This is a genomic window from Curtobacterium sp. MWU13-2055 (assembly GCF_023242305.1).
Taxonomy (GTDB): Bacteria; Actinomycetota; Actinomycetes; order Actinomycetales; family Microbacteriaceae; genus Curtobacterium.
The window spans coordinates 460,636-919,130 of record NZ_JALLIO010000001.1 but is presented as its reverse complement, the minus strand read 5'-3'; the positions used below and the strand labels follow the sequence as shown (position 1 = coordinate 919,130).

416 protein-coding genes, 7 tRNA genes, 1 other RNA gene, 2 pseudogenes and 1 riboswitch (2 of these 427 only partly in view) are annotated in these 458,495 nt (G+C 71.2%); of the genes and pseudogenes, 275 read left to right on the top strand and 151 right to left on the bottom strand.

Annotated elements, in window-relative coordinates; all coding sequences use genetic code 11:
* The 3 genes from M4960_RS04190 to M4960_RS04180 all read left to right on the top strand — a co-directional run.
* Positions 1-162, top strand: the 3' end of a protein-coding gene (locus M4960_RS04190; protein ID WP_248703522.1) for a bifunctional proline dehydrogenase/L-glutamate gamma-semialdehyde dehydrogenase. 3,297 nt of this gene lie to the left of the window's left edge; only the last 162 of its 3,459 coding nucleotides appear in the window; its start codon lies beyond the left edge, outside the window; the stop codon is at positions 160-162.
* 157 nt (positions 163-319) lie between these two features.
* A complete protein-coding gene (locus tag M4960_RS04185) occupies positions 320-760 on the top strand; it encodes a VOC family protein (RefSeq protein WP_123292422.1) in 441 nt (146 codons plus the stop codon).
* Between the two features lie 47 nt (positions 761-807).
* The gene (locus M4960_RS04180) at positions 808-957 is read left to right on the top strand and encodes a hypothetical protein (RefSeq protein WP_248703521.1); all 150 of its coding nucleotides are present in this window, start codon (positions 808-810) and stop codon (positions 955-957) included.
* A gap of 170 nt (positions 958-1,127) precedes the next feature.
* Here the strand turns inward: M4960_RS04180 and M4960_RS04175 are convergent, their stop codons facing one another.
* Both M4960_RS04175 and M4960_RS04170 read right to left on the bottom strand, forming a co-directional pair.
* Complete coding sequence (locus M4960_RS04175; RefSeq protein ID WP_248703520.1) at positions 1,128-1,571, bottom strand: thioesterase family protein; 444 nt, start codon at positions 1,569-1,571, stop codon at positions 1,128-1,130.
* Complete coding sequence (locus M4960_RS04170) at positions 1,568-2,176, bottom strand: QsdR family transcriptional regulator (protein WP_123939198.1); 609 nt, start codon at positions 2,174-2,176, stop codon at positions 1,568-1,570. The genes M4960_RS04175 and M4960_RS04170 overlap by 4 nt, the downstream gene beginning before the upstream one ends.
* Before the next feature lie 47 nt (positions 2,177-2,223).
* On the opposite strand from M4960_RS04170, the gene M4960_RS04165 reads away from it, so the two are divergent.
* Entirely contained in the window at positions 2,224-3,417 is a 1,194-nt protein-coding gene (locus M4960_RS04165) for an acyl-CoA dehydrogenase family protein (RefSeq protein WP_248703519.1), read from the top strand.
* Between the two features lie 16 nt (positions 3,418-3,433).
* On the opposite strand, the gene M4960_RS04160 is transcribed toward M4960_RS04165, so the two are convergent.
* Together M4960_RS04160 and M4960_RS04155 are read right to left on the bottom strand one after the other, a co-directional pair.
* On the bottom strand, positions 3,434-5,494 hold the full coding sequence (locus M4960_RS04160; RefSeq protein ID WP_248703518.1) for an alpha/beta fold hydrolase: 2,061 nt from the start codon (positions 5,492-5,494) through the stop codon (positions 3,434-3,436).
* Positions 5,491-6,387 (bottom strand): patatin-like phospholipase family protein, encoded by an 897-nt coding sequence (locus tag M4960_RS04155; RefSeq protein WP_248703517.1) that lies wholly within the window; start codon positions 6,385-6,387, stop codon positions 5,491-5,493. Before M4960_RS04155 ends, M4960_RS04160 begins: the two co-directional genes overlap by 4 nt.
* A gap of 113 nt (positions 6,388-6,500) precedes the next feature.
* On the opposite strand from M4960_RS04155, the gene M4960_RS04150 reads away from it, so the two are divergent.
* Complete coding sequence (locus tag M4960_RS04150) at positions 6,501-7,310, top strand: hypothetical protein (RefSeq protein WP_248703516.1); 810 nt, start codon at positions 6,501-6,503, stop codon at positions 7,308-7,310.
* A 41-nt stretch (positions 7,311-7,351) separates the two neighbouring features.
* Positions 7,352-7,537: a hypothetical protein gene (locus M4960_RS04145; RefSeq protein WP_123312988.1), complete on the top strand. Its 186-nt coding sequence runs from the start codon at positions 7,352-7,354 to the stop codon at positions 7,535-7,537.
* A gap of 73 nt (positions 7,538-7,610) precedes the next feature.
* Here M4960_RS04145 and M4960_RS04140 read toward each other — a convergent pair whose 3' ends face one another.
* On the bottom strand, positions 7,611-8,639 hold the full coding sequence (locus M4960_RS04140; RefSeq protein WP_131879032.1) for an NADPH:quinone reductase: 1,029 nt from the start codon (positions 8,637-8,639) through the stop codon (positions 7,611-7,613).
* Between the two features lie 160 nt (positions 8,640-8,799).
* Positions 8,800-9,162: a helix-turn-helix domain-containing protein gene (locus M4960_RS04135; RefSeq protein ID WP_248703515.1), complete on the bottom strand. Its 363-nt coding sequence runs from the start codon at positions 9,160-9,162 to the stop codon at positions 8,800-8,802.
* A gap of 112 nt (positions 9,163-9,274) precedes the next feature.
* Between M4960_RS04135 and M4960_RS04130 the strand changes: the two genes are divergently transcribed.
* Positions 9,275-9,922 (top strand): NAD(P)-dependent oxidoreductase, encoded by a 648-nt coding sequence (locus M4960_RS04130; RefSeq protein ID WP_173168345.1) that lies wholly within the window; start codon positions 9,275-9,277, stop codon positions 9,920-9,922.
* 175 nt (positions 9,923-10,097) lie between these two features.
* On the opposite strand, the gene M4960_RS04125 is transcribed toward M4960_RS04130, so the two are convergent.
* Entirely contained in the window at positions 10,098-11,420 is a 1,323-nt protein-coding gene (locus tag M4960_RS04125) for an MFS transporter (protein ID WP_123292432.1), read from the bottom strand.
* Positions 11,421-11,590: 170 nt separating this feature from the next.
* Between M4960_RS04125 and M4960_RS04120 the strand changes: the two genes are divergently transcribed.
* Positions 11,591-12,448, top strand: a complete 858-nt coding sequence (locus M4960_RS04120) for a LysR substrate-binding domain-containing protein (protein ID WP_123292823.1) — start codon at positions 11,591-11,593, stop codon at positions 12,446-12,448.
* A gap of 36 nt (positions 12,449-12,484) precedes the next feature.
* Here M4960_RS04120 and M4960_RS04115 read toward each other — a convergent pair whose 3' ends face one another.
* Positions 12,485-13,561, bottom strand: coding sequence for a hypothetical protein (locus M4960_RS04115; RefSeq protein WP_248703514.1), 1,077 nt, complete (start codon positions 13,559-13,561; stop codon positions 12,485-12,487).
* Between the two features lie 155 nt (positions 13,562-13,716).
* On the opposite strand from M4960_RS04115, the gene M4960_RS04110 reads away from it, so the two are divergent.
* On the top strand, positions 13,717-14,685 hold the full coding sequence (locus M4960_RS04110; RefSeq protein ID WP_248703513.1) for an aldo/keto reductase: 969 nt from the start codon (positions 13,717-13,719) through the stop codon (positions 14,683-14,685).
* Between the two features lie 100 nt (positions 14,686-14,785).
* Here M4960_RS04110 and M4960_RS04105 read toward each other — a convergent pair whose 3' ends face one another.
* Positions 14,786-15,421, bottom strand: a complete 636-nt coding sequence (locus tag M4960_RS04105) for an NADPH-dependent F420 reductase (RefSeq protein ID WP_248703512.1) — start codon at positions 15,419-15,421, stop codon at positions 14,786-14,788.
* 76 nt (positions 15,422-15,497) lie between these two features.
* On the opposite strand from M4960_RS04105, the gene M4960_RS04100 reads away from it, so the two are divergent.
* The 4 genes from M4960_RS04100 to M4960_RS04085 all read left to right on the top strand — a co-directional run bounded on the left by M4960_RS04100 (position 15,498) and on the right by M4960_RS04085 (position 17,337).
* Positions 15,498-15,794 carry a GNAT family N-acetyltransferase gene (locus M4960_RS04100; protein ID WP_123292435.1) on the top strand — a complete coding sequence of 99 codons (297 nt, stop codon included), beginning with the start codon at positions 15,498-15,500 and terminating at the stop codon, positions 15,792-15,794.
* Positions 15,795-15,816: 22 nt separating this feature from the next.
* Positions 15,817-16,278 (top strand): VOC family protein, encoded by a 462-nt coding sequence (locus M4960_RS04095; protein WP_134193478.1) that lies wholly within the window; start codon positions 15,817-15,819, stop codon positions 16,276-16,278.
* Between the two features lie 82 nt (positions 16,279-16,360).
* The gene (locus M4960_RS04090) at positions 16,361-16,831 is read left to right on the top strand and encodes a MarR family winged helix-turn-helix transcriptional regulator (RefSeq protein ID WP_123939187.1); all 471 of its coding nucleotides are present in this window, start codon (positions 16,361-16,363) and stop codon (positions 16,829-16,831) included.
* Entirely contained in the window at positions 16,828-17,337 is a 510-nt protein-coding gene (locus tag M4960_RS04085; RefSeq protein ID WP_248703511.1) for a metallophosphoesterase, read from the top strand. The genes M4960_RS04090 and M4960_RS04085 overlap by 4 nt, the downstream gene beginning before the upstream one ends.
* Before the next feature lie 66 nt (positions 17,338-17,403).
* Here M4960_RS04085 and M4960_RS04080 read toward each other — a convergent pair whose 3' ends face one another.
* From M4960_RS04080 to thiM, 3 genes are all read right to left on the bottom strand, one after another.
* Positions 17,404-18,993 carry a bifunctional hydroxymethylpyrimidine kinase/phosphomethylpyrimidine kinase gene (locus M4960_RS04080; RefSeq protein WP_248703510.1) on the bottom strand — a complete coding sequence of 530 codons (1,590 nt, stop codon included), beginning with the start codon at positions 18,991-18,993 and terminating at the stop codon, positions 17,404-17,406.
* Positions 18,990-19,739, bottom strand: a complete 750-nt coding sequence (gene thiE / locus M4960_RS04075) for a thiamine phosphate synthase (protein ID WP_248703509.1) — start codon at positions 19,737-19,739, stop codon at positions 18,990-18,992. The genes M4960_RS04080 and thiE overlap by 4 nt, the downstream gene beginning before the upstream one ends.
* The gene (gene thiM / locus M4960_RS04070) at positions 19,736-20,608 is read right to left on the bottom strand and encodes a hydroxyethylthiazole kinase (protein ID WP_248703508.1); all 873 of its coding nucleotides are present in this window, start codon (positions 20,606-20,608) and stop codon (positions 19,736-19,738) included. Before thiM ends, thiE begins: the two co-directional genes overlap by 4 nt.
* A riboswitch (TPP riboswitch) is annotated at positions 20,597-20,692 on the bottom strand. (Overlaps the previous gene by 12 nt.)
* Positions 20,693-20,789: 97 nt before the next feature.
* Here thiM and M4960_RS04065 point away from each other — a divergent pair.
* The gene (locus M4960_RS04065; protein WP_248703507.1) at positions 20,790-21,716 is read left to right on the top strand and encodes an NUDIX hydrolase; all 927 of its coding nucleotides are present in this window, start codon (positions 20,790-20,792) and stop codon (positions 21,714-21,716) included.
* Positions 21,717-21,721: 5 nt separating this feature from the next.
* Here M4960_RS04065 and M4960_RS04060 read toward each other — a convergent pair whose 3' ends face one another.
* A complete protein-coding gene (locus tag M4960_RS04060) occupies positions 21,722-22,966 on the bottom strand; it encodes an MFS transporter (protein ID WP_248703506.1) in 1,245 nt (414 codons plus the stop codon).
* The gene (locus M4960_RS19610; RefSeq protein ID WP_133938183.1) at positions 22,963-23,604 is read right to left on the bottom strand and encodes a GntR family transcriptional regulator; all 642 of its coding nucleotides are present in this window, start codon (positions 23,602-23,604) and stop codon (positions 22,963-22,965) included. Before M4960_RS19610 ends, M4960_RS04060 begins: the two co-directional genes overlap by 4 nt.
* 139 nt (positions 23,605-23,743) lie before the next feature.
* Here M4960_RS19610 and M4960_RS04050 point away from each other — a divergent pair, with 139 nt between their 5' ends.
* The 3 genes from M4960_RS04050 to M4960_RS04040 all read left to right on the top strand — a co-directional run bounded on the left by M4960_RS04050 (position 23,744) and on the right by M4960_RS04040 (position 26,639).
* Positions 23,744-24,490: a phosphotransferase enzyme family protein gene (locus M4960_RS04050; RefSeq protein ID WP_123292443.1), complete on the top strand. Its 747-nt coding sequence runs from the start codon at positions 23,744-23,746 to the stop codon at positions 24,488-24,490.
* Positions 24,487-25,578, top strand: coding sequence for a winged helix DNA-binding domain-containing protein (locus tag M4960_RS04045; protein WP_248703505.1), 1,092 nt, complete (start codon positions 24,487-24,489; stop codon positions 25,576-25,578). The genes M4960_RS04050 and M4960_RS04045 overlap by 4 nt, the downstream gene beginning before the upstream one ends.
* A gap of 95 nt (positions 25,579-25,673) precedes the next feature.
* Positions 25,674-26,639 (top strand): DnaJ domain-containing protein, encoded by a 966-nt coding sequence (locus M4960_RS04040; RefSeq protein ID WP_123939180.1) that lies wholly within the window; start codon positions 25,674-25,676, stop codon positions 26,637-26,639.
* Between the two features lie 9 nt (positions 26,640-26,648).
* On the opposite strand, the gene M4960_RS04035 is transcribed toward M4960_RS04040, so the two are convergent.
* Positions 26,649-27,011 carry an RNA-binding S4 domain-containing protein gene (locus M4960_RS04035; RefSeq protein ID WP_123292446.1) on the bottom strand — a complete coding sequence of 121 codons (363 nt, stop codon included), beginning with the start codon at positions 27,009-27,011 and terminating at the stop codon, positions 26,649-26,651.
* Between the two features lie 33 nt (positions 27,012-27,044).
* Between M4960_RS04035 and M4960_RS04030 the strand changes: the two genes are divergently transcribed.
* A complete protein-coding gene (locus tag M4960_RS04030; protein WP_248703504.1) occupies positions 27,045-27,302 on the top strand; it encodes a hypothetical protein in 258 nt (85 codons plus the stop codon).
* 356 nt (positions 27,303-27,658) lie between these two features.
* Positions 27,659-28,816 carry a hypothetical protein gene (locus M4960_RS04025; RefSeq protein WP_123672592.1) on the top strand — a complete coding sequence of 386 codons (1,158 nt, stop codon included), beginning with the start codon at positions 27,659-27,661 and terminating at the stop codon, positions 28,814-28,816.
* 71 nt (positions 28,817-28,887) lie between these two features.
* Here M4960_RS04025 and M4960_RS04020 read toward each other — a convergent pair whose 3' ends face one another.
* On the bottom strand, positions 28,888-30,399 hold the full coding sequence (locus M4960_RS04020) for a S1C family serine protease (protein WP_248703503.1): 1,512 nt from the start codon (positions 30,397-30,399) through the stop codon (positions 28,888-28,890).
* A gap of 177 nt (positions 30,400-30,576) precedes the next feature.
* On the opposite strand from M4960_RS04020, the gene M4960_RS04015 reads away from it, so the two are divergent.
* From M4960_RS04015 to M4960_RS03995, 5 genes are all read left to right on the top strand, one after another.
* Positions 30,577-31,611: an iron ABC transporter permease gene (locus M4960_RS04015; RefSeq protein WP_123340359.1), complete on the top strand. Its 1,035-nt coding sequence runs from the start codon at positions 30,577-30,579 to the stop codon at positions 31,609-31,611.
* Entirely contained in the window at positions 31,608-32,606 is a 999-nt protein-coding gene (locus M4960_RS04010) for an iron chelate uptake ABC transporter family permease subunit (protein ID WP_134193482.1), read from the top strand. The genes M4960_RS04015 and M4960_RS04010 overlap by 4 nt, the downstream gene beginning before the upstream one ends.
* Before the next feature lie 113 nt (positions 32,607-32,719).
* Positions 32,720-33,199: an FHA domain-containing protein gene (locus M4960_RS04005; protein ID WP_123292449.1), complete on the top strand. Its 480-nt coding sequence runs from the start codon at positions 32,720-32,722 to the stop codon at positions 33,197-33,199.
* The gene (locus M4960_RS04000) at positions 33,199-33,903 is read left to right on the top strand and encodes a MerR family transcriptional regulator (protein ID WP_123312968.1); all 705 of its coding nucleotides are present in this window, start codon (positions 33,199-33,201) and stop codon (positions 33,901-33,903) included. Before M4960_RS04005 ends, M4960_RS04000 begins: the two co-directional genes overlap by 1 nt.
* Before the next feature lie 184 nt (positions 33,904-34,087).
* On the top strand, positions 34,088-34,648 hold the full coding sequence (locus M4960_RS03995) for a MerR family transcriptional regulator (protein ID WP_111085817.1): 561 nt from the start codon (positions 34,088-34,090) through the stop codon (positions 34,646-34,648).
* 329 nt (positions 34,649-34,977) lie between these two features.
* On the opposite strand, the gene M4960_RS03990 is transcribed toward M4960_RS03995, so the two are convergent.
* Complete coding sequence (locus M4960_RS03990) at positions 34,978-35,799, bottom strand: ParA family protein (protein WP_248703502.1); 822 nt, start codon at positions 35,797-35,799, stop codon at positions 34,978-34,980.
* A 60-nt stretch (positions 35,800-35,859) separates the two neighbouring features.
* On the opposite strand from M4960_RS03990, the gene M4960_RS03985 reads away from it, so the two are divergent.
* From M4960_RS03985 to M4960_RS19220, 3 genes are all read left to right on the top strand, one after another.
* Positions 35,860-39,270, top strand: coding sequence for a pyruvate carboxylase (locus tag M4960_RS03985; protein WP_248703501.1), 3,411 nt, complete (start codon positions 35,860-35,862; stop codon positions 39,268-39,270).
* Between the two features lies 1 nt (position 39,271).
* Positions 39,272-39,775 carry a peptide deformylase gene (locus M4960_RS03980; RefSeq protein ID WP_123292453.1) on the top strand — a complete coding sequence of 168 codons (504 nt, stop codon included), beginning with the start codon at positions 39,272-39,274 and terminating at the stop codon, positions 39,773-39,775.
* A gap of 125 nt (positions 39,776-39,900) precedes the next feature.
* Positions 39,901-40,032, top strand: coding sequence for a hypothetical protein (locus tag M4960_RS19220; RefSeq protein WP_260095359.1), 132 nt, complete (start codon positions 39,901-39,903; stop codon positions 40,030-40,032).
* Positions 40,033-40,045: 13 nt separating this feature from the next.
* Here M4960_RS19220 and M4960_RS03975 read toward each other — a convergent pair whose 3' ends face one another.
* Complete coding sequence (locus M4960_RS03975; RefSeq protein ID WP_248703500.1) at positions 40,046-41,941, bottom strand: long-chain fatty acid--CoA ligase; 1,896 nt, start codon at positions 41,939-41,941, stop codon at positions 40,046-40,048.
* A gap of 122 nt (positions 41,942-42,063) precedes the next feature.
* Here M4960_RS03975 and M4960_RS03970 point away from each other — a divergent pair, with 122 nt between their 5' ends.
* From M4960_RS03970 to M4960_RS03960, 3 genes are all read left to right on the top strand, one after another.
* The gene (locus tag M4960_RS03970; protein ID WP_111085799.1) at positions 42,064-43,017 is read left to right on the top strand and encodes an ROK family glucokinase; all 954 of its coding nucleotides are present in this window, start codon (positions 42,064-42,066) and stop codon (positions 43,015-43,017) included.
* 61 nt (positions 43,018-43,078) lie between these two features.
* Positions 43,079-43,804 (top strand): 1-acyl-sn-glycerol-3-phosphate acyltransferase, encoded by a 726-nt coding sequence (locus M4960_RS03965; RefSeq protein WP_123292455.1) that lies wholly within the window; start codon positions 43,079-43,081, stop codon positions 43,802-43,804.
* A 93-nt stretch (positions 43,805-43,897) separates the two neighbouring features.
* On the top strand, positions 43,898-45,283 hold the full coding sequence (locus M4960_RS03960; protein WP_123340362.1) for a class II 3-deoxy-7-phosphoheptulonate synthase: 1,386 nt from the start codon (positions 43,898-43,900) through the stop codon (positions 45,281-45,283).
* Between the two features lie 315 nt (positions 45,284-45,598).
* On the opposite strand, the gene pknB is transcribed toward M4960_RS03960, so the two are convergent.
* On the bottom strand, positions 45,599-47,665 hold the full coding sequence (pknB, locus tag M4960_RS03955; protein ID WP_123939174.1) for a Stk1 family PASTA domain-containing Ser/Thr kinase: 2,067 nt from the start codon (positions 47,663-47,665) through the stop codon (positions 45,599-45,601).
* Positions 47,666-47,747: 82 nt separating this feature from the next.
* Complete coding sequence (locus M4960_RS03950) at positions 47,748-49,055, bottom strand: LysM peptidoglycan-binding domain-containing protein (RefSeq protein ID WP_248703499.1); 1,308 nt, start codon at positions 49,053-49,055, stop codon at positions 47,748-47,750.
* Between the two features lie 171 nt (positions 49,056-49,226).
* On the opposite strand from M4960_RS03950, the gene M4960_RS03945 reads away from it, so the two are divergent.
* On the top strand, positions 49,227-49,583 hold the full coding sequence (locus M4960_RS03945) for an Rv2175c family DNA-binding protein (protein ID WP_111085815.1): 357 nt from the start codon (positions 49,227-49,229) through the stop codon (positions 49,581-49,583).
* 70 nt (positions 49,584-49,653) lie between these two features.
* Here M4960_RS03945 and M4960_RS03940 read toward each other — a convergent pair whose 3' ends face one another.
* Complete coding sequence (locus M4960_RS03940; RefSeq protein WP_111085795.1) at positions 49,654-50,772, bottom strand: polyprenyl synthetase family protein; 1,119 nt, start codon at positions 50,770-50,772, stop codon at positions 49,654-49,656.
* 110 nt (positions 50,773-50,882) lie between these two features.
* On the opposite strand from M4960_RS03940, the gene M4960_RS03935 reads away from it, so the two are divergent.
* From M4960_RS03935 to M4960_RS03825, 23 genes are all read left to right on the top strand, one after another.
* Positions 50,883-51,284, top strand: coding sequence for a DUF3040 domain-containing protein (locus M4960_RS03935; RefSeq protein WP_123292458.1), 402 nt, complete (start codon positions 50,883-50,885; stop codon positions 51,282-51,284).
* A gap of 735 nt (positions 51,285-52,019) precedes the next feature.
* Positions 52,020-52,451, top strand: a complete 432-nt coding sequence (mraZ, locus tag M4960_RS03930; protein ID WP_071254530.1) for a division/cell wall cluster transcriptional repressor MraZ — start codon at positions 52,020-52,022, stop codon at positions 52,449-52,451.
* Positions 52,452-52,557: 106 nt separating this feature from the next.
* Positions 52,558-53,523 carry a 16S rRNA (cytosine(1402)-N(4))-methyltransferase RsmH gene (rsmH, locus tag M4960_RS03925; protein WP_123292832.1) on the top strand — a complete coding sequence of 322 codons (966 nt, stop codon included), beginning with the start codon at positions 52,558-52,560 and terminating at the stop codon, positions 53,521-53,523.
* 1 nt (position 53,524) lies between these two features.
* A complete protein-coding gene (locus M4960_RS03920; protein ID WP_248703498.1) occupies positions 53,525-54,241 on the top strand; it encodes a hypothetical protein in 717 nt (238 codons plus the stop codon).
* 49 nt (positions 54,242-54,290) lie between these two features.
* Complete coding sequence (locus tag M4960_RS03915; protein ID WP_123292460.1) at positions 54,291-56,060, top strand: penicillin-binding protein 2; 1,770 nt, start codon at positions 54,291-54,293, stop codon at positions 56,058-56,060.
* A gap of 14 nt (positions 56,061-56,074) precedes the next feature.
* Positions 56,075-57,745: a Mur ligase family protein gene (locus tag M4960_RS03910; protein WP_159573279.1), complete on the top strand. Its 1,671-nt coding sequence runs from the start codon at positions 56,075-56,077 to the stop codon at positions 57,743-57,745.
* On the top strand, positions 57,742-59,247 hold the full coding sequence (gene murF, locus M4960_RS03905) for a UDP-N-acetylmuramoyl-tripeptide--D-alanyl-D-alanine ligase (protein WP_248703497.1): 1,506 nt from the start codon (positions 57,742-57,744) through the stop codon (positions 59,245-59,247). The genes M4960_RS03910 and murF overlap by 4 nt, the downstream gene beginning before the upstream one ends.
* Positions 59,244-60,347 carry a phospho-N-acetylmuramoyl-pentapeptide-transferase gene (gene mraY / locus M4960_RS03900; RefSeq protein ID WP_131846259.1) on the top strand — a complete coding sequence of 368 codons (1,104 nt, stop codon included), beginning with the start codon at positions 59,244-59,246 and terminating at the stop codon, positions 60,345-60,347. The genes murF and mraY overlap by 4 nt, the downstream gene beginning before the upstream one ends.
* 4 nt (positions 60,348-60,351) lie before the next feature.
* On the top strand, positions 60,352-61,881 hold the full coding sequence (gene murD / locus M4960_RS03895) for a UDP-N-acetylmuramoyl-L-alanine--D-glutamate ligase (RefSeq protein ID WP_248703496.1): 1,530 nt from the start codon (positions 60,352-60,354) through the stop codon (positions 61,879-61,881).
* Positions 61,850-63,109 (top strand): putative lipid II flippase FtsW, encoded by a 1,260-nt coding sequence (gene ftsW, locus M4960_RS03890; RefSeq protein WP_134193494.1) that lies wholly within the window; start codon positions 61,850-61,852, stop codon positions 63,107-63,109. Before murD ends, ftsW begins: the two co-directional genes overlap by 32 nt.
* Positions 63,106-64,245: an undecaprenyldiphospho-muramoylpentapeptide beta-N-acetylglucosaminyltransferase gene (murG, locus tag M4960_RS03885; protein WP_248703495.1), complete on the top strand. Its 1,140-nt coding sequence runs from the start codon at positions 63,106-63,108 to the stop codon at positions 64,243-64,245. Before ftsW ends, murG begins: the two co-directional genes overlap by 4 nt.
* Positions 64,242-65,645, top strand: a complete 1,404-nt coding sequence (murC, locus tag M4960_RS03880; protein WP_248703494.1) for a UDP-N-acetylmuramate--L-alanine ligase — start codon at positions 64,242-64,244, stop codon at positions 65,643-65,645. Before murG ends, murC begins: the two co-directional genes overlap by 4 nt.
* Positions 65,642-66,904, top strand: a complete 1,263-nt coding sequence (locus M4960_RS19605) for an FtsQ-type POTRA domain-containing protein (protein ID WP_248703493.1) — start codon at positions 65,642-65,644, stop codon at positions 66,902-66,904. Before murC ends, M4960_RS19605 begins: the two co-directional genes overlap by 4 nt.
* 145 nt (positions 66,905-67,049) lie before the next feature.
* Positions 67,050-68,210, top strand: a complete 1,161-nt coding sequence (gene ftsZ / locus M4960_RS03870; protein ID WP_111085783.1) for a cell division protein FtsZ — start codon at positions 67,050-67,052, stop codon at positions 68,208-68,210.
* Positions 68,211-68,217: 7 nt separating this feature from the next.
* Positions 68,218-68,943: a YggS family pyridoxal phosphate-dependent enzyme gene (locus M4960_RS03865; RefSeq protein ID WP_248703492.1), complete on the top strand. Its 726-nt coding sequence runs from the start codon at positions 68,218-68,220 to the stop codon at positions 68,941-68,943.
* A gap of 43 nt (positions 68,944-68,986) precedes the next feature.
* Positions 68,987-69,565, top strand: a complete 579-nt coding sequence (locus tag M4960_RS03860) for a cell division protein SepF (protein WP_131920594.1) — start codon at positions 68,987-68,989, stop codon at positions 69,563-69,565.
* Positions 69,566-69,636: 71 nt separating this feature from the next.
* Positions 69,637-69,933, top strand: coding sequence for a YggT family protein (locus M4960_RS03855; protein WP_111085780.1), 297 nt, complete (start codon positions 69,637-69,639; stop codon positions 69,931-69,933).
* Between the two features lie 231 nt (positions 69,934-70,164).
* Positions 70,165-70,851: a DivIVA domain-containing protein gene (locus M4960_RS03850; RefSeq protein WP_165900993.1), complete on the top strand. Its 687-nt coding sequence runs from the start codon at positions 70,165-70,167 to the stop codon at positions 70,849-70,851.
* 2 nt (positions 70,852-70,853) lie between these two features.
* A complete protein-coding gene (gene lspA / locus M4960_RS03845) occupies positions 70,854-71,522 on the top strand; it encodes a signal peptidase II (protein ID WP_260095333.1) in 669 nt (222 codons plus the stop codon).
* Complete coding sequence (locus tag M4960_RS03840) at positions 71,519-72,448, top strand: RluA family pseudouridine synthase (protein ID WP_123938308.1); 930 nt, start codon at positions 71,519-71,521, stop codon at positions 72,446-72,448. Before lspA ends, M4960_RS03840 begins: the two co-directional genes overlap by 4 nt.
* A gap of 465 nt (positions 72,449-72,913) precedes the next feature.
* Positions 72,914-76,396: a DNA polymerase III subunit alpha gene (gene dnaE, locus M4960_RS03835; RefSeq protein ID WP_374202877.1), complete on the top strand. Its 3,483-nt coding sequence runs from the start codon at positions 72,914-72,916 to the stop codon at positions 76,394-76,396.
* Positions 76,397-76,409: 13 nt separating this feature from the next.
* Complete coding sequence (locus tag M4960_RS03830; RefSeq protein ID WP_248703598.1) at positions 76,410-76,760, top strand: DUF2200 domain-containing protein; 351 nt, start codon at positions 76,410-76,412, stop codon at positions 76,758-76,760.
* Positions 76,757-77,593 carry a phosphotransferase gene (locus M4960_RS03825; protein WP_248703490.1) on the top strand — a complete coding sequence of 279 codons (837 nt, stop codon included), beginning with the start codon at positions 76,757-76,759 and terminating at the stop codon, positions 77,591-77,593. Before M4960_RS03830 ends, M4960_RS03825 begins: the two co-directional genes overlap by 4 nt.
* A gap of 53 nt (positions 77,594-77,646) precedes the next feature.
* Here the strand turns inward: M4960_RS03825 and M4960_RS03820 are convergent, their stop codons facing one another.
* Together M4960_RS03820 and M4960_RS19600 are read right to left on the bottom strand one after the other, a co-directional pair.
* Positions 77,647-79,101 carry a glycosyltransferase family 2 protein gene (locus tag M4960_RS03820; protein ID WP_248703489.1) on the bottom strand — a complete coding sequence of 485 codons (1,455 nt, stop codon included), beginning with the start codon at positions 79,099-79,101 and terminating at the stop codon, positions 77,647-77,649.
* Positions 79,098-80,468 carry a glycosyltransferase family 4 protein gene (locus tag M4960_RS19600; RefSeq protein ID WP_248703488.1) on the bottom strand — a complete coding sequence of 457 codons (1,371 nt, stop codon included), beginning with the start codon at positions 80,466-80,468 and terminating at the stop codon, positions 79,098-79,100. Before M4960_RS19600 ends, M4960_RS03820 begins: the two co-directional genes overlap by 4 nt.
* A 166-nt stretch (positions 80,469-80,634) precedes the next feature.
* Between M4960_RS19600 and M4960_RS03810 the strand changes: the two genes are divergently transcribed.
* The 3 genes from M4960_RS03810 to M4960_RS03800 are packed head-to-tail and all read left to right on the top strand — an operon-like array spanning position 80,635 to position 84,905.
* The gene (locus M4960_RS03810; RefSeq protein WP_132100582.1) at positions 80,635-81,456 is read left to right on the top strand and encodes an ABC transporter permease; all 822 of its coding nucleotides are present in this window, start codon (positions 80,635-80,637) and stop codon (positions 81,454-81,456) included.
* Positions 81,457-81,500: 44 nt separating this feature from the next.
* Positions 81,501-82,181 (top strand): ABC transporter ATP-binding protein, encoded by a 681-nt coding sequence (locus M4960_RS03805; protein WP_111039170.1) that lies wholly within the window; start codon positions 81,501-81,503, stop codon positions 82,179-82,181.
* A 30-nt stretch (positions 82,182-82,211) separates the two neighbouring features.
* Positions 82,212-84,905 carry a CDP-glycerol glycerophosphotransferase family protein gene (locus tag M4960_RS03800; protein WP_248703487.1) on the top strand — a complete coding sequence of 898 codons (2,694 nt, stop codon included), beginning with the start codon at positions 82,212-82,214 and terminating at the stop codon, positions 84,903-84,905.
* Positions 84,906-84,911: 6 nt separating this feature from the next.
* On the opposite strand, the gene M4960_RS03795 is transcribed toward M4960_RS03800, so the two are convergent.
* Complete coding sequence (locus M4960_RS03795) at positions 84,912-86,516, bottom strand: hypothetical protein (protein WP_248703486.1); 1,605 nt, start codon at positions 86,514-86,516, stop codon at positions 84,912-84,914.
* 94 nt (positions 86,517-86,610) lie between these two features.
* Between M4960_RS03795 and M4960_RS03790 the strand changes: the two genes are divergently transcribed.
* Positions 86,611-88,704, top strand: coding sequence for an acyltransferase family protein (locus M4960_RS03790; RefSeq protein WP_248703485.1), 2,094 nt, complete (start codon positions 86,611-86,613; stop codon positions 88,702-88,704).
* Positions 88,705-88,706: 2 nt separating this feature from the next.
* Positions 88,707-90,377: a glycosyltransferase family 2 protein gene (locus M4960_RS03785; RefSeq protein WP_248703484.1), complete on the top strand. Its 1,671-nt coding sequence runs from the start codon at positions 88,707-88,709 to the stop codon at positions 90,375-90,377.
* Positions 90,378-90,394: 17 nt separating this feature from the next.
* On the opposite strand, the gene M4960_RS19595 is transcribed toward M4960_RS03785, so the two are convergent.
* The 5 genes from M4960_RS19595 to M4960_RS03760 all read right to left on the bottom strand — a co-directional run bounded on the left by M4960_RS19595 (position 90,395) and on the right by M4960_RS03760 (position 97,257).
* Entirely contained in the window at positions 90,395-91,447 is a 1,053-nt protein-coding gene (locus M4960_RS19595; RefSeq protein WP_248703483.1) for a glycosyltransferase, read from the bottom strand.
* Between the two features lie 41 nt (positions 91,448-91,488).
* Positions 91,489-91,644 carry a hypothetical protein gene (locus M4960_RS03775; RefSeq protein ID WP_165918845.1) on the bottom strand — a complete coding sequence of 52 codons (156 nt, stop codon included), beginning with the start codon at positions 91,642-91,644 and terminating at the stop codon, positions 91,489-91,491.
* 101 nt (positions 91,645-91,745) lie between these two features.
* Complete coding sequence (locus tag M4960_RS03770) at positions 91,746-94,376, bottom strand: glycosyltransferase (protein ID WP_248703482.1); 2,631 nt, start codon at positions 94,374-94,376, stop codon at positions 91,746-91,748.
* Positions 94,376-95,848 (bottom strand): glycosyltransferase family 2 protein, encoded by a 1,473-nt coding sequence (locus M4960_RS03765; RefSeq protein WP_248703481.1) that lies wholly within the window; start codon positions 95,846-95,848, stop codon positions 94,376-94,378. The genes M4960_RS03770 and M4960_RS03765 overlap by 1 nt, the downstream gene beginning before the upstream one ends.
* Positions 95,845-97,257, bottom strand: coding sequence for a hypothetical protein (locus M4960_RS03760; RefSeq protein WP_248703480.1), 1,413 nt, complete (start codon positions 97,255-97,257; stop codon positions 95,845-95,847). Before M4960_RS03760 ends, M4960_RS03765 begins: the two co-directional genes overlap by 4 nt.
* Positions 97,258-97,309: 52 nt before the next feature.
* Between M4960_RS03760 and hisD the strand changes: the two genes are divergently transcribed.
* From hisD to M4960_RS03745, 3 genes are read left to right on the top strand one after another with little or no spacing between them, the layout of a single operon-like run.
* The gene (gene hisD, locus M4960_RS03755) at positions 97,310-98,617 is read left to right on the top strand and encodes a histidinol dehydrogenase (RefSeq protein ID WP_248703479.1); all 1,308 of its coding nucleotides are present in this window, start codon (positions 97,310-97,312) and stop codon (positions 98,615-98,617) included.
* A 13-nt stretch (positions 98,618-98,630) separates the two neighbouring features.
* Complete coding sequence (gene nrdR, locus M4960_RS03750; protein ID WP_131846241.1) at positions 98,631-99,191, top strand: transcriptional regulator NrdR; 561 nt, start codon at positions 98,631-98,633, stop codon at positions 99,189-99,191.
* Positions 99,188-100,264 (top strand): quinone-dependent dihydroorotate dehydrogenase, encoded by a 1,077-nt coding sequence (locus M4960_RS03745; RefSeq protein ID WP_194672496.1) that lies wholly within the window; start codon positions 99,188-99,190, stop codon positions 100,262-100,264. Before nrdR ends, M4960_RS03745 begins: the two co-directional genes overlap by 4 nt.
* A 437-nt stretch (positions 100,265-100,701) precedes the next feature.
* Here the strand turns inward: M4960_RS03745 and M4960_RS03740 are convergent, their stop codons facing one another.
* Positions 100,702-101,277 carry a DUF3043 domain-containing protein gene (locus tag M4960_RS03740; protein ID WP_235035956.1) on the bottom strand — a complete coding sequence of 192 codons (576 nt, stop codon included), beginning with the start codon at positions 101,275-101,277 and terminating at the stop codon, positions 100,702-100,704.
* A gap of 53 nt (positions 101,278-101,330) precedes the next feature.
* Between M4960_RS03740 and M4960_RS03735 the strand changes: the two genes are divergently transcribed.
* From M4960_RS03735 to M4960_RS03710, 6 genes are all read left to right on the top strand, one after another.
* The gene (locus M4960_RS03735) at positions 101,331-102,758 is read left to right on the top strand and encodes a dipeptidase (RefSeq protein ID WP_248703478.1); all 1,428 of its coding nucleotides are present in this window, start codon (positions 101,331-101,333) and stop codon (positions 102,756-102,758) included.
* Positions 102,759-102,816: 58 nt separating this feature from the next.
* Positions 102,817-103,188: an iron-sulfur cluster assembly accessory protein gene (locus tag M4960_RS03730; RefSeq protein ID WP_111085771.1), complete on the top strand. Its 372-nt coding sequence runs from the start codon at positions 102,817-102,819 to the stop codon at positions 103,186-103,188.
* 268 nt (positions 103,189-103,456) lie between these two features.
* Positions 103,457-104,359, top strand: coding sequence for a cytochrome c oxidase subunit II (gene coxB / locus M4960_RS03725; protein ID WP_111085770.1), 903 nt, complete (start codon positions 103,457-103,459; stop codon positions 104,357-104,359).
* An 11-nt stretch (positions 104,360-104,370) separates the two neighbouring features.
* Positions 104,371-106,107, top strand: a complete 1,737-nt coding sequence (gene ctaD / locus M4960_RS03720) for a cytochrome c oxidase subunit I (RefSeq protein WP_173168381.1) — start codon at positions 104,371-104,373, stop codon at positions 106,105-106,107.
* Positions 106,108-106,111: 4 nt separating this feature from the next.
* Complete coding sequence (locus M4960_RS03715) at positions 106,112-106,528, top strand: cytochrome c oxidase subunit 4 (protein ID WP_248703477.1); 417 nt, start codon at positions 106,112-106,114, stop codon at positions 106,526-106,528.
* 233 nt (positions 106,529-106,761) lie between these two features.
* Entirely contained in the window at positions 106,762-108,135 is a 1,374-nt protein-coding gene (locus M4960_RS03710) for a glucose-6-phosphate dehydrogenase (protein ID WP_123292491.1), read from the top strand.
* A gap of 102 nt (positions 108,136-108,237) precedes the next feature.
* Here M4960_RS03710 and M4960_RS03705 read toward each other — a convergent pair whose 3' ends face one another.
* Positions 108,238-110,169 carry a glycoside hydrolase family 15 protein gene (locus M4960_RS03705; protein WP_248703476.1) on the bottom strand — a complete coding sequence of 644 codons (1,932 nt, stop codon included), beginning with the start codon at positions 110,167-110,169 and terminating at the stop codon, positions 108,238-108,240.
* A gap of 122 nt (positions 110,170-110,291) precedes the next feature.
* Positions 110,292-111,356 carry an App1 family protein gene (locus tag M4960_RS03700; RefSeq protein WP_248703475.1) on the bottom strand — a complete coding sequence of 355 codons (1,065 nt, stop codon included), beginning with the start codon at positions 111,354-111,356 and terminating at the stop codon, positions 110,292-110,294.
* A gap of 256 nt (positions 111,357-111,612) precedes the next feature.
* Here M4960_RS03700 and M4960_RS03695 point away from each other — a divergent pair, with 256 nt between their 5' ends.
* From M4960_RS03695 to holA, 13 genes and pseudogenes are all read left to right on the top strand, one after another.
* A complete protein-coding gene (locus M4960_RS03695; protein ID WP_248703474.1) occupies positions 111,613-112,143 on the top strand; it encodes a TetR/AcrR family transcriptional regulator in 531 nt (176 codons plus the stop codon).
* A gap of 215 nt (positions 112,144-112,358) precedes the next feature.
* Complete coding sequence (locus M4960_RS03690) at positions 112,359-113,282, top strand: ABC transporter ATP-binding protein (protein WP_123292493.1); 924 nt, start codon at positions 112,359-112,361, stop codon at positions 113,280-113,282.
* On the top strand, positions 113,279-113,995 hold the full coding sequence (locus M4960_RS03685; protein WP_123292494.1) for an ABC transporter permease: 717 nt from the start codon (positions 113,279-113,281) through the stop codon (positions 113,993-113,995). The genes M4960_RS03690 and M4960_RS03685 overlap by 4 nt, the downstream gene beginning before the upstream one ends.
* On the top strand, positions 113,992-114,720 hold the full coding sequence (locus tag M4960_RS03680; RefSeq protein ID WP_111085762.1) for an ABC transporter permease: 729 nt from the start codon (positions 113,992-113,994) through the stop codon (positions 114,718-114,720). Before M4960_RS03685 ends, M4960_RS03680 begins: the two co-directional genes overlap by 4 nt.
* A complete protein-coding gene (locus tag M4960_RS03675; protein ID WP_248703473.1) occupies positions 114,717-115,637 on the top strand; it encodes an ABC transporter substrate-binding protein in 921 nt (306 codons plus the stop codon). Before M4960_RS03680 ends, M4960_RS03675 begins: the two co-directional genes overlap by 4 nt.
* 274 nt (positions 115,638-115,911) lie before the next feature.
* The gene (locus M4960_RS03670; RefSeq protein ID WP_123292497.1) at positions 115,912-117,324 is read left to right on the top strand and encodes a cytochrome ubiquinol oxidase subunit I; all 1,413 of its coding nucleotides are present in this window, start codon (positions 115,912-115,914) and stop codon (positions 117,322-117,324) included.
* Position 117,325: 1 nt separating this feature from the next.
* Positions 117,326-118,330, top strand: a complete 1,005-nt coding sequence (cydB, locus tag M4960_RS03665) for a cytochrome d ubiquinol oxidase subunit II (protein WP_123340389.1) — start codon at positions 117,326-117,328, stop codon at positions 118,328-118,330.
* Positions 118,331-118,340: 10 nt separating this feature from the next.
* Positions 118,341-119,999, top strand: coding sequence for a thiol reductant ABC exporter subunit CydD (cydD, locus tag M4960_RS03660; protein ID WP_248703472.1), 1,659 nt, complete (start codon positions 118,341-118,343; stop codon positions 119,997-119,999).
* Entirely contained in the window at positions 119,996-121,684 is a 1,689-nt protein-coding gene (cydC, locus tag M4960_RS03655) for a thiol reductant ABC exporter subunit CydC (RefSeq protein WP_248703471.1), read from the top strand. Before cydD ends, cydC begins: the two co-directional genes overlap by 4 nt.
* Positions 121,681-124,275 (top strand): leucine--tRNA ligase, encoded by a 2,595-nt coding sequence (leuS, locus tag M4960_RS03650; protein WP_374202865.1) that lies wholly within the window; start codon positions 121,681-121,683, stop codon positions 124,273-124,275. The genes cydC and leuS overlap by 4 nt, the downstream gene beginning before the upstream one ends.
* Before the next feature lie 184 nt (positions 124,276-124,459).
* Positions 124,460-125,245, top strand: a complete 786-nt coding sequence (locus M4960_RS03645; RefSeq protein ID WP_248703469.1) for a ComEA family DNA-binding protein — start codon at positions 124,460-124,462, stop codon at positions 125,243-125,245.
* Positions 125,246-125,248: 3 nt separating this feature from the next.
* Positions 125,249-127,099: pseudogene (locus M4960_RS19865) on the top strand (ComEC/Rec2 family competence protein); the annotation flags it as partial.
* Between the two features lie 619 nt (positions 127,100-127,718).
* Positions 127,719-128,738 carry a DNA polymerase III subunit delta gene (holA, locus tag M4960_RS03640; RefSeq protein WP_123292542.1) on the top strand — a complete coding sequence of 340 codons (1,020 nt, stop codon included), beginning with the start codon at positions 127,719-127,721 and terminating at the stop codon, positions 128,736-128,738.
* A 221-nt stretch (positions 128,739-128,959) separates the two neighbouring features.
* Here holA and rpsT read toward each other — a convergent pair whose 3' ends face one another.
* Positions 128,960-129,220 carry a 30S ribosomal protein S20 gene (gene rpsT, locus M4960_RS03635; protein WP_111085752.1) on the bottom strand — a complete coding sequence of 87 codons (261 nt, stop codon included), beginning with the start codon at positions 129,218-129,220 and terminating at the stop codon, positions 128,960-128,962.
* Between the two features lie 200 nt (positions 129,221-129,420).
* On the opposite strand from rpsT, the gene M4960_RS03630 reads away from it, so the two are divergent.
* On the top strand, positions 129,421-130,587 hold the full coding sequence (locus tag M4960_RS03630) for a pyridoxal phosphate-dependent aminotransferase (RefSeq protein ID WP_123292543.1): 1,167 nt from the start codon (positions 129,421-129,423) through the stop codon (positions 130,585-130,587).
* A gap of 276 nt (positions 130,588-130,863) precedes the next feature.
* On the top strand, positions 130,864-132,711 hold the full coding sequence (lepA, locus tag M4960_RS03625) for a translation elongation factor 4 (protein WP_111085750.1): 1,848 nt from the start codon (positions 130,864-130,866) through the stop codon (positions 132,709-132,711).
* Positions 132,712-132,839: 128 nt separating this feature from the next.
* Here lepA and M4960_RS03620 read toward each other — a convergent pair whose 3' ends face one another.
* Positions 132,840-133,340, bottom strand: a complete 501-nt coding sequence (locus M4960_RS03620; protein ID WP_173168388.1) for a hypothetical protein — start codon at positions 133,338-133,340, stop codon at positions 132,840-132,842.
* Positions 133,341-133,494: 154 nt separating this feature from the next.
* Here M4960_RS03620 and M4960_RS03615 point away from each other — a divergent pair, with 154 nt between their 5' ends.
* Positions 133,495-134,142 carry a DUF1990 family protein gene (locus M4960_RS03615; RefSeq protein WP_111085748.1) on the top strand — a complete coding sequence of 216 codons (648 nt, stop codon included), beginning with the start codon at positions 133,495-133,497 and terminating at the stop codon, positions 134,140-134,142.
* An 81-nt stretch (positions 134,143-134,223) separates the two neighbouring features.
* Here the strand turns inward: M4960_RS03615 and M4960_RS03610 are convergent, their stop codons facing one another.
* Positions 134,224-134,916 carry an HAD family hydrolase gene (locus M4960_RS03610; RefSeq protein ID WP_185003103.1) on the bottom strand — a complete coding sequence of 231 codons (693 nt, stop codon included), beginning with the start codon at positions 134,914-134,916 and terminating at the stop codon, positions 134,224-134,226.
* Positions 134,917-134,944: 28 nt separating this feature from the next.
* Here M4960_RS03610 and hemW point away from each other — a divergent pair, with 28 nt between their 5' ends.
* Entirely contained in the window at positions 134,945-136,186 is a 1,242-nt protein-coding gene (gene hemW, locus M4960_RS03605) for a radical SAM family heme chaperone HemW (protein WP_123292547.1), read from the top strand.
* Positions 136,187-136,195: 9 nt separating this feature from the next.
* Here the strand turns inward: hemW and M4960_RS03600 are convergent, their stop codons facing one another.
* Positions 136,196-136,603, bottom strand: coding sequence for a DUF4870 domain-containing protein (locus M4960_RS03600; RefSeq protein WP_248703468.1), 408 nt, complete (start codon positions 136,601-136,603; stop codon positions 136,196-136,198).
* Between the two features lie 88 nt (positions 136,604-136,691).
* Here M4960_RS03600 and hrcA point away from each other — a divergent pair, with 88 nt between their 5' ends.
* From hrcA to M4960_RS03525, 15 genes are all read left to right on the top strand, one after another.
* Positions 136,692-137,714, top strand: coding sequence for a heat-inducible transcriptional repressor HrcA (gene hrcA / locus M4960_RS03595; protein WP_123340397.1), 1,023 nt, complete (start codon positions 136,692-136,694; stop codon positions 137,712-137,714).
* 49 nt (positions 137,715-137,763) lie between these two features.
* The gene (dnaJ, locus tag M4960_RS03590) at positions 137,764-138,876 is read left to right on the top strand and encodes a molecular chaperone DnaJ (protein WP_248703467.1); all 1,113 of its coding nucleotides are present in this window, start codon (positions 137,764-137,766) and stop codon (positions 138,874-138,876) included.
* A complete protein-coding gene (locus tag M4960_RS03585; RefSeq protein ID WP_248703466.1) occupies positions 138,876-139,613 on the top strand; it encodes a 16S rRNA (uracil(1498)-N(3))-methyltransferase in 738 nt (245 codons plus the stop codon). Before dnaJ ends, M4960_RS03585 begins: the two co-directional genes overlap by 1 nt.
* Before the next feature lie 39 nt (positions 139,614-139,652).
* A complete protein-coding gene (locus M4960_RS03580) occupies positions 139,653-140,006 on the top strand; it encodes a histidine triad nucleotide-binding protein (protein WP_123292550.1) in 354 nt (117 codons plus the stop codon).
* Complete coding sequence (locus tag M4960_RS03575; protein WP_374202864.1) at positions 139,996-141,138, top strand: PhoH family protein; 1,143 nt, start codon at positions 139,996-139,998, stop codon at positions 141,136-141,138. Before M4960_RS03580 ends, M4960_RS03575 begins: the two co-directional genes overlap by 11 nt.
* Positions 141,135-141,596 (top strand): rRNA maturation RNase YbeY, encoded by a 462-nt coding sequence (ybeY, locus tag M4960_RS03570; RefSeq protein WP_111085740.1) that lies wholly within the window; start codon positions 141,135-141,137, stop codon positions 141,594-141,596. The genes M4960_RS03575 and ybeY overlap by 4 nt, the downstream gene beginning before the upstream one ends.
* 3 nt (positions 141,597-141,599) lie before the next feature.
* Positions 141,600-142,919 (top strand): hemolysin family protein, encoded by a 1,320-nt coding sequence (locus M4960_RS03565; protein ID WP_159574052.1) that lies wholly within the window; start codon positions 141,600-141,602, stop codon positions 142,917-142,919.
* Positions 142,916-143,854: a GTPase Era gene (gene era, locus M4960_RS03560; protein WP_123292554.1), complete on the top strand. Its 939-nt coding sequence runs from the start codon at positions 142,916-142,918 to the stop codon at positions 143,852-143,854. The genes M4960_RS03565 and era overlap by 4 nt, the downstream gene beginning before the upstream one ends.
* Positions 143,855-143,921: 67 nt before the next feature.
* On the top strand, positions 143,922-145,256 hold the full coding sequence (locus tag M4960_RS03555; RefSeq protein WP_248703465.1) for a histidine kinase: 1,335 nt from the start codon (positions 143,922-143,924) through the stop codon (positions 145,254-145,256).
* The gene (locus tag M4960_RS03550) at positions 145,253-145,942 is read left to right on the top strand and encodes a response regulator transcription factor (protein WP_248703464.1); all 690 of its coding nucleotides are present in this window, start codon (positions 145,253-145,255) and stop codon (positions 145,940-145,942) included. Before M4960_RS03555 ends, M4960_RS03550 begins: the two co-directional genes overlap by 4 nt.
* A 111-nt stretch (positions 145,943-146,053) precedes the next feature.
* Positions 146,054-146,806: an ABC transporter ATP-binding protein gene (locus M4960_RS03545; RefSeq protein ID WP_111085736.1), complete on the top strand. Its 753-nt coding sequence runs from the start codon at positions 146,054-146,056 to the stop codon at positions 146,804-146,806.
* A complete protein-coding gene (locus M4960_RS19590) occupies positions 146,803-148,203 on the top strand; it encodes an ABC transporter permease (RefSeq protein ID WP_248703463.1) in 1,401 nt (466 codons plus the stop codon). The genes M4960_RS03545 and M4960_RS19590 overlap by 4 nt, the downstream gene beginning before the upstream one ends.
* 430 nt (positions 148,204-148,633) lie before the next feature.
* Entirely contained in the window at positions 148,634-150,409 is a 1,776-nt protein-coding gene (gene leuA, locus M4960_RS03535; protein WP_123292557.1) for a 2-isopropylmalate synthase, read from the top strand.
* 357 nt (positions 150,410-150,766) lie between these two features.
* Positions 150,767-151,633 (top strand): DNA repair protein RecO, encoded by an 867-nt coding sequence (recO, locus tag M4960_RS03530; protein ID WP_131920522.1) that lies wholly within the window; start codon positions 150,767-150,769, stop codon positions 151,631-151,633.
* Positions 151,630-152,427: an isoprenyl transferase gene (locus tag M4960_RS03525; RefSeq protein WP_248703462.1), complete on the top strand. Its 798-nt coding sequence runs from the start codon at positions 151,630-151,632 to the stop codon at positions 152,425-152,427. Before recO ends, M4960_RS03525 begins: the two co-directional genes overlap by 4 nt.
* Positions 152,428-152,435: 8 nt before the next feature.
* Here the strand turns inward: M4960_RS03525 and M4960_RS03520 are convergent, their stop codons facing one another.
* Complete coding sequence (locus M4960_RS03520; RefSeq protein ID WP_248703461.1) at positions 152,436-153,374, bottom strand: LysR family transcriptional regulator; 939 nt, start codon at positions 153,372-153,374, stop codon at positions 152,436-152,438.
* A 70-nt stretch (positions 153,375-153,444) separates the two neighbouring features.
* Here M4960_RS03520 and M4960_RS03515 point away from each other — a divergent pair, with 70 nt between their 5' ends.
* The 4 genes from M4960_RS03515 to M4960_RS03500 all read left to right on the top strand — a co-directional run bounded on the left by M4960_RS03515 (position 153,445) and on the right by M4960_RS03500 (position 157,079).
* Positions 153,445-154,446, top strand: a complete 1,002-nt coding sequence (locus M4960_RS03515; protein WP_248703460.1) for an aminotransferase class V-fold PLP-dependent enzyme — start codon at positions 153,445-153,447, stop codon at positions 154,444-154,446.
* A 160-nt stretch (positions 154,447-154,606) separates the two neighbouring features.
* Positions 154,607-155,992, top strand: coding sequence for a glycine--tRNA ligase (locus M4960_RS03510; RefSeq protein WP_123938268.1), 1,386 nt, complete (start codon positions 154,607-154,609; stop codon positions 155,990-155,992).
* Positions 155,993-156,138: 146 nt separating this feature from the next.
* On the top strand, positions 156,139-156,873 hold the full coding sequence (locus tag M4960_RS03505) for a DsbA family protein (RefSeq protein ID WP_133938223.1): 735 nt from the start codon (positions 156,139-156,141) through the stop codon (positions 156,871-156,873).
* Entirely contained in the window at positions 156,870-157,079 is a 210-nt protein-coding gene (locus M4960_RS03500; RefSeq protein ID WP_123672642.1) for a hypothetical protein, read from the top strand. The genes M4960_RS03505 and M4960_RS03500 overlap by 4 nt, the downstream gene beginning before the upstream one ends.
* A gap of 119 nt (positions 157,080-157,198) precedes the next feature.
* Here the strand turns inward: M4960_RS03500 and M4960_RS03495 are convergent, their stop codons facing one another.
* Positions 157,199-157,684: an aminoacyl-tRNA deacylase gene (locus M4960_RS03495; protein WP_248703459.1), complete on the bottom strand. Its 486-nt coding sequence runs from the start codon at positions 157,682-157,684 to the stop codon at positions 157,199-157,201.
* A gap of 47 nt (positions 157,685-157,731) precedes the next feature.
* Here M4960_RS03495 and dusB point away from each other — a divergent pair, with 47 nt between their 5' ends.
* The 10 genes from dusB (at position 157,732) to M4960_RS03445 (ending at position 170,585) form a co-directional block, all read left to right on the top strand.
* On the top strand, positions 157,732-158,886 hold the full coding sequence (gene dusB, locus M4960_RS03490) for a tRNA dihydrouridine synthase DusB (protein ID WP_123292566.1): 1,155 nt from the start codon (positions 157,732-157,734) through the stop codon (positions 158,884-158,886).
* Entirely contained in the window at positions 158,883-160,205 is a 1,323-nt protein-coding gene (locus M4960_RS03485) for a deoxyguanosinetriphosphate triphosphohydrolase (protein WP_248703458.1), read from the top strand. Before dusB ends, M4960_RS03485 begins: the two co-directional genes overlap by 4 nt.
* Positions 160,206-160,302: 97 nt before the next feature.
* A complete protein-coding gene (gene dnaG / locus M4960_RS03480) occupies positions 160,303-162,216 on the top strand; it encodes a DNA primase (protein ID WP_123340415.1) in 1,914 nt (637 codons plus the stop codon).
* Positions 162,217-162,777: 561 nt separating this feature from the next.
* Positions 162,778-164,409: an ABC transporter substrate-binding protein gene (locus M4960_RS03475; RefSeq protein WP_248703457.1), complete on the top strand. Its 1,632-nt coding sequence runs from the start codon at positions 162,778-162,780 to the stop codon at positions 164,407-164,409.
* A 117-nt stretch (positions 164,410-164,526) separates the two neighbouring features.
* Positions 164,527-165,603 (top strand): ABC transporter permease, encoded by a 1,077-nt coding sequence (locus M4960_RS03470; RefSeq protein WP_123292841.1) that lies wholly within the window; start codon positions 164,527-164,529, stop codon positions 165,601-165,603.
* A 2-nt stretch (positions 165,604-165,605) separates the two neighbouring features.
* Entirely contained in the window at positions 165,606-166,610 is a 1,005-nt protein-coding gene (locus M4960_RS03465) for an ABC transporter permease (protein WP_123292570.1), read from the top strand.
* Complete coding sequence (locus tag M4960_RS03460; RefSeq protein ID WP_173168398.1) at positions 166,607-168,283, top strand: ABC transporter ATP-binding protein; 1,677 nt, start codon at positions 166,607-166,609, stop codon at positions 168,281-168,283. The genes M4960_RS03465 and M4960_RS03460 overlap by 4 nt, the downstream gene beginning before the upstream one ends.
* A 175-nt stretch (positions 168,284-168,458) precedes the next feature.
* On the top strand, positions 168,459-169,388 hold the full coding sequence (locus M4960_RS03455; RefSeq protein WP_123292572.1) for an ATP-binding cassette domain-containing protein: 930 nt from the start codon (positions 168,459-168,461) through the stop codon (positions 169,386-169,388).
* A complete protein-coding gene (locus M4960_RS03450) occupies positions 169,385-170,386 on the top strand; it encodes a D-isomer specific 2-hydroxyacid dehydrogenase family protein (RefSeq protein WP_248703456.1) in 1,002 nt (333 codons plus the stop codon). The genes M4960_RS03455 and M4960_RS03450 overlap by 4 nt, the downstream gene beginning before the upstream one ends.
* Before the next feature lie 126 nt (positions 170,387-170,512).
* Positions 170,513-170,585 (top strand) — tRNA-Asn (locus M4960_RS03445).
* Between the two features lie 98 nt (positions 170,586-170,683).
* Here M4960_RS03445 and M4960_RS03440 read toward each other — a convergent pair.
* Complete coding sequence (locus tag M4960_RS03440) at positions 170,684-172,102, bottom strand: glycosyltransferase family 39 protein (protein ID WP_248703455.1); 1,419 nt, start codon at positions 172,100-172,102, stop codon at positions 170,684-170,686.
* A gap of 141 nt (positions 172,103-172,243) precedes the next feature.
* On the opposite strand from M4960_RS03440, the gene M4960_RS03435 reads away from it, so the two are divergent.
* Positions 172,244-172,732, top strand: a complete 489-nt coding sequence (locus tag M4960_RS03435; RefSeq protein WP_248703454.1) for a hypothetical protein — start codon at positions 172,244-172,246, stop codon at positions 172,730-172,732.
* A 59-nt stretch (positions 172,733-172,791) separates the two neighbouring features.
* Here M4960_RS03435 and def read toward each other — a convergent pair whose 3' ends face one another.
* Entirely contained in the window at positions 172,792-173,367 is a 576-nt protein-coding gene (gene def, locus M4960_RS03430; protein WP_248703453.1) for a peptide deformylase, read from the bottom strand.
* A gap of 39 nt (positions 173,368-173,406) precedes the next feature.
* Here def and M4960_RS03425 point away from each other — a divergent pair, with 39 nt between their 5' ends.
* From M4960_RS03425 to M4960_RS03400, 6 genes are all read left to right on the top strand, one after another.
* Positions 173,407-174,318: a DMT family transporter gene (locus M4960_RS03425; RefSeq protein ID WP_181437562.1), complete on the top strand. Its 912-nt coding sequence runs from the start codon at positions 173,407-173,409 to the stop codon at positions 174,316-174,318.
* Between the two features lie 144 nt (positions 174,319-174,462).
* Complete coding sequence (locus M4960_RS03420) at positions 174,463-175,674, top strand: glycosyltransferase (RefSeq protein WP_248703452.1); 1,212 nt, start codon at positions 174,463-174,465, stop codon at positions 175,672-175,674.
* 10 nt (positions 175,675-175,684) lie between these two features.
* Positions 175,685-175,759, top strand: a tRNA-Ile gene (locus M4960_RS03415).
* Between the two features lie 7 nt (positions 175,760-175,766).
* A complete protein-coding gene (locus tag M4960_RS03410; protein ID WP_185094211.1) occupies positions 175,767-176,891 on the top strand; it encodes an AI-2E family transporter in 1,125 nt (374 codons plus the stop codon).
* Entirely contained in the window at positions 176,888-177,718 is an 831-nt protein-coding gene (locus M4960_RS19585; RefSeq protein WP_248703451.1) for a DUF1684 domain-containing protein, read from the top strand. The genes M4960_RS03410 and M4960_RS19585 overlap by 4 nt, the downstream gene beginning before the upstream one ends.
* A gap of 170 nt (positions 177,719-177,888) precedes the next feature.
* A complete protein-coding gene (locus M4960_RS03400) occupies positions 177,889-178,389 on the top strand; it encodes a DUF3145 domain-containing protein (protein WP_235035923.1) in 501 nt (166 codons plus the stop codon).
* Between the two features lie 87 nt (positions 178,390-178,476).
* On the opposite strand, the gene M4960_RS03395 is transcribed toward M4960_RS03400, so the two are convergent.
* The 6 genes from M4960_RS03395 to aceE form a co-directional block, all read right to left on the bottom strand.
* The gene (locus M4960_RS03395; RefSeq protein WP_123292578.1) at positions 178,477-179,721 is read right to left on the bottom strand and encodes a beta-ketoacyl synthase; all 1,245 of its coding nucleotides are present in this window, start codon (positions 179,719-179,721) and stop codon (positions 178,477-178,479) included.
* 83 nt (positions 179,722-179,804) lie between these two features.
* Positions 179,805-180,053: an acyl carrier protein gene (locus M4960_RS03390; RefSeq protein ID WP_017886710.1), complete on the bottom strand. Its 249-nt coding sequence runs from the start codon at positions 180,051-180,053 to the stop codon at positions 179,805-179,807.
* A gap of 120 nt (positions 180,054-180,173) precedes the next feature.
* Positions 180,174-181,178 (bottom strand): beta-ketoacyl-ACP synthase III, encoded by a 1,005-nt coding sequence (locus M4960_RS03385; protein WP_111085698.1) that lies wholly within the window; start codon positions 181,176-181,178, stop codon positions 180,174-180,176.
* Positions 181,175-182,116, bottom strand: coding sequence for an ACP S-malonyltransferase (locus tag M4960_RS03380; protein ID WP_132100547.1), 942 nt, complete (start codon positions 182,114-182,116; stop codon positions 181,175-181,177). Before M4960_RS03380 ends, M4960_RS03385 begins: the two co-directional genes overlap by 4 nt.
* A 78-nt stretch (positions 182,117-182,194) precedes the next feature.
* Positions 182,195-183,409, bottom strand: coding sequence for a CdaR family transcriptional regulator (locus tag M4960_RS03375; protein ID WP_111085717.1), 1,215 nt, complete (start codon positions 183,407-183,409; stop codon positions 182,195-182,197).
* 37 nt (positions 183,410-183,446) lie between these two features.
* Positions 183,447-186,191 (bottom strand): pyruvate dehydrogenase (acetyl-transferring), homodimeric type, encoded by a 2,745-nt coding sequence (gene aceE / locus M4960_RS03370; RefSeq protein ID WP_123292581.1) that lies wholly within the window; start codon positions 186,189-186,191, stop codon positions 183,447-183,449.
* A gap of 241 nt (positions 186,192-186,432) precedes the next feature.
* Here aceE and M4960_RS03365 point away from each other — a divergent pair, with 241 nt between their 5' ends.
* Both M4960_RS03365 and M4960_RS03360 read left to right on the top strand, forming a co-directional pair.
* Positions 186,433-186,921 (top strand): peroxiredoxin, encoded by a 489-nt coding sequence (locus M4960_RS03365; protein WP_111085695.1) that lies wholly within the window; start codon positions 186,433-186,435, stop codon positions 186,919-186,921.
* Between the two features lie 53 nt (positions 186,922-186,974).
* Positions 186,975-187,901 carry an alpha/beta fold hydrolase gene (locus M4960_RS03360; protein WP_248703450.1) on the top strand — a complete coding sequence of 309 codons (927 nt, stop codon included), beginning with the start codon at positions 186,975-186,977 and terminating at the stop codon, positions 187,899-187,901.
* 172 nt (positions 187,902-188,073) lie between these two features.
* Here M4960_RS03360 and M4960_RS03355 read toward each other — a convergent pair whose 3' ends face one another.
* From M4960_RS03355 to M4960_RS03335, 5 genes are all read right to left on the bottom strand, one after another.
* Complete coding sequence (locus M4960_RS03355) at positions 188,074-189,660, bottom strand: alpha/beta fold hydrolase (protein WP_248703449.1); 1,587 nt, start codon at positions 189,658-189,660, stop codon at positions 188,074-188,076.
* Entirely contained in the window at positions 189,657-190,604 is a 948-nt protein-coding gene (locus tag M4960_RS03350; RefSeq protein WP_248703448.1) for an amino acid--[acyl-carrier-protein] ligase, read from the bottom strand. Before M4960_RS03350 ends, M4960_RS03355 begins: the two co-directional genes overlap by 4 nt.
* Positions 190,601-191,776, bottom strand: coding sequence for an acyl-CoA dehydrogenase family protein (locus M4960_RS03345; RefSeq protein ID WP_207895428.1), 1,176 nt, complete (start codon positions 191,774-191,776; stop codon positions 190,601-190,603). The genes M4960_RS03350 and M4960_RS03345 overlap by 4 nt, the downstream gene beginning before the upstream one ends.
* Positions 191,773-192,081, bottom strand: a complete 309-nt coding sequence (locus M4960_RS03340; protein ID WP_123292585.1) for an acyl carrier protein — start codon at positions 192,079-192,081, stop codon at positions 191,773-191,775. Before M4960_RS03340 ends, M4960_RS03345 begins: the two co-directional genes overlap by 4 nt.
* Positions 192,082-192,205: 124 nt before the next feature.
* Entirely contained in the window at positions 192,206-192,583 is a 378-nt protein-coding gene (locus tag M4960_RS03335; protein ID WP_123340429.1) for a holo-ACP synthase, read from the bottom strand.
* 103 nt (positions 192,584-192,686) lie between these two features.
* On the opposite strand from M4960_RS03335, the gene M4960_RS03330 reads away from it, so the two are divergent.
* Together M4960_RS03330 and M4960_RS03325 are read left to right on the top strand one after the other, a co-directional pair.
* Positions 192,687-193,724: a hypothetical protein gene (locus tag M4960_RS03330; protein ID WP_123292587.1), complete on the top strand. Its 1,038-nt coding sequence runs from the start codon at positions 192,687-192,689 to the stop codon at positions 193,722-193,724.
* Entirely contained in the window at positions 193,721-195,304 is a 1,584-nt protein-coding gene (locus tag M4960_RS03325) for a phenylacetate--CoA ligase family protein (protein ID WP_248703447.1), read from the top strand. The genes M4960_RS03330 and M4960_RS03325 overlap by 4 nt, the downstream gene beginning before the upstream one ends.
* An 86-nt stretch (positions 195,305-195,390) precedes the next feature.
* Here the strand turns inward: M4960_RS03325 and M4960_RS03320 are convergent, their stop codons facing one another.
* The 3 genes from M4960_RS03320 to M4960_RS03310 are packed head-to-tail and all read right to left on the bottom strand — an operon-like array spanning position 195,391 to position 197,507.
* Positions 195,391-195,942, bottom strand: coding sequence for a hypothetical protein (locus tag M4960_RS03320; protein ID WP_248703446.1), 552 nt, complete (start codon positions 195,940-195,942; stop codon positions 195,391-195,393).
* Positions 195,939-196,919, bottom strand: coding sequence for an aldo/keto reductase (locus M4960_RS03315; protein ID WP_248703445.1), 981 nt, complete (start codon positions 196,917-196,919; stop codon positions 195,939-195,941). The genes M4960_RS03320 and M4960_RS03315 overlap by 4 nt, the downstream gene beginning before the upstream one ends.
* Before the next feature lie 60 nt (positions 196,920-196,979).
* Positions 196,980-197,507 carry a hypothetical protein gene (locus tag M4960_RS03310; protein WP_111085686.1) on the bottom strand — a complete coding sequence of 176 codons (528 nt, stop codon included), beginning with the start codon at positions 197,505-197,507 and terminating at the stop codon, positions 196,980-196,982.
* Positions 197,508-197,910: 403 nt separating this feature from the next.
* Here M4960_RS03310 and M4960_RS03305 point away from each other — a divergent pair, with 403 nt between their 5' ends.
* Positions 197,911-198,666, top strand: a complete 756-nt coding sequence (locus M4960_RS03305) for a hypothetical protein (protein WP_248703444.1) — start codon at positions 197,911-197,913, stop codon at positions 198,664-198,666.
* 184 nt (positions 198,667-198,850) lie between these two features.
* Here the strand turns inward: M4960_RS03305 and M4960_RS03300 are convergent, their stop codons facing one another.
* Both M4960_RS03300 and M4960_RS03295 read right to left on the bottom strand, forming a co-directional pair.
* Positions 198,851-199,708 carry a hypothetical protein gene (locus M4960_RS03300; RefSeq protein ID WP_123292592.1) on the bottom strand — a complete coding sequence of 286 codons (858 nt, stop codon included), beginning with the start codon at positions 199,706-199,708 and terminating at the stop codon, positions 198,851-198,853.
* The gene (locus M4960_RS03295) at positions 199,708-200,352 is read right to left on the bottom strand and encodes a SatD family protein (protein ID WP_123292593.1); all 645 of its coding nucleotides are present in this window, start codon (positions 200,350-200,352) and stop codon (positions 199,708-199,710) included. The genes M4960_RS03300 and M4960_RS03295 overlap by 1 nt, the downstream gene beginning before the upstream one ends.
* A gap of 111 nt (positions 200,353-200,463) precedes the next feature.
* Here M4960_RS03295 and M4960_RS03290 point away from each other — a divergent pair.
* Both M4960_RS03290 and M4960_RS03285 read left to right on the top strand, forming a co-directional pair.
* Positions 200,464-200,536, top strand: a tRNA-Val gene (locus M4960_RS03290).
* 25 nt (positions 200,537-200,561) lie between these two features.
* A complete protein-coding gene (locus M4960_RS03285) occupies positions 200,562-200,759 on the top strand; it encodes a hypothetical protein (protein WP_123938243.1) in 198 nt (65 codons plus the stop codon).
* 149 nt (positions 200,760-200,908) lie between these two features.
* Here M4960_RS03285 and M4960_RS03280 read toward each other — a convergent pair whose 3' ends face one another.
* Positions 200,909-201,790: an NAD-dependent epimerase/dehydratase family protein gene (locus M4960_RS03280; RefSeq protein ID WP_248703443.1), complete on the bottom strand. Its 882-nt coding sequence runs from the start codon at positions 201,788-201,790 to the stop codon at positions 200,909-200,911.
* An 81-nt stretch (positions 201,791-201,871) separates the two neighbouring features.
* On the opposite strand from M4960_RS03280, the gene M4960_RS03275 reads away from it, so the two are divergent.
* Entirely contained in the window at positions 201,872-202,450 is a 579-nt protein-coding gene (locus tag M4960_RS03275; protein ID WP_248703442.1) for a TetR/AcrR family transcriptional regulator, read from the top strand.
* 110 nt (positions 202,451-202,560) lie between these two features.
* Here the strand turns inward: M4960_RS03275 and M4960_RS03270 are convergent, their stop codons facing one another.
* The gene (locus M4960_RS03270; RefSeq protein WP_248703441.1) at positions 202,561-203,727 is read right to left on the bottom strand and encodes a N(5)-(carboxyethyl)ornithine synthase; all 1,167 of its coding nucleotides are present in this window, start codon (positions 203,725-203,727) and stop codon (positions 202,561-202,563) included.
* A gap of 88 nt (positions 203,728-203,815) precedes the next feature.
* The gene (locus M4960_RS03265; RefSeq protein WP_159572999.1) at positions 203,816-204,502 is read right to left on the bottom strand and encodes an HAD family hydrolase; all 687 of its coding nucleotides are present in this window, start codon (positions 204,500-204,502) and stop codon (positions 203,816-203,818) included.
* A 130-nt stretch (positions 204,503-204,632) separates the two neighbouring features.
* Between M4960_RS03265 and M4960_RS03260 the strand changes: the two genes are divergently transcribed.
* Positions 204,633-205,622 (top strand): hypothetical protein, encoded by a 990-nt coding sequence (locus M4960_RS03260; RefSeq protein WP_132100536.1) that lies wholly within the window; start codon positions 204,633-204,635, stop codon positions 205,620-205,622.
* A gap of 3 nt (positions 205,623-205,625) precedes the next feature.
* Complete coding sequence (locus M4960_RS03255; protein WP_123938239.1) at positions 205,626-205,958, top strand: ASCH domain-containing protein; 333 nt, start codon at positions 205,626-205,628, stop codon at positions 205,956-205,958.
* Between the two features lie 118 nt (positions 205,959-206,076).
* Here M4960_RS03255 and M4960_RS19580 read toward each other — a convergent pair whose 3' ends face one another.
* A complete protein-coding gene (locus M4960_RS19580; protein WP_123938238.1) occupies positions 206,077-207,084 on the bottom strand; it encodes an AraC family transcriptional regulator in 1,008 nt (335 codons plus the stop codon).
* Between the two features lie 235 nt (positions 207,085-207,319).
* On the opposite strand from M4960_RS19580, the gene M4960_RS03245 reads away from it, so the two are divergent.
* The 7 genes from M4960_RS03245 to M4960_RS03215 are packed head-to-tail and all read left to right on the top strand — an operon-like array spanning position 207,320 to position 216,166.
* Positions 207,320-208,360, top strand: coding sequence for an LLM class flavin-dependent oxidoreductase (locus M4960_RS03245; RefSeq protein WP_248703440.1), 1,041 nt, complete (start codon positions 207,320-207,322; stop codon positions 208,358-208,360).
* Entirely contained in the window at positions 208,357-209,733 is a 1,377-nt protein-coding gene (locus tag M4960_RS03240) for an LLM class flavin-dependent oxidoreductase (RefSeq protein WP_248703439.1), read from the top strand. The genes M4960_RS03245 and M4960_RS03240 overlap by 4 nt, the downstream gene beginning before the upstream one ends.
* The gene (locus M4960_RS03235; protein ID WP_173168418.1) at positions 209,730-211,052 is read left to right on the top strand and encodes an NtaA/DmoA family FMN-dependent monooxygenase; all 1,323 of its coding nucleotides are present in this window, start codon (positions 209,730-209,732) and stop codon (positions 211,050-211,052) included. Before M4960_RS03240 ends, M4960_RS03235 begins: the two co-directional genes overlap by 4 nt.
* A gap of 56 nt (positions 211,053-211,108) precedes the next feature.
* Positions 211,109-212,671, top strand: a complete 1,563-nt coding sequence (locus tag M4960_RS03230; RefSeq protein WP_248703438.1) for an ABC transporter substrate-binding protein — start codon at positions 211,109-211,111, stop codon at positions 212,669-212,671.
* On the top strand, positions 212,668-213,651 hold the full coding sequence (locus M4960_RS03225; protein WP_131878869.1) for an ABC transporter permease: 984 nt from the start codon (positions 212,668-212,670) through the stop codon (positions 213,649-213,651). Before M4960_RS03230 ends, M4960_RS03225 begins: the two co-directional genes overlap by 4 nt.
* On the top strand, positions 213,648-214,544 hold the full coding sequence (locus M4960_RS03220) for an ABC transporter permease (RefSeq protein WP_248703437.1): 897 nt from the start codon (positions 213,648-213,650) through the stop codon (positions 214,542-214,544). Before M4960_RS03225 ends, M4960_RS03220 begins: the two co-directional genes overlap by 4 nt.
* Positions 214,541-216,166 (top strand): ABC transporter ATP-binding protein, encoded by a 1,626-nt coding sequence (locus M4960_RS03215; RefSeq protein ID WP_248703436.1) that lies wholly within the window; start codon positions 214,541-214,543, stop codon positions 216,164-216,166. The genes M4960_RS03220 and M4960_RS03215 overlap by 4 nt, the downstream gene beginning before the upstream one ends.
* Positions 216,167-216,338: 172 nt before the next feature.
* On the opposite strand, the gene M4960_RS03210 is transcribed toward M4960_RS03215, so the two are convergent.
* Complete coding sequence (locus M4960_RS03210; protein ID WP_248703435.1) at positions 216,339-217,175, bottom strand: alpha/beta fold hydrolase; 837 nt, start codon at positions 217,173-217,175, stop codon at positions 216,339-216,341.
* Positions 217,176-217,382: 207 nt separating this feature from the next.
* On the opposite strand from M4960_RS03210, the gene M4960_RS03205 reads away from it, so the two are divergent.
* Positions 217,383-217,697, top strand: a complete 315-nt coding sequence (locus M4960_RS03205) for a hypothetical protein (protein ID WP_248703434.1) — start codon at positions 217,383-217,385, stop codon at positions 217,695-217,697.
* Positions 217,698-217,747: 50 nt separating this feature from the next.
* On the opposite strand, the gene M4960_RS03200 is transcribed toward M4960_RS03205, so the two are convergent.
* The gene (locus M4960_RS03200) at positions 217,748-218,080 is read right to left on the bottom strand and encodes a hypothetical protein (RefSeq protein WP_123292610.1); all 333 of its coding nucleotides are present in this window, start codon (positions 218,078-218,080) and stop codon (positions 217,748-217,750) included.
* Positions 218,081-218,184: 104 nt separating this feature from the next.
* Here M4960_RS03200 and M4960_RS03195 point away from each other — a divergent pair, with 104 nt between their 5' ends.
* Positions 218,185-219,120, top strand: coding sequence for an AraC family transcriptional regulator (locus M4960_RS03195; RefSeq protein ID WP_243650021.1), 936 nt, complete (start codon positions 218,185-218,187; stop codon positions 219,118-219,120).
* A 128-nt stretch (positions 219,121-219,248) separates the two neighbouring features.
* Here the strand turns inward: M4960_RS03195 and M4960_RS03190 are convergent, their stop codons facing one another.
* Both M4960_RS03190 and M4960_RS03185 read right to left on the bottom strand, forming a co-directional pair.
* Positions 219,249-219,911: a GAP family protein gene (locus M4960_RS03190; RefSeq protein WP_159573006.1), complete on the bottom strand. Its 663-nt coding sequence runs from the start codon at positions 219,909-219,911 to the stop codon at positions 219,249-219,251.
* Positions 219,912-219,928: 17 nt separating this feature from the next.
* Complete coding sequence (locus tag M4960_RS03185) at positions 219,929-220,183, bottom strand: DUF6458 family protein (protein WP_123340453.1); 255 nt, start codon at positions 220,181-220,183, stop codon at positions 219,929-219,931.
* 179 nt (positions 220,184-220,362) lie between these two features.
* Here M4960_RS03185 and M4960_RS03180 point away from each other — a divergent pair, with 179 nt between their 5' ends.
* From M4960_RS03180 to M4960_RS03140, 9 genes are all read left to right on the top strand, one after another.
* Positions 220,363-220,791: a DUF6325 family protein gene (locus M4960_RS03180; protein WP_131878859.1), complete on the top strand. Its 429-nt coding sequence runs from the start codon at positions 220,363-220,365 to the stop codon at positions 220,789-220,791.
* A gap of 8 nt (positions 220,792-220,799) precedes the next feature.
* On the top strand, positions 220,800-221,087 hold the full coding sequence (locus tag M4960_RS03175; protein ID WP_248703433.1) for an SHOCT domain-containing protein: 288 nt from the start codon (positions 220,800-220,802) through the stop codon (positions 221,085-221,087).
* A 56-nt stretch (positions 221,088-221,143) separates the two neighbouring features.
* Positions 221,144-221,644: a hypothetical protein gene (locus M4960_RS03170; protein ID WP_248703432.1), complete on the top strand. Its 501-nt coding sequence runs from the start codon at positions 221,144-221,146 to the stop codon at positions 221,642-221,644.
* A 29-nt stretch (positions 221,645-221,673) separates the two neighbouring features.
* Positions 221,674-222,168 carry a DUF1269 domain-containing protein gene (locus tag M4960_RS03165; protein WP_248703431.1) on the top strand — a complete coding sequence of 165 codons (495 nt, stop codon included), beginning with the start codon at positions 221,674-221,676 and terminating at the stop codon, positions 222,166-222,168.
* An 80-nt stretch (positions 222,169-222,248) separates the two neighbouring features.
* Positions 222,249-222,968: a GAP family protein gene (locus tag M4960_RS03160; RefSeq protein ID WP_248703430.1), complete on the top strand. Its 720-nt coding sequence runs from the start codon at positions 222,249-222,251 to the stop codon at positions 222,966-222,968.
* Between the two features lie 31 nt (positions 222,969-222,999).
* Positions 223,000-224,358 (top strand): hypothetical protein, encoded by a 1,359-nt coding sequence (locus M4960_RS03155; RefSeq protein WP_248703429.1) that lies wholly within the window; start codon positions 223,000-223,002, stop codon positions 224,356-224,358.
* A 51-nt stretch (positions 224,359-224,409) separates the two neighbouring features.
* A complete protein-coding gene (locus M4960_RS03150; protein ID WP_248703428.1) occupies positions 224,410-225,621 on the top strand; it encodes an AI-2E family transporter in 1,212 nt (403 codons plus the stop codon).
* Positions 225,618-226,295, top strand: a complete 678-nt coding sequence (locus tag M4960_RS03145; RefSeq protein ID WP_248703427.1) for a GAP family protein — start codon at positions 225,618-225,620, stop codon at positions 226,293-226,295. Before M4960_RS03150 ends, M4960_RS03145 begins: the two co-directional genes overlap by 4 nt.
* Entirely contained in the window at positions 226,295-227,932 is a 1,638-nt protein-coding gene (locus M4960_RS03140; RefSeq protein WP_248703426.1) for a SulP family inorganic anion transporter, read from the top strand. Before M4960_RS03145 ends, M4960_RS03140 begins: the two co-directional genes overlap by 1 nt.
* Positions 227,933-227,972: 40 nt before the next feature.
* Here the strand turns inward: M4960_RS03140 and M4960_RS03135 are convergent, their stop codons facing one another.
* Positions 227,973-228,173, bottom strand: a complete 201-nt coding sequence (locus tag M4960_RS03135) for a hypothetical protein (RefSeq protein ID WP_123292622.1) — start codon at positions 228,171-228,173, stop codon at positions 227,973-227,975.
* Positions 228,174-228,337: 164 nt separating this feature from the next.
* Positions 228,338-230,893: a LuxR C-terminal-related transcriptional regulator gene (locus tag M4960_RS03130; RefSeq protein WP_248703425.1), complete on the bottom strand. Its 2,556-nt coding sequence runs from the start codon at positions 230,891-230,893 to the stop codon at positions 228,338-228,340.
* A gap of 170 nt (positions 230,894-231,063) precedes the next feature.
* On the opposite strand from M4960_RS03130, the gene M4960_RS03125 reads away from it, so the two are divergent.
* Entirely contained in the window at positions 231,064-232,035 is a 972-nt protein-coding gene (locus M4960_RS03125) for a formylglycine-generating enzyme family protein (protein ID WP_248703424.1), read from the top strand.
* 8 nt (positions 232,036-232,043) lie between these two features.
* Here the strand turns inward: M4960_RS03125 and M4960_RS03120 are convergent, their stop codons facing one another.
* The 3 genes from M4960_RS03120 to M4960_RS03110 all read right to left on the bottom strand — a co-directional run bounded on the left by M4960_RS03120 (position 232,044) and on the right by M4960_RS03110 (position 237,060).
* Positions 232,044-233,726, bottom strand: a complete 1,683-nt coding sequence (locus M4960_RS03120; RefSeq protein ID WP_248703423.1) for a SulP family inorganic anion transporter — start codon at positions 233,724-233,726, stop codon at positions 232,044-232,046.
* Position 233,727: 1 nt separating this feature from the next.
* Positions 233,728-236,070, bottom strand: a complete 2,343-nt coding sequence (locus M4960_RS03115; protein WP_248703422.1) for an arylsulfatase — start codon at positions 236,068-236,070, stop codon at positions 233,728-233,730.
* A gap of 129 nt (positions 236,071-236,199) precedes the next feature.
* Positions 236,200-237,060 (bottom strand): mechanosensitive ion channel family protein, encoded by an 861-nt coding sequence (locus tag M4960_RS03110; RefSeq protein ID WP_248703421.1) that lies wholly within the window; start codon positions 237,058-237,060, stop codon positions 236,200-236,202.
* 200 nt (positions 237,061-237,260) lie between these two features.
* Between M4960_RS03110 and M4960_RS03105 the strand changes: the two genes are divergently transcribed.
* Complete coding sequence (locus tag M4960_RS03105; RefSeq protein WP_248703420.1) at positions 237,261-237,842, top strand: DapH/DapD/GlmU-related protein; 582 nt, start codon at positions 237,261-237,263, stop codon at positions 237,840-237,842.
* A 149-nt stretch (positions 237,843-237,991) separates the two neighbouring features.
* Positions 237,992-238,408, top strand: coding sequence for a VOC family protein (locus M4960_RS03100; RefSeq protein ID WP_123672882.1), 417 nt, complete (start codon positions 237,992-237,994; stop codon positions 238,406-238,408).
* Here the strand turns inward: M4960_RS03100 and M4960_RS03095 are convergent.
* Together M4960_RS03095 and M4960_RS03090 are read right to left on the bottom strand one after the other, a co-directional pair.
* Positions 238,389-239,354, bottom strand: a complete 966-nt coding sequence (locus M4960_RS03095; RefSeq protein WP_248703419.1) for an isoprenylcysteine carboxylmethyltransferase family protein — start codon at positions 239,352-239,354, stop codon at positions 238,389-238,391. The genes M4960_RS03100 and M4960_RS03095 overlap by 20 nt on opposite strands.
* Positions 239,355-239,509: 155 nt before the next feature.
* The gene (locus M4960_RS03090) at positions 239,510-240,409 is read right to left on the bottom strand and encodes an SDR family oxidoreductase (protein ID WP_123938225.1); all 900 of its coding nucleotides are present in this window, start codon (positions 240,407-240,409) and stop codon (positions 239,510-239,512) included.
* 108 nt (positions 240,410-240,517) lie between these two features.
* On the opposite strand from M4960_RS03090, the gene M4960_RS03085 reads away from it, so the two are divergent.
* Together M4960_RS03085 and M4960_RS03080 are read left to right on the top strand one after the other, a co-directional pair.
* Entirely contained in the window at positions 240,518-240,826 is a 309-nt protein-coding gene (locus tag M4960_RS03085; RefSeq protein ID WP_248703418.1) for a DUF3140 domain-containing protein, read from the top strand.
* A 111-nt stretch (positions 240,827-240,937) separates the two neighbouring features.
* Positions 240,938-241,192 carry a Rho termination factor N-terminal domain-containing protein gene (locus M4960_RS03080; RefSeq protein ID WP_173168438.1) on the top strand — a complete coding sequence of 85 codons (255 nt, stop codon included), beginning with the start codon at positions 240,938-240,940 and terminating at the stop codon, positions 241,190-241,192.
* On the opposite strand, the gene M4960_RS03075 is transcribed toward M4960_RS03080, so the two are convergent.
* Complete coding sequence (locus tag M4960_RS03075) at positions 241,186-242,184, bottom strand: alpha/beta fold hydrolase (RefSeq protein ID WP_248703417.1); 999 nt, start codon at positions 242,182-242,184, stop codon at positions 241,186-241,188. The genes M4960_RS03080 and M4960_RS03075 overlap by 7 nt on opposite strands.
* 144 nt (positions 242,185-242,328) lie before the next feature.
* Here M4960_RS03075 and M4960_RS03070 point away from each other — a divergent pair, with 144 nt between their 5' ends.
* Positions 242,329-242,532: a hypothetical protein gene (locus tag M4960_RS03070; protein ID WP_111085656.1), complete on the top strand. Its 204-nt coding sequence runs from the start codon at positions 242,329-242,331 to the stop codon at positions 242,530-242,532.
* Between the two features lie 45 nt (positions 242,533-242,577).
* On the opposite strand, the gene M4960_RS03065 is transcribed toward M4960_RS03070, so the two are convergent.
* Positions 242,578-242,841, bottom strand: coding sequence for a hypothetical protein (locus M4960_RS03065; RefSeq protein ID WP_123672725.1), 264 nt, complete (start codon positions 242,839-242,841; stop codon positions 242,578-242,580).
* 76 nt (positions 242,842-242,917) lie between these two features.
* Here M4960_RS03065 and M4960_RS03060 point away from each other — a divergent pair, with 76 nt between their 5' ends.
* Positions 242,918-243,877, top strand: a complete 960-nt coding sequence (locus tag M4960_RS03060; RefSeq protein WP_173168439.1) for an SDR family oxidoreductase — start codon at positions 242,918-242,920, stop codon at positions 243,875-243,877.
* A gap of 203 nt (positions 243,878-244,080) precedes the next feature.
* On the opposite strand, the gene M4960_RS03055 is transcribed toward M4960_RS03060, so the two are convergent.
* A complete protein-coding gene (locus tag M4960_RS03055; RefSeq protein WP_173168440.1) occupies positions 244,081-245,307 on the bottom strand; it encodes a cobalamin-independent methionine synthase II family protein in 1,227 nt (408 codons plus the stop codon).
* Positions 245,308-245,386: 79 nt separating this feature from the next.
* Here M4960_RS03055 and M4960_RS03050 point away from each other — a divergent pair, with 79 nt between their 5' ends.
* Positions 245,387-246,394, top strand: coding sequence for a transporter (locus M4960_RS03050; protein ID WP_123938218.1), 1,008 nt, complete (start codon positions 245,387-245,389; stop codon positions 246,392-246,394).
* Positions 246,395-246,506: 112 nt separating this feature from the next.
* Here M4960_RS03050 and M4960_RS03045 read toward each other — a convergent pair whose 3' ends face one another.
* The 5 genes from M4960_RS03045 to M4960_RS03025 are packed head-to-tail and all read right to left on the bottom strand — an operon-like array spanning position 246,507 to position 251,957.
* The gene (locus M4960_RS03045; RefSeq protein ID WP_173168441.1) at positions 246,507-247,529 is read right to left on the bottom strand and encodes a Gfo/Idh/MocA family protein; all 1,023 of its coding nucleotides are present in this window, start codon (positions 247,527-247,529) and stop codon (positions 246,507-246,509) included.
* Positions 247,530-247,573: 44 nt separating this feature from the next.
* On the bottom strand, positions 247,574-248,578 hold the full coding sequence (locus tag M4960_RS03040) for a Gfo/Idh/MocA family protein (protein ID WP_173168442.1): 1,005 nt from the start codon (positions 248,576-248,578) through the stop codon (positions 247,574-247,576).
* Positions 248,579-248,622: 44 nt separating this feature from the next.
* Positions 248,623-250,014, bottom strand: coding sequence for an ABC transporter substrate-binding protein (locus M4960_RS03035; protein WP_173168443.1), 1,392 nt, complete (start codon positions 250,012-250,014; stop codon positions 248,623-248,625).
* Positions 250,011-250,955: a carbohydrate ABC transporter permease gene (locus tag M4960_RS03030; protein ID WP_248703416.1), complete on the bottom strand. Its 945-nt coding sequence runs from the start codon at positions 250,953-250,955 to the stop codon at positions 250,011-250,013. The genes M4960_RS03035 and M4960_RS03030 overlap by 4 nt, the downstream gene beginning before the upstream one ends.
* Positions 250,956-250,958: 3 nt before the next feature.
* Positions 250,959-251,957, bottom strand: coding sequence for a carbohydrate ABC transporter permease (locus tag M4960_RS03025; RefSeq protein ID WP_111085648.1), 999 nt, complete (start codon positions 251,955-251,957; stop codon positions 250,959-250,961).
* Positions 251,958-252,091: 134 nt separating this feature from the next.
* Between M4960_RS03025 and M4960_RS03020 the strand changes: the two genes are divergently transcribed.
* Positions 252,092-253,372, top strand: coding sequence for an ROK family transcriptional regulator (locus M4960_RS03020; RefSeq protein WP_248703415.1), 1,281 nt, complete (start codon positions 252,092-252,094; stop codon positions 253,370-253,372).
* A gap of 93 nt (positions 253,373-253,465) precedes the next feature.
* Positions 253,466-254,275 carry a DUF1684 domain-containing protein gene (locus M4960_RS03015; protein WP_248703414.1) on the top strand — a complete coding sequence of 270 codons (810 nt, stop codon included), beginning with the start codon at positions 253,466-253,468 and terminating at the stop codon, positions 254,273-254,275.
* Between the two features lie 181 nt (positions 254,276-254,456).
* Here the strand turns inward: M4960_RS03015 and M4960_RS03010 are convergent, their stop codons facing one another.
* Complete coding sequence (locus M4960_RS03010; RefSeq protein WP_248703413.1) at positions 254,457-255,017, bottom strand: histidine phosphatase family protein; 561 nt, start codon at positions 255,015-255,017, stop codon at positions 254,457-254,459.
* Between the two features lie 62 nt (positions 255,018-255,079).
* Here M4960_RS03010 and M4960_RS19575 point away from each other — a divergent pair, with 62 nt between their 5' ends.
* From M4960_RS19575 to M4960_RS02945, 13 genes are all read left to right on the top strand, one after another.
* Positions 255,080-256,564: a reverse transcriptase family protein gene (locus tag M4960_RS19575; protein ID WP_248703412.1), complete on the top strand. Its 1,485-nt coding sequence runs from the start codon at positions 255,080-255,082 to the stop codon at positions 256,562-256,564.
* Between the two features lie 95 nt (positions 256,565-256,659).
* The gene (locus tag M4960_RS03000; protein WP_248703411.1) at positions 256,660-257,880 is read left to right on the top strand and encodes an acyl-CoA dehydrogenase family protein; all 1,221 of its coding nucleotides are present in this window, start codon (positions 256,660-256,662) and stop codon (positions 257,878-257,880) included.
* 164 nt (positions 257,881-258,044) lie between these two features.
* Positions 258,045-258,881: an LLM class flavin-dependent oxidoreductase gene (locus tag M4960_RS02995; protein WP_248703410.1), complete on the top strand. Its 837-nt coding sequence runs from the start codon at positions 258,045-258,047 to the stop codon at positions 258,879-258,881.
* Entirely contained in the window at positions 258,878-260,155 is a 1,278-nt protein-coding gene (locus M4960_RS02990; protein ID WP_248703409.1) for an NtaA/DmoA family FMN-dependent monooxygenase, read from the top strand. Before M4960_RS02995 ends, M4960_RS02990 begins: the two co-directional genes overlap by 4 nt.
* A 230-nt stretch (positions 260,156-260,385) precedes the next feature.
* Positions 260,386-260,778: a carboxymuconolactone decarboxylase family protein gene (locus tag M4960_RS02985; RefSeq protein WP_248703408.1), complete on the top strand. Its 393-nt coding sequence runs from the start codon at positions 260,386-260,388 to the stop codon at positions 260,776-260,778.
* A 10-nt stretch (positions 260,779-260,788) separates the two neighbouring features.
* A complete protein-coding gene (locus tag M4960_RS02980) occupies positions 260,789-261,994 on the top strand; it encodes an LLM class flavin-dependent oxidoreductase (RefSeq protein WP_248703407.1) in 1,206 nt (401 codons plus the stop codon).
* Positions 261,991-263,427, top strand: coding sequence for an NtaA/DmoA family FMN-dependent monooxygenase (locus M4960_RS02975; protein ID WP_248703406.1), 1,437 nt, complete (start codon positions 261,991-261,993; stop codon positions 263,425-263,427). The genes M4960_RS02980 and M4960_RS02975 overlap by 4 nt, the downstream gene beginning before the upstream one ends.
* The gene (locus tag M4960_RS02970) at positions 263,424-264,446 is read left to right on the top strand and encodes an LLM class flavin-dependent oxidoreductase (RefSeq protein ID WP_248703405.1); all 1,023 of its coding nucleotides are present in this window, start codon (positions 263,424-263,426) and stop codon (positions 264,444-264,446) included. Before M4960_RS02975 ends, M4960_RS02970 begins: the two co-directional genes overlap by 4 nt.
* The gene (locus M4960_RS02965; RefSeq protein WP_248703404.1) at positions 264,443-265,513 is read left to right on the top strand and encodes an ABC transporter permease; all 1,071 of its coding nucleotides are present in this window, start codon (positions 264,443-264,445) and stop codon (positions 265,511-265,513) included. Before M4960_RS02970 ends, M4960_RS02965 begins: the two co-directional genes overlap by 4 nt.
* Entirely contained in the window at positions 265,510-266,403 is an 894-nt protein-coding gene (locus M4960_RS02960; RefSeq protein WP_248703403.1) for an ABC transporter permease, read from the top strand. The genes M4960_RS02965 and M4960_RS02960 overlap by 4 nt, the downstream gene beginning before the upstream one ends.
* Positions 266,400-268,037 (top strand): ABC transporter ATP-binding protein, encoded by a 1,638-nt coding sequence (locus tag M4960_RS02955; protein ID WP_248703402.1) that lies wholly within the window; start codon positions 266,400-266,402, stop codon positions 268,035-268,037. Before M4960_RS02960 ends, M4960_RS02955 begins: the two co-directional genes overlap by 4 nt.
* Complete coding sequence (locus M4960_RS02950) at positions 268,034-269,689, top strand: ABC transporter substrate-binding protein (RefSeq protein ID WP_248703401.1); 1,656 nt, start codon at positions 268,034-268,036, stop codon at positions 269,687-269,689. The genes M4960_RS02955 and M4960_RS02950 overlap by 4 nt, the downstream gene beginning before the upstream one ends.
* On the top strand, positions 269,686-270,858 hold the full coding sequence (locus M4960_RS02945; RefSeq protein ID WP_248703400.1) for an LLM class flavin-dependent oxidoreductase: 1,173 nt from the start codon (positions 269,686-269,688) through the stop codon (positions 270,856-270,858). Before M4960_RS02950 ends, M4960_RS02945 begins: the two co-directional genes overlap by 4 nt.
* A 443-nt stretch (positions 270,859-271,301) precedes the next feature.
* Here the strand turns inward: M4960_RS02945 and M4960_RS02940 are convergent, their stop codons facing one another.
* Genes M4960_RS02940 through M4960_RS02930 form a run of 3 tightly spaced genes read right to left on the bottom strand, consistent with a single transcriptional unit; the run spans position 271,302 to position 274,334 of the window.
* Positions 271,302-272,333, bottom strand: coding sequence for an ABC transporter substrate-binding protein (locus M4960_RS02940; RefSeq protein ID WP_248703399.1), 1,032 nt, complete (start codon positions 272,331-272,333; stop codon positions 271,302-271,304).
* Positions 272,334-272,385: 52 nt separating this feature from the next.
* Positions 272,386-273,159 carry an amino acid ABC transporter ATP-binding protein gene (locus M4960_RS02935; protein ID WP_123292652.1) on the bottom strand — a complete coding sequence of 258 codons (774 nt, stop codon included), beginning with the start codon at positions 273,157-273,159 and terminating at the stop codon, positions 272,386-272,388.
* Positions 273,159-274,334 carry an amino acid ABC transporter permease gene (locus tag M4960_RS02930; protein ID WP_248703398.1) on the bottom strand — a complete coding sequence of 392 codons (1,176 nt, stop codon included), beginning with the start codon at positions 274,332-274,334 and terminating at the stop codon, positions 273,159-273,161. The genes M4960_RS02935 and M4960_RS02930 overlap by 1 nt, the downstream gene beginning before the upstream one ends.
* A gap of 131 nt (positions 274,335-274,465) precedes the next feature.
* On the opposite strand from M4960_RS02930, the gene M4960_RS02925 reads away from it, so the two are divergent.
* From M4960_RS02925 to M4960_RS02910, 4 genes are all read left to right on the top strand, one after another.
* On the top strand, positions 274,466-274,717 hold the full coding sequence (locus M4960_RS02925) for a DUF4287 domain-containing protein (protein WP_248703397.1): 252 nt from the start codon (positions 274,466-274,468) through the stop codon (positions 274,715-274,717).
* A gap of 49 nt (positions 274,718-274,766) precedes the next feature.
* Positions 274,767-275,735 (top strand): hypothetical protein, encoded by a 969-nt coding sequence (locus tag M4960_RS02920; RefSeq protein WP_123292853.1) that lies wholly within the window; start codon positions 274,767-274,769, stop codon positions 275,733-275,735.
* A gap of 76 nt (positions 275,736-275,811) precedes the next feature.
* Positions 275,812-277,218: an alpha/beta fold hydrolase gene (locus M4960_RS02915; RefSeq protein ID WP_248703396.1), complete on the top strand. Its 1,407-nt coding sequence runs from the start codon at positions 275,812-275,814 to the stop codon at positions 277,216-277,218.
* Positions 277,215-278,765, top strand: coding sequence for a GMC family oxidoreductase (locus M4960_RS02910; RefSeq protein WP_248703395.1), 1,551 nt, complete (start codon positions 277,215-277,217; stop codon positions 278,763-278,765). Before M4960_RS02915 ends, M4960_RS02910 begins: the two co-directional genes overlap by 4 nt.
* 97 nt (positions 278,766-278,862) lie before the next feature.
* On the opposite strand, the gene M4960_RS02905 is transcribed toward M4960_RS02910, so the two are convergent.
* Entirely contained in the window at positions 278,863-279,429 is a 567-nt protein-coding gene (locus M4960_RS02905) for a GIY-YIG nuclease family protein (protein WP_248703394.1), read from the bottom strand.
* Between the two features lie 625 nt (positions 279,430-280,054).
* Positions 280,055-280,900, bottom strand: a complete 846-nt coding sequence (locus M4960_RS02900) for a siderophore-interacting protein (RefSeq protein ID WP_248703393.1) — start codon at positions 280,898-280,900, stop codon at positions 280,055-280,057.
* Positions 280,901-280,958: 58 nt separating this feature from the next.
* On the opposite strand from M4960_RS02900, the gene M4960_RS02895 reads away from it, so the two are divergent.
* The 11 genes from M4960_RS02895 (at position 280,959) to M4960_RS02845 (ending at position 291,739) form a co-directional block, all read left to right on the top strand.
* Positions 280,959-281,642 carry a heme oxygenase (biliverdin-producing) gene (locus M4960_RS02895; RefSeq protein ID WP_131878766.1) on the top strand — a complete coding sequence of 228 codons (684 nt, stop codon included), beginning with the start codon at positions 280,959-280,961 and terminating at the stop codon, positions 281,640-281,642.
* Positions 281,639-281,932, top strand: a complete 294-nt coding sequence (locus M4960_RS02890; RefSeq protein WP_200849248.1) for a DUF2470 domain-containing protein — start codon at positions 281,639-281,641, stop codon at positions 281,930-281,932. The genes M4960_RS02895 and M4960_RS02890 overlap by 4 nt, the downstream gene beginning before the upstream one ends.
* 270 nt (positions 281,933-282,202) lie before the next feature.
* Positions 282,203-284,860 (top strand): phosphoenolpyruvate carboxylase, encoded by a 2,658-nt coding sequence (locus tag M4960_RS02885; RefSeq protein ID WP_248703392.1) that lies wholly within the window; start codon positions 282,203-282,205, stop codon positions 284,858-284,860.
* Positions 284,861-285,167: 307 nt separating this feature from the next.
* Entirely contained in the window at positions 285,168-286,376 is a 1,209-nt protein-coding gene (locus tag M4960_RS02880) for a multidrug effflux MFS transporter (protein WP_248703391.1), read from the top strand.
* A gap of 60 nt (positions 286,377-286,436) precedes the next feature.
* Positions 286,437-286,772: an STAS domain-containing protein gene (locus M4960_RS02875; RefSeq protein WP_123292661.1), complete on the top strand. Its 336-nt coding sequence runs from the start codon at positions 286,437-286,439 to the stop codon at positions 286,770-286,772.
* Positions 286,772-287,185 (top strand): ATP-binding protein, encoded by a 414-nt coding sequence (locus tag M4960_RS02870; RefSeq protein WP_131846151.1) that lies wholly within the window; start codon positions 286,772-286,774, stop codon positions 287,183-287,185. Before M4960_RS02875 ends, M4960_RS02870 begins: the two co-directional genes overlap by 1 nt.
* Before the next feature lie 113 nt (positions 287,186-287,298).
* Complete coding sequence (locus tag M4960_RS02865; protein ID WP_123292663.1) at positions 287,299-288,258, top strand: AraC family transcriptional regulator; 960 nt, start codon at positions 287,299-287,301, stop codon at positions 288,256-288,258.
* Between the two features lie 29 nt (positions 288,259-288,287).
* Positions 288,288-288,872: an alpha/beta hydrolase gene (locus tag M4960_RS02860; protein WP_248703390.1), complete on the top strand. Its 585-nt coding sequence runs from the start codon at positions 288,288-288,290 to the stop codon at positions 288,870-288,872.
* Between the two features lie 118 nt (positions 288,873-288,990).
* Positions 288,991-290,085 (top strand): hypothetical protein, encoded by a 1,095-nt coding sequence (locus M4960_RS02855; RefSeq protein WP_248703389.1) that lies wholly within the window; start codon positions 288,991-288,993, stop codon positions 290,083-290,085.
* A gap of 71 nt (positions 290,086-290,156) precedes the next feature.
* Positions 290,157-291,002 (top strand): Nif3-like dinuclear metal center hexameric protein, encoded by an 846-nt coding sequence (locus M4960_RS02850; protein ID WP_123292666.1) that lies wholly within the window; start codon positions 290,157-290,159, stop codon positions 291,000-291,002.
* Between the two features lie 2 nt (positions 291,003-291,004).
* Positions 291,005-291,739, top strand: a complete 735-nt coding sequence (locus M4960_RS02845; protein ID WP_123292667.1) for a zinc ribbon domain-containing protein — start codon at positions 291,005-291,007, stop codon at positions 291,737-291,739.
* Positions 291,740-291,940: 201 nt separating this feature from the next.
* Here M4960_RS02845 and rnpB read toward each other — a convergent pair.
* From rnpB to map, 3 genes are all read right to left on the bottom strand, one after another.
* Positions 291,941-292,301: RNase P RNA component class A (gene rnpB / locus M4960_RS02840), an RNA gene on the bottom strand.
* A gap of 248 nt (positions 292,302-292,549) precedes the next feature.
* Complete coding sequence (gene ppgK, locus M4960_RS02835; RefSeq protein ID WP_111087008.1) at positions 292,550-293,299, bottom strand: polyphosphate--glucose phosphotransferase; 750 nt, start codon at positions 293,297-293,299, stop codon at positions 292,550-292,552.
* Positions 293,300-293,357: 58 nt separating this feature from the next.
* Complete coding sequence (gene map / locus M4960_RS02830; RefSeq protein WP_123292854.1) at positions 293,358-294,221, bottom strand: type I methionyl aminopeptidase; 864 nt, start codon at positions 294,219-294,221, stop codon at positions 293,358-293,360.
* 184 nt (positions 294,222-294,405) lie between these two features.
* Between map and M4960_RS02825 the strand changes: the two genes are divergently transcribed.
* The 6 genes from M4960_RS02825 (at position 294,406) to M4960_RS02800 (ending at position 304,140) form a co-directional block, all read left to right on the top strand.
* Entirely contained in the window at positions 294,406-294,585 is a 180-nt protein-coding gene (locus M4960_RS02825; RefSeq protein ID WP_123292668.1) for an SPOR domain-containing protein, read from the top strand.
* 120 nt (positions 294,586-294,705) lie between these two features.
* On the top strand, positions 294,706-296,043 hold the full coding sequence (gene glnA, locus M4960_RS02820) for a type I glutamate--ammonia ligase (RefSeq protein WP_111087010.1): 1,338 nt from the start codon (positions 294,706-294,708) through the stop codon (positions 296,041-296,043).
* A 13-nt stretch (positions 296,044-296,056) separates the two neighbouring features.
* Positions 296,057-299,008, top strand: a complete 2,952-nt coding sequence (locus M4960_RS02815) for a bifunctional [glutamine synthetase] adenylyltransferase/[glutamine synthetase]-adenylyl-L-tyrosine phosphorylase (RefSeq protein WP_134193672.1) — start codon at positions 296,057-296,059, stop codon at positions 299,006-299,008.
* A gap of 503 nt (positions 299,009-299,511) precedes the next feature.
* Entirely contained in the window at positions 299,512-301,113 is a 1,602-nt protein-coding gene (locus tag M4960_RS02810; RefSeq protein ID WP_248703388.1) for a glycosyltransferase family 2 protein, read from the top strand.
* Positions 301,106-302,716, top strand: coding sequence for a glycoside hydrolase family 26 protein (locus M4960_RS02805; RefSeq protein ID WP_248703387.1), 1,611 nt, complete (start codon positions 301,106-301,108; stop codon positions 302,714-302,716). Before M4960_RS02810 ends, M4960_RS02805 begins: the two co-directional genes overlap by 8 nt.
* Positions 302,713-304,140: a UDP-glucose/GDP-mannose dehydrogenase family protein gene (locus M4960_RS02800; RefSeq protein ID WP_123292672.1), complete on the top strand. Its 1,428-nt coding sequence runs from the start codon at positions 302,713-302,715 to the stop codon at positions 304,138-304,140. The genes M4960_RS02805 and M4960_RS02800 overlap by 4 nt, the downstream gene beginning before the upstream one ends.
* Positions 304,141-304,530: 390 nt before the next feature.
* On the opposite strand, the gene glnA (M4960_RS02795) is transcribed toward M4960_RS02800, so the two are convergent.
* Positions 304,531-305,955 carry a type I glutamate--ammonia ligase gene (gene glnA, locus M4960_RS02795; protein ID WP_123938182.1) on the bottom strand — a complete coding sequence of 475 codons (1,425 nt, stop codon included), beginning with the start codon at positions 305,953-305,955 and terminating at the stop codon, positions 304,531-304,533.
* Between the two features lie 141 nt (positions 305,956-306,096).
* Here glnA (M4960_RS02795) and M4960_RS02790 point away from each other — a divergent pair, with 141 nt between their 5' ends.
* Complete coding sequence (locus M4960_RS02790) at positions 306,097-306,552, top strand: RDD family protein (protein ID WP_123292673.1); 456 nt, start codon at positions 306,097-306,099, stop codon at positions 306,550-306,552.
* A 297-nt stretch (positions 306,553-306,849) separates the two neighbouring features.
* Here the strand turns inward: M4960_RS02790 and M4960_RS02785 are convergent, their stop codons facing one another.
* Positions 306,850-307,563 (bottom strand): DUF4191 domain-containing protein, encoded by a 714-nt coding sequence (locus tag M4960_RS02785; RefSeq protein WP_111087017.1) that lies wholly within the window; start codon positions 307,561-307,563, stop codon positions 306,850-306,852.
* A gap of 128 nt (positions 307,564-307,691) precedes the next feature.
* On the opposite strand from M4960_RS02785, the gene M4960_RS02780 reads away from it, so the two are divergent.
* Positions 307,692-308,522, top strand: a complete 831-nt coding sequence (locus M4960_RS02780) for a hypothetical protein (protein WP_248703386.1) — start codon at positions 307,692-307,694, stop codon at positions 308,520-308,522.
* A gap of 109 nt (positions 308,523-308,631) precedes the next feature.
* On the opposite strand, the gene sucB is transcribed toward M4960_RS02780, so the two are convergent.
* The 3 genes from sucB to M4960_RS02765 form a co-directional block, all read right to left on the bottom strand.
* On the bottom strand, positions 308,632-310,131 hold the full coding sequence (sucB, locus tag M4960_RS02775; RefSeq protein WP_131878746.1) for a 2-oxoglutarate dehydrogenase, E2 component, dihydrolipoamide succinyltransferase: 1,500 nt from the start codon (positions 310,129-310,131) through the stop codon (positions 308,632-308,634).
* A gap of 73 nt (positions 310,132-310,204) precedes the next feature.
* Positions 310,205-311,578 carry a dihydrolipoyl dehydrogenase gene (gene lpdA / locus M4960_RS02770; protein WP_123292677.1) on the bottom strand — a complete coding sequence of 458 codons (1,374 nt, stop codon included), beginning with the start codon at positions 311,576-311,578 and terminating at the stop codon, positions 310,205-310,207.
* Positions 311,579-311,732: 154 nt separating this feature from the next.
* Entirely contained in the window at positions 311,733-313,211 is a 1,479-nt protein-coding gene (locus tag M4960_RS02765; RefSeq protein WP_248703385.1) for a leucyl aminopeptidase, read from the bottom strand.
* A gap of 75 nt (positions 313,212-313,286) precedes the next feature.
* Between M4960_RS02765 and M4960_RS02760 the strand changes: the two genes are divergently transcribed.
* The 5 genes from M4960_RS02760 to M4960_RS02740 all read left to right on the top strand — a co-directional run bounded on the left by M4960_RS02760 (position 313,287) and on the right by M4960_RS02740 (position 319,170).
* A complete protein-coding gene (locus M4960_RS02760) occupies positions 313,287-314,216 on the top strand; it encodes a proteasome assembly chaperone family protein (protein WP_173168764.1) in 930 nt (309 codons plus the stop codon).
* 156 nt (positions 314,217-314,372) lie between these two features.
* The gene (locus M4960_RS02755) at positions 314,373-315,692 is read left to right on the top strand and encodes a nitrate/nitrite transporter (protein WP_248703384.1); all 1,320 of its coding nucleotides are present in this window, start codon (positions 314,373-314,375) and stop codon (positions 315,690-315,692) included.
* Between the two features lie 193 nt (positions 315,693-315,885).
* Complete coding sequence (locus tag M4960_RS02750) at positions 315,886-317,136, top strand: RNA polymerase sigma factor (protein WP_123292681.1); 1,251 nt, start codon at positions 315,886-315,888, stop codon at positions 317,134-317,136.
* Positions 317,137-317,140: 4 nt separating this feature from the next.
* Positions 317,141-318,400, top strand: a complete 1,260-nt coding sequence (locus tag M4960_RS02745) for a MurT ligase domain-containing protein (protein WP_173168481.1) — start codon at positions 317,141-317,143, stop codon at positions 318,398-318,400.
* Positions 318,397-319,170, top strand: a complete 774-nt coding sequence (locus tag M4960_RS02740; RefSeq protein WP_248703383.1) for a type 1 glutamine amidotransferase — start codon at positions 318,397-318,399, stop codon at positions 319,168-319,170. Before M4960_RS02745 ends, M4960_RS02740 begins: the two co-directional genes overlap by 4 nt.
* A 137-nt stretch (positions 319,171-319,307) precedes the next feature.
* Here M4960_RS02740 and M4960_RS02735 read toward each other — a convergent pair whose 3' ends face one another.
* Positions 319,308-319,532 carry a hypothetical protein gene (locus M4960_RS02735; protein ID WP_071255055.1) on the bottom strand — a complete coding sequence of 75 codons (225 nt, stop codon included), beginning with the start codon at positions 319,530-319,532 and terminating at the stop codon, positions 319,308-319,310.
* Positions 319,533-319,700: 168 nt separating this feature from the next.
* On the opposite strand from M4960_RS02735, the gene M4960_RS02730 reads away from it, so the two are divergent.
* Complete coding sequence (locus M4960_RS02730; RefSeq protein ID WP_248703382.1) at positions 319,701-321,827, top strand: type IIA DNA topoisomerase subunit B; 2,127 nt, start codon at positions 319,701-319,703, stop codon at positions 321,825-321,827.
* A gap of 264 nt (positions 321,828-322,091) precedes the next feature.
* On the opposite strand, the gene M4960_RS02725 is transcribed toward M4960_RS02730, so the two are convergent.
* Positions 322,092-324,578 carry a DNA topoisomerase (ATP-hydrolyzing) subunit A gene (locus tag M4960_RS02725; protein WP_248703381.1) on the bottom strand — a complete coding sequence of 829 codons (2,487 nt, stop codon included), beginning with the start codon at positions 324,576-324,578 and terminating at the stop codon, positions 322,092-322,094.
* Between the two features lie 26 nt (positions 324,579-324,604).
* Here M4960_RS02725 and M4960_RS02720 point away from each other — a divergent pair, with 26 nt between their 5' ends.
* Positions 324,605-325,771, top strand: coding sequence for an alkaline phosphatase family protein (locus M4960_RS02720; protein WP_248703380.1), 1,167 nt, complete (start codon positions 324,605-324,607; stop codon positions 325,769-325,771).
* A gap of 28 nt (positions 325,772-325,799) precedes the next feature.
* Here the strand turns inward: M4960_RS02720 and sepH are convergent, their stop codons facing one another.
* Positions 325,800-326,834: a septation protein SepH gene (gene sepH, locus M4960_RS02715; RefSeq protein WP_248703379.1), complete on the bottom strand. Its 1,035-nt coding sequence runs from the start codon at positions 326,832-326,834 to the stop codon at positions 325,800-325,802.
* Between the two features lie 267 nt (positions 326,835-327,101).
* Between sepH and M4960_RS02710 the strand changes: the two genes are divergently transcribed.
* Positions 327,102-327,401, top strand: coding sequence for a DUF4193 domain-containing protein (locus tag M4960_RS02710; RefSeq protein WP_031263038.1), 300 nt, complete (start codon positions 327,102-327,104; stop codon positions 327,399-327,401).
* Positions 327,402-327,528: 127 nt separating this feature from the next.
* On the opposite strand, the gene M4960_RS02705 is transcribed toward M4960_RS02710, so the two are convergent.
* Positions 327,529-327,960 (bottom strand): DUF3093 domain-containing protein, encoded by a 432-nt coding sequence (locus tag M4960_RS02705; RefSeq protein WP_123292688.1) that lies wholly within the window; start codon positions 327,958-327,960, stop codon positions 327,529-327,531.
* 66 nt (positions 327,961-328,026) lie between these two features.
* Here M4960_RS02705 and dut point away from each other — a divergent pair, with 66 nt between their 5' ends.
* The 6 genes from dut (at position 328,027) to M4960_RS02675 (ending at position 335,948) form a co-directional block, all read left to right on the top strand.
* On the top strand, positions 328,027-328,518 hold the full coding sequence (gene dut, locus M4960_RS02700; RefSeq protein ID WP_123292689.1) for a dUTP diphosphatase: 492 nt from the start codon (positions 328,027-328,029) through the stop codon (positions 328,516-328,518).
* Positions 328,515-329,252: a DUF3710 domain-containing protein gene (locus tag M4960_RS02695; RefSeq protein WP_228505736.1), complete on the top strand. Its 738-nt coding sequence runs from the start codon at positions 328,515-328,517 to the stop codon at positions 329,250-329,252. The genes dut and M4960_RS02695 overlap by 4 nt, the downstream gene beginning before the upstream one ends.
* A 25-nt stretch (positions 329,253-329,277) precedes the next feature.
* Positions 329,278-330,069, top strand: a complete 792-nt coding sequence (locus tag M4960_RS02690) for a DUF3159 domain-containing protein (protein WP_248703378.1) — start codon at positions 329,278-329,280, stop codon at positions 330,067-330,069.
* A 129-nt stretch (positions 330,070-330,198) separates the two neighbouring features.
* On the top strand, positions 330,199-333,015 hold the full coding sequence (acnA, locus tag M4960_RS02685) for an aconitate hydratase AcnA (RefSeq protein WP_123292691.1): 2,817 nt from the start codon (positions 330,199-330,201) through the stop codon (positions 333,013-333,015).
* 132 nt (positions 333,016-333,147) lie between these two features.
* A complete protein-coding gene (gene dxs, locus M4960_RS02680; RefSeq protein WP_248703377.1) occupies positions 333,148-335,079 on the top strand; it encodes a 1-deoxy-D-xylulose-5-phosphate synthase in 1,932 nt (643 codons plus the stop codon).
* A gap of 134 nt (positions 335,080-335,213) precedes the next feature.
* On the top strand, positions 335,214-335,948 hold the full coding sequence (locus M4960_RS02675) for a hypothetical protein (RefSeq protein WP_248703376.1): 735 nt from the start codon (positions 335,214-335,216) through the stop codon (positions 335,946-335,948).
* Positions 335,949-336,071: 123 nt separating this feature from the next.
* Here M4960_RS02675 and M4960_RS02670 read toward each other — a convergent pair whose 3' ends face one another.
* From M4960_RS02670 to M4960_RS02655, 4 genes are all read right to left on the bottom strand, one after another.
* The gene (locus M4960_RS02670; RefSeq protein ID WP_248703375.1) at positions 336,072-338,216 is read right to left on the bottom strand and encodes a 3-hydroxyacyl-CoA dehydrogenase NAD-binding domain-containing protein; all 2,145 of its coding nucleotides are present in this window, start codon (positions 338,214-338,216) and stop codon (positions 336,072-336,074) included.
* Positions 338,213-339,412: an acetyl-CoA C-acyltransferase gene (locus M4960_RS02665; protein WP_374202876.1), complete on the bottom strand. Its 1,200-nt coding sequence runs from the start codon at positions 339,410-339,412 to the stop codon at positions 338,213-338,215. Before M4960_RS02665 ends, M4960_RS02670 begins: the two co-directional genes overlap by 4 nt.
* A 148-nt stretch (positions 339,413-339,560) precedes the next feature.
* Complete coding sequence (locus tag M4960_RS02660; protein ID WP_374202852.1) at positions 339,561-340,817, bottom strand: HRDC domain-containing protein; 1,257 nt, start codon at positions 340,815-340,817, stop codon at positions 339,561-339,563.
* Entirely contained in the window at positions 340,814-341,395 is a 582-nt protein-coding gene (locus M4960_RS02655; RefSeq protein ID WP_123938166.1) for a DUF3000 domain-containing protein, read from the bottom strand. Before M4960_RS02655 ends, M4960_RS02660 begins: the two co-directional genes overlap by 4 nt.
* 23 nt (positions 341,396-341,418) lie before the next feature.
* Between M4960_RS02655 and M4960_RS02650 the strand changes: the two genes are divergently transcribed.
* Complete coding sequence (locus M4960_RS02650) at positions 341,419-342,642, top strand: alpha/beta fold hydrolase (RefSeq protein ID WP_159573080.1); 1,224 nt, start codon at positions 341,419-341,421, stop codon at positions 342,640-342,642.
* 129 nt (positions 342,643-342,771) lie between these two features.
* Here M4960_RS02650 and M4960_RS02645 read toward each other — a convergent pair whose 3' ends face one another.
* From M4960_RS02645 to M4960_RS02610, 8 genes are all read right to left on the bottom strand, one after another.
* Positions 342,772-343,275 (bottom strand): hypothetical protein, encoded by a 504-nt coding sequence (locus M4960_RS02645; RefSeq protein ID WP_248703373.1) that lies wholly within the window; start codon positions 343,273-343,275, stop codon positions 342,772-342,774.
* 747 nt (positions 343,276-344,022) lie between these two features.
* The gene (locus tag M4960_RS02640) at positions 344,023-344,844 is read right to left on the bottom strand and encodes a DUF6188 family protein (RefSeq protein WP_248703372.1); all 822 of its coding nucleotides are present in this window, start codon (positions 344,842-344,844) and stop codon (positions 344,023-344,025) included.
* Entirely contained in the window at positions 344,834-345,400 is a 567-nt protein-coding gene (locus tag M4960_RS02635; RefSeq protein ID WP_248703371.1) for an Imm26 family immunity protein, read from the bottom strand. The genes M4960_RS02640 and M4960_RS02635 overlap by 11 nt, the downstream gene beginning before the upstream one ends.
* A gap of 245 nt (positions 345,401-345,645) precedes the next feature.
* Positions 345,646-346,110: a hypothetical protein gene (locus tag M4960_RS02630; protein WP_248703370.1), complete on the bottom strand. Its 465-nt coding sequence runs from the start codon at positions 346,108-346,110 to the stop codon at positions 345,646-345,648.
* A gap of 91 nt (positions 346,111-346,201) precedes the next feature.
* Positions 346,202-346,633 carry a hypothetical protein gene (locus M4960_RS02625; protein ID WP_248703369.1) on the bottom strand — a complete coding sequence of 144 codons (432 nt, stop codon included), beginning with the start codon at positions 346,631-346,633 and terminating at the stop codon, positions 346,202-346,204.
* Positions 346,634-347,134: 501 nt separating this feature from the next.
* A complete protein-coding gene (locus M4960_RS02620; RefSeq protein WP_248703594.1) occupies positions 347,135-351,856 on the bottom strand; it encodes a DUF6531 domain-containing protein in 4,722 nt (1,573 codons plus the stop codon).
* Positions 351,857-352,617: 761 nt separating this feature from the next.
* Positions 352,618-353,076 carry a SufE family protein gene (locus tag M4960_RS02615; RefSeq protein ID WP_111086363.1) on the bottom strand — a complete coding sequence of 153 codons (459 nt, stop codon included), beginning with the start codon at positions 353,074-353,076 and terminating at the stop codon, positions 352,618-352,620.
* Positions 353,073-353,978, bottom strand: coding sequence for a sulfurtransferase (locus M4960_RS02610; protein ID WP_248703368.1), 906 nt, complete (start codon positions 353,976-353,978; stop codon positions 353,073-353,075). The genes M4960_RS02615 and M4960_RS02610 overlap by 4 nt, the downstream gene beginning before the upstream one ends.
* A gap of 136 nt (positions 353,979-354,114) precedes the next feature.
* On the opposite strand from M4960_RS02610, the gene zapE reads away from it, so the two are divergent.
* From zapE to M4960_RS02595, 3 genes and pseudogenes are all read left to right on the top strand, one after another.
* A complete protein-coding gene (zapE, locus tag M4960_RS02605; RefSeq protein ID WP_216833905.1) occupies positions 354,115-355,134 on the top strand; it encodes a cell division protein ZapE in 1,020 nt (339 codons plus the stop codon).
* A 205-nt stretch (positions 355,135-355,339) separates the two neighbouring features.
* Positions 355,340-356,614 carry an ammonium transporter gene (locus M4960_RS02600; protein ID WP_111086361.1) on the top strand — a complete coding sequence of 425 codons (1,275 nt, stop codon included), beginning with the start codon at positions 355,340-355,342 and terminating at the stop codon, positions 356,612-356,614.
* 109 nt (positions 356,615-356,723) lie between these two features.
* Positions 356,724-357,373, top strand: a pseudogene (locus M4960_RS02595) (tyrosine-protein phosphatase).
* Between the two features lie 139 nt (positions 357,374-357,512).
* Here M4960_RS02595 and M4960_RS02585 read toward each other — a convergent pair.
* The gene (locus M4960_RS02585; RefSeq protein ID WP_123292709.1) at positions 357,513-358,484 is read right to left on the bottom strand and encodes an aldo/keto reductase; all 972 of its coding nucleotides are present in this window, start codon (positions 358,482-358,484) and stop codon (positions 357,513-357,515) included.
* Positions 358,485-358,651: 167 nt separating this feature from the next.
* Between M4960_RS02585 and M4960_RS02580 the strand changes: the two genes are divergently transcribed.
* Positions 358,652-359,620, top strand: coding sequence for a beta-ketoacyl-ACP synthase 3 (locus tag M4960_RS02580; protein WP_248703366.1), 969 nt, complete (start codon positions 358,652-358,654; stop codon positions 359,618-359,620).
* A 38-nt stretch (positions 359,621-359,658) separates the two neighbouring features.
* On the opposite strand, the gene M4960_RS02575 is transcribed toward M4960_RS02580, so the two are convergent.
* Positions 359,659-360,567 carry a hypothetical protein gene (locus M4960_RS02575; RefSeq protein ID WP_208321810.1) on the bottom strand — a complete coding sequence of 303 codons (909 nt, stop codon included), beginning with the start codon at positions 360,565-360,567 and terminating at the stop codon, positions 359,659-359,661.
* A 38-nt stretch (positions 360,568-360,605) separates the two neighbouring features.
* On the opposite strand from M4960_RS02575, the gene M4960_RS02570 reads away from it, so the two are divergent.
* Entirely contained in the window at positions 360,606-361,235 is a 630-nt protein-coding gene (locus M4960_RS02570; RefSeq protein ID WP_248703365.1) for a hypothetical protein, read from the top strand.
* A gap of 35 nt (positions 361,236-361,270) precedes the next feature.
* On the opposite strand, the gene M4960_RS02565 is transcribed toward M4960_RS02570, so the two are convergent.
* The 5 genes from M4960_RS02565 to M4960_RS02545 all read right to left on the bottom strand — a co-directional run bounded on the left by M4960_RS02565 (position 361,271) and on the right by M4960_RS02545 (position 365,856).
* A complete protein-coding gene (locus tag M4960_RS02565) occupies positions 361,271-362,230 on the bottom strand; it encodes a hypothetical protein (protein ID WP_248703364.1) in 960 nt (319 codons plus the stop codon).
* Positions 362,231-362,695: 465 nt separating this feature from the next.
* Positions 362,696-363,064: a flagellar assembly protein FliW gene (fliW, locus tag M4960_RS02560; protein ID WP_111086356.1), complete on the bottom strand. Its 369-nt coding sequence runs from the start codon at positions 363,062-363,064 to the stop codon at positions 362,696-362,698.
* Positions 363,061-363,942: a flagellar hook-associated protein FlgL gene (flgL, locus tag M4960_RS02555; RefSeq protein WP_248703363.1), complete on the bottom strand. Its 882-nt coding sequence runs from the start codon at positions 363,940-363,942 to the stop codon at positions 363,061-363,063. Before flgL ends, fliW begins: the two co-directional genes overlap by 4 nt.
* Positions 363,943-363,944: 2 nt before the next feature.
* Positions 363,945-365,366, bottom strand: coding sequence for a flagellar hook-associated protein FlgK (flgK, locus tag M4960_RS02550; protein WP_248703362.1), 1,422 nt, complete (start codon positions 365,364-365,366; stop codon positions 363,945-363,947).
* Between the two features lie 4 nt (positions 365,367-365,370).
* The gene (locus M4960_RS02545; protein WP_123292716.1) at positions 365,371-365,856 is read right to left on the bottom strand and encodes a flagellar protein FlgN; all 486 of its coding nucleotides are present in this window, start codon (positions 365,854-365,856) and stop codon (positions 365,371-365,373) included.
* Positions 365,857-366,308: 452 nt separating this feature from the next.
* Between M4960_RS02545 and M4960_RS02540 the strand changes: the two genes are divergently transcribed.
* The 19 genes from M4960_RS02540 (at position 366,309) to M4960_RS02450 (ending at position 382,544) form a co-directional block, all read left to right on the top strand.
* Positions 366,309-367,127: a sigma-70 family RNA polymerase sigma factor gene (locus M4960_RS02540; RefSeq protein WP_123938152.1), complete on the top strand. Its 819-nt coding sequence runs from the start codon at positions 366,309-366,311 to the stop codon at positions 367,125-367,127.
* A gap of 117 nt (positions 367,128-367,244) precedes the next feature.
* Positions 367,245-368,084, top strand: coding sequence for a flagellin (locus tag M4960_RS02535; protein WP_207896253.1), 840 nt, complete (start codon positions 367,245-367,247; stop codon positions 368,082-368,084).
* A 104-nt stretch (positions 368,085-368,188) separates the two neighbouring features.
* Complete coding sequence (gene fliD / locus M4960_RS02530) at positions 368,189-369,577, top strand: flagellar filament capping protein FliD (protein ID WP_248703361.1); 1,389 nt, start codon at positions 368,189-368,191, stop codon at positions 369,575-369,577.
* A gap of 10 nt (positions 369,578-369,587) precedes the next feature.
* On the top strand, positions 369,588-370,061 hold the full coding sequence (gene fliS, locus M4960_RS02525) for a flagellar export chaperone FliS (protein ID WP_248703360.1): 474 nt from the start codon (positions 369,588-369,590) through the stop codon (positions 370,059-370,061).
* Positions 370,051-370,407 carry a hypothetical protein gene (locus M4960_RS02520; RefSeq protein ID WP_248703359.1) on the top strand — a complete coding sequence of 119 codons (357 nt, stop codon included), beginning with the start codon at positions 370,051-370,053 and terminating at the stop codon, positions 370,405-370,407. Before fliS ends, M4960_RS02520 begins: the two co-directional genes overlap by 11 nt.
* Positions 370,408-370,942: 535 nt before the next feature.
* Positions 370,943-371,287 (top strand): flagellar basal body rod protein FlgB, encoded by a 345-nt coding sequence (locus M4960_RS02515; protein WP_194647664.1) that lies wholly within the window; start codon positions 370,943-370,945, stop codon positions 371,285-371,287.
* Entirely contained in the window at positions 371,284-371,679 is a 396-nt protein-coding gene (locus M4960_RS02510; RefSeq protein ID WP_235035933.1) for a flagellar basal body rod protein FlgC, read from the top strand. Before M4960_RS02515 ends, M4960_RS02510 begins: the two co-directional genes overlap by 4 nt.
* Positions 371,679-372,014, top strand: coding sequence for a flagellar hook-basal body complex protein FliE (fliE, locus tag M4960_RS02505; RefSeq protein ID WP_123312739.1), 336 nt, complete (start codon positions 371,679-371,681; stop codon positions 372,012-372,014). The genes M4960_RS02510 and fliE overlap by 1 nt, the downstream gene beginning before the upstream one ends.
* Positions 372,014-373,687 (top strand): flagellar basal-body MS-ring/collar protein FliF, encoded by a 1,674-nt coding sequence (gene fliF, locus M4960_RS02500; RefSeq protein ID WP_248703358.1) that lies wholly within the window; start codon positions 372,014-372,016, stop codon positions 373,685-373,687. Before fliE ends, fliF begins: the two co-directional genes overlap by 1 nt.
* An 8-nt stretch (positions 373,688-373,695) precedes the next feature.
* On the top strand, positions 373,696-374,754 hold the full coding sequence (gene fliG, locus M4960_RS02495; RefSeq protein ID WP_131920276.1) for a flagellar motor switch protein FliG: 1,059 nt from the start codon (positions 373,696-373,698) through the stop codon (positions 374,752-374,754).
* Entirely contained in the window at positions 374,747-375,409 is a 663-nt protein-coding gene (locus M4960_RS02490) for a hypothetical protein (protein ID WP_248703357.1), read from the top strand. Before fliG ends, M4960_RS02490 begins: the two co-directional genes overlap by 8 nt.
* Positions 375,406-376,749: a FliI/YscN family ATPase gene (locus M4960_RS02485; protein ID WP_248703356.1), complete on the top strand. Its 1,344-nt coding sequence runs from the start codon at positions 375,406-375,408 to the stop codon at positions 376,747-376,749. Before M4960_RS02490 ends, M4960_RS02485 begins: the two co-directional genes overlap by 4 nt.
* Complete coding sequence (locus tag M4960_RS02480) at positions 376,749-377,180, top strand: flagellar FliJ family protein (RefSeq protein WP_111086344.1); 432 nt, start codon at positions 376,749-376,751, stop codon at positions 377,178-377,180. The genes M4960_RS02485 and M4960_RS02480 overlap by 1 nt, the downstream gene beginning before the upstream one ends.
* On the top strand, positions 377,177-377,911 hold the full coding sequence (locus tag M4960_RS02475; RefSeq protein ID WP_248703355.1) for a C40 family peptidase: 735 nt from the start codon (positions 377,177-377,179) through the stop codon (positions 377,909-377,911). Before M4960_RS02480 ends, M4960_RS02475 begins: the two co-directional genes overlap by 4 nt.
* Positions 377,908-379,377 (top strand): flagellar hook-length control protein FliK, encoded by a 1,470-nt coding sequence (locus tag M4960_RS02470; protein ID WP_248703354.1) that lies wholly within the window; start codon positions 377,908-377,910, stop codon positions 379,375-379,377. Before M4960_RS02475 ends, M4960_RS02470 begins: the two co-directional genes overlap by 4 nt.
* Positions 379,378-379,402: 25 nt before the next feature.
* Positions 379,403-379,846 carry a flagellar hook assembly protein FlgD gene (locus M4960_RS02465; protein ID WP_123292727.1) on the top strand — a complete coding sequence of 148 codons (444 nt, stop codon included), beginning with the start codon at positions 379,403-379,405 and terminating at the stop codon, positions 379,844-379,846.
* Between the two features lie 56 nt (positions 379,847-379,902).
* Complete coding sequence (locus M4960_RS02460) at positions 379,903-381,078, top strand: flagellar hook protein FlgE (protein WP_123292728.1); 1,176 nt, start codon at positions 379,903-379,905, stop codon at positions 381,076-381,078.
* A 108-nt stretch (positions 381,079-381,186) separates the two neighbouring features.
* Entirely contained in the window at positions 381,187-381,549 is a 363-nt protein-coding gene (locus tag M4960_RS02455; protein ID WP_260154814.1) for a metalloregulator ArsR/SmtB family transcription factor, read from the top strand.
* Positions 381,546-382,544, top strand: a complete 999-nt coding sequence (locus M4960_RS02450) for a cation diffusion facilitator family transporter (protein ID WP_248703353.1) — start codon at positions 381,546-381,548, stop codon at positions 382,542-382,544. The genes M4960_RS02455 and M4960_RS02450 overlap by 4 nt, the downstream gene beginning before the upstream one ends.
* Here the strand turns inward: M4960_RS02450 and M4960_RS02445 are convergent.
* Positions 382,541-383,005 carry a DUF2231 domain-containing protein gene (locus M4960_RS02445; RefSeq protein WP_248703352.1) on the bottom strand — a complete coding sequence of 155 codons (465 nt, stop codon included), beginning with the start codon at positions 383,003-383,005 and terminating at the stop codon, positions 382,541-382,543. The two genes, M4960_RS02450 and M4960_RS02445, sit on opposite strands and share 4 nt — an antisense overlap.
* Before the next feature lie 124 nt (positions 383,006-383,129).
* On the opposite strand from M4960_RS02445, the gene M4960_RS02440 reads away from it, so the two are divergent.
* The 6 genes from M4960_RS02440 to M4960_RS02415 all read left to right on the top strand — a co-directional run bounded on the left by M4960_RS02440 (position 383,130) and on the right by M4960_RS02415 (position 388,699).
* Entirely contained in the window at positions 383,130-383,849 is a 720-nt protein-coding gene (locus M4960_RS02440) for a VIT family protein (RefSeq protein ID WP_248703351.1), read from the top strand.
* A gap of 1 nt (position 383,850) precedes the next feature.
* Positions 383,851-384,534 (top strand): response regulator transcription factor, encoded by a 684-nt coding sequence (locus M4960_RS02435; RefSeq protein WP_248703350.1) that lies wholly within the window; start codon positions 383,851-383,853, stop codon positions 384,532-384,534.
* The gene (locus M4960_RS19570; protein ID WP_173168513.1) at positions 384,531-385,895 is read left to right on the top strand and encodes a HAMP domain-containing sensor histidine kinase; all 1,365 of its coding nucleotides are present in this window, start codon (positions 384,531-384,533) and stop codon (positions 385,893-385,895) included. Before M4960_RS02435 ends, M4960_RS19570 begins: the two co-directional genes overlap by 4 nt.
* Positions 385,896-386,022: 127 nt before the next feature.
* Positions 386,023-387,486: a ferric reductase-like transmembrane domain-containing protein gene (locus tag M4960_RS02425; protein ID WP_248703349.1), complete on the top strand. Its 1,464-nt coding sequence runs from the start codon at positions 386,023-386,025 to the stop codon at positions 387,484-387,486.
* A complete protein-coding gene (locus tag M4960_RS02420; RefSeq protein ID WP_173168515.1) occupies positions 387,486-387,977 on the top strand; it encodes an FMN-binding protein in 492 nt (163 codons plus the stop codon). The genes M4960_RS02425 and M4960_RS02420 overlap by 1 nt, the downstream gene beginning before the upstream one ends.
* Positions 387,974-388,699, top strand: a complete 726-nt coding sequence (locus tag M4960_RS02415; protein WP_248703348.1) for an FAD:protein FMN transferase — start codon at positions 387,974-387,976, stop codon at positions 388,697-388,699. Before M4960_RS02420 ends, M4960_RS02415 begins: the two co-directional genes overlap by 4 nt.
* Positions 388,700-388,727: 28 nt before the next feature.
* On the opposite strand, the gene M4960_RS02410 is transcribed toward M4960_RS02415, so the two are convergent.
* The 5 genes from M4960_RS02410 to M4960_RS02390 form a co-directional block, all read right to left on the bottom strand.
* A complete protein-coding gene (locus tag M4960_RS02410; RefSeq protein WP_173168516.1) occupies positions 388,728-390,239 on the bottom strand; it encodes a hypothetical protein in 1,512 nt (503 codons plus the stop codon).
* A gap of 29 nt (positions 390,240-390,268) precedes the next feature.
* A complete protein-coding gene (locus tag M4960_RS02405; RefSeq protein ID WP_248703347.1) occupies positions 390,269-390,910 on the bottom strand; it encodes a phosphatase PAP2 family protein in 642 nt (213 codons plus the stop codon).
* 284 nt (positions 390,911-391,194) lie between these two features.
* Positions 391,195-391,947 (bottom strand): ABC transporter permease, encoded by a 753-nt coding sequence (locus M4960_RS02400; protein ID WP_173168518.1) that lies wholly within the window; start codon positions 391,945-391,947, stop codon positions 391,195-391,197.
* A gap of 139 nt (positions 391,948-392,086) precedes the next feature.
* On the bottom strand, positions 392,087-392,755 hold the full coding sequence (locus tag M4960_RS02395; protein WP_248703346.1) for a DedA family protein: 669 nt from the start codon (positions 392,753-392,755) through the stop codon (positions 392,087-392,089).
* Positions 392,752-393,546: a hypothetical protein gene (locus M4960_RS02390; protein WP_123292738.1), complete on the bottom strand. Its 795-nt coding sequence runs from the start codon at positions 393,544-393,546 to the stop codon at positions 392,752-392,754. Before M4960_RS02390 ends, M4960_RS02395 begins: the two co-directional genes overlap by 4 nt.
* Before the next feature lie 184 nt (positions 393,547-393,730).
* Here M4960_RS02390 and M4960_RS02385 point away from each other — a divergent pair, with 184 nt between their 5' ends.
* Complete coding sequence (locus M4960_RS02385; protein ID WP_173168519.1) at positions 393,731-394,843, top strand: sensor histidine kinase KdpD; 1,113 nt, start codon at positions 393,731-393,733, stop codon at positions 394,841-394,843.
* A 5-nt stretch (positions 394,844-394,848) separates the two neighbouring features.
* Entirely contained in the window at positions 394,849-395,508 is a 660-nt protein-coding gene (locus M4960_RS02380) for a response regulator transcription factor (RefSeq protein WP_307860999.1), read from the top strand.
* A gap of 23 nt (positions 395,509-395,531) precedes the next feature.
* Here M4960_RS02380 and M4960_RS02375 read toward each other — a convergent pair whose 3' ends face one another.
* From M4960_RS02375 to M4960_RS02365, 3 genes are read right to left on the bottom strand one after another with little or no spacing between them, the layout of a single operon-like run.
* Positions 395,532-395,918, bottom strand: coding sequence for a hypothetical protein (locus M4960_RS02375; protein WP_173168521.1), 387 nt, complete (start codon positions 395,916-395,918; stop codon positions 395,532-395,534).
* 9 nt (positions 395,919-395,927) lie between these two features.
* Positions 395,928-396,509, bottom strand: a complete 582-nt coding sequence (locus M4960_RS02370) for a hypothetical protein (protein WP_148053756.1) — start codon at positions 396,507-396,509, stop codon at positions 395,928-395,930.
* Positions 396,506-396,601, bottom strand: coding sequence for a hypothetical protein (locus M4960_RS02365; RefSeq protein WP_248703592.1), 96 nt, complete (start codon positions 396,599-396,601; stop codon positions 396,506-396,508). Before M4960_RS02365 ends, M4960_RS02370 begins: the two co-directional genes overlap by 4 nt.
* 217 nt (positions 396,602-396,818) lie before the next feature.
* Here M4960_RS02365 and M4960_RS02360 point away from each other — a divergent pair, with 217 nt between their 5' ends.
* Positions 396,819-397,361: a DoxX family protein gene (locus M4960_RS02360; RefSeq protein ID WP_173168522.1), complete on the top strand. Its 543-nt coding sequence runs from the start codon at positions 396,819-396,821 to the stop codon at positions 397,359-397,361.
* An 86-nt stretch (positions 397,362-397,447) separates the two neighbouring features.
* Here M4960_RS02360 and M4960_RS02355 read toward each other — a convergent pair whose 3' ends face one another.
* The 4 genes from M4960_RS02355 to M4960_RS02340 all read right to left on the bottom strand — a co-directional run bounded on the left by M4960_RS02355 (position 397,448) and on the right by M4960_RS02340 (position 406,088).
* Entirely contained in the window at positions 397,448-398,071 is a 624-nt protein-coding gene (locus tag M4960_RS02355; RefSeq protein WP_173168771.1) for a hypothetical protein, read from the bottom strand.
* Positions 398,072-398,089: 18 nt separating this feature from the next.
* Positions 398,090-399,088 carry an alpha/beta hydrolase gene (locus tag M4960_RS02350; RefSeq protein WP_248703345.1) on the bottom strand — a complete coding sequence of 333 codons (999 nt, stop codon included), beginning with the start codon at positions 399,086-399,088 and terminating at the stop codon, positions 398,090-398,092.
* A gap of 74 nt (positions 399,089-399,162) precedes the next feature.
* Positions 399,163-405,177: an isopeptide-forming domain-containing fimbrial protein gene (locus M4960_RS19565; RefSeq protein WP_248703344.1), complete on the bottom strand. Its 6,015-nt coding sequence runs from the start codon at positions 405,175-405,177 to the stop codon at positions 399,163-399,165.
* Positions 405,174-406,088, bottom strand: coding sequence for an HAD family phosphatase (locus M4960_RS02340; protein WP_131879970.1), 915 nt, complete (start codon positions 406,086-406,088; stop codon positions 405,174-405,176). Before M4960_RS02340 ends, M4960_RS19565 begins: the two co-directional genes overlap by 4 nt.
* A 154-nt stretch (positions 406,089-406,242) precedes the next feature.
* On the opposite strand from M4960_RS02340, the gene M4960_RS02335 reads away from it, so the two are divergent.
* The 5 genes from M4960_RS02335 (at position 406,243) to M4960_RS02315 (ending at position 410,011) form a co-directional block, all read left to right on the top strand.
* Positions 406,243-406,662 (top strand): SHOCT domain-containing protein, encoded by a 420-nt coding sequence (locus M4960_RS02335; RefSeq protein ID WP_123339567.1) that lies wholly within the window; start codon positions 406,243-406,245, stop codon positions 406,660-406,662.
* Positions 406,659-407,165, top strand: a complete 507-nt coding sequence (locus M4960_RS02330) for a DUF1269 domain-containing protein (RefSeq protein WP_123339568.1) — start codon at positions 406,659-406,661, stop codon at positions 407,163-407,165. Before M4960_RS02335 ends, M4960_RS02330 begins: the two co-directional genes overlap by 4 nt.
* Positions 407,162-407,467, top strand: coding sequence for a hypothetical protein (locus tag M4960_RS02325; protein ID WP_123292747.1), 306 nt, complete (start codon positions 407,162-407,164; stop codon positions 407,465-407,467). The genes M4960_RS02330 and M4960_RS02325 overlap by 4 nt, the downstream gene beginning before the upstream one ends.
* A gap of 103 nt (positions 407,468-407,570) precedes the next feature.
* The gene (locus M4960_RS02320) at positions 407,571-409,112 is read left to right on the top strand and encodes an arylsulfatase (RefSeq protein WP_123292748.1); all 1,542 of its coding nucleotides are present in this window, start codon (positions 407,571-407,573) and stop codon (positions 409,110-409,112) included.
* Between the two features lie 50 nt (positions 409,113-409,162).
* Positions 409,163-410,011 (top strand): formylglycine-generating enzyme family protein, encoded by an 849-nt coding sequence (locus tag M4960_RS02315; protein WP_173168772.1) that lies wholly within the window; start codon positions 409,163-409,165, stop codon positions 410,009-410,011.
* A 56-nt stretch (positions 410,012-410,067) separates the two neighbouring features.
* Here M4960_RS02315 and M4960_RS02310 read toward each other — a convergent pair whose 3' ends face one another.
* The 3 genes from M4960_RS02310 to M4960_RS02300 form a co-directional block, all read right to left on the bottom strand.
* Positions 410,068-411,648: a Na+/H+ antiporter gene (locus M4960_RS02310; protein ID WP_131846864.1), complete on the bottom strand. Its 1,581-nt coding sequence runs from the start codon at positions 411,646-411,648 to the stop codon at positions 410,068-410,070.
* Positions 411,649-411,728: 80 nt separating this feature from the next.
* The gene (locus M4960_RS02305) at positions 411,729-412,223 is read right to left on the bottom strand and encodes a MarR family winged helix-turn-helix transcriptional regulator (RefSeq protein ID WP_173168525.1); all 495 of its coding nucleotides are present in this window, start codon (positions 412,221-412,223) and stop codon (positions 411,729-411,731) included.
* Positions 412,220-415,195, bottom strand: coding sequence for a glycosyl hydrolase (locus M4960_RS02300; protein ID WP_248703343.1), 2,976 nt, complete (start codon positions 415,193-415,195; stop codon positions 412,220-412,222). Before M4960_RS02300 ends, M4960_RS02305 begins: the two co-directional genes overlap by 4 nt.
* 216 nt (positions 415,196-415,411) lie before the next feature.
* Between M4960_RS02300 and M4960_RS02295 the strand changes: the two genes are divergently transcribed.
* Positions 415,412-416,752: an MFS transporter gene (locus tag M4960_RS02295; protein WP_248703342.1), complete on the top strand. Its 1,341-nt coding sequence runs from the start codon at positions 415,412-415,414 to the stop codon at positions 416,750-416,752.
* 1 nt (position 416,753) lies between these two features.
* On the opposite strand, the gene M4960_RS02290 is transcribed toward M4960_RS02295, so the two are convergent.
* The 9 genes from M4960_RS02290 to M4960_RS02250 all read right to left on the bottom strand — a co-directional run bounded on the left by M4960_RS02290 (position 416,754) and on the right by M4960_RS02250 (position 425,761).
* Positions 416,754-417,899 carry a DUF475 domain-containing protein gene (locus M4960_RS02290; protein ID WP_248703341.1) on the bottom strand — a complete coding sequence of 382 codons (1,146 nt, stop codon included), beginning with the start codon at positions 417,897-417,899 and terminating at the stop codon, positions 416,754-416,756.
* A 147-nt stretch (positions 417,900-418,046) separates the two neighbouring features.
* Complete coding sequence (locus M4960_RS02285) at positions 418,047-419,615, bottom strand: UDP-N-acetylglucosamine 1-carboxyvinyltransferase (protein WP_248703340.1); 1,569 nt, start codon at positions 419,613-419,615, stop codon at positions 418,047-418,049.
* Positions 419,616-419,735: 120 nt separating this feature from the next.
* The gene (locus M4960_RS02280) at positions 419,736-420,641 is read right to left on the bottom strand and encodes a nucleotidyl transferase AbiEii/AbiGii toxin family protein (protein WP_131846862.1); all 906 of its coding nucleotides are present in this window, start codon (positions 420,639-420,641) and stop codon (positions 419,736-419,738) included.
* Positions 420,638-421,645 (bottom strand): type IV toxin-antitoxin system AbiEi family antitoxin domain-containing protein, encoded by a 1,008-nt coding sequence (locus tag M4960_RS02275; protein WP_173168528.1) that lies wholly within the window; start codon positions 421,643-421,645, stop codon positions 420,638-420,640. The genes M4960_RS02280 and M4960_RS02275 overlap by 4 nt, the downstream gene beginning before the upstream one ends.
* Before the next feature lie 78 nt (positions 421,646-421,723).
* Positions 421,724-422,473 (bottom strand): anti-sigma factor domain-containing protein, encoded by a 750-nt coding sequence (locus M4960_RS02270; protein WP_173168529.1) that lies wholly within the window; start codon positions 422,471-422,473, stop codon positions 421,724-421,726.
* Positions 422,470-423,015 (bottom strand): RNA polymerase sigma factor, encoded by a 546-nt coding sequence (locus tag M4960_RS02265; RefSeq protein ID WP_173168530.1) that lies wholly within the window; start codon positions 423,013-423,015, stop codon positions 422,470-422,472. The genes M4960_RS02270 and M4960_RS02265 overlap by 4 nt, the downstream gene beginning before the upstream one ends.
* Before the next feature lie 68 nt (positions 423,016-423,083).
* Positions 423,084-423,683, bottom strand: a complete 600-nt coding sequence (locus M4960_RS19560) for a class F sortase (RefSeq protein ID WP_248703339.1) — start codon at positions 423,681-423,683, stop codon at positions 423,084-423,086.
* A 50-nt stretch (positions 423,684-423,733) separates the two neighbouring features.
* Positions 423,734-424,573: a DUF4397 domain-containing protein gene (locus tag M4960_RS02255; RefSeq protein ID WP_131879985.1), complete on the bottom strand. Its 840-nt coding sequence runs from the start codon at positions 424,571-424,573 to the stop codon at positions 423,734-423,736.
* Positions 424,574-424,681: 108 nt separating this feature from the next.
* Positions 424,682-425,761 carry a hypothetical protein gene (locus M4960_RS02250; RefSeq protein ID WP_173168531.1) on the bottom strand — a complete coding sequence of 360 codons (1,080 nt, stop codon included), beginning with the start codon at positions 425,759-425,761 and terminating at the stop codon, positions 424,682-424,684.
* A gap of 128 nt (positions 425,762-425,889) precedes the next feature.
* Between M4960_RS02250 and M4960_RS02245 the strand changes: the two genes are divergently transcribed.
* The 13 genes from M4960_RS02245 (at position 425,890) to csrA (ending at position 436,458) form a co-directional block, all read left to right on the top strand.
* Positions 425,890-426,186 (top strand): flagellar FlbD family protein, encoded by a 297-nt coding sequence (locus tag M4960_RS02245; protein WP_173168532.1) that lies wholly within the window; start codon positions 425,890-425,892, stop codon positions 426,184-426,186.
* Between the two features lies 1 nt (position 426,187).
* Positions 426,188-427,012 (top strand): motility protein A, encoded by an 825-nt coding sequence (locus M4960_RS02240; RefSeq protein ID WP_248703338.1) that lies wholly within the window; start codon positions 426,188-426,190, stop codon positions 427,010-427,012.
* Between the two features lie 2 nt (positions 427,013-427,014).
* Positions 427,015-427,944 carry a flagellar motor protein MotB gene (locus tag M4960_RS02235; RefSeq protein WP_248703337.1) on the top strand — a complete coding sequence of 310 codons (930 nt, stop codon included), beginning with the start codon at positions 427,015-427,017 and terminating at the stop codon, positions 427,942-427,944.
* A gap of 88 nt (positions 427,945-428,032) precedes the next feature.
* Positions 428,033-428,911 (top strand): flagellar motor switch protein FliM, encoded by an 879-nt coding sequence (locus M4960_RS02230; RefSeq protein WP_123292756.1) that lies wholly within the window; start codon positions 428,033-428,035, stop codon positions 428,909-428,911.
* Positions 428,911-429,615: a flagellar motor switch protein FliN gene (gene fliN / locus M4960_RS02225; RefSeq protein WP_123292757.1), complete on the top strand. Its 705-nt coding sequence runs from the start codon at positions 428,911-428,913 to the stop codon at positions 429,613-429,615. The genes M4960_RS02230 and fliN overlap by 1 nt, the downstream gene beginning before the upstream one ends.
* Positions 429,616-429,622: 7 nt before the next feature.
* A complete protein-coding gene (locus M4960_RS02220; RefSeq protein WP_194673071.1) occupies positions 429,623-430,162 on the top strand; it encodes a flagellar biosynthetic protein FliO in 540 nt (179 codons plus the stop codon).
* On the top strand, positions 430,159-430,977 hold the full coding sequence (gene fliP, locus M4960_RS02215; RefSeq protein WP_123339579.1) for a flagellar type III secretion system pore protein FliP: 819 nt from the start codon (positions 430,159-430,161) through the stop codon (positions 430,975-430,977). Before M4960_RS02220 ends, fliP begins: the two co-directional genes overlap by 4 nt.
* Before the next feature lie 9 nt (positions 430,978-430,986).
* Positions 430,987-431,262: a flagellar biosynthesis protein FliQ gene (gene fliQ / locus M4960_RS02210; protein WP_111084131.1), complete on the top strand. Its 276-nt coding sequence runs from the start codon at positions 430,987-430,989 to the stop codon at positions 431,260-431,262.
* Positions 431,262-432,020, top strand: coding sequence for a flagellar biosynthetic protein FliR (locus M4960_RS02205; protein ID WP_123339580.1), 759 nt, complete (start codon positions 431,262-431,264; stop codon positions 432,018-432,020). Before fliQ ends, M4960_RS02205 begins: the two co-directional genes overlap by 1 nt.
* A gap of 6 nt (positions 432,021-432,026) precedes the next feature.
* Positions 432,027-433,220, top strand: coding sequence for a flagellar biosynthesis protein FlhB (locus tag M4960_RS02200; protein ID WP_123292761.1), 1,194 nt, complete (start codon positions 432,027-432,029; stop codon positions 433,218-433,220).
* Entirely contained in the window at positions 433,217-435,271 is a 2,055-nt protein-coding gene (locus tag M4960_RS02195) for a flagellar biosynthesis protein FlhA (RefSeq protein WP_248703336.1), read from the top strand. The genes M4960_RS02200 and M4960_RS02195 overlap by 4 nt, the downstream gene beginning before the upstream one ends.
* On the top strand, positions 435,246-436,178 hold the full coding sequence (locus M4960_RS02190) for a hypothetical protein (RefSeq protein WP_248703335.1): 933 nt from the start codon (positions 435,246-435,248) through the stop codon (positions 436,176-436,178). Before M4960_RS02195 ends, M4960_RS02190 begins: the two co-directional genes overlap by 26 nt.
* 4 nt (positions 436,179-436,182) lie before the next feature.
* Positions 436,183-436,458 carry a carbon storage regulator CsrA gene (gene csrA / locus M4960_RS02185; protein ID WP_123292764.1) on the top strand — a complete coding sequence of 92 codons (276 nt, stop codon included), beginning with the start codon at positions 436,183-436,185 and terminating at the stop codon, positions 436,456-436,458.
* 22 nt (positions 436,459-436,480) lie between these two features.
* On the opposite strand, the gene M4960_RS02180 is transcribed toward csrA, so the two are convergent.
* Positions 436,481-438,616 (bottom strand): acyl-CoA dehydrogenase, encoded by a 2,136-nt coding sequence (locus M4960_RS02180; RefSeq protein WP_123292765.1) that lies wholly within the window; start codon positions 438,614-438,616, stop codon positions 436,481-436,483.
* Between the two features lie 215 nt (positions 438,617-438,831).
* Here M4960_RS02180 and M4960_RS02175 point away from each other — a divergent pair, with 215 nt between their 5' ends.
* Positions 438,832-440,295 (top strand): peptide MFS transporter, encoded by a 1,464-nt coding sequence (locus M4960_RS02175; RefSeq protein ID WP_123292872.1) that lies wholly within the window; start codon positions 438,832-438,834, stop codon positions 440,293-440,295.
* Positions 440,296-440,496: 201 nt separating this feature from the next.
* Here M4960_RS02175 and M4960_RS02170 read toward each other — a convergent pair whose 3' ends face one another.
* The 5 genes from M4960_RS02170 to M4960_RS02150 all read right to left on the bottom strand — a co-directional run bounded on the left by M4960_RS02170 (position 440,497) and on the right by M4960_RS02150 (position 447,013).
* Positions 440,497-440,796: a hypothetical protein gene (locus M4960_RS02170; RefSeq protein WP_123292766.1), complete on the bottom strand. Its 300-nt coding sequence runs from the start codon at positions 440,794-440,796 to the stop codon at positions 440,497-440,499.
* 367 nt (positions 440,797-441,163) lie between these two features.
* A complete protein-coding gene (locus M4960_RS02165) occupies positions 441,164-444,529 on the bottom strand; it encodes an ATP-binding protein (protein WP_248703334.1) in 3,366 nt (1,121 codons plus the stop codon).
* A complete protein-coding gene (locus M4960_RS02160; RefSeq protein WP_248703333.1) occupies positions 444,526-445,314 on the bottom strand; it encodes a DUF4194 domain-containing protein in 789 nt (262 codons plus the stop codon). The genes M4960_RS02165 and M4960_RS02160 overlap by 4 nt, the downstream gene beginning before the upstream one ends.
* The gene (locus M4960_RS02155; RefSeq protein WP_123292769.1) at positions 445,311-446,840 is read right to left on the bottom strand and encodes a DUF3375 family protein; all 1,530 of its coding nucleotides are present in this window, start codon (positions 446,838-446,840) and stop codon (positions 445,311-445,313) included. Before M4960_RS02155 ends, M4960_RS02160 begins: the two co-directional genes overlap by 4 nt.
* Positions 446,841-446,940: 100 nt before the next feature.
* Positions 446,941-447,013: transfer RNA gene (locus M4960_RS02150), tRNA-Val, on the bottom strand.
* Between the two features lie 215 nt (positions 447,014-447,228).
* Between M4960_RS02150 and M4960_RS02145 the strand changes: the two genes are divergently transcribed.
* The 4 genes from M4960_RS02145 (at position 447,229) to M4960_RS02130 (ending at position 448,204) form a co-directional block, all read left to right on the top strand.
* Positions 447,229-447,300 (top strand) — tRNA-Gly (locus M4960_RS02145).
* Positions 447,301-447,382: 82 nt separating this feature from the next.
* Positions 447,383-447,456: transfer RNA gene (locus M4960_RS02140), tRNA-Cys, on the top strand.
* Positions 447,457-447,504: 48 nt separating this feature from the next.
* A tRNA-Val gene (locus tag M4960_RS02135) sits at positions 447,505-447,579 on the top strand.
* A gap of 88 nt (positions 447,580-447,667) precedes the next feature.
* Entirely contained in the window at positions 447,668-448,204 is a 537-nt protein-coding gene (locus tag M4960_RS02130) for a hypothetical protein (RefSeq protein ID WP_173168540.1), read from the top strand.
* A gap of 77 nt (positions 448,205-448,281) precedes the next feature.
* On the opposite strand, the gene M4960_RS02125 is transcribed toward M4960_RS02130, so the two are convergent.
* Positions 448,282-448,782, bottom strand: a complete 501-nt coding sequence (locus tag M4960_RS02125; protein WP_132100395.1) for a VanZ family protein — start codon at positions 448,780-448,782, stop codon at positions 448,282-448,284.
* On the bottom strand, positions 448,779-449,504 hold the full coding sequence (locus M4960_RS02120; protein WP_173168541.1) for a TetR/AcrR family transcriptional regulator: 726 nt from the start codon (positions 449,502-449,504) through the stop codon (positions 448,779-448,781). Before M4960_RS02120 ends, M4960_RS02125 begins: the two co-directional genes overlap by 4 nt.
* A gap of 97 nt (positions 449,505-449,601) precedes the next feature.
* On the opposite strand from M4960_RS02120, the gene M4960_RS02115 reads away from it, so the two are divergent.
* The 3 genes from M4960_RS02115 to M4960_RS02105 are packed head-to-tail and all read left to right on the top strand — an operon-like array spanning position 449,602 to position 451,489.
* Positions 449,602-450,342, top strand: a complete 741-nt coding sequence (locus tag M4960_RS02115; RefSeq protein ID WP_173168542.1) for an SDR family oxidoreductase — start codon at positions 449,602-449,604, stop codon at positions 450,340-450,342.
* On the top strand, positions 450,342-451,244 hold the full coding sequence (locus tag M4960_RS02110; protein ID WP_173168543.1) for an SDR family oxidoreductase: 903 nt from the start codon (positions 450,342-450,344) through the stop codon (positions 451,242-451,244). The genes M4960_RS02115 and M4960_RS02110 overlap by 1 nt, the downstream gene beginning before the upstream one ends.
* A gap of 38 nt (positions 451,245-451,282) precedes the next feature.
* Entirely contained in the window at positions 451,283-451,489 is a 207-nt protein-coding gene (locus tag M4960_RS02105; protein ID WP_066656327.1) for a tautomerase family protein, read from the top strand.
* Positions 451,490-451,552: 63 nt separating this feature from the next.
* Here the strand turns inward: M4960_RS02105 and M4960_RS02100 are convergent, their stop codons facing one another.
* Positions 451,553-452,179: a TetR/AcrR family transcriptional regulator gene (locus tag M4960_RS02100; protein WP_173168544.1), complete on the bottom strand. Its 627-nt coding sequence runs from the start codon at positions 452,177-452,179 to the stop codon at positions 451,553-451,555.
* Positions 452,180-452,230: 51 nt separating this feature from the next.
* Here M4960_RS02100 and M4960_RS02095 point away from each other — a divergent pair, with 51 nt between their 5' ends.
* The 3 genes from M4960_RS02095 to M4960_RS02085 all read left to right on the top strand — a co-directional run bounded on the left by M4960_RS02095 (position 452,231) and on the right by M4960_RS02085 (position 455,017).
* On the top strand, positions 452,231-453,109 hold the full coding sequence (locus M4960_RS02095) for an SDR family NAD(P)-dependent oxidoreductase (RefSeq protein WP_132100390.1): 879 nt from the start codon (positions 452,231-452,233) through the stop codon (positions 453,107-453,109).
* Positions 453,106-454,086 carry a hypothetical protein gene (locus tag M4960_RS02090; protein WP_132100389.1) on the top strand — a complete coding sequence of 327 codons (981 nt, stop codon included), beginning with the start codon at positions 453,106-453,108 and terminating at the stop codon, positions 454,084-454,086. The genes M4960_RS02095 and M4960_RS02090 overlap by 4 nt, the downstream gene beginning before the upstream one ends.
* Positions 454,087-454,255: 169 nt before the next feature.
* Entirely contained in the window at positions 454,256-455,017 is a 762-nt protein-coding gene (locus M4960_RS02085) for an SDR family NAD(P)-dependent oxidoreductase (RefSeq protein WP_248703332.1), read from the top strand.
* On the opposite strand, the gene M4960_RS02080 is transcribed toward M4960_RS02085, so the two are convergent.
* Positions 455,002-456,453 (bottom strand): MFS transporter, encoded by a 1,452-nt coding sequence (locus M4960_RS02080; RefSeq protein WP_308221990.1) that lies wholly within the window; start codon positions 456,451-456,453, stop codon positions 455,002-455,004. The genes M4960_RS02085 and M4960_RS02080 overlap by 16 nt on opposite strands.
* Before the next feature lie 264 nt (positions 456,454-456,717).
* Between M4960_RS02080 and M4960_RS02075 the strand changes: the two genes are divergently transcribed.
* Positions 456,718-457,590 (top strand): oxidoreductase, encoded by an 873-nt coding sequence (locus M4960_RS02075; RefSeq protein ID WP_301952645.1) that lies wholly within the window; start codon positions 456,718-456,720, stop codon positions 457,588-457,590.
* 76 nt (positions 457,591-457,666) lie between these two features.
* Positions 457,667-458,495 carry the 5' end (the start) of a GMC oxidoreductase gene (locus tag M4960_RS02070; RefSeq protein WP_248703331.1) on the top strand. It continues 1,244 nt past the right edge of the window, so the window shows 829 of its 2,073 coding nt (coding positions 1-829); the start codon lies at positions 457,667-457,669; its stop codon lies off the right edge, out of view.

The following is a 458,495-nucleotide window of genomic DNA, read 5'->3' as shown; positions in this document are numbered from 1 at the left end:
CTGTACTCGGCGATCGGTGGGCGTCCCGACGTCGCGGTGTACGGCGGCCCGGTGACCGAAGCCGGTCGGCTCGAGATCCTGCCGTTCGTCCGCGAGCAAGCGGTCTCGATCACGGCGCACCGCTTCGGCACGCCGAACCACCTGACCGACGACCTCATCTGACCGGAACGCGGCGCTGGCGTTCGGGTCCAGCGCCGCTGTCCGGTCGCCGCACGCTGTCGGGCTGCACCGAGGCGGCAGGGGTTGCCTCGGGTGCGCGTCGCAGCCACGGCGCGCACCCGACGGCCCTGCGTCGGGTCGAACCCGGAGGAGCTCCACCATGACCGAACCGTTCGCACGCCCGACCGCCCTCGCCCACGTCCGCGTCACCGTGACCGACATCCACCGCAGCAAGGCGTTCTACCAGCAGCTGCTCGGCACCGACCCGGCGATCGACTTCAGCGACCAGGTCGACGAGCCCGGCGTGCGCGAGGACCGTGAGCGCTTCTACGGCGGCTCCGTGTTCCGGCTCGGCGACCAGGTCTTCGGTCTCCGCCCGGTCGCCCCGGCGGGGCAGACGTTCGACCCGGACACCGTCGGGCTCGACCACGTGAGCTTCGTCGTGGGGTCGGTCGACGAGCTGCACCAGGCGGCTGCACGCCTCGACGCCGCAGGGGTCGAGCACGGCGAGGTCACCGACCTCGGCGACGCCGGCATGGTGATCCTGTCCGTGCAGGACCCCGACGACATCAACCTCGAGCTCGCTGCCCTCAAGTCCTGAGTAGTCCTCGGGCCGCGGGCTAGCATGGGGTGACGAGAGGGGACGTCATGCGCTTCGTGCGAGCCATCGGCCGGGGGACCGGCTTCGTGTTGTCGACCATCGCGAAGGTGCTCGGCACCCTGAACGGCGGGAAGCCCGCAGGCGACGACCTCGCCGCGCGGCTGAACCAGCCGAGCCGCGACGACTACCGCCCCTGACCTGCTCGCTGCGCCAGCCACCGGAGCCTGGTCCCGATCCGGCCTGCACAACCAAAGTGCCCTCGAGCCACGCGATTGCGCGGTTCGAGGGCACTTTGGTTGTGCGCCGGGGTGGGCAGGGTCGGCGCCCGAACGGCGGCGCAGCGTCGGCGCCGGGCGCGTCCCCGCGGTCAGTCGGCGACGGCGGGCTCCTGCGCGACCATCGTGCCGGTCACGAGCGTGCGCAGCGACTCCGGCAGGGGGATCGGCCGACGGGCGCCCTCGCGGTCGATGATGACGTGCGCGAACTCACCGGTGGCGAGCAGTGCGCCGTCGGACTGCCGGAACAGGCCGAACTCCCACGACAGGCTCGTGTTGCCGAGGTGCTTGGACCGCATCCCGACCTCGATGACGTCCGGCCACACGGCGGACTCGACGAATCGGCAGCTCGACGACACCAGCACCGCGATCCACTCCGACGTGAAGGGGTCGAGACCCGCTTCCTCGCGGAACCAGTACGTCGACGCGTTGTCCATCGCCGAGTAGTAGATCGTGTTGTTGACGTGCCCGAACATGTCGTTGTCGTTCCACCGTGTGGGGTAGAGGCGGCGGAACGGGTACTCGTCGATGGTCATCGGTCTCCGATCGGAGGTGCGGGTGTGGCGTGATCGGCGGCGGGGCGCAGCACGTACTCGAACGCGGCGCGTGCCCGGACGGGGTCGGGGGCCTCACCGGAGATGAACTCAGCGTAGGTGAACGACTCTGAGATCCGGACGAGCAGCCGCGCGAGCTCCTCGGCGGACAACGGGGCCGGATCGAACTCGCCGGACGACTGCTCCTCGACCACGAGCGCGGTGACCCGTTCGACGAACCGGCTCTGCACGTCGCTCTCTGAGGTGGTCAGCAGGCGCATCGCCCGCGCGGGCTCGCGGGTCAGGAAGGCGCGGAAGTAGGTGGCCTCGATGAGGTCGGCGGTGAACCGGTCGAGTACGTCGACGATGCGCGCCGCTCCGGACGACCCGATCGTGTCGGCAGCGCGGGACGCCCGGTCGAGCGTCGGGACTGCGAGGGACCACAGGATCTCGGACAGCAACCGGTCACGGTTGCCCACCCACCGGAACAGCGACGTGCGGTCCACGCCGAGTGCGGCAGCCAACGCGCCCATGTCGATCCGTGCGCCGTCGATGAACGTGTGGCGGGCCTCCCGGAAGGCGCGCAGCGCAGAATCCGATGTGTACACGCGAGCCTCCCTTGCAACGTTTTCGAGAATGATGCATCGTTGGTTCCATGTCAACGCTGACGCCCACGACGGGCCTCCTCGAATCGGACTTCTACGGCTTCCAACAGCAGCTGACCGAGCCGGAGCGCGCGTCGATCGGGCGACTCCGCGAGTACCTCGAGCGCGAGGTCGTGCCCATCGCCGACGGGTACTGGGCCCGCGCCGAGTTCCCGATGCAGGTGATCGCGCCCCTCGCCGAGCTGGGCATGTACGGGCCGGGGATCCCGCTCGTGCGGCAGTTCGAGAACTCGGCCGTGTACCGCGGGTGGGCTGCGCTCGAGCTCGGACGCGTCGACGCCAGCGTAGCGACGTTCATCGGCGTGCAGTCGGGTCTGGCGATGAACTCGATCGCCGTCGCCGGCAGCGAGGAACAGCAGCGCGAGTGGCTGCCGCGCATGGCGGCCGGCGAGCTCATCGGGGCGTTCGGCCTGACCGAACCGCTGTCCGGCAGCGACTCCGCCCGTGGCCTGCGCACCACCGCCCGCCGCGACGGCGACACGTGGGTGCTCGACGGTGAGAAGCGCTGGATCGGCAACGCCACCTTCGCCGACGTCGTCGTCATCTGGGCGAAGGACGTCGCGGACGAACAGGTGAAGGGCTTCCTGGTCACCACGGACACCCCCGGCTTCACCGCCACGAAGATCGAGGACAAGATCGCGCTGCGGGGGGTGCAGAACGCCGACATCGTCATGCAGGGGGTGCGGGTGCCGGAATCGCGTCGGCTCCAGCGCGCCGACTCGTTCCGGTCGACGGCCGAGGTGCTCCGCCTGACCCGCACCGAGGTGGCCTGGCAGGCCGTCGGCATCGCAGTCGGCGCCTACGACGCGGCGCTCGCGTACGCCCGCGAGCGGATCCAGTTCGGTAAGCCCATCGCCGCGCACCAGCTCGTGCAGGACCTGCTCGTCAAGTCGCTGTCGAACATCACGGCCTCGATCGCGCTCTGCACGCAGGCCTCGGCCATGCAGGACGCCGGCGTCGGGGGCGACGAGCACTCCGCCCTGGCGAAGGCGTTCGCGACCGCGAAGATGCGCGAGACCGTCGGCTGGTGCCGCGAGGTGCAGGGCGGCAACGGCATCGTGCTCGACAAGGGCGTCGCCCGGTTCTTCGCCGATGCCGAGGCGATCTACTCGTACGAGGGCACGCGCGAGGTGAACACGCTCATCGTCGGTCGGGCGATCACCGGGCAGGCCGCGTTCGTCTAGCAGCCCGCCCGGCGCGCTACCCGAGCAGCTCCGGCCGCTCCCACTCCTGGCCGAGCACGTGCTGCCCGAGGAACGCGAACACCGTCTCGTACCAGACCACGGCGTGCTGCGGCGAGAGCACCCAGTGGTTCTCGTCCGGGAAGTACAGGAACCGGTGCGGCATCGTGCCGTCGTCTGCCGCGTGGTGCTCGGCGAGCTCGGACCACAGTCGCAGCCCCTCGCCGATCGGCACCCGGTAGTCCTTGTCGCCGTGGACCACGAGCATCGGTGACGTGATGTCCGCCACGAACCGGTGCGGGTCGTTGGCCTCGATGCCGGCGGCGTCGAAGATCGACGACCAGTACTGCGACGAGTCCGTGGTGCCGTTGAACTGGTCGAGCGCCCACAGGCTCGCGTGCGTGACGATCGCGCGGAAGCGGTCGGTGTGCCCGGCGACCCAGTTCGCCATGTAGCCGCCGAACGAGCCGCCCATCGCCGCCGTACGGGTCTCGTCGATGTCCGCTCGGGCCTCGACCGCGTCCGTGATCGCCAGCAGGTCGGTGTACGGCGCCTGCCCCCACGCGTTCCATCCACGGTTCACGAAGTCGAGCCCGTAGCCGGTCGACAGTGCGGGGTCCGGCAGCAGCACGGCGTACCCGCGCGCCGCCAGGAGCATCGGGTTCCACCGCCACGACCACTGGTTCCACGAGTTGAGCGGTCCGCCGTGGATCCAGAGCAGCAGCGGGTGCGGCCCGTCACCGTCCGGCACGACCAGCCAGCCGCGCACGCGCGCGCCGTCGGCCGCGGTCGTCTCGACCTCTTCCAGGTGCGCGGGGACCTCGGGCAGAGGCGCGGGCGTCGCGAGCGGGGTCACCTCGCCGTCCGTCGCGATCCGCACGGGGTGCGGTGGTGCCGCCCAGGAGGCCCGGAGCGCCACGACCGCGCCCGTCGCCTCCGCCACGCGCAGGCTCGAGTACGCCCAGTCGTCGTGGGTCAGCTGCTCGACGGCTGCGCCGTCGAGCGGGATGCGGAACACGGGCGCCCGGCCGTCCTGGTCGGCCACGGCGAGCAGCGCCCGGTCGCCGTGCTCGAACACGAGATCGCTCGGCCAGCGGTCCCAGTCGGTGGCGATGCGGTGCGGGTCCGACCCATCGATGCCGGCGGTCCAGACCTCTTGCTGGTTCGCACCGGCGGGGGTGGAGCGCACCGTCCGGACCCACGCGATCGTGCGACCGTCGTGGCTCAGCGCGGGCATCTCGTGGTCGACGTCGGCGTCGTCGAACAGCACCGTGCGGTGGCCGCTGGTGCAGTCGATCGTGACGAGCGTCGAGCGGTCCCCACGGGCCTCCCGGACCCCCACGGCTGCCAACAGGACGGAACCGTCGGGCGTGAGTGCCCCGGCGACGTGGTCCAGCGACCGGCCGGGAGCCGGCGTGCGGTCGGTGAGGCGGGGGAGCGCGGTTGCGTCCTCGGCGTGGTCTTCGGTCTGGCCCTCGGCCAGGTCGAGCGTGAGGACGTGCGTCTGGTCGGGGCCGAGGTCGTGGTCCCAGTACCGGACCGGGTACGTCTCGTGCAGGATCGCGCGGACCTTCTTGTCCGTGCGGGCTTTGCGGAGCTGGGCGTCGGTGTCGACCACGGTGGCCGGGTCGGTACCGGCGCTGGGCAGCAGGTCGGCGGTGAGCGCGACGGTGTCGGCGGCCGCAGCGGTCGCCAGGACGCCGCCGACCCCGCCGGTGAGCAGCGTGAGGGGGCGGGCTTCACCACCGGCCGCCGGGAGGACCCAGAGCTGGGCGGCGTCGACGTCGGCGGCGTCGGCGTCGGGGCGGGCGGAGACGAAGAGCAGGTCGCCGGTGCGGGTGAAGGCGATGCCGCCCTCGCCCTTGGCGGAACGGGTGAGGCGGACCGGGCTGGCGGTGGGTCCGTCCGCGTCGACGGTCGGGGCCGCGGGCACCTGCCAGATCGAGCGCCGGTACCCGGTGCGGTCCGGGTCGAGCACACTGACCGTCAGGGCGACGCGCTCACCGTCGGGGCTGATCGCGATCCCGTCGATCCGGGGGAGCGCGATGTACTGGTCGAGGTCGGAGAACGGCGTCGTCATGCGACCACGCTCACCAGGTCATCGGCCCAGAAGGCGGCGATCTGTTCGGCGACCGCCGTCCCCTGGGCGCGGCCGGCTTCGGCCGAGGGGGCCTGGGTGGCCAGCGAGAGCGAGTTCGTGCCGAAGGCTTCCTGCGCGGTGCTGTCCGCCACGACGACCTCGACCGAGCTGCCGCCGGCGCGGAGCGACTCGACCGCGACGTCGAGCCACGGGCCGACCGGCGACGGACCCTCGGGACCGCAGGCGATCACGAGCACGCGTTCGTGACCGGCAGCGGCGTCGGCGTTCGTGCCGGAGCGGACCCCGCCGTCGACGTACGGTCGGCCCTCGATGCCGACGGGCGACCACACGAAGGGCACGGAGCAGCTCGCGGCGACCGCGAGGGGGAGCGGGACGCCGTCGGCCGCGGTCAGCAGTCGGAACGTGCCGTCGGTGGCGTCGACCGCGGTGATCGCGAGCGGCTTCGCCGGCCAGTCGGTGGACGGCAGGGTCTCGGTGAAGGTCGCCACGCGCTCGTCGTCGGACTGTCCGTCGGTGACCTGCTGGGCGGCGAGGCCGAGGCGGGCGCGCGCGTCCTGCTCGCCGGTCGCCCCCTCGAGCGCGGCACCGATCCGCTGCTGGACGGCGTCGGTGTCGATGGCCGGCGGCTCGACGTAGGTCGTCGGCGCGGGCGTGTGCTGCTGGTCGTACGCCTGCTGCACCGCGCCGTTCCGGACGAAGGCCCCGACGACGCTGCCGGCGCTCGTGCCGACGACCAGGTCTGCTGCGTCGAGGTCGACGCCGGCGTCCTGCAGGGCGGTGAGGACGCCGACCTCCCAGGCGATGCCGGCGACACCTCCGCCACCCAGGACGAGGGCTCTGGATCCGGGAACGGGCGTGCTGGCATCGGTCATGGGTCTTGCTTACCAGGTGCGTGCGACGGGCCGGTGGAGCCCGACGGATCCTGTGGAGAACCGACCTGTGGACAACTCCGTCTGCGTCGGTGGCGTGACCTAGCGTCGTGGTCATGGGGCAACAACGTTCAGGACGGGTCGGCACGGTCGGGTGGCCGATCGTGGTGGCGGCGGCGCCCACTGCGGCGTTCCAGCTGCCGAACCTGTTCGTCACCCCGGCGGTCCGACTGTCGCTCGTCGTGTTCGGGCTCGTCGTGCTGGCCGGTGCCGTGGTGGTGCAGGTGGTCCGGACCCGACGCAGCGACGCTGCGCGGGCGGTGGCCGAAGAGAACGCGACCGGGGCCGGACTCGAACAGTCGACGGCGGTCCGGTACGCGTTCGGCCAGATCGCCACCAGGCTCGTCCGGTTCACCGAACTGCCCCGTTCCGAGCGCCACGGCGAACTCTCCGTCGTCGCCGACCGGGTCGCCGTGGCCCTGGCGTTCTACCTGCTGCCGAAGGTGCCCGACGTCCGTGCCAACGTGTACCAGCTGTCCACCGATCTGCGTGCGCTCGAGCCGATCGGTCACGGGGGTGCCGGCGACACCGCCGGGGTCTTCCGCGCGGGCACGCCCTACGGCGACCGCAACCTCGAGTGGGTGCTGGTCGGGGGATCACCGCGGATCGTCGGCGACCGCTCGGCCGACGTCGACGTGGACCAGGACGTGCCGGGCTTCGAACCGCGCTACTCGTCCTACGTCTCGGTGGTGATCCGGTCCGACCAGTACTCGTTCGGCATGCTCACCGTCGACTCCCCGGTCCCCGACGCCTTCACCGAACTCGACGCCAAGAACATCGCGATGATGGCGTCGTTCATGGCCGTGGCGTTCTCGTTGACCTACTCGTTCCCCGAGCGCGACCGCAATCCAAGGAAAGGCCCGTGATGCTCACACGCTCTGTCGGACGCTCGACGTACGATGCCCTCATGACGACCGTGAACCCTGCTCCGCCGTCGTTCGGGCGTGCCCGGATCTCATCGCCGAACTGGAACGACACCACCACCGACGCCGACTACGAAGACCTCGACGTCATCGCCGCCAACATCGAGCGCGAGCGCGAAGCAGCCCGGATCCGGGTCGCCGCAGCCATCGCCGCGCGCCTGGGTCGCTGACCCTTCCCGCATCGTCCACCACGAACGGCTCCCACGGGTGTGGGAGCCGTTCGTGGTCTGGGCGTCGGGGCTACTACGCCTGGGGCACGTCGATCAGCACCTTGCCGACGGTGTCCTGCTCGACGGCGTCGTGCGCGTCCGCGGTGCGGGCGAGGTCGAAGCGGGTGAGCGGCAGTCCCGCGTCCGCGCCGACCGGCAGCACGCCGTCGTGCAGCGCCTCGGTGACGTCCTCGGCTGCTGCGGCCAGGGCCTCGTCACCGATCGTGTAGAGCAGCAGGAACTGGTAGCGCGCGTTCACGCTCATGTTCGGGCGGATCGGCAGCGTGGCCTCGTCGCCGCCGTTGTTCGCGTAGATCGACACGACGCCGTGGTTTGCGAGGACTTCGGCGACCAGTTCGGCGTTCTGGGGGATCGACACCTCGACGACGATGTCGACGCCGTCCCGCGCGATCTCGCGGATGCGAGCCGCGGCGTCGTCCTGCCGGTAGTTCACGACGTGGTGGGCACCCGCCGCGGTGGCGAGTGCGGCCTTGTCGTCCGAGCTGATCGTCGTGATCACCGTCGCGCCGGCCCAACGGGCGAGCTGGATCGCCGCGTGCCCCACCGCTCCGGCACCACCGGCGACGAGCACCGTGACGCCGTCGAGCGCACCGGGGCCGAGTCGTGCGGGGCCGTCCTCGTGCGTCGTGAGGGCGCGGTGCGCGGTCATCGCCGGGACACCGAGCGAAGCACCGATGTCGAAGCTCGTCTCGTCGGGCAGGCGGACCGCTCGGGTCTCCGGCACGACGGTGTACTCCTGTGCAGTTCCGGTCGGGCGCGAGGCGGCGGCCATGAAGAGCCACACGCGGTCACCGACGGCGAGGTCCTCGACACCCGGGCCGACCGCGTCGACGACACCGGCGCCGTCCTGGTTCGGGGTGATCTCGGGGAAGGGCAGTCCGTCGCCGTAGGTACCGCCCGCCCGGGCCTTCCAGTCCGTCGGGTTCACGCCGGAGACGACGACGCGGACGCGGACCTCACCGGCGCCGGGTTCGGGGACGTCCCGCTCGACGAGTTCGAGGACGCTGCTGTCACCGGGCTTCGTGTAGACGATCGATCGCATGTCCCAAGGCAACCACTCGCCGCCGTCGGGGATTCCGAGTGTGCGCGTGGTGGCACTTCGTGAGCACAAATGGTCGGGTGTGCGCCGCCGACCCGACCATTTCTGCTCACGAAGTGCCCCCGCCCGCCGCGCCCGCGCCCGCCCGCCCGCCCGCGGCGGCTCAGCGCGAGTCGTACTCCACGCGCGACACCGCGACGTCGTCCATGTGCGACGTCGCCCACGCCTCGAGCGGCTCGAGCACCCGGCGGAGCGACCGCCCGCGATCGGTGAGTTCGTACTCGACGTGCGGTGGGATCTCGGGGAACACCGTGCGGGTGACGAGTCCGTCCCGCTCGAGTGCCCGGAGGGTCTGCGTGAGCATCTTCTGCGACACGCCCTGCACCCGGTTCGCGATCGCCGAGTACCGTTGCGGCCCGTCGGCGAGGGTGCCGATCGTCAGCACGCTCCACCGGTCGCCGATGCGGTCGAGCAGCTGGCGACTGGGGCAGTCGGCCGCGTAGGGGCTGTACTCGAGTGCTGACATCTGACGTGGCCTCCGTGGCGAACGAGCTCCGTAACGCACCGTGAGGTGCCTACTTACTCAAAGAGAGTAACTCTTGTACGGTGAGCAGCACCAGCCCCACGAAAGGAACAGCATGACCAGCATCGTCGTCTTCGGAGGCACCGGCTACGCCGGCTCCGCCATCACCCGCGAAGCCCTCTCCCGTGGCATCGCCGTCACCGCCGTCGCGCGCGACACGAGCAAGCTCGACGCCGCCGAGGGCCTGACCCTGGCGCAGGGCGATGCCTTCGACGCAGACTTCGTGGCCGAGGTCACGAAGGACGCGGACGTCATCGTCGTCGCACTGCACGCGGTCCAGTCGGACGGCAGTGAGCTCAAGGACGAGTTCCAGCACTTCGTCGACGCTGCGGCCAGCGCCGGTGCGCGTCTCGGCATCGTGGGCGGCGCCGGTTCGCTGCTCGTCGCCGACGGTGGACCGCGCCTGTTCGACTCGGCCGAGTTCCCGGACGCGTTCAAGGGCGAGGCGAAGAGCCACGCGCAGATCCTCGACGCGCTCCGTGCCTCGGACACCGACGTCGACTGGTTCTACGTCAGCCCGGCCGCCGGTTACGGCAGCTACAACCCGGGCGAGCGTCGTGGCACCTACCGCACGACCGACGAGGTCCTGCTGACCGACGCCGAGGGCAACTCGGACATCTCCGGCGACGACTTCGGCCTGGCCTTCGTCGACGAGATCGCGAACCCGGCGCACCACCAGGCCCGTTTCGGCGTGGCTTACTGAGGCGGTTCGCTTCCGCTTCGCACAACCAAGGTCACCCGGAACCGCGCAACGGCGTGGTTCCGGGTGACTTTGGTTGTGCGGCGCGCGTCCGGCGCGACCAGGCGGCGGACGGGAGGCGCGGGGCGGGGCCGCCACGGGCCTCCCGTCCGCCGGGCGGGTGCGCCCACCGCCCCGCTCAGTGGGCGACGATGGCCGGCAGCGGCACGTGGTGGCGCATGCGCACGGCCAGGTGCAGGCCGCCTCGGCGGGCGAGGACGAGCGCGATCACGGCGGCGGCCGCCGCGGGCACCCCACCGGCGACCATCATCCCGACGTGCGCCCCGAAGTGGTCGACGACCTGGCCCATGAGCGGCCCACCGATCGCCTGACCGCCGAGCAGCACGAGCACGTAGAGCGACATCACCCGGCCGCGGATCGCCACGTTCGACGACAGCTGCACGAGTGAGTTCGACGCGGTCTGGAACAGCAGCTGCGACATCCCGACGGCGACGAGCGCCACGGTGAACGGCGCGATCACGGGGATCGACCCCGAGACGACGAGCAGCACCCCGGTCCAGAACACCCCGCCGACGATGGTCCGGAGCCGCACGACCGCTCGACGTGTGGAGAGCAGCGCGCCGACGAGCGCACCGATCGCCACGGCCGAGTTGAACACGCCGTACCCGGCGGCGCCGACGTCGTACACCTGTGACGCGAAGGCCGACAGCAGCACGGGCATCGTCAGGGCGAACACCGAGAAGAACGCGACGAGGATCACCGGCACGATGATCGTCGGCTTGTTGACGGCGTAGCGGAGCCCCTCGATCAGCTGCCCCTTGCCGCGGGGCGCCGGGGGCGTCCGGTGCAGCTCCGAGACCTTCAGGAACCCGAGCGTCACGACGACGGCGACGCAGGCGATCGCGTTCACGCCGAACGACCAGCCGGCCCCGACGGCGACGAGCAGCGCCCCGGACAGCGCGGGACCGATCATGCCGCCGAGCTGGAACACCGACGAGTTCACGCTGATCGCGTTGCGGAGGTGCTGGTGTCCGACGATCTCGGTGACGAACACCTGGCGGGCCGGGTTGTCGATGACGGTGACCATCCCGACCAGGAACGCGATCACCCAGATGTGCCAGGCCTCGACCACACCGGCGAGCGTCAGCACGGCGAGCAGTGCGGACAGCACCGCGAAGGCGCCCTGCGTGATCATCATCAGCGCGCGCTTCGAGAACCGGTCGACGAGCACGCCGCCGAGCAGCCCGAACAGCAGCATCGGCGCGAACTGGCAGGCGACGGTGATGCCGACCTGCGCGACCGAGCCGGTCAGCTGCAGGACGAGCCAGTCCTGGGCGATGCGCTGCATCCACCCGGCGGTCATCGCGACGAGGTTGGTGGCCGTGAACAGCCGGAAGTTCGGCACGGACAGGGCGATGAGGGTGTGCCGCCAGGGCGGGCGGGTGGCCTGGATCGGGAGTGGTTCGGTGGGCGGGGGGAGGGTCGTCGATGACGCACTCACGGTGAGGGGTTCTCCGGACGTCGTTGCGGATCTGGTACCCCAACGAAACTACGTGGCCGCGGGCCATTCGACACCCCTATGGTGGCTATCAATCCATTGCGATGTCGAATGACCGAGCGAACGACCGCGCGAACGACCGCGCGACACTCGCACGAACGAACGAGGTGCCCGTGCTCGATCCGGTCCTGCTGCAGACCTTCCTGGCCGTCGCCGAGACGCAGAGCTTCACGCAGGCCGGTGCCCGCCTCGGCATCAGCCAGCCCACCGTCTCCCAGCACGTCCGGCGGCTCGAGACCGCGGTGTCCCGCACGCTCGTCGCCCGCGACACCCGTGGCGTCACCCTCACCGACAACGGCGACGCGATGGCCGGCTTCGCCCGGACGATCCTCGCGGCCCACGCCACCGCGGATGCGTACTTCTCGGGGTCGGCGACCCGTGGGCGCCTCCGGTTCGGTGCGGCCGACGACCTCGCGATCACGCAGTTGCCGCGCATCCTCCGGGACTTCCGGCGGCTGCACCCGCAGGTGAACCTCGAGCTGACGGTGAACCAGTCGTCACCGCTCCTGCGCCGGGTGCACGCCGGGCAGCTCGACCTCGTGTTCATCAAGCAGACCGCGGGGGAGTCCGCCGAGGGGACCCGGGTCGCGACCGACCAGATGGTGTGGATGGCGCAGGACGGCATCGCGGTCGAACGCGACGAGCCCGTGCCGCTCATCGCGTACCAGGCGCCGAGCATCAGCCGGCAGATGGCGATCGACGCCCTCGAGGCCGCGGGCCGCACCTGGCGGATCACCTGCAACACCCGCGACGTGAACGGCGTGCTGGCGGCGGTGCGGGCGGGGATCGGCGTGGCGGTGTTCCCGCACTCGCTCATCCCGGCGGACCTGGTGAAGGTGTCGCAGCGGCTCGGGTTGCCGGATCTGCCGGCGGTCGACTACGTCCTCATCGCCAACCCGACGGTGCAGCGCGAGCCGATCGACGCCCTGACGAACGCGATCCTGTCGCGCGGGGTCGTCCGCGCCGTCTGACCGCCAGCCGAGGGGCCGAACCGGAGACCGAGCCCGCTACGGCGCGAGGGTCGGGGTCGTCCCGGTCCCGGTCAGGTCGGGCAGCGTCACCCCGGCGAGCGGCAGCAGCGCCGACGCGACGGCCCACAGCAGCACGAGCGTTCCGACGCCACCGAGCACGGCGCCGAGCAGCGCGACCGGCCGCTGCCACGTCGCCGCGCGGTCGCGCAGCGTCACGAGCGACACCACCAGCGCGAGGAGTCCGAGCACGACACCGACACCGTGCACGGTCGCCGGCGCGGTGAACCACCAGGCCGCGAGTCCGAGCGTCGCGATGCCCGCCACGGCGCCCAGGACCGCCCCGGGCGTCGCACCGAGTACACGGCGCGGCTCCGGCTGGGCGGCTGCGGCCACGGGCTGGTCGAGCAGTTCGGTCGGGAGGCCCGGCTCGGCCCCGACGGACGCGGTCGCCTCCGCCACGGGTGCGGTCGACGGCACGGTGGCGTTCGTGGCCGCGGGTGCAGCCGCGGACACCGGCGCCTGCAGGACCGCGTCGAAGGAGCGCATGTGGGTGGAAGCCGGCGTCGGTGCCGGGGTCACGACGGCGGCGGCGGCCTGCTGGTGGGCGAAGCGGCGGGGCGTGCGGAAGCCGATCGGACCGACGGGTTCGGGCTCGGTGCCCTCGACGACGACGTGCTCCAGGCCGGGCACGGAGAACCGGGGCTGTCCGGCGGAGGGCACGGGCGACGGTGCGGGGGCCGGTGCGGTGCGGGGAGCGGCGTCGATCGGTGAGACCGGGGCCGGTGCGGAGGCCACGGCGGCGGTGTCGAACGGCACGGTGTGCACGGTCGGTGATGTCGGGGCCGGTGGCAGGAGGTCCTGCTGCGGCGGGTAGTCGGGGACCGTGACGTCGTCCTCGACCAGGGTGGCGATGGACGCAGGCTCCGGCGTCGGCGCTGCCGTCGGGTCGAGCGTGGCGGTCGGCTGCGGGGCGGAGCCGACCACGGTGGTGGGAGCCGGCGCACCGTGAGCGGCGCGCGACGTGGCGGGGGTGGGACGGGCCTCCTGGCCGGTGCTCGCTGCGGAGTCGGACGCGACCCGCCCGGCGGACGGTTCGACGACCGGTGCGGTCACCCAGGACGGCACGGGACGGCGCGGCCGTTCCGAATCCTGCATGCGATGCGACGCCACTGCGGTGCTCCCTTCGTCGACTGATCCATCGTCAGTTCTAGCGGCAACGGTCGCGGATGTCGCAGCCCCAGTTCCGGGGTCGCCGGTACGTTCGGGGCATGACCGGAATCGAACACCGTCCACTGGGTCCCTCGGGGCTCGTCGTCTCCACCGTCGGCCTCGGCTGCAACAACTTCGGGCGGCCGGGGACCGCCTCCGAGTCGCAGGAGGGCACGGACGCCGTCGTGCGGGCGGCACTCGACGCCGGGGTCACGCTCTTCGACACGGCCGACATCTACGGTGGCCGGCCCGGCATGTCCGAGGAGATGCTCGGCCGGTCGATCGCTGGGCGGCGTGACGAGATCGTGCTCGCGACGAAGTTCGGCATGGACATGCAGGGCGCGAACGGGCCGGACTGGGGTGTGCGGGGATCGCGGCGGTACGTCCGGTTGGCCGTCGAGTCGTCGCTCCGTCGCCTCGGCACGGACTGGATCGACCTGTACCAGATGCACCGTCCCGACGACGTGACCCCGATCGAGGAGACGCTGTCGGTCCTCGACGACCTGGTCCGCGAGGGCAAGATCCGCTACATCGGGCACTCGAACTTCGCGGGCTGGCAGATCGCCGAGGCCGAGCTGACCGCGTCGATCGCCGGCACCACGGCGTTCGTGTCCGCGCAGAACGAGTACAGCCCGCTCGCCCGAGCCGCCGAGGCCGAGGTGCTGCCGGCCGTCCGCGCCTACGCCCTCGGGTTCCTGCCGTTCTTCCCGCTGTACAACGGGCTGCTGACCGGCAAGTACACGAAGGCCGGGGGGCCGGCCGACGGGCGCCTGTCGACGGCGAAGCCGCAGCTGCTCGAGGACGCCCCGTGGGACGTGCTCGACGACTACCAGCGGTTCTGCGACCACCGCGGCGTCACGATGCTGCAGGCGACCTTCGCGTGGTTGCTCGCGCAGCCGGGGTTGTCGAGCGTCATCGCGGGGGCGACGAAGCCGGAGCAGATCACGCAGAACGTCGAGGCCGGCACCACGTGGGAGCCGACCGAGGACGACATCGCCGACATGACGGTGATCTTCGACCGGGCGTAGGCGGGCGCGGGTCGGCGGGCCCGGCGCCGGGTTTCGCGCTGGGCGACAGTTCACGGGCTCCGCAGCTCGTGATGTGTCGCTCAGCGCGAAACCGCGCGCGTCAGCGGGTGGCTGCCTGCAGTGCGTCGCGCAGCTGGTCGGCGGTCAGGCGCGGGCCGTAGCCGGGGGTGTCCCGCTGGATGCGCCAGCCCTCGGCGAGGGGTCCGGCGTCGACGACGTCGAAGCCGAACTCGTCGATGAGGTCCGCGGTGACCTGCTTCGCCTCGGCGTCGTCGCCCGCGATCACGAGGGCGCGACGGTCCGGGGTACGGGCCGGGCTGGCGTGGCCGGTGAGGTCCGCGGCGCCGATGTGGTTGAACGCCTTGACGACCCGGGCGCCGGGCAGGTGGTCCTGCAGCAGCTCGGCCGTCGTCGTCGACTCGTCGTCGAGCGCAGGGATGTGGCCGTCGCGCTCCCAGTAGTAGTTGTTCGTGTCGATGACGACCTTGCCGACGAGCGGCTCCGCCGGGATCGTCTCGATTGCGGCGAGCGGCACCGTCACGACGACGACCTCGCCGGCGGCGGCGGCTTCGTCACGGGTGACCGCACGGGCCTGGTCGCCGAGTTCGGCCACCAGGTCGGCCAGGGTCTCGGGGCCGCGGGAGTTCGCGATCACGACCTGGTGGCCGTACTGCACCGCGAGCCGTGCCAGTTGGGATCCGATGTTGCCTGCGCCGATGATGCCGATCGTTGTCATGGTGTCCATCCAACGCTCGGCGGCCACGAGCATTCCCGGTGGGGCACGTGCGCCCCGGGCGGAGCATGATGGCGGCATGGACCACGAGTTCCGCGACGAGACCGACCACGACCGCTACGCGATGTACGTCGGCGGCGAGCTCGTGAGCGTGCTCGACTACCGCGAGAACGGCGACGCGATCGCGTTCCCGCACACGTACACGGTGCCGAAGCACCGCGGGCACGGCTACGCGGCCGAGCTCGTCGAGTACGCGGTCGCCGACGTCGAGACGAACTCGACGAAGCGGGTCGTGCCGATGTGCTGGTTCGTCGGCAAGTGGTTCGACGAGCACCCCGAGAAGTCAGACCTGCTCATCCGCAGTGCCGCGGACTGAGCCGACGCGAGAAGAGCGCCCCATGCCCACCATCACCCCCTTCCTCTGGTACGACGACCAAGCCGAGCAGGCCGCCCGGTACTACGTCGACCTGTTCCCCGGTAGTTCGGTCGACAGTGTGGCGAAGACCCCGGACGGCGCGACCCTTGTCGTCGAGTTCACGTTGCTCGGGCAGCCGTACCGGGCGATGAACGGCGGCCCGGGACACCCGCACACCGATGCCGTCTCGTTCCAGGTCGACGTCGACACGCAGGACGAACTCGACCGCATCTGGGACGCCCTGCTCGCCGACGGCGGGAAGCCGAGCATGTGCGGCTGGTTGTTCGACCGCTGGGGTGTCGCCTGGCAGGTGACCCCGTCGATGATGGGTGAGCTCATGACCGGTTCGGGCGACCCCGAGGCGAACGCCCGTGTCTTCCAGGCGATGATGACGATGCAGAAGCTCGACATCCCCGCGCTCCGGGCCGCAGCTGCAGGTCACTGAGCCCGAATATCGCGTACCGACCGGTATGGTGTCGGCACAGAAGACCGCCGGCCGGCGCCGGCACCGAAAGGCTGGAGCCACGATGGACCACCCGAGCTCCGGGATCCGGAACAGCGAGATCGGCCGGGCGTACACCGAGCTCGCCCGGATCACCCGACGTGCGAGCATCCGTGCCCGCGGGTCCGACCAGGCACTGAGCGTCGTCGACCAGTCCCTCGTCGACTTCGTGGTGCAGCACCCCGGCTGCATGGCCATCGACATCGCCCGGTACCTGCGCCTGAACCGCTCGACGATCTCGCGCCAGCTGTCCGGGCTCCTCGCCACGAAGCTGATCGAGACGACCGACGGCGGCACCGGCAACGCGAAGCCCCTCGTGGCGACGGACGCCGGTCGCACCGCGCTCGAGCGTTCCGTGCAGCTGCACCGGGATGCGCTGGAGGAACGGCTCGCCGGCTGGTCCGACGACGACATCGCCCTGCTCGCCGGACTGCTCGAACGGCTCGGCGCCTCGGACGAGGCCGGACTGCCGATGCCCGGACGATCCTCGACGTGACCACGTCGTTCGTCCTGCTCTCCGACACGCACCTGCCGAAGCGGGCGAAGGACCTGCCCGTGGCGCTCTGGTCCGATGTCGACGCCGCCGACCTCGTCGTGCACGCGGGGGACTGGGTCGACCTCGCCACCCTCGACGCCGTGCAGGCCCGATCCCACCGGTTCGAAGGCGTTCGCGGCAACAACGACGGCCCCGAGTTCGACGACCGGCTGCCGCTCGTCGCGCACTTCGCGGTCGAGGACCTGCGGTTCGCGCTCGTGCACGAGACCGGTGCCGCGACGGGCCGGGAGCGCCGGATGGCCGCCGAGTACCCGGACGTCGACGTGCTCGTCTTCGGGCACTCGCACATCCCTTGGGACACCGTCGCACCGACCGGGCTGCGGCTGCTCAACCCCGGCTCGCCGACCGATCGCCGTCGGCAGCCGGACTTCACGTGGATGCGCGGGACGGTGACCGGCGCCGACCTGGCCGTCGAGCTGGTGCGCCTGCCGCCGCCCGCCCGCTGAGGCCACCCGCGCCGACGTTTCGCGCCAGACGACACCTCGCGGGTCGACGAACCCGTGAGGTGTCGGTCAGCACGTGAACTCGCCAGCGGCCCCCACCAGCGGCATCGCGAAGAACGCCAGCTCCCACTCGGTCGAGCGGCGGAACGCGCGCGCCATCCGCCCCCGCTCGATCGGGGTCGCTGCTGCCGCCATCTCCTCGACCAGACGGGTTGCCTCGGCACTCGACGCCGCGAAGCCCGGGTCGCCGTACGCCGTGATCCAGTCCGCGAACGCGTGCCCGTCCGGAGCCGCGCCGAGCTGCGCCCCCACCCAGGCGTAGACCCGGAAGCAGGGGAGCACCGCTGCGGCGAGCACGGCCGCCGACCCGGAGTCCGCCGCCTCCTGCAGGTGTGCGAGGTACCCGGCGCACGTCGGGTGGACGGGGTCGTCGGCGTGGGTGCCGGCGAGGCGTCGGTGGTGCAGGTCGCGGGCCTCGGCGGCGCAGCCCTCGGACGCCGCAGTCCAGAAGGCGGCAGCCGCAGGACCACGACCAGCGCCGGCAGCCGCAGCACCAACACCCGCAGCACCAACACCCGCAGCGCCGGCAGCCGCAGCGCCAGCGCCAGCAGCGCTCGCCGCCAACGCCGCCAGGTGCTGCTCGTAGGCCCGCAGGTAGTGCACGTCCTGCGCGAGGTACCCGGCGAACACGTCCGCGTCGAGCGTCCCGTCCCGCAGCCCGACCAGGAACCCGCACTCGATCGTGGCCTGCAGCACCGAGCCGACGTCGGACCACCACACGTCGGTGAACCGGACCACGGGCAGCGACGCGCGGATCACGGCGCCGTGGTCGATGGGCCCGTTGCCGGACCCGACCTCCAGGGCATCGGCTCCCCGCAGCGCAGCCGTCAGCCAGGGCTTCGCCACCCCGACCGCGAGTTCCCACTCCCCGTGCCGCGCAGCGAGCGTCGCGATCGCACTCGACAGGGAGCACCCGGTGCCGTGCGTGTTGGCGGTCGCGACGCGGGGACCCGTGAACCGCCGAGTAGACCCCGACGGCGACACGAGCACGTCGTCGGAGGTCGGCCCCTCGTCGTGCCCGCCCTTCGCCAGCACGAGCACGTCCCACGTCGACGCCACGAGCCGCGCAGCGTCCAGCGACGACAACGACGCAGGCGCCGCACCAGCCGCAGAACCAGCGGCACCAGCACGAGCACCACCAGCCCCAGCCCCGGCCAGCTCCGCCAACACCTGCAACTCGGCCCGGTTCGGCGTCACCAGGTCGGCCAGCCCGAACAGTGCACCCATCGCGGCGGCGGCGTCCTCGTCGAGCAACCGGTCACCACTCGTCGCCACCATCACCGGGTCCACGACGACCACGGGCGGCCGGTGCTCCCGCAACCAGTCCGTCACGACGCGGACGACCGGTGCTGTGCCGAGCATCCCGACCTTCACAGCGTCGATCGTGACGTCGTCCGACACCGCGTCGAGCTGCTCCCGCAGGAACGCGACGTCCGGCACGTGCACCGACCGCACCCCGTGCGTGTTCTGCGCGACGAGGGCGGTGACCACGCCCATGCCGTACCCGTCGTGCGCCGCGATCGCCTTGAGGTCGGCCTGCAACCCAGCACCGCCCGTCGGGTCGGTCCCGGCGATGGCCAGGACGCGCGGGACGCTCACGACTCCGCCCCGTGGTGCGACGAAGCCCCCGACAGGAGGAACGGATCGCCCGCCGCGAGCCGCCCCGGCTCCGCCCCGTGGCCGGGTCCAGAGCTCCACGCGGCCACGTACGCGGCCGCTGCGGACCCGGGATCGGCCGCGGCGCAGATGCCCGACACGATCGCGACCCCGGCTGCGCCCGCTGCCCGGAGCGGCGCGACGTCGTCGAGGGTCACCCCGCCGATCGCCACGCACGGCACGTCCGTCGCTGCCGCGAGCCGGGCGAACCCGTCGTGCCCGAGTGCCGGCGGGTGGTCGGCCTTCGTGGTGGTGGGGTGCACGACCCCGACGCCGAGCAGGTCCACGGTGCCGCGGGGCAGGCGGGCGACGACGGCCAGGTGCTCCGGGGTGTTCGCGGTCAACCCGACGTGCGCGTCCGGCCCGAGCAGGGCACGAGCAGCGGTCACGGGGACGTCCGACTGGCCGAGGTGCACCCCCGCGACCCGGTGTCCCGCGTGCTGAGCGGCGAGGGCGACGTCGAGCCGGTCGTCGACCACCACGGCGGCCCGGTCGCCCACGGCGTCGGCCACGGCAGCGGTCAGGGCCAGCAGGTCGCGCGCCGAGGCGTCCTTGTCCCGCACCTGTACGATCCGGACCCCGGCGTGCACCGCGGCGCGGACCACCCCGAGCACACCGACACCGTGTCGGTCGGCCAGCGTGCCGTCGGTGACCAGGTACACGCCGAAGTCCTCCGGAAGCCCGCTCATGCCGGCACCACCAGGGACGCAGGCTCGGCCTCGACCTTGATCCGGGCCTCGCGGACGACGTCCTCGGGGGTGAGGGACGCCAACCGGTCGAGGAACAGCGGCTGGAAGGTGCCGGGGCCACCGGCCTCGCGGGCGGCGAGCTCCGCGGCGATCGTGTGCACCGCGGTCGCCGCGACGGCGGCCGCGCCGGCGTCGTCGGGCGCGACCGCCGTGAACGCGGCGACGACCGCGCCGAGGGCGCACCCGCCCCCGGTGATCCGCGTCAACAGCTCGGTGCCGTTCGCGACCCGGACCACACCGGTGCCCGGCGCGACCAACAGGTCGACGGGACCCGACACGGCCACCGCGGCCACGAGCCTCCCGGCCGCCTGACCGGACACGGCGTCGACCGCAGCCGCACGGGCGTCCTCGGTGCCCACCGTGCTGTCGACGCCGCGGCCACCGGCCGACGTGCCGAGCAGAGCGAGGACCTCGGACGCGTTGCCGCGCAGCACCGTCGGGTGCAGCGCCAGCAGGTCGCGGGCCAGGGCGGTGCGCACCGGCAGCGAGCCGACCGCGACGGGGTCGAGCACCCAGGGGGTACCGGTGTCGCGGGCGGCGTGCGCGGCCTCGAGCGCCGCGACCCGGGGTTCGGCGTGCGGGGTGCCGGTGTTCACCAGCAGGGCGTCGGCGACCCGGGCGAACGGTCCCGCCTCGGTCGCCACGTCGACCATCGCGGGCGAGGCCCCGAGGGCGAGCAGCACGTTCGCGGTGACGTTCTGCACCACGGTGTTCGTGATGCACTGCACCAACGGGCTCCGGGCTCTGACGGCCTCGAGCAGTTCGGCGGTTCGGTGGGCCCAGGCAGGGGAGGGCGCAGCGGTTTCCATGGACGATCCCTTCGCGAGTACGAGCTCGAGCAGGTTCGACGGGTGTGATCTCAGCCGCTGGTTGCGGCACCCCGTGTCTCGATCGACACCGTACACGAGCAGCTGCGCCGTGCCACGGCTCGTCGTCTCCGGCCCCGTCGTCTCCGGTCACATGCCCTGCACCGTGTGACAGGGTTGGTGTGTGCCAGACTCCACGCCTCCCGGACCGCCACCGGGCCCCCGCGACCCCGGCGATGCCTGGGCGGTCGGTCCCGACGGCACCAAGGCCTGGGGACTCTTCGGCGCCGCAGGGCTGCTCGTCGACGACGGCGCCGGACGCGTGCTCCTGCAGCACCGCGTCGAGTGGAGCCACCACGGCGGCACGTGGGGCATCCCCGGCGGCGCACGACACCAGGGCGAGGAGGCCGTCACCGGTGCGCTCCGCGAGTCCGCCGAGGAAGCCGGTGTGCCGCATGACGGCGTCGACCTGCGCCACACGGCACTGCTCGACCTGGGGTTCTGGACCTACACGACCGTGGTGGGTCGTGCCGCTCGGCCGTTCGAACCGGTGATCGCGGACCGTGAGAGCCTCGCCCTGTCCTGGATCCCCGTCGACGAGGTCGACGACCTGCCGCTCCACCCCGGGTTCGGGAGGTCGTGGCCGGCACTCCGCGCGTCCCTCACCACCACCCCGCACGTCGTCGTCGACGCGGCGAACGTCGTCGGCAGCGTGCCCGACGGCTGGTGGAAGGACCGGGCGGGAGCCGCTGCACGCCTGCTGTCGTCCGTGACGGCGCTCGCCGAGTCCGGGGTGACCGCCGACGTGCTGGCACTGCCGTTCGCTCGCTGGTGGCCGCGGTGGACCGTGGTGCTCGAGGGCGAGGCCCGCGAGGCCCGGGGCGCCTCCGGGTCGTCGGACGGCGCACTGCCCGGTGCACTGCCCCGTGCACTCGACGTCGTCGCAGCGCCGGGTTCGGGGGACGACGCCATCGTGGACGCCGCTCGTGCCGCGGTCGAGGCCGGCGACGGTCCCGTCGTGGTCGTCACCGCGGACCGGGAGCTCCGTGCCCGCGTCGAGGCGCTCGGTGCCGTGGTGCACGGGCCGTCCTGGCTGCGCGACCAGTTCTAGCGGCGCTACGCCGTCGGCAGGTACCGCCGCGACGACACGAGCACCGCGCCCCACGACACGACGCCGAGTCCGACGATCACCCAGAGGACCACCGGCAGCGCCACCACGTTCGCGATCGCCGCGATCACGGCCGGCGCCAGGAACCCCGCGTACGCCGCCGCGTAGAACACCCCGGTCAGTCCGGCCAGGTCGCGGGACCCCGCGATCCGCTGCACCTCGAGCAGCGACGACACCAGGGCGAGCCCGATCCCGACGCCGATGACGACGTTCGCGACGAGCCCGATCACGACGGACTGCAGCTCGATCGCGACGACGACCACGGCGATGCCGGCGGTCATGCACGCGAGGGCCGTCGTGAGTCCGCGGGCCGAGGTCAGCGAGTGCACGCGCCGCGCGAGCGGTTGGACCGCGCTGGACACCCCGAGGGCGACGACGGTCGCGGCGGTGGCGAACAGCAGGCCCCACGCGCCGGTGGCTCCGGTGAGCCGGGTCGGCAGGTAGCCGTACCCGATCGCCGCCGAGCCGAAGATCCACGGGGCGGTGACGAGCACCACGCGGGTGAACCGTCGGTGCCCGGCGCTCGGCACCCGAAGCTGCCGCCACCACGGACCGGGGACCCCGCCGGAGCGGTTGGTCTCGGGGGTGCGCCCGACGACGACGGCGAAGGGCAGGGCGACGACGATGTGGACCAGGAAGGGCAGCACCTCGGGGATCGGGCCCCACTGCGCGATGAGTCCGGCCACCAGCGCGCCGGAGGCCGAACCGAGCGTGAACGCCAGCGAGGCCCGACGGGCACCGGACCCGGCGTCTGCGGCGGGGTCGAAGCGTCCCTGCGACAGCTCCTTCACCCAGCTGTTGCCGACGGCCATCGCGATGCCGACGGTGATGCCGGAGAACAGCCGTCCGGCCGCCAGGAACCCGGGGCCGAGTGGTCCGAGCGCGAGCAGTCCGCTGCCGACGACGGCGGACACGATGGCGGCGAGCATGAGGGGCTTGCGGCCGTGCCGGTCGGACAGGGACCCGGCGACGAGCAGCGCCGGCGCGAGCCCGAGCACGTAGACGCCCAGGAAGACGTTGACCACGACCGACGAGTAGTGCTCGCGGCCCTCGTACATGAGCAGCAGGGGCGAGAACTGGTTGCCGCCCCACGAGCAGACGAACACCGCACCCCACACGGCGACCCAGGGCATCACGCGCGCCGAGGGGACGGACAGCGAGCCGGTGGTGGGGATGCTCCCCGTCGCGCTCACAGGGCACCCCGGTGCGAGGCGACGTGGGCGTGCAGGACCTCGGCGTAGCGGGCCGCGTCGCCTGCTGCCAGGGCTGCCGCGAGGGCTCGGTGGTCGTCGAGCGAGGCCTGCAGCTGCGACGGCTGCACCCGCATCAGCTGGTGTCGGAGCCGGTTCTGCCGGTCACGGAGCGTCTGGGCGAAGCGCACCGCGATCGCGTTCCGCGACGCGCCGATCACCGCACCGTGGAACGCCGCGTCGACCTCGATGAACCGGTCGACGTCGCCCGTCGCGACCGCCTGCTCCTGCTCCGCCAGCATGGCCTGGAGGCCCGGGGTGACGTCCGCCACGCGGCCGTCGGTCACGACTCGGGTCGCCGCCGTGGCCTCGATCGCCTCGCGCATCTCGAGCACGTCCGCCGCCTCGTTCGGTGACATCGGGCGCACCACCGCACCCTTGCGGGACTCCAGGGTGAGCAGGTCCTCGGCGGCCAGGCGCAGGAAGGCCTCGTGCACGGGGGTACGGGACACCCCGATCTCCTGGCACAGGGCGTTCTCGCTGATCGCGGTCCCACCGGGGAGGTCGCCGCGGATGATCGCCCGCTTGACGTGGTCGTACGCGCGGTCGGATGCGGCCTGGGTCGTCGTGTGCTGCTCCACGGTGAACGATCGTACGCCCTTGCATGCAACGCTGCATGCCGTCACGTGACGTGTTGTTCACACCACCGGGTCACACGCGGCGGCGCACGTCGATACGCTGGCCGGACGTCAACGGAGACGCACACACAGGAGGTTCCCCATGGAGCGGATCACCAGGGCCGACGACCGAGTCCACCGCCCGGCCGGACCGTGGACACCGACCGTCCACCGGCTGCTCGCACACCTGCACGAACAGGGGTTCGTCGCGGCACCGGAACCGATCGAGCACGGCGACACCCTCGAGACGGTGTCGTTCGTCCCCGGGGTCGCGGGGGAGTACCCGTGGACCGAGGACGTCGCGAGCGAAGCCGCCCTCGTCACGAGCGCACGACTGCTCCGGCACTTCCACGACGCCGCGACCACGTTCCCGCGTGACGGGGCGCGCGACTGCTGGTCACAGGCGGAACGCACCCCCGTCGAGACGATCGTGCACGGCGACTTCGCCCCGTACAACTGCGTCTACGACGGCATCCAGGCCGTGGGGCTCATCGACTTCGACACCGCACACCCCGGCCCCCGGGTCTGGGACGTCGCGAGTGCCGTGTACCGGTTCGCCCCGTTCACCACCGGCGCCGTCGAGGGCATGACCGCCCCGGACCTCGACGACCGGCTCGCCCGCGCAGCCGAGTTCTGCCGCGCCTACGACCTCGACGACCGCTCCCGCAGCGTCCTCGCCGAGACGATGGCCGCGTCCCTCGTCGCGATGGTCACCACCATGGAGACCGAGGCCGCCGCCGGCAACCCGAAGTTCGTCAGCGACCTGGCACACGGGCACGCCGACCTGTACCGGGCCGACGTCGCCTACATCGAGCAGCACGCCGACGCCATCGCCGCAGCCGTCGCGTGACCCCGACCCCTGCGCAGCTCCGCACGCTGCGGCTCGCCGCGCAGGGGATCGCCGTCCCCGGCCTCAGCCCCACCGCGGCCGTCGAACGGATGACCGCCGTGCAGGGGCAGGACCTCGGCCAGGTCCTCTGGGCCATCGGGGTCCGCGCACCAGGGGCCACCCGGGACGACGTCCGCGCCGCCTTCGACCGCGGCGAACTCGTCCGCTCCTGGCCGATGCGGGGCACCCTGCACGCCATGCGCCCCGACGACCTCCGGCTCCTGCTCTCCCTGACCGCCGAACGGACCCTGCGCAGCATCGCCCGACGCGCCACCGAACTCGGCATCGACCAGTCCCTGCTCGCCCGAGCACGGGACACCACCGTCGCCGCACTGTCCGGCGGCCGCGCCCTCGTCCGCGACGAACTCTTCGACGAGTACCGCGCCGCCGGCATCGACCCCACCGCCGGCCGCGGCTACCACCTGCTGCTGCAGCTCTCGCAGGAGGGACTCGTCGCCTGGGGGCCCACCGCCCGCGTCGGCCAGGGACTCGTGCTCCTCGACGAGTGGGCACCGGCGCTCGCCGAGGTCCCCGACCGCGACGAAGCACTCCGCCGGGTCCTGCTCGGGTACCTGCGCGGCCGAGGCCCCGCCACCGAGGCCGACGCCGCCAGCTGGACGAAGCTCCCGCTCGGCGACCTCCGCCGTGCCCGGGCTGCAGCCGGCGACACCGTCGAGGACCTCGGCGACGGACTCCTCGCGCTCGCCGACCGACCCACCACCGGCGGCACACCCACCGGCCACCTGCTGCCCGGGTTCGACGAGTACCTGCTCGGGTACGCCGACCGCTCCGCCCAGCTCGACCCCGCACACGCCGACCGGGTCGTCCCGGGCGCCAACGGCATGTTCCTGCCCATGGCCGTCGTCCGCGGGCGGGTCGTCGGCACCTGGAAGCGGACCGAGCGCGCCAGCGGGGTGGCCGTCACCGTCACACCCTTCGCGGCACTCGACACGGCATCGGTGCGCGCGCTCGAGGCGGCCGCCGCCCGGTACGCGCGGTTCCTCGACGCGCCCGTCGCGTTCGGGGTGGTGGAGGCGACCAGCCGCTGACCGCAGCTTCCCTCGCCAGCTCCACCGCACCTCCAGGCCGTCCCCAGCAACCACGCGGCGGACTCGTACCCTGCCTCGGGTAATGTCGCAGGGCCATGACCGACAGCCCGGCCGACGCCACCCCGTACGAAGTCCTCGGCGTCCCCGCGACCGCCGACGACGACGCGCTCCGCCGCGCCTACCGGCGCGCGGCCCGCGAATCCCACCCCGACCTCGGCGGCGACGCCCAGCACTTCCGCCGCGTCCAGCTCGCCTGGGAACGCATCGGCACGCCCGCAGCGCGCCGCGCCTACGACGCCGGCTCGCGCGGCTCGTTCAGCAGCAGCGGCGCCGGCCCGTTCAGCACGTCCGGTGCGTCCGGTTCGTCGACCGGGAGGCCCGACACCGGTCGCGACGCCTACGCACCCCCGTCAGCCCGTCGCGACACCCGCCCCCGCGCCCGGTCCCACGGACACCCCGGCGGGCGCTCGCGAGAGGTCTTCCTGCAGGCAGAACGCGAATGGGTCGGACTCGGCGACCCCATCGAGGACCCCTACGACCCCACCCTCATCCGCTCGGCGCCCCGACACATCCGACGGCTGCTCGGCGAAGCGCTCGCCGAAGAGGCCACCGCCTCGATCGTCTCGGACATGGGCATCGGCGTCACCGTCTGGCACGACCTCGACGCCGGGGCCGAGGGCAAGCTCGACCACGCCGTCCTGACCCCGAGCGGGCTCTGGGCCGTGGAGTCGATCGACTGGGGAGCCCCCGTCCGGGTCGAGCACGGCGACATCGTCGGGGAGACCCTGGCGCCCGGCGAGCGTCCGGTGAAGGAACTCGTCCGCGCCGCCCGCGCCGTGCAGAAGCAGACCCGGGTGCGGTTCACCGGCCGGTTGCTCGTCGTGCCGGACTCCGCGGTCGAGGTCGACGTGCAGCTCGTCGGCTCCCCGAAGAAGCCGACCGCGCTCGTCGTCCGCCGCAGTGCGCTCGGGCAGGTCCTGAACGGCGTGTGGTCCCCGCCCGGATCGGTCGACGTGTTCGAGATCCGCGACCGATTGCAGCAGACCGTCCGCTTCGTCTAGCGACGGGCGTCAGTAGCCGCGGAGCTTCTCGAGGTCGCGGCGCTCCCGCTTGCTCGGGCGTCCGGCACCGCGGTCGCGCATCGGCACGAACCCCGCCTCTTCCTTGGACAGCCGCGGCGGGGTCTTGTCCTCGAAGTGCTTCGCGGCCTCGGGAGCGCTCGTCCGCTTCAGGATGATGCCCGTGACGACGACGATCCGGTCGAAGCCGTTCTGCCGCACCCGGACCTCGTCGCCGGGGCCGATCGGCTGCGCGGGCTTCGCGCGCTCCCCGTTCACCCGGACGTGCCCGGCCTTGCACGCGGCGGTCGCAGCGGAGCGGGTCTTGGTGATCCGCACCGCCCAGATCCAGCTGTCCACGCGAGCCTTGGCCATCCCCTCACTCTAGGCGGCCCCTACGCTGGGCGGGTGAGCACCGGGGAACAGGCGGCGATCGCGCGGGCCCGTGCGCTCGGCGTGCTGCACGACGCCGCGATCGGGGACCGGCTCGTGGTCCGGGCGCACCACGGCGACGGCGCACAGGACGCCCTCGGGGACCTCGTCGCCCGCACCCCTGCCACCGTGACGATCGCCACCCGCCGCGGCCCGGTCGAGGTCCGGCTCGACGACGTCGTCGCCGCGAAGCCCGTCCCGCCGCCCCCACCCGCGCGCGCGCCCCGCCGCTGACCTCGCACCGTGCGAGGTTCGTGCGCCGTTGGTCGCGCTCGCACGGTGCGGGGTTCGTCAGGCCGTGCGAGCGAGGTTGCTCGGTGCGAGCTTTCTGCGCTGCACGGAGCCGCCAACCTCGCACCGGTTGGCGGCGGACGCACCGTGCACGTCTCGCGTCGCCGCGCCCGCACGGTGCTCGGTTGGTCAGGCCGTGCGAGCGAGGTTGCTCGGTGCGAGCTTTCTGCGCTGCACGGAGCCGCCAACCTCGCACCGGTTGGCGGCGGACGCACCGTGCGAGGCGCACGGCGAGCCACGCCGCGCGCGCACGGCGAGCCGCACCCCTCCGCACCCCGCACCCGACGTAGCCTCGACCCATGGCAGTCCCCGTCCCGCTCGGCACCGAGGACCGCACCGCCCGCCTCACCCTCCGCCGCCCCGACCAGTGGCGCCGCGAGGACTCTGCCCAGGCGGACCTGCGCGTCACCGGCGACGACATCGTCCTCACCGTCCGATCCCGACCCAGCGACCGCGCGATCGGCGACGAGAACACGGGCCTCCTCGCGAGACTGCCCGGTTCCGTCGAAGGGCTGCTGCTCGTCGGCTGCGACACCTGGACCGCCGCCGGGGCTCCGGCGCGCCTGGTCGAGTACGTCCGTCCCGACGAGCACGGCGACGTCGCGGGTGCGCACCTGCTCTTCGTCACCGGGCGGCACCGCGTCGACCTGACGATCGAACGCCCCCTGGCACGACTGCTCGAGACCGACGAGCTCGTGTTCGCGGTCCTCGAGAGCGTCCGCGCCACCGAGCCGTCCCCGGTCCGCCCCGAGCGCGACCTCGAGCCGCTGCCCACCCCGGCGCCCGGCCCGGAGCTCGACGGGCCCCGCCTGAGCGCCGACGCGGTCGGCACGCTCAAGAGCCTCGCCGGACGCCGGTGGAACCCGACGCTCCTCCGCACCGCGGCGGGCCGCGAACTCATCGAAGCGGGCCTCGTCGGCCGACTCGGCACGCTGCCGGAGTCGACGCAGACCCTGCTCGAGCCGTGGCAGGGCGATGCCCAGCCGGTCACGCTGGAACAGCACCTGCCCGATGGTGGCGAGTCGCGCCTCCAGGCCTGGTCGCAGACCGTCGTGGACGGGACCGCCGAGGCGGGCGCGGTGGTCGCGTCCGTCACGCCGGACCGCGCGGTCGCGCTGACGGCCGGGAGGCTCGGCATCGGCCCGACGTGGACCTTCCCGTTCCGCACGGGGTCGCTCCCAGGGCACCTGCTCGGCCGCCGGCTGGCCGGCGGCTCCGACGCACCGGACCTGCCGGAGGCCCTCGTCGAGGCTGATCCGCGGCTCGCGCGCTTCTGGGCCGCGCCGTGGACGGTGTCGTACCTGCGTCGGCCGGGCAAGCCGAAGCCCGTGACGATCGTGCGCGCCGAGGGCATCGGCTTCGCCCGCGTGGGCAAGACGGAAGCCGGGGAGACCGTCTTCCAGACGGACTCCCCGGCCAACGTGTACCGGTCGGTGGTGCGGGCGCTGCTCGGCTGAACGGATTCCAGACACTGTGCCCGCTGGGCCAACGTGTACCGGTCGGTGGTGCGGGCGCTGCTTCCTTCCGCTTAGGCGGCCGGGCCGGCGGTCAGGGTGACGGTGACGGTCTTGGCGGCGCCGGTGCTGTCGGTGTAGCCGACCACGACCTTGTCGCCGACGGAGTGCGACTGCACGGCCGCGGTGAGCTCGTCCGAGGTCGTGACCGTCTTGCCGCCGAGGCTCGTGATCGTGTCGCCCTCGGCCAGGCCGGCGCTCGCGGCACCGGAACCCTCGACCGTGCCGGCGACGGCGACGCCGCCCGTGGTGCTCGCGGTGCTGCTGACCTGGACGCCGAGGAACGCGGGCAGGCCGATGGTGATCGTGCTCGAGGACTCGCCGGCCAGGATCTTCTCGGCGATCGCCTTCGCGGTGGTGATCGGGATGGCGTAGCCGGTGACGTCCGCGGTGCCCGAGGACGCTGCGGTCGCCATGCCGACGACCTCGCCCTCGCTGTCGACGACGGGGCCGCCGGAGTCGCCGGAGACGATGTTCGCCGCGATCTCGATCAGACCGGACAGCGACTCGGTCCCGGTGCCGGACTCGCTCTGCACCTGGATGTCCTGGTCGGTGGCCGTGACGGTGCCCTCGGCGGCGACGAGGTTGCCCGTGCCCTCGGCGTTGCCGACGTCGGTGACGGTGTCACCGGTGCTCGGCTCGCCGTCGTCGTCGAGCGTGACGGTGGACAGGCCGGAGGCGTCCTCGAGCTTCAGGACGGCGACGTCGTTCGTGGCGTCGGTGCCGACCACGTCCGCTTTGTACTCCTTGCCGGTGGTCTCGTCGGTGACGGTGATGCTCGTGGCGCCCTGGATGACGTGGTTGTTCGTCAGGACCGTGCCGTTCGAGCTGAGGATCATGCCGGTGCCGGCCGCCTGCGAGGACTCGTCGTAGTTCAGGACGGTGTTGATCGTCACGACGCCCTTCTTCTGGGCGGCGGTCGCTGCGGTGGCGGCGGACTCGGTGCTCGTGCCGGTGCTGCCGTCGGTGCCGTTGTCGGTGGTGCCGCTGCCGTCTCCGGGGACGGTGAAGCCGTTCGTGCCGTCGCTGCTGCCCGTGCCGCTGCCGGTGTCGGGCAGCGTCGTGGTGCCCTGCGACTGGCTCGACGTCGTGGTCGTGCTCTGCGAGGACAGGCCGAGGGCCGTGCCGCCGGCGGCGCCGACGATCGCGAGGGCCGCGATGCCGGAGCCGATCATCAGCCCGAGGCGACGCGGGCGCTTCGTGCTCGCTCCCGGGTGGTTCGCCGTCGCCGCGGTGTGCGCCCAGGCGTGGTGGGTGCCGGTGAGCGCCGGGCTGCCGATCAGGTACGGGCCGCGGCCGTCGGGAGAGTAGGCGTAGGGACCGGAGCCGTCCGGGCCGTACAGGTACGGGCCGGAGCCGTCGAAGGCGTAGGCCGGACGGAGGGTGGCGGGGTCGGCGTGGGGTGCCTCCCAGCTCATCCCGTAAGCCTGCTGCTGCCGCTGCTGCTGCGTGCCGTCGGTCCGGGCGGTGCCCTGCTCGTCGTGCTCGCGGTCGGCGTCGGCGGCGGGGTTCGGGGTCTCGTTCATCGGTGCTCTCCGGTCGTCCCTCGACGACCCGGGCGGGTGTCGATGGAGACCAGTACAGGCGGCGATCCAATGACGAGCCTATGAACGGACCCAGCGACTGCTCCGGGCTTGCTCGGGGGACGCCGAGTGGGCTGCCGGTTCGGTCGCCCGGGGTCCGTTAGGGTTGCCTTACTTCCCATGCGCTCCTCCACGTCCGCGCCACCGGCGCCCGCCTCCGTCTCCCGTCTGGTCGGGGCGACCGTGCTGGCCGTCGTCGTCCTCGCCGTGGCGTGCGCGCTGTCGATCGCCTACGGATCCCGGCCGATCCCGCTCCACACCGTGCTCGACACCGTCCTGCACCCGGGGCGGAACGACGAGGTCGGGCTGATCGTGCTCGGCAACCGCGTCCCGCGCACCGTCGTCGGGCTCCTCGCGGGTGCCGCCCTCGGTGTCGCCGGCGCGGTGATGCAGGGCGTGACCCGCAACCCGCTCGCCGACCCGAGCGTCCTCGGCATCAACTCCGGGGCGGCCCTCGCCGTGGTCGCCGGCATCGCGCTCTTCGGGGTGAGCGGCACGGCCGCCTACCTGCCGTTCGCATTCCTCGGTGCTGCCCTGGCCGCACTGCTCGTCTACGGGATCGCCGCCGTGGCCCGGCGCGGACTGTCGCCGGTCGGCCTCGCGCTGTCCGGTGCCGTGGTCGCCGCCGCGCTGTCGTCGATCACGACGGCGGTGCTCGTCACGAACGCGAGCCTGCTCGACCAGCTGCGGTTCTGGCAGGTGGGCGCCCTCGCCGGCAAGGACCTCGGCACCGCCGGCATCATCACGGCGCCGGTGCTGATCGGTCTCGCGATCGCGTTCGGCCTGGGCCGCTCGCTGAACACCCTCGCCCTCGGCGACGAGCTCGCGGCGTCGCTCGGGCAACGCGTGGTGCTCGTCCGGGCCGTCGGCGGGCTCGTGACCGTGCTGCTCGCCGGCTCGGCCGTGGCCGCAGCGGGGCCGATCGCCTTCGTCGGGCTCGCCGTCCCGCACGCCGTCCGTCGGCTGAGCGGCCCCGACCACCGGTGGACCATCCTGCTGTCCGCGATCGTCGCGCCGGCGCTGCTGCTGGTGGCCGACGTCATCGGTCGCGTCGTGGCGTACCCGGGGGAGCTGCAGGTCGGCATCGTCACGGCCCTCATCGGTGCGCCGGTGTTCATCGCGCTCGTGCGGTCGAGGGCGGTGCGGGGCCTGTGAGTGGTGTGCGCCGGTCGGTCGGTGTCCGGCATGAGCTCGTGGTCCTGGCGGTCGTCGTCGTCGTGCTCGTCGCGCTGGTGCTCATCGGACTCGGGGTCGGCTCGATCCCGCTCACCCCGGCGCAGGTGGTCGGCGCGCTGTTCGGTCAGGGCGACCGCATCTCGGACTTCGTCATCGGACAGCTGCGCGGCCCCCGGGTGCTCGGTGCGATCCTGGTCGGCGCCAGCCTGGGGGTCGCTGGCGCCATCGTGCAGAGCGTCGTCCGCAACCCGATCGCGAGCCCGGACGTCATCGGCATCACCTCGGGTGCCAGTGCTGCGGGTCTCACCGCGATCGTGCTGTTCGGGGCGTCCGGCGGCACCCTGTTCTCGGTCGTGCTCGTCGGCGCGGTCGTGGTGTCGATCGTGATCGCCGGACTGGCCTGGCGGCGGGGGATCACCGGCAACCGGGTCGTGCTCGTCGGGATCGGCGTCTCGGCGATCTGCCTGAGCATCACGGGGTGGATGCTCACCAGCGGCACCGTCACCCAGGCCGGCACCGCGTTGCTGTGGTTGTCCGGCAGCCTGAACGCCGTCGACCGGAACCTGGTCGGCGTGCTCGGCGTCGCGTTCGTCGTGCTGTTCCTGCTCGCCCTGCTGCAGTCGTCGCGCCTGACCGTCCTGACGCTCGGCGACGAGGTCTCGGCGGCCCTCGGGCTCCGGCCGGACCGCGCGAAGGTGCTGCTGCTCCTCACCGCGGTGTGCCTGACCGCCGCTGCGGTCGCCACGGCGGGGCCGGTGTCGTTCGTCGCACTGATGGCGGCGCCGATCGCCCGTCGACTCGTCGGCGGCGGCCGCGTCGCCCTCGGGCCGGCCGCCGCGGTGGGAGCGGCGATCACCCTCGGCAGCGACCTCATCGCCCAGTTCGCGATCCCCGGCAACGCCCTGCCCGTCGGCGTCGTGACGGGTGTCGTCGGCGCCCCGTACCTGCTCTGGTTGCTCGCGCGCGGTCGCTGAACCCGGACCGCGCGTTCGCGCACCGCGGACGATCGTCCACAGGCCCAGTTCGGGGCTGCCGCTGGAGCCCTCCTTTCCGATACGCTGGTGGGCCAAGAGGAGGAGGTCCACCGATGCCAGATCCAGTGGTCCCGCAGCCGGACGGTCAGAAGACCCCGGAGCAGCGGCTGGTCGACACCACGTTGACCTTCAGCATGGACATGGGCGCGGCGCTCACCGCCGAGTCCGGTGTCTCAGCGGAAGAGCGCGAGGCGGTCAACGCCCTGCCGTCCGGATCGGCGCTGCTCGTCGTGCGCCGCGGTCCGAACGTGGGTGCGCGGTTCCTCCTCGACTCCGACGTCACGACGGCCGGTCGACACCCCGACGCCGACATCTTCCTCGACGACGTCACGGTGTCGCGCAAGCACGCGCAGTTCCTGCGGCACGGCACGGCGTTCACCGTCAAGGACAACGGTTCGCTCAACGGCACGTACTTCGACGGTGACCGCATCGACGAAGCACCGCTCACCGACGGGGCAGAGGTCCAGGTCGGCAAGTTCCGCCTGACGTTCTACGCGTCCCGGGTCGACCTGGCGCGCCTGGCGAACGCGTAGTGGCCGCACGGTCCGCTGCGGCCCGGGCGGGGTCAGCGGCACCGGACCTGCTCACGATCGGGCAGGTCCTCGCTCGCCTCAAGCCCGAGTTCGCGGACCTGTCGAGTTCCAAGCTGCGCTTCCTCGAAGAGCGCGAGCTCGTCACGCCGATCCGCACGGCCAGCGGGTACCGCAAGTTCTCGGCGGCCGACGTCGACCGCCTCCGGGTGATCCTCGGTCTGCAGCGCGACCACTACCTGCCGCTCAAGGTCATCAAGGACTACCTCGCCGACCTCGACGCCGGGCGCGAGCCCGTGCTGCCGGGCGGTGGGGACGCCCCACGTCCCTCGATCCTCGGGCGCGAACGCCGGTACACCCGCGACGAGACGGCCCGAGCGGCCGGCGCGTCCCCGATGCTCCTGGCCGACGCGGTCTCCGCATCACTGCTCCCCGCCACCGAGACCTACGGCGAGGACAGCGTGTCGGTCCTCAAGGCACTCGTCGAGCTGCAGCGGACCGGCATCGAGCCGCGGCACCTGCGCACGCTCCGCAGCACCGCCGAGCGCGAGGTCGGACTCATCGAATCCGCGCTCATGCCCGTGTCCCGCCGGGGCGATGCGACGTCACGGGCGAAGGCCACGGAACTCGCACGCGAGATCGCCGTCCAGCTCGAGGTCATCCGCTCGAGCCTCATCCGCGCGGCGATCGGTCGTCTCGACGCATGATCCGTTCCGGTGCTCCGCGGGGGCTTGTGCGTCAGTGGGTGGGGCGTATCCTCGACACGCCGGACGCGCCGAGTCGGATGTCCCGCGCGGGAGCGGTCGGAGTCGCTACCGTTGACCTCGGAACAACTCTCAACCCGTCGTTGAACCTTCGGGTGGGAGCTCGATCGTCGTGGAAGGCAAGCGCATGAGTGGGAACGACACCCCAGGCACCGAGTCGGACACGACGCGGTACGACCTCGGGCTGCTCTTCACCGACGGCCTCCCCGAGCACGACGAGCAGAACGGCTACCGCGGCACCGTTGCCGCACGTGCAGCCGGCATCTCGTACCGACAGCTCGACTACTGGGCACGCACCGAACTCGTGCAGCCCACCATCCGCGGCGCTGCCGGCTCCGGGTCGCAGCGCCTGTACGGGTTCCGCGACATCCTCGTGCTCAAGCTCGTGAAGCGCCTGCTCGACACCGGCATCTCGCTGCAGCAGATCCGCACCGCCGTGAACCAGCTCCGCGAGTCGGGCGTGTCCGACCTCGCCCAGACCACCCTGATGTCCGACGGCGCCTCGGTGTACCTGTGCACCTCGGACGACGAGGTCATCGACCTGGTGTCCCGCGGTCAGGGTGTCTTCGGCATCGCGGTCGGCAAGGTCCTGCGCGAGGTCGAGACCTCCTTGGTCGAGCTCGACGCCTCCGCGGCGGCCGACCCGTCCGACGAGCTCGCCGCGCGCCGCGCTTCCCGCGCTTCCTGACCAGGTTCTCGTCGCGCGGATCGCCCCGAGTGGTGACGAACCGTCGTGTGCGCGTCGCCGAGTGGTCACGAACCGTCGTCCGCGCGGCCGTCGGCCGACAGTTGGTGACCGCTCGGCGGACGTGAGCGGGATGTTGTGACCGCTGGGCGAGCCGGGGCCGGGCGTGTCTGCCGGGGCAGAGACGGGCCTCCTGGCAGTCGGCGCGTGGTCACGAACCGCCGTGTGAGCGTCGTCGAGTGGTCACGAACCGTCGTCCGCGCAGCCGTCGGCCGACTGTTGGTGACCGCTCGGCGGACGTGAGCAGCGCATCGCGCCCGCGCGGCAGCGCCCTACGCGCCAGCAGCACCCGCACCGTCGGCGTACGGGCCGATCTTGCCGGTCCGCATGATGCGCTCGAGCAGCTGGTCGAAGTTCTTCGCCATCTCCTGCGCGGACTCGCCGGGCCACACGTGCAAGGGCTTCGCGGCACCCTGGGCCTGCTGCAGCGACGTGCGCTCCGGCAGCTGCGGCGACAGGACGAGCGGCCCGAACATGTCGCGGAGTTCCTTGATGCGGAACTGGTGCTCGAGCGACTGGACACGGGCACGGTTCACGATGATGCCGAGCGGCTGCAGGCGGGGGGAGAGACCGCGGCGGATCTCCTCGATGGCACGGAGCGCGCGGTCGGCGGCGGCGACGGAGAACAGGCCGGGCTCGGTGACGACCGTGACGCGGTCGGACGCTGCCCACGCGGTGCGCGTGAGGGCGTTCAGCGACGGTGCGCAGTCGATGAGCACGAGCTCGTAGTCCTGCTCGACGTTGGCCAGGGCCTCTTCGAGCTTCCAGATGTCGCGGATGGAGGGGTGCGGCCCGTCGAAGTTGATCGCCGAGGGCGACCCGACCATGACGTCGATCTTGCCCTGCGAACCCTTCGTCCACCCGGAGGGGGCGATCGCCTGACGGACGATCTTCTCCTTCGGGTTCTCGAGGACGTCGGCCACGTTGAGGTGTCCGGCGATGTTGATGTCGAGGCCGGTGGAGACGTCGGACTGCGGGTCGAGATCCACCACCAGCGTGCGCAGTCCCTTGGCGAAGGCGGCCGAAGTCAGGCCGAGCGTCACCGTCGTCTTGCCGACACCGCCCTTGAGGGAGCTCACGCTGAGTACATGCACGATCAGCAACGTTACCGCCACTAGGGTTGTCTCACCTCAACCCGGGCTGAAAGGGACGTCGTGTTCAGCAAGATCCTCGTGGCGAACCGTGGTGAGATCGCCATCCGCGCATTCCGTGCCGCGTACGAACTGGGGGCGCGCACCGTCGCCGTCTACCCCTGGGAAGACCGGAACTCCCTGCACCGCCTGAAGGCCGACGAGGCCTACCTGATCGGTGAGCGTGGCCACCCGGTCCGGGCGTACCTGGACGTCTCCGAGATCATCCGCGTGGCGCGCGAGTCGGGCGCCGACGCGATCTACCCGGGGTACGGCTTCCTGTCCGAGAACCCGGAGCTCGCCGCCGCGGCCGCCGCAGCCGGGATCACCTTCATCGGTCCGGGCGAACACGTGCTCGAGATGGCCGGCAACAAGGTGACCGCGAAGGAGCACGCGATCGCGGCCGGCGTCCCGGTCCTCGCGAGCACGCCGGCGAGTCGCGACATCGAGGAGCTCATCGCCGGCTCCGACGCCATCGGGTTCCCGGTGTTCGCCAAGGCCGTCGCCGGCGGTGGCGGCCGTGGCATGCGCCGGGTCGAGACCAAGCCCGAACTCCGTGCAGCGCTCGAAGCAGCGATGCGCGAGGCCGACAGTGCGTTCGGCGACCCGACCATGTTCCTCGAGCAGGCGGTGATCCGGCCGCGGCACATCGAGGTGCAGATCCTCGCCGACGCGACGGGTACCGAAGCGGGGACGATCCACCTGTTCGAGCGGGACTGCTCCGTGCAGCGCCGCAACCAGAAGGTCGTCGAGATCGCCCCGGCGCCGAACCTCGACCCCGCCATCGCCCGGGCGCTGCACCGCGACGCGGTCGCCTTCGCCCGGTCGATCGGCTACGTGAACGCCGGCACCGTCGAGTTCCTGCTCGACACCGAGGGCGAGCGCGAGGGGCAGCACGTCTTCATCGAGATGAACCCGCGCATCCAGGTCGAGCACACCGTCACCGAAGAGGTCACCGACGTCGACCTGGTGCAGTCGCAGATGCGGATCGCCTCGGGCGAGTCGCTCGCCGACCTCGGCCTGTCGCAGGACACCGTCTCCGTGCACGGGGCCGCGCTGCAGACCCGCATCACGACCGAGGACCCCACGCAGGGCTTCCGGCCGGACACCGGCCGCATCACCACGTACCGCAGCCCGGGTGGCGCCGGCGTGCGCCTGGACGGCGGCACGGTCGCCACCGGCGCGCAGATCAGCCCGCACTTCGACTCGATGCTCGCCAAGATGACGTGCCGCGGACGCGACTTCCCGACGGCCGTCGCCCGCGCGAAGCGTGCCCTCGCCGAGTTCCGCATCCGCGGCGTCAGCACGAACATCCCGTTCCTGCAGGCCGTGCTCGAGGACCCGGACTTCGCCCGAGGCGACGTCTCGACGAAGTTCATCGAGGAGCGTCCGCAGCTGTTCAGCGGCCACGTGTCGAAGGACCGCGGCACCAAGGTCCTCAACTGGCTGGCCGACGTCACGGTGAACAAGCCGAACGGTGACCGGTCGCCGCTGGTCACCGACCCGAGCGCCAAGCTCCCCGCCCTCGACCTCAGCGCCCCGGTGCCCGAGGGCCAGCGCGACCTGCTGCAGGCGCAGGGTCCGGCCGAGTGGGCGAAGGCACTCCGTGCCCAGACCCGGCTCGCCGTGACGGAGACGACGATGCGGGACGCGCACCAGTCGCTGCTCGCCACCCGTGTCCGCACGAAGGACCTCGTCGCCGTCGCACCGTACGTCGCGCGGCTGACGCCGCAGCTGCTGAGCGTCGAAGCCTGGGGTGGAGCGACGTACGACGTCGCCCTCCGGTTCCTCGGCGAGGACCCGTGGGAGCGCCTGGCCTCGCTGCGCGAGGCGATGCCGAACATCCCGATCCAGATGCTGCTGCGCGGCCGCAACACGGTCGGCTACACCCCGTACCCGACCGAGGTGACGGACGCGTTCGTCGCCGAGGCCGCCGCCACGGGCGTCGACGTCTTCCGCGTGTTCGACGCGCTCAACGACGTCAGCCAGTTGCGACCGGCCCTGGAGGCAGTGCTCGCGACCGGCACGGCCGTCGCCGAAGCGGCGCTCTGCTACACCGCCGACCTCCTCGATCCTGCCGAGGACCTGTACACGTTGGACTACTACCTCCGCCTTGCGGAGCAGATGGTCGAGGCCGGCGCGCACGTCATCGGAATCAAGGACATGGCCGGCCTGCTCCGCGCCGGCGCCGCCGAGAAGCTCGTCGGCGCGCTGCGCGAGCGCTTCGACCAGCCGGTGCACGTGCACACGCACGACACCGCCGGTGGGCAGCTCGCGACGCTCCTCGCGGCCGCGCGTGCCGGTGCGGACGCGGTCGACGTCGCCTCGGCGCCGATGGCCGGCACGACGAGCCAGCCGAGCATGTCCGCGCTGGTCGCCGCCCTGGCCCACACGGAGCGCGACACCGGACTGTCCCTCGACGCGGTCGGCGACCTCGAGCCCTACTGGGAGGCGGTCCGTCGGGCCTACGCCCCGTTCGAGTCCGGACTGCCCGGTCCGACGGGTCGGGTCTACAAGCACGAGATCCCCGGTGGTCAGCTGTCGAACCTCCGCCAGCAGGCGATCGCGCTCGGCCTGGGCGACCGGTTCGAGCAGGTCGAGGACTGGTACGCCGAGGCGAACCGGATCCTCGGACGCCCGACCAAGGTCACGCCGTCGTCGAAGGTGGTCGGTGACCTCGCGCTGCAGCTCGCCGCGGTGAACGCCGACCCGGCCGACTTCGAGCAGAACCCGGACAAGTACGACATCCCGGACTCCGTCGTCGGGTTCATGGCCGGCGAGCTCGGTGACCTGCCGGGTGGGTGGCCGGAGCCCTTCCGCACGAAGGTCCTGGCGGGCCGCGACGTGCGCCTCGAGATCACCCCGGTGCCGGACGCCGAGCGCGCGCACCTCGACGCCCAGGGGCCCGAGCGCCAGCAGGCGTTGAACCGGCTGCTGTTCCCGCAGCCCACGGCGCAGTTCGAGCGGGTGCGCGAGCAGTACGGCGACCTGTCCGTGGTGCCGACCGTCGACTACCTGTACGGGCTGCGTCCCGGGCAGGAGCACGTCGTGCCGCTCGGCAAGGGCGTCAACCTGTTCGTCGGGCTCGAGGCGATCGGCGAGGTCGACGACAAGGGCATCCGCACGGTCATGGCCACGATGAACGGGCAGCTCCGCCCGGTCTCGGTCCGCGACCGGTCGATCGAGGTCGAGACGAAGGTGGCCGAGCAGGCCGACAAGTCCGACCCGAAGCACGTCGCCGCGCCGTTCTCCGGTGTGGTGACGCTCAAGGTCGCCGTCGGTGACGTCGTCGAGGCCGGAGCGGCCGTGGCGAGCATCGAGGCGATGAAGATGGAAGCGGCCATCACGGCGCCCGTGGCGGGCACCGTCGGCCGTCTCGCGATCCCGGCGACCCAGCAGGTGGACGCCGGCGACCTCCTGGTGGTGCTGCAGTAAATTGACCGTCCGTCCCATCCGCCTGTTCGGCGACCCCGTCCTCCGTTCGCCCGCCGACCCGATCGCTCCGGCGGCACTCGGGTCGAGCGGGGTCCGCGACCTCGTGCAGGACCTGATCGACACCGTCAAGGAGCCCGGCCGCGCCGGTGTGGCCGCGCCGCAGATCGGTGTCGGACTCCGCGCGTTCTCGTACAACGTCGACGGCGAGGTCGGGTACGTCCTGAACCCCGAGGTCGTCGAGGTCTCGGGGGAGCCCGAGCTCATGGAGGAAGGGTGCCTGTCCGTCCCGGGGCTCGGCTACCCGACCCGGCGGCACCCGTACGCCAAGGTCCGTGGCGTCGACGTCGACGGCGCCGAGGTGGTGCTCGAGGGCACCGGACTGATGGCCGAGGCGCTGCAGCACGAGGTCGACCACCTGGACGGCACCGTCTACGTGATGACGCTCGAACCAGAGGTCCGACGGCAGGCGCTGCGGGACATCCGGGCGCAGGAGTGGTTCCACTGATCCGCTGGTCATGAGTGCCTGCTCATGACACCCCCACGGGGGATTGTCGCTTTGTCCTGACGAAGAGGTACCGTATCCGCGTCGGCCTCCCACCGACGACCATCCCATCCCCCCAGGACTCCCGCATGACCAGTCAGACTGACGAGCTCAGCTCGCACCGCACCCGCACCAACCGTCGTCCGGCCGACACCACGGTCGCCACCGGTTCGACCGCCGTCCTCGACGCCCCCGCGACGGAGCAGTCGCCGGAGGCCTGAGCCCCGCGGGACGCTACGCGCGGCGCGCGCGACGCTCCTCGACGACGGGCGTCGCGGTCGTCTGCACCTTCGACCCCGAGTAGATGTGGTCGATGTCGGCCGCGAAGTCGCGCAGGATGACCGAGCGCTTGATCGTCAGCTTCGGCGTCAGGTGTCCGGAGCCCTCCGTCAGCTCGGTGTCCAGGATCGTGAACGACCGGACCGACTCGGCTCGTGAGACCCGGCCGTTCGCGGTGTCGATCGCCTCTTGCACGGCGGTGAGCACGCGTTCGTCGTACGCGGCCTCGTGCGCGGAGAGCGCCGGGGTGATCCCGCGGCTCTCGCACCACCCCGGGAGCATCTCGCGGTCGAGCGTGACGAGGGCGGCGATGAAGGGCTTGCCCTCGCCGACGACCACGACCTGCCCGATGAGCGGGTGTTCGCGGACGCCGTCCTCGAGCGGTGCCGGTGCGACGTTCTTGCCGCTCGCGGTGACGATGAGTTCCTTGGCGCGTCCGGTCACCGTCAGGATGCCGTCGTCGTCGAGCCGTCCGAGGTCGCCCGTGCGGAACCAGCCGTCGTCGGTGAACGCCCGCTCGGTGGCCTCGTCGTTCCGCCAGTAGCGGTCGAACACGTCGACGCCGCGGATCAGGATCTCCTGGTCGTCGGCGATCCGGATCTCGACCCCGGGGAGTGCCGGTCCGACCGTCCCGATGCGCAGGTCCGCCGCACGGTTCACGGTCGCGGGGGCCGTCGTCTCGGTGAGCCCGTAGCCCTCGAGGATGAGCACCCCGATCGAGCGGAAGAAGTGCGACAGCCGCGGCGAGAGCGGCGCAGAGCCGCTGACCGCGTACTCGGTGCGGCCACCGAGGGCGTTCCGGAGCTTCGCGTAGACGAGCTTGTCGAACAGCTTGAACTTCAGGCCGAGCACGAGCGGGACCCGACCGGCGGCCAAGGCCTCGGAGTGGGCGACCGCGGTGTCCGCAGCGGCCCGGAAGACCTTCCCCTTGCCGCCGAGGTCGGCCTTCTGCTCGGAGGCGTTGTAGATCTTCTCGAACACCCGGGGGACCGCCAGCAGGAAGGACGGCTTGAACGACGACACGGCGTGCATGAGGTCCTTCGTGTCCGGCTCGTGGCCGACCAGCACCCCGGCCGACACGGACATCGCCGCGATGAAGCGCGCGAACACGTGGGCCATCGGGATGAAGAGCAGGGTCGAGGCGCCGTCCGCGACGACCTCGGGCATCGCGACACTGGCGTTCTCGACCGTCGCGGTGAAGTTGTCGTGCCGCAGGACGCACCCCTTCGGGCGTCCGGTCGAACCGGAGGTGTAGATGATCGTCGCGTCGTCGTGGCCGTGCACCGATGCCGTCCGCGCGTCGAGTTCGTCGTCGGTGACGTCCTCGCCGAGCCGGGTCAGGTCGTCGAGTCCGCCGCCGTCGATCGTCCAGTGCTGCCCGAGGTGCGGCAGGTCCGGGGCGATCGAGGCGACCCGACGCGCGTGCTCCTCCTGCTCGACGACGATCGCGACGGCCTCGGAGTCGGAGAGGATCCACCGGACCTGGTCGGGGGAGCTCGTCTCGTAGACGGGCACGGAGACCAGGCCCGCCGTCCACACCGCGAAGTCGACGAGGGTCCACTCCAGGCGGGTGCGGGACAGGATCGCGACGTGGGCGCCGGGCTCGAGGCCGGCGGCGACGAAGCCCTTCGCGATGCCGCGGACCCGTGCGAGCACCTCGCCGGCGGTGATCGTCGTCCACGTGTCGCCGTGGCGCTGGGCCAGGATCGGACGCGACGGCGTCAGACGGGCGCGGTCGCCGAGCAGCCGCGCTGCGGAGCCGTGGTCAGGAGCGACGGGGCCGCTCGTCGGACGCGAGGCGTGCCTCCCGGTCGGGACCTGACTGGCGCGTTCGGGTCGCTGATCGTTCACGGTGACTCCCTTGTCTGCCGGTTCGATTCGAGGGCGCCTCATCCTGCGAGGCGACACAGTCAGCATAGGACGCGTCACCGGGCGTTCCGTGAGTTCGCGGTGAACCGGTAGGCTCTTGGACCGTGCACGCCATCGGAATCGACATCGGGGGCACCAAGATCGCGGGAGCGGTCGTGACGGAACTCGGCGAGATCATCGCCGAGGACCGCGTGGCCACCAACGCTGCGGACCCGAACGCCATGCTCGACGACGTCGTCTCGATGGTCGAGCGACTCAGCTCAGGACACGAGGTCGGCGCGGTCGGCGTCGCGGCCCCGGGCTTCATCGACGCCTCGCAGTCGATCGTCTACTACACGCCGAACATCCGGTGGCGGAACGAGCCCCTGCGCCAGAAGCTGCAGCAGCGCCTCGGCGACCTGCACATCACGGTCGACAACGACGCCAACGCCGCCGGGTGGGCCGAGTTCCGCTTCGGCGCCGGCCGGCTCGTCTCCGACATGACGATGCTCACCATCGGCACCGGTGTGGGCGGCGCCATCGTGACCGAGGACCGCCTGTTCCGCGGTGGGTTCGGCACCGGCGGCGAGATCGGCCACCTGCGCATCGTGCCGAACGGTCTGCCCTGCGGCTGTGGCGCGCGTGGCTGCATCGAGCAGTACGGTTCCGGCCGTGCCCTGCAGCGGATGGCGAACGACGTCGCCGACGCCGGCGGCATCGGCTCCGCGCTGGCCGACGCGCGCGAAGCCAACGGCGGCGAGCTCGACGGACACATCGTGGGCGACCTGATCCTGGCCGACGACCCGGGTGCCCTCGCGGCGCTCCGTCGCCTCGGCCGTCACCTCGGTGAGGCCTGCGCCTCGCTGTCCGCGGTGCTCGACCCGCAGCTGTTCGTGTTCGGCGGCGGGGTCGCCAGCGCGGGGGATCGGCTGCTCGACCCGATCAAGCAGGCGTACCTCAACAACCTGCCGGCGCGTGGCTACCACCCCGAGCCGGACTTCGTGATCGCCGAGCTGGTGAACGACGCCGGAGTCGTCGGCGCCGCCGACCTGGCCCGCATCCACGCCCGCACGGCGTAACCGCGTACCGGCCCGCACGGCGTAGGGTCGCTCAGGCCCACCCCACCACCTGGAGTCGTCGATGACCTACTGGCTGCTGAAGAACTTCCTGCTCGGCCCGCTCATCCTCACCCTGTTCCGCCCGTGGGTGGTCGGCCGTGAGAACGTCCCCGCCAAGGGCCCGGTCATCTTCGCGTCCAACCACATCTCGTTCATCGACTCGGTGATCCTGCCGGCCGTGCTCGACCGGCGGCTGTCCTTCCTGGCGAAGAGCGACTACTTCACCGGGCGCGGACTCAAGGGCTGGGCGACGAAGACGTTCTTCAACGCCATCGGCCAGCTGCCGATCGACCGCTCCGGGGGCAAGGCGTCCGAGGCGTCGCTCCGCACCGGCCTGCAGGTCCTGGCGCGCGGTGAGCAGCTCGGCATCTACCCGGAGGGCACCCGCAGCCCCGACGGCAAGCTCTACCGCGGTCGCACCGGCATCGCGCGGATGATCCTCGAGGGCCGGGTGCTCGTCGTCCCCGTCGCCATGGTCGGCACGCGTGAGGTGCAGCAGATCGGGCAGCGCTTCCCGAAGATCAAGCGCGTCGGCGTGGTGTTCGGCAAGCCGCTCGACTTCTCGCGCTTCCAGGGCTTCGAGACCGACCGGTTCATCCTGCGCAGCGTCACCGACGAGGTCATGCACGAGCTCGCGGGGCTGAGTCGTCAGGAGTACGTCGACGTCTACGCGACGAGCGTCAAGGAACGCGCGAGCTCCGCACGCGAGGCAGTCATGCGGGAACGGAAGTCGTCGCCCGCACGTTAGGCTCTGATGGTCCCGGCACTCCGCCAGGACGCCCGTTCTGCCGCCTTCCGGCGGCCAGGCGGGCCGCCCGCACAGAACACCGAGGTAACGCCCTTGTTCGAGTCGACCGACTTCGTCGCCCTGCAGGATCCGGACGTCATCGAGGGCCTCGACTATTGGCGCACCCTCCCCATCAAGCAGCAGCCCACGTGGCCCGACGCCGCAGCGGCCGAGGCCGCCTCGGCCGAGATCGCCACGCTGCCGCCCCTCGTCTTCGCGGGCGAGGTCGACAAGCTCCGCGAGCGGCTCGCCGCCGCCGCACAGGGCAAGGCGTTCCTGCTGCAGGGCGGTGACTGCGCCGAGACCTTCGCCGGCGCGACCGCCGACTCCATCCGCGACCGCGTCAAGACGATCCTGCAGATGGCCGTCGTCCTGACCTACGGTGCGTCGATGCCCGTCATCAAGATGGGCCGCATGGCCGGGCAGTTCGCCAAGCCGCGCTCGAGCGACTTCGAGACCCGCGGCGACGTCACGCTGCCCGCCTACCGCGGCGACATCGTGAACGGCTACGACTTCACGCCGGAGAGCCGGACGGCCGACCCGCGCCGCCTCGTGCAGGGGTACCACACGGCCGCGTCGACGCTGAACCTCGTCCGCGCCTTCACGCAGGGTGGCTTCGCCGACCTGCGCCAGGTGCACTCGTGGAACAAGGGCTTCGCGTCGAACCCAGCGAACGCCCGCTACGAGCACCTCGCCAAGGAGATCGACCGCGCGATCCGCTTCATGGACGCCTGCGGTGCCGACTTCGAGGCGCTCAAGCACGTCGAGTTCTACGCGTCGCACGAGGGTCTGCTCATGGACTACGAGCGCCCGATGACCCGCATCGACTCGCGGTCCGGTCTGGCGTACGACACCTCCGGCCACTTCATCTGGATCGGGGAGCGCACGCGTGACCTCGACGGTGCGCACGTGGACTTCCTGTCGCGGGTGCGCAACCCGATCGGCGTGAAGCTCGGCCCGACCACGAGCGTCGACGACATGAAGGCCCTGGTCGACAAGCTCGACCCGAACCGCGAGCCCGGCCGCCTGACGTTCATCACGCGCATGGGTGCCGGCAAGATCCGCGACGAGCTGCCCAAGCTGCTCGAGGCGATCAAGGGCATGGACGCCAACCCGCTGTGGGTCACCGACCCGATGCACGGCAACGGCCTGACCACGCCCACGGGCTACAAGACCCGTCGGTTCGACGACGTCGTGGACGAGGTCCTCGGCTTCTTCGAGGCGCACCGCCAGGTCGGTACGTACCCGGGTGGCATGCACGTCGAGCTCACCGGTGACGACGTCACGGAGTGCCTCGGCGGGTCGGAGCACATCGACGAGGCCACCCTCGCCACCCGCTACGAGTCGCTGTGCGATCCGCGGCTGAACCACATGCAGTCGCTCGAGCTCGCGTTCCTCGTGGCCGAGGAGCTCGGCGCGCACCCGCACGTGCGCGCGTAGCGCGACCGGGTCGCGTCAGTCCCGCCAGAGCGACAGAACCCCGCGAACCGTTCGCGGGGTTCTGTCGCTTCCGCGTGCCGGACGGGAGGCCCGTGGCGGCCCTGCCCCGCGCCTCCCGTCCGCCGTGCCGGTTGCGTCCACCCCGCGCCCCGCGCCCCGCGACGCGTTCTCCGCGCCGGTCCGCGAAAGCGACAGTGTGCCGCCGATGTTCGGCGGCACACTGTCGCTTTCGCGGGACCGTCGGCGACGCCGAGCGGACAGGTGTCGCTTCGACGGACCGGACCGGACCGGCCCGGACCGGGCGAGCGCGACCGCCTACTGGTCGTAGGAGAGCGTGACCGTGTCGCCGCGGTACACCGTGGCTCCGGCACCCGGGTCGGTGCCGGTCACCGGCAGCGACGACTTCCAGTCGTAGAACCCGCACAGGATGTTCGTGCAGTCGGGCACGGAGACCTTGAGCCCGAGGCCCTCGAGGGTCGCGGTGGCCTCGTTGATGGTCGAGCCGACGACGCCGTCCTCGGGCAGGGTGATCGGCGTCGGGCCCTTCGACACGACGACGTCGATCGCGGTGCCGCGCACGGCGGGGGAGTCCTGCACCTCGGCGGAGACGATCTGCCCGGAGGGGACGTCCTCGCTGAACTCCTCGGTGCGGGCGCCGAGGATGAGGCCGACCGCGTCGAGCTCCGCGGAGGCTTGGTCGACGGTCTTCCCGACGACGTCCGGCACGGCGCCGAGGGACACCGTGAGCGTGACCGGGCCGGTCTCGCCGTAGGCCTTGACCGACGTCAGGTCGAGCGCCTTGCCGCCGGACGCCCGGCCGGTCGCCGCGATGACGGTGTCCTTCGCGGCGTCCGCCGAGAACTCGTACCGGTTGTCCTGCAGCTCGAAGTCGTCGTCGAGCGCGGCGGTGACGGTGGAGATCGGCTGCCCGACGATCGTCGGAAGCGCGATCATCTTCGGCCCGTTCGACACGACGAGCTGCACCGACGTGCCCTTCTGCACCTCGCGCTTCGCGGCCGGCTTGGTGATGGACACCTGTCCCTTCGCGACGACGGCGTCGAACCGGGTTCCGGTCTTCGACGCCGCGTGCAGGCCCTGGGCTTCGAGCAGCTGCCGGGCCTGCGAGACCGACTTGCCCGTCACTTCGGGGATGCGCACGTTGCCACCCGGCCCCGGCCCGAAGTACCAGCCGAAGCCCGCGCCGATGAGCAGGAGCACGACGAAGACCGACAGCGCGATCCAGCCGCGCTTGCGACGCTTCGCGGAGAGGTCGGCCAGGCGCTGTCCCGCGGGCGAGAGCACCCCGGGCTGCGCACCCGTTCGGCGCGGGCCCGGACCGGTGTTGCGGTTCCGGGTCGTGGGACGCCCGCGGTCGGGGCTGTCGATGATCGCCGTGGCATCGGTGGCCGCCGGTGCGTCGGCGGCAGCAGCACGGGCACCAGCGGCAGCAGCGCCGACACCGGCAGCGGTCCCGCCGCCGGACGGCAGGATCGCGGTCGCGTTCTCGGGCCGCAGCACGGCGGTCCGGTACTGGCCCGTGGCACGCTGCTGGTTGCCCGCCATGTGGTCGAGCATCTCGCGGGCGTCGCGCGGTCGGTCCTCGGGGTCGCGGGCGGTCGACCAGGCGACGAGCTCGTCGAGCTCGGGCGGGACGCCGGACACCGCGGCACTCGGGACGGGCACCGTGTCGTTCGCGTGCTGGTAGGCGATCTGCATCGGCTGCTCGCCCTTGTAGGGCTGCTCGCCGGTGAGCATCTCGTAGAGCATGATGCCGAGCGCGTAGATGTCGCTGCGCGAGTCGGCAGCGCCACGGGTGACGAGCTCGGGGGAGAGGTACGCGATCGTGCCGAGCAGGGCGGCCCCGGTCGCGGTGTTCGCCGTCGTCGCCCGGGCCAGGCCGAAGTCGCCGAGCTTGATGCGGCCGTCGTCGGCGAGCAGGACGTTCTCGGGCTTCAGGTCGCGGTGCACGATGCCGGCGCGGTGGGCCGAGGCGAGTCCGGCCAGCACGGCGCGCAGGATGTCGGTCGCCTGCTCGGGCGTCAGGGCGTGGTGCTCCTGCAGCAGGTCCCGCAGCGTGATGCCCGGGATGTACTCCATGACGATGTAGGCGGTGTCGTCCTCGGCGCCCTGGTCGTAGACGCCGACCAGGTTCGGGTGGGACAGCCGCGCGGCGGACCTCGCCTCTTGGATGAAGCGCTCACGGAAGGCCTGGTCGTCGGCCAGGTGCCCGTGCATGATCTTGATCGCGACGCGTCGCTCGAGGCGGACGTCGGTCGCGAGGTACACGGTCGCCATGCCCCCGCGCGCGATGCGGGAGCGGACGCGGTACCGCTGATCGATCATGCGACCGATCATCGGATCCGTGGCGGCGTTGGTGGTCATCGGCGGCATTCTACGAATCGAGACTGCACGACACCGCACCGGCGCACCGGTCGTGACCCAATCTCGATCTTCCGGATGAGACTCAGAGGGTGGCCAGCCAGCCCTGGGCGGCGCTCGCCCAGTTGGCGTAGGCCTTGGGGTAGGCGGAGAGCTGCACGGCCTGGGCGGCGTCGGTGATGCTCATCGACGACCACCCGGGCACGTCGAGCAGCCCGCGGGTCTTGCCGACGTTCGGGTTGCTGCGACCGCCGAAGAACAGCTTCGTCGCGTACGCGGGGTCCTGCAGCTTCGCCGCACTGCCCCAGCCCTGGCTCGGCCGCTGCTGGAACAGGCCGACCGAGTCGCGGTCGCCGTGGGGCAGGTTGCGCAGGCTCGACTCCTGCATCGCGGCGGCCAGGGCCACCACGATGCCGCGGTCGGACACCCCGAGGGAGCGGCCGACGGCGACGATGGTGGCCGCGTTCTGGCGCTGCTCGGCACTCAGTCCGACGGCGGCGCTCACCGCGGCACGCGACGGCGCGGCGGCGGTCGTCGCAGCAGTGCTCGACGACGGGATGACGAGGGTCTTGCCCGCGTAGATCGTGCTCGTGTAGGTCAGGCCGTTCGCCGACAGCAGCGAGGCGACGGAGACGTGGTGGGACGCAGCGATCGAGCCGATCGTGTCGCCCGAGGAGATCTTCACACTCGACTTCGACGAACCCGACGAGCCCGACGAACCGGACGACGCTGCGGCCGTGGACACCGAGCCGCCTCCGGACGAGCCGTGCGGCACCCGGAGCGTCTGACCGGGGTAGATCACGCTGCGCTGCGAGAGCTTGTTGGCGCTGAGGAGCGCCGTGGTCGACACGCCGACCCGCGATGCGATGCCGGACACGGTGTCGCCCGACTTCACGTGGTAGCTCGAGGTGCTCGACCCCGACCCGGACGTCGATCCGACGCTCGTGGTCGTGCGCGCCGTGGTCACCGCGGGCGTCGACGCCAGGTGCAGCGTCTGTCCGGGGTGGATGATCGTGTTCCAGCCGAGGCCGTTGCGCACCAGGACCTCCTGCGCCGACAGGCCGAAGCGGGCGGCGATGCCCGAGACCGTGTCGCCCTGACGGACGGTGTAGGTCGTGGGGGCGGCTGCCTTCGTCGTCGCGGCGACCGTCGTGACGACGGTCTGCGACGGACGTGCGACCGCGGTGCCGAAGACCGGACGGTTGCCGACGCCCCGGTCCTGGTCGACGTGGCGCTTGTGGTTCGAGTCCGCGTCGTCGTGTCGCGGTTCGGCGTGCGCGATGGGGCCGGTCAGGCCGGCGGTCACCGCGATCGTGCCCGCGAGGACGATGGGCATGGTCGCGAACCGGGCGGATCGTGCGCGCCGGGCGGCTTCGTCTGCAGCGTTGTCCACGGTTTCTCCTGATCTCGACTGTCCCGTGCGCGTGCATGCGCGCACTCACAGGTGGCACAACGCTGGCATGGTGTGATTCCCAAGTCAACCAGAGAGCCGGATGTGGTGCGTGTGACGAATGTGACGAACGGTGCGTACTCACTCGGTGCCCCGCTCTGGCACCATGGGCGTGTGAGTGCTGCACCCGTCGACGACCTCTCCCTCTCCGAGCGCTGGCTGACCGTCCCCGAACTGGTGGACCTGTTCAGCACCAGCCCCGGCCGGATCCACCGCCTGTTCGAGGAGAAGACCCTGCTGGCGGCCCGCGTCGGTGGTGTCCTGCGCGTGCCGAGCGAGTTCCTCGAGGACCGCGAGCCCATGCCCGAGCTGCGTGGCACCCTGACCGTGCTCAGCGACAACGGCTTCACCGACGACGAGGCCGTCCGCTGGATGCTCACCGTCGACGACTCGATGGGCGTCTCGCCCATCGCGGCGCTGCGCGCCGGTCGCAAGGCCGAGGTGCGTCGCGTGGCCCAGTCGCTGCTCTAGACGCGTTCTGAGCAGACGGGAGGCCCGGTGCCAGCTGGCACCGGGCCTCCCGTCTGTCCTGGTGGTGCGTCTAGGACGACCGGCGACTGACCGTGTCGGCCAGCGACGCGAGCTGCTCGCGTGCCGACGGCGTCAGCGGCGACGCGTCGAGCGCCGCCTTCGCACGCTGCACGTGCCGGTCGATGGAACGCTCGACCGCGGCGACCGCACCGGACTCGGTGAGGGTGGCGCGCAGCATCTGCACCTGCTCCTCGTCGAGGTCGGGGTCGCCGAGGAGCTCGTCGAGCAGCTGGCGCGGGCCACTGGCCAGCGCCTTGCGGGCCGAGGCGATGAGCACGGTCCGCTTGCCCTCGCGCAGGTCGTCGCCGGCGGGCTTGCCGGTGACCTCGGGGTCACCGAACACGCCGAGCATGTCGTCGCGCAGCTGGTAGGCGACGCCGAGGGGGAGCCCGAAGGCGCGGAGGCCCTCGAGCTGCGAGTCGCTCGCGCCGGCCACCAGCGCGCCGATGACGAGCGGTGCTTCGATCGAGTACTTCGCGGACTTGAAGACGATGACGCGCTGGGCGCGGAGCAGGTGCTCGGACTCGTCGATGACGGGCCAGGCGGTCTCTTCGTGCACGTCGAGGTACTGGCCCGCGGTGACGTCGAGGCGCATCGCGTGGAACTCCTGGCGCACGATGCGGGCTCGTACCGGGTCGAGGAGCGCGAGGCCCTCGTCGAACACCGAGTCGCTGAGGGACAGCAGCAGGTCGCCGAGCAGCAGTGCCGAGTTCGTGCCGTACTGCCCGCGGTCGCCGACGAAGCCGGACTCCTGGTGGAGGGACTCGAACCGGCGGTGTGCTGCGGGACGCCCACGGCGGGTGTCCGAGCGGTCCATGATGTCGTCGTGCACGAGCGCCGCTGCGTGGAAGACCTCGAGCGCTGCGGCGACCGTGACGATCGCCTCGGCCGTGGTCTGGCGGGAGCCCTCCGCCAGCGGGTCGAACGAGCCCGAACGGCCCGCCACCGACTGCCATCCCCAGTAGCAGAACAGCGCCCGGAAGCGCTTGCCGCCGGACAGCAGATCTCGGGCGTACAGGTCGAACGGGGCGAGATCGGGGCTGATCGCGAGGAGCCGTTCACGCTGCTCGTCGAGTGCCCGGTCGATACGCGCCGATACGAGGTCCACTAATCGCGTACTCTCAGCCACAGTCCCTACCCTAGTGGAGCGGTTGGGACATAGAATCGGTCCACTCAACCGAGTGTTTTCCAGCCCGGTTGTTCAACCCCGCGTCGATCCCAGGAACAGAGGGAACCAAGATGCCGCTCTCGGAACAGGAGCAGCGCCTTCTCGAAGAGATGGAGCGCAGCCTCTACCAGAACGATTCCGATTTCGTGGCGCGTGTCACACGTCGACAGGGTCGTCCGACGTACACAGCCATCACGCTCGGAGTGCTCGGTGCACTCGCGGGCGTCGCGATCGTGATCGTCGGTCTCGTGATCAAGGCCCCGCTGCTGGGCATCCTCGGCTTCGTCGTGATGCTCGCCGGTGTCCTCTTCGCGTTGCGCCCGGGCATGCGTGCCCCGAAGGCGAAGCCCGCTCGGCCGGGTGCTCCGGCGTCCGGTGGTTCGGCTCGTCCGGCCAACGGCGGCGGTGGCGGCGGGTCTTTCATGGACCGCATGAACGACCGCTGGGACAAGCGGAACGACCAGGGGCAGTAGCAGCCCTCCACACTCCTCCCTCGTGACGGGGCCGGCCTTCGGGCCGGCCCCGTTTCGCGTTCCCGGGGCGGGCAGGATCGGGCGGGGCAGGTTCGTGCGCGCGCGAGTGGTCACGACATGCCGCGCGGTGGTTGCCCGGGGGTCACGAACCGTCGGCTGTGGTCCGCGCGAGCGACGGTTCGTGACCTCTCGGCGTCGGGGCGGCAGCGCGTCGTGACCGTGCGCTGACCGGCGGCCGGCCGTGGTGGAGCCGACCGCTGGCCCACGTGAGCAACGTGGCGGAGGTGGGGTGGGCCTCCAGGCCGGGGGGTGAACCGTCGCCGCGTGCGCGCGCGAGTGGTCACGACATGCCGCGCGGTGGTTGCCCGGGGGCCACGAACTGTCGGCTGCAGTCCGCGCGAGCGACGGTTCGTGACCACTCGGCGTCGGGGCGGCAGCGCGTCGTGACCGTGCGCTGACCGGTGGCCGGCCGTGGTGGAGCGGACCGTGAGCCTCGGCGCGCCACGGGACGCTCCACTGGCTGCGAAAGTCCTCCACTTTCCTCCACGGCCGCCACACCCGCCCAGATCCCCGGCATGACGGGCATCCGCCACCGCTGTCCGGGCTTCGGCGCTGCCGGAACGGCCCCAAAAGGGGTGCCACGGGGCGAAAAGGGAGCGGAATCCTGGCCGAGGGGAGGGCAGTGGAGTAAAGTGGGGCTTGCAACGGTCCGGTGGAGCGGAGGGGAGGCCCGACGTGCTGCTCGGTACTCATGCCCCGAAGCTCGACGAGAAGGGTCGCGTGATCCTCCCCGCCAAGTTCCGGGACGAACTGTCCGGGGGACTCGTGATGACCCGCGGCCAGGAACGCTGCGTCGTGGTCTTCAGCGCCCGGACGTTCGAGGAACTCCACGAACGCATCCGGACCGCACCGATGACGTCGAAGCGCACCAGGGACTACATGCGCCTGTTCCTCTCGGGGGCCAGCGCCGAACAGCCCGACAAGCAGAACCGCGTGACGATCCCGCAGAACCTCCGTGAGTACGCGGGGCTCGAGCGGGACCTGACGGTCATCGGCAGCGGTGACCGTGCCGAGATCTGGTCGACCACCGCGTGGGAGGCCTACTACGCCGAAGCCGAAGAGGCGTTCGCCGACAACGACGAGGAGGTGATCCCGGGGATCTTCTGATCCGTGGATCGGGACTCCCAGCCGTGAAGCCCTGACATCACTTCCCCGATGTCAGGTCGCATGGATGGGGATCCGGACCCGCGGCCCGGAAGACGAGGGGCTGCACATGGCCGACAACGACAACGGGACACCACGCTTCCCGCACACGCCGGTGATGCTCGAGCGCATCGTCGACCTGTTCACGCCGACGCTCGACGGACCGGGCAAGGTCGTCGTCGACGCCACGCTCGGCATGGGCGGACACTCCGAGGGGCTGCTCGAGCGGTTCCCGGACCTGACGCTGATCGGTCTCGACCGTGACACCGACGCCCTCGGCATCGCGGGGGAGCGCCTGGCCCGCTTCGGCGACCGCGTCCGCCTGGTGCACACCGTGTACGACGGCATCGTCGACGCGATCGAGGGCGAGGGCTTCCGTCAGGTCGACGGCGTGCTGTTCGACCTCGGGGTCAGCTCGCTGCAGCTCGACCGGGCCGAGCGCGGCTTCGCGTACAGCCAGGACGCCCCACTCGACATGCGGATGGACCGGACCGAGGGGCAGACCGCCGCCGACGTCCTGGCCACCTACGACGAGGGCGAACTGCGCCGCATCTTCCAGCGCTACGGCGAGGAGAAGCTCGCCGGCCGCTACGCCCGGGCCATCGTCGACCGCCGCGCGAGCGTGCCGTTCGAGATGTCGGGCGACCTGGTGCAGGTGCTCCACGACGCGACCCCGGTCGCGATCCAGCGCCAGGGCCACCCCGCGAAACGCGTGTTCCAGGCGCTCCGCATCGAGGTGAACGCCGAACTCAGCGTCCTCGAACGCGCGATCCCGGCGGCGCTCGACGCCATCGCGGTCGGCGGTCGCATCGTCGTGGAGTCGTACCAGTCGCTCGAGGACCGCATCGTCAAGCGGGCACTGGTGGCGCGCACGAAGTCGAGCGCCCCTGCTGGGCTGCCGGTCGAGCTCCCCGAGCACGCCCCCACCTTCTCCCTGATCGTCAAGGGCGCCGAGCTGGCCGACGAGGCCGAGCGCGCCGCCAACCCCCGAGCAACACCCGTGCGCCTGCGCGCGGCCGAGCGGATCCGGAAGTGACATGAGCACGAACCTCGCACTCGTCGACCCCGCCGTCGTCCCGTCCCGCGCCCCGCGCCCGGACCGCCAGAGCCGACCGGAACTCGTCGAGGTCACACCGACCGCGGCCCAGCGCCGTGCACGGCCCCGCATCGGCTACGCCGTCACCGCGGTCGTCGCCCTCGGCGTCCTGCTGCTCGCCCAGCTCGGCATCAGCATGGTGCTCAGCCAGGGGGCCTACACGCTGAGCGCGCTCGGCACGGAGCAGACGAACCTCTCCCGCACGCAGCAGTCGCTCTCCGAGGAACTCCGGGTGCTCGACTCGCCGCAGAACCTGGCCCGCAACGCGCAGTCGCTCGGGATGATCGCCAACTCCACGCCGGTGTACCTCGACCCCAAGACGGGCCGGGTGTACGGCACGCCGACGCCCGCGGTCGCCGACCCGGCCACGGCGAGCACGGAGAACCAGGTGCCGAACTCCCTGCTGAACGACGTCCCCCTCGCCGCGAAGCAGGGCGACACGTCGACGAGCAAGGAGACGGGCTCGACCACCGGCAGCGCCAGCACCGCCGGCAGCGCCGACGCGAAGGCCGATGACGCCGCCGACAGCGCGACGAGCAGCACGGCCGGCAGCGCCGCGTCTGAGAAGACGAGCGGCGCCAGCGCGTCGGACGGGGGTTCCTCGAAGTCCTCCGTAGAGTCCGACGCGAACCAGCTCCAGGCGCCCTCCACCCGGTGACCTGCGGGTCTGAACCACCCTCAGCACCATCCGGGAAGGACCGCACCGCGTGACGAAGACGATCCGCAACCGCCGACTGCGCTACAGCATCGTGATGATCGCCGTGATCGCCCTGGTGGGTGTCTTCGTGGTCCGCCTCGTCGACATCCAGGTCGTGCAGGCCTCGGCCCTCAACGAGCAGTCGACCCAGAAGCGCAGCATCCCCGTGACGATCTACGGCACCCGCGGGTCGATCGTCGACCGCAACGGCACGGAACTCGCCGACAGCGTCACCCGGTACAACATCACCACCGCCCCGCGCCTGGTCAAGAAGTTCAAGGGCAAGCTCGGCGGGACCCGGGTCAAGGACATCAGCGTGTCGACGGCGCTCACCGCCCTGGCGAAGGCCTCGGGTGGCGACGTCGCGACCATGCGGAAGAACATCGCCGCGAACCCGAAGTCGGACTTCGCCTACCTGGTCAAGGGCCTCGACGTGAAGCACTACGAGGCGGTCACCGACCTCGGCATCCCCTGGATCTACAAGGAGCAGCAGGCGTCGCGGGTCTACCCGACGGGTGCGACCACGGGCAACGTCACCGGCTTCATGGGCACCGACGGCGCACAGGCCGGCCTGGAGTACGCCTACAACAAGTGCCTCGCCGGCACGAACGGCTCGGAGACGTACGAGCGCGGTGAGGACGGCGTCCAGCTGCCGGGCAGCACCGTGACGAAGAAGCAGGCCAAGGACGGCGGCACGCTCGTCACGACGATCGACAGCGACCTGCAGTACATGGCGTTGCAGACCATCGCCTCTGCCTCGAAGACCCTGCAGGCCGAGTCCGCGACGGCCACGGTCACGAACGTCAAGACGGGTGAGCTGCTCGCGGTCGCCGACTACCCCACGGTCGACCCGAACGACGTGGACGCCACCACCGACAAGGGTGCATACGGTTCCCGGGCGCTCACGGCGAGCTACGAGCCCGGATCGACGATCAAGGCCGCCATCGCCGCGGCCCTGATCGACCAGGGCAAGTCGAGTCCCACCGACCAGGCGGTCGTGCCGTACTCGCGCACCTTCCCCTGGGGCGGCACGATCCACGACTCCGAGTTCCACGAGACCGAGAACCTGACGCTGACGGGCATCCTGCAGAACTCGTCGAACGTCGGCATCACCGAGCTCGGGTCGCGCCTCACCGCGCAGCAGCGGTACGACTACATGCAGAAGTTCGGGCTGTTCGAACCGGAGTCGGCGATCGACTACCCGGGCCAGCCGTCGATGGACTACGGCTCGAGCCCGAACTGGGACCAGCAGACGAACATCAACTCGATGTTCGGCCAGGGCATCTCGACGACCGCGGTCCAGGTCGCCAGCGTGTTCCAGACCATCGCGAACGACGGTGTCCGGATCCCGCTGCACTTCGTCAAGGGCTGCACCACCTCGGACGGCAAGACCATCGACGCGCCCGACGTGCAGAAGCAGCGCGTCGTGTCCGCCGACGCTGCGACCCAGGTCACCGACATGCTCCAGAGCGTGGTCACGGGCGGCACGCTCGTGGGCATGAAGCCGATCTCGGGCTACAACATCGCCGCGAAGACCGGTACCGCCGAGGTGGCCGAGGGCTCGAAGGGCTACGGCGGTCAGCGCATCACCTCGGTGGCCGGAATGGCACCCGCCGAAGACCCCCAGTATGTTGTCACGGTGACGTTCACGAAGCCGCAGACCAACAAGTGGTCGAGCGGAGCGGCTCCGGCGTTCCGCACACTCATGTCCCAGGTGCTCGAGAAGTACCGAGTAGCCCCCTCCGCGTCCGAGGCGAAGCTCTACCCGTCCACGTGGTGAGGAAGAAGGAACACTTGTCCGCACGGATCCCCCCGGTCCTCCGGCCCGAACACCCGACCCCGAGGGCGGTCGCCGAACTCGCGAACGCGTTCGGCCTCCGCGTCGTCGGTTCCCTCGACGCCGTCGAGACGACCGGTGTCACGCTGAGCGCCGCCGAGGTGCAGCCGGGTGACGTCTTCGTCGGCGTGCACGGTGCGAACCGGCACGGCGCGGAGTTCTCCACCGAGGCCGCCGAGCGCGGTGCCGTCGCCGTCCTGACCGACGACGCGGGCGTGGAGAGCGCCCGAGCGGCCGGCCTGCCGGTCCTCGTCGTGGACGACCCCCGTGCAGCCCTGGGCGATGTGTCCGCCTGGGTCTACCGCACCCACCCGGACGAGGCCACCGACCTGCCGCAGCTGTTCGCCGTCACCGGCACGAACGGCAAGACGAGCACGTCGTACATCCTCGAGGGGATCCTCAAGCAGCTCGGCCTGGTCACCGGCCTGAGCTCGACCGCCGAGCGCCACATCGGCACGCTCAGCGTGACGAGCCGCCTCACCACGCCCGAGGCCAGCGAGATGCACGCGCTCCTCGCCCGGATGCGCGAGAGCGAGGTGCGCGCGGTCGCCGTCGAGGTGAGCGCGCAGGCCCTCAGCCGCCACCGGGTCGACGGCATCGTCTTCGACGTCGCGGCCTTCACGAACCTGTCGCACGACCACCTCGACGACTACGCCGACATGGAGGAGTACTACCAGGCGAAGCTCCCGCTGTTCCAGCCCGAGCACGCCCGTCGCGGCGTCGTCTCGCTGGACACCGACTGGGGCCACCGTGTGGTGCAGGACTCCCGCATCCCGGTCACGACGATCACCGTGCACCCGGACGTCGAGGCCGAGTGGCACGTCGACATCGTCGAGGCGCACGCCGCGTACACCGAGTTCCGCCTGACCGGTCCCGAGGGCCGCGAGCTCACGACCCGTGTGCCCCTGATCGGCTGGCACATGGCCGCGAACGCCGCGCTGGCGATCGTCATGCTGGTCGAGGGCGGTTTCGAGCTCGGTGCCATCGCGCACGCGCTCGACAGCAACCACCGCCGCTACCCGGACGAAGACGACCGCGACGAGCACGAGGCCCGAAGCGACCGTGACCGCGACGGCGCCGTGCGCCGCGTGTCCGCCATCGAGTGCTACCTGCCCGGCCGGACCGAGCGTGTCTCGGGCGAGCACGGCCCGAGCGTCTACGTCGACTTCGGCCACAGCGCCGACGCGTTCGAGAACACCCTCGCGGCCGTCCGCCAGTTCACGTCCGGCAAGGTCCTCATGCTGTTCGGCGCCGACGGCGACCGCGACACCACGAAGCGCGGCGACATGGCCCGCGTCGCGGCGGCCGGCAGCGACATCCTCGTCGTCACCGACCACCACCCCCGCTTCGAGGACGCCGCGTCGATCCGGAAGACCCTGGTCGACGCCGCGCGCGAGGCGTTCCCGGACCACGAGCTGCACGAGGTGAGCCCGCCCGAGGCCGCCATCCGCCTGGCCGTCGGTCTGCTCGGCGAAGGCGACTCCATCCTCTGGGCCGGCCCCGGCCACCAGGACTACCGCGACATCGCCGGGGTCCGCACCCCCTACTCGGCACGCGACGAGGCCCGTCAGGCCCTGCGCGAAGCCGGTTGGGAGCCGAACTCCGGTCCGGCCGAGGACCTCCGATGATCGCGCTCACCCTCGCCGAGATCGCCACCGCGGTCGGCGGCGAGCTGATCGGTGGTGCCCAGGCGACCGACGTCGCCGAGCCCGGCGACCTGGTGGTGGAGGGGTCGGTCGAGACCGACTCGCGCCTGGTCCGCCCCGGCAGTGTCTTCTTCGCCCTGCCGGGCGAGGTCACGGACGGGCGCCGCTTCGTGCCCGCCGCGACCGAGGCCGGTGCCGCGCTGGTCATCACGCCCGAGCGCGTCGAGACCACCGCGCCGCAGATCGTCGTCGCGGACGGCTACGCAGCCCTCGCCGCGCTCGCGCACGAGGTCGTCACCCGGGTCCGGATGGCATCCGCCGACCGCGTCGACGCCGAGGGGCGTCCGGCACCGCTCAAGGTCGTCGGCATCACCGGCTCGAACGGCAAGACGAGCACGAAGAACATGCTCCGGACGATCCTCGAGCAGCACGGCGAGACCGTCGCGCCCCAGGGGTCCTTCAACAACCACGTCGGGGCACCGATCTCGATGCTCCGGGTCACGTACGACACCCGGTTCCTGGTCGTCGAGATGGGGGCCAGCGGCGTCGGCCACATCGCGGCGCTCGTCCGCATCGCCGAGCCGGACGTCGGTGTCGTGCTCAAGGTGGGCCTGGCGCACGCCGGCGAGTTCGGCGGCATCGAGGCGACGCAGCGCGCGAAGTCCGAGATGGTCACCGACCTGCCCGCCTCCGCGACCGCACTGCTCAACGTCGACGACGACCGGGTCGCGTCGATGCGCGACCTGACGGCCGCCCAGGTGGTCGGCTTCGGCACGTCGGCGGATGCCGACTACCGCATCACCGGTATCGAGACGGACCGCAGCGGCACCCGCTTCACCCTCACCGCGCCTCCCGTCCCCGCAGGCGACCCGTCTGCAGACGGAGGCCGAACTGGAGGCCCGGATCACGTGGACGTGCGCCTCGCGATCCTGGGTGAGCACCACGCGATGAACGCGGCTGCCGCCCTGACGGTCGCCCACCGCTGGGGCGTCCCGCTCGCCGACGGCGCCGCGGCGCTCGCGTCGATGACGCGCGCCGAGCGCTGGCGCATGGAGCTGCTGCAGGGCGGCCCCGAGGGCGTCACCGTGATCAACGACGCCTACAACGCGTCGCCGGACTCGACCGCAGCGGCGCTGCGGACCCTGGCGCAGATCGTGCGCCCGGGGGAGCGGACCGTCGCCGTGCTCGGCGAGATGGCCGAGCTCGGCGAGTTCTCGACCGAGGAGCACGACCGCATCGGTCGGCTCGTCGTCCGTCTCGGCATCGGACAGCTCGTGGTCGTCGGCCGCGGCGCGATGCCCATCCACCAGGCCGCCACCCTCGAGGGATCGTGGGACGGCGAATCGGTGTTCATCGAGGACGTCGACGACGCCGTCCGGTCACTCCAGGACATGCTCCGCCCCGGCGACGTGGTCCTGGTCAAGTCCTCGAAGTCGGCCGAACTGCGATTCCTCGGCGACCGCCTCGGAGGTGTCACCGAATGATCGCGCTCCTCATCGCCGGCGCTACGTCGCTGGTGTTCACGTTGCTGCTCACCCCGTTCTTCATCAAGCTGTTCCACCGTCTCGGGTGGGGGCAGTTCATCCGTGACGACGGTCCGCAGTCGCACCACACCAAGCGCGGCACCGCGACGATGGGCGGCATCGTCCTCATCATCGGCGCCGTGATCGGGTACTTCGTCGGCCACCTGGTCGGACGTGACTCGATCACCCTGTCCGGCCTGCTCGTGCTGTTCCTCATGGTGGGGCTGGGCTTCGTCGGGTTCATCGACGACTTCCTCAAGGTCCGGCGCCAGCGGAGCCTCGGGCTCGGCGGGTGGGCCAAGGTCCTCGGCCAGGTCATCGTCGGCGTCATCTTCGCCACGGTCGCCCTGGTGGTGCCGACGTCGAACGGCAAGCCCCCGGCGTCGACCATGATCTCGGCGATCCGGGACATCCCGTGGCTCGACTTCATGGCGCTCGGCACCGTCATCGGCACCGTGCTGTTCCTGGCCTGGATCGTGCTGCTCACGGTGTCGACGTCGAACGGCGTCAACGTCGCGGACGGGCTCGACGGTCTCGCGACCGGCTCGAGCATCCTGGCGATCGGCTCGTACGTCATCATCGGCTTCTGGCAGTCCAACCAGATCTGCGGCGGCGCCCGTCTCGACTCGAACACCGCACACGCCTGCTACACGGTGTCGAACCCGCTCGACCTCGCCGTGGTCGCGGCCGCGGTCTGCGGTGGGCTCATCGGGTTCCTCTGGTACAACACCTCGCCGGCGCAGATCTTCCTCGGCGACACCGGTTCGCTCGGCCTCGGTGGGGCGCTGGCGGGTCTCGCGATCCTCAGCCGCACCGAGCTCCTGCTCATCCTGATCGGTGGCCTGTTCTTCATCGTCACCGGCTCGGTCATCCTGCAGCGGGCGTACTTCAAGATCACCCACGGCAAGCGGATCTTCCGGATGAGTCCGCTGCACCACCACTTCGAGCTGAAGGGGTGGGCCGAGGTGACGGTCGTCGTCCGGTTCTGGATCATCGCGGGGCTCTTCGTCGCCGCGGGGGTCGGCCTCTTCTACCTCGAATGGATCGCACGCGTTGGTTGACCCGGTGTCCACGTCCTCCCGTCTCCAGTCCCTCGACAGCTGGTACTCCGAGGGATGGAAGGGCCTGAACGTCGCCGTCCTCGGGCTCGGCGCGACCGGGTTCTCGGTCGCCGACACCCTGGTCGAGCTCGGCGGTGCGGTGACGGTCTACTCGTCCGACGCGCCGTCGGACAGCGTCGACCTGCTCGACGTCATCGGTGCGCGCTTCGTGCAGACGCCGCTCGACGCCGTGCCGGCCGCGCTGCAGGAGCAGGCACCGGACGTCGTCATCGTGTCGCCCGGCCTGCCGCCGCACAACGCGACCGTCGAGTGGTCCGTCCAGAACAGCACGGTCTGGGGCGACATCGAGCTCGCCTGGCGCGTGCGCGACAAGGTCGTGCGCGGTCCGGTCGCGGCGCCGTGGATCACGATCACGGGCACGAACGGCAAGACCACCACGACGCAGCTCACGACCGCGATGTACGAGGCCGGCGGCCTGCGTGCCGTGGCCTGCGGCAACATCGGCGTGCCGGTGCTCGACGTCGTCCGCGACCCGGACGGCTACGACGTGCTCGTGGTCGAGCTCTCCAGCCACCAGCTGCACTACATGGCGACCTCGGGCGACGGCGCGGTCGTGCCGCTCGCGAGCGCCTGCCTGAACATCGCCGACGACCACCTCGAGTGGCACGGCTCCGCCGCGGCGTACCGCGCCGCGAAGGCCAAGGTCTACGAGCGCACCGTGATGGCGTGCGTCTACAACACCGCCGACGACGTCACGCGCGACATGGTGCAGGACGCCGACGTCGTCGAGGGCTGCCGTGCCGTCGGCTTCACGCCTGGGGTGCCCGCGCCGGGGGACGTCGGCATCGTCGAGGACGTCCTGTGCGACCGCGCCTTCAACGACGACCGTCGGAACAGCGCGCTCGAGCTGTCGACCCTCGCCGACCTCGAGGTCGCCGGGCTCGCCAGCCCGCACATGACGATGAACGTCCTGGCCGCCGCGGCCCTCGCCCGTGCCGGCACCGTCCAGCCGAGTGCGATCCAGTCCGCCGTCCGGGCCTTCCGCGCCGACCACCACCGCACGGAGCTCGTGGCCGAGTCGGCCGGCGTCGCGTGGGTGGACGACTCGAAGGCCACGAACCCGCACGCCGCCACCGCCTCGCTCGCCTCGTTCGACACCGTGGTGTGGATCGTCGGCGGCCTGTTCAAGGGCGTCGACGTCGAGGGGCTCGTCGCACGCTTCGGCCCGGAGGTCCGTGCCGTCGTCGTGATCGGCAGCGACCGGACCCCCGTCCTGGAGGCATTCGCGCGACACGCGTCCGGGGTGCCGGTGCTCCAGGTGGAGACGACGGACACTGATCAGGTTATGCCCGAGGCGGTCCGGCATGCCGCATCGGTCGCGAGGCCGGGCGACACGGTCCTCCTCGCCCCGGCGGCTGCGTCGTTCGACCAGTTCGGCTCCTACGCCGACCGGGGGCGTCGTTTCGCGGCGGCGGTCCACGAGCACCTGGGAGGCAACGCCGATGGCGACGACGGATCTTCCGAACAGTCGTAGCACGCCGGCGACGGGCAACCCGCGTCGCACGAACGGTGCACTCGTCGCCGTCAAGAACGTCTTCGTCGCCGAGTCCAGCACCTTCTACACGATCCTCGGCGTGACGCTCTTCCTGGTCGTCTTCGGCGTCGTGATGGTCCTGTCGTCGTCGAGCGTCGAGCAGTACGCCGCGACGCACGACTTCTTCGGTGCAGCGTCCCGCCAGGGTCTGTACGCGGTCCTCGGCATCCCGCTCATGCTCGTCGCGAGCCGAATCCCGACACGGCTGTGGCGGAAGTGGGCGATGCGACTGCTCGGCGCTGCGCTCGTCCTGCAGCTGCTCGTGTACACACCGCTCGGCATCGACGTCCAGGGCAACCGGAACTGGATCGGCATCGGCTCGTTCACCGCGCAGCCGTCCGAGGTCGTCAAGCTCGGCCTGGTGCTCGGCATCGGCGCGATCATGTACGTCAAGCGCGACAAGCTCGACGACTGGAAAGAGGTCTTCATCCCGATCGGGATCGCCTCGCTCCTGTCGCTCGGCCTCGTGATCCTCGGTGGCGACCAGGGCACCGCGATGATCATGCTCATCCTGGTCCTCGGTGCGCTCTACGTCGGCGGCGCCCGCGCCCGGCACCTGCTCGTCGGCCTGGCGGCGATGGCGGTCATGCTGCCGTTCGTCACGATGGCGTCGTCGTCCCGCCAGGTGCGCATCAGCGCGTGGCTGTCCGGCTGCACCGACTCGAACCAGTACGCCGACCTGTGCTGGCAGCCCGTGCACGGCATGTGGGCGCTGGCGTCCGGTGGCGTGTTCGGCGTCGGACTCGGCAACTCCAAGGCGAAGTGGTCGTGGCTGCCCGAGGCGGACAACGACTACATCTTCGCGATCATCGGCGAGGAGCTCGGCCTGATCGGCGCCGTCGTCGTGCTCGCCCTGTTCGTCGTGCTCGCCGTCGGCATGATCAAGATCATCCGGCAGTCCCGCGACCCGTTCGTGAAGACCGTCACGGGCGGCATCCTGGCGTGGATCATCGGCCAGGCGCTCGTGAACATCGCCGTGGTGCTCGGCCTGCTGCCGGTCCTCGGCGTCCCACTGCCGCTGATCTCGGCCGGCGGGTCCGCGCTCATCATGACCCTGGTGGCGATCGGCGTCGTGCTGTCGTTCGCCCGCGACCTGCCCGGGAAGAACGACCCGCGCACCACGAACCCGCCCCTCGACAGCACCACCACGAACGGACGACTCCGGTGAGCAAGTACCTCTTCGCCGGCGGGGGCACCGCCGGACACGTCAACCCCCTGCTCGCGGTCGCCGACCGGCTGACCGAGCGCGAGCCGGATGCCGAGGTGCTCGTCCTGGGCACCGCCGAAGGCCTCGAGTCCCGCCTGGTGCCGATGCGCGGCTACGAGCTCCTGACGATCCCGCGCCTGCCGTTCCCCCGGAAGCTGAACGGCGCGGCCCTGCGCTTCCCCCAGCGCTTCGCCGCGGCCGTCAAGCGCACCGAGCAGATCATCCGCGAGCGCGAGGTCGAGGTCGTCCTCGGCGTCGGCGGCTACGCGGCGGCGCCGGCGTACATCGCGGCCCGGCGCACCGGCACCCCGATCGTCGTGCACGAGCAGAACGCGAAGCCGGGGCTGGCGAACCGCCTCGCCGCGTTCCTCACCGAGCACGTCGGCCTGACCTTCTCGAACACCCGACTGCGGCACGGCCGGGTGGTCGGCATGCCGCTCCGGCGCGAGATCGAGTCGCTCGACCGCCGTGCCAGTCGTGCCGAGGCCCTCGCCGAGTTCGGGCTCGACCCGGCTCGCCCGGTGCTCCTCGTCACGGGGGGTTCCTCGGGCGCCCGCAGCATCAACCGCACGATCAACAAGTCCGCGGCGACCATCGTGGGCGCCGGCTGGCAGGTCCTGCACGTCGTCGGGGCGGCGTCGGACATCGGTCCGAGCGACCTCGACGGCTACCACGTGCTCGCCTACTGCGACCGGATGGACCTGGCGTACGCGGCGAGCGACTTCGTCGTGTCCCGCTCCGGTGCCGGCATGGTCTGCGAGCTCACCGCGGTCGGGCTGCCGAGCGTGCTCGTGCCGTACCCTGTCGGCAACGGCGAGCAGCGGCACAACGCGAAGGACGTCGTCGACGCCGGGGGAGCAGTGCTCGTGGCGGACGGGGAATTCGACCCCGACTGGGTGACGTTCCAGCTCCTGACGATCCTGCAGGACCGGGCCCGCATCGCGGACATGACGGTCCGGGCGGGCAGCGTCGGACACCGCGACGGCGCGGACCGGATGACCGACCTCGTCCTGGACGCAGCACGAGGCACCGAACGAGGTGCCGCACGAGGAACCGCACGAGGCAACGGCGCCGCCAGCACCACGGAGGAACCATGACCATCAAGCCGGACCTGACGCAGCCGATCCCGGACGACCTCGGCACCGTCCACTTCGTCGGCATCGGCGGCGCCGGCATGAGCGGCATCGCCCGGATGTTCCTCGCCGCCGGTCACCGCGTGACGGGCAGCGACTCCCGCGAGACCGAGACGACGGGCATCATGCGCGACCTCGGCGCCGCGGTGCACATCGGCCACGACGCCGCGAACGTCGGCGACGCGGACACGATCGTCGTCACGAGCGCGCTCTGGCCGGACAACCCCGAACTGCTCGAGGCGCAGCGCCGCGGCCTGCCGGTGCTGCACCGGTCCCAGGCCCTCGCCGCCCTCATCGCCGAGCACCGCCTCGTCGCGGTCGCCGGCGCGCACGGCAAGACCACCTCGACCGGCATGATCGTCACCGCGATGGTCGAGCTCGGCCTCGACCCGAGCTTCGTCAACGGCGGCGTCATCCAGTCGCTCGGCACGAGCTCGGCGCCGGGCTCGAGCGACCTGTTCGTGGTCGAGGCCGACGAGTCCGACGGTTCGTTCCTGCTCTACGACGTCGCCGTGGCCCTGATCACGAACGTCGACGCCGACCACCTCGACCACTACGGCAGCGAGGAGGCCTTCACCGAGGCGTTCGTCGAGTTCGCCGCGAAGGCGAGCGAGCGCGTCGTCATCTCGAGCGACGACGCCGGCGCGAAGACCGTCACGGCGGGCATCCGCGCGCGTGTCGACGCCCCCGAGGTCGTCACCTTCGGCGAGGCCGTCGACGCGGACGTGCGCATCGAGCGGATCATCGAGTCCGCGGGCGTCGAGGTCGCGTTCCGCGCCGGCGGCGAGGCACACCACCTGACCCTCCGCGTGCCGGGCCGGCACAACGCGATCAACGCCGTCGGTGCCTTCGCGGTCCTGACCGGCCTGGGCGTGAGCGCCGCCGACGCGATCCGCGGGCTCGAGGCCTTCGGCGGCACCCAGCGCCGCTTCGAACTGCACGGTGTCGAGCGCGGGGTGTCGGTCTACGACGACTACGCGCACCACCCGACCGAGGTCGCCGCGGCGCTCAAGGCCGCCCGCAACGTCGTCGGCGACGGCCGCATCATCGCGATCCACCAGCCCCACCTGTACTCCCGTACCCGTCTGATGGCTGGTGACTTCGCGCGGGTCTACGAGGAGCTCGCCGACCACACGGTCGTCCTCGACGTCTACGGCGCGCGCGAGGACCCGGAGCCCGGCGTCACCGGCGCCCTGGTGCAGGAGCGCTTCGCCGACCAGTCCCGCGTGGAGTTCCTGCCGGACTGGGACGAGGCCGCCGCCCGTGCCGCCGCGGTCGCCCGCGACGGCGACATCATCATGACGCTCAGCTGCGGTGACGTGTACCGGATCATCCCGCAGGTGCTGGGAGCGTTGGTACGGTGAGGCGACCCGAGGGGTTCGACGAGGGGGACGCCCGCAGGGACGCCCCGGTCGAGGGCGCCGACGCGCCCCGGCAGCGTCGTGGCCCCTCGATGCCGCGGTTCCCGTTCCGCGGGCGCACACCCGACGACCGGGAGGCCCGTCCCACGCCCGACGACGAGGCTCCGGTCGTGGAGACGTCCGAGCCCACCCCCGACCCGACGGCGAGCACCGATGCGTCCGGTTCGCCCCGTGACCGCGTCGGCGCCCTCGCCGGCGCCGCCGGGCGCCGCTTCGGCGCCGGACTGTCCACGGTGGCCGACCGCCTGCGCGAGTACACGCCGAACGAGGACCACCCCGACGACCGCGACCGGACGCGCCCCGGTGCGTCCGGCGGTGGGGTCGACCACGACGCGACCGTGACCGACGTGCTCGACGCGGGCAGTGCCTCCCGGCCGGTCCAGCACGACGACGCACCCATCGGTGCTGGCGTCCGCGCTGCCGAGACCGCGCGTGAGGCGCGCATCGCGAAGCGTCGCCGTCGTCTGCTCGAGCGGGCCGAGGTGCGACGGTTCACCCGGCGCAGCCGCCACCGCCGCGCCGCGTGGATCACCGCGGCCGGCATCGTGCTCGTGCTCGGCGTCTCGATCCTGGTGGCGGTGTTCTCGCCGCTGATGGCCCTGCAGACGATCGAGGTCAAGGGCACCAACCGCGTCGACGAGACCGCGCTGCGGCAGGCCCTTTCCGACCAGATCGGCACCCCGCTCGCGCGGCTCGACTTCGACGAGATCAAGCAGGACATCGCCGGCTTCCCGCTCATCGAGAGCTACGTGACCGAAGAGGCCCCGCCGCACACCCTCGTCGTGACGGTGACCGAGCGCACGCCCGTCGTGGCCGTGAAGTCCGGCAGCTCGTTCGACCTCGTCGACCCGGCCGGCATCGTCGTGCAGTCGTCGCCGCAGCGTCCGGCCACCATGCCGCTCGCCGACATCGCCCGTGCGCGCCTCGGGTCCTCGAGCTTCCGCACGATGACCGAGGTCGTGCTGGCGCTGCCGTCGACCGTCCGGTCGCAGGTCACGCGGGTCGCCGGGTCCACCGCCGACGACGTGACCCTGACGCTCAAGGACGGCTCGACCGTCGTGTGGGGGAGCCCCGACGACTCCGAGGCGAAGGCCGCGCTGCTCGCCGCCCTGGTGAAGGACCACGCGGCGCGGAATCCGGGTGTCGTGGTCGAGTACGACGTGTCCGCGCCGGACAACGGCGTGATCCGCGCGAAGGACTGAATTGCCGACCTGATCGGCGACACGCGGCGTGGCGGGGCGACAGTGCGCGGAACCCACCCGTAGCGTCGAAGCCAGCACCACATCTACCAGCATTGCCCCTGAACTTCAAGTAGAGGTTGAGGGTTCAACCGGAGGCCTGACTGACGTGACCACGAACCACAACTACCTCGCCGTCATCAAGGTCGTCGGTGTCGGCGGCGGCGGCGTCAACGCCGTCAACCGGATGATCGAACTCGGCCTCCGTGGCGTCGAGTTCATCGCGATCAACACCGACGCGCAGGCGCTGCTGCTCAGCGACGCCGACGTCAAGCTCGACGTCGGCCGCGAGATCACCCGCGGCCTCGGCGCCGGCGCGGACCCCGAGGTCGGCCGTCGTGCCGCCGAGGACCACGCCGAGGAGATCGAAGAGGCCCTTGCCGGTGCCGACATGGTCTTCGTCACCGCCGGTGAAGGCGGTGGGACCGGCACGGGTGGTGCGCCCGTCGTCGCCCGCATCGCCAAGTCGATCGGCGCCCTCACCATCGGTGTCGTCACGAAGCCGTTCAGCTTCGAGGGCAAGCGTCGCCAGTCCCAGGCCGAGAACGGTGTCGCCGGGCTCAAGGACGAGGTCGACACGCTCATCGTCGTGCCGAACGACCGCCTGCTCGAGATCAGCGACCGCGGCATCTCGATGGTCGAGGCCTTCGCCACGGCCGACCAGGTGCTCCTCGCCGGCGTGCAGGGCATCACCGACCTCATCACCACCCCGGGTCTCATCAACCTCGACTTCGCCGACGTCAAGTCCGTCATGCAGGGTGCGGGTTCCGCGCTCATGGGCATCGGCTCGTCGCGCGGCGCCGACCGTGCCATCAAGGCCGCCGAGCTCGCCGTCGCGTCCCCGCTGCTCGAGGCCTCGATCGACGGAGCGCACGGTGTGCTGCTCTCGATCCAGGGTGGCTCGAACCTCGGCATCTTCGAGATCAACGACGCCGCGCGTCTGGTGCAGGAAGCCGTGCACCCCGAGGCGAACATCATCTTCGGTGCGGTCATCGACGACACCCTCGGCGACGAGGTCCGCGTGACCGTCATCGCCGCGGGCTTCGACGGCGGCGAGCCGGCGCAGCAGCAGAAGGAGCGTCGCTCGAGCTACGTCGACCCCGAGTCGAGCGCGACGGCCCCTGTCGCCGCCTCGACCGGTGCGATCGAGGACTCCAGCACGTCGAGCCCCTCCTGGGCCTCGCAGGAACACCAGCCGCCGGTGCAGCGCGCCGCCGACCCGGCGTTCGACGACGACGACGAGCTCGACGTCCCCGACTTCCTGAAGTAACCGCTCCATGGCAGGTGATCCGCGCCTCCCGTCCGCCTCGTCCAACGACGACGGACTGGAGGCGCGTCTCGCGTCCGCCCGGAGCGGCATCGCCGACGCGGCGCGCGCCGCGGGGCGCTCGGCCGACGACCTCACGCTGATCGTCGTCACGAAGTACCACCCGGCGTCCCTCGTCCGTGCGCTGGCGTCACTCGGCGTCACCGACGTGGGGGAGAACCGCCACCAAGAGGCACAGGCCAAGGCCGCGGAACTCGTCGACCTCGACCTGACCTGGCACTTCATCGGGCAGCTGCAGTCGAAGAAGGCCCGGCAGGTCCGTCGCTACGCGCACGTCGTGCAGTCCCTCGACCGCACGTCGGTCGTGGATGCCTTCGCGCCGACCGAGGCCGAGCCGGAGCCACCGCTCATCGACGGGTTCGTGCAGGTCAACCTGACCGACGATCCCGGCCGCGGCGGCGTGCAACCGGACGACGTCGAGGCGATGGCCGCACGCGTGCTCGAGACCGGCACCATCCGGTTGCGCGGGGTCATGGCCGTCGCGCCGCTGGACGAGGAGCCCCGTGCGGCGTTCGCTCGGCTGCGGGCGATCTCGGACCGGGTCGTTGCGATCGAGCCCGGCGCCACCGACATCTCGGCCGGCATGAGCGGCGACTACGCCGACGCCGTGCTCGAGGGCGCGACACACCTGCGGATCGGCACCGCAATCACGGGAAATCGGCCGGCGGCACCCTAGCCTCGTTGCAGGGCATCCACGTGCACCAACCTCCGGAGGAACCATGGCCAACCCGCTGAAGAAGACGATGGTCTACCTCGGCCTCGCCGACGAGGAACTCGACTACGAGGACGAGCAGCCGCAGCAGGCCGCGCCCGCGCGCCAGCAGGCTCCCGCCACTCCGGCCGCAGCACCGCAGGATGTCCCCGCCCCGGCGGACGCTCCCGCGGCCGCCGCAGCTCCGGCAGCGGCCCCGGCCGCCGCTCCCGCGAAGACGCACACCCACCAGCGCGGCGCCCAGGTCACTCCGCTCCGCCGCTCGCACACGACCGCACAGAAGGCGACCCCGGTCCAGGAAATGAACGAGATCCTCACCGTCCACCCGCGCGAGTACAAGGACGCCCAGTCCATCGCCGAGAGCTTCCGCGACGGGATCCCCGTCATCATCAACCTCTCGCAGATGACCGAGAACGACGCCCGACGCATGATCGACTTCGCCTCCGGCCTGTCGCTCGGCCTGTACGGCAAGATCGAGCGCGTCACCAACAAGGTCTTCCTGCTGTCGCCCGCACACGTCGCAGTGAGCGGTGAGCCGGCTGAGGTAGAGTCCGACATCGAGGCGAACTTCTTCGCCCAGTCCTGAGCCGTCCCCCGGCCACCCGCCCGTGAGCGTCGTCGCATGACGGCACTCGCCCGAGACGAGCGAGCCCCATCGTGTCCGTGATCCTAGGGATCATCTCCCTCGCCCTCCTGCTGTACTTCTTCGTCATGTGGGGGCGGTTCGCGCTCGACCTCGTGCAGAACTTCAACCGGTCCTGGCGGCCGCGCGGGGGACTGCTCGTGGTCTCCGAGTTCGTCTACACGATCACCGATCCGCCGATCCGCGCGGTTCGGCGGGTCCTGCCGCCGCTCCGCATGGGGCCGGTGGCACTCGACTTCGGCTGGACGATCGTCATGCTCGTCGTGATCATCGCCCGGGTCGTCGTCAACGGCATCGCCGTCGCGGTCTGACCCGATCCAGGTCCGTTCCTGGCTCGATCCGGGCCCGCTCGTGGGTCGATCCAGGTCCGCGACACGCGCCGCGCCGATGCTGCGGTCGTCGTTCCTCCCCGTCGTCGGTGTACGGTGGTCGGGATCGATGCTCGCCTCCGGCGCGGCATCCGCACCACACGTGGTGACTGGTAAGTTCGGTCACGACGCAAGTGGTTCCACACGTTCAGCAGTTCTATTGAGGTGACGGCAATGGCTTTGACGCCGGAAGACGTAGTCAACAAGCGGTTCCAGCCGACGAAGTTCCGCGAGGGCTACGACCAGGACGAGGTCGACGACTTCCTCGACGAGGTCGTGGTCGAGCTGCGTCGCCTGACCGCGGAGAACGACGAGCTCCGCCAGCGCCTGCAGGCGGCCGAGTCGGCCCCGCAGTCGGCGCAGGCCGAGCAGCCCGCTCCCGCGGCAGAACCCGAGCCGGAGCCCGTGCCGGCCCCGGTCGAGGCGGCTCCCGAGCCCGCTCCGGTCGCAGCGGCCGCCCCGGCGACCACGGTCCCGGCGGACGAGGACACCGAGGGCACCACGAACCTCCTGACGCTCGCGCGTCGTCTCCACGAGGAGCACGTCCGCGAAGGCGTCGAGAAGCGCGACGCGCTCATCGCCGAGGGCACCGCCCAGGCAGCGCGTCTCGTCTCCGAGGCCGAGGCCAAGCAGCGCCAGATCATCGCCGACACCGAGAACACGAACCGTCAGCGTGTCCAGGTGCTCGAGCAGGAGCAGCGCCAGCTCGAGGGCAAGATCGACGAGCTCCGGACGTTCGAGCGCGACTACCGCGCCCAGCTCAAGAGCTACATCCAGGGGCAGCTCTCCGAGCTCGACTCCTCGAACGAGCAGTCCGGTCTCACCCCGGCGCCGGCATCGGCGCAGGGCTTCGGCAACTGACGTTGTCGCGACCAGCATCACGAGCGAAGGTCAGTGTCCGCGCTATCGCGGCACTGGCCTTCGCCGCTGTCGTGGTGGTGGCGTTCGACCAGGTCGCGAAGGCACTGGTCGTCGCGAACCTGCCGTACGGCACCCCCGTCCCGATCCTGGGCGGGGCGCTCCAGTTCCTGTACGTCCGGAACCCCGGGGCGGCGTTCTCCTTCGCGGTGAACATGACGTGGGTGTTCTCGATCATCTCGGCGGCGGTCGTCGTCGCGATCATCATCTACTCGCGTCGGATCCGGTCGATGTGGTGGGCCGTCGTGCTCGGCATGCTGCTGGGCGGCGCGCTCGGCAACCTGATCGACCGACTCTTCCGTGAGCCCGGCTTCGGCCGCGGCCACGTGGTCGACTTCATCTCGACGCCGTGGATGATGCCGGCCATCTACAACGTCGCCGACTCGTTCATCTGCATCAGCATGGTGGTCTTCGTGCTGCTGGTGATCCTCGGCGTGAACCTCGACGGGTCCCGCACGGTCTCCGCCAAGCGCGCTGCGCAGGCGGACACGACGGAGCCGCTCGACGGCGGGGCCGCGTTCTCGTCAGCTGACGCTGCTGTCGACGAGCCGACCCGCGCCTCCAGGCCGAACGACGGCGACCGACGCGACGCGCTGGGGCACGACGCCACGTGAGCGAGTCGCGTTCTCTTCCCGTCCCCGACGGGCTCGCCGGTGAGCGTGTCGACGCCGCCATCGCGAAGCTCCTCGGGTTCAGCCGGTCGTTCGCGGCCGACGTGGTCGCCGCCGGTGGGGTCCGGGTCGACGGCGTCCCCGTCGACAAGTCCGACCGCCTGCACGCCGACTCGTGGCTCGAGGTCGAGTGGTCCCCGAAGGAGCCGCCGCGCATCGTGCCGGCGGCCGTGCCCGGGATGACGATCGTGCACGACGACGAGGACATCGTCGTCGTCGACAAGCCCATCGGCGTCGCCGCACACCCCTCGCCCGGCTGGGACGGCCCGACCGTGCCCGGGGGCCTCGCCGCAGCTGGGTTCACCATCGCGACCTCGGGCGCCGCCGAGCGTGCGGGCATCGTGCACCGCCTCGACGTCGGCACGTCGGGACTCATGGTCGTCGCGAAGACCGAGCTCGCGTACACCCACCTCAAGCGCGCCTTCAAGGAGCGCACGGTCGAGAAGGTCTACCACGCGCTCGCGCAGGGGCACCCCGACCCGACCTCCGGCACCGTGGACGCCCCCATCGGTCGGCACCCGTCGAGCGACTGGAAGTTCGCGGTCACGGCCGACGGCAAGCCGAGCGTCACCCACTACGAGACCCTCGAGGCGTTCCGGTCGGCGACCCTGCTCGAGGTGCACCTCGAGACCGGGCGCACCCACCAGATCCGCGTGCACATGGCCGCGACCCGCCACCCGCTGGTCGGCGACACGATGTACGGCGCCGACCCGGTGCTGGCGCAGGAGCTCGGGCTGACCCGCCAGTGGCTCGACGCCGTGCGACTCGGGTTCGACCACCCGCGCACCGGCGAGTGGGTGTCGTTCCAGGCGGAGTACCCCGACGACCTGCGCCTCGCGCTCGACCGCATCCGAGCCGCTTCGTCCTGACGGGCGCGCGCGTCGTCGTCGCGCCGTCGCGTCGTCCCGCCGAGGTTCCGAGATCTCGGCATCTCGGCGCACTGTGCGTCGGTCTGTGGAGCCCCGGCGGAACGCACGCGGCGTGTTGTGGAACTCCGGCGGGGGAGCGACGGGCGTGCCGCATCCGTCACGTCCATACCCCGGCCGGGAGGCCCGTGGCGCCGCCGCCCCGTGCCTTCCGTCCGCCACGCGCGGGCTCCACCGCCGTGGGGACACGATCTGTGGCCTTCGTGCCCGCCGAGCGACGGTTCCTGCACCCACGCCGGGCTGCGCGCGGCGTGTCGTGCGACCTCGGCGTCGGAGCGCTCGGACACGCGCGGGTTTGTCCGCGGTCGCGGTTAGGCTGTTCGCGTCCCGCAAGCAGCTCGTTCGACCGGAGGTTCCGTGGCGGATTCCGACTCCTTCGTCCACCTGCACGTGCACAGCGAGTACTCGATGCTCGACGGCGCGGCCAGGCTCGGCGACCTCGTGCAGGAGACCGCTGCGCAGGGCATGCCGGCCGTGGCGGTGACCGACCACGGCAACATGTTCGGCGCCTTCGAGTTCTGGAAAGCCGCCAAGGCCGGCGGCGTCAAGCCGATCATCGGGACCGAGGCGTACATCACGCCCCGGACGCACCGCACGGACAAGACCCGTGTGCGGTGGGGCGACGGCGGTGGGGACGACGTCTCCGGTGCCGGTTCGTACACGCACATGACGATGTTCGCCGAGAACACGACGGGTATGCACAACCTGTTCCGGCTGTCGTCGAAGGCGTCGCTCGAGGGCTACTACTTCAAGCCGCGCATGGACATCGAGCTGCTCGAGGAGTACCACGAGGGCATCATCGCCACGACGGGGTGCCCGTCGGGCGAGGTCCAGACGCGCCTGCGCCTCGGTCAGTACGACGAAGCCGTCAAGGCCGCCGCCGACTACCGCGACATCTTCGGCAAGGAGAACTACTTCGCCGAGGTCATGGACCACGGGCTCGAGATCGAGCGTCGGATCATGAGCGACCTGATCCGGCTGGCGAAGGACCTCGACATCCCGCTGGTCGGCACGAACGACCTGCACTACACGCACTCGCACGACGCCAAGTCGCACGCCGCCCTGCTGTGCGTGCAGTCGGGTTCGACGCTGAACGACCCGAACCGGTTCAAGTTCGACGCCGACGAGTTCTACCTGAAGTCCCCGCAGCAGATGCGGCACGTCTTCCGCGACAACCCCGAGGCCTGCGACAACACGCTGCTCATCGCCGAGCGGTGCAACGTCGAGTTCGACACCTCGGCGAACTACATGCCGAAGTTCCCGGTGCCGGCGGGCGAGACCGAGCACTCTTGGTTCGAGAAAGAGGTCGCGAAGGGGCTGGACTACCGGTACCCGGACGGCATCCCGGCCGAGGTGCAGGAGCGTGCCGACTACGAGGTCGGCATCATCAACCAGATGGGGTTCCCGGGGTACTTCCTCGTGGTCTCCGACTTCATCCTGTGGTCGAAGAACAACGGCATCCGCGTCGGCCCCGGCCGTGGTTCCGGTGCAGGCTCGATGGTCGCGTACGCGATGCGCATCACCGACCTCGACCCGATCCGGCACGGCCTGATCTTCGAGCGGTTCCTGAACCCGGACCGCGTCTCGATGCCCGACTTCGACGTCGACTTCGACGACCGGCGCCGCGGTGAGGCGATCAAGTACGTCACCGAGAAGTACGGGTCGGAGCGCGTCGCGCAGATCGTCACGTACGGCACGATCAAGGCGAAGCAGGCGCTGAAGGACTCCTCGCGCGTCCTCGGGTTCCCGTTCGGCATGGGCGAGAAGCTCACCAAGGCGATGCCGCCGCCCGTGATGGGCAAGGACATCCCGCTCACCGGGATCTTCGACAAGGACCACCCGCGCTACAAGGAAGCCGTCGACGTCCGCACCGTGGTCGAGACCGACCCCGAGGCGAAGACCGTCTTCGACACCGCGCTCGGGCTCGAGGGGCTGAAGCGCCAGTGGGGCGTGCACGCGGCCGGCGTCATCATGTCGAGCGATCCGCTCATCGACATCATCCCGATCATGAAGCGGGAGCAGGACGGCCAGGTCGTCACGCAGTTCGACTACCCGGCAGCGGAGTCGCTCGGCCTGATCAAGATGGACTTCCTGGGGCTCCGCAACCTCACGATCATCAGTGACGCCCTCGACAACATCAAGAACAACCGTGGCATCGAGCTCGACCTCGAGACCATGGGGCTCGAGGACCCCGAGGCGTACGCGCTCCTGCAGCGTGGTGACACACTCGGCGTCTTCCAGCTCGACGGCGGGCCGATGCGTGGCCTGCTGCGTCTGATGAAGCCCGACAACTTCGAGGACATCTCCGCGCTCATCGCCCTGTACCGTCCGGGTCCCATGGGTGCGAACTCGCACACGAACTACGCGCTCCGCAAGAACGGCGAGCAGGCGATCACGCCGATCCACCCGGAGCTCGAAGAGCCCCTGGCGGAGATCCTCGGCGGGACCTACGGCCTGATCATCTACCAGGAGCAGGTCATGGCCATCGCGCAGAAGGTCGCGGGGTTCTCCCTCGGCCAGGCGGACATCCTCCGCCGCGCGATGGGCAAGAAGAAGAAGTCCGAGCTCGACAAGCAGTACGCGGGCTTCGAGAAGGGCATGCTGGACAACGGCTACTCGGCCGCGGCGATCAAGATGCTGTGGGACATCCTGCTGCCGTTCTCCGACTACGCGTTCAACAAGGCGCACTCCGCCGCGTACGGCGTCGTCTCGTTCTGGACCGCCTACCTGAAGGCGCACTACCCGGCCGAGTACATGGCGGCGCTGCTCACCTCGGTGGGCGACGCCCGCGACAAGCTCGCGCTGTACCTGAACGAGTGCCGCCGCATGGGCATCAAGGTCATGCCGCCGGACGTCAACGAGTCGATCGGCTTCTTCGCCGCTGTCGGTGAGGACATCCGGTTCGGCATGGGCGCGATCCGCAACGTCGGGTTCAACGTCGTCGACGACATCGTGAAGGCCCGCACCGACAAGGGCGCGTTCGAGTCGTTCCACGACTTCCTGCGCAAGATCCCGATCTCGTCGGCGAACAAGCGGACCGTCGAGTCGCTCATCAAGGCGGGTGCCTTCGACGAGTTCGGCGACTCCCGCCGCGCCCTGGTCGAGATCCACGAGGGCGCGGTCGAAGGCGCCGTCAAGGTCAAGCGGGACGAGGCCCACGGCAACGTCGGCTTCGACTTCGACTCGCTGTTCGCCGAGGTCGCCGAGGAGTCGCCGGCCACCGGTCCGGTGTCACAGGTGCCCGACCGTCCGGAGTGGTCCAAGCGCGACAAGCTCGCGTTCGAGCGCGACATGCTCGGCCTCTACGTCTCGGACCACCCGCTCGCGGGGCTCGAGATCGAGCTCGCGAAGCACCAGTCGATCACCATCGCTGACCTCATCGCGGCCGACGACTCGGTCGAGGGCGAGACCGTCACGGTCGCGGGGCTGCTGACGAGCGTGCAGCACCGGGTGGCGAAGACGAGCGGCAACCCGTACGGCATCGTCGACATCGAGGACTTCGGTGGCCAGATCGGCGTGATGTTCCTCGGCAAGACCTACCAGGAGTTCGGTCCGTCGCTCGTGGCCGACTCGATCGTGGTCCTGCGCGGTCGCGTGAACGTCCGCGACGACGGCAAGGCCCTGCACGCAGTGAGCATGTTCCAGCCAGCGATCGGCGACGCGATGGGCTCCGGCCCGCTCACGTTGTCACTGCCGGAGCGGCAGGCCACCACGTCCACGGTGACGGAGCTCGCGGCCGTGCTCGGACGGCACCAGGGTGAGACCGAGGTCCGACTGAAGCTGCTGAAGGACGACGTCGCGCGCACGTTCGAGTTGCCGTTCCCGGTGAACCTGACACCCGACCTGTTCGGCGAGCTGAAGAGCCTCCTCGGGCCGCGCTGCCTGGTGTAGCGGGGGCGTGACCGTGGCCGGACACCGGATCTTCGGGACGCCCTTCGCGGCGGTCTACCCGCACTACCTGGCGAAGGTGGAGCGGAAGGGCCACACGAAGGGCGAGCTCGACGCCGTCATCACGTGGCTGACCGGGTTCGACGACGCAGCGCTCGCACGGCACCTGGCGGACGAGACCACGTTCGAGGACTTCTTCGCCGCCGCGGAGCTGCACCCGAACGCGCCGCTCATCACGGGCGTGATCTGCGGTGTGCGGATCGAGGAGATCGACGACCCGCTCATGCGGCAGATCCGGTACCTCGACAAGCTCGTCGACGAGGTCGCGAAGGGCCGTCCGATGGCGAAGGTGTTGCGGACCGCGTGACCGGAGCCGGCGGGAGCGTTCCCGGCGCCGAGGTGCTGCGTGCCTTCGGGGTCGCCGGGTCCACGCCCGTGGCGCTCGCGGGTGGGCGCGGGCTGACCTGGCGTGCCGAGGGCATCGTCCTCCGGCCCCACGACGGCGCTGCGGTGACCGACTGGCGTGCCCGCGTCCTGGCGGAACTCGAACACCCATCGGAGTCCGAGCACCCGGCCGAGTTCCGCACACCCCGCCCCGTGCCCACCCGCGACGGCAGCTGGCGGTCGGGGGACTGGGAGGCGTGGGAGTTCGTGCCCGGCGCGGCCGACGAGTCCCGCGTCGAGGACGTGATCCGGGCGGGTCGTGCCTTCCACCGCGCGATCGCCGGCCTGGAGCGGCCCGCGTTCCTCGGCACCGATCCCGGCACCGCATCCAGCGCCGGCACCGACCCGTGGGCACGTGCCGACCGGATGGCGTGGGGCGAGGAACCGCTGCCGTCGGACCCGACCCTCGACCGGCTCGCCGCGGCGTTCCGCCCGGTCCGAGCACCGTCGCAGCTGGTCCACGGGGACCTGCTCGGCAACGTGCTGTTCGCCGACGGGCAGCCACCGACGATCATCGACTGGCCGCCGTACTGGCGTCCGGCGGGGTTCGGCACCGCGATCGCGGCCGTCGACGCGGTGTGCTGGCACGGGGTCCCGGTTGGTCGGCTCGACGCGCTCGGCGCCGACGAGCCGGAGTGGCGTCAGCTGCTGGTCCGGGCGCTCGTGTTCCGCATCGCGACGCTCCACCAGCTGGGCGCGTGGGACGCGACGTGCGTCGCACGCCACCGTCCGGTGGTCGACGTGGTCGCCGTCTGACGGGAGGCCCGTGGCGGGGCCGCCACGGGCCTCCCGTCAGCAGGTGCGTCGTGTCAGGCGCCGCGCCCGGTGATCGCGCGGATCCGCGCGACGACGCGGGGGTTGCGCGCACCGAAGCTCAGCGCGGTGAGCCGGCGGAGCGACACGGTCGCCCGGTGGACGAGCAGGCCCGTCGCCTCGGCGATGTCGGAGACGGCGTGCCACCGGGCACGGAGCGATGCCGGGTCGATCTCGGTGGCGGCCGCCATCCGGATCAGCTCGACGAGCCCCTCGCCGCCACGCCAGGAGGTGCTCTGGTTCTCGAAGCGGCGCAGGATGCGGTCGATCGCCGAGGCACGGTGGTTCGCGACGGCGTGCGACCAGCGCACGTCCTGCGACACCGGGTCGACGAGGATCCAGCGGGGGGCGTTCGCGTTGAGCGCCGAGAGCTGCGCGAACGTCGTCAGGGTGCCGAGGGCGATCGCGACGTCGAAGATCTGCCGCGGGCGACCGCCCACGGCGATGGCTGCCCCGGGGAACGCCTGCCGCGCGGTCCGGATCTGCGACTTCGCGACGATGACCGTCACGACCACGTCGTCCGGAGCGGCTTCGAGGGTGTTGAGGACTCGAGCGACGACTTCGTTCGTCAGGTCCGCCGGCACGTGCAGTGCGACGCGGACCACGTCGTCGTCGGGCAGGAACGCGTCGGCGAACACGTCGACGGCGTCGCGGTAGCGGGCGAGGAACAGGGCGACGGCGCCGGCGTAGAACGGGTACCGCTCGAGCAGGATGCGCTCGTGCTCCAGCCGGAGCGACGGGCCGCGGTCACCGCTGAAGCTCGTCGAGCCGGTGTGCAGGACGAGCGCACGGTTCGCCAGCACCGACGTGAAACCGTGCTCGTTGATGCGCAGGCAGAAGTCGTTCTCCTCGCCGTAGCCGGGGGAGAAGACCTCGTCGAACAGGCCGAAGCGGTCGACGATCTCGCGCCGGATCAGGAAGCAGAACCCCATCGCCACCGGTGACACGGTCGAGCGGGGGAGCAGGTACTTCGTGCGGCCGTGCAGCTCGCGCGTCCGGCGCGGCGGCAGCGTCGCACGCGGGTTGCGCCGGGCGTACGGGAACGACGCGATGGTCGCGTTGTCGCTTCGCGCACACACGACGCCGATCGCGTCGTCGGACGCGAGCACCGCGGTCATCTCGTCGAGGAACCCGGGCATCGGCACCGTGTCGCTGTTGAGCAGCAGGACGTCGTTGCCGGTCCGGTCGAGTTCGAGCACGGCGCGGTTGCAGTTGCCGACGAACCCGAGGTTGCGCGGGTTGCGGGTGTACTCGAAGCCGGGGTGCTCGCCGACGAGTTCGAGGACGCGGGCTTCGATCGTGTCGACGTGGGGTCCGACGTCGTTGGCCAGCAGGACCCGGTCGACCGAGAAGTCGACGGTTTCCAGCAGCGCCTGGATGCAGCGCTCGAGGCCGGGGAGGTCGTCGTAGATCGGGACGACGATCGTCACCGGACGTCGGTCGCGGCTCATCGTCGCACCAGCTTCCGCGCGACCACACCCGGTCGGGCGAGCAGTCGGCCGACCGTTCCGGAGCGGGCGCGCACCCGGTTCGCGAGCAGGCCGAGCGCGGCGCGCGCACTCGTGGCACCGAGCGACGCGTACGCGCCCGGGAGCTCGAACCAGTAGCGCGCGGCCTGGGGGAGTCGGTAGCCCTCGGTGCCGACCAGCGCGACGAGGCGTGCGATGGCCGCCGCGTTGTCGTGGCCTGCGCCCGTGACCGAGGCGAGCCTGTCCGGAGCAGCCGCACCGTGCCTCCTGGCCGTGTCCGGGTCGGCCGCGTACGACGCGAGCGCGTCCGCGAGGGCCGAGACGTCGTCGGCGTCCACGAGCACGCCGGTGACACCGTCGTCGACCAGCTCCGCGCTCCCGCCCTGGCGGGTCGCGACGACCGCCTTGCCCAGGGTCATGTACTCGGCCGTCGTGCGGCCGAAGGCCTCGATCGTCGACGGCGTGATGCAGACGTCCGCCGCCTGGATGAACGGAGCGGGCGTGTGCTGCTCGCCCGCGAACACGACACGGTCGGCGACGCCGAGCGCGCGGGCGCGCTCGGTCAGGCGCTGGTCCTCGCCGGGGTGCTTCCAGCTGCCGACGAAGCACACGCTCGCGGCGACGCCACGTTCGTGCAGCGCGCCGAGGGCGTCCACGACCCGGTGCTGCCCCTTCGACTCCTCGACACGCCCGAGGACCGTGATCCGGAGTCCGGGCTCGGCCTGCGGGAACGGTGCGACCGCCGGCTTCTCGTCCTTCGTGGCCAGGAGTCGCTCGGTGTCGACCGTCGGGTACGCGACGGACAGCTTGTCGGCGGAGATGTACTGCGCCAGGTGCTCGCGCATCGCCTCGGAGTTGGTGACGACGGCGCCGGACAGCAGGCCGATGTCGCCGAGGACACCCGCGCGCCCGGTCTGGAACTGCAGCCCGTGGTCGAGGTCGCCGTACTCACGGACGAACCACGCCTGCGGGATCCCGAGGACCGCGGCGGCGAACGACGCCCACGGTGCGACGAGGGTGTTCGTGACCACCAGGTCCGGGCGCTGCCGCTCGTACAGACGGATGATCGCGTTCACCGCGGCGTAGTCGACGGTGGCGAACGCCGCGCGTTCCGCGGCCGGAGCCGGCTGCGGGCTCGGGAGCGCCCACCCGCGGAACCGCAGGGCATCGTAGGACCAGCCGCGGTCGTCGAGGGCCTCGATGAACTTGCCCTTCGGAGCCTTCGTGACGAAGGTCGGGGTCATCGTCGGGTCGATCGCCAGCCAGTCCTCGACGAACCGGAGGAGGGACCGCTCCGCGCCGCCGAGGTTGACGGGCGCCGTCGAGTGGTTGGCGAAGCTGACGATCACCCATCAACTCTACTAATGATTTTCCAAGCGTTTGCTCTCTGGCCACTCGCCGCGCCCGTGTCACCGCGTCGAACGTGCGTTGTGCAACCAGTGTGCGAGAATGCCTCGTCCCTGAATCCCTGTGAGGAGCGCTCCGTTGCGCCCCGGAGGAGCCTGCACCCGAAGCATGACGTACCTGAACGAGCTCATGTCGTCGCGCGAGTTGCTGATGAACCTCACTGCGCGCGAGGTCAAGGGCAAGTACCGCCGCACGGTCTTCGGGCAGCTGTGGTCCCTGATCAACCCACTCGCGACGATGCTGATCTACACGATCGTGTACTCCTTCATCTTCCGGGCGCGTCTCGAGGTCGGTGACCCCAGCGGACTGAACATCTACCCGCTGTGGCTCATGTGCGGCCTGCTGCCGTGGATCTTCGCGCGCAACGTCATCAACTCGGGGATGACCTCGATCGTGGCCAACGGCTCGCTGATCAAGAAGGTCTACTTCCCGCGGATGACGCTGCCGCTCGCGGCCGTCGGGTCGTTCGGCTTCACGTGGCTCGTCGAGATGGGTGTGCTGTTGATCGCCCTCGCGATCGCGGGTTCGAACTTCTGGATCTACCTGCCGCTGATCGCGCTGACGATGGTGTTCCTCGCCATGTTCGCCGCCGGCCTCGGGCTGATCCTGTCGATCATCAACGTGCACTTCCGCGACATGCAGCACCTCGTCGGCATCGGCCTGCAGATGTGGATGTACCTGTCGCCGATCATCTACCCGCTGTCGCTCGTCGAGGACGCCGCGAACAAGGCCGGACACCCGTGGATCATCCACGTCTACAAGCTCAACCCGATCGAGCGGTTCTCCGAGGTCTTCCGGAACCTCATGTACGACAACCGTCTCCCGAACTGGACCGACCTGGTCGCGTGCGCCATCGCCGGATGCGCCTCGCTCGCACTCGGCTACTTCGTGTTCTCCCGCAACGAGAAGAAGCTGGCTGAACTGCTGTGAGCGATGCTGCCGTCACCGTCGACCACGTGTCGAAACGATTCCGCATGTACAGCGAGCGAAACGACTCGCTGAAGAGCATGGTCATGCGCGGCAAGAAGTCCGTGCACGAGGACTTCTGGGCACTGAAGGACGTGTCGTTCGAGGTCCCGCAGGGCAAGACCTTCGGCCTGATCGGCAAGAACGGGTCCGGCAAGTCAACGCTGCTGAAGTGCCTGGCGAAGATCCTCTGGCCCGAAGAGGGCTCGATCACTGCCCGCGGCAAGCAGGCGTCGCTGCTCGAGGTCGGTTCCGGCTTCCACCCCGAGCTCTCCGGTCGCGAGAACGTGTTCCTGAACGGCTCGATCCTCGGGATGAGCCGCAAGGAGGTCACGCGGAAGTTCGACGACATCGTGTCGTTCTCCGGCGTCGGCCACTTCATCGACCAGCCGGTGAAGAACTACTCGTCGGGCATGTACGTCCGACTGGGGTTCTCCGTCGCGGTCGCGGTCACCCCGGACGTGCTCGTCGTGGACGAGGTGCTCGCCGTCGGTGACGCGACCTTCCAGAAGCGCTGCCGGACGAAGTTCAAGGAGATGAAGGACGAGGGCCGCACCGTCATCCTCGTCTCCCACTCGATGAGCACGGTCAAGGACATGTGCGACGAGGTGGCTTGGCTCAACGAGGGCGAGCTGAAGATGATCGGCAAGACGAACGACGTCGTCAAGGCGTACAACGAGACCGTCTGAGCGCGAGCTCGACTGCGAGAGGGAACAGACGTGTCCGAAGAGACCCCCGCGACGATGCGGTCCGAACGCCGGTTCACGGTCGGCGTGGTCCTGGCCGTGTACAACGTCGCGCGCTACCTGCCCGACCTGCTGGGATCGCTCGAGCGGCAGACCCACCCGCTGACCGACGTGCAGCTCGTCTTCGTCGACGACGGCTCCACCGACGGCAGCCTGGAACTCCTGCAGGAATGGGCCGAGTCCCGCCGTGACCACGTCACGGTCGTGGGGCAGACGAACGCGTGGGTCGCCGCTGCCCGCAACTCAGGGATCGAACACCTGGATGCGGAGTGGGTGACCTTCGCGGACCCGGACGACGTGTTCGACGAGCGCTACTTCGAAGAGGTAGTCAAGTTCATCGGCCTCCACGGTGCTCCGCGCGTCGGCATGCTGGTCACGCACCAGCTGCGGCTCAACGAGCAGCTCGAGCTCGTCGACTCGCATCCGCTCCGGGTCAAGTTCGCGAAGGGGTCGCGGATCGTCGACCTGACGCAGGAGCCCGTCATCCAGATGGCCGTCAACTCGGCCTTCTTCCGGACCGCAGCGATCCAGGAACACCAGATCCGCTTCGACGGGCGCATCCGCCCGGTGTTCGAGGATGCCCACTTCATCGGCTCCTACCTGCTGGCGTCCGGACTGAGCGACGTCGGGATCCTCGCCTCGGCGAAGTACCACTACCGCGTGCGAGGCGACGGTACGTCGCTGATGGAGAGTCACTTCGACCACCCGGGCAAGTACACCGACGTGCTCCGGTACGGCCACCTCGACCTCATCCGCTCGGCCGAACGTCTTGGCGGCGTCCCCAGGTGGCTCGAGAACACGCTGCTCTACGACCTGTTCTGGTACTTCAAGAACGAACGTGCCCTGAACTCGGCTTCGGCACTGGCCCCGAGCCACACCTTCGACGAGTTCCACACGTTGATCGCGTCGATCCGGGCCGGGATCTCGGACGACGCCATCCGCTCCTTCGACGCGATGGGCGTCGAGTTCGCCGTGCGCAAAGCACTCCTCGACGGGTACACCGGTGCTCCGGTCCGGCCGCAGTACGCGAAGGTGGAACGGGTCGATGAGACTCGTCAACACGTCAAGTTCACGTACTGGTTCACCGGCGAGTTGCCGGATGAGCGGATCGTCACCGACGGGCGTGACGTCGCCCCGGTGTACGCGAAGACCCAAGACCTCGTCTTCTACGGCGCCGCGGTGCTCCGCCAACGCCACGTGTGGGTCGACCGTGGTCGGCTGACACGCCTCTGGATCGACGGTGCGGTGGTGCCGTTCAGCCGAGGCGAGCGGTACGAGCCGGACGAGGCCCTGACGCTCCGCCAGCTCCGGCCCCAGATCCTCGGACAGCGCAAACGACTCGAGGGTCGGTGGTCGGACGTGTCGACCCCTGCACTGCAGCACCTCAAGCGCCAGGCGCGCGAGGTGTACGAGAACGTCCGATCCGGGCGGTACCGCCGCCGGACCGAGGACGCGATCCTCGGTGTCTCGGTGCGGACGCGCCGGACACGCGAGCGGTACGAAGACGCCTGGGTGTTCATGGACCGTGACACCGATGCGAACGACAACGCTGAGCACCTGTACCGGTGGGTGCGAGCGAACCACCCAGAGATCAACTCGTGGTTCGTCCTGGCGCGGGGCTCGAAGGACTGGGACCGGTTGCGGGCGGAGGGCTTCCGACTTGTCGCGTACAAGTCGTCAGAGTGGCGGAAGCTCATCATGCACGCGGCGCACCTCGCCTCGTCGCACATCGACGTCTACGTGGTGAGCCCGCTCCCACGCTGGCGCTACGGACAGCCGCGGTTCACCTTCACCTGGTTGCAGCACGGTGTGACCAACTACGACATCTCCCGGTGGGTGAACTCCAAGCCCGCCGAGCTGTTCGTGACCGTCACCCCGCAGGAGAAGGCGTCCATCGCGGGTGACGGGCCGTACACCTTCACCGAGCGTGAAGTCGTCCTGACCGGGTTCCCGCGTCACGACGAGTTGCTGCGGAAGCGGCGTGCGACGCCGCCGGCGGACCGTGACCTGATCCTCATCATGCCGACCTGGCGGAAGAAGCTCGCCGGTCAGCAAGTGCCGGGCAGCAACGAGCGGGCGAAGAACCCGCTGTTCGCATCCAGCCAGTACGCCTTGGAGTTCGACGCGCTCATCGGTTCCGAACGGCTCCGGGACGTCGCCGCTCGTACCGGCAAGCGCATCGTCTTCATGCCGCACCCGAACATGCGTCCCTACCTGACCGACTTCACGGTGCCCGACTGGGTCGAGGTGTGGGACTTCGCGGCAGTGAACGTGCAGGACGTCCTCGCCCGCGCCGCGTCGATGGTGACGGACTACTCCTCGCTGGGGTTCGAGGCGGCGTTCATCGACGTTCCGCTGGTCTACTTCCAGTTCGACGCGGCATCGTTCTTCGACGGATCGCACGTCGGTCGCCGCGGTTACTTCGACTACGACCGCGACGGGTTCGGCCCGGTCGCCGACACCGTCGCCGGTGTCGAGGCTGCGATCGAACGCATCGGCGACGACGCGTGGGTGTCCGCCCCGGAGTACCTCGCGCGCACTGCGGCGGCCTTCGTGACCCGCGACGAGCACAACGCCGAGCGGGTGATCGACGCGATGCTCGCGCTCGACGGTGCTCCACGCATCACGGAGCCCCAGCAGGCCGTGGAACGCGTGACCAGCAGCTGAGCCCCGTCAGCCCAGCGCGGGGACGCGGACCTTCGTCTCGATCATGTTGTGGTCGGAGGGGATCACCGACGTCCCGGGGTTCCAGTTGTTGACGAACTCGTCACTGCCCTGCAGCCCCTGGGCCAGGATGTAGTCGATCCGCTGACCGTCCTTGTTCGGGTCATCGGCTTGCTTCGACGGTGCCTGGTAGTTGTTGTACGTCGTCTTGGCAGTTCCGTAGCGGTGCTGTGATGCCGAGGCGTCGTAGAAGCCCCCTCGGATCAACGTGGGCTGCGCGCCGTCGATCGCGTCCTCCGGGTACCGGCTGTCGTTGAGGTCGCCGCCCAGCAGGACGGGAAGCCGCTTGCCCGCGGCGTTCGGGGTGTTGACCCGGTTGAGCGCCGTCAGGAGTTGCGTGGAGTTCTGACCGAGGAGCGTCTTCCGCGGTGTGCTGTACGCGCTCGACGGGATGCCGTAGTGCGCGGCGACGACGTAGAAGGTGGTCCCGCTGCCGTCCTTGGCCTGCAACTCCGCCCAGGGGGTGTTCGTGTCCGGCGCCGCCGAGGCAGGGGAGACCTCGTAGTCCTTGATGCCGGCGAGGACACCGTGGTCGAGGACCGTGTACTTCGCCGGGTCGTAGTAGATCCGGTTGCCCTGGTGGGACTTGCTGACGGTCATCGGGGCGGTGTCGACCAGCTGCAGGTTCGGGAGGCGTCGATCGAGATCCAGGTAGGCCTGCTCGGATCCGGCACCGTTCGAGAGACCACTGGCCTCGAGGACGGTGAGTACGTCGGGGGCCTTGTCGTTGATCACCTTGGCGATCGCTGGCGCACGCTTGGCCCAACCGGGAGCGCCGCTCGTCTCGCAGCCGGAGCACAGGACGTTGTAGCTGGCGAGGTGCACGGGCGTGCCGGAAGCGTTCGGCTTCGTGGGCGTGGGCCAGGCGCTCACCTGCGCAGACTTCCGGACGAAGGTCGAGTTGAAGTAGGTGTTGCGCGCCATCGCGCGGACGTAGATCGGGTTCCCGTACGCGACCGAGGTCAGGTCGCTGTCGGATCCCGGCAGGGTCCACGTGCGGGTGGCAGGGTCGAACGCCGACGACCACGGCGTGAAGTGCGGCGTCCACCGGTCAGGGGTCCGGTTCTCGTTGGGTCCCGCTGACCATCGCACTTGGTAGTCGCTCGCGTTGGCGACCTCGGGGATCGACACCGTGACGCCGTTCGTCGCGGGCTTCGCCGTGATCGTGCCGAAGTTCGCCACGGCGTTCGGTTGGAGCTTCGTCGTGATCGTCTTCGCCCAGGCACCGGCCGTCGTGCCGGTCTTCGCCGCGACCGTCACGTAGTACGTCTTATCGGGCTGGAGCTTCGTCATCCATGCTCCGACGGTGGTCGAGTCCTTGTAGACCGGGCTGCCGAGATCCGACCGCGTCGACCACTTGAGGACGTAGGCGGTCGCCTTCGGGACCGCCTTCCAGGTCATCTTGACGCTCTTGCCGGCCCAGTCCTGTGTGGCCTTGGCGACACCGGTGACCTGGGCGGGCTTCGGCGCGGCACCTGCAGCGGCCGCGGGGACCAGAGACAGTGCTGCGACGACTGCGAGGGTGATGCTGAGACGGCTTACGGCAAAGCGCATGAGTTCTCCCGATCCTGGTGCAGACAGGCTAGTACACCCCCTCGAAGCCGGTGCGAGTGTGTGGAGGCCCCGATCGTCGAATACAGTTTCCAGAGTGCCGACTCCACAAAAGACGACCGTGCGCGCCGACATCCAGGGGCTCCGAGCTCTGGCGATCGGACTGGTCGTTCTCTACCACCTGTGGCCGAACCGATTGACCGGAGGGTTTGTCGGTGTCGATGTCTTCTTCGTCATGTCTGGCTTCCTCATCACCGGTCACCTGGTGAAGACGCTGGCTGAACGACCGCATCCCCGAATGCTCCTCGGCTTCTATGCCAGGCGGATCCGTCGCCTCGCTCCGGCCGCGGTGGTCGTTCTCGCCTTCGTCCTCCTGGTCACGATCGTCGTCGTACCTCCGTCGAGCTGGGCGCCGACCGCTTGGAGCGTCCTCGCCTCCACGTTCTTCGTCGAGAACTGGCACCTCGCTGCGCAGTCGGTCAGCTACCTCGAGACGGCGTCGCAGCCGAGCGCACTCCAACACTTCTGGTCGTTGTCCGTTGAAGAACAGTTCTACATTGTCTGGCCAGTTCTCCTGCTCGGAGTAGCGCTGATCGCGCGGAAGAAGGCAGCGCGAGCGATCCCCTTCGCAATACTCGTCGTCGGGGTTATGAGTCTCGCGTGGGGCGTGGTGCACACTCGCATTGACCCGGACGTCGCCTTCTTCGACACCACGGCCCGGGCGTGGCAGTTCGCGGTGGGGGGCCTGATTGCTTTCGCCCCTCGACCGGTGGGGTGGCTTCGCGGAATCCTCCCATGGCTGGGAATCGCACTCATCGCGCTCGCGGCACTGACGTTCTCGGATACGACACCGTTCCCGGGACTCGCGGCCGTGTTGCCTACGGCCGGAGCAGCTCTCGTGATCGCTGGTCGGTCGGACGAAGATTCCACATGGTCGTGGAGCTTCGTGTCTCGGTTCGGACCGGTGCGCTGGCTTGGCGACATCTCCTACTCTGCGTACCTCTGGCATTGGCCGCTGATCGTGCTCGTGCCTCAGGTCATCGGTCGTGACCTCGATCTCAGGTCGAAGCTGATGATCTTGATCGCCACGCTGGTTGTTGGTTCACTGTCGTTCGCGTTTGTCGAAAATCCTGTTCGGCGGAGCGCCGCCCTCTCTACCGGACGCTGGCGAAGCTTTGCGGCTGGTGCGACTGCAGCAGCCGTCCTCGCTGCCGCTTCTTTCGGTTCAGTCGGTGTCGCCAGCGCCGCCACCGCCGCTGCGAACGCGGCCATCGTCGCGAAGGTGTCGAACGGCGAGAGCTGCTATGCCGCTTCCGCGGTCGGCAGCGATAATTGCGGAGATCCATTCGGAGTTGTCGATAAAGCCGCTTTGCCAGCGTCGCTTGCCGACAAACCCGTCGCCTGGCAAGACAACTGCATCGACGACGTTACCGAGAACACAACAAAGCTGTGCAATCTCGGAGACCCCAACGGATCGCAGACGGTGCTGCTCTGGGGCGACTCGCACGCGGGTGCTTGGTCGTCGGCTTTCGACATCGCCGGGAAGATCAATCACTGGCGTGTGATCGTCGCGGCCCGTAACAAGTGCCCGTCGTCGCTGTCTGCTCCGGATGCCACAGCGTTCGGTGACCAACTTCCATCAGACCAACAGTCGTGGTGCGGAGCGCGGAACAATTGGGTGCTTGATCATGTCGTTCCGCGTGCTGACAAAGTAGTTCTAGCGAACCTGTGGGCGAATTACGTCTTCCCGGGTGGGCAGAGTCAACAGAATTCAGGATACGAAGGTGTCGTGAAAGGCGTTGAGGCTGTCGGCCGCGATGTCACCGTCATGCAGCACGTCCCGCTGACGGGCCCGACTCTGGAAAAGAAGGTGTGGGGACCGGACTGCCTTGCTGAAAAGCCCGCGAAGAGCTGCGCTAATCCGGTCGAAAAAGCGTATCCAGCGGCGACCAGCGCAGTCTTCGCAGGCCTCCAAGCCGACGGCTTCGGGCGTCAGGTCCGATACGTACCCGTGTACAAGGAGTTCTGCGACGACGATCGGTGCTACTCGGCAGTCGGAGGTGTCTCGGTGTACTTCGACGGGTCCCACCTCTCGCACTCCTACAGCAGTTCGCTCGGGCCGTGGTTGGCAAACGCGCTTAGTACGGCAAAGACACTTTCAAACTCGAACTTCCGGGCACCCGGGAAGTGACGGTGTTCGACCAGGTCGGGGACACACTGTCGGTCGTCGTCGCAGCCAAGAACTCCGTCCGGTGGATCGGAGAGCTTCTCGAGAGCATCAGTGCGCAGCATCTCTCCTTCATCGAGGTCATCGTCGTCGACAACGGTTCGACAGACGGAACTCCTGAGATCGTCGTCGCCGCGGCGGAGGTCGATCCTACGATCCGGCTCATTCGCTCCCCAGCAACGAGCGCTGCCGCCGCTCGGAACGAGGGCGTGAGAGCCGCGAACGGGAAGTACCTCGTCTTCGCCGATTCCGACGACCTCGTCCCCGACGGTGCCTACCGTGCGATGTTGGACGCACTTACGGCGAGCGGATCGGACATGGTGATCGGAAATCACTTCAAGTTCTCATCATCGCGTACATGGAGCCCCACGGAGCGGTGGCACGACTTCGACAGGGCGATGAGCGGCGTGTCTCCGCGAGATTTTCCAGCACTACTTGCCGTTCGAGCGTGCTGGAACCGGATGTTCCGTCGATCCTTCTGGGATAGTGCGGAGCTGCACTTCCCCGAGATCTCGAGTGTTGAAGACATCCAGCCGATGACGCGGGCGTTCGCGTCGGCTACTGCGATCGACGTTGTGCCTTCGTGCGTCTACCTCTACCGTGATCGAGGCGACTCCTCATCGCTTTCCATACAGTCCGACGCGATGGTGACCGTACGCTACCTCGAACAAGAGTGCATTTGCGCGGCGCTGGTCCGAGACGATGCGGCCCTACGTCTGAAACACGCTGAGGTCGTTCTCGATGCCGACGGTTGGGCACATCTACAGCGGTTCCTGAGTGGGTCGCCGGAACAAGCCGGGTTCGCTGTTGTTGCCCGGGCGACCCGTATTCTGCTCGAAGCCATTCCGCTGGACGGCATGGCGAACGTCGGACCGCTCCGGCGCGCGCTGTGGTTGCTCATCCTTGGCGGCAACTGGACCGCTGCCGCAGCTTTCGTGCGCGGTACGACAGCGGGCTCCGAGACGGAACGAATCCGTGCTTGGCTCGAAGCAGTGGCATTGATTCGCGCGGCCGATGTCACGGCCGCGTCTTCGCTTGTCGCCGAGGGGGTACTAGTCGTCCTGGTGAACGGCGCGGACGCGGTCGATCCAGAGCAGTTGGCGCAGCACCTGCCCGCCCTGAGGGGGCTCGAGCTCGAAGCTTCTGGATCTGACCTCCTCGTCGCGATGGCAGAGGCCGTCCGGGTGCAAGACTTTCGCGCGGTTTCCGCGGTCTCAGCACTTCGCAACGTCGTTCCGCTGGTCGTGGACCGGGTAGATGCGACGCCAGATGGGCTTGTTCTCGGCGGGCCAATGAGGTCCGGTTCTTTGCCTCCCGAGACGTCGATCGTCCTTGAGAGCGCAGGCAAGGACGCAGCGGTTGCGAGTGTTGAGGGGGCGGCCGGGCGCTGGCGAGCGATCATCAAGTCCGAGACTTGCGCTCCCGGGCGTTACGGCGTCGTGGTGTCGGCGAACGGAATCGAGCGACGGTTCCCGGTCGTGACGGCGCGGATGCCTCTGCCTCCCCTGGCAGAGGAGCTTCCGATGCAGCCGCTGGCGGACCGTCAGAACGGCTGGCGTTTCCTCATCGATCGGCGCCCAGATCGCAAGAAGAGTATCGGCCGCCTACTCCGCCGAGTCGTTCGCGGGCACCAGTGAGGGACCGTTGCCCATCGTCAGCGCGACGCCGCGTCGAGCAACTCCGCGTACCGCCGCGATAATGCGAACGGCGCCAGCCGCCGGCTGAACTCCGCGGCATCGGCAGCACCCGCGGCAGGCGCCGCCAACCCCACACGCAAGGACTCCACGGCATCGCCGGCGTCGAACCACCTGACCCACGCCTCGTCGCCGAACTCGGCACGCAGGTGCGGCTCGTCCGGCAGGACCGACGGCACGCCGAACGACGCGGCGAGGTGCAGGACCCCGGAGTTGAGCACCCGCCGGTAGGGGAACACAGCAGTGTCTGCCGCTCGGAACCACCGCTGGACGTCGATGTCCTCGACCTGATCGTGCTCGCGCACTGCACGCACGTCGTCGCCGAGCAGCCGGTCGATGTCGTCACGGTCGTCGGACGTGGTCCGGCCGGCCAGCAGGAGCACTGGCCGCTCGGACGGCTTCGTCCGACGCACGGCTTCGACCAGGACGTCGATGCCCTTGTACGGGCGCATCTGGCCGAAGGCGAGGACGGCGTGGTCGCGGTCCGTGAGTCCGAGCGACGCGCGCGCTTCCTCGCGCGACACCGAGTCCGGGTAGACGCCCTGGTAGCTCGGGTGCGGGAGATGCACGACCTTTTCCGGGTCGAGCTCGTAGTACGAGGACACGGCCGTGGGTGTGTCCCTGTTCATCACGTGGACGACGTCGGCGGCGCCGGCCAGGTAGCGGTTCAGGTCGAGTTCGAGCTCGAGGTGCCGTGCATCGTGGGGGAGGACGTTGTGGATTGTCCAGACGAGACGTGCTCCGCGTGTGCGCGCCGCGTCGACGGCGGCGCGGAAGCGATCGAGCCGCACCTGCGCTTCGTCGAGGTCGTCGTCGTGTCGCTGCACGATCGGGGACGTCCAGTGCATGTGGAAGACGTCGCCGGTACCGAGCCGGCCGAGGTGCTGCTCGAGCTGCTCCAGACGCAGGCTCTCGAGGACGTTCCAGCCGCGTGCCCGCGGGGCCAGCAGCATGAGGTTGAGGTACGGGTTGTCGCGGTAGGCAGGGAACACCGCGAGGAGGCGATCGGGCACCGACCGATCCTACGGGGACTCGGCCGGAGAGCGGGGTGGCGTCAGTCGAGCGTGGCGACGATGAACTCGGCCTCGTGCAGGACCGAGCAGAACGCCTGGCCCTCGTGGTCGAGCGCATCGCGCTTCAGGATGACTGCACCGCACACCGAGCACTTGGTCGTGAAGGTCGACCGCACGACGTCTGAGATGAGCGACATGCGACCATGCTGCGCGCCGAAGGTGAACAACGGGGAGCGATCGCCTCGGAAGCCGGTGAACGACCCCGAAGAATCCGCCTGGGACGCGACGAAGCCTCGGGTCAGAGCAACCGGACGACCTGATCGGCACCGGCACCGGCCGGCACCACCTCGGCGAAGTCCCCGTCGGCCACGACCTGCCCCGCCGCGAGCCACACGACGTTCCGCGCGCCCGGCTGCGGCACGAACCTCGAGACGTCCGATCCCGCGCCGCCGCTGACCAGCACCGTGACGTCGTCGAGTCCGCTCGACCCCCGGTACCACGACGTCGGGACGTCGACCTGCACGGCGTGACCGACCGCCTCGAGCGCCGTCACGAGCGCGCTGACGTCCGCCACCCGGGTCCCGTCGTGCTTCACCGCGATCCGAAGACCGGCAGCGCCGGAACCGCCGGCAGCGCCAGCAGCGCCGGCGAAGTCCCGGACGACGATCGGCCGCGACGACCGCACCATCACGGCGTGCCCCTTCGGCAGCCCCGGCTCGACCCCGAGCCACCGCAGCCCGGCCGCCTCGTAGTGTGCTCCAGCGTCCGCTGCCGGGTACCGCCCACGCCAGCGCTCGTCGAACACCCGCCGGTTGTCGACCCGGGCATCGTCGCGACCGGGGGTGCGGCTCTCGTGGTGCACGACGACCGACGACGGCACCACGGCGAACGCCGAGCCGTCCGGCGAGGCATCGAGGGCCCGCAGGCACAGGTCGACGTCCTCGAGCCCGTTCGCGAACACCGGGTCGAACCCGTGCCAGCGGATCAGGTCGACGGCCCGGAACGCAGCGGCAGCAGCAGTGATCGCCGAGAAGCGGCGACCACCGGCAGCACCCAGCCGTGCGGTCCCGGCACCCGCCAACGCCCGCGAAGCGTCGTACCGCGGGTGGTCGCCGAGGAAGTGCCAGGGCAGCACCTTGTCCCCGCCGAACACCGTGCCCGCTGCCTGCACGATCCCGTCCGGGTACACGAGCAGCGGTTGCGCGCCGAGCACGGACGGGTCGTCCAGCGCGGAGACCAGCGGCCGCAGCCACCCGGTCGTGACCTCGGTGTCGTTGTTGAGCATGACGACGGTGCCGCCGGTGGATCGGGCCAGGCCGAGGTCGCTGCCCAGCCCGAAGTTCCGGTTGCGGTCCTCGCGCTGCAGCAGGACCCGCGGCTCGTCGCCGAACCAGGTACCGAGCACGGCCGAGACCGAGCGCGGTGAGCCGTTGTCGACCAGGACCACCTCGACCCGGTCGCCCTCGTGGTCGGCGGCGTGCAACACGGCGTCCACGGCACGCCGGGTCATCGTCCAGTCGCGGAACACCGGCACGACGACGGAGACGAGTCCGGCGTCGCGCGCCGGCGCTGCCTCGGCCAGGGCGTCCCAGTCGATGCGGTGGCGGGCGAGCGCGACCTCCTGCCACGACGCGGGCTGTGCGGAGGAGACCCGCCGCGGGTCGCGGACGTTGTCGTAGTCGACGCCGATCACGGGCACGTACGCGGGCACGCCGGAGCGCTTCCCGATGCGCAGCAGCCACTCCCAGTCGATCCAGCGGCGCAGGGTCTCGTCGAACGGCCCGACGGCAGCGGCGACGTCACGACGGACGACGAGCGCGTTCAGGTCGATGAAGTTGCCGGCGAGCAGGTCGTCGAGCGTGCCGTCCTCGCCGCGGTACGTCTCGGCGGGGACGGTGGAGTCGTCGGCGTTGTTCGCGCCGATCATCCGGACGCCGGTGTGCACGCCGGGGCCGTCCGTCTCGAGCAGCCCGGCGAGTGCGGCGGACAGGTGCTCGGGTCGCCAGGTGTTGTCGGCGTCGAGGAACGCGACGAAGTCGCCGCGCACCGCCGCGAGTCCGGAGTTGCGCGCAGCTCCCGCCCCGCCGTTCTCCCGCTCGACCAGACGGACGCGCGGCTCGTCGGCGGCGATCCGACGCACGACCTCGGCGGTCTCGTCACCGGACCCGTCGTCGACGACGAGGAGCTCCCAGTTCGCGTGCCGCTGCGCGCGCACCGAGGCGATCGCCGCACCGACCACGTCGGCACGCCGGTACACGGGCATCACGATCGACACGAGCGGTTGCTCCGCGTCGCGTCGCGCGACACCGCGCGGGTACCGGCTGAGCGCCTCGGCGACGTCGGGCCCGTCCCACGTGGCCCGGTAGCGGCGCCGGGTCCGGTGCTGCGCGTCGGCGAAGGCGCGGGCAGCGGAGACGGCTGCGTCGCGTGCGGCGCCCCAGGTCGGTGCGTGGCCACGGCGGCCGGGAGGCACGGGGAGCGTGGTCGCGTCGGTCGCGTTCCGCAGGAAGTCGCGGAGCGCATCGAGCGTGGACGCCGGGCGGTCGGCTTCCGGCACCGAGGCGGCGTACACGCCAGCGTCGAAGAGGGGTCCGGTCTGGAAGAGCTCCTGGCCCTCCTGGTGCAGGGCGTCGTACCAGGACATCGCCGGGACGGGCTGGTGCTCGCGCATCCACTCGTGCTCGATGAGCGGGTGCAGCGAGAGTCCTCGCTGCCCGTCGTTGTGCACGTAGAACGCGATGGCGTCGGCGTCGCTGTCGAACGTCCGTCCGGTCTGGGCCTCGAAGTACGCGCGGTCGAGTACACCGAACTCGGCGATCCGCCGGGCCCAGCGGTCGAGCCGGTCCGTGACGGTCAACGGCTTCTCGGGGCCACGGAACGGGCGCGCCAGGCGTCGCGCGACGCGGCCGAGGCCCTTCGCCTCGGCCATCAGCGGCGACCCGGCAGCCGTGCGGCGACCTTGGCGATCGCCTGGCCGGTGCGGAACGAGCGGCTCGCGCGCAGGTCGTCGAGCTCGCGGCGGAGTCGGGTGACCTCGTCGGAGGCGTTCGCCGCCGCCACCTCGGCGGCGGTGAGGTCGAGGGGGAGGAGCGCTGCCCAGCGGCCCTCGAGGGCCTCGGAGCGCGACGCGAGCGGCGCGGTCAGGCGACGGTCGAGCTGCTCGCGCGCCGCGACGAGTCCGCCGCGGGTCGTGGCGACGACGTGCGGGTCTAGCAGGGCGGCGACCTGGTCGGCTCCGGCCCGGTGCGCTCGTGACGACCACGGTGTCGAGGTCGGCTCGGTCCGGACGACGACGAGCTCGAGCGACCGCCGGTTGGCGGCGACGACCTCGGCGGGTGTGGGGTCCACGAGGACCGTGACGGTGACGAGGTCGTCCGGGTTCGGGGCGTCGGAGGTGACCGTCCACCCGCCGGGGGCCGACGCGCCGGGGGTGAGCCGGGCCTCCAGGTCGAAGCCGTCCGCGAAGGCCGCGTCGATCTCGCGGACCAGGCCACCGGCGTCCTCGACGTGCCGCAGGTCGACGGCGAGGCGGGGCGGGGGACCCGCGGGGACCAGGGGGTCGGCGAAGCGCTCCGTCGCCGTCGAGCCGTGCCGCTGGTAGGCGGCGACGGCGTCCGGCAGGAACGGGTACCGGCGCTCGAGTTCGCGCTGGTGCGCAGCGCGGAGGGCGTTGCGGTTGCCCGAGAAGCTCTTGCCGCCGGCGTGCAGGACCAGCGCGCGGTTGGCGATCCGCGACGTCCAGCCGTGCTCGGCGAGGCGCAGGCAGTAGTCGTTCTCCTCGCCGTACCCGGGGGCGAAGGCGTCGTCGAACAACCCGTGCTCGGTGATCAGCTCGCGGCGGGTGAGGAAGCAGAAGCCCATCGCGACGGGCAGGACCTGCGAGATCGGCAGGAGCGGGGCGATCGCTCCCCAGACGGCCCGCGTGCGCTCCTCGGTGCGTGCTGCACCCCGGTTGGTCAGGCGGTAGGGGATGCTCGCGATCGTGGCGTTGTCGCTCCGCGCCGTGACGACGCCGGTGCGGTCCTCGTCGAGCACGTCGAGCATGGCGTCCAGGAAGCCCGCGGTGGGCACGGCGTCGCTGTTGAGCAGCAGGACGGCCTCGCCTGTGGTGCCGGTGCCGGTGTCGCCGGTGCCGGTGCCGCGGTCGAGCTCGAGGACGGCGCGGTTGCACGTGCCGACGAACCCGAGGTTGCGGTCGTTGCGCTCGTACCGGAACCCCGGCCGACCGTCGATCCGCTCGAGCAGGGCGCGTTCGATCGCGTCGGCGTCGGGGCCGCAGTCGTTGACGAGCAGCACCCGGTGCACGGACGTGTCGAGGTGCTCGACGAGTCCGTCCACGCAGCGCAGCAGGGACTCGAGGTCTCCGTAGACGGGGACGACGACGAGGGTGGTGCGGGTCATCGGGCGGACTCCTCGTGGTCGTGCTGGTCGTCGTGGCTGTCGCGACTGTCGCGACTGTCGCGACTGTCGTGCTCGAGCGCGTTCGCGAGTGCGTCGACGGCCGCGTCGAGCGGACCGCCGAGCGCGTGCTCGGCGAGCGGGGCGAAGCCGGTGGGGCCCTCGGCCGCGGCGCGGCGGACGGCGTCGGCGACGGCCAGGCCGAGCGACCGGGCGTCGGCGGGCACGGCCGTCAGGTTGGGGTGCAGGTGCGCACGGGTGCCGCGGAACTCGTTCGTGACCACGCGGGCGCCGGAGATCGCACCGTCGAACGGCGGGTGGCTCGGGTGCGGACTGTGCTGCAGCGAGAGCACGACGTTGGTCGAGGCGATGAAGCGGAAGTAGTCGTCCCAGGGCATCGTGCCGTGGCTCACGAGCTTGACGTCGCCCGAGCCGCCGTCGAGCTCGACGTCGCCGTGCTGCTCGCCGGCCGAGTGGAACTCCACCCGGATCCCGTCGGCCGCGAGCTCCTGCACCGCGACGCGCAGGGCGGCGACACCGAGCCGGAACAGGTTGCGGTGCTTGCTCGGGCGGCCGTAGAACAGCACCCGGACGACGTCCTCGTGCCGTCGGGCCGTGGCGACGCGTTCGAGCAGCTCCACGTCCAGGTGCGGTGCGAAGGTCCGCTCCGCCGGCACGTCCAGGTCCTCGACGTCGGCCAGGTACTTCCGCAGGGGCTCCGAGTTGACGAGCACCCGGAAGCCGGCGCGGTAGGTCGAGGCGGCGACGGCGTACTCGGTCGACCACGGGCTGAAGCCGGGCTCGTAGTCCTGCACCAGGTACACCACCCGGTCGCGCGGGACGACCCCGGCGGTCACGGCGACGTCGATCGGGTGCGCGGTCTTCCAGTGCGTGGCGATCCAGACGTCGTCGCGGCCGAACTCGGTGTCCAGGACGTCCTCGCGTCGGACCACGCGGACCCCCGGGCGGCCGTCGACCCGCGACTCCGGGAACCGGTCCGCCACGAGCGCCTCGGCCGCGGCCGCACTGTTGCCGGGCGTGGTCCAGCGGACCATGACGACCCGGACCGACCGGCCCAGGCGTGCGCCGACCGCGATCGCGACGGCCAGCGCCGTCTGCACCCCGGCGAACGCCGCGCCCTCGCGGAGCTCGTCGACGACGAGCACGACCTCGGGCTCCCGGTCGACCGTCCGGATGCCCGCCAGGGCGAGGCTCGTCTCGACCAGCCCCTCGAACGGTCGGGCAGCCAGTGGTGCGCGGTCACGCTCGCGCCGGGCCACGCCGACGTCCACGCGGGACACCGTGCGACCGAGTCGTTCGCGGACGTCGTTGCGGTAGTGGCCGTCCCGCGCGTACCGCTCGTTCACCCGGACGAGGTCGCTGACCAGGCGCCGTGCCTTCTCGAAGTTCATCGACCCTCACGTTACTGGGCGTGGGGGAGCACCTCGGTAGGCTTGTCCCCTGATGATGCTGCGAATCGACCTCCGTGGCGGCCTGCCCGCCCGTGCCGAACTCCTCCGACTCATGCCGCGCGCCGTGGGTGACGTCTCGCACGCGGTCGACGCCGCCCGCGAGCTGGTCGAGGACGTCCGACACCGCGGAGCGGACGCACTGCACGACCAGGCCGAACGCTTCGACGGCGGCGCCCCGGCGAACGTCCGGGTGCCGGTCGCCGAGATCGCGGCAGCCGTCGCCGGGCTGACCCCCGAACTGCGGGAAGCGCTCGACGAAGCCATCCGCCGCGTCCGAGCCGCCAGCGCCGCACAGGTGCCGGCCGGCTCCGTCACCACGCTCGCCGACGGCGCCGAGGTGCACCAGCGCTGGCAGCCGATGCGCCGCGTCGGCCTCTACGTGCCCGGCGGCAAGGCCGTCTACCCGTCGAGCGTCGTCATGAACGTCGTGCCCGCCCAGGTCGCCGGGGTCCGGTCGATCGCACTCGTGTCCCCGCCGCAGCGCGACCACGGCGGTGCGGTCCACCCGACGATCCTGGCCGCGGCCGGACTGCTCGGCATCGACGAGGTCTACGCGATGGGCGGTGCCGGGGCGATCGGCGCGCTGGCGTACGGCGTCCCCGCGATCGACCTCGAGCCCGTCGACCTGGTCACCGGTCCTGGCAACAACTACGTGGCCGCGGCGAAGCGCCTGGTGCGAGGTGTCGTCGGCATCGACTCCGAGGCCGGTGCGACCGAGATCCTCGTGATCGCCGACGAGACCGCCGACCCCGGGTTCGTCGCCGCCGACCTCATCAGTCAGGCCGAGCACGACGAGCAGGCCGGCAGTGTGCTGGTGACGACGTCGGCGACGTTCGCCGATGCGGTCGAAGCCGCCATCCCGGAACGCACGGCGGTGCTCGGGACGGCTGCGCGCCTCCAGACCGCCCTGGACGGACCGCAGTCCGCGATCGTGCTGGTGGACTCGCTCGCCGACGCCGCGACCGTGAGCAACGCGTACGGGCCGGAGCACCTCGAGATCCAGACGGCCGACGACGACGCGGTGCTCGCCGACATCGACGCCGCCGGAGCGGTGTTCGTCGGGCCGAGCACGCCCGTCAGCCTGGGGGACTACTTGGCCGGGTCGAACCACGTGCTGCCCACAGGCGGCCAGGCGCGCTTCGGTTCCGGGCTGTCCGCGTCGACGTTCCTGCGGCCGCAGCAGGTCATCCGGTACTCGGCGTCGGCGCTCGACGAGGTCGCCGCGCACATCGTCGCGCTGTCGACCGAGGAGCAGCTCCCCGCGCACGGCGCCGCCGTGACGGAGCGTACGAACCGATAGCCTGGGCGACGACATGTTCTGCCCTTTCTGCCGCCACCCGGACTCCCGCGTCGTCGACTCACGGACGAGCGACGACGGAACCTCCATACGCCGCCGTCGACAGTGCCCGAACTGCGGACGACGCTTCTCGACCACCGAGACCGCGTCGCTCAACGTCGTCAAGCGCAACGGCGTCACCGAACCGTTCAGCCGCGACAAGATCGTCTCCGGCGTGCGCAAGGCCTGCCAGGGGCGCCCGGTCACCGACGGCGACCTGGCCGTGCTCGCGCAGCGCGTCGAGGAGACCGTGCGGTCGTCCGGCTCGAGCCAGATCGACGCGAACGACATCGGCCTCGCGATCCTCGCGCCGCTCCGTGAGCTGGACGAGGTCGCGTACCTGCGGTTCGCCAGCGTCTACCAGGCCTTCGACTCGCTCGAGGACTTCGAGGACGCCATCAGCCAGCTGCGCCGTGACCACCGCGGTGCTGCGGCTACCGGGGTTGCGAGCGCGGGGATCGCGGGTGCCGGATCGCCGGCGGGTGCCGCCGGATCGTCGTCGGGCGCCGCCAGCTCGCCGGCGGGTGCCGGCGCGTGAGCGGCGTCGCGGAAGGCCTGGTCCGGTCCGGGTACGCCGTCGTCTTCCGGTCGGTCTTCGCCAAGATGGACCCCGAGCGGGCCCACCACCTGGCGTTCGCCGTCATCAAGGCGCTGCCCCACGTGCCGTTCGTCGGCGGTCTGGTCGAGCGGTACTCCCGCCCGGCAGCTGCTGACGGCATCACGACGATGGGCATCCACTTCCCGTCGCGCTTCGGCCTCGCCGCCGGGTTCGACAAGGACGCCCGCGGCATCGGCGGCCTCGGCCTGCTCGGCTTCGGTCACGTCGAGGTCGGCACGATCACGGCGAAGCCCCAGCCCGGCAACGAGCGTCCGCGCCTGTTCCGTCTCATCGAGGACCGCGCCCTCATCAACCGGATGGGCTTCAACAACCACGGCGCCGGTGCTGCTGCCCGCCGGCTCGAGCGCGCCCGACGCAACCCGGGTCGCCCGGTCATCGGCGTGAACATCGGCAAGAGCCGGGTCGTCGCCGTCGAGGACGCCATCGACGACTACCTCGAGTCGACACGTCGCCTCGCGCCGTTCGCCGACTACCTGGCGGTCAACGTCAGCTCCCCGAACACGCCCGGCCTGCGCGGCCTGCAGGAACTCGACCAGCTCCGACCGCTGCTGTCCGCCGTCCGCGATGCCGCCGGAGACACGCCCGTGCTGGTGAAGATCGCGCCGGACCTGACCGACGAGCAGGTCGATGCCATCGCCGGCCTCGCGGTGTCGCTCGGGCTGTCGGGCATCATCGCGAACAACACGACGATCTCCCGTGAGGGACTCACCGCGGACCCGGCCGACGTCGAGGCAATGGGTGCCGGGGGACTCTCCGGTGCTCCCCTCGCCGCGCGTTCGCTCGAGGTGCTGCGTCGCGTCCGTGCCGCGGTGCCCGCCGAGTTCTGCGTCATCGCCGTCGGCGGGGTGACGACCGAGCAGGACGTGCAGGACCGCATCGACGCCGGGGCCACCCTGGTGCAGGGCTACACGGCGTTCCTCTACGAGGGGCCGAGCTGGGCCACGCGCATCAACCGCTTGCGTCGCAAGCGGCTGCGCCGCGCCGCGCGCTGAGCGCGGGCGCGGGCGGGCGCGTGTCCCGCCCGCGCGCCCGTCCGCCCGGCGTTCCCGGCGCCCTCCAGGTTCCGAAATCTCGGCATCTCGCGGCTCTCAGCGGCCGTCTGTGGAACCTCGGCGGCGTGCACGCGGCGAGTCGTGGAACCTCGGCGACGCGCACGCGGCGAGTCGTGGAACCTCGCCGGCCACCCCTGGGACGGGAGGCCCGGTGCGATCCCGTCACGGGCCTCCCGTCCGCCGGTGCGTGGCCACGCCCGGCCCCGGCCGCTGAGTGTCCGAGATTTCGGAACCTGGGCGCGCGGGCGGGCCGTCTGTGGAACCTCGGCGACGCGCACGCGGCGAGTCGTGGAACCTCGCCGACCGCCCCTCGCACGCCAGACGACGAAGCGCCGCCCGGCGAGGCCGGACGGCGCTTCGGGACAGCGACGCTGGGGTCAGAGGGCGGGGTACTGCCCCCGCTTGACCTGGGGCTTCGGCAGGCGCAGGAACCGCAGCTGCCACGCCCGCGTCAGGATGTAGAGGAACGTGCCGCGCTGCATCTCGCCGAACTTGGTGGTGAGCTTGCGACGCATCGACAGCCAGAGGACCACGCAGTCGATCACGAACAGGGCCACGAACGCCCACACGAGCAGGAGCGAGTACGAGGCGATCGCGGTCTGCGAGGCGGCGAACCCGACGATCAGGAACAGCACGAGCACCGGCATCATGATCTCGCCGACGTTCCAGCGCGCGTCGATCCAGTTGCGGACGAAGCGACGCTGCTCACCGCGGTCCTTCGCCGGCAGGTAGCGCTCCTCGCCGTTGGCCATGCCGACGCGGGCGCGCTCGCGGTCGGAGTTGAGACGCGCGCGGGCGGCCTTCTTGTCGACCGGCGTGTTGCCGACGAGGGGGCGGCGGTTCGCTGCCTCGCGCTCACGGCGGGACGGCGTCGGGCGGCCCTTGCCCTGCTCGAGGAGTTCTTCCTCGGTGGGGTTCACGGTCGTGTTGGTCTTGGGGGCTGCCTTCGCCACGGTGCGTTCCTAACGGCGTTGTGCGTGCGGGATCGTCCTCTAGATTACCGGGCATGACCGACACCGCACAGCCCAGCTCCGCGACCGACCCCGCTCTCCTCGACGCCCTGCGCGAACAGGTGCAGGGTGCACTGCCCACGACGATCGCCGATCTGTCCGCGCTGGTGCGGATCCCGTCGGTGTCGTGGTCGGCGTTCGACGAGTCGCACGTGCTCGCGAGCGCGCGTGCCGTGGCGGACCTGGCGCTGAGCACCGGGGTCTTCGCCGAGGACCAGGTCGAGATCATCCGTTCAGCGATCAGCGACGACGAGCCGCTCGAGCTCGGCCAGCCCGCGGTGCTCGCCGTCCGCCCGGCCCGGAACGGCAAGCCGACCGTCATGCTCTACGCCCACCACGACGTGCAGCCGCAGGGCGACGACGCCCTCTGGGAGACGCCGCCGTTCGAGCCGACCCTCCGCGGTGACCGGCTGTACGGTCGCGGCGCCTCGGACGACAAGGCCGGCGTGATGACCCACATCGCGTCGCTCCGGGCGATCCACGGGCAGTTCGGCGACGACCTCGACCTCGGTGTCGTCCTGTTCGTCGAGGGCGAGGAGGAGTTCGGCTCCCGGTCGTTCCGCACCTTCCTCGCCGACCAGAAGGAGCGCCTGGCCGCCGACGTCATCGTGGTCGCCGACAGCGACAACTGGTCGGTGGACGTGCCGTCGATCACGGTCTCGCTCCGCGGCAACGTCACCTTCAAGCTCACCCTGACGACCCTCGAGCACGCCAGTCACAGCGGGATGTTCGGGGGAGCGGCGCCGGACGCCATGATCCCGATGGTCAAGCTGCTCGCGTCGCTGCACGACGACGCCGGTTCGGTCGCCGTCGACGGGCTCACCTCGTACGAGGCCGACGTCCCGGCACGGACCGACGACGAGCTCGCCGTCGACGCGGCCCTGGTCGAGGGCGTCCGACCGATCGGCACCGGTGAGGTCCTGTCGCGCATGTGGTTCCAGCCGTCGATCACCGTGACCGGCATGGACGTGCCGAGCGTCGCGAACGCCTCCAACACGCTGCTCCCGACCGTCTCCGCCCGCGTCTCGGTCCGGGTCGCACCCGGCCAGCCCGCCACGGAGGCGTACGCGGCCGTCGAACGGCACCTGCGGGCACACGTGCCCTTCGGTGCCCGCATGGAGATCTCCGAGCCGGACAGCGGCGACGGCTTCCTCGTCGACACGGCCGGCTGGGCCGTCCAGGAGGCCCGCACGGCCATGCGCGAGGGCTGGGGTGCCGAGGCGGTCGAACAGGGCATCGGCGGCTCGATCCCGTTCGTCTCGGACCTCGCCGCGGAGTTCCCGGAGGCCCAGATCCTGGTCACCGGGGTGGAGGACCCGGACACCCGCGCCCACAGCCCGAACGAGTCGCAGCACCTCGGCGTCCTGCACCGGGCCATCGCGTCCGAGGCGATCCTGCTCGCCAGGCTCGCGACGCGCAGCTGACGGTGCTTACAATCGACGCCAGGCGCGGTGAACCGCACCGCCCGGAGGGAGACGCGCGATGAGCGACACCATCACCACCGACGCACCGGTGACCGAGGCGGCCTCGCACGGCGTCCTCCTGAGCGACGCCGCGGCCGGCAAGGTGGCGAGTCTCCTCGAGCAGGAGGGCCGCGACGACCTGCGCCTGCGCCTCGCCGTCCAGCCCGGCGGCTGCTCGGGTCTGATCTACCAGCTGTACTTCGACGAGCGCCTGCTCGACGGTGACGTCACCGCCGAGTTCGACGGGGTCGAGGTCGTCGTCGACAAGATGAGCGTCCCGTACCTCGACGGCGCGACGATCGACTTCGAGGACACCATCCAGAAGCAGGGCTTCACGATCGACAACCCGAACGCGCAGGGCAGCTGCGCGTGCGGTGACAGCTTCCACTGATCACCAGCCGATCCGACACGCGAGCGGGGAGCGACCGACACGGTCGCTCCCCGCTCGCGTTCGTCGGGGGATGCGGTCGCAGTGTGACCGGGGAAAACGGCCGGTCAGGAGTGCGGATCGCGGCGATGAGCGTGTCGGGTGTGCGCGAGCGGTACCGAGCTGCGAGTAAGCTAGGAGTGTTCCAATCAAGCTGGGAGCCAGCCAAGTGTCGCCTTCGTGCGGCTCGGCGGGTTCGGCTCCGGGCTCACGTCTTTTGCGAGAGGTAACAGTGCGTTCGAATCGCCGTATACGTTGGGCGGCCGTCCCGGTGGCCGTCGGTCTGGTCATCGCACTGGCTGGCTGCACGCAGCAGCAGATGAACGGATGGCTCCCCGGCACGGAGGAGACGAAGGACGTCACCAACCACACGAGCCGCATCGTCGGCCTGTGGACCACCAGCTGGGTGGTGCTCCTCGCCGTCGGTCTCATCGTCTGGGGCCTGATCATCTGGGCCGCCATCGTGTACCGCCGCCGGAAGGGCCAGACCGGCCTGCCCGTGCAGATGCGCTACAACATGCCGCTCGAGATCTTCTACACGATCGTGCCGCTCATCCTCGTGCTGGGCTTCTTCGCCTTCACCGCGAAGGACCAGGCAGCGATCGAGAAGCCGTTCGACGACCCCGACGCCACCGTGCACGTGTACGGCAAGCGCTGGGCGTGGGACTTCAACTACATCAACAAGGACAACCCCGAGGACAGCGTCTACTACCAGGGCATCCAGGCCCAGGAAGAAGAGAACGCCAAGGGCGCCATCGACGAGTCGCAGCTGCCGACCCTCTACCTGCCGCAGGGCAAGAAGGTCGCGATCGAGCTCTCCTCGCGCGACGTCGACCACTCCTTCTGGATCATCGACTTCCTGTACAAGAAGGACATGCTCCCCGGCAAGACGAACTGGGAGTACTTCATCCCGGAGAAGCTCGGGACGTACCAGGGCAAGTGCGCGGAGCTCTGCGGTGAGTACCACTCGCTGATGCTCTTCCAGGTGAAGGTCGTCACGCCGGCGCAGTACCAGGACTACCTCGACACCCTGAAGGACCAGGGCAAGGTCGGGCTCCTCGGCGACGAGTACAACACCAACACGAACGAACCGAACAACAAGGCGCCGGTCGAGGCGTCCAGCGAGAACAAGTAGGGGCTCGTCAGATGACAACGTCTTTCGTCGGCCAACCGACCCAGACTGCTTCGCCGGACTTCCAGGCGTCGAAGGTGGGCCGGAAGGGCAACATCATCGTCCGGTGGATCACCTCCACCGACCACAAGACCATCGGGTACATGTACCTGATCGCGTCCTTCGTCTTCTTCCTGCTCGCGGGTGTGATGGCCCTGGTCATCCGTGCCCAGCTGTTCGAGCCCGGCCTGCACGTGGTCGCGACGAAGGAGCAGTACAACCAGCTCTTCACGATGCACGGCACGATCATGCTGCTGATGTTCGCGACGCCGCTCTTCTCGGGCTTCGCGAACGCGATCATGCCGCTCCAGATCGGTGCTCCCGACGTCGCCTTCCCGCGACTCAACGGCTTCGCGTTCTGGCTCTACCTGTTCGGCTCGCTCATCGCGGTCGGCGGCTTCCTCACCCCGCAGGGTGCGGCCTCGTTCGGCTGGTTCGCCTACGCGCCACTGAGTGACACGACGTTCACACCAGGGCTCGGCGGCACACTCTGGGTCTTCGGACTCGGCATGACCGGCTTCTCGACGATCCTCGGCGCGGTGAACTTCATCACCACCATCATCACGATGCGTGCCCCGGGTCTGACGATGTTCCGCATGTCGATCTTCACGTGGAACACCCTCGTGACGGCGCTGCTCGTGCTGATGGCCTTCCCGGTGCTCGCCACCGCGCTGTTCGGCCTCGGGCTCGACCGGGTGTTCGACGCCCAGATCTTCAACCCGGCCAACGGCGGTGCGCTGCTCTGGCAGCACCTGTTCTGGTTCTTCGGGCACCCCGAGGTGTACATCATCGCGCTGCCGTTCTTCGGCATCGTGTCCGAGGTCTTCCCGGTCTTCAGCCGCAAGCCGATCTTCGGGTACAAGACCCTCGTCTACGCGACCATCGCGATCGCGGCCCTGTCGGTCACGGTCTGGGCGCACCACATGTACGTCACCGGTGGCGTCCTGCTGCCCTGGTTCTCGCTCATGACGATGCTCATCGCGGTCCCGACCGGCGTGAAGATCTTCAACTGGGTCGGCACGATGTGGCGCGGCTCGGTGACCTTCGAGACCCCGCTGCTCTGGGCCGTCGGCTTCCTCATCACGTTCACGTTCGGTGGCCTCACCGGTGTGATCCTGGCGTCGCCGCCGCTCGACTTCCACGTGTCCGACTCGTACTTCGTCGTGGCGCACTTCCACTACGTGGTCTTCGGCACCGTCGTCTTCGCGATGTTCTCCGGCTTCTACTTCTGGTGGCCGAAGTGGACGGGCAAGATGCTCAACGAGCGTCTCGGCAAGATCCACTTCTGGCTCCTGTTCATCGGGTTCCACACCACGTTCCTCATCCAGCACTGGCTGGGCGTCATCGGCATGCCGCGTCGTTACGCGACCTACCTGCCGAACGACGGCTTCACCTGGATGAACCAGCTGTCGACGATCGGCTCGATGATCCTCGCGATCTCGTTCCTCCCGTTCATCTTCAACGTCTACGTGACGGCCCGGAACGCACCGAAGGTCGCCGTGAACGACCCGTGGGGCTACGGCCGCTCGCTCGAGTGGGCCACCAGCTGCCCGCCGCCCCGCCACAACTTCACGTCGATCCCGCGGATCCGTTCCGAGTCCCCGGCCTTCGACCTGAACCACCCCGAGGCAGGTGTGCCGATCGGTGTCGGCCCCGCGAAGGACGCCCCGGATGCCCCGACCTACGACGCCGCGAAGGGCGAGGTGAAGTAAGCCGATGCGCGCGAACACCAACCTGTTCTGGATCCTCTTCGGGTTCTTCATCCTCGCGGACGCCGCGTACACGATCTGGGCAATGATCTACTACGGCCACCCGGAGTGGGTCGGCACCGTGGCGATCGGCCTGACCGGCATCATGTCCGCGTTCATCGCCTTCTACCTCGGCAAGGTCATGGCGTCCCAGGGCGGCGTGCTGCCCGAGGACCGCCCCGATGCAAACATCGAGGACGGCGACGCCGAGCTCGGGCACTTCAGCCCGTGGTCGTGGTGGCCCATCCTGCTGGCAGCAGCGGTCGCCGTCTGCTTCCTCGGTGTCGCAGCCGGGCTGTGGATCGTCCCGATCGGACTCGCCCTGGTGGCGGTCACCCTGGTCGGCTGGGTCTACGAGTACTACCGCGGCAACTTCGGGCACTGACCTGACGCTGCAACGCACCTGACACTTCGGGCGGCACCACATCCGGTGCCGCCCGAAGTGCGTCCAGGCGCTGCACGACCACAGCACACGACCCTGCGCTGCCAACGCAGCGCACGACCCGGCGTTGCACACCACAGCGCCCCACGATCTCCGGTCCCCGATCCGGAACAAACGGGCCCGCCCGCGGCTTGACTGGAGCGGACCTCCCACCACAGCGAAAGGAGTCACCTCAGGTGACCGACAAGCGCACCCTCATCATCTTCGGCGCGACGGGCGACCTCGCCTCCCGCCTGCTGCTGCCGGGCCTCGGCACGTTCCTGCAGAGCGGTCGAGCGGTTCCCGTCCAGCTCATCGGCACGGGCCGCAGCGCCCGCAGCGAGGAGCAGTGGAAGGACATCGTCACGAAATCCTTCGCGTCGCAGGACGTCAAGGGACCCGAGGTCGACGCCACGCTCGCGTCGACCCAGTTCATCCAGGGCGACCCCACCGACCCGGAGCACCTCACGGCACTGCTCGACGCGGCCGAGGCCGAGCCGATCCTCTACTTCGCCCTGCCCCCGCAGATCGCCTCCGACATCTGCGAGGCACTGCAGCAGGTCGAGCTCCCCGCCGGCACCACCCTCGCCTTCGAGAAGCCGTTCGGCACCGACGTCGCGAGCGCCCAGGCCCTCAACGAGACCGTGCTGAAGCTGGTCCCGGAAGAGCGCGTGCACCGCACCGACCACTTCCTCGGACGCACCACGGTCCTGAACATCATCGGTCTGCGCTTCGCGAACCGCCTGTTCGAGCCGATCTGGAACGCCGACAACATCGAGAAGGTCGACGTCTTCTACGACGAGACCCTCGGTCTCGAGAACCGCGCCCAGTACTACGACGAGGCCGGCGCAATGGTCGACATGATCCAGTCGCACCTGCTGCAGATCCTCGGCATTGTGACGATGGACGCCCCGGCGGACATCGACGCGGTCGAGTTCCGCTCGTCCCTGGCCCGGGTGCTCCGTTCGACGCGGCTCAAGGGCGACGACGCGAAGATCGCGTCGCGCCGTGCCGTCTACACGGCCGGCACGATCGACGGCAAGGAGCTGCCGTCGTACCAGGACGAGGACGGCGTCGACAAGTCGCGGAGCACCGAGACGCTCGCCGAGATCTCGGTCGAGGTCGACACGGCCCGCTGGAAGGGCGTCCCGTTCACGCTGCGGTCCGGCAAGGCACTCGGCAACAGCCGGAAAGAGGTGCTGATCACCTTCAAGCCGGTCACGCGCCTGCCCTCCGGCCTGAGCGGTCGCCCGAAGGCGGACACGCTCCGCATCGTCCTGAACCCGGACGAGATCGAGCTGACCGTGTCGGCCAACGGCGGTGGCAACCCGTTCGAGATGGGCCAGGTCACCCTGTCGTCGTCGTTCAGCGACGGCGAGCTGACCCCCTACGGCGAGGTCCTGAACGGCATCTTCCACGACGACCCACTGCTCTCGATCCGCGGCGACGTGGCCGAGCGCTGCTGGGAGATCGTCGAGCCGGTCGTCAAGGCCTGGAAGGCCGACGAGGTCCCGCTCGAGGAGTACCGCGCCGGTTCGCGCGGCCCGGCGGACTGGGAGTCGTCGTCCTGACGGACGTGACCGTCGCGCCCTGAACGGGCGGAACTGCGGACGGGAGGCACGGTGCCAGCTGGCACCGTGCCTCCCGTCCGTTTCGTGGTCAGGACCACCGCGTCATGCGGGGGTGCCCGCCCGTTCGCCCTCGCCGGTCCACGAGCGGGTGCCGCCGTCGTGCACGGGCAACCGTGTGCGGTGCCCGGTCGACGCGCCGCGCGCCCGCGCGATCGCGTCGGACGCGGACACGAGCGTCAGGTGCGACAGCACCTGCGGCGTGTTGCCGACGTGGTGTCCGGTGGCGACGTCGATCTCCTCGGAGAGCATGCCGACGTCGTTGGCGTACCCGACGAGCACGTCCATGAGGCGCTCGGCGTCGTCGATCCGGCCCGAGGCCGCGTACTGCTCGACCAGCCAGAACGAGCACGCCAGGAACGGGTGCTCCGCCCCGGTGAGCCCGTCGAACCCCGACGACGTCCGGTACCGCAGCACGAGACCGTCGGAGCCGGTGGACAGGTCCTGCTCGATGGCGGCGACGGTGCCGGTCATGCGGGCGTCGTGGGCGGAGACGTACCCGATCTGCGGCAGGACGAGCAGGCTCGCGTCGACCTCGTCGGTGTCGTAGTGCTGCCGGTAGCTGCCCCGTGCAGCGTTCCAGCCGTGCTGCTCGATCTCGGCCCGGACCTGGTCGCGCAGGGTGCGCCAGCGGTCCACGGGCCCTTCGAGACCGAACTCCTCGACCGCGGCGACCCCACGGTCGAACGCGGCCCAGATCATCGCGCGCGAGTGCGTGAAGTGCCGTCGCGGGCCGCGCATCTCCCAGATGCCGTTGTCGGGCTCCTGCCAGTGCTCCTCGACGTAGCCGAGCAGGGCGCGCTGCAGGGCCCACGAGTCGGCGTTCTCCTCGACCCCGAGCTCGCGGGCGTCGTGCAGGGCGGCCAGGACCTCGCCGAACACGTCGCCCTGGTACTGCGTGTACGCGCCGTTGCCGACCCGGACGGGCGTCGAGCCGGCGTACCCGGGCAGGTGCGGGAGCTCCCGTTCCGGCAGTTCGCGCTCCCCGGCGATGCCGTACATGATCTGCACGTCGGCGGGGTCGCCCGCGATGGCGCGGAGCAACCAGCCGCGCCAGTGTGCCGCCTCGTCGCGGTAGCCGTGCGCGATGAGCGAGGCGAGGGCGAGGGAGGCGTCGCGGAGCCAGACGTAGCGGTAGTCCCAGTTGCGTTCCCCGCCCGGGTCCTCCGGCAGGCTCGTGGTCACGGCGGCCACCACGCCGCCGGTCTCGCCGTGGGTCATCGCGCGGAGCAGCAAGAGCGAACGGCGGGCGGCGTCGGCGTAGCGACCCTCGGTGCGCGCCGTCGCCATCCAGTCGGTCCACCACGTCACGGTGCGGTGGAGCTCGGCGTCGACGTCGACGGGCTCCGGGGGCTCGCGGTGCGAGGGGTACCAGGTGAGGACGGTGTCGAGCACGTCACCGTCGTGGATCGTCGCGGTGGCCGTGTGCCGGTGGTCCGAGGCCCGGAAGCGCGGGCCGCGCACGATGACCGACCCGGGGCCGGCGGTGGCGAGCAGTGCCGGGTCCTCGTCGCCGCCGATCTGGCGCACCCACGGCAGCGCGAGGGCGTAGTCGAACCGGATCCGCAGGGTCTGCTGCACCTCGACCGAGCCGCTCAGTCCTCGGACACGGCGGACGATGGACGGCCGGTGCGCGCCGACGGGCATGAACTCGGTCACCTCGACGGCACCGTCCGCCGTGGTCCAGACCGTCGACAGGACGAGGGTGTCGCCTCGGTACTTCCGGTGCGCCGTCGCGGCGGGGTCGGTCGGTCGGAGCGTCCAGTGCCCGTGGTCCTCGGTGCCGAGCAGCGAGGCGAACGTGGCGGCGCTGTCGAACCGCGGCAGGCACGCCCAGTCGATCGTGCCGTCGCGGCCGACGAGTGCGGCGGTCGAGGTGTCGCCGATGACGGCGTGGTCCTCGATCAGGTTCGGGGGAGTCGCGGGGGGCGCGGGTGCTCGCTCGGTGTCGGCGGTCCGGTCCGTGTCGGTGCTCATGCCCCGATCGAACACCCGGAGGCCGAGCGTCGTGGCCGCGCGGACGGGCCGCCGGCCCTCTGGCGGCCGTGTGCCGTCGGCCGTCTGGCGGCAGTGTGCCGTCGGTGTGCCTGAAGCCTCGCTCAGGCCGGGTCGGAGCCGTCCGCCTCGGCGAGCCCGACCCGCGCGAGTTCGGACCAGAGCCCGGCACCGTCGGGCGCGTAGACCCACGGCGCCGAGGTGTCGCGGGAGCGTTCCTGCGCCCGGGAGCGTCCGCCGGCCAGGACCGCCTCGCTCGTGGACAGCTGTCGGATGGCGACGCCCGCGACGTTCTCCGGGTGCTCGCGGGCGAACTCGCCGTACAGCGACTCGTCGTGCTGGCCGTCGTCGCCGACGAGCAGCCACTGCACGTCCGGGAAGTCCTTCGCAAGGCGCCGCAGGTTCTGCTGCTTGTGCAGCTGTCCGCTCCGGAAGAACCGGTCGTGCGTGGGGCCCCAGTCGGTGAGCAGGAGCGTGCCGGACGGGTACATGTTGCGGGTCAGGAAGCGCTGCAGGGTCGGCGCGACGTTCCAGGCACCGGTGGACAGGTACACGGTCGGGGAGCCGGGGTGCTGCGCCTGCACGCGTTCGTACAGCACGGACATGCCCGGCACGGGGCGGCGGGCGTGCTCGGTGAGGACGAAGGAGTTCCACGCCGCCAGCATCGGACGGGGGAGCGAGGTCACCATGACGGTGTCGTCGATGTCGGACAGCAGCCCGAAGCGGGTGTCGGGGTGCACGACGAACACGTCCGCCTCGACGTCGCGCCCGCCGCCGGCCGACAACCGGACGGTGCGCCAGCCCGGCTCGAGGTCGATCGGCACGATGGTGTCGACGACCCCGCCACGGTCGGTCTCGACGACGTGCGAGACCCCACCGGCGGTGACGGTGACCTCGGCGTGGTCGACCGCGACGCTCGTGAAGCTCTTCCACCCGCGGACACCGGCGTACGAGACGTCGGAGGCGAGGCCACGGCGGGTCAGCAGCACGCGGCAGAGGATGCGGACCCATCCGGGAGCGCCGTAGCCGGTGTAGGGGACGACGGTCGGGACCAGGCCACGGCTTCGGGCGCGGTGCTCGCGGAACTCCTGGACGGCGTCCTCGATGCGGGCCGCGCGGTGCAGGAGCGGCTCGGCCAACGACGGCTCGTGGGGCGTCGGGTCGGGCATCGCCCCATCATCCCATGCAGGACCCGGAAGTCCACGTCCCGCGGCACCTGTGGTGAGTCGCAGCCATGTTCCAGCCGGTCTCTGCGAAAATCGTCCTCGTCACACCAACGAACCGCGCTGGAGCGCAAGAGGAGAACACGTGCTCGTCACCGAGGTAACGAACGCTCTGCCGGGGGGATCATCACTGCTCAGGAACGAGCCGGTCCAAGCCCGCAGTTCGGCGCGCCTCGCGGGTCTGCTCGACGCTGCTGCCGCGGTGATCGACGAGATCGGGTTCGAGCGACTCACGACCGCGATGGTCGCCGAGCGGGCCGGAGCGTCCATCGGCACCGTCTACCGCTACTTCCCGGACCGCATCGCCGTGGTCGACGCCCTCGCCATCCGCTGCACGCAGCGGCTCGCCGCGCGCTTCGTCGCGGCGCTCGACGCGAGCGGCGCGGAGACCTGGCAGCAGGCCTGCGACGCGCTGATCGACGAGACCGCCGAGCTGTACCGCACCGAGCCCGGCTTCCGCGCGATCCGCTTCGGCGACACCGCGGACACCGGCACCGGTGACGCCGAGGACCGCATGGGAGCGCTCGGCGCCGCCGTCGGGCAGATCATGCGCGACCGGTTCGGGCTGCCCGACAACGAGCGCATCGCACGTGCCTGGGTGGTGCTGGCCGAGTCCGGCCACGCCGTGCTGGCGCGGGCCCACCGCGACCGCGAGCACCCCGACACGGCGCTCATCGCCGAGTACCGCACGATGAGCCGTGCCCACATGGAGTCCGTGGTCGCCGCCGGCTGACCGCCGCGGGGTCCCGCACCCATCCGACGACGCCCGTGCTTCCGAACAGGAGGCGCGGGCGTCGTCGTCCGCGCTGGTTCCGTCGTGCGCTCGGTCCGGTTCACGGCGGTGCGCACCTGTCCGGGACGCGCCGCGTGCCGGAACGGGTGAACCGCTGTCGGACCCGACGGGTACTCTCATCCGGAGTCGGGCTACCTCCGAACAGAAGGGCACCCATGATCGAGTTCCGCTCGGTACGAAAGACCTACCCGGACGGCACCACCGCGGTCGACGACTTCGACCTCGTGATCCCGTCCCGGACCACCACCGTCTTCGTCGGCTCCAGCGGCTGCGGCAAGACGACGCTGCTCCGGATGATCAACCGCATGGTCGACCCCACCTCGGGTTCCGTGCAGATCGACGGATCCGACGTCTCCGGCGTCGACCCCGTGAAGCTCCGGCGGAGCATCGGGTACGTCATGCAGAACTCCGGTCTGCTGCCGCACCGCAAGGTCGTCGACAACATCGCGACCGTTCCCCTGCTCACCGGGGTGTCGAAGGCCGACGCCCGCACGCGTGCGCTCGAGCTCATGGACACCGTGGGACTCGACCGGGCGTTCGCCGACCGGTACCCGTCCCAGCTGTCCGGCGGACAGCAGCAGCGCGTCGGTGTGGCCCGCGGCCTCGCCGTCGACCCGAACATCCTGCTCATGGACGAGCCCTTCGGCGCCGTCGACCCGCTGGTCCGCAACGACCTGCAGGACGAGCTCATCCGCCTGCAGCGTGAACTCGGCAAGACCGTCGTGTTCGTGACGCACGACATCGACGAGGCGTTCAAGCTCGGCGACCAGGTCGTCATCCTGAAGAAGGGCGGCGAGATCGCCCAGCAGGGCACGCCGTCCGAGATCCTGGCCGAGCCGGCGGACGACTTCGTCGCGAACTTCATCGGCGTCGGCCGTGGGCGTCGGTCGCTGCGCGTCGAGCACACCCCCACGGGCCCCATCGTCGTGGACGGCGACGGGCGTGCAGCCGGTGTCCTCACCGGACCGGTCAACGTCGTCGACGCCGCCGCAGCGGTGCAGGCCGACCCCGCATCGAACCAGGCCGGAGCGTCGCTCGACGCCCCGGGTGCTCCGGCGCAGGGTGAGGGCACGCGGTGAAGTGGGTCCTCGCGAACCTCGACACGATCCGTGACGCCACGGTCGCGCACCTGGCCATCGCCATCCCGCCGATCATCATCGCGTTCCTGCTGTCCATCCCCATCGGCTGGCTCGTCGTCCGACTCCAGCGCCCCGGCGGATCGCGGTTTGCCTCGGGTGTCGGCAGCGGCATCGTGACGTTCGCCGGTCTGCTCTACGCGATCCCGTCCCTGGCGCTGTTCGTGGCACTGCCCGGCATCATCGGCACCGGGCTGCAGAGCCCGGTCAACGTCGTGATCGGGTTGACCCTGTACGGCCTCGCGCTCATGGTCCGGTCGACCGTCGACGGGCTCACCTCGGTGGACTCGGGGACGAAGTCGGCCTCGACCGCGATGGGGTACTCGTCGGCGCAGCGCTTCTTCCGCGTCGAACTACCGTTGGCCGGGCCGGTGCTGCTCGCCGGGCTGCGGGTGGTCTCGGTGTCCACGATCTCGCTGACGACCGTCGGCGCCGTCCTCGGCATCCAGAGCCTCGGCTCGCTGTTCACGGACGGCCTCGGCCGCGGGATCTACGAGGAGATCATCTCCGGCATCGTCATGGTCCTCGTCCTGGCGTTCGTGCTCGACGGGATCCTGGTGCTGCTCGGCCGGATCGTCATGCCGTGGACCCGGACGACCTCGGTGTCGCGCCGCCGGACCCGCCGTGTCCTGCAAGCAGCGGAGGTCGCCTCGTGATCATCGGACAGGCCTTCGCCTGGGTCTTCGACCCCACCAACTACTCCGGGTACAACGCGATCCCCGGCCGCCTCTGGGAGCACATCTGGATCACGCTGCTCGCCGTGGTGATCGCCTCGGTGATCGCCGTGCCGATCGGGTACGCCATCGGCCACACGCGCCGCGCACGTGGCTTCTCGATCGCCGTGTCCGGCGGGATCCGCGCACTGCCGACGCTCGGCGTGCTCTCCCTGTTCGGACTCCTGCTCGGCATCGGCCTGCAGGCTCCGCTCCTGGCGCTCGTCGTGCTCGCCATCCCCTCGGTGCTGGCCGGTGCGTACTCGGGCATCGAGTCGGTCGAACCGGTGACCGTCGACGCCGCCAAGGCCCAGGGCATGACGGGCTGGCAGATCCTGTGGAAGGTCGAGGTCCCGCTCGGCCTGCCCCTGCTGATCGGCGGCTTCCGCGCAGCCGTGCTGCAGGTCGTGGCCACGGCCACGCTCGCCGCCTACGTCGGCGCCGGCGGCCTCGGCGGCTACTTCTTCCTCGGTCTGAAGACCCAGGACTACGCCGAGATGCTCGGCGCCTCCATCCTCGTGATCGCACTCGCGATCGCGTTCGAGATCGTGTTCGCCGTGCTGCAGCGGGCGTCGGTGCCCAAGGGCACCGCCGACCCGTCGGCCCGGCAGCGCCAGGGATCGCGCGAGCGAGCCCGCAATCCCATCCCGGAAGGAAATCCATCGTGATCACAGCAAAGATCCGTGCGGGCGTCGCAGCAGCGCTCGCACTGGGCGTCGCCGCCGCCCTGACCGGCTGCGCGTCGAGCGACCCGCTCGACAGCGGCTCCAGCGCGTCGTCCGACTCCAAGACGATCGTCGTCGGCTCGCAGCAGTACTACTCGAACGAGATCATCGCCGAGCTGTACGCACAGGTCCTCGAGAAGAACGGCTTCGAGGTCAAGCGCAACTTCAACATCGGGCAGCGCGAGGTCTACATCCCGCAGCTCGAGAAGGGCGCGATCGACGTCATGCCCGAGTACAGCGGCAACCTGCTGCAGTACTTCGACAAGAAGTCCGACGCGAAGACCGCGGACGAGATCGACAAGGGCCTCGAGTCGGCGCTGCCGAAGGGTCTCCGTGTGCTCGACGAGGCCGAGGCGACCGACCAGGACAGCTACACCGTCACGAAGAAGTTCTCCGAGGACAACGACGTGACGAGCCTGGCTGACCTGAAGGACGTCACGTCGAAGCTCACCGTCGGTGCGAACTCCGAGTTCCAGACCCGTCCGTACGGTCCGAAGGGCCTGAAGTCGGTCTACGGCGTCGACGTCGACTTCAAGGCGGTCGAGGACTCCGGCGGGGCCCTGACGGTCAAGGCGCTGAAGGACGGCACCGTCCAGCTCGCCGACATCTACAGCGCCGACCCGAGCATCAAGGCGAACGACTTCGTCACGCTCGAGGACCCGGAGAACCTGATCCTGCCGCAGAACGTCATCCCCGTCGTCTCCGACAAGGTGAACGACAAGGCCGCGGACGCGATCGACTCGGTCAACGAGAAGCTGACGCCCGAGGCCCTGATCGAGCTCAACACCAAGAGCACGGCGGACAAGGAGAAGGCGTCCACCATCGCCAAGGAGTTCCTGACCGACGAGGGCCTGCTGTAACAGCAGTCCTCGTGCGTTAGACGACAGGCGTCGGGCAACTGCCCGGCGCCTGTCGTCGTTCGGCGGAGCGGGAACCGGCACATCCGTGCCGCACGGTTGTGCCGTGCAACACCCTTGCACGTTCGTGCACGGAACATTTCTACAAGTTGTCGAAGTCGGCGGTGACGCGGTACCGTTGAAGAGTCCCAACGGCTGTGACATCTGATGTATCCGTTCCACAGGAAGACACTGACGTGCACCGACTGCGCGCGGCGACCCGACTGGGAAGTGCCGCATGACCGACCTCCTCGACCCGCTCATCCTGTCGCGGTGGCAGTTCGGTCTGACGACCATCTACCACTTCCTCTTCGTCCCGCTGACGATCGGCATGGCCGCCGTGGTGGCCGTGTTCCAGACTGCCTGGTACCGGACCGGTCGCGCGCACTACCTGCAGCTGACCCGGTTCTTCGGACGCATCTTCCTGATCAACTTCGCGATGGGCGTCGTGACGGGCATCGTGCAGGAGTTCCAGTTCGGCATGAACTGGTCGAACTACTCGCGCTTCGTCGGTGACGTCTTCGGCGCCCCGCTCGCGCTCGAGGGGATCCTGGCCTTCTTCTTCGAAGCCGCGTTCATCGGCGTCTGGATCTTCGGCTGGGACCGCTTGCCGAAGGGACTGCACCTGGCGAGCATCTGGTGCGTCAGCGCCGGCACGATCATGTCGGCGTACTTCATCATCGCCGCGAACGCGTTCATGCAGCACCCGGTCGGCTTCTCGATGAACGAGGCCAAGGGCCGCGCGGAGCTCACCGACATCTGGGCGGTCCTCGGCAACAAGGTCGCCCTCGCCGCCTTCCCGCACACGTTGTTCGCCTGCTTCATGGTCGCCGCAGCAGTGATCATCTCGGTCGCCGCCTACCACCTGGCGCGGAACCAGAACCTCGAGACGATGATGCCGGCGCTCAAGTTCGGCATGTGGACCATGGTGGCGGCGGGCGCCCTGACGGTGCTCACCGGCGACCAGCTCGGCCTGACCATGGTCGACACCCAGCCGATGAAGATGGCCGCAGCCGAAGCGCTGTACAACACGGCGACCGGCAAGGACGCCTCGTTCTCGATCTTCACCCTCGGCACCCCCGACGGCGTGCACGAACTGTTCTCGATCCGGGTGCCCTACCTGCTGTCGTTCCTGTCCACGCACACCTTCAACGGCACGGTCGAGGGCATCAACGACCTGCAGGCGCAGTACACCCAGGTGTACGGGCCCGGCGACTACAAGCCGATCATCTGGGTGACCTACTGGTCGTTCCGCTGGATGATCGCGCTCGGCGTCGGTGCGGTCATGGTGTCGCTCGCCGGCCTCTGGCTGACCCGCAAGGGCCGCTTCCCGACGAAGCGCTGGATCTGGCGCGTCGCCACCTGGACCGTCCCGCTCCCGATGGCCGCGATGATCGTCGGCTGGATCTTCACCGAGATGGGTCGCCAGCCGTGGCTCGTGTTCGGGTTGCTCAAGACCAGCGACGGCGTCTCGCCGAACGTGACCGGGCTCGAGGTCCTCATCTCGCTCGTCGTGTTCACCGTGATCTACGGCTCGCTGGCGGTGGTCGAGTTCAAGCTCATCAAGAAGGTCGCGCAAGAGGGCCCTGCCGCTCCGGCAGAGGTCGACGAGGAGACCGGCGAGGTCAAGCACGAAGTGACGGTGTACTGAGATGGATCTGCCTGTCCTCTGGTTCGCGATCGTCGGCGTGTTCTTCGTCGGCTACTTCGTCCTCGACGGCTTCGACTTCGGGGTCGGCATGTCCCTGCCCTTCCTGGGCAAGGACGACACCGACCGTCGAGTGCTCATCAACACGATCGGCCCGGTCTGGGACCTCAACGAGACCTGGGTCATCGTCGCCGGTGCCTGCTTGTTCGCGGCGTTCCCCGAGTGGTACGCCACGATGTTCTCCGGGTTCTACCTGGCGCTGCTGCTCATCCTCGCGGCGCTGATCCTGCGCGGTGTCTCGTTCGAGTACCGCCACCAGAACAAGCACCTCGAGTGGAAGCGGCGCTTCGACCTGATGATCATCGTCGGGTCCGCCCTGCCGTCGTTCCTCTGGGGCGTCGCGTTCGGCAACGTCGTCCGCGGGATCCCGATGGACTCGGGGCACAACTACACGGGCACGCTCTTCGACCTGCTCAACCCGTTCGCGCTCCTGACCGGCGTGGCGACGCTGCTGGTGTTCTTCACGCACGGCGTCGTGTTCGTGGCGCTGAAGACCGAGGGCGAGATCCGCGAGCGGGCGAAGCGCCTGGCGACCCGGGCCGGCATCTTGACGATCGTCGTCGGCGCCGCGTTCCTGGTCTGGATGGCGTTCGTCCGGGCGACCCCTGCCTCGCTCGTGCTCTCGGTGGTCGCGGCACTCGCGCTCGTCCTGGCCGTGCTGTGCAACGCCTGGGGCAAGGAGGGCCGGGCGTTCACGCTCATGGCCGTCACCATCGCCGCGATCGTGCTCGCCATGTTCACGGCGATCTTCCCGGACGTCATGCCCGCCACCAACGACCCGGCGAACAGCCTGAACGTGTACAACGCCTCGAGCGGTTCGTACACGCTGACGGTGATGAGCTGGGTGGCGCTGATCTTCGTGCCCCTCGTGTTCGCGTACCAGGCCTGGACGTACTGGGTGTTCCGCAAGCGTGTCTCGCGGGCCCAGGTCACCCAGGCCGCGCACTAGGCAGGCGACGGTGAAGCCGCTCGACCCGCGACTCCTGCGCCTGTCGCGGACGGCGCGCGGCTTCATCGTCGCGGCCGCCGGCACCGGCGTCCTCCGTACGGTCGCGACCATCGCGATCGCGTGGGGGATCGCCGCCGCCGTGACCCTCGGCATCGACGCGGTCCAGGACGGCCGTGTCCCGAGCGCCTTCGGGCAGGCGCTCGCGCTGCTGGGCGGCGCGTTCGTGCTCCGTGCCGTGGCGGCCTGGGCGACCGACGACCTGGCGGCCCGCGCCGCGGCGAAGGTGAAGAGCGAGATGCGCACCACGGTGCTCGCCCGCGCCGCCGAGCGGGGTCCGTCCTGGCTGGCGGGCCGGTCGAGCGCGGGGTTCGCCACCACCCTCGGGCCGGGCCTCGACGCGCTCGACGCCTACTTCGGTCGCTACCTGCCGCAGCTCGCGCTCACCGCGATCGCCACACCGCTGCTGCTGGTCGCGATCGGCCTCGGTGACCTGACGAGCGGGTTGATCATCCTGTTCGCGCTGCCGGTGATCCCGGTGTTCATGATCCTGATCGGCCTCGCGACCCAGTCGTTGCAGCGGAAGCAGTCCGACGCCCTCGCCAAGCTCGGCGGCGCCTTCCTCGAGGCCGTCGAGGGCCTGGCCACCCTCAAGGTGTTCGGTCGCGCCCGGCGCCAGGTCGGCCGCATCGGCGCCGTCACGGACGAGTACCGTCGCGGCACGCTCGGGGTGCTCCGGCTGTCGTTCGTCAGCGGGTTCGCGCTCGAGCTCGCCGCGAGCCTGTCCGTCGCCCTCGTCGCGGTGTCGATCGGCATCCGGCTGGTCGACGGCTCGCTCGGGCTCGGCGCCGCGATGTTCGTCCTGGTCCTCGCCCCCGAGGCGTTCGCCCCCATCCGCCAGGTCGGCGCGGACTTCCACGCCGCCCAGGACGGCGTCGAGGCATCGGCAGCGGTCCTCGACGTCCTCGACGACGACACGGAGCCCGCGCCGCACCACGACACGGACCCCGCGGCGACCGCTCCGGCTGCCACGGCGCTGGCCGTGCACGGTCTGACCGTCCGCCGGCCCGACGTGGTGGTCGGCCCGCTCGACCTGCACGCCGACCCCGGCACCGTCGTCGTGCTCGCCGGCCCGAGCGGCTCGGGCAAGTCGAGCGTCATCGCCGCACTCCGCGGCGTCCTGCCGCACGACGGCACCGTGGTCGTCCCGGGCGCCGCCGGTACGACCGCTGCCGAGCGCACGACCTGGGCCGACCAGCGACCCCGCCTCGTGCGCGGGACCGTCGCCGAGAACGTCGCGCTCAGCGCGACCCCCGACGCCGTGGACGTCCAGACCGCGTTGCGCGACGCGGGGCTGGGGGTCGACCCGGGCCTCCCGATCGGCGCCGGCGGCAGCGGACTGTCCGGCGGCCAGGCGCAGCGCGTCGCCGTCGCGCGGGCGCTGTACCGCGCCCGCCGCGTCGGCACACCGTTGGTCCTGCTCGACGAACCGACGTCGGCGCTCGACGCCGAGGCCGAGGCCCACGTCGTCGCCGCGATCCGTGGCCTGGCGGCCGACGGCGCGGTCGTCGTGGTGGCCAGCCACCGACCGGCGGTCGTGGCCGCGGCCGACGTCCGGGTCGACATCGGCACCGGTGGGTCGGTCACCGTCCGGACGGGGGTGCGCGCATGAGCCGGGAGGCTCGTGGAGCGTCGGTCCTGCGCCTCGCGATGCCGCACGGGTCGGGTTGGGCGAAGGCGGTCGCCGCCGGCGCGCTCAGTGCGGTCTGCGCCGTGGCGCTCCTCGCCGCGAGCGGCTACCTCATCACCCGTGCCGCGGAGCACCCGCCGATCCTCTACCTGACCCTCGTGATGGTCGGTGTGCGGGCGTTCGCACTCGGGCGTGCGGCGCTGCGCTACGTCGACCGGCTCGCCGGGCACGACGCGTCCTTCCGGCAGCTCGCGGTGGTGCGCACCGAGATGTACCGGCGGCTCGCCTCGGTCGCACCGGCAGGGCTCGGCAGCACGGGCCGTGGCGACCTGATGACCCGCCTGGTCACCGACACCGACCGGCTGCAGGACCTGCCCATCCGCGTCGTCGGGCCGCTGGTGTCCGCCGGGGTCGTCGCCCTGCTGTCCGTCGTCGCGGTGGCGATCGTGTCGGTGCCGGCCGCCGTCGTGCTCGTGCTCGGCCTGGCGGTCGCGGCGCTGCTCGGGTCGGTCGTGACGGGGTCGATCGCCGAGCGCTCGGACCGTGAGACCGCGGCGGACCGTGGTCGGGTCGCCGACCTCGTGCTCGACACGGTGCGGACGCTCGACGTGTTCGCGGCCTACGGCACCCTCGACGAGCGCCTGGCGCACATCGCCCGTCTCGACGCCGGCGTCACCCGTGCGGTGCGCCGCCGTGGCACGGTCGAGGCGCTCGTCGGTGCCCTGGTCGGGCTGGTCGGCGGCGGCGCGGTCATCGGGATCCTGGCCGTCGGTGCACCCGCCGTGGTGTCCGGGGCGCTCGACGGACCGCTCTGGGCACTGACCGTGTTCGTGCCGCTCGCCCTGTTCGAGGTCGTCGGCGGGGTCCCGCTCGCCGTCCTCACGCTGCGCCGGGTGCGCGCCGCCGCCGAGCGGGTCGAGCAGGTCGTCCCGGCACGGGTGCCCGCGGGCATCGTGCCCGAACCCGAGCAGGACGCCGACCCGGCCGAACTGGCGGTGTCCGGTCCGGTCACCGTGGCGGTGCGCGACCTGACCGTGCAGTGGCCCGGAGCCACGACGCCGGCGGTCGACGGGGTCTCGCTCGACCTGCACCCCGGCGAGGTCGTCGTGCTCGAAGGGCCGAGCGGCGCGGGGAAGTCCACCCTCGTCGACGCGCTCGTCCGGTTCGTCGACCACCAGGGCTCGTACACGCTCGACGGGGTCTCGGCGAAGGACATGCACCCCGACGCCGTCCGTGCCCGCATCGGGCTCATCGAGCAGGACCCGTTCGTGTTCGACCAGTCCGTCCGACAGAACCTGCTGTTCGCCCGCGAGACCGCGACCGACGACGAGCTGCTCGCCGTGCTCGACCGGGTCGGCCTCGGCGAGTGGGTCGGACGTCGCGGCGGGCTCGATGCGTCGGTGGGGGAGCGCGGTGGCCTCGTCTCCGGCGGACAGGCGCACCGGCTCGCCCTGGCGCGCGCGCTCCTGCACGCGTTCCCGGTGCTCGTGCTCGACGAACCCACGGCCGACATCGACCCGGACCTCGGCGACGCCGTCCTGCACGACCTCGTCACGACGGCCCGCGCAGCGGGACGGACGGTCGTGATCGTGTCGCACGTGCCGGTCCGGGCGGACCTGGTCGACCGCACCCTGCGGATGGCCGCCGGCCGCCTGCTCGTCGGATGACCCGACAGGCGGACGCTGGACGGGCCTCCCGGCTTGTATCGTTGACGTCCGTGACCACCGAGCAGCACGCCGAGGACCCGAACGCCTACGACTTCCGTCGTATCCAGGAGAAGTGGCAGCCCCGCTGGGAAGAGCTCGGGCTCTTCACCACCGACCTGGACGACACGCGTCCGCGCAAGTACATCCTCGAGATGTTCCCGTACCCGTCCGGCGACCTCCACATGGGGCACGCCGAGAACTGGGCCCTCGGCGACTTCGTGGCGCGCTACTGGCGCCAGCAGGGCTTCAACGTCCTGCACCCCATCGGCTGGGACTCCTTCGGCCTGCCCGCCGAGAACGCCGCGATCAAGCGCGGGGTGGACCCGAAGGACTGGACCTACGCGAACATCGCGCAGCAGAAGGCGTCCTTCAAGCGCTACGCGCCGTCGTTCGACTGGAGCACCGAGATCCACACCTCGGACCCCGAGTACTACAAGTGGAACCAGTGGCTGTTCCTGAAGATGTACGAGAAGGGCCTGGCGTACCGCAAGGACAGCTGGGTCAACTGGGACCCGGTGGACCAGACCGTGCTCGCGAACGAGCAGGTCCTGCCCGACGGCACCTCGGACCGCTCCGGCGCCGTCGTCGTCAAGAAGAAGCTCACGCAGTGGTACTTCAAGATCACGGAGTACGCCGACCGCCTGCTCGACGACCTCAACCAGCTCGAGGGACGGTGGCCCGCCAAGGTCATCGCGCAGCAGCGCAACTGGATCGGCCGGTCGGTCGGCGCCGACGTCGACTTCGTCATCGAGGGCCGTGACGAGCCCGTCACGGTGTTCACGACGCGCCCCGACACGATCCACGGCGTGACGTTCCTGGTCGTCGCACCGGACTCGGACCTGGCAGCGTCGCTGGTCGCTTCTGCGTCCTCCTCCGTCCGTGCGGACTTCGATGCCTACCTCGTCGCCACGCAGAAGACATCCGAGATCGACCGGCAGAACGCCGACCGCCCGAAGACCGGTGTGCCGCTCGGCCGCTTCGCGATCCACCCGCTGACGGGGGAGCGCCTGCCGATCTGGGCCGCCGACTACGTGCTCGCCGACTACGGCCACGGGGCGGTCATGGCCGTGCCGGCGCACGACCAGCGCGACCTCGACTTCGCCCGGGCGTTCGACCTGCCGGTGAAGGTCGTCGTCGACACCAACGCCGCGGTCACCGGAGCGATCCCGGTGATCACCGAGGACACCGAGCTGCCCGACCTCAACCCCGCCACCACGGGCGAGGCGCTGACGGGTCAGGGCCGGATGATGAACTCCGGCCCCCTCGACGGCATGTCGAAGCAGCACGCGATCACCGCCGCGATCTCCCTGCTCGAGGAACGCGGGACCGGTCGCGCCGCCAAGACCTACCGCCTGCGCGACTGGCTCATCTCGCGCCAGCGCTTCTGGGGCACGCCGATCCCGATCATCCACGGCGCCGACGGCAGCGAGCACCCCGTGCCGCTGGACCAGCTGCCGGTGCGGCTGCCCGACACCGAGGGGCTCGACCTCAAGCCCAAGGGCACCTCGCCCCTCGGCGGAGCGACCGACTGGGTCAACGTCCCGAACCCCGTCGACGGCACGCCCGCGCTCCGTGACACCGACACGATGGACACCTTCGTCGACTCGTCGTGGTACTTCCTGCGCTTCCTGGCGGCGAACGACGACACCCAGGCGTTCGACCCCGCGGTCGCCCGCAAGTGGGCGCCGGTCGACCAGTACATCGGCGGGATCGAGCACGCGATCCTGCACCTGCTGTACGCACGCTTCGTCACCAAGGTGCTCTTCGACCTCGGTTACCTCGACTTCACCGAGCCGTTCTCGGCACTGCTCAACCAGGGCATGGTGCTGTCCGGCGGCTCGAAGATGTCGAAGTCCAAGGGCGGCGTCTCGCTCGGGGACGAGCTCGACGCGAACGGCGTCGACGCGATCCGCCTGGTGATGGGCTTCGCCGGCCCGCCGGAGGACGACATCAACTGGGAGGACGTCTCGCCGTCCGCCTCGGCACGCTTCCTGGCCCGCGCCTACCGCCTGGCGACCGACGTCACGTCGACCCCCGACGTCGTCTGGGCCGAGGGCGACCGCGCCCTGCGCCAGGTGACGCACCGGTTCCTGGCCGATGCGCCGGGCCTGATGGAGTCGTTCAAGTTCAACGTCGTGATCGCGCGGCTCATGGACCTGGTCAACGTGACGCGCAAGGCGATCGACAGCGGCCCCGGTGCCGCCGACCCCGCCGTGCGCGAAGCCGTCGAGACCGTCACGCTCGGCCTCGCCGTGTTCGCGCCGTACACCGGCGAGGAGATGTGGGAGCAGCTCGGGTACGAGGCCACCGTCGCGCTGCACGGTTGGCGGAAGGCCGACCCGACGCTGCTGGTGCAGGAGACCCTCACCGCCGTCGTGCAGGTGAACGGCAAGGTCCGCGACTCGTTCGAGGTGTCGAAGTCGATCGATCCGTCCGAGCTCGAGGCACTCGCGCGGGCTTCTGCGAACGTGCAGCGGTACATCGGTGACCGCGAGATCGTGAAGGTCATCGTGCGGGCGCCGAAGCTCGTGAACATCGCCATCAAGGGGTAGTCCTCGGGCGGCGCGGCCGTCCACGGGGTGGGCGTCTGGCCGTCCACAGGGTGGGCGTCTGGCCGTCCACAGGGTGGGCGTCCGACGTACCTGTCCACAGACCAGCACTCCGGAGCCCGGCCGATCGGCCGGGCTCCGTAGCGTTCGGGGCATGTCGTCGCCCTCGTCACCGGACCCTCGGTCAGTGGACGGCGCGCCCGCATCGGGACGCGTGCTCTGGTCGCGCCTGGTGCTGTCGCCGCGGGCCGCGGTGGTGCTGGCCGGGGTCGTCGTGGCGGTCGCGCTCGTGGTGGTCCTGGTCGGGTCGCTGACGGGGCGCGGTGGTGCAGGGGCGGGCGGGGTCGTCGTCAGTGGTGCGCCCACCGCCGGCGCGCCGACTGCCGGGGTGCCGACCGCCGGTGCGCCCATCGCTGGCGCGCCGACCGCTGGGTCGTCGACCGCTGGTCCTGCATCCGGTGGGGAAACAGCTGCCACTGGTGGGGCGCGTGTGGTGGTGCACGTGCTCGGGGCGGTCGAGCGCGACGGCGTGGTGCGCCTGCCGCCGTCGAGCCGGGTCACCGACGCGATCGAGCGGGCCGGCGGCGCGACGGCGGACGCAGACCTGGACCGACTCAACCTGGCACGGGTCCTGACCGACGGCGAGCGGCTGTACGTGCCGCGCGTGGGCGAGGACGAGGTGCCAGCGGCGCTCGATCCGGTCGACGGCGGTGCGGCCGCGGCGGGCAGTAGCGGGGACGGCAGTACGGGTGCCGCGGGCGCCTCGGGAACCGGCGCCGACTCGGTCGTCGACCTGAACAGCGCCGACCAGGCTGCGCTCGAGACCCTGCCCGGCATCGGCCCGGGGTTGGCCGGCCGGATCCTCGCCTGGCGCGACGAACACGGCCGGTTCACCGCGGTCGAGGACCTGCTCGACGTCAGCGGCATCGGCGACGTCCGGTTCGCGGAGCTGCGTGACCGCGTGCGGGTCTGAGCCGTGCCCGTGCAGCTGCGACCCAGTGCGACGGACCTGCGGGTTGCGGTGCCGGTGGCGATCGCCTGGATCGTGACGACCCTGCTCGTCGGGGGACCGGCGGCAGCGCCCGTGGTCGGGATCGTGGCCGCCGTGCTGGCAGTGCTGGCCGTGCTGGCCGTGCTGGCCGTGCTCGCCGGTGGGAGTGCGATCGTCGCGGGTCGTCGTCGCTCGGGCCGTCGCTGCCGCACCGTGACCGCCTGTGCCGGCCCGGTGCTCGTCGCGGCGGCGCTGACCGCGTTGCTCGCGGTGTCGGTCACCGTGGGTGAGACCCGACGAACGCCGGAGGTACTCCGGGCACTCGCCTCCGGGTCGGGCACCGTCTCGTTCGACGCGGTCCTGTCGCGCGACCTGGGCCCGGGTGACCGCTCCGTGCTCGCGACGCTCGAGCGTGCCGACACGGAGCGTGCGCTCCGGGTACCGGTCCGGCTCGTCCCGCCGGGCGACGGTGCGCTCGTCCCGCCGGGTGACGATGACGACCGCGTGCTGGCCGCGGGCACGCGGGTGACCGGCACCGGGACGATCGAGGCCGACCTCCCCGGTTCCGCGACCGCGTTCGTGCTGTTCCTCCGGGGTGTGCCCGCCACTGAGCCACCCGGGGGACTGCTCGGAGCCACCGACACCGCGCGTCGGGCCTTCGTCCGTGCGACGGCGGACCTGCCCGAGCCCGGGGCCGCGCTCCTGCGAGGCCTGGCGATCGGCGACCGGTCCGGCCTCGACGCCGCGACCGAGGCAGCGATGGAGACCTCGGCGCTGACCCACCTGACCGCGGTGTCCGGGGCGAACTGCGCGGTGATCGTCGGCCTCGTCGTGGTGGTCGGGCGACTCTGCGGGGTGCCTCGGGGGCTCCGGGCGGCGTCTGCCGTCGCCGTGCTGCTCGCGTTCGTGGTGCTCGTACGGCCAGACCCGTCGATCGTCCGGGCCACGGTGATGGCGGTCGTCGTGCTGGTCGTGCACCTGTCCGGCCGCCCCGTGCGCGGCGTGCCCCTCATCGCCCTGGCCGCGATCGGCATGCTGGTGGTCGACCCCTGGTTCGCGCGGTCGTTCGGGTTCGCGCTGTCGGTGCTCGCCACGACCGGCATCGTGGTGCTCGGACCACCGCTCACCACGCTCCTCGCCCGACGGCTGTGGACCCCGGCGGCCGCTGCCCTCGCCGTGCCGGTGGCAGCACAGGTCGCCTGCTGGCCCGTGACGATCCCGCTGTCCGCGGCGCTGCCGACCTACGCGGTGCCGGCGAACCTGCTCGCCGAGCCCCTGGCACCGATCGTCACCGTCGTCGGCCTCGGTGTGTGTCTGCTCGCGCCGGTCTGGCCGTGGGGTGGGTCGGTGCTGGCAGCCGTCGCCTGGGCCCCCGCGTCGGCGGTCGGTGGCATCGCCCACGGCGCAGCGCTGCTGCCGTACGCGTCGGCGCCGTGGCCGGGTGGGACCGTCGGGGTGGTCGGCGCCGTGGTCGTCAGCGGGTGCCTCGCGGTCGCCGTGCTGAGCACTCCGATGGTGCGGAGCCGCCTGCTGCTCGTCGCGGGAGTCGTCGTGGTGGTCGGTGTCGCCGCCGTCGCGGTTCCCGTGCTGGTCGTGCGCGGTACCGTCCCGCGCGACTGGGCGGTCGCGGCGTGCGACGTCGGACAGGGTGACGCCGTGCTGGTCCGTGGCGGCGACAGCACGGCACTGATCGACACCGGGGACGACCCGGACCGCCTCCGGGCCTGCCTCGACCTGCTGCGGGTCCGCCGGATCGACCTGCTCGTCCTCACGCACTTCGACCGCGACCACGTCGGGGCGGTCGACGAGGTCGCGGGCATCGTCGACACGGCGCTCGTCGGACCCGTCGGCCGTGCGTCGGACAGCCGCGTCGTGCAGGACCTGCAGCGCGGCGGCGTCGACGTCCGGCAGGCCGACGACCGGGTGTCCGGTGTGCTCGGGCCGCTCGGTTGGCGCGTGGTGTGGCCGCGGGCGGGCAGCCCGGACGCCGGCAACGACGCGAGCATCGTGCTCGTGACCGAACCGCTGCCGGGCGGCGACTGCCCCACGTGCCTGTCCGGGGTGTTCCTCGGCGACCTGGGGGAGACCGCGCAGCGTCGGGTCCGCTCCGGCAGTGCGCTCCCCGACGGCGCCGTCGACGTCGTGAAGGTCTCGCACCACGGTTCGGCCGACCAGGACCCGCTGCTGTACCGGCAGCTCGCGGCCCGCGTCGGACTCGTCGGCGTCGGCGCGGACAACACCTACGGCCACCCGACACGGTCGGCGCTGTCGACGCTCGCATCGTCGGGGACCGCCACCTACCGGACCGACGAACTCGGCACCGTCGTGGTGGGTCGGACGGGTGCGGACGACCTGCGGGTGTGGACGGAGCACACGCCGTCGGTGGCCGCCCGTAGGATCGTCGGAGCACTCGTCGCACCGGCACCGTCCGGGTCGGCACCACCGGAAGGACCGCATGCCCGCCAAGAAGCCCGCGCGCGCCGCAGCGAAGATCGACCAGGTCCCCTGGTCGGGGATCCGCCCGGCCCCGGTCGTGCTCGTCACCGGGCCCGAGGCGTTCCTGGCGGACCGGGCCAGCAGCGTGCTCAAGGACCTGCTCGTGGGCGAGGATCCGGCGCTCGAGGTGCACGACCTCGAGGCCGACCAGTACGCTCCCGGGCTGCTCGCGACCCTCGCCAGCCCGTCGTTGTTCGGCGAGCCGCGGCTCGTGCGGGTCACCAACGTCGAGAAGTGCACCGACGCCTTCATCACCGAGACCATCTCGTACCTGCAGGCCCCGGCCGACGACGTCACCCTGGTGCTCCGGCACGGCGGCGGGGTGCGTGGCAAGAAGCTGCTCGACACGATCCGCAGCGGGGTCGGCGGTGGGGTCGAGGTCCTGTGCGACGAACTCAAGCGCGAGACCGACCGCATCGACTTCGTGAACGCCGAGTTCCGCGCCGCCCGACGCAAGATCGCGCCGTCGGCGGTCCGCACCCTCGTGGTCGCCTTCGCGGACGACCTGGCCGAGCTCGCCGCCGCGTGCCGCCAGCTCCTGGCGGACGAAGCGCAGGAGATCACCGACAAGGTCGTCGACAAGTACTACGGCGGCCGCGTCGAGACGAACGCGTTCAAGGTGGCCGACATCGCCCTGGCCGGACGGTCCGCTCCGGCGATCGTCGAGTTGCGGCACGCCCTGGCGACGGGCGAAGCACCGGTGCCGATCGTCGCGGCGTTCGCGAGCAAGATCCGCACGATGGCGAAGGTCAGCGCGTTCCGCGGGCCGAGCGGTCAGGCGGCGTCGGCGCTCGGCATGGCCCCGTGGCAGGTGCAGCGCGCGCAGCGTGACGTCGCCTCGTGGAGTGAGACGGGTCTCGCGAACGCGATTACGAGCATCGCTGAGGCGGACACCGCGGTGAAGGGCGGCTCGCGCGACGCGCACTACGCACTCGAGGTCATGGTCCGCACCATCGCCCGACGCGGCGAGGCGCGCTGAGGCGACCCGCGCCTCCCGGTCGTCGCGCGCTCGCGCGCCCACACCCGCGCACTTGGTGAGCAGAAATGGTCGAGTGCCGACCGGCCACTCGACCATTTCTGCTCACGAAGCGTGCGGCCCGCCGCCGCCACCACCCAGACGCACGCCGCCCACGCCCCACCCCGCACACGACGAAGGCCCCGCACCGAACGGTGCGGGGCCTTCGTGCGGCGCTCAGGAGATCAGAGCGACGCAACCTTCTTCGCGATGGCCGACTTGCGGTTCGCGGCCTGGTTGCGGTGGATGACACCCTTGCTCACGGCCTTGTCGAGCTTCTTCGACGCGGTGGCCAGGGCGGCAACGGCCTTGTCCTTGTCGCCAGCGGCAACGGCGTCGTTGGTGTGACGGATGAACGTCTTCAGCTCCGACTTGTAGGCCTTGTTGCGCTCGGTGGCCTTGAGGTTGGTCTTGATGCGCTTGATCTGCGACTTGATGTTCGCCATGTGTAGCTCCTGCTTCGTCTCGTACGGGTGGGCGCGACCGCGGGGTAGAGGGGCCCTCGGTCGCATCGCGTTCCACCCGTGGGCGGGGAACGCGCAAGCCAGCCACCAACATTACCAGGCGAACGGCCCGCCACCAAAGCACGAAACACCGCCGGATCGGCGTGATCTCGCGGCAACACGCACCGGATACGGTGTCGGGCATGCCATCCCTCGCTCCTCGGATCGACACCGTGCCCGCCTCCGGCATCCGGAGGGTCTTCGAGCAGGCAGCGCTGCTGCAGTCCGCCGGCACCCCGGTCACGATGCTCGTGATCGGCGAACCGGACGTGCCCGTGGCGCCGCACATCGGTGACGCGGCCCGTCGCGCGTGGACCGAGGACCGCACCGACTACACGCCGAACGGCGGCATCGCACCCCTGCGCGAGGCGATCCGCGACAAGCTCCGCCGCGAGAACCGCATCGAGGCCGACCTCGAACAGATCTGGATGACGATCGGTGCGACGCAGGCCCTGTTCCAGGCGATGACGCTGACGCTGAGCCCCGGCGACGAGGTCCTGGTGCCGGACCCCGGTTACACGACCTTCACGATGAACGCGCACATCCTCGGGGCCACGCCGGTGCCGTACCGGCTCGAACCGCAGCACGGGTTCGAACCAGACCTCGAGGCACTCGAGGCGAGCGTCACCGAGCGCACGCGCGTGCTCGTGGTGAACTCGCCGTCGAACCCGCTCGGCTCGGTGTTCGGCGAGGACACCCTCCGCGCGCTGCTCTCCTTCGCGAAGCGGCACGACCTGTGGGTGATCAGCGACGAGGTCTACGAGTACTTCACCTACGGCACCCGCCACGTCAGCCTGGCTGCGCTCGACGAGGACGACCGGGTGTTCTCCGCGTTCTCGCTGAGCAAGACCTACGCCATGACGGGTGTCCGGGTCGGGTACCTCGTCACGCCGAAGGGCCTCGGGCCGACGATGCGCACCACGCAGGAAGCGATGATCAGCTGCGTCGCCGAACCCGACCAGTACGCGGCGCTGGCGGCGATCGTGGGGGACCACTCCGCGGTGCGCGACGCCCGCGAGCACTACCGGGCGAACCTCGAGGTCGCGAAGGAGGTCCTCGACGCCGCCGGAATCCGGTACCTCGACCCGCGCGGCGCCTTCTACCTGTGGGTCGACGTGTCGCACGCCTCGGACGGCGACGTCGCGGCGTGGGCGCTCGGCCTCCTGCAGCGCGAGGCCGTCGCGGTCGCGCCCGGCAGCGCGTTCGGCCGCACCGGCGAGGGCTGGATCCGCGTCTGCCTGGCCGCCACTCCCGACGACCTGCGGCGCGGGCTGGGCGCGTTGCCGGCGCCGGCGCACGCTTCCGTCTGACGGGCGATCGCGGCCAGGAGGCCCGGAGCCGGTCGGCGCGACAGCGCACGGTGCGCAGTCCTCCACTTGGTGCGAGGATGCTCGCCCCGTGCCGCGCGGCATCCGGTCACGGGGCGGTCAACCGCGCACGGGCCCGCCGACCTCGCACCGTGCGGGGCCGGCACACCGGCGCGAGGGCGCACCAAGCGCGCATCGCACGTCGCGCAGCCGCGCCGTGCCTCCAGAGCGGGTGAAGCATGGGAGACTGGGCCGACCGTCCGACCCACCTGAGGAACCGTGAGCCCACAAGCATCCGCTCCGCTCGAGCCCGCCGCGACCCCGGCCGGCGCGATCCGCAACTTCTGCATCATCGCGCACATCGACCACGGCAAGTCCACGCTGGCCGACCGCATGCTGCAGATGACCGGCGTCGTCGAGGAGCGCGCGATGCGCGCGCAGTACCTCGACCGCATGGACATCGAGCGCGAGCGCGGCATCACGATCAAGTCGCAGGCCGTCCGCATGCCGTGGGAGCTCGACGGCGAGACCTTCGCCCTGAACATGATCGACACCCCCGGGCACGTCGACTTCTCGTACGAGGTCTCGCGTTCCCTGGCAGCGTGCGAGGGCGCGATCCTGCTCGTCGACGCCGCCCAGGGAATCGAGGCGCAGACGCTGGCGAACCTGTACCTGGCGCTCGAGAACGACCTCGAGATCATCCCGGTGCTCAACAAGATCGACCTGCCGGCGGCCGAACCCGAGAAGTACGCGGCCGAGCTCGCGCAGCTGATCGGCGGCAAGCCGGAGGACGTCCTGCGGGTCTCCGGCAAGACGGGCGTCGGCGTCCCCGAGCTCCTCGACCTGGTGGTCCGGCGTGTGCCGGCACCGGTCGGCGACGTCGAGGCCGCGCCGCGCGCGATGATCTTCGACTCGGTCTACGACAGCTACCGCGGCGTCGTGACCTACATCCGGATGATCGACGGCTCCATCAAGCCGCGCGAGAAGGTCCAGATGATGTCGACCAAGTCGACGCACGAGATCCTCGAGATCGGGGTGTCGAGCCCCGAGCCGATCCCGACGAAGGGGCTCTCCGTCGGCGAGGTCGGGTACCTGATCACCGGCGTGAAGGACGTCCGCCAGTCCAAGGTCGGCGACACCGTCACGAGTGCGCAGAAGCCCGCGACCGACGCCCTGCCCGGCTACACGGACCCGAAGCCGATGGTGTTCTCGGGCCTGTACCCGATCGACGGGTCGGACTACCCGGATCTCCGCGACGCGCTCGACAAGCTCAAGCTCTCCGACGCGGCCCTGGTCTACGAGCCCGAGACCTCCGTGGCGCTCGGCTTCGGCTTCCGCTGCGGGTTCCTCGGCCTGCTGCACCTCGAGATCATCACCGAGCGGCTCTCGCGCGAGTTCGGCCTCGACCTCATCACGACCGCGCCCAGCGTGATCTACGAGGTCACGAACGAGGACAACTCCGTGACCGAGGTCACGAACCCGTCCGAGTTCCCCGGCGGCCGCATCGTCGAGGTCCGTGAGCCCATGGTCCGCGCGGCGATCCTCGCGCCGAAGGACTACGTCGGCGCGATCATGGAGCTGTGCCAGTCGCGCCGCGGCTCGCTGCTCGGCATGGAGTACCTCGGCGAGGACCGCGTCGAGATCCGCTACGAGATGCCCCTCGGCGAGATCGTGTTCGACTTCTTCGACCAGCTGAAGAGCAAGACGCAGGGCTACGCCTCGCTCGACTACGAGCCCATCGGTGACCAGGCGGCCGACCTCGTCAAGGTCGACATCCTGCTGCAGGGCGACCAGGTCGACGCGTTCAGCGCGATCGTGCACCGTGACAAGGCCTACGCCTACGGCACGCTGATGACCGAGCGGCTGCGCAAACTCATCCCGCGCCAGCAGTTCGAGGTCCCGATCCAGGCGGCCATCGGCGCGCGGATCATCGCCCGCGAGAGCATCCGCGCGATGCGCAAGGACGTCCTGGCGAAGTGCTACGGCGGTGACATCACCCGCAAGCGCAAGCTCCTCGAGAAGCAGAAGGAGGGCAAGAAGCGCATGAAGACCATCGGCCGGGTCGAGGTCCCGCAGGAAGCCTTCATCGCAGCGCTCTCCGGCGACGTCGAGGAGAAGAAGAAGTAGCGCGCGTCGCGCCGGGCGCCGACGTTTCGCGCTGAGCGACACCGCACGCGCCGGGGCGGCCGTGGATTGTCGCTGGGCGCGAAGGTTCGCCCGGGCCGGTCGGCGCCGGCGGCCGCGGTCGGGCGCCGTCAGCGGAGGCGCGCGGCGCGGGTCCGCAAGGCGGCCAGACAGAGGGCCGGGAGGCTCGCGGCGGCCAGTCCCGCCAGCGCGGTCCGCAGGATGGTCCAGCCCGCAGCCGCGGCGAAGTCGTCCTGCGCCCCCGCGGCGATCCCGGCGATCCCGGCGAGCACGGCACCGACGACCATCGTGAGCGTCACGGCGGCGAGCAGGCGCGGCAGTCGCGCCGCGCGGTGCCGACGGACCGCCACGACCAGGGTGGCCCCGAACAGCAGGACACCCGTCCCGGCGCAGCACGCACCGACGCCAGCGATCACGTTGGCGGTGTCGAAGGCGTCCCACTGCGCGGCCGGCACGGCGACGTACCGCGTCGACGAGCCGATGCTCGCCGTCGTCGCGTCGACGAGGACACGCGCGAGTGCGGCGGCGCCGAAGGCGACGAGCGTGAGCGCGGCGAGCGTCGCGGTCCGACGGTCGACGGACCGCCAGGGCGCGGGGGTGGAGCGGGGCACGCTGCAACGATAGGGGCGGGGCAGGCGGGTGTCGGGCCTCCAGTTCGGGGTGCACGCGAACCGGACGACGCGACCCGGCCGACGCGACCTGGCCGACGCGACCTGAGCGGTGATCGGTTCGATCCGACGGGGCAGGCGCAAGTAGGCTGACGGCATGAGCATCCGCGGGAGCTACCGGACCGCCCTGACCTACGGCGCGGTGGGGGCGACCCAGGCGTCGGACCTCATGACGTACCCGCCCGAGGGGTTCACCCCCACCGAGTCGCGTGCCCGGATCGGGCACGGCGACCAGCGGTTCGAGACCGCGGTGACGCAGGCCCTGACGTGGCAGATCCAGGAGCGCAGCGGCATCCGCGTGCGCGTCGAGGAACAGCCCGACGACGACGAGGTCCGGTACAACCCGGTGACGTTCGACGACGACGGCGTCCCGATCGCCCCGGCCTCGATCGGCACGCCCCGGGTCGAGAAGTTCGCGCCGGACGGCACCCCGCTGGTGACCGCCGGCACGTCGGCGACGCTCACGATGCACGCCTTCGGGCGGACCGTGCAGGCGCCCGTGCGGGTCGTGTCGATCATCGACGAGCACGACCGCAAGGGCTTCGCGTACGGCACGCTCGAGGGGCACCCGCTCTCCGGCGAGGAGTCGTTCGTCGTCGAGCGCACGTCGGACGGTTCCGTGTGGCTGCAGATCCGGCAGTTCTCGCAGCCGTCGAGCCGGAAGTGGCAGTTCGTCGCGCCGCTGCTGCGTCGGCAGCAGAAGGTGATGGCGGAGCAGTACCTGGCGGCGCTGCGGGGCGACTAGCGGCGAGCGCGTGCTGGCGAGCGCCCGCCTGCTTGCGTGCGCGTGCTTGCGTGCGTGTGCTTTGTGCGCGTGCGCGCTGGGTCAGCGCAGCGGCGGCAGCGCCGCGATCGCGTCCTCGATCAGCGCGGCGTCGACCCGGCAGTCCCGCGCGACCGTGACCGCGTTGGTGACCCGCAGCGCCTCGACGTCGAACACCCCGGTGGCGACCGCCAGGAACGGGATGCCGGCGGCGTCCGCGGCCTCGCCGTCACGCGGGGTGTCGCCGACGATCACGGCACGGGTGCCGGCGAGCTCCGCCGCCGCGCGGGTGGTGACGTCCGCGCGCTCCACCTCGGTGTCGCCGAAGTAGGAGTGGTCCCAGTCGAACAGACCCTCGTCGAACCCGGCGCCGGCCAGCTTGACGCGGGCGCGGTACTCGGAGTTGCCGGTGAGCAGGCCGTTCCGCCACCCGAGCTCCGCGAAGCGGGTGAGCAGCGCGGTGGCACCGGGGACGGGGGACCGGTGGTCGCCCGAGGCGTGCCGCTCAGCGGTGAGGTCGCGGAGGTGGCCGCTGACCGTCGGGATGATCGTGTCCTCGAACGCGTGCGCACGGACGTGCTCGGCGATGAGCCCGGCATCGGTCCGACCGTGCTGGTGCCCGACGCGCAGGGTGAGGTCGCGGCCGACCGCACGCTCGAGCGCGAGGTGGTAGAGGTTGCCCGGGGACGACGCGTTCATCACGAGGGTGCCGTCGATGTCCCACAGGACCGTGGTGGGGACGGGGTGGTGCTCCATGCGTCCATCATGACGGACAATGGACTCCATGCCGAGTGCTCTCCCGATCGCCGATCCGGCACCCGCTGACGGACTGATCGTGCCGCGAGCCGCGGCGGGCTCCGCCGCCGGTTCCGACCCGGCGGCCGTGCCGTTCGGGGTCTACGTCCACGTGCCGTTCTGCCGGGTGCGCTGCGGCTACTGCGACTTCAACACGTACACGGCGTCCGAGCTCCGCGGCGTGCGCCGCGACGACTACGCCGGCCACGCCGTGCGGGAGATCGAGTGGGCCGCGACCGTGCTCGACCGCTCCGGCGTCCCGCGTCGGCCGGTGTCGACCGTGTTCTTCGGCGGCGGGACCCCGACGATGCTGCCGGCGTCCGACCTGGCGATGATCCTGCGGGCCATCGACGACACGTGGGGGATCCTGCCCGGCGCCGAGGTCACGACCGAGGCGAACCCGGACTCGGTCGACGCGTCCTCGTTGCAGACACTGCGCGAGGGCGGGTTCAACCGGATTAGCTACGGCATGCAGTCCGCGGTCCCGCACGTCCTCGCGACCCTCGACCGCACGCACGACCCGTTGCGTGTGCCGGTCGTCGTCGACCTCGCGAAGCAGCAGGGCCTCGACGTCTCCCTCGACCTCATCTACTCGACACCGGGGGAGTCCCTCGACGACTGGCGCACCTCGCTCGACGCCGCGCTGGCCTGCGAGCCCGACCACGTGTCGGCGTACTCGCTCATCGTCGAGGACGGCACCGCCATGGGCCGCATGGTGGCGCGCGGGGAGCTCCCCGCCCCCGACGACGACCTGGCCGCCGACATGTACGAGCTCGCCGACCAGGTGCTCGGCGACGCCGGGTACTCCTGGTACGAGGTGTCGAACTGGGCCCGCGGCGACGCGCACGCGAGTCGCCACAACCTGTCCTACTGGAAGGGCCACGACTGGTGGGGTGTCGGCCCCGGCGCGCACTCCGCGGTCGCCGGCACGCGCTGGTGGAACGTGAAGCACCCGGCCGCGTACGCGAACCGGGTGCTGTCCGGCGAGTCGCCGGCCGCCGGGCGCGAGGTCATCGACGACGAGACCCGCTACGTCGAGCGCCTGCTCCTCGCCGCGCGGGTCCGCGGGGAGCTCGCGACGAGCGAGATCCGCCAGGAGGCCCGTGGCCGGGTCGCGGGACTCATCGCACGCGGTCTCGTGGACGGGTCGGCCGCGGTGCGGGGACGCATCGACCTGACCCTGCAGGGTCGCCTGCTGGCCGACGCGGTGGTGCGGGAGCTGCTGGACTGACCGGCGTCCCTACTGCTTGATGAACTCGATCGACAGGGGGTAGCGGTAGAACTGGCCCTGGTTCGCGGCGACCGCCGCCATGATGCCGAAGACGATCGTCAGGATCGCGATGATCGGGAGCAACAGTGCCCCGATCAGCGCGAGCGTGAGGATCCCCGATACCACGTAGGCGATGCCCATCGTGATGTGGAAGTTCAGTGCGACCCGGGTGTGCTCGCGGATGAAGCCGCCGCGGTCGCGCAGCACCAGGTACGCCACGAGCGGGGCGACGAAGTTGAAGAAGATCCCGCCGATGTGGGTCAGCGTGGCCCAGAGGCGCTGGTCCTCCGGGCTCATCGGCTGCGGCGGGGTGTACCCGCCCGGGTACTGGGGCCCGTTGGGGTTCTGCGGGCCACCGGGCTGCTGTCCGTAGGTCATGCCGGAAGCGTATCGGGGGTGCAGTCGTGCGGGCGTAGGATCAGCAGTCGACACGTCCGAGTGCCAGGTCGACCAGGAAGGAGCGCTCGTGGTCAGTGAACGCAGCCTCGAGGTCCTGAAGGCCATCGTGCGCGACTACGTGGCTTCGCGCGAACCGGTCGGCTCCAAGACGATCGTCGAGCGGCACGCCTTCGGCGTCAGTGCCGCCACGATCCGCAACGACATGGCCCTGCTCGAGGACGAGCAGCTCATCGTCGCGCCGCACACCTCGTCCGGCCGGGTGCCGACCGACAAGGGCTACCGGCTGTTCGTCGACCACCTCGCCGCAGCCCGGCCGCTGACGAGCGCCCAGCGGCACGCCATCGAGACCTTCCTCGGGGCCCCGAACGACCTCGACGAGGTCCTCGGCCGCACCGTGCGCCTGCTCAGCCAGCTCACGAACCAGGTCGCCCTGGTGCAGTACCCCTCGATGGTGCGCGCCCGGGTGCAGCACGTCGAGCTGGTGCGCCTCGGCGACGCCCGGCTCATGGTCGTGCTCATCACCGACACCGCCCGGGTCGAACAACGCGTCGTCGAGACCGACGTCGCGCTCGACGAGCCGCTGCTGACCGAACTCCGCACCGTGCTGAACGGCGCGGCCGTCGGGCTCCTGCTGCAGGACGTGCCCACCGCGCTCCGTGCGGTCCCGCAACAGCTCCGGCCCGACGCCCAGGCACTCGGCGGGGTCGTCGTGGCGACCCTCATCGAGCAGGTCGCGGCGAACCGGCAGGACCGCCTGGTGATGGCCGGCGCCGCCAACCTGGCGAAGAGCGAGCAGGACTTCTCCGGAGGCCTCTTCCCGGTGCTCGAAGCGATCGAGGAACAAGTCACCCTGCTCCGGTTGTTCGGGGAGATGCAGGTGGACGACATCGCGGTGGCGGCCAGCATCGGCGTCGAGAACGCCGAGTACGGGCTCGACGCCACGAGCATCGTCGCCGGCGGGTACCTCGCCGGTGGCGGCGAGGTGGCACGCCTGGGTGTCCTGGGACCGACCCGGATGGACTACGGCACGAACATGGCTGCCGTCCGGGCCGTCGCACGGTACCTGTCCAAGCTCCTGGGCGAACACTGATCGACTGCAACACCGACCGACCGACCGAACACAACCGACTGAGGGATACGTGGCAGACCACTACGACGTCCTCGGCGTCCAGCGAGACGCCTCCGATGCCGACATCAAGAAGGCCTACCGCCGCCTGGCGCGTGAGCTCCACCCGGACGTGAACCCTGCTCCAGAGGCAGCCGAGCGGTTCAAGGACGTCACGCACGCGTACGACGTCCTGAGCGACCCGGAGCAGCGGCGCCGGTACGACGCCGGGCCCCAGGCCGACAGCCCCTTCGGTGGCGGCGCCGGCGGGTTCAGCGACATCTTCGACGCCTTCTTCGGCGGCGGTGGTGGTGGCGGCCGGGGCAGTGGTCCCCGCAGCCGTGCCGAGCGCGGGCAGGACGCCCTGCTCCGCATCGACGTCGACCTCGACGAGGTCGTCTTCGGCATCCACAAGGACGTCGAGGTCGACACGGCCGTCCTGTGCGAGACCTGTCACGGGTCGTGCTGCGCGCCCGGCACCAGCCCGCGCACCTGCGACATCTGCGGCGGGTCCGGCAACATCCAGCGCCAGGTGCGTTCGCTGCTGGGCAACGTCGTGACCAGCGCCCCGTGCGGCACCTGCCGCGGCTACGGCACCGTCATCCCGAGCCCCTGCCCGACCTGCCAGGGGCAGGGCCGCGTCCGCGCCCGTCGCACCGTGCCGGTCGACGTCCCCGCCGGCGTCGACTCGGGCCTGCGCCTGCAGATGCCCGGACAGGGCGAGGTCGGCCCCGCCGGTGGCCCCTCCGGCGACCTGTACCTGGAGATCCGGGTCCGGCACGACGACGTCTTCAGCCGCGACGGTGACGACCTGCTCGCCACCCTCGAGGTCGCGATGACCGACGCCGTGCTCGGCACCACCACGACGATCGACGGACTCGACGGGCCCGTCGAGCTCGAGATCCGTCCCGGGGTGCAGAGCGCCGACGTCCTGGTGATCAAGGACCGCGGCATCACGAAGCTGCGCGGGAGCGGCCGCGGCGACCTCCGGGTCGGCGTGCAGGTCGTCACCCCGACGAAGCTCTCGCACAAGGAACGCCAGCTCGTCGAGCAGCTCGCGAAGTCGCACAAGGCGTCGGCGCCGCAGCTCGCCCGGTTCCAGCAGGGCATGTTCGGCAAGCTCCGCGACCGCTTCTTCAACTTCTGATGGCATCGCTCTACGTCGTGGAGTCGCTCGACGGGGTCGCCGTCGGTGGCTCCGTGACGCTCGACGGGGCAGAGGGGCGGCACGCCGTGACCGTCTCGCGCGTACGGGTCGGTGAGACGTTGCGGCTCTCGGACGGACGGGGGACCGTCGTGTCCGGTGCGGTGGACTCCGTCGACCGCGACTCGCTGGTGTTGTCCGTGGCATCGCTGTCCGTCGACCCGCTGCCGGTCCCGTCGCTGACGCTCGTGCAGGCCCTCGCCAAGGGCGGCCGGGACGAGATGGCGGTGCAGGCGTCGACGGAGATCGGTGTGGACCGGATCGTGCCGTGGTCGGCCGCGCGCAGCGTCTCCCGGTGGGAGGGCTCGAAGGTCGAGAAGGGGCGATCGCGCTGGACGGCCATCGCGCACGAGGCCGCGAAGCAGGCGATCCGGTCGCGGGTGCCCGAGGTCGGGCCGCTCGTCACGACGGCGCAGCTCGTCCCCGCCCTCGGTGCCGGTGCTGCGGTGCTCGTGCTCGATCCCACCGCGACCGTGCGGCTCGCGACCTGGGAACCGACGGCGGACCTCGACGAGATCGCCCTCGTGGTGGGGCCGGAGGGCGGCATCGACGGCTCCGAGCTCGACCGGCTCGAGGCCGCGGGAGCGATCAGGGTCCGGCTCGGCGACAGTGTGCTGCGGACCTCGACCGCCGGTCCCGCGGCACTCGCGATCCTGCAGGCCGGACTCGGGCGCTGGTGAGGGAGGCCCGAGGTCGGTCCTGCGTTCTACGATGGAGTCATGAGCACCAGCACGCCCAGCGTCTTCAGCAAGATCATCGCGCGCGAGATCCCGGCGACCGTCGTCGCCGAGGACGACCGCGTGATCGCGATCGAGGACATCGCCCCGAAGGCACCCGTCCACGTGCTGGTCATCCCCAAGACCGAGCAGTACGCGAACGTCGCCGAACTCGCGGCCGGTGACCCCGACCTCCTCGCCCACCTGGTCGCCACCGCGCAGCGCATCGCCGACGAGCGCGCCGGCGGCCAGTTCCGTCTCGTCTTCAACACCGGCGAAGCCGCCGGTCAGACCGTGTTCCACGTGCACGCGCACGTACTCGCAGGTGAACTGCAGGAAGGCACCCTTGCCGGCTAACGAACCAGCACAGCCCACCACCGACGACGACCAGGTCGTCTCCGTCGCCCTCCAGGTCGACGGCATCGCCATGGTCCAGCTCCTCGGTCCCCAGGACCGCCTGCTGAAGACCGTCGAACGGCAGTACCCGGGCGTCAAGGTCGTCGTCCGCGGCAACGAGGTCACGCTCACCGGGCCCGAGCGCGAGGTCGCGCGGGCGAAGGCGCTCGTCGACGAACTCGTCGGCATGGTCAAGCGCGGGCAGGACATCGGCCCGTCGGACATCCCGATGTCGGCACGGATCCTCGACGACGACCGCAAGCCGTCCGACACCTTCGGCACGCCGATCGTGTCGAGCCGCGGCAAGTCCGTGCGGCCGAAGACCGACGGGCAGCGCGCCTACGTCGATGCCATCGACGAACACACCATCACGTTCGGCATCGGCCCCGCCGGCACCGGCAAGACGTACTTGGCGATGGCGAAGGCCGTACAGGCCCTGCAGCGGCGTGAGGTCACCCGGATCATCCTGACCCGTCCCGCGGTCGAGGCCGGCGAGCGGCTCGGGTTCCTGCCAGGCACGCTCACCGACAAGATCGACCCGTACCTGCGGCCGCTGTACGACGCCCTGAACGAGATGATGGACCCCGAGCTGGTCCCGAAGCTGCTGGCTGCGGGCACGGTCGAGGTCGCGCCGCTCGCGTACATGCGCGGCCGGACGCTCAACGACTCGTTCGTCGTGCTGGACGAGGCGCAGAACACGACACCCGAGCAGATGAAGATGTTCCTGACCCGTCTCGGGTTCGGCTCGAAGATGGTCGTGACGGGTGACATCACCCAGGTCGACCTGCCGGGCAACGTGTCCGGACTCCGGCTCGTGACGCGGATCCTCGAGACGGTCGAGGACATCCACTTCGCCCGCCTCGGCAGCGCGGACGTCGTGCGGCACACGCTCGTCGGTCGCATCGTCGACGCCTACACCGTCTACGACGAGGAACGCCTCGCCGAGCAGGCCGGTCACCGTCCCGGTGGCCGGGGCACCGCGCCGGTCGGCAACCCCGACGGCGCCAACCGTGCCGAGCGCCGTGGTCGGCCGCCGCAGGACCGCCAGCGACCCCCGTACCCCCAGAACGACGCCCGAGGAGGCAACCGGTGAGCATCGAGCTCAACAACGAGTCCGGGGTCGAGGTGGACGAGGCCGCCATCCAGCGCCTCGCCGCGTTCGCCCTCGACGCGATGCACGTGCACGCCGACGCCGAACTCGCGATCGTCCTGGTCGACGAGGGCGCGATGGAGCAGCTGCACGTGCGGTGGATGGACGAGCCCGGCCCCACCGACGTCCTGAGCTTCCCGATGGACGAGCTCCGACCGGGCACCGAAGAGGACCCCACGCCCGCCGGCCTGCTCGGCGACATCGTGCTCTGCCCGCAGGTCGCCGAGGAACAGGCGAAGACCGCCGGGCACTCCAGCACCGACGAGATGCTGTTGCTCACCTGCCACGGCATCCTGCACCTGCTCGGGTTCGACCACGCCGAGCCGGACGAGAAGGCCGAGATGTTCGGGCTGCAGGGCGAGATCCTGACGGCCTTCGCGGCCCAGCGCCGGGGTCGGTAGCCGATGCTCGTCGTCGTCGGTCTGCTCGCGGTCGCGCTCGGGCTCGTCGTGCTCGGCGGGCTCCTCGCCGCGAGCGATGCCGCGCTCTCCGTGGTGTCCCGTGCCGACCTCGACGAGATCGCCCGCGGCAACAAGCGTCGTCGTGCGCTCGAGGCGATCGCGGACGACGTCGGCGCGCACGTCAACGCCCTGAACTTCTTCCGCGTGCTCGCCGAGACCGCCGCGGCCGTGCTCGTCACGATCGCCCTGGTGCGGGCGTTCGACAGCTGGTGGGTGGCGCTCATCGTCTCCGCCGCGATCATGACGGCCGTGTCGTTCGTGCTCGTCGGGTCGAGTCCGCGCAGCGTCGGACGAGCGCACGCCGAACGGCTGCTGGCGTCCACCGGCGGCCTGGTGCGCGCCGTCCGGATCGTGCTCGGTCCGCTCGCCGGCCTGCTCGTCCGGATCGGTGACCGCGTGACCCCGGGCCGCGGCCGCAGCGCCTCGACGGTGTCGAGCGAAGAACAACTGCTGTCCCTCGTCGACGAGGCCACCGAGAGCAACGTGCTCGAGGACGAGGACCGCGAGCTCATCCACTCGGTCTTCGAGTTCAGCGACACCCTCGTGCGCGAGGTGATGGTGCCGCGCACCGACATGCTCACGGTCGACGGCTCGGACACGCTCGCCGCGGGCATGGAGCAGTTCCTCGCCGCCGGGGTGTCCCGCATGCCCGTCACCGGCAAGGACAGCGACGACGTCCTCGGCGTCCTGTACCTGCGTGACGTGTCGCGGGCGCTGTACGAGCGACCGGGGTCCGGCAGCGAGCGGGTCACCCGACTGCTGCGTCCGGCCGAGTTCGTGCCGGAGTCGAAGGCCGCCGACGACACCCTGCGGCACATGCAGGTCGCGAAGAACCACCTGGTCCTGGTCGTCGACGAGTACGGCGGCGTCGCCGGTCTCGTCACGATGGAAGACCTCATCGAAGAGCTCGTCGGGGACATCTCCGACGAGTACGACCGCGCCGTGGTCGACCGGGTCGAGGTCGAGCCCGGCCTCTGGCGCATCTCGGCCCGACTGCCCGTCGACGAGCTCGGCGACCTGTTCGGCATCGAGCTCGACGACGACGACGTCGACACCGCCGGCGGTCTGCTCACCAAGGAGCTCGGCCACCTGGCGGTCTCCGGCGACACGGTCACGGTGTCCGGCGTCGTCCTGACGGCCGACCGGGTCGAGGGCAAGCGCCGCCACCTCATCACCGTGCTCGCCGAACGCACCGACGCCCTCGCGGGTGTCGAGGACGCCTTCGACGACGCCACCACCACGACGGGAACCACGCACGCATGACCGACTCCGACTCCACCCCCACCGCCTCGGGCAAGCCCTACCGCGCGGGCTTCGTCTCGTTCGTCGGGCGTCCGAACGTGGGCAAGTCCACGCTGACGAACGCGCTGGTGGGCCAGAAGGTCGCGATCACCTCGTCGAAGCCGCAGACCACCCGTCGCGCGATCCGCGGCATCGTGCACCGGCCCGACGGCCAGGTCATCATCGTCGACACCCCGGGTGTGCACCGTCCCCGCACCCTGCTCGGCGAGCGGCTCAACGACCTGGTGCAGTCCACGCTCGGTGACGTCGACGTCATAGGGTTCTGCGTCCCCGCCAACGAGCCGATCGGCCCGGGCGACCGCTTCATCAACGACACCCTCGACCAGTACCCGCGGGCCAAGAAGGTCGCGATCGTCACCAAGATCGACCGCACCTCGAAGGACAAGGTCGGCGAGCAGCTGCTGGCCGTCTCCCGGCTCCGCGACTGGGACTCGATCATCCCGACGTCCGGCACGAAGGGCCTGCAGCTCGAGGACCTCCTCGGCGAGATCACCTCGTTGCTGCCGGAGTCGCCCCAGCTGTACGACTCGTCGGCCGTGACCGAGGAGACCGACGAGGAGCGCATCAGCGAACTCATCCGCGAAGCCGCGCTCGAGGGCGTCCGCGACGAACTGCCGCACTCGCTCGCCGTCGTGATCGAGGACATCGTCGAGCCGGACGAGGACGACGACGCCGACGGGCCGCTGCGCATCTTCGCGAACCTGTTCGTCGAGCGCGACAGCCAGAAGGCGATCGTCATCGGCCACAAGGGGGAGCGCCTGAAGGACGTCGGCTCCCGCGCCCGCGTCGAGATCGAGTCGCTGCTCGGCGGTCGGCACGTGTACCTCAACATCCGTGTGAAGGTCGCCAAGGAGTGGCAGCGTGACCCCAAGCAGCTCGGACGCCTCGGCTTCTGAGCGTCCGGCGCCAGGAGTCATCCACACGAGGGACGCGCCCGTGAGCCGAGCGCCGTACCGTGGACGCGTGTTCCGTCCCATGCTGCGCGCGCAGGTCATCACCGACGTGGTCATCGCCGTGGTGCTCGGCTCGCTCGTGCTGATCACCTCGGCGCGGGGCATGGAATCCCCGCTCGCGATCGTCACGGTCGTCGGCATGACCGCTGCCCTCGCGCTCCGACGGCTGTCGCCCGGACTCGCTCTGGCCGTCGCCTGGGTGTTCGCGGTCTTCGAGATGGTCACGGGTCAGATGCCCGACCTGTCGAACGCCTTCATCGCCGCGGTGCTCTACACGACGAGCGCCTACGGCAGTCGGCGGGTGCGGCTGGCCGGACTCGTCTCGGCCATCGTCGGGTCCGTCACCGCGGCGCTCTACATCGGCGTCGACGACTACCGGAACCGGTTGACGATCGAGACCGCGTCGACGCCGCTCCAGGAGTCGGTGCAGGTCACGGTCTCGTACTTCGCCGTCGTCCTGCTCCTGCTGCTGCTGCCGTGGCTGGCCGGCCTCGTGGTCCGTACCCGCCGGTCGGCGAGCATGAGCCGTGAGGCCCAGCTGCTCGCCGAGCGCGACGCCGCCCGTGCCGACCGAGCGGTCGCGGTCGAACAGGAACGCGTGCGCATCGCCCGCGACATGCACGACATCGTCGCGCACTCGCTCGCGGTCGTCATCGCCCAGGCGGACGGAGCCCGCTACGCGCTGAAGGCGGACCCCGCCGTCGCCGATCAGGCCCTCGGCACCATCTCGACCACCGCCCGCCGGGCCCTCGGCGACGTCCGCGAGCTCCTCGGTGCGCTCCGACACGAGCAGGGGACCGTCCCGACGCCGGAGATCGACGACATCGACCGGCTCGTCGGCGAGATGCGCCAGGTCGGCCTCGACGTCCGGGTCGAGCGCGAGGGCGATCCGACCGGCCTCCCCACCACGACGCAGCTCGCGGTGTACCGGATCGTGCAGGAGAGCCTGACGAACGCCTACAAGCACGGTGAGCCCGGCACGCCGGTGCACGCATCACTGACCTACAGCCCGGACACCGTCGAGATCGCGGTGGTGAACCGCCGCGCCGACGACGGCACCCGGGGCCCCGGCACCGGGCACGGCCTGGTCGGCATGCGCGAGCGTGCCACCATGACCGGCGGCACGATGACCGCCGGGGTCCGTGGCCCCGACTTCGAGGTCGCCGTCCGCATGCCCGCCGTCCCCGCGAGCGGGCAGATGCCCCGCGGGCGCATCACCCCGACCGCGAGCCCGACCGCGAGCCCGACCGCGAGCCCGACCGCGAGCCGGGCCGCGAGCCCGACCGCCGAGTCGGCCCCCGCCCCGACCAGCAGTCCGACCGAGCAGGAGCGCACCGCCCGATGACCACCACCCCGCCGGCCGACGGCCGCATCCGCGTCGCCCTCGTCGACGACCAGGCACTCTTCCGCACCGGCATCCGGATGCTCATCGGTTCCCAGCCGGACCTGCACTTCGTGGGCGAGGCGGGCGACGGCGCCGAGGGCGTCGAACTCGTCCGGCGCACCCGGCCGGACGTCGTGCTCATGGACGTCCGCATGCCCGTGATGGACGGCATCACGGCGACCGCGCACATCGTCGAACAGGCCGGTACCGACGGCGCGAAGGTGCTCGTCCTGACCACGTTCGACTTCGACGAGGCCGCGGCGAAGGCCATCCGGGCCGGGGCGAGCGGCTTCGTGCTGAAGGACGCCGACCCCGAGTTCCTGCTCGCCGCCGTGCGGACCGTGCACGCCGGCACCGCGGTCTTCGCGGCCTCGGCGACGCGGGAACTCCTGCGGCGCTACGACGACTCCGTCGAGCAGGCCGCCACCGTGCCGGCGACGTTCGACGACCTCACCCCGCGCGAGCGCGAGATCTTCGACCTGGCGGCCCGCGGCTTCAGCAACAGCGAGATCGCGCAGCACGAGTACGTCAGCGAGGCGACAGTGAAGACCCACATCTCGCGCGTCCTCACGAAGCTCGGACTCCGCGACCGCGTGCGCCTCGTCGTGTTCGCGCACGAGCACCGGCTGGTGAGCAAGGCCGACTGACGGACGTCATCCGATCGGATGACCCGTCCACAGGAAGTCGAGCCGAGCGGCTCATCCACAGGAGCCGCCCGACGGACGCGGGGCGGGCCTCCCGGACGCCATCGTTGGTGCATGACCACCAGCCACGCTCCGATCATCCGACTCGACCACGTGTCCAAGCACTACGGCGACGCCGCGCGCCGGGTGACGGCGCTCGACGACGTCAGCGTCGACATCGGCGCGGGGGAGTTCACCGCAGTGATGGGGCCGTCCGGGTCCGGCAAGTCGACGCTCATGCACGTCGCCGCGGGACTCGACGCGGTGTCCGCGGGCCGCATCGAGATCGACGGGGTCGACATCACGGGGCTCGGTGACAAAGACCTGACCGAGCTCCGTCGCCGCCGGCTCGGGTTCGTGTTCCAGTCGTTCAACCTGGTGCCGACGCTCGACGTCAGCGAGAACATCCGGCTGCCGTTCCTGCTCGGCGGGCACAAGCCGTCGAAGGACGAGAGCGCGTGGATCGACCGCCTGGTCGACCAGCTCGGACTCGGCAACCGGCTGTCGCACCGGCCGCACCAGCTGTCGGGTGGGCAGCAGCAGCGCGTCGCCATCGCCCGGGCGCTCGCCTCGCGGCCGGCAGTCGTCGTCGCCGACGAGCCGACGGGTGCCCTCGACTCGCGCACCGGCCGTGACGTGCTCGCGATCCTGCGCGGGGCCGTGCAGGAGTGGGGCCAGAGCGTCGTCATGGTGACGCACGACCCCGTCGCCGCCGCCAACGCCGACCGGATCCTGTTCCTCGCCGACGGCCGGGTCGTCGCCGACCGCCCGGCGATGGACGCCGGCGCGATCTCCACCACGATGCTGGGGATGGAGGCGGCAGCGTGAACGGCGTCCGCCCCTTCGCCCCCACCGTGCTGGTCGCGGCGCTCGGCACCACGTTCGGCTCAGCACTCGTCATCGCCCCGGGCATCGTGACCGAGGCGCTCGGCGCCGCCGGGCTCGCCGACCTCGGCCCGGTCAGGGCGATCCTGTCCGTCGTGGGGTGGCTGTTCCTCGGCATCGCGCTGTACGTCGGTGCGATCGTCACCGCCAACACCTGCGCGACCCTCATCGCCGGGCAGACCCGCATCATCGCGTTGCAGCGGCTCGTCGGTGCCACCGGCGCCACGCTCCGGGCCCGGATCACCCGGACCGGACTGGTCGTCGGGGTGCTCGGCGGACTGATCGGCGCCGTCGTGGGCACCGGACTGTCAGCGGTGTTCGTGGTGGTCCTGCGCGGCAACGGGTTCCTGCCCGACACCGACTACACGCTCCTGCCGTGGGAACTCGTGCTGCCGATCGTGGCCGTGGTCCTGGCGACCTGGGGCGCGTTCGCAGCGGGCTCCCGCCGGGTGCTGACCGTCACCCCGCTCGAGGCGCTGTCCTCGAGCGTCGAACCGAGCCACGACGACGTCCGCTCGGGCACCGCCCGCAAGGTCTGGGCCATCGTGCTCATGGCCGGCGGCGCGGCGCTCATGCTCATCGGGCTCGCGGTCAGCGCGAGCTCGCCGATCGCGGTGCTGCCGGCTGCCCTCGGCGGGTTCGTGTCGTTCGCCGGCGTCGCCGTCGGAGCGACCATCGTGATGCCGCCGGTGCTGCAGCTCATCGGTCGGATCGGCTCGCACGACCCCGTCGTCCTGCTCGCCGGCCGCAACGCCATGCGTGCGCCGGGTCGGTCCTCGCGGGCGACGATCGGGCTCGTCATCGGCGTCACCCTGCTCGTCACCTTCGCCGTCGCACTGGGGATCATGCAGCACGTGCTCGAGGCCCAGCTCGAGCAGATGGGACAGGGCCAGACGACGACCGAGATGGTGCAGGCGCAGCGCGACTTCTTCGTCCAGCTGAACGCCGTCGTCAGCGTCATCGTCGGGTTCTCGGCCGTGATCGCCGCCGTCGGGGTCGTCAACGCGCTGGCACTCGGGGTCCTGCAGCGCCGACGCGAGCTCGGGCTGCTGCGGGTGCTCGGTCTCACCGGGGCGCAGGTCCGCCGGATGATCGTGACCGAGGCCGTGCAGATGGTCGTCGCGGCCGTCGTCTCGGGGCTCGTGCTCGGCACCTTCTACGGATGGGTCGGCGGGCAGACGCTGCTCGGGTCGCTCGGGCACCCGGTCACGCCCGTGCTGCCGCCGCTCACCATCGGGATCGTCGTCGTCGGGGCGCTCGTGCTGGCGGTCGTCGCGACGATCGCGCCGGTGCGGCGCGCGATGCGCGTGCCCCCGACCGAGGCGCTCGCGGTCGACTGACGCGGCGCTCTGGTCGCACCACGCGGCGGACGGGAGGCACGGTGCCAGCTGGCACCGTGCCTCCCGTCCGTCGCGTGGTCGCGTGGACGTGTGCCGCACCGCAGTGCCACGCCGCTCACGTCCGTTGAATGGTCACGAACTGTCGCCTGGACGCGGCTCAGGTGACAGAACGTGACCGCTCGGCGGCCGACCCGCGGCATGTCGTGACCGCTCGCCCCCGTCCGGTGTCCGGCTCGGACCGTGCCTGGCCGCCCCCGCGTCACGCGCTTGTCACACAGCAGCCCGCCGGTGCTACCGTGGACTCGATGTACTCGGCACTCCTCCTCCTTCGCTGCCGCGACGAGGCCTGACACACCGGCCCACCTCGTCGCGGAGTCCGTCGTGGCCGCACTCACCAGAGCACACGAACACGCGACGAAAGCGACGAACGATGCAGAACACGCAGCAGCCCTCCGGGATGCCGATCCACAAGTACGTCCCCTTCCACGAACAGATCTCGGTCGAACTGCCCGACCGCACCTGGCCGACGAAGCGCATCGAGCGGGCCCCGCGCTGGTGTGCGGTCGACCTGCGTGACGGCAACCAGGCCCTCATCGACCCGATGGACGCCGAGCGCAAGCGCGCCATGTTCGACCTGCTCGTCGGCATGGGCTACAAGGAGATCGAGGTCGGGTTCCCGAGCGCCTCCCAGACCGACTTCGACTTCGTCCGCAGCCTGATCGACGAGGGCGCGATCCCCGACGACGTCACCATCCAGGTGCTGACCCAGGCGCGCGAGCACCTCATCCAGCGCACGTACGAGGCGATCGACGGCGCGAAGCAGGCCATCGTCCACCTGTACAACTCGACGTCGATCGTGCAGCGCGAGGTCGTCTTCCGCACCGACGTGCAGGGTGTCGTCGACATCGCGGTGGCCGGCGCGAAGCTGTGCAAGGCGGCCGAGGCGACGCTGCAGCACGACACGACGGTCTACTACGAGTACTCGCCGGAGTCCTACACGGGCACCGAGCTCGAGGTCGCGCTGCAGATCTGCAACGCCGTGCTCGAGGTCTTCGAGCCCACCCCCGACCGCAAGGTCATCATCAACCTGCCGGCCACCGTCGAGATGGCGACGCCGAACGTCTACGCCGACTCGATCGAGTGGATGTCGCGCAACCTCGCGCACCGCCAGGACGTCATCCTGTCGCTGCACCCGCACAACGACCGCGGCACCGCCGTCGCCGCCGCCGAGCTGGGCTACATGGCCGGCGCGGACCGCATCGAGGGCTGCCTGTTCGGCAACGGTGAGCGCACCGGCAACGTCGACCTCGTCGCGCTGGGCATGAACCTGTTCACGCAGGGCATCGACCCGGAGATCTCGTTCGCGGACATCGACCAGGTGAAGCGCACCGTCGAGTACTGCAACCAGCTGCCGGTGCCGGAGCGTCAGCCGTGGGCGGGCGACCTCGTCTACACGGCGTTCAGTGGCTCGCACCAGGACGCCATCAACAAGGGCTTCGAGGCGATGAAGGCCAAGGCTGCCGCCGCGGGCAAGGACATCGACGAGATCGAGTGGGCGGTGCCGTACCTGCCCGTCGACCCGAAGGACATCGGCCGGTCGTACGAGGCGGTCATCCGCGTCAACTCGCAGTCCGGCAAGGGCGGCGTCGCGTACCTGCTCAAGACCGACCACGCCCTCGACCTGCCCCGCAAGCTGCAGATCGAGTTCTCCGGCGTCGTGCAGCGGCACACCGACACCGAGGGTGGCGAGTTCTCGTCGCAGCGCATCTGGGACGTGTTCCAGGACGAGTACCTGCCCGCCTCGACCGACGACGACAAGTGGGGCCGGTACGAGCTCACCAAGACGGCGACCTCGAGCGACTTCGACGGCACGACCTCGCTGTCGGTCGCGCTCCGCGTCGACGAGGGCTCCGTCACCGCCGACGCCGTGGGCACCGGTCCGATCGACGCGTTCCTCAAGGTCCTCGCCGAGCAGGGCGTGCAGGTCACGCTGTACGACTACTCGGAGCACACGATGAGTGCCTCCGGTGACGCCAAGGCGGCGTCGTACGTCGAGCTCGACGTCGACGGCGTGCGCTTGTGGGGCGTCGGCATCGACGCCGACATCTCGACGGCCTCGCTCAAGGCGATCGTGTCCGCGGTGAACCGCGCGGTGCGCGCCGGTGCTGCAGCCGGCGCCGACTCGCCGGAGCTCGTCTCCGCCTGAGACGCGGCCAGACCGGGAGGCTCGTCTCCGCCTGAGACGCGACCAAGCCGGGAGGCGCGGTGCAGGTCCGTCCTGCACCTGGGCCCACGCCGGCCGGTTCCGGGCCGACGCGCCAGCGGCGGACCGGCCGTGCCCGGTGGGGAGCCTCCCGTCTGTGCCCGGTCTTTCCCCCGTCACGCGCGATGGCAAGTCGAATCGGGCGTACCTGATCGTTTCTTTCGACCAGGTACGCCCGATTCCGCTCGGTACCCCTGCGCGCGGCGCGCGCGGCTGCGCGCTGCGCGCAGGGCGCGCGCGGCGCGCGCGGCTGCGCGCTGCGCGCAGGGCGGTGTCGGCGGGGCGGGGGATACTGGGGGCATGCCGCTGTACCGGGACGAGTGCGTCGTGTTGCGCACCCACAAGCTCGGGGAAGCCGACCGCATCGTCACCATGCTCAGCCGGCAGCACGGCAAGATCCGCGCGGTGGCCAAGGGCGTGCGGCGGACGGCGTCGAAGTTCGGCAGTCGGCTCGAGCCGTTCATGGTCGTCGACGCCCAGTTCTACGAGGGCCGCTCGCTCGACATCGTCACGCAGGCCGAGTCGCTCGGGGCCTACGGGGCGCAGATCGTCGCCGACTACGGCGCGTACACGGCTGCGAGCGCGATGGTCGAGACCGCCGACCGCCTGAGCGAGGCCGACGCCGGGCTGCAGCAGTACCTGTTGCTCGTCGGCGCGCTGCGGTCGCTGTCGCGCGGTGAGCACCACTCCAGCGCGACGCTCGACTCCTACCTGCTCCGTGCGATGAGCATCGCGGGGTGGGCGCCCTCGTTCAGCGACTGTGCGGTCACGGGGGAGCCCGGGCCGCACTCCGCGTTCGTGGTGCAGCTCGGCGGGGTCGTCGCCGACCGGGCTGCGCCTCCCGGCACACCGCGGCTCGACCCGGCGACCCTCGGCGTGCTCGGTTCGCTGCTCGCCGGCGACTGGGCGAGCGTCGACGCCACCGACGAACGGACGCGGTCGCGGGCCTCCGGCGTGGTCGCGGCGTACGCCCAGTGGCACCTGGAACGATCGCTCCGGTCCCTGCCGCACGTCGACCGCTCGGAGCACCCGCTGCCCGTGCCGCTGACCCACGACGGACCCGAGGCGACGGCACGCGCGGTGGCCTCGACTCCCGCACCCGCACTCCCTGACCCCGATCCCGCCGCGGAAGGAACCCGCACCGTGGAAGGAACCCCCACCGCATGAGCCCCCGCCGCCCTGACGACGCCGAGTCGTTCCGCCCGATCGACTGGACCGGTGAGACGCCGCCGGCGATCCCGGCCCGGTTCGTGCCGGACCACGTCGCGATCGTGATGGACGGCAACGGCCGGTGGGCCAACGGGCGCGGGCTCACCCGGATCGAGGGGCACAAGGCGGGCGAGGCCTCGCTGCTCGACGTCGTCGCCGGCGGGATCCAGATCGGCGTCAAGCACATCTCGGCGTACGCGTTCTCGACCGAGAACTGGAAGCGGTCGCCGGAAGAGGTCCGCTTTCTGATGGGCTTCAACCGCGACGTCATCCGGCGCCGGCGCGACCAGCTGAACGAGTGGGGCGTCAAGGTGCGGTGGGCTGGACGTCGCCCCCGGCTGTGGCGGAGCGTCATCGACGAGCTCGACCGTGCCGAGCAGATGACCGCGGGCAACGACGTGCTCACCCTGACGATGTGCGTCAACTACGGCGGCCGGAACGAGATCGTCGACGCCGTGCGGGGGATGGCCGAAGAGGTCGCCGCCGGACGCCTCAAGCCGAGCCAGGTCACCGAGAAGGCACTGGCGAAGCGGCTCTACGTGCCTGAGATGCCCGACGTCGACCTGTTCCTGCGCAGTTCGGGGGAGCAGCGCACGAGCAACTTCCTGCTGTGGCAGTCGGCGTACGCCGAGATAGTGTTCCTGGATCGCCTGTGGCCGGACTTCCGCCGCACCGACCTGTGGGGCGCGATCGAGGAGTACGCACGCCGCGACCGTCGCTACGGCGGTGCGGTCGACGCCCCGACCGCCTGACGCACCCGTCAGCCGGGCAGCGGCCCGTCGAGCAGGTGTGCCGCTGACCGCACCGCGTCCAGGGCCGCACGGACGCTCGGGACGCGCTCGGCCCCTCGGGCGATGACGACCTCGACCCGGCGGGCCAGGTCGTCGTCCACGGGGTCGACCCGGACCTCGGCGGGGATGACCGTCGTCGCGAGCGCCAGCCGGGGGAGCAGGGCCACGCCGAGTCCGGCGGCGACGAGTCCCACCACCGCAGCCGCGTTGTCGGTCTCGAGCACGATGTCCGGGGTGAACCCGGCCGTCGCACACGAGGCGAGCAGGTGGCCGCGGCACCGCGGGCAGCCGCCGATCCAGCGGGCATCGCGGTGCGACGCAAGGTCCACGGCAGAGCCCACGGCGCCAGGGCCCACCGCACCGGAGTCCCCGGTGCGGACGCCGCCCGAGCCTCCGGACGGCGTCACCAGGGCGAGCGGATCCCGCCCGAGTGCCCGGGAGACGAGCCCGGGGTCCGGCGTGGACCCGACCTCGTCGCCGACGTAGGTGAAGGTCAGGGCGACGTCGACCTCTCCGCTCCGCAGCAGGTCGAGCGCCTCGGGCGGTTCGACCTCGACGTACGAGGTCGTCACGCCCGGAGCCGTCGACGCCAGCCGGGCGAGCACCGCGGGCACGAGGGCCGAGGACGCGCTCGGGAACCCGGCGAGGCGCAGGCGGCCGCGGGTCAGCCCCCCGACGGCGTCGAGGTCCTCGCGCGCGGCGGTCAGCGCGGCCTGCACGTGCAGGGCGTGGTCCGCGAGCACCCGACCGGCGTCCGTCAGGGTGTGCCCGAGTCGCCGTTCGGCCCGGGCGAGCAACTGGCTGACCGCGGGTTGGCTCGACCCGAGTGCTGCGGCGGCGCGGGTGATCGACCCACTGTCGGCCACGGCGCGGAGGACCCGGAACAGTTGGGGATCGATGTCGTCCATCACGCGATGTTATCGGCTGCACAACGAACCCGGCCTGGTGTGATGGGGCACGAGCCGGGACGCTGTCCGCATGGACTCCTTCCCCGCCGGCCGTGGCTACCTCGCGGCGTGCACCGCCGGTCTGCCGACCCGGGCCACGATCGCCGCCCAGCGGGCCGACGTCGACGCGTGGTCCCGCGCCGAGACCTCGCCGGCCCACTACGGGGCGTTGGTCGAGGAGGGCCGCGTGCTGTTCGCCGCCCTCGTCGGGGTGCCGGTGTCCCACGTGGCGACCGGCTCGCAGACCTCGGTGATGGCTGCGGTCGTCGCCGATGCGTTGCCGGACGGTGCCGAGGTGGTCGTCCCCGACGGCGACTTCAGCTCGGTCGTCTTCCCGTTCCTCGCCCAGGCGCACCGAGGCGTCCGCGTCCGGCACGTCCCGCTCGACCGGCTCGCCGCGTCCGTCGGTCCAGACACCGCCCTCGTCGCGTGGTCCGCGGTGCAGTCCGCCACCGGCGCCGTCACGGATCCTCACCCGGTCGTCGCCGCGGCCCGGCGGGTCGGTGCCCTCACCCTCTGCGACCTCACGCAAGCAGCCGGCGTCCTGCCCGTTGACGCGGCACTGTTCGACGTGACGCTCACGCACGCCTACAAGTGGCTCTGCGCACCGCGCGGCGTCGCCTTCATGACGCTCTCCGACGCCGCCCTCGGTCGGCTCCGCCCGGTCCAGGCCGGCTGGTACGCCGGCGCGGACGTGTGGTCGTCCTGCTACGGCCCCGACATGCGCCTGGCTGACGACGCCCGTCGCTTCGACGTCTCGCCGGCCTGGCAGGCGTGGCCCGGTGCCGTGGCCGCGCTCGAACACGCGGTCGCGCTCGACCAGCAGGCGGTCTGGAGGCACGCCACCGGTCTCGCAGATCGGCTGTGCGACGCCCTCGGGTCGCCTCGGCAGGGCGACGGTCAGGCGATCGTGACGTTCGCGGACGCCGACGGGTCGGCCCTCCGGGCCCTCACCGCCGCCGGACTCACGCGTCGGGGCGTGCCGGGCGACTCCGGATCGCGTTCCACCTGTGGAACGACGAGTCCGACGTGACCGACGTGGCGGCCGCACTGCGCGGGGTGGGGGCGACCACGTCGGCGAGGTGAGCGCTGCGGGCGGACGCGGGGCGGGCCTCCCGGCCGACGAACGCCGGTAGTCTTGCCCGGACCGTTTCCGCACCGAGCACCCAGCTCGGCGACCTCTGGAGCACTCTTTGGCACAGCCCACCCGTCTCGACAGCGTCATCGCCCTGGCCAAGCGCCGCGGCTTCGTCTTCCAGTCGGGTGAGATCTACGGAGGCTCCCGCTCCGCGTGGGACTACGGGCCCCTCGGTGTGGAGCTCAAGGAGAACATCAAGCGTCAGTGGTGGCAGCGGTTCGTCCGCGGCCGTGGCGACATGGTCGGCCTCGACTCCGCCGTCATCCTGCCCCGCAAGGTGTGGGAGGCCTCCGGCCACGTCGCGACCTTCACCGACCCGCTCGTGGAGTGCCTGCACTGCCACCACCGGTTCCGCGAGGACCACCTGATCGAGGCGTTCGTCGCCAAGAAGGGCCGCGACCCCGAGGGCCGCATGGCCGAGATCGCCTGCCCGAACTGCGGCACCCGCGGCGAGTGGACCGAGCCCCGCGAGTTCTCCGGGATGCTCAAGACCTACCTCGGCCCGGTCGAGTCGGAGGAGGGCCTGAACTTCCTGCGCCCCGAGACCGCCCAGGGCATCTTCGTCGACTTCGCGCAGGTCGTGACGACCAGCCGGATGAAGCCCCCGTTCGGCATCGGCCAGGTCGGCAAGGCGTTCCGCAACGAGATCACGCCCGGCAACTTCATCTTCCGAACCCGCGAGTTCGAGCAGATGGAGATCGAGTACTTCGTGCCGCCGGCCGAGGCTGGGGAGCACTACGAGCAGTGGATCGCCGACTCGATCGCGTTCTACACCGAGCTCGGCATCGACCCGGAGAACCTCCGCCGCTTCGACGTGCCGGACGGCGAGCGGGCGCACTACTCCGACGCCACCGCCGACATCGAGTACCGCTTCGGGTTCACCGGATCGGAGTGGGGCGAGCTCATGGGCGTCGCGAACCGCACCGACTTCGACCTCAACAACCACATCGAGTCGTCCGGCCAGGACCTGCGCTTCTTCGACCAGGCGGCGAACGAGAAGTACGTGCCGTACGTCATCGAGCCGTCCTTCGGCCTGACCCGTGCGCTCATGGCGTTCCTGCTCGACTCGTACCACGAGGACGAAGCACCGAACGCGAAGGGCGGCGTCGACAAGCGCACCGTGCTGCGACTCGACCCGCGCCTGGCGCCCGTCAAGGCCGCGGTGCTGCCGCTGTCGCGCAACGAGCAGCTGTCGCCGGTCGCCCGCGGCCTGGCCGACGACCTGCGCAAGAACTGGAACGTGGACTTCGACGACGCCGGTGCGATCGGCCGTCGCTACCGTCGTCACGACGAGATCGGTACGCCGTTCTGCATCACGGTCGACTTCGACACGCTCGAGGACAAGGCCGTGACCGTGCGCGAGCGCGACACCATGGCGCAGGAGCGCGTCGCCCTCGACCAGCTGCAGGGCTACCTGGCGCAGCGCCTGCTCGGCGCGTAGGGGTCTCGCGGGCGGCCGGCAGGACCCGGCACGGCGCGGATGCGTCCAGCACAACCAAAATCACCTCGAACCGCGCGATCCCGCGGCGCGAGGTGATTTTGGTTGTGCGGCGGGAATGCGCGCGCAGCGTCCGCGTTGGGATCAGCATGAACGACTCCGTGAAGGTCGATGTCTGGTCGGACATCGCCTGCCCCTGGTGCTACATCGGCAAGCGCAAGTTCGAGGCCGGCGTCGCCGCGTTCGGCGCCTCGGCGGACGGCCGCCCGGTCGAGGTCGAGTACCACTCCTTCGAGCTCAGCCCGGACACCCCCGTCGACTTCGAGGGCACCGAGGCTGAGTTCCTGTCGAGCCACAAGGGCATGCCCGTCGAGCAGGCGCAGCAGATGCTCGACCAGGTCACCGGCATCGCGGCCTCGGTCGGGCTGGACTACGACTTCGAGGCCATGCACCACACGAACACCGTGAAGGCGCACCAGGTCATCCACCTCGCCAAGCAGCACGGCAAGCAGCTCGACATGGTCGAGCGCCTGTTCACCGCCTACTTCGAGCGCGGCGAGCACGTCGGCGACGACGCGACGCTGGCTGACCTGGCCGCCGAGATCGGGCTCGACCGCGACGAGGTCCTCGCCACGCTCCGCGACGACTCCCAGCTCGCAGCCGTCCGCGCCGACCAGGCCCAGGCGCAGGCCTTCGGCATCAACGGCGTCCCCTTCTTCGTCATCGACGGCAAGTACGGCGTCTCGGGCGCGCAGGACCCGGCAGCGTTCGAGCAGGTGCTGACGCAGGTCGTCGCGCTGCGCGGGACGACTCCGGACGAGGTCGCCTCGGCGACCGAACGCGCTGCGGACGACGCGAGCGCCGACGTGGCGGCGACCCGATGACGGGCGCGACGGTCACCGTCGGGGGTGGGGTGGGCCTCCCGTCCGCCCCGTCGGTCCCGGATGCGATCTCCGGTCTGGAGGCGCGCCCCGGCCTGCTCACGCTGGTCACGCCCGGCGGTGCGCCGGTCTGCGACGGTGATTCGTGCCTGATCGACGCCGGATCGTTCGCCGGTGCCGAGGGCGACTGGACCGAGGTGCCGGACTGACGGTTCCGTCGGTCGCGCCTCGCGCGCTGCTGGTCTCGCGCCCCCGTGCGGTCGTTGCGCCCCGACTCTGCGGGGCGCGACGGCTGTGCGGGGGCGCGATCCGTCGGTCGACGGACCACTCAGTCGCGCTGCGGTTCCTCGTCGGTGATGTCGGCGACCGTCGCGCCGTACGCGGCGACGAGGTCGTCGGCGTCGACGAAGGCGCTCGCGCCGTGTCGGCCAGCACCGAGGGCGACCCGTCGACCGACGATGCGTTCGTCGGCGTAGACGGGCAGGTCGCCGGTCGCGCCGATGGGCGTGATCGTGCCGCGCTCGTAGCCCGACGCCTGGAGCGCGGTCGCCGCGTCGGGCATCGAGAGCTTGTTCACGCCGACGACGGTGCGGAGCTTCTTCCACGCGATGCTCCGACCGCCCGGCACGAGCGCGAGCAGGAAGCCGCCGTCGTGGCGCTTCACGACGAGTGTCTTGACGATGTCGCCGGGGTCGATGCCGAGCAGTCCGGCGGCCTGCTGCAGGGAGTCCGCGGCGGGGCGTTCGACGACCTCGACCGTCAGGCCGCGGGCTGCTGCGTCGGTGTCGAACCGGGTGCTGGCGTCGATCGTCATGTGGAGAACGCTACCGGCGAGCACCGACGTGGGAGGATGGACCAGGTATGACGATCACACAAGCCCCAGCACGGCCTCTGCGCATCGGCCCGATCGAGGTCGACGTGCCGGTCGTGCTCGCGCCCATGGCGGGCATCACGAACATGGCGTACCGCCGGCTCTGCCGCGAGTACGGCGCCGGTCTCTACGTCTGCGAGATGATCACCTCGCGCGCACTGGTCGAACGCACCCCCGTGTCGATGCAGCTCATCCAGCACCACGAGTCCGAGACCCCGCGGTCGATCCAGCTGTACGGCGTCGAGCCCAACACCGTGGCCGAGGCCGCTTCGATCCTGGTGGGCGAGGACCGTGCCGACCACATCGACCTGAACTTCGGCTGCCCGGTGCCCAAGGTCACCCGCAAGGGCGGCGGCGCGGCACTGCCCTGGAAGCTCGAGCTGTTCCGCGAACTCGTCACGAAGACCGTCCGCGCCGCGGGGAACGTGCCGGTCACGGTGAAGATGCGCAAGGGCATCGACGAGGACCACCTGACCTACCTCGACGCCGCCCGCATCGCGCGGGACGCCGGCGTCGCCGCGGTGTCGCTGCACGCCCGCACGGCGAACGAGCACTACTCCGGTCACGCCGACTGGTCGGCGATCGCGACGCTGAAGGAAACCGTCACCGACATCCCGATCCTCGGCAACGGGGACATCTGGTCGGCTGCCGACGCCCTGCGCATGGTCGACGAGACCGGCGTCGACGGCGTCGTCGTCGGACGCGGGTGCCTCGGGCGCCCGTGGCTGTTCGGCGACCTGGCGGCGGCGTTCCGCGGCGAAGGGCTGCGGTACATGCCGACCCTGGGCGAGGTCGCCGACGGGTTCCGTCGGCACGCCGAACTGCTCGTCGAGTTCTTCGGGTCCGAAGACCACGGTTGCCGCGACGCCCGCAAGCACGTGGCCTGGTACTTCAAGGGGTACCCGATCGGCAGCGACGTGCGGTCCGGGCTCGCGTTGTCGTCGAGCCTGCAGGAGATCGACGACCTGCTCGGGCAGCTCGACCGCGACGCACCGTACCCGGGCGAGGGCGCCGAGGGCCCCCGTGGTCGCTCCGGCAACCCGAAGCGCACCGCACTGCCCGACCGCTGGCTCGAGTCCCGCGACGTCGACAGCGAGTTCCGCAAGGTCCTCGCCGCCGCCGAGCTGCACCACAGCGGCGGATGAGCGCCACCGCCTCGTACGGCCCGGCCGACGCCGAGCGCTGGCTCCCGGAAGAGCACGGCAACCGCCGATCGGACTTCGCCCGTGACCGCGCACGGCTGCTGCACTCCAGCGCGCTCCGTCGCCTCGCCGCCAAGACCCAGGTGCTCAGCCCGACGACCGGGCTCGACTTCGCCCGCAACCGCCTGACCCACTCGCTCGAGGTGGCGCAGGTCGGTCGCGAGCTCGCGGACTCGTTGGGCCTCGACCCCGACGTGGTGGACACCGCGTGCCTGGCGCACGACATCGGCCACCCGCCCTTCGGCCACAACGGTGAGACCGCCGTCAACGCCTGGGCCGCCGGCATCGGCGGGTTCGAGGGCAACGCGCAGACGCTGCGGCTGCTCACCCGGCTCGAGCCGAAGGTGTACGGGTTGCGGCCGGGGGCGGGCGCCGCTGGCGCGGGGGCCGGCGCTGGCGTCGAGCGTCCCTTCGGGCTCAACCTGACGCGCGCGTCACTCGACGCCAGCTGCAAGTACCCGTGGCCCGCGGCGCAGGGCGTCTCCGAGTCGTCATCGGGTCGGACCAAGTTCGGCTTCTACGACGACGACCACGACGCCTTCGAGTGGCTCCGTGCCGGGGCCCCCCGTCGGCAGCGGTGCATCGAGGCGCAGGTCATGGACCTGTCCGACGACATCGCGTACTCGGTGCACGACTTCGAGGACGCCGTCGTCGCCGGGTTCATCGACGTCGCGGCGCTCGGCGACCGGGTCGGCGAGAACGACATCGTCACCGCGATGCACGCGTGGGTGGGCGACGACCTGAGTCGTGAGGAACTGCTCGAGGCGTTCGACCGCCTCCGGGCTCTGCCGCTCTGGATGACCTCGTACGACGGGTCCCGGCGCGACGCGGCACACCTGAAGAACCTCACCTCGCAGCTGATCGGACGCTTCGCGCGGACGGCGACGGCCGCGACCCGCGAGTCCTACGCGTCCGGGTCCCTGGTCCGGTTCGCGGCGTCGGTGGTGACACCGCCGGAGATCATCGGCGAGATCGCGGTCCTCAAGGGGATCGTGGCGGCGTTCGTGATGACGCAGGGCGACCGGCAGCCCGTGTACGAAGACCAGCGCCGGATCCTGACCGAGCTGCTCGACGCCCTGGCAGCATCGGGTGCGTCGGACCTCGAGCCCGGCTTCGCCGCCGACTGGCGTGCGGCGTCCGACGACGACGGCCGACTCCGCGCCGTGGTCGACCAGGTCGCGAGCCTGACGGACCAAGGGGCGATCGCCTGGCACCGTCGGTTGGTCGTCGGCGAGCGGGAAGCGGTCCACATCCCGGTGTGAGCGGGGTGCTCCGTCGGCCCGGGGTCGTCCGTGGTGGCTCGTCCACATCTCGGGGCCGCGGTCGGCCGAGGTCGGTCCCACGAACTAGGATCAGAGGGTGGCTGGCAGGATCGCGCGGAACGACATCGACGAGGTCCGCTCGCGTGTCAACATCGCCGACGTCGTCGGCGACTACGTCACGCTGAAGAACGCGGGCGTCGGCTCGATGAAGGGGCTCTGCCCCTTCCACGACGAACGCTCTCCGTCGTTCCACGTCCGACCCCAGGTCGGCCGGTACCACTGCTTCGGCTGCGGCGAGGACGGCGACGTCTTCAGCTTCATCATGGCGCAGGACCACACCACCTTCGCCGAGGCCGTCGAGCGCATGGCCGCGAAGATCGGCTTCACCCTGCACTACGAAGAGGGCGACGGGCCGCGCACCGACTACAACACCCGCGCCCGGCTGATCGCGGCCAACGAAGCCGCGCTCGAGTTCTACACGGCGCAGCTCACGACCGCCGCGGCCGACCCCGCACGGCGGTTCCTGGGGGAGCGCGGGTTCGATCCCTCGGCGGCGCAGCACTTCGGTGTCGGCTTCGCCCCGAAGTCCTTCGACATGCTCAAGGACCACCTGCGCGGTCGGGGCTTCACGCTCGAGGAACTCACCTCGGCCGGGCTCGTCAGCCAGGGCGACCGGTCGCCGTACGATCGGTTCCGTGGTCGCCTGATGTGGCCGATCCGCGACGTCACCGGGGCGACGATCGGGTTCGGTGCCCGTCGCCTGCTCGACGACGACAAGGGCCCGAAGTACCTCAACACGCCCGAGACCCCGATCTACCACAAGAGCCAGGTGCTCTACGGGCTCGACCTGGCCCGCCGCGACATCTCGAAGCAGAAGCAGGTCGTGATCGTCGAGGGCTACACCGACGTCATGGCCTGCCACGTCGCCGGCATCACCACCGCGGTCGCCACGTGCGGCACCTCGTTCGGCGTCGACCACATCAAGGTGCTGCGCCCGATGCTCGGCGACCTGGCCGGCGCCGACCCGAACGCCAACGGCGAGGTGGTCTTCACCTTCGACCCGGACGAGGCCGGACAGCGTGCCGCCTCCCGCGCCTTCGCCGAGGAACAGCGGTTCGCCGCGCAGACGTTCGTCGCCGTGGCGCCCGGTGGCCTCGACCCGTGCGACCTCCGGCTCGCCCGCGGCGACGACGCCATCCGCCGCCTGATCACGAACAAGCGCCCGATGTTCGAGTTCATGATCCGCCGCACGTTGGAGGGCCACGACCTCGAGACGGTCGAGGGCCGCGTCAGTGCCCTCCGCGCCGCCGCGCCCGTGCTCGCCGGCATCCGCGACCGCTCGCTCACGCAGGGCTACGTCCGCGAGCTCGCCGGCTGGCTCGGCATGGACATGCCCGAGGTCCGTCGATCGGTCGAGACCGCGCGTCGGCGTGCGGGGTCGACGGACGATCGGTCAGGAGGCCCGGGGCGCGACGGCCGCGCCGGTCACGCCACCGACGGGGCCGGTGTGGTCGAGGAGCCCGTCGCCGGGATCCGCTCGCTGCCGAACGACCCGATCAGCCGCATGGAGCGCGACGCCGTCATGGCGATGGTGCAGCAGCCGACCTCGGTCGGAGCGCCGCTGCTCGGGCTCGCCGCATCGGCCACGTTCTCGGCGCCGATGCTCGCCGTCGTGCGGGACGCCGTGGTCGCCAACGTCGACGTCATCGGGGCGGGGGACTGGCTCGACCGGTTGCTCGCCGACGTGCCGACCCCCTTGCGCACCCTGACGCACGAGCTGGCCCTTGCGCCGATCCCCGCTCGCAACGCCGAGGACCTCGCCGCGTACTGCCGGAGCATCGTCGTCGCCCTGGTCGAGCGGGACCTGCTCGCCCGCAAGGCCTCGTTGCTCGGACAACTGCAGCGTGCGGACCCGCACGAGCAGGCCGAGCGGCGCGCTGAGATCCAGCGGCAGCTCGTGGACATCGACGCGCAGCGCATGCGGCTCCGCGCCGACGCCGAGGCGTCCTAGCCCCTCCCTCTCGCCGCCCGAGTGTCGGGGCGCCTGCCGCGCGGCCGTGTCGGGCGTCGAGTGGTCGCAAGGCGTCGGCTGGCCGGCGGCCGGCCGACGGGACGTGACCGCTCGGGGTGGGACGGGCGGTGTGTCGTGACCGGTCGGCGGGGGCGAGGGACGGGGCCGACGTGGGGCGAGCCTCCAGGCCGACGGTGTGGCCGCACGACGTGCCGCGTGTCGGGCGTCGAGTGGTCGAGTGGTCGCAAGGCGTCGGCTGGCCGGCGTCCGGCCGACGGGACGTGACCGCTCGGGGTGGGACGGGCGGTGTGTCGTGACCGGTCGGCGAGCCCCGGACCACCCAGGTTGCAGCGCGCAACTTTCGTGTGCGGCGCGCCGGGTCGATGCGCACGAATGATGCATCACGCGACGGGTGCTTGCATTACAGCGGTGTAAACAAATCGCTCCCGGTTCGATCTGTTCCGTGACAGGGTGATACCAATGAGCGTTCCTGGCCGGGCACACAGACGTACCACCCGCCGGTCAGGACACTTGCACCCATCTTCAAGAGAGGCATCGAACATGGCATCCGTGTTCAAGAAGCACACAGGCACGTGGGGCAGGCGCGGCATCGCGCTCGGCGCCGGAGCAGCAGCGACGGCGCTGGTGCTGACCGGCTGCGCGAGCAGCAGCGTGAGCGACACCGAGCTGAACGGCCTGAGCATCGGGACGACGGACAAGATCACGTCCCTCGACCCCGCCGGCTCCTACGACAACGGCTCCTTCGCCGTGCAGAACCAGGTCTTCCCGTTCCTGATGAACACGCCCGTGGGCAGCCCGGACGTCGAGCCGGACATCGCCACGAAGGCGGAGTTCACGAGCCCGACCACGTACGAGGTCACCCTCAAGGACGGCCTCGAGTTCGCGAACGGCAACAAGCTCACCTCGAGCGACGTGAAGTTCTCGTTCGACCGTGAACTCAAGATCAACAACGAGAACGGCCCGCAGTCGCTGCTCGCCAACCTCAAGAGCATCGACACCCCGGACGACACGACCGTGGTGTTCAACCTCGACCACGCCGACCAGACCTGGCCGCAGGTGCTCTCGAGCCCCGCCGGCCCGATCGTCGACGAGGACGTCTTCAGCGCGACGAAGCTCACCAGCGCCGACGACATCGTCAAGGGCAAGGCGTTCGCCGGGCAGTACCAGATCAGCTCCTACAAGGAGAACCAGCTGATCCAGTACAAGACGAACCCGAAGTACGACGGCCTGCTCGGCAAGGCGAAGACCTCCGAGGTGACGGCCAACTACTACACCAAGGAGACCGACCTCAAGCTCGCCGTGCAGCAGGGCGACGTCGACGTTGCGTACCGCTCCCTGACGCCGACCGACATCTCGGACCTGCGCAAGGACGACAAGCTCAAGGTCACCGACGGCCCCGGCGGCGAGATCCGCTACGTGGTCTTCAACTTCAAGACGCAGCCGTTCGGTACCGGTCAGGACGACGCCGACGAGGCGAAGGCCCTCGCCGTGCGCCAGGCCGCCGCTGACGTGGTCGACCGCGCCGCCCTGGCGAAGGAGGTCTACAACGACACCTTCACGCCGCTGTACTCGATGGTGCCGGACGGCCTCACCGGTGCGGTCCAGCCGTTCAAGGAGATGTACGGCGACGGCGACGGTGGCCCCGACGTCGACAAGGCGAAGAAGACCCTCGCCGACGCCGGTGTCTCCGGCAAGGTGCAGCTCGACATCCAGTACGCGCCCGACCACTACGGTTCGGCGTCGGACGACGAGTACGCGCTGCTGAAGACGCAGCTCGAGGACTCGGGCCTGTTCACCGTCAACATCCAGTCGACGGTCTACACGACCTACGCCCAGGAGCGCACGAAGGACGCGTACCCGGAGTACCAGCTCGGCTGGTTCCCGGACTTCTCCGACGCCGACAACTACCTGTCGCCGTTCTTCACCAAGGAGAACTTCGTCCAGAACCACTACGACGACTCGGTCATCCAGGACCTCATCGCGAAGGAGCAGGCGGAGTCCGACCCGGACAAGCGTGCCGACCTGATCGAGCAGGCCCAGGAGCGCGAGGCATCGCAGATCTCGACGCTGCCCCTGCTGCAGGGCAAGTCCGTCGCCGTCGCCGGCAAGGACGTCAAGGGCCTGACCCTCGACGCCTCGTTCAAGTTCCGGTACGCCACCCTCAGCAAGTAGCACCACGCCCCTCGCGCAGGCCGCGGGCGTTCCCACGAGGAACGCCCGCGTGCCTGCGCACCGGCATGAAAGGCACCCCTCCCCGTGACCCTGAGCACCCCAGAGTCGACCCAGGACGTGAACGGCACCGATCCGACCAAGCCACAGGCACAACGTCGTGCCAAGAGCAGTGGCGGCGGACTCGGCCGGTACGTCCTCGTCAGGTTCCTCCTCATCATCCCGACCGTCTTCATCCTGGTGACGCTCGTGTTCTTCCTGATGCGCGTCATCGGGAACCCGATCACCGCGTCGGTCGGCGGCCGACTCACCCCGACGCAGCTGCAGGAACGCCTGCACGCCGCCGGGTACGACCGTCCCGTGCTCGTGCAGTACTTCGAGTACCTCGGCGGCATCCTGCGCGGTGACTTCGGCAACGCGTCGACCGACAACCGGCCGATCACCGAGATCATCCTGCAGTACGGCGGCGCGACCGCCGAGCTCGTCTTCTACGCCCTCGTCGTCGCGCTCGTGCTCGGCATCCCGCTCGGCATGCTGGCCGCGTACACGCGCGACAAGTGGCCCGACGTGCTGCTCCGTGCCCTCGCGATCCTGACGTACGCGACCCCCGTGTTCTTCGGCGGCCTGCTGCTCAAGCTCGTCTTCTCGGTGTGGCTCGGCTGGCTGCCGCTCGGCGACCGCGCGTCGACCAGGGTGGAGCTCATCCTCGACGGCATCCCCGGCGCGAGCGGCATCTACATCATCGACGCGCTCCGGACCGGCAACGCGGCGGTCATCGGCGACGTGCTGCAGCACGCCGTCCTGCCGGCGCTGACCCTCGGACTGCTGACCGCCGGCATCTTCCTGCGCCTGGTGCGCGCGAACATGATCGGGTCGCTCGGCTCCGAGTACGTCGACGCGGCCCGCTCCCGCGGTGTCCGCGAGTCGCGGCTGGTGCGGACGCACGCGTTCCGCCCCGCCCTCGTGCCGATCATCACCGTGATGGGCCTGCAGATCGCGATGCTGTTGGGCGGTTCGGTCCTGACCGAGACCACCTTCGGCTGGCGCGGCCTGGGCTTCGAGCTCAACCAGTACCTGTCGGCCCGTGACTTCGTCGCGGTCCAGGGCATCGTCGCGATGCTGGCGGTGATCGTCGCGGTGACCAACTTCATCGTCGACGTCGTCGCCGCCCTGATCGATCCGAGAGTGAGGTTCTGACGATGGCCGACACCACCCTCGTCGACCGCCACGAGCCGCTCTGGAAGCGGCTGCCCGTGGTGGTCCAGCTCCGCAAGAGCACCGGCTGGCAGCGCGCCATGCTCATCGTCGGCGTGGTCATCTGCGCCCTGTACCTGCTCGTCGCGGTCTTCGCGCCGCTGCTGGCCCCGTACGGCTTCGGCCAGCTGCAGGGCGCGGACGGCGAGAGCTTCCCGCGCACCGGCGCACCGAGCGCCGAGCACATCTGGGGCACCACCGTCGGCGGGTTCGACGTGTTCAGCCGGGTGGTCTACGGCGCCCGGACCGCGGTCCTCGTCGTGATCGTCGCGGTCGTCGTGTCGATCATCGTCGGCGTGCTGCTCGGGCTGGTCTCCGGCTACCTGGGCGGCTGGCTCGACCGTGTCCTCGTCGTGGTCGCCGACGCGATCTACGCGTTCCCCTCGCTGCTGCTGGCGATCGTCGTGTCGATCGTGATCTCCGGCGGCAACTCGAGCTACTCGGGCGGCATCATCGCGGCGGCGATCTCGATCACCGTCGTCTACGTGCCGCAGTACTTCCGGGTGGTCCGTGCCGAGGCCGTGCGCCTGAAGAACGACGCGTTCGTCGAGTCGGCACGCGTGATGGGCACGAACCCGTGGCGCATCATGACCCGGCACGTGCTGCGGAACTCGACCAGGTCCCTGCCGCTCATCCTGACGCTCAACGCCAGCGACGCGATCCTGACCCTGGCCGGCCTCGGCTTCCTCGGGTTCGGCATCGGGCCGACGTCCGGCGCCGAGTGGGGCTACGACCTCAGCCGAGCGCTGTCCGACGTCGCGAGCGGTGTCTGGTGGACCGGTGTCTACCCGGGTGTCGCGATCGTGGTGCTCGTGCTCGGTGTGACGTTCATCGGTGAGAGCCTCAACGACATCTCCGACCCCCGTCTGCGTGCGCGCCGACGGCTGAAGCAGCTGGTGTCCACGCGCGACGCGCGCAACACGGCCACCGCGGAAGGATCGGGCGCATGACGACCGACACCGAGAACGCACCCGTGGTCGTCGTCGACGACCTCACCGTCACCTTCGCCACCGACGGCGGCGCCGTCGACGCGGTGAAGGGTGTCAGCCTCGACGTCCGCCCCGGCGAGGTCCTCGCCCTGGTCGGCGAGTCCGGCTCCGGCAAGTCCGTCACAGCGCGCGCCATGCTCCGGCTCATGCCCGAGACGGCGACGCTCGGCGGCGCGGTGCTGCTCGACGGCACCGACGTCGTCACCGTCGGCGCGCAGAAGCTCCGCAGCCTGCGCGGCACGGCGGGGGCGATGGTCTTCCAGGAGCCGTCGACCGCCCTCAACCCGGTCTTCACGGTCGGGTGGCAGATCGCCGAGGGGCTCCGCGCCCACGGCGGCATGTCCAAGAAGGAGGCGCGGGCGAAGGCCATCGACTACCTCGGCCGCGTCGGCATCCCCGACCCCGAGACCCGCGTCGACCACTACCCGCACCAGTTCTCCGGTGGCCAGAAGCAGCGTGTCGTCATCGCGAGTGCCCTGGCCCTCGAGCCGTCGGTGATCATCGCCGACGAGCCGACCACGGCGCTCGACGTCACGGTGCAGGCCGAGATCCTCGACCTGCTCCGCCGCTGCCGCGACGAGTTCGGCACGGCGATCGTGATCATCACGCACAACATGGGTGTGGTGGCCGACCTGGCCGACCGCGTCGCCGTGATGTACCAGGGCGAGATCGTCGAAGAGGCCTCGGCGACGGACCTGTTCGCGCGTCCGCAGGCCGACTACACGAAGCGGCTGCTCGCCGCGGTGCCCCGGCTCGAGGCGTCGACGGGCACCGCCCGCCGCGCCGCGATCACCGAGGACGTCACCCCGCTGGTCGAGGCGAAGGGGCTCGAGATCGAGTACCCCGGACGCCTCGGTTCGCCCGCGTTCCGCGCCGTGAAGGGCGTCGACCTGGCGATCCGTCCCGGCGAGGTCCTCGGCCTGGTGGGGGAGTCCGGCTCCGGCAAGACCACGATCGGTCGCGCCATGGCCGGGCTGACGAAGGTCACCGGCGGCTCGCTGAAGGTCCTGGGCGCCGAGATGCTCGGCTACCGGGAGCGCGACTTCAAGCACCTGCGCAAGGACATCGGGTTCGTGTTCCAGGACCCGGCGACGTCGTTCAACCCGCTGCTCACGATCGCCGAGTGCGTCGCCGAGCCGCTGGTCGTCCACAAGGAGGTGTCGAGCCCGCGTGCGGCCCGTAAGCGTGTCGACGAACTCCTCGAGGCGGTCCAGCTGCCGAAGGCGTACGGGGACCGCTACCCGCACGAGCTCTCCGGTGGGCAGCGCCAGCGCGCCTCGCTCGCCCGGTCGCTCGCGCTCCGGCCGAAGCTGCTCATCGCCGACGAGCCGACGAGTGCGCTCGACGTGTCGGTGCAGGCCCGCGTGCTCGAGCTCTTCCTCGAGCTCCAGCAGGACCTGGGCTTCGCGTCGCTGTTCATCAGCCACGACCTGGCGGTCGTGGGCGCGCTGTCCGACCGGATCGCGGTGCTGTACCGCGGCGACCTGGTCGAGGTGGGCACGACGGCGCAGGTCCTCGGTGCGCCGCATCACCCGTACACGCAGCGCCTGCTGGCGTCGCTCCCGGTGCCGGACCCTGCGGAGCAGGCCGAGCGACGGCGTACGCTGGAGCAACTGGAGAACGTCGGGTCCTGACCCGATGCGACCCGCGTCTGGTCCCGACCCGGCGCGACCCGCCCAGGAGGCCCGTCCAGCGTCGTCGACGCAGGCCGGGCCTCCTGGATGGTCGCCTCCACAGCTGTACGCACGACGGTCCTGCCAGCGCGGCCCGTCGCGAACCGCCGCCAGGGGGCGGCGTGGAAGGGGACCCATGATCGCGGTCAACGGACCGGCGGTCGTCGCGGACGACGTGTCGATCGAGTACCGGGGCGGACGGGGGTCCGAGTCGATCCGAGCGGTCGACGGGGTCAGCCTGACGGTGCGGCAGGGCGAGATCCTCGCACTGCTCGGAGAGTCGGGGTCGGGCAAGTCGACCTTCGCCGCCGCGATCGCGGGGCAGCTCGGGTCGCACGGCGAGGGTGACGGTGCGCTGCGCCGGCACATCGTCGGGGGCGAACTGACCGTCCTCGGCCAGAAGACCCGCGGACTGCGCGGTTCGTCCCGCAAGCTCGAGCGGCTGAGCGGCCGGATCGGCTACCTGCCGCAGGACGGCGCCGACCGGCTCAGCCCGGACCTCACCGTCGGCGAGGCCATCGCCGAACCGATCTACCAGCGCGACCGCCGCTTCGACCGCAAGGAAGCGGGTCTGATCGTCGCGCGCCTGGTCGACGCCGTGCACCTGCCGCTCGGCGTGATGCGGCTGAACACCTGGGAGCTCTCCAGCGGGCAGCGGCAGCGTGTCGCCCTGGCGCGGGCCCTCGTGCTCGAACCCCAGCTCCTGGTCGCCGACGAACCCGCCCGCGGCGTCGACGTGCTCGTGCGCCAGTCGGTGCTCGAGGCCCTGGCGACCCTGCAACGCAACCGGCAGTTCTCCGCCGTCGTGGTGTCCAGCGACCTGCGCGAAGCCGGCGCCCTGGCCGACCGCGTCGCCGTGATGGCCGATGCCCGGCTGGTCGGCCTCGGCACCTTCGACGAGGTCCTCGACAACCCCGTCGACCCCTACGTCAAGACCCTGGCCGCGACCGCGGCCCGCGGCGTGAAGCGTCGCCCGGCACCCACCGCCCCGCGCCGCTCGACGGCGCCACGCCGACCGGTCGCCGCCGGCACCGGCCCCCGCACGGACCGACAGGAGAACCCGTGAGCACCGCCACCCGAGGCCACCGCGCCGTCGTCCCCACCTCCGGCGCCCCGCTGCCGATCGACGCACCGCAGTCCGGCCCCGTCGCCGTGCTGCCGGAGCCGACCGACCTGCACGTCACCGCGGTGACCGAGGCCGGCGGGACCGTCGCGTCGCTCGACGCGGACACCCGCGGGCTCGTCTGGCTGGACCCCCGCGACCCGTCTGGCCTCGCCGACGCGCTCGACGCCGCACCGGGGATCGGCTGGGTGCAGCTGCCGTTCGCCGGGGTCGACGCCTTCGCACACCTCATCCAGGAGCACGGGGACCGCGTGCTCTTCACCTCGGCGAAGGGCGCGTACGCGGAGCCCGTCGCCGAGCACGCCCTGGCGCTGACGCTCGGGACGCTGCGGGTCCTGCAGAAGCGTGCCCGTGCACACTCGTGGGCCACCGAGCCCGAGGGTGTGTCGCTCTACGGCCGGAACGTCGTCGTGATCGGCGCCGGCGGGATCGCGCTCGAGTACATCCGCCTGCTCGCCCCGTTCGACGTCGACGTCACCGTGGTGCGTCGCTCCGCCGACCCGGTCGCCGGCGCATCGCGCACCGTCACCACCGACCAGCTCGACGAGGTCGTGCCCGACGCCGACGTCGTGATGATCGCAGCAGCCATGACCTCGGGCACCGCGAAGCTCTTCGGCGAGCGGCAGTTCGCGCTCATGAAGCCGTCCGCCCGGCTCGTCAACATCGCCCGCGGGGGACTCGTCGACACCGACGCCCTGGTCGAGGCCCTGCGCACCGGTGCGATCGCCGCCGCAGGGCTCGACGTCACCGACCCCGAGCCGTTGCCCGACGGCCACCCGCTGTGGTCCGAGCCCGGCGCGGTCATCACGCCGCACCAGGCGGACACCCCGGAGATGGTCGCGCCGCTGCTCGCCGAGCGGGTGCGACTCAACACCACAGCGTTCCTCGACGGCAGCGGCGAGGGCTTCGTCGGCGTCGTCGACCCGGTCGCCGGGTACTGAGGAGCAGCGCTGCACCGGGGGCCACAGCGCGGCGCGCCCGGGCGGCGTGTCCGATGCGGTGAGGGGCGCCGCGGTGCTGCTATGCTGTTACCCGTTGTTCGCACGACATTCGCCAGCGGACAGTGATCCTCGATAGCTCAATTGGCAGAGCAGCCGGCTGTTAACCGGCAGGTTGTTGGTTCGAGTCCAACTCGGGGAGCGTCTGGCCCGGATCCTCACGGATCCGGGCCTTTTGCGTTCCCGGGGCGATGCCCACGGCCGCCCGCCGCACGGCCGCGCGCCGCACGGCCGCGCCGGTCAGGAGGCGGGGGTGCTCGGCTCGATGTGCAGCGTGCCGTCGCGGTTGTTGTCGTCGATCGTGCCGGTCTTCGGCACGTAGACGTCGAGGTAGTCGAGCCGGAAATGGTCGAGCTGATCGGCGTACTCGGAAAGGAACTCCGTGACCTGGTGGGGCATGGCCCGACGGTCGTCGTGGCCGACCACGATCGCGTCGAACGGTCCGTACTGCGGCTTCTGCGTGCCCCGGTCGGGCAGGTAGATGCGCCAGGTGTTCGCACTGAAGCGGGCGAACAGCACGCCCTCGGAGTCCTTGCCGCGCACGTGCAGGGCGTCGGAGAGCAGGGCGATGCCGCTCGGGCGGGACTGCGCCACCGCGACCCCGAGTCGCACGGCCGGCACGAGCAGGCAGGCGACGAGGACGGCCGCCACGATGCGTCCGACGGGTGGCCGCACCGAGGCCAGTCGGCCGTACCCGATGGCGGCCAGGGCGATGATCAGCGGCATCCAGGCGTCGTAGTAGTACGGGAGCGAGACGTTCGCGACGATGACGTAGAAGACGAGGAAGACACCGAGCGCGATGCCGAGGAACGCGACGAGCCGGTCCGGCCGGATCGCCACCGCGCACACGACGCCGATGACCAGCACCGCGAGCAGCAACCAGCCGGTGCCCGCCGCCAGGAACGCGAAGTTCGCCCACCACGGTGCCTGGGGGTAGATCGTGCCGAGGATCGTCGTCGGGTGTCCGTGCGCGTTCTGCTGTGCCTGGAACTTCAGCATGTGCCCGATGGCGGTGAACAGCCCGACCGGCAGGTACAGGAGCACGAAGACCACCACGAACGCGACGCCGCCGTACAGTGCGCCCACGCCCAGGTCACGCCAGCGGCGGAACAGCAGCGGCAGGGCGCCGATCGCGAGCACGAGCACGGCGGTCGAGACCTTGGACGTGACGGACATCGCGAGCAGCGCCCCTGCTGCCGCGATCCACCACCGGTTGCCGGTCCGCATCCAGGTCCAGGCGGCGGCGAGCGAGGCGACCGCGAAGAAGACCATGAGGGGCTCGAGCATCGCGAAGCGGTCGATCCGCGCACCGATCACCGAACCGGCCTCGGCCCAGGAGGCGCCGGAACCGCGCGGCGTCAGCCACCACGCACCGGCGGCGAGGAGTCCCGTCCAGAAGCCGACCTCGCGGCGCAACCAGACGAACAGGACCACGCCGGTGCCGAGCATCGCGGTCGCGGCGACCAGGCGGGGCCCGAGCGGCCCCTGTCCGACGACGAGCTGCGCGATGCCGTACAGGTACTTCGCCGTCGGCGGGTGCTCGAGGTTGAGCGAGAAGCTGCCGTGCACGTACGCCCAGCTCGCCCGGAGGTAGACGAACTCGTCGTTGACGATGGTCGGGCGGCCGAGGTGCCAGAAGGCGACGAACAGGGCAGCCACGGCGACGACCACGAGGGCGGCGACGCGAACGGGGCGGGAGTGCAGGCGGGGGATGAGGACCTCCAGGGCGGGGCGTGCCCGACCATCATCGCAGCAGCGACCGTGCGGGTCCTGCCGGGCAGTTGCTGTTAGCGTTCACAGGTGCACCGATCCCGTCCGCCCCGCGCCGTGTTCCTCGGCGTGCTGCTCGCGGCGGTCATCGCGCCCGTGCTGGTCGGGTGCAGCGGAGCCGGACCCGACACCGACTCGTCAGAGGAGCCCACGAGCTCGGAGACCGGGCTCGGGTCGGGTGCTTCGCCGGTGGTGTTCGCCTTCGTGTGCGACGACGGCGACCGCGAGACCTACACGACGTACTCGGCGGTGTGGGAGGACGAGCGGACCTCGTGCACCGCGAAGCGGCTCACGGGCTCCGTGCCGTCGACGCAGCAGCAGGCCGCGGTCGACGCGACCCGGGGTGACGCCACCCTCGTCGAGCTCGCGAGCACCTGCGCCGTGACCGGCACGGACCCGTGGACGTCGGCCGTGGCCGACGACGGCGCAGCGCACGTCGCCGCCGGCCTCCTGCAGTACTGCCCGGGACACCCCGAGACCGACCACCTGCGCGACGCGCTGTCGACGTACCGGAGCTGAGCCGGGCCTCCCGGCCGTCAGCCGACCACGGCAGGCGACGCGCGGGCCGGACCGACCCGTCAGCCCTCGGGGTGGTCGCGACCCGGTAGCCACGACTGGCCGGGGCCGCCCCAGCTGTTCTTGCGGATGGCCTTGGTGACCTGCTTGGCGTAGGGGTGCACCAGGCGGTCGGCGTAGAGCCAGCCGTCCAGGTGGTCGTACTCGTGCTGGAAGATGCGCGCGAGCCAGCCGTCGGCCCGGACCTCGAACGGTTCGCCGTGCTCGTCGAACGCCCGGAGCAGCGCGCTGCCGGAGCGTCGGAGCGGGAAGCGCTCACCCGGCACGGACAGGCAGCCCTCGGACTCGTCGTCCTCGTCGAGCTCGTCGACCGACTCGGGGACCAGCGGGCTGATCCAGAGCACCGGGTTCACGGCGGCGGCGCGGTGCAGTACTTCGTCGTCGTCGGTGTACGAGTACACGAACAGGCGCTTGCCGACGCCGACCTGGGGTCCGGCCAGCCCGACGCCGGGGGCGAGGTCCATGGTCTCGAACATGTCGGCGACGAGGGAACGGAGGTCGTCATCGAACTCGGTGACCTCGGCTGCACGCTCGTGCAGGACGGGTTCGCCGGTGATGCGGATCGGGAGAACGGCCATTCACCCAGGTTATCCGGCGGTGGACGGTAGCCTCGACGCGTGACGACGGACCTCCAGCTGCCCGACGCAGTGAACCTGACGCCGTTCCAGGCCCTCATGATCCCCGTCGCGCTCATCGGTGCGGTGTTCCTGTCGCTGGGAGCGCAGTTCCAGAGTCGTGGTGTGCAGCGGGTCGAGGCGCGGCTGGGGCGGCAGTCGAAGGGACTGAGCGTCCGGCACGTCGTCGGGCTGGTCTCGAGCGGCTACTGGGTGCTCGGCACGCTCATGCTCGGCATCGCCGTCGTGCTGCAGCTCATCAGCATCACGTACGCGCCGCTGATCGTCGTGCAGCCGCTCGGGGCGGTCGCGCTCGTGATCACCACGTGGTTCTCCTCCCGGTCGTCGGGCGTGCCGCTGGGCCGTCGGGCGAAGCGTGCGGTGTGGACCTGCATCATCGGTGTCGCGATCTTCGTCGGCATCGCGGCGTTCGTCGGCCACGAGAGCGCGATCACCCGGCAGCAGCTGGTGACCGTCCTGATCATCCTGGCGGTGGTGCTCGTGCTGGTGCTGGTGTCGTTCCGACTCGTGGCCAAGCACAAGAGCGCGCTCTACTACATCGTCGGCGCGGGCATCCTCTACGGGTTCGTCGCGACGCTCGCCAAGGTCGTGCTGAACCGGTTCGTGAACGGCACGTTCGACTGGTTGACGGTCCTGGCGATCATCGGGGTGGTCGTCGCGGCGTCGCTCGGCGGGTACTTCGTGCAGAACGCGTACTCGGCCGGTTCGGCGGACCTCGTCATCGCGGGGCTGACCGTGATCGACCCGATCGTCGCCGTCGGGATCGGCGTGGTCGTGCTCGACGAGGCGTCCGGGGCACCGTGGGGTGCGGTCGCCGGGTTCGTGGTCGCGGCCGGCATCGCCATCACCGGGGTGTTCCTGCTCGCCAAGCACCACCCGCAGACCCGCGCCTGACCGCGGACGGGCGCGGCGCAGCGCCGTCGTCCCGTCACCCTGCGGTAGCACGGGGTCCTCCGCGCGGCTGACGCGGCCGCTAAACCAGGTGCGGTACCGTCGGCAGTCCGACCAGCAATCGCCCACGAGAGGACGACGCCAGCCGTGTCAGGAGACGTCACCACCGCCACCGCCGAACCGACGGGTGCGACGGGCGGACACCGACCCTTGCGCATCCTGATCGCCGCGGACACCTTCCCGCCGGACGTCAACGGCGCCGCCACCTTCGCCGAGCAGCTCGCCGTCGGCCTGGCCGAGCGCGGGCACGAGGTCCACGTCGTCGCCCCGGCCTCGAGCCGCAACTACGGCACCTTCGACGAGGAGCACCAGGGCGTGACCCTCGTCGTGCACCGCCTGAAGTCGTACAAGTGGCCGCTGCACGCCTGGCTCCGGTTCGTGTGGCCGTGGAGCGTCAAGAAGTGGACCGGCCCGATCCTCGACGCCGTGAAGCCCGACGTCCTGCACATCCAGTCGCACGTCGTCATCGGTCGCGGGATCGTCCCCGAGGCGAACGCGCGCGGCATCCGGGTCATCGCGACGAACCACTTCATGCCCGAGAACCTGCTCGAGTACACGCCGTTCGGCAAGTGGACGCTGCCCATCGCGCTGAAGATCGCGTGGAGCGACGCCGCGAAGACCTACCGGCTCGCCGACACCATCACGACGCCGACGAACCTGGCCGCCGACTACCTGCGCAAGGCCATCGCCGGGCAGCGGGTGCTCGCGATCTCGTGCGGGATCGACGCGTCGCGGTACGTCGCGCGCGAGTGCCGTCCGGTCAACAACGACATCGTGTTCGTCGGCCGCGTGGCGCCGGAGAAGAACCTCGACGTGCTGGTGCGGGCCGTGGCGCTGCTGCCCGGTTCGCTCGCGGCGACCCTGACGATCGTCGGCGACGGCGAGATGATCCCGAAGCTGACCGCCCTGGCGAAGGAGCTCGGGCTCGAGGACCGCGTCCGGTTCCTCGGGTTCGTCTCGGACGAGGTCAAGCGCACCGCCCTGACGAACGGCACCGTGTTCGCGATGCCCTCCACCGCCGAGCTGCAGAGCATCTCCTCGCTCGAGGCCATGGCGTCCGGGCTGCCGGTCGTCGCGGCCGACTCGATGGCGCTGCCCCACCTCATCGACGGCAACGGGTACCTGTTCGCCCCCGGCGACGAACACGACCTCGCCGCCAAGCTCGAGGCGGTGCTCACGGCGTCGGGAGCGGAGTACACGGCCATGCGGGAGCGCAGTCTGGCCATGATCGAGGCACACGACATCAACCGCACGCTCACGACGTTCGAGGCGCTGTATCGTGGGGAACCGGTGGCCTGACGGCCGTCGAGGGGCGGTAGCCAAGCTGGTCAAGGCAGTCGGCTCATAACCGAACGATTCGCGGGTTCAAGTCCCGCCCGCCCTACGTGCAGATGAAACGCAAGCGCGAGGACGACCACGACGCAGCTGGTCCGACGCCGAACGTCACGTTCCAGGTGAACCGTGGTGGCACCGGCGTGCGCGTCAACGCCTTCCGCATCGGGTTCATGGGTGCCATCGGTGTGCTCGTCGCGCTGCTCGCCGGCACCATCATCGGTGAGCTCAGCACCGTCCTCGTCTACATCGGGGTCGCGCTCTTCCTCGCGCTCGGCATCGACCCGCTCGTCTCGTTCCTCGAGCGGCTCATCCCGCGGTGGGCGGCGATCACCGTCGTCGTCGTGGGCGTCCTGGCGGCGTTCGCCGGGGTCGTCTTCGCGGTCGTCCCGATCCTGGTCGAGCAGGCGACGAACCTGATCCAGAACTTCCCCGAGGTCGTCGACGACATCTCGAAGCAGCAGTGGGTGCAAGACCTGTCGAAGCAGTTCGCCGGGTCGTTCGACATCGACCACGCGCTCGAGTCGGTGCAGTCGTTCGTCGAGAACCCGGGCAACCTGCTCAGCGTCGGCGGCGGCATCCTGGCGGTCGGCAGCGGCATCCTGTCGGGGCTCACCGGCGTGCTCATCGTCCTCATCCTGATGCTCTACTTCCTCGCGTCGATGCGGGGGATGAAGCGTGCGGCGTACCGGTTCGTGCCAGCGTCCCGCCGCGAGAACTTCATCGACGTCAGCGAGCAGATCACCCAGGCGGTCGGTCGGTACGTCGTCGGCCAGGTGTCGCAGGCGCTCATCAACGGCATCCTGAGCCTGGTGTTCCTGCTCATCATCGGTGCGCCGCTGCCCGTGCTGTTGGCCTCGTTCGCGTTCCTCGGCTCGCTCATCCCGCTCGTCGGCACCCTCGGCGCCGCGATCGTCATCTCGTTGCTCTGCCTCTTCGCGTCGCCCGCCACAGCACTCGCCGCGGCGATCTACTACCTCGTCTACATGCAGGTCGAGGCGTACCTCATCTCGCCGCGCATCATGTCGCGTGCCGTGCAGGTGCCCGGGGCCCTCGTGGTCATCGCCGCGGTGGCCGGTGGCACGATCGGCGGCGTCCTCGGCGCCCTGGTCGCCCTGCCCGTCGCCGCGTCGATCATCATCATCGTGCAGAAGGTCATCTACCCGCGCCAGGAGCTGGCGTGACGGACGCCGCCTCCGACTTCGCCGACCACGTCGCCGAACGCGACCGCTGGGCACGCAGTCCCCGTGGCCCGCTGGCTCTCGTGAACGCCCAGCACGTCGACCACCCGCAGCCGGTGTGGCCGGTCCCCGGCACCTGGGCACCCGAGGTCGGCGGCCTCACGGTGACGGCCGCCGCCACCGACGGTGTCGTCGTGGACGGCGTCCCGGTGGACGGCACGGTGCTCGTCGCCGGTGACACCGCCGTGGTCCCGTCCGCCGTCGGGTTCCCCGACGGCTTCGCGGGCACCGTGTCCGGCTCGACGCTGCGCGTCTGGGACCCCGCGGCGGAGCCGATCCACCGCTTCGCGCGCATCGCCCGGTTCGACCGGTCCGACGACTGGGTGCGTTCCGGCACGTACGTCCCGCTGGACCCCGGTGCGGGCGACGACCGGGAGGCCCGTGGCAGCGTCCTCGACGCCGCCGGCGACGCCCTGCCGGTCGCCGGGCACATCGAGACGGCCGTCGGCAGCACGACCATGCGGTTCGTCGCGGTCCGGTCCGCGGCGTTCCGGGGTGCTCCGCGGCTGCAGCTCATCGTGCAGGACGCCACCAGCGCCCTCGCCGAGGACGACCCTGGCAGCACCTACTCGATGGGCCGCTTCCTGTACCTCGACGACCCCGGCACCGTGGGCCCGGTCGAGCTCGACTGGAACCTGCTCGTGCTGCCGCCCTGCGCGTTCTCGTACCAGTTCGCCTGCCCGATCCCGCCGGCCGAGAACCGCGTGCCCGTGCCGATCACGGCGGGGGAGCGGCACCCCGTCGACGCTGCGGGCACCGTCCTGCACTGAACCGGACCGCGCTCGGCGGGGTCCTTGCCGTTCCCAGCCGGAACGCTGCATAATGGGCGTGTCCTGTCAGGACATCACAATCGCATACCGAATGGTTCCGTGGCTCGCAGCCGATCGGATCCTCCGCACCAGGTCGATGGGGAAGTCGCACCTGACGTATCGGAGGAACCGTGAACGGAACGACGACAGGAGTGCTCTACGTGCACTCCTCACCCCGCGCGCTCTGCCCGCACGTCGAATGGGCAGCAGGTCGCGCGATGAACCGCGCCGTGAACTTCTCGTGGCTCGACCAGCCGGCACAGGACGGTGCCCGGCGGACCGAGTTCACCTGGACCGGTGCGGTCGGCGCCGGTGCCGCGATCGCCTCCGCGCTGCGCGGCTGGGAGCACCTGCGCTACGAGGTGACCGAGGAACCGACGACCGAGTCCGACGGCGGTCGCTGGATGCACACGCCAGACCTCGGGGTCTTCTACGCGCAGACCGACGTCACCGGGAACATGGTCATCCCCGAGGACCGCGTCCGCTACGCGATGGAGGTCGCGGGCAGCAACGCGCTCGAACTCCACCGTGAGCTCCGGCTCGCGCTCGGACAGGCCTGGGACGACGAGCTCGAGCCCTTCCGCCACGCGGCCGAGGGCAACCCCGTCGTCTGGCTGCACCGCGTCGGCTGACGCGCTGCCCGGCACTGGACGGTGCCACGGAACGACGGAAGCCCGCCCCGACGACGCGGGACGGGCCTCCTGGCAGGGTGCGACGGATCAGACGCTGCGGAACGCGACCACGGCGTTGTGGCCGCCGAAGCCGAACGAGTTGCTCACCGCGAGCAGGTCGCCGTCGGGGAGCGCGCGCGGCTCGCGCGCGACGTCCATGACGATCTCCGGGTCCTGGTCGTTGAGGTTGATCGTCGGCGGTGCGACGCGGTTGTGCAGCGCGAGGACCGTGAACGCGGCCTCGATCGCGCCGGCACCACCGAGCAGGTGCCCCGTCGACGCCTTGGTCGCCGACACGACGATGTCGTCGAGGTGGTCGCCGAAGACGCGACGCATGGCGTGGTACTCAGCGACGTCGCCCACCGGGGTCGAGGTGGCGTGCGCGTTGACGTGCACGACGTCCTCGCGGCTGGCACCGGCGTGGTCGAGGGCCTGCAGGACCGCGCGGGCCGCCGCGCTGCCCTCGGGGTCCGGTGCCGTGATGTGGAACGCGTCCGAGGTGATGCCGGCGCCGGCGACCTCGGCGTAGATGGTCGCACCGCGGGCCTCGGCGTGCTCCTTCGACTCGAGGATGAGCGCCGCGGCGCCGTCACCGAGGACGAAGCCGTCACGGGTGACGTCGTACGGACGCGACGCGGTCTCGGGGGAGTCGTTGCGGCGCGACAGGGCCTGCATCGCCGCGAACGCGGCCAGGGGCAGCGGGTGCAGTGCGGCCTCGGCGCCACCGGTGATGACGATGTCGGCGTCTCCGTCAGCGACGTGGCGGTACGCCTCGGCCAGGGACTCGGTCGACGAGGCACAGGCCGACAGGTAGGTGCGGGCGCCGCCACGGGCGCCGAACTCCATCTCGATGGCAGCGGCCGGACCGTTCGCCATGAGCATCGGGACCGTCATCGGCAGGACCCGACGCGGGCCCTTCTCGCGCAGGGTGTCCCAGGCGTCGAGCAGGGTGTTCACGCCGCCGATGCCGGTCGCCCAGTCGACGATCAGGCGCTCGGGGACGACGGACTCGGCGTCGATGCCGGCGTCGGCCCACGCCTCACGCGCCGCGACGAGCGACAGCTGCGACGAGGGGTCCAGGCGCTTCGACTCGGGGCGGGTGAGCTGGTCGGTGAGGAACCGACGTGCCTGGCCGGCGAACTCCACGGGGAGTTCGAGCTCGGCGTAGCGCGGGTCCTCGATGCGGGTGATGCCGGACTTGCCGGCGAGCAGCGCGTCCCACGTTTCCGGGGCAGTCGCGGCGAGGGGTGAGATCGCACCGATCCCGGTGACGACGACGGTCTTCTTGGTCATGGAACGACGGTTCTTTCGTTGGGGAACAAGATGAGCGCCGCGGCCGACGGTGACCGCTGGCCGCGGCGCTCAGGAAGCTCGTGTCAGGCCTGGGCCTTGACGATGTAGTCGACCGCGTTGCCCACGGTCTTGAGGTTCTTGACCTCTTCGTCCGGGATCTTCACGTCGAACTTCTCCTCGGCGTTGACCACGATGGTCATCATCGAGATGGAGTCGATGTCGAGGTCGTCCGTGAAGGACTTGTCGGCGGCGACGGTGTCGGTGGCGATACCGGTCTCGTCGTTGATCAGCTCGGCCAGGCCGGCGAGGACTTCTTCGTTGGACAGGGCCATGAGTTTCTCCTTGAGGGGGGTGTCGTTTGACCGTGGACCAGCCTAGGGCACGCAGCGTGCTCGCGCCCGGAGACTCGTCGGGGTGGTCGCTGGCCGCGCGGGATGCGCGGCCGGGTGGGATCAGGGCAGGACGACGACCTGGGCGCCGAACACGAGCCCGGCACCGAAGCCGATCTGCAGGGCGAGCCCGCCGGACAGCTCGGGGTGTTCCTCGAGCAGGCGGTGGGTGGCGAGCGGGATGCTCGCGGCGGAGGTGTTGCCGGTGGTGGTGATGTCACGGGCGATCGTGACCGACTCGGGCAGGCCGAGCTGCTTCGCGAACTCGTCGATGATGCGGATGTTCGCCTGGTGCGGCACGAACGCCGCGAGGTCCTCCGGTCGGACACCGGCGGTCTCGAGCGCTTCGCGGGCGACCTTCACCATCTCCCACACTGCCCAGCGGAAGACCGTCTGGCCCGCCTGGCGCATGGTCGGGCGGGGCGCGCCGGCCTCCCACTCGTTGTAGGTCGCCGTCATGCCGATGGCGTCCCACTTCGAGCCGTCCGAGCCCCAGATGGTCGGGGCGATTCCGGGGAAGTCGCTCGGGCCGACGACGGCCGCGCCGGCACCGTCACCGAGCAGGAACGAGATCGAGCGGTCGGTCGGGTCGACGACGTCGCTGAGCTTCTCGGCACCGACGACCAGGACGTGGTCGGCGAGGCCGGACTTGATGAACGAGTCGGCCTGGGCGATGCCGTAGGCGTACCCGGCGCACGCGGCGCTGATGTCGTACGCGGCGGCGGGCGTCGCGCCGATCCGCTCGGCGAGCAGCGACGCCATCGACGGGGTCGCGACGGTGTGCGTCACGGTGCTGACCAGCACGACACCGATCTGGTCGGGGGACAGGCCGGCCTTCTCGATCGCCTCGCGCGCGGCGGTCTCGGCGAGGTCGACGGCCTCGACGTCCTTGCCGGCACGCTTGCGCGTGATGATCCCGGTGCGCTGGCGGATCCACTCGTCGGACGAGTCGATCGGGCCGACCAGGTCGTCGTTGGGCACGACGTTCTCGCCGCGGGCGGCGCCGAAGGCCAGGATCCGGGTGAACTCGTGGCCGCGGCGCTGGGAGAGTGCGGGACGTTCGGTCATGCGGTGGCGTCTGCTTCCTGGTCCGCGCGCTGCAGCAGGTCGATCGCTGCGGGCAGGTCCTCGGGGGTCTTGATGGCGACGGACGGCGTGCCGCGCAGGCCGCGCTTGGCGAGCCCGACCAGGGCGCCGGCCGGCGCGAGCTCGATGATGCCGGTGACGCCGGCGGCCGCGAACGACTCCATCACGGCGTCCCAGTGCACGGGGCTCGCGATCTGCTGGACCATCAGGTCGACGAACCGGCGACCGTCGTCGACCCGTGAGCCGTCGGCGTTGGTCCAGATCGGCAGGGTCGGGTCGTGCACCGTGGCGGCCGCGGCGACCGGGGCCACGCGCTCGACCGCGGGGGCCATGAAGTGGGTGTGGAACGCACCGGCGACGGCGAGCGGGACCACGCGGGCCTTGGCGGGCGGGTCCGCCACGAGCGCGGCGATGCCGGCGGCCGTGCCGGCGACGACGGTCTGGCCGCCGCCGTTGTGGTTCGCGGGGACGAGCCCGTGGGACTGCAGTGCTGCGGCGACCGCGTCGGCGTCGCCACCGAGCACGGCGGCCATCGAGGTCGCTTCGAGGGCAGCGGCGTCCGCCATGGCCCGGCCTCGCTCGGCGACGAGCGACACGGCGTCGGTCGGCTCGAGGACCCCGGCGACCGCGGCGGCGGTGAACTCGCCGACCGAGTGCCCGGCGACCCCGCCGACGAGCGCACGGCGGCCGTCGGCCAGCAGCGCGTCGGCGGTCACGAGACCGGCGGCGACGATGAGGGGCTGCGCGAGTGCGGTGTCCTTGATGGTGTCCGCGTCCGACGTGGTGCCGTGCGCGGCGAGGTCCACCCCGATCGACTCGGACCACTGCCCGACACGTTCACGAACGGCGGCGTCCTCGAGCCAGGGGGCGAGGAAGCCGGGGGTCTGGGAGCCCTGTCCGGGCGCGACGACGACGATCACCGGACAATCCTGTCGCTCATGCACCGCGGGGCCCGTGTGGGCTTCCCACACGAAACCCCGCGTGACATTGTCGGTTCCCTACCGGCGAGGGGTGATGCGGCGACGACCCGTGGCCGATTCGGACATCGCGCCGAGGATCAGGGCCGACTGCACGATCAGGGCGTCCCGAGCGTGCGTGGCGTCCCACCCGATGATGTCCGCGACGCGGCGCAGGCGGTAGCGGACGGTGTTCGGGTGCACGAAGAGCTCGCGCGCCGTGGCCTCGAGCGACCGACCGGTGTCCAGGTAGCACCACAGGGTCTGCAGGAGCTCGGTGGACTGGTCCTTGAGCGGCACGTAGATGCGCTGCACCAGGGCGGACCGCGCGAGCGGGTCGCCGGCCAGGGCGCGTTCGGGCAGCAGGTCGTCGGCCAGCGCCGGACGGGGGACCCCGCGCCATGCCCGCGCGACGGCGAACCCGGCGAGGGCTGCCTTCGCACTGGTCGAGGCGTCGACGACCCCGGGGACCTCGTTGCCGAGCACCAGGTGGCCCTCGCCGAACAGCGGTTCGAGGGCCTGCGCGATCGCGGTGAACGAGACCGGGTCCTCGCCCTCGGGCACGTCGTCCCGCGGGGTCGAGCGCCCGATCACCACGACGAGCCGCGAGCCCTGCACCCCGACGAGCACGTCGGCGTCCATGTGGCGGGCGGTGCGGCGGACCTGGTCGACCTCGAGCTGCTTCGGTGCCGTGCCGACGAGCACCGCGACCTCGCCGTGCCCGTGCCACCCGAGGGCGGCGATGCGGGACGGCAGCTCGTCGTCGTACTCGCCCGACAGGATCGAGTCGACCACGAGCGCTTCGAGTCGGGCGTCCCACAGCCCGCGGGCCTCGGCCGCCCGCGCGTAGACGTCCGCCGCCGCGAAGGCGATGTCCCGCGAGTACTTCAGGATGGCTTCCTGCAGCATCTCGTCGTCGGCGGCGCGTTCCTCGACCACGGTGACCACCACGCGGATGAGCTGCAGGGTCTGCTGCAGGCTCACCGAGCGCAGGAGCTCACGCGGGGCTGAACCGAAGACGTCGGCCGCGGCGATCCACGGCGTCGACGCGGTGCCCTCGAGCCAGCTGATGAACGAGGTGATGCCCGCCTGGGCGACGAGGCCCACGGCGGAGCGGCGCCCCGGCGGCATCTCGCTGTACCAGGGGAGGGTGTCCTCGAGCCGCTTGATCGTGGCGGTGGAGAGTTCTCCGGACACCTGACGGAGCCAGGAGAGCGCCCGCTCGCGCGCGCTCTCCTGGCTCTGGGCCTTCGACAGGCCCTCGGTGTCCGGCTGGACGGGCGTCACCTGCTGATCAGCTCTCGCCGCCCGCGCTGCCCGTGGTGCCGGCGGTCACGTCGTGCAGGCGGTACTTGTCGATCGCCTGCTGGACGAGTGCGCCGTCGACCTTGCCCTGGCGGGCGAGCTGCTGCAGCGTCCGCACGACGACCGAGGGGCCGTCGATGTGGAAGAAGCGACGAGCGGCCGGACGGGTGTCCGAGAAGCCGAAGCCGTCGGCGCCGAGCGTGGCGTAGTCGGTCGGCACGAACGGGCGGATCTGCTCCTGCACCTGGTGCATGAAGTCGCTGACGGCGACGACCGGCCCCTCGGTGGCGAGCAGGCGCTCGGTGACGTACGGCGTGCGCGGCGACTCGTTCGGGTTGAGGAACGCGTGCTGCTCCGCGTCGAGACCGTCGCGGTACAGCTCACCCCAGCTCGTGACGCTCCAGACGTCGGCGGAGACGCCCCAGTCCTCGGCGAGGAGCTGCTGCGCCTCGAGGATCCACGGCACGGCCACCCCGGAAGCGAGCAGCTGGGCCTTCGGGCCGTCGTGCTCGCTCGGCTTGAGCAGGTACATGCCCTTGACGATGCCGTCGACGTCGATGCCCTCGGGCTCGGCCGGCTGGACGATCGGCTCGTTGTAGACCGTCAGGTAGTACATGACGTTCGGGTCGCTGTGCTTGGGCGAGCCGTCCTCGTTGGTGCCGTACATCCGGTCGAGGCCGGCCTGCACGATGTGCCCGATCTCGTACCCGTACGCGGGGTCGTACGACACCACGGCCGGGTTCGTCGTCGCGAGGAGCAGCGAGTGGCCGTCGGCGTGCTGCAGTCCCTCGCCCGTCAGCGTCGTGCGACCGGCGGTGGCGCCGATCATGAAGCCACGGGTCATCTGGTCGCCGGCGGCCCAGATGGCGTCACCCGTGCGCTGGAACCCGAACATCGAGTAGAAGACGTAGACCGGGATGAGCGGCTCGCCCTGCGTCGAGTACGAGGTGCCCACCGCGGTGAACGCCGCCATGGCCCCGGCCTCGTTGATGCCGACGTGGATGATCTGGCCCTGCGGGCTCTCCTTGTACGCCAACAGGAGCTCGCGGTCGACCGAGGTGTAGTGCTGGCCGTTCGGGTTGTAGATCTTCGCCGTCGGGAAGTACGCGTCCATGCCGAACGTGCGGGCTTCGTCCGGGATGATCGGCACCACGCGGTTGCCGAAGTCCGGGGAGCGGAGCAGGTCCTTCAGCAGTCGGGCGAACGCCATGGTGGTGGCGATCTCCTGCTTGCCGGAGCCCTTCTTGACGACCTGGTACTTCGCGTCCTCGGGGAGGGTGATCGAGGTGTACTTGGTCCGACGCTCCGGCACGTAGCCGCCGAGCGCCTGACGACGCTCGTGCATGTACTGGATCGCCTCGTCGTCGTTGCCCGGGTGGTAGTACGGCGGCGTGTAGGGGTTCTCCTCCAGCTGCGCGTCGGAGATCGGGATGCGCATCTCGTCGCGGAACTGCTTGAGGTTGTCGAGCGTGAGCTTCTTCATCTGGTGGGTCGCGTTGCGGCCCTCGAAGCTCGGGCCGAGGCCGTAGCCCTTGACCGTCTTCGCCAGGATGACCGTCGGCTGGCCCTTGTGCTCGGTCGCGGCCTTGAACGCCGCGTAGACCTTGCGGTAGTCGTGGCCACCGCGCTTGAGGTTCCAGACCTGGTCGTCGCTGTAGCCCTCGATGAGCTCGAGCGCCTTCGGGTCGCGCCCGAAGAAGTTCTCGCGGACGTACGCGCCGTTCTCGGCCTTGTACGTCTGGTAGTCGCCGTCCGGCGTCTGGTTCATCAGGTTGAGCAGCGCGCCCTCGGTGTCGCGGGCGAGCAGGTCGTCCCACTCACGCCCCCAGACGACCTTGATGACGTTCCAGCCAGCACCGCGGAAGAACGCCTCGAGCTCCTGGATGATCTTGCCGTTGCCGCGCACCGGACCGTCGAGCCGCTGCAGGTTGCAGTTGATCACGAAGTTCAGGTTGTCGAGGCCGTCGTTCGCTGCGACCTGGAGCTGTCCGCGCGACTCGACCTCGTCCATCTCGCCGTCGCCGAGGAACGCCCAGACCTGCTGGTCGGAGGCGTCCTTGATGCCGCGGTTGGTGAGGTACTTGGCCTGCTGCGCCTGGTAGATCGCGTTGATCGGGCCGATGCCCATCGACACGGTCGGGAACTGCCAGAAGTGCGGCATGAGCCGCGGGTGCGGGTACGACGACAGGCCGCCACCGGCGTGGGACTTCTCCTGCCGGAACCCGTCGAGCTGGTCCTCGCCGAGACGTCCTTCCATGTAGGCGCGGGCGTACATGCCGGGGGAGGCGTGGCCCTGGAAGAACACCTGGTCGCCGCCGGACGCGTGGTCCTGCGCGCGGAAGAAGTGGTTGTAGCCGACCTCGTACAGCGCGGCGCTCGACGCGTACGTCGAGATGTGGCCGCCGACGCTGATGCCCGGGCGCTGCGCGCGGTGCACCGTGATGGCCGCGTTCCAGCGGATCCAGCGGCGGTACCGGCGCTCCAGTTCCTCGTCGCCGGGGAACTCGGGTTCGTTCTCCGGCGCGATGGTGTTCACGTAGTCCGTCGTCGGGACCATCGGCACACCGAGGTGCAGTTCCTTGGACCGCTTGAGCAGGCTCAGCATGATCTCGCGACCGCGCTGGTGTCCGTGGGTCTGGACCAATCCGTCGAGGGACTCACGCCATTCGGCGGTCTCCTGCGGGTCCTGGTCGTTCGCCCCGGTGCTGTACGGGTCCTGGTCGTTCACCGTCACCCTTGACCTCGTTCGTTCTCGTGGTGGTGGACATGGTGGCTCCGGTGGTCGGGTCACGACCGGATGGGGCCCCGTCCACTCTAGGCCCCAGCACCGACGGTGATGCTGATGGTGCGGTGCACGTGGCGGGTGCTTGCATTCGGGTGCGGTCGGCGTAGCATGGCCGATCGTGCACACGCGACCCGCGTGCGCACGGACCCGACGGGTACACCCCACACCCGAGGAAGAAGCACACGTCCCGATGGCTCTCGAGATCGGCTCTCTCGCGCCGGACTTCGAGCTCCCGAACCAGTTCGGTGAGCACGTCCGACTCAGCGACTTCCGCGGCAACCGCCCGGTCGCACTCGTCTTCTTCCCGCTCGCGTTCTCGTCGAACTGCACGAACGAGCTCTGCGCCCTGCAGGACAACGTCGCGATGTTCCAGGACCAGCGCGTCGAGCTGATCGGCATCTCGGTCGACTCCAAGGCGACGCTCCGCTCCTTCGCCGAGCTCAACGGCTACGACTTCGAGCTCCTCGCCGACTTCTGGCCGCACGGCGCGGTCTCGAAGGAGTACGGCGTCTTCCTCGAGCACAAGGGCTTCGCCACCCGTGCGACCTTCGTCATCGACGTGCAGGGCCGCATCAAGGCCTCGATCATCACCGAGCCCGGCCTGCAGCGCGACGTCGCCGAGTACAAGGCCGCGCTCGACCGCCTCGCCGCCTGCACCGCACCCGTCCCGGTCGGCTAGCGTTCCGAATCCCTCCTGCGACGCATCCGCGTCGACAGCGGACAGGAGGCCCGGTGCACGCCATCGACACGGACGCACGTGACCGTGTGGTCACCACCGAGGCCTACGCCCCCTACCCGGTGTCGCCCACGCCCGCCACGTGGCACCTCCGGCGCACCGAGGTGCTGACGCCCGCCGGACCCGTCGTGGTGCACCACCGCCCGGGTCCCGACCCGCTCCTGCTGCTGCACGGCGTCGCGGGCTCCTGGTCGACGTGGACCCCGCTGCTGACCGCGGCGCACGGCGTCGGTGACCGTGGCCTCGTGCTCGTCGACCTGCCGGGATGGGGATCGTCGCCGGCGCCGAGCGGTGCGTTCGACCTCGACGACGTGGCCGTGTCCCTGGTCGCGGTGCTGGATGCACTCGGGATCACGACGGTGGACGTCGTCGGGCACTCGATGGGGGCCTTCGTCGGGATGCACCTGGCCGTCGTCGCACCCCGGCGCGTGCGCTCGGTCGCCCTGGTGTCCGGCACGACCGTCGCGACCGCGGACGCCGCACGGCACCCGCTCCGAGGGCTCCGGACGCTGCCGTCGTTCACCCTGCTGCGTGCTGGCCTGTCGATCACCGGCGAGGCCGCGCGGCCGATGCTCCGGGCGCTGTCCCGCGTCGGGCTGCTGCCGCTGCTCGCCGCGCCGGTGTTCACGCACGTGCGACGCCTCGACCGCAGCGTGCTCGACGCCTTCGTCCAGGAACTCCGGCCGACCCGGTTCACCGACGCGGCGCGGACCGCTGCGGGCTACGACCTCGGCCGCTGGCGGGGGATCACCTGCCCGGTCACCGCGATCGCCGGGCGCGACGACGTGTTCGCGCGCGTCTCGGACCTCGAGGCCCTGCGGGAGCTCGTGCCGCAGGTCCGCACGGTGCTGCTCGACGACTGCGGGCACTTCGCGCACGTCGAGCACCCGGACGCCGTGGCGCGGGAGCTCGGGCTCGCCTGACCGCGTCCGGCGCCGATGCGCTCGATCCGGGCGTGCCCCGCGCGACAAAGCGGTTGTCGTACGACGTCGACCATGTCGTCCCCGCGTGGCCGCAACAGTTGCGGTCGCGCGGCTACGACACCGTCGATGTCGTACGACGTCGAGGGTGTCGTTCGGAGTCGGGACGCGAGGGTCAGGCGGGGACGGGGAACGTCGCCGCGACGCGGGAACGCACCTCGGCTCGCACGGCGCGACGCATCACGGGGGAGAACAGCGAGTGGTCGCCGTCCTCGACCCGCACGATCGACACCGAACCGCGCCGACCGACACCGCCGTAGCGGCGCAGGGCCTTCTGTCCGCCGAGCCGGTCGAACAGCGCGGCGTCGTCCGGGGCGGCGATCACGACGACGTCGGTGCCGTGCTCCACGAGCGGTCGGACGTGCTCGACGACGCCGCCGACCCGGTCCCGCCGCGCGATCCACTCGCGCAGGGCCTTCGGCACGACGGCGTTGTACCGCTGGCGGACCCACAGCCGACCGGCCGAGGGGGCGTCGATCGCCCGTACGGCGTCCTCGTAGCTGCCGGGGGCCGCTGGCTGCCGGCGGTAGTCGTTCGGGCTGATCTCGACGACCAGGCGCGGAGCCTCGTCCGCCGACCGACCGGCGAGCCACGCGCCGGCGCACATGCCGACGAGCACCAGGCGGTCCGAGGGGGTGCCGAGGTCGGCGACGACGGCGGACTGGTCCTCCACCCACTCCTGGGCGAAGAGGAAGCTGCGTTCGTCCTCGCGCACGCTGGTGCTCTCGCCGGTGGCACGGCGGTCGACCCGGACGACGCGGGCGCCGTCACGCGCGAGCGCACGGGCGAGGTCGACCTGGTAGTCGGTGGCACCGACCCGGTGTTCGGCGGCGCCGTTGTGCAGGACGACGAGCGGGGCGTCGTGGTGCTGGGCGGACGACACGGTCTCGACGGCGAACAACGCGTCGGGGCCGAGGTGGACGATGCGTTCCGACACGCGGCCGTCGACGTCCAGGACCTCGTCGAGCACGGGCGGCACCACCGGCGCCGCAGCGGTCGGCGCCCAGGCGTCGAGCCAGGCGACGGCTCGGTCGACCGCGGCTCCGGGGATCCGGGCGTGGATGCTCGTGCCGTCGAGCAACTCGGCGCTGCCGGGCACCTCGACGGTCTCGACGGGTCCGAGGGCCTTCGGCGCGCGGGTCTCGGGCCGCACCAACGCCACGGTCGGACCGGTGCGCGGCGCGAAGGCGAGGGCGGAGAGCGCCGTCGCCTCGTCGGGTTCGACCTCGATGCCGATCAGGCTCTCGACGCCGTCCACGATCCGCTCGCTGCCGATCGTGATCGTCGCGAGGGCACGTTGCCGACGGAGCCAGCCCCGACCGGACGCCGGGGCGTCCCAGACGAGCAGGGCGTCGGTGTCCTCCGCGGCGGCCGCGGCGACGAGGGCTGCGGAGGCGAGTCCGACGAACGCGACGTGCTGCACTCCCGACGTGCGGAGCACGGCGGCCGCGTGGCGTGCGGACCGGACCTGCGCGTCGGGGTCGGTGTCGGGTGCGCCGTCACCACGTCCGGACGGGTCGTAGCGCACCGAGGCGATGCCACGGGCCTCCAGGCGGTCTGCGAGCAGGCGGAGCGTGCGGTACGCGATCACGCCCTCCTGTCCCAGCGGCGGGCAGATGACGACGCCGGCCCGCGCCGCGGGCGGCAGCTGCACGGCGGCCCGGACGGCCGGCGAACCGGACCATCCGTGCAGCGTCGTCACAGCTCGAGTGCCGCGCGGACCGACGCCGGCCAGGCGTCGACGTCCGTGCCGTGTGCGGCGAACAGGGCGATGGTGATGCGCTCCAGGCCGAAGGCGATGCAGGCGCTGTGGGCGACCTTGCCGTCGGCGGTGCGGAGGCCGAACGAGGTGCCGAAGTGGTCCTCGTGCAGGTTCGCCGAGCTGATCGCCGTGGTCGGGTGGTCGTCACCGTAGACGGGCGTGACGAACTCGAACTTGAGCGCCTGCTCGACCTGGTTGCGGGCGAGCATCTGCCCGACGCGGCCGAAGAACGGGTCGTTGGCGGGGACGACGTCGATCTCGAGGCCGAACGACTCGAGCAGCTCGCGCATCACCGGGATCCGGCCGTCGCGGTGCTGCTGGGCCGACGCCGGCGTGCCGATGTGCACGAACTCGTGCATGTGGAAGGCCTGCAGGCGCATCGGGTCGAGCGACGGCTCGCGGCGGAAGGAGTCGCCGACGATGTCGAAGAAGCGGCCCTCCTGCGGGATCGTGTCGCCGACCAGGCCGTACACCGGGTGGCAGACCGCGGGGGTGAGCATGAGGTCGGCGGGCTCGAGGAAGCCCTCCCAGCGCTCACCGCGCTCGCGGGCGGCGAGCAGCGCCCGGTGCGTGCGGTCGTCGCCGGTGAAGCCGGAGATCGACGCGGCGAGGTCCGGGAACGACGCGATGTAGTCGGTGCGCTCGAACGCGGCGAGCGGCTCGACCGGCGGGAACCGCAGCACCTCGGCGTCGAGGTCCTGCTGGCTGCGCACGGCTGCGGCGTCGACGGCCGTGTACACGCGCTCGAACACGCCGGTGCGGCCGTACAGCCCGGGGGAGCCGAGGTCGATGAGCACGCGGTCGGCGAGCAGGCGGGCACGGAGTGCGGCGCGGGCGGCGTCGAGGTCCGGAGCGGTGGTGGTGGTGGGGTCCGTGAGGGTCACAGGATCACTCCCGTCATGAGGGCCAGGTCGGCGTCGTTCTTGAGGAGACGGTCGTTGCTCACCATGACGGCGGCACCGTGGGCGTCTCGGAGGTGTCGGGCGATGCTCATCGGGCCGGAGGCCGCGTAGCCCGCGATCCCGACGATCCGCATCGCCTTCGTGACGATGTCGGTGACGCGCTCGGATGCCCCGATCTTCAGGGCGTTCGCGGCGAGGGCGTAGGCGCTCGAGGCGAGCACCTCGGGGTCGTCGGCGGCGGCGTCGAACCGCTCGGCGGCGTGCCGGACGGAGTCGGCGAGGGCCTGCAGGTCGACCAGGAGTTCGGCGAGCCGGAGTGCTCCGGGCGGGGTCGTCCCGATCGCGGCGCGGGCCTGCTTGCGGACGGCGGTCCGGGCGCGCTCGCTTGCCGAGGCGGCGATGCCGAGCCACACCGAGGCCCAGAGCACGTGCGACACCGGCAGGACCGTCTGCGCCGAGATCGCGGCGTAGTCGTCGCGGAACACCCGGTCGACGGTGGTCTCGGTGTCGAGGATCCAGCCGTTGCTGCAGGTCCCGCGCAGCCCCATGGTGTCCCAGGTGGAGGTCTGCGACAGCACCATCGAGTCGGTCCGGCAGATGAGCAGCCGCTGATCGGAGGCCGGAGCGTCCGGGTCGCGGCGGGCGGTGACGAACACCGCGTCGGCCTCGGTGGCGTACGAGATCACCGGCGCGTCCTTGCGCAGGCGGATCCGGCCGTCGTCGGTGGCCTCGATCGAGCACGTGGAACGGCGGGCGTCGCCGCCGACACCGCGCTCGGTGGTGGCCGAGGCGACGAGCGCGCCGTCGCGGACCGCTGCGATGGTCTCGAGCACGCCGGCACCGTCGCCGCCGTGCCGCCAGAGCGCCATCACCTGACCCTGGTGCATCGCGAAGACCATCCCGGTGGCGGCACAGGCACGCCCGAGCTCGGTGGCGATCGCGGAGAGCTCGGACACCGAGGCGCCCTCGCCACCGTGCTCGGCGGGGACGGCAGCGGCGAGCAGACCGTACTCGCGCATCGCAGCGATGGCCTCGCGCGGCGGACGGGCGTCGCGGTCGACCTCGTCCGCGAACTGCGCAGCGACCGCGGCGACGGCGGCGGCACGCTCGGCGAACCGGTCGACGACCGCGGTCGCCGCCATGGTCAGGGTCACGAGGCGAGCTCCGCAGCGGCCACGATCGACTCGACGGTGGCGAAGGTGGACCGGTTCAGGACCGAGTCGGGGAACTCGACGTCGAGCTCGGACTCGACGGCGAGCATGACGTTCACCGTGGCGTGCGACGACAGCCCGAGCGCGTACAGGTCGGCGATCGAGGCGACGTCCTGCGCGTCCACGGTCAGGCGCCCGTGGTCGGCGAGAGCGCGGCGGACGGCCTGCTCGATCGCCGGGTCGGCGAGCGTCGCGGTCGTGGTCGCCGTCGGTGCGGTCGTGCTGGAGAGCTGTGGTTCCTGGTCCATGACGGCAACGATAAGGAAGACCGGGCCTCGGGAAACCGCCGTGCGGGTGCGCGAAACCGCACGGCGTCCGACGCCCCTGTGCGGTGGTACAGGGTGGCGCGGGGGAGGGTGCCGGTGCGCCCCGTCAGCGGTCGGACAGCGCGACCGCCGTCGCGACCGCGAGCCCCCGCTCGTGCGCGAGTGACACCGCGATCGGGCCGCACCCGACCGACTCGGCCAGCGCGGCGGCGGCCCCGGTCAGCTCGACCGTCGGCGCCCCGTGGTCGTCGAGGACGATCGCCACGTCGCGCAGCGGGATCGCCTGGTCCGGAGCGGGGCGGAGGAGCTTCACCACCGCTTCCTTGCCCGCGAACCGTGCCGCCAGACGCTCCGGGTCGTCGCCCGCGTCGGTACGCTCCCGCACGGTGAAGAGCCGGTCCAGGTACCGCTCACCGTGGGCGGAGATGCCCGCGACGACGTCCTCGACCGCGGCGAGGTCGGTGCCGGTCCGGATCGTGCCCATGGCAGCAGGCTACGCAGGTCGCGGCGACCCCGCATGCCGGCAGCGGCATGGGCGTCGGAGGGGGTTCGTATGATCGGTGCCAGAGACCACCGAGGGGGAACCGATGGCATCACCGTGGACCGGCATCATCGAGGACGCGCGACACTACCCGTCGCCGCACAACTCGCAACCGATCGTCGTGCGCGTCGAGGACGACCGCACCGCGACCGTGTTCTACGACCTGCGACGTGGGCTGCCGGCGGAGTCCTTCGGCATCCCGTTCGGGCACGTCTGCGCGGGGGTGTTCCTGGCCGGGCTCGAGGTCGTCGCCCGCGCGCACGGTTTCTCCGTGCAGGAGCGGCTCGACCACGCCGAGATGGACTTCGGCCGGCTGGACGGCGCGGCCGATGACCGTCTGCACCGCTTGGGCAGCGTGACCTTGCGTCCGCGGGCGGTCACGGCGGACGACCGGGAGGCCCTGGCCCGCTTCCTCGCGCGGCGCACCTCACGCAGGCCCTACGACGCCACCCTGGTGGACGACTCAGCGATCGAGGCCGCGTCCGCCATCGCGTCGGCAGCCGGGCAGCGCTTCCGCACCACGTCTGACCGGCCGACCGTCGACGAGATCGTGCGCGTCAACCAGGAGACGCTGTTCGACGACCTGCAGCACGACGCCGTGCACGACGAGATCCTGCACTGGCTGCGGTTCTCGAAGCGGCAGGCCGCGACGACCGGCGACGGTCTGTCGGCCGAGACGATGCTCATGCCCGGACCGGTGCTCCGGTTCGCGATGGAGCACCGCGGGCTGTGGGAAGCCCCCGGCGTCGGCGGGGTCTTCAAGCGCGTGTACCTGTCGACCATGCGCGGGGTCCGGCAGCTCGGCTGGCTCGAAGGGCCGTTCCGCACGCCGGCCGAGTACGTCGAGGCCGGCCGGGTGTTCATGCGGATCTGGCTCGAGTTCACCGCGCGCGGGATCGCCCTGCACCCGTTCGGCACCGTGATCACGAACCCGCGCTCGCACGCCGCCTTCGTCGAACAGGCCGGCGTCGACGAGTCCGACGGCCGGATGGCGTGGATGCTCTTCCGCTTCGGGCACAGCGCGCCACCACCCCTGGCACACCGCAGACCCGCGGCCGCCATGACGCTCGGGGGTGCACGGTGAAGCGCGCCGCGGTCTTCACGGTCGTCTGGGTCGTCGAGACCTTCGTGGCGCTGTTCATGCCGCGCGTCGGCACCCACAAGCTCCTGCTCACGCCGGGCATCGAGCCGCTCCGCTGGACCCTCGGACGCTGGCGTGCCTGGCGGACCGTGGAGCGGGCTGCGAAGCGGGTGCCTGCGTACGGGGCGTTCCTGGCGGAGGCGGGGCGGGCCTCCCGTCCGTTCCGTCTCGACACGCGTGGCGGGATCGCCGCAGCGATCTCGGGGCTGCCCGAGATGGACAAGGAGTCGTACGTCAAGCGGTGGAGCATCCCCGAGCGCTGCGTCGACGGACGACTGCCACGGCGCGGGGTCGTCGTCGACGAGTCGAGCGGGTCGAGCGGCACGCCGACCAGCTGGGTGCGCGGTCCCGACGAACGCCAGGCCACACGGCAACTGCTGCAGCTCGGGTTCTCGCGCACCGCGAAGGACCTGCCGAAGCAGCCGTTCGTGCTCAACGCGTTCTCGCTCGGGGCGTGGGCCACCGGCATGAACGTGACGGCGTCGCTCACCGAGTCGTCGATGATCAAGTCGATCGGGCCCGACCGCGACAAGATCGTGCAGACGATGCGCGAGTTCGGCACCGACTTCACGTACATCATCTGCAGCTACCCGCCGTTCCTGAAGGCGCTGTTCGAGGACGACCGGCTCGACTGGAGCGAGTACACGATCGTCGCGGCGTTCGGTGGCGAGGGCATCAGCGAGAACATGCGCGCCCACATCGAGCAGTACGCGCAGGCCGTCCTCGGGTCGTACGGGGCGAGCGACCTGGAGATCAACCTCGGCATCGAGACGCCGTTCAGCGTGCAGCTGCGTCGGGCGATCGCGGCGTCGCCCGAGCTGTCCGCCGCGCTGACGAAGCAGGCCGAGTACGGCGTGCTGCCGATGGTGTTCCAGTTCAACCCGTTCGGGTACCTGATCGAGACGAACGAACTCGGCGAACTCGTCGTCACGATCACCCGGTCCGAGAACATCAGTCCGCGGATCCGGTACAACATCCACGACCGCGGGCACGTCGTGCGGATGCGTCCACTGCGGCAGACGCTCCGCGCACACGGCTTCGACGAGCTCGCCGACGCCGCCGAGCTCGACCTGCCGCTGCTGTTCCACTACGGCCGGTCCGACCTGTCCGTCGACTACAACGGCGCGGTCGTCGCACCCGACGTCGTGCGTGACGTGGTCTACGGCGACCCGGAGCTGCTCGAGGCCGTCGAGAACCACCGGCTCATCAGCTACGAGGACGACCGGGGCGACCGCCAGCTGCACATCGCGTTCCAGCTCGCTGCGGGCGCCGGGTCCTTCGACTCGGACGCGGCGCGCCCCGCGGTCATCGCCGAACTGCGGCGGCTGAACAAGGACTTCTCGAACGCGATCCGGACGGCGCCGCCCGGCACGCTGCCGACGGTGGCGTTCTACCCGTACCGGACGGGGCCGTTCCGCGAAGACGGCAAGAAGCTCAAGAACGAGTACGTGTGGCAGTTGCCGGCCGGCTCCGTGGAGCAGTGGGAGCTCGACCTGGCGTGGGTCGCGCCGAAGGAGGCGTGAGCGGGCGGTGCGGTTCCGTGCGAGGTTCCGTCTTCGGTGCGAGTCCCGGCGGGGCGCACCGGGTACGGAACCTCGCAGCGTTCGAGCTAGCCGTACTGCGGCGGCCAGTCGAACGGGGCTGGCAGGCGCGGGACCTCGCCGATCGTCGTGACGATCAGGACGACCTCGCGCCGGTTCGTCAGCTCGATGGAGCGTGGGTTGCCGATCGTCCGGCGCCCGTCCACCCACACCGTGAGCTCGCCGCGCAGGCCGCCGACGTGTTCCGGACCGAGCGAGACACCCCACTCGTCGAAGAACTGACCGAGCGTGAACGTCTGCTCGGTGGGGGACTCGACGTGCACGATGCCCGAGGTGTCGTGCGTGTGGATCTCGGCGGCGAACTTCCCCCGGTCCGAGTGCCCGATGTTCGCCGGCACCGTCACCGGGGTGTCTCCGTCGAGGATCGTCAGGTGGGTGTGGACGTGCTCGGCGAGCCGCTCGCCCCACACGTTCCGCAGCCCCGCCGCGTCGGCGCGGGCGGACAGGTCGCTCGGCCGCGGCCACGGCGGAGCGTCGCGCGACGCCCCCGCCCCCGGCGCTGCGCAGCCCGACAGCAGCAGGAGTGCGGCCACCGCGACCGCGACGACGCGGGTCCTCACCAGCGGTCGTGGACCGTGGCGCGGAACCACGTGTCGTAGAGGTCGCGCACCGTGGCGTCCAGGCCGTCGATCTCCGGCAGGTCGCCGGCCGCCGCGTTCGACCGGGCCTGCTCCGGGTTGCGGGCTCCGGGGATCGCCGCGGTCACGCCGTCCTGCGCGATGACCCAGGCGAGCGCCGCCTGCGGCACCGAGACGGCGTCCGGCAGCGACGCTGCGAAGGTCTGCGCCGCGCGCACGCCGTCGTCGTAGTCCACACCGCTGAACGTCTCGCCCTGGTCGAAGGCCTCGCCGTGGCGGTTGTAGTTGCGGTGGTCGCCCTCGGCGAACGACGTCTCCGTCGTGTACTTGCCGGACAGCAACCCCGATGCCAACGGGACGCGCGCGAGGATGCCGACCCCTGCCTCCAGGGCTGCCGGCAGCACGCGGTCGAGCGGCTTGAGCCGGAACGCGTTGAGGATGATCTGGACGCTCGCGACGCCGGGCCGGGCGATCGCGGCGAGTGCCTGGTCGGCTGTCTCGACGCTGACGCCGTAGGCAGCGACCGAGCCGTCCGCGACCAGCGCGTCGAGGGCGTCGTACACGGCGTCGTCGCCGATGACCTCGGACGGCGGGCAGTGCAGCTGCACCAGGTCGAGTGTGTCCTGCCGCAGGTTCGTCCGGGAGCGGTCGACCCACTCGCGGAAGTTCGCCGCGACGTAGTTCGCCGGGACCTGCTCGGCACGCCGACCCATCTTCGTCGTGACCGTCACCGGCACGTCGGGGTTCGATGCGCGCCACGAACCGACGAGCTGCTCGCTGCGACCGTCGCCGTACACGTCGGCGGTGTCGAAGAGCGTGACACCGGACTCGACCGAGGCGTCCATCACGGCGTTCGCGTCCGCTTCGCTCACCGGACCCCAGTCACCGCCGAACTGCCACGTACCGAGACCGATGGGGGAGACTTCGCGGCCGGTGCGACCGAGGGTGCGACTCTGCATGCCGCCGAGCGTAGTCAGCGGGCTCCGGCGGTCGCTCAGCCGATGGTCTCGCGCGGTCGCTCAGCCGATCGTGGAGACCCCGCGGCGGAGCAGCGCACGGGCAGCTCGAGCGCGGGGGATGACCCACACCGCCGCCCACAGGACCATGCCGGCCCAGAGCAGGATCAACATCGTCGTGATGAGGGCGTCGTGCTGGTCACGCATCGACCACGTCATCGCGATCCACAGCGTGCCGAGGACGACCTTGCCCCAACCGGCTCCTTCGCGGTCGGCCTGCGCCTGGACGAGCGGGATCCACAGCTCGGCGGGTACTCCGACCGGGATCTGGCCCTCGGCGACCCAGTCGCGGACCAGGACCGAGTTCTCGTACCCGCCCTCGGCGCGCCAGGACCGGAGCTGCAGGTACACGGCGATCGCGGCACCTGCCGCCGCGGACGGGATGCCGACGGAGACCAGGACGGTGGTGGTCGCCTCGGTCCACGACGACAGCACGAGCATGACGAGGACGACCGCGAACGCGGCACCCGTCACCCCGGAGCCGAGGAGCCGCAGCCGCCCGGATTCGTCGAGGACACCGGCACCGTTCACGAGGGAGAGGGTACCCGCCACCCCCGGGGTTCTCGGGTGCGGGTGCGCCACGAAGTTCCGCGGTGTGCCCCGAGGTTCCGAAATCTCGGCATCTCGGGCCGCTGTGCGCCCGGGATCGGCACCTCGGTGATCATCGCGCGGCATGTCGTGGAACCTCGCCACGTCATTTTGGTTCGGACTGGAGGCCCGTCCCGCGTCGTTCTCCACAGATGCGCCCGATCGTGGTCGGGCCCGGCGCCTCGTGCGCGATGCTCTCGTCATGGGGAGCCGAGCACGACACGACCACTCGCCGAGGCCGTTCCTGGTACGGCAGGCCATCGCTGCCGGAGCGAGCCCTGCGCGGTTGACCCGTCGTGACCTCAGGGCTCCGGTCCACGGCGTCCGCGTCCGAGCGGACGTCCCCGTGACGGTCGTGGAAGCGATCGCCGTCGTCCTCCGGAGCGACCAGTTCGTCAGCCACACCACGGCCGCTCGGCTCTGGGGAGCGCCGCTCCCGTCACGGCTCGACGACGAACTCGTGCACGTGACGGCGATCGGGACCGCGCCGATCATGCGCCGCCCCCAGGTCATCCCGCACCGGCTTCGGATCGAGGGCTTCCGGCCGGAACTGGTCCGCGGCATCCCGGTCAGTCCGCCGGCACGAGCGTGGTTCGAGTCGGCGTCGCTGCTCACCCCGACCGAGCTCGTCGTCCTCGGTGACCACCTCGTCGGCCCGAGCGGCCTCGCCACGATCGACGGACTGGCAGCCGCGGTCGTCGCGGGGAGTCGCTCGGCACGACGAGCACGAGCGGCGCTGGACAAGGTGCGGACGGGAGTCGAGTCACCGATGGAGACTCGTCTCCGGCTCGGAGTCGTCGACGCCGGATTCCCGGAACCCGAGGTGAACGTCGACGTCGTGGACGACCGCGGTTCGTTCCTCGGCCGAGCAGACCTCGCCTGGCCGACGCTCCGGATCGCGCTCGAGTACGACGGTGACCACCACCGTGACCGCCGGACCTTCCAGCACGATCAGCGCCGGTCGAACGGGTTCGCGGTGAACGGCTGGATCGTCATCCACGCGACAGCTGCCGACACCGGGCGTCCGGCCGTGCTGTTCGAGCGACTCCGACAGGCGTTCGTCCAACGTCAGGTCGAGGGTCGGGCCCGCCGCGCAGTCTGACGAGGCTCCGAAAGCGCCCGATGCCGGGCGGACTCGCTGGGCCGAGGTTCCACGACTCGCCGCCTGTCCGTCGCCGAGGTTCCGCAGCGGCGCGCTCGGGGCCGCGAGATGCCGAGATTTCGGAACCTCGGGAAACGCGCGCGGGGGACGCGGTCGACGGGGTGCTGGCGGGTAGGCGCGCGGGTCAGCTGTGCGCCAGGAGCCAGCACATGCCGGCAGCGGCGAAGGCCATCGCCCAGCTCACCAGGCTGCCGATCAGGAAGTACTCCGCCTGGTAGCCGGTCGTCTCGCGCCGGATCTCGGGGAACCGGACGATGCCCTTGGCCGCGATCAGTGCGGCGACCACCGGGAAGGCCCCTGCCATCGCGAACCCGGCCAGCAGCAGTCGTTCGATCGGGCCGATCAGTCGTCCACCCTTGAGGCTCACCGTGCTGTCCCCGGACTGTTCGGCGTCGGCGTCGGCGCGTCGGCGTCGCCCGAACCGGCGGCGGAGGTCATCGGCCTCGGCGCCCGTGGTGGCTCCGCGCTGCAGTCCCGGCGGGAGTGCCTGGGCGACGACCACGTTCGCGGAGTCGACGAGGAACAGCGCCGAGCCGACACCGCCCACGACGGCGGCGAGTGGAACGGCGTCGACGAACGCCAGGCCCGAGCCGTCGTGCCAGTCGACCACGAAGCCCGTGCCGTCGGGCAGCGGCCCCCAGAGCAGCAGCACGGCGACGGCGACGGCGAGCAGGACCGCGGGCCAGGACCCGGACCGCCGCAGCAGCCCCCGGGTCGTCGGCGCGTCACGGTCGTCGTCGGCGGTCCCGGCACCGGCTCGGACCGGCGCGGTCGTGGCGATCCACGCCGCCGCGAGCACCACCGTGACGAGGACACCCCACACGGGGACACCGAGACCGAGCCACGCCACGGCGGACACCCCGGCCCACAGCACGACGACCGCGATGGTGGCCAGCGTGCGCTGCCGGTGTGCATCGGCACCGGTGCGGGCCCGGACGACGTCGCCCAGACCGATGAGTGCGAGGAGGATCCCGGCGAGCATCAGCGTTCCTGTCCCACGAGGACCCGGAGGCCCTCGACGATCGCGGCCACACCCGACTTCTGCACCGACTGGGACACCGCTGACGGGGTGATCCCCTCGGTCGCGGCGATCTGCGCCTGGGTCCGGCCCTGGACGAGGCCGAGCGCGATGCGTCTTGCCCGGGGCGTCAGGCGGGCCATGACGTGGTCGCGGCTGAGGAAGTAGGCGTTCACGAGTCGCTCCTCGGTGCCGTGGCGATCGTCGGACGCGTGGAACCACGACCGGAGGAAGGACGTCCTGCCGTCTTCACGGCGGTGCGTCTCGTTGATGGCGTCGCGGGCGGACCACCACGCCGGGCCGTCCTGGAGCGGACCGCTCGTACCGGACCCCACCGTCCGCACCGTCCCGCGACCCATCCCGAGCCGGACCTGCACCGTCGGTGGCAGGGCGAGCATGGCGGCGGTGCTGGCGACGAGCGCGTCGGTGAGCGTGGCGTAGATCACCTGGAACTCGTCGCCGACGGTCGCGTGCACCGGGTCCACCGGGGTGACGTCGGTCGTCTCGCGGAACGCCTGCTCGACCTCGCGCTGTGCGGCGGGGCGGTCGTCGAGCGTTCGTGAGTCGACGAGGTCGAGGATCACGGCGTAGACGGGGTCGTCGGACATGGGTTAAGTGTACGGCTTACTATCGGCGAAATGAAGCCAAGCGCTGAACTGGCCAACGGACGGGATGTCCAGCGCAACGATACGGGGAATCGACCTCTAGGATCGTGTCGCGGGCTCTTAGCTCAGTTGGTAGAGCACTTCGTTTACACCGAAGTGGTCGGCGGTTCGAGCCCGCCAGAGCCCACCGCAGACGCGATCACGGGGGTCCGATGAACAGCCGACGACACGAGCCGGTCCGACAGCACTCCGTCGACTTCTTGCCGGGAACGAGTGGGAACCCGGTCGCCCCGTTCCAGCGCGACCACCAGCCCGGACAGGGTCCGATCCGTCACGACTGGGTGTACCTCGTCCCGATCGGCGCGGTCTTGGTCGGCGGGGTCATCGCGTTCTTCGTGTGGGGGAACTGACCGCACCGCCTGACGACCGCACCGGTCCGCGCGACCGACGCGGGGCAGGTCACGCGCGCCGACGGCGGACGGGAGGCACGGTGCGGGCCTGCGCCGCGCCTCCCGTCCGTCCCTCGGTCGCGCCCAGGGCGCGACGTCAGCGCTCGACGTCAGCGCTCGACGTGTTCCAGGTCTGCCAGCAGTGATTCGTGGACCGGCTCCCAACCGAGCGTGCGACGCGTGTGCTCACTCGACGCCGGCTGGTCCATCACGAAGATCGGGGCGAACGCCCCGAACGTCTCATCCGCGACGCGCTCGACCGGCAGTCCGAGCCGTCGGCCGATCACCTCGGCGAGGTCGCGCACCCGGTCGCCCTCGTCGGCCACGGCGTGCCAGACCGTGCCGGCCGGTGCGACCTCCAGCGCCAGTCGGAAGAGCACGGCAGCGTCCCGAGCGTGCACGGCGGGCCAGCGCTGTTCGCCGTCTCCGGGGTACCCGGCCACACCGCTGCCTCGGGCCGTCTCGGTGAGGATGCCCGCGAAGCCGCCCGTGCCGTCGGCGTGCACGGTCCGCGGCAGGCGGATCGCCGACACCCGGACGCCGCGCTCCGCGAGCTCGAGCGCGGCGAGCGTCGACCGAGCGCGGCCGGCGACCGGTCCCTCGAGGGGCAGAGGGTCGGCCTCGGTCGACGCCCTGCCCGGGACCCACGGGGTGCCGGACACGACGACGAACGGGCGGTCGGAGCCGACGAGTTCCTCGCCGAGTGCGGCCATCGCGTCCGCCTCCTCGGCGATGCCCCGGGTCAGGGCGTCCGGCGAGCTGCAGTCGCTCGAGAACGCGAGGCTGACGACGCCGTCGGCGGCGCGAGCACCGGCACGCAGGACGTCGAGGTCGCCGAGACCGCCCCGGATCGGTTCTGCGCCCGCCGCGGTGAGGGCTGCGGCCGAGCGTTCCGAGCGGGCGAGCGCAGTGACGCTGTGGCCTGCGGCGATGAGTTCGGCGACGACGGCCGTTCCGATGGTGCCGGTGCCGCCGGTGATGAAGACGCGCATGAGATCCTCCAGTGATGGGACAAGTGTCTCGTCACCGTACACCTGTGATGAGACAATTGTCCCGTCCCGTAGGATGCTTCCATGGCGCGATGGGAACCGGGAGCTCGGGAACGGCTGGTCCTGGCCGCCGTCGACCTGTTCTCCGAGCAGGGGTACGACGAGACGACCGTGACGCAGATCGCCGAGCGAGCGGGGGTCACGAAGAGCACCTTCTTCCGACACTTCCCGGACAAGCGCGAACTGCTCGTCGCCGGGCAGGAGACGCTGAGCCGCTTGTTGTCCGAGGGGATCACCGACGCAGCGCCCGAACGTTCACCGCTCGACGCCGTCGCCGCTGGGCTCGAACGTGCATCGGGCGAGATGGGTCCGATGAACCGCGAGCTGGGACCGCGACTCAAGGCCGCGGTCGCCGCGAGCGCCGAACTGCAGGAGCGCGACGCCCTGAAGAGCGTCGGGATGGCCGCCGCGATGACCGATGCGCTCATCGAGCGCGGGGTCGCGGAACCGACGGCCCGGCTCGCGAGCGAGATGGGCGTGCTCGCCTTCAAGCAGGGGTTCGACCGGTGGGCCGGTGCGGAACGCGCTGATGACGACGGACTCGCGGGTCATGCGCTCGCAGCGTTCGCCGAGCTGCGGGAGGCTGCTGCGGCGCTCCGGTGAGCACCGCCGACGCGGTACGACGAGGCCGTTGTCGCACGACGTCGACCTCGTCGTTCCGCATCGGGTCAGCGCCCGACCAGCGCCCGACCAGCGCCCGCCCAGCGCCCGGGTCAGCCGGCCACCGCGTGCGGGTACTCGTCCGAGCGGCCCTGGAACGCGAGGATCGCCGGGTTGCGCACGTGGCCGTCCTCGATCTCGACGGCGCGTCGGATCGTGTCCGAGTCGGCCCACGCAGCCGCACCGGCCATCACCGGCCGGAGGAACGGCATCAGCGCGTCGCTGATCTCCCACGTCGTCGAGTTCCAGAGGAGCGACGGGCTGTGGTCGACGGCGTAGTAGTTCGTGCTCTCGCCGACGGTGGTCATCGGTTCTGCGAAGGTCGTCGCCTGCGCCCACTCGAACCCCATCCCCACGTCGATCGAGACGTCGACGATGAGGCTGCCCGGACGGAACACGCCCAGGTCCTCGGTGCGCAGGTACGTGAGCGGGGCGTTCGGGTCCTGGAGCGTGCAGTTCACGACGATGTCGTTCTCGGCCAGGTACGGCGCCAGCGGCACCGGACCGTCCTCGGTCTTCACCGTGTTGCCGCTGGGGTCGTGGTCGTCCTGGCTGATCTGCAGCATGTCGACGGACGGGATCGGCGATCCCACGGCCGCGATGTCGCGGTTGGTCAGGACGCGGACGTCGTGGATCCCGTGGGCGTTCAGCGCGGTGACGGCACCGCGAGCGGTGGCTCCGAAGCCGATCACGACCGCGGTGAGCCGGCGGCCGTAGTCCCCGGTGGAACCACAGAGCTGCAGGGCGTGGATGACGGAGCAGTAGCCCGCGAGCTCGTTGTTCTTGTGGAACACGTGCAGGCTGAACCCGCCGTCCGACCGCCAGTGGTTCATCGACTCCCACGCGATGAGGGTGAGGCGCTTGTCGATCGCGACCTGGGTGAGGGCGGGGTCCTGCACGCAGTGCGGCCAGCCCCACAGGACCTGCCCGTCCCGCAGGTCCTCGAGGTCGGACACCTGGGGCTTGGGCAGGAGGACGACGTCCGACGCGGCGATGAGCTCGTCTCGGTCCGCCATGGCGCCGACGAGGGGTTCGAGCTGGTCGTCCGTGACTCCGAAGCGGCGACCGTACCCGCGTTCCAGGATGATGTTCGCGCGCAGGTCGGGGTCGATGCGCTCGAAGTGGGCGGGGTGGATCGGGAGGCGGCGTTCGTCGGGTTTCCGCGACTCGGCCAGCACCCCGAGGTGCAGCAGCGGCGATGCTGCCGGTGTTTGGGTCATGGTGCACTCTACGGCCGCTTGCCGCCGCCGAGCGGCCGAGCCGTCGAGCCGTCGAGCCGTCGAGCGGCCGAGCGGCCGAGCGGCCACGTCACCCGCGGCGGTCGGCGAGCGCCGTGAGCACCAGGGTCTCCATGTCGGGGCCGTCCGTGGCCTCGTGGTCGATCAACAGCCCGTGCATCCCGGCGGCCCAGGCCGCCTCCACGTCGTGCGCGACACTGTCCCCGACGAACAAGCAGCCGCTCGGCTCGACGCCGAGTTCGGCGGACAGGGTCTCGAACGCGCGACGGTCCGGCTTCTGCACCCCGATCCGCTCCGAGGTGCACACGACGTCGACCGCGTCGAGCAAGCCGGTGCGGCGCAGCTTGTCGACCTGCTGCGTCTCGGTGCCGTTCGTCAGCACGCCGATGCGGTACCCCTGCACACGGAGCGTCCGCAGCAGCGGCAGGCTCCCCGGGTACGCACGCCACGATGCCTCGTACTGGTGCCGGTACGCGTCGAAGAGCTCGTCCAGCCCACCGTCGTCGGCGGGGATCGGCACGCCGAGCGCGGGAAGGACGGCCCGCAGCCGTTCGCGCCGCTGCTCGGGGAAGCTGATCTGCCCTGTTCGCCACCGCTCGAACTGCTCGGTCTCGGCGGCGAACCAGCGGCCGATGGCGAACGCCGAGGCGTGCACGCCGAGTGACTCGAGGAACCGGGCGGCACCGGCGGTCGCTGCGCCACGGTGGTCGAACAGCGTCCCGTCGAGGTCGAACCCGACCGCTCGCAGATGCGCCATGTCCTCAGCGTAGGGACGGCGACCTCGACGACCTGACGTGATGCGGTTCTCCGCACGAAGTGGGCCGGCCCGTCGGCGCTCGGCCAGGATGCACTGGGAGGCGTCGTCCTGCCGGAAGAGGAGTCACCCCATGCGGGTCCTGAGCTACGTCCTGCTCATCGTGCTGATCACGGCGCTCACCCTCGGGGGCACCCTGCTGGCGGTGTTCGAACTCAGCGACGTCTCGGACGTCCTGATCATCGCGGTGAGCGTCAGCATCCCGATGTTCGTCGTCGGACCTGCGGTGGTCGGGTCGTTGGCGGGCTACTGGGACCACCGGTCGTCCACGGACAGCTCCCGGTACCTGCGGTGGTGGCTGCTGGGCGTGGTCGCCGTGGACGTGGCGGGTGCGGTGGTCATCGTGCTCGCGTCGGTCTCGGCCGGTGCGCCGGTCTGGGTGCCGGTCGTGCTGATCGGGGGAGCGGCGGCGCTGCTGGTGATCGCGCGTCCACTCGGTGCGCTGTTCCGGCGCACGGAGCCGTCGCCGTCGGCGTACCCGGTCGGCTACCGGTTCGGACCGGCCGAACTCCGCCACACGATCGTGGTGATCGCGGTGACCTTCGGCGTGTCCATCGTCGTCGTGACGATCGGCGTGGTGGTCCTGGCCGCCCTCACCGGGGACGACCCCGCTGGACTCACCCAGGCGGCCTTCCTCGCCGGCCAGCTGGTCTTCACTGCGACCGCGTTCGCGGCCCTGCTCCAGTCGCTGCCGTTGAACGGGCTCTTGCGGGCGTCCGCCGGCCACGACCTCGGTCGACTCCGTCGCTTCGCGAAGATCGTGGCCCGCGGCGCGGACCTGCCGCTCGACCCGGCTGAGCAGGTCGGCGCCGTCCGGTACGCCACGGTGGTCCCACTCGCGCTGCGGTTCCAGCTCGCGTACATCGGGCTGCTCTACACAGCGCTCGCGTTCCAGATGGTGTCGACGTGGATCCGCGGCGACCTCGGGATCCTGCCGCCGGTGTTCCTCGCGCTCATGGTGGCGGTGCTCGTCTGGATCGTCCCGCTGACGCTCCGCCGGATCCGCCGTGCGACGGCCTACGCCGCGCGGCACGCGGACCTGGTCGACATCGACCAGACTTGATCCGTGTCCCAGACGATCCACTTCCACCAGAAGCACCACGACGCCGTCCAGCGCGGCGAGAAGGTCACGACGGTGCGCTGGCACGAGGACGTCCGCACCGGCCCCGCGGTGTTCGTCTTCGACGAGCACCCCTCGGCGACGCCGTTGGCCGGCCAGGTCACCGAGGTGACCGACCACCGCCTGGCGGAGCTCACCCCTCGGGCGGCGCACCAGCCGGCCGACACCGACATGGTCGACTTCGCCCGGCAGCTGCGCGCCAACTACTACCCGGACATGCCGGACGACGCGGTGGTCCAGGTCGCGGTCATCGCGCTCGACGCGACGCCGTCTGCGTGACCTCCGCCAGGGCGGTGGACGGGACGACCTGACGGACGGGAGGCGCGGTCCGGGCCCGCCCCGCGCCTCCCGTCCGCCCGTCGGCCCTGCCCAGGGCGCGTGGTCCGTGCCCGACCGGTCACCGGTGCAGCGTGGCCTTCGGGTACTCGCCGTAGCGGCTCGTGTACTCCGCCGAGAACCGGCCGAGGTGGGCGAACCCCCAGCTGCGGGCGACCTCGCTCACCGAGGTGGTCGCGGTGTCGAGTCGCAGCAGGTCGCCCCGGACGCGCTGGAGCCGGACGGACCGGACGTAGGCCGACGGCGGCATCCCGAACAGCCGCTGGAACGACTCCTGCACGGCACGGACGCTCAAGCCGGACACCGCGGCGAGGTCCGACACGGCGATGGGTTCCGCCGCGTGCTCGTGCACGTGGTCGACCGCTCGCCGGATCCGGGCGTTCCGCGGTGCCCACAGGGCGCTCGACGGTTCGGCGGCCTTCGGTGGGTACAGGGCGAGGAAGGCGACGGCGACGGCCCGGGTGGCGTCCGACCACGCGGTCGAGGCCACGCCCTGCGCCGCGAGGACTCGACGAGCGGACTCGAGGACCTGCCGCCAGCGCACGACGGCGTCCGCTGCGGGGACAGCACGCTCGTCGAGGTGCAGGCCGCCCGAGGGCAGGCCGTGGCGCTCCTCGGCGACGGACCGCACGAACGCGCGGGTGAGGTGCACCATGACGGCGTCGTGGTTGCTGGCCTCGACGACGGCGCGTCGTTCGGTGGGCATCAGCGCCGGCACGCCGTTGTCGACCGGCCCGCCGCCGCGCAGGAGGTCGAGCGTGACGACGCCGCCGAGCACCAGGACGACGATGTACGCGTCGTCGGGGGCCACGGTGCCGCGGACGTAGCCGCGCATCTGCGACCGGCGGAGCGTCACGTTGCCGTCGCCGACGGCCAGGTACCGGAACGAGTACGCCCCGGTGGTCGGACGGGTCTGCCAGGAGGTGCCCGTGACGAGGCCCGGCAACTGCTCGAGGGCCTGTTCGGGCGAGGACGCCGAGGCCTCCAGGCGGACCGGTGCGGCAGCGGTGGCGGTGTTCGGTTCGGTGGTGGTCGCCGATGACGTCTCGTCGACGGATTGTTGCGGCACGGTGACACTCCCTGATCGTCTCGAGGAACACAGGAGTTCCGGCGACCGGGGTCCGGGGCAGCTGCCGCCAAGCTACGTCGGTCCTGCTCCGGGCACAAGGGCGGTGATGATGCTCCTGTTCCGCGCTGTGGGCGCTCTCCTACGTTCCGTGACGAATCACTGCGCCCCGTTACGTCGACGCTCGTGCGCGTCGCTCGCTCGTGTTTGCATCGCTCCACTGACGAGGGAGTGTTGCATGACGCACGTCGAACGCACCGCCCGCGCGGCCACGGTGCCGTTGCGGATCGCGGTGTTCTCGCACGGCACCGAGGCGCCGCCGGCGACCCGGGCCTACCGCGAGGAGCTCAAGCTCTTCACCGCGGCGGAACGCCTCGGGTACGACGGGGCCTGGGTGCGCCAGTTCCACTTCCGACACGACGACGCACCGGCGCGCGGCGGACTGCCGTCACCGTTCGTGTTCTTCGCGGCCCTCGCCGAGCGGACGTCCACCCTGCGGCTCGGGCTCGGAGCGGTCACGCTGCCGCACGAGGACCCGGTCCGGGTCGCCGAGGACGCCGCCGTCCTCGACGCGATCAGCGACGGCCGCGTGGAACTCGGCGTCGCCAACGGTGGCGGCCCGGAGACCCTCGACGTCTTCGCACCCGGTCTGGTCGGGGCCGACCACGACACCCGTCGTGCCGCGTTCGACGAGCAGCTCGCACGGCTGCTCGACGCGCTGCGTGGTGCGTCACTCGGCACGGGGACCGCACGCCTGAACCCGGACGGCAGCGGGCTGCTCGACCGGATCTGGGACGCCACGCTCAGCGCCGAGAGCGCCGCCATCGCCGCCCGTCGGGGGCACGGAGTGCTGATCGGCACCACGCAGACCGTGCCGGCCGAGGTCACCGCGGACGCCTACCACGCCGCACTGCCGGACGGCGCTGTTCCCCGCGTCGCGCTCTCGACGGCGATCTACCCGGCCCCGGACCGCGAGACCGCGCTGCGCGAGGCGCGTGCGGGCATCGAGGCGAAGTACGCGTGGGGCGAGTCGTTCCTGCCGCCGGCGACGACCCTGGCCGAGAAGGCCGCGTCGCTCAACCTGCACTACGGCACGGCCGACGACATCGCGGAGTCGATCGCGTCGAAGCCGTACTCCCGGTACGCGACGCAGCTCAACGTGCAGGTCGACGACGGCTACTCCGACGTCGGTGCACGGACGGACGCCCTCGCGCTGTTCGCCGAGCAGGTGGCCCCGCAGCTCGGCGCCGTCCTGGCCCACGAGGCGGTGACGGCATGACCCGCGACGGCGGCCTGGTGCTCGGCGGGATGGTGTTCTACCCCGGCGGCGAGCACGTCACGAGCTGGCGCCTGCCGGGCAGCGAACCGAACGCCTACCTGGACGTCGAGTACTACGTCCGGTTCGCGCAGACGCTCGAGCGCGGTGGGTTCGCGACGCTGTTCATCGCCGACGAGCTGTACGTCTGGGACCGCTTCGCGTCGGGCATCGACCACGCCGTGAACATCCGCACCGAGCCCTTCACCCTGCTCGGTGCCCTGTCGCAGCGGACCGAGCACCTCGGGCTCGCCGCGACGGTCTCGACCACCTACAACGAGCCGTACCACGTGGCCCGGAAGCTGGCGTCGATCGACCACCTGAGCGAGGGCCGGGCCGCCTGGAACCTCGTCACGAGCGCCTCGGACGAAGAGGCCTGGAACTTCGGTCGCGACGCGAACCTCGACCACGCCGTCCGCTACCGCCGGGGTGCCGAGTTCGTCGACGTCGTGCAGGGCCTCTGGGACAGCTGGGACGACGACGCGTTCCTGTACGACCAGGAGTCCGGGTACTTCGCGAAGCGCGACGGACTGCACGTGCTCGACCACGAGGGCGAGTTCTTCCGCGTGCGCGGGCCGCTCAACATCGCCCGGCCGCCGCAGGCCCACCCGGTGCTGTTCCAGGCCGGGGCGTCCGAGGCCGGCCGCGCGCTGGCCGGGGCGAAGGCCGAGGGCGTCTTCACCCTCTGGCAGGACGACCTCGCCGACGCGCAGGCCCTGTACGCCGACTACAAGCGCCGCGCCGTCGAGCACGGACGTGACGCGTCGTCGATGCTGATCCTGCCGGCGGTGTCGCCGGTGATCGGCGACACCGAGGCCGACGCGCTGCGGCAGCTCGACGAGATCGAGGAACTGACACCGGACCGCGTCTCGCTCGACCTGCTGTCCCACTACCTGCAGACCGACCTGTCCGACCGGCCGCTCGACGCACCGTTCGAGCACGTCTTCGACGAGACGGCGATCAACCAGTCGAAGTCCGTCTACGAGTCGATCCGCCGCATCGCCGCCGAGGCCACCACGCTGCGCGAGGTCTACCGGACGATCCTGCGCCGTCGGTTCCTGCCGGGCACGCCCGAGCAGATCGCCGACTGGCTGGCCGAGCGCTACCAGCAGGACGCCGCCGACGGCTACATGCTCGCGTTCTCGTCGATCCCGGTGAGCGTCGACCGGTTCGTCGACCAGGTCGTGCCGGAGCTCGAACGTCGTGGCGTGTACGACCGCACGTACCGCGGCGACACCCTGCGGGAGCACCTCGGGTTGGCGCGACCGGCGAGCCGGTACGACGGTTCGGCAGCCGCGCCCGCGCCAGCGGCCGTCGACCAGGAGGCGTCCGCATGAGCGACCGCATCCTGTTGGGCGCCTTCGCCTTCCACCCGGGCGGCGCGCACGTCACCGGGTGGCGGCACCCGTCCTCGCGTCCCGCCGAGCACCTGAGCATCCGGCACCACCGGCGCATCGCGCAGACCGCCGAGCGCGGCGTGTTCGACACGCTCTTCCTCGCCGACGGCCTGTACTTCTGGGACCGGTACCCGTCGGGCGTCGACCACTACGGTGCGCTGCGGCCCGAACCGTTCACGCTGCTCGCCGCGCTGTCCCAGGTGACGTCGCGGATCGGCCTCGCCGCGACCGTGTCGACGACGTACAACGAGCCGTACCACGTGGCCAGGACCCTCGCCTCGCTCGACCACCTCAGCGGTGGGCGAGCCGCGTGGAACCTCGTCACGAGCCGCTACGACGAAGAGGCCCGCAACTTCGGTGGTGACGCCCACATCGACCACTCCCGACGGTACGAGCGCGGTCGCGAGTTCGTCGACGTGGTGAACGGTCTGCTGGACAGCTGGGACGACGACGCGATCGTGGCCGACCCGGCGTCCGGGGTCTTCGCGCGCCGCGACGGCCTGCACCGTCTCGACCACGAGGGCGAGTTCTTCCGGGTGCGTGGGCCACTGAACATCGCCCGGCCGCCGCAGGGCCACCCGCTGCTGTTCCAGGCCGGCGGGTCCGAGTCCGGGCTGGAACTCGCCGCGGACACGGCCGACGCGGTGTTCACGCGTGGTGGCTCCACCGCGGACGTCCGACGCTTCGTCGACGACCTGCGCGCCCGCGCCGTCCGGCACGGCCGCTCCGCCGACGCGGTGAAGATCATGCCGTCGGTGATGCCGGTCGTGGGGGAGACCGCCGCCGACGCCCGAGCGGAGGCGGACGCGATCCTCGCCCTGACGCCGGACGCCCTCATCCTCGAGGACGTGTCGCACCAGATCGGGCAGGACCTGTCCGGCCGCGACGTCGACGTGCCGTTCGACTACGCCGAGGAGTTCGACACCTCGAACGAGACCCGCTCGCCGAAGCCCGCGGTCGACCGGCTGCTCGCCGACGGCCCCGCGACGCCCCGCGACGTCTACGCGTGGTCGTACCGCCGCAGCCTGCTGACGGGCACCGGACCGGAGATCGCCGACCGGTTCGAGGAACTCGCCGACGACGGTGGCGCCGACGGCTTCATCGTGCAGTTCCCGTACCTGCCCGGCGGGATCGACCGGTTCGTCGACCACGTCGTCCCGGAACTGCAGCGCCGCGGCCGGACCGCCACGGCGTACGACGACCTCACCCTGCGCGAGCGCTTCGGACACCCCCGGGTGCCGGACCGCGCGCACCGCTGACCGCACCACCCCTCCCAACACCGCACCCCTGCAACCCGAACCCCTAGGAGTCATCCGTGACCGTCGACCTCACGTCGCGGCGGCGTCGCCTCAAGCGCCTCGCCCTCGCGGCCACCGCGTCCGCCCTCGCCCTCACGCTCGCCGCGTGCTCGTCCGGCGGCGATGCCTCGCCCGGATCGTCCTCGGACACCGGCACCTACACGCTCGGACTCCAGGAGCCCGACAGCACGATCAACCCGCTCACCACCTCGGACTACAACGCGATGTTCATCGTGGGGTTGGCGTCCGAGGGCCTGCTCAGCCAGGACGCGAAGGGCAAGCTCGAGGGCCGTCTGGCCGACTCGTGGAAGGCGTCGTCCGACGGACGCACCTGGACGGTGCAGCTCCGCGACGACCTGCAGTTCTCGGACGGTGCCGCGCTCACGAGCAAGGACGTCGTCGCGACGTTCGACTCGATCATCGGCAAGGACAGCCAGTCGCCCGGCAAGTCGAGCTTCGACGGCATCCTGCAGTCGGTCGCCGCCGACGGTGCCTCGACCATCGACTTCACGCTCTCCAAGCCGTACGCCGACTTCCCCTACCTGCTCACGGGCTCGAACACGACCATCCAGCCGGCCGGCTTCGACGCCGGCGCGAACTGGGCCAAGCAGCCCGTCGGCGCCGGACAGTTCGTGCTGACGAAGTACTCGGCCGGCCAGGGCGCCACGTTCACGAAGAACCCGGACTACTGGGACGCGAAGGACGTGGAGCTGCAGCAGGTCGACGTGAAGTTCTACGCGGACGACCAGGCCCAGCTGCTCGCGTTCCAGAGCGGGGAGATCGACCAGATCGCCGCCAGCCCCACCGCGACGTCGACGCTGCAGGCCTCGGACTACACCGAGACCGAGCCGTACTTCAACAAGTTCGACGGCATCTTCCTCGACGTCACCAAGGCGCCCTTCGACGACCCGAAGGTCCGTGAGGCCTTCGCCCTCGCGCTCGACCGTGAGGAGATCGTCAAGACGGTCTACGGCGGCGCAGCCGAGGTCGGCAACGACACCACGTTCTTCCCGAGTTCGGCGATCCAACCGAAGGGACTCGAGCAGCGCGAGCAGGACAAGGCGAAGGTCGCGGACCTGCTCGGCGGCAGGACGGTCTCGTTCGAGATCACGACGCTCGACGCCGAGAAGGCCCTCGCCCAGGTGGTGCAGCAGCAGCTCGAGGCGGTCGGCGGGTTCGACGTCACCCTCAAGGTGCTGACGAGCGCGCAGTACTACGCCGACGGCGACGACACCCCGTGGCTGAACGCCCCGGTGACGATCACCAACTGGGCGCAGCGCCTGCCCGCGCAGTACGTCGACCTGATCTACCGCGACGGCGCCGTCTGGAACGCCTCGAAGTACTCGAGCCCGGAGCTCGAGCAGCTGACCGACCGGTACGAGTCGACGACCGACGAGTCGGAGCGGCAGGACCTGGCGAACCAGATCGCCGAGATCGAGTGGACCGACCTGCCCGTGATCGTCCCCGCGTTCGCGTCGAGCAGCATCCTGCTGCAGAAGCGCGTCACGGGCACCTTCCGGTCGGGGCAGGACTTCCCCGGCGGGTTCGACTTCCGGGGCATCGGGGTCACCGCGTCATGAGCACCGCGCGCCGCCGTCGTCTGCTGACCCTGGTCGGGCAACGGGTCGTCCAGATCCCGCTCGTCCTGGTCGTGGTCTCCGTCCTGACGTTCTGGCTCGTCCAGGTCGTGCCGGGGGACCCGGGCCGGAACGCCCTCGGGCAGTACGCGACGGCGGCGCAGGTGCGCGCGTGGAACGTCGACCACGGGCTCGACGGGTCCCTCGTCAGCCGGTACCTGCACTGGATCGGCGGGTTCGTCACGGGGGACTGGGGCACGAGCTTCGTCTACTCCGAGCCGGTCCGCGACCTGGTGCTCGGCCGCCTCGGCAACTCCCTGCTGCTCGGCGCGTACGCGTTCGTCATCATGGTGCCGGTCGCGATCACGCTCGGTGCCGTGCAGGCGTACCGGCAGGGTCGCCGCTCCGACCGGGCCGTCACGGTCGGGCTGCTGACGATCTCGGCGGTGCCGGAGTTCGTCGTCGGGATCGTGCTGCTGCTCGTCTTCGCGGTCTGGCTGCGGGTGGTGCCCGTGCAGGCGTCCGGTGCGCTCGACGCCGGGTTCGGCGAGCGGCTCCGGGTGCTCACGCTGCCCGCCGTGGTGCTCGCCCTGGCGTACCTCGCCGTCCTGACCCGGATGGTGCGTGCGGGGACGATCGAGACGATCCGGTCGCAGTTCCACCGCACCGCCGTGCTCAAGGGCCTGACCACCGGCCAGGTCGTCCGCCGGCACGTCGTCCGCAACGCGCTCATCCCGACGTTCTCGGTGCTCGGCATCTACCTCGGCACCCTGCTCGGCGGCAGCGTCATCGTCGAGACCCTGTTCTCCTACCCGGGCCTCGGCGCGCTGCTCGTGTCGGCCGCCGAGCGCAAGGACGCCCTGCTGCTCGAGAGCGGGGTGATGCTCGCCGGGGCGCTCTCGCTCGGCGCGCTCCTGCTCACCGACCTGCTGTTCGTGGTGGTCGATCCCCGGATCCGCTTCGAACGGGTGGCCACCGCATGACCGCCGTCGTCCCCGGCGCCGTCGAGACCGACGGGCTCGCCGGTCGTCCGTCGGCGTCGACCACCACGGGCACCGCACGGGTCACCCGCCGCGGGTGGCGCGGACTCCTCCGGCGTCCCACGTTCCTGGTCTCCGTGGCGATCCTGCTCTGGTGGGTCGTCCTGGCCGTGGGCTGGCACCTGCTCGGCCTGCAGCCCTTCGCCCGCACCGGCGAGCTCCTGCAGGCGCCGAGCGCTGCGCACTGGTTCGGCACCGACTCGCTCGGCCGCGACGTCTTCGCCCGCGTCGCCGCCGGGGCCCGGCCGGCGCTCGTCATCGGCCCGTTCGGCGCGGCGCTGGCGACCGTCGTCGGCGGCACCCTGGGCCTGCTCGCCGGCTACCACCGCGGCTGGGTCGACACCGCCCTGATGCGGTTCTTCGACGTGCTGCTCGCGTTGCCCAGCCTGATCTTCCTGGTCGTGCTCGTCGGTGCGTTCGGGGTGTCGACGCCCGCGCTCGTCCTCATCGTCGGCGTGCTCTTCGCGCCGGGCATCGCGCGGATCGTCCGGGCCGCGGTGCTCGTCGAGATGGGCAAGTCCTACGTCCAGGCCGCACGGCTGCAGGGCGAGAGCGCCGTCCGGGCGATGGTCACCGAGTTGCTGCCGAACGTGATCGGGGTCTTCGTGATCCAGGCGGTCCTGAGCCTCGGTGCCGCGATCTTCATCACCGCGTCGCTGTCGTTCCTCGGGCTCGGTTCGCAACCACCGGCCGCCGACTGGGGGCTCGACATCAACGCGAACCGCGCCTACCTGCAGGCCGCGTGGTGGACGGTCGTGTTCCCGGGTGTCGCCGTGGCGTCGATCGTCGTGTCCGCGAACCTGATCGCCGACAACCTCAAGGAGGTCTCCGAGTGACCGAGCAGACCGGCACGAGCGAGCAGCCCCGGACCACCGGCACGACCGACGCACTGGTCCGCGTCGAGGGGCTCACCGTGTCGTACCGCGGCACCCGGGTGGTCGACGACGTCGCGTTCGTGATCGAGCCCGGTGGCTCGTACGGGCTCGTGGGCGAGTCCGGCTCCGGCAAGAGCACCGTCGCCGGCACGCTGACGGCGTCGCTCGGCCCGGACGCCGCCGTCGGGTCGTCGGCGCTGGTCGTCGACGGCGTCGACGTCGCGTCCCTGCGCGGTGAGCGCCTCCGGCGGTTCCGGCGCGACGTCGTGGCGGTCGTCCACCAGGAACCCGGCCTCGCCCTCAACCCGACGATGACGGTCGGACGCCAGGTCGCCGAGGTCCTGCGCGCCACGGGCTCCGGCCGCGCGACTGCGGACACCGCGACGATCGAGGCGTTCACCCGGGTCGGGCTGCCGTCGCCGACGACGATCGGGGTCCGGTACCCGCACGAGCTGTCCGGCGGTCAGCAGCAGCGCGTCGCGATCGCGATGGCCCTGGTGGCCCGTCCGCGCCTGCTCGTGCTCGACGAACCCACCACCGGCCTGGACAGCACGGTCGAGGCGGGCATCATGGCGCTCATCGACGAGCTCCGGACCGAGATCGGCTTCGCGACCCTGCTCATCAGCCACAACCTGCCGCTGGTCGCGGCGCACTGCGGACGGGTCGGGGTGCTCCGCCACGGGGTGCTCGTCGAGGAGGGCACCGCGAACCAGGTGCTGCTCCACCCCACGGAGCCGTACACGAAGCAGCTCGTCGACGCCCTGCCCGACATCACGACGGGCAAGGCAGGAACGGCGGGCAAGGCGGGAACGACGGGCACCACCGCCGAGACCGCGCAGCACGACGTGCTCGCGACGATCAGGGGCCTCCGCAAGGAGTACGACGGCGCCGTCGCCCTCGACGGCATCGACCTCGAGCTGCGCCGCGGTGAGGTGCTGGGCGTCGTGGGGGAGTCCGGTTCCGGCAAGACGACCTTCGGCCGAGCCCTCGCCGGACTGGTCCGACACGACGGCACGATCACGCTGGACGCCGGCGACCGGACGCCGACCGGCACCCCACCCGTGCAGGTCGTGTTCCAGAACGCGGACGCCTCGCTCAACCCGCGACGGACGGTCCGACAGGTACTCGGACGGGCGATCCGGCTGCTGCACGGCGACGGTACCGCCGAGCAGCTCGCGGCGCGGGTCGGGCTGCCCGCCGACGTCCTCGACCGCCGGCCGGCCCAGCTGTCCGGCGGGCAGAAGCAGCGCGTGGCCATCGCCCGGGCGTTCGCCGGACCGGTGCCGCTGGTGGTGTGCGACGAACCCACGTCGGCCCTCGACGTCTCGGTGCAGGCGCGGATCCTCGACCTGGTGCTCGACCTGCAGCGCACCACCGGCACGACCTGCGTGTTCATCTCGCACGACCTCGCCGTCGTGCGCCGGGTCGCCGACCGCATCGCGGTCTTCGACGGCGGTCGTGTCGTCGACGTGGGCCCCGCGGAGCGGCTGTTCGACGCGGGCGCGCACCCGCGCACCCGCGAGCTCGTCGCGGCCGCGCTCGACCTGCGCCGGCGCGCCGGTCTGGTGGCTCCCGCGGCCTGAGTGGGGCCCTGGACCTGCGCACAGGAGGACGGGCGCGGGCCGATCAGCGTGACGCGCCAGCGGCACGCGGGCCGCGCCGACCGAGCCTGCGAGGGAGGGGTGGCGGGTCTGCCACGGGCCTCCCGTCCGCCTGTCGGTCGCGTTCCGTGCCGCGGACGCTGAGCGTTCCGCGCTACTTCGCGAGGAACGCCAGCACCACGCGGTTCCACTCGTCCGGGTGGCTGACGTTGACGCCGTGCGGGCCGCCGGCCACGACGTGCAGCTCGGAGCCGGCGATCGCGGCGTGCGTGCGGGCACCCGAGCCGTCGAACGGCACGGTCGCGTCGCCGTCACCGTGGATGACGAGCGTCGGCACGGTGACCTTCGGCAGGTCGTCACGGAAGTCGGTGTTCGCGAAGGACGCCATCGCCTCGAGCGCGGCGGTCTTCGACGCCTGCTTCGCGAGCGTGAGTGCCTGCTGCCGGTCCTCCTCGGAGACGACCAGGGTGCCGTGCACCGAGAAGAAGTCGGTCGTGAACTGGTCGTAGAACGCGTCCTCGTCCTTCGTCAGGCCCGCGGTCATCTCGGCCGCCTGCTCCTTCGGCAGCGGGCCGTCCGGGTTGTCCGAAGTCTGCAGCAGGTACGGCGGCACGGCCGAGGCGAAGACGACGCTGTGCAGCCGCTCGGTGCCGTACTTCGAGAAGTAGCGGGCGACCTCGCCGCCGCCCATCGAGAAGCCGACGAGGGTGACGTCTCGCAGGTCGAGCTCGGTGAGGATCGTGTGCAGGTCCTCGGTGAGGTGGTCGTAGTCGTAGCCGGTCTTCGGCTTGTCGCTGCGACCGAAGCCGCGACGGTCGTAGGTGACGACGCGGTGTCCGGCGTCGACGAACGCCGGGACCTGCTTGCTCCAGGACTCGCCGGACAGCGGCCAGCCGTGGATCAGGACGACGGTGCGGCCGGAGCCGCCGGTGTCGTCGACGTGCAGGTTCGTGTCCTTGAAGAGCCCGTGGTGGGCGGTGATCTCGGTCAAGAGTCGCTTCCTTCCCGCGCCGCACGGGAGGCGGCGCGCACCTCGTTGCTACCAGCGGGATCCCGAGCGACAGCGCGGAGTGGACAGACCCCTCGGCGTCGGCGTCGGCCTCGGTGTCTGTGACGCGCGCGGGGACCACGGCCTACTGTCCAGCAGGATCAGGGAACCGTCACCGCGGCGGATGCCCCTCGTCACGAGGGAGCACCGATGAAGTACGTCAACTACGCGGGGACCGTCCGGGTCCTGACCGGCAACACGGTCGCCGACGCGGTGATCCGGTACGCGGCCGCCCTGCACCAGAGCCGGTTGAGCGACGTCGTGTCGGTCCCGACGACCGACGAGTTCGGCGCGGCCAGCACGGTGGAGCTGCTCCTCGCACCAGCGGTGGCAGTCGCCCTGGAGCCGGCGCCGGACGACGACCTGGAACCCGAGAGTGGGGCGTTCCTGGCCGAGCTGAGCCGACGCACCGAGGCGGTCCTGGCGGTCGACGCCAGCAGGTTCCCGACCGACCTCGGGCGGTGAGCGCGGTGCGCGCGGTGCGCGCGGTGCGTGTCGCTCCGACCGCGCGGCGGTCAGGCGACCGGTCCGTCGCCCGTCAGGTCCGAGCGGGTGTCGGCGTGGATCGTCTCAGGGTGGTCGAACGTCCGCGCTGCAGCACGCAGGCGTTCCACGAACTCACCGTTCTCGACCTCGAGCTCGTCCTCGTCCGCGTCGGCGACGACGATCTCGCTCGACGGGCCGATGAGGATCTTCGTGGTCGTCATCGTGCCGTCCTCCGCCACCGTCGGGACCGCGATCGCGTCGGCGCGACTGCCGCCGGCGAGCGCCGCGGCGTACTCGATCACGGCGTCGGCGACGTCGTCGCTCGTCAGGAACGTGGAGCGGTCGTACTGGATGTACTTCATGTCGCATCAGTCAAACGCGCGGATGCTGGTCGTCGTCCAGGAAACCCGGCGCGTCGTGCGTTGCGCGGATGCCGACATGTCGCGAGGATCATCACGTGCCCGAGATGATGCACCGCACGCAGCGGGAGATCAGGACAGACGAGCCGTCGGTCGCGGCCGAGGCACTGTCGGTGACCCACGTGACCCACGGACTCACCGTGGAGGCGACCGGAGAGGGCTTCGTCTTCGAGGAGCGCGTGCGGGGCACCGCCCTGCTCTCCCTCGAGTCGACGCGGTGCACGGGTGCCCTGAGCGGCGCGGTCGAGCCCGGGCGGGCGATGATGATCGTCTGGGTGAAGGCCGGTTCGGCGCAGGTCGACGACAACCCGGTGCAGATCGGCCGCCCCGTGCTCTACCGACAGGACCCGCAGCGGTTCCGGTGGGTGGACTTCCAGCACGACGTGCTGCGCATCGACCGGTCGATCGTCGAGCAGGTCGCCGCCGAGCGCGGTGACTGGGCGCCGGGTCCGCTGGAGTTCCGTCCCCGACACGTGCCAGAGGGTGCGCCGCTCGCCGCCTGGTGGCTCATGGTCCGGTCGGTCGCGCAGGAGGTCCTGCAGGGTCCGACGGACGTGCCGCTCGAGCGGGAGCGCGAGCTCGCCCGGTTCGCGGCCGGCGGCTTGCTGACCGCGATCCCGCACTGGCCGGTGGGGCAGCACGAGCCGGTGATGGCGTCGACCGCGCGCTTCGCCCGTGCCGAGACGTTCCTGCTCGACCACGCGACCGAGCAGATCACCGTCAACGACGTCGCCGAGGCCGCGGGTCTGAGCGTCCGCGGCGTGCAGGCGGCGTTCCAGCGGCACCACGGCATCACGCCGACGATGTACCTGCGTCGGATCCGGCTCCTGCTCGCTCGGGAACAGCTCGAGGCCGGCGACGACCGCAGCGTCGCCGAGATCGCCCGGGCGACGGGGTTCGCGCACCTGGGCCGGTTCGCGGGGAGCTACCGGCAGGAGTTCGGGGAGCTGCCGCGGCAGACGGCGCTGGCGGCGCGGGAGTAGCGGTCCGTCGTTCCGTCAGCCGCCGGGCGGCGGTCGGTCGTCGGCGGTCGGCGGTCGGTCGTTGTCGACGGTCGGCGGTCGGTGGTCGGTCGTTGTCGACCGCTCCGCGCCGGCTCATCCGTCGGGCGTCAGAGCCGTCCGAGGCCGTCGCCGACCAGGACCGCGCCGACGAGCACGAGGACGACGACGGTCACGGCGCGCGAGTTGTGCCGCAGCCAGGTGCGGAACCGCTCCAGGTCCGCGCGGGCCGGCTCCCCACCGACCAGCGCGAAGACGATCGGCCCCGTCACCGTGGCCGTCATCAGCAGGGTGCTCGCCCCGACGAGGACGGTCGACGGCACCGCCGGCAGCTCAGCCGGGGCGAGCACGATGCCGACGCCGGACGCCAGCAGCAGGGCCTTCGGACGCAGCGCGAGCACGGCGCCCACGGCGAGCGCGACGGCGGGTCGGACGGTGCCGACCGCCGCCGTCAGGAGTGCGCTCGTCCGGCTCGGTCCCGCTGCGGCGGGGCGCCGGAACACGACCCCCGCGGCGACGACCGAGACGACCCCGAGCAGGCACTCGCCCAGGCCGAGGCCCGGTGACGCCGTCGCCGGCAGGTCCACGACGAGGACACGGCCGAGCAGCGCCGTCGCGGCGACCGTGACGACGAAGACCCCGGTCACCGAGCCGACGGCGAACAGGACGGCCGGACCGAGGCCGCGACCGCCGAGCAGCAGGGTGAGCACCGCGGCGATGGGGACGGAGCTCAGCGCACCGGCGATGGCGAGGGGCAGCAGCTGGCCGATCACGGCGAGCACGGTGCCGGTCAGACCCCTCGGTCGTCCTCGTCGACCCGGCGGACGACACGCTGTCCGGTCACGGGGTCGATCTCGGTGACGACGCTCGTCGTGGCACGGCGCGGGCGGAGCCGGAGGACGATCCCCAGCACGAGGACCAGGAAGCCGGCGACCATCAGGATGTAGCCGATGAGCTGGATGTCGATGCCGACGACCGTGAAGTCGAACGCGAACGCCATGATCGCGCCGACGACGAGCAGGAAGATCCCACCGCCGATGCTCACGGTGTCACCGCGGGTCGTGCTGTCACGGGGTTCATGGACGCAACGATCAACGGCCGGTGCCGGCGGTGCATCACCCGCCCCGGGTGATCTGCGGAGGCGTGCCAGATCACCCGCTCAGGGTGGTGCCCGACCGGTTCCGCCGCGGCTACACCTGGTGCCATGACCACAGGGGAGGCACCGTGACCACCTTCACGTACGGCCCGGCCGAGGTGTTCGTCGTCTCGTTCCGAGGCGAGCTGCCCGACGACGCCGTGCTCGGCGCGCTCGTCGACCTGACGGACGCCGAGACGGTCCGGGTCCTCGACCTGCTGCTCATCAGCCGGGCCGAGGACGGCACCGTCAACGTCCGCGAGGTCGACGACGTGACCAGGACCGGCACGTCCGGCTCGGTCGCCCTCGAAGCCCGCGGCCTGGCCGCCAACGACGACGTCGACCAGGTCGCGGACACGCTCGCGCCCGGGACCTCGGCCGCGATCGTCGTGATCGAGCAGCTCTGGGCCAAGGACCTGGCGGAGCGGTTCGCCGACAGCGGGGGCCAGCTGCTCTGGAGCGCACGCGTCCCCGCACCGGAACTCAACGACCTCGCCGCTTCGGCGCACATCGGGTAGGAGACACCATGCCGTTCCGACGATTCGGCCGACCCGGCCTGCTCGGGCTCGCTGCACGGACCGCGGTCGTGGCCGGGACCGCGTCGGCGGTCGGCGGTGCGGTGCGCGGGCACGAGGAGCGTGCGGCGGAGGACCGCGCCGCAGAGGAGCGGATGACAGCGGAACGCTCCGTGGCGGACGTCCCCGCTGCTCCCGACCTGCTGAGCGAGCTCGAGCGACTCGGCCGGCTCCGGCAGCAGGGCCTCCTGTCCGACGACGAGTTCGCCGCCGCCAAGCAGCGCCTCATCAGCGGGTGACGGACACCGACCATCTGCAGCACGACCGTTCGACAACCACGAGGAAAGGGAACCCCATGGCCACCACGACCACCGCCACCGACTCGACCGTCGGTGTCTTCGCCACGAGTGACGAGGCCCTCGGCGCCGCCAAAGCGCTCAAGGACGCCGGGTACGGCGACGACGTCGTCTCGATCGTCGGCAAGGGCGTCAAGGACGACAAGAAGGTGCACGGTTGGATCCCGGTCGGCAACGAGGCCGGCACGTTCGGCGGGTGGGGCGCCCTGTGGGGCGCGCTGACCGGTTGGCTGCTGCTCGGGTTCGTCTGGCTCCCGGGCATCGGGTGGGTCGCTGCCGCCGGGTGGCTGGCCAGCACGCTCGTCGGAGTCGGCATCGGTGCGGGTCTCGGCGCACTCATCGGCCTGGCCGTCCCCGAGGACGAGATCCCGCAGTACGAGGACGACCTGAAGGCCGACCGGTACCTCGTGATCGTGCACGGTGACGGCGCCACCGTCGACGCCGCCCACCGCATCCTCGACGGCGCCGGCCCCGTCCGGGTCAACCGTTACTCCGAGTGACCACCACCACCAACGGAAGGAAAACGATCATGGCAGACCTCATCGTGATCTCGTTCGACGACGACGCCAGTGCCGTCGCCGCCTACGAGGAAGTCCAGCAGCTGCAGAGCGACCTCATCGTCGAGCTGTCCGGCCTCGCGCTCGTCCGCGTCGACGACAAGGGCAAGACGCACGTCGAGACCCCCGGTCCGGCGGGCAACGTCGGGGCCGGTGCCGCCGGAGGTGCCCTGTTCGGCACCCTCCTCGGCCTCCTGTTCTTCGTACCGTTCTTCGGACTGGTGATCGGCGGTGCGCTCGGCGCGCTGTTCGCCGGGCTCGACAAGACCGGGCTGAACGCCGAGTTCCGCGACCGGGTGAAGAGCGCCGTCGCGGACGGTCGTTCCGCGGTCGTCATCTACGCCACGAAGATCACCGAGGACAAGTTCGGTGCAGCGCTCTCCCGCTTCGGCGGGACCATCGTGCAGACCTCGTTGTCGGCGGACGACGAACACGAGCTCGCGCACGACATGACCGGCGCGCGCTGAGCGTGCGCCCCCGGTGACGCGCCGCCGACACCTGACGTCGGCGGCGCGTCGCCACCCACCACAGCGGAAGGACCGGGCTCATGGGTGCGCTCATCGTCGGCCTCATCGCGCCGGCGCTCGGGATCCTGCTCAGCCCGCTGGCCATCATGGCCCTGGTGGCCGAGCTGCTCTCGCGGCGGTACCGCGCCAACGGCCTCGCGTTCTTCGTCGGCTGGCTGCTCGCCACCGTGGTCGTCGTGGGGGTCTCCGTCGCGGTGTTCACCGCGATCGACTTCCACCCTCGGACCGACACCCCGCTCTGGACGGCCGTGGTCCGGCTGGTCATCGCACTCGGGCTGCTCGCCGCCGCGGTCTGGGTGTTCCGACGGGGCGGCCGTGACCTGCGGCAGATGTCCGAGGCGTCGACGCCCGAGCAGGTCGCGGCAGCCGCACCACAGCTGCCCGGCTGGCTGCAGAAGGTCAGCGAGTTCACGCCGGCGCGTTCCCTCGCGCTCGGGTTCGGCATCTTCGCCGTGAACCCCGTCGACGCCTCGTGCGCGATCATCGCCGGCCTCGACCTCGCCGGCGCCCCGGTGACCGCCGGGCAGGGCGCCGCCGTGGCGATCGCCTTCGTGGTCGTCGGGGTCGCACCGATCGCGGTCCCGGTGTTCTTCGTGCTCGCGCGTGGGGACGCTGCGGCACCGCTCCTCGAGCGCCTGCGCACCTGGATCGCCGGCCACACCAACGTGCTGAACGCGGCGCTCATCCTGGTCATCGGTGTGCTGCAGCTGCAGAAGGCCGTCTCCGCCCTGATCTCCTGACGTTCGCCGCTCCCGGGAAGGACCGCAGCCCATGACCACCACCGAGGACGAACTCGCCGCACTCCGCGCCGAGAACGAGCGCCTGCGCATCCGGCTCGCCGGGCAGGACTCCGACGACATGACGGTCCACCGCCGCGGGTGGGGCTGGGCGATCCCGTCCGCCGCACTGATCGTCGTCGGGGCGCTGCTCGTACCGGTGGTGGTGATCACCACCTGGGCACAGCGCGAGGTCACCTCGACCGAGGCCTTCGTGGCGACGTTCGCGCCGCTCGCCCGCGACCGGGCGGTCCAGACGCTGGTCGCGGACCGCACGGTCGGCGCGATCGAGGACCAACTGGACGTCGCCGGGCTGACGGGAGCGCTCTTCGACGGCATCCGCGGGCTGGACCTGCCACCCCGGGCCAAGACCGCGCTCTCGGCGCTCGAGGCACCGGCGACCGCCGGCATCCAGGACCTGGTCTCCGGCACCGTGGACCGGTTCGTGGCGTCCGATCAGTTCGCCGACCTGTGGAAGCAACTGCTCCGCACCGGGCACACCCAGATGGTGGCGTCGCTCAGCGGCGACCGACGGGCAGCGGTCGCGATCGGGGCGGACGGGTCGATCGGCATCCAGCTCGGGCCGGTGGTCGCCGAGGTCAAGGAGCGGCTCGTCGACCGGGGGCTCACCTTCGCCGAACGGATCCCCGCGGTCGACCGGACCATCGTCATCGCGACGTCCGACGCGGCGGTCCGGGCGCAGACCGGGTACACCCTGCTGCAGGTGTCCGCCGTGTGGCTGCCGTGGCTCCTGGTCGCCTGCATCGCCGTCGGCGTCGTCATGGCCAGACGTCGGGCCCGGGCGCTCACCCTCGCCGCGGTCGGCGTCGCCCTCGCCATGCTCGCCACGCTCGCCGGGATCGGGATCGGACGGGTGTTCGCGGTGCGGGCGCTGGCGCCGGACCTCATGCCACGCAACGCAGCTCGAGCCGTCTACGACACCGTGGTCGCCTTCGCCGCGCACGCCGCCGTGGCCGGCGCGGTCCTCGCGGCGTGCGTGGCCCTCGTCGCGTGGTTCGCCGGCTCGTCCGACACAGCCCGACGTCTGCGGAGCCTCGCCGTCCGCGGTGCCGGGGCGCTCCGCCGCCGCGGCGACGCCCTCGGCATCGGCACCGGGCGGGTCGGGGCGCAGCTGTACCGGGGCAGGGTCGTCATCCGCACCCTCGTCGCGCTCGGTGCGGCCACCGTCATCGTGCTCGGCCGCCCGCTCGAACCGGCGCTCGTCGTGTGGACCCTGGTCGGCGCGCTCGTCCTCGTCGCCGTGCTCGAGGTCCTCCAGCGTCCGGACGGGGCTCGCGGCGACGCCGGGGTCTCACCCGGAACTGACGATCCCGTCGGTTCGGCAGCGCACTAGCGTCCGAGCACGGCATCCGGGGACCGGGGCCGCGAGGGAGACGAGGCCCCGATGTCACTCTGGAAGCGCCGATCGCACCGACCGCGCCGACCCGCCGATCCGGCGACGCCGAGCCACGCCGGGCCCGACGCCGGTCCCGACGCCGCGCCGGCAGCCACGGTCGGGTCGGGTCGCGGGCTGCGCATCATGCTCGGTCTCGCCGCAGCGGTCGTCATCGCCGTCGGCTGCTCCCGGTTCGCCGGCATCATCGCTCCCACGGCGCTCGCCCTCGTCGTCACCATCTGCGTCCAGCCGGCCCGGGTGTTCCTCGAACGACTCGGCCTCGCCCGGAGCCTCGCCTCGGCGGTCGTCATCGTGGTGATCCTGGTCCTGCTGGTGGGGTTCTCGCTGGCGCTCGTGGTCTCGGTCGCCCAGTTCGCCACGCTGTTCCCGCAGTACGCCGACCAGATGCACGCGGTGGAGGACCAACTCGGGCAGTGGTTGACGTCGCTCGGCGTCGGGCAGCAGGAGGTGCAGAGACTGCTGGCGGGACTCAGCCCCGGCACCGTCATCGGCGCGGTGTCGGACCTGGTCGGCAGCGTCTTCGGCCTCGGCGTCGGCCTGGTCGTCGTCCTCGCGCTGATCGTCTTCATGACCCTCGACGCCGGGTGGGGGCGACTCATCGCCGACCGGCTCCGGCCGGTCCGTCCCCAGCTCGTCGAAGCGCTCACCGGCTTCACCGTCAGTGTCCGCCGGTACATGGTCGTGACGGCCGTCCTCGGCGCCGCGGTCTCCGCGCTCGACGCCCTCGCGCTGGTCCTGCTCGGGGTCCCCGGTGCGGCGCTCTGGGGCCTGCTGGCCTTCATCACCGGCTTCATCCCGAACATCGGGTACTGGATCGGCATCATCCCGCCCGTCATCCTCGCCCTGCTCGCGAACGGCTGGCAGAACGCGATCGTCGTCATCGTCGTCTACGCCGTGATCAACGGGGTCATCCAGTCCGGCCTGCAGCCGCACATCGTCGGGTCGGCGGTGTCCCTCAACCAGACCATCGCGTTCCTGTCCGTCGTCTTCTGGTCGGCCGTGCTCGGGCCGATGGGCGCCGTCCTCGCCATCCCGCTGACCCTGCTGGTCCGCGCGGTCCTGGTCGACGCGAACCCGGACGCGCGGTGGATGCGCCCGGTGCTCGGCGACGTGACCGGCCTCGGGCCCCCAACTCGGCGGACGGACCGCCGCACACCGACCGCTCCCGGCGGCACCACGACGACGAAGGGCACCCCGTGAACACCGCTCCGCTCATCGGCGAGCTCCTGCCGCAGGCCGTGACCATCGCGATCAGCCCGATCCCGATCATCGCCGCGATCCTGATGCTGCTCGCGCCACGCGCCAGGTCGGTCGCGACGGCGTTCCTGGTCGGCTGGGTCGTCGGCATCGCGGTGGCCGTCGTGGCCGTCACCCTGTTGTCATACCTGATCCCGGCCGGTGACCCCGACGCGTCGCAACCCGTCGCCGGGGTCGTGAAGCTGGTGCTCGGCGTGCTGCTCGTGCTGCTCGCTGTCCGGCAGTGGCGCGCCCGGCCGGCCCCTGGCACCACCGCGACGCCCCCGAAGTGGATGTCCGCGATCGACTCGATGACACCGGTGCGCGCCGCCGGACTGGCCTTCCTGCTCGCCGCCGTCAACCCGAAGAACCTCATGATGGCCGTGGCGGCCGGCGTCACCGTCGGTACCAGCGGCGCGGACACCGGGTCGGTCGTCTGGGCGCTCGTCGTGTTCGTCGTCCTCGCCTCGCTGAGCATCGCCGTCCCCGTCGTCGGCTACCTGGTCGCCCGCACCCGGGTGCAGGGAGCGCTCGGGGCGCTGCGCGACTGGCTCACCGCCAACAACGCCACGATCATGGCGGTCCTGCTGCTCGTCATCGGTGTGACGACCATCGGCAAGGGCCTCGGTGCGTTCTGATGCGCATCCTGGCCGGGCTCGACCGTCACTCGTGGCGCACGGAGGCACTCTCCGGCGTGACCCTCGCGGCGATCGCCATCCCGCTGAACATCGGGTACGCGCAGATCGCCGGTCTGCCACCGACCGCCGGGCTGTACTCCCTGATCGTGCCGGCGGTGCTGTTCGCCCTGCTCGCGTCGAGCCGGCAGCTGGTGGCGTCACCGGACGCCGCAGCGGCCGCGCTCGTCGGATCCTCGCTCGCCGGGCTCGCGGCGACGGGCAGCGCGTCGTACGTCCAGCTCGCACTGGCGCAGGCACTCGTCGGCGCCGTCGTGTTCGCCCTGTGCGCCGTCCTGAAGCTGGGGTTCCTGGCGAACTTCCTGTCCGCGCCGATCCTGGTCGGGTTCGTCGGCGGGCTCGCGCTCGACATCCTGCTCAGCCAGGTGGCGAAGATGCTCGGGGTCAAGGTGAACAGCGGCGACGAGTTCCTGCCACGGTTCGGGGAACTCGTCACCGGGCTCGGACACCTCAACGTGTGGTCGGTGTGCCTGTCCGTCGGGTCCGTGGCCGTGCTGGTCATCGGCCGTCGGTTCCGAGCGATCCCGTGGGCACTCGTCGTGCTCGTCCTGACGACCGTCGTCCTGGTCGTGTTCCGGCTGGACGACGCCGGCGTGGCCGTGCTCGGCGAAGTGCCCGCCGGACCACCGACCCTGACGTGGCCGCAGATCTCGTGGCACCAGTGGGTCCAGGTCATCCCGAGCGCCGTCGCACTGACCCTCGTCGCGATGGCCGAGGGACTGCTCGTGGCCCGCCGGTACGCCGAGGCGCACGACTACACGGACCGGGCGAACCGCGACCTCTGGGCGTTCGGTGCGGCGAACCTCGGCTCCGGCCTCACCGGCGGGTTCACGGTCGGTTCGTCGGCCTCGCGGACGGCGGCCATGGACCAGAGCGGGTCCAGGACCCAGCTGCCGTCGCTGATCGCCGCGGTGCTCACCCTGCTCGTCGTCTGCTTCGGCACCGCGCTGCTGCAGGACATCCCCTCGCCGGCGATCGGCGCGATCGTCGCCGTCGCGGTCGTGCCGCTCCTGGGCCTCCGCGACTTCGCCCGGCTCTGGCGGCTCCGACGGTTCGAGTTCGCCGTCGCCGCCGTCTGCTTCCTCGGGGTGCTGCTGCTCGGCCCGATCATCGGCATCGCGATCGCCTTCGTCCTGTCGCTCGTCAACGTCATCCGGTCCGCCGCGAACCCGCCCGCCGACGTCCTGGTGCCGAGCGGCGACCCGGTCGACGTGTTCCGGGCCGCCCGAGACGGCAGCGTCTCGTCGGCACCCGGCGTCGTGGTCCTCCGGTTCTCCGGACCGCTCTTCTTCGGCAACGCCCAGCGCTTCGCATCGGCGGTCCGCTCCGTGCTCGCCCCCGACGACCAGGCCGTCCCGGTGCACGCCCTGGTGCTCGACTGCAGCGCGGTCACCGGGATCGACACGACCGCGGCGGACGTTGCGGGCGAGGCGCTCGACTGGGCCCGCGCCAACGGCGTCGAGGTCGGCTTCTCGCGGGCGCGGGCGGCGACGCGGGCCGACCTCGAGCACTTCGACCTGGTCGGGAGCAGTCGCTTCTTCCCGAGCAACCGGGCGGCCGTCGCCGAACTCGGCCGCTGAGGCCACCGAGGCCTCCGAGGCCGCGCGTGGCCGCCGGTGGTCAGCGCAGCTGCCGGAGCTCGGCGATGTCGAGCCCGAGGTCGGCGATCCGGGCAAGCAGCCCGTGCAGCTGGGTCTGGTCGGACAGGTCGCCGACGAGCAGCGTCTCGCCGGGGCCGATCTGCACCAGCGAGAACTCCGGGAACGCGGCGACGAGGGTCTCGGACATCGCGTAGGGAAGACGGACCTCGTAGCGGCTCATCGTCGGCCTCCTGCTCGTCGTGGAGCCACGATCATCCCGCGCAGGGGCCGGTGCGGGGTTCCCCTGATCCGGGTGAGGTCTCCGTCGTGACCAGCGCGCGCCGGGGGTCCGGTCCGAGCGCGCCTGGGTCGACCCGAGCACGCCGGGTCCGCGGCCGGACCGCCTCAGAGCAGGCCGCGCCGACGAGCAGCCTGGACCGCCTCGGTGCGCCCCGCGGCGGAGAGCTTGCCGTAGATGCTCCGCAGGTGGGTCTTGATCGTGTTCACGCTGAGGTGGTGCTTCGCCGCGATCTCGGCGACGGTCTGGTGCGCCGGGAGCTCGAGCAACAGCTCCTGCTCCTTGGGGGTCAGCGGGACCGTGGCCTCCGGACGTTCCAGTCCGACGCCGATCCGCTCGTGCTCGGCCAGCGCGAGGACGTGGTCGGCGTACGGCTCGAGCGCCCCGTACGACCCGTGGTGCCGGAACACCAGCTGCGCGCCCGCACCCCGGCACGCGAGGAACTCGCGGGCGTAGCCGAACTCCTCGCTGACGGCGAGCGCGCGGCGGACCCGCTCGGCTGCCTCGGCGGGCCGGCCGTGCGTGCACGCGTGCTCGGCGAGGGCGAGGTGGGCGTTCACGATGCTCGTGCCGGACCACGCCGCGTCGTCGCCGTCGACCGCTGCGGCCAGGTCGCGTTCGACGAGGTGGTCGGTCCGCCCGCCGGCCAGCAGCCGGAGCGTGTTCACCTCGAGGGAGTCGGTGCCGAGGACGTCGGCGACGATGCGGCGGACCTCGGCCGCTGCGGGTGCGCCGTGGAGCGTGCTCGACCAGGCGTGCAGGCGCGTCGCGGCCCCGGCGACCACCCGCGGGTGGTCACGGCCGTCGAAGCGGACGAGCTGCACGAGCCGGGCGAGGGCCTCCCGCGGGGCGGGCGAGGCGTCGATCGCCGCGACGAGGAGCAGTGCGCGCACCTGGAAGAGCAGTCCGAGCTCGCTGCCGGTCGGGTCGGCCTGGTCGATGCGGTGCAACGAGGTGAACGACACCGGTTCGCAGCGCAGGTAGGCGCGTGACGTCGCGAGCAGCAGCGCGCGGGCGGTCGCGCGGTTGTAGGGCGGCGCGGTGTCGAACGGCAGTGCGCCCATCCGCGCCTCGTACTCGCAGGCCGTCCGCCAGTCGCCGGTGCGGACGGCGAGCGTCGCGGCGGTGTCGCAGGCGATGAGGAAGACCCACGAGAACCCGGCGTGCGCAGCGGCCGCCTGGATCGACCGGAGCAGTTGGTCGGCGTCGCGCCGGCGGCCGGCGACGACGAGGCACCAGGCGACCGCAGCCCGGAGCAGCAGCGCGACGTCGAGCGACTCGACGGGCGTCTGCCGCAGGTACGCGCCGAGTTCCTGCAACCGCGCCGAGGCGTCGTCGGGGTCCTCGACGGTGAACGACCGGAGCGCTTCGATGACCGGCCGCCACACCCGTGCGTCCTCGGGTGCGGCTGCAGCGAGCTGCGCGGCCGCATGGGCGAACCGTTCCTCGGTGCCGATGCGGTCCGGGAACGACGGGGCGTCCATGCCGATGCGGATCGTGAGCGTGGCCAGTGAGTCCTGGCTCGGTGGGAGCGCTCGCAGAGCCGTCGCCACGATGGCCGCGCGGCCCTCCATGAGCAGGACACCGCCGGACCGCTCCAGCTGCCCGCGCACCGCCGACTGGTCGCGCGCGAGCAGTGCCTGTTCGAGCGCGAGGACGTGCAGGCCCCTGGACTCGTACCACCCGGCCGCCGCGACGTGGTTGCGGACCGCGCCGCACTCGTCGCGGCGACGGAACTCGGCGCGCATGAAGCCGGCGAGGATCGGGTGGAACCGGAAGCCGTCCTGGTCGGCACTCGTGGTCACGAGCACGTTCCGGGCGCTCAGCCGCTGCAGCACCGTGCCGACGTCGGCACGCCCGGTGAGCTCGACGGCGAGGGCGAGCGGGACCTCGGACCCGACGGCCGTCCGCATCAGGACGTCGCGGTGGTCGTCGTCCAGCGTGTCGAGGACCCGTGCCACCAGGTAGTCGGCGACCTGGTGCTGGTCGCCGCCGAAGTGGCGGACCGCTGCGCCGCGGTCGGACTGCTCGAGCAGGTACGGCATCGCCAGCGCGAGCCCCGCAGCCCACCCCGCCGTCCGGTGGGTGAGCGTCTCGGCATCCTGGATCGGCAGCACCAGGTCGAAGCGGAGCGCGAGGGCCAGCGTGTCCTCGACGCTGAACGCGAGGTCCTGCGTCGGGACGACGAGCCGCCCGCCGGCCGCCTGCGTGACGGCGGCGAACCCGCTCGGCTCGAAGCGTCCGGCGACGACGACGCGGGTCCGGGGACCGCACGCGCGCAGGAGCCGGATGAGCGGCGGGACACCGAGCCCGCCGAGCAGACGGTCGACGTCGTCGAGGAACAGCCACTGCTCGGTGTCGTCGTGCACGGTCTGCGGCGGGTCCTCCTGCAGCAGTGTGTCCGCGTCGAGCCACCGCACGACGACGTCGTCCGCCGAGAGGACTTCCGCCCACGCGGCGAGCGCGGTGGACTTGCCGGCACCACCCGGCGCCCACATGGTGAGCAGGCGTCGGTCGGAGCGGCGGAACCGTCGGAGGTGGTCGAGCAGCCGCGGTCGCTCCAACGCATCGGTGGGTGGGACCGTCGTGGTCGGGTCCGACCCGACCGGCGTCCCCGTGCCGGTGCGCTGTCCGCTGCTCCTGGTCTGTTGGAAGGTGTGCATGTGAGGCCTTTCCCTGAAAAGGCTTGCGTTGCTCACGATAGGCGCGGCGGGCGGTCGAGGCGAGGGATCGTCGTGCGCGTTGAGGACATTCACCCCATCCGGGTGAGGGCGGCTGCCTCATCCGCTCCGGGTGAGGCGGCCCGCGGTCCCGACGCCCGAGGATCGGGTGCATGCAGACCCTGCTCGAGGCCGTGGACGTCGCAGGCGGTGCGTTCCTGATGGGTTCGGACCGCTACTACCCCGACGAGGGGCCGGTGCACGAACGCACGGTCGCCGCGTTCCGGATCGCCGCGCACCCCGTCACCAACGCCGAGTTCGCCGCCTTCGTGGCGGCGACCGGGTGGACGACCGAGGCCGAGCGCGCGCTCGACCCCGTGCAGTACCCCGACCTGGCGCCGGCCGACCGGGCTCCGGGGTCACTGGTGTTCGCGCCCACGACCGGACCGGTGGACCTCGGCGACTGGCGGGCCTGGTGGACCTGGTGTCCGGGTGCTGACTGGCGGCACCCGGCCGGGCCGACGTCGTCGGTGGACGGACGCGAGGAGCACCCGGTGGTCCAGGTCTCGCACGGCGATGCGGCGGCGTACGCGGCGTGGGTCGGTGGGCGACTGCCGAGCGAGGCCGAGTGGGAGTACGCGGCGCGCGCCGGCGGTGACCCGTCGTGGCCGTTCGCCTGGGGGATGGAGGCGCACCCCGGCGGCCGAACGATGGCCAACACGTGGCACGGGGCGTTCCCGTACCGCAACACCGGGGCTGCCGGGTGGACGGGGACGTCGCCCGTGGGGTCGTTCCCCGCGAACGCGCTCGGTCTGGTGGACATGATCGGCAACGTGTGGGAGTGGACCGATTCGCGGTACACCGAGCGGCACGATCCGTCGACGACCCCGACGACCCCGACGACCCCGACGACCCCGGCCGAGGCGCGGGCGACCGAGTCGTCCGCGCACTGCGGCTGCGGCCCGACGGGCACCCACCACGACGCCGCCCCGGAGACATCGGCGACCGTCACGCGGGTCCTCAAGGGCGGGTCGCACCTGTGCGCGCCGGAGTACTGCCTGCGGTACCGGCCGGCGGCTCGGTCGCCGCAGACCAGCGACTCCGCCGCCACCCACATCGGCTTCCGGGTGGTCTGGGACGGCTGATCCCGGCCTCAGCCCGGGTCGGGCCTCTCCGCCTGAGACGCCCGTGGCGCCCGTGCCGTCCGCGCGGCCATCGCGGCGTCGACCGTCGGCAGCACCCTGCCGTCGTCGACGAGCCCGCGGAACCACGCGGTCCGCGCCGCGGTCTCCGCAGCCGACCCGGGGAGGCCCACGAGCAGGAGCACGACGCCGCGTTGCGCGAGCTCGTGATCGAGGTCGGCAAGGCCGTCGAGGACGGTGACGGTCGCCTCGTGCATCCGCGACAGGTCGAGGACGACGGCATCTGCGCCGACCGCGTCGTCGGCGAGCTGGAGCACGGCGTTCTCGTACGCCAGGACGTTCGCGGTGTACACGGCGCCCTCGATCCGTGCGCTGATCGTCGTGCCGACGACGGGGCCCGGGGCCAGCCGGACGCGCTGCAGTTCGCGGAGGACCAGGAAGTACGTCCCGGCGACCCCGGCGACGACGGCTGCCAGCAGTCCGGCGGTCAGTCCGACCGCCGCGGTCACCACGGCGAGCCAGAAGTCGCGTCGGCTGATGCGGGCCAGCCTCCGGAGCGCGGGGACGTCGATGAGTCCGACGACGGCGGTGACGACGAGGGCGGCGAGGGTCGCCGTGGGCATCAGGGCCAGGACCGGTCCGAGGACGAGCGCGACCAGCACCGCGAGCGCGACGGTCACCAGGGTCGACACCTGGGTGCGTGCGCCGGCCCGCTGGTTGACCGCGCTCTGCGAGAACCCGCCGGCGGCCGGCAGCGTCTGGGTCAGGGACCCGGCGAGGTTCGCCGCGGCGGCCGCGAGCAGCTCGCGGTCGCTGTCGATCGGCGGCTCGCTCGGCTGTCGGATCCCACGTGCCACCGCTGCGGACTCGAGGAACGCCATCATCGCGATGCCGAGGGCACCGGGGAGCATCGCCGGCACGAGGGTCAGGTCGGGCAGCACGGGCTTTGGGAGACCGGTCGGGACGGGGTCGATCACCTCGACGCCGAGGTCGGTCAGGTGCAGGACGGCCGAGGCCGCGATGCCGCCGGCGACCACGACGAGCGGACCCGGCACCGCGGGCACGAACCGGCGCAGCAGCAGGAGCACGGCGACCGAGGCGACGGACAGCACGACCGTCGGGCCGTGCGCACGGGGGAGCGCCTCGACGACCGCCACCACGGAGCGGATGAACCCTGCCCCGGTCGGGTCGTCGGTCAGTCCGAGCAGCTTCGGCAACTGCCCGACCGCGACGGTCGCGCCGACCCCGATCTGGACGCCGATCAGCGTCGACTTGTTGATGTTCTCGACGAGCGAGCCCAGGGTGAGCAGCCGAGCGACGACGAGGATGACCCCGACGAGCAGGGTGAGGGTCGACAGCGCGCGGAGCGCGTCGTCGGACGAGACCGCGACGCCCGCGGAGACGAACGTCGTGGCGCTGAGCGTCGCGATCGTCGACGTCGTCGACACGCTCATCGCGCGCGACCCGCCCAGCAGGGCGTAGACGGCCATCGGCGCCATGCACGTGTAGAGCCCGACCTGTGCCGGCAGCTCCGCGATGCTCGCGTAGGCCATGGCCTGGGGGACGACGACCGCGCCGGCGCTCAGGCCGGCGAGGACGTCGCGCCCGAGCCACCGTCGGTCGTACCCCCGGAGGGTGGGGGCGAACCACGTCCGGCTGCGCGCCGGTGCCGCCCCCACCTGCCGGGTCGCCATCTCAGTCGCGCGACATCGCGGCGGCGAGGTGCGCCTCGAGGTCGACGTAGGCGTCGTCGGCGATGTCGAACACGACCTTGTGGATCGTGCCGTCGTGGAACTCGAACCGCTCGCCCGCGTAGGCCTGCGTGACGGCGTCGCCGCTGTCGTAGCCGATGCAGAGTCCCTCGCCGCAGAGCGAGAAGTGCCCGAGCACGGTCCTGATCGGTGTCTCGGCGACCTGCTCGTCGTCGACGAAGAGCGCGAGCGGTCCGGTGGCCTCGCGGTACTCCCCGGTGCCCTCCTTCGTGAAGGAGACCCCGACGAGGTGCCGACCGGAGGTGGGAGCCGGGGTGGAGACGACGTTCTCGGGCGGGATGCCGAGGAAGTTGTACACGTAGGACAACTGCCCGTCCTTGACGTACAGGGCGTGGCCGCCGAACCGGGATCCGTGCGCGAACACGACGCCCTCGGTGTCCGGCGTGAAGTCGACGTCCGCGACGATCTTGTACGACACCCCGTGCACGTTCGCCGCGGAACGCTCCGGCACCTCGGTGGTGCCGGGGTAGTACGTGTACTGCCCGCTCGGCGGGACGGGGACCTGGAACTCCATCGTGATGAAGGTCTCGAAGTCCTCGGGGTTCCCCAGGATCTGCAGGTCGTTCAGGGGCAGCACGTTGTTCGCCTTCGCCTCCGCGAACCAGCGCGCTATGAGTTCCTCGACCTTGTCGGGGTGCTCAGCGGCGAGGTCGTGCGCCTCGGAGCGGTCGACGTCGGTGTGGAACAGCTGCCACCGGTCGCTGTCGAAGCCGCTCGTCCCGGCTCCCGGTCCGTGCTCGGTCACCGCCTTCCAGCCCTCGTGCCAGATGCCGCGGTTGCCGAACATCTCGTAGTACTGCGTGTGCTTCGACGTCGGCTCGTCGGCTGCGTCGAAGGACGACCGCATCGAGACCCCGTCGAGTGGTCGCTGTTCCACGCCGTCGTACGTGTCCGGGAACGTCACGCCGCAGGCGTCGAGGATGGTCGGCACGATGTCGGTCGAGTGGTGGTATTGGTTCCGGACCTCGCCGCGGGAGGCGATGCCGGCCGGCCACGAGATCACCAGCGGGTCGCAGATCCCGCCCTGGTACACGTACCGCTTGAACATCCGGTACGGAGTCGAGAACGCCGCTGCCCATCCGGTCGGGTAGTGGTTGTAGGTGTCCGGGCTGCCGAGCTCGTCGACCATCGTCAGGTTCTGCGCGAGGTCGTCGGGGTAGCCGCCGAAGATCTTGCCCTCGTTGACCGAACCGTTCGGGCTGCCCTCGCCCGACGCGCCGTTGTCCGCGCAGTAGACGACGATGGTGTTGTCGAGCTGCCCGGACTCCTCGAGGTAGTCCACGATGCGGCCGACCTGCGCATCGGTGTACTCGGAGAACCCGGCGTAGACCTCGGCCATCCGGCTGAACATCGCGCGTTCCTCGGCGTCGAGTTCGTCCCACGGACGCACGACGTCGGAGTCCGAGAACGTGCCGGGGGTCATCGGGTTGAGCTCCGTGAGCTCGGTGCCCTCCGGGAGGATCCCGCGTTCGATCATCCGGGGGAGCACCCACTCACGGTAGGCCTCGTAGCCGTCGTCGAACTGTCCCTTGTACTTGTCGATGTACTCCTGCGGGGCGTGGTGCGGAGCGTGGTTCGCGCCCGGGCAGAACCACAGGTACCAGGGCTTGTCCGGCTCGGTCTGCTTCGTGTCGCGGATCATCTTCAGCGCCTGGTCGGCGAGGTCCTTCGACAGGTGGTAGCCGTCCTCGGGCAGCGACGGTTGGTCGATGTAGTGGTTGTCCTCGGCGAGCGAGGGGTACCAGTTGTTCGTCTCACCGCCGATGAAGCCGTAGAACCGGTCGTAGCCCTGCGCGAGCGGCCAGTTCTTCTTCGAGGCGCCCGCCGTCCACTCGTCGATCGGGACGTTGTGGTTCTTGCCGACCCAGAACGTCGACCACCCGGCGTCGCGGAGCACGTTCGCCATCGTCGCGTTCTCGGGCGGGATGTGCGAGCTGTAGCCGGGGAACCCGGTCGACGACTCCGAGATCGACGCGAACCCGTTCGCGTGGTGGTTCCGGCCGGTCAGGAACGTCGACCGCGTGGGGGAGCAGAGCGCCGTGGTGTGCCACTGCGAGTAGGTGAGGCCGTTCGCGGCGAGCCGCTCCATCGTGGGCATCTGGATCCGGCCGCCGTACGGTGACCACGCTGCCTGCCCGGTGTCGTCGTAGAGCACGACGAGGACGTTCGGGGATCCCGTCGGCGCCTTCGACGGGATGAACGCGTCCCAGTCGGCGACGGAGTCGCGCACGTCGAGTTCGATCTTGCCGGAGAACTGCTTGGCCATGGTCCGCTCCTGTTCGTTGGTCTGCGCGACGAGCCTCACCGCCCGGCGCGTCGACGTGCACGCCCGGAACGGGTGAGATCGCACGACCCCGCACGACCCCGCACGACCCCGCACGACCCGGCAGAACCGTCAGTCCACGGCGTCGACGAGCGCGGTCAGGAACCGCGGTCCGTCCGACGACACCGAGCAGGTCAGGCCGGCCCCGCCGAGCGCCACCGCGACCGCGCGCACCACCGACGACCGGGCGGCCTCGCGGTCGTCGTACGCGGACCAGAACCGGATGGTGATGTCCGCCCAGGCCGGCGTGATCGTGTGCAGGAAGACCTCGGGATCCGTCGACGACACCGACGAGACCGAGGAGACCGAGGACACCGAGGACACCGAGGACACCGAGGACACCGCGTCCAGCAGCACCGGGCAGACCCGGTCGAGGTCCGGTGACCCGTGCAGCCGCGCCCGGACCTCGCTCCGGACCGCCCCCGACTCGCTGGCGTTCCAGAGCGGGTTCTCGAGCAGCATGGTGTTCGGGATCCGGATCGTCCTGCCGTCCGAGGTAGCCAGCAGGACGGAACGCCCCGTCAACTCGACGATGCGGCCGGCCACGCCCTCGACCTCGATCGAGTCGCCGATCCGCACCGGTCGTCGGGCCTGGATGACCAGCCCCGCGCCGAAGTTCGCCGCGATCCCGCGCAGGGCCAGGAACGCGACCGCACTGATGATGATCACCGCGGCGAGCACCGGCTGCAACGGCGCTCCGAGCACGGTGAGGACGATGCCGATCGTGAGCAGGAGGATCGAGTAGCGCACGAGACGCGCCACGAGGTTCGTCCCGCTCGGCCCGAGTCCGCTCCACTTCGCCAGCGCCACGACGACGCCCCGCCGGGCCCACACGGACACGAACCACCCGACGACCAGGACGACGACGGCGAGGACCACGTCCCAGGCGCCGAAGGACGAGTTCTGCACCAGACCGTTCACGAACTCCTGCATGTCGCCTCCCAGCCGCAGCACGGTAGGCGAGCGCGGGTGCTGCCCGGATCGCACCGACCGGGTGAGATCGCCGTCGTGCCGGCCGGCGGGCGATACCGCAAGGATCGCGCAACCACCAGTGCGTCCGTTGTCGAGCGGCCCTGCAGCGCCTACGTTTCGGCTGTGCGACCCCGCACCGTCCCCCGAGCCCAGGAGGCCGCATGGCCACGCCAGCCGTCCCCGTCCACTCGACGTTCGCCCGACGCCTCCGCGAGGACGTCGCGCACGCCCGAGAGCACGTCCTGCTCACGGCCCTGCTCGGCTCGCCGTTCCTGCCGCGGGTCGTGCGACGGCTCCTGCTGAACGCCGCGGGAGCGCACGCCGAGTCGGCCCCCGGCGTCGGCTTCTCGCTCACGGGCGACCCGCGCAACCTGTCGGTCGCGCGAGGCGTCTACTTCAACCGCGCGACGACCATCGAGGCCATCGCCCCCGTCAGCATCGGTGCGAACGCCGCGATCGGCATGCAGGTCCTCATCATGACGAGCCACCACGCGATCGACGCCGACGGCCGGTGGAGCGACACCGCGACCGGCCGTCCGGTCGTCATCGAGGACCGCGTGTGGATCGGCGGCCGTGCGACGATCCTGCCCGGCGCGCACATCGAGCACGACGTGGTCGTCGCGGCCGGCGCGGTCGTCACCGGGCGCCTGCTGGCGCACGGCGTCTACGCGGGCGTGCCGGCGAAGCGCATCCGTGACCTGGCCGGGGCAGACCCGGCCACGGACCGCAGAGCGACCGCCTGACGGCCTGGAGGCGCGGGGCGGCGCCGCCACGAGCCTCCAGGCCGCATCGCACGCCCGTCCAAGGCGCCGTGCCCTTCCGCGGGCACGTCGCGTCTGCGACGATGGGCGCGCAGCGGGCGACGACGCCCGCCCGTCGTGAGGAGTCCACCATGTCCGTGCGTCTCAACCCGTACCTCGGCTTCCGCTCGGGGGCCCGCGAAGCCCTCGACTTCTACCACTCGGTGTTCCACGGCGAGCTCACGATCGGCACCTTCGGCGAAGCCGGCATGAGCCAGGACCCCGCCGACGCCGACAAGGTCATGCACGGGCAGCTCGAGGGCGAGAACGGCCTGCTGCTGATGGCATCGGACGCGCCGACGGGCATGGAGACGCCGTCGGAGAGCACGATCTCGTTGTCGCTCAGCGGCGACGACCACGAGGCCCTGACCCGCTACTGGAACGGGCTCGCCGAGGGCGCGTCGATCATCGAACCGCTCACGACGGCCCCGTGGGGCGACACCTTCGGGATGCTCACCGACCGGTTCCGGGTCACGTGGCTCGTGAACATCACCGGCGCGGCGAGCTGACGGAGACGGGGACCGCGCCCACGCTCGCGGCGATCGGCCACCGCGGCACCCAGCACCGGACCCGGGCGGCGTAGCGGCGGAAGCCGTCGCCGAAGCGGGCCTCGAGGTCGGCTTCCTCGAGCGGCCGGACGACGCAGTTCCACACGATCGACCCGGCGAGTGCGTAGACGACGACCATCCACGAGCCGAGCAGCAGCCCGACCGCGACGCCCTGCGTGATGCCGGCGAGCGCCATCGGGTTGCGCACCGAGCGGTACGGTCCGGCGACGACCAACCGGTTCGCACTGGCGGACGGCAGCGGGGTGCCAGCGCCCTTGGTCGACATCGCCGCGGCCGACGCGATGCCGAGCGCGCTGGCGAGCGCGAGGACGACGAGCCCGACCAGCAGCAGCGCGGTCACGACCGGTCCGGGCAGTGCGGGGTGCAGCCTCCAGCGGTGCTCGGCGACGGCGATGGCCACGGGGAACACCCCGAGGAACAGCCCCCAGAAGACGACGATCTGCACGGTCGTCGCGACCACGTGCCGTGACGTCGCGGCACCCGGATCGGCCGTGCGGAACCGCAGTGGACCGGACGTCAACCACTCGGTCGGCACCCGACCGAGCAGGACGAGGGCGAGGGCCAGCACGGAGCCGACGGTCGCCGCGGTCATGACGACGACGCCCCAGCCGGCCTCGCCGGTGCCGGTCGCCCAGACGGCGAGTCCGGCGAGGACGAGCGCGGTCCACACGGTGGCGACCGTTGCCGAGACCCGCCCGACCGCGCCTGCGGAGACCGCCGCGAGCGCCGAGGCCACGACGAAGAGCGGGACGTCGAGGGCGGCGACGACCACCGGGTCCAGCGAGCCGAGCGTGAGCGTCCGGACGGCGGGGAGCGTCGCGACGGTGATCCACCACACCGCGCCGCCGAGGGCCTGCAGTGCGAAGTAGAGCCGACCCCAGGACACGTCTGCACGCTAGCAGTGCGCGTCGATCGCGGGGGCGGGCCCGGGGGCGCTTCGTGAGCAGAAATGGTCGGGTGCTGCAAGCGAACCCGACCATTCCTGCTCACGATGTACCGCGGATCAGTCCTCGCGGTTGATCTGCCGGCGCGCGGTGCAGGTCAGGGCGTGACCATGCCGCCGTTCACGTTGAGCGTCTCGCCGACGACGTAGCTCGACTCGTCCGACGCCAGGAAGACGTAGGCCGGTGCGAGTTCGGCTGGCTGTCCGGCGCGGCCCATCGGCGACTCGCTGCTGCCGAACTCGGGCAGCGTCGACGGGTCGACGCCGCCGCTCGGCTGCAGGACCGTCCACGTCGGCCCGGGAGCGACGACGTTGACGCGGATGCCGCGCTCGACGAGCAGCTGCGACAGTCCCTTCGACAGGTTGTTGATCGCGCCCTTCGACGCCGCGTAGTCGAGCCGATCGGGTGCCGGCTTGTACGCCTCCATGGACGCCGTCGTGGTGATCGTCGCACCGGGCTCCAGGTGCGGCAGCGCCGCCTTCACGAGGCGGAACAGCCCGAAGACGTTCACGTCGAACGTGGCCTCGAACTGGTCGTCGGTGATGTCGAGCACGTCCGGCTGCCAGCGCTGCTTGCCGGCGACGCTCACCAGGGCGTCGAGACCGCCGAGTCCGGCGACCGCCTGGTCGACGAGCTCCTGCGCGTACGCCTTGTCACGCAGGTCGCCGGGGATCGCCACGGCGGTGCGTCCGGCGGCACGGATCTGCTCGAGCACGTGGTCGGCGTCGGACTGCTCCTCCGGCAGGTAGGCGATCGCGACGTCGGCGCCCTCGCGGGCGAACGCGATCGCGACGGCGCCGCCGATGCCGGAGTCACCGCCGGTGATCAGGGCCTTGCGGCCGGCGAGCCGGCCGGTGCCCCGGTAGCTCGTCTCGCCCAGGTCGGGGACCGGGTCCATGGCGGACTGGAGGCCCGGCTCGTCCTGCGTCTGCGGCTCCGGCTTGACGTCGGGGTAGCGGGTGCGCGGGTCGCCGTGTTCGTACTGGTCGGTGGGCATGCGAGTTCCTTCCTGCTCGTGCCTCCACGGAACGCGTCCCGGCTGGACGGCGGCGGAGCGCCATCCGCCCTGCGCACCCGTCCAGGACGGCGGGGTTGCCTCGGGGCCATGAGTGACGACGACGACGACCAGCAGACCGAGCGCGACTTCGCCGACGCGGTGAACATGACCCCGTCGGAGCTCCGCGAGTGGCTCGACACCGACGAGTCGAAGCACGTCGGGCAGAAGCCCCCGGGCGGCGGTGAGTCGACCGGGCACGAGAGCGGGCGGCACGTCATCCGGATCCTCGAGAAGCACAAGGCGGACCGGACCGACGACGACCACGCCCACATGCGGAAGGTGGTCGGCTACGTCGCCCGGCACTCGGAACAGCGGCCGGACGGTGACGTGCACGACACCCCGTGGCGGTGGTCTTGATGAACTGGGGCCACGACCCCGAGAAGCGCTGAGTCGCCGGCGGCGCGGAACGACGCCGGGCCGCCGCCGGCTCGGAACGACGCCGGGCCGGCGCGCGTACCGTGACGCACCATGCCGAACCAACTCAAGAAGCCGGACATGTACGAGGAGCTCCGCAAGGAGGGCAACTCGAAGGAGAAGGCCGCGCGGATCAGCAACGCCGCAGCGGCCCGCGGCGAGGAGGCCGTCGGGAGGAAGGGCGGCGAGTCCGGCTCGTACGACGACTGGACCGTCGCGGACCTCCGGAAGCGGGCGAAGGAGCTCGGACTGACCGGGTACTCGTCGAAGCGCAAGGCCGAGCTCGTCGGGGCGCTGCGGGATCACTGACCGAGGTCGGCGACCGCGTCGATGCCCTCGGCGATCTCCGCCGCGTGCGTGTGGTGCAGGTAGTGCCCGCCATCGAGCAGGACGACCTGGCCGTCGGTCACCGACGCCGCCTGCTCACGGTGCAGGCGCTCCCACCCCGGCACCTCCGGGTCGTCGCCCACGACGAACAGGCGGACCGGCAGATCGGCGGGGAACGCGAGGCTGCGGGCGTGTCGGAAGTTCGCGCCGAGGTGCTCGTACTCGTCCAGGTACGTCGCGCGCATGCTGGTGCGGTGTGACAGCAGGGTCATCTGCTCCTTCTGCGCATCGGTGTAGGGCAACCCGGCGTACGCGTCGCCGGACACGGCCGTGAGCACACGGGCGAGCCCGGTGGCCTTCACGAAGCGGAACAGGCCGGACCCGACGGCTTCGTCGATGCCGGGCTGTGTCGGCACACTGCTGTCGATGCCGACGAACGCCTGCACCTCGTCCGGGTACGCGTTCGTGTACTCGAGCGCGTAGATCCCGGCGACCGAGTGCCCCGCGAGCACGTAGCGGTCGATGCCGAGGGTCGACAGTGCCTGGTGCACCTCGTCGACGATGTTCGCGCTGGTCCGGGGCCGGTCGGTGCCGTCGCTCAGGCCGTACCCGAGCGGCTCGACGACCACCACCCGGTGCGTGTCCTGCAGCCGGTCGACGAGCGGGGCGAAGTCGATCACGGGGGATGCCGTGCCGAAGCCTGGCAGCAGCACGACGGTCGACGCCCCGGACCCGGTGACGGCGACGTTGACCCGGCCGCCGGTGACGGGGACGAGTTCGCCGTACGGGCGGATGTCGTCCCGTTCCGCCGCCGTCGCGATCGCGTCGTAGGTGGCCGTGCCGCCGAGCGTGAGGGCGCCGAGGCTGACGAGCCCGACGAGCGAGAAGCCGATGATCCGGAGCGGGCGACGGCGTCGGCGTGCAGGGCGGGCCGGAGTGCTGGTGGGGGTGGCCGTGGGGTGGTGCGTGTCCATGCCTGCACGCTAGGTCCGGCCTGCGGGGCAGCACATCGGAGCACGGTACCGACGTGCCTCGCCCGCGTCGTACCGCGGGCTGACGTCGGGCGACCGCACGGCGGGCGCGGCATGGGGGAGAATGGCCGGGTGAACGAGACGGGCATGCCGCGCTTCCGACGGATCTGGTCGACCGTGCAGGTCGGCGTGCTGGCGATCGCCGTGGCGTTCTGCATCGTGATGCTCGTCATCGGGCAGGGGAAGCTCGACCGCGTCTACGCCGTCGCCGCGATCTTCTTCGGCCTGGCGCTCGTCGGGCACAGCACGTACCTCTGGCTCCTCGCCCGGAACGCCCGCACCGGCCGCTGAACCGAGGGGGCCGACGCTTCGTCTCCGGTCTCGGCTCGGCTCCGGCTACACGCCGAAGCGCAGCGCCAGCGGCACGAGCAGTCCGGCCACCCAGACGAGGACCATCACGAGCGCACCGATCGCGATGAACCGACGGCGACGACGCAGCTTCGGACTCCGCTCCTCGCCCCACATCTGTGCACGGACCAGCACCCGGTTCGCCTGCTCGACGACCTTGCGGACCTCGGGGTCGTCCAGCTCGAGGGCACCGGACCGGGCGTGTTCGGCGATGACCGTGGCTTCGTCGACGGTCAGGTCGTCCTTGCGCATGCTCCATCCTCGCACCGGGGCGAGGGGTACGGCCCGTCTGTGCGGGAACGGACCAGCAGGCGCGTACCAAGGACGCATGGGACATCGGTACCGCGGGAAGATCGTCGTCGTCACCGGAGCATCGAGCGGCATCGGGAGGGCCGCGGCGCACGAGTTCGCCCGACAGGGTGCCACGCTCGTGCTCGCCGCACGCGGCCACGACTCCCTGGAGGCCGCCGCCGCCGAGTGCCGTGCACTCGGGGCCGATGCGGTCGCGATCCCGACGGACGTCGCCGACGAGCACCAGGTCGAGGACCTCATCGGCACGGTGACGAGTCGGCACGGGCGGATCGACGTCTTCGTCGGCAACGCGGCCCTGTTCGTCTACGGCCTGTTCGAGCAGACCCCCACCGAGGCGTTCAAGCGGGTCGTCGACACGAACCTCTACGGCCACCTCAACGCGATCACGCACCTGCTCCCGCACTGGAAGCAGCGCGGCACGGGCACCTACGTGCTCGTCGGCTCGATCCAGTCGCTGCTGTCGGCGCCCTACCAGTCGGCCTACGTCACGAGCAAGCACGCGGCGCTCGGCCTGGTCGACGTCCTCGGTGACGAGTTCGCGCACACCGGCATCCGCTTCACCACGCTGCTGCCGTCGACGATCGACACGCCGATCTACCAGAACGGCGCCAACTACACCGGCAAGAACTCGCACCCGCTGCCGCCGACGGTCTCGGTCGAGCGCGCGGGTCGTGCCGTCGTGACCGCCGCCACGCACCCGAAGCGGTACCGCTACGTCGGCCGCATCCAGGCGTCGCTCGTCCCGCTGCAGTACGTGTTCCCGGGGCTGTTCCACAAGATCACGAAGCCGATGGTCGAGACTTTCGCGCTGCGCGGGAAGGGCGACCCGACCGACGGCAACCTCTACGCCCCGGCGGACGCCGGCAACGCCACGAACGGCGGCTGGGTCGCGAAGCGACGGCGCGTCACGCGTCCCGTGCTGTGGGCCGGAGCGCTCGTGGCGATCGCGGCCGTCGCCCTGGGCCGACGCCGCTGACGGCCTGGAGGCGCGGTGCCAGCCCGTGCCGTGCCTCCCGTCCGCCCGTGCGTGGGTGCACAGCCGGGCGTACCTCCCCAGACCGGGCGTACCTGCACGAAACGGGCGTACCTCGCTAGAACGGGCGTACCTGCCGTGATCTTCGTGGCAGGTATGCCCGTTCTCGCTTGCTACCGCAGCCGTTCTGGGAAGGAACGTGCGGCTCAGAAGAGCTTCGCGCTCGCGCGGCGTGCACCCTCGCCGAGCGACTCGAGCTTCGCGGCGGCGATCTGCGGGTGGATGCGGCCGCCCAGGCCGCAGTCGGTGCCGGCGATGACGCGCTCGCGCCCGACGACCGAGGCGAACCGCTCGATGCGCTGCGCGACCAGGTCGGGGTGCTCGACGACGTTCGTGGCGTGGCCGACGACGCCGGGGACGATCACCTTCCCGTCGGGCAGCGTGACGTCCTGCCACACGGTCCACTCGTGTTCGTGGCGGGCGTTCGCGGCCTCGAACGAGTACGCGCCGGCGTCGATGTCGAGCATGAGGTCGACGATGTGGCGGAGCTCGATGTCGGTGGTGTGCGGGCCGTGCCACGAGCCCCAGCACAGGTGGAAGCGGACGCGGCTGGTGTCGAGCCCCTCGAGCGCGTGGTTGAGCGCCTCGACGCGGATGCGGGTGAAGGCGCGGTAGTCCTCGAGGCTCGGTTCCGGGTTGATCTGGTCCCAGTTCTCGGCGATCGAGGGGTCGTCGATCTGCAGCACGAGGCCCGCGTCGAGGATGATCCGGTACTCCTCGCGCAGGGCGTCGGCCCAGGCCCAGATGTGCTCTTCGTCGGTGGCGTAGTACTCGTTCGCGACCCGGGCCGCGGAGCCGGGGGAGAGCGCGGTGATGAAGCCGTTCTCGGCACCGGCCGCCTCGACCGCGTGCTTGAGGTTGTGGGCGTCGGTGCGTGCGGCCTCGTGCCCGGTGTAGGCGATCGGGCCGGTCGTGGTGGGGAAGGCGGTGGCGTTCTTGCCGGTGCCGATGCCCGACGCCGGGTCGGTGTAGGCCTCGCGGAAGATCGTCCAGTCGCGACGGTCCGGGAAGCTGGTCAGCTGGACGTTGCCCGGGCTCGAGCGGACCGGCTCCTGCGTGAAGATGTCGGCGTCCGTGAGCGAGAGTCCGCTGACGCGCTGGAACGAGTAGCCCCACCACGCGCCGTAGTCGACGCTGTTCGACATCGCCTTGCCGAACTCGCCGTCACCCGGCTGCGTGATGCCGAGGGAGGTCTGGCGGGCGACGACGTCGTCGACGGCCGCGCTCGTCATCGCGCGGACCTCGTCGGTGGTCTCGAGGGTGAAGCCGTCGGCGCCCACGGGGCGAGCGGCGTTCGCGGCGATGAGCTCCGGCGTGCGCGGGAGGGACCCGGCGGTGGTGGCCTGGACGTGGTCGCTGTTCTCGAAGGGCATCGGCCCAATCTGCCACTGTGGCGGCACGGTGGCCGGGGCGTTACGCGGCGCGACGCGAGCCGGGGAGAATGGCACCCCTATGCCCAGCGCACGTCCGACCTCCCGCATCCCGCTCAACACCCTCGCCGCACCGTTCGGCCTGGCCGGCTTCGCGGAGACCTGGTCGTACGCGGCGCCCGTCCTCGGAGTGCCGGCCGTCGTCCCGCAGGTGTTCTGGGTGGTCGCGGCGGTGGCGTGGTCGTGGCTGCTCGGCGCGCACGTCCTGCGGGGCGTCCGGGTCGACGAACGCCTGGTCGACCAGCTCCGCCATCCGGCGCAGGGCCCGATCGCCGCCCTGGTCCCCGCGACGGCGATGCTCCTCGGCGTCGACCTCGCGCGGTTCTGGGAGATCGGGGGGCAGGTCCTCGTGCTGCTCGCGGTGGCGGTCGCTGCCGGGTTCGCGGCGTGGTTGCTGAGCACGTGGTTCGAGGGGCGCCTGACCCTGGAGGCCGTGCACGGCGGCTACCTGCTGCCGACGGTCGCCGCGGCCCTCGTCGCCGCCGTCGCCACGCACGAGGTCGGTGTGGGCTGGCTGTCCTGGGCGTGCTTCGGCGTCGGCGTGTTCTTCTGGGGCGTGATGACCGGGCTGCTCCTCATCCGGCTGTCGTTCCGCCCTGCACTGCCCGACCCGCTCGTCCCCACGATGGCGATCCTCGTGGCTCCGCCCGCGGTGGCGACGGTGTCCCTGTTCGCGCTCACGGACGACGCCCGAACCCTGCCCGTGCAGGCCATCGCGGGCCTCGGGGTCCTCATGCTCCTCGTGCAGCTCGCCCTGCTGCCCCGGTACGTCCGGCTCGGGTTCTCGCTCGGGTTCTGGTCGTTCGTCTTCCCGGCTGCGGCGGTCGCGACGGCGGCGATCGAGTGGTTCCGGGTGCTCGACCTGCCGGTGGCGTGGGTGCCCACGACCGTGCTGCTCGTGCTGCTCACCCTGCTCGTCGTCGTGGTCGGGGTGCGGTCGCTGAGCCTGGCCGCGCGGCACCTGCTCGGGCAGGCCGAGTCGGTGCTGCACGCCGCCGACGACGAGGACGCGGCACCCGCGACGCACTGACGTGGTGCCGACGGTGGCGCGGTGCGTCAGCACCCGTTCTGCGACGAACCACGCGTCGAACGACTCGTGGTTCGTCGCAGAACGGGTGCGCGGTGCGACGGATCCGCGCGGATCAGGCGCTGACGGTCTCGTCCGCCGTCAGCACCGGGGCGATGGTCCCCGTCCGGGCACCCTCGTACGCCGCCAGGATCATGCCGAGCACCGCGATGCCCTCGCGCTCCGTGTGGATCGGCCGCGTACCGTCGCGCAGGCACGCCCCGAACGCGCCGACCTCGGCCGCGAAGGTGTCGACCTCGTCGAAGGTGACCGACTCGCTCGTGCCGTCGCGCAGGTCCCACCGCAGCGTGGTGCCGTCGCTCGTCAGGGCGCCGTGTTCGCCGACGACGCTGAACCGCTCGGTGCCGGCGGCCGGGTCGTACGCCCAGCTCGTCACGAGCTGGCCCACGGCGCCGTTGTCGAAGCGGAACAGGGCCTGCGCCGAGTCCTCGCCCTCCATGAACGCCAGCCGGTGCGTGGACAGCATCGCGGTGGCCTGCACCGGGACGCCACCGGCCAGGTGCATGAGCAGGTAGCTCGGGTGGTACCCCGTGTCGATGAGCTCGCCGCCGCCGCTCGTCGACGCGTGGGCACGCCACCCCATGTTCGACGGGTCGAACTCGTTGCGGAACGAGTCGGTGGTGCGGACCTCGTAGACGGTGCCGAGCGCCCCGCCGTCGATGAGTTCCTTGGCCTTGGCGACCGCGGGCATGAACAGCTGGTTGTGCGCGCACATCAGGGTGATGCCGGACTCGGACACCGCGCGCTGCACGTCGGCGGCCTCGTCGGGGCTCAGGCACAGCGGCTTCTCGCACAGCACGTGCTTGCCCGCCTTCGCCGCCGCGACGATCGCGTCGCGGTGCAGGTGGTGCGGCAGACAGATGTCGACGGCGTCGATGTCGGCCTGCTCGAGCATGGCGAGGTAGTCGGTGAAGAACGGGACGCCGAGCTCCGCCCCGCGTTCCTCGGCCGTGGCCGCGAATGCGTCGGCGACCGCGGCGATGCGGATCGTGTCGGGGTGCTCGGCGTAGCCGGCGATGTGCGCGGACGCGATGCCGCCCCCGCCGATGAGGCCGACGCGGATGATGTCGCTGGACATGGTGACTCCTGTGGTTGGTTCGAGGTGCTGGACTGCTGGGGCGGTCAGGCGGGTGCGCCGACGAGGGCGTCGCTCGTCGCGGGCTGGCCCGCGGCGTCGTTCGCGGCGACCACCAGGCGGGTGAGCTCGACGGCGCGGGCGAGGTTGTCGTCGGCACGCGTGTCGGCGGCGATGTGGTCCACCCACTGACCGAAGGCGTCCTGGGCGTCGGCGGGGACGTCGAGGGTGACCGGCTCGTCGCCGTAGGCCGGTCCGCCGGCGGTGAGCCGGGCCTCCTGGTCGGAGTACGCGAGCCAGCCCCGGGTGCCGGCCACGTCGATCGTGAACGGCGTGCCCGCAACGAAGCCGGCCTCGATGACGCCGATCGCCTGCGAGGCGTAGCCGACGGTGACCACGGCGTGGTCCTCGACCGCGCGGCCGGTGTAGGAGCGGTAGACGGCCTCGACGGTGTCGGGGCGGGCACCGAGGAACAGCTGCGTCAGGTAGACGGGGTGGCAGCCGAGGTCGGTGAGGGCGCCGCCGATCGCCGTCGCCGGGTCGAAGAAGCGCTCCGGCAGCCACGGTGCGACGGCACCGTCGTGCGAGAGCCGGACGCGGGTGTACGTGACGTCGCCGAGGCGGCCCGCGTCGAGCTCGCGCCGGATCGCGGCCGTGTAGCCGTGGTAGAGCCGCGGGAGCGAGACCACGAGCGTGACCCCGGCGGCATCGCAGGCGGCGATGACCGCGTCGCACTCCTCGACGGTGGGGGCGAGGAGCTTCTCGGTGAAGACGTGCTTGCCGGCCGCTGCCGCGCGCTCGATCACGTCACGGTGGACGTCGGTCGAGGTCGTGATGGTGACGGCGTCGACGTCGGTGCGGGCGAGCAGCGCATCGAGGTCGTCGGTGTACTCGACGCCGAACCGTTCGGCGCCGGCTCGGCCGCGCTCGGTGTCGTCGTCCCAGACGGCCACGAGCTCGGTGCCGGGGTGGTCGACGGTCTGCTGTGCGTAGTCGCCGGCGTGGACGTGCCAGAAGCCGAGGACGGCGACGCGCAAGGGGGTGGAGGGCATGTGTCGGTGGTTCCTTTCGTGGGGGACGACCAGAGCGGTCCCGCTCAGATCTGGACCTTGTCGTAGTCCTTCGGCAACTTGAACGGCGAGTAGGTCTGCATCATCGGGTCGACGCGGTTCTGCGCCCGCTCGACGGCTTCCTGCGGACTCGCGGTGCCGAGCAGGACGCTCGACCGCGCGTCGGCGAGGGAGTCCCACCACGCGCCGCCGACGGGCAGCGGTGGGCGGCAGGTCGACGCGCCGATCGACTCGGTGAAGAAGCGGATCGACTTCGCGGAGCCCTTCGGGTCCTTCAGCGCCGCGATGTTCGACGGCACGCTCGTGGCCGGCACCATGTAGGTCTCCTGGCCCTGCTTGCTCGTGAAGTACTTCATGAGCTCCCACACGGCCTTGTTCTTCTTCGAGCCCTTCGGCACGCACAGCGCGAAGCCACCGGACCACGTGTACTTGTCGCCGCCGTCCTGCTGGGTCGGCAGGTACGCGGTGCCCCAGTCGAGGTCCTTCGGCCCGTAGTTGTCGAACGTCTGGATCGTCGAGGGGACGCTGACCATGAACGCCATCCGGTCCGCCATGAACGCGGTCTGTCCCGGCGGGTGTCCGGTCGGCTCGTAGGTCGCGATGAAGGTGTCGGCGTCCTTGTAGCCGTACCGCTTCGCCCAGTCCTCGTAGAACTCGAAGATGCTGCGGACGCTCTTCGAGTCCATCGTCATCTTCGAGTCCTGCTGGTCGAAGTACGACGCCCCCAGGCCGAGCCCCCACGTGAACGGCCAGCCTTCGCCGTACCAGGGGAGCAGTCCCATGTGGGTGTAGTTGCCACCGGACTTCTTCGTGATGCGTTCGCTGACGTCCCACATCCGGTCCATGCTCACCGGGCCGTTGTGCTCCCAGTCGAACTCGTCGGGGTCGATCCCGGCGCCGGTGAGCATCTTCCGGTTCACGAACATGCCGCGGGCGTCGGTGTCGTGGGGGAGACCGTAGGTCTTGCCCTGGTAGCTGACCTCGCCGATCGTGAACCCGAGCCACTGCGCCAGGAACTCGTCCTTCGGCTGGTCCTCGAACTCCTCGATCATGTCGTCGATCGGTTCGATGAGCCCGATCGCCGCGTACTGCGCCGCACTGAACCGGTCGAGGAGCCACAGGTCGGGGGCGGTGCCGCCGCGCACGGCCGTGATGATGCTCGTCGCGTCGCCGGTGCCCTGCGACGGGACGACGTTCACCTTGACGTCGACCTCGGGGTGGATCTCGTTGAAGTCCTTGATCACCTTCGTCTGGAACGGCACGAACGTACCGGTGACACCCCAGATCGTGACCTGGTTCGGGTTGCTCCGGCCGCTCGAGCCGGAGGCGCACGATGCGGCGAGGAGCGCGAGCGCCCCCGCACCGCCGGTCGCGGCCGCACCGCGCAGGAACGTTCGTCGGTCGAATGCGCTGCTCACTTGAAGCTCCCGATCTGGACGCCCTTGATGAACGTCCGCTGGAACACGAAGAACAGGACCACGAGCGGCAGGATGATGAGCACCGATGCCGCCATCAGCTGGTTGAACTGGAAGTCCTGCGAGTTGTTGAGGCGGAAGATCTGCAGGCCGATGGACAGCGTCTGCACGTTCTCGTCCTGCAGGTAGATGAGCGGCCCGAGGAAGTCGTTCCAGGCACCCACCGCCGCGAAGATCCCGACCGTGACGAGCGCCGCCTTGGCCTGCGGGAAGACGATCCGCCAGAGGATGCCCCACTCGGAAGCGCCGTCCATCCGCGCCGCGTTGAGCAGGTCCTTCGGGATCTGCAGTAGGAACTGCCGCAGCAGGAACACGTAGAACGCGGACCCGAACAGACTCGGCACGATCAGGGGCAGGAAGGTGTTGATCCAGCCGAGTCGGGCGTACAGGTCGAACATCGGGATGAGCGTGACGGGGAACGGGATGAACAGCGTGGCGAGCACGACGTAGAACACCTTGTCGCGGCCGCGCCACTCGAGGCACGAGAACCCGTACGCGATCACGAGGTTCGAGACCATCGAGAAGAGCGTCACGCAGACCGTGATGATGAGCGTGTTCCGGAAGAACGTGAAGAACGGCATCGCGTCGATCGCCTTGTCGAAGTTCGACCAGTCGAGCCACTGCGGGAACCAGGTGGGCGGGAAGGCGCCGAGTTCGGAGTTGCCCTTCAGCGCCGAGATGACCATCCAGTAGATGGGGATGAGGAACAGCAGGCTCATCGCGATGAGGAGCACGCGGGCGAGGACGGACGACCACGGTGAGCGGATCGAGCCGTCGGCGTTCCGGGAGCGGTCGTCGGCCCCCTTGCGACCGCGGGGCCGGACGGACTCGATCGACGAGGTGACGGTGTCGCGGTCCGGGTGTCGTTCAGTGCGCAGTGTCATCGGTCACTCCCCGGTCACGTCGTAGTTGACGAAGCGCTTGGACAGCCAGTACACGAGCCCGGACAGGATCATGCCGGCCAGGAACAGCAGCACGGCCATGGCGCTGGCGAACCCGAGCTGCGCGTAGCTGAACGCGTTCTTGTAGAGGTAGAGCATGTAGAACAAGGTCCCGTTGTCCGGGCTGCCGAGTCCTCCGGTGCCGGACGAGATCACGTACGCCTCGGTGAAGACCTGCAGGCCGTTGCTGATGCCGGTGATCAGGTTGAACAGGATCACGGGGGAGAGCAGCGGCAGCGTCAGCGCGAAGAACTGCCGGAGCGGTCCGGCCCCGTCGACGCGAGCGGCTTCGTACAGGGTCTTCGGGATCCCGCGCAGCCCGGCGAGGAAGATCAGTGCCGCGTTGCCGGCACCCATCTGGGCGAGTGCGACGATGACGAGCTTCGCCGTGGTCGGGTCGCCGAGCAGGTTCGTCGCCGGGATCCCGACGAGCTTCATGACCTGGTTGACGAGGCCGGTCTGCGGGTTGACGAGCACCACGAAGATGAACGCCAGCGCGAAGGTCGGGATGAGCGACGGGATGTAGAGGGCCGTCCGGTACCAGCCGATCTCGCGGACGTCCTGGTTCATCGCGATGGCGATCACGATGGCGATGACGATCCCGACGGGCACCGCGATGACGGCGTAGAACAGGGTGTTGCCGACCGCGGTGTGCACGAGCGGGTCGATGAACGCGGCGACGTAGTTGGCGAACCCGACCCAGGTGATGTCGGCCATGCCCGAGTACCGGGTCAGGCTGATCGCGAACGAGTAGATCAGGGGGTAGGCGATGAACACCAGCACGCCGAGGATCCACGGCGAGATGAACGCGATGCCGACGCGCAGCCGGCGCTTCTCGGCCGGGGTCCACGGATGCTTCTCGCGTGGTCGTCGACGGACCGCGACGTCACCGCCCGTGCGCGTCCGTGGTGGTGCAGTGGTTCCGGATCGTGCGGTCGTCGTCACGAGCGTCCCTTCCGACCCCGTGCCACGCCGGTGTGGCACGGGCGAATCTGTCGTCGGACGGGCGAACCGATCGCACCGTCGCGGTTTCAATCCAATTGATTGACAAATTCGTATGACCAGAGATGCTAGGGACCATGTCCGAGCCGCGTCAACCCCTTCCTGACACCGTGGTGCAGGGCAGAACGGGCGGCACGAACCTCGTGCGCGTCGGGGTCCAGAACCGTGCGCTGGTGCTCGATCTCGTCCGTCGCCGGGGACCGTTCGCCCGCGCCGAGCTGATGCGTGCGACCGGGCTCAGCGCGCAGACGGTGTCGAACATCGCGGCCGGACTCGTGGCAGCGGGACTCGTGCGCGAAGCACCGGGCGGCGGGCGACGACTCGAGGTCGTCGCGGGGTCGCGGTCGGCGATCGGGGTCCACCTCGACCCGGCGCACCTCGTCGTCGTGCGCACCGACCTGACCGGAGCCGTGCTGGCCGTCGAGCACGTCGACCTGGACGCGACGGACGACCCGGCGCGGACGCTCGACACGATGGCGGCGGCGGTGCACCGGGTCCGCGGCGACGGCAGTCGGGCCCGTTCGCGCACCGGCGTGCCCGCCCCTGCCGGCATCGGCCTCGCCGTCCCCGGCTCGATCGACCCCGACGGCGTCCGGATGGGCACCCCCGCGCAGTTGCCCGCCTGGTGGTCGTTGCCGGTCACCGACGAGCTCACCGCCCGGACGGGGCTGCCCGTGCGGCTCGAGAAGGACGGCGTCGCGAGCGCCCTCGGCGAGGTCTGGTCCGCTGCCGGTGCCGACGACCTGGTCTCCGTGTTCCTCGGCCACGGCATCAGCGCCGCGACGGTCGCCGCGGGCGAGGTGGTCCGCGGCGCGACCGGCAACGCCGGCGAGTTCGGTGGCATGCCCGTCGAGGCGCACGGGCGCTGGACCGAGGTCTGGGAAGCCTGCCAGCCCCTGCAGCAAGTCCGGCGCGGGATCGACGCCGGGCTGCTCCCCAGGGGCATCCCGCTCGACCGCGCCAGCGACGTCCGGCACGCGTTCGAGCGGCTCTGCGCGACGCCGTCCGCAGCGCCGCTGGTCGCCGAGGCCGGTGCCGCCCTCGGATCCGCGCTCGCCCACGTCGTCGAGTTGCTCGACGTGCCACGCGTCGTGATCGGTGGCAGCGCGGCCCTCGCCGGCGGCGACGTCTTCATCGCGGCCGTCCGCGAGCGGCTCGCGGTCCGGCTGCCGAACGGACCGTTCCCGACGGTCGCAGCGACCGCCTTCGGCGAGGCCTCGGTGGCCCGTGGCGCCGCCTGCGCGGTGCTGCAGGCCGACCTCGCCGTGCCTGCCCCCGTCGGCCGCGGCGCCGGCGTCGGTACGGGGCGTCGACCGGGAGGCCCGGTGCACGTCCGCAGCATCGCCCACCCCTGGTGAGCGGGACCGTCCAGGGCCTCGGGTCGGCCGTGCGCGTGACGTCGCGCGACGGGGACGTCGCGTTCGCGGCCCGGGCGTCGTAGCGTCGGGGGCATGAGCACGACGACGCCGACCGCACCCGACTCCAACACCGAGTGGGCGGCCTGGCACGACGCCCACGAACGAGCCCGGGCGAGCGAGCACGGCTTCCTCGCCATCACGAGCATCCGGTGGCTGACGAGCACGCCCGAGCGGTTCGACGACGTTCCGGGCACGTGGTCGACGGGCGAGGACGGACCCGTCGTCGAGCTCGCGGACGGCGAGACCATCACGGTCGACGGGCAGCCGGTCACCGGCACCCACCGCTTCGGACCACTGCCCGAGCGCTCGAGCACGAACGTCGTGTGGCAGGACGGCGACGAGACCGTCGTGATCGAGGTCGCCCGTCGTGGCGGCAGTGACGTCATCCGGCCCCGGCACCCGGGCAACCCGACCCGGACCGAGTACCCCGGCACCCCGACGTACGAGCCGTCGGACCGGTTCGTCGTCGACGCGCACTTCGAACCGTTCGACGAACCGCGCGAGGTCACCGTCGGCTCGGTCGTCGACGGGCTGCAGCACGTGTACGCAGCGCCGGGCGTGCTCACCTTCGACCTCGACGGGCCGCGGTCGCTGCTCGCGTTCAACGGGCACGGCGACGGTCTGCACGTCCTGTTCACCGACCGCACCAGTGGCGTCACGACCTACGCCGCGAACCGGAGCCTGGACATCGCCGCCCCGGATGCCGCCGGCGCGACCCGGATCGACTTCAACCGCGCGACGAACCTGCCGTGCGCGTACACCGCGCACGCCACGTGCCCGCTGCCGCCGGCCGAGAACCGGCTCGACGTCGCGGTCGAGGCGGGGGAGCGGCTGCCCGCCTGACCGGTGTCGCTCGGGGCCGCGCACTCCCGCCCCGGTCGACGCCGAACGACGAGGTCGATGTCGTACGACGTCGAGGACGTCGTACGTTGCGCGCGCGGGTCGTTGCAGCCGCGCGGGACCGACAGGGCCGATGTCGTGCGACGTCCACGGTGTCGTTCGGCGTCGGCGGTCGGCGTGCGCGTCAGCCTGAGGGCACGCGCTGCCAGGTGCTCGTCGCCCGCCACTCCTGCGCATCGAAGGCGAACACGCTGCCCATGCCCGGCTGGTCGAGCGCGCGTGACACCGGCGCTCCCGTCAGGTCGGCGAGGAGCAGCGCCCCGACCGCACCGTGCGACACGATGGTCGCGTCGCCCGCCGCAGTGAGCCGCCGGACCGCTCCGACGATGCGGGCCTGGGCGTCGACGGCCCGGGCCCATCCGCGGACCGATCGGGTCGGTTCCGCGAAGAACCGGTCGACGACACCCTCGAACTCGGCCGGCGGCAGGTAGCCCGTCGCGCTGCGGTCGATCTCGCCGAGCAGGGGATCCTGCGCGGGCACGAGCCCGACCGCGGCCCCGAGCAGCTCGGCGGTCTCGACGGCCTTGCGCTCCGTGCTCGACACGAGTGTCCGGACGCCCGGATCCCAGGCCAGCGGACCCGACCGCGCTGCGCGTGCGCGTCCCGCGGCGGAGAGCCCCCACGACTCGATCGGCTCGGCGGGTTCCACGACGACCTCGGCGTGGCTCAGGAAGTACGAGACCATCCGGCGATCCTGGCACGGACCGGGGTGGTGCGCGCGTCGGGGGCCAGCCGTAGGGTGAGCGCGTGGAGTTCCCGGGGGAGGCGGCCGGCGCGCGTGACGCGTCGACCTCTCCGGGGTCACCCCGGGGCACGCAGGACCAGCAGGACGACACGCCCCGAGCAGGCGAGCGCGCTCCGCGCGCGCCGCTGCACGGAGGCACCGACAGGTCCTCCGGGAACCCCACGCCCCTCTCCGTCGTCACCGCGGCGCTGGCAGATGCGTTCCTGACGGCCGAGCGGTGGGAGCCGGACGAGCTGACGGCCGTCGGGTACGTGGTCGTCGGCGTCGAGCGCGCGTACGTCGGGCTCGCGGTCGCCGCCGCGCTCGAGGCGTACCCCCGGCCACCGGTGGACGCTCCGCGCCAGCTCGCCGCCGTGCTGGCCGTCGCACCCCGGCTCGTGGCGCTGCACCGGTCGCGCGAAGACCGCCGACCGGTCCGCGTGCTCGTCCGCCGGGCCACCGCGGTGCGTGCCCGTCCGGAGACCGCGAGTCCGTTGCTCGTCGACACCCTGCCCGAGCTCGCCCGGGCACTCGACCTCACCGTCGGCCGGTTGCTCTGGCTCGCCGACACCCGCGCGTGGAACCGTCGCTCCGGGCCTTCGAGCCCGCTCCACCACTACCGGCACGAGTGGATCACCCGACCCGGTCGAGCACCGCGCCTGCTCGAGAAGCCGATGGACGTGCTCCGCCGCACGCAACGGACGATCCTCGACGAACTCCTGACGATGCTGCCCGTGCACGACGCCGCGCACGGGTTCGTGGCCGGCCGGAGCGTCGTCACGGGAGCGGCCGTGCACACCGGCCAGCAGGTCGTGGTCACCGCCGACCTCACGACGTTCTTCGCGAGCGTCAGCGCCCCGACGGTCTACGGCGTCTTCCGGGCCGCTGGGTTCGCTGAACCGCTCGCGCACGTGCTGACCGGGCTGTGCACCCACCGGGTTCCGGTGCACGTGCTCAGCGCGATGCCCGCCGGTGGCTCGCCGGAGGAGCGCCACGCGCTCCGCCAGGCGCTGGCGACGGCGCACCTGCCCCAGGGGGCACCGACGTCGCCGGCGCTGGCGAACACCTCGCTCCGGCACCTCGACGCCCGGCTGGTCGGGTGGGCCGGCGCCGTCGACGCGGTGTACACCCGCTACGCCGACGACCTGACGTTCAGCGGGGGAGACCAGCTGGCCGCGCGACCGGACGCGTTCCTGCGGGGCGTCGACCGGATCGTGACCGAGCAAGGGCACCGCCTCAACCCGTCGAAGACCCGGGTGCGGCGCCGCGGGGTCCGGCAGTCGGTCACGGGCGTCGTCGTCAACGAGCGGACCTCACCAGGGCGCCGCGAGGTCGACCGGCTGCACGCCGTCCTGCACAACGCCGCGGTGCACGGGCCGGCCTCGCAGAACCGTGCGGGACACCCGGAGTTCCGGGCGCACCTGCTCGGGCGCATCGGGTGGGTCGAGCAGGTCAACCCGAGCCGGGCCCGACGGCTCCGCGAGGAGTTCGCGCGCATCGTGTGGTGAGGCCGTCCGCGCACCGTGTGACGTCCGGTTGCGCCCGGTTGCCCCGCGTTGCGGCGCCCTGCCGCGCGCCGTGCGCACCTGGGTAGCGTGCCGCCATGTGTCCGAGTGAGCTCCCGGCCGACGACCGCTACGACGCGCTGATCGCGCCGCTCCGGCCCGTCATCGAGCGGATCGGTCTCGACGCCCGCCAACGGGAACGCGAGGAGCGTCTCGCCACGGACCAGCTCGGCTGGCTCGTCGACGCCGGCTTCGCACGGTGGCGGACGCCGGTCGCGTGGGGAGGCGTCGGTGCCCGTCTGTCCGACGTCTTCCGGGCGATCGCCGAGATCGCCGAGGTCGACCCGAACCTGGCGCACGTGTGGCGGAACCACTTCTCGTTCGTCGAGGACCGCGTGCACGCCGAGGACACCGCGTTCGACCGTGCGATCGTCACGCGGCTCGGCGACGGCGACTTCGTCGGCGGCGGGTGGAGCGAGTCGCCGAACACGACCGGGGTCGACCTCACCACGCGGATCGTCCGTGACCCGGACGGGTCCTGGCGGTTGACCGGTCGGAAGTTCTACTCGACGGGCAGCGTGTACGCCCGGTGGATCACGGTGCTGGCGGTCGACGACACCGGCGCGAAGTCCGTCGCGCTCGTCGACGCTTCCGACCCCGGTGTGCTGATCGGCGACGACTGGGACGGCTTCGGCCAGCGGATCACCGGCAGCGGGAGCGTGACCTACACCGACGTGCCGGTGCCCGACGAGCGGGTGCTGCCGTACGCGACCCGGTACCCGTACCAGGAGCAGTACTACCAGACGGTGATGCACGCGATCCTGGTCGGCATCGGCCGCGCTGCCCTGCGCGAGGGCGTCGAGGCGCTGCGGTCCCGGGCGCGCGGACACCACAACGGCACCGCGGCGGATCCGACCCACGATCCGGAGCTGCTGGGCGTGATCGGCACCGTCGACGCCCGGGTGCACGCCGCCGACGCCGCGTTCGCCGCGAGCCTCGGCCCGGTGGACGCGGCCGTCGACCGGCACACCGCCCTGCGTGCGGCCGGTGCGGACGCGTCGACGGACCCGGCGCTGCGGGCGGCGCTCGAGCGCAGCTGGGTCGCGGTGGCGCGCGCCCAGACCATCGTCACCGACGCCGTGCTCGACGCGACGACGCTCGTGTTCGACGCGCTCGGGTCCTCGGGGACGTTCCGCTCGCTCGGCCTCGACCGGCACTGGCGGAACGCCCGCACCCTGGCGTCGCACAACCCGCGCGTGCACAAGCGCCGCATCGTCGCCGACCTGCTCGTCAACGGCGCGAGTCCGCTGGACCGCTGACGGCAGACCGCTTCGCCGTAACGGACCGTCACGGGGCGCAACCCGCCGACACCTGCGTGCAGCGGGCCGAGGTGAGCACCTACGGTCGGTGCACCGGCTCGCCACGGACGCTGGGGAGGTGACCGTGGCGGGCCGTTCTGCGCACCTCGAACGGGAGGACCACCGTGACCACCGCGCCCAGCGCCCCCGCACCACTCGTCGTCGCCGTTCCGGACACGGACCTCGCCGCGGCGGCCGCCACACCCGGCGGCATCGCCCGACTCGCGGTTCGCATCGTCGGTTCCGGAGCCGCCGTCGTGGCGATCGGCACCGACCGCCTCGACGCGGCGACGAGCACCGGCCACCGGCTGGACCCGACGACCGCGGCGCTCACCCTCGGCCGTGCCCTGCCGGAGCACGGGTTCCTCGTCGCCGTGGCACCGACCCGCGAGCACCCGTACAACGTCGCCCGCCGGGTGCTCTCGCTCGACCACCTCCTGGACGGCGGGGTGGGCATCGTCGTCGGCGCCCGGGACCACGGCGCACCGAGCACCGGAGCCCCGAGCACCGGAGCCCCGAGCACCGGCGCACCGCACGACCCTGCCGAGTTCGCCCGGGTGCTCCGCGGGCTGTGGCGCACCTGGCCGCTCGACAGCATCGTCGGTGACCGCGCGTCGGGTGTCTTCGCGCACACCGACCGGATCCGACCGCTCGACCACGACGGCGGACCGGACGGCTACCGCGTCCGGGGACCGCTCACGACGCCGTCGAGCCGGCAGGGCGAACCCGTCCTCGCGGTCTGGCACGACGTCGACGTGCCCGGGGCGGACCTCGTGCTCGGGGGCGCGGCGCACCCGCTCGCACCGCTGCCGGGGGCGACGGACGGGGCGGAGCCGCACCGGGCCTCCCGGTCGACCGTGACGCGACCTCCACGACCGACGCGACCGACGCGACCGACACGTCCGACGCTCCGCGCCCTGCTCGGGCTGGCCGTGCCGGACGCCGCGGCGGTGACCGCGTGACGGGCGCAGGCGGCGACGCCGGCCTGATCCTCGGCGTGAACCTGCAGGGGTTCGGGCAGCGTCCGGCGGCCTGGCGCACCCAGGACGTCGACCCGACCGACCTGCTCACGGCGGCGTTCTGGGGCGACCTCGGGCGCACCGCCGAACGCGGCCTGCTCGACATGGTCTTCTTCGCCGACCACCCGGCGTTCGGCGACCCGAACGTCCGCGCCTACGGGTTGCTCGAACCGTTCGTGGCGCTCGGGGCGATCGCCGACGCGACGAGCCACCTCGGGTTGGTCGGCACCGCATCGACGACGTACAACGACCCGTTCGACGTCGCCGAGCGGCTGCTGTCGCTGGACACGGTGTCCGGCGGGCGCGTCGCCTGGAACGCCGTCACCACCTACGACCGCTCGGTCTCCGCCAACTTCGGTGTCGCGACGAACCCCGCCCGGCCCGAGCGGTACGCCCGCGCGGGGGAGTTCGTGGACCTCGTGACGGCGCTCTGGCGGTCCGCCGCGACGGGGGAGCCGGTCGTCCACCACGGCGAGTTCCTCGACCTCGAGGGCGTGCTCCGGGTCCCACCGTCGGCGCAGGGGCACCCGGTCGTGTTCCAGGCCGGGGGATCGCCGCACGGTCGTGACCTGGCGGCGCGGGTCGCCGAGGGCGTCTTCGCCGTCGAGCTGACGCCGGAACCCGCCCGCGAGCACCTGCGTGCGGTCAAGGTCGCCGCCGAGACGTACGGCCGGAGCGCAGCCGACGTCGCCGTCGTGCCCGGACTGTCGCTCGTGCTCGGCAGCACCGAGGCCGAGGCGCAGCGCCGGTTCGACGAGCTCGAGGCCCTCGCGCCGGACGGTTACTCGCTCCGGGCGCTCGGGACGCACCTCGACGCCGACCTGTCGGTGCTCGACCCGGACGCGCCGATCCCGTCGGCGATCCTCGACCGCGAGGTCGACCCGGTCACCTACGGGCCCTCGCTCGGCTACCACGAGACGGTCGTGCGGTGGGTGCGCGCCAACAACACCTCGTTGCGGGACGTGCTCCGGGGCTTCGGCGGGTACGGCGCCCGCATCGTGGTCGGCACGCCCGAACAGGCCGCCGACACCATCGAGGACTGGTACCGCACCGGTGCCGCCGACGGCTTCAACCTGATGATCGACGAGTTCCCGCGGGGCCTCGAGACCGTCGTGGACGAACTCGTGCCGATCCTGCAGCGCCGCGGGGTGTTCCACCGGTCGTACGAGGACGTGACGTTGCGCGGGCGGTTCGCGGCGCGCGCCCGGGGGCTCTGACCTCGCACCGTGCGCGGTCGGCGCCGAACGGTGCGAGGTTCCGGAGACCGTGCGATCCGCGCGGCCTCGCACCGAGTACGGAACCGCGCACCACACCGGCGACCGGCGCCCGGCGCCCGCGTGACGCCGTGTGACACGGGGCACCGCCGCCCGTGTCACACGGCGACACCGCCGGTCACGGTCCGCAACACCCGTCGCCTCGGGGCCCCGACCGCCCTAGCGTCGCCGACATGACCGACTACCTCGACCGCGAGCAGGACAAGACCTTCACGAAGGTCTACAAGCAGCAGACCCCGGACATCCTCAAGGCCTTCGTCCAGTTCGACGAGTCGGTGTTCCAGGCCGAGGGCCGCGCGATCCCGCTCAAGTACCGCGAGCTCATCGCCCTCGCCGTCGGCATCACCACGCAGTGCGTCTACTGCATCGACGGCCACAGCCAGCGCGCGGTGACGGCCGGTGCGACCGAGGCCGAACTCGCCGAGGCTGCCTGGGTCGCCACCGCGATCCGCGCCGGCGGCGGGTTCGCGCACGGCCGACTCGGCTTCAAGTTCGGCGCCGACGCGACCCCCGCCCACGCAGCCCCAGCGGACCCGGCCGCCGCCCACGCCGCGCACACCCACTAGGAGGACTGCCATGCCCGACCGCATCACCCTCGTCACCGCACTGCAGGGCGCCGGCTGGCACCCCGCCGCCTGGCGCGTCGCCGGCCCGGCCGCGCAACGCCTGTCGAGCCTCCGGCACTGGCGCGACGTCGTCGTCGAGCAGGACCGGCTCGGCATCGACGCCGTCACCATCGAGGACTCGTTCACCGCGGGCCCGACGGCTGCCGACCACGACGTCGACACCACGACCGTCGTCGGACGGCTCGACGCCCTCCTCGTCGCGAACGCGGTCGCCCCCGCGACCCGCGCCGTCGGTCTGGTGCCGACCGTCTCGGTGACGCACACCGAGCCGTTCCACGTCGCCACGGGCCTCCAGACCCTCGACCACGTCTCGCTCGGGCGAGCCGGGTGGCGGATCCAGGTGAGCCCGACGACCCGCGAGGCGGCCCTGTTCGGCCGCCGCCTCGGCGGCGACACCGCCGCCGACCTGTTCGACGAGGCCCGCGAGGCCGCCGAGGTCGTGTCGCGCCTCTGGGACAGCTGGGACGACGACGCGATCATCCGCGACGTCACGACCGGCCGGTTCATCGACCGCGACCGGATCCACAACGCCGAGTACGCGGGCCGCCACCTGTCCGTGCACGGCGCGTCGATCGTGCCGCGGTCGCCGCAGGGCCGGCCGCCGGTCTTCGCCCTGGCCCACCGTGCCGACGCTGCCGCGTTCGCCGTGGACGCTGCGGACGTCGTGCTGGTCACGCCCGGGTACCAGGGCCGGGAGGCCCGTGACCTGGTGGACGAGGTCCGTCACCTCGAGCAGGTGGCCGGGTCGGACGTCCGTCGCCCGGTCCTCGCCGACCTCGCGGTGCTGATCGGGTCCTCGACCGCTGCCGCGGTTGACGAGCTCGCCGCGCTCGACGCCGCTGCCGGTGCCCCGTACGCCGTCGGCTCCGGGTCGGACACGTCCGTGCTCGCGACGACGGTGCCCGAACTCGTGTCGCTGATCGGGGACCTGCGGGGCCTCGGCTTCGCCGGCGTCCGGCTCCGCCCCCTGCGCATCCCGATCGACAGCACCGCCATCGCCAGGCAGCTCGTCCCCGCCCTCGTCACCGCCGGGCTCCGCGCCGACGTGGCGTCCCGTCCCACCGCCGACCTGCGCACGCGGCTCGGCATCGCCCCGGCGGTCAGCCGGTACGCGTCCGCACCCGCCGGTTCCGTCTCCGTGGAGGTCTCAGCATGAGCACCAAGCGTCAGGTCCACCTCGCCGCACACTTCCCCGGCGTGAACAACACCACGATCTGGAGCGACGACCGCGCCGAGAGCCAGATCGCGTTCTCGTCGTTCGAGCACTTCGCCCGCAACGCCGAGCGCGGGTTCTTCGACTTCCTGTTCCTCGCCGAGGGCCTGCGGCTCCGCGAGCAGAAGGGCCGCGTCCACGACCTCGACGTCGTCGGGCGTCCGAACACCCTCGCGGTCCTGGCTGCCCTGGCCGGGGTCACCGACCACATCGGGCTGGTCGGCACCCTGCAGACGACGTTCAACGAGCCCGTGGAGCTCGCGAAGCAGCTCGCCACGCTCGACCACCTGACCGACGGTCGTGCCGGCTGGAACGTCGTGACGAGCTCGGACGCGTTCCACGGCGCGAACTTCCGCCGCGGCGGGTTCCTCGACCACGCCGACCGGTACACGCGCGCCGCTGAGTTCATCGCGCTGTCCCGCGAACTCTGGGACTCGTGGCAGGCCGACGCCGTCGTCGCCGGCACCGCCGCGGTCGGCGCGCCGGCGGACGGCGTGTTCGCCGACCGGTCGCGCATCCGCGACGTCGACCACCACGGCGCGCAGTTCGACGTCACCGGCACGTTCCCGGTGCCCCGCAGTCCGCAGCGGCACCCGGTGATCGTGCAGGCCGGTGACTCCGACGAGGGGCGCGACCTCGCCGCCACGAACGCCGAGGTGATCTTCTCGCTGCACACCGAGTTCGACGACGCGCAGGCGTTCTACCGCGACGTGACCGAGCGGCTCGAACGGGTCGGACGATCGAAGGACGAGCTGCAGATCCTGCCCGGCGCGACGTTCGTGATCGGGTCGTCGGCGGAGGACGCCGAAGAACGGTCGAACGCCATCCGTCGTGCCCAGGTCAGTCCGGCCACGGCGATCGCGTTCCTCGAGCAGGTCTGGAACCGCGACCTGTCGTCCTACGACGTCGACGGCCCGCTGCCGACGATCGAGCCCGACTACGAGGGCAGCGCGATCACCCGCGGGCGCGCACGGCACACCCGCGACGTCCCCGCCCTGGTGCGGTCCTGGCGGGACCTGGCCGAGGCCGAGCAGCTGTCGATCCGCGACCTCGTCATCCGCGCCTCGACCCGCGGCGGGTTCGTCGGGACGGCGTCGCACATCGCCGCCGAGATCGACCGGTACGTGCAGGAGCGCGCCACCGACGGGTTCGTCGTCGTGCCGCACACCAACCCGTACGGCCTCGACGAGTTCGTCGACACGGTCGTCCCGCTGCTGCAGGAGCGCGGTGTCTACCGGCAGTCCTACGACGAGGGGGCGACCCTCCGGCAGACGCTCGACCTGCCCGGCACGATCCGCGACCGTTCGGCCGCCGCTCGCACGGCCGCTGCGGCAGGTCCGGCGCGTGCGGCAGCGTCCGCCGGGGTGCTCGCGTGACGGTCTCGAGCCTGGCGATCCTCGTCCCCGGCAACTTCGAGGACGACGCCCCCGTCGACGGCCTCGAGGCCACCCTCGACCTCTTCGCCACGGCGGAGCGGCTCGGCGTCGACGGCGCCTGGGTCCGGCACCGGCACCTCGAGCACGGCATCGGCTCGGCCGCGGTCTTCCTGGCGGCGGCGTCGCAGCGCACCACGTCCATCGAGCTCGGCGTCGCCGTCGTGCCGATCGGGTGGGAGAGTCCCTTCCGCCTGGCCGAGGACTTCTCGCTCGCCGACGTCCTGGCGCACGGTCGGCTGCAGGTTGGGCTGTCCACCGGGTCGCCGCACGCCGAGATCCTCGGCGACCTGGTGTTCGACGGCGACTGGCGCGCGTTCGACCGCGGGTACGGGCGGGTCTCCCGGTTCGTGGAGAACCTGCGCGGTGCGTTCCTCGGCGCGGACGACACCGTCATCCAGAGCCCCGGAAACGTCCAGCGCCCCCGGTTGCAGCCCTACGCGCCGGGTCTGGTCGACCGGGTCTGGTACGGCGGCGGGTCGCTCCGGTCGGCCTCCTTCGCCGGCAGTTCCGGGCTCAACCTGCTGCTCGGCAACCTCACCTCGGGCGAGGGCACCGACGACTACGGCACCGCCCAGCGGAACCAGCTCGCGGCTTACCGCGCCGCGCTGCCGACCGGCCGAACGCCCCGCGTGGCCTGGGGCCGGTGCGTCGTACCGACCGACTCGGCCGACCGGGTCTCGCGCGAGCGGTACCGCACCTGGTACGAGTCCCGTCTCGCACGGCAGACCGCGCCCCAGGGACCGCGCCGGACCCTGTTCTCCGCCGACCTGGTGGGGCCCGCCGAGCAGATCGTCGAGCAGCTCGTGCACGACGCCACGCTCGCCGAGGTCGACGAGTTCCGGATCGAGCTGCCCTACGAGTTCGCCGGTGACGAGTACGAGCAGATCGTCTCGGACGTCGTGGCGAAGGTCGCACCGGCGCTCGGGTGGACGCGCGCCCGGACGGCGGTGGCTGCATGACCCGCTACGTGCTCTCCCGCATCGGCCAGGCCGTGCTCGTGCTCTGGGCGGCGTGGACGATCTCGTTCTTCGTCCTCTACGTGCTGCCGAGCGACCCGGCCCGCATCATGGTCGGCCCGGACGCCACCGACATCACGGCGGCGCAGCTCGACGCGCTCCGGCACCAGTACGGCCTCGACCAGCCGGTGCTCGTGCAGTACGTCCAGCACCTCGGCGCCCTGCTCACCGGCGACCTCGGTCGCTCGATCGGCGTCGGTCGACCGGTCGCCGACGTCATCGGCGAAGCGATCGCGCCGACCGCCCAGATCGCGGTTGCCGGCCTCGTGCTCGCGATCGTGTTCGGCGGCGGGATCGCGGTCCTCGCGACGTGGACCCGGAACCGATCCCTCGGCCAGTTCCTGCTCCAGCTGCCCCCGATCGGCGTCGCCGTCCCCGGGTTCTGGTTCGCGCTGCTGCTGGTGCAGTGGTTCTCGTTCGGGCTGCACGTGTTCCCGGCGTTCGGTGGCGAGGGCCCAGCGTCGGTCGTCCTGCCGGCGATCACCCTGGCGCTGCCGACCGGTGCCACGATCGCCCAGCTGCTGTCGAAGTCCCTCGTCCAGACGCTCCGTGAGCCGTACGTGGACACCGCGTACGCCAAGGGTGCCGGGCGGTGGCGGGTACAGCTCCGGCACGCGCTCAAGAACGCTGCGCTGCCCGCACTCACCGTGACGGGACTCATCGTCGGGCAGCTGTTCTCCGGCACCGTCGTCACCGAGACGGTGTTCTCCCGCCCGGGCCTCGGCCGGGTCACCGCCACCGCCGTGCAGCAGCAGGACATCCCCGTCGTGCAGGGCATCGTGCTGCTCGCCGCCGCGGTCTTCGTCGTCGTGAACCTGGTCGTCGACCTCGTGTACCCGCTGCTCGACCCACGCGTCGTCGTCGCCGGCAGCCGTCGGAAGCTCCGCGACCACGACGGAGCGACACCGGGAGCGACGCCCGGCGCCACCCCGTCCGGCACCATCCCGTCCGGCGGGACGCCCGGCACCAGCCCGTCCAGCGCCACCGAACCGAAGGCGGTCCCCGCATGACCGAGACCACGCAGCTCGCGATCGGCCGTCCCGCGTCGCTCGTCAGCGACCGCGTCCCCGGCGGCACGACGACAGCGCTCCGCGCGCTCGTCGCCCGTCCGACGCTCACCATCGCCATCGTCTGGCTCGCCCTCGTCGTCCTCGCCGCGCTCCTGCCCGGAGCGCTCACCCACCACGACCCGCTCGCCGCCGACCCGGCCGCCAAGCTCACCGCTCCCGACGTCGCGCACTGGTTCGGCACCGACCAGCTCGGCCGCGACCTGTACGCCCGCGTCGTGCACGGCACCGCGCTCACGCTGCAGGCCGCGGTCCTCGCGATCGTCATCGGCCTGGTCGGCGGCTCGCTCGTCGGGCTCGTCGCCGGTTTCGTCGGCGGGGTCGTCGACGCCGTCCTCATGCGCGTCGCGGACGTCCTGCTCGCGATCCCGAGCCTGCTGCTCTCGCTGACGATCGTCACCGTGCTCGGCTTCGGCACCGTGAACGTCGCGGTGGCGGTCGGCGTCGCGAGCATCGCCACGATCGCGCGCATCATGCGCTCCGAGGTCGTCCGGGTCCGCACCGCGCCGTACGTCGAGGCGGCGAGCGTGAACGGCAACCGCTGGTGGCGCGTGCTGCTCGTGCACGTGCTGCCGAACGCGGCCGGTCCCGTCCTGGTGCTCGCCGCCCTCGAGTTCGGCACCGCGATCCTCGCCGTCTCCAGCCTGAGCTTCCTCGGCTACGGCGCGCAGCCGCCGCAGCCCGAGTGGGGTTCCCTCGTCGCCACCGGGCGCGACTACATCGCGTCCTCGTGGTGGCTCACGACCATCCCCGGCCTGGTGATCGCCGTCACGGTGCTCGCCGGCAACCGCGTCGCCCGTGCGCTCGACACCGAACGGAGGGCCGTCCGATGAGCCTGCTCAGCATCCAGGACCTGACCGTCACCTACGGCCGCGGCAGCAGTGCGCGCACGGCCCTCCACGGCGTCTCGCTCGAGGTCGGCCGCGGCGAGCGCGTCGCCATCGTCGGCGAGTCCGGTTCGGGCAAGTCGACGACGGCGCACGCGGTCCTCCGGCTCCTGCCCGCAGCGGCGGACCTGACGGGAGGCACGGTGCGGCTCTCCGGGGCGGCCGACGGATCCGGGGACCTCGACCTGGTCACCGCGACCGACCGCCAGGTGCGGTCCGTGCGCGGCGTCCGGATCGGCTTCGTGCCGCAGGACCCGACGGTGTCGCTCAACCCCGTGACGCGGATCGGCACCCAGGTCGCCGAGGTGCTCCGGATCCACGGACTCGCCACCGGCGCCGAGGCCCGGGAACGCGCCGTCGAGGAGCTCCGCCGTGCCGGCATCGACCGACCCGAACTCCGCGCGCGGCAGTACCCGCACGAGCTGTCCGGCGGGATGCGGCAGCGGGTGCTCATCGCGATCGCCCTGATCGGCGACCCCGAGCTGCTCGTCGCGGACGAACCGACGAGCGCGCTCGACGTCACGGTCCAGCGGACGATCCTCGACCACCTGGACCGGCTCGTCGCCGAACGGGGCACGAGCGTGCTGTTCATCACGCACGACCTCGGGGTCGCCGCCGACCGGGCCGACCGCATCGTCGTGATGTCCGAGGGGCGGATCGTCGAGCAGGGCACCCCGGCCGAGGTGCTCGGCGCACCCCGTGAGCCGTACACGCGCGCGCTGATCGCAGCGGCGCCCAGTCTCGACGACGTGACCGCGTCCGTGGGACTTGCCACGGGCCTCCCGTCCGGACGCCCCGACCCACTCGTCGTCGCGACCGGACTGCGGAAGTCCTTCGACCGCGTGACCGCCGTCGACGGGGTGGACGTGACCGTCCCGCGGGGCCGCACCCTGGCGCTGGTGGGGGAGTCCGGGTCGGGCAAGTCGACCACGGCACGCCTCGTGCTCGGACTCGAACGCCCGGACGCCGGCAGCGTGCGGTTCGACGGCGCCGACGTGGGCGGAGCCCGCGGTGCGGCGCTGCGGGCGTACCGGCGGCAGGCGCAGATCGTGCAGCAGAACCCGTACGCGGCGCTGCACCCGCGGCTGTCGGTGGGGGCGGTGATCGCGGACCCGCTCGCGGCCTTCGGCATCGGCACCCGGCGGTCCCGTACGGCTCGGGCGGCGGAGCTGCTCGACCTCGTCGCGCTGCCGTCGTCCGTGCTCGGTCGTCGACCGGCGGAGCTGTCCGGCGGACAGCGGCAGCGTGTGGCGATCGCCCGCGCGCTCGCACTCGACCCGTCGTTCATCGTCCTCGACGAACCCGTCTCCGCCCTCGACGTGTCCGTCCAGGCGCAGATCCTCGACCTGCTCGCGGAGCTGCAGTCGACGCTCGGCGTCTCCTACCTGTTCATCTCGCACGACCTCGCCGTCGTCCGTCGCATCGCGCACGAGGTGTCCGTCCTGCGGGGCGGCCGCGTCGTGGAGCACGGCGACGTGGCGCAGGTGCTGCACGACCCGCAGCACGAGTACACGCGCGCACTGCTCGACGCGATCCCGGGACGATCCCGGCGCGTCCCCACCACCGAAGGAGTCTCATGACCACCCACCGCACCCCGTTCCGTCTGGTGGCCGCGATCGCGGCCGGCACCGCGGCGGCCCTGGTCATGGCGGGCTGCTCGTCGGGCGGTACCGCGTCGACGTCCTCGTCGTCTTCGTCGTCGAAGCCCGTCGACGGCGGCTCGCTCACCTACGCCATCGCGAACGACCCGATCACGCTCAACCCGACGGGTACCGGCGCGGGCAACGACACGCTCGCGATCACCCGGCAGCTCGTCGACTCGCTGCTCTGGCAGGACCCGTCCGACGGCTCGCTCAAGCCCTGGCTCGCGACGAAGTACTCGGCGAACGCCGACGCCACCGCGTTCACGTTCGACCTGCGCTCCGGTGTCACGTTCTCGGACGGCACCGCGTTCGACGCGACGGCCGTCAAGGACACCTTCGACGACATCGCCTCGGCCGGCGCATCGAGCACGGCCGCCGCGTACTTCTCCGGCTACGAGGGGACGAAGGTCGTCGACGACGACACGGTCGAGGTCGACTTCGGGGCGCCGAACGCCGCGTTCCCGAACGCCACGTCGTCGGTCGCCCTCGGCATCGTCGCCCCGACGACCACCGAGACCCCGTTCGAGGACCGCGCCGACGGGAAGGCCGTGATCGGGACCGGACCGTTCACGCTGCAGTCGTACACGAAGAACACGTCCACGATCCTGACGAAGCGAAAGGACTACGACTGGGGTCCCGCAGCCCGCGGCGGCTCCGGGGCAGCGCACCTGTCGAAGGTCACGTTCCAGGTCGTGCCCGAGGCGAGCGTCCGCACCGGCAGCCTGCAGTCCGGGCAGCTCGACGCGATCAGCAGCGTGCAGCCGAGCGACGTCGACACCCTGCAGGCGCAGTACGACCTCGTCACCCGCGCCAACCCCGGCCAGGTGTTCGGGCTGACGTTCAACCAGAAGCGGCCGATCGTGTCGGACCTCGCAGTCCGGAAGGCGATCGCACAGGCCGTCGACCCGAAGGCGGTCCGCGACACCTCGCTGAACGACTTGTTCAAGGTCGCGAACTCGGTCCTCGGGTCGACGACGCCCGGGTACGCGGACACGTCGTCGGGCTCGGCCACGTCGTCGGGTTCGGCCGCGTACGACCCCGCCGCAGCGAAGAAGGCGCTTGACGCCGCCGGCTGGGAGAAGGGCTCCGACGGCATCCGCTCGAAGGACGGCACGAAGCTGCAGCTCAAGCTCGTCTGGATCACGAACTTCGGACCGAACCAGACGTCCCTCGAGCTGATCCAGCAGGAGCTGAAGAAGGTCGGCGTCGGCGTCACGCTCGAGAGCGGGACCGTGCCGCAGTACCTCGCCAACCTGACGAGCGGCGACTGGGACCTGTCGTGGGACAACAGCTCGCGCGCCGACGGTGACGTCCTGCGGTCGAAGTTCTCCAGCTCGGGTGCCCAGTCGATCGGTGCATCGGACAAGACGCTCGACGCGCTCTTCACGAAGGAGCTGTCGCAGTCGTCGGCGTCCGACCGGTCAGCCACCTTCGGGGAGATCCAGCAGCGCATCGCGTCCCAGGTCGACTTCGTCCCGGTGCACGAACTCACCAGCATCATCGCGCCGGCGACGGACGTGCACGGCATCGTCTTCGGGGCCGACACCCGGCTCGACCAGCTGACCGGCGCGTGGAAGGACGCCTCGTGAGCGCCGCACGCTCCGTCCCGCTCTCGGTGCTCGACCTGGTGCCGGTCACCGCCGGGTCGTCCGCAGCCACGGCGCTGCACCGCACCGTCGACCTCGCCGTCGCTGCCGAACGTGCCGGGTACGCCCGCTACTGGCTCGCCGAGCACCACCTCAACCCCGGTGTCGCGGGCAGCGCGCCGAACATCGTGATCGGAGCGGTCGCCGCGGCCACGTCGACGATCCGGGTCGGCAGTGCGGCGACGCTCGTCGGCAACGTCCGCGGGCTGCAGATCGCCGAGACCTTCGGCACCCTCGCGGCGCTGTACGGGCCGCGGATCGACCTCGGGCTCGGCCGTTCCGGGGCGCCGGCACCCGGAACCCCCAAGCCGCCGTCGCTCGCGCCCCGTTCGGACGAGGTCGTCGACGGACTGCTCGTGCCCGCGCCGTTCGACTTCCACATCGCACCGGGCAGCCGGTTCGCCCTGCAAGGGGAGCTGCTCGGACGCGTCCCCGGTGACGTCGACCGGTTCGAGGGCGAACTGTCGCTCATCCGGGCGCTGTTCGCCGGCACCTGGTCGCGGGACGGCACCGTGGTCGAGGCGCCGCCCGCCGCCGGAGCCGAGGTCGAACTGTGGATCCACGGGTCGACCGGCGGTGAGAGCGCCCGGGTCGCCGGAACACTCGGACTGCCGTACGGCGCGAACTACCACACGTCGCCCGGCACGGTCCTGGCGTCGGTGCAGGCCTACCGCGACGCGTTCCGCCCGGGGGTGCTCGACGCACCGCACGTCATCGTGTCGGCGGACGTCGTCGTCGGGCGCACCGAGGCCGAGGCCGCGGAGCTGTCGCTCGGGTACGCGGAGTGGGTGCACTCGATCCGTTCCGGCGTCGGGGCGATCGAGTACCCGACGCCGTCCGCGGCACTGGCTGCGCCGCTCGCTGCGGCGGAGGCGGCGTCGGTCGCCGATCGGCTCGCCACCCGGTTCGTCGGCGATGCTGCGGCCGTCGCGGACCGCCTCGGGGTCCTGCAGCGGGCGACCCGCGCGGACGAGCTCCTGGTGACGACGATCACGCACGACCACGACGCCCGGGTGCGTTCGTACGAGCTGCTCGCGGCGGAGTGGGCGGCGCGGGGTGCGGGTGCTGGTGCTGCGCGTGCGGGTGCCGCGGTGGGTGCCGGGGTGCGCTGACCGTACTGGTCCGTGTCGACCCGGAACGACGAGCTCGACGTCGCGCGACATCGGGCTCGTCGTTCGTGCGCGCGTGCAACCGGTGGCGCGCGGAAGGAGCGACACCGTGGTCGTCGTGCGACGTCGACGATGTCGTTCGGGGTCGGTGCGCGTGCGGTCCGTGCGCGTGCATGTTCCGACGATCCACCCGTTGATCGCCAGGTGGATCGTCGTCTCTTGCACATGCATCGAGTGCGCGTGCATGTTCCGACGATGCACGCGTCGATCACCTCGTGGAATGTCGGACGATGCGCGCGCAACGAGCGACATCGTGGTCGTCGTGCGACGTCGACGATGTCGTTCCGCATCGGCGCCGACCACCCGCGCGCGCACAGAACGACTCCCTCGACGTCGTGCGACATCGAGGGAGTCGTTCCGAGTCGTTCGGACCCGACGAACCCGGCTCAGCTCGCGTCGAGCGGCAGCCCCTCGGGGTTGACCTCGGAGTGCTCCACGGCCTCGTTCGACAGGTTGTACGACTTGAGCCACTTCGCGTACGTGCCGTCGTCGATCAGCTCGTCGATGGCGTCCGCGATGGGCTCGGCGAGCCCGCTGTCCTTCTTCGTCGTCGCCGCGATGAGCCCCTGCAGGTCCCCGCCCGCGCCGGAGAACGTGCCCGCGGTCTTCGTCGGGTTCGTGCCGTCCGCGCTCAACGTGTTCTGGTACGCGACCGTCGGGTTCGGCCCGAAGTAGGCGTCGATCTTGCCGGAGTCGAGCGCCAGCTTCACGGCGTTGCCGTCCGGGTAGTACTTGATCGTGATCGTCTTGCCCTGCTTCGCGAGGTCGGCCTTCCAGCCGAGCAGGATGAGCTCCTGGTTGGTGCCGGAACTGACGGCGACGGTCTTGCCGGCGAGCACGGACGGGTCGTCGTCGAACGTCAACGAGGAGTCCTCCGGCACCTGCAGCGCGAGGTTGTCCTGGCGGTACGAGGCGAAGTCGTACTTCTCCTTGCGCTGCTCGGTCACCGTGATGTTCGAGAACCCGGCGTCGTACTTGCCGCCGTCGATCCCGACGAACAGGTTGTCCCACGTGGCGTTCTGCACCTGGGCCTCGAGGCCGAGCTTCGCGGCGACGAGCCTGCCGAGGTCGGGCTCGGAACCGGTCAGCGTCTTCTGGTCGTCGCCGGTGAACGCGAGCGGCGGGAACCCGGCGGGCAGCGCACCGATGCCGACGACGAGCTTGCCGGACTTCTTGATCGACGCGGGGAGTTCGTCGTGCAGCTTCTCGTCCGCGTCGACGGTGACCTTCGTCTCGGTGGCGGCGCCGTTCGACGCGGCGCCGATCGTGACCGTGCCGTCGGACGCGCCGGAGCCCGAGCCGGAGCCCGAGCCGGCCGTCGCCGACGTCGCGCACCCGGCGAGGGCGACGACGACTCCGGTGGCGAGGACGAGGGCGCCGGCGCGGTTCCGCCAGCGTGCGGGGGTGGTGGGGGACATGGTTCTCCTGGGATCGGGTGGAAGGGGAAGAAGGAACGTCGAGGGGACGGCGTCAGCGGACGCGGGACAGGAAGTCCCGCGTGCGAGCGTGCTGCGGATCGTCGAGCACCTGGGCGGGGGAGCCCTGCTCGACGATGCGGCCGTGGTCGAGGAACACGACGTGGTCGGCGACCTCGCGGGCGAAGGCGATCTCGTGCGTGACGATGACGAGCGTGGTGCCCGTGTCCGCCAACCCCCGGATGACGCCGAGCACCTCGCCGACGAGCTCCGGGTCGAGCGCCGAGGTCGGTTCGTCGAGCAGCACGACCGACGGTTCGAGCGCCAGCGCCCGCGCGATGGCCACGCGCTGCTGCTGCCCGCCGGAGAGCTGCCGCGGCCGGGTGTCGCCACGGTCGCCGAGTCCGACGCGCTCGAGCAGGGCCGCCGCACGGTCGCGCGCCACGGCACGGGGGACCCCGGCTGCGATCGGCCCCTCGGCCACGTTCTCGAGCGCGGTCAGGTGCGGGAACAGGTTGAAGTGCTGGAACACGAACCCGATCCGCGACCGCTGCCGCAGGATCAGGCGCTCGGGCAACTCCTTGTAGCGGGGGACCCCGTCGCGCCCGGTCCGGAGCCGGACGCCGATCGTCTCGCCGCCGACCGTGACGACGCCGCGGTCGAGCGGTTCGAGGTGGTTGATCGCGCGCAGCAGCGTGGACTTGCCGGACCCGGAGGGGCCCAGCACCACGGTGACGCTCCCGGACGGCAACGACAGGTCGACGCCGTCGACGACGACCGTGTCACCGAACGCCTTGACGGCTCCGTGGATGCTGATCGCTGCGCTCATCAGATGGTCCTGTCGTCGATGGTGGAAGCGGGGCCGGACGCGACCCCGCGCGCAGCGGAGGCTGCCTGCCGGGGGCGATCCGGGCCTCCAGGCCGTCCCGACCCACGTCCGGAGCCGCGACGCACGGCGGCCCGCACCCGCTGGAACGGCGTGGGCGGCAACGCCCGGACCGAGCCGCGGGCGGTCCACCGCTCGACGTAGTACTGCACGACCGACACCGCGCTGGTGAGCGCGAGGTACCAGAGCGTCGCGACCACGAGCAGCGGGATGATGTCGGTCGGGTAGGTGCTCGACAGGTTCTGCACCACCCCGAACAGGTCGAGCAGCGACACGTAGAACAGCAGCGACGACGCCTTGAGCAGCCCGACGACCTGGTTCACGAACGCCGGCACGATCGACCGCAGTGCCTGCGGCAGGATCACCCGCACGAACTGGCGACGCCGGGGGAGTCCGAGGGCCTGCGCGGCCTCGTGCTGGCCGTGGTCGACGGCGAGCACGCCGGCGCGGACGATCTCGGAGGCGTAGGCGATCTCACTCAGGCTCAGGCCGATCACCCCGATGGCCAGGTCGCCGAGGACGTTGGCCGTGGTGACCTCGACCTGCGGCCCGAACGGGATCCCGATGCCGATCGTCGGGTACAGCGACCCGAGGTTGTACAGGAAGACGAGCACGAGGATGAGCGGCACGGAGCGGAACAGCCAGACGTAGCCCCACGCCAACCCGGACAGCACCGGGTTGCGCGAGAGCCGGGCGATCGCGACGACGATGCCGCCGGTGAAGCTGATGACCGCACTGAGCGCCGTCGCGACGAGCGTGAGCTGCAGGCCGGTCAGGATCGCCGGGCTGAACAGCCACTTCCCGACGGCCGGCCAGCCCCACGACTCGTTCGTGAACAGCGTCTCGACGAAGTTCAGGAGCACCACCAGCACGACGGCCGCGGCGATCCAGCGCAGCGGGTGCTGCAACGGGAGGACGGGCCGGTCGAGCGCGGCGCGTCCGGCGGCGTCGACGGACGTGTCGGTCGCGTCGGTCGCGTCGCTCGCGACGGTCGGCCGGGAGGCCCGTGGTGCGTCCGGCGCTCCGGCCGAGTGGTCGACGCCGGTCGCGTCGACCCCGTCGGTGCCGGCGACGGCGCTGGTCGCGTCGCGGGGCAGTCCCGTTCTGGTGTCGGTCATGTCGCGACCGTAGAAGGGTCGCGGTGCCTGGACAACGCACCGCGAAACACACCGCTACGGGGCGGAACGCTGCGTCACAGTCGCCGCGCGCATGACGTTCCGTGACGCCGGGTGCGCAGTACTGTTCTGCCATGACAGCGCACCGCGTGACCGCTCCAGCGCCCCCGGCGGACGGCAGCACGGCGAAGGGGCCGGCGTCGTACTTCCCGAGCATCGAGAAGACCTACGGCCGCCCGGTCCAGGAGTGGCTCGACCTGGTCGCCGAGCAGCTCGACGAGCACCCGCACATGCAGGTCGTCGCTTGGCTGAAGACCGAGCACGGGCTCGGGCGCGGCCACGCGAACGCGCTCGTCGCGTACGCCAAGCAGGCCCTCGCGGGCTGAGTGCACCCCGGTTTCCCGCAGTGTCGGTGGCGGTGCCTAGCGTGTGGACGTGGCCGAACCCGTCGACGCGTGGTGGCGCCGCCGACAGTGGTCGCGCGGCGAGGCGGTGCCGTACGCCGTCGGGCAGTTCCGCGCCGACTGGGCGCCGTACCCGGTGCTCATCCGGCAGTACCACCCGGACTGGAACCACGGCGTCGTCCTGACCCAGGTCCCGCCGGCGGCCGAGGTCCTGCTGACGTGGGAGTGCGACGTCGGCCACGTCTTCGTCGCCACGCCGTCCGAACAGCGGTCCCGACCGGGTCGTGAACGCCGACGCTCGGTGTGGTGCCCGGAGTGCGCGGTACAGGCGCAGCCCCAGCGCTGGCCGGTCCTGCCGTCCGACTGGCCGTCACAGGTACCGGTCCCGCAGCGTGTCGTCCGGGCCACCGGTCGCCAGACCCTGCCGGCCGCGCCCTCCCGCGGCACCCCGGCGGGTGCCGTCGCCTCGAGCCGCACCCGCGCACGTCGACCGGCACCGGGCACGCCGCGACGTCCGAGTCAGCCGGTGCCCCGCACGATCTGCCCGAAGACCCCGCGGCTGCCCTCGGGCGAGTCCTTCACGAGCGTCTGCGCCCCGGCGACGGCCTCCGCGGTCGAGGCCGAGCTGCGCGCGGCGCTGTCCGACCGGTTCGCGTTCACCTACGACCACTCCGCGATCCGCCTCGACCGGCCGTTCTTCGACCACGTCGAGGTCTGGCCGGACATCATCCTGCCCGAGCTGCGCGTCGCGATCGAGTACGACTCGACCGGTCGCCACGGCCTCGAGCACGTCGGCCCGCGGCAGGACACCGACCGCAGGAAGGACCGCGCCGTCCGCGCCGTCGGCTGGGAGGTCGTTCGCATCCGCACCGGACGCCTGCCGGCGCTCGGGCCGTACGACCTGCAGGTGTCCGGCATCTCCGGCCGGACCGTCGACCGGCTCGCCGACACCCTGCGGGAGATCCGCGGCGACCTCTTCGTGGACGCGTACGCGCGGTGACAGATCGGGGTACAGGATTCGCCGACGGGGTACACCCCGCCTGGGTCCACCGCGGAGCGACCGGTAGGCAAGAGGAGTGACCCCTGCGTTCTGCCTCCACGCGTTGGGGGCGAGCTCCGAGGAGTTCGCCCTGCTCCGCCGTGCCCTGATCCGCGACGACCTCGAACTCATCGGGATCGACCTGCCCGGCTTCGGCCGCAGCCCGGCGTCGTCCGGCACCACCGTCGAGGAGATGGCCGTCCTCGTCGAGCGCGCGATCGGCGCCAGTGGCGCGAGCGAGTGGGTACTGGTCGGTCACTCCATGGGGGGCAAGGTCGCCACGGTCGTCGCCGACCGCACGATGTCCGGCGCGAACGGCCTGTTCGGGTTGCGCGCCGTGGTGCTGCTCGCGGCCTCGCCGCTGGCGCCCGAACCGATGGACGACGACCGCCGCGCCGCGATGCTCTCCTGGGCGGCGGACGGCCCGATCAGCACGGCGCACGCCGCCGAGTTCGTCGACGCGAACACCGCGTCCACCCTGGCGCCCGAGCGACACACGACGGCCGTGCAGGACGTCGAGCGCGCCGATCCCGGTGCGTGGACGGCGTGGCTCACACGCGGCAGCCGCGAGGACTGGTCCGACGCGGCCCCGAACCCCGTGCCGGCTCTCGTGCTCGCCGGTGCCGAGGACGGCGACCTGGACGCCGAGGCACAGCGGCGCCTGACGCTGCCGCACTGGCCCGACTCGGAGCTCCACGTCGTCGAGGGTGCTGCCCACCTGCTGCCGTGGGAGCAGCCCGAGGCGGTGGCGGACCGCATCCGCGACTTCTGGACCCGCCGGTTCACCGGGGCGCCCGTCGTGCCCGTCGAGCAGGCACGGGTGATCGCCTCGCCGCGGGTCAGCGCGCGCATGCGCTCCCTGTTGGCGGCCCGCGCGCTGCCCGACGACCCGTCCGCCGAACCGCGAGCGCTCACTGCTCGGCAACTCGACACCCTCCGTGCGATCGCGCACATCGTCGTGCCGCAGCCCGGCGACGGTCAGGTGGACCTCGCCCTGCGCGTCGACGACCAGCTCGCCGCGGGGCTCGGAGACGGATGGCGCGTCGACGGCATGCCCACCGACCTCGAGGCGTACCGGGCAGCGCTCGACGTGCTCGCCGGGCCGGCGCAGGACGGCGCGCTCGACGGCGCTCTGCAGGACGTGGCCGCCGGTCGGTACGGCGCCGACGGTGTGCTCGACGCCGTGATGGATGCAGCACAGCTGCGGGTTTGGTACGAGGACGCCAGCGTCGACCTCGTGAAGCACTGGCTCGCGCACCCCGCGACGATGGCGGCGATCGACTTCGACGGCTTCGCGAACGGGGGCGACGGCGTCCGCAAGCAGGGCTTCCAGTTGCTCGCCGCCGATCAGCGCGAGGCCTGGGAACCAGCGGCACCTGACCGCCGCGACGACACGCACGACGACACCCACGACGGCACCACGACGACGGAAGCAGCACGATGAGACTCGACGGACAGCGCACCTACGGCACGGACGACGTCGTCGACGTGGTGGTCGTCGGCACCGGAGCCGGCGGAGCGCCCCTGCTGGCCTCCCTGGCCCGACGTGGCCTGCGGGTCGTCGCCCTCGAAGCCGGTCGCAACACCGAGCCGGGCGAGCACGTGCCCGACGAGGTCGCCGCCCCCGGTGACATCAACTGGATGGACGAGCGGCTGAGCGGCGGCGGCGCACCGACGGCGTTCGGCCCGAACAACAGCGGCACCGGAGTCGGTGGTTCGACGCTGCACTGGGGCGCGTTCACCCCGCGTCCGAGCACGCACGACCTGTCGCTCCGCTCCGCGTCCGGTGTCGGCGAGGACTGGCCGATCAGCCACGCCGAGCTCACCGGGTGGATCGAGCAGGTCGAACACGACGTCGGGGTCGCCGGCCCCGAGCACTACCCGTGGGACCCGTCGCGCCGCTACCGGATGCGTCCGCCGGCGCGCAACGCCTCGTCGGACATGATGATGCGCGGGGCAGCGGCCGCCGGCATCACGGCGACCGACGCCCCCGTCGGGCTGACCACCGAGGACCGCCACCAGGAGCACCACGGCCTGCGGCACGCATGCGTCTCCTGCGGCTCGTGCCACCAGGGCTGCCGCAACGGCGCGAAGGTCTCGATGGACACCACCTACCTGCCCGCCGCGGTGGCGTTCGGCGCCGAGATCCGGCCGGACTCGTTCGTGCACGGCATCGAGCTCGATGCTTCCGGCGAGGTCAGCGCCGTGCTGTACACCCACGACGGCCGCGAACACCGGCAGCGATGCCGGGCCCTCGTGCTCGCCGCCGGCGGCATCGAGACCCCGCGCCTGCTGCTGCACACCGGGCTCGCGAACGGCAACGGCCAGGTCGGCCGGAACTTCACCGCGCACGGCGCCACCCAGGTCTGGGCACGGTTCGACGAGTCGATGCGCTCCTACCGTGGCTACCCGTCGTCGATCATCACCGAGGACTTCGTCCGCCCCGCCGACGCGGACTTCGCCGGCGGGTACCTGATCCAGAGCCTCGGCGTGCAGCCGCAGACCTTCGCCAACACGCTCATCCGGGGCGGCGGCCTGCGCGGCGCCGAGCTCGTGCGGGCGCTGCAGGACTACCCGCACTCCGCGGGCGTCGGCATCAACGCCGAGTGCCTGCCGTACGACGACAACCGGCTGGTCCTCGCGGACGAGGTCGACGAGCACGGCGTGCCACGAGCCCGGGTCTCGTTCACCCCGGGCGCCAACGAGGACGCGATCCGCCGCCACGCGGTCCGCACCATGACGACCATCGTCGAGGCCGCCGGTGGCAAGGACATCCGGGTCCTCGAGCGCACCGCGCACACGATCGGCACGGCCCGCATGGGCGCGGACCGCGAGACCTCGGTCGTCGACCCGGACGGCCGCTCGTGGGACGTCCCGAACCTGTGGATCGCGGACAACTCGGTGTTCCCGAGCGCCGTCATCGCGAACCCCGCGCTGACGATCATGGCGCTGTCCCTGCGCACCGCCGACCGGATGCTCCGCGCGGCCTGACCGGCGCGGGCGGGCCGACGGCGCGGGCGGGCCGACGGCGCGGGCGGGCCGACGGCGTGGGCGGGCCGGCGGCGCGGACGCGCACCGGCCCGCTCGGTCAGCCGCGCAGGGCGAGCGCCTCGCTCGTCCACCGGGCGTGCAGGTCCCACGGGTCGTCCACACCGGCGGCGACGGCATCGACGTGCGCGAGCAGTTCCGGCGTCGCCCGGAACCACTCGGTGCCGGGGTACCGGGTGGTCGCGAACTGCGCGTGCCGCCGACGTTCGAGCGTCCTATCGCCCCGCTCGAACGCCAGGAGGTCCTGGTGCGGGATCGCGGCCAGTCGCTGCCTCGGGTTCATCGTGGTGCCGATCTTCACCCGGTCGCCGAAGTCGTCGCGCATCCGCAGGTAGTACACGACGTCGACCCGCGGGGGAGCGAGGTCACCGTCGGGCACGTCGCCCCACCGCCACTCGCACCGTGCGCAGACGAAGCCCGTCGGGAACCGCACCCCGACACGGGATCCGCACACTGAGCACGGTCCCGGCAGGGTGTCCTCGACGCCGACGTGCTCGGCCGCGAACTCGGTCACCAGCGTGACGTGCGTCGCGCACAGGGGCACGCCCGCGAACGCGTCCGCGGCGGGGCCCGCGCAACCCGGCACGCAGCACGACGAGGTGACCATGCCCGGAACGCTAGCCGGACCCACCGACGTGCCCCGGGCCTCCCGGCAGCCCTGCGCACCCGCGCACCCACGCCGGACCGGCGCGTACCTGCCGGGAACGGGCGTACCTGGTCGGTTGGAACGACCAGGTACGCCCGTTTCCGCTTCCCACCGCAACCGCTCTGGGAAGAACCGGGCGTCCCTGCCGAAACCGGGCGCACCCGTGCCGGACCGGTGCGTACCTGCCGGAAACGGGCGTACCTGGTCGGTTGGGACGACCAGGTACGCCCGTTCCCGCTTCCCACCGCAACCGCTCTGGGAAGAACTGGGCGTACCTGGTCGAAATAGGCGTACCTGCCGAACCGGTGCGTACCCGCCCGAACCGGGGGTACCTGCCGGACCGGTGCGTACCTGCCGGGAACGGGCGTACCTGGTCGGTTGGAACGACCAGGTACGCCCGTTTCCGCTTCCCACCGCAACCGCTCTGGGAAGGACCGGGCGTACCTGCCGAAACCGGGCGCACCCGTGCCGGACCGGTGCGTACCTGCCGGAAACGGGCGTACCTGGTCGGTTGGAACGACCAGGTACGCCCGTTTCCGCGTCCCACCGCAACCGCTCTGGGAAGAACCGTGCAGGCCGAGACCGGTCAGTCGGTGAAGATCACGCCGACCGGCTCGCGCTTCTCCTCCTGGAACTGGTCCTCACCACGGCCGAGCGCCCAGTAGGCCGACAGCGACATCTCGCGCTTCTCGAGCCCCCAGTCGTCCTGCAGCAGCCGACGGATCGCCTTCATCGCGGTCCGCTCGCCGTGTGCGAACACCTGGACCGGCCGGGAGGCACGGGGCAGCGCCCGGGCCGCGTCCAGCAGGAGCGTGCCCGGCTGGGCGCCGGTGGCGTCGCGGTGCAGCCACCGCAGGTCGACCCCCGCCGGGTGCGCGATGTCCTGCTCGTCGGCAGGGCCGGCGACCTCGACCAGGGCGACGCCCGTGGCCGTGTCGGACATCGACTCCAGCGCGGCGCCGATGGCCGGCAGGGCACTGTCGTCGCCGAGCAGGACGTGGGTGACGTCCGGGTCGTCGGCGGGCGCGTAGCCACCGCCGGGACCGGACAGCGCGAGCTTGTCGCCGGGATGCGCCGCTGCGGCCCAGGGCCCGGCGAGCCCGTCGTCGCCGTGCACGACGAAGTCGACGGCGATCGTCTTCGCGGTGTGGTCGACGGCCCGCACCGTGTAGGTCCGGCGGGCCGGTCGGTCCTGCTTCGGCAGCGTCTCGCGCAGTTCCTCGAGGTCGTACGGGGGCTCGAGGCCGAGCGACGGCTTGGCGAGCAGGAGCTTGACGTACTTGTCGGTGGCGGCCAGCTTGTCCGGGTCGGCCGTGCCCACGAAGTCGTCGAAGGCCGGGCCACCGAGGTGGACGCGCACCATGTGGGGCGACAGTCGCTCGGTCCGGTCGACGACGAAGACGTGCTGGGGGCGTTTGGGCTTGGAGCTCATCGGTACGAGCGTCCTCTCTCCTGCTTGACGTTTGTCGAACTAAGGTTAGCCTTACCTCATGGACACGACCGTCATCCCGTTCTCCGAGCTGCTGCGCAAGCGCACGCGTCGCTCGCACGGTTCCTCGGCCGGGAACGGCTTCATGCACGACCTGCTCGGCGGGAAGTGCGACGTCGCCGACTACGCGGCGTTGCTCGGACAGTACTCGTTCGTGTACGACGCCCTCGAACGTGCAGCGGAACGGATGGCGGACCACCCGGTGGCGGCGCCGTTCGTCACCTCGCAGCTGACCCGGATGCCGGCGATCCGCGCCGACCTCGAGTACCTGATCGGCCCGGACTGGTCCGAGCTGGTCTGCCCGCTCCCGGCCACGACGGCGTACGTGCGGCGGCTCAACGAGGTCGCGGCCGAGTGGCCGGGCGGCTTCGTCGCGCACCACTACACGCGGTACCTCGGCGACCTGTCCGGCGGGCAGATGATCGGTCGGATGCTCTCCGACCAGTTCGGCTTCGACACGAACGGCGTCCTGTTCTACATCTTCGACCAGGTCGCGGACCCGAGTGCCTTCAAGGACACCTACCGTGCGCAGCTCGACGCGGCGCCGTGGACGGCCGACGAGCAGGAGCGGGTCATCGCCGAGGTCGAACTGGCGTACTCGCTCAACAACGGCCTGCTCGAGGGGCTCGACGCCCGGCGTCGCCCGGTGACCGACGGCGCCGGCGACGTGGCGGTGACCGCGTGACCGAGCCGTTCGACGACGAGGCGCGCCGAGCGATCCTCCGGCACATGAACGCCGACCACGCGGTCGACAACCTGGCGATCGTCCGCGCGAACGGGGCCGCGACCGCCGTGGCCGCGACGATGACCGAGATCGACGCGATCGCCGGTGTCTGGCTCGCCCGGCTCGACGACGGCGACGAGGAACAGGTCATCGTGCCCTGGACGTCGCCGCTGACCGACCGCCGCTCGGCGCGGGTGCAGATCGTCGAGGTCCACTCCGCCGCGCAGGCCCAGCTCGCCGAACCGAGCTGAACCGCGCCGATCCGCGCTGATCCGAGCTGAACCGAGCCGATCCGCGCCGACCACAGACCCGCCGGGATCGCGGGCCGCGTCGCAACTGCAGGGGTGCTCCCGCCACGCGTCGCGATCCCGGCGTCCTCCCTGCATGCTCGCGCTGCGCGCGGACGCGTTCCGCACACCCAGCCCGCTGGTCCGTCCGGACGGTCGACGTCACGGGTGGCCGCGGGCCGATACGCTGCTCGGAGCCGGGACGGTGTTCCCGGACGACCCCGAAAGGACCCCATGACGGCGATCGACGGATCGGCGCGACATGAGCGCGCTCGGGACGACGTCAGCGGCGCGGTCGACAGTGACCTGCGCGCCGACGTGCGCTACCTCGGCAACCTGCTCGGCCGGGTGCTGCGCGAGAACGGCGGCGACGAGCTGCTGCGTGACGTGGAGTCGCTGCGTGCGGCCGTGATCGACGCCTACGAGGGCGACCACGCCGAGGGTGCTGCCCGCGCGCAGACCCTCGTGTCCGCGATGTCGGCCGAGCGCGCCGAAGCGGTGGCGCAGGCCTTCACGACGTACTTCCACCTCACGAACCTGGCCGAGGAGCACCACCGCGTGCGGGTGCTCCGGCAGCGCGGCGACGACGGCGGCCTGGCCGGCGACTCGTTCCCGGCGACCTACGCGGAACTCGTGGCCGAGGTCGGCGAGACCGAGGCGGCCGAGCGACTCCGGACGCTGCGGTTCCACCCGGTGCTGACCGCACACCCGACCGAGGCCCGCCGTCGTGCGGTGACCACGGGCGTGCGTCGCATCACGGACCTCATCGACGAGCGCGACCGCTCGAAGAACGCCACGGCACGTGCCGAGAACGAGCGACGGCTGCTCGAGGAGATCACGACGCTCCTGCGCACCTCGCCGCTCCGCACGACCCGCCCGACCCCGCTCGACGAGGTCCGCACCGCCATGAGCGTCTTCGACCAGACGCTGTTCGAGATCGTCCCGCAGGTGTACCGGCTGCTCGACGACCGGCTGCAGGGCGACGACGCCGGGCGCGCACCGGTGACGGCGCCCGCGTTCGTGCGGTTCGGCACCTGGATCGGTGGCGACCGCGACGGCAACCCGCACGTGACCGCCGACATCACGCGCCAGGCTGCGGAGATCGCGGCCGAGCACATCCTGATCGGGCTCACCCGTGCCACCACCCGCATCGGCAGCGCCCTGACCCTCGACGCGAGCGACACCCCGGCCGACGCCGGGCTCACCGCGCTCGTGGCGGCGCAGGAGTCGCTCGACCCGGGCATCGCCGAGCGCATCGGCGTCCGCGCCCCGAACGAGACGCACCGCCGCGCGCTCCTGTTCACCGCCGCGCGCATCGACGCCACCCGCCAGGGCACGACGCCGCTCGCGTACGACGGCCCGGACGCCCTGCTCGCTGACCTCCGGACGATCCAGGCGTCGCTCGTCGCCGCCGGCGCGATCCGGCCGGCGAACGGTGAGCTGCAGAACCTCATCTGGCAGGTCGAGACCTTCGGGTTCCACCTGGCCGAGCTCGAGGTCCGGCAGCACTCGCAGGTGCACCGCGCGGCCCTGGCGGAGATCCGGGCCGGCGGCGCGCTGAGCGAGACCACCGAAGAGGTCCTCGCGGTCTTCCGGACCATCGCCGACCTGCAGGACCGCTACGGGGTCCGTGCCGCCAGCCGGTACATCGTGTCCTTCACGCAGTCGGCGGCGGACCTGGCGAACGTGCACGAGCTCGCCGTGGCCGCACTCGGCTCGCCCGAGGCCGCGCCGGTGCTCGACGTCATCCCGCTGTTCGAGACCTTCGCCGACCTGCACGCCAGCGTCGACATCCTCGACGAGGCCGTCCGCACCGAGACGTTCCAGCGTCGCCTGGCCGCTACCGGCCGTCGGCTCGAGGTCATGCTCGGCTACTCGGACTCGTCGAAGGACGTCGGTCCGGTCTCCGCGAACCTGGCGCTCTACGACGCCCAGGCCCGCATCGCCGACTGGGCGCGGGACAACGAGGTCGAGCTCACCCTGTTCCACGGCCGCGGCGGTTCGCTCGGCCGTGGCGGCGGGCCGGCCAACGAGGCCGTCCTCGCGCAGCCGCCGGGATCGATCGACGGTCGCCTGAAGCTCACCGAGCAGGGCGAGGTCATCTTCGCGCAGTACGGCGACCAGGACATCGCGGCCCGTCACCTCGAGCAGATGGCCTCGGCCACCCTGTTCGCGTCGTCGCCGTCCAACGAGGCGCGCACGGCCGCTGCGGCCACCCGGTTCGCCGACCTCGCGCAGCAGCTGGACGACGTCTCGCGTGTCGCGTTCTACGACCTGGTCAAGGCGGACGGGTTCGCTCCGTGGTTCGCACGGGTCACCCCGATGGAGGAGATCGGTCTGCTCCCGCTCGGCTCCCGCCCGGCCCGCCGCGGGCTGTCGGTCGAGTCGCTCGAGGACCTCCGGGCGATCCCGTGGGTGTTCTCGTGGACCCAGGCGCGGATCAACCTGGCCGGTTGGTACGGGCTCGGCTCCGCGCTCGAGGCGGTCGGTGACGTCGACGTCCTGCGGGCCGCGTACGCCGAGTGGCCGCTGTTCGGCGCGATGATCAAGAACGTCGAGATGTCGCTCGCGAAGACCGACGAGCACATCGCCCGCCGGTACCTCGAGCTCGCCGACCGCGACGACCTCGCCGCCAAGGTGCTCGACGAGATGACGCGGACCCGTGACTGGGTGCTCCGGATCTCGGGTGGCAGCGACGTGCTCGAGGACCGTCCGGTCCTGGCTCGGGCCGTGCGCCTGCGCAGCCCCTACGTCGACGCCCTGTCGCACCTGCAGCTCCGCGCGCTCCGGTCCATCCGGACGACGGGCAGCACCGACCCGACGGACGCCGACCACCGTCTGCTCCTGCTCACCGTGAACGGGATCGCCGCCGGCCTGCAGAACACCGGCTGACGCCGGCCGGCCCCGCACCGCCGAGTGGTCACCAACCGTCGGCGCCGTCGTCGCCGCGCGACGGTTCGCGACCACTCGGCGGACGTGAGCGGCGCGCCGTGACCGCTCGCGGTGGCGGACGGGAGGCCCGTGGCGGCGCTGTCCCGGGCCTCCCGTCCGGCGCCGCGCACGTCCAGGGCTGCACCGCCGAGCGGTCACGCGACGTCGGCTGCCCGGTCGCCGCGCGACGGTTCGCGACCGCTCGGCGGAGGTGAGCGGCGCGCCGTACCCCCGTCGAATCGATTCGGGTGCGCGTAGCGTGTCGGTCGTGACGACGGAGCGCACCCGGAAACCGACCACGACCACCCTGCCGCCGATCGTGCCGCTGGCCCTGATCGTCGGGGTGTCGCCGTTCGCCACCGACATGTACATCCCGGCGCTCCCGCAGATCGCCCACGACCTCGGCACGACCCCCGGTGCCGTGCAGCTGTCGCTCACGGCGTTCCTCGTCGCCTTCGCGGTCGGGCAGTTGCTCGTCGGACCCGTCAGCGACGGGATCGGCCGGCGGCCGATGCTCGTCGTCGGCACCGCGGTGTTCGCGCTCGCCTCGGTCGGGTGCGCCCTCGCGCCGGACGTCGTCACGCTCGTCCTCGCCCGGATCGCCCAGGGGCTCGGCGGAGCGGCCGGAGCGGTCGCCGGCCGGGCGATGGTGTCGGACGTGGCGAGCGGGACGCGGATGGCGAAGGTCTTCGGCACGCTCGCCGCGATCAACGCCATCGGCCCCGTCGTGGCACCGCTGGCCGGAGGCGCCGTGCTGACGTTCGGCACGTGGCGGATCATGTTCGTCGTGCTCGCGGTGCTCGGCGCGCTGTTCTTCGCGATGGTGGTGCTGCGGTTCCGCGAGACCCTGCCGCCGGAGCGACGCGGGGGCGTGGGCTTCGCCGCGAACGGTCGACGCATCCGCGAACTGCTGGCGATCCCGCGGTTCCGGGCCTACGTGCTGAGCGGGGTGCTGTCCACCGTGGGGTTCTTCGCGTACATCGCGACCAGCTCGTTCGTGTTCCAGACCCAGTTCGGGTTCTCCGAGGGCATGTACACGCTGGTCTTCGCCACGAACGCCTCGATGATGATCGTCACCACGCTGGTGTTCGGCCGGGTCGTCGGACGGTTCTCCGAGGACTCCCTGCTCACCGTCGGACTGCTCGTCGGCACCGCGGGCGCGGCGGCGGTCCTCGTCTCGGCGCTGCTCGACCTCGGTCCGGTGCCGGTCTGGTGCGCCCTCGCGGTCGTCACGGGTGCGTGGGGCTTCGTGCTGCCCGCGGCGATGACCCGGACGCAGCACGTCGGGGCGGCGCACCCGGGGACGGCCGCGGCCCTGCAGGGCGGCCTGACGTTCGGGATCGGCGGCCTCGGGACACCGCTCGCCGGCGCGCTGGGCGGGACCGCGCTGGCGATGGGCGGGGTCATGGCGGCACTCATGGCCGCAGCCGTCGTGGTGCAGGTCACCGCGACGCGTCGGGACCGCAGCGGGACCTGACGCGGCGGAGCCGGTAGGTTGCTGGTTGCAAGGCGCACCGATCAGAGGAGACCACCCGGCATGGACATCGTCGTACACGAAGCGCAGCCCGACACCGCGGTACTCGAGTGCAGCGGGCGCCTCAACATGGTGTCCGCCCCCGAGTTCCGCGAGGCGGTCGCGAAGGTCGTCGACAACGGACGTGCCCGCGTCGTGGTCGAGCTCTCCGGTGTCGAGTTCATGGACTCGTCCGGGCTCGGCGCGCTGGTCGGCAGCCTGAAGACCGCGCGGCAGGCGGGCGGCGACCTCCGCATCGCAGCGCCGTCCGAGCAGGTGCAGATGGTCCTGCAGCTCTCCAACATCGACAAGATCCTCCGCACGTACCCCGACGGGGACGCTGCGGTCACCGACTGGTGATGACCGCCTCGGCCGCCGAGCACACGCTCGCGTTGTCGTGCCCGCCGGACGACGTGTCCGCCGTGCACGAGTTCCTGGCGGGCGTGTGGCAGCACGAACCCTCGGTCTCCGTCGAGGACCGGATGGCCCTCGAGCTCGCGATCGTCGAACTCACCTCGAACGTGATCGAGCACGGGACACGCCCGGAGGGCGTCTCCTGCCGTCTGCGCCTCGAGATCGGAGCGGACCGGTTCGCCGCACTGCTCTCCGATGACGGCGTCGCCGCCACCGTGGACACCGAGTCGGCCGAGTTGCCCGACGGACTCGCCGAGAGCGGTCGCGGACTCGCCCTGGTCCGGATGGTCGTGGACGACCTGCGGTACGAGCGGGTCGCCGACGAGAACCGGTGGACGGTCCTGCGCGCCCGTCACTGACCGCCACCACGCGACCCGTCGCTTCGTCCGTCTCGCGCACTCCGTGGGCCACAATCCGCAAGGTGCCGCGGGGGATTCCCGGGGTTCCTGGTCGCCGTGTCACGATTCGCGCGATGACAGCCGAACCGGATCCCAGGATCAGCTTCGAGACGTCGGGGGCCGATCTCGATGCTGCCGTGCACATGTACGAGGACGCCTACGCCAGTGTGGGCTTCACCGCGACCCGCACGGAGCGTCCGTTCGCGTACCGTTTCCGCGTCGTCGGCGACGACGTGATGTCGTTCCGGTCGACCCGGTTCGACGCGCGGATGCAGGGTGAGCTGGACGTCCGCGACGAGTACGTCGTCATGTGGATCACGGACGGCGGCGGGCGCGTCGACATCGGCCGGCAAGAGGTCGCGTTCACGCCCGCCACCCCGATGATGTTCCCGACCGGCCGTCCCTTCGCCTTCGACCTGCAGGACGTCCGGCAGAGCCTGGTGCAGTTCGACCGCACCGCCCTGGAGCGCGTCGCGGCCGAGGTCCACGGTGCGCAGCCGGGCCCACTTGTCTTCGACCACACGGCGACGCCGCGCACGGCCGACCTGCGGGGCTGGAACGTGCAGGTCCAGCGTGCCGCGGCGGTCGTGCTCGGTCGGGCGTCGGTCAGTTCGCTCGCCCTGGCCGAGGTCGCACGGGACACCGCCCAGTCCCTGCTCCGGACCTTCCCGCACAAGCTGCTGGCCCCGGACGTCCCCCTGCCGCAGGGCGCCACGGGCCGTGTCCGCGAGGCCGTCGAGTACATGCACGCCTTCGCGCACACGCCGATCTCGACCACCGACGTCGCCGAGCACGTCGGGCTGAGCGTCCGCGGCCTGCAGCAGGCGTTCCAGCGGCAGGTCGGCACGGCCCCGAACGCGATGCTCCGCGGGATCCGTCTCGACCGGGTGCGCGAGGAGCTCCGCCGTGCGTCGACGGGCGACCTGACCGTGGCGAGCGTGGCGATGCGGTGGGGCTTCGCGCACCTCGGTCGGTTCTCGGCGGCGTACGCAGCGCGCTTCTCCGAGTACCCGCGCGACACCCTGCAGCGCTAGGTCCGTCCGGGGTTCGCTACGCTGCCCGGGTGAGCAGACCTCGACCGTGGGTGATCGTGCCCGGGATCTGGAACTCCGACGCGGAGCACTGGCAGTCCGTCTGGCAGCGGGAGTGTGGCGACGACGCCGTCCGCATCGCACCGGCGTCCTGGGGTGAGCCGGACCCGGGGGACTGGCGAGACGCCATCTCCCGCGCGGTCTCGTCGTGCGCCGAACCGCCGGTGCTCGTCGCGCACAGCCTGGGGGTCCTCGCCGTCGCCGACTGGCTCGTCGCAGACGCCGCAGCCGTCGCGGGAGCCGCCGGTCCCACCGTCGCCGGCGCCTTCCTCGTCGCGCCGCCGGACCCCGCGGCACCGGGCTTCCCCGCGGCCGCCTCCGGGTTCCCCGCGCCCCGCCCGATCCCGGCCGGTACCGCAGCGGCCCGCGTTCCGACCCGCCTGGTGGTGAGCGACGACGACCCGTACTGCACCGCCGACCGTGCGCTGGCGTTCGCGGAGACGATGGGGGCCGCGGTACTCCGGGTCGGCCCGCTCGGCCACGTCAACGTCGCCAGCGGTGTCGGCGCCTGGCCCGCCGGTCGGGAGCTCCTCGGCGCGTTCGAGCAGACGCTCTGACCCGACCCCCGGGGCGACGGGCGACACGCCGTTCACGTTCGGGGCGATATGGCAGGGATTGCTGCGACACACCGCGGATGTCCCGAGTTTCGGCGCGCGCGATATTTATCCTTCGGACATGGAGACCCAGTCCGGTGCACGCACCCCCCTCGTCGACCCGTTCGGTCGCGAGGTCGAGGAGTGGCTCCGCGACGCCCCGGCGACGCGCACGCCGTACGTGGCGGACCTCGTGGTCCCGCCCGTCACCGGCCCGGTGCAGCGCCCCGGCGCCGTGGCCGACGCCACCGCTGTCCAGACGCCGGACGCCACCGCTGTCCAGACGCCGGACGCCAGCACCGCGGCTGCAGCAGTCGCAGCGCCCGAAGCCAGCACCGCGCCTGAAGCCAGCACCGCGCCCGCAGCTCCCGCGTTCCGCCGCGACCGCGCCCGGCACGCCGCCGTCTGCGCACCGTCGTTCCCCGAACCGCCGGAGCGCCTCGCCCTGCGCATCGAGGACCTCGCGATCCAGGTCTCGTCGTCCACCGGTCGCAGCACCATCGAGCGGATCGTCCTGCTCGAGGACGAGGTCCGTCGCCGCGACGAGGACCTCGCCCGCCTCGCCGCCTGGGAGGCCACCGTCGACGGCGCGGACGACCCGGAGGTCACCGCAGCCCGCGCCTTCGCCCAGACCGTCTTCGCGGACCTGCTCGAGGACGCCGCCGCCGAGTCGGACCGTCGCGACCGTGCAGCCGCCCGCCGTGCCGCGACCGCTCCGGTCGCCGTCGTGACCGGCGTCGCCCCCGCTCCCGCGGTGGCCGTGGTCCGCCCCGCACCGGCGGCAGCAGCCGCACCGGCAGCCGACGTCGTCACGGCGACCCCGGCCGTGGCGCTGGTCGCCCCGGAACGCGACGAGCCCGTGCGACCGGTGCTGGGCCTCCCGGCCGTGTCGCCGGTGTCCGCGAACACGCGACCCACGCCGCTCGTCCAGCCCGCCACCGGGCCGACGGTCATCGACCGTGCCGCGTTCGCGGCCGCCCTCACCGCCCACCAGGGCACGACCGCGAGCACGCCCGTCGTGCTGCCGGACGTGATCGCCGTACCCGTCGTCGAGACGGCCGCCCCGGCGAGCGTCGACACCGAAACCGGCACCGAAACCGGCACCGACGAGCCGGCCCGGCCCGGCTGGTGGTCGCGACTCGTCGCCGGCCTCCTCCGTGCGCTCGGTCGCCGCTGACCGGGAGGCCCGGATCACCCCGCGCGGACCGGCTGCCGGTGCCGACGCGGTCGGCTCGGTAGACTGACCGGATGCCGACGCTCCGCGAACTCCAGGCCGTGATCGAAGACCTGTGGCCCGCCGCAGGAGCTGAGTCGTGGGACGCCGTAGGACTGGTCGCCGGGGACCCGGACGCCACCGTCGAGCACGTCCACCTGGCCGTCGACGCCGTCCCCGCGACCGCACGTGAAGCGGTCGAGCTCGGTGCCGGGCTCCTGCTCACGCACCACCCGCTGCTCCTGCGCGGCGTGACGACGATCGCCGAGTCGACGTACAAGGGCAGCGTCCTCGCGACCCTCGTGCGCGGTGGCAGCGCCCTGATCGCGGCCCACACCAACGCCGACGTCGTCACCACGGGGACCTCGGCCGTGCTCGCCGACCGGATCGGCCTGACCGACCAGCGACCGCTCGACGCCGGAGCCGACCCCGCGACGGGCATCGGCCGCGCCGGGGTCCTCGCCGAGGGCATGACCCTCGGCGCCCTGGCACGGAAGCTCGTCGACCTGCTGCCGCCCACCGCGACCGGGGTCCGGGTGTCCGGCGACTTCGACCAGCCCGTGCGCACCGTGGCACTGTGCGCCGGAGCGGGGGACTCGCTGCTCGGCCACCCTGCCGTCCTCGCTGCCGACGTGTACATCACGAGCGACCTCCGCCACCACCCGGCGTCCGAGTTCCGCGAGCAGGCACTGCTCGGCGGCGGTCCCGCCCTCATCGACACCTCGCACTGGGCCACCGAGTGGCTCTGGCTCGACGTCGCGGCCGCGCAACTGCGCCAGGCTGCCGGCGTCCGGGTCACCGTGAGCGACCTCCGAACCGACCCGTGGGACTTCGCGGTCCTGCCGGCGGCAGAACCCACCACCCCCACTGAAGGAGTCTGACCATGAAGGCAGCACCCGAGGACCAGGTCATCCTCCTCGACGTCCAACGACTCGACAACGACGTCACCCGCATCGCGCACCGCATCACGTCGCTGCAGAAGGGCGACCAGCTCACCGGACTCGGCACCAAGGCCGCCGGGCTGCGCAGCGAACTCGTCGCCGCGACCGGCCTGGTCGAGGACGCCGAACGCGAACTCGCCCGCCTCGAGTCCGACACCGCCACCGCGCAGGCCCGCGTCGAACGCGACACCACGATGCTGCAGAACGTGTCGAACTCGAAGGACGCGGCCGGGCTGCAGAACGAGCTCGAGTCGCTCCAGCGCCGCATCGGTGGGCTCGAGACCGCCGAGCTCGAGGTCATGGAGAACCTCGACGGCCTCCGCGCCCGGGTCGGCGACATCGAGGCGCAGCTCGCCGACGTCGAGGCCGCCCGCTCCGGCCTGGTCGCCGAGCGTGACGCCGAGATCGCGCGGCTGTCGTCCGACCGTGCCTCTGCCGAGCAGGCCCGGGCCGACGTCGCCGCGAAGGTGCCGGCCGAGCTGCTCGCGCTCTACGACCGGCAGCGTGCCCGCTACGGCTTCGGTGCGTCGCTGCTGCAGGGTGGGGTGTCGACGGCGTCGGGCGTGGCGCTGAACAACTCCGACCTGCAGGACATCCGCCGGGCCGCCCCGGACGACGTGGTGCTGTGCCCGGACAGCGACGCGATCCTGGTGCGGACGGCCGAGTCCGGGCTGTAGCGCGCCGCGGCGTTCGCACGGCGCGAACCCCGCACGGTGCGAGGGGCCCGTCCGGTGCGAGCCCCGCACGGTGCGAGGGGCCCGTCCGGTGCGAGGTTCCGTACTCGGTGAGACGCGCCCGGCGCCGCACGGAGTACGGAACCCCGCACGGAATCGTCCGCTCCCCGCACGGTGCGAGGGAGCGGACGACGAGCAGTGGGGCGAATGGGCCGGCCGTACGCCGGGTTCTGTCCCGCCGCTTGCACGGCGGTGACGGCCATCTCTCTCGGACCGACGTTGCCGTCGGCCTCCAGCGGTCTACCCGAGGACTCGGCGAGCAGCCTCAGCGTCCTCTGTCTGACCTTGCTCCGGGCGAGGTTTACCGAGCGGATCCGGTCACCCGGACCCCTGGTGGTCTCTTACACCACCGTTTCACCCTTACCGACGTTGCCGCCGGCGGTCTGCTTTCTGTGGCACTGTCTCGCGGATTGCTCCGGGTGGGTGTTACCCACCGCCCTGCTCTGTGGAGCCCGGACGTTCCTCGGCACTCCCGGGGGAGTGACGCGACCGTCTCACCGACCCATTCGCAGGTCCGAGTCTACCGGCCCCGCGCCCGGCCCCGTGCCGGCGCCCACCCGCACCCGCGCCCCGAGGTTCCGAGATCTCGGCATGTCGGCGCGCACGAGGGGGCTCCGTGGAACCTCGGCGCACCGCAGACGGCGAGTCGTGGAACCTCGGCGCCAGCGGCCGGGCGCGTCGAACCGCACCGAACACCTCCCGCGCCGCACGGTGCAGGCCAGTGCGGGCTCGACCGTCCGACCGATCGCCGGGTCAGGCGCTCCGGGCAGCCAGGGTCGCGGCGCCGATGATGCCGGCGTTGTTGCGCAGGGTCGCGGGGATGATCTCCGCCTGCAGGTCGAGCAGCGGCAGGAACTCCTCGTACTGCTTCGACACGCCGCCGCCGACGACGAAGAGCTCGGGGGAGAGCAGGGCCTCGAGCGTCGAGTAGTAGGTCTGCAGGCGCTTCGCCCAGTGCTTCCACGACAGGTCGTCGCGCTCCTTGGCAGCGAAGGAGGCGCGCGACTCGGCGTCGTGCCCGTCGATCTCCAGGTGTCCGAGCTCCGAGTTCACGATGAGCACGCCGTCGTTGATGAGCGCGCTGCCGATCCCGGTGCCCAGCGTCGTGACGATCACCAGGCCGTCCTTGCCCTTCGCCGCGCCGAACTGCTGCTCGGCGAACCCGGCGGCGTCGGCGTCGTTGACGAAGTGGATCGCGCGGCCGAGCTCCTTCTCGAACAGCGCCTCGGCCTCGAAGCCGATCCACTTCTTCGAGACGTTCGCAGCCGACATGGTCTTGCCGTCCCGCACGATCGCGGGGAAGCACACGCCGACGGGGACGTCTGCCGCGGGTGCGAGTTCGTCGAGGATCGAGGCGACGACGGCGGTGATGTCGTGGGGCTTCCCGCCTTCCGGGGTGGCCTTCTTGATGCGGTCCGTGGTCAGTTCACCGGACGCGACGTCGACGATCGCGCCCTTGATGCCCGTACCACCGATGTCGACGCCGACTGCGAGGGAGGTCATGAGGTTGTCGTGCCTTTCGGTTGCCTGCCGGAGTGCCCGGTCAGGAAGGGGTGTCCGGTCAGGAGACGGTGAGGAGCTCCGCGCCGCGTTCGGTGACGACGAGGGTGTGCTCGAACTGCGCGGTCCACGACTTGTCGCGCGTCGAGACCGTCCAGTCGTCGGACCAGATGTCGGCCTCGATCCCGCCGAGGGTCAACATGGGCTCGATGGTGAACACCATGCCCTGCTCGATGACGTCGTCGTACTGCGGCGCGTCGTAGTGCGGGATGATCAGGCCGGAGTGGAAAGCACGACCGACACCGTGGCCGGTGTAGTCGCGGACGACGCCGTAGCCGAACCGCTTCGCGTACGCCTCGATGGCGCGGCCGATGACGTTCACCTGCCGGCCGGGGGCGACGGCCTTGATGCCGCGTCGGAGCGCCTCTTCGGTCCGCGTCACCAGGTCCGACACCTCCTGCGATGCCTGCCCGACGATGAACGTGCGGTTCGTGTCGCCGTGCATCCCGTCCTTGTAGGCGGTGATGTCGATGTTGACGAGGTCGCCCTCCTGCAGGACGGTGTCGTCCGGGATGCCGTGGCAGATCACCTCGTTGAGGCTCGAGCACAGCGACTTCGGGTACCCGCGGTACCCGAGCGTCGACGGGTAGGCGCCGTGTGCGACGACGAAGTCGTGGCCGATGCGGTCGAGTTCGTCGGTGGTCACGCCCGGACGGATCGCCGCGCCGACGGCGTCGATGGCCTGGGACGCGATGCGGCCGGCGGTGCGGATGCGCTCGACCTCGTCGGGGGAGTACGTGTCACCGAGGCCGTGCTCGTGCGGTTCGACCTTGCCGACGTACTCCGGGCGTTCGATGTCCTTCGGGACGGTCCGGAGCGGGGAGACGCGGCCGGCGGTCAGGTGTCCGTGTTCGTCCCGGGGCATGCCGACCACTCTAGCCGCGGCGCGACGCGCCGAGCGCAACCGCCCTCCGGTGCGGCCCGACGGGGTGGGCGTGACCGCCCTCCGGTGCGGCCCGACGGGGTGAGCGCGACTGCCTGGAGGCCCGGTGCCGGTCCGCCGGGCCGGCACCGGGCCTCCAGGCCGTCACCTGGGTACGGTGGGCGGCATGAGCGACGAACGCATCGAGTCCCAGTGGTGGTTCAACGACAAGACCGGTCAGGTCGAGCAGGGGCCGCAGTCCCCGCAGCGCGACCGCATCGGCCCGTTCGACACGCGCGAGGAAGCGCAGCACGCGCTCGACCGGATCGCGGCGAACAACGAGAAGTGGGACGCCGACGACCGGTGACGCACCGGCGACGGCACGGTGACGGACCACTGACGCGTCGCACGGCCCCGCGCACGCCGCGGGACCACTAGCCTGGGACGAGGCCCGCCCGCGGCCACCCGATACACGGAAAGGTCGTGCATGGACAAGCAGACGGACTTCGTGCTCCGCACCATCGAGGAGCGCGGCATCAAGTTCATCCGACTCTGGTTCACGGACGTCATCGGGACGCTGAAGTCGGTGGCGATCGCCCCGGCCGAGGTCGAGGGTGCCTTCGCCGAGGGCATCGGGTTCGACGGCTCCGCGATCGAGGGCCTGTCCCGCTCGTACGAGGCCGACGTGCTCGCGCACCCGGACCCCTCGACGTTCCAGATCCTGCCGTGGCGCGGCGAGGTCGACCCGACCGCGCGGATGTTCTGCGACATCACGACGCCGGACGGCCAGCCCGCCGTCGCCGACCCGCGCAACGTGCTGAAGCGCACGCTGGCCCGGGCGAGCGAGCGTGGCTTCACGTTCTACACGCACCCCGAGATCGAGTTCTACCTGCTCAAGAGCCGCGAGTGGAAGGACGGCGGGCCGCAACCCGTCGACCAGGCCGGCTACTTCGACAACGTCCCCGGCGGCAGCGCGCACGACTTCCGTCGCCGCTCGGTCCGGATGCTCGAGGACCTCGGCATCTCGGTGGAGTTCAGCCACCACGAGGCCGGGCCTGGCCAGAACGAGATCGACCTCCGCTACGCCGACGCACTGACGATGGCGGACAACATCATGACCTTCCGCACGGTCGTGAAAGAGGTCGCGATCGAGCAGGGCGTCTACGCGACGTTCATGCCGAAGCCGATCTCGGGTCAGCCGGGTTCGGGCATGCACACGCACGTCTCGCTCTTCGAGGGCGACCAGAACGCGTTCTACGAGGCCGGCGGCGAGTACCAGCTGTCCCGAACCGCCAAGCACTTCATCGCTGGTGTGCTCAAGCACGCACCCGAGATCACCGCGGTGACGAACCAGTTCGTGAACTCGTACAAGCGCCTCTGGGGCGGCGACGAGGCCCCGTCCTTCGTGACGTGGGGCCACAACAACCGTTCGGCGCTCGTGCGCGTGCCGCTGTACAAGCCCAACAAGGGGCAGTCCTCGCGCATCGAGTACCGCGGCATCGACTCGGCGGCGAACCCGTACCTGGCGTACTCGCTGCTGCTCGCTGCGGGGCTCAAGGGCATCGAGGAAGAGTACGAGCTGCCGGCCGAGGCCGAGCACGACGTCTGGAGCCTGACCGACGCCGAGCGTCGTGCCCTCGGGTACAGCCAGCTGCCGTCGAGCCTCGACCACGCCCTCAGCCTGATGGAGGACTCCGAGCTCGTCGCCGAGACGCTGGGCGAGCACGTGTTCAACTTCGTGCTCCTCAACAAGCGCCAGGAGTGGAAGCGCTACCGCGACCAGGTCACGCCGTTCGAGCTCGACACCAACCTCGGCGCCCTCTGAGCGAGCGCACCACATGACCGGTCGGACGACGTCGTCGCGTTCCGAGTTGGCCCGCCTGGGCTTCGCCGAGCTGTCGGAGAGCCTGGAGCGGATCGCCGACCTGGAGGCGCGGTTCGGCTCCGTCGTGCCGCTGCCGGTCAGCGGCACCCCGGCGCTCTGGGGCATCACCGCGGATCCCGACGGCGCGCTGCGACTGCTGGAACGGCTGTTGGAGCGTGCTCCGGACGAGCTCCGCCCCGTCCTGACGGACGAGGCCGCGACGGAGCGGCTGATCCGCCTGCTCGGCGCCTCGGTCGGTCTCGGCGAGTTCCTGCACCGTCGTCCTGCCGAGCTCGCACTGCTGCTCGAGCCCGTCGTCGCACCCTGGTCGCAGGAGCGGTACACGGCGTCCCTGCTCGAGGCGATCGACGGTGCCACCGGCGAGGACGCACGGATGTGCCTGCGGGTGCGGTACCGCCGGCACCTCGCGCAGATCGCCCTGTACGACGTGCTGCACTCGTCGCCGACCGAGGCGTTCCCGGCCGTCGCTGCCGGACTGGCCGACCTGGCCGGGGCAGCGCTCGACGCCGCTGTCGACGTCGCCCGGCGCGAGGTGCCGTTCCCGGCCGCCGACGTCGCTGCGACCCCGCTCGCGGTGATCGCGATGGGCAAGGCCGGCGCACGCGAGCTCAACTACGTCAGCGACGTCGACGTCATCTTCGTCACCGAGGCCACCGACGACATCGGCACCGACCGTGCCGTCCGCATCTCGACGCGGATCGCGATCGCCGCGACCCACGCGATCACCGACCTGGCCGCCGAACCCGGTCTGTGGGAGGTCGACGCGAACCTGCGACCGGAGGGCAAGGACGGTGCCCTCGTCCGCACGCTCGACTCGCACGTCGCGTACTACGAGCGCTGGGCGAAGTCGTGGGAGTTCCAGGCGCTCCTCAAGGCCCGGCCGATCGCCGGCTCGGCCGACCTCGGTGCGCGCTACGCCGAGGCCGTCGCACCGTTCGTGTGGAGCTCGTCGGCGCGCCCCGGGTTCGTCGAGTCGGTGCAGCGGATGCGCGAGCGCGTCACCGACCACATCCCCGACGGCGAAGTCGACCGGCAGCTGAAGCTCGGCCCCGGCGGCCTGCGCGACGTCGAGTTCACCGTGCAGCTCCTGCAGCTCGTGCACGGTCGTGACGACGAGTCCGTGCGGGTCCGTTCCACCCTCGAGGCGATGGACGCCCTGACCGCCGCCGGGTACGTCGGACGCGCCGAGGCCGCCCACTTCGGTCCGGACTACGCGCTCCTCCGGGTCCTCGAGCACCGCATCCAGCTCCGCCGACTGCAGCGGACGCACCTGATGCCGACCGACGAGGAAGAACTCCGTGTCCTCGCCCGGTCGAGCGGTCTGGCCACCTCGGCCGCAGCTCTCGAGACCCGGTGGCGGGCGGTCAAGCTCGAGGTCCGCGGCCTGCACGAGCGGCTGTTCTACCGTCCGCTGCTGTCCGCCGTCGCCACGACAGAGGGCGAGATCGTGCTGACCGACGACCAGGTCGTCGACCGGCTCGCAGGCGTCGGGTTCGTCGACCCGCCCGGTGCGCTGCGGCACATCCGGGCGCTCACACAGGGCACGAGCCGGCGCGCGGCGATCCAGCGCAACCTGCTGCCGGTGCTCCTGCGGTGGATGGCCGAGGGGCCGGCGCCCGACCGGGCCCTGCTGGCGTTCCGACGGCTCAGCGACACCCTGGGGGAGTCCAGCTGGTTCCTCCGGATGCTCCGCGACTCGTCCGGGGCTGCGCACTCGCTGACCACCGTGCTGTCGGAGTCGGCGTTCCTGTCCGGTCTGCTCGAGCGGTTCCCGGAGGCAGTCGCCTGGCTCGACGAGCCCGAGTCGCTCCTGCGTGCACGCCCGATGGACTCGTTGCTCGCCGAGATGACCGCGACGACGGCGCGGCACGGCAACGACGTCGACGGTGCGGCCAGCCTGCTGCGCTCGGCGCGCCGCCGCGAGACCCTGCGCCTCGGCATGGCTGCGGTGCTCGGCCACCTCGACGTGGACGCCCTGGGTGCTGCACTCAGCGACGTGACCGAGGCGACGCTCGCCGGGGCCCTCGCGCTCGCCCGGCGGGACGCCCCCGCGGACTTCGAGTTCGGGATCATCGCGATGGGCCGCTACGGCGGGCGTGAGCTCGGCTTCGGCTCCGACGCCGACGTCCTCTACGTGTACCGCGCGCCGGACTTGGCGACCGAGGTGGCCTCCCGGACGGCACAGACCATCGTGCGCGAGCTGAACCGGCTCACCGAGGACACCGTCCACCCGCTCGACCTCGACATCGACCTGCGCCCCGAGGGGAAGAACGGCCCGGTGGCGCGCACGCTCGAGTCCTACGGCGCCTACTACGCCCGGTGGTCGCTGACGTGGGAGGCGCAGGCGCTGCTCCGTGCCCGTGGCGCCGTGGGGGATGCCCAGCTGCTCCGGGACTTCGAGCACCTGGCCGACCGGACGCGCTACCCGGAGCGGATCGACGAGAACGAGGTGCGCGAGGTCCGACGCATCAAGGCCCGTGTCGAGTCCGAGCGACTGCCACGTGGGGCCGATCCGGCTCGCCACCTGAAGCTCGGGCGCGGATCGCTCAGCGACGTCGAGTGGTTCGTCCAGCTCCTGCAGCTGCAGCACGCCCTCGAGTTCCCCGCGCTCCGCACGACCTCGACGCTCGAGGCACTCGACGGTGCCGTAGCTGCCGGGTTCGTCAGTGCCGACGACGGCGAGCGGCTCGGTGCGGCCTGGCGCTTCGCCTCGCGGACGCGCAGTGCGCTGGTGCTCTGGTCGGGGAAGACCACCGACGTCCTGCCCGTCGACCGAGTCCAGCTCGAGGGCGTCGCGCGGCTGATGGAGTACCCGCCCGGCTCGGCGAGCGAGCTCGAAGAGGACTACCTCGGCGTCACCCGACGTGCACGGCAGGTCTTCGAGCGCGAGTTCTACGGCGCCTGACGCGGCACCGACACGCCCGGGCGTGCTCCCCGGACGCGAAGGTGACGAGTCGTCGCAGGTTAATTCCCCGTGTCGCGCACCGTCCCCCGTTCGTTTCGGACTGTACCCCGATTCGGACAGACGGGTCCGTCGTTACTTCGCCGTGACCACCACGCCCCGGGCCGCCGGCAGACGTGCCAGAGGTCCGCGCCGACTCGCCCGGTGACCCTGTCGTGAACAGGGGTTTCCCGGTGCGGTGATCCGCGCCTCCCGGCAGTGTTCGCCGCCCACCAGGGTGAGTGACAGGGTGAACGCGGTCCGCAGGAGTGCTGTCAGCACGAGGGGGGACCACCGGTCCCGGTGGAGATGGGGACAAGTGTGTACCCCGTAACGCGCTCGAAACGCCCCCGGACGGGGGTCGCGTTGCGCGGGGGTTCAGGTTTCTGCGTCAATGGGGTCACCCGAACCGACCCTGATTCCCCAACGTCGCGGAATCTCCACCTCGAACGTTGAAGCAGGGATCAGTGTTCACCTTCATTCTGCAGATCAGGCAGATGGTCGAAGGCCACCCCGAGTTCTACCTGTTCGCCGTGTACTCCGCGGTGATCTGGTTGCTCTGGTTGGTCAAGGTCGTCATCTCCGCCCGCTACCGCCCGTTCACCGGCACCTTCGTCGGTACCACCAGCGTCGTCGTCCCCGTCGTGGACGAACCGCTCGACCTGTTCCGCGACGTCATCGGTCGCATGGTCGAGCAGCGACCCGGCGAGATCATCGTCGTCATCAACGGCGCCCGCAACGAGGCGCTCGAAGCCGTCTGCGACGAGTTCGCCCCGCTCGTCCGCTGGACGCACACGCCCATCCCGGGCAAGCGCAACGCCGTCAAGGTCGGCACCGAGATGTCCAACGGCGACATCACGGTGCTCGTCGACTCGGACACCGTCTGGACCCCCGGCGCGCTCGAGGAACTCCTCAAGCCGTTCGCCGACGAGTCCGTCGGCGGCGTCACGACTCGGCAGCGCATCCTCGAACCCGAGCGCAGCTGGATCACCCGCTGGGCCGACTGGCTCGAGAACTCGCGAGCGCTCTACTCGATGCCCGCGCAGAGCGTCCTCGGGCAGATCGGCTGCCTGCCCGGGCGCACGATCGCCTTCCGGCGGAGCATCCTGATGCGCGTCATGGACAAGTTCATGCACGAGAAGTTCATGGGTGTGTTCCTCGAGGTCTCCGACGACCGCACGCTCACGAACCTCACGCTCAAGGAGGGGTACCGGACCGTCTACCAGTACACATCGCTGGTCTACACGGACGCTCCGCTGCAGGTGAAGAAGCTGTTCAAGCAGCAGCTCCGCTGGGCCCGCGGCTCGCAGTACAACACGCTGCGCATGCTGCCGTGGATGCTCGGTCACGCCCCGGTGCTCGCGGCGTTCTTCATCACCGACATCATCCTGCCGTTCATGCTCTTCGGTGTGATCGCCGGCTGGATCTACCGGGCCTTCACCGGGCAGGGCGAGAACCTGTACCAGGGCATCCTGTCGCAGTACGGCTTCTCGACGGGCTTCGTCTACGTCGCCGCCCTGATGGTCGTCTCGTCGGTGCTCAGCATGGCCATCCGGCAGATGCGCCACCTGGCCGAGAAGCCGAGTGACTTCTTCCGCCTGCCGATGTTCATCATCGTGTCGACGTTCTTCCTCATGCCGATCCGGCTCATCGGCTTCTTCCGCTTGGCGCACGCGTCCGGCTGGGGGACCCGCGCCGGTGCCTACGCCGGCGGTCCGATGCAGGAGGACCCGTCCGACGCCGCGCAGCCGTCGTCCTTCGGCACCCAGACCCCGGTCAGCCCCGTCGACGCCGCGGACCGTGCCCGGGCCGTCGACGGACGCGTGCCGCTCGGGAGCGACCAGGTGGCCGTGGACCGCGCGTTCGACGAGCTCTTCGGGGCCGACGCCACCACCAACTCCACCACGACCGTGCTCGCGACCCGGCGCGAGGCCGCTGCCGCAGCAGCAGTGCAGCCCGCAGCCCCACGGACCGCCCCCGTGAAGGCCCGCCGGTACAACCCGTACGCCGCGATCCCGTACTGCATCGGCATCGCGATCTTCGTCCTGGAGGCCTTCCTCATTGTCTGACATCATCCGCTCCTCCAGTACCTGGTGGGCGCAGTCGAGCAAGCACGCCCGCTGGACGGCCGTCGGCACGACCGCCATCGTCCTCGCCCTCGCCCTCATCACCTGGTCGGTCTGGGTCTCCCCGGCCGGCCCCGTCTCCACCGCCGTGCACCAGGCCCTCGGGGTCACCGCCCCGAAGGCCAAGAAGGTGTCCGCCGCCGAACTGCAGACGCAGCTCGACGCTGCCCAGGACCGCATCTGGGCGCTCGAGGGCAAGCTCGACTCCCGCACCGCCCAGGCCGGCTCGCGTGGCGACCAGATCACGGAGCTCAAGGCGCAGGTCGCGTCGCTCCAGTCCCAGCTCGGTTCCGCGAAGGGCTCGGGAGGCTCGTCCTCCGTCAACGCGTCGGGTTCCGGTGCGAACGGGGCCGGCACCTCGGGCTCCGGCTCGGGTTCCGGGACCGGCGGGTCCGCTGTCTCGGACAACGGGTCCGGGTCGGGTTCCGGCTCCGGTTCCGGCGGCAGCTCGGCCGGTGGGTCGGGTTCGAGTGGCGGCTCCGGCGGCTCGGGTGGTGGCTCCGGTGGGGTCACGAACCCGAACCCCGGCCCGTCGACCGACCCGGGCACCACGCCCGTGGCGGTCCCGACCAAGGCGGACATCCTCGGGCAGCAGTCCCGCTGGTACGGCCTGTACACGGCGCAGTCCCCGTTCAACTGGTCCGAGTACGACCAGGTCTCGCAAGAGGTGGGGAGGGCGACGAACATGGTCGGCTTCTTCCAGGGCTTCGACCAGGACTTCAACCAGAACGCGGTCCAGCGCTCGTGGGCGAACGGTCGTCTGCCGATGATGACGTGGGAGTCGGTGCCCGCGAAGACGGGCAACGACGAGCCGTACGTCGAGGGCTACACCAACGAGGACGTCATCTCCGGCAAGTTCGACGCCTACCTGACGCAGTACGCCAAGTCCCTGGCGGCGAACGGCCAGCCGCTCGTCATCCGGTTCGACCACGAGATGAACGGCCAGTGGTACAACTGGTCCGAATCCGCGAAGCAGCAGAACGCCGCCGGCTCGTACACCGCGATGTGGCAGCACGTCTGGAACGTCTTCCAGGCCAACGGCGCGAACCAGTACGCCATCTGGGACTGGTCGCCGTCGCGCATCGACAAGCTCGGCAACGCGAAGTACCAGACGCTCGAGTACATGCAGAACTACTACCCGGGCGCCGAGTACGTCGACTGGGTCGGCATGAGCGGCTACTACCGTGACGCCAGCGAGCAGCCGACCTTCGAGAACACCTTCGGTGCGACGCTCGCCCAGATCCGGCAGGTCGCGCCGGGCAAGGGCATCGTGCTCAACGAGATCGGGGCCACCGAGACCGGGGGCAGCGTCTCGAACCCCCAGAAGACCCAGTGGATCAACTCGCTCTTCGACGCCCTGGCCGACCCCGCCAACTCGGACATCATCGGCTTCGCGTACTTCAGCGAGACCGCGACCACGATCGTCGACGGCACACGCACCACGAACGACTGGCGACTCAACTCGCGAGCCGACTCCCTGGCGGCCTTCGCCGAGGGCATCAAGCGCAACGACATCGACTACGACCTGCAGGAGGTCACGCCATGACCGCGTCCAAGAAGTCGCCCGACCAGGCCGACACCCGTCCCGCACCCGTCATCAGCGTCATCGGTACCGGCTACCTCGGTGCCACCCACGCGGCCGCCATGGCCGAGATGGGCTTCGAGACCATCGGCGTGGACGTCGACCCGGCGAAGCTCGCCGCGTTGTCCGCCGGCGAGGTCCCGTTCTTCGAACCCGGCCTGCCCGAGCTCATCACGAAGCACGTCGCGAGCGGCAAGCTCCGGTTCACGGCGGACATCGCCTCGGCCGTCGCCGCCGCGGACGTCCACTTCGTCTGCGTCGGCACCCCGCAGAAGGCGGGCTCGCACGCCGCCAACCTGGCGTACGTCGAGAGCGCCACCCGCGGCGTCGCCGAGAACCTCACCCACCCGGGACTCATCGTCGGCAAGTCGACGGTCCCGGTCGGCACCGCGGCGCGACTGCGCGGCATCGTCCGCGAGTTCACCCCCTCGGGGATCGACGCCGAGCTCATCTGGAACCCGGAGTTCCTCCGCGAGGGCAAGGCCGTCGAGGACACCCTGCACCCGGACCGCCTGGTCTGGGGCGGCGCGTCCGAGGCTGCCGACGCCGTCATCCGCGAGGTCTACGCCGCGCCGATCAGCGAGGGCACCCCGGTCATCACCACCGACCTCGCCACCGCGGAGCTCGTCAAGGTGAGCGCCAACGCGTTCCTCGCCACGAAGATCTCGTTCATCAACGCGATCTCCGAGATGTGCGCGATCACCGGCGCCGACGTGTCGACGCTCGCCGACGCCCTCGGGCACGACGCCCGCATCGGCCGGAAGTTCCTGAACGCCGGCCTCGGGTTCGGCGGCGGGTGCCTGCCGAAGGACATCCGAGCGCTCATGTACCGCGCCAACGAGATCGGCGCGGGCCAGGTCGTCGGCCTCATGCAGCAGGTCGACGAGATCAACATGGGCCAGCGTCAGCGGGTCATCGACATGGCGATCGACTCGGCCGGGGGATCGGTGCTGAACCGTCGTGTGGCCGTCATCGGCGCCGCGTTCAAGCCCCTCACCGACGACGTCCGGGATTCCCCGGCGCTCAACGTGGCCGCTGCGCTGCACCTGCGCGGCGCCCAGGTCACGCTCTGGGACCCCGAGGCGATGGAGCCGGCGAAGCGCTCGTTCCCGACGCTGAGCTACGCCGCGTCGATGGCGGACGCGATCGAGGGCGCCGACGTCGTCCTGGTGCTCACCGAGTGGGACGAGATCATCACCGCCGACCCGGTCGCCCTCGGTGACCTCGTCGGTCGCCGCGTCGTGATCGATGCGCGCAACTGCCTCCCGGTCCACGACTGGGTCAAAGCGGGGTGGACCGTCCGTTCCCTGGGGCGGCCCACGCCGGTCACGGGTGCACCCGTGAGCGTCGCAGCGGGGACGAACGACTCGTTGGCCACGGCTCGCTAGTCACCGTTCGCGAAGCGGGGTCCGTGCCGGGCGGCACGGGCCCCGTTCCCGTGTGCGCGGTGCCGGGTCGGATCGAGCGTGGGTGGTCGAAACGGGCGTACCTGGTCGGAACTTTCGACCAGTTACGCCCGATTCGGCTTCCCAGTCCGGGTGCGATGGGAAGGAACGTGCGTCGCGACCAGCCGGGAGGCCCGGTGCCGGCCCGCCGGACCGGCACCGGGCCTCCAGGCGGTCGCGTCCGTACCCCGCGCTCACGGAGGCCGCGTCGTCACGCGCTGAGCGACACCTCACGGCCGGCGCAGCCCGTGAGGTGTCGCCCACCCCGAAACGTGACCGGCACGGCGAAGGCCCCGCACCTGACGGTGCGGGGCCTTCGTGTGTCAGCGAGGATCAGACGCCGAAGTACAGCTCGTACTCGAACGGGTGCGGGCGCTGTGCCAGCGGGAGGATCTCGTTCTCACGCTTGTAGTCGATCCAGGTCTGGATGAGGTCCTCGGTGAAGACGTTGCCCTTCGTGAGGAACTCGTGGTCCGCCTCGAGGAAGTCGAGCGCCTCGTCGAGGGAGCCGGGGACCTGCGGGATGCCCTTTGCTTCCTCGGGCGGGAGCTCGTAGAGGTCCTTGTCGACGGGCTCGTGCGGCTCGATGCGGTTCTGGATGCCGTCGAGGCCCGCCATCAGCTGCGCGGCGAAGGCGAGGTACGGGTTGCCCGAGGCGTCCGGCGCGCGGAACTCGATGCGCTTGGCCTTCGGGTTGGTGCCCGTGATCGGGATGCGGATCGCAGCCGAGCGGTTACCGGCCGAGTAGACCAGGTTGACCGGAGCCTCGAAGCCCTTGACCAGGCGGTGGTACGAGTTGATCGACGGGTTGGTGAAGGCGAGCAGCGCCGGAGCGTGCTTCAGCAGACCGCCGATGTACCAACGGGCCAGGTCGGACAGGCCGCCGTAGCCGTTCTCGTCGTAGAAGAGCGGCTTGCCATCCGACCAGAGCGACTGGTGGGTGTGCATGCCCGAGCCGTTGTCGCCGAAGAGCGGCTTCGGCATGAACGTGGCGACCTTGCCCCACTGGTCCGCCGTGTTCTTGACGATGTACTTGAACTTCAGGATGTCGTCCGCGGCGTGGACCATCGTGTCGAACTTGTAGTTGATCTCCTGCTGGCCGCCGGTGCCCACCTCGTGGTGCGAGCGCTCGAGCTCGAAGCCCGCGTCGATCAGCTTGAGGGTGATGTCGTCGCGCAGGTCGGCGGTCTTGTCGACCGGCGACACGGGGAAGTAGCCGCCCTTGTAGGGGGTCTTGTTGGCGAGGTTGCCGCCCTCTTCCTCACGACCGGTGTTCCAGGCGCCCTCTTCGGAGTCGACCGCGTAGAACGACTCGTTCTGGGTGACGGAGTAGCGGACGTCGTCGAAGATGTAGAACTCGGCCTCGGGGGCGAAGAACGCGGTGTCCGCGATGCCCGTCGACGCGAGGTACTTCTCGGCCTTCTTCGCCACCTGGCGCGGGTCGCGGCCGTAGATCTCGCCGTTCCGCGGGTTGTAGATGTCGAAGATCATGATGAGCGTGCGCTCGGCGCGGAACTGGTCCACGTAGGCGGTGGTCACATCGGGGATCAGCTGCATGTCGGACTCGTGGATCGACGCGAACCCGCGGATCGAGGAGCCGTCGAAGAGCTGGCCGACCGAGAAGAAGTCCTCGTCGACGGTCGAGGCGGGGATGTTGAAGTGCTGCTGCACACCCGGCAGGTCCGTGAATCGGATGTCGAGGAACTTGACGTCGGTGTCCTTGATGAAGGCCAGGACCTCGGAGGAATCGCTGAACATGGGGGCCGATCTCCAATGGGTTGGGTGATGTCGGAGGTACCGATCAAGGCACCTCCGACGAGGCTATTGACACGGGGTTTCCCGGACGTGACTGAATTGTTTCGGGCGTGTTACGGGCGGCAGGTCGCCTACGCTTGGGGCATGGCCCGCAGCTCCTCCAGTCCGTCCGCGCCCTCCGAGCACCCCGACGGCTGGCCGGGCAAGGACCTCGGTCTGCCGGAGGAAGGACCCCGCAGCGTCGGGCGGATCGGACGGCGGATCGTCGCCCTGCTCATCGACGGCGCCCTCGCTGACCTCATCGCCTACGTGACCGGGGTCTGGTCGCCGGTGAACGGTTCCGGCGACATCGCGCACTCGTGGGTGCAACTGGCGATCTTCGCCGCGCTCCAGGTGCTCTTCATCTGCCTGCTGTCCGGGTCGTTCGGGCACATCTGCGTCGGGCTGCGCGTCGTGCCGATGCGCGGGGGCTACGTGGGGGTGTGGCGTCCGGTCGTCCGGACCGTCCTGCTCTGCCTGGTGGTGCCGGCGCTCATCATCGACCGGGACAGCCGCGGTGCGCACGACCGCATCGCCGGCACGGTGCTCGTCCGCCGCTGACCGCAGCCCGCGCCCGCGGCGCGCCGCGCCGCACGGTGCGAGGTTCGTCGCCGGAGCGCGCCGCGGCGCTGCTGCGCACCGTGCGAGGTTCGTCGGCACGTGCGAGGTTGCCCGCTCGGTGCAGCGCGACAGGCTCGCACCGAGCGGGCAACCTCGCGCCAAGTGGCCGAAGGCGCACGGTGCGCCCGGCTTGCGCCACCGACCGCACCGACCGCACCGCACGCACCGCACGCAGACTGCAGAACGCCCCCGACCTGGCACGGTCGGGGGCGTTCTGCGTGGTGGTTCGGGGACAGGTCAGCGCGGACGTCCGGCACGGGCACGCATCGGGTCCATGCCCTTCGGGATCGCCGCGGCGGGGCTCTGCGTCAGCGAGTCGAGGCGGTTCGCGACGGCCAGGACCTCGTTGCGGTTGAGCGACTTCTTGAACTTGTTCATGGCACGGGGGAGCTTGTGCAGCGTGAGGGTGTCGTCGCCGTCACCGACGCTGACCACGTGGACCGCGACGTTCGGGACGATGCGCTGCACCTTGCGACGCTCTTCGTCGACCTGACGCTTCAGGTTGCCGCGCTGGCCCTCGGTGATGAGGACGACGCCGGGGCGCCCCACCGCGCGGTAGACCGCGGACTGCGAGCGACCGTGCACGGCGACGGGCATCTCGCTGGAGCGCCACTGCCGACGCAGCGAGTTGGAGAGCACCGCACCGACGGCGCCGGGCTGGCCCTCGATCTGCGAGTACGCCGCCCGCTCGGCCAGCCGGCCGAGGACGATGAGGAAGAGCAGCACGCCCATCAGGACACCGGCGACGATCCACAGGATCATCGCGAGCCAGTTCTGGCCCGGGAGCACCAGCGCCAGCACGATGCCGAGGACGACGGGGCCGACGAATGCGAGGGCGAACCACCAGACGGACGACGGGTCGGCCCGTCGGGTCATCTGGAAGACCTGGAACATCTGCTTGAGACGCCCCGGCTCCTTCGCCTTCGTGTCTGTGGAAGTGCTGCGTGCCATGCTGACAGGATACGGCCTCCGCGGTCCGGGGGAGACCGCAGTCGGTCCGGCTGTGCGCGAACACGCGTTGTCCACAGACCGGGCAGGACGGACAGGAGGCCCGGCTCGCCTCCGCCACGCTCGTCACCATGGACACGAGCACCGACCAGAGCATCGACGACGCGCGCAGCGACCGTTGGGTCGCGCCGGCCGATGACGCTGCCGTGGCGGCCTGGATCGCGGACCGGTGTGCCACCGGTCACCGGCACCTGGTGCCCGTCGAGGCGGTGGGCCGGACCGGGGCCGGCGTGCTCGTGATCCTGCTCGACCGCCCACGTGGGACGCCGCTCCCGGTGGCGCTTGACCGCCTCGGCACCCCGACGACCGGGGTCGCGGTGACCCTCTGCGTGCCGCTGCTCGAGCTCCTCGTCGCGGCCGTGGACGGCGCGGTGCGGCTCGGCGTCGCGGGGATCGACGACGTCCTGGTGGACGACGCGGGCGCCGTGGTGCTGTGCGACCACCCGGCTGGAGCCGCCCGCGACGGCACAGAGCTGCCCGGTGACGATGCTGCACGGGTCCTCGTGCTGGCTGCCCGGGTCGTCTGGGACCGTGTCGACCCGCGCGATCCGAGTCGCGACGAGGTGGACGCTGCGCTCCTCGCGGCGCTCGACGGCGACCGCAGCACCGTGTGCGCGGCGCTCGACGCGGTCCGGGGTGCGGCGCCTCCGCGGCCGTTCCGATGGGCCCCACCGCCAGCCGACCTGGTGTTCGTCGAGGCAGACCCGCCGGTCGACAAGACGGGCCCGGTGGCTCGGCTGCGCGAGGTCGTCGAGCGCGGCATCCCGCTCGGTGCTGGTCGGCGGTTGCCGCTCCGCCGCGCCGTGGTAGGTGTCGTCGTCGCGATCGGTACGGTCGTCGCCGCGGTGTCCGTGCTCGGTGCCGGAACGGACACCGGGACCGGTGCGGGTGGTGGTGGCTGACGCGCCCGGACACCCCCGGACGCCGACGAACCGGAGCGGGAACGGGAACGGCCCCGGCTCCCCACGAGGGGGAACCGGGGCCGTCGGCCGTGGTGCTGGGGTGCTGGGGTCAGTACCCGAGGTTGGGGGCGAAGTTGCCCGCTTCCAGGCGGTTCTTGACCGCGACCAGGTAGCGCGAGGCGTCCGCACCGTCGATGATCCGGTGGTCGTACGACAGCGCGAGGTACACGAACGAACGGATCGCGATCGCTTCCTGGCCGTCGACCTTCACGACCGCGGGACGCTTCGTGACGATGCCGGTCCCGAGGATCGCCGACTGCGGCAGGAACACCACGGGGGTGTCGAACAGCGCGCCACGCGAACCGGTGTTCGTCAGCGTGAACGTACCGCCGGCGAGCTCGTCGGGCTTGAGCTGGTTGTTCCGGGTACGCTCCGCCAGGTCCGCGATGGACTTCGAGAACTGCGCCAGGTCGAGCGAGGCTGCGTCCTTGATGACCGGGGTCAGCAGGCCGCGCTCGGTGTCCACCGCGATGGAGACGTTCTCGGACTCCGGGTAGACGATCTCGTCGCCTTCCACGGTCGAGTTGATCTTCGGGTGGGCCTTGAGCGCCTCGGACGCCGCCAGGGCGAAGAACGGCATGAAGGAGAGCTTCGAACCGGTCTTCTCGAGGAACTCCGCCTTGTGGGCGTCGCGGAACTGCGCCACCTTCGTGACGTCCACCTCGACGACGCTCGTGAGCTGTGCGGTCGAGGTCATCGACTGCACGGCGCGCTCGGCCACGACCTTGCGCAGGCGGGTCATCTTCTCGCGGGTGCCGCGCAGCGGCGAGACCTCGGCGACGAACGGACCGGACGCGGCGGCGGGTGCAGCTGCACCACCGGCGGCCGGGGCCTTCGCGACGGCCGCGAGCACGTCCTCCTTGCGGATGCGCCCGCCGACACCGGAACCGGTGACGGTGGACAGGTCGACGCCCTGCTCGTTCGCGAGCTTGCGGACGAGCGGCGTGACGTAGCCGGAGGCTGCGCCGTCCTGCGTCGGGTTCGGCACCGCGGCGGCGGTGGTCGCGCTCGGCGCGGCCGGTGCGGGTGCGGCAGCGGCCGGCGCCGGGACGGCGGCCGGGGGTGCGGCGGCGGGCGGCGGGACCGGAGCGGCCTGCGGGACCGGAGCGGCTGCGGGCGGTGCCGACGGGGCCTGCGGGGCCGCGGGCTGCGTCTGTCCGGCGGGGGCCGGCTCGGGCTCGGTGGGCTCCGGGGCGGGGGTCTCGGACTCCTGCTCGGTGCTCGGCTCGGCCTCGGGGGCCTCTGCCTCGGCAGCGGCTTCGTTCGAGGACTCGTCGGACGAACCGGAGTCGGAGGAACCGGAGTCGGACGAGCCGTCGCCGATCTTCACCAGCGCGGTGCCGACCTCGACGGTCTCGTCCTCCTGCACGAGGATCTCCTCGATGACGCCGGCGACGGGCGACGGGATCTCGGTGTCGACCTTGTCGGTCGAGACCTCGAGCAGCGGCTCGTCGACCTCGACCCGGTCACCGACGTTCTTCAGCCATCGGGTCACCGTGCCCTCGGTGACGCTCTCGCCGAGCGCCGGGAGGCTGACGGATTCGCTCATCGGGTGGACTCCTCTTCGCGGGGGGTTGCAGTTGTTGTGGATGTCATTGTCACAGGGCGCGGACTCGTGCGGGTCACAGCGCGTGCAGCGGCTTGCCCGCGAGGTGCATGAACGCCTCGCCCAGGGCCTCGTTCTGCGTCGGGTGCGCGTGCACGAGCGGAGCGATGTCCTCCGGGTACGCCTCCCAGTTCACGGCGAGCTGGGCTTCACCGATGAGCTCGCCGACGCGGGCGCCGATCATGCTCACGCCGACGACGGGGCCGTCGACGACGCGGACGACCTTGACCGAACCGGACGTGCCGATGATGTGGCTCTTGCCGTTGCCGGCCAGGTTGTACTCGTACGAGTCCACCTTGTCGGCGCCGTACTCGGCCTCGGCCTTGGCCTGCGACAGGCCGACGGAGGCGACCTCGGGGTCGGAGTACGTGATCTTCGGGATGTTCTTGTCCTCGATGATCACCGGGTTCAGGCCGGCGATCTCCTCGGCGACGAAGATGCCCTGCTGGAAGCCGCGGTGCGCGAGCTGCAGGCCGGGGACGATGTCGCCGACCGCGTAGACGTTCGGCAGGTTGGTGGCGAGGCGCTCGTTCGTGGTGACGAAGCCGCGGTCCATGGCGACGCCGACCTCGTCGAAGCCGACGTTCTGCGTGACCGGGCCACGTCCGACGGCGACCAGCAGGACGTCGCCGTCGAAGGTCTTGCCGTCCTCGAGCGTCACGACGACGCCGTTCTCGTGCTGCTCGACGCCCTGGAACCGGACACCGAGCGAGAACTCGATGCCGCGCTTGCGGAAGGCGCGCTCGAGCTGCTTCGACATCGACTCGTCCTCAGCGGGGACGAGGTGGGGGAGCGCCTCGACGATCGTGACCTCGGCGCCGAAGGACTTCCAGACGCTGGCGAACTCGACGCCGATGACGCCGCCGCCCAGGATGACGACCTTGTTCGGCACGTAGTCCATGCGCAGTGCGGTCTCGGAGGTGATGACGCGGCCGCCGATCTCGAGCCCGGGCAGGGACTTCGAGTAGGAGCCGGTCGCGAGCACGACGTTCTTGCCGACGATGTTCTGGTCGCCGACCTGCACGGTGTTCTGCGAGGTCAGTCGACCCCAGCCCTCGACGACGGTGATGCCGCGGGCCTTGATGAGGCCCTGCAGGCCCTTGTACTTCGAGGTGATGACGCCCTGCTGGTACTCGATGACCTTCGGGACCTCGACACCGGCGAACTCCGCGATCACGCCGTACTTCTCGGCGTCACGCGTCGCGTCGGCGACCTCGGCCGCGTGCAGCAGCGCCTTGGTGGGGATGCAGCCACGGTGCAGGCACGTCCCTCCGAGCTTGTCGCCCTCGATGAGCGCGACGCTCATGCCGAGTTCGGCGGCCCGGAGCGCAGCGGCGTAGCCACCGCTCCCGCCACCGAGGACCACGACGTCGTAAGTCTGTTCCGTCACCTGGTGCAACTCCCTCGTGCGTGTCGGGCCGATCGGGCCCTACGTGGACACCGCGGGGGCGGCGTCCGACGGTCGGACCGCGTGGTTCCGGTCCCGTCCCGTGCAGTACCGGTGGGAGGCGCGTCGATGCCCCGTCCCACCGGTACCAAACCTACTACTCGGACTGGAGGTCTTCTGCGAGCGCGATGAGCGTCCGGACCATCACACCCGTCGCGCCCTTGCCGAGCCACCCGTAGCCGCCGCCCTTGTGCTCGGACGGACCGGCGATGTCGAGGTGCGCCCACGGGATGCCCTCGCCGACGAAGCGCTCCAGGAACTTGCCGGCGAGCAGCATGCCGCCGGCCGGGTTGCCGACCGTGGCGTTGACCATGTCGGCGACGTCGCTGGCGAGCCGGGCGTCGAGTTCCTCGGGCAGGGGCATCGGCCAGATCGGCTCCGACACGCCCTCGGCCACGGCACGGAGCTTCGCGACGAGGTCGTCGCTGCCCATCAGGCCGGTGGTGCGGTCACCGAGCGCGACGACCTGCGCGCCGGTCAGGGTGGCCACGTCGACGATGGCGTCGGGCGTCTCGAGCGAGGCGGCGGCCATGCCGTCGCCGAGCACCAGGCGGCCCTCGGCGTCGGTGTTCGTGACCTCGACGGTCTTGCCGTTCTTGAGGGTGAGGACGTCACCCGGGCGGGTCGCCGTGCCCGACGGCATGTTCTCGGCGAGTGCGAGCCAGGCCGTGACGCGCACGTCGAGGCCCAGGCGTGCGGCGGCGACGGTCGCAGCGAGCACCGTGGCGGCGCCGGTCATGTCGGTCTTCATGCCGAGCATCGACGCCGCCGGCTTGAGCGAGAGCCCGCCCGAGTCGAACGTGATGCCCTTGCCGACGAGGGCGAGGTGCTTCGTGGCGGACTCCGGTGCGTAGCGGACGACGACCAGGCGCGGGGGACGCGCCGAACCACGCCCGACCCCGAGGATGCCGCCGAAGCCCTGCTCCTCGAGTGCCTGCTCGTCGAGGACCTCGACGGTGAGCGGGAGGTCCGAGGCGAGCGCGGTCGCCACGTCGGCGACGTCCTGTGGTCCCAGGTCGCCCGCTGCGGTGTTCACGAGGTCGCGGACCAGCGAGGCGGCGTCGGCCACGATCGCCGGACGGACCGCGGCGTCCGTCGCGGCGGACGGCGCGAGGACCGTCACGCGCTGGTCGCCACGCGTCGGCCCGGTCGTGCCGGCACCCTTGTGCCGCGTGAAGGCGTAGGCGCCGAGCGCGGCGCCCTCGAGCGCTGCCTCGACGAGTGCGTCGGTGTCGGTCGGCAGCGCGAGGGCGATCGACGCGGCGTGCGGCAGCTGGCGGACGGCACTGCCGGCGGCCGAGCGGTACGCGGCGGCGTCGGTCCCGGTGCCGAGCCCGATGAGCGCGATGCTCGCGGCGTCGACGCCGACGGCCGGGATGCGCACGAGCTGGTCCTTGGCGCCCGTCGCGCCGATCGCCGCGAGGTCGAGGTCGTCGAGCGCGGAGAACGGTGTCGTGGCCGGCTGGGCGATCGTCGCGGGGGCACCGTCGGCACCGGGCCGGACACCGACCACGAGGACGTCGGCGGAGATCGAGGAGGGGGCGGAGGAGTCGGTGGAGAGCGTCGGTCGGACCATGCTCCAACCCTATCCACGCACTGTTCGCTGTCGGCGTGGCCGTCCCGCGCGGGGGCGTCGGTGGCCACGCCTAGCATGGGGACGGTGAACCACCCCGAGGAGCTCTACACGTTCGACGAGGCCGCCCCGACCGTCCCGGCCGGGCTGCACCTGGTCGCCGGGCTCACCGGCTTCGCGGACGCCGGTTCGGCCGTTGCCCAGGTGACGGCGTCGGTGCTCGACGACCTCGACACGCAGCTCGTCGCCGAGTTCGACCCCGACGTGCTGCTCGACTGGCGTGCTCGCCGGCCCGTCATCACCTTCGAGCACGACCACATCGCCGCCGTCGAGCCGCCCCGGCTGGCGCTGCACCTCGTGCGCGACGAGATCGGCCAGCCGTTCCTGTTCCTGTCCGGCTACGAGCCGGACTTCCAGTGGAACCGGTTCGTGGACGCCGTCACCGGCCTCGCCGCCCGGCTCCAGGTCGCGGACACCACCTGGGTGCAGTCCATCCCGATGCCGGTCCCGCACACCCGCCCGATCAGCCTGACCGTCTCCGGCACCCGCGCCGACCTCGTCGAGCAGATGAGCGTCTGGAAGCCCGAGACCCAGGCGCCGGCGAACGTCCTGCACCTCGTCGAGCACCGGCTCGCATCCACCGGCGCGCAGGTCACCGGGCTCGTCCTGCTCGTCCCGCACTACCTGTCGGACACCGAGTTCCCGGACGCGGCCGTCGCGGCCCTGTCCGGCATCGCCGCGGCCACGGGCCTCATCTTCCCGACGGACGCCCTGCGCGAGGCGGGTCGCGAGTTCCTCACCCGGGTCGAGGAGCAGGTCGCCGGCAACGCCGAACTGCAGCGACTCGTCGGTGTGCTCGAGGAACGGCACGACACGTACATGGAGGGCAACCCGGTCGCGTCGCCGCTCACGGACGTCGACGGCGAGGTGCCGACCGCGGACGCGATCGCGGCCGAGCTCGAGCGCTTCCTGGCGGATCGTCGCACCCAGGGTGACGGCGGCGAGTAGCCGGGTCGGGCCCTGAACGGTCCGGAACGGCGGCCTGGAGGCCCGGGGCGGGCCCGCACCGTCCCTCCCGTCGGTCGTCCGGTCGCGACCAGGACGTCACCTGCGTCGGCGACACACGTCGCGTATCCGGCTCCGCCGGATCGGTAGCCTGTCGGGGTGAACTCCCGTCGCGCCTACCTGATCTGGGGCATCGCGGTGCTCGCCTACGTCCTGGCGGTCGTGCAGCGGTCCTCGCTCGGGGTGTCCGGAGTGGACGCGCAGGACCGGTTCGCCGTCTCGGCGGCGGTGTTGTCCACGCTCGCGGTCGTGCAGATCGCCGTGTACGCCGGACTCCAGATCCCGGTGGGCGTCGCGCTCGACCGGGTGGGGCCGCGCAAGCTCGTCCTGCTCGGCGCCGCACTCCTCGTGGTCGGCCAGGCCGTCGTGGCCTTCTCGCCGACGATCGGCCCGGCGATCGCGGGCCGGGTGCTCGTGGGTGCCGGCGACGCGATGACGTTCATCTCGGCGATCCGCCTGGTGCCGATGTGGTTCAGCGGCCGGATCCTGCCGCAGATCTCGCAGTGGACGGGCAACCTCGGGCAGATCGGCCAGATCCTGTCGGCGTTCCCGTTCGCGGTGCTCCTGCACGCCGCGGGGTGGACGCCCGCGTTCGGGGTCGCCGCCGCCGCGAGTGCCGTCGGGCTCGTCCTGGCGTTCGTCTTCGTCCGCAACGGCCCCGTGGTCGTGCGGACCGGAACGATCCCGCTGCCGCACTCGTGGGGCGCCGCGTTCCGCACGTTCGGGCACGCGTTGCGTCGACCGGGCACGCAGCTCGGGTTCTGGTCCCACTACGTGACACAGTCGTCCGGCACGGTGTTCTCGCTGCTGTGGGGCGTCCCGATGCTCCGCGGGCTCGGGTACAGCCCCGCCGAGGCCGCCGGCTTCCTGACGATCATCGTCGCCGTGGGCTTCGTGGCCGGGCCGGTGCTCGGGCTGCTGTGCGCGCGGTTCCCGATGCGCCGCTCGAACCTCGTGCTCGGCGTGGTCGTGCTGCTCGCCGTGGTGTGGACCGCGATCCTGCTCTGGCCCGGCCACCCGCCGACCTGGCTGCTCGTGCTCCTCGTCGTGGCGATGGGCATCGGCGGCCCCGGTTCGCTGATCGGGTTCGACTTCGCTCGGACGTTCAACCCCGTCGGTTCCCTCGGGTCCGCGAACGGCGTCGTCAACGTCGGGGGGTTCCTGGCGGCCTTCGTGATGATGTACCTGATCGGGCTGCTGCTCGACGTGATGTCCCGCGTCACCGGTGAGACCGTGTTCGCCTGGGACAACTTCCGCGTGGCCCTCACGGTGCAGTACGTGGTGGTCGGGTTCGGTGTCGCGATGCTGCTGCACGCCCGGCACCGCACGCGCCGGGTGCTCCACGCGGAGGAGGGAATACGCGTCGGACCGCTCTGGGTTGCACTCGTTGCGCGCCTGCGGAAGCGGCACGTGCAATAATGATCACGGACCCACTCAGGACCCCCATCCTGTCGGAGCACTTCGGAGCGCCGATCAACCCGGGGGACTTGACATGGGTCTTAGTGCTGCCCGGAACGGTAGGACTCGACGACGCGGGGGACTGCGGCTCGGGCCCTGGGCGGCGAGGGAGGCCACGACCCCACGAACGTGGCACGACGAGAGAGGTGATCGCATGGCTGCCCGGAGCACGACGATCGATCCCACGAAGGACACTCAGCCCGAAGGTGCTGTGGCAGAGGACGCCACGGACGCCGAGGGAACCGCCGCGCCGAAGAAGCGCGCGACCAAGGCCCCCGCCAAGAAGGCCCCGGCCAAGAAGGCCGCCCCGAAGGCGAAGAAGGTCGACCCCGTCGACGAGGCGAACGAAGCCACCGACGAGCCGACCGAGGACGTCGAGGACACCGACGACAAGGCGATCAAGCCCGACGCCGCCGCTGCGGTCGCCGCTGGCGCGCTCGTCATCTCGCAGACCGACGACGACGAAGCCCCGGTCTACTCCACGACCATCACGGGTGCGACCGCCGACCCGGTGAAGGACTACCTCAAGCAGATCGGCAAGGTCGCCCTGCTCAACGCCGAGCAGGAGGTCGAGCTCGCGATGCGCATCGAGGCCGGCCTGTTCGCCGAGGACAAGCTGCAGCACTCGACCGGGCTGACCAAGCCGGCCGAGCGTGAGCTGCGCTGGGTCGCCCGCGACGGACAGCGCGCCAAGTCGCACCTGCTCGGCGCGAACCTCCGCCTCGTGGTGTCGCTCGCCAAGCGCTACACCGGCCGTGGCATGCAGTTCCTGGACCTCATCCAGGAGGGCAACCTGGGCTTGATCCGTGCGGTCGAGAAGTTCGACTACACCAAGGGCTTCAAGTTCTCGACCTACGCGACGTGGTGGATCCGTCAGGCGATCACCCGCGCCATGGCCGACCAGGCCCGCACCATCCGCATCCCGGTGCACATGGTCGAGGTCATCAACAAGCTCGCTCGTGTCCAGCGCCAGATGCTGCAGGACCTCGGTCGCGAACCCACTCCGGAAGAGCTCGCCCGCGAGCTCGACATGACCCCGGAGAAGGTCGTCGAGGTGCAGAAGTACGGTCGCGAGCCGATCTCCCTGCACACGCCCCTGGGCGAGGACGGCGACTCCGAGTTCGGTGACCTCATCGAGGACACCGAGGCGGTCGTGCCGGCCGACGCGGTGGGCTTCACCATGCTGCAGAAGCAGCTCGAGAGCCTGCTCGACTCCCTGTCCGAGCGTGAAGCGGGCGTCATCCGCATGCGCTTCGGCCTCGGTGACGGCCAGCCGAAGACCCTCGACCAGATCGGTGACACGTTCGGCGTGACGCGTGAGCGCATCCGTCAGATCGAGTCCAAGACGATGGCGAAGCTCCGCCACCCGTCGCGGTCGCAGTCGCTGCGCGACTACCTCGAGTAGGCCGATGCGGTTCTTCATCCCGATCCTGATCGGGCGGATCCTCCGTGCCCTCGCCAGAGCGCGGGGCGGGGGATCCGCGTACCCCGGCTTCATCGTGCTCAAGCTCGTGCCGGACTTCCTGCAGCACGTGACGAAGCAGTTCCCGAACGGCGTCGTCTTCGTGCTCGGCTCGAACGGCAAGTCGACGACCACGCACATGATCTCGGACATCGTCCGGGCGCACGGGCTCCGCGTCTTCACGAACCCGTCCGGGGCGAACCTGCCGCAGGGCATCGCGTCGGCGCTGCTGTCCGAGGTGTCGCTGACCGGTCGCCTGAAGGCGGACATCGGCATCCTCGAGGTCGACGAGGCCTTCGCGGTCGAGCTCGCCGGCATCCTGTCGCCGTCCACGGTGACGATGCTCAACGTGCAGGTCGACCAGCTGTACCGGTTCTTCGAGACCGAGCGCGTCGCCGACATGATGCTCGACACCGCGGCACTGTCCACGGCGAACGTCATCACGAACCGTGACGACCAGTTCCTCGACGCCTACGTGGCGCGGACCGGCCAGCGCGTGCTGCGCTTCGGTGCGAGCGCCGAGGTCGTCGCCGCCGCACCGAACGGCCTGCAGAACGCCGACGACTTCGACCGGCAGGACGCCCAGCCGAACGTCGCTGAGTCAGAGGTCGTCGTGAACACCGGTGACGGTGCGACGATCCGCTTCGACGGTGCCGACATCGCGGTGCGCCTGCCCGCACGCGGCCTGCACTACGCGGTCGACGCTGCTGCTGCCACCGCCACGGCCAGCGCGGCACTCGGCACGCAGTTCCGCGCCGACGCCGTCACGAAGGCCTTCGGCACGATGAAGCCGGCGTACGGCCGCGGGGAGCGACTCCCGATCGCCGGCGAGTCCGCCGAGTTCACGATGTTCAAGAACGCCGCGAGCCTCCAGCTCAACCTCGACGCGCTGCCGGACCGCCCCGAGCAGGTCCTCATGGCGATCGACGAGGGCACGCCGGACATCTCCTGGATCTACGACATCGACTTCTCGAAGCTCGACCACGTGGACGTCGTCTCCGGTGACAAGGCCTGGCAGATCGCGATCGCCCTCGAGCACGCCGGTGTCCGCATCGGCCGGGTCGACCCCGACGTCGAGGCCGCGATCAAGCACATGGAGCAGCTCGGGTCGACGACCAGCGGGACGAAGAACTTCATCGTCAACTACGAGATCATGATGATCGCCCGCAAGGCCCTCGGCCACCCGGACATGGAGAAGACCGCATGACGGCCGACCGGCTGACCATCCTGCACGTCTACCCCCGGCAGATGGGCGTCTCGGGGGACCGCGGCAACGTCGCGGCCCTCGTCCGCCGTGCCGCCGCAGCCGGCCTCGACACCGAGGTGCTCGAGTACGCGCCCGGCGACGACCTGCCCGCCGCGGCCGACGTCGTGGTCATCGGCAACGGTCCGCTCAGCGCGATGCGCTCGCTCGGTGCCGACGTCGCCCGCATCGCCGCTCCGCTCCGTTCGTTCGCGAGCGACGGTGTGCCGGTCATCGCCGTCGGCGGCGGGTTCGACCTGGCGACGAACGAGGTCGTCCCCACCGAGGGTGCTCCGCTTGCAGGGTTCGGCGTGTTCGACGCCCGCGCCGTCCGCGGTGCGGAACGTCGGGTCAACTACTTCGTCCTCGAGACCCGGTACCCGCTGCTCCCCGGTGCGCCGAAGCGGCTCGCCGGCTTCGAGGACCACGCCACCACGATCGAGCTCGCGGCCGGGGTCACCCCCTTCGCCGACGTCGTGTCCGGCGGCGGCAACCAGGCGGGCACCCCGGTCGAGGGGGCGATCGTCGGCACGTCGTTCGGCACGCACACGCAGGGTCCGATCCTGCCGCTCAACCCGCAGCTGACCGATGGTGTCCTCGCCGCGGCCGCCGCACGCCTGGGCCGCGAGTACTCGCCGGACCCGGAGCAGACGGCGACCATCGACCGCTACGCACGCGAAGCGCGCGCGACCGTCGATCGCTACGTCGACAAGGCGTTCAAGCGCATCGCGTGACGCTCGCGAAGGCCGGGTCCCGACGGGACCCGGCCTTCGTCGTCTCAGCGCGTTCTGAGACGGGCAACAGACAGACGGGAGGCCCGGTGCCAGCTGGCACCGGGCCTCCCGTCTTGCTGTGCTCGCGCCTTCGCGCGCTACTTCGACTCGTAGAGTCGGCTGCTCTCGTCGTGCCACTCGATGGCGGTCGCCGCGAGCTTGTCCTTGAACTCTGCGCCGTGGTGCGCGCAGAAGAAGAGCTCGCCGCTCGACATCGTGGCTCGGATGTAGGCCTGCGCTCCGCAGCTGTCGCAACGGTCGGCGGCGGTCAGCTGGTGGTTGCTGACTTCGTCGATGGAGGGGTCCTGCACGGTCTGGGTCATTGCTGTGCTCCTCACGGATCGCAGGTGGTGCCGGGTGGTTGCACCATTTCAACACGTGATGCCTGAGAACGATGCATTGTGCAGCGCTGTTTCGCTGAGCGCGGATCGGTTGTCCCCAGTGCGAGTGTCCACGCCGAGGGTGTCGGTGCCGCTCGGTAGCATCGGACGGTGAGCTCCGACTACTCCGCACGCCATCTCTCCGTCCTCGAAGGGCTCGAGGCGGTCCGGAAGCGTCCGGGGATGTACATCGGCTCGACCGACTCCCGTGGGCTCATGCACTGCCTGTGGGAGATCATCGACAACTCCGTCGACGAAGCCCTGGCGGGGCACGGCGACGAGATCGGCGTCGTGCTGCACGCCGACGGTTCGGTCGAGGTCCGCGACACCGCCCGGGGCATCCCGGTGGACGTCGAACCGAAGACCGGACTGACCGGCGTCGAAGTCGTGTTCACCAAGCTGCACGCCGGTGGCAAGTTCGGCTCCGGCTCCTACGCGGCCTCCGGTGGTCTGCACGGCGTCGGTGCCTCGGTGGTCAACGCGCTGTCCGAGCGCCTCGACGTCGAGGTCGACCGCGGCGGCAGGACCTACGCCATGTCGTTCCACCGCGGCGAGCCCGGCACGTTCGACGACGCGAAGGGCATCGGTCCGGACGCCCCGTTCAGCCCGTTCACCTCGGGCAGCGAGCTGCGGGTGGTCGGCAAGGTGAAGAAGGGCGTCACGGGTTCCCGGATCCGGTACTGGGCGGACCGGCAGATCTTCACCGCCGATGCGCGGTTCAGCACCGATGACCTGGTCACCCGGGCGCGGCAGACGGCGTTCCTGGTGCCCGGACTCGGCATCACGATCACCGACGAGCGCGTGTCCTCGATCGAGGCCGCAGCTGCGCGTGCCGAGGCGACGGGGACCGCCGTCGAGGCCGGCCCGGTCGTCGAGCGCTTCCGCTACGAGGGCGGCATCGGCGAGTTCGTCGAGCACCTCGCGGCCGACACCGCCGTCACCGACGTCTGGCGCGTGCAGGGCACCGGGACCTTCACCGAGACCGTCCCGATGCTCGACGACAAGGGCCACATGGTGTCGACCTCGGTCGAGCGCTCCTGCGAGGTGGACCTCGCGCTGCGGTGGGGCGACGGCTACGAGACGGTGTTCCGCAGCTTCGTCAACATCATCGCCACGCCGAAGGGCGGCACGCACCAGGCCGGCTTCGAGTCCGGTCTGGTCAAGGCCGTCCGAGCACAGGTCGAGGCGAACGCCCGCAAGCTCAAGGTCGGGCAGGACAAGCTCGACAAGGACGACGTGCTCGCCGGCATGACCGCCGTGCTGACCGTCCGACTGCCCGAGCCGCAGTTCGAGGGGCAGACGAAGGAGATCCTCGGCACGCCGGCGGTGCGCAAGATCGTCGACCAGGTCGTGTCGAAGCGCATCACCGAGATCCTGACGTCGACGCAACGCACCGAGAAGGCCCAGGCCGCGACCCTGCTCGAGAAGGTCGTCGCCGAGATGAAGACCCGCATCTCGGCCCGCGCCCACAAGGAAACGCAGCGCCGGAAGAACGCGCTCGAGAACTCCTCGTTGCCGACGAAGCTCGCGGACTGCCGGTCGCAGGAGACCGAGGGCACCGAGCTCTTCATCGTCGAGGGCGACTCGGCGCTGGGGACCGCGAAGCTCGCACGCAACAGCGAGTACCAGGCGCTGCTGCCGATCCGCGGCAAGATCCTCAACGTGCAGAAGGCGTCCGTGTCGGACATGCTGTCGAACGTCGAGTGCGCGTCGATCATCCAGGTCATCGGTGCCGGCTCCGGCCGGACGTTCGAGATCGACCAGGCGCGCTACGGCAAGGTCATCATCATGTCGGACGCCGACGTCGACGGCGCCCACATCCGCACGCTGCTGCTGACCCTGTTCTTCCGGTACATGCGACCGATGATCGAGCAGGGCCGGGTGTTCGCCGCCGTGCCGCCGCTGCACCGGGTGGTCGTGGTGAACCGCGGCAAGCCGAACGACACGCTCTACACGTACTCCGAGCAGGAACTGCAGACCGTGCTGAAGAAGCTCGAGAAGACCGGCAAGAAGTACCAGGAGCCGATCCAGCGGTACAAGGGTCTCGGTGAGATGGACGCCGACCAGCTGGCCGAGACCACCATGGACCGCGCGCACCGGACCCTGCGGCGGGTGAACATCACGCACGCCGAGAGCGCGGCGAAGGTGTTCGAGCTGCTCATGGGCAACGACGTGGCCCCGCGCAAGGAGTTCATTCTGGCCGGCGAGGGTCTGGACCGCGACCGCATCGACGCGTAGCCGCGCGGCGGCGCCGGGCGCGCTGTGCGTTCTCACGCGCTGAGCGACAGTTCACGCGGCTGCCGGCGCGCCAACTGTCGCTCAGCGCGAAAGTCCGCGCGTGCCCGTCGGAGGCCCGTGGCGGGGCTGCCCCGCGCCTCCAGGCTGGCGGGGCGTGCGATCTCACGCGGTCAGCGACAGTTCACGCGGCCATCGGCCCGTGAACTGTCGCTGGGCGCGAAAGCGCGCGCCGCGCGCCGCGCGCCCGCGCCCCGGAGCCGCGCGCTACGCGTCGCCGGCGGTGCCGTCGAGCGCTGCAGCACTGCCGCCGATCGAGCCGATGACGGCCTCGAGCGGCGCCCCCGATCCGTCACGCTTCGACAGCCAGTCGGGCAGGGTCCGCGCGGCGCCGTCCGTACCGACCGCGTGCGGGGGAGCGATGCCCGCCCAGCCCACGGTGAGCCCGTCCTCGCCCTTCAGGAACGCGTGCGCCCGGACACCCTGGGTCGCCCGGCCCTTGGCGGGGAACTCGGACAGGGCGGAGACCTTGGCGCGGCCGGAGTCGGTGCCCGGAAGCGCCGTGGAGGTCGTGGACACGGTGGCGACCACGGCGTCGTCGGACTGGGCGACGGACCCGAACCAGATCACCGAGGACCCGGACGCCAGCGCCATGCCCGCGACACCGCCGGCCGGCAAGCCCTGGGCACGGACGCCGGACGCGGGGAAGCGCAGGAGCTGGGCGTTCGAGCTGATGAACACCAGGTCGTCGGACTCGGGTGCCTGGGCGGCGCCGATCACCGCGTCGCCGGGCTTCAGGCCGATGGCGACGAACTCGGGCTTGTCGGGCCAGGCTCCGGGGACGACGCGCTTCACGACGCCCTGCGCGGTACCGATGGCGAGGCAGTCCGACGACGCGCCGGACAGGTCGACGAGTGCAACGACCGTCTCGCCCTTGGTGAGCACCAGGAAGTCGGTGACCCGTACGCCGGCGTCGAGCCGGACCGCGGCGGGCGGCACCGCCGGGACGTCGACGGGGGAGAGCCGTAGGACCCGCCCGGTCGAGGTCAGCGCGCCGACCTGGCCCCGGACGGTGCTCACCACGGCGGACCGGACGGCGTCGTGCTTGGAGCGCTTCGGCACGCGGACGATGTTGAGCTCCGAGGTCGGGATGTCGACGCGGATGAGCCGTCCGGTGGTCGAGAGCAGCACGCGGCACGGCGAGTCGGCGACCTGGAGGGACTCCGGGTCGACCGCGGCCTTGCGACCGCCCTTGACGGGGGCGTCGGCCTCGGTGAGCAGGGTTCGGCGAGGGGTGGCGAACTTGTCGGAGACCTCGGTGAGCTCGAGCGCGACCTGGGCACGGAGCCGTTCGTCGGACGCCAGGAGTTCCTCGAGCGCAGCGATGTCGGCGAGCAGCTGGTCGCGCTCGGCTTCGAGCTCCATGCGCGAGAACTTCGTCAGGCGTCGGAGCCGCAGTTCGAGGATGTACTCGGCCTGCACCTCGGACAGGTCGAAGACGTCACGGAGCCGGCTCCGTGCGGCCTCGGAGTCGTCCGAGGTGCGGATGACCTGGATGACCTCGTCGATGTCGAGGATCGCGATGAGCAGGCCCTCGACCAGATGCAGCCGCTCGCGACGACGCGCGAGCCGGTACTCCGACCGCCGGGTGACGACCGACAGCCGGTGCTGCACGTAGACGTCGAGCAGCTCGCGCAGCCCGAGCGTGCGCGGGGACCCGCCGACGAGCGCGACGTTGTTGATGCCGAATCCGTCCTCGAGCGGGGTGTGCTTGTACAGCTGCTCGAGCACCGCGGTGGGGTTGAACCCGCTCTTGATGCCGATCACGAGCCGGAGCCCGTGGTTGCGGTCGGTCAGGTCGTTGACGTCCGAGATGCCGACGAGCTTCTTGGACTGGACGCCGTCCTTGATCTTCTCGATGACGCGCTCGGGGCCGACCAGGTACGGCAGCTCGGTGACGACGAGCCCGACCTTGCGCGGGGTGAGGTTCTCGACGCTCACCTTCGACCGGGTCCGGAACGTGCCGCGCCCGGTGGCGTAGGCATCGCGGACCCCGGAGAGCCCGACGATGGTGCCACCGGAGGGCAGGTCCGGCCCCGGGACGAACTCCATCAGCTCTTCGAGGGTGGCCTGCGGGTTCATCAGCAGGTGCTTCGCGGCCTCGACCACCTCGCCCAGGTTGTGCGGCGCCATGTTCGTCGCCATGCCGACCGCGATGCCGGACGCGCCGTTGACGAGCAGGTTCGGGAACGCCGCGGGCAGGACCCCGGGCTGCATGATCTGGTTGTCGTAGTTCGGGACGAAGTCGACGACGTCCTCGCCGAGGCCCTCGGTCATCGCCATCGACGGTTCGGCCAGGCGGGCCTCGGTGTACCGGGCGGCAGCGGGACCGTCGTCGGGCGACCCGAAGTTGCCGTGGCCGTCGATCAGCGGCACGCGCATCGTGAACGGCTGCGCCATCCGCACCAGCGCGTCGTAGATCGCGCCGTCGCCGTGCGGGTGCAGCTTGCCCATCACCTCGCCGGTGACGCGGGCGCTCTTGACGTGCCCGCGGTCGGGCCGCAGGCCCATCTCGGCCATCTGGTACAGGATGCGCCGCTGGACGGGCTTCAGGCCGTCGCGCGCATCGGGCAGCGCCCGCGAGTAGATGACGGAGTACGCGTACTCGAGGAAGGAGCCCTGCATCTCCTCGGAGACGTCGACGTCCTCGATGCGCTCACCGTCGGGCAGGCCGACTGCGTCCGTGCGTGCCATGGCACCTTTCTGGAAGACTCGTTGGAATGGGAACAAGCGTACCGACGGCCCCCGACGCCGCCGCGAACCTCGCCGACGTCTTCCCGAGTTGCCTCGTGGCGCTCGGGGCTGCGGACGGCGCGTGGTCGCGTGACCACGGCCTGGAGGCCCGGATCGCCCTCCGTCCCGCCCGTTCCGCGATCGTCGTCCTGGTCGACGGCCTCGGGAGCGTCGCGCTGTCGGCTCGCGCCGGGCACGCCCGCTGGCTCACGGCCGCCAAGGGCTCCGGCACCGCGAAGAAGCTGCGCAGCGGGTTCCCGACCACGACGGCCGCGGCGCTGAGCACCCTGACCACCGGACGGTCGCCCGGCACGCACGGCGTCGTCGGCTACAGCGGCTGGAACCCGGACACCGGCGCCGTGATGAACCTCCTGGGCGGGTGGGACACCGAGGTCCCCGCGGACTGGTTCCTCACCGAGACGCTCTTCACCCGCGCCGCGGAGCTCGGCGTCGACCCCGTCGTCATCGGCCCCGATCGGTACCGGGCGTCGGGCATGACCGCGAACGTCCTCGGCGGCGCGCGGTACGTGTCGGCGGACACGATCCCGGAGCGCATCGACGCTGCCCTGGCCGAGACCGCCACCGGTCGGTCGCTCGTGTACCTGTACGTGCCGGAGCTCGACTCGATCGGCCACAAGTCCGGGTGGCAGTCCGACCGGTGGACGGCGACGCTCGAGCTGCTCGACGGCGAGCTCGCCCGCCTCGATGCCCGCGGTGCGTCGGACGTGGGTGTCCTGGTCACCGCGGACCACGGTGTGCTCGACGTGCCCGACCACGCGAACATCGCCATCGACCCGCTCCTGTTGACGGACGTCGTCGGGGTGGCGGGCGATCCGCGGTGCCGCCAGCTCACGGTGGCGCCGGGCACCGACGTGCGCGGGCTGGTCGGGGCGTTCCGGGCGCGCTACGGCAAGAAGGCGTACGTCGCGAGCCGCGACGAGGCGATCGCCGCCGGGTGGTTCGGTGCGGTCTCGCCACAGGTGGTCCCGCGCATCGGCGACGTGATCGTCGTGGCACGCGGGTCGTGGGCGTTCAACGACGACCGCGCGCTGCGGGACGGCGAGGTTCCGAAGCGCATGATCGGTCAGCACGGCGCGATGACCGACGAGGAGACGTTCGTCCCGCTGCGGCTCGCCGGGGCGTTCGCGCAGTAGCAGCCGTCCGCGGGTCAGTCCGAGCTGATCAGGCCGGGTCCTCCGGGCGGGTGCCGAAGACGATCTCGTCCCAGCTCGGCATCGACCGGCGGTTGCGCTTCTTGCGCTCCGCACGGCCCTCGGCTTCGGGCGCCGATGCCGGACGGGCGTCGGCCGACGCCGGGACGGTGTCACCCTCGGGCTCGTCCTCGAACCCCTGCAGCGGGATGTCGACGACGCTGATCGAGGTGCCGCGTGCCGGCTCGTCACGCTGTTCGCCGAACGAGGCGGCCTCGCGCTCCCCACGGCGGCGGCGGAGCGCCTCGAGCAGGTCGGCGGTCTCGTTGCCGGGTGCGCGCTCCTCGACGGCCGCCTGGCCGATGCGGGGCAGCGGTGCACGGAGCGGGGCGCGGTCGGGGACGTCGGGGTTCGTGACGGCCTCGTCCTCTTCCTCGACGCGGAAGGCGCCGGAGTCGAAGCGGGTGCCGTCGTCGTCCTGCTGCTCGTACTCCACGGCGCGCAGGCGGGGCGCGATGCCCTCGTCGTCGGTGTGCGAGAGCCGGTGCGCGTCGCCGTTGTCCGGCACGAGCGTCGAGGTCTTCGGGTCGAAGCGCCACTGAGCGTCGTGCTCGACCTCGGCCGCGGTGTAGCGGACCCGGACCTGCCAGCCGCTCTCCGGGTGCTTCCACGAGCCCCAGCTGATCGCGGTGGCCTCGCCGGCCTCGAGCTTCGCGGTGATCGCCGCACCGAACGTGTCGGGGGCCTCGTCGTCGACCGGGGTCACCGGGACGCGGTGCGAGGCGTCGAGGACGAACGCGCGCTCGGCGAGCACCGGGCCCTCGAAGCGTCGGACGTACTCGACGTCGACGTCGAGCGCAGCCGCGACGTCGGCGGCGTCGGCACCACCACGGATGCGTGCCTGGACGTCCTTGGGGGAGACCCGCTTCTGCGGACCGGCGTCGGGGTTGGCCTGACGGACCTGCCCCGGCAGCGAGGACGTGACGGGCAACCGGAACTCGGTACCGCCGTCGGTCGCCAGGAGGAGTGCGCCTGCCTCGACTCCGATGACTCTCACGTCTTGCATGGTCCAGCCTTCCCAGCGTCGCGTACGGTCGTGCGTCGTACCCCGTGAGTATGCAGTGGTCGCGGACGGTTTCCACGGAGGCGCACGGGCGTGCCGCGGAGTCTGCGCATCAGTGGCGACGGGTGTCGGGAATGTCCCGATCCGGTCACGGGTTGCAGCGCCGTGACGACCCGCCGCAGATCTCGGTTTGCACTCTGGCGGGACGTAGTGCAAACTGTCGCCGCCGATCACCCGGCGACGACCTCTCGATACGAGAAATGGATGGGCATGGCCACCGATTACGACGCCCCCCGGAAGACCGATGACAACTCCGATTCGGAGTCGATCGAGGCCCTCAAGGAGCGCGTTCCCGACAAGATGTCGGGGGTCGTCGACGATGATTCGGACAACCCCGGCAGCTTCGAACTCGCCGGGCAGGACCTGAGCGACGTCGACCTCGACGTCGTGGTGCTGCCCCCGCAGGTCGATGAGTTCACCTGCGTCGAGTGCTTCCTCGTGAAGCACCGCTCCCAGCTCGACCACGAGTCGAAGCTCGGGCCGGTCTGCGCGGAATGCGCAGCGCTGTAGCAGGCACTGTCGCGGCGCTCTAGACGCACCGATCACCGAAGGCCCCGCATCCTCCAGGATGCGGGGCCTTCGTCGTACGGTGCGGGGCGGACGCGCGCCGGGCCTCCCGTCCGCCCGTCGCGGTCCGTCAGGACCGGAGCGCCTCGACCACCCTCGTGGGCTGCCGGACGCTGACCAGCCAGTAGGGCGTCGGGTCGGCGTCGTCGCGGACCTCGACCTTGACGACCCCGCGCACGTAGCCGCGGAAGAGCGTCCACGCCCGTGCGTCGAGCTTCGGGCCGCGCTGTGTGGTCGCCTCGGCACCCTCGAACGCCTCGACGCTGCCGACGAGTGCACGGGGGAGGTGCGCCTTGCCGGCGCGGAACTCGCTGTCCGTGACCTCGATGGTGGGTGCGAGTGCCCACAGGAGCACGAGGACGCCGAGCTCCATGCCGATCGCCACGAGCACACCGGCGAGCACGCTGATGGGCAGGAACACGAGCAGGGTGGCGGGGATGACGAGCGCCGTCGCCAGGTACAGGGCGGGCGGGGCCCAGAGTCGTTCGCGGTACAGGGTCACGGGTCCATTCGACCACGACTCGGGGCAGGTCACGGTCGGGTCACGTCTCTGCACTACCCTCGACACGTGACCGAACCAGTCGACGTCCTCTGGACCGGGGAGAACCGCCCCGGACACGCCCACCCCGGCGACGCCGGTGCCGACCTCGTCTCGACCGAGGCCTTCGTGCTGCAGCCGGGCGAGCGCCACCTGGCCGCGACCGGGCTGCGGATCGCACTCCCCGAGGGGTACGCCGCGTTCGTGGTCCCGCGCAGCGGGCTCGCCGCCAAGCACGGCATCACCGTCGTCAACAGCCCGGGCACGGTCGACTCCGGGTACCGCGGTGAGATCAAGGTCTCGCTGCTCAACACCGACCGGTCCGAGCCGTACGAGGTGCACGTGGGTGACCGGATCGCACAGCTGATCGTCATGCCCGTGCCGCGGGTGACGTACACGCACGTCGAGGAACTCCCCGACAGCGTCCGGGGCCAGGGTGGCTTCGGCTCGTCCGGCTACGGTGACCGGAGCGGTGCCGTGACCGGCGCCGCCGATGATGTTCAGGAAGGAACGCGCGCATGAAGTTCGGTCGACGCAAGCGTGACGAGGGCGAGGTGGCCGAGGTCGAGGTGGCCGAGGCCGTCGCCGACGAGGTCGAGATCGCGGACACGACCCCCGAGGTCGACATCGCGACGGACGCCGACGCGGACCTCGACGAGGTCGACGGGGTCGCCCCGACGGACAAGTCCGCACCCGAGGACCGTGCCGAGAACGGCCCGCACGACGAGACCGAGGCGAACCTGGTCCGTCCGTACGTCGACCTGGGCGGCGTGAAGGTCCTGCCGCGCGAGGGCCTGCACCTGCGCCTCGAGGTCGAGGAAGGCTCGCAGCGTGTCGTCGCGGTCGGGCTCGACTACGACGACTCGACGCTGCAGGTCCAGCCGTTCGCCGCACCGCGCTCGACGGGTCTGTGGCACGAGATCCGCGCACAGATCGCCGAGCAGATCGAGCGCCAGGGCGGTGTCGTGACCGAGGTCGACGGCCCGTTCGGCCCCGAGCTCCGCGCGTCCGTGCCGGTCGCGGTCGACGGCGACGGCGGAACCGCCGGCGTCCGTCCGGCCCGTTTCGTCGGCGTCGACGGCCCGCGCTGGTTCCTGCGCGGCGTGATCGCCGGCAAGGCCGCCGAGCAGCCCGACGACGCGAGCGAGATCGAGGAGCTGTTCCGCAGCGTCGTCGTCGTGCGCGGCACGACGCCGATGCCGCCGCGCGACCTCATCCCGCTGCACATGCCGAAGTCGACGCAGACCGCGATCTGACGACCTGACCCGCCCTGGAGGCACGGTGCCGGAACACGACGACACCCACCGACCCGAGACGGCCGGCTCCGAAGCCGTGCCCGCGTCCGCTGGGATCCCTGACGCTGCGCCGGCGGCGCCGTCGTTCTCCTCGCAGTTCCGAGACGCGGTGCAGAACGCGGGCATCGCCCGCGTCGCCCCCGGCGAGGCGCCCTCCGGGCGCGCGCTGCTCGGAGCGGTCGGCGGGATCCGCGGGCTCGCCGAGTCGGTGCTGCCCGGGTTCGCGTTCCTCGTCGTCTACGCGATCACGAAGGAGCTCGTGCCGAGCGTCGTGATCCCGGTCGTCGTCGGACTCGTCTTCGTCGTGCTCCGCCTGGTGCAGCGACAGTCGCTGACGATGTCCTTCGCGGGCATCCTCGGCGTCGCGGTGTCGGCCGGCCTCGCCCTCATCACCGGACGCGCCGAGAGCAACTTCATCCCGGGGATCATCATCAACTCGGTGTGGTTGGTCGGGCTCCTGGTGTCGCTGGCCGTCCGCTGGCCGCTCATCGGTCTGGTCGTCGGGTTCCTGCTGCCGGCGAACGAGGACGGCTCGCACGTCGACTGGCGCGCCGACCCGGTCAAGCGCCGCGTGCTGACGGTCGCCACCTGGATCTGGGTCGGGCTCTTCGCCCTCCGCCTGGCCGTCGAGGTGCCGCTCTACCTCACCGCGCAGGTCGAGCTGCTCGCCGGCCTCAAGCTCATCCTCGGCGTCCCGCTCTACGCCGCCGTGCTCTGGGTCACCTGGCTGCTGGTCCGCACCGTGTTCGTGCGGAGGGACGACGCCGTCACGGTGTAGAGTTGTCTCGACATCAAGAGACTTTCCCGTCCGGCGCTCCGGCGTCAGCGGGATTAGGTTTGCCTTGCTGGTGGGACGGACCACGGCCCGCGATGATGAGGGCAAACCGATCAGTAGGGAGGCGGCACGGTGGCTGCAGTCAATAGCTTCGGCTCGAAGGACACACTGTCGGTTGGGGGTGTCGACTACGCGATCCACCGGATCGACACGGTGCCCGGGCACGAGAAGCTCCCGTACAGCCTGAAGGTGCTGCTCGAGAACCTCCTCCGCACCGAGGACGGCAAGAACGTCACCGAGGCGCAGATCCGCGCGCTCGGCTCCTGGCGCCCCGACGCCGACCCGGACACCGAGATCCAGTTCTCGCCGGCGCGCGTCGTCATGCAGGACTTCACGGGCGTGCCGTGCATCGTCGACCTCGCCACCATGCGCGAGGCGATGGCGGACATCGGCGGTGACCCGAACAAGATCAACCCGCTGTCCCCGGCCGAGATGGTCATCGACCACTCGGTCATCGCCGACCTGTTCGGCAGCACGGACGCACTCCAGCGCAACACCGACCTCGAGTACGAGCGGAACGGGGAGCGCTACCAGTTCCTCCGCTGGGGCCAGACCGCGTTCGAGGACTTCAAGGTCGTCCCGCCGGGCACCGGCATCGTGCACCAGGTCAACATCGAGTACCTGGCGAAGGTCACCTACACGCGTGACTTCGACGGTGAGACCTACGCCTACCCGGACACCCTCGTCGGCACCGACTCGCACACCACGATGGTGAACGGGCTCGGCGTGCTCGGCTGGGGCGTCGGCGGCATCGAGGCCGAGGCAGCGATGCTCGGCCAGCCGGTGTCGATGCTCATCCCGAAGGTCGTCGGCTTCAAGCTCTCCGGTGAGATCCCGGCCGGCGTGACCGCGACCGACGTGGTGCTCACCATCACGCAGGAACTCCGCAAGCACGGTGTCGTCGGCAAGTTCGTCGAGTTCTACGGCGAGGGCGTCAGTGCCGTCCCGCTCGCGAACCGCGCCACCATCGGCAACATGTCGCCCGAGTTCGGCTCGACCGCTGCGATCTTCCCGGTCGACGACGTCACGCTCGACTACCTGCGCCTGACCGGTCGCGACGAGGCGCAGATCGCCCTGGTCGAGGCGTACTCCAAGGCGCAGGGCCTGTGGCACGACGCCTCGGTCGAGCCGGCGTACTCCGAGTACATGGAACTCGACCTCTCCACGGTCGTGCCGTCGATCTCGGGGCCGAAGCGTCCGCAGGACCGCATCGAACTGTCCAAGGCGAAGGACCAGTTCGAGGTCGACCTGAACAACTACACGACCCCGAGCGAGCAGACCGACCTCGACGACGCGGTGGAGGAGACCTTCCCGGCCTCCGACCCGATCGCCGCGGGCTCGACCAACGAGGACACCAACCTGCACGAGCACGTCTACGTGTCGAGCGCCCCGTCGACGGCCTCGGCCCCGACGAAGGTCGCGATGGACGGGGCCGACCCGTTCACGATCGACCACGGTGCCGTCGCGATCGCCGCGATCACCTCGTGCACGAACACGTCGAACCCGTCCGTCATGATGGCGGCCGGCATCCTCGCGCGGAACGCCGCCGCCAAGGGCCTCACCTCGAAGCCGTGGGTCAAGACGACGCTCGCGCCCGGGTCCAAGGTCGTCACCGACTACTACGAGAAGGCCGGTCTCACGACCTACCTCGAGCAGCTCGGCTTCTACACGGTCGGCTACGGCTGCACCACCTGCATCGGCAACTCGGGCCCGCTGCCCGAGGAGATCTCGCAGGCCGTGCAGGACAACGACCTGGCCGTCACCGCCGTCCTGTCGGGCAACCGCAACTTCGAGGGGCGCATCAACCCCGACGTCAAGATGAACTACCTGGCGTCCCCGCCCCTGGTCATCGCGTACGCCCTCGCCGGGTCGATGCACTTCGACTTCGACAAGGACGCCCTCGGCAAGGACCAGGACGGCAACGACGTCTACCTGCAGGACATCTGGCCCGACGCGGCCGAGGTCCAGCAGGTCATCGACGAGTCGATCGACACCGAGATGTTCACCCACGAGTACGGCTCCGTGTTCGAGGGCGACGACCGCTGGAAGAACCTGCCGACCCCCACGGGCGACACCTTCGAGTGGGACCAGGAGTCGACCTACGTGCGGAAGCCCCCGTACTTCGAGGGCATGACCATGCAGCCCGACGCGGTGTCGGACATCTCCGGCGCCCGCGTGCTGGCGAAGCTCGGCGACTCGGTCACGACCGACCACATCTCGCCCGCCGGCTCGATCAAGGCGGACAGCCCGGCCGGCAAGTACCTGGCCGAGCACGACGTGGACCGCAAGGACTTCAACTCCTACGGCTCGCGTCGCGGCAACCACGAGGTGATGATCCGCGGCACGTTCGCGAACATCCGCCTGCGCAACCAGCTGCTCGACGGCGTGGAGGGCGGCTACACCCGTGACTTCACGACCGCCGACGGCGAGCAGTCGTTCATCTACGACGCCTCGCAGCACTACCAGGAGCAGGGCATCCCGCTCGTCATCTTCGGTGGCAAGGAGTACGGCTCGGGCTCGTCGCGCGACTGGGCGGCGAAGGGCACGAACCTGCTCGGCGTCCGCGCCGTCATCACCGAGAGCTTCGAGCGGATCCACCGCTCGAACCTGATCGGCATGGGCGTCGTCCCGCTGCAGTTCCCGGCGGGCGAGACGGTCGAGTCCCTCGGGCTCGACGGCACCGAGGTCGTCTCGATCTCGGGGCTGACCGAGCTCAACGAAGGCCGGACCCCGAAGACCGTGCACGTCACCGCGACGCCGAGCGAGCACTCGCCCGCCGGCAAGCAGCCGGTCGAGTTCGACGCGGTCGTCCGGATCGACACCCCGGGTGAGGCCGACTACTACCGCAACGGCGGCATCCTGCAGTACGTGCTCCGCTCGCTCGTCTGAGCGAGCCGCGCACGGGTCGTTGACGCGACCACAGGACGGACTGGAGGCCCGTGGCGAACCCGCCACGGGCCTCCAGTCCGTCTGCCGGTCACGCGGATATGGTGGGGGATCAGCCCCACGAAAGGAGCGCCCGTGAGCCTGCTCAGCAGCATCACGTCGCCGCGCGACCTGAAGCGTCTCTCCGACGTGCAGATGACCGAACTCGCCGCCGAGATCCGCCGGTTCCTGGTGGCCGAGGTCGCGAAGACCGGTGGGCACCTCGGGCCCAACCTCGGTGTGGTCGAGCTGACGCTCGCGATGCACCGGGTGTTCGACTCGCCGAACGACCCCTTCGTGTTCGACACGGGGCACCAGTCGTACGTGCACAAGCTCGTCACCGGGCGGCAGGACTTCTCGAAGCTCCGCGAGCGGGGCGGCATCGCCGGCTACCCGCAGCGCAGCGAGTCCGAGCACGACATCGTGGAGTCCTCGCACGCGTCGTCGTCGCTGTCCTGGGCCGACGGGATCTCCCGCGCGTTCGGGCAGACCGGACAGACCGACCGCACCGTCGTCGCGGTGGTCGGTGACGGCGCCCTCACCGGTGGGATGACGTGGGAGGCGCTCAACAACATCTCGGACGACAACGACCGCCGCCTGGTCATCGTCGTCAACGACAACGGCCGCTCGTACGCTCCGACGATCGGCGGCATGGCGCGGTTCCTCAGCTCCATGCGCACGCGGCGTGAGTACCGGGCGCTCTACGAGACCTCCCGGGCCGTGGCCGATCGCTTCGGTGCTCCCGGCCGGGCCGTGTACCGCGGGATGCGCGGGGGGCTGCACGGGTTCCTGTCGCGCTTCACGAACAACGAGGCGCTGTACTCGAACCTCGACATCAAGTACATCGGGCCGGTCAACGGACACGACCAGCGTGCGATGGAGGCAGCGCTCCGGCAGGCGAAGGCCTACGGCGCCCCGACGATCGTGCACGCGATCACCGAGAAGGGCCACGGGTTCGAGCCGGCCCTGCGCGACCAGGCCGACCAGTTCCACGCCGTCGGGCACATCGACCCGGAGACGGGGGAGTCGCTCGACGCCGCGTCGGGTCCGTCGTGGACCTCGGTGTTCGCGTCGGCCCTGGCTTCTGTGGGCGATTCGGACCCCCGTGTCGTCGCGATCACGGCTGCGATGCTCCGACCGACCGGACTGCACCTGTTCCAGGAGCAGCACCCCGACCGCGTGTACGACGTCGGCATCGCCGAGCAGCACGCCGTGACGACTGCCGCGGGCCTCGCCTACGGGGGCCTCCACCCCGTGGTGGCGCTCTACGCGACCTTCCTGAACCGGGCCTTCGACCAGGTGCTGATGGACGTCGCGCTGCACAAGGCCGGCGTGACGTTCGTGCTCGACCGCGCCGGCATCACCGGACCGGACGGGCCGTCGCACCACGGCATGTGGGACCTCGCACTGTTGCAGGTCGTGCCCGGCATCCGGATCGCGGCACCCCGTGACGCCGTGACCCTGCGCGAGGAGTTCCGCGAGGCGATCGCCGTCGACGACGCCCCCACCGTGCTCCGGTGGTCGAAGGGCCAGGTCGGGCCGGACATCCCCGCCGTCCGTCGTCTCCCCGACGGTGTGGACGTGCTGCACGCCGCTGCGGACGGCGTCGAGGACGTGCTCTTCGTGGCCGTCGGCTCGATGGTGCCGACGGCGCTCGAGGCCGCGTCGCTGCTCGAGGCGCAGGGCATCGGCGTCACCGTGGTCGACCCGCGCTGGGTGGTCCCGATCCCGGGCTCGCTCATCGAGCTGTCGCGGACGCACCGGCTCGTCATCACGATCGAGGACGGCGTGCGCGTCGGTGGCGTCGGGACCCGGCTCCGGCAGGACCTGCGGGCCGCCGGGGTCGACACGGGTGTGAACGAGCTGGGGCTGCCGGACGAGTTCATCGACCACGCGACCCGGTCGCAGATCCTCGCCGACGTCGGGCTGACGGCGCAGGCGATCGCCCGCGACGTGATCGACCAGGTCGTCGGGACGAAGTTGCCGCAGGCGAAGCCCGCGCGGTCGCGGGAGTCCGCCGACCGCTAGGCGGGGCGCGCGGAACCAGGTTCCGGACACCGCACCACGTAATTCCGCGGTGCTGTGTCCCGAACCTGGTTCCGCCGGAAGTCACCCATGCCGTCTGGGGCATGTCTCTCGGGGACGTCTGGCAGGATCGCCGCATGCGACGGGGGTTCAGGACGACGGCGGTGGCGATCGGTCTCGCGGTGGTGGCGCTGTCTTCGGGGTGCGCAGCGATGAACGACGGCACGGTCACGCCGGAGCTCGGTGCAGATGCCCGGGTCGGTGCCAGACAGACGATGCACCGTGTGGTCGACTGGGAGGGCACCGCCGCAGTCCACCGGGTCGATGCCACCTGGACCGACTCGTGCGGCCACGCGAGCAACTCCGGGTTCTTCCAGCCCGCTTCGGGCACGACGTGTCGGATCGACGCCGGGGCGGTGTACACGATCGACGGTGCGACCACACCGGTCGACGCGGTGCGCATCGCCGGACCGGCGCTGCGCACGGGCGGCCTGACCGACGAGGACCTCGTGGCACAGGCGATCCAGCCGGACGGATCGACACCGTACTTGGTCGACATCGGTGGGCGGCAGTCGATCGCGCTCGGCAACGACATCGGGCAGGACCGGTTCGCGGTCGTGCGGGTCCGCGGTTGGGACGGGTCACTCGGATTGTGGCAGTCGGAGGGATCGTCCGTCGTGCACTCGGCACCGGGTCTCGGCGTCGACCGACGCGACGGCGCTGTCCGGGCGAGCGGGGCGGACTACGTGCTCGTCGTGACGCACAGCGCCGCGTACTTCACGTCGTACGACAACGAGCCGCCCGAGCCGCCGGCACCACGGCCGTCGGTCCCGCCGTGCTTCAGCGGCAGCAACGACTGCGTGGGCGGTTGACGGCGGCTCACGACGGCGGTGGACAACACCGCAGCGGGCCAGCCACGCACACCAAAATCACCCCGAACCACGGCGATCTGCGGTTCGGGGTGACTTCGGTTGTGCGAGACGGACTCGCGCCAGCTAGCGGGAAGCCGGGCCGACGATCAGCGGGTCGTGGAAGCTCCCACCGAAGACGCGCTCGGACGCCCCACTGCGGTCGAGGTAGGGGCTGATCCCACCGGCCTGGAACGGGTAGCCCGCACCGAGGATCAGGCCGAGGTCGATCTCCTCGACGTGCTGGACGACCTCGTCCTCGAGCATGCGGTGCAGCTCGTCGGCCAGGGCGTCCTCGAAGCGCTGCTGCATCGCGGCAGCGTCGACGGGCTTCGCGTCCTTCTTCGACGGCGCGACGAGCTTGACGGCAGCGGAGTCGTACCCGGTCGCGTTGCCCTTCTTGTCGCGGGTCAGGATCTTCCCGTGCTCGGCGATCTTCTTCAGCCCGTCACCGGGGTAGAAGCGCTCCGGCCAGGCGGCGTGGTGCGAGTCGAGCACGTGGGCACCCACCGGCAGACCGACGAGTTCGAGCAGCTCGAACGGCGACATCGGCAGTCCGAGCGGCGCGGCACCGGCCGCCACGACGTCGAACGAGGTGCCCTGCTCGACGCCGCGCATCGCCTCACCGAGGACCCGTGCGAGCACCCGGTTGACGACGAAGCCCGGCTGGTCGGCGGTGATGATCGCCGTCTTCTTGAGGGTCTTCGCGACGGCGAGTGCCGTGACGAGCGTCTCGTCGGAGGTGTCGGCAGTGCGGACGACCTCGAGCAAGGGCATCACGGCGACCGGGTTGAAGAAGTGGAACCCGACCAGGCGCGACGGGTCGGACAGCACCGAGCCCATCTCGGAGACGGACAACGACGAGGTGTTGGTGGCGAGGATGGCGTCCGGCGCGATGACCTGCTCGATCTTCCGGAAGACCTCTTGCTTGACGCTCATCTCCTCGAAGACGGCCTCGATCACCCAGTCGGCGTCGGCGAAGGCGTCGTACGACACCGACCCGCTGACGAGTGCGGTGATGCGGTTCGCGTCGTCGGGGGAGATCCGCCCCTTCTCGAGCAGCTTGCCGACCTCACCACGGATCCGCTCCACACCGGCGTCGACGCGGGACTGGTCGACGTCCGTGATCACGACGGGGACGCCGAGTCGTCGGGCGAACAGCAGCGCGAACTGCGAGGCCATGAGACCAGCGCCGAGGACGCCGACCTTCGTGATCTTCTTCGGCTCGACACCCTCCGGAGCACCGACGGGCTTCTTCGCACGCTTCTGCACCAGGTCGAACGCGTACATCGACGCGGCGAACTGGTCACCGGAGAGCAGGTCGGCGAGGGCGTCGTCCTCGTCGGCGAACCGTTCGTCCAGGGAACCGCCGCGAGCGGCGGCGACGAGGTCGAGCGCGCGGAACGGCGACTTCGGCACCGTCCCGATCTTCGACGCGACCTGCCCACGGGCGACCTTGACGACCGTGCCCCAGGCAGCCTTCTCGAGCATGCCGGGTTCATTGGGCCGCTTGACCGACACACGACCGGCGATGACGCCGTCGGCCCAGGCGACTGCCGACGGCAGGAACGTCACCGACGGGATCAGCACGTCGCCGATGCCGATCTCGACCGCGGCCGCTCCGTCCATCAGGCGGTTGTTCTTGAGGGGGTTCTCGACGATGACCCGCAGCGCGCGCTCCGGACCGATCAGGCGGGGGAGCAGTGTCGCGCCGCCCCAGCCCGGGATGATGCCGAGGAAGACCTCGGGCAGGCCGATGCCCTGCGCCGCGGACGAGAACACCCGGTAGGTGCAGTGCAGTCCGATCTCGAGCCCGCCGCCGAGGGCGATGCCGTTGATGAACGCGAACGACGGCACGCCGAAGTCGGACAGCTTGCGGAGGGTGGCGTGGCCGAGGGCCGCGAGGTCGTGCGCCACGTCCCGCGACGGCACGGACGCTGCCTGCGACAGGTCGGCACCGGCAGCGAAGCAGTACTCCTTGCCGGTGATCGCGACGCCCTGGATCGTGCCGGCGGTCGCCTCGGTCTTCAGGGTGTCGAGCACCCCGGAGAGTTCGCGGAGCGTGCGCGGCCCGAGGGTGCTCGGACGCTTGTAGTCCTTGCCGTTGTCGAGCGTGATGAGCGCCAGGGTGCCGCCGGAGGGCATCGTGACGTGCTTGACGAACGAGTGCGTGACGACCTCGTCCTCGCTGAGTTCGGACAGACGGTCGGTGTCGACGGTGGTCATGCTCATGCCCCCTTCCGAGCCGAACGTGCTGCGGACTTGCTGTAGCCGGGGTTCTCCCAGATGACGGTGCCGCCCTGGCCGAGTCCGATGCACATCGTGGTGATGCCGTACTGGACGTCCGGGCGCTCGGCGAACTGCGCGGCGAGCTGGTTCATCAGGCGGACACCGCTCGATGCCAGCGGGTGGCCGACGGCGATCGCGCCGCCCCACGCGTTGACGTTCGCGGAGTCCTGTGCGATGCCGTAGTTGTCGAGGAACGCGAGCACCTGCACCGCGAACGCCTCGTTGATCTCGAACAGGCCGATGTCGTCGATCGACAGGCCGGCCTTCGACAGCGCCTTGTCGGTCGCGGGGACCGGGCCGACGCCCATGACCTCGGGCTCGACGCCGGCGAAGGCGAACGAGACCATGCGCATCTTCGTGGGCAGGCCGTGCTCCTTGGCGCCCTCGGCCGAGGCGAGCAAGCTCATGGTCGCGCCGTCGTTGAGGCCGGCGGCGTTGCCGGCGGTGACCCGTCCGTGCGGGCGGAACGGCGTCTTCAGCGCGGCCAGCGCTTCGAGCGTCGTGCCCGGACGCGGCGGTTCGTCGGTGCTGATGACGTCCCACCCGTCGCCCTTGTTCACCTCGACCGGGATGACGTCGGGCTGCAGCTTGCCGGCGGCCCACGCTGCGGCGTACCGCTGCTGGGACTGGACGGCGTAGGCGTCCGTGCGGTCCTTCGTGATCGCCGGGAAGCGGTCGTGCAGGCGCTCGGCGGTGGACCCCATCACCAGCGCGTCGCTCGACACCATGCGTTCGGCGATGAACCGCGGGTTCGGGTCCGAGTTGAAGCCCATCGGGTGGCGTCCCATGTGCTCGACGCCACCGGCGATCGCGATGTCCGCGGCACCGAAGGCGATGGCACCCGCGAGCGTCGTGACGCTCGTCATGGCCCCGGCGCACATGCGGTCGATCGCGTACCCGGGGACCGACTTCGGCAGGCCGGCCAACATGCCGACGGTGCGGCCGAGGGTCAGCCCCTGGTCACCCTGCTGCGTGGTCGCCGCGACGGCGACGTCGTCCACCGCTGCGGTGTCGAGCGAGGCGTTCCGGTCGAGCAGTCCGCGCATCGCGTGCACCGCGAGGTCGTCGGACCGGGTCTTCCAGAACACCCCCTTCTCGCCGGCTCGTCCGAACGGTGTCCGTACTCCGTCCACGAACACGACGTCTGATGCCTTTGGCAATCCGGGCCTCCCAGATCCTCATCGATCGGGCCGGAACGCTGGTCGCTCCGGCCGGCCGGGCCTCGCCCGGCGACGCTCCCGACGCTATGCCCCCAGGCTGGGCGGGCGCATGCCGGTTGGGCGGTTCCTACGACTCGACGTCATCCGTCGGCGCGGGCTGCTGTGCAGCAGCGACAAAGGCCGACGCGATGATCGAGGAGAGTTCCTCCACCTGCCAGGGGCGGGCCTCGTGTGCGGCGAGGGCTGCCCCGACCAGCTCGGTCGACGGCGGCGACGGCGGTGCCCACGAGACCACACGCAGGGTCTCCGGCGTGAGCAGGTTCTCGAGCGGGATGTCGAGCTCCTCTGACCGCTTGGTGACCGCAGCCCGTGCTGCCTTGTACCGGCGGTCGGCCGCGGGGTTGCGGTCGGCCCAGGCGCGGGGCGGCGGGAGCGTCGCTTCACCGGATCCGCGGAGCTTCGGCAGGTCCTCGGTCGTCAGACCCTCGTCGACCGCGGCCCACCAGCGGTCGAGCTCGGACCGGCTGGCGCGACCCGTGAACGCCTTCAGAGCGCCGAGTTCGGCGCGCGACGACGGTGCGGCGGCCGCGGCGGCGACGATCGCGGCGTCGGGGATCGTCCGCCCCGGAGCGATGTCGGCGGCGCGGGCGTACTCGTCACGGGCGACCCAGAGCGACCGTGCGATCGCCAGCGCGCGGGCACCACGGAGGGCGTGCATGCCGGACAGCCGACGCCACGGCTCGGCACGGACGGGCTTCGGGGCGCGGTGCAGCACCGCGTCGAACTCCTCTTCCGCGATCCGGGACTTGCCGGCCTCGTCGAGCTTCGCGGCGAGGGCGTCACGCAGGTCGGGCAGGAGTTCGACGTCGAGCGACGCGTACACGAGCCACGACTGCGGCAACGGCCGGGTCGACCAGTCCGCTGCCGAGTGCGCCTTGGCGAGCGTGATCCCGAGCAGCTGCTCGACGACGGCGCCGAGACCGACGCGGGGGAACCCGGCGATGCGGGCTCCGAGTTCGGTGTCGAAGATGCGGGTCGGGACGAGACCCACCTCCTGCAGGCAGGGCAGGTCCTGCGAGGCGGCGTGGAACAGCCACTCCTCGTCGACGATGGCCGCCTGCAGTTCGGAGAAGTCGCCGATCGGGATCGGGTCGAACAGGAACGCACCGGCACCGCGACGGAACACCTGGATCAGGTAGGCGCGCTGCGAGTAGCGGTAGCCGCTGGCGCGCTCGGCGTCGACGGCGACGGGCCCGTGACCGGCGGCGATCGCTGCGACGGCGTCGAGGTAGTCGTCGCGCGAGTCGATGACCTTGACGGCCTCGTGCGAGTCCTCGAACGCGGGGTCCGGTGCACCGGGGGTCGAACTGGCGGGGTCGGTCACTTGGCGAGCCTCCTCGGGGCCAGCAGGGTCACGCCGTCCGAGGCAGGAGGCAGACCGGCGAGCATGGCGACGATGTCCTGCCATGCCTGGACGTGTGCGGTGAGGTCGTCGCCGCGGGGCGTCCACGACGCGCGGAGTTCCAGCTGCGCGCCGTCGCCCTGTGCGGCGAGGTCGCCGTACCCGCGCGAGATGATCTTGGTGGCCGTGCCCGAAGCGTGGTCGTACTCGGCACCGTGCGTCTCGAGCGCGTCGACGAGCCAGCTCCACGTGACGTCGGCGACGAACTCGTCGACACCGATCTCGGGTTCGAGTGGTGCTTGGGCGAACGAGACCACCCGGAACGCGCCGCCCCAGCCCTCGGGTTCTTCGGGGTCGTACAGGGCGATGAACCGTCCGGTGCCGAGGTCGGACTCGACGCCGTGCGCGGTGCCGGACACGTCCGCCGCCAGGGCGATCGAGAACGGTGCGATCCGCGTGGGCGAGGGGATCTCGGTGACGGTGGTCTCGGAGCGGCTGCTGCCGGAGGACACGAACGCGCGGAGCCGCGCGAAGGCGTCGGGCTCTCGGGTTTCGGACACACATGCAGACTAGGCTCCGGGCCATGTCCCGATCCGCGCGACCCGCCGAGGACGCCGTCCAGGAGACCGCACGATCGGCCGGCTTCATCGCCCTCGGTGCCGGTCTGGCCGCCGCCGCGGTGGGGACGGCCGTCATCGGTGGCTTCGTCGCCGCCGTCGCCCGCGCCGTCGTCACCCCGGACCGCAAGCGCACCGAACGCGTCCCGATCCACGCCGTCGACCCGGTCCGGATGACGGTGACCATCGAGCGGACCGCCGACACCGAGCTGCAGGGTCGCTACTCGCTCTGGTTCGGCGCCGGCACCGGGCACATGCGCGTCGGCGAGGTCCTCGGCACCACCGACACCACGGTCACGCGCCGCATCATCGCGATCGACGCCGGCGACCCGACCGCTGCACGCCGCGGTCGCTGGGGCGGCTGGTTCTACCTGACCCCCGGCGAGCTCGACGTGCCCGTCGAGGACATCGACATCCCGACACCGAACGGCCCCGCACCCGCCTGGGTCGTCCGTGCCGACGACCCGGACGCCCCGTGGGCCGTCCTGGTGCACGGCCGCGGTGTCACCCGCGCCGAGACGATCCGCGCCGTCCCCGTCTTCCGTGCCGCCGGCTACTCGGTCGTCCTCGCGTCGTGGCGGAACGACGGCGTCGCACCGCCGAGCGTCGACGGCCGCTACGGCCTCGGCAGCACCGAGTGGGAGGACATCGACTCCGTCCTCCGGTGGCTCAGTGCCCAGAACGCGCAGAGCGTCGTGCTCATGGGCTGGTCGATGGGCGGTGCCGTCGTGCTGCAGACGCTGTTGCGATCCCGGTTCGCCGGGCTCGTCGACGGTGTGGTGCTCGAGTCACCCGTGGTCGACTGGCACGCGGTGCTCAAGTCGCAGAGTCAGTTGATGGGGTTGCCGCGGCCGGTCCGCAAGGTCGCCCAGCGCCTGCTCCGCACCCCGGTGCTGCACCGGCTCGCCGGCCTGCAGCAGCCGGTGGACCTGCGCGAGCTCGACATGGTCACCCGGTCCGCCGAGCTGACGGTGCCGATCCTCCTGCTGCACAGCGACGACGACGGGTTCGTGCCGTCCTCGGCCTCGCACGACCTCGCGCGCGCCCGACCCGACCTGGTCCGGCTCGAGGTGCAGACCACGGCCCGGCACACCAAGCTCTGGAACCACGACGCCGACTGGTTCGACGCCCGCATCCTCGCGTGGCTCACCGAGGTGGTCCAGCGGCGCGGGGCGGCCAGCGCGCGGTAGACGCGACCGGAAAGCGGACGGGAGGCGCGGTGCCAGCTGGCACCGCGCCTCCCGTCCACCCTTGCGTCCGTTCGGTCGCATCGTGAGCAGAAATGGTCGGATCACCGTCGCGCACTCGACCTTTTCCGCTCACGAAGCGGGCGGTGTGGCACTCGTTCCGTTCGTCGTCTGCTGTCGCGGCCCGAACTCCTCGAGACGAGTCGCCGGTCGGCCCGGCTGCGCTGGGCCGTGCGTCCGGTCGAAGGCATCGCTCATCGTCGTGAGCGGCGGTCGGACCGTCACTGTCCACTCCCCGCTGTCGAACGCGTCGATCCGGACCACCAGGTTCGACTCGTCGGTCAGGTCCGCGCCGGGGAGGTAGCCGAGGAACTCGCCGTCGATGAGCTGCCGCATGCTGTCAGCGATCTCCATTGCCTCGGCATGGCTCAGGATGAGCCCGGGTTCCACCGCCGCGTCGACACGGCGTTCGAGTGGGAGCGCTTGGACCGGCTTGTCAGGGGACGTGACAGCGTACAGGGTCGTGAGGACCCAGACGAGCTCTGGTGAATCGAGCCCTGGTGTTTCGAGCTCTGCGAAGAACTGCACCAGGTCGGGCAGCACGATGCGAGCAGCGGGGATCCGGTAGGTGACCATCCCCCGCTCGCCGGCACTGTCGTGGTCATCCGTTCTCCTCGGTCGTCTCGGTCTGGGGCAAGAGGCCGCCCACGCTCATGGCAGCGAGGACGTCGGTCCTGCCGGGCCTGAACGCCGTGAACCCGACCGAGGTGTCAGCCTGCACGATGCAGAGCCCCGGCTGCTCGTCGCCGAGCGGCACAAGCGCACGGGCAAACCCTTCGAGTCCGCGGACGTCGAAGCCCTTCTCCGCGGCCATCGTGTACTTCGTCAGGAAGGTTCGTGCCGTCGACAGCGCGCCCTGCTCGAAGATGCGCAGCCGTTCCTCGGTCGGACACCGCGATGCCACCTCGAGCGCCAGTTCCGCCCCCGGAGCGCCTGATGCGCGGAGGCGCGCGCACAGCTCCTGGACGGTGATGTGGACGACCCCGACGGAACGGTCGATCGCCGTGGCTACCACGAGCGTTCGGTCCGTCGCGCGCAACACGACCGTCACGAGTTCATCCCCGTGCTCGACCTGACAGATCAGGACGAGCTCGTCCCCGAGGGCTTGGAGTGGGTCGATGAACGGTACGAGGTTCGGCTCCTGCTTCGAGTAGCTCCGCCGGATGGCCGCTGCGAACGACCGTGCGGACACGTCGGAGACGAGCACATCCGTGTCCGGCCCGACAGCGGCGAGGATCTCGACGACACGGTCCGGCAGGTCCACAGCCGTCCCGGTGGTGATCGCTCGGAGATGACCGATCGAGACGTCCTGGGGCACGCCCGTCACCTCCGGATCTCCACGGACGACGGGCTGAGTCGGTACCGGACCTCGCCGTCGGGCATGGCGTCGATGTCGACCCGTGCGCGCCCCGGTTCGCTGTAGTGCCAGGACGGACCTCGGCGGTTCGACCAACCTTCGAGCAACGCACCCGAGGCGAACCGGATGGCGATCCGCGAGCCCGTGACAACACCGTCCGACACGACCTCGGAGTGCAGAGCGAGGAGGGTGAGCAGGGAGGGTTTGTCACCGGGATCGAGGAACGCGTGCTCCCCGTCAGAGCCGGTCAGCGCGAAGTCGGTCTCGAACCGGAGCGACGCACCGCTCGAGAAGCGGATCGTCACGTCGGATTCCATGCCGATGCAGTCGACGGTGTCGCCGGCGATGTCCAGCGCGAAGGGTGGACCCGGAACCCGCACTCTCAGGGCTTCTTCCGTACCGGGGCTCGTACTGCCCTCCAGCGGATCGACACGAACCGGGCGCCCCTTCGGCCCGGAGACGTGCCAGGACTCGAACTCGCCGTCCGGACCGGCGACGAGGGTCGCTCCGTCAGCGAAGAACAGCGTGAGCGTGTCGCCCTCGACCGATCGCCGATCGAGGTCTGTGCCGAACAGCCGCAGGATGGGGAGCAGCGAGTCCTTGCGCTCCGGATCGACGACCACGCTGCCCCCGGATCGGACCGTGACGGTGAACGCAGATTCGAGCTGCACGCTTGCGCCGTCGGTGAAGCGCAGGTCGAGCCGGAAGTCGACGCCGACGAAGTCGAGCGTGCCCGCGACGGGGACGGGCGCCGCCGCCCGACCTGGCTCCGATGTGTCAGTGGCCATGACCGTCCCCTCCCACGGATTGGTGTTCCGGAGCCGCCCGCGCTGAGTCTCCTCGAGCAGGTCGCGGTTCTCCGAAGAGTTCCCAGGACGTCGGAGTGGGGCGGTACCGGAGGTCGTCGTACACCGGCAGCCACGGTTCCAAGCCGTGGTGGGCACGAAGCGCTTTCTCCAAGACCATCGGGGAGTCGATGGTCAGATGTGGAACGCGGCGCGCCTCGTCAGCCGTCGCCCTCCGCATCCTCGACCCTTCGAAGTTCGTGACGTGCACCCCGTCGTAGTCCTCCGATCCGTGGCTGAACGCGGGCAAGAACCGGCGTTGATCGGGAACGCTGTTGCCCACGATCTGCCACATGCCCGGTCGGAATCGCGCATCGAACGTCATCCGCGCGAGAAGGGGAGTCGCTGCCGTCACGTCGCTGAAATTGAGGGTCTGCACTGACCTTTCAGACGCCACGAGGTCGAAAATGATGACGTAGAGCGCCTTCGTGTACTTGCCGATCACCTGTCCAAGCGCCACCTCACCGTCGTCGAGCGGCACGGTGAAGATGTCACCCACCGCGACGGAGTAAATCTGTTGCTTTGAACTCAAAGCACGTCCTCTCAGGATCCGGTGGCACACGTCAGAAATGCGACCAGGGGGCGCTTCCCCCAAAGTTCGACGGGCAGAGGTCGGGTCTGGCCAGTGCTGCGCCCCACGGATGGGAAGCCAGCCACGCGTTGACCGTTAGGGTCAAGAAAGCACAGTTGGTCCTCGTTGGCCGTTCGCTCTCTTCATGCTCCAGGCTCGCGACCGTGGGATGCTCACGAGGGCGTTTCGGTCGAGGGTTCTGTAGCGCGGGTGGTCATCGCCGGGACTTGCGTTCCTGATCCGAACACTCGAGAAAATTTGTCCCCTATTTTTACCTGATCTGTGTCGATGATGATCGTCCACAACGAGCCGTCACTCATGTCGAGGCGGATGACTGCTTTGTCGATTTTGCCGACATCGGATGGGTGGAATCCGACGAACTCGCCGTCGATGAACTGATGTGTGGCTTCGGCGAGGCGCGCGAACGAGGCACTGTCGAGTACCGGATAGGGCAAGTGGGGCGCGCTAGACGCCTGTTCCAGTTTCGCGACGTCCAGTCCGGGATCTTTCGCCACGTTGACGAATATGTCCTCAGCCGTCCATGAAAGCTCGGGCAGATGAAGGGAGGGCACAACGTCGGCGAGGTCGAACCATTCGGTATCGCCCTGCTCGGATTCACGGGTAAAAAGTTGCAGCATCGGATCCGATTCAACTAGGGGAGGGGCAGAACTGTCTTGCTGCGAGTGCGTGTTCCGTCCGTCAAGTGAAATTGTCGCAAAGGTGTTCGGATCATTCCAGGAACAGTTCAGCGGACGAGGGAGTGGGACGGTAACGAACTGTTTCGAGCACATCGAGCCAAGGATCGACGCCTGCGTGCGCTCGGAGGAATCGCTCGATCAGCGCGGGAGACCGAAGCGTCTTCTGGGGGATACGGGCGGCTTCCTCTGCGGAAGCCATGCGGGTTCGCGAACCTGAAAAGTTCGTCACGCGTACTCCACCAGCCGCTGGCAGCCCCCGGATGAAAGCAGGCAGGAGTCGTTGAGTATCAGCTGGGGCCTGTCCGATCACGGTCCAGGCGTCCGGTCGGAAGCGCTCGTCATGGGTCCAGCTCGCAACGAGCGGTTCCGCGACAAGTGCGTCTGATACGTCGGTGAGGTTTACACCCTCGCTGATCGAGAAGTCGAAGATCACGATGAACAGTTCGTCACCGTCGACCGTCAAGACTTGCCCGACATACGATCTTCCATCACCTCGTTGCACGACGAACAGATCGCCCGGACGGACGTACTCACCTCGGCTCCTCGGCCCATGCCCAGTTGCCACCAGGACACACCTTGTCCTCCCGTCTAAGGCGCTGGCCCTCATTCGTCAAATAGCAGTTGTTGAGCGCTGGGGATGTTTCTTGGCATCGAATCTGTGAACCATGGAAGCTCCAGACTGTGAATTTTCCCATTCTTCGTCCAAATAAGAACTTCGCCTACAACTTCAGAAGATTCATTCTCATAAGAGGCTTCGATCGGAAGGGCCTGGTCCGGTAAATTGACCGCGGGTGAGTCGTCAAGGTCTATCTGCCAGATCCGTGGACCAGTCGGTCGGAATCCTCGAATTGCTTGCGCTTGGTACTGCAATGATCCTGATTCAGGTAGGAGTAGATGATCCAAGCAAGTGCGGACGAGATCGTGCAGACGTGATTCGTCTTCTGTCTTCATATTGCCCCAATCTTCAAGGTGTGTCCCTTGGGACGAACATTGTACCGACACGAGGGGTGTCCGCTACATTGGATCCACGTACGCGAACAATAGCATCGCTTATCGGTACGTCTTCAACAAATTTGCCGGGGGATAGATCCTTTTTGTCAAGGTGATGGGCAACGGCCTCGATGACCGGACGCCTCCCTCCCATTGAGTCAACGAGCGGATCAAGTCCGTGTTCCTTCTTGTCAAAGATGTGCCGCATCTTGTTCGGATCCTCGAGAACCTTGTCTGCGATTCGTTGAGCGCGCTCACCGAGTTCTGTCGGAGGTAACGGAGAGACGTCGGAAAGCCTGTTCACCGCGGTCGGCAGGTGGACCTTCGACATCGTGCCGCCGGTGGCCGCCGACGTCGCCGCACCCTCGGCCGCGTTCCGGAGTAGACCACCCGGGGTCACCGGCTGGCCGCTCACCGCGTAGTTCGCGACGTTCTCGGCCGCACCTTCTGCTGCGTTCTTGACCAGCTGCTTGCCGATCAGGGCACCGGCACCACCGCCGACGGCACCGAAGGCCCCGCTGACGGCGACCTGGCCCCAGTTCACCTCGCCGGTCGTGGCCTTCTGGATGATGGTGTCGGCACCGGCGCTGATGAGCATCATGCCGACCGGACCGCCGACGCCGGTGGCGAGAAGCACACCGCCCGCGACGACCATCGCGCCGCCGGCGACGTACTCCCAGTTGTCCGCGAACCAGTCACCGGTGGCCGCAGCGGCCCGGGCGAGCGGACCCTGTTCGGCCGCCGCGTAGGCCTCCAGTTCCGCGTCGGTAACGGGCGCGAGACCGAGCGGGTCGATGGCGTGCAGCGGATCGTTGCCGGCGAACGAGTAGGGGTTGCCTGCCCAGGCTGCTCCAGCGGGCGCGGTGACCGGGTCGATGGACAGGAAGCCGCGCGACGACGAGTCGTACGCGCGGGCACCCATCCACTCCAAGCCGGCGACCTGCAGCGAACCGTCGGCGCCGAGCGCGATCCCGCCGGGCAGGCCGGAACCGCCGAGGTCGATGAGCGTCTGCCACGGGTCGGCGTCGTCGGCTGCTCTCGTCGTGCGCCGACCGCTGGTTGCCCACCCGTCGCCCACCCCGGTGAGACCACCGGGAGCGCGGACGACCGGGGTGTCGCCGACTGCCAGGAGCGTCGGCGCGAACGCGGCGGTGTCCCAAGCGATCGGGATGCCGTCGACATCGGCGAGTTCACCGAGGGCGTCGACGTGCAGGTCGGTCGTGGTGGTGCCTGCCGCGGTGGCCTCCGCCACCGCGGTGAGGTGACCCTGCGGGGTCCAGCCGTACGTGGTCGTCACCCCGTCGGCTCGGAGCGCCTCCACCCGACGACCTGCGCCGTCGTAGGCGTACTCCGCCTCGGGCGCCCCGTCCGGAGCGTCGACCCTGGTCAGCTGTCCGGCGGCGTCGTACGAGAACCGTCGGGCCCCGGAGTCCGTTCGTTCCTCGACCAGGCGACCTGCTGCGTCGTAGACCCAGCCCGTGCGACTGCCGTCCTGGACGGACGCCACCAGCTGCGCGGCATCGTCGTGCTCGTAGGTGGTGCTCCCGCCGGGTCCGTCGACCCGGGTGATGCGCCCGTCGGCGTCGCGCCCGATGGTGCTGAGGTGCGTGCCGTCCGAGTCGATGCGCGCGTGCCGGACGACGTGTCCGTTCGCGTACTCCCAGGTCTGCAACTGATCGCCGGCGCGGGCCTGCAGGAGCTGGCCTGCCGGGTCGTGTTCGTACCGGACCTCGCCGAAGACCGAGTGCTCGACCCGGACGACCCGTCCGGTGGCGTCGTGCGTGTACCGGGTCGTGGACCCGTCGGGGGACTGCACCGAGGTGCGGAGCCCGTCGGCATCGTTGGTCCACCGCGTTTCCCGGGCGCCGGTCGAGCGTCGGACGAGCTGCCCCAGCCGGCTGAACTCGAGGACGTGGGCAGTGGGGGAGTCCGGACGGGTCTCATCGGTGATCGTCACCGTGCGGGCGCGGGCATCGCGGTCGATGCGGCCGATCAGACGGTCGCCGGCGTACTGCGCGGATTCCCGACCGGCTGCGTCGTACTCCCACCGCAGCACGGTGCCGTCCGGGTCGGTCTGGGTGAGCTGTCGTCCGGCGGGGTCGTAGGTCGCCGTCGTCGTGCGCCCGAGCTGATCGGTGGACGAGGCCACCTTGTCGAGCTGCGTGTACGTCCGGACGGTCACGCCACCCAGCGGATCGACGGTGCGGACGAGGCGTCCACGCTGGTCGTGCTCGTAGCGGGTGGTGCCGCCGAGCCCGTTCACCGCAGCGACGAGCTGTCCTGCGGCGTCGTACCGGAAGGTCCGCTGGCCGAAGCGGGTGTCCCGCGCCGAGACCACGCGACCGACCCGGTCGTACCGGTACCGGACGGTGCCGACCCCGGGGACGTCGGCGTGGACGACCCGGCCCTGGCGGTCGTACTCGGTGCGTGCGACCTCGCCGGTCGGCAGGGTGCGCGCGACGACCCGCGAATCGGCGTCGTAGGTCAGCGTGGTGCGTGCGCCGGCGGGATCGATCGCGGAGACCGGTCGGCCGCACGCGTCGTACTCGTACCGGGTGGTGCGGCCCGCCGGGGTGGTGACGGCGACGACGCGTCCGGCGAGGTCACGTTCGATGCGGGCGAGGCCACCGTTCGCGTCGACGAGCTCGACCGGGCGGCCGCACGCGTCGTACGTCGTCAGCTCAGCAGAGGAATCCGCGTGCTCGAGCCGGGTCGGACGCCCGAACTCGTCGGTCGTCACGGACACGGCGTCGAAGGCGTCGCGGACCGTGGAGACGCCGTCCGCGCGCGAGCGCCCGACCTCAGTGCGGACACCGGTCGGGTCGACGGTGGCGCCGAGGGCTCCGACCGCGTCGTACTCCCGCTCCCAGGTGCCACCGGCCGGGTCGACCACGGCTTCGAGCCGGGAGAGCGCGTCGTGCACGAACGCCCACTCGGCACCGTCGGGCAGGGTCATCGTCGACACGTTGCCGAACGCGTCGAAGTCCTTCGCGACGACGCGACCGAGGGGGTCCGTGGTGGAGACGACCTCGCCGTGTGGACCGTAGGTGACTTCCGTGCGGGCACCGGTCGGGTCGATCGTCGCCGTGACCCGACCGTCGTCGCCGTGCTCGAACCGCCACAGTCCCCCGTCCGGGTCCTCGCGCGCGGTAAGCAGCCCGGCGGCGTCGTAGCGGTACCGGGTCCGGTTGCCGAGCGGCGTGACGGCCTCGACGATCCTGCCTCCGGCGTCGCGCATCAGACGTGCGGTGTCGCCGACGGCGTTCTCGACGCCGACGAGCTCACCGGACGCGTCGTGGTGGAACGTGACGACGACGCCCGTCGGATCGGTGGTGCGGACGAGCACGCCGTCCCGCCACTCGAGCAGCGTGCGACCGCCGACAGGGTCGATGACGACGGACGGGTTCCGGTCGTCGCCCGTGTACCCGTACTCGACGACCCCACCGTTCGCGGTGACCACCGTGGTCAAGCGGTCCTGCTCGTCGTACCCGAAGGTCAGATCGGCGCCCTCCGGCGTCACGGTCCGGACCCGACGCCCGCGGTCGTCGTACCCGTGGACGGTCACCTGACCATCGCGCTCGGTCACCGAGACGAGGTTGCCGTGCGGGTCGTACGACATCGACTGGCGCTGCCCGTCGGTGTCGATGATCCCGACGACGCGGCCCTTCCGGTCGGCGATCCAGGTGTTCGCGTGGACCCCGTCGATGTCGGAGACCGAGGTGACCCGACCCGGCAGGTACGAGAACCGGACCCGTCGACCGAACGGTGTGCGCTGCTCGACGACCCGGCCGCGGTCGTCGTAGGTGTTCTCGCACTCGACGACTCCCGTCGCAGCGGTCACCCGGTCGATCAGGCCGTCCGCGTTCCAGCGGTACCGGCGACTGCCGACGGCGTCGGTCGCCCGGACCAGCCGGCGGCCCTCGTCGTAGTGGTACTCGACGCGGCGCCCGTCCGACGCCGTCGCGGACGCCACCCGGTCGCCGCTGTACTCGATGTCGACGAACCGCCCGAACACGTGCGCGAGCCGCGTGATCCGATCGTGCTCGTCGCGTCGCACGGTCACGGCGGTGCCCGCTCCACGCGCACTGCTCAGCCACAGTCCGGACGGCGTGAACGCCCACCGGCCGCCGGCGTTGTCCCGCACGACGAGCGAGTCCTGCTCGGCCCGGAGCCACAGGTCCTCGCCGACGCCGCGGCTCCACCCGTCCCCCTGCCGTGGGAAGTCGACCTGCCGGCCGTCGTCCAGCACGACCGAGGCGGCCTCGTCGCTGACCTCGAGCCGGATGTCGAGGATGGAGGACCACCCGAGTCCGAACACCCCGACGCGGCCGTCGAGTGAGTTGTACATGCGGGTGAGCCGGAGCGACGCGGCCTGCCCCGCGAAGGACAGGTCGGTCTCGGGCTCGAGGAAGTTGCCGGTGGCCGTGTTGACCGGGTCGTCGGCGAACCCGTTGGTCGGGGCGTCCCCATCGCCGAGAACGGCCCGATGGTGAAGTCGTCGCGACCGGCGTCGATCCCCGCCGAGGACAGCGCGGCCGCGATCGCCGCGTCCGACAGCGTCGCAGGCCCGGCACCGCCACCGGCGGCCTCGAACTGCGCTGCGACGGTGCCCGCCCAGTCGGCGTCCTTCCCGTTCGCCGTGAGCCAGTCGTTCACCGCGGTCAGCAGCGACTGGGCGTTCAGGGTGCCCCAGCACGGGTTGCACTCGGCCTCGTAGTCGCTCAGGGCGTTCCGGAACGTCGAGACGGCGCCGGACAGATCGGCGTCGAGCGTCCGGGTGGTCGCCTCGAAGGAGCGGAGGTCCGCGGGGACGGCGGACGACGTCCCACCGCTGGTCCCGCCGCCCGCCGGGAACTCCCGCCCCGTGACGCTGACCTCGTCCGCCTGCAGTCGTGGCTCCGGCTCGGGCTCCGGAGGCTTCGGGTCGTCGCCCCCGCCGAACCACGTCGAGACCTCGTGCCCGGCGGCGACGAGGAAGTTCTCCTCGCGTTCACGCTTGCGGGCGTCCCACGCCTTCGCCTGCTTCCGCCGGTCGTCCTCGTCCTTCGCGGCGTCGCGGAGCTGCTGCACGAACCCCGACAGGCTCTGCAGCGACTCGACGAGCTTCGTCGCGCTGCGCGAGGCGATGTCGGCGTTGTCCGCGAAGACCTCGGAGAAGTAGCCCCGGAACTCCGAACGCGCAGTCGTCACCGATGACGACCGCGACCCGGACTGGCCGTCGATCGACGACGCGAGCGCCGTCGAAGCCGACTTGAGTGCATCCGCCGCGCTGTACGAGTAGCCGGTCGGATCGTTCCCGTGGATCTTCGCCATCGTCATTCCCCCCTGGTGCTGACCGCACCATCCTGGCACGGATCCGGACTGAAATTCCAGAGGACGGCATGCGTGCCGAGGGGAGATGGACGGGAGGCCCGTGGCGGATCCGCCACGGGCCTCCCGTCCGTCAGAAGGTCGCGTCTACGACACCGCAGCCTGCACCTGACGCTGCACGCGTCCGAGCATGCCCACCATGCCGCGGATCCGCAGCGGGCTGACCGCCTCGGACAGGCCGATGGTCAACGGGTAGTCCGCCGGCACGGCGAGCACCTGCGCTGCCGTCAGGCCGCTCAGGCCCTGCGCCAGGATGGAGGCGAAGCCGCGCGTGGTCGGCGCCTCGCGCGGCGCGGTCGCGTGCATGCGGACGACGTCGGGTGCGTCGCCGTCCTCGCCCACGGTCACCGTGATGAACACGGGGGACTGGCACTCCTCGACCCGTTCGAGTTCGTCCTCGTGCCCCTGCAGCCGTTCGGGCAGCGCGGGCAGCTCGTTCGAGAACTCGAGGAGGAGCTGCAGGCGGTCCTTCTGGCCCAGGGCGAGGAAGTCGTCGCGGATCTCGGCGAGGGTGGCGGGGAGGGTGGCCTCGGTGCTGTCGTTCATCGGTTCGGAACTGTACCCGGCTCCGCGCCCTGCACGATCGGGACGCGGACGGCGCTGCCCCACTCGGTCCACGAGCCGTCGTAGTTGCGGACGCTGTCGTAGCCGAGCAGGTGCTGCAGGACGAACCAGGTGTGGCTCGACCGCTCGCCGATGCGGCAGTACGCGATGACCTCGTCCGCATCGCCGATGCCGGCGCCCTCGCGGTAGATCGCGTCGAGTTCCGCGCGCGGCTTGAAGGTGCCGTCCGGTGCGGCGGCGGTCGCCCACGGGATGTTCACCGCGGTGGGGACGTGGCCGCCGCGCAGCGCTCCTTCTTCCGGGTAGTCGGGCGCGGTGGTGCGGGAACCGTCGTACTCGCCCGGGCTGCGCACGTCGATGAGGGGCTTGCCGAGGTGGGCGAGCACGTCGTCCTTGTAGGCGCGGATCTCGGTGTCGATCCGGTCGACGACCGGGTACTCGGCCGGCGTGACGACGGTCTCGTCGGTGGTGAGGGCGCGGTCCTCGGCGATCCACTTCGCGCGGCCACCGTCGAGCAGGCGGACGTCCTCGTGGCCGAACAGCGAGAAGACCCAGAGGGCGTACGCGGCCCACCAGTTGTGCTTGTCGCCGTAGACCACGACGGTGGTCTCGCGGCCGATGCCCTTGCTGCCGAGCAGCTCGGCGAACGCCTCGCCGTCGATGTAGTCGCGCTGCACCGGGTCGTTGAGGTCGGTGTGCCAGTCGATCTTGACCGCGCCGGGGATGTGTCCGGTCTCGTAGAGCAGGACGTCCTCGTCGGACTCGACGACGACCAGGTCGGGGGTGTGGGCGTCCAGTTGTTCCTGCAGCCACTCGGTGGAGACGAGACGCTCCGGGTGGGCGTAGGCGGTGAACTTCTCGGACGGGTCGACCGGTGCGGTCATGGTGGGCTACCTCCAGGTGGTCATCCGGCACCGGACTAGGATCGGTCGTCGGTGCCTGTGGGCAACGGTACGCGGACGTACCGTGCCCCAGCCGCAACGTGACACCGCACGACTTGCTTCCCGGAAGGGTCCCTGATTGTCCACGAACACCGCGCCAGCGCACCTCGTCGACCGTGACCCCCAGGTGACCCCGCAGCAGATGGCCGCGGCACTCGTGCCACCGCCCCAGTTCGCGGCCGCCTCGTTCGACTCGTACCGCCCGGACCCGGACTACGCCTCGCAGGCCGACGTGCGCGACGCCGTCGCCGCGTTCGTCGCGGCCGGTCCGACCGACGCGCCACGTCGCGGGCTGTTCGGCCGCCGCAAGCAGCCGGTCGAGCCCGCTGCGAAGTCGGGCGTCTACCTGGACGGCGGGTTCGGTGTCGGCAAGACCCACCTGCTCGCCGCGGCGTACCACGCGGCCTCCGGGCGGAAGACGTTCGGCACGTTCATCGAGTACACGGCCCTGGTCGGCGCGCTCGGGTTCCAGGGCACGGTGGACCTGCTGCGGGGGACCGCGCTGGTGTGCATCGACGAGTTCGAGCTCGACGACCCGGGCGACACCATGGTCATGACCCGCCTGATCAAGGAGCTGAGCGAGACCGGCACCCGGTTCGCCGCCACCTCGAACACGCCTCCGGGCGCGCTCGGCGAGGGCCGGTTCGCGGCCCAGGACTTCCTGCGGGAGATCCAGGCGATGTCCGACCGGTTCGACACCATGCGGATCGACGGGCTCGACTACCGCCGCCGCGCGGTCGACGAATCGGCCGGCGTGGTGTCCGACGTGGCCGCGGCGCTGCCGGCCGGCACCGTCACGCTCGACGACTTCTCGGCCGTGGTCGCGCACCTCGGCTCGGTGCACCCGTCGAAGTACGTCGCGCTCGTCGAGGACCTCGACGCCGTCGGGCTCACCGACGTCCGGGCCTTCACGGACCAGACCGACGCGCTCCGGTGGGTGGCGCTCGTCGACCGGCTGTACGACGCCCAGGTCCGGATCGTGGCCTCGGGCACGCCGCTCGACCAGGTGTACCCCGACGCCATGCTCGACGGCGGCTACCGCAAGAAGTACCTGCGCGCAGCGAGCCGTGTCGTGGCCCTGAGCCGCGCCCAGGACTGACCCGCACCGTCCGGGGCATCCGCTGACCGGTCGGTGCACCCCCTGTCCAGGGGGCATCGGGCCGTGCGAAACACGACGTTTACAAACCGCGCCGTCGCGTTACATCCGCGAAACACATCGTGCCCCCTCGTGAAACGTCACCTCGCCAGACTCGGTGTCACCCGAGGCGGTCCAAGAGCCGCTCGTGCAATCGAGAGGTGAACAGATGCTTGATCAGGGCAACACGACGTTCGTGTTGGTCATGGCGGCGCTGGTGTTGTTCATGACACCCGGCCTGGCCTTCTTCTACGGCGGTTTGGTGAAGGCCAAGTCCGTCATCAGCATGATGATGATGTCGTTCGGTGCGATCGCACTCGTGAGCGTCCTGTGGGTGCTCTACGGCTACGCGATCGCCTTCGCCAACCACGGTGACGGCACGGCGGTCTCCGGTGTCGTCGGGTTCTTCAGCATCGACTGGAACCAGATCGGCCTCGGCCAGGCCTTCGAGGAGGCGCAGTCCTCGAACATCCAGGCGGCGTACCCGTCGATGGCGTTCGTCGGCTTCCAGGCCACCTTCGCGATCATCACGGTCGCACTCATCTCCGGCGCCATCGCCGACCGCGCCAAGTTCGGCGCCTGGATGGTCTTCGCGGGCATCTGGGTCACGGTCGTCTACTTCCCGGTCGCCTCGTGGGTCTTCAACCTGACCTCGGGTTGGGCTGCCACGTGGGGGGTCATCGACTTCGCCGGTGGCACCGCGGTGCACATCAACGCCGGTGCAGCAGGCCTCGCCCTGGCGCTCGTCCTCGGCAAGCGCGTCGGCTTCGCCAAGGGTGCGCACAAGCCGCACAACCCGCCCTTCGTCCTGCTCGGCGCCGCCATCCTGTGGTTCGGCTGGTTCGGCTTCAACGCCGGCTCCGAGGGCGCCGCTGACGGCATCGCCGCGATCGCCTGGGTCAACACCCTCGCCGCACCGGCCGCCGCCATCCTCGGCTGGCTGCTCGTCGAGAAGCTCAAGGACGGCAAGGCCACGTCGGTCGGCGCCGCCTCGGGTGCCGTCACCGGTCTCGTCGCGATCACCCCGGCATGTGCCAACCTGACCCCGGGTTGGGGCATCCTGCTCGGCTTCGTCGCCGGCATCATCTGCTGCTTCGCCATCGACTGGAAGTACCGTCTCGGCTTCGATGACTCGCTCGACGTCGTCGGCGTCCACCTGGTCGGCGGCATCGTCGGCACGCTGTACCTCGGCTTCTTCGCCAACGACACCGGCCTGATCTACTCCGGCTCGTTCGAGCAGCTCGGCAAGCAGGCCACCGCGGCCCTGGCCGTCGGCATCTACTCCTTCGTCCTGGCGTTCGTCATCGGCTTCCTCATCGAGAAGACGATCGGCTTCCGCGTCAAGACCGAGGACGAGGTCGCCGGCATCGACACCGCGGTCCACGGCGAAGAGGGCTACGTCCTCTACGAGCAGACCGACGACTCGCCGGTCTCGGTCCGCTAGCCAGCAGACACCAGCTCCACCAGCACCACCCGCACGACGACGGGCCCCGCGCACACAGCAAGCGCGGGGCCCGTCGTCGTGCGGTCCGTCGTCTGGCAGGGTTGACGGCATGACGACGACGTCGACCCTCACCAACCTGCGCGAGGTCGGGGGACCGGGCCTGCAGGACGCCCGACCCCGCACCGTGTACCGCGCCAACACCGAACGCGTCGGTGCCGACGCCTACCCGCACGGACTCGCGGCCGTGGTCGACCTGCGCCGTGACGACGAGGTCGCCCGCGTCCCGCACCCGCTCGGCACCACCGACGGCTACCGGCTCGTCCCGCTGTTCGACCCGTCGACCGTCGAGTCCGGCGCCCAGGCCGTGCAGCTCGAGGAGCAGTACATCGACTGGCTCGAGCGCCACCGCACCGGGATCGCCGCCGCGTTCCGCGCGATCGCCCGGTCCGACGGCGACGTGCTCGTCTGCTGCTCCGCCGGCAAGGACCGCACCGGCGTCGTCAGCGGACTGCTCGCCCGGCTCTGGGGGCGTCGATCGAGGCCGTCGGCGACGACTACGCCGCCAGCGCTGTCGGGCTGGCCGATCGGTTCGCCGCAGAGCGTGCGGTCAGCACGGACCCCGAGGCGACCGCCGTCGCGCAACGGTGCGTGCCGGAGACCATGACCACGGTGATCCGGCACGTCGAGGCGCGGTGGGGCAGCGTCACCGCGTACCTGCGCTGGGCCGGGCTGACGGACGCGGAGAACGCAGCGCTCTGACGGGCGTGCGTTCTCCTGACGGCTCGCCACGTGCGGTGGTCGCAACGGCGGACGGGAGGCACGGTGCGCGTCCGACGCGCACCGTGCCTCCCGTCCGTGGCCCTGATCGCGGGCCGTGGTTCCGGCCCGTTCCGTCAGCTCACCAGGCGTAGTCCTCCGGTGAGGTCTTGTGCCCCGGGAAGATCTCGTCGAGCCGGTCCAGCGCACGCTGGTCGAGGCGGATGTCGACGGCGCGGACCGCGGACTCCCACTGCTCCATCGTGCGGGGGCCGGTGATCGGCGCGGTCACACCGGGCTGGTGGAGGAGCCACGCGAGGGCGAGCTCGCCGGGCGTGTGGCCGAGCTCCTTGGCGAACGACTCGTAGGCCGTGAGCTGGTCGCGGTGCCCCTCGACGTACTCCGCGCTCCGACCCGACAGACGGCGGGAGCCGTTCTCGGTCTTCTCGATGACACCACCGAGCAGACCGCCCTGCAGCGGCGACCACGGGATGACGCCGAGGCCGTACTCGCGGGCGGCGGGCAGGACCTCACGCTCGATGTCGCGCACCACGAGGTTGTAGATCGACTGCTCGCTCACCAGGCCGAAGGTGTGGCGGCGCTTCGCGGCCTCCTGCGCCTGGGCGATGTGCCAGCCGGCGAAGTTCGACGACCCCACGTACAGGACCTTGCCCTGCTGCACGGCGACGTCGATCGCCTGCCAGATCTCGTCCCACGGGGTCGCACGGTCGACGTGGTGGAACTGGTACAGGTCGATGTGGTCCGTCTGCAGGCGCTGCAGGCTGGCGTCGAGCGACTGGCGGATGTTGAAGGCGCTGAGCTTGCCGCCGTTCGGCCAGTCGATCATGTCGCCGTAGACCTTCGTCGCCAGGACCGTCTTCTCGCGACGGCCGCCGCCCTTCGCGAACCAGCGGCCGATGATCTCCTCGGTGGCGCCCTTGCCCACCGAGCCGCCGTAGCCGTTGGCGGTGTCGAAGAAGTTGACGCCGAGCTCGTGGGCCCGGTCCATGATGGCGTGCGAGTCGTCTTCAGTGGTCTCCGGGCCGAAGTTCATCGTGCCGAGCACTGCCCGTGAAACCGACAGCCCTGTCCGTCCGAGGTGTGTGTAGTCCATGGGTCCGGTCTACGCGCTCCGAGGGGCACCCTGCCAGGCCCTGGGAGTACCGGTTCTGCATGGTGGGTCGCTGTAGTGCTGGTCGCGGTGCTGCGTCCCTGCGTCGCTGCGCCGCCGCATGCCGTCGGGGGCATGTTCTGGTTCGGGGGAGGAGTACCGTGACGTCGGTGAACACCCCAGCACTCCGTGGCAGCCGGATCCTCGGGTTCGGTCACCACCAGCCCGAACGCATCCTGACCAACGACGAACTCTCGACGATGGTCGACACCAACGACGAGTGGATCCGCACCCGGACCGGGATCCAGACCCGCCACATCGCCGGGCCGGACGACACCGTCACGTCGATGGCGATCGAAGCGGGTCGCAACGCCCTCGCCGACGCCGGCGTCTCGCCCTCGGCCGTCGGACTCGTCATCGTCGCCTCCACCACGCACCAGGACCGCGCGCCGTACACCGCCGGTCGGGTCGCCGCCGCGCTCGGGATGACGAACGGTCCGGCGCCCATCGACATCAACACCGCGTGCAGTGGGTTCGAGTACGCGCTCGCCCTTGCCGACCAGTCGATCCGCGTCGGGTCCACCGACGTCGCGCTCGTCATCGGGTCCGAGACCCTCTCCGCCATCGCCGACTGGACCGATCGGTCGACGTGCGTGCTCGTCGGTGACGGGGCCGGGGCCGCCGTGCTCGGCGCCGCCGACACCCCCGAGATCGGCCCCGTCTCGTGGGGCAGCGTGCCGCACCTGCTCGACGCGGTGCGGGTCGAGGGGACGCCCGGCCGGTTCAACCAGGAGGGTCGCTCGATCTACCGCTGGGCCATCACCGAGGCCGAGGGGCACGCCCGCAAGGTCGTCGAGGCCGCCGGGCTCACCATGGACGACATCGAAGTGTTCGCGTTCCACCAGGCGAACCTGCGGATCATCGAGCCGCTCGTCAACGCACTCGGCGGGGAGTCGAAGTTCGTCATCCGCGACGTCGTCGAGTCCGGGAACACTTCGGCCGCCAGCGTGCCGCTCGGGTTGTCGAAGGCGTGGGCGCGTGGCGACCTGCCCGAGGGCGTCCCCGCGCTGCTGTTCGGCTTCGGCGGCGGGTTCGCGCACGCCGGACAGGTCGTCAGGACGCCGGTGCGGTCGTTCTGATCGGGCCTCGGTCGTTCTGATCGGGCCTGCCGCCCGGCTCAGCGCTCGGGCGTCTCCGACCAGAGGTCCTCGTCCTTCGCGGAGCCGCGGCGCCAGCCGAGTTGCTTCTGCTGCTTGGGCTCCTTCAGCTGCTTCTCCTTGGGCTGCTTGTCCTTCGGCTGCTTCTCGGGCTTCGCGGGCTTGGGCTCGAGGATGATCGGGAAGTGTGCCGACGGCGGCCCGAACCCGGTCCGCGAGGCCTGGATGACCTTCCGCCCGAGCGCGTGGTTGCCGAGCCCGCCGACGGCTGCGCCGATCCCGAACGGCAGTGCACGGCCGAGCACCGACGTCCCCTGACGCACTGCGAACCGCTTGATGAACTGGTCGCGGACCTGCCCGCCGAGGCCGTTGACGACCTGCTTCGGCAGGGAGGAGGTCACCATCTCGCCCCAGAACGCCGTGCGCGCCTGACCGCCGGCGATCTGCCCGCCGAGCTGCTTGATGAGCTGTGTGCCCGGAGCACCGAGGATCATCGCCATCACCAGGGTCCGTGCCCGTTCGGGGTCGTCCAGGGCGATGCCGTGCACCTCGGTCACCGACTGGGCGAACAGCGCGGTGGTCTCGAGGAACCCGACCGTCTCCGCGCCGCTCAGCCCGAGGGCGGCCACCATCCCGACGCCCGGGATGACCGCACTCGCACCGACCGCTGCGCCACCGGTGGTGACCGCGGTGAGGTACTGCCGCTCGAGGATCTGGATGACCTCGGCGGGGGTGGCGTCCGGCTTGCGTCGGCGGATCGCGTTGACGTGCGCCACGACCACCGGGCGCTGGACGCTGATGGCGCGGTCGAGCCACTTGACCCACCCGCCGGGTTGTTGCGGCTGCGGGGTCCGGGAGTCGTCGGGCATGGGGGAGACCTGGGCGTTCGGCAGCGGCACGATCGCCTGGTCCTTCGGGGAGCGGGCCATGCGCTCACCGTACGCCGGGCATGTGGGAGGCTCGCTGGATGGACATCGACGGCGCGCCCGGTCCGGCTGACGACGCTCGGCGGGCCTCCGGGTTCCTGACGGTCGCCGAGGTGCGCGGCTTGCTGCCCGAGGTCGTCGTGCTCGACCCCGGCTCCGTGCTCGTCGGCGCGGACGTCACCCTCGCAGCCGGGGTGGTGCTCTACCCCGGAGCCGTACTCGAGACGCGTGCCGGGGGCTCGATCACCGTCGCATCCGGCGCGCGGCTCGGTCCGGGCCCGGTCTCCGTCGTCGCCACCGCGGCCCGGGTGACCATCGGTTCCGGTGCCGAGCTGGGCCCGGGGTCCGTCACGATCACGGCGACCGGGGTGGACGTGCTCGTGGGGGACGGCACTCGGTTGTCGGGCGGCTGCCTCGTCGAGGGCCCCACCGAGCTCGGCGCCGGTGCCCAGGTGCTCGGGCCGGTCGCCGTCCGTGACGCCGAGCTCGCAGCCGGGGGCGACCACCGCGAGCCCGACCCCGATCGGCGTGCCGGTGTGGTGAAGGGTGTCGGGCGGGTCCACGGCGTGCGGGTCGGCACCGGCGAAGTGATCGTCGGCGGTGGCGTGCCGAGTGCACCGCTCGTGGTCGAACGGCAGCGTGCACACCACCGGGAGGCGCCGAGCCACTGACCCCGGCCGGGCCCTCGCAGCCGCTCGCCTGCGCGTCACCGGCACGGGACACCGCTCCGGCGGAGTGCTGCACGCACGCGGTCGGGCTGCATGAGGTCGGCCCACGACAACCGGATGACGAACCGGACCTCCGGGAACGACCGGACGAAGTCCTCGCGACGCTTCTCCTGCCAGTGCGCCTCGGCGGTGCTCCGCCCCTCGAGCATCGTCGGGTCCTCGTACTTCGCGCGGCCGTCGACCTCGACCACGACGCCCTGATCCGGGAACCAGAAGTCCACGACGGCCGTCCCACCTCCGGTCCGCCGGAACTCGTACTGCTGCACCGGCTCCGGTGCCCCGATCTGCCGGAAGCGTACCCGGCACACCGACTCCGCCGGCGACCCCGACAGCGCCGACCCCATCTCGATCGCCACCCCCGCCTTCTCGGACCCCTTGCGCTCGTGGGACGAGAGTTCGTCGCGGAGCATCTCCGGCAGGACCCGTCGCTCGCGCAGCGCCTGATCGATCATCGGAACGGCCTGGTCCAACGGTGCGGTGGTTGAGAGATCGACGAGCGTCCGGACCAACGACGTCACCGGTGCCCCGTCGATCTCGATCGGCACGGTCGGCGGCGTCCCTGCCCATCGTCCGCCGGAGTCGTCGATCGCATGCCCCGGTCTGACCCGGGCAAGCGCCGTGGTGTCCGGCCTGGTCAACCGAGGGTCGACGACCTCGACTCGGTCGGGAGCCGCTGCGGTGAAGGGCAGCCGGTGCACGGTTGCCGCGGAGGAGTGCGAGAACGCCCGGGGCAGTCCGACCGACGGGACCGTCGCCCGGACGAGCAGGAGCAGACGGTCTTCGCTCCGCAGCCCCTGTACGAGCGACGGATCGACCAGCACGCCGGGCCGGATCGAGGCAAGCGAGCCGCGATGCACGCGACGCTGGAGCGCACGCCGTTCAGCGCTCGGATGGTCGCCGGTGCGGATGAGGGGGATGGCCAGGACTCGGTCGTTCATGTCTCAACGATCGGCGGTGCGAGCCGACCATGTCGGTACGGAGCGACGATCTGTGGGAAACGAGCCGGGCCTCCAGTCTGTGGAGGGATGAGGCGGACGCACGGCGCGACAACATCGATGGCGCACGACGTCGATGTTGTCGTCGGGCGGGGCGTGCAACTGTTGCACCCGCGCGGGTGCGACGAACTCGATGTCGTACGACATCGAGGACGTCGTTCGGGGTCGCGGGTGACAGGGTCCTGCGGGGATCGGTGCCCCGGGCCGGGGGCATACGGGTGTTCGATGCCGGACCGACGCCCGTGCAAGGTGCGACAACATCGATGTCGCACGACGTCGATGTTGTCGTCGGGCGGCGCGTGCAACTGTTGCGCACGCGCCGGTGCGACGAACTCGATGTCGTACGACATCGAGGACGTCGTTCCGAGTCGACCAGCCAGCTCGTGCAGCCGCCAGCCCCCGCAGCACCTACGCCCGCGCGAGCTCCGCCCGCAGCGGCAGGTCCTGGTCCTCCAGGATGAGCTGCGCGCCCACGGCGGTCCGGGCGTTCACGACGATCGGGGCGAGCAGGTTGACGGTCGTGCCGGACGCGCCGGGGTTCGCCACCACGAGCAGCATCGCGTCGGCAGGGTCGGTCAGCTCGAGCCCTGCGGCCTGCTCGTCGGTGAGCTCGGGCGAGTACGACGGCAAGTGCACCGCGGCGTCGAGCACGAACAAGCGCGAGGAGCCCCCGACGAGGGTGAACAGGCCCTCGGCGCCGTCCACCGGGGTCAGCGTGAAGACCGGTGCGGGGGACAGGCCGAACGGCGGGACGGCGAAGGTCAGCGAGATGCTCATCGGAGGTAGTCCATCAGGGTCGGCTGCAGGACCTTCGCGGTGACGGCGAGGGCTGCCTGGTAGTTGGTCTGCTGCACCTGCAGGTCGAGGACGGCCTTGGCGAGGTCGACGTCTTCGATGCCGGCGCGGCGGTTCTCGAGCGAGACGGCTGCCGTCTTCAGCGAGTCCTGGGCGGCGAGGGCGGTCGCGTGCCGGACACCGGCGTCGGCCTGGGCGCCGCGGACGGCACCGAGCGCGCCGTCGACGTCGTTGATCCGCGCGTTCACGTTCACTCCGTTCTGCAGGTCGCTGACGATGGAGTCGAGCACGCCGAACACGGACGACGCGCCGGTGCCGAAGACGTCGGCCCCGGCGGTGTCGACGCGCACGGTGGTGCCGTCGCCGATCCGGCGGGAGACGTCCGTGCCGGAGGCCGCCCACCCGGTCGCCGGGTCGTACGCGGCGGCGGCGGTCGAGGCGCCGGCGAAGACCGAGCGGGTGCCGTAGGTCGTGTTGGCCCGTGCCTCGAGGTCGGACTTCAGCGACTGGAACTGCGTGATGAAGGCGTCGCGGTCGGTGTCGCTCATGGTGCCGGAGTTCGCCGCTTGCACGGTCAGGTCCCGCACGCTGTTCAGCACCGAGTAGACGCTGGACAGGGCGCTGTCGGTGGTCGCGAGCCAGGCCACGGCGTCGTTCGCGTTGCGCGTGTACTGCGCGGCCGCGGCCTGTTCCTTGCGGACCTGCATCGACGACGCGGTGCCGACGGGGTCGTCGGACGGCTTCTGGATCGCCTGCAGCGTGGTGGCCTGCTCGGTCAGCTGCGCCACGCGCGCCGCACCGGTCTGCAGCCGTGCCGAGGCCGCGGCCATCGACATCTGGGTGGTCACCCGGGTGATCACGATCAGCCCCTCCCGACGAGTCCGACGCGGTTGATGATGGTGTCGAGCATCTCGTCGACGGCGGTCAGGACGCGTGCCGCGCCCTGGTACGCGTGCTGGTAGCTCAGCAGGTTCACGTTCTCCTCGTCGAGGTCGACGCCGGCGCTCGACTGCTGCTGGGTGCGCGCGTTGGTCAGGGCGAGTCCGGTGAGCGTCGACTCCGTCGCGGCCGACCGGGAGGCGGTGCCCACCCCCGCCACGAACGTCGCCCAGGTCGTGTCGGCGGCTCCAGGGCCCGTGCCGAGTCGTGAGAGCGCGTCGGCGAACGAGTCGTCGAGCTGCCCCGCCGCGTTCCGCGTCGCCAGGCCGGTGCCGTCCGTCGGGACGACCGACAGGCCCTGCGCGGCAGGGACGCCCGTCGCGAGGGCGAAGAACGCGGTGCCGGTGGTGCCGGCCGGGGTCGTGCCGGTGGCGTGCACGGCGTTGACGGTCGCCGCGAGCTGGGTCGCGACGGCGTCGTAGGACGCGGTGGCCTGGGCGAGTGCGCCGCCCGTGCCGTTCCCGTTCGCCGGGGCGAGGACGGCGAGTGCACCACCGATCGACCCGCCGCTCAGGGACACCGCGCCGGCGCTGCCGGAGGTCCAGGTCAGGGTGACCGCGGCGCCGTCGGCGAGGCGTTCGGCACCGCCGAGGGCGACGGCGCGGGCGTCGGTGCCCTGCACGAGCGGGTTGCCGCCGAGCAGCACGTCGACCGTGCCGTCCGCGTTGGTGCGGGTCGTCCCGCCGGCGAGCGTCGCGATCTGCTCGGTGAGCTGGTCGCGCTGGTCGAGGAGTTCGTTCGCGGTGCCGCCGGAGGCCAGCGCGGTGCGGATCCGCCCGTTCAGGTCGGCCACCTGCTTCGCGGCGTCGTTCAGCTGCGTCACCTGGCCGGCCGCGGTGCCCCGGACCGAGGACCACTGCGCGTCGACGGCCTTCGACCCGGCGGCCAGTGCTGAGGCGACGGTGCCCGCTGCGCCGAGGACGGCGCTGGCGGCACCCGGGTCGTCGGGGTGGCTGGCGAGTTCGCTCCACGACGACCAGAACGCGTCGAGCTTGGCGCTCAGGCCGTCCTTGCCGGGCTCGTGCAGGCCGGTCTCCAGGGCGGACAGCGCCGTCGCACGGGCGTCGGCGTAGGCGGAGGACCCCGCGGCGACCCGGACGCCGACGTCGAGCGTCAGCGATGCCAAGCGGGCGATGCCGTCGACGGAGACGCCCTGACCGGCGAGGGCGGCGGTGCCGCGCATGAACCCGGTCTGCGTCGCCGGGATCGAGTTCTGCGTGACGCGCTGCCGCGTGTACCCGGCGGTGCCGGCGTTCGCGATGTTCTGGCCGGTGACGTCGATGCCGGCGCGGGCCGCGGCGAGGCCGGAGTACGCGGTGGCGAGGGAGCCGAAGGTGCTGACCACGGGGTTACAGGGTCCCCTCGAACAGGCGGGCGCCGTCGGAGCCGGGACCGGAGGTGCCCGAGGCGTCGTACGTCGCTGCGGTCGTCACGGTGCCGGCGAGGGTCTCCTCGGTGGCCTGGGCGGCGGTGCGCAGGAAGCGGTCGTTCTCGTCGCGCAGGGCGCCGATCTGGGTGGTGAGCTCGACCATCGCGGTCAGGTGCGCGGCGAGGATCTCACCCCACGGGCCGTTCGGCGCTGCGGCGACGACGTCGCGCAGGGGTGCGTCGGCGGGGACGCCCCACTCCTCGGCGACCTCGGCACTCGACGCGGCGCGCTCGAGTCCGGTGCTGCGGAGTCGTTCGAGGACCTGCTCGACCTCGCGGCTGGCGTGCGACACCCAACGGGAACGGCCCGCGGTGAGCAGGAGCTGCTCCTCCTCGAGCTTGAAGGTGAGCAGCTCGAGCAGTTCGCGTTCGCGCCAGAGCACGGCGGACAGGTCGTTCACGCTCATCAGCTCCTCCCGTGTGGGTCGTCGTCGGGTGTTCGGGTCTTCGGGTCCACCATCCGGCGGACACCGAGACCTATCGACCCGACGGCGGTGGTCGTAAGCGGCGGGGGACGTGACCTGCGAGGCGGACGTCCCCCGGGCCTCCCGTATCCACCCCGTCCGGGGGACGGGAACGGGCGTTCTACCGGGTGGGTCCCCCCAAATGCGGACCGGGAAACACCGCGAATGCCCCCGCACTGGGGACGGATGAACCCCTGTTCAGGACATTGCCAGCCGATACATTCAGAACGCACCACGAGGGCGACCTCGAACCGCGTCACAGGGGCGCGGGGTGCACCGCTCGGAGGGAACCGGGCGGGTCTTCGGCGTACGCACCGGCCATCCGAGGCCGGCGTCCGTCGTGCCCAGGGACGGGTGAGTCGAGACAGTCACGTCAGGTCGATCAGGGGATCAGCATGGACCGCACCGCACGCAACGCGATGATCGTGGAGCACCTCCCGCTCGTGGGCTACATCGTCGCCGACGTCCGCTCCCGCGCCACGCACCTGGACCGCGACGACCTCGCCGCCGTCGGCTCCCTCGCCCTCGTCGCCGCTGCCGACGCGTTCGACCCCACCCTCGGCGTCCCCTTCGGCGCCTACGCCCGGACCCGGATCGCCGGAGCCCTCGCCGACGACATGCGCTCGGCCGACTGGGCGTCCCGCGGCACCCGGAAGCGGATCCGCGAGACCCTCGCCACGCAGGAGGCCCTGTCCGCCCGACTCGGCCGGAGCGTCGGCGTGCAGGAGATCGCGGACGCGATGGGTGTCGACCGGCAGACCGCCTCGGACGCCATGAGCGACGCGGCCCGCATCGTCGCGCCGCTCGACGAGACCGTGCACGACCTCGTCGCCGCCGACCTGCCGTTGCCCGGCGACGACCTGCTCGAGACCGAGAAGCGCCGCTACCTGCGCGCAGCCGTCGAGGCACTGCCCGAGCGGATGCGCTTCGTCGTCGAGGCCGTCTACTTCGGGGACCGCTCGGTGACCGACGTCGCCGCGGAACTCGGCATCACGCACTCCGCCGTCTCGCAGCAGCGCTCCGAGGCGATGCGCCTGCTCCGCGACGGATTGGCCGCCCACTACGGGGACGGCGGTGCCGCCGCCGAACCCGCCTCGCGCACCACCGCGGCCCGCCGGAGCGCCTACCTCGCACGCGTCGCGTCGAACGCCGCCGCCGGCGTCGCACGTGCCGTCCACGACGCGACCGCGCCTGTCGCCGTGGCGGCGAGCTGAACCGTCGACGGGTATTTCCGTCGATTCCCTAACGACTCCCGGCACCCGGTCGAGAGTCATCCACGTCAGCCCACGGACGGGCTGTAGTACGACCCAGCATTCACGGAGGAAACCACCATGGGTATGTCCATCAACACCAACCTCTCGGCACTCAACACGTACCGGAACCTCAACTCGACGCAGAACGACCTGTCGAAGTCCCTCGAGAAGCTCTCGTCGGGTCTCCGCATCAACCGCGCTGCCGACGACGCGGCCGGTCTGTCGATCTCCGAGGGGCTGAAGTCCCAGGTCGGTGGCCTCACGGTCGCCGCCCGCAACGCGCAGGACGGCATCTCCGTCGTGCAGACCGCTGAAGGTGGCCTCACCGAGACCCACTCGATCCTCCAGCGCATGCGCGACCTGGCCGTCCAGGCCGGTAACGACTCGAACAACGAGGACTCGCGCACGGCGATCACCACCGAGGTCGGCGAGCTCACCAAGGAGCTCACCCGCATCTCGCAGTCGACCAACTTCAACGGCATCAACCTGCTCGACGGCTCCGCCGGCGCAGCGGGCGTCCTGAAGTTCCAGGTCGGCGCCAACGGCGACGCGGCGAGCCAGATCGACGTCGACCTGTCGAAGTCCAACGTGGAGTCCGTGTCGACCGCTGTCGGCGCCCTCACCTTCGACAGCGCGACGAACGCTCAGGCCGCCATCACCGCGATCGACGAGCAGATCAAGTACGTGTCCGCGGCACGTTCGAGCATCGGTGCTGTCCAGAACCGCTTCGACCACGCCATCAACGTGACGAACGTGGCCAAGGAGAACCTCACCGCTGCCGGTTCGCGCATCACCGACGTCGACATGGCCGAGGAGATGGTCAAGTACACGCGCGACAACATCCTCAGCCAGGCCGGCACGTCGATGCTCGCGCAGGCGAACCAGAGCACGCAGGGCGTGCTCTCGCTCCTGCGCTAGCACCCACGACGCCGCCTTCCGGGATCGTTCAGGCTTCCCGGGAGGCGGCGTCGCCCTCCTGACCATCCCCACGACGCCAGGGAGTGTCGACGATGTCATCGTCCGTGTCCTCGAGCACCAGCCTCGCGATCGACGGGCTCGTCAGCGGGCTCAAGACGACCGACCTCATCAACTCGTTGATGAGCGTCGAGGGCGTGCCGCAGACCCTGCTCAAGAACAAGCTCACGAGCACCAACTCGTTCATCTCGTCACTGCAGACGATCAACGGGTTGGTGCAGGCCCTCGCGACCAAGGCGAAGGACGCCGCCAAGGCGACCTCGCTCGACCTGTTCACGGCCACGAGCTCGTCGTCGGGCGTCACCGCCGTCACCGGCACGAACGCGAGCGCCGGGTCGCTGACGTTCAGCGTCGGCTCGACCGCGTCCGCCCAGGTCGGGGTCACCGCCGCGATGTCCACGTGGTCGGCCGCTGCCGAACCGATCACCCTGGTGGGTGCCGACGGCACGAAGACCACCGTCACGCCGTCATCGGGCTCCCTCGACGACACGGTGTCGGCTATCAACAAGTCCGGGGCCGGCGTCACCGCCACGAAGGTCGCCGCGGGTGCGGCCGCCGACGGCACCAAGCTCTACCGGCTGCAGCTCACGTCCGCCAAGACCGGGGCCGCGGGTGGTTTCGAGGTGTACCGGGGGACCGCCGACGAGGTGACCGCGGGCGCCGCGACGAACGTGCTGACCGAGGTCGGCGCCGCGGTCGTCGCCCAGGCGAAGGACGCCAGCGTCACACTGTGGGCCGGCACCGCCGCCGAACAGACGATCACGAGCGCGACGAACACGTTCACCGACCTGGTCCCCGGGCTCAGCGTCACCGTGTCGAGGGCCTCGACGGACCCGGTCACGGTCGGCGTCGCGCAGGACACCACGAAGGCCCAGTCCGTGGCGTCCGGACTCGTCGACGCGATCAACGCGGTCTCGGCTTACTACAAGACGAACACCGCGGTGACGAGCAGCACGAGTGCCACCAGCGGGTCGACGACCACGACCGCCGGGGTCCTGATGGGCGACGGCACCACGCGCGACGCCGTGCAGCGCCTGGGCAGCACCATGTCGGCGCCCGTCGGCGGGAAGTCGCCGTCGTCGATCGGCATCTCGATCACCAAGGACGGCAGCTTCACCTTCGACGCCGAGGTCTTCCAGAAGGCCCTCGCCACCGACCCCGAGGGCACGCAGGCGATGCTGTCCGGCGTCGCCGCGAACGTGGGTGCCGCCGCCACCGCCGCGTCCGACAAGTACGACGGGTCCATCACCACGACGATCACCGGCCAGCAGGCGGTCGCCAAGGACCTCAACACCCAGATCGACAGCTGGACCGACCGACTCACGATGCGCCGCGCATCGCTCCAGACGCTGTACTCGTCGCTCGAGACCAGCCTCAGCAAGCTCCAGTCCCAGTCCAGCTGGCTCGCCAGCCAGCTCGCGGCGACCACGAGCTGACGGGATCACCATGACCTTCGACTTCCAGGCCGCCGCCTTCCGCCAGGCCGCGCAGCCCCGCACCGTGACCGACCAGCGTCGCGCCCAGTACACGAACGAGGCCGTCCTGTCGGCCACCCCGGCGCAGCTCGTCACGATGCTCTACGACCGGCTGCTGCTCGACCTGCACCGCGCCGAGGCCGCACAGACCAGCGCCGACTGGGACGCCGCCCGCGAACAGCTGCTGCACGCGCAGGCGATCGTCGGAGAACTCTCGTCCACGCTGCGGATCGACGTCTGGGACGGGGGCGAGGGCCTGCTCGCCGTCTACAACTACGCGTCGACGTCCCTCATCACCGCGAACGTGCACCGTGATGTCCAAGCGACGCGCGACTGCATCCGGATCCTCGAACCCCTGCGGCAGTCGTGGCACGACGCTGCCGCGTCGCTGCCGGCGACGCCGGCCCGCCAGCAGGCGACGGGCGGAGCCCTCGGTGTCGCGTGAACCGGCACCGTCGCGTGAACCGGCACCGTCGCGTGAACCGGCACCGTCGCCTGAGCAGGTCGACCACCGCCTCGCCTGGGAGGCCCTGCTCGACTCCCTGGAGCACGACGCCGCCCGACAGGCGGCCGACCCCACGGCCGTGGTGGGGTGGTCGGAGCCGGCCGGGCTGGGTCCGGTGCCGCGCGAGTTGGTGGGGCGTGCCTCCCGGCTGCTCGCTGCGCAGCGCGACCGCATCGCGGAACTGGAGTCGGACCGACGGGCGACGCTCGAGCACCTCGGTGCGCTGCGCGCCGTCGACGCGACCCGCGAGCCCCGTGGCGCGGTCTACCTCGACGCGTCCGCCTGACCCGTCGCGCGCTCGACCCGGAACGACATGCTCGACGTCGTCCGACATCGATGGTGTCGCTTGCCCGCGCGTGCAACACCGGGCGGGCGCAAGGTGCGACGGGGTGGTCGTCGTACGACATCGATGCTGTCGTTGCCCAGCGAGCGCAACCGTTCCCAGCGTGAACGGACGGCGCTGGCACCGTGCGACGAGGTGGTCTTCGTACGACATCGAGGAAGTCGTCCGACCCCGGACGCAACTGTCTGCGCGTGCAAGGTGCGTCATCGTCGACGTCGTACGACGACGAGAGCGTCGTCGACCCGCGTGCGCAACTCGACGCGTGCGCAAGGTGCGACGCGCTCGATGTCGTACGACAACGGGGATGTCGTTCCACATCGGACGCCGTGGTGCCACCCCCGTTCGGGGCGAGGGCTAACGCGGCCGGGGACGGGCACCGATAGCGCCACACGAGCACGGATCGCTCACCAGTTCGGCCACGGATCGGCCACCACCGCACGGCGACGTCCCACGGGCGACGCCTGACGAGGGGACCACCGTGTTCGATTCCGTGACGAGCGTCGCGCTGCAGAGCGCACTCGACGGCCTGTCGATGCGCCAGAAGGTGATCGCGAACAACATCGCGAACATCAACACGCCCGGCTACCACGCCGAGAAGGTCCAGTTCGAGGACGCTCTGGCGAAGTCGATCACCGACGGCAGCGGGGACACCGCGCCGACGGTCGCTCGCAGCCTCGAGCCGACGAACACGAACGGCAACAACGTCAATCTCGACGAGGAGACGCTCTCCAACGTCGACACCGTGCTCCGCTACCAGTTCGCCACGCAGGCGATGAACTCCGAGCTCACGAGCGTCCGTGCGGCGATGCGGACGAACTCGTGACGACCTTCGACGCGATCGGCATCGCGAGCACCGGCATGACCGTGCACCGGAAGTGGCTCGACGCCGTCGCCGACAACATGGCGAACGCGAACACCGTGAAGTCGATGGACGACACCGCCTTCCAGGCCCGCTACGTCGAGGTGCAGGAGGGCAACGGCGTGTCCGGCGCCTACGTCAAGGGTGCCGCGTTCGGCAGCGCCGCCGGCCGCGTGACCTACGACCCGGACAACCCGCTCGCGAACGACGAGGGCTACGTCCGCATGCCGGACATCGACCTCGGCACGCAGATGGCGGACCTCATCATGGCCCAGCGCGGCTACCAGGCGAACGCCGCCGTGGTCGACCGTGCCAAGACCGCCTACGAGGCGGCACTGCAGATCGGGAAGAACTGATGCCCATCGACGCCGTCAACGGTGTGACCACCAACGCGATGACGAACGCACTGACCAGTGTGTCCGGCACCTCCAGCGACGTCGCCGGCACCGCCGGCGCGACCAGCACCGACGGCAGCGGGTTCGCCGCCAGCCTCGGGAACGCCGTCGACGGCCTGCAGGCGCTGCAGAGCGACTCGAAGACCCTCGCGCTGAAGGCCGTCACCGGCAACCTCGACGACATCCACGACGCGACCATCGCCGCCACCCGCGCGCAGGTCACGCTCGAGCTCGTCTCCGCCGTCCGCAACAAGGGCGTCGACGCGTTCAACGAGATCATGAGGATGCAGGCCTGATGCCCGTCGCCGTCAAGAACGTCTTTGCGCGCCTGTCCGCGTACGTGAAGGGCTTCTCCGCCGCCCAGCGCACCATCGCGATCCTGGTGATCGCCGCGCTCGTGCTCGGTGGGATCGCCCTGGCGTCGTGGCTCGGCAAGGCGTCCTACGCGCCGCTCTTCACCGGGCTGGCCGCCGCCGACGCGAGCTCCATCACCGACCAGCTGCAGACCGACGGTGTGCCGTACCAGCTCACCGACGGCGGCGCGACGATCCTGGTGCCGCAGGCGCAGGTGTACTCGGAGCGTCTCAAGGCCGCGTCGAACGGGCTGCCGTCGTCGAACGAGGGCGGCTACTCGTTGCTCGACCAGATGGGCGTGACCAGCTCGGAGTTCCAGCAGGACGTCACCTACAAGCGGGCGATGGAGGGCGAGCTCGCCAAGACCATCGGCGCGATGGACGGCGTGCAGACCGCGACCGTGCAGCTCGCGATCCCGGAGAAGTCCGTGTTCGTGTCCGAGGAGAAGGACCCGACGGCGTCGGTGTTCATCGCCACCGACAACGGCACGCAGCTGAGCACCGACCAGGTGCAGGCGATCGTGCACCTGACCAGCGCCTCGGTCGAGGGCATGCAGACCACCGACGTCTCGGTCGTCGACGCCAAGGGGCAGACCCTGTCCGCCGTCGGCACCGGTGCGACCGGCAGCGGCGCGGACCAGGCCGCCGACTACGACGCCGCGACGAGCAAGAAGATCCAGGACCTGCTCGACACCACCCTCGGCGCCGGCAACGCGACCGTCGTGGTCTCCGGCACGATGAACCAGGAGTCCGGCACCCGCACGTCGGAGAGCTACACGTCACCGACCTCCGGTCCGGTCGCGCTCAACGAGTCGACCACCACCGAGCAGTACGGCTCGGGTGCCGCGGGGGCGTCGAGCGGTGCGACCGGGGTCCTCGGCCCGGACAACATCGCGGTGCCGAACGGCACCGCCACGAGCGGCACCGGCGACGACGGCTACACCAACGAGTCGGCGACCAAGAACAACGCCGTCGACCACACCACCGAGACCACGCAGATCCCCTCGGGGTCCCTCGACCGGCAGACCATCTCGGTCGCGCTGAACTCGAAGGCCGACGCCGTGCAGAACGCGAACCTGCAGAGCATCAACGACCTGGTGTCGGCCGCCGCCGGTGTCGACCAGAACCGCGGCGACCAGGTGAAGGTCGCGATGATGGACTTCGACACCAGCGGAGCCGACCAGGCCGCGAAGGCCCTCGAGGCGCAGCAGAAGGCCGACCAGCAGGAAGCCCTGTGGTCGTCGATCCGCACCGCCGGCATCGTCATCGGCATCCTGCTCGCGCTCATCGCCGTCATGTTCGTCATCGCCCGTCGCAGCCGGAAGCAGGAACGCGAGGCCGTCGACCTCGGCGAACTCGACGCCTTCGCCGGCGAGACCTTCCAGCTGCCCCTCGCGATGGACGGCGCCGCCGACCGCGCGACCCTCGGTGCCGGTGACGCCCCCACCGCCGTGCTCTCGACGATGCCCGCCGGTGACCCGCCGACCGAGGTGCTGACGACCGACGAGATCACGGCCGAGCGCCGCCGTCAGGACATCTCCGCGCTGGCCGAACGCGACCCGAAGCGCACTGCCGAGCTCCTGCGCGGGCTCCTCGACGACCGGGCACCGGTGTGAGCGCCCTGATGCCGAGCGGCAGCAACGGCAACGGCCCGGGCACCGGCAAGGGTTCGAGCGACCGTGCGCTGACCGGCGCCCAGAAGGTCGCGCTCATCCTCATGCAGATGGACACCGACCGCGCGGCCGAGGTGATGAAGCAGTTCACCGAGATGGAGGCCGAGGAGATCTCGGCCGAGATCGTCCGGATGCGCCGCGTCGAGGACACCGTCGTCGACCAGACCATGTCGGAGTTCCACCGGATCACGATGAGCGGCCGACTGCAGAAGCGCGGCGGCAAGGAGACCGCGCTCGGGCTGCTCGAGGCGTCCTTCGGCGCCGAGCGCGCCGCTGGCGTCATGGACCGACTCGCCTCGAACCTGGCCGGCCAGTCCTTCGACTTCCTCGACGACGCCGAGCCCGGGCAGGTCATCACCCTGCTCGAGGGCGAGCTGCCGCAGACCATCGCCCTCGTCCTGGCACACCTCAAGCCCGGGCAGGCGAGCGCCGTCCTGGCGGGTGTCGACGAGCGCGTCCGCACCGACGTCGCGCAGGCGTTCGCCACGATGGGCAGCGCGACCCCGGAGGCCGTCGGGATCGTCGCCGGTGTCCTGCGGCAGCGCGCCGGCGCCGTCGTGTCGCCGCGCGAGAGCGTCGAGGTCGTCGGCGGCATCGCACCGCTGGTCGACATCATCAACCGCTCCGACGTCGCCACCGAGAAGGCCGTGCTCGACGGGCTCGAGGCCCGCGACCCGGAACTCGCCGAGGACATCCGCTCGCGCATGCTCACCTTCGAGGACATCGTCAAGCTCGAGTCCCGCGACATCCAGCAGGTGCTGCGCGGCATCGACTCGAAGCTCCTCGCGACCGCCATGAAGGGTGCCGCCGGACCCGTCGTCGAGACGATCCGCGCCAACGTGTCCGAGCGCAACCGCTCGCTGCTCGACGACGAACTGCAGGCCATGGGCCCGGTCCGCGTCTCGCAGGTCGAGGAAGCACGCGCCGAGGTCGTCCGCTCCGTGCGCGAGCTCGAGGCGCAGGGCGTCATCACCGTGCACCGTGCCGAGGAGGACGAGCTCGTTGACTGACACCACGACCGCCGGCACCGTGCAGCGCATCGCCTTCCCCGCGATCGGCACCGCCGCCGCGACCGACCGCGCGTCCGGCGCCGACGTCCGCGGCCACGCCGCCGGATACACCGCGGGACTCCGCGCCGCACAGGCCGAGACGGACGCCCTGCGCGCCCGCCTGCAGGCCGAGCACGCCGCGCTGACCGCGTCCCTGCGCGCGGACACCGTCCGCCGCATCGCCGTCCTCGACGCCGCGACGAACGCGATGCTGTCCACGGTCGCGCCCGTCCTCAGCGACGCCGAGTCGTCCGTCGCCAGCGCGGCCACGGACCTGGCCGAGGCGATCGTCGGGTACGAGATCCGTGCCTCCCGTCCGTCGGTCGGTACCGATGACGACCGGGAGGCCCGGATCACGTCCGGCGCCGAGACCACCGTCCGGCGGGCACTCGCGTCCATCGACCGCAGCGTGCCGGTGGCCGTCCGGCTCAGCCCGGCGGACGCCGCCCGCGTCGCCGACGTCGACCTGCCGGTGCCCGTGGTCGCGGACCCCGCGCTGCGCGACGGCGACGCCGTCGTCGACCTGCCGGACGGCATCCTCGACGCCCGGATCGCCACCGCACTCGACCGCGCCCGCACTGCACTGGGTGTCGAGCTGCAGGGGGTGTCCGCGTGACCGCCACGCTGCTCCGGCCCCGCGGGCTCGACGACGCCCTGCGGCAGGCCGCACCCCAGCGGGTCGGCGTCGTCACGAGCGCCGTCGGCCTCGGGCTGACCATCGCCGGGCTCGACGCCCACGTCGGCGAGGTCGTCACGGTCGGACCGGAGGACGGCGTCCAGACCGCCGTCGAGGTCGTCGCGACCGACGCCACCGGCGTGCGCTGCATGCCCCTCGGACGCCTCACCGGTGTGACCGCCGGCACCCCCGCACGCCCCACCGGCCGGCCGGTGCTCGTGCCGACGGGTGCCGGGCTGTTCGGCCGTGTGCTCGACGGGCTCGGCCGACCGATCGACGACCGCGGACCGATCGTCGGTACCGGTGGCGAGCCCGTCGACTGGGTGCCGCTCGACCACGCGACCCCGAACGCGATGGCACGCACCCGCATCGACACCCCGATGCAGCTCGGTGTGCGGGTGCTCGACACCCTCACCACCGTCGGCCGCGGCCAGCGCATGGGGCTCTTCGCGGGCTCCGGTGTCGGCAAGTCGTCGCTGCTGTCGATGATCGCGCGGGGGAGCGACGCCGCGGTCAACGTGATCGCACTCGTGGGGGAGCGTGGCCGCGAGGTGCGCGAGTTCCTCGAGGACGACCTGGGCGCCGAGGGGCTCGCCCGCTCGATCGTCGTCGTGTCGACCTCGGACGAGCCCGCCCTCATGCGTCTGCGCGCCGCGTTCGTGGCCACCCGCATCGCCGAGTCGTTCCGCGACGCCGGCCAGGACGTCGTGGTCATGATGGACTCGCTCACCCGCGTCGCGATGGCGCAGCGTGAGATCGGGCTCTCGGTGGGGGAGCCGCCGGCCACCCGGGGCTACCCGCCGTCGACGTTCTCGGTGCTCGCCGGGCTGCTCGAGCGTGCCGGGACGGACCGCGTCGGCAGCATCACCGGCATGTACACCGTGCTGGTCGACGGCGACGACCACAACGAGCCGATCGCCGACGCCGCCCGCAGCATCCTGGACGGCCACGTCGTGCTCGACCGGAAGCTCGCGATCACCGGGCACTTCCCATCCGTGGACGCCCTCGGCTCGGTGTCCCGTGTGGCCTCGAAGGTGACGGAGCCCGCGCAGCGCGGTGCCGCGACGACCCTCCGCAAGGTGATGGCAGCGCGTGCCGCCGCCCAGGACCTGCTCGACGTCGGCGCGTACCAGCGCGGCTCGAACCCGCTCGTCGACGCCGCCGTCGACCACCAGGGCTCGATCGACGCGTTCCTGCGCCAGGGGATGGACGAGCGGGCGACCGCCGACGCGTCCTGGCAGCGACTCGGTGGCCTCGTGCAGCAGCTGGGGGTGTCGTGATGGCCCGCCGGTTCCCGCTCGCGGGGCTCCTGCGCCTGCGGCACACCGAACAGGACCGCGCCGCTGCCTCGCTCGCCACCGCGAACGAGCGCGTGCGCGACGCCGCCGACGCCCGGATCGCCGCGCGCCGCAGCCTCGCCGACGCCGAGGGCGCGCAGCCGATCGAGGACGCCGCGACCCTGAGCGCCGTCGCCGCTGCGCGTGCCGCGACCCGCGGGATGCTCGAGGAGCTCGACGCCGTGGTCCGGACCCGCCGTGCGGACGCCGACCGGGCACAGGACGAGTACACCGCCGCACGCCGTGCCGCGGTCGGCCTGGAGAAGCTCGAGGGCAAGCACGCCGCCGAGCAGGCCGCCGAGGAACTCCGCACCGAACAGAACGCCCTCGACGAGATCGCGGCACGACGCCGCACGGAAGGTGGTGCCCGATGAGCGTCGAAGCGGTGCTCTCCCGGATCTCCGAGATCCGCTCCCAGATCGACACCCTGCGCGGTGGCTCGGCCGCGGCGACGAGTTCGTCGTCGTCCGCCGGGTCGACCAGCGCGTCGTCGAGCGCCTTCGCCGACGCCCTGGCCACGGCGACCGGGACCACCGGCACCGGGACCGCGACCGCTGCTACCGCCGCTGCGGCGGCCACCAGCAGCGCGCCCGCCACGTCCGTCGACGCCGGCGCGGGCACCCTCGCGACGGGCAGCGGCGCCACCGGCTCCGACGTCGTCGCGGACGCGAAGAAGTACCTCGGCGTGCCCTACGTGTTCGGCGGCACCACGACCGCCGGCATGGACTGCTCGGGCCTGGTGCAGACGGTGTTCAAGGACCTCGGCGTGACCATGCCGCGGGTCGTGCCGGACCAGGCGAAGATGGGCGTCGAGGTCGGCTCCCTGAAGGACGCACAGCCCGGCGACCTGATCATCCCGAAGGGCGAGGGCCACGTCGTCATCTACGTCGGCGACGGCAAGGTGCTGCACGCGCCGCGCCCGGGCAAGGACGTCCGCATCGTCGACAACTGGTACTCGGACGCCGACATCGCCACCATCCGCCGCATCGTGCCGGCCCAGGCGTCCGCCACCCCGGCGACGACCGCGACCACGGCCGCGAGCAGTGCCACCGACCTGCAGACCGCCGCGCTGCTGTCCATGATGCAGACCGGGAGCGCCGCATGAGCCTGACCATCGCCACCCAGCCCGCGCCCGCTCCGGCGAGCAGCGCTGCGCCCGCCCGTGCCACGTCCGACCCCGGCGGTGCCGGTTCGTTCGACGCCGCCCTGTCCGCGGCCGCCGCGACCGATCGTCGTGCCGGTGAGCGTGCACCGGCGCGCCGGGACGACTCCCGCGCAGCCGACGACACCGGTTCGACCACGTCGCCGAACGCTGCCACGACCGCCACCGGGACGGACGTGGCGGCTGCCGCTGACGGCGCGGCCGCTGCTGCCGGGGAGGGGCAGGCGTCCACGCCCACGCTCCCACTCGCCGGGACGGTGCCCGCCGCGGTCCCTCCGATCGTGGTGACGACCCCTGCCGAGACGGTCACACCGGCGACGTCGACCGCGCCCGAGCCGACGGCGCAGGTCGTCACCGCGACGACGGCGGCCCCGACGCCCGCCCCGGAGACGACCACGCCGACGACGACTGCTGCCGTCTCCGCCGCCGCCACTGGGTCTTCCGCTGCCACGGGGGCCGCGGTCCCGCTGCCCGCCACCACGGCGACGTCGGCCAGCACCACGGCGTCCGTCGCATCCGCCACTGCACAGGCACCGGGTACGACCGCCGCAGTCCCCGCGGACGGCCCCGCACCGTCACCGGCGTCCGCCCCGAGGCCAGGCACCCCGTCCGGTGGGACGACCGGCACCGGCACCGGCACCGTCGGAGTCACGAGCACGAGCACGAGCAGCGCGCCCACTGCCACTGCCGCTGCAGCCGGAGCAGCAGCGACGCTCCAGCCGACCGGCCCGACCGCCCAGCCCACCGACGGCTCCGCGACCGCGACTCCGGCCGTCGTCACGGTGGCCGCGGCGACCGCCGCGCGGGGTGGGCAGACCGGCCACGGGACGGACCAGCAGGGATCGCCGGCGGGTGATCCGGGCCTCCCGGCGGTCACCACCACGCGCGGCGGCGAGACGCCCTTCGTCCTGCCCACCACGCCGACAGCCGCGCCCGCCCCCGTCGCCGCCGCCGCGCCGGTCACGTCCCAGATGGCCACGCCCGCGCCCCTCGGTCAGCAGCTCGCGCGCCCGGTGTTCTCGCTCGCGCAGGCCGGCCCCGGGGAACACGTCGTCACGGTGCAGGTCGTGCCGGACAGCCTCGGACCGGTCACGGTCCGCGCACACGTCACCGCGCACGGCATGCACGTCGAGCTGTTCGCGGCGTCCGAAGCGGGCCGCGACGCGGTCCGCCAGGTGCTGCCCGACCTGCGGCGCGACGCCGCCGGCACCGGGCTGAGCACGACGCTCGACCTGTCGTCGCAGAACCACCCGGGCACGTCGGCGGGTCGCGACCAGCGACCGGCCGACGGCCGCCTGCGTGCCGACGCCGGCCTGGAGGCACGGCGCACCTCCGCCGCGCAGCCAGCCTCAGCCGCCGCCACGTCCACCTCCACCATCCGCACCGCGGGACTCGACGTCCTCGCCTGACCGGCTCACGAACAGGAACGCAACCATGCCCATCGACGGCATCACCGGCAGCGTGGACCAGGCTGCCCAGGCCGCGGCCCTCGCCGCGAACTCGACCGCGAAGAAGTCCCAGACGATGGACTCCGAGGTGTTCATGAAGCTGCTCGTCACGCAGCTGCAGAACCAGGACCCGTCGTCGCCGATGGACACCAACCAGATGATCAGCCAGCAGACGCAGCTCGCGATGATGGAGCAGATCACCAACCAGACCACGACGGGGAACGAGAACTTCTCGCTCCAGATGCGCATCGCCGCCGCGAACCTCGTCGGCAAGCAGGTCAGCTACACCGACGCTGCGACGGGTACCGCCGTCACCGGGACCGCCTCGGCCGTGTCCTACGCGAACAGCGTGCCCACGGTCACCGTGAACGGGAAGGAGGTCGCTCTCGACGTGATCTCCGGCATCACCACCACCGCTCCGGCTTCCTGACCGTTCTTCTTCCCCTTCTCCTTCCTGCTCTTCCTGCCTCTCCGAAAGGACGCACCATGCTCCGCTCGCTCTACTCCGGGATCTCCGGCCTCCGCTCGCACCAGCAGATGCTCGACGTCACCGGCAACAACATCGCCAACGTCAACACCGTCGGCTTCAAGGCCTCGTCGACGGTCTTCCAGGACACCCTGTCGCAGATGACCCAGGGTGCCGGCGGACCGCAGACCGGTGTCGGCGGCACCAACCCGGCGCAGATCGGCCTCGGCGTCCAGGTCGCCGGCGTCTCCACCAACTTCGCGCAGGGCTCGGCCCAGGCCACCGGCAAGGCCACCGACCTGATGATCTCCGGCGACGGCTTCTTCGTCACCCGCCTCGGCAACGACACCGTGTACACCCGCGCCGGCGCGTTCGACTTCGACGCGGACGGCCGCCTGGTCACCGCCGACGGCAAGATCGTGCAGGGCTACCCGGCCACCAACGGCGTCGTCAACGACAACGGTGGCCTCGCCGACATCACGCTGCCGCTCGACGCGGCGGCACCGGCCGTCCGCACCACCTCGGCCTCGGTCGCCGGCAACCTGCCGTCCGAGACCGCGGTCGGCGACACCATCACCCGCGAGGCCACCGTCTACGACGCCTCGGGCGCCAAGCACACGATGTCCCTCGCCTACACGCGCACCGGCACCGGCTGGGACGTCACCGCACGCAACGGGCAGGGGACCACCACGAACGGGTCGCTCACGTTCGGCACCGACGGCAAGCTGACCTCCGGCGGCGCCCTGACGGTCGGCGGCATCGCCGTCGACATGGGGGAGCTCACCGGCTTCGCCTCGCTCAACACCGCGTCGATCGGTTCGCAGAACGGCCGCGAGGCCGGCGCCCTGCAGGGCTACGCCATCTCGAAGGACGGCACCGTCACGGGTACGTTCTCGAACGGTGCGTCGCTCGCCCTCGGCCGCATCGCCCTCGCGACGTTCGCGAACCCGGCGGGCCTCGAGAAGACCGGCGCCTCGGGCTACCGTGCCACCGGCAACTCGGGCACCGCGACCGTCGGTGGTCCCGGCTCGGCCGGCGTCGGGTCGCTCGCGGCGGGCACCCTCGAGATGTCGAACGTCGACCTGTCGCAGGAATTCACGAACCTGATCGTGGCGCAGCGCGGGTTCCAGGCGAACGCGCGCATCATCACGACCTCGGACGAGGTGCTGCAGGAGCTGACGAACCTGAAGCGGTAGGCGCGGCGCTTCGTGAGCAGGAATGGTCGGGTCCAAGCCGGGCAACCCGACCATTCCTGCTCACGAGTTCGGCTGTCCGTTCTGGATCTGATGGCTTAGTATCTGCGTGTGCACGTAGACAAGCAGCCATGCGGGCTCGATCCCGAGTCGGAGTACGTCGAACTGGCGGTCGAGGTCTTCGCGATGCTCGCCGACGCGACCCGGGTGAAGATCATCCTGGCGCTCCGGAACGCCGAGGAGATGTCCGTGAACCACCTGGCCGATGTGGTCGACAAGAGCCCGGCGGCGGTGTCGCAGCACCTCGCGAAGCTCCGGCTCGCCCGGATGGTGTCCACTCGCCGTGAGGGAACGACGGTCTTCTACCGACTCACCGACGAGCACGCGTCGGAGCTGGTGATCGACGCGGTGAAGCAGGCCGAACACGTCGTGGGTGCCGCGCCGCACCACCGCGGGGAGCAGGCCGGCGCGTGACCGACCACGAGCACGACGGGCACCAGCACGACCACGACCACGCGCACCCGCACGGCGGCGTGCGGGGCCTCCTCTACGACCTCGTCGTCCCACACACGCATGACTCCGCCGACTCGATCGACGACGCCATGGAGGCGAGCTCGGCCGGTGTCCGCGCGCTCAAGATCAGTCTCTTCGTGCTCCTCGGCACCACCGTCCTGCAGGCCGTGCTCGTCGCGTTCACCGGCTCGATCGCCCTGCTGGCGGACACCACCCACAACTTCGCGGACGCGCTGACCGCCGTGCCGCTGTGGGTCGCGTTCGTGCTCGGCCGACGCGTGGCTACCCGGCGGCTCACCTACGGGTACGGCCGCGCCGAGGACCTCGCCGGCATGTTCATCGTCTTCGTCGTCGCGCTCTCGGCAGTGGTGGCCGGGTGGCAGGCGATCGATCGCTTCGTGCACCCACGCCCGGTCGAGGCGCCCTGGTTGCTCGTCGCCGCGGGCCTGATCGGCTTCGCCGGCAACGAGGTCGTCGCGATGTACCGGATTCGGGTCGGCCAGCGGATCGGTTCGGCGGCACTCGTGGCCGACGGCGTGCACGCCCGGCTCGACGGCTTCACCTCACTGTCGGTGGTCCTCGGTGCGGTCGGCGTGATGGTCGGCTTCCCGCTCGCCGACCCGGTCATCGGCCTGCTCATCTCGATCTCGATCCTGGTGCTGCTCTGGGGCACCGTGAAATCGATCGGCGCGCGGCTGATGGACGCCGTCGACCCGGCGCTCGTCGAACGTGCCGAGCACGCCCTCGAGCACACGGACGGCGTCCACGGGGTCCACGACCTCCGTCTCCGGTGGATCGGGCACCGGCTGACCGGATCGGCAACGGTCGAGGTGTCGACGACGGATCTGCAGGACGCAACGCACGTCGCCGATCAGGCCGCGGAACACGTCCGGCAGGCGATCGGCAACCTCGACGCAGTCACGGTGACACCAACGCACTCCGCAGTGCGTTCCTAGCCCTTCCAGACGGACTCGGCACCCGCATGACTGATGATGACGACCTCGATCATCGAGACGACGCCGACCGCGAGCAGTAGCACCGGTCCGACGACCGCGACTGCCCGCAGTGCGCCGCCGCTCGTCACCCGAGCTGTCCCGAACCGGTGCCACCCCCACCACAGCAGCAGGAGCACGAAGACCGCGATCGACCAGGGGAGCAGCCCGTCGGCGAGCTCGGTGTGCCGCTCGAGCAGCACGGTCTCCTGCTCGCGGTGTTCGAGCCATTCGCCGGACGAGGTCGCCAGGGGGACCGAGACGAGGGCGACCAGGCCGATGATCGGTGCGCCGACTGCGAGCCACCGTTGCGCAGCGGGCCACACCGCGACCACGATCGCGGCCAGCGCCGCGACAGGGACCGCGACGGAGGTCAGGTGGACGAAGAGGGGGTGGAGCGGGATCCCGCCGAACTGCCAGTCCATGGCGGCCTTTCACGTCGTGCGCCGGACGGTGTCGGCGGTGTTCGACCAGACAACAGGATCCCGCGGTCCGCATCGTTCGAAACCTCACACGAACGGGGCGACCCGGACATGGTTCGCTGTGACCATGAGCACCTCCGAGCCGCACGCGGGCGAAGCCCACACGGGCGACCTCGCTGCGCGCCTGAACTGGCTGCGAGCCGGAGTCCTCGGCGCGAACGACGGGATCGTGTCGACGGCGTCGATCGTCGTGGGCGTCGCCGGCGCGTCGTCGTCCGTCCCGGCGATCGCGACCGCGGGGATCGCAGCGCTCGTGGGCGGTGCCGTGTCGATGGCGCTGGGCGAGTACGTGTCGGTGAGCAGTCAGAAGGACAGCCAGCAGTCCCTCATCGAGAAGGAACACCGCGAACTGGCCGACGACCCGGTCGCCGAGCTCGAGGAGCTCACCCAGCTGTGGCAGGGCCGTGGTCTCCGACGGTCCACGGCCGAACGTGTGGCGTCCGAACTGACCGAGCGGGACGCCCTCGCCGCGCACCTGACCACCGAACTCGGGATCGACGAGGACGAGGTCGTCAGCCCGTGGCACGCCGCGTTCGCGTCGGCGGCCGCGTTCTCGATCGGTGCCGTCCTGCCGTTGCTGGCGATCCTCCTGTCGCCCGAGGCCGTCCGGGTACCCGTGACGTTCGTCGTCGTCCTCGTCGCACTCGCGTTGACCGGGGCCACGGGCGCCCGGATCGGAGGTGGCTCGGTGCGGCGGGCGACCGCACGCGTGGTCGTCGGCGGAGCCCTCGCCCTGGCGGCGACCTTCGTCATCGGATCCCTGCTCGGGACGAGCGGGGTGGTCTGAGATGGCGAACATCCTGGTGGTGGAGGACGACCCCGAGATGGGTGCCCTCGTCGAGCGCGGACTGACCGGCGAGGGGCACACCGTCACGGTCGTGACGGACGGCGTCGCCGCACTCATCCAGGCGCGGTCGCAGGCGTTCGACGCCGCAGCGATCGACGTCATGCTGCCCGAGATGACCGGCTTCGAGGTCTGTCGACGACTCCGTGAGCTGGGGTCGGACTTCCCGGTGATCCTGGTCACCGCACGCGACGCCGTCGACGACCGCGTGTTCGGGCTCGACTCCGGGGCCGACGACTACCTGACCAAGCCGTTCGCGATCGCCGAACTCAACGCGCGGATCCGGGCGCACCTGCGACGTCGTGCCGCCGGTGGCACGACCACCGTGGAAGCCGGCGCGGTGCGGCTCGACACCGTGGCCGTGCGTGCGTCGGTGCGCGGGCGCGACATGCCGTTGAGCGTCAAGGAGTTCTCGCTCCTGCGGTTCCTCATGCAGGGGGCGCCCGACCCGCGCACCAGGACCGAGGTGCTCGAAGAGGTCTGGGGGAGCGCCGAGCACTTCGACCCGACCATCGTCGACCAGTACGTCAGCTACGTTCGCAAGAAGCTCCAGGCCTCGGGCGCCGACGTCGCGATCCGGACGGTGCGCGGTGTGGGGTACGCGCTCGAGGTCGTGCCGTCTCCGTGAGGTTCCTCCGTCGCCTGTCGATCCGCGCTCGGATCACCCTCGGGAGCCTGCTCGTCGGTGCGGTCGTGCTCTCCGGGGTCGCTCTCGTGCTGCACGTGCAGATCGAACGCGCGACGCTCGCGACCGACCGCTCCCTCGCATCCGGTGACGCGGCACCGTTCGTGTCCGACCTCCGGCACAACCCGGACGAGCCGCCTGACCGTCCAGCAGAAGACGTCCTCGTCGGGATCCGGTCAGCGACCGGAGACTGGGTCGTGGACTCGCTGCCGCGCGACGTCCGCGCCGTGCTGCCCTCGCCGGTCCCGGACGACGACGTCACGCTGCGACTGCACACCGGCCACCGTGTCGTGACCGTCGTCGGCATCCCGGTCACGAACGACGCCGGATCGTTCGTCGTGTGGGCCGCGCACGACGGCCGGGCCGGGCAGGAGACGGTGGCGCGGGTCGACCGGTCCCTGGTCGTCGGAACGTTCCTGGCACTGCTCGCCTTCGCGGCGACGGCCTGGCTGCTGTCGACCATCGCCCTCCGCCCAGTGGGGCGGATGCGCCGGACCGCCGAGCGCCTCAGCGCCGGGAACGGTGGCGGCCACCTGCCAGTCGGCGCCTCCGACGATGAACTCGCGGCCCTCGCCCGGACGCTCAACACGTTCATCGACCGCCAGCGTGAGAACACCGAGCGCGAGCGACGGATGGTCTCCGACGCCAGCCACGAGCTCCGCACGCCGCTCGCTGCCCTCACCGCCCGACTCGAACTGGCACACCGCTCGTCGGGCGACGCCGTCGCGCTCGAGCGCGAGCTGCGCGCCGCCGAGGGCGATGCGGCACGGCTGGTCGCGCTCGCGAACGCCCTCCTGGAACTCAGCAGGCTGGACGAGGCGGAGGGTGTTCCGTCGACGTCGGCCGCTGCGCTCGTCACGGAACTCATGGGATCGATCGACCGCGCCCGCGCCATGACACACGTCGGGGCGCGCGACATCGACTTCGCCGTCGAACTGACGGCGCCGGACGAGCACTACGGACTCGAGCCCGCGGCGTTCGCGCGGGTCGTCGACAACCTCGTCGCCAACGCGATCGCCGCGGGGGAGGACGGCGGGGTGGTCCGGGTCACGCTCGACCAGTCCGCCGACGGTCGACTCGACCTGTGCGTCGTCGACGACGGCCCCGGCGTCCCGGACGACTTCCTCCCGCAGGCCTTCGACCGCTTCACCCGGGCCGACAGCGCCCGACGTGCCGTCCTCGGCGGGAGCGGCCTGGGGCTCGCCCTCGTCCGCGGCATCGTCGAACGCGCAGGCGGGACGGCGGACCTCTGCAACGCGGCGTCCGGCGGTGCCGTCGCGACGGTCAGCGTCCCCGCGCGCTGACCGGGATCTCGGTCCACGCCGATCACTCGAGGTCTCGAACGAACGGGGCGCTCCGTTCGGGGTCCGTCCACAGGACCGCTCCTGATGCTGTGAGTCACCCGATCGCATGCTGGAGAGGACCGAGACGATGATCGAGACCGCTCGCGCCACACCGAGGACACCCCCGAGCACGTCCGAACGCGCGCGCCTGCGGGACGCCGTACCCCCGGCGGAGTCCCTCGACATCGCCGCGCGCCGCCGCCGTCGAGCCGGTCGCCGCCGGAGCGCCATGACGGATCTGCTCGGGATCCTCGCATGGGTCTCCGCCTCGATCGCCGTGACGCTCTGGCTCGCCTCGCCCGACTCGCACACGGTCGTGGGGATCGGCGGCTGGCTCACCGACGCCGGGATCGTGGCAGGGCTCGTCGCCACGGACCTCGTCCTCGTGATGCTGGTGCTCGCCGCCCGGGTACCGCTCATCGACCGGACGTTCGGCCACGACAACGCCGTCGCGGTCCACCGTTCGCTCGGCAAGCCGGTGCTGTACCTGCTGCTCGCGCACGGTGCGTTGCTCACACTCGGCTACGGCGCGTCCGCGGGGACCGGTCCGATCGCCGAGACGATCGCGCTCTTCTCGACACCCGACATGCCACTCGCCTTCCTCGGCCTCGTGCTGTTCCTCGTCGTGGTGGTCTCGTCCTTGGTCGCCGTGCGCCGTCGGCTGCCGTACGAGGCATGGCACCTCATCCACCTGCTCAGCTACGCCGCGGTGCTCGTCGCGTTGCCCCACATGCTCAGCGTCGGCAGCGTCCTCGCGCAGGGCACCTGGCAGCGTGTCTACTGGATCGCCCTGTACGTCGTGGCGCTCGGACTCATCGCGCTGTACCGCTTCGCGGTGCCGATCGTGGTGACGTTCCGGCACCGGATCCGTGTGGCCGGCATCGAGACCGTCGCGCCGGGGGTCGTGTCGATCCACCTCGCCGGACGGGACCTCGACCGCCTCGGAGCCCGCGGCGGGCAGTACGGGGTCTGGCGGTTCTGGACCGCGAAGACGTGGTGGCACGCGCACCCGGTGTCGTTCTCGGCGGTCCCCGCCCGCGGTCGTGCACGGATCACCGTCCGCGACCTCGGTGCAGGATCCGCCCGTCTCGGACGCATCACGCCCGGGGCGTTCGTGTCCCTCGAGGGTCCGTACGGCCTGTTCACCAGCCGGGCCCGGACGGCCCCGTACCTCGCGCTCGTCGCCTCCGGCATCGGGATCACCCCCGTGCGCTCGCTGCTGGAGGACACCGACCTCCGTCCGGGCGAGGCCACCGTGCTGCTGCGCGGGACCGACGCCGACCAGCAGTACCTGTGGCACGAGATCGCGGACCTCGCCGAGGCGACGGGCAGCCGGCTGTACACGATGGTCGGCCACCGATCCCGCTCCCGCGAGAGCTGGATGACCGAGGAGGACGTCCGGCGCGGGGTCTCCCTCCGGTCCGTGTTCCCGAACCTGCTGCAGTCGGACCTGTACGTGTGCGGGCCGCGGGCGTGGTCCGACCTCGTGGTCCGCGAAGCGCGGTCGGCAGGGGTGCCGGAACACCAGATCCACCAGGAACGGTTCGAGTGATGAGAGCACGCATCATCGCCGGCGGTGTCGTCTCGTCGATCGCGGTCCTGGCCATCGGGTGGCAGCTCGGCGGCCAGCCCGCGGCCACCGCACCGGCACAGCAGGGCACGACGTCGGGTGTCGGCACGACCGGCACCGGGTCGACGAGCGACAGCGCCGGCAGCGGGACCAACGGCGGCAGCAGCGGCACCGGCACCACCGCTGGGTCGTCCGCCTCCGGCACCTTCGCCGGCGACACGACGCAGACCCGGTACGGCCCGGTGCAGGTGCAGATCACCGTCGCGGACGGGACGATCACCGACGTCACCCCGCTGCAGCTCACGAACAGCGACGGCCGATCGGTGCAGATCAGTCAGCAGGCGGCACCGGTCCTGCGCCAGGAGGCACTGCAGGCGCAGTCCGCACAGATCCAGTCCGTCAGCGGTGCGACCTTCACGAGTCAGGGCTACACGACGTCGCTCCAGTCCGCGATCGACAAGGCCGGGCTGTGAGCGTCCAGACCTTCGAGACCATGGGTACCGTCGTCAGCCTCCGGGGAGCCACCCCGGAGGCCGCCGCCGAGGTGCGCGCCGTCTTCGCCTCCTACGACCACCGGTACAGCCTGTACGACCCGGCGTCGGTGCTGAGCCGCATCGCCGACGGATCGCTCCGGCTGTCCGACACTCCGGCGTCGGTGCGCGACGTGTACGCGCTCGCGCTCGACTGGCGGGAACGGACCGGTGGTGCGTTCACGCCGCACCGCCCGGACGGCGTCGTCGACCTGTCCGGTGTGGTGAAGGCCCTGGCGATCCGTGACGCCGGAGCAGTCCTCGACGGCATCGCCGACGACTGGATGATCAGCGCCGGAGGGGACGTGCTCGTCCGGGGACACCACCGCGACGACGAATCGTGGAGCGTCGGGGTGGTCGATCCGGCACGCCGCGACACGGTCGTCGGCGTCGTCCACCTCGATGCGCCGCGCCGCGCCGTCGCGACCTCGGGGACCGCCGAGCGCGGCGAGCACATCTGGCGACGAGCGACCCCCACCTTCGTGCAGGCGACCGTCATCGCTGACGACATCGTCACCGCGGACGTGCTGGCAACGGCGGTCGTCGCGGGCGATGCTGACGACCTCCGCGGGCTCACCGGCAACGGGAGCGTCGACGTGCTCGCGTTCGACACGGACGGCATCGCGTGGGCGACACCGGGGGCCGAGGCGGTCGTGTGTCCATGAGCAACCTCGTGGACGCCCTTCGTCGGTGTCATCGCACGTACTGCACGACCCAGGTGCGGGTGCGTTGCCAAGTGCGACTCCGACGGAAGCCGTCGCGGGTGAGTGCCTGCGTCACGATGGTGCGGACATCGGGCTCGACCGCGGTGAGCAACCACACCACCTTCGCGGCACCGACCTCCTCACGGATGTCCCGCAGTGGTCGTTGCGTTCCCCACAGGCCAGCGGACTCGCTCGCCGGAGCAACCAGGAGCGGGTCGCGAAGTCCGGAGAACGCCGCTGGATAGGTGTCCGCGATGGTCCTGGAGGTGGCGAGGGGATGGCGTTCGAGGGGCCCGAAGACAACCGCGTCGCGTTCCCCGACGGGCTCCTCGGACCGGTGCGCGACGATGACGGCGGCTGCCTCGTTCCAGGCGGCGTCGTCCTTCGCTGCGACCGTGCGCTGCTGCGCCCACGTCGGTGCGGTGAGCGCCGCGGCGACGACGAGGACGGTGGCCACGGCGCGTCGTGACCACCGAGTCGGTACGGCGGTCACGGCGGCACCCATGCACAGCGCCACCGCCGGGGCGGTGAACGCGGCGTACCGCGGGGAGTACAGCGGGTTCGTCACCAACGACGCGGCGATCAGGCCGATCGTGGGAACGAGCGCCCACGGCAGCGCCACCACGAGGAGCCGCCGGCGAGTGTCGTTCCGGTGCATCAGGAGGACCCCGACGACAGCAAGGGCGCACCCGAAGACCGCGAAGCCCGGGTTCTTGGTGAACCACTGCGTCAGCAGCACCTCTTGGATCGTGTGCGCACTGATGGGATCGATCCAGGCGATCTGACGATCCTGGCCAGCGGATGCCGAGGCGAGCGGCAGCAGCGCACACGCCGACAGGGCAGTTGCGGCACCCCAGCGCAGGAGCACCTTCCGCGTGTCTCGATCACGGCCAGAGCGCCGCAGCAACGGCAGCGCCGCGGTCACGCCGTGACCGACCGTCATCAGCGCCAAGTAGAGGAACACCGCGCCGCTGAGGATCGAGATCGCCGCGTACGACACCCACCACGGCCACGACCGGGCTCCCTGTCGGGTGCGATCACGGGCGGCGACGAAGAGGATCGTCGTCCCGACTGCGAGGGCGGTGTCGATGGCGAACGACCGCCCTTCCGACCCCATCCACGTCACCCGCGGGAAGAGCGCGAAGAGGACCCCGGCGACGAGACCGGTCCTCGGGCTGGCGAGTGTGCGTCCGAGGACCACGAGCAGTGCCGCGGCGACACCGATCGCGATCGCGGAGGGGAGACGCAGGGTGAACGGCGTGTACCCGACGAGCGCGAACCAGCAGTGCATCACGGCGTAGTACGTCGCGTGGACGACGTCGACCTGTTGCACCTCGCGTGCCAGCGCCGCCCAGGGGCGGGTGGCGGACACGACCGTCGCGGCCTCGTCGTACCAGATGGACGGCACCCAGCTGAACGCCGCCGCCACGGACGTGGTTCCGACACCGACCAGTGCGGGGACCACCCACAGCCGTACCGGTTGGGCGCGTGTGCTGCGCACCGGTACGACACTCGGCGACGCGACGGCGGTCATCGGTCTCGCGCCTTCCCCACGAGTGATCGAGGCCGGAACCCGGCAACAGCGGTGGGGCCGCGACGAGTGGGCGTCTGACTTGCTCTCGTCGAGGTCAGCGCGATGTGACGCACGACGACCCAGACTGCGGACGTCCACACGATCGCGGCCAGGACGTCCGTCGGGTAGTGCACGCCGAGTGCGAGTCGGGAGGTCGCGACCACGATCACGACGACGGTCCCGATAGAGGCGACCTGCGCTCGAGCCTTGCCGTGCGTCACGGCGACGAGTCCGAGCACCAGGGCAGTGACCAGCGCGACGTGCCCGGACGGGTACGACCAGCTCTCCACCGCGCGGTGCACGCCGGAGAGCACCGGGCGTGACCGGTGCACCAGCAGCTTGACCGGCTCGACCGACACCCACGAGACCCCGGCGATCCCCACGAACTGCATCGCGGCGACCCGATCGGACCGCCACCAGACGACCGCTCCGATGGCCACGAGGATCGCAAGACCGCCGGCGGGCTCGAGGAGCACGCCGATCCCGGACGCGATGAGCAGCGCGGTCGGCGTCAGGTGTTCATGCAGCAGCTGGTCGAAGCCGGTCTCGGTCGCTCCGACACCCGGAACGGCTGTCAACGTGATTCCGATGAGCACCACGATCACCGCTGCTGTGAACGCCGATCCGAGTTGCCACAGTGCGCGTTCACCTCGCATCGGACGACCGCCCTCGATCCGCCTCGGTCGCCACGGCGAGCAACGCGGCAGCCGCCGCCGTCGCCACGATCAGCGCAGCGACAGCGCCGGCACCTCCGAGCACTCCAACAGTCATGTCCACGACCTCCGAACAGCACCCTTCCGCCGCCGCTCCAAGGAACCACCCAGATGCACCAGACGAGCGAGCACCCCGGACGGTCCGGCACGATCGTCGTCGGGACGAGTCGTCAGCGGATCGGGACCACGTGCGGCCGGGTCCGCACCGGGCCGATCCAGCGGGTCACGAGGACGGCGGTGATGCTTCCCGTCGCCATGATCGCCGCGAGGACGACGATCTGGAAGCGCCCGGCTTCGAGGGGAGAGACGCCACCGAACACGGCGCCCACGAACGCGCCAGGGAGGGTGACGAGTCCGGTCGTCTTCGTCTGGTCGACTGTCGGTATCAGAGCGGCGCTCACAGCGCGTCGAACCAGGTCCGCGGTGGCGCGGCGCGGTGTCGCTCCGAGCGCGAGCCACCCCTCGACCTCGTCCCAGCGATCGTCGACGAGCTCGCGGAATCGACGGCCGGCGATGGTCGCGATGGACATCGCGTTCCCGATGACGATGCCGCCGATCGCGAGGGCGTAGCGGGGTGAGAGCGTGATCGCTCCGCTCCCGAAGACGACGACCGCGCTGACCAGGATGCCGGTCGCCATTGCTCCGGCGACCAGCAGCACCATCGTCGGGAGGCCCCCGAGCCGTCGAGCCGACGTGCAGGACGCGACGACGAACATCACTCCGAGCGCGAGGCCGATCAGCAGGGGCGATCTGATGACTCCGGTGAGCACGAGGCTGATGGCGGCGAGCTGCAGGGCGCCGCGGACGATCGCCACTGCCGGAGCCCACGGCGCCGACGCGCGAGCAGCAAGCAGGACGACCGTCGCGACCGCGACGAGAGCGAGCACACCGAGCAGGGTGCGCACCAGGGCGTCCGCGGTCATGCCTGCTGCTCAGTCATCAGGTGCACTGTACGGCCGGCACGGTGTCATCCGTCGAAGGCCGTGCGCCGCCCACCACGCTGACGGTCACCGGTGGACCGATCCGTGATCTGGTTCGGCACCGTTCGGGTGCTGGTCGCGCTCAGCGGTCGCTCGCGATGGGCCGTTCGTCCTGGTCGTCCTGGTCCGTTCGGCCGTTCAGCCGCTTGCGGACCACTCCGATCAGGATCGGCAGGATCGAGACGATGACGATGACGATCATCAGGACGTCGATGTTGTGCGCGACGAGCGGGATCCCGCCGAGCAGCACCCCGACTGCCGTGAGTCCGCACGCCCAGCCCACCGCACCGACGACGTTCCACAGGAAGAACCTCCGGTAGCGCATGTCGGCTGTCCCCGCCGCGAGCGGGACGTAGGTCCGGACCACCGGCATGAACCGGCCGAGGACCAGGGACAGGCCGCCCCACCTGGCGAAGAACGCTTCGGCCTCGTCCAGCCGAGCGGTCGTGAGCACCCGTGCGCCGTCACGGAAGAGTCGGCGGCCGAAGCGTCGACCGATCCAGTAGCCGACCTGGTCCCCGGCGACGGCGGCGAAGGACGCGACGACCGCGACCTGCCATGGTGCGACGCCCAGCGCGGCGCTGGTGATCGCGGCAGTGACCAGGAGCGAGTCACCCGGGAGGAACGGGAACAGCACCCCGGACTCGATGAAGACCAGGACCGCGATCCCGGCGAGGACGGCAGGGCCGAAGGCGTGCAGCACGGATCCGGCGTCGAACAGGTGGACAGCGAGGGGGAACCGGTCGATCACGACGAGAGCTGCTCACGGGTGCCGGCCCCGACGCGATCACGACGGCCGATTGAGACCCATGCGATGAGCGCTGCGATGACCGCGAGGAAGACGATGCTGGTGGTGATGGTCCCGATGCCGAGTCCGCCGTCGTGTGTCGGCTGGGAGAGCAGGTCCCCGGTCGACGCACCGAGCGGGCGGGTGAGGATGTACGCGATCCAGAAGCAGGTGACGGCACCGCGACGGCCGATGAACCAGACGGCAGTGACCGCCACGATCGCTGCCGCGAACAGCAGCAGCGACGGCAGGTAGCCGAGGCCGGTCTGCTCGGCGATGAGGTCACCGGCTGCGGTGCCGAGAGCGAAGGTGAACAGGATCGCGAGCCAGTAGAACGCTTCCCGCCTGGTGGTGTCGATCTCGTGGATCGAGAGCGTGCGCTCACTCCGGTACCAGACGATGAACACCACCGCGAGAGCCACCGCGAACACTGTCGTGCTCACCCCCAGCGGGACGCCGAGCCCGTCGGTGAGGTTGTCCGTGATGCAGGTCCCGACGATGCTGATCAGCACGACGGTGACCCAGTACGTGACCGGCCGGTAGGCGCGGGTGCGGAACTGCAACACCAGGAACACGACCAGGACCGCGGCCATCACTGCCGTCGTCAGCGGGAGACCGAACCCGAGGGTGTCGCTGAGCAGATCGGCTGCGGTCTCACCGACGGTCGTGGCGAGGACCTTGATGATCCAGAACGACGGGGTGGGGTCTGGCACCTTGTTGCGCTTCGGGCGGGGCCGAGCGGTCAGCTGGGTCATGGCGTGCTCCTCGTCGTGACCGGGTCTCGTGCCCGGGTCGGTGCGACGACGGTACGAACGTGCCTGCAAGACTCCACCAAGAAACCCGGGTGTCCGGATTCGACCGCATCCTTGGTGTTTCCTTGCCCTGGGTGAGGGAGCCTCGGAGCACCCCGGACGGCGGTGTCAGGAACGGAGGAACCGATTGATCGACACAGCATGGAATCGACTCGTCGACGCCACTGCGCGGTGGTCCCTCCGTGGCGCTCCGGACCGGGATGCGGATCGCCTCGCCTCTCGACGGTCGGTCATCGGCATCTCCATCCGCGTCGCGGGGGTGTCTGCGGCGTTGGTGATCGGGATCATCGCCCTGGTCGTCGCGTACGTCGCTTGGCAGCTCACCCCAGGCCAGCAGCGGGAGCAGCCCGGTCCCTTCGACGTGCACATCACCCTGGACACGCTCGACCTGACGGTCGCGATCATCGGGGTCGGCGGGCTCGCGATCCTCTTCGCGGGAGTCGCCTCCTGGTTGATCGCGCGACGCGCGGTCCGGCCGCTGACGGAGGCGCTGCATGTGCAGCGGACCTTCGTCGCGGATGCCAGTCATGAACTCCGCACACCGCTCGCCGTCCTGCATGCCCGCGTCCAGCGGCTCCGCATGCAGACCGCCGACGACGACCCGCGCCGCCGGATCGTCGATGATCTCACCAGCGACACGCGGATCCTCATCGACATCGTCGACGACCTCCTCGAAGCTGCTGCAGGTACCCGATCCGAGCCGGGTGTCGCCGGCCTGCAGGATGGACTGGCAAGGCTTCGACGTGACATGAGCGTGCTCGCCGATGATCGGCACGTGCGTCTCCACGTGGTTGACCACAGCGCCAGCGTGGGCATGACGCCGACACAGCTGCACCGCTGTCTCGTCGCGCTCACGGACAACGCCATCGGCCACACCCCACCGGGCGGCACCGTCACCGTGACCACCACGCCGGAACACGACCGGGTGTGCGTCCGCGTGCAGGACGACGGCTCCGGCATCTCCGGGATCGAACCGACGCGGGTGTTCGACCGGTTCGCACACGGAACCGGCCGCGGCAACGGTCAAGGCCACGGCCACGGCCACGGCCACAGCGCGGACGGAACCCGCACGGGGAACGGCATCGGGCTCGCCCTGGTGCGTGAGATCGTGGTCCGCGCCGGCGGTGACGTCACCGTCGAGTCCACCGGTGATCACGGCACCGTCTTCGCGCTCCGCATCCCGACAGTGCACGCGGCGACGTCCGCGCCGACCATCACTCGTCGCGCCGAGGGAAGATGAACACCATGGGACAACGCCTGCTCCTCGTCGAGGACGACCCCAGGCTCGGACCGCTCGTCGCCGAGGTGCTCAGCGAGGACTGGGATGTCGTCCTCGCGTCCGACGGTGAGCAGGCACTCGTCACAGCAGTGGAACGGTACTTCGACGTCATGGTCGTCGATCGGCGGCTTCCCGGCATGGACGGCACCGAGTTCATCAGCGCGATCCGGAGCCAGCGGATCAGCACCCCGGTGCTCATGCTCACAGCACTCGGCGAGCTCCGCGACCGCGTCTCCGGTCTCGACGCCGGAGCGAACGACTACCTCGTGAAGCCGTTCGAGTTCGACGAACTCGCCGCCAGACTCCGGGCGCTCACCCGCGACTACACCGGCACCGGAACGGGCGTGGAGATCGGAGGGTGGACCTTCTACCCCGATGACCACAGCATCCACTCGCCGTACACCGGTCGGGTCCTCCTCACCGAGAAGGAGAGCTCCCTGCTCCGGGTCCTCGCTGCGGAACCAGCGCGCGCGTTCTCGCGGCGACACCTGCTCTCCGCGGTGTTCGAACACGGCGAGCAGGAGAACACCGTCGACACGTACGTGCACTACATCCGGCGGAAGACCGACCGCGACCTCATCACCACCATCCGCGGCACCGGCTACCAGCTCGGCACGCCAGCCTGACCCCGCTCGGAGCGCGCCCGAGGTCAGCCGGTCGACGCGTGCTCGCCCGCACCGGTGCCGGAGGGCGCGTCGGCGGCCAGGCCGATGCCCTCGACGAGCCGGATCGTCACCTCGACGACGTCAGCGGGTGCGCCCGTGCGCTCGTCGACCAGGTCGCGGATGCGTTCGCCGACCTCACGGATCGTGTCGGTCGCCGGCCGGGTGTCGTCGACGGCGATGCCCGCCCCGACCCGGAGGGCCGCGCCGTCGCGCTGCACGTCCACGAGGACGTCGGGTTCCTGCAGCGAGAGGGCCGACGCGACGGCCTCGGCGGCGGCGTGCACGATCGGTCTCCTCGGGTAGACGCCGGTGACTCCCGGAACGGTGCGGATCCGGTCGGTGAGGACTCGGGACAGGGCTTCGTCGCTCACGTCGTGCTCCTAGGGCAGGGAGACGTCGTCGAACACGACGTCGATGGACGCAACGGTCAGGGCAGTGTGGCGGTCGAGAGCCGCGGCGATCCGCGACCGCAGGAGGTCCGCGGTCTCCGCCGCAGGTGCCCCGTACACCAACCCGGCGGTCACCCGCACGTGGACCGGGGCTCCGAGGTCGCCGAGTTCCCCGTCGAGAGCGCAACTCCCCATCACGACCCCGCCCATCGTGTCACCGGTCCGACGAACCAATCCCCGGACGGCGGCCTCGGTCATGGTGAGGCGCAGTCGTGGGTCGGGATGGGGGACCGGCACGTCGCGGCCGGGTCGGACCTCGGAGCGGATCGTCGCCAGCAGACGGTCGACCCAGTCGGTCTCGCGGTCCGGCTCGGCGTCGGCCCGGTGTTGCAGGGCGCCGAGCGACAGCTCGCGCAGGCGCTCCATGTTCGACAAGGCGAGGCGGCACGAGGCGGAGCGCTCGATGGACGGGTCACGGGGTGAACGGCCCCGGTCGAGGTACTCGGCGAGTTCCTCCATCGTGTGGCCGTCGAGGTCGTCCTCGGGCACGGGGACGTCGTCGAGGTCGCTCATCGCCATGCCTCCATCTCCGCGGTCAGGAACCGACGGGCCCGAGCGAGCAGCCCGCGCACCGTCGACACCGGTAGTTCGAGTTCGTCGGCGATCTGCTGGTAGCTGTAGCCGGCGGTGCCACACCCCTGACGCAGCTCTGGGTCTTCATCGTCGCCCCGATCGTCGGGGCCGTCGTCGCGGGCCTGGTCGTCCGCGTCACCGGACGGCGCCGGATCACCAGCTGACGACGCCCGCCCGAGGCGGTGACCACGCGGGTCCGCACCGGCGTACCGTCGCCCGGATCACCACCACGGACGATCGGGAGAACGCATGAGCTCGCACACCACCAGCACCGCTTCGGTCACCGCCAAGACCCTGCTCCGCATCGCCCTCGGAGCCGTGCTCGTCTCACACGGGTCCCAGAAGCTCTTCGGCGCGTTCGGCGGCGGCGGCATCGACGGCACCGCCCAGGGCATGCACGCGATGGGGTTCCGCCCCGGCCGACGCAGCGCCGTCCTGGCCGGGCTCGGCGAGGCCGGCTCCGGAGCGGCGTTGGCCCTCGGCCTCGCCACCCCGATCGCCGGTGCGGGCGCCGCGACGACGATGGGCGTCGCGTCGAGCGTGCACACCCCGAACGGCTTCTTCAACGCGGACGGCGGCTTCGAGTTCCCGGCGTTCCTCGGCTTCTCGGCGGCGATGTTCGCGCTCGGCGGCCCCGGTCCGGTGTCGCTCGACCACGCCACCCGGCACGTGTTCGACCGCCCGTGGCTCCGGGCGGTCGCCCTCGCCGCGATCCCGGTCGCGATCGCGGTCCAGGTCGCGCAGCGTCGGAAGGCGCTCGCGTCCGACGCGGCGGCGCCCGACGACGCGTAGACCACCGGACGGGAGGCCCGGTGCCAGCTGGCACCGGGCCTCCCGTCCTGTCCGTGGTCGGCGCTCCTGCCGCGCTCGCGCCCGTCTCAGACCAGGACGGGGAACGTGGCGAGCAGGCACGCCCCGCCGACGAGGCCGATGACCGCGGCGACGAACAACGCGATGCGGGCCCACTCGCGGCCACCTCGGTCCGACACGGCCGCGAAGAACAGGACGAGGGCGAACAGCACCGTCAGGAGCGAGTAGTCGTCGGACTGCTGGTTGTCGGCGAGGGCACGGTCGAACTGCCGGTCGGCCTTCGCCGACAGCGCCGCCGCGCGGTCCGATCCCGCCGGCACGTACGCGTCCGTCGCGAACGGCCCGTCCGCGGTCCGACCGGTACCGTCCCACTCCTCGAACGCGGTGCGGAGCTCCGGGGAGAACCGCTCCTGCACGTAGCTGCGGAGCGTGGCGTCGTCCCGTGAATCGGCGAGCACCCACTGCACCCAGATGGTGACGTCCCACTGCCGTGCGTCGCGCGCGCCGGACGCGGCGTCGGCGGCCTGGATCCGGGCGCTCGACGCCTGGCTGAACGAGATGGACATCTCTCCGCCCCACTTCGACGCCTGGAAGCCGCACCAGGCGGTCACCACCGCGGTGATCGAGAGGAGGACCACGGTCGCCACCTCGCGTCGGCGCGTCCAGTGGGGGCGCTCGGGCTTCTCGGTCATCGTCATCGTCCTGGTCGGTCAGGCGCCCGGCAGGGGGAGCGTGCGTGCCCACCGTCGGATGGCGGTGTAGGCGGTCTCGCGGACCCGGGGTTCCGAGAGCATCACGTCGTGCAGGGCACCGTGGATGCGGGCGACGCTGACGTCGTCGCCCAACGAGAGCGCTCGGTGCGCGACGGCGTCGACGTTGAGTGCGACGTCGACGTGGGTCATCTCCTCCGACCACTTCGGGGACAGCAGGCTGTGCGTGCTGAGCAGCACGAGCGTCGGGGTTTCGGCACCGAGCCCGTGGGCGACCTGGTCCTGGCCGGCGAACACCGCCGCGAGCCACCCCGGGTGGAGCGGGAAACCGCGCTCCGGACGCCAGGCCTGGTTGTAGGTCCAGCTGCCGTCGGACCCGCTCGACACGGTGCGGGTGTAGAAGCCGGGGTCGACGGTCGGGAGCGGTGCGAGGGGGTTGCGCCGAGCACCGAGCTTCATCAGCGGTGCGATCAGCTCGCGGGCGAAGCCGGTCGCCTGGAACTCCAGCCACGGACTGTTGAGCACCAGCCCGGCGGCCACACCCCGGTGGCGGCTGTTCCAGAGCGCCAGCGTCAGCCCGCCGGTCGAGTGGCCGAACAGGATGAGTCGTCGGCGTCCGTGCTCGGGGTCGCCGTGCCCGATGGTGTCGAGTGCCGCAGCGATGTCCTCGTCGTAGACGGCGAGGTCGTCGACGTACCCGGGGGTCTGGTGCGGCAGCAGACTCCGGCCGTACTTGCGGAGGTCCAGTGCAAAGAAGCGCGCGCCGAGCGCCTCGAGGTGCTCGGCCATCTCGCGTTGGAAGAAGTAGTCGGACCATCCGTGGACGTAGAGCACGTCGGCGCCGCCCAGGGGGAGGTGGCCCGACCGCCACGGGATCGCGGTCCGCCACCGTCGCGGGAGCCGGTGGGTCCGGGTGCGCCGCACCAGGGTCGCGGTCACCGGTCCTTCGTCGTCGTCCTCGAGCGGCAACGAGCGGGCCTCGAAGTCGGGACCGAGCACGTCCGGGGCCCACCCGCTCGACGGATCGTCGCCGCGACGGGCTCGTCTCGTCGGCCCCGCACCCGGGCGCGTCCTCACCCGGACCACCTGGTCCCGTCTCGACGCCGACGGCGGGTGGAACGGCGGATCGCGATGCCACCGGTGAGCAGGAGCGCGGCGATGGCGAGCGCCACGACCGCCTGACGACCGTCGTAGCCCGTGGACGCCAGGGAGTCCGGAGCGGGGCCGACCGGACCCGACCCGCTGCCGTCCCCACCCGGTGTCACCGACGGAGGGCCCGGTGCCGGTGTGGGTGTCGGGGTCGGGGTCGGCGTCGGCGGGGTGGGGGTGAAGTCGTAGTCGTTGGTGATCGTCACGACCTGCAGGGTCGGCACGCTCTGGTCGGCTGTCGATGCGACCAGCACCCGGACCGTGCCCGGAGTGACGGTCCGGGCGTCCTCCCCGTACGCGCCCACCGCACCGCGTTCCGCGACGTCGCAGGTGGCGCCGACCGGGATGCCGTCGATGCGCGCCTCGAGGGCGTTCTCGGACGTGAGGGCCACCACGGCGGCACCACCCAGGTCGAGCGCGACACCGGCCACCTCGCACCGGACGTCGGCGTCGAACCGATCAGGGGCTCGGCCTGCGCCGGCGCCCGTCACCTGCTTCCGGATGAGCATCGACCCGACGGACGGTGCGACGCCGACCTTCACCGGCGCCTGGGCGATCGGGAGTCCGCCGTCGCTCAGTGTGGCGGTGGTCCCGACCTGGTTGAAGGCCGTCTCGTCGCGGAGCGGGACCGTCGTGGGGACACCGTCCGGGTGCGCGGCGGTCACCGGCTCGTCGACGGTGCGGTACCGGGCCGTGACGGCTTCGCCCGGGTCGAGCCCGCCGACGGACCCGAGGTCGACCGAGACGCGCAGGCCCGTCACGTCGTCCCAGTCGCCGGTGAACGCATCGTTCGCGGTCCACGTGTTCGTCGAGCAGAGCGAGTCGTCCGTCCAGGTCGTCGAGTCGGTGGTCGAGCACACGGTGAGGTCGGTCGTGACCTGCCAGGTCGTCGTCGCACCGAGCGCTGCGTCGACCTCCACGCCGAAGGAGTCGTCGAACACCGGCCGGTAGCTGCTCCCACGCGGAGCCCCGGTCGCGAGGAGCCGGTCGCCGGGCTGCGGGAGCGGGTCGACGAAGGTGACCCGGTCCTGGTCGACGGTGCCGGTGTTCGTCGTCCGGACGCGCCACTCGTCGGTCCCGCCGACACGCGTGGCGGCGACGCAGGGCGGGAGGGTGAAGCCGTCGTCGTCCGGGGTGCAGGACGTGCCTGGGTCCGACGGGTCGGACGCACCCGAGACGAGCGGGTCGACGACGTCGCCACGCACCGCCTTGCTCGTCTGCAGCGCCGGCCCGGGCGTGGGCTGCACGTAGTTGGTCGTGCCGCACTCCTCGGCAGGGAGTCCCGAGATGGTGCCCTGCCCGTTGCCGGAGTCGTTCGTGCAGCGGTCGAGCGCCGAGCCGGTGACGGCGACGGCCGAGTTCGTGGCGCGCTCGTCCTCGTGCAGACCGGGTTCCAGCGTCAGGGGGATCGTGATGGTGAACGTCTCGTCCGGGGCCATCCGGTCGTCGTCGGTGGGCCAGGTGAACGTGATCGTCCGGCCGTCCTGGACCGTCGTGACGTCGGCGGACAGTGTCCCGTCGGGCGAGGTGCGGAACGTCGGGTCCGTCCCGTCCCACGTGAGGCCCTCGGGGAGCTCGTCGCGCACGGACGTCAGCGTGACGATGCCGGTCCCGGTGTTGCGCATCGTGACGGTCCACGGGACCGGGGTCCCGACCGGCACGGTGTGCTGGTCGTTCGCGGGCGCCTTGGCGACGTCGAGCTGGCGGGTGCCCGGGTCGAGCGTGAGGGTGTCGTCCGCGGCGGCGGTGGCGTCGGGGAAGAGCGTGTCGTCGCTGCGGTGGGCGGTGACGGTCGCCGAGTCGTCGAGGGTGCCGGGGAACCGGACGGGTGCACCGTCCCGGCCGACCGGGAGCACGACGACGTGGAGCACCGCGGCGGCGGTCCAGGCTGCCGGCGGGTCGGCGTGGGAGAGGACGTCGCCGTCCGCTCGGTCGAAGACGAAGCGGATGCCCGTGATCGCGGCCGTGTCAGACGTCGGCAACGTCGCCGAGTCGGATGCCGCCCCGAGCTCCCACGCAGGCTGGCCGTCGAGCTGGACGTCGACGCGCACCCGGTCGGCCCCGGCCGGGAACGTCACGTCGTCCGCGGAGAACGCTGCGAGCCGGACGTCGTTCCAGAAGTCCTGGTCGGTGTCCTCGATGGTCACCGTGTCCGGCGAGACCGTCGCGTCGTCGCCCTGCGCACCGTCGAGGCGCACGTCGATCGTGTCGCTGCGGTCGGCCTCGAGCAGGGTGTCCGGTGTGAAGGTCTTCTCCGCGGTGACGTCGAGGACGCCGCGGACCAGCGCGACGGCCGCGGAGGCCGTGTCCGTCGGGGTGCTGGTCTGACCGGACGGCGCCAGGACGGGGTCGTACGACTGCGCGAACGCCCGGTTCGTGACGGTGGTCGTCGCGGTCACGGGGACGGACGGCAGGCTCCGGAGCGTCGCCCGCAACTGCGTGTGCATCGTCATGGTCAGCGGTCGGCCGGTGGAGATGGTCCCGCCGGTGCGGGTGGGGTCCGTGCCCTGGTAGACGACGCTGACGCCGACGACGTCCGCGAGCTGTGCCGCGGTCTGGGCCCGGGCGCCGGTGATCGAGGTCGTGCTGCTGGAGGTCGTCCCGGTGTCACTCCGGTGCAGCAACGTCACCGTCGATGCGTCCGCGTCGACCTCGTCGTCGTCGACGCTGAAGTCGAGTCCGGTGAGGGTGAACCGTTCGAACGGGTTGCCGGTCGTGGAGTCGGCTCCGTCGAAGGGGTCCGCCGACCACGCGTCGGGGTCGCTCGTGCAGTCGGAGAGGGTCGCCGGTGTGCACGGCATCGGGTCGGTCACGCGGACGTACGACGCGCGCGAGGCGGAGCCGTTCGTGGCGGTGACGGTGAAGTCGTTCGTGGGGTACTCGTCGGGGTCGACGTCACCGCGTGCCGGGACGGCGAGGCTGTCGTGCTCGGAGGTCTTCGCGAGCCCGACGAGGGGCGGCCGGTCGAGGATGACGAGGTCGTCGACCGCAGTGGAGCTCTGGTCTCCGTCGTCGGTCGTGGCCGTGACGTCGACCGCGTTGCGGACGGACCCGGCGGTGCTGAGGTTGTAGTCGGTGGTGCCGTTCACCCACTCGACGTCGGCGGTGCCCGGTGCTCGGAGGGAGTTCCGGAGCTCCCAGGTGAGGTGGAACGGTCGCGGCGTCGTGCTCGTGGCGATCCCCGACCCCGGAACGGGTCGGGTCGGGTCGGTGCTCGCCGCGCGGGCGTCGTCGTCGGGCGCCACGGTGATCCGGACGCCCGTCGTCGCAGCGGTCTGCTCGCTCGTCAGCGCGTACCCGACGAAGCCGGTCTGGTCGACCCAGCCGGAGGTCGGCGCCGGGACGGTGGACCACGTCCCGTCGCTGAAGAGCTCGACGGAGGTGACGGTGTCCCACCGCCAGAGCGGGTCGGTGCTCACCGCGATCGGGTCGATCGACTCGAGGTCGAACGCCTGGAAGACGGTGGCGGCCGGGTTCCCCGCGTTGCCTGCTGGATCGGTGACGACGATCTGGGACGTCCCGGTCGTCCGCGAGCCCCACTCGAGGACGGACCCGACCTGCTCGCCGGACTGGCTGTCCACGGTGGTCCGGTCGGTGGCGAAGTCGGTGTCGGTCCACCGCTTCCCGGCGATCGTGCTCCCCGTCCCGGTCGTCGACTCGATGTCGGCGTCGGCGTCGGCCTCGACGACGTCGCTCTCGATGGTGGTGCCGCCGTCGACGGCACCCTCGCCCTGTGCGGTCGCCGTGTTGGTGTAGGTCGACGGACCGGCGTCGGGGGTGCTCGTCGATCCACCGCCGTACCGCTGGTCCGCACGGGCCTGCGAGACGACGTTGGGTTGCACGGTGGTGCCCTGCGGGAAGCCGTCCGGGTTCGTGAACACGAACCGGAGTCCGGTGATCGCGCTTCGGAGGTCGGCGGGGACGGTGCCGGAGAAGTTCGTCGGGCCGGTGGCGGGGAGGCCGTCGATCGGGAGCGGCTGCCAGGTGGCGCCGTCGTCGGACGTGTAGTCGATGGTCAGCGTGGTGCCCGCGGGCACCTGCGTGGGCGCGATCGCGACCGGGTCGAACGCGTTCCAGAACGATCCGTCGTCGTGGGGCGTCGGCGCGACGTCCTCGATGGTGATCGTCGTCGGGGTCACGAACGCGGAGTCCGTGCTGGTCGTGGCCGGGAGCTGGGCCACGACCGTCCCGCCCGGTGCGATCGGCTCCTGCGGGCTGAGGGTCTTGGAGAGCGCGATCTCGATGTCCGGGCGGAACACGTCGAGCGGCGCGGACGCGCCGTCGTCGGCGGTCGCACCCCCGTTGCGTACGGAGGCCGTCGCACGGTTGGTGGTCCGGAGTGGTGCGTCGTCGGCAGCATCGAGCGCGGTGTCGATGCCGAAGCGCGTCGTCGTCGTCGCGTCGGCATCGATCGGGCCGTCGTACACGATCTCGAACCCGGTCACGAAGGTGCCGTCCGGGGCCGCGGCCGCCGGGGTGTCGCCGTCGGCGAACGGATCGGTGCGGGTCGTCCCGTCGCTGAAGTGCCAGACGACGTCGGCGCCGGTGGCGGTCGCGGGGTACGCGAGCGGACTGCTGAACCCGGCGAAGCCGACGTCGGCGGTGAAGTAGTCGAGGTCGCTGACGCGGAGTTCCTCGACCGGTCCGTCCGACGTGTTCGTGGCGGTCACGCTGCCGACCGCGTTCGTGCCCGCGGGGACCCGCGCCGGGTCGATCGACTTGGTGACCGCTGCTCCGAGGTTCGTCGGTGAGACGGTGTGTTCGGCGGAGGCCGTGCTCGTCGCGGGGTCCTGCCCGGGGACCGAGACGGTGGCGGCGGCGGTGTTCGTGGCGGACCATCCCTCGCCGAGCTCGACGTCGGAGTCCCGCTCGGTGCTGCGCTGTCCGACGTCGAGTTGGATCGAGGCAGCCGGATCGCCGGGCGTGAGGACGGCCCCGTCCGGGCCGGTGAAGGTGTACCGGACCCCGGCGACGTCGGCGTCGTCGACGCCGGCCGGGAACGTCGCGGATCCCGGCGGCGAAGGAGTCCCGGTGACCCAGCGGTAGGTGCCGGTCCCGGGGTCGAGCACGTACGCGTCGACCTGCACGGCGGTCGCTCCTGCGGGCACGGCGATCGTGCCGGGTCCGGTGACGTCGACGTACCGGAACGGGTTCGTGGCGTCCAGCGTCGCCGCACCCTCCGCCGCGTTCGACGGGTCCTGGACGACGAGGGACGTGGCGGGGACGTTCGACGCGTTCGAGGCGGAGAGCTCGATGGTCGACGGTGCGCCGGGGGAGAACTGCTCGTTCGTGGGCGTCCAGGACTTCGTCGTCGCGACGTCGACGGTCGTCGGGATGTCCACGGTGACCGTCGCGGCGCTGGACGCGGTCGCGGCGTTGTCCGCGGTGCCGGTACCGGTGTTCGTGATCGGCTGGCCGTTGTAGGGCCACGTCGGCGGGAGGTCGGCGGGGACCCGAAGGGTCGCCGTGAGCGTGTACGCCTGGCCCGCGGCGAGGCCCTGGGAGCCGTCGGCGAGCGGTTGGACGAACTCGAGGGTGCCCACGCACGGCGGGTCGCTGGTGACGACCGTCGCCGGTGTGCCGCCGCAGCCGGTGTGGGTGACGACCCAGTCCGGGTCTGCCGGCGCGGCGGGGTTGGGCGGAGTGGCGCTGAGGTCGACGATCGGGAAGCCCTCGAGCTCCGCCGGCAGGGTGTCGACGATCCGGGCGTCCACACAGTCGGCGTCATCGCACCCGAGTCGGATCGTGAAGGTGAACTCGTCGCCGGGGCCGAGGGTGGCGCTCTTGCCGCCGTCGACCAGCTTGTTCACCTCGATCGCCGCAGGGTCCGCAGCCGATGCGGGGACCGCTGTCGTCACGATCGCCCCGGTCGCGAGGAGCACCGCGATCGTCGCGGCGATCGCCGAGCGCAGCACGTGGTTCCGGCCGATGCGCTTCACGTCGGGAACACCGTGGCCCAGTCGTCGCGGACGCTGACCACGGTGATGTCGCGCTCGTCGGCCTCACGGAGCACGACCTCGGCGCCCTTGTCGTACGGCTGGTCGCCGCGGCCGGTGTCGTCGTCGTGGTGGACGAGCAGACGGAGTCCTGCGTGGCCGGGCACGGTGTACTCGAGCATCTCCCGGTCGCCGTCGGAGTTCCCGACCGCGACCGCCGGCCGCCGTCCGATCCGGCTCCAGACCCGGACGGGCTTCTCCGGGCCGTCGTCGAAGAACGCGAGTGCGTCGACGTAGCGGACCTCGCCGTCGACGTACTCCAGGCCCATGGCGGAGCCGATGACGTGTTCCGGGGCGATGCCGTAGTTCTGCTCCGTCATGGGACGCATGAAGTCGCGTTCCCCCGCGGACACCACGTAGCAGGTGAACCCGTGCTCGTGCAGGAGCCGCACGAGCTCGACCATCGGCTGGTAGACCGTCGCCGCGTAGGGAACGCCGAGCACGGGGTGTTCGGCGTGCGCGTAGAAGTCCGACACGAGCCGTCGGTAGTCGTCGACGCTCATGCCGGCGGTCGCACGCCCCACCGCCGCCAGCAGTAGCCGGAGATCGGAGTCGTCCCCGCTCGCGTGCCGGTCGACGGCGCCCCCGATCCACGACAGGTCACCGGACTGCGCGGCCGCGTAGGGCTGCGTGCGAGCGAGCTCCGGGTCGGCGGACGCTGCAGCGGCCCACTGCTGGACGAGCCAGTGCAGCTGGGTCGGCATCGGCTTCTCGTTCCAGAGCGTGCCGTCGTTGTCGAAGACGGCGACGCGGTCGTCGACCGGCAGCGGGGTGTCCCCGCCGGTCGTGCGGGCCAGGAACTGTTCGACGGCGTCGCGGGCGTGCCCCGGGCGCCAGGAGGGGAGTGTGTCCATGCCCCGGATCGTCCGGCCGCGCGGGCCGGTGCGCACCATCCTGATCGGGTGAACCGGGAAGCCCGTCGCGCCGGATCGCCCGAAGCGGGTGGTGCCGGCCGCGCGCCGTCGGCGCTAGACAGCACGCCCACGCACTCCTGAAGGGAACACGATCATGGACTTCTGGTACACGTTCTGGGCAGTGATCTGGTACGGGCTGCTCATCTCGGCGCTCATCGCCTCGCTCATGGCGCTCTTCTCGGTCCTCGCGGACCTCGTGCGGGATCGTTCGCTCAGCGGGTGGTACAAGGCGATCTGGGTCTTCTTCCTGGTCTTCGTGCCGTTCCTGACGACGTTCGTCTACCTGATCGCACGCGGTCGTGGGATGGCGGACCGCAGCGCGGAGTCCGCCCAGCGGCAGAAGGACGCCGCCGACGGCTACATCCGCACCGTGGCGGGCACGTCCCCGTCCGACGAGATCGCGAAGGCACGCGCACTCCTCGACGCCGGCACGATCACGGCGGCGGAGTTCGACGCGATCAAGGCGAACGCGGTCGGCAGCACCCGCGCGGCGCCGGCACCGGCTGCGGCGTGAGCGACCGGGCGACCGAGCTTGTCGTCATCGCCTTCGACGACGACGACGGCGCCCGGGCGGCGCACGACGCCGCACTGCGCCTCGACCGCCGCGCGGAGATCGCCCTCGACGGCATCGCCGTCGTGCACGTCGACGAGCACGGTCGCACCCACGTCGACTCCACCGGGCGTGATTCGCAGCGTGGTGCACGGGCGGCCTCGAGCGCGGTGTTCGGCACCGTGCTCGGGTTCCTGTTCCTCATGCCGTTCGCGGGGCTCGTCGTCGGCGGAGCGGTGGGGGCGCTCTTCGCGAGCCTGGACCGTGCCGGCGTGGACGCGGACTTCCGGGAGCGTCTCGCCGCCGAGCTGGCGCGGGGCGGGGCGGCCGTCATCGTCTCCGTGGCGTCGGTCGACGGGGACCGGCTCGTCGGCGCGATGACGGACCTCGGCGGCACGGTGCTCCGGACGACGCTCTCCGACGAGGACCTCCGGGCGATCGCGCACGACCTTGGTGGGCACCCGTGACGAGCGCAGTCGGTCCATCGGCTCGGACACTCGTCCTCGTGACGGCGGCGTCGCTCGTGTCCACCGTGGCCTTCTTCGTCGTCTTCGGCCTCGTGGCGCCCCTCGACTGGTGGTGGACGCTCCCGATCGCGGGGGTCGGCCTCGTGGTCGTCGTGGTCCTGGGGTTCCTGCTGCGCCGGTTCGACGGTCGGCACCTGGTGGTGCGGTCGACCGCCACGGCGGCCCAGGGACTCGGACTCCTGCCGATCGCGTGTGCGCTGGCGACCGCCGTCGCGGTGGCCGTCGCGCTGCTGACGGGCTGAGCAGACGACGTCCACGATCTCACCCGGTCGGGGTGGCCCGCACCGGAGCGCACCCGAGCACGATCCATGCACGAGCACGACCACACGAACGAGGAGGACAGCGATGCCGAAGGACAAGCCGAACATCCTGGTCATCTGGGGCGATGACATCGGGATCACGAACCTGAGCGCCTACAGCGACGGCCTGATGGGCTACCGCACACCGAACATCGACCGGATCGCGGATGAGGGCATGCGCTTCACCGACTCCTACGGGGAGCAGAGCTGCACCGCCGGCCGGTCGTCCTTCATCACAGGACAGAGCGTGTTCCGCACGGGGCTCAGCAAGGTGGGCATGCCCGGCGCGGACCTGGGGCTCCGAGCCGAGGACCCGACGATCGCCGAGGTGCTGAAGCCGCACGGGTACGCCACCGGGCAGTTCGGCAAGAACCACCTCGGCGACAAGAACGAGTTCCTGCCGACGGCGCACGGGTTCGACGAGTTCTACGGCAACCTGTACCACCTGAACGCGGAGGAGGAGCCCGAGTCGGCGAACTGGCCGTCCATCGAGGAGTTCCCGGCCTTCAACGAGCGGGCCCGGCCGCGCGGCGTGATCCACTCGTGGTCGACCGACGAGGACGACGACACCGAGGACGGTCGATACGGACGACGTGGCAAGCAGCGCGTCGAGGACACCGGCCCGCTGACCAAGAAGCGCATGGAGACCATCGACGAGGAGTTCGCGGACGCCGCGATGGACTTCATCGGGCGTCAGGCGGAGTCCGAGACCCCGTTCTTCGTCTGGATGAACACCACCCACATGCACTTCCGGACGCACCCGAAGCCGGAGAGCCGGGGGCAGGCCGGCCGGTGGCAGTCGCCGTACCACGACACGATGATCGACCACGACCTGGTGGTCGGCTCGCTCCTCGACCAGCTCGACGAGCTCGGGATCGCGGACGACACGATCGTGATCTACTCCACGGACAACGGCCCGCACATGAACACGTGGCCGGACGGCGGGATGACCCCGTTCCGCAGTGAGAAGAACACGAACTGGGAGGGCGCGTTCCGGGTCCCGCAGATGATCCGCTGGCCCGGCCACATCGAGGCGGGGTCGATCTCGAACGCGATCATCCAGCACCACGACTGGCTCCCGACGTTCCTGGCGGCGGTGGGGGACACGACCACGGTCGAGGAGCTCAAGGTCGGGAAGACGATCGGCGACCGGACCTACAAGGTGCACATCGACGGCTACGACTTCCTGCCGTACCTGACCGGGGAGGTCGAGCAGGGTCCGCGACCGGGCCTGGTGTACTTCTCGGACGACGGCGACGTCCTCGCGCTCCGGTTCGACAACTGGAAGGCGGTGTTCATGGAGCAGCGCGTCACCGGCACCCTGCAGGTCTGGTTCGATCCGTTCGTCGTGCTGCGGGTCCCGAAGCTCTACAACCTGCGGACCGACCCGTTCGAACGAGCGGACCAGACGTCGAACACGTACTTCGACTGGTTGTTCGAGAACGACTACCTGCTGCTCGCCGCCACGACGCTGGTCACCCAGTTCCTGGACACCTTCGAGGAGTTCCCGCCACGACAGCGCGCGGCGACGTTCAGCATCGACCAGGCGGTCGACAAGCTGCAGTCGTTCCTGGCCGGCGGCGACTGACGGTGCCGACCACCACCGGCCCGGCAACCGCCACGGCGATCCGCTCCTCGATGGTGCGGATCGCCGGCGGCGCGTTCACGATGGGCTCCGACCAGCACTACCCGGAGGAGTCCCCGGCGCGCAGCGTCACCGTCGCCGCGTTCGAGATCGCCCCGCAGGCCGTGACGAACCGGGAGTTCGCGGCGTTCGTCCGTGCCACCGGGTACCGCACGGTGGCGGAGCGGCCCCTCGACCCGGCGCAGTTCCCCGGTGCCCCGGCCGAGAACCTGCACGCCGGCTCGATGGTGTTCACCGGGACGAGCGGTCCGGTGGACCTCCGACACCTCAGCCAGTGGTGGGCGTGGACGCCCGGCGCGAACTGGCGTCGTCCCTCCGGTCCCGGCTCGACCATCGCCGACCGCGCCGACCACCCGGTCGTGCACGTGGCCCACGAGGACGCGGCTGCCTACGCGGTGTGGGCGGGCGGGCGACTGCCCACCGAAGCCGAGTGGGAGTTCGCGGCGCGCGGTGGCCTCGAGGGCGCGGAGTTCACCTGGGGGGACGAGGCGGAGCGCCCCGGGGAGCGGCGCGCGAACTACTGGCACGGCGACTTCCCCTGGCGCGCGGAACGCGGGTACGGACGGACGTCGCCGGTCGGGTCGTTCCCACCGAACGGCTACGGTCTGCACGACACGGCGGGCAACGTCTGGGAGTGGACGAGCGACCGGTACGTGGACCCCGTCGCCGAGCACGACTGCTGTGCGCCGGTGTCCGAGGCCGTGACCGTCGAGCGCCGGGTCGTGAAGGGCGGATCGTTCCTGTGCGCCGACAGCTACTGCCGCCGGTACCGTCCGGCGGCACGGCGCGGCCAGGAGTCCGACACGGGGATGAGCCACATCGGCTTCCGCATCGCGGTCTGACCGCCCCCGACCGGTCTGACCGCGCGACCGGTCTGACCGCCCCGTCCGGTGTTCCGCTACGCGGGGGTGATGCCGTCGAGTCGCGCCTCTTCCGCGTCGTAGCCGGCGCGGACCTGGCGGAGCACCAGGTCGTCGATCTCGTCCGAGTCCCGGAGCCGCAGCAGGGTCGCGGCCTTGTGCTGCACCAGGGCGAGCTCGAGCGCGACGGCGGTGTCGTGCCGCTGCACCGCCGGGTGCTCGTCGTCGTCCTCCTCGCGTGCCTGGATGACGTCCAGGTGCGCCTCGTAGTCCTTGCGCACCCGGTCGACGGTGGCCTGGTCGGCTCCGGTCGACCGTGCCAACCGCGGCAGGGCGTCGAGGGCCTCCTCGATCGCGGTCCGCTCGGCGTAGCGACGTTCCTCACCGACCGACTCGTCCTCGGGCAGCGCAGCCCGCCGCAGGACCGCCGGCAGCACGAGTGCCTGACCGACGATGGTGACGACGACCACGCCCGCCGTGACGAAGACGATGAGGTCGCGGTCCGGGAAGTCCGCTCCGGACTCCAGGACGCGGGGGACGGCGACGGCCATCGCCAGCGAGACCGCGCCGCGGAACCCGGCGAAGCCGCTCACGAGCCGGTCGCGGTGGCCCTCGCGGGGCGCGCCTCCCGTGCGACGGGTGACGAGCCAGACGGTGCCGCCCGCGGCGTTGAGGAACGCGAACCGGACCACGACGAGCACGACCGCGACGGCCAGGACGACGCCGACGGCGCGGAGCAGCTCGGACGGCGTCAGCGCCCGGGCCGCGACCATCGCCTCGATGCCGACCAGGACGAACAGTGCACCGTTGAGCAGGAACGTCAGGAACGACCAGAAGGCGCGGACCTGCTGCCGGGTCTCGGCGCGGTCGAGCTTCGGCCCGACCTGGCTGACGACGATGCCGGCCGCCACCACGGCGAGCACACCGGAGGCACCGATCGCCTCGGCAGCCAGGAACGCACCGAACGGCACGAGGAGCGTGACGAGGTTCTCGAGCACCACGGTGTCGACCCGGCGCAGCACGAGCGTGCCGACCCACGCCGCGGCGAGCCCCGCGGCCACCCCACCGAGGTACGACAGGACGAGCATCCCCGACACGCCCCAGAACGTGAGTTCCTGCGTGCCCACCGTGACGGCGACCGCGATGCCGTACACGACGAGGGTCGTGCCGTCGTTCACCAGGCTCTCCGCCCGCAGCACGGTGACGTTGCGGCGCGGAAGCATCTTCGTGAGCACCCCGACCGCGGTCGCGTCGGTCGGAGCCACGGCGGCGCCGAGCACCCAGGCCGGACCCCACGGCATGCCGAGCAGGTGGAGCAGGACGGCGACGGCGCCCGCCGTGGCGACGACGAGCAGCGTGCCCATCAGGACGATGCCGCGCAGGTTCTTCCGGATCTCGCGCAGCGACGTCGTCAGACTCTCCCAGTACAGGAGCGCCGGCAGGAACAACAGCAGGACGGCGTCGGCCGGCAGCTCGACGTCCGCGAACTCCGGCACGAAGGCCAGCGCAGCGCCGAAGACGAGCAGCAGGACCGGAGGGGCCACCCGGATCCGGTCCGCGATCCCCGCCGTCAGTGCGATGGCGAGGCCGAGGACGACCACCAGTTCAGGACCCAGCACGTGCACTCCTCGTTCGACCGACACTCCAGTCAACGCGGCCGACGGTGATCGTGCACACGGGAGCCGGAGCGACGCTCGGCTCAGGGCCCGTTCGCCGCGTCGTGTCGCAGGCGCGCGAGCACCCGCCGGAGGGCGTCGACGTCCTTCGGACCCCAGTGGGCGAGGACCGCGTCGAGGTCCTGGCTGAGCTGGTCGCTGATCCGCTCGCCGTACCCGCGGCCCTCGGCGGTGAGCGCGATCAACACGCTGCGCTCGTCATCGGGAGCCGGTACCCGGACCACGAGCCCGATGTCCTCGAGCCGGTTCGCGATCTTCGTGAGGTTGGCACGACCGGTGCCCAACGCCCCCGCGAGCACGCTCGGCTTCGTCGCTCCGCGGTAGGTCAGCTGGTTGACCACCAGGAACATCGACAGATCGGCCACGGGGAAGTCGATCGCGGTCATCATGCGCTGCCGGACCTGCGGGCTGTCCGCCCAGTGCACGATGCCCGCGAGTGCGACCCGGATGTCGAACGGGTCGGGGGTGATGACGGGGCGCAGGTCCACACCGCTCGGTCGTCCGCCGCGACGGGTCATCCGACCACCAGACGAACGGGACCGAGCAGGCCGTGGTCGCGGACGTGCGTCGTCTGCACCGCGTCGGGGTCGCCGAGCAGCTGCGCGATGACGTCGGGGACGTCCTCGTAGTACCCGCGGGCGAGCAACCGGTTGTTGAGTGAGCTGGCGACCCGCACGACCACCGTGTTCTCTCCTACGCGCAGGTCGTCGGTGACGTCGACTACCGGGTGCGAGGTGTCGAACCCGCGTGCCGGTCCGCCGTTGAGCACGACCGAACCGAGCCCGCCGGCCGTCGACCCGAGGTCGAGCAGGAACCGGGCGCCGTCGTCGTCCACCGTGTCGACGGTGAACGACGTGGCGTACTCGCCGACCCCGGAGACCTCCGGTCCCACGGCGGGCAGGTCCTTCCACGGACGGAGCGGACCGGTACCGGCGTCGAGTCGTCGGACGTCGGTCAGCGGCCGGACCTCGCGCGTGACGTAGCCGTGGCCGCGGTCCTCGGTGATGAGCTCCTCACCGCCCGCGTCCCAGCTCTCGACCGCGATCCGCCAGTCGGTCATCTCGACGACGACGACGTCGGTCGACGTGCGTCCGCCGAGCCGGGCGTCGAGTGCGATCTCGCGCGCAGGCCCGCTGCGGTCGAGCGTGAACAGCGCGGTCTCACCGGGCGCGAGGTCCACGGTGACGATCGTCCGGTCGCCCTCGGTCCGTGCGGCTGGGTGCGGGAACACCGCGCCGGACCAGGCGTCCACGCGGTACACCGCGCCGGTGCCGGGCAGCGCGACCTCCACGGTGGTGGCCGAGGTCGTCTCGTACAGGAAGTGGTACAGGTACACGTGCAGCAGGTCACCGTCCTCGCGCAGGTGCGACAGGACGCTCCGGTCCTCCGTCACGAACTCGGCGCGGCCCGTCACCCCGAGGCCGCGCAGGGCGGCGACGGTTTCGGCGGCGTCGTCGATCGCGGTCACCGACGGCAGGGCCAGCAGCCGCTCGACGGTGTCCGCGAGCTCGGCGTCGCGCCCGTCGAGGCCTGGGGTGCGGGCGGCCGCTCGGGGGTGGTGCGTGTCCGTCCCGGCGATCAGCGACTTGAGCTCGCGCGTGCCGTGCACGACGAGGATCCGCACGCCGTCCTCGGCCCAGGCGAGCAGGCGTGCAGCGACGTCGGCATCGAGCGCGCTCTGGAAGACGAGCAGTGCCTGGTACCCGGGGCCGTCCGGTTGCACCAGGCCGCCGTCCACCCGGACGTCGTCGCGGAGCAGCAGCGACCCGTCGAGGAACTCGTACGTCCACCCGGCGTCCTGCATGCCGAGGTCGCGCCACCAGTGGTTCTGCCGGTCGCGCATCCAGTACTGGCCGTAGGCGACCTCGTCGGGGACGCGGCCACCGTCGGCGTCGCGGAACACCATGCCGGACGCGTTGTCGGTGAAGTGGTCGGTGTGCAGGATGCCGACGTCGATCCGCGGTCTTCCCTGGCGCAGGACGTACTGGTACCGGCCGATCGCGTCGTTCCAGAGCGGGTAGAACTCGGCAGCGGGCTGCCGGGCGTCGAAGCGCTCCGAGAACATGCTCCACATGCCCTCGTGACCCGGCCAGCTCGTGACGCCCTCGGCGCCCGTGGTGCTCGCCCAGCCGTGCAGGACGGTCTTCGTGATGCCGGCGGCGAGCTGCGTCGCGACGATCTGGTCGTAGAACCGGTGGTCGAGCATGTGGTTGCGGGTCGTCGCACCGGTCTCCGACGAGTACTGCTTGCCGAACAGGTGCGCCGGCCCCGCGAGCAGCCGGTACGCGTCGATCTGCGCGGCGAACTCGAGCGACTCCGTCTCGATCCCGTCGACCTCCGGCCCGGGGCGCGTCAACTCGAACGGCAGCCCGTAGCTGATCTCGGACCGCAGCGTCATGCCGTTGGCGCGCAGGAACGCCGCGAACGGGCGCAGCATGTTCTCGATGTACAGGTCGGTGAGCGTCCGGACGTAGTCGAAGCGGACCTTCTCGACGTCGACCGCCCGGTCCGGCACCGGTTCGGCGTGGTACGTGGTGCTCGACGCCATGAACGGGGCGCTGCGGGTCAGGAACGGCAGCCACGGCGTGATCGGGTAGCCGCGGCGCGTCCGGAACTCCTCGGCGACGTGCGCTCCCCAGAAGAGGCCACCGGCGCCGTAGGTCGACAGCTCGAGGGAGTCCATGTACATCTGGGCACGGGGATTGCGAGCGATCTCGGCGCGGAGGCCAGGGGTCAGGACGACGTGTTCCCAGTAGTCGATCACGGCGTCGACGCCCGCTCGCTCCAGGTAGTTCACCGTCCAGTTGACCGTCGCCGACGGTGACGCCGTCTGGCCGGTGCCGTGGCTCCAGAACGTGGACAAGCGCCAGGTGCCGCCCTCCGGTGCGGTCCAGTCGAGCGCCTCGTCGGTGACCGCGCTGGTCAGGTCCACCACCGAGTCGGGGTCCAGCACGGTTGCGGCGCCGGAACCGGCGGAGTCCGGGACGACGCGCGTCGCGACCACCGCGACGAGCGTCTGGACGCGCACCGTCCCGCGTTCACCGGGGAGCGTCGTGTGTGCGATCGGCGCGTCGAGGTCGATCCGACGGAGCGCACCCGAGCGGCTCGTCCCGCCGGGCAGGTCCTCGTGCACGACGTCGAGTTCCTGCGCAGCGGCGGGGTGGTCCGCGTCGATCGTCGGCAGGTTCGCGTTCGACCAGTTCGTCCCGGACGTGAAGCTCACCGACATGCCCCTGGCGGTGGTCTCCTCGACGACGATCTGCGAGTCGTGCACCCACTCCTCGGATCCCCAGCCGTACCGGCCGTGGTCGATCGCTCCTTCGTCCATCGCCAGGAACTCCATGCCGCCGAACCCGAGTGCGTGGGCGGTGTCGACCTCGCGTCGGAGGGTCACGTCGGTGTGCAGGCCCTCGGCGAGCCACCACCGCAGCTCCGGACGGTACTCGATGGCCGGATGGGCGACGCCACGGGCGAGGTGCTCGATCGACATGCTGTTCTCCTCGGGAACGCGCGGCGACGGTGCCGCTGCGACGACCGTAGGTTCTGGGAGCTGCGGAAGTCAATGTCCTCAGGAAACGAACAGCGAGGCTCTGGACAGCAGGCGGAGTGAACGATCCTTGCGGTTGCGGCACTCGGCGAGCTACAGTGCCGCCGACCGGTTGAACCGTTTCATCCGGTGTTCGGCCGACGTTCAAGGGAGAACGCAGTGAACCGACCCCAGCAGCCCGCCCGGCGACCGCACCCCTGGTGGGTCGCCGTCGTCTCGGGGATGGCCTCGTACATCGACGCGGCCGCGATCGTGAGTTCCGGCACCGCGCTCGTCCTCTACCAGCAGTCGATCGGCATCACCGGCACGCAGATCGGGGTGCTCTCCGGCGCGCTCACGTTCTGCATCGCGATCGGCGCGCTCTCCGGCGGGCGGCTCGGCGACCTGTTCGGCCGGCGCGCCGTGTTCATCGTGACGATGGCCATGACCGTGGTCGGCGCAGGGGTCCTGGTGGCGAGCCCGGCGTTCGCCGGCCTGCTCATCGGCACGATCCTCGTTGGACTCGGCACCGGAGCGGACCTGCCGGTCTCGCTCGCGACGATCTCCGAGGCGGCGACCGACGAGAACCGGGGCGGGCTCGTCGGCTTCTCCCAGGTGCTCTGGTTCGCCGGGATCCTGGCGACCTACGCCATCTCGGCGGGCGTCGGGGACCTCGGCCGTGCCGGTGGTCAGATCATGTTCGCGCACGTCGGAGTCGTCGCACTCGTCGTGATGGTCCTGCGCTTCACGATCCCGGAGTCCACCACGTGGTCCGACGCCCATGCCGAGAAGGCCGCGGGCGCACACACCGTCCGTGCTGCCCGCCACGGCATCCGCGACGTCCTGACGCAGCGCATCTTCCTGCTGCCGTTCCTGTCCCTGCTGGTCTTCTACACGTTGACGAACCTCGGCGCGAACACCGGCGGGCAGTTCGGCGCCTACGTGGCCGTCAACGTCGTCGGGCTGTCGGTGCCGTTCTTCTCGACGATGAACCTGGTCAGCGTGCCGATCGGGATGCTGCTCGCGTTCTGGTTCATGCGCATCGTCGACGGTCGGCTGCGGATGCCGTTCTACATTGTCGGCGCCGTGTGCCTCGTGGTGAGCTACGGCCTGCCGCTCGTGTTCGGCTTCTCGCTGCCGACCCTCGTCGCGATGCTCGCGTTCGGCGCGGTGGGCAACGCGTTCGCCTTCGAGGCGATCATGAAGGTCTGGTCGCAGGAGTCGTTCCCGACGTTGCTCCGCGGTTCGGTCCAGGGCACGATCATCGCGGTGGCCCGGATCGCCGCGGCGCTGCTGGCGTTCGTGACCCCGCTGCTCCTCGACCACCCCGAGGTCATGTACGGCATCCTCACGGCGCTCGTCGCGGTCGGTGTCGTGGTCGGGTGGCTCGGGTTCCGGCACGCGGTCTTCGACGCGTTCTCGATCGAGGGCAAGGACCTCGCCGACGCGCAGGAGGCACTCTTCGCCGCCGGTGTCCGCGATGACGCTCCCGCAGCCGCCGCTCGCCGCGACCACCGCTGACTCACGGAGCGAGACCGCTGCTGCTGCGCGACCTCGCAGATCCCCGCGCCACGCGACGCCACCACGCCCGCCACGGCAACGAGCTCGCGAGCGCCGAACCGATCACCACGCTGCCGAACCAGGCGACGACGACCCCCGGGATCGGCACGAGCAGGCTCGCCCACAGCAGCACCGCGAGCACCCCGAGCACGTACGCCGCCCCGGCCTTCAGGTACCGCAGCCGCTTCAGCCCCGCGGCCTCGTCCAACCGCGAGGTCAACCGCGCCAGGAACACGGCACCGACACCGATCGCCGCCACCGCGACCGCCGCCTGTTCGAGCGCTCCGAGGCCGTCGGCGCCGAGGGTTCCGGACCCCGACAGGCTGTACACGCCGTCCAGGATCTCGAACAGCATGAACACCACGAGCCCCCGCTCGAACACCACCGTCGACGCGTAGGCGTGGATCCGCCAGGCACCCCGCCCGACGCCGATCGACGCGGTGTCCGAGCCGACCCCGTCGAGCGCCCAGGCGGCGACGCGCTTCGACCCGAGGTACGCGACGATGCCCGCCGCGCCGCCGAGCACGACCGGCAGCAGGGCTCCCGGCGACCACGCGCGGTCGACGCCGACGAGGACGGCCGTGACGGCGACCCCCGTCGCAGCGGTGACCAGCGACCAGACGCGAGGACGCGCGACGGCGGCGAGCCGGGCCTCCAGGCGGCCCAGCCAGGACCTGCGTGACGCGCGGTCGGTGTTGAACAGGTACTCGGCGAACACGAGCCAGATGAAGGCGGCGCCGAAGGCGGCGAGGGCGGGTCGCACCTCGGCGAGGTGCGCCGAGAACGAGCCGGGGGCGAAGACGGCTTCCTGCACGGAGCTCGCGGGGTCGGTCGCGTCGCCGACCGCGACCGCCGCCGGCGGCAGGAGCAGCCGCATCGCGAGGACGCCCGCGACGATCCCGAGCGACAGGAACAGCCGTCGGGCGGGGGAGTGCAGCCGTCCGGCGATGCCGGCCATCGGCACCGACGAGTCGGCGGCCATCGCGATCTCGAGGAGCGCGAGCGCGACGAACGCCAGGGCGGCGGCGGGGCCGAGGACGAACCAGGCCGCCGCGGCGGCCGCGGCGGTGATGAACAGGGGGACGGTCAAGAGCGATCTCGTGGCCATCACCCCATCCAGCACTGGTCGCCTGGGTGGGTGGTGGAGCGCTCCTGCGCATCAGCCTGGAGGCGCGGGTCGATCCGCGCAGAACGGGTGACGGCCCGTCCCCACTTGCGGGGACGGGCCGTCGGGTCACGCGGGCAGGCGGTCGCCTCAGTCGTGGAACGTCTCGATGGACGCGCCGAGGGAGTTCAGGCGCTCCTGCAGCTGCTCGTAGCCGCGGGCGATGATGCCCACGTTGCGCAGGACGCTCTCGCCCTTCGCCGCGAGCATCGCCAGCAGGATGACCACCGCGGGGCGGAGGGCCGGCGGGCAGCTGATCTCGGCACCGGAGAAGTGCGTCGGACCGGTGACGTCGAGGCGGTGCGGGTCGCGCAGGGTGACGCTCGCGCCGAGACGGGTCAGGTCGAGCAGGTGGATCGCCCGGCCCTCGTACACCCAGTCGTGCACGAGCGTGGTGCCCTCGGCCATCGCGGCGATGACCACGAAGAACGGCAGGTTGTCGATGTTCAGCCCGGGGAACGGCATCGCGTGGATCTTGTCGATCGGGGCGTGCAGCTCGGACGGGTGCACGGTGATGTCGACCAGGCGGGTGCGGCCGTTCGCTGCCGGGTACTCGTCGGTGACGTCGAACCGCAGGCCCATCTCAGCCAGGGTCGCGAGCTCGATCTCGAGGAACTCGATCGGCGCCCGGGTGACGGTGAGCGTGGAGTCGGTGACGATGCCGGCGGTCAGCAGGCTCATCGCCTCGACCGGGTCCTCGCTCGGCCAGTAGTCCACGACCTCGTCGATGCGGCTCTTGCCGGTGATGCGGAGCGTCGTGGTGCCGATGCCCTCGACCTGCACCCCGAGCAGCTCGAGGAAGAAGCAGAGGTCCTGCACCATGTAGTTGGGGCTGGCGTTGCGGATGACGGTCTCGCCGTCGCGGGCGGCCGCGGCGAGGATCGCGTTCTCGGTGACGGTGTCGCCGCGCTCGGTGAGGACGACGGACTTCGCGGGGACGTCCTGGTTCGCGACGCCGACCTCGTACCAGCCGGAGGTCGCCTCGACGTCGACGCCGAAGGGGCGCAGCGCGATGAGGTGCGGTTCGACCGTGCGGGTGCCGAGGTCGCAGCCACCGGCGTAGGGGAGCCGGAAGGACTCGTACCGGCCGCTGAGCGGGCCGAGGAACATCAGGACGCTGCGGGTGCGGCGGGCGGCGTCGGCGTCGATCGCGTCGAGGTGCAGGTCGGACGGGGCGACGATCTCGAGGGTCTCGCCGTCCTCGGACCACGTGACGCTCGCGCCGAGGCTGCGGAGGACGTCGATGATCCGGTCGACCTCGACGATCCGGGCGACCTTGTGCAGGCGGGTGACGCCGCGGTTGAGGAGCGAGGCGCAGAGCAGCGCGACGGCGGCGTTCTTGCTCGAGTTGACGGCGATGGAGCCGCTGAGCTTCCGGCCGCCCTGCACGCGCAGGTGGGCACGCTGCGGGGCGCCGCCGATCGAGACGATCTGCTGGTCGAGGGCGTCGCTGATGCGGGTGAGCATCTCGAGGGACAGGTTCTGCCCGCCCTGTTCGATGCGGTTGATCGCGCTCTGGCTGGTGCCTACGCGTTCGGCGAGCTGCGCCTGGGTCATGCTGCGGCCCTTGCGGGCGCCCCGGATGAGGGCACCGACCTCGCGGAGCGGGGCGGCGGATGCCGGAGTGACCGGCGAGACGACGGTGGTGGTGTCGGACATGGCGCCAACGTAACACGCTCATGAGATAAAAGGACTGGAGAACGACACCCGTTGCGCGCCCCGAGGTCTCGAATACGTCACAGCTGAGAATTCGGGGGACAGGGCGACTGTCCGACGCCATCAGCGGAGCGGGACCCAGGCCTTCAGCTCTGGATCCCACCGACCTTCGGTCACCGAGCCGTCCAGCGCGGGACCCAGCATCCCGTTCGCCAGCGACTCCGCTTCTCGCCAGTCCTCAGTGAGACCCACCGCACGCTGCGCCGCCTTCCGGTACCCGCGCTGGATCGCATCAGAGGCGTCGACCGCGACGAATGGCTCGATTCCTCGCTCGCCCACCTGCCACGCGACCGCACCGCGGAGTGCACGCGCGCCGCAGGGCAGATGCACCGCGATCAGGGCGAGATCGACGAGGTCCTTCGCTCGCGAGGAGCGGCCGTCCCCGCCCACGTGCCGCGTCTCCATCATCGCAGCGGCCTTGTCGGCGATCTGCTGCTCGATCGCGATCATGAGGTAGTCGACGGACTCCACGGATCGGGTCAGGGGGACACGGAAAGCCGGAGCGGCGACGACGGTCGCGGCACCAGCCCGCGCGTGCACCGCGAGGTCGATCTTCACCACCTCCCGCGTCTCGTCGGCGCGGAACGCCAGGCGAGCCACCGACAGGTTGGGCTGGTCGTCGCCACCGCCGTCCGAACGGGACACGAGTCGGAAACGGAGGCGATCGCCGATGTCCACACTGACGAGGTCGGAGAGGTGCTTCACGGCGTCGTCGAGGCCGAGCGTGGTCTCCAGGTCCACGTCGACCGTGGCGCGTGCGGTCGGGATGAACGCGAGCATCCTCGTGCCACCCTTCAGGATGAACGCATGCCGCGGATCGCGGAACACCCGGACCAGGAACCGGTCGAAAACGAGGTAGCTCCGAAGGTCACTCACCCGCAGGCCCATCGCCGGCGACGCAGCGCGCGCGGCGGCTGTGATCGCCTGCATCGTGGCCAGCGGGGTCGCGTAGTGCTCTGGCTTGCTCACCGTTCGTCGGTCTCCTCGGGCTGGGTGGTCGGATTGGACGTACCGTCGCGCCTCGCGCCGGACGGTCGCGCCGACTTCTGAGCGATCTGGTCGATCAGCGCGAGCGTCGACGGAGGCAGCGTGGTCTTCGGCAGGAGGCCCGGCGGGAGTACGACCTTCGGCACCCCGATCCGGGAGGGACGCCCTGACTGCGCCGTCGGCGTCTCGACTGCTTCGGAACGGAGCACCGGCTCGATGACGGTGCGCGTCTGCCGGTCGATCTGCGCCGTCACGGCCTCGAGTGCCTCTCGCAGGTGAGCCTCCACCGCGGCGTCCACCTGCTCGACGATGTCCGTGTGCGCGATGAGGTCCCGCAGCCGGACCTCGTCCACCTGCGTCAGGGAGCGGAGGCGCTGGTACAGGGCGGCACCGTCGTCGAGGCCGAGACCCTTCGCCATCGGATCCAGGTGCTCGATCAAGGACTGCACGTCGACATCGGCGCCCGAGAGCTCTGCGTCGCGCAGTGCGTCCGCGACGGTCGAGATGTCAGCGCCGGGCTCGTCGAGCAGGTCGGCGATCGTGCGCTCGCGTGTCGTGACGGGGAGACCGTCCAGGATCATCACGTCTTCGGCTGGCACGGGGCGTGTGCTGTAGCGGACGTCATCGTGTCGAGTGCGCCGCCGCGTCGACGTGTAGAGCAGGTACGGGGCAGGGGAGAGGTCGCCGATGCCGTGTACCGCCGCGGCCGCTGCTCCACCGACGGTGACGTCGGGGTCGTCCAGTCGGTCACGCCCGATGGTCGAGGGATCCGAGGCGAGCCACGCGGCGCGGATGTCGTCTGCGGGGTCGACGGGAGCGCCAGGCAGGCGGTACACGCCGTGACGCATGCGTTCGAGCGCACCGGTCTGCTCTCGTCGCAGCAGCGTGCTCCGCGCGACACCCGCTTCGGTGGCTTGCGCGGCAGTGAGCATGCCCCACTGCCCGGCTGCGAGGCCGGCGAGCTTGCTCTCGGTTGATGCGGACATGGCGCAATTGTAAGCGGAAATGCAACAAATGTGGCAGTTGATTGTCGGCACGCGATCAGCCGGCGTTGCGTCTGTTGCTCAGGGATCGGTCAGCGTCCCGCGCACGATCGAGTCGCCGGAGTGCGCCGGGTCGCCGTCGTCCGCTTCGGCGGAGACGTCGACCACGGGGAACCGCGCGGTGTCCAGGTCGGCGGGCACGGTGAAGGTGCCGCGGTCGCCGTCCAGGTAGCCGACGCTCACCAGGCCGGCGAGGTCGGACCGCATCATCCAGACCTCGCGGAGCGGACCGGTACCGGATCGACCGCGTTCACCGTGCAGGTCGATCACGAGCGTCACCCGCCCGTCCCGGTCGCGTTCGAGTTCGGCGGTACCGGACGTGCCGGACCAGCCGGGGAGCGCCGCGAGTTCGGTGTTCGCGAGGACGGTCTCGGTGCCCCCACGGGGCAACCCGGGGACGACGCCGGTCGCCACGCCGATGCCCAGGACGACCGCGAGGACGCCGGCACCCGCGATCAGGACCGTCACGAGACGACGAAGACGCGTGGCCGACCGGGGTCGACGGGACACGACGTGGGACCGCGGGTCGACGGGGGCGGTCACCTGCTGCGGCGTCTGCGCGATCTCGGCCGCGATCCGGTCCCACACGTGGTCCGGTGGCGCGATGAGCTCGAGGTCGTCGGACGCCCGCGTGACGGCGGCGACCCGCTGCAGCACGGCGACCTCGTCGCGGCACCGGGCGCAGGACGCCAGGTGTTCGGCGACGTCGTCCTCAGCCACCTGGTCGGAGACCGCGAGCATCGCCAGGGTCTCGTCGTCGACGTGCTTCATTCGATCACCTCCAGACGTGTTCGGAGCCGAGCCAGACTCCGGTGGATGTGGCTCTTCACGGTGCCCAGCGGCAGGTCGAGCCGTTCGGCGATCTCACGATGGCTGAGGTCGTCGTAGAACGCCAGTCGCATCACTCGTCTCGGTGTCTCGTCGAGTCGGTCGAGCTCGCCCGCGACCAGTGCGCGCTCCGCCAGGTCGAACGCCGGTTCCGGTGCGGGCGTCGTCGCTTCGACGACTTCGGGGTCGGCTGCGCTGGCGTGCCGACGGCGATCGTTCAGGGCGTCGACGATGCAGTTGCGGGTGATGCCGACCAGCCAGGCGCCGAGCGGACCCCTGGCAGGGTCGTAGCTGGCGCTCCGCTGCCAGGCCTTCACGAAGACCTGCTGCGTGACGTCCTCCGCGGCTGCCGGGTCCGACAGCGCCCGCAGGGCCAAGGAGTACACGAGCGACGACCAGCGTTCGTAGACGGCGCGCAGGCCGTACTCGCCCCCGGCGCTGAACGCGTCGGAGAGTTCGCCGTCGTCCGGGAGGATGGTCGTCACGTCTTCCTGTCGCTGGTGCGGTCGTCGTCGACCACGACCTGATCGTAAGCGGCCGTCGGTCGCCTCGGTCAGATCGGTGCCGCGGTGACGACGAGGTTGCTCTCGTAGTGTCCGGTGCTCGTGTCGAACCGGCCGCCGCACGTGACCAGGACGAGTCGGCGCGGTCCGTCGTCGCGGAACACGTCTCCCCAGGGGAGGCCCTGCTTCTCGAGCGTGCTGACGGAGTCGATCCGCCACCGGGTGTCGGCACCGGCAGCGTCGGTGAGGGTGACCGTCGTCCCGCGGGGGACGTCCCGGAGCCGGGCGAAGGGTCCGATACCGTACCCGACGGCGTCGACGTGGGCGGCGATCACGACGGTGCCCTCCGGTGACGACGGCGCTGGGCCGAACCGGTACCACCCGGCGGTCGCGGGGTCGGGCGGGAGGCCCATCGCCCCGCTGCCGTCGACGCCCTCGGGCTGGACGGGGGCGCTGATGCCGTCGTGGTCGACGACGATGCCGGTCGGAGCCGGTGCGCGCCGGACCGGGGGGATGGTGGCTGCCTGCTGCGGCACCGCGGTCGAGAACGCCGTCGGGACCGGAGTGGGGGTGCTCGTCGGCAGGGCGGGCGGCTGCCCGTCGGGGGCGTGTCCGGCCGACGAGCACCCGGTCAGGGATGCGACCGCCACGGCGACGACGATGGCCGTCACCGTGACGGACCGCACTGGGAACCGCACGTTCAGCGGCGGGCCGCTGCGGTGCGTCGACGGAGCAGCACGGCACCGATCGCGGCGGCTGCGGCCAGGGCCGCTGCTGCACCACCGACGAGCGGCAGGGAGTCCTGACCGTTCGTGGCCACCAGACCCGCGTTGCCGGCGGGGACACCGTTCGGCGTGCCACCGAGGTCCGAGATCGTCTGCGTGGCGAGCGCGAGGTTCGAGTCGTCCAGGCTGCCCCACGCGTACACGATGGTGTCGGCGCCGGCCGTGACCGCGACGTCTGCCGGGCCGATCACGGGGTCGGTCGTCCCGGTCGCGGCGACGGTCGCCGAGACCGTGCCGGCCGCCAGTTCCAGTGCCTGCTCGTCCGGGTTCGACAGGTTCGTGACGACGGCCTTCCCGCCGGCGAGGACGTCGACCGCGGGTGCGGCCGCGACGTGCCGGACGACGAGACGCCCCTGGCCGGCGGGCACGGCGGAGGTGTCGTTGGTGAACACCGTGGCGGTCGGTGATCCGTCCGCCGCGTCGTGTGCGACCGCGGTGTAGTTGCCGCCCGCGTCGAACGAGACGTCCGCCGGTCCGATGATCGGCTTCGACGCGTCGGCGGCGTCCGAGGCGGTGATGGCGAGTTGGTGTGCACCTGCCGGCACCATCATCGGACCGGCGAGGGTGCCGGGAGTGAAGTCGTCGATCGCCCGCTTCCCGTCGAGGTACACGTCCACGGTGACGTCCGGGACGGCGTGGAGGACCGAGAGTGTCGCCTCACCGGTGGCGGCGGTCGCGGCGGTGGCGGGCAGTACGACCGCGGCGGCCGCGAACAGCACACCGGCGCTCAGGCCGGTGACGAGTGTCTTGCGCATGGCGTTCTCCTTCGGGCCGGTCCGGGCCGGAGCGGACGGCGTCGTCATCGACGTCGTACCCCCACTACCGCCGGAGCACCCCGATCGGATGCAGCGATTTCCTGGGGATCAGCTGAGACGGCGCCAGACCCCTGCGTTGCCCGGGCGCGACCAGGTCTCCGGATCGCCCGTGACGGCCTCGTCCCCGGCTCCCCGGTCGGTGAGCCGGTACGCGGAGTCCGGCGTCCACCCTGCGACGACGCTCGCGCGGCTGCCGTCGACCGGCACGGTGAGCCCGGACGTGCGGAACCAGCCCGCGACGGTCAGGTGCACGACGTCGTACTCGGTGGCCACCGCGGACCAGTCCGGCTGCACCCAGTCGCCCTGCCGTCCGGTCGCCACGGCCCAGTCGTTCCGTCGGGTCGTCCCCGTCACGTCGAGCGGCCAGCGTCGGCACAGCGCGGCCCAGTCGGCGGGACCGTCGACGGTGCACACGCGCGCCGTGAAATCGGCGGGCACGGCCGAGACGACGGCACGTTCCTGCCCGAAGGAGTCCTCGACCGCCCAGAGCGCCAGCGGCCCGGCGGACGGGAACGGCGCTCGCGTGTGCTGCGCGAGCGGCCACGGCGGGGTCGTCCACCACACCCCGCTGGCCACCCCCGGACTTCCCTCGGAGATCTCGTCACGCAGCTCCAGCGCCCAGTCGGCCAGTGCCGCCTCCGCGCTCGGACGACGGGCCTGGTCGCCCTCGTCGAACTCGACGCTCCATGCTCCGCCCTGCGGGTCGAAGAGCCGGCGCACGACCGGGCTGTCGACCGCCCACCGAGCGAGCCGCCGGAGCGCGGCCTGCAGTTCCGTCCGGGCGAGGAGCGCGTCCAGCGCATCGGGTTGCTGCCACCACAGCGCGCTGTCCGCAGTCGACTCGAGCGCGACGACGACATCGTCCTCGCCCACGGACGGCAGGGGCACCGCCGCGAGTGCGCTCGCCACCGCTGCCAGGTCCGGAGCCGGCTCGGGTCCGACCGCACCACCGATGCCGAAGAGCGTTCGGTCGTCGCCGCGTTCGACGCCGAGGTGGTGCTCCGCCCAGAAGAGCAGGTCGCCGAGCTGCAGGGCGGCCGGGTCGGCGGGGTCCTGCACACCGCTGACGAGCTCCAGGCAGAAGCGCCGGCCACGCGGGTGGGCGAGCAGGTCCGAGGCATCGATCACCGAACCAGGCTAGTGACGGCCGCTAACGCACCCGTCGCACCCGCCGATAGTCCTCCGTGCAGGCCCACGGACGGGCCCGCATCCCGCCCCACGGACGGCGGCGGGACGATCGAGAACCAGGACGGGCCATGATCGTCGTCACACGACTGAACGGCAGCGGATTCGCTGTGAACCCCGATCTCGTGGAGCGCATCCAGGAGACGCCGGACACGACGCTCATCATGGTCGACGGCGCGAAGTACATCGTGCGGGAGTCGATGGCCGACGTCATCGACCTGATCGCCGCGTACCGCGCCCGCATCGTCGGGATGGCCTACGGCACCGACCAGGCCCCCCGCACGAACACCGGTTCGCAGCCCACACTCGCCCCGGTCGCCGCGCTCCGCTCCACGCAGCACGGTCGCGCGCTGGACGGGGGTCGCTGACGTGGACATCGCAACGATCGTCGGCATCCTGCTCGCCTTCGGCGCCCTGTTCGGCATGGTCGAGATGGAGCACGTCGAGCTCGCCGGGCTGTTCCTGCCCGCGCCGATGCTGCTCGTGTTCGGTGCCACCATCGGCTGCGGGATCGCGAGCACCACGCTGAAGGACGCCATCGCGAGCTTCAAGGCCGTCCCGAAGGCGTTCACCGGCAAGGTCACGCCGCCACAGTCGGTCATCGACGACGTCGTGGGCCTGGCGGAGACGGCTCGGTCGAACGGTCTGCTCGCCCTCGAGCAGGAGGCCGACAAGCACGACGACCCGTTCATGAAGAAGGCGTTGCAGAACATCGCGGACGGCACCGACGGTGACGAGCTGCGGATCCTGCTCGAGGACGAGATCGAGTCGAACGCGGCCCCCACGCGCAGTGCGAGTGCGTTCTTCATGGGACTCGGCGGCTTCGCCCCGACGGTCGGCATCATCGGCACCGTCGTGTCCCTGACCCACGTGCTCGCGAACCTCGGCAAGCCCGACGAGCTCGGCCCCCTCATCGCGAGTGCGTTCGTCGCGACCCTGTGGGGCCTGCTCACCGCGAACTTCATGTGGCTGCCGATCGGCGGCAAGCTCCGGAAGCTCGCACAGCTCGAGTCGGACCGCCAGACGCTCCTGATGGAAGGGCTGCTCGCGGTCCAGGCCGGCAGCCAGCCGCGCCTGCTCGGTGAACGCCTCAAGGCGATGGTGCCGCCGGCAGCGCGCACCGACACCTCGAAGGGCAAGGCCGGTAAGAACAAGCAAGACGCCGACGCCGACGACCAGCAACTGGCGGCCTGACGATGAGCGCCAACCCCCGTGGCCGCGGCCGCAGTCGTGCGAAGAAGGGCCACGACGACGCCGAGCACCCCGACGAGCGCTGGATGGCGTCGTACATGGACATGATCACGGTGCTGATGTGCATGTTCCTGGTGCTGTTCGCCATGTCGACGGTCGACCAGGAGAAGTACATCGCCCTGAAGAACTCCCTGGCGACCGGCTTCGGCGAGGTGAAGTCGCAGAAGGTCGACACCGCCAGCGGCACGGTGGTGACGAAGGACCAGGTGGAGGACGGTTCCGGGTACTCCACCGACAAGTCGCAGGCCGACCACTCGACGGCGTCGTCCGGCACGAAGGACACCAACGTCGACCCCGCGTCGACCGTCGTGCCGGTGACCGCGACGAAGCAGGACCTCGCCGACGCCCAGAAGGAGCTCGACGACCTCACGGCGATCGAGCAGGCGATCAAGCAGAACCTCGCGAAGGCCGGCCAGACCGCGAACGTGCAGTTCACCGTCGACGCCCGTGGCCTGATCGTCCGCCTCGTCGGCAGTGAGACCTACTTCGGCACGAACAGCGCCGACCTGTCCGACCAGGCGAAGTCGATCATGGACGCGATCGCCCCGGTCCTGCAGACGAGCCACCACGACGTCAGCGTCGAGGGGCACGCCGACCAGCGGAACTCGACGGCACCGTACGCCACCAACTGGGAGCTCAGCGCCGCTCGGGCGACGGGGGTGCTGCGCGACCTCGTCGAGCGTGGCGGGATGCCGGGCGACCACGTGCAGAGCGTCGGCTTCGGGTCGAGCCGGCCGCTCGCGAAGGGCGGCACCGACCAGGACCTCGCCCTGAACCGACGGGTCGACATCGTGGTCCTGTCGAACGCCGACCAGGACGTCAGCGCGCTGATGCCGGCACTGGCGAAGGCGCAGGACGGAGCACGCCAGGGCTGACGCACGGCCGACGGGGCTGGAGACCCCGCATCCCCAGTACGGGGTACAGCACTGACGGGTGCCGCACAGGCGACCGATAGACGCACCCGTGACCGAGACCCTGCCAGCGCCCGAGGTGTACGACTTCGCGCGCCCGTCGACGCTCGCCCGCGAGCACGCCCGGGTCCTCGAGCTCGCGTTCGAGACCTTCGCGCGGCAGTGGGGCACGCAGCTCACCGCGAAGGTGCGCGCCGTGAGCCAGGTCACCTGCGAGCAGGTGCAGATGGTGACGTACGACGAGTACGCCGCCTCGCTGCCCGCGCTCACCGGCATGGTGCTGCTGCCGATCGCGGACGTCGTCCCGAAGGGCGTCCTGCAGGTCCCGCTCGACGCCGCGCTGACCTGGGTCTCGCACGCCCTCGGCGCGTCGAAGCCGCTGCCGACCCCGGAGCGCACCTTCACGCCCATCGAGCAGGCCCTCGTGCGCAAGATCGTCGAGGACGCCCTCGACGATCTCCGCTACTCGTTCGGCGGGTTGCTCGCGCACGACGTCACGGCTGGTGGCTTCCAGTTCAACTCGCAGTTCGCCCAGGCCGCCCAGAAGGGCGACCTGATGATCGTCGCGGCGTTCTCGATCCGCGTCGGCGACCGCGTCGCCCCCGGCACGCTCGCGCTGCCCGCCGAGGCCGTGCTGCCGCAGCTCGGCGAGGCCGCCGCGCACGTGTCTCCCGCCGACGCCCAGGCCCTGCTCGACGCGCAGCTCGCGGGCGTCCCCGTCGGCGTCAGCCTGCGCTTCGCCCCGGCGACGGTCCTGCCCACGCAGGTGCTCCGGCTCGCGGTCGGCGACGTCCTGCCGCTGCCGCACCCGCAGCACCGCCCCCTCACCATCGCGGTCGACGGTGAACCCGTCGGCACCGCCGCGGTCGGCGCGAACGGCTCGCGCCTCGCCGGCATCGTCGTCACCACCACGAGCACGGAGCAGCACTGATGACCGAAACGACCACCCTCCAGACCACCGCGGCCGAGTCGCTCGCGGCGCAGCTCCCGACGGCCGTCCCGCTGGGTGCGTTGCTGCTGCCGGGAGGCGCGACCCCGGTCGTGCTCGAAGCGGCGACCGACGCCGTGGTCGCGTCGTTCGTCGGCGGCCTGTCGGCCGATCTGGCCCTCGTGCTCACCGACCTCGAGGCCGTGATCGCTGCCGGCGGCACCGACCACGGGATCGTGGCCGTCACCGACGTGCTGCGTCCGTCGCTCGAGGCCGCCGCGTCCGTGCTCGGCGTGGGGGTCCTCGGCGAGGCGAGCCGCGAGTCGGCGGCGGCGCTGCTGGCCGACCCCGACACGGTGGTGTTCGAGCTGACCGCCGGTGGTGTCCCGAGCGGCTGGTTCGGCATCCGGGTGCGCGAGCACGGCACGGTCTCCGCCGCCGCGCCCGTCGGGGTGCCCGCCGGCAACCTCGGCCGCATCAACAACGTCGAGATGACCCTGACCGTGGAGATCGGTCGCACCCGCATGTCGGTCCGTGACGTGCTCGGCATGGAGCCCGGCGCGGTCGTCGAACTCGACCGCAGCGCCGGTGCGCCCGCCGACGTCCTGCTGAACGGTCGCCTCATCGCGCACGGCGAGGTCGTCGTCGTCGACCAGGACTACGCCGTCCGGATCACCCGCATCCTCGACGTCGCCGAATCCCTCTGAGCCCCGCGTGGACACCCTCCTCATCACGCTCCGCGTCGCGCTGTCGCTCGGCGTCGTGCTCGCCCTCATGTGGGTGCTGCACCGTGCCAGCAAGAAGCGCTTCGCCGGCAAGACCTCCGGGCGCCGTGCGGCGACCGTCGAGGTCGTCGGTCGCCAGGGCCTCGGCGGCAAGGCGAGCGTCGTGGTGGTGGACGTCGAGGGGGAGCGCCTGGTGCTCGGGGTCTCCGAGCAGGGCGTCAGCCTGTTGACGAGCGGGCAGGCGCCCGCTCCGGAGCTCACCATCGTGACCGGACCCGTGCAGCTGCCCGTGCGGCCCGCCCCGTCGGCCGACGTGTTCGGTCAGGAACTGGCGCTGCAGGCGGACGCCCCCACGGGCCTCCCGTCCGACCGAACGGAAGCGACGGCGCAGCCCCTGCCGATGCGCCCGCGCAACCGTCGTCCGCAGCGCACCACGGTGCCGACCGCGCAGCAGCTGCAGGGCTCGATCCTGTCGGTCGACACCTGGCGGCAGGCGGCCGCCGCCCTGCGGAACCGGCGCGCCGGGTGACCGCGGTCCGCACCGGACGCACCGCCGCACTCGTCCTGCTCGGGCTGGCGGTCGTCGCCGGTTTCCTCATGCTCACCGCGACCGGTGCCCACGCCGCCGGCGTCGTCGAACCCACCGCCCCCGCGACGCCGACCGCTCCCGCGAACGGCGACTTCAGCGTCAGCGTGAACGGCCCGGACGGCACCCCGTCGTCGGCCGTCGTGACGCTCATCGGCATCACGCTGCTCAGCGTCGCCCCGGCGCTCATGCTCATGATGACGTCGTTCACGAAGATCTTCGTCGTCCTCGCGATGACCCGGAACGCCCTGGGCCTGCAGTCGATCCCGCCGAACCAGGTGATCGCGGGCCTGGCGCTGTTCCTGTCGCTGTTTGTGATGGCGCCGGTGCTCGGGCACATCAACGACGACGCCCTGCAGCCCTACCTGGCCGGCCACCTCGACTTCAACCAGGCCGTCGAGATCGGCACGAAACCCTTGCGGACCTTCATGCTCCACCAGACCCGTGACGAGGACGTCGCCCTGATCACCCGCGCCGCAGGGCTCGACAACCCGAAGTCGATGGCCGACGTGCCGATGACGACCGTCATCCCGGCGTTCATCATCTCGGAGCTCCGCAGCGCGTTCATCATCGGGTTCGTCATCTTCATCCCGTTCCTGGTGATCGACCTCGTCGTCTCGGCGGCGCTCATGTCGATGGGCATGATGATGCTCCCGCCGGTCATGATCTCGCTGCCCTTCAAGATCCTGCTCTTCGTCCTGGTCGACGGCTGGGGCCTCATCATCACGTCGCTCATCGAGAGCTACCACGTTGTCTAGGGGGCGGGCATGAACCAGCAGGCCGTCATCGACCTGGTCCTCCAGGCGCTCCTGGTTGCGGGCAAGCTCGCCGCTCCGGTGCTCGTCACGTCGCTCGTCGTCGGGTTCGCGATCTCGCTGTTCCAGTCCGTGACCCAGATCCAGGAGGTCACGCTCTCGTTCGTGCCGAAGGCCGTCGCCGTCGCGATCGCCCTGGTCGTCTGCGGCAACTGGATGATCTCGGAGATGGTGGCGTTCACGCACGTCGCCTTCGACATGATCCCGAAGCTCCTCGGCAGCGGCTGATGGAGCTCGCGATCAACGCCGACCGTCTGGAGGCGACCATGCTCGCCGGCGTCCGGCTCGTCGCGTTCTTCGTCATCGCGCCGCCGTTCTCGTACCGGGCGTTCCCCGGCACCGTGAAGGTGATCCTCGGGCTCGGCCTGGCGATCGGCGTCGCCCCGCGCGTCGCCGTCGGCTACGAGTCGCTCGACACCGGGCCCTTCCTGCTCGCGCTGCTCACCCAGCTCGTCGTCGGGCTGTCGCTCGGCTTCCTGGTGTTCCTGGTGTTCGCCGCGGTGCAGTCCGCCGGTGCGCTCATCGACCTGTTCGGCGGGTTCACGCTCGCGCAGGCGTTCGACCCGCAGTCGCAGGTCAACGGCGCCCAGTTCACCCGGCTGTTCCAGATGGCGGCACTCGCGCTCCTGTTCACCTCGGGCGGGTACCAGCTCATCGTCGGTGGGCTCGTGCGCTCCTTCGATGCCGTGCCGCTCACCGGCAGCTTCGCGGTCGACGGTCTGGCCCACCTGCTCGTGGCGGCGATGTCGCAGATGTTCCTGGCGACGCTGCAGATCGCCGGACCGCTGGTGGTCGTGCTGTTCCTGGCGGACGTCGGCCTCGGGCTGCTCACCCGCGTCGCACCGGCCCTCAACGCGTTCCAGATGGGGTTCCCGATCAAGATCGGGCTGACCGTCCTGTTCGCCGGAGCGCTCTTCATGGCCCTGCCCTCGGTGGTGTCGTCGCTGACCGGCGACGCCGTCCAGGCGATCACGGGACGGGGGTGAGGCGCCGTGTCCGACAGCGGTGAGAAGTCCGAGAAGGCCACCCAGAAGCGCATGCAGGAGGTCCACCGGAAGGGCCAGCTCGGCCGGTCCCAGGACCTCGGTGCGTGGATCGGCATCGCCGTCGTCGCCCTCATGGTGCCGTCGATGATCGGCAACGCGGCAGCCGCAGGCACGGCACAGCTCGTCGCCGTGCAGTCCGTCATCGCGAACCCGACGATCGGCACCATGAACCACGTGTTCGGCGACGCGATGGCCAGCGTCGGCGCGACCCTCGGCCCGATGCTCGCGGTGGTGCTCGTCGCCGTCACCGCGGCCGCCGTCGCGCAGGGCGGGGTGCACATCCGCAAGCTCGCGCCCGAGGCGTCGCACTTCGACCCCATCGCGGGCCTGAAGCGCGTGTTCGGCGTCCAGGCGCTCTGGAACGGGGCGAAGGCGCTGCTGAAGACCACCGTCGTCGGCCTCGTGCTCTGGTTCGCCGTGCAGGGCCTGATGCCCGTGCTCATGACCAGCGGCTCGCTGCCGTTGTCCGCCGTGCTCGAGGCCGCAGCGGACGGCGCGGGCACCCTGCTCCGCGCCGCGATCGCCGCCGGGCTCGTCCTCGCCGCGATCGACGTGCTCGTGGTCATCCGCCGCAACCGCAAGCGCACCATGATGACCAAGCGCGAGGTCAAGGACGAGCAGAAGAAGAGCGACGGCGACCCGCTCGTCAAGGGTCAGCGCCGCTCCCGCCAGCTCGCGATGAGCCGCAACCGGATGATCCAGGCGGTCGGCACCGCTGACGTCGTCATGACGAACCCGACCCACTACGCCGTCGCGCTCAAGTACGAGCCGGGCAAGGCCGCACCGCGGGTGGTCGCGAAGGGCGCCGGGCCCGTCGCCGACGTCATCCGTGCCCGGGCGGAGGAGGACCGTGTGCCGATCGTGCGCGACGTCCCGCTCACCCGCGCGCTGCACGCCGCGTGCGAGCTCGGGCACGAGATCCCCGTCGACCTGTACACGCCGGTCGCCCGGGTGCTGTCGTTCGTGATGGCCCTGAAGGCCCGCGGTGCAGCGGCCGGCACCCACGCACCACCGAGGCCGACCACGCCCGACGAGGTGGCGAGCGTCATCGACCCGGCCACGTTGACCGGTGACCTCCGCCCCCGCAAGCTCCGCGCACCGCGCATCGCCGAGACCCCGACCGAAGGACTCCCCGCATGAACCGCAAGGACCTGCCGAAGCTCGTCGTCCCGGTGTTCATCGTCGGCATCATCCTGCTGCTGATCCTGCCGGTGCCGTCGTTCCTGCTCGACTTCCTGATCATCATCAACATCCTGCTGGCGCTGGTGATCCTGCTCACGACGCTGTTCGTGAAGAAGCCGCTCGACTTCTCGGTGTTCCCGTCGCTGCTGCTCGTCGCGACGCTGTTCCGCCTCGGCCTGAACGTGGCGTCGACCCGGCTCGTGCTCGGCGAGGGCTTCGCCGGCGACGTCATCCAGGCGTTCGGCCACGTCGCCGTGTCCGGGTCGATCATCATCGGCGCGGTGATCTTCCTGATCCTCATCGTCATCCAGTTCGTCGTCGTGACGAAGGGTGCCGAGCGCGTCGCCGAGGTCGGGGCACGGTTCACCCTCGACGCCATGCCCGGCAAGCAGATGGCGATCGACGCCGACCTGAACGCGGGGCTCATCACCGACCAGCAGGCGAAGGACCGCCGCGCCGCGGTCTCCGCCGAGGCGGACTTCTACGGCGCGATGGACGGCGCCTCGAAGTTCGTCAAGGGCGACGCGATCGCCGGCATCCTGATCATCATCATCAACCTGATCGGCGGCATCGCGATCGGCATGCTGCAGAACGGGCTGTCCGCCACCGACGCCCTGTCGAAGTACGGCATCCTGACGATCGGCGACGGCCTCGTCACGCAGATCCCGGCCCTGCTCATGGCGGTCTCCACCGGCATGATCGTCACGCGCTCGGGCGCGGAGTCCGAGATGGGTGCGTCGGCCGCCACCCAGCTCTCGCAGTCGCGCAACGCCCTGATGATCGCCGGCGTCGCCGCGATCGCGATGGGGTTCATCCCCGGCATGCCGATCCTGCCCTTCCTGCTCGTCGGTGCGACCCTGCTGTTCACCGCGTGGCGCATCGGCCGGAACGCCGCGAACGCCGAGTCGGCCGCCGCCGAGCAGCAGGCCCTCGAGGCCGCCGCTCCCTCCGGCGACACCCCCGAGGACCTCATCGAGCAGATGCGCGTGCACGCCCTCGAGATCCTGCTGGCGCCCGACCTGGTCGACATGGTGTCCGGCGCCTCCGACGACCTGCTCGGCCGGGTCCGTGCCCTCCGTCGCAAGATCGCGGTCGACATGGGCATCGTCGTGCCGCCGGTCCGCACCCGCGACAGCATCGACCTGCCGCCGTCGACCTACGCCATCCGGATCGCCGGCGTCGAGGCCGGCCGCGGCACCGCCCCGGCGCGCAGCGTCCTGGCGCTCGGCGACCACCTCGACGGGCTGCCGGGCACCTCGACGGTCGAGCCGGTGTTCGGCCTGACCGGCAAGTGGGTGCCCGCCGAACTCCGGCACGCCGCCGAGATGACCGGCGCCACCGTGATCGACCGGGTGTCCGTGCTCGTCACGCACCTGCAGGCCGTCATCGGCGACAACGCCGCTCGCCTGCTCACCCGCGAGGACGTCAAGGTCCTGACCGAGGGCGTCAAGCAGGTCAACCCCGCCGCGGTCGAGGAACTCGTGCCGGGCATGCTCTCGATGGCCGAACTCCAGCGCGTGCTGCAGGGCCTGCTCGCCGAACGCGTGCCGATCAACGACCTCGGGCGGATCTGCGAGGCGCTGACCCTGCGCGCCAAGGCCTCCACCGACCCCGACGGGCTGGTCGAGGCCGCCCGCGCCGCACTCGGCCCCGCCCTCGCCGCCCGGTACACCGACCAGGGCACCCTGCGCGTCATCATGATCGACCCGCTGCTCGAGCAGTCGATGCTCGAGGGGCTGCGGCCATCCGAACAGGGCAGCCAGATCGTCCTCGACGCCCACCGCATCGAGCAGGTCCTGGGCTCCGTCCGCGATGCCGTGCGCAGCATCGAGGACCAGGGCCTGTCCGCCGTCCTGGTCTGCGCCCCGCAGCTCCGCCCGGCCGTGCACCGCATGGTCGCCGCCCAGTCGAACGGGCTCCCGGTGCTGTCGTACCAGGAGGCCACCGCCGCGGGCTCCACCATCGAGACCGTGGGAGTTGTCCGTGCCGCCGACCCGATTGCAGCGTAACGGCGCGACGCTCGACGAGGTCCGCGACGCCGTCCGGACCGAGTTCGGCGCGGGCGCGAGGATCGTCGCCGCCGAGCGGGTCACCACGCCGGGCATCGGCGGGCTGTTCCGCAAGGCCCACGTCGAGGCCACCGTCGAGGTGCCGGAACCGGGGGAGACCCCGACCGCACGCGTCGTGATCGCCGACTCACCCGTCCAGCGGATCGGCATCGCGGCGCTGCTCGCCGACGCCGACGCGGCCGAGGCCCGCATCGCGCGCGGTGACGGCACCCAGGCCACGCGTGCCGACGCGTTCGCGTCGGTGCTCGACGGCTTCGTGGCGGACGGGATCACGGGGAGCGCCCCGCGCCCGACGCGCGCACTGCCCGGAGCGGACGGGCCTGCGGACGTCGACCCGCGCCTCCAGGCCGTCACCGACACCCTGCCAGGAGGCCCGGCCACCGTCCCCGACGTCGCGCCCGCCGTGCGCGTGGCCCGGCCCACGGCCCCTGCCGCGCGGTCTGCTGTCTCCGCAGTGCGGTCTGCTGACGGTGACCTGGTCCTGCTGGTCGGCCGGGCGAACGACGTCGACGCCGCGGCCGGGCTGTTCGCCGTCCGGCACGCGCTGCGGCCGACGGACGCCGCCGACCGGCGGTCCGCCATCCTCGCCCGCGCCGACGGCGTGCGCGACGGCCACGCGGTGCTCGCCGTCGCCGCGTGGGACGACCGCGCGACCGGCGAAGGGATCGAGGCCGACCAGGTCTGGGTGGTCGTCGACGTCGGACGGAAGCCCGAGGACACCGCGGCGATGGTGTCCGCGGTGGCCGCACGGCTGCCGGTGGCCGGTGTCGTCGCGATCGGCGCGGGCGAGACCGCCACGCCGGAGTCCGTCGACCTGCTGGGGGTCCCCGTCCTGTCGCTAGGCTGAGCGGGTGCTGGTACTCACGCGGAAGGTCGGCGAGCGGATCCTCGTCGGTGACGACATCGTCATCACGGTCCTCGACGCCCGGGGCGACGGCGTCCGGATCGGCATCGACGCACCACGCGGGGTGAAGATCCAGCGTGAAGAGGTCGTGCGCGCGGTCGCCGAGGCGAACGCCGAGGCCGCTGCGGCTGCCGGCGCGACCGGTGCCTCCGGTGACGACGCCGAGGCACGGCTGCGTGCCGCGCTCGGCGGGTCCGCCCAGCCGACGGACCCGACCGAGTAGTCGCTGGCGCCGGAGCTCGTCGCTAGCGCCTGGGCTTCTTCTCCTGTTCGGGGAGTCGTCCGGCTGCCGCCTCGGCGGCGAACCACGCCCGGGCCTCGTCCTGGCGCGCCTGCTCCTCGCCGAGCGCGATCGGCGCCCGCACGTGGCCGGGCTCGTAGCCGAAGGTCTCGATGAGCTGCGGGACCACCGGACGGAGCCGCGCCACGAGCCGGTCGATCGACGCCGACACCGCACGGGCACGCTGCGCGCTCAGACGCCCGTGCACCAGGTACCAGTCGAGGTGCTGCTCGAGCAGCCCGAGCGCGAACAGGTCGCGCAGCCACACGAGGACCCGGCGGGTGTCGCCCTCGGGGACCGCGTCGAGCCCCTCGGTGAAGGCGTCCCACTGCATGAGTTCCGCGTGGGCGCGCGCAGCCTCGATCAGCTCGTGCTGCGACCGGTTCAGGAGGACGGCCTGGCGGGCGCGGTCCTTGCCGGCGGTGTTCAGCCGGAGCCCGATCTCGGTGACCATGGTGTCCACGCGGCCGGCGAGCAGCGCGCGCTGCGTGGCGGGGTCGTGCAGGTCCGTGACGCTCGCGGCGAGCGACCCGCGGTCGGCGACGGTCTGGCCCAGGCGGCGGAGGCCCGAGGCGTCCGCGAGCTTCGCGCCCACCTGCGAGGCGACGAACTTCGCGGTCGACGCGGCGTCGCGCGGCGCGCGCTTCCGGAAGTCGGTGAGCAAACGCTTGCCGACGAGCTGCAGCAGGACGGTGTTGTCGCCCTCGAACGTCACGTAGACGTCGAGGTCGGCGCGCAGGCTCGTCAGGCGGTTCTCGGCGAGGAAGCCCGCGCCGCCGCAGGCCTCACGGCACTCCTGCAGGGTGTCGAGCGCGGACCACGTCGACAGTGACTTGAACGCGGCGGCCTGGGTCTCCAGGTCCTCGCGGCGCTCCGGGGTGTCGGCACGCCCGCTGAACACGTCGTCGAAGGTGCGGAGCAGCTGCTCGTGCGCGAACGACTGCGCGAACACCGTCGCCAGACGGGGGATCAGTCGGCGCTGGTGCCGGCCGTAGTCGAGCAGGACGCCCTCGACACCGCCCGCCGTCGGGAACTGCCGGCGCTGCATCGCGTACGTCAGGGCGATCTGCAGCCCGATCTTCTGGGCGACGACCGCGGCACCGTCGAGCGACACGCGGCCCTGCACCAGGGTGCCGAGCATCGTGAAGAAACGGCGTCCGGGCGAGTCGATCGGCGAGCTGTAGGTGCCGTCCTCGGCGACGTCGCCGTAGCGGTTCAGTAGATTCGTGCGGGGAACGCGGACGTGGTCGAAGTGCAGCCGGCCGTTGTCGATGCCGTTCAGGCCGCCCTTGACGCCGTCGTCCTCGCCGCCGACGCCCGGCAGGAACGCGCCGTCGTCGTCACGGAGCGGCACGTAGAACGCGTGCACGCCGTGGTCGACGCCCTGGGTGACGAGCTTCGCGAAGACGACGGCCGCCTTGCCGTGCAGGGCCGCGTTGCCGATGTAGTCCTTCCACGCCCCGCGGAACGGCGTGTGCACGACGAACTCCTGCGTGGCGGGGTCGTAGGTCGCCGACGTGGCGATGTTCTGCACGTCCGAACCGTGGCCGGTCTCGGTCATGGCGAAGCAGCCGGGAACGTCGAACCCTATGATGCCGGGCAGGAACTCCTCGTGGTTCCGTGCGGTCCCGAGGTGGTGCACCGCGGAGCCGAACAGGCCCCACTGCACGCCGGCCTTGATCTGCAACGACGGGTCGGCGGTGGTGATCTCCTCGAACGCCGCCAGGTTGCCGCCGTGGTTGTCCTGACCGCCGAGCTCGGGCGGGTACGGGCGCTGGATGGCTCCGGCGTCGACCAGGATCTGCAGCTGCTCGAACGCGCGGGCACGGTGCTCGATGGTGCCGAGTCCCTCGGTCTTGTGCAGTGCGGGGTCGAGCACGAGGCGGCGGGAGATCCGGCGGTCCTCGGCCCAGCGGCCGAGCAGGAGGGTCTCGACCATGTCGACGTCGATGCGGATGTCGGTGGGCTTGCCCGCGTTGTCGCTCGTGTGCTTGCTCGTGTTCTTGCCCGAGTTCTCGCTGGCGTTCGTGCCCGGGTTCACGCCGGCGTCGTGCTTCGCCGTGGGCGTGCCGGTGTGCTGCGCGGATGCGGTGTCGACCATGGTCGGAGTCCTCCTGAACTGCGGTGTCCGGTGTTGCGCTCCCCACGCTAGACACCGCCGCCGGGAGCCGGCGGAACGCCGTGCAGGCCGCACAACGCTGCCCGGCACGGACCGACCACGATGGTGGGAACCCTCCAACTGCACGCGTCGATCGATTTGATGAGCACCCATCAACGATTGTGCGCGCCACCGGCGCGCGGGGCAGACTGGCCGACATGTCAGGCTCCACCACGGGACACGATCCCAAGCCCAAACGCACCTTCTTCGGACAGCCGTTCGAGCTGTCGACGCCCTTCGCGGTGGAGCTCTGGGAGCGCTTCTCGTTCTACGGCATGCAGGGCATCGTCCTGATCTACATGTACTACACGGTCACGCAGGGCGGCCTGGGGATCGACAAGGGCATCGCGACCGGGATCATGGGCGCGTACGGCGGCGCCGTGTACCTGTTCACGATCATCGGCGCGTGGATCGCCGACCGGCTGCTCGGTGCCGACCGCACACTGTTCGGCAGCGCGATCGTCGTCATGCTCGGCCACATCGCCCTGGCGCTCATCCCCGGGGTGGCCGGCGTGGGCGTCGGGCTCGTGCTCATCGCGCTCGGGTCCGGCGGACTCAAGGCAACCGCCACGACGATCGTCGGTGGGCTCTACAGCCGCGACGACCCCCGCCGTGACGCCGGGTTCTCGCTGTACTACCTCGGCGTCAACCTCGGTGCGTTCTTCGGGCCGCTCCTGACCGGCCTGCTGCAGAGCTCGCTCGGCTTCCACTACGGCTTCGGGCTCGCCGCCGTCGGCATGGCAGCCGGCCTGGTCCAGTACGCCATCCGTCGGAAGAACCTGCCCGATACGGTCCGCCACGTCACGAACCCCGTCGACCGCCGACGCCTGCCGCTGATCGGCGTCGGGGTCGTCGTCGCCCTGGTCGTGATCGCGGTCGCCGTCCTGACCGGGCTGCTGAACGTCGGCAACCTGCCCACCGTGGTCGTCGCGATCGTGATCCTCGCCACGATCGGGTACTTCGTCGTCATCCTGACGAGCGGCATCACGGCGCAGGAGCGCTCGCGGGTGTTCGCGTTCATCCCGCTCTTCATCGGCAGCGCCGTGTTCTGGTCGCTCTACCAGCAGCAGTTCACCGTCGTCACGGTCTACTCCGACGAGCGACTGAACCGCTCGCTCTTCGGGTGGGAGATGCCGGTCTCGTGGGTGCAGTCGATCAACCCGGTCTTCATCATCGTGCTGTCCGGGGTCTTCGCGGCGCTCTGGACCAAGCTCGGCGACCGACAGCCGTCCACCCCGACGAAGTTCGGCCTGGGCACCGGCATCATGGGCGTCGCGTTCCTGCTGTTCCTGCCCTTCGTCGGCTCGGGCCAGAACGGCACGCCGCTGCTCGCCCTGGTCGGCATCCTGCTCGTCTTCACGCTCGCCGAGCTGCTGCTGTCACCCGTCGGCCAGTCCGTCGCCACGAAGCTCGCGCCGCCGAAGTTCCAGACGCAGATGGTCGCGCTGTTCTTCCTGTCGGTGTCTCTCGGCACCGCGGTCACCGGAGTGCTGTCGCAGTACTACGACCCGGCGAACGAGGCGCCGTACTTCGCCGTGCTCGGTCTCGTCGCCGTCGCGGTCGGCGTGGTCCTGCTCGTCCTGGCCAAGCCGGTGCTGAAGCTCATGCGCGGCATCCGTTGATCCGTCGCGGCATCCGCTGAACCGTCGCGGTATCCGCTAACCTGAGGGAAGCCACACGGCCGAAGCAACCAAGGAGTCACCCCATGCTCGAACTCATCGCCGGCATCATCATCGGCATCGGCGTCCTCGGTGGTGTGGGCTGCTGCATGGCGGTCGCCGCCATGATGAAGAGCGGCTCCGAAGAGTACTGAGCCCGCTGGGCTACTCGCCGCTGCCGGTCGTGATCGGCACCAACTGACGACTCAGGACGGTCGCGCGCTCGAAGGGGCCGCGGCCGTCCTTCGTGTACACGGGCTCCTCGAACGCGACGGTCCACGACAGCGGTTCGCCGACGCCGGGGTAGCCGACGATCTGGTTGCCGCCAGGAGCCACGATCACACCGATCGGCTCGTCGGCCCACCGCTCACCGCCCTCCGCGGAGTCGATGACCTGCACGAGCGCACCGATGCCGAGGCCGGGGGCGTCGTCGGGGCGGGGCTTGGGGGAGCGGCGTCCGAACACGGCATCACCGTAGCGTGCTCGCCGATCAACCCGCTCCGTCCCGCGCGCCGTTCAGCTCGCTCCGTCCTGCACGCCGGTCAGCCCGTTCCACCCAGCACGCCGAGGTTCCACGACATGCCGCGTGCGTGCCGCCGAGGTTCCACGGATTCCCGAGTGAGCGCCCGAGGTTCCGAGATCTCGGAACCTGACGAGCTCGGACGCGTCGGGACATGACGGGGACGGCGGGGACGGCGGGGCGACGCCGAGGTTCCACGACATGCCGCGTGCGTGCCGCAGAGGTTCCACAGATGCCCGCGGGGGCGCCCGAAGTTCCGAGATTTTGGAACCTCGGGGCGCCACGCCCGCCCAGGCCCGCCCCCGCCGCAGGTCAGGCGTCGGCGGGGACCCGGGCGATCTCGGTGATGGACGAGTGACCGGTCTCGGGGTGCTTGCGCATCGAGAGCAGCCGCTCCATCGAGGGCTCGAGCGCCGTGACCTTGTCGAGCGGCGCACTCACCACCAGCTGGAACCCGAGCCGCAGCCACGCGGTGACCGCACGACCGGCAAACTCCGAGTCCGCCTTGATGAACGCCTCGTCGAGGAACACCGGGGCGAACCGGGGGCGTGGACGGGTCTCGTCGCCGAGCTGGTAGCGGAGCGCCGCACCGACGATGAACGCCACGAGCTCCTGCGTCTCACCACCGGACTTGTCACCGAGCGACGAGTACACACCGAGGTCGTTGCCCGACGTGTCGTAGCGGACCGCCGTGATCTCCATGTGCCGCCGGACGTCGAGCACGGCGTCGCGCTGCGTGGTGCGGCCACGCGCGGCGTCGGGGTCGGGGCGGATGACGGCCATGAAGCGCCGGAGCCGGCGGAACCGGGTCTCGAGCACGTCGTCGGTCAGCTCGGCGTCGACCGAGGCGGACAGGGCGCGGAGCTCGCGGCGGAACGCGGTGACGTCCTCGCGGGTGACCCGCCGGATCTGGATCTTCAGGCGGTCGCGGTTGGCGCCGAACGGCAGGTCCCGCAGGATCTCGTTGACGGGTTCGAGGCGCTCCTCGATCTCGACGACGGCCCGGTCGAAGGCGCCGGCGAGCGGCACGAGGTCCTCGCCGCTCCACTGCGACAGCCGCCGACGCCACTCGGTGCGACGTGCGTGCAGGCCGGTCGCGACGATCTGGTCGAGGATGGCGTGGTAGTCCGGGTACGACGCGACGCCGGTGCCGAGGTTCGGGTCCGGCCAGGCGTCCTGGTAGCGCTGGAACGTGAGGGTCAACGACGTCGAGGCCGCTGCGGCACCGTCGAGTGCCTGCGACAGCCGCTCCTCGAGGCGTCGTCGGAGCCGTCGGGTGGCGTCGTCGAAACCGTCCACACCGTCCGGCGCCCCGACCTCGGCGAACGTCTCGGCGAGGAGTCGCGACTGCTCGTCGTCGGGCAACGACTCGGGGGTGTCGTCGAAACGCGACAGGATCTCGGCGGCGGCGTCCTGGCCGTCGACGAGCACGGCGTGCCGCTCCTCGAGGCGCTGCACGGAGAGCCGCGCGGCGGAGCGGCGGTCGGCCGTCTCGTCGAGCGACTTCCGCAGGCGGGCGACCGAGGCGCGCAGGGTCCTGAGGCCGTCGTCGGCGGCGAGGAGCGCCTGCCGTTCCTCGTCGAGGCGTGCCAGCGAGGTCTCGACGCCCTGGACGTCGATGGCGTCCCAGGTCACGTCGACGACGTGCTGGTGCGCGGCGCGGAGGACGTCGAGCGCGGTGAGGTCCTGCGCGACGTCGGTGCGACGGGCCTCGAGCGTGGCGAGGTCCTGCGCGATCGACGCGAGCTCCTGCTCGACGGCGGCGACGCGGGCCTCGTTCGTGAAGCCGATGACGTTCGCCTGGCGGCGGTCACCGTGCGCACCACGTCGGCCGTCGCGGAGCTGCCCGGACTCGGTGACGCGCCGACCACCACCACCGAGCTCCGAGGCGTCGGTGACGCAGCGGGCGTCGGTGCGGTCCGACTCGATCCGCTCCCGCACCCAGGTGCTGAACGGCGAGTGCTTGATCGCGAGCTTGCCGGAGACCATCGCGGGATCGCCGTCGAGGTCCAGGTGCGGTCCGGTCGGCACGCCCTCGAACTGCACGCGGACGGGCAGGCGGAGTGCGTCGATCGCCTCACTGAACGCACCGAGGCGGTCCTGGTCGACCAGCAGGGTGCGGGCGACGGGGGCCAGTACGGACTCGATGGCCGTGCGCCAGCGCTCTTCGCCGGGCTGCACGTCGAGCAGTTCGGCGACGAACGGCAGGTCGGCGGGGTCGATCCCGGCGGCGCGGGCCATCGCGAGCCGGGCCTCGTGCATCGGCAGGGGCATCGCGCCCTGACGGTGCTCGAGCGACTGCCGCTCCTGGCGCAGCGAGCGCTCCCGGTCGAGCAGCGGGTACTCCTCGCGCGTCAGGGCGTCGCGGCGGTCGTCCAACGACGAGCGCGAAGCAGCGTAGGAACCGAGGAACTCGTGCGAGCTGCGCTGCGCGGCAGTGAAGTCGGCCTCGGTCGCGACGGACGTGCCGAGCACCGCTGTGCGCTCTTCGAAGGTCGCCCGGGTCCGGACCACCGCGTCGCGCTCACGGGTGAGTCGCTCGATGCGGTCCTCGAGCTGGGCGAGCGCGTTGCCGCCCTGGTCGCGCAGCCGCGCCTCGGCGTCACGCAGCTCGATCTCCACGGCGGCGTGCCGGGCCTCGGCGGCGGCGACCTCGGCGCGGGAGGCGGTGCGCTCCCGGCTGTTGCGGTCCACCTCGGCGTCGAGCAGGTCCCGCTTCCGCGAGGCCGTCCAGTGCGCGAACGGGGAGACCTCGGCGCCGGTGGCGATGCCGTCCAGGGCCTCGGCCGCGGCCTTCGAGCGTTCGATCTCGTCGTGCAGGTCGGTGATGGGGGAGAGGATGCGGACCTTCCGCTCCTCGGTGTCCATCGCCTCGTACGCCTCGTCGAGCGCGGAGAAGTGTGCGAGGGCGCGGTCGGCGGCCTCGTAGGTGCCCGGGGTCTCGAGCACGAGCGACTTGTACAGCGCGTCGACCGTCGGCAGGTGCTGCCCGGCCTGGATGCGCGCGAGCAGGCGCATCGCCCGGTTCCCGCCGCCGGAGTCGCCGATGCCGAGCCGGGTCTGCAGCGTGTACGCGAGCTCCTGGTAGGTGTCGCGGATCACCAGCCCCGGCACTCGTCCGGTCAGCTCGAGGTGGTGGAAGCGGGTCGGCACGAACTCCTCGAGCCGACGCAGGTCGAAGGTGTCGTCGACCGTCGCCATGGTCATCTGGATGTCGCCGACGCCGCGCGCGCGCTTCGGCACGATGTACGCCCGCAGCACCGTGAAGCGCCGCTCGTCGTCGTTCCGGAACGTGACCGCGGCCGCGCCCCAGGTGGTCTGGTCGTCGCCGCGCAGGTTGACGTCGCGCAGGGCACCGGACTCGGGATCGCGGCGGGTGTCGACCTTGCCCCGCAGGTACGTGAGCAGGTTGCGCTGGTCGGCGCTGCGCGCGCGACCCGTCGTGGCGTCGTTCGAGGCGCCGTTGAACGGCACGTCGGACGGCATCATCACGGCCAGGTACGCGTCCATCAGCGTGGACTTGCCGGTGCCGGACGCGCCGGAGATGAGCGTCGCGGTGCCGGACAGCTCGACCTGCCGGTGGCCGTGGAACCCGCCCCAGTTCACGACCTGCATCGACTCGGCGCGCCACTGCGCGACCGTGTCGAACAGCGCGGGGATCTGGAAGGTGTCGGTCATGCTTCCGTCTCGCCGTCGTCATCGGTGTCGGTCTCGGCTTCGCCGTCTGCCGGGAGGCCCGTGGCAGCTCCGTCGGTCGGCTCGCCGCCCTGGTCGGTCGCGTCTTCGTGCGCGGTGGTGGTCCGCAGCCACGTGTCCAGTTCCAGCAGGCGCTCCAGGGTGAGCAGCACCTCGACGACGCTCGCCACCCGGAAACGGTCCGGGTCCGAGGTGCGGATCAGGATGCGCGCCGTGACGAGGCGTTCGACGGCCTTCGCCACCCGGCCCTCGTCGCGCGTGCGGTCGGTCGCGGTCGCCGGTCGGAAGCCGGCGACGTGCCCGAGGATCTCCGCGCGGTCGACGACCACCTGGTCCGGACCCGGTCGGGCATCGGCGCGCAGGCGCATCCGCAGGTAGACGAGGACGATCGTCTCCTCGCGGGTGTACGGCAGGTCGCGCAGCAGCGTGGGGAACGTGCGGCGCTGGCTCTCCGAACGGGCCTGGCGCTTCCACGCGACCTCGCGGTCACGGTCGACGTGCAGCTCGAGGAACAGGTCGTTCAGACGCGACCGCAACTGGTACTCGGCGTCGAGGACGGCACGCCACTCGTCGGGGTGGGTGCGGGAGCTGACGTACGAGTGCCGGAGCAGCGCCACCAGCGCGCGTCGCTGGTGCTCGTCGAGCCGGCCCTCGTCGCCCTCGAAGAGGGCGAAGCTGGACTCGTCGCGTTCGTCGTCCTGCACGACCGTTGCGGGGTCGTCGTACGGGACGGTCTCGTCGACCGGTGCCGGCGTCGTGTCGCTCACCGTGCCTCCTGTGCGTTGTCGTCGTGGGGATCGCCGACCGGCGCGTGCTCGGCAGCGAGCGCAGCGGTGGGCATGTGGAAGGTGACCGGGCTGCCGTCCGGGCGCACCGTGCGGTGCTCGGCGACGTGCGCGGCGGACTCGAAGTCGTCGCGTCCGGTGAGCAGGTGGGCGAGGCCGAAGAGCTCCACCGGTCGACGCTGTTCGGGCGGCAGCCCGTGGAAGGCGTCGACACTCGAGTCGGCCTCGGCGAACCGGAGCGCGGCACGCAGCTCGGTCAGGAGCGGGCCGCCGTGCTTGCGGAGCATCTCGACGTCGAGGTCCTCGAAGACGTCGTCGTCGGGTTCCTCGATGGGTGGCGGCACCGACTCGGCGTCGGGGTCGTAGAAGCGCTCGCGCAGGGTGCCGACCTCGGCCGACGCCGGCAACAGCGGGAGCGGGATGCGGTCGCGCGCACCGCCCTGGTCCATCAGCGTCGCCAGGCCGCGGTTGATCGACCGGATGACGGCGTCGAGCTCACGGTCGCGGACCACGTCGTGGGCGACGATCTGGTCGCGCAGTGTCGCGGTGAGCTGACGCCGCTGGGCGAGGACGTCCTCGATGCCCTGGCGCAGGATCGTGACGGTGTTGCGGAACGCGCGACGCTCACCGGCTCCGAGGCCGTCGGCGAAGGAGTGGGACAGGATCGTCGCGATGTCGTCGCGCAGGCGGAGCAGCAGGGCGTCGTCGCGCAGGAGCTCGAAGGCACCCTCGAACGCGCGGCCCTCGGGCGTCGCCTGCATCAGGTTGTCGGTGCGCGCGAGGTAGTCGTCGAGGATCTCGCCGATCGGGCGGACCTCTTGTCGGAAGTCCTCGACGATCGAGCGGTGCATCGTCGCGACGGCCTCTTCGACGCGCTTGAAGTCGCTCGGCAGCTGCCGGATCAGGTCGGAGATGTTCGTGTACCCGTCGCGCATCCGGTCGTCCTCGACGGTGACGACGTCGTCGCCGTGCTCGAGGCGCTCACGCTCGGCCCGCAGTTCGGCGATCTGGGCGTCGATGCGGCGGATCTGCACGTCGGGGTCCGGCTCTGCGCGGGCGGCCCAGCGGTGCACGGCGTCGACGATCATCGCGAGGCGGCTCTCGCTGATCAGTGCGCGGTCGGCCGACAGGGCGTCGACGAGGCTCAGGGCCTCGAGCGCGTGACTCGTCAGGGAGTACTGCTCGTCGCCGTCGGGGGAGTTGGAGCGGACCAGCCACTGTGCCGCCACCCACTCACGGCAGAGGGCGCGGCCGTTCGGTCGGGGGTCCTGCTCGCTCTGCTCGTGCTGTTCGCTCGCGGGTACGCGTGCACCCGAGGCCTGCAGGCGGGCGACGTGCTCCTCGACCTGCAGGTGCATGCGGTCGGCGGGGACGTACTGGACGTCGCGGTCGAACACCGTGCGGAACACGGCGAGGACCGTCGCGCTCGTCGGGCGGGACATGAGGCGCAGGGTCGGACGGTCGAGGACCGCTCGGACCCGGGCGAACTCGAGGTCGACGTCGGTCATGCGCCCCTTCGTCCGATCGTGCTGGTGGTGCGGCCCGCGTGCTGCGGGTCGGTGAGATGACAAGAGCCCGACGCTGCTGCGTCGGGCTCTGTCTCAAGGGTGGGCGATACCAGACTCGAACTGATGACCTCTTCGGTGTGAACGAAGCGCGCTACCAACTGCGCCAATCGCCCCCTGCACTGTTCGTGCGAGTCGATAGTAGCGGATGTCCGGCGGTGCTCCGAACACGACGCGCTCCCCGGGTGTGGCGCGCGGTCTGCGAGGGGTACTGAACCGGCCGGATCCGCATGAACTCGGGGGACACGCCCGGTGAACGGGAAGGATTTTGGCGGATGCCCCTGGGTTCGTATAGAGTTTACGTCGTCGCCGCGACAGCGGAAAGACAAGTGCGGATGTGGCGCAGTGGTAGCGCATCACCTTGCCAAGGTGAGGGTCGCGAGTTCGAATCTCGTCATCCGCTCGAGTGTGGGTCTTCTCGGAGTCCCACGACTCACCAGAGGGTATCCCACCGTTCGGGTACTCACGGAGACGTGAACCTCGATGGTGGGGTGGCCGAGAGGCTAGGCAGCGGCCTGCAAAGCCGTCCACGCGGGTTCGAATCCCGTCCCCACCTCCAGCAACACCCTCCAGATCCTGTGCGAACTCCGGTTCAGACAGGGAATCTGGGCGATTGGCGCAGCGGTAGCGCGCTTCCCTGACACGGAAGAGGTCACTGGTTCGATCCCAGTATCGCCCACCACGAGGAAGCCCCCGGCAGGACCACCAGGTCTGGCCGGGGGCTTTCTGCATTCCGGGCGATCGCCGCGGTCGGCTGGCACGATGGCGAGGTGGATTCGATGCGTGGGTGGCCGCTGTGGGCCGTGATGATCGTCCTCGCGGTCGCGTTCGGCGGCTTCTGGTACCTGTCGACGTTCGTCACCATGCCCGACGACGTCCCCGTCGGGGTCCGAGTCGCCGCGAGTGCGGTCACGGGCGCGGTGTTCGGCGTGCTCTTCGGGCTCTGGATCGGTCGGCAGCGCCGGAGCGTCGGCCCGGCAGCGCGTGACCGTGCGCTCGGCCGAGCGGTGCGGCGCGGCGAACTGCCCGCTGATGCGGACCCGGCGCAGTGGCGCCAGGCGCTCACGCACTACCAGCAGCAGTACCGCCGGCAGCGGTGGTTCGGGCCCGTCGTGTTCGTGGTGCTGATGGTGCTCGAGGTGTCCCTCGCCGTTACCGGGCGGCCGGTCTTCTGGTTCGCGGCAGCGATGTTCCTGGTGTTCCTCGTCGTCACCATCGTGCAGACACCGAAGGTGCTGCGGAACACCGCCGCGATGCTCGCCGAGCTCGACCGTCGTGAGGCAACCGAACCGCACCGAGCGACCTGACGCGGTGCACCGCCGGGCGGTACCTCGTCGAAGCCGACGCCCGCGTCGACGCCGAGGCGGCCGACGCCGGCGACGACTCAAGCAGAGACGGAGGCAGCCCGTCGCCGTCGGTCGATCGCGCAGATGGCGAGCGCCATCGCCGCCCCCAGCACCGCTCCGACGCTGTTCATGAACCAGTCGTTCGTGTCGCAGCGGCGGCCGAGCACCGGGGCGAGCGCCTGGACGACCTCGATGACAGCGGAGAGGGCGACCGCACCGGCGAGGACGGAGAGCGGTCGGTTCGTCGCCGTGCTGAGGAAGAGTGCGATCGGCAGCAGCATCGCGACGTTGGCGAGCGTGTCGAGGCCCTGGAACGGCACGGAGAACTGCACGGTGCACGTGACGCCGTCAGGCCGAGCGCCGTCGGGCAGCAGGGTGAGCAGGAGCACCGCGATGAACGACAGCCCGGACAGGCCGAGCAGCACACCACGGAGCCGCAGGCGGTGGAGCGCCCAGGCCAGGCCCGCGGCGACGACGACGCCGACCCAGAAGGCGACGCGCACGAGAGGCGCGTGCTCGACGAGGAAGGTGGAGATCATCGGGATCCTCCGTTGCCGCGATCGTTCCGCGGATCGAGTCGGTCGAGCCACACTCGCATGAGTGCGGCTTCCTCGGGCAGCAGCGCGCTCGACCCGCCGGCGTCGAGCTGCGCGCGGAGCTGCCGGAGGGGTGCTGCGTCGAGGTCGTCGTGCCCCGGGCCGGGCGGCACCACCAGGACCGCGCTCAGGACTGCGTCGCGGAGGGCGTCGGCAGCGATGCCGGATTCGTGCCGCGCGGGTGTGCTCATCCGGTCGAGGGCGAGTCCGACGTTGGCAGCGAGCAACATCGTCGCCGCGACGGGTACGTCGACGCGGAGCAGGCCGGCGGCGGCACAGCGCGTCAGTGTCCTCTCGAGCAGGACGGTCAGTCCATCGCGGGCAGCGCTGTTCGCCCACGGTCGCGGAGCGAACATCAGCCGGTAGAGCGCGGCGTGTTCGCGGGCGAAGGCGAGGTGGTCGTCCCAGCCGCGGCGCAGGTCCACCGACGGGTCATCCGACGCCTCGAGTTCGGCCTTCCGCTGCGTGTACCGCTGCAGACCGGTCTCGGCGAGGGCGTCCAGGAGACCACGCTTGTCGCCGAAGATCCGGTAGAGGACGGGCTGTGTCACACCGACCGCTTCGCAGACCGCTCGGGTGGCGATGTCCCCGTCCGGAGACGCGACCAGCTGCTCCTCCGCCGCGCTGAGCAGCGCGTTGCGAAGTGTTTCGTCAGAACGAGCCATGCGGCGATCGTAGCGCAGCTTGTAGCACCGATCGTAATCATGCTACGTTCTGTCGTAGCGCCGAAATGATGGGCGCATATCGCTGAAAGGACACCCCATGGCTCACACTTCTGCACGCGTTGCCATCGTCACGGGCGGCTCGCGCGGCATCGGCCGCGCGGTCTCGTCCCGTCTGGCAGCGGACGGCTTCACCGTGGTCGTGAACCACGCGAGCGGGTCGGCAGCTGCCGCGGCCACCGTCGAGGAGATCACAGCAGCCGGCGGACACGCGGTCGCCGTGCAGGCAGACGTCGCCGACGAGCACGCCGTGGCCGCCATGTTCGACCAGGTCGAGGCCGACCACGGTGGCGTCGACGTCGTCGTGCACTCCGCCGGACGCCTCGCACTGTCGACGATCGCCGACCAAGACCTGGAGGTCCTCGACGCGCTGCACCGGACGAACATCCGCGGCACCTTCGTCGTCGCACAGCAAGCGGCTCGTCGCCTCCGCGCCGGTGGCGCGTTCGTCGGCATGTCGACCTCGGTGGTCGGGACGCAGTTCCCCACCTACGGCGCCTACGTCGCGAGCAAGAGCGCGGCAGAGGGCATGACGCTGATCCTGGCGAAGGAGCTCCGTGGCCGTGACGTCACGGCGAACGTGGTCGCTCCGGGGCCGACGGCGACCGAGCTGTTCCTCGACGGGAAGACGGAAGAGCAGATCGACACGCTGGCGAAGGCACCGCCCCTCGAGCGCCTCGGCACTCCGGAGGACATCGCCGGCGTCGTGGCGTTCCTGGTCGGACCGGACGGACACTGGGTGAACGGGCAGACCATCCGCGCCAACGGGGGGATGGTCTGATGCCCACGCCGCGGGTCGTCCTCGTCACCGGAGCCTCGAGCGGCTTCGGTCGCCTGACGGCGGAGTCGCTCGCACGGGCAGGCAACGTCGTCATCGCGGGGATGCGCGCCGTCGACGGTCGGAACGCGACCGCTCGCAGGGCGCTCGAGGACCTCGCCGACCGTGAGGCGCTGCGGCTCGGCGCCGTCGAGCTCGACGTCCAGTCGCTGCAGTCCGTCGAGGACGCGGTCGACACCGTCGTCCGTGCACACGGGCGCATCGACGTCCTCGTGCAGAACGCCGGACACATGGCCTACGGCCCGGCCGAGGCGTTCACGCCGGAGCAGTTCGCGGCGCTGTACGACGTCAACGTGGTCGGCGCCCAACGCGTCGCCCGTGCCGTCCTGCCCCACATGCGTGACCGCCGGTCCGGACTGGTCGTCTGGGTGGGCAGTTCGTCGACCCGCGGCGGGCACCCGCCGTTCCTGGCGCCGTACTTCGCGGCGAAGGCCGGGTTGGACGCCCTGGCCGAGAGCTACGCCGCAGAACTCGTCCGCTTCGGCATCGACACCACCATCGTGGTCCCGGGTGCCTTCACCTCGGGCACGAACCACTTCACGAACGCCGCGCTGCCGGCGGACGCCGACCGCGTCGCTGCACACGACGAGGAGTACGGAGCGCTCCGGCGGGACCTGACCGGCCGCCTCGCCGAGACCGTGCCGGCGGACGCCGACGTGCAGGACGTCGCCGACGAGATCGTACGGGTCGTGGACCTGCCCGGCGGTGGTCGTCCGTACCGCGTCCACATCGATCCCTCGCACGACGGCAGCGAGGTCGTCTCGGCCGTCGCGGACCGCATCCGAGCCGAGTTCTACCGCCGCGTCGGCATCGAGGACCTCCTGTCCCCGAACGCCGCACCCTGACCCCCGGAACGTCCGGACCCCCCACTGAGAGGAACACCATGCCCTTCGCCAACATCAAGGTCCCTGCTGACACCCTGACCCCCGAGTCCAAGAAGAAGCTCCAGGACGCCGTCACCGATGCCATCGTCGACGTCTACGGCGAGCGAGCCCGACCGACGACGCTCGTCATCCTCGACGAGGTCGCCGACGGTGGCTGGATGCTCGGCGGCACCATCCTCAACGAAGCGATGCTCGGCCGCGTCTGACCGTCCGCGCGCGGCGGGGGCCGGCAACACGGTTCCCCGCCGCCTTCGGCCGCCACGCGTCGATCACGGGCCGGACTGGCTCATCGAGACGTCGGAGGGCCGGCCGAGCTGCTGCTCGATCTGTGGGAGGAGCATCCGCACCGCCGCGACGACGACCTCGTCCACACGCTCCGGCGGGATCCGCCCGGCCGCCGCCAGTGCGCTGATGCCCTCGGTCGTCGCTGCGAGCAGGAACGGGACCGGGCCCATCGATGCCGGGTCGCGCTCACCGAGCAGTTCCGCACCCAGGGCGAAGAACCGCTCCGCCGAGGACCACGACCCGTGGTCGCCCTCGGGTCGCGGGCCGTCGTCGGTCGACGTGAACATCAGTTGGACGAGAGGGCCGTTCTCCTGGGCGAAGCGGACGTGCGCTCGGACGTACTCGGTGAGACGGGGCCCGAGGTCCCCGGGGCCGCGCGCGGCCTCCAGGTGGCCACGGAGTTCGTCGAAGCCGTCCGCGGCGATCGCGTCGAGGACGGCCTCCCGGTCGCGGAAGTGTCGCAGGGGCGCGCCGTGACTGACGCCGACGCGGCGCGCGAGCTCCCGCACGGTCACCGCCTGCTGCCCCTCCTCGACCAGGAGCGCACGGCCCTCCCGCACGAGCTCCTGCCGCAGTGAGCCGTGGTGGTACGGACGAGCTTGCGCACTCATGACGCCAGTGTAGACGTTGACAACAAAGTAGTCAGTGTCTACATTGGCGGCATGGACGACATCAGGACCGGTCGAGCTCCGACCGACGAGACCGTGATCATCACCGGCGGCACGAGCGGTATCGGCCGAGCGACGGCCGTCGCACTGGCGGGATCGGGAGCGCGGATCATCCTCGCGGTCCGCAACGAGGAGAAGGGCCGGGCGGTCGTCTCCGCCCTCCCCGGCGCTCCGGGGACCCACCGTGTGCGCCGTCTCGACCTCGCCCGGCTCGACACGGTCGAGGCGTTCGCCGACGGCATCGACGAGCCGATCGCGATCCTGGTGAACAACGCCGGCGTCGAGTCGAAGGACCTGGAACGGACGGCGGACGGGCACGAACTCCAGTTCGGGACGAACCACCTCGGACACTTCCTGCTGACGACGCTGCTCCTGCCGCACGTCACCGACCGCGTCGTCACCGTCGCCTCCCAGGCGGAACGCATGGCCCGACTCGACCTCACCGACCTCGACTGGTACCGGCGCACCTACAACGCCGGCCGTGCGTACGCCGACTCCAAGCTCGCCAACCTGCTGTTCACGTCCGAACTCGACCGGCGCCTGCTGGCGTCGGGGTCCCGGGTGCGCGCGCTGGCAGCCCACCCGGGCCTGGTGAAGACGGCGATCTACGAGCGACCGGCCGGACAGCGCCCCAACCTGTGGGACCGTCTCGTCCCGGTCCTCGGGCAGGAGCCAGAGGACGGTGCGCTGCCGTCCCTGATGGCCGCGAGCGCCGACCTGCCCGGTGGGACCTTCGTCGGACCGCGGCGCATGATGCACATGCGCGGTGGAGCCGAGGTCATCGGCCGGTCGAAGCAGGCACAGGACCCGGAGACCGCTGCTCGGCTCTGGTCGATCTCCGAGGAGCTGACTGCGGTGGACGCCCGCTCGTGAGCGTCGTCCTCGACGCGACCCGTGCCCTCCTGCTCAGTACCCGGGGATGGCACCGGCCGCTCGTGGCGTTCGCCGCGCTGATGGGCGTCTGGGCGGTGGTGTGCGTCGTCGGGTTGTTGGTCGATCCGCGCACGCTCGCAGCCGACCCGATCTGGGCGAAGCCGCTCAAGTTCTCCGTGTCGCTCGCGCTCTACGCCGTGACGCTGGCGTGGATGCTCTCCCTGGTGCAGCGGCCCGTCCTGCGACGGATCGGCTGGTGGGCCGGGACCGTCGGCGCGGCCGCATCGCTGCTCGAGATCGTCGTGATCTCGATCCAGGTGGTGCGAGGCGTGGGGAGCCACTTCAACGTGTCGACCCCGACGAACCAGTTGTTCTACCAGCTCATGGCCGGTGGGGTCACCCTGATGTACTGCGCCACGCTGCTCGTCGGCGCCGCAGTCGCGGTCTTCTCGAACCTGGACGACCGGGCGTCGGCCTGGGCGCTCCGGATCGGGCTCGTCGTCGCCCTGGCTGGCCTCTCCGTGGGGTTCCTCATGGTCATCCCCACTGCGGCGCAGCTGGCCGATCCGGGCTCGGGGACGTACGGCTCGCACTCCGTCGGGGGCGACGACCCTTCCGGCGGGATCCCCCTGCTCGGCTGGAACAGCCTCCACGGCGACCTCCGCGTGTCCCACTTCATCGGGATGCACGCCCTGCAGGTGCTGCCCCTCCTCGCGCTCGTCCTGCCGGCGACGATGCGGGAGCGGTCGCGCGTGCGCGTCGTGGTCGTCGCAGGGGCGGCGTACGCCGCGGTCACCTCGATCGCGCTGTGGCAGGCCCTGCGGGGCCAGTCGGTCCTCCGCCCGGACCTGCTGACGATCGGAGCGGTGGGAATCGTCGCCGTGCTCGTCGTGACCAGCGTCGTGCTCGTTGCCCCACCGGGGCGAGCCGTTCGAGCGTTCGTGGATCGCAGAGGGAATCGAGAAGGCGGCGGATGAACGCGGAGGGCCGTGACCGGGAGAGCGGGCGGCGGTGGTCGTGACCACAGCCGTGGGCGCGGCGCGCGGCGGACGCACGCCGCGCCTCCCGGCCGGGTGCGTGTACGCAGGGCGGTACCTCGTCGACGCGGTGCACCGCGCCGACCCCGCTCAGGAAGGCGCCCGCTCCATGACCTCACCCTTCGACCTCACCGGCCGGACCGCCCTCGTCACCGGCGGCAACCAGGGACTCGGCCGGGCGTTCGCCTTCGGCCTCGCCGAGGCCGGCGCCCGCGTCGCGATCGTCGGGCGCTCCGCGGAGCGCAACGCCCGGGTCGCCGCCGAGGCCGCGGAAGCCGGCCACGACTTCGTCACCATCACGGCGGACATCACCGACGGCGAGCAGGTGGCGCGCATGACCGAGGAGGCGATGGCGGCCCTCGGCCGCCTCGACGTGCTCGTCAACAACGCCGGCACGTGCCACCACCGGGACGCGTTCGACGTCGCCGACAGCGAGTGGGACGACGTGTTCGATCTCAACGTCCGCGCACTGTGGAAGACGTCGACGGCGGTCGGCGCACACATGCGCGATGCCGGTTCGGGCTCGATCGTGAACATCGGCAGCATGTCGGGCCTCATCGTGAACCGGCCGCAGTGGCAGCCGGCGTACAACGCGTCGAAGGCCGCCGTGCACCACCTGACGAAGTCGCTCGCGGTCGAGTGGGCGAAGTACGGGATCCGCGTGAACGCCGTCGCCCCCGGGTACGTGAAGACCGAGATGGCGCCGGTGGACTCCCCGGAGTTCCGGCGGTACTGGATCGAGGACGCACCGCAGCAGCGCTTCGCCCTGCCCGAGGAGATCGCGCCGAGCGTCGTGTTCCTGGCGAGCGACGCGGCGTCGTTCATCACCGGGTCCGTGCTCGTGGCGGACGGCGGCTACAGCGCCGTCTGAGCCGGTTCGGCCACCGGCGTGCCCGCGCGGGTCGTCGCGCGGGCCATGCCGACGGCGACGAGCAGCGCGGCGACGACCGTCAGGACGACGCCCGCGACGGTGATCCCGTCCTCGAACGCGGTCAGGCGGTCCGCCGTCCACGACGTCGACGCGATGCTGCCCGGCACGAGCAGCGCCAGCACCGTCCCGGTCGCCGCGATGCCCACCGCGGTCGCGAGCTCGCTCGAGGTGTCGACGAGCGCCGCACCGACCGACGTCCGGTTCGACGGCAGGCCCTGGAGCACGTTGTTGCCCGCGACGACCCCGACGACCCGCATCCCCGCAGCGACGAGGACGAGTGCCGCGGCGACCCAGCCGTACCCGGCTCGGCCGCCGACCGTGAAGAGCGCGAGTCCTGCGACGACGGCACCGGCGCTCAGCCAGGCCGCGCGGCCGAGGCCCACCCGCTGCACGAACGGGCCGACGAATCGCCCGGACGCCAGGAGCACCACCACCTGCGGCAGGGTCCCGATCGCGGCCAGCGCCGGCGACCACCCCCAGGCGAACTGCAGCTGCAGCGTCACCAGGTAGGACAGGCCGGAGACGGCCAGTCCGGAGGCCGCCTTGTACGCCAGACCGCTCGCGACGAGCGGACGGGCGAGCAGGCGCAGGTCGAGCAGCGGCTGCGCCGCGGTGCGCTCCCGCTGCACGAAGGCCGCCACCGCAGCGACCGTCACGACGACCCCGGTCCACCCCGGCCAGGAGGCGCTGCCCGCCTCCGCGAAGAGGGTGGGCGTCCCGAGTGCACCGACCAGGGCCGTGGTCCCGAACAGCGCGCCGGTCACGTCGATCCGGTCGGGGTGCAGGTCCTCCGGTCGGTCAGCGGGCACGCCGGCTCGGATGCCGATGAACGCGAGCGCCGCGATCGGGACGTTCACCAGGAGCAGGGCCTGCCACGGCGCCACCGCGAGGGCGAAGCCGCCCGCCGTCGGACCGACCGCGAGCCCGACCAGGCCCGCGGTGGAGATGACCGTCAGCGCCCGGACCCGCAGGGCGTCGGTGTCGAAGAGCCGGAAGGCCAGGGCCATCGACCCGGGCGTCGTCATGGCCGCCGCGATCCCCATGAGCGCGCGGACCGCGATGAGTTCGCCGGTCGTGGTGACGAGCGTGGTCGCCAGCGCGGATAGCGCGAGCAGCACCAGGCCGACGAGCATCACCCGGCGTCGGCCGAACCGGTCGGCGACCGCGCCGAACAGGAGCATGAGCGCGCCGAAGACGACCGAGTAGGCGCCGGTGACCCACTGGAGTCCGGTCGTCGACGCGTGGAGTTCACGGCCGATGGTGGGCAGCGCGACGTTCAGCACAGAGTTGTCGAGCATCTCGAACAGGAAGACGGCGGACAGGCCGGCGAGGGCGATCCCGGCGTCACGGAGCCGGGCGGGGGAACGGGTGGACACGTGCACTCCTTCGATGAAGAAGTGGCGACTCGTCCGAGACCGCGTGTGGGTGCCTGGCCGCCGGAGCGACGAGGCGTTTTGCCCTCTGGCAGGAGCGTACGTCCGGTGGGGCATCCGCTGCAAGTGGGCCGTCTGCTGCAAGCGGGCCGTCCGCTGCAAGTGGGCCGGAACGCGCGTCGGTGTCGTGCGAGCCGCTGCCCACGCGAGCAGGCTGTCAGGAGTGCGCTGCGCCCTCGGCGTCGGCACGCCCTCGAAGGAGATCCGATGAGCACCACCACCCCTCGACTGCCGGGCGGCACCTGGACCCTCGGCGACCGGCCGGTCGCACGCTTCGGCTACGGCGCGATGCAGCTCACCGGTCCCCGGGTCGTCGGGCCACCGAAGGACCACGACGAGGCTGTCGCCGTGCTCCGGGACGCCGTCGCGGGCGGCATCACGCACATCGACACCGCCGAGACGTACGGCCCCCGCATCGTCAACGAGCTGGTCCACGAGGCGCTGCACCCGTACGCCGACGACCTCGTCATCGCGACGAAGGTCGGCGCGCGGCGGGACGCCCGAGGCGGTTGGCCGACCGCTCGGGAACCCGACCAACTGCGCGCACAGGTCGACGACAACCTCGAGACGCTCGGCGTCGACGTGCTGGACCTCGTCAACCTGCGGCTGGGCGACGCGAACGGTCCGGTCGCGGGGCCGATCGCCCCGGCGTTCGAGACGCTGGTCGACCTGCAGCGACAGGGGGTCATCCGGCACCTCGGCGTGAGCAACGCGACGACGGAACAGGTGGCGGAAGCGCAGGGGATCGCACCGATCGTCTCGGTGCAGAACATGTACAACCTGGCCAACCGGCAGGACGACCCGCTCATCGACAGGCTCGCGGCCGAGGGCATCGCCTACGTGCCGTTCTTCCCGCTCGGCGGCTTCGCCCCGCTGCAGTCCGAGGTGCTCTCGACCGTGGCGACACGGCTCGGGACGACGCCGATGTCCGTCGCCCTGGCGTGGCTGCTCCGCCGGTCCCCGAACATCCTGCTGATCCCGGGCACGTCGTCGCGGGCGCACCTGCAGGAGAACATCGAGGGTGCCGCCGTCGTGCTGAGCGACGACGACCTGCTCGACCTCGAGGGCATCGGCGGCTGAGCCCCGGCCTCGGACCCTGCCGTGTCCGTTACGGTGCTCGTGGGGCGGCACCGGCGCTGCTCGAGAGGCAGGACCGATGACGGACCACACGGCCACCGCAGCGCAGGAGTTCCTCCGCACGCACGACGAACGGCTCCGTTCCCTGGTCGACCGGGTGGTGCCGGCGGACGAGTACCCGTCGGCGTCCGAGGCCGGCGCGCTCGACTTCCTGGCCGGGGTGCTGGTCGACCGGCCGGACTGGCTGGACCGTCTCCGTGGCGTCGTGGAGTACGCGGACGACCACGAGGGCGTCGACGAGCTCCGCGACGGCGACGATCCCGACTGGACCTGGTTCGCCGAGCTCGTGGCCGCGGGCTACTACGCCGACGCGGGGAACGGCGGGAACGCGGGGGAGCGGTCATGGGAGATGGTGGGGTGGCAGCCCGGTCCGCCGGACGGCTGGAGCGTGCCGGTACCGGTACCGACCGCAGCGCCCACGGTCGTGCACCCGTCGCAGCTGGCGGACCGGTACGACGCGGTCGTCGTCGGGTCGGGCGCCGGCGGGGGTGTCGCGGCGTGCGGGCTCGCCGAGTCCGGTCGGCGCGTGCTCGTGGTCGAGGCCGGTGGGTGGCCCGGCACCGCGGAACTCAGCCGTGACCACATCCGGAACCCGCGGTCGAGCTGGGGCGTCGCACCGCGGTCGGGGCCGTCCGACGTCGGCAACCCGCGGACGGTGGCGGACGGTCGCGAGCTCCTGGTGCTCCGGCCCTCGTCGCCGGGGTGGCACAACAACGCCGTCACGGCCGGCGGCGGCACACGGGTCTACGGCGCACAGGCCTGGCGGTTCGGGCCGCGGGACTTCGCGATGGCGTCGACGTACGGCGTGCCGGACGGCAGCGCCCTGGCCGACTGGCCGTTCGGGTACG

What these genes read in the sequence shown, in the direction of transcription:
- M4960_RS03265 (WP_159572999.1), bottom strand. Translation starts at nt 204,502, where the DNA reads ATGGCGCATCTGCGAGCGGTCGGGTTCGACCTCGACGGGACGCTGTTC.
- M4960_RS03070 (WP_111085656.1), top strand. Translation starts at nt 242,329, where the DNA reads ATGCCGCGCTTCCGACGGATCTGGTCGACCGTGCAGGTCGGCGTGCTG.
- M4960_RS02585 (WP_123292709.1), bottom strand. Translation starts at nt 358,484, where the DNA reads ATGGACTACACACACCTCGGACGGACAGGGCTGTCGGTTTCACGGGCA.
- M4960_RS03260 (WP_132100536.1), top strand. Translation starts at nt 204,633, where the DNA reads ATGCGGGTCCTGAGCTACGTCCTGCTCATCGTGCTGATCACGGCGCTC.
- M4960_RS02545 (WP_123292716.1), bottom strand. Translation starts at nt 365,856, where the DNA reads ATGAGCGTGAACGACCTGTCCGCCGTGCTCTGGCGCGAACGCGAACTG.
- M4960_RS03765 (WP_248703481.1), bottom strand. Translation starts at nt 95,848, where the DNA reads ATGACCCGCACCACCCTCGTCGTCGTCCCCGTCTACGGAGACCTCGAG.
- M4960_RS04035 (WP_123292446.1), bottom strand. Translation starts at nt 27,011, where the DNA reads ATGGCCAAGGCTCGCGTGGACAGCTGGATCTGGGCGGTGCGGATCACC.
- M4960_RS03045 (WP_173168441.1), bottom strand. Translation starts at nt 247,529, where the DNA reads ATGTCCAGCGACATCATCCGCGTCGGCCTCATCGGCGGGGGCGGCATC.
- glnA (WP_123938182.1), bottom strand. Translation starts at nt 305,955, where the DNA reads ATGTTCAGCGATTCCTCCGAGGTCCTGGCCTTCATCAAGGACACCGAC.
- M4960_RS02275 (WP_173168528.1), bottom strand. Translation starts at nt 421,645, where the DNA reads ATGTCCGCATCAACCGAGAGCAAGCTCGCCGGCCTCGCAGCCGGGCAG.
- M4960_RS03760 (WP_248703480.1), bottom strand. Translation starts at nt 97,257, where the DNA reads ATGAACTTCGAGAAGGCACGGCGCCTGGTCAGCGACCTCGTCCGGGTG.
- M4960_RS04110 (WP_248703513.1), top strand. Translation starts at nt 13,717, where the DNA reads ATGACCGGAATCGAACACCGTCCACTGGGTCCCTCGGGGCTCGTCGTC.
- M4960_RS02600 (WP_111086361.1), top strand. Translation starts at nt 355,340, where the DNA reads ATGCTTGATCAGGGCAACACGACGTTCGTGTTGGTCATGGCGGCGCTG.
- M4960_RS02195 (WP_248703336.1), top strand. Translation starts at nt 433,217, where the DNA reads ATGAACCGCAAGGACCTGCCGAAGCTCGTCGTCCCGGTGTTCATCGTC.
- M4960_RS02435 (WP_248703350.1), top strand. Translation starts at nt 383,851, where the DNA reads ATGGCGAACATCCTGGTGGTGGAGGACGACCCCGAGATGGGTGCCCTC.
- M4960_RS04020 (WP_248703503.1), bottom strand. Translation starts at nt 30,399, where the DNA reads ATGAACGAGACCCCGAACCCCGCCGCCGACGCCGACCGCGAGCACGAC.
- M4960_RS03280 (WP_248703443.1), bottom strand. Translation starts at nt 201,790, where the DNA reads ATGCGCGTCTTCATCACCGGCGGCACCGGCACCATCGGAACGGCCGTC.
- M4960_RS02445 (WP_248703352.1), bottom strand. Translation starts at nt 383,005, where the DNA reads ATGGACTGGCAGTTCGGCGGGATCCCGCTCCACCCCCTCTTCGTCCAC.
- M4960_RS03850 (WP_165900993.1), top strand. Translation starts at nt 70,165, where the DNA reads ATGGCTTTGACGCCGGAAGACGTAGTCAACAAGCGGTTCCAGCCGACG.
- M4960_RS03935 (WP_123292458.1), top strand. Translation starts at nt 50,883, where the DNA reads ATGCCGCTCTCGGAACAGGAGCAGCGCCTTCTCGAAGAGATGGAGCGC.
- leuA (WP_123292557.1), top strand. Translation starts at nt 148,634, where the DNA reads ATGCAGAACACGCAGCAGCCCTCCGGGATGCCGATCCACAAGTACGTC.
- M4960_RS03075 (WP_248703417.1), bottom strand. Translation starts at nt 242,184, where the DNA reads ATGGACACGCACCACCCCACGGCCACCCCCACCAGCACTCCGGCCCGC.
- M4960_RS03080 (WP_173168438.1), top strand. Translation starts at nt 240,938, where the DNA reads ATGCCGAACCAACTCAAGAAGCCGGACATGTACGAGGAGCTCCGCAAG.
- M4960_RS03220 (WP_248703437.1), top strand. Translation starts at nt 213,648, where the DNA reads ATGACCGCCGTCGTCCCCGGCGCCGTCGAGACCGACGGGCTCGCCGGT.
- murC (WP_248703494.1), top strand. Translation starts at nt 64,242, where the DNA reads ATGACCATCAAGCCGGACCTGACGCAGCCGATCCCGGACGACCTCGGC.
- M4960_RS02475 (WP_248703355.1), top strand. Translation starts at nt 377,177, where the DNA reads ATGAGCGTCGAAGCGGTGCTCTCCCGGATCTCCGAGATCCGCTCCCAG.
- M4960_RS03395 (WP_123292578.1), bottom strand. Translation starts at nt 179,721, where the DNA reads ATGACCAAGAAGACCGTCGTCGTCACCGGGATCGGTGCGATCTCACCC.
- mraY (WP_131846259.1), top strand. Translation starts at nt 59,244, where the DNA reads ATGATCGCGCTCCTCATCGCCGGCGCTACGTCGCTGGTGTTCACGTTG.
- hemW (WP_123292547.1), top strand. Translation starts at nt 134,945, where the DNA reads ATGCCGAGTGCTCTCCCGATCGCCGATCCGGCACCCGCTGACGGACTG.
- M4960_RS04175 (WP_248703520.1), bottom strand. Translation starts at nt 1,571, where the DNA reads ATGACCATCGACGAGTACCCGTTCCGCCGCCTCTACCCCACACGGTGG.
- cydC (WP_248703471.1), top strand. Translation starts at nt 119,996, where the DNA reads ATGAGCCGGGAGGCTCGTGGAGCGTCGGTCCTGCGCCTCGCGATGCCG.
- M4960_RS03615 (WP_111085748.1), top strand. Translation starts at nt 133,495, where the DNA reads ATGAGCATCCGCGGGAGCTACCGGACCGCCCTGACCTACGGCGCGGTG.
- M4960_RS02175 (WP_123292872.1), top strand. Translation starts at nt 438,832, where the DNA reads ATGTCAGGCTCCACCACGGGACACGATCCCAAGCCCAAACGCACCTTC.
- M4960_RS03160 (WP_248703430.1), top strand. Translation starts at nt 222,249, where the DNA reads ATGGGTGCGCTCATCGTCGGCCTCATCGCGCCGGCGCTCGGGATCCTG.
- M4960_RS03275 (WP_248703442.1), top strand. Translation starts at nt 201,872, where the DNA reads ATGGCGCGATGGGAACCGGGAGCTCGGGAACGGCTGGTCCTGGCCGCC.
- fliF (WP_248703358.1), top strand. Translation starts at nt 372,014, where the DNA reads ATGCCCGTCGCCGTCAAGAACGTCTTTGCGCGCCTGTCCGCGTACGTG.
- glnA (WP_111087010.1), top strand. Translation starts at nt 294,706, where the DNA reads ATGGACAAGCAGACGGACTTCGTGCTCCGCACCATCGAGGAGCGCGGC.
- M4960_RS03140 (WP_248703426.1), top strand. Translation starts at nt 226,295, where the DNA reads ATGCGCATCCTGGCCGGGCTCGACCGTCACTCGTGGCGCACGGAGGCA.
- M4960_RS03550 (WP_248703464.1), top strand. Translation starts at nt 145,253, where the DNA reads ATGACCACCACCCCGCCGGCCGACGGCCGCATCCGCGTCGCCCTCGTC.
- M4960_RS02100 (WP_173168544.1), bottom strand. Translation starts at nt 452,179, where the DNA reads ATGAGTGCGCAAGCTCGTCCGTACCACCACGGCTCACTGCGGCAGGAG.
- M4960_RS02360 (WP_173168522.1), top strand. Translation starts at nt 396,819, where the DNA reads ATGAGCTCGCACACCACCAGCACCGCTTCGGTCACCGCCAAGACCCTG.
- M4960_RS03770 (WP_248703482.1), bottom strand. Translation starts at nt 94,376, where the DNA reads ATGGCCGAGGCGAAGGGCCTCGGCCGCGTCGCGCGACGCCTGGCGCGC.
- def (WP_248703453.1), bottom strand. Translation starts at nt 173,367, where the DNA reads ATGGCCGTTCTCCCGATCCGCATCACCGGCGAACCCGTCCTGCACGAG.
- M4960_RS02985 (WP_248703408.1), top strand. Translation starts at nt 260,386, where the DNA reads ATGACCGACTACCTCGACCGCGAGCAGGACAAGACCTTCACGAAGGTC.
- M4960_RS19220 (WP_260095359.1), top strand. Translation starts at nt 39,901, where the DNA reads ATGACCAGTCAGACTGACGAGCTCAGCTCGCACCGCACCCGCACCAAC.
- M4960_RS02305 (WP_173168525.1), bottom strand. Translation starts at nt 412,223, where the DNA reads ATGACCCGTCGCGGCGGACGACCGAGCGGTGTGGACCTGCGCCCCGTC.
- M4960_RS02355 (WP_173168771.1), bottom strand. Translation starts at nt 398,071, where the DNA reads ATGACCGAGAAGCCCGAGCGCCCCCACTGGACGCGCCGACGCGAGGTG.
- M4960_RS02785 (WP_111087017.1), bottom strand. Translation starts at nt 307,563, where the DNA reads ATGGCACGCAGCACTTCCACAGACACGAAGGCGAAGGAGCCGGGGCGT.
- M4960_RS02615 (WP_111086363.1), bottom strand. Translation starts at nt 353,076, where the DNA reads ATGAACGACAGCACCGAGGCCACCCTCCCCGCCACCCTCGCCGAGATC.
- M4960_RS03390 (WP_017886710.1), bottom strand. Translation starts at nt 180,053, where the DNA reads ATGGCCCTGTCCAACGAAGAAGTCCTCGCCGGCCTGGCCGAGCTGATC.
- M4960_RS02885 (WP_248703392.1), top strand. Translation starts at nt 282,203, where the DNA reads ATGACGGCGATCGACGGATCGGCGCGACATGAGCGCGCTCGGGACGAC.
- M4960_RS02390 (WP_123292738.1), bottom strand. Translation starts at nt 393,546, where the DNA reads ATGACCCAGCTGACCGCTCGGCCCCGCCCGAAGCGCAACAAGGTGCCA.
- M4960_RS03860 (WP_131920594.1), top strand. Translation starts at nt 68,987, where the DNA reads ATGGCCAACCCGCTGAAGAAGACGATGGTCTACCTCGGCCTCGCCGAC.
- fliN (WP_123292757.1), top strand. Translation starts at nt 428,911, where the DNA reads ATGACCGAAACGACCACCCTCCAGACCACCGCGGCCGAGTCGCTCGCG.
- M4960_RS02440 (WP_248703351.1), top strand. Translation starts at nt 383,130, where the DNA reads ATGAGCACCTCCGAGCCGCACGCGGGCGAAGCCCACACGGGCGACCTC.
- M4960_RS02940 (WP_248703399.1), bottom strand. Translation starts at nt 272,333, where the DNA reads ATGTCCCCCACCACCCCCGCACGCTGGCGGAACCGCGCCGGCGCCCTC.
- M4960_RS03810 (WP_132100582.1), top strand. Translation starts at nt 80,635, where the DNA reads ATGACGTACCTGAACGAGCTCATGTCGTCGCGCGAGTTGCTGATGAAC.
- M4960_RS02110 (WP_173168543.1), top strand. Translation starts at nt 450,342, where the DNA reads ATGCCCACGCCGCGGGTCGTCCTCGTCACCGGAGCCTCGAGCGGCTTC.
- M4960_RS03465 (WP_123292570.1), top strand. Translation starts at nt 165,606, where the DNA reads ATGGCCGACACCACCCTCGTCGACCGCCACGAGCCGCTCTGGAAGCGG.
- dusB (WP_123292566.1), top strand. Translation starts at nt 157,732, where the DNA reads ATGACGATCACACAAGCCCCAGCACGGCCTCTGCGCATCGGCCCGATC.
- M4960_RS03105 (WP_248703420.1), top strand. Translation starts at nt 237,261, where the DNA reads ATGGCCACGCCAGCCGTCCCCGTCCACTCGACGTTCGCCCGACGCCTC.
- M4960_RS03040 (WP_173168442.1), bottom strand. Translation starts at nt 248,578, where the DNA reads ATGCCCTCCACCCCCTTGCGCGTCGCCGTCCTCGGCTTCTGGCACGTC.
- M4960_RS02790 (WP_123292673.1), top strand. Translation starts at nt 306,097, where the DNA reads ATGGCCCGCAGCTCCTCCAGTCCGTCCGCGCCCTCCGAGCACCCCGAC.
- M4960_RS03580 (WP_123292550.1), top strand. Translation starts at nt 139,653, where the DNA reads ATGAGCACCAGCACGCCCAGCGTCTTCAGCAAGATCATCGCGCGCGAG.
- leuS (WP_374202865.1), top strand. Translation starts at nt 121,681, where the DNA reads ATGACCCGACAGGCGGACGCTGGACGGGCCTCCCGGCTTGTATCGTTG.
- M4960_RS02960 (WP_248703403.1), top strand. Translation starts at nt 265,510, where the DNA reads ATGACCGAGACCACGCAGCTCGCGATCGGCCGTCCCGCGTCGCTCGTC.
- cydB (WP_123340389.1), top strand. Translation starts at nt 117,326, where the DNA reads ATGGATCTGCCTGTCCTCTGGTTCGCGATCGTCGGCGTGTTCTTCGTC.
- M4960_RS03385 (WP_111085698.1), bottom strand. Translation starts at nt 181,178, where the DNA reads ATGACCGAACGTCCCGCACTCTCCCAGCGCCGCGGCCACGAGTTCACC.
- nrdR (WP_131846241.1), top strand. Translation starts at nt 98,631, where the DNA reads ATGTTCTGCCCTTTCTGCCGCCACCCGGACTCCCGCGTCGTCGACTCA.
- M4960_RS02720 (WP_248703380.1), top strand. Translation starts at nt 324,605, where the DNA reads ATGGGAACAAGCGTACCGACGGCCCCCGACGCCGCCGCGAACCTCGCC.
- fliQ (WP_111084131.1), top strand. Translation starts at nt 430,987, where the DNA reads ATGAACCAGCAGGCCGTCATCGACCTGGTCCTCCAGGCGCTCCTGGTT.
- M4960_RS02565 (WP_248703364.1), bottom strand. Translation starts at nt 362,230, where the DNA reads ATGAACGACCGAGTCCTGGCCATCCCCCTCATCCGCACCGGCGACCAT.
- rpsT (WP_111085752.1), bottom strand. Translation starts at nt 129,220, where the DNA reads ATGGCGAACATCAAGTCGCAGATCAAGCGCATCAAGACCAACCTCAAG.
- M4960_RS02470 (WP_248703354.1), top strand. Translation starts at nt 377,908, where the DNA reads ATGAGCCTGACCATCGCCACCCAGCCCGCGCCCGCTCCGGCGAGCAGC.
- M4960_RS02125 (WP_132100395.1), bottom strand. Translation starts at nt 448,782, where the DNA reads ATGATCTCCACCTTCCTCGTCGAGCACGCGCCTCTCGTGCGCGTCGCC.
- fliW (WP_111086356.1), bottom strand. Translation starts at nt 363,064, where the DNA reads ATGAGCATCTCGCTGACCTTCGCCGTCCCGCCGTTCGGCCTGTCCCCC.
- M4960_RS03505 (WP_133938223.1), top strand. Translation starts at nt 156,139, where the DNA reads ATGAACGACTCCGTGAAGGTCGATGTCTGGTCGGACATCGCCTGCCCC.
- M4960_RS02155 (WP_123292769.1), bottom strand. Translation starts at nt 446,840, where the DNA reads ATGACCGACGTCGACCTCGAGTTCGCCCGGGTCCGAGCGGTCCTCGAC.
- M4960_RS02285 (WP_248703340.1), bottom strand. Translation starts at nt 419,615, where the DNA reads ATGTCCGACACCACCACCGTCGTCTCGCCGGTCACTCCGGCATCCGCC.
- M4960_RS02540 (WP_123938152.1), top strand. Translation starts at nt 366,309, where the DNA reads ATGGACCGCACCGCACGCAACGCGATGATCGTGGAGCACCTCCCGCTC.
- M4960_RS03235 (WP_173168418.1), top strand. Translation starts at nt 209,730, where the DNA reads ATGAGCGACCGCATCCTGTTGGGCGCCTTCGCCTTCCACCCGGGCGGC.
- M4960_RS04140 (WP_131879032.1), bottom strand. Translation starts at nt 8,639, where the DNA reads ATGCGATCGATCGTCTACACGAAGCCCGGTGACAGCAGCGTCCTCGAA.
- M4960_RS02645 (WP_248703373.1), bottom strand. Translation starts at nt 343,275, where the DNA reads ATGGTCACCTACCGGATCCCCGCTGCTCGCATCGTGCTGCCCGACCTG.
- M4960_RS02670 (WP_248703375.1), bottom strand. Translation starts at nt 338,216, where the DNA reads ATGAGCATGACCACCGTCGACACCGACCGTCTGTCCGAACTCAGCGAG.
- M4960_RS02815 (WP_134193672.1), top strand. Translation starts at nt 296,057, where the DNA reads ATGACCGGTCGGACGACGTCGTCGCGTTCCGAGTTGGCCCGCCTGGGC.
- M4960_RS03340 (WP_123292585.1), bottom strand. Translation starts at nt 192,081, where the DNA reads ATGGACCAGGAACCACAGCTCTCCAGCACGACCGCACCGACGGCGACC.
- M4960_RS02975 (WP_248703406.1), top strand. Translation starts at nt 261,991, where the DNA reads ATGAGCACCAAGCGTCAGGTCCACCTCGCCGCACACTTCCCCGGCGTG.
- M4960_RS03365 (WP_111085695.1), top strand. Translation starts at nt 186,433, where the DNA reads ATGGCTCTCGAGATCGGCTCTCTCGCGCCGGACTTCGAGCTCCCGAAC.
- M4960_RS03110 (WP_248703421.1), bottom strand. Translation starts at nt 237,060, where the DNA reads ATGCAGGAGTTCGTGAACGGTCTGGTGCAGAACTCGTCCTTCGGCGCC.
- M4960_RS04015 (WP_123340359.1), top strand. Translation starts at nt 30,577, where the DNA reads ATGCGCTCCTCCACGTCCGCGCCACCGGCGCCCGCCTCCGTCTCCCGT.
- M4960_RS03240 (WP_248703439.1), top strand. Translation starts at nt 208,357, where the DNA reads ATGACCCGCGACGGCGGCCTGGTGCTCGGCGGGATGGTGTTCTACCCC.
- M4960_RS03065 (WP_123672725.1), bottom strand. Translation starts at nt 242,841, where the DNA reads ATGCGCAAGGACGACCTGACCGTCGACGAAGCCACGGTCATCGCCGAA.
- M4960_RS03515 (WP_248703460.1), top strand. Translation starts at nt 153,445, where the DNA reads ATGGACTCCTTCCCCGCCGGCCGTGGCTACCTCGCGGCGTGCACCGCC.
- M4960_RS02895 (WP_131878766.1), top strand. Translation starts at nt 280,959, where the DNA reads ATGGACACGACCGTCATCCCGTTCTCCGAGCTGCTGCGCAAGCGCACG.
- M4960_RS03020 (WP_248703415.1), top strand. Translation starts at nt 252,092, where the DNA reads ATGTCCGAGCCGCGTCAACCCCTTCCTGACACCGTGGTGCAGGGCAGA.
- dnaE (WP_374202877.1), top strand. Translation starts at nt 72,914, where the DNA reads ATGCTCGACGGCGCGGCCAGGCTCGGCGACCTCGTGCAGGAGACCGCT.
- M4960_RS02120 (WP_173168541.1), bottom strand. Translation starts at nt 449,504, where the DNA reads ATGGCTCGTTCTGACGAAACACTTCGCAACGCGCTGCTCAGCGCGGCG.
- M4960_RS03155 (WP_248703429.1), top strand. Translation starts at nt 223,000, where the DNA reads ATGACCACCACCGAGGACGAACTCGCCGCACTCCGCGCCGAGAACGAG.
- M4960_RS03410 (WP_185094211.1), top strand. Translation starts at nt 175,767, where the DNA reads ATGAAACGCAAGCGCGAGGACGACCACGACGCAGCTGGTCCGACGCCG.
- thiM (WP_248703508.1), bottom strand. Translation starts at nt 20,608, where the DNA reads ATGGAAACCGCTGCGCCCTCCCCTGCCTGGGCCCACCGAACCGCCGAA.
- hisD (WP_248703479.1), top strand. Translation starts at nt 97,310, where the DNA reads ATGATGCTGCGAATCGACCTCCGTGGCGGCCTGCCCGCCCGTGCCGAA.
- M4960_RS04185 (WP_123292422.1), top strand. Translation starts at nt 320, where the DNA reads ATGACCGAACCGTTCGCACGCCCGACCGCCCTCGCCCACGTCCGCGTC.
- M4960_RS03455 (WP_123292572.1), top strand. Translation starts at nt 168,459, where the DNA reads ATGATCGCGGTCAACGGACCGGCGGTCGTCGCGGACGACGTGTCGATC.
- M4960_RS02935 (WP_123292652.1), bottom strand. Translation starts at nt 273,159, where the DNA reads ATGAGCGCAGCGATCAGCATCCACGGAGCCGTCAAGGCGTTCGGTGAC.
- fliS (WP_248703360.1), top strand. Translation starts at nt 369,588, where the DNA reads ATGACCTTCGACTTCCAGGCCGCCGCCTTCCGCCAGGCCGCGCAGCCC.
- M4960_RS04135 (WP_248703515.1), bottom strand. Translation starts at nt 9,162, where the DNA reads ATGTCAGCACTCGAGTACAGCCCCTACGCGGCCGACTGCCCCAGTCGC.
- M4960_RS03865 (WP_248703492.1), top strand. Translation starts at nt 68,218, where the DNA reads ATGGCAGGTGATCCGCGCCTCCCGTCCGCCTCGTCCAACGACGACGGA.
- M4960_RS02205 (WP_123339580.1), top strand. Translation starts at nt 431,262, where the DNA reads ATGGAGCTCGCGATCAACGCCGACCGTCTGGAGGCGACCATGCTCGCC.
- M4960_RS03200 (WP_123292610.1), bottom strand. Translation starts at nt 218,080, where the DNA reads ATGAAGTACATCCAGTACGACCGCTCCACGTTCCTGACGAGCGACGAC.
- M4960_RS03600 (WP_248703468.1), bottom strand. Translation starts at nt 136,603, where the DNA reads ATGACCTACGGACAGCAGCCCGGTGGCCCGCAGAACCCCAACGGGCCC.
- M4960_RS02315 (WP_173168772.1), top strand. Translation starts at nt 409,163, where the DNA reads ATGGTGCGGATCGCCGGCGGCGCGTTCACGATGGGCTCCGACCAGCAC.
- M4960_RS03700 (WP_248703475.1), bottom strand. Translation starts at nt 111,356, where the DNA reads ATGCCCGACCCGACGCCCCACGAGCCGTCGTTGGCCGAGCCGCTCCTG.
- M4960_RS02825 (WP_123292668.1), top strand. Translation starts at nt 294,406, where the DNA reads ATGAGCGACGAACGCATCGAGTCCCAGTGGTGGTTCAACGACAAGACC.
- M4960_RS02575 (WP_208321810.1), bottom strand. Translation starts at nt 360,567, where the DNA reads ATGGCCCGCTCCCCGAAGGACCAGGCGATCGTGCCGCTGCCGAACGCC.
- M4960_RS03565 (WP_159574052.1), top strand. Translation starts at nt 141,600, where the DNA reads ATGCTCGTCGTCGTCGGTCTGCTCGCGGTCGCGCTCGGGCTCGTCGTG.
- M4960_RS03060 (WP_173168439.1), top strand. Translation starts at nt 242,918, where the DNA reads ATGGGACATCGGTACCGCGGGAAGATCGTCGTCGTCACCGGAGCATCG.
- M4960_RS03475 (WP_248703457.1), top strand. Translation starts at nt 162,778, where the DNA reads ATGGCATCCGTGTTCAAGAAGCACACAGGCACGTGGGGCAGGCGCGGC.
- sucB (WP_131878746.1), bottom strand. Translation starts at nt 310,131, where the DNA reads ATGAGCGAATCCGTCAGCCTCCCGGCGCTCGGCGAGAGCGTCACCGAG.
- M4960_RS03225 (WP_131878869.1), top strand. Translation starts at nt 212,668, where the DNA reads ATGAGCACCGCGCGCCGCCGTCGTCTGCTGACCCTGGTCGGGCAACGG.
- M4960_RS03130 (WP_248703425.1), bottom strand. Translation starts at nt 230,893, where the DNA reads ATGCACACCTTCCAACAGACCAGGAGCAGCGGACAGCGCACCGGCACG.
- M4960_RS02850 (WP_123292666.1), top strand. Translation starts at nt 290,157, where the DNA reads ATGCCGACGCTCCGCGAACTCCAGGCCGTGATCGAAGACCTGTGGCCC.
- M4960_RS04105 (WP_248703512.1), bottom strand. Translation starts at nt 15,421, where the DNA reads ATGACAACGATCGGCATCATCGGCGCAGGCAACATCGGATCCCAACTG.
- M4960_RS03090 (WP_123938225.1), bottom strand. Translation starts at nt 240,409, where the DNA reads ATGCCCACCGACCAGTACGAACACGGCGACCCGCGCACCCGCTACCCC.
- M4960_RS02340 (WP_131879970.1), bottom strand. Translation starts at nt 406,088, where the DNA reads ATGGACACACTCCCCTCCTGGCGCCCGGGGCACGCCCGCGACGCCGTC.
- M4960_RS03730 (WP_111085771.1), top strand. Translation starts at nt 102,817, where the DNA reads ATGAGCGACACCATCACCACCGACGCACCGGTGACCGAGGCGGCCTCG.
- M4960_RS02955 (WP_248703402.1), top strand. Translation starts at nt 266,400, where the DNA reads ATGAGCCTGCTCAGCATCCAGGACCTGACCGTCACCTACGGCCGCGGC.
- M4960_RS03495 (WP_248703459.1), bottom strand. Translation starts at nt 157,684, where the DNA reads ATGACGATCGACGCCAGCACCCGGTTCGACACCGACGCAGCAGCCCGC.
- M4960_RS04100 (WP_123292435.1), top strand. Translation starts at nt 15,498, where the DNA reads ATGGACCACGAGTTCCGCGACGAGACCGACCACGACCGCTACGCGATG.
- M4960_RS03965 (WP_123292455.1), top strand. Translation starts at nt 43,079, where the DNA reads ATGACCTACTGGCTGCTGAAGAACTTCCTGCTCGGCCCGCTCATCCTC.
- M4960_RS02695 (WP_228505736.1), top strand. Translation starts at nt 328,515, where the DNA reads ATGAAGTTCGGTCGACGCAAGCGTGACGAGGGCGAGGTGGCCGAGGTC.
- M4960_RS02610 (WP_248703368.1), bottom strand. Translation starts at nt 353,978, where the DNA reads ATGACCGCACCGGTCGACCCGTCCGAGAAGTTCACCGCCTACGCCCAC.
- M4960_RS04090 (WP_123939187.1), top strand. Translation starts at nt 16,361, where the DNA reads ATGGACCACCCGAGCTCCGGGATCCGGAACAGCGAGATCGGCCGGGCG.
- M4960_RS02735 (WP_071255055.1), bottom strand. Translation starts at nt 319,532, where the DNA reads ATGACCCAGACCGTGCAGGACCCCTCCATCGACGAAGTCAGCAACCAC.
- M4960_RS03120 (WP_248703423.1), bottom strand. Translation starts at nt 233,726, where the DNA reads ATGGCGACCCGGCAGGTGGGGGCGGCACCGGCGCGCAGCCGGACGTGG.
- M4960_RS02640 (WP_248703372.1), bottom strand. Translation starts at nt 344,844, where the DNA reads ATGGCCACTGACACATCGGAGCCAGGTCGGGCGGCGGCGCCCGTCCCC.
- M4960_RS03115 (WP_248703422.1), bottom strand. Translation starts at nt 236,070, where the DNA reads ATGGCCAAGCAGTTCTCCGGCAAGATCGAACTCGACGTGCGCGACTCC.
- M4960_RS03050 (WP_123938218.1), top strand. Translation starts at nt 245,387, where the DNA reads ATGCCCAGCGCACGTCCGACCTCCCGCATCCCGCTCAACACCCTCGCC.
- fliG (WP_131920276.1), top strand. Translation starts at nt 373,696, where the DNA reads ATGCCGAGCGGCAGCAACGGCAACGGCCCGGGCACCGGCAAGGGTTCG.
- M4960_RS03995 (WP_111085817.1), top strand. Translation starts at nt 34,088, where the DNA reads ATGAGTGGGAACGACACCCCAGGCACCGAGTCGGACACGACGCGGTAC.
- M4960_RS02865 (WP_123292663.1), top strand. Translation starts at nt 287,299, where the DNA reads ATGACAGCCGAACCGGATCCCAGGATCAGCTTCGAGACGTCGGGGGCC.
- M4960_RS03175 (WP_248703433.1), top strand. Translation starts at nt 220,800, where the DNA reads ATGCCGTTCCGACGATTCGGCCGACCCGGCCTGCTCGGGCTCGCTGCA.
- M4960_RS03920 (WP_248703498.1), top strand. Translation starts at nt 53,525, where the DNA reads ATGAGCACGAACCTCGCACTCGTCGACCCCGCCGTCGTCCCGTCCCGC.
- M4960_RS03630 (WP_123292543.1), top strand. Translation starts at nt 129,421, where the DNA reads ATGCCATCCCTCGCTCCTCGGATCGACACCGTGCCCGCCTCCGGCATC.
- M4960_RS03100 (WP_123672882.1), top strand. Translation starts at nt 237,992, where the DNA reads ATGTCCGTGCGTCTCAACCCGTACCTCGGCTTCCGCTCGGGGGCCCGC.
- M4960_RS02725 (WP_248703381.1), bottom strand. Translation starts at nt 324,578, where the DNA reads ATGGCACGCACGGACGCAGTCGGCCTGCCCGACGGTGAGCGCATCGAG.
- era (WP_123292554.1), top strand. Translation starts at nt 142,916, where the DNA reads ATGACCGACTCCGACTCCACCCCCACCGCCTCGGGCAAGCCCTACCGC.
- M4960_RS03150 (WP_248703428.1), top strand. Translation starts at nt 224,410, where the DNA reads ATGTCACTCTGGAAGCGCCGATCGCACCGACCGCGCCGACCCGCCGAT.
- M4960_RS02900 (WP_248703393.1), bottom strand. Translation starts at nt 280,900, where the DNA reads ATGAGCTCCAAGCCCAAACGCCCCCAGCACGTCTTCGTCGTCGACCGG.
- M4960_RS02300 (WP_248703343.1), bottom strand. Translation starts at nt 415,195, where the DNA reads ATGTCGATCGAGCACCTCGCCCGTGGCGTCGCCCATCCGGCCATCGAG.
- M4960_RS04155 (WP_248703517.1), bottom strand. Translation starts at nt 6,387, where the DNA reads ATGACCGATGCCAGCACGCCCGTTCCCGGATCCAGAGCCCTCGTCCTG.
- M4960_RS02180 (WP_123292765.1), bottom strand. Translation starts at nt 438,616, where the DNA reads ATGGTCGACACCGCATCCGCGCAGCACACCGGCACGCCCACGGCGAAG.
- M4960_RS02855 (WP_248703389.1), top strand. Translation starts at nt 288,991, where the DNA reads ATGGAGACCCAGTCCGGTGCACGCACCCCCCTCGTCGACCCGTTCGGT.
- M4960_RS02650 (WP_159573080.1), top strand. Translation starts at nt 341,419, where the DNA reads ATGTCCCGATCCGCGCGACCCGCCGAGGACGCCGTCCAGGAGACCGCA.
- M4960_RS02320 (WP_123292748.1), top strand. Translation starts at nt 407,571, where the DNA reads ATGCCGAAGGACAAGCCGAACATCCTGGTCATCTGGGGCGATGACATC.
- M4960_RS03670 (WP_123292497.1), top strand. Translation starts at nt 115,912, where the DNA reads ATGACCGACCTCCTCGACCCGCTCATCCTGTCGCGGTGGCAGTTCGGT.
- M4960_RS03165 (WP_248703431.1), top strand. Translation starts at nt 221,674, where the DNA reads ATGGCAGACCTCATCGTGATCTCGTTCGACGACGACGCCAGTGCCGTC.
- M4960_RS04180 (WP_248703521.1), top strand. Translation starts at nt 808, where the DNA reads ATGCGCTTCGTGCGAGCCATCGGCCGGGGGACCGGCTTCGTGTTGTCG.
- M4960_RS04130 (WP_173168345.1), top strand. Translation starts at nt 9,275, where the DNA reads ATGACCAGCATCGTCGTCTTCGGAGGCACCGGCTACGCCGGCTCCGCC.
- M4960_RS04050 (WP_123292443.1), top strand. Translation starts at nt 23,744, where the DNA reads ATGGAGCGGATCACCAGGGCCGACGACCGAGTCCACCGCCCGGCCGGA.
- M4960_RS02255 (WP_131879985.1), bottom strand. Translation starts at nt 424,573, where the DNA reads ATGCGCAAGACACTCGTCACCGGCCTGAGCGCCGGTGTGCTGTTCGCG.
- M4960_RS04160 (WP_248703518.1), bottom strand. Translation starts at nt 5,494, where the DNA reads ATGACGACGCCGTTCTCCGACCTCGACCAGTACATCGCGCTCCCCCGG.
- M4960_RS04165 (WP_248703519.1), top strand. Translation starts at nt 2,224, where the DNA reads ATGTCAACGCTGACGCCCACGACGGGCCTCCTCGAATCGGACTTCTAC.
- M4960_RS03030 (WP_248703416.1), bottom strand. Translation starts at nt 250,955, where the DNA reads ATGACACTGCGCACTGAACGACACCCGGACCGCGACACCGTCACCTCG.
- M4960_RS02425 (WP_248703349.1), top strand. Translation starts at nt 386,023, where the DNA reads ATGATCGAGACCGCTCGCGCCACACCGAGGACACCCCCGAGCACGTCC.
- M4960_RS03205 (WP_248703434.1), top strand. Translation starts at nt 217,383, where the DNA reads ATGAAGTACGTCAACTACGCGGGGACCGTCCGGGTCCTGACCGGCAAC.
- M4960_RS02480 (WP_111086344.1), top strand. Translation starts at nt 376,749, where the DNA reads ATGGCCCGCCGGTTCCCGCTCGCGGGGCTCCTGCGCCTGCGGCACACC.
- M4960_RS02270 (WP_173168529.1), bottom strand. Translation starts at nt 422,473, where the DNA reads ATGAAGCACGTCGACGACGAGACCCTGGCGATGCTCGCGGTCTCCGAC.
- M4960_RS02235 (WP_248703337.1), top strand. Translation starts at nt 427,015, where the DNA reads ATGAGCGCCAACCCCCGTGGCCGCGGCCGCAGTCGTGCGAAGAAGGGC.
- recO (WP_131920522.1), top strand. Translation starts at nt 150,767, where the DNA reads ATGCCGCTGTACCGGGACGAGTGCGTCGTGTTGCGCACCCACAAGCTC.
- M4960_RS03610 (WP_185003103.1), bottom strand. Translation starts at nt 134,916, where the DNA reads ATGGAGCACCACCCCGTCCCCACCACGGTCCTGTGGGACATCGACGGC.
- M4960_RS02400 (WP_173168518.1), bottom strand. Translation starts at nt 391,947, where the DNA reads ATGACCGCGGACGCCCTGGTGCGCACCCTGCTCGGTGTGCTCGCTCTC.
- M4960_RS03125 (WP_248703424.1), top strand. Translation starts at nt 231,064, where the DNA reads ATGCAGACCCTGCTCGAGGCCGTGGACGTCGCAGGCGGTGCGTTCCTG.
- ftsW (WP_134193494.1), top strand. Translation starts at nt 61,850, where the DNA reads ATGGCGACGACGGATCTTCCGAACAGTCGTAGCACGCCGGCGACGGGC.
- M4960_RS03820 (WP_248703489.1), bottom strand. Translation starts at nt 79,101, where the DNA reads ATGAGCCGCGACCGACGTCCGGTGACGATCGTCGTCCCGATCTACGAC.
- M4960_RS03545 (WP_111085736.1), top strand. Translation starts at nt 146,054, where the DNA reads ATGACCACCAGCCACGCTCCGATCATCCGACTCGACCACGTGTCCAAG.
- M4960_RS02745 (WP_173168481.1), top strand. Translation starts at nt 317,141, where the DNA reads ATGCGGTTCTTCATCCCGATCCTGATCGGGCGGATCCTCCGTGCCCTC.
- M4960_RS03245 (WP_248703440.1), top strand. Translation starts at nt 207,320, where the DNA reads ATGACGCACGTCGAACGCACCGCCCGCGCGGCCACGGTGCCGTTGCGG.
- M4960_RS02750 (WP_123292681.1), top strand. Translation starts at nt 315,886, where the DNA reads ATGGCTGCCCGGAGCACGACGATCGATCCCACGAAGGACACTCAGCCC.
- M4960_RS02105 (WP_066656327.1), top strand. Translation starts at nt 451,283, where the DNA reads ATGCCCTTCGCCAACATCAAGGTCCCTGCTGACACCCTGACCCCCGAG.
- M4960_RS02095 (WP_132100390.1), top strand. Translation starts at nt 452,231, where the DNA reads ATGGACGACATCAGGACCGGTCGAGCTCCGACCGACGAGACCGTGATC.
- M4960_RS03715 (WP_248703477.1), top strand. Translation starts at nt 106,112, where the DNA reads ATGCGCGCGAACACCAACCTGTTCTGGATCCTCTTCGGGTTCTTCATC.
- M4960_RS02950 (WP_248703401.1), top strand. Translation starts at nt 268,034, where the DNA reads ATGACCACCCACCGCACCCCGTTCCGTCTGGTGGCCGCGATCGCGGCC.
- M4960_RS02370 (WP_148053756.1), bottom strand. Translation starts at nt 396,509, where the DNA reads ATGAGCGACCTCGACGACGTCCCCGTGCCCGAGGACGACCTCGACGGC.
- M4960_RS02800 (WP_123292672.1), top strand. Translation starts at nt 302,713, where the DNA reads ATGACCGCGTCCAAGAAGTCGCCCGACCAGGCCGACACCCGTCCCGCA.
- M4960_RS04040 (WP_123939180.1), top strand. Translation starts at nt 25,674, where the DNA reads ATGACCGACAGCCCGGCCGACGCCACCCCGTACGAAGTCCTCGGCGTC.
- M4960_RS02740 (WP_248703383.1), top strand. Translation starts at nt 318,397, where the DNA reads ATGACGGCCGACCGGCTGACCATCCTGCACGTCTACCCCCGGCAGATG.
- M4960_RS03010 (WP_248703413.1), bottom strand. Translation starts at nt 255,017, where the DNA reads ATGGTCTCGTACTTCCTGAGCCACGCCGAGGTCGTCGTGGAACCCGCC.
- M4960_RS03015 (WP_248703414.1), top strand. Translation starts at nt 253,466, where the DNA reads ATGAGCACGACGACGCCGACCGCACCCGACTCCAACACCGAGTGGGCG.
- M4960_RS02760 (WP_173168764.1), top strand. Translation starts at nt 313,287, where the DNA reads ATGGGGACGGTGAACCACCCCGAGGAGCTCTACACGTTCGACGAGGCC.
- M4960_RS04095 (WP_134193478.1), top strand. Translation starts at nt 15,817, where the DNA reads ATGCCCACCATCACCCCCTTCCTCTGGTACGACGACCAAGCCGAGCAG.
- M4960_RS02925 (WP_248703397.1), top strand. Translation starts at nt 274,466, where the DNA reads ATGACAGCGCACCGCGTGACCGCTCCAGCGCCCCCGGCGGACGGCAGC.
- M4960_RS03690 (WP_123292493.1), top strand. Translation starts at nt 112,359, where the DNA reads ATGATCGAGTTCCGCTCGGTACGAAAGACCTACCCGGACGGCACCACC.
- ppgK (WP_111087008.1), bottom strand. Translation starts at nt 293,299, where the DNA reads ATGACCTCCCTCGCAGTCGGCGTCGACATCGGTGGTACGGGCATCAAG.
- M4960_RS02875 (WP_123292661.1), top strand. Translation starts at nt 286,437, where the DNA reads ATGGACATCGTCGTACACGAAGCGCAGCCCGACACCGCGGTACTCGAG.
- M4960_RS03330 (WP_123292587.1), top strand. Translation starts at nt 192,687, where the DNA reads ATGGCATCACCGTGGACCGGCATCATCGAGGACGCGCGACACTACCCG.
- M4960_RS02675 (WP_248703376.1), top strand. Translation starts at nt 335,214, where the DNA reads ATGCGACGGGGGTTCAGGACGACGGCGGTGGCGATCGGTCTCGCGGTG.
- M4960_RS02165 (WP_248703334.1), bottom strand. Translation starts at nt 444,529, where the DNA reads ATGACCGACACCTTCCAGATCCCCGCGCTGTTCGACACGGTCGCGCAG.
- M4960_RS03520 (WP_248703461.1), bottom strand. Translation starts at nt 153,374, where the DNA reads ATGGACGACATCGATCCCCAACTGTTCCGGGTCCTCCGCGCCGTGGCC.
- map (WP_123292854.1), bottom strand. Translation starts at nt 294,221, where the DNA reads ATGCCCCGGGACGAACACGGACACCTGACCGCCGGCCGCGTCTCCCCG.
- M4960_RS04005 (WP_123292449.1), top strand. Translation starts at nt 32,720, where the DNA reads ATGCCAGATCCAGTGGTCCCGCAGCCGGACGGTCAGAAGACCCCGGAG.
- fliE (WP_123312739.1), top strand. Translation starts at nt 371,679, where the DNA reads ATGCCCATCGACGCCGTCAACGGTGTGACCACCAACGCGATGACGAAC.
- thiE (WP_248703509.1), bottom strand. Translation starts at nt 19,739, where the DNA reads ATGAGCGGGCTTCCGGAGGACTTCGGCGTGTACCTGGTCACCGACGGC.
- M4960_RS02765 (WP_248703385.1), bottom strand. Translation starts at nt 313,211, where the DNA reads ATGGTCCGACCGACGCTCTCCACCGACTCCTCCGCCCCCTCCTCGATC.
- M4960_RS03170 (WP_248703432.1), top strand. Translation starts at nt 221,144, where the DNA reads ATGGCCACCACGACCACCGCCACCGACTCGACCGTCGGTGTCTTCGCC.
- M4960_RS03795 (WP_248703486.1), bottom strand. Translation starts at nt 86,516, where the DNA reads ATGCGCTTTGCCGTAAGCCGTCTCAGCATCACCCTCGCAGTCGTCGCA.
- M4960_RS03335 (WP_123340429.1), bottom strand. Translation starts at nt 192,583, where the DNA reads ATGGGCACGATCCGGACCGGCACCGACCTCGCCGCGGTCGAGGACGTC.
- M4960_RS02870 (WP_131846151.1), top strand. Translation starts at nt 286,772, where the DNA reads ATGACCGCCTCGGCCGCCGAGCACACGCTCGCGTTGTCGTGCCCGCCG.
- rsmH (WP_123292832.1), top strand. Translation starts at nt 52,558, where the DNA reads ATGGCCGACAACGACAACGGGACACCACGCTTCCCGCACACGCCGGTG.
- M4960_RS02930 (WP_248703398.1), bottom strand. Translation starts at nt 274,334, where the DNA reads ATGACCGACACCAGAACGGGACTGCCCCGCGACGCGACCAGCGCCGTC.
- M4960_RS02780 (WP_248703386.1), top strand. Translation starts at nt 307,692, where the DNA reads ATGGACACGAGCACCGACCAGAGCATCGACGACGCGCGCAGCGACCGT.
- M4960_RS02420 (WP_173168515.1), top strand. Translation starts at nt 387,486, where the DNA reads ATGAGAGCACGCATCATCGCCGGCGGTGTCGTCTCGTCGATCGCGGTC.
- M4960_RS03485 (WP_248703458.1), top strand. Translation starts at nt 158,883, where the DNA reads ATGAGCGCCACCGCCTCGTACGGCCCGGCCGACGCCGAGCGCTGGCTC.
- M4960_RS02115 (WP_173168542.1), top strand. Translation starts at nt 449,602, where the DNA reads ATGGCTCACACTTCTGCACGCGTTGCCATCGTCACGGGCGGCTCGCGC.
- M4960_RS03295 (WP_123292593.1), bottom strand. Translation starts at nt 200,352, where the DNA reads ATGTCCGACGACCCCGTCTACGCCGTGATCCTCGACCTCGTCGACTCA.
- M4960_RS03085 (WP_248703418.1), top strand. Translation starts at nt 240,518, where the DNA reads ATGAGTGACGACGACGACGACCAGCAGACCGAGCGCGACTTCGCCGAC.
- M4960_RS03805 (WP_111039170.1), top strand. Translation starts at nt 81,501, where the DNA reads ATGTACAGCGAGCGAAACGACTCGCTGAAGAGCATGGTCATGCGCGGC.
- M4960_RS02245 (WP_173168532.1), top strand. Translation starts at nt 425,890, where the DNA reads ATGATCGTCGTCACACGACTGAACGGCAGCGGATTCGCTGTGAACCCC.
- M4960_RS03300 (WP_123292592.1), bottom strand. Translation starts at nt 199,708, where the DNA reads ATGCTCGCCGGGATCCTCCTCGCACTCATCGGTCTGGGCGACGTCGTC.
- M4960_RS02710 (WP_031263038.1), top strand. Translation starts at nt 327,102, where the DNA reads ATGGCCACCGATTACGACGCCCCCCGGAAGACCGATGACAACTCCGAT.
- M4960_RS04150 (WP_248703516.1), top strand. Translation starts at nt 6,501, where the DNA reads ATGGGGCAACAACGTTCAGGACGGGTCGGCACGGTCGGGTGGCCGATC.
- M4960_RS02965 (WP_248703404.1), top strand. Translation starts at nt 264,443, where the DNA reads ATGACCCGCTACGTGCTCTCCCGCATCGGCCAGGCCGTGCTCGTGCTC.
- M4960_RS03285 (WP_123938243.1), top strand. Translation starts at nt 200,562, where the DNA reads ATGAACAGCCGACGACACGAGCCGGTCCGACAGCACTCCGTCGACTTC.
- sepH (WP_248703379.1), bottom strand. Translation starts at nt 326,834, where the DNA reads ATGCAAGACGTGAGAGTCATCGGAGTCGAGGCAGGCGCACTCCTCCTG.
- M4960_RS02630 (WP_248703370.1), bottom strand. Translation starts at nt 346,110, where the DNA reads ATGCTGCAACTTTTTACCCGTGAATCCGAGCAGGGCGATACCGAATGG.
- M4960_RS03775 (WP_165918845.1), bottom strand. Translation starts at nt 91,644, where the DNA reads ATGTCGCTCATCTCAGACGTCGTGCGGTCGACCTTCACGACCAAGTGC.
- M4960_RS02535 (WP_207896253.1), top strand. Translation starts at nt 367,245, where the DNA reads ATGGGTATGTCCATCAACACCAACCTCTCGGCACTCAACACGTACCGG.
- M4960_RS02075 (WP_301952645.1), top strand. Translation starts at nt 456,718, where the DNA reads ATGAGCACCACCACCCCTCGACTGCCGGGCGGCACCTGGACCCTCGGC.
- M4960_RS02465 (WP_123292727.1), top strand. Translation starts at nt 379,403, where the DNA reads ATGCCCATCGACGGCATCACCGGCAGCGTGGACCAGGCTGCCCAGGCC.
- M4960_RS03270 (WP_248703441.1), bottom strand. Translation starts at nt 203,727, where the DNA reads ATGACCCAAACACCGGCAGCATCGCCGCTGCTGCACCTCGGGGTGCTG.
- M4960_RS02380 (WP_307860999.1), top strand. Translation starts at nt 394,849, where the DNA reads ATGGGACAACGCCTGCTCCTCGTCGAGGACGACCCCAGGCTCGGACCG.
- M4960_RS02460 (WP_123292728.1), top strand. Translation starts at nt 379,903, where the DNA reads ATGCTCCGCTCGCTCTACTCCGGGATCTCCGGCCTCCGCTCGCACCAG.
- M4960_RS02910 (WP_248703395.1), top strand. Translation starts at nt 277,215, where the DNA reads ATGAGACTCGACGGACAGCGCACCTACGGCACGGACGACGTCGTCGAC.
- murF (WP_248703497.1), top strand. Translation starts at nt 57,742, where the DNA reads ATGATCGCGCTCACCCTCGCCGAGATCGCCACCGCGGTCGGCGGCGAG.
- ctaD (WP_173168381.1), top strand. Translation starts at nt 104,371, where the DNA reads ATGACAACGTCTTTCGTCGGCCAACCGACCCAGACTGCTTCGCCGGAC.
- M4960_RS02980 (WP_248703407.1), top strand. Translation starts at nt 260,789, where the DNA reads ATGCCCGACCGCATCACCCTCGTCACCGCACTGCAGGGCGCCGGCTGG.
- M4960_RS02905 (WP_248703394.1), bottom strand. Translation starts at nt 279,429, where the DNA reads ATGGTCACCTCGTCGTGCTGCGTGCCGGGTTGCGCGGGCCCCGCCGCG.
- M4960_RS02335 (WP_123339567.1), top strand. Translation starts at nt 406,243, where the DNA reads ATGGACTTCTGGTACACGTTCTGGGCAGTGATCTGGTACGGGCTGCTC.
- M4960_RS03055 (WP_173168440.1), bottom strand. Translation starts at nt 245,307, where the DNA reads ATGCCCTTCGAGAACAGCGACCACGTCCAGGCCACCACCGCCGGGTCC.
- M4960_RS03195 (WP_243650021.1), top strand. Translation starts at nt 218,185, where the DNA reads ATGATGCACCGCACGCAGCGGGAGATCAGGACAGACGAGCCGTCGGTC.
- M4960_RS04145 (WP_123312988.1), top strand. Translation starts at nt 7,352, where the DNA reads ATGACGACCGTGAACCCTGCTCCGCCGTCGTTCGGGCGTGCCCGGATC.
- holA (WP_123292542.1), top strand. Translation starts at nt 127,719, where the DNA reads ATGCCCGCCAAGAAGCCCGCGCGCGCCGCAGCGAAGATCGACCAGGTC.
- M4960_RS02570 (WP_248703365.1), top strand. Translation starts at nt 360,606, where the DNA reads ATGGACATCGACGGCGCGCCCGGTCCGGCTGACGACGCTCGGCGGGCC.
- M4960_RS02845 (WP_123292667.1), top strand. Translation starts at nt 291,005, where the DNA reads ATGAAGGCAGCACCCGAGGACCAGGTCATCCTCCTCGACGTCCAACGA.
- M4960_RS04025 (WP_123672592.1), top strand. Translation starts at nt 27,659, where the DNA reads ATGGCAGTCCCCGTCCCGCTCGGCACCGAGGACCGCACCGCCCGCCTC.
- M4960_RS03460 (WP_173168398.1), top strand. Translation starts at nt 166,607, where the DNA reads ATGACGACCGACACCGAGAACGCACCCGTGGTCGTCGTCGACGACCTC.
- pknB (WP_123939174.1), bottom strand. Translation starts at nt 47,665, where the DNA reads ATGACCACCAACGCCGCCACGGATCCGATGATCGGTCGCATGATCGAT.
- M4960_RS03315 (WP_248703445.1), bottom strand. Translation starts at nt 196,919, where the DNA reads ATGCAGAGTCGCACCCTCGGTCGCACCGGCCGCGAAGTCTCCCCCATC.
- M4960_RS03525 (WP_248703462.1), top strand. Translation starts at nt 151,630, where the DNA reads ATGAGCCCCCGCCGCCCTGACGACGCCGAGTCGTTCCGCCCGATCGAC.
- M4960_RS02085 (WP_248703332.1), top strand. Translation starts at nt 454,256, where the DNA reads ATGACCTCACCCTTCGACCTCACCGGCCGGACCGCCCTCGTCACCGGC.
- M4960_RS03735 (WP_248703478.1), top strand. Translation starts at nt 101,331, where the DNA reads ATGACCGACACCGCACAGCCCAGCTCCGCGACCGACCCCGCTCTCCTC.
- M4960_RS03000 (WP_248703411.1), top strand. Translation starts at nt 256,660, where the DNA reads ATGTGTCCGAGTGAGCTCCCGGCCGACGACCGCTACGACGCGCTGATC.
- M4960_RS03500 (WP_123672642.1), top strand. Translation starts at nt 156,870, where the DNA reads ATGACGGGCGCGACGGTCACCGTCGGGGGTGGGGTGGGCCTCCCGTCC.
- M4960_RS03135 (WP_123292622.1), bottom strand. Translation starts at nt 228,173, where the DNA reads ATGAGCCGCTACGAGGTCCGTCTTCCCTACGCGATGTCCGAGACCCTC.
- M4960_RS03585 (WP_248703466.1), top strand. Translation starts at nt 138,876, where the DNA reads ATGGCATCGCTCTACGTCGTGGAGTCGCTCGACGGGGTCGCCGTCGGT.
- M4960_RS03705 (WP_248703476.1), bottom strand. Translation starts at nt 110,169, where the DNA reads ATGAGCACCGACACGGACCGGACCGCCGACACCGAGCGAGCACCCGCG.
- M4960_RS02290 (WP_248703341.1), bottom strand. Translation starts at nt 417,899, where the DNA reads ATGGCCACGAGATCGCTCTTGACCGTCCCCCTGTTCATCACCGCCGCG.